This window comes from Citrobacter sp. Cb041, assembly GCF_030336655.1.
GTDB classification, from domain to species: domain Bacteria; phylum Pseudomonadota; class Gammaproteobacteria; order Enterobacterales; family Enterobacteriaceae; genus Citrobacter; species Citrobacter braakii.
Genome location: NZ_JAOWDD010000039.1, coordinates 138,443 through 502,752 on the forward strand (window position 1 = coordinate 138,443; position 364,310 = coordinate 502,752).

Here is a 364,310-nt window from a genome sequence, read left to right on the forward strand (position 1 = left end):
GTCTGGATCCCGGCGAACCGTGCCATTATTGGCGGTACCGGCGTGGCGTCTGGTATACACGTCTGGACGGCGGATACGCAATCTGCAGAACAGCGTAGCGCGTGGCGTAGCGTACTGAGCGAAATGCAGAAGTTACAACCCACCCAGGTGGTCCCGGGGCATTACATCGGCGAACGCCCTGCGGGCGATAAAGCGATTCGCTTCACACAGGACTATCTGCAATCGTTTGAGCAGGCGTTAGGGGCGAAGAAAGGTTCGGATTATGTGATTAAAACCATCACCGCGGCATGGCCAGGTCTTGCAGACGCAAGTTCTCTGGAGCTAAGTGCGAAGGTTAATACTGGCGAGATGAAGTGGTGATTGAGATTTAACGCAAAAAATAACCCCGAACGCGTGTCGGGGTTTCATTACGATAAGCATACCGGAATCAATGAACGCCCATGCGCCAGGCAAAATAGATCTCTTCTTTAAGTTCAGTCGAAGAAAGCGTCAATAAATCCGCGAACTCCAGCTCTAACTGTTTCAGTCTTTTCAGGTACTGAGCTGGTGAAAGATCGGTTTTATCACGACGTAAAAACTCTATTGCCAGTTGGGCCGGGTCTAATTGGGTAGACATATCATCCTCGCTTGTGTTCAAAACCTGCACAGTATAACACCATTCCCTGTGCAGATAATGACCAAAAGCAATATGCATCACAAAATTGCTGTCGTCAGACGCGACGTACAGCACAATCGTCCCTGCTCATCGAAGATTTCGATTTGCCATACCTGATGACGGGAGCCGGTATGCACCGCGCGACATACCCCTCTGACGCGCCCTTCCCGCGCCGAGCGAATATGGTTGGCGTTGACCTCCAGGCCCACCACTTTCTGCTCACCCTGAGTACACAGGTAGCCAGCCACCGAACCAATGCTCTCAGCCAGCACTACGGACGCGCCGCCGTGCAGCAAACCAAAAGGTTGTTTAGTACGGTGGTCTACCGGCATTGTGGCTTCCAGCGTGTCATCGCCAATGTGCACAAAACGAATATCGAGCAGCCCAACCATATTTCCTTCACCCATGGCGTTGAGCGCTTCGAGTGTGACTTCACGTTTCCAGATCATCCTATAATCTCCAGCAGTGCCTGTAATGGATGGCGAACGCCCGTGCCTTCAACGCGTTTAACCTGACTGCGACAGGAGTATCCGGTAGCCAGACAACGGTTACGCGGCAATCGTTGCATTGCCTGGTGCCATGATAGCTCATAGATCCCCAGTGAGTTCTGATGATTCTTCACTTCGTGGCCATAGGTGCCCGCCATACCACAGCACCCTACGCTGATGTTCTCCAGCTTTGCACCAAAGCGGGCAAAAATAGCCGCCCACTGAGCAGGCGCGCCCGGCAGGGCCGTCACTTCGGTACAGTGTCCAAAGAAGTACCACGGTTCACCGCCCACAGCCACTGGCTGCTGTGACTCCACAACCGTCGATAACCATTCGTTGGCGAGTAACACATGGAAATCACCCCGCTGTTCCCCGAGCGCCAGTTTGTATTCATCGCGATAGCAAAGCACCAGCGCCGGATCGACACCCACCATCGGAATATTCAGCTTCGCCACCCGATTGAGAAACTCAGATGTTTTCTTTGCGGTTTTAGCAAAACGGTTTAAAAAGCCCTTAATATGCTGGGCCTTGCCGTTTGGCGAGAACGGCAGCAGTACCGGCTGCAAACCCAGCTTTTCAACCAGACGTATAAAATCAGCCACCACCTGTGCATCGTAATAGCTGGTGAACGGATCCTGCACCACCAGCACCGTACGGGCTTTTTGCTCAAGGCTGAGTAATTCGAGCTGTTCCAGCGTCATATTGGCGGAACGATGACCAACCAGCTGACGTTGAAGCGACGGCGCAGACAGCAGCGGTAAATCGACCATGCCGATGTGCTTTTTAGCCAGATTACGCACCAGCGGCTGGTTGATGAAGAAGTTAAACGTGTTGGGCGCCCGCGCCATTAACGGCGCATAGCTCTCAACGGTCGCCACCATGTGATCGCGCAACGGCCGCAGATAACGCGTGTGATACAACTGCAGGAAGCGTGAGCGGAACTCCGGCACATCGATTTTAATCGGACACTGTGTAGAGCAGGCTTTACACGCCAGACAACCCGACATTGCCTCTTTCACTTCGTGCGAGAAATCGTATTCGCCTTTGCGCGCATGCCAGCTATTGCGGGTACGGGCAATCAGCGTACGTAAACTGGCACGTTTTTCCGGTAGCTCTTTTTCCAGCTGTAGCGGGTCAATCCCGCGATCTGCCAACAGACGCAGCCATTCACGCACCAGCGTAGCTCGCCCTTTCGGTGAATGGATGCGGTTGAGGCTGATTTTCATCGACGGACACATCGGGCTTTTCGCATCAAAGTTAAAGCATAACCCATTGCCGTTACACTCCATCGCCCCACGCCACTCCTGGCGTACGGCCAGCGGGATCTGACGGTCATACGTTCCGCGCTTCACCGCGTCCACTTTCATCATCGGCGCATCAACATCTTCCGGTGGACAGATTTTGCCAGGATTGAGCCGGTTTTGCGGATCAAACACCGATTTCACTTTACGCAGTTCGCGATACAGTTCCTCACCGAAGAACGCCGGGCTATATTCTGCACGAAAACCTTTCCCGTGCTCGCCCCACAGCAGACCGCCATATTTTGCCGTCAGCGCGACAACATCGTCAGAAATGCGTTTCATCAGCACTTCCTGCTGCGGGTCACACATATCCAGCGCCGGTCTGACGTGCAGCACGCCTGCATCCACGTGACCAAACATGCCGTAACTCAGGCCGTGGCTATCGAGCAGAGCACGGAACTCGGCAATATAGTCAGCCAGATGTTCCGGCGGAACGCAGGTATCTTCAGCAAACGGAATCGGCTTCGCGGCCCCTTTCGCATTCCCCAGCAGACCGACAGCTTTTTTACGCATCGCGTAAATGCGTTCGACGCCTGCCAGCTCGGTACATAGCTGCCAGCCTATAACGCCCGCTTCCTGACGCGCGATTAAGCCATCCAGCCGTTCGCACAGTGCGCTGACTTGCGAATCAATCAATGCTTCATCGTCACCGGCAAACTCCACAATATTCAGACCCAGCATCTCTTTATCCGCCACATCGGTAATCAATTCACTTACCGAGTGCCAGACAATATCTTCCCGTGCCAGGTTAAGCACTTTGGAGTCGACGGTTTCTACCGACAGCGCGCGCGCGTCCACCATCACCGGGGCATTACGCAATGCCGAGTCGAAAGAGTCGTACTTAACGTTAACCAGTTGTCTGACTTTGGGTAGTGGCGTGATATCCAGACGGGCTTCGGTGATAAACGCCAGCGTACCTTCAGAGCCAGTAAGAATGCGGGTTAAATCAAATTCGGTCATCTCATCGTTAAAGACGTGCCGCAGATCGTAACCGGTCAGGAAGCGATTAAGTTTCGGGAATTTATCAATGATCAGCTGTCGGTTGTCGCGGCAACGCTCATAAACCGTCTTGTAAATGCGGCCAATAGTGGTGTTGCTATTACCCAGCGTTTGGGCAAGTTCGACCGGCATTGGCTGGGTATCAAGAATATCGCCGCCCATCAGCACCGCACGGATACCCAGCACGTGATCGGAGGTTTTACCGTAAACCAACGAGCCTTGTCCGGATGCGTCGGTATTGATCATCCCACCAAGCGTTGCCCGGTTACTGGTGGATAACTCGGGGGCAAAGAAATAGCCGTAAGGCTTCAGAAACTGGTTGAGCTGGTCTTTTATCACCCCGGCTTCGACCCGCACCCAACCTTCCTGCGCATTGATTTCAATGATGCGGCTCATATAGCGGGACATATCAACAATAATGCCCTGATTCAGCGCCTGACCGTTGGTTCCGGTGCCGCCGCCGCGTGGGGTAAAAATCAACGAAGAGAAAAGAGGTTCCGCCGCCAGACGAGCGATGAGCGCCACATCTGCGGTTGAACGAGGGAATACGACAGCATCAGGAAGCAGCTGATAAATACTGTTATCCGTCGACATTGTCAGACGATCGGCATAGCTCGTTGCCGTATCGCCCGTAAATCCTTGCTGCTCCAGTGCCTGCAAAAAATTGAGCACCAGTTGAACGACACCTGGCGCCTGAGAAATTTGTGGAATCATTATAGTGACCCTTTCCTGCGGTCTGTGTTGTGAATTTAATCGTTTGCGTGTTGCTTTGTTTGTTGTATCACATTTTTTTCTAATACGCTCAGCAGATTTACAGGCAGAATCCGCCTGTTAAAAACCGCTGAAATTGCTCATCATTACAGGGTGTCATTTAAGTGTTCACGTCGCGTCAACGTTCTGGCGCAAAGACAAAGGTGAAAAGTATTTATGGTAAATTTCCGCCAGCCCAAGGATATTGCACAAGTGCTGCTATCGGCGCTGTTTTTAGCCGTCATGATTGTGGCCTGTCTTTGGATTGTTCAGCCCTTTATCCTCGGTTTTGCATGGGCGGGGACGGTGGTCATTGCGACCTGGCCGATCCTGCTACGCTTACAAAAATTGCTCTGGGGCCGTCGCTCGCTGGCCGTGCTGGTGATGACCCTGCTGCTGGTGCTGTTGTTCATCATTCCTATCGCGCTACTGGTCAATAGCATTGTTGATGGCAGCGGGCCATTGATCCATGCCGTAACCGCAGGCGATATGACCCTGCCGGATCTGGCGTGGCTGAACAGTATTCCGTTGGTCGGCGCAAAATTGTATGCCGCGTGGCACAGTCTGCTGGATATGGGCGGCGCGGCCATCATGGCCAAGGTTCGTCCTTATATCGGCACGACGACGACCTGGTTTGTTGGCCAGGCTGCACATCTTGGCCGCTTTATGATGCACTGTGGTCTGATGCTGCTGTTCAGCGCCCTGCTGTACTGGCGCGGTGAACAGGTGGCGTTAGGTATTCGCCACTTCGCTTGTCGCCTGGCATCCAAACGTGGCGATGCCGCCATTCTGCTGGCAGCACAAGCCATTCGCGCCGTCGCATTAGGCGTTGTGGTCACCGCGCTGGTGCAGGCAGTGCTCGGTGGCATTGGTCTGGCGGTAACCGGCGTGCCGTACGCCACGCTGCTGGCGGTATTGATGATCCTGTCTTGTCTGGTGCAACTGGGGCCATTGCCGGTGCTGGTCCCGGCCATTATCTGGCTGTACTGGACGGGCGATTCAACCTGGGGCACGGTGCTGCTGGTGTGGAGCGGCGTGGTCGGAACGCTGGATAACGTTATTCGCCCGATGCTGATTCGCATGGGGGCCGATTTGCCGCTGATCCTGATTCTCTCAGGGGTCATCGGCGGACTGATTGCCTTCGGCATGATTGGTCTGTTTATCGGCCCGGTGGTACTGGCCGTGTCGTGGCGTCTGTTCTCCGCCTGGGTAAACGAAGCCCCTGCGCCAGGTAGCGATCCCGACGAAATCCTCGAAGAAATTGCTGAAATCGAACGCAATAAGTAATCCCACGTCAGGCGGCACCGCCGCCTGATTGTTTAACATTGCTAATCAATTCCGCCCGCTTACTGAATAAGACCCAACGTTATCCTTCTTTAAATACTCATTTGCTTCGCAAATTATTTACAGTTTTTAAACTATTGAGATGAATCTGATCGACGTAAAAAATCAGTATGCCTACTATTAGCCCATGGCTTTAGATCAACACATTGATTTATAAGCATGGAAATCCCCTGAGTGAAACAACGAATTGCTGTGTGTAGTCTTTGCCCATCTCCCACGATGGGCTTTTTTTTGTCCTTCGCGCGCCTCGCCACCAGCCTTACCGCACCACAGCGCCCCTCTTCCCCGTTGATAAACAAATAATATTGCACAAGATACTGTGACTCTCTTCAAGCCGAAATATCCACAGCAATGTTATTACTATTCCACCGTCTTTTATGAGGTGATCAAATAATGAACGCATTAGAACTCCAGGCTATCCGCCATATTTTTGCTATGACGGTAGAAGAAAGCGCTATGTATATCTCGCGGGATCACAATGTTGCCGCCTGGCAACAATGGGAGAATGGCGAAAGGGAAATCCCGGAAGACATCACGCGCATTTGTGCAGAAATGAAAGCCAGACGAAAGTTAAGAATTAACGCCATTATCGAAAAAATAAATAACCGTATCGGTAATAACACCATGCGTTTCTTTCCCGATCTGATCTCTTTTCAGGCGGTTTATCAGCACGATGATTTTCTCGACTGGAAAATCTATCAATCGGCCGCTGTTGAACTGTATGCCCACGATCTTGAGCGTTTGTGTTAAGAGACCGCAGCGCCACACTCATTTAGCCTTTTCGCTGAGTAACATATTATGAAAAACACCTATTTCTCCACTGCGATAGGGCTGTACTTTAATTACCTGGTACACGGCATGGGGGTCATTCTGATGAGCCTCAATATGTCTTCACTGGAACAACAGTGGCACACCGATGCCGCAGGGGTCTCAATTGTTATTTCCTCACTCGGCATTGGCCGTTTAAGCGTGTTATTGGTGGCGGGCATGCTTTCCGATCGCTATGGCCGCAGACCGTTTATTATTTTCGGCATGGTCTGCTACCTGCTGTTCTTTGTAGGCATCATCAATACTCACAGCATTTATATTGCCTATGCTTTTGGATTTTTAGCCGGAATGGCAAACAGTTTTCTTGACGCCGGAACCTACCCCAGCCTGATGGAGGCGTTTCCCCGCTCTCCCGGCACGGCTAATATCTTAATTAAAGCGTTTGTTTCCATCGGTCAGTTTCTGCTGCCGATGATTATCAGTCTGCTGGTGTGGGCAGAACTTTGGTTTGGCTGGTCCTTCCTTGTGGCGGCCGCGGTAATGCTAATCAATGGCATATTTTTGTTTCGCTGTCGATTCCCGGCCCATCCTGGGCATCAAGCCCCCCTCAAGGCATTACCCGTTGAACAGAAAAGCATACAATCTGAACATCGTTGTTCTCTTCTCGATCTCGCCAGTTACACTCTGTACGGCTACATCGCCATGGCGACATTTTATCTAATAAGCCAGTGGTTGGCACAGTACGGACAGTTTGTCGCCGGGATGTCCTACACTTTATCGATCAAGCTGTTAAGCATTTACACCTGCGGTTCTCTACTGTGTGTGTTGATCACCGCGCCACTGGCACGAAAGACAGGGCGCGCAACCTCTCTGTTAATGCTGTACACCTTTATCTCATTTATCGCATTGCTGATGGTTTGCCTGCATCCGTCGATCTACATGGTGATCGTCTTCGCGTTTGTCATCGGTTTCTCTTCAGCCGGAGGCGTTGTACAAATCGGCTTAACGCTGATGGCCGCACGCTTTCCCGATGCGAAGGGCAAAGCCACCGGGATTTACTACAGCGCGGGCAGTATTGCGACCTTCACCATCCCACTGATAACGGCAAGACTCTCGCAGACCAGCATTGCTCACATCATGTGGTTTGATACCGGCATAGCTGCGGTAGGCTTCCTGTTAGCATTGTTTATTGGCTATCGCAGCCGTATCGCGACAAAGCAGCAACTAAACATGGCGACGGTCGTAAAATAATGCGGATGCAATATTGTTCTCCCCCGCTGCAAAATAATTGGTCGCGGTTTTAAAACTTCAGCAAAATGTTGGTTGAAAGAATTAAGTTTCACAGTTGAGCATGCAACATACCTGGTAACTTAAACGCCATGCTATGTAGGCACAATATCAGCACCCCGGTATATTAATCACAAGGTCGCCGCAATTTAAACAAAATCGACGAGCACAGAACAATTTTAAAATCCGCAAGGAGTTGTGAACATGTCTCAAAATAAGACCTTTAATACGCCATTTCTTTTGGCGATAATCTGTATTTATTTAAGTTATTTTTTACACGGCATTAGCGTCATTACACTGGCGCAAAACATGAGTTCTCTTGCAGAAAAATTCTCCACCGACAATGCTGGGATAGCCTATTTAATTTCCGGCATTGGTCTTGGTCGCCTGGTGAGTATTTTATTCTTTGGTGTGCTCTCAGATAAATTTGGTAGACGGGCTATCATTCTGTTAGGGGCAATTCTGTACATGCTGTTTTTCTTCGGCATTCCCGCCAGCCCGAATCTGATGATTGCCTTTATTCTCGCTGTTTGTGTCGGCGTCGCTAACTCGGCCCTGGATACAGGGGGCTATCCGGCTTTGATGGAATGCTTCCCTAAGGCGTCTGGGTCAGCGGTTATCCTGGTTAAAGCGATGGTCTCATTCGGGCAGATGATCTACCCCATCGTCGTCAGCACCATGCTGCTTAACCATATCTGGTACGGCTATGCGGTCATTATCCCGGGAGTACTGTTCGTCGTCATAACGTTGATGCTGCTCAAAAGCCGCTTCCCCAGCCAGATGGTGGATGCGGGCATTGCAAAAGAGCTACCACAGATGAACAGTAAACCGCTGGTCTGGCTGGAAGGCGTAGCCTCCGTTATGTTTGGGGTGGCCGCATTTTCGACCTTTTACGTCATCGTAGTCTGGATGCCGAAATACGCGATGGCATTTGCCGGCATGGCAGAAGCCGACGCGCTGAAAACCATCTCTTACTACAGTATGGGATCGCTGGTCTGCGTGTTTATTTTTGCTGCACTGCTCAAGAAAATGGTTCGACCCATTTGGGCGAATGTGTTTAACGCCGGGCTGGCAACCCTCACCGCAGCGGTTATCTATTTATATCCATCCCCATTGGTGTGTAACGCCGGTTCATTTCTTATCGGGTTTTCTGCCGCAGGCGGTATTTTACAGCTCGGCGTTTCGGTGATGTCAGAGTTTTTCCCCAGGAGCAAAGCCAAGGTCACCAGTATTTATATGATGATGGGGGGCGTAGCCAACTTTATTATCCCATTAATCACCGGATACCTTTCAAACATTGGCCTGCAGTACATCATTTTGCTGGACCTCGCATTTGCTTTGCTGGCCTTCATCACCGCCATCATCGTCTTTATTCGTTACTACCGCGTATTTGATATTCCCAAAAATGATGTGCGGTTGGGCGAACGTTATTTTCAATAAATTGCTTAGAAGGAGTATCAAATGGACGTAACTGCAAAATATGAACTGATTGGTCTGATGGCCTACCCTATCAGACACAGCTTGTCGCCTGAAATGCAAAATAAGGCATTAGAAAAAGCGGGATTACCTTTTACCTACATGGCATTTGAAGTCGATAACTCCACGTTTGCTAATGCGATTGCCGGGCTGAAGGCCTTAAAAATGCGCGGTACCGGAGTCTCAATGCCCAACAAGCAGCTGGCATGTGAATATGTTGATGAATTAACGCCTGCAGCCAAACTGGTCGGCGCGATTAATACTATCGTCAATGATGATGGTTACCTGCGCGGCTACAATACTGATGGCACGGGGCATATTCGCGCCATCAAGGAAAGCGGTTTCGATATCAGGGGTAAAACCATGGTACTGTTGGGCGCAGGCGGCGCGTCAACGGCCATTGGCGCCCAGGCGGCGATTGAAGGCATCAAAGAAATCAAACTCTTTAACCGTCAAGATGAGTTCTTTGCCAAAGCGCAGGAATTCGCCAAACGTGTTAATGAAAATACCGACTGCGTGGTCACCGTTATCGATCTCGACGATCGACAGGCTTTTGCGGACGCACTGGCCAGCGCGGATATTCTGACCAACGGTACGAAAGTGGGAATGAAGCCGCTGGAGAACGAATCTCTGGTGACCGACGTTTCCCTGCTACGCCCGGACCTGCTGGTGACTGAATGCGTCTACAACCCGCATATGACCAAATTATTGCAACAGGCACAACTTGCCGGTTGCAAAACGATTGATGGTTACGGCATGTTGTTATGGCAAGGGGCTGAACAGTTCAAACTCTGGACCGGGAAAGATTTCCCTCTTGAGTATGTGAAACAGGTTATGGGTTTTGCAGCCTGATGGGCAAGCATTTGTAAAATATTTAAAGGGTAATCGATGAAAACCGTAACCGTAAAAAACCTCGTCATTGGCGAGGGTGCGCCGAAGATCATTGTCTCACTGATGGGTAAAGACATCGCAACGGTAAAAAGCGAAGCGCTGGCCTATCGCGAGGCGGATTTCGACATTCTGGAATGGCGCGTTGACCATTTCACCGAGGTGTCCTCCGTTGATGGCGTACTGGAAGCAGCACGCGCCATCCGCGAGGTGATGGCTGACAAACCGCTGCTGTTCACCTTCCGTAGTGCCAAAGAAGGTGGTGAACAGGCGCTGGCTGTCGAAAACTATATTGCGCTAAACCGTGCGGCGGTAGATAGCGGTCTGGTCGATATGATTGACCTGGAGCTTTTCACCGGTGACGAACTGATTAAAGCCACCGTCGAATATGCACATGCAAAAAATGTCGCCGTCATTATGTCGAATCATGATTTCCATAAGACGCCAGCGGCACAAGAGATTGTCCTGCGCCTGCGTAAAATGCAGGAGCTTGGCGCTGATATCCCGAAAATCGCCCTGATGCCGCAAAACAAAACGGATGTATTGACCCTGCTTGGCGCCACGCTGGAAATGCAGGAACGCTATGCCGATCGCCCGATCATTACCATGTCGATGGCCAAAACAGGGGTGATTTCACGTCTGTCCGGTGAGGTTTTCGGTTCAGCGGCAACCTTTGGTGCGGTGAAAAAAGCCTCTGCCCCTGGGCAAATTTCGGTCACCGACCTACGTACCGTTTTGACCATATTGCATCAGGCATAATAGTACCGTTTATCCATATTAATATCAGTAATGCCCTGCCCCAGATATTCGCTTAATCACGAATATCGGGCAGATGGCCGGACATTATTAAATAACTCACATTATTATTGTCGAATATAGCGACAGGTAGTCGCACGCATATAATCTGGAGTTCATATGAAATTATCAAGACCAAAACGCATTGATGGTCGGGTCCCCGTATTATCCGCAGCGGATGCTATTAATTATATTCCTGATGAGGCAACGCTCTGTGTATTAGGCGCAGGTGGCGGTATTCTCGAAGCAACAACATTAATTAATGCGCTGGCTGAAAAATATAAAAACGCACATTCACCCCGAAACTTATCATTGATTAGCCCAACGGGATTAGGTGACCGTGCTGACCGTGGAATTAGCCCGTTAGCTCAGGAAGGTTTAGTCAAATGGGCATTATGCGGCCACTGGGGACAATCACCACGAATTTCCGACCTCGCTGAGCAGAATAAAATTGCCGCCTATAACTATCCTCAGGGCGTATTAACCCAGACTCTGCGTGCCTCGGCAGCCCACCAGCCGGGTATTCTGAGTGAGATCGGTATCGGAACATTTGTCGATCCCCGCCAACAGGGCGGAAAGCTGAATGAAGTGACCACCGAAGATCTGATCAAGCTGGTGGAAATTGATAACAAAAAGTACCTCTACTACAAAGCCATTGCGCCAAACATCGCCTTTATTCGCGCCACCACCTGCGACAGCGAAGGTTACGCCACGTTTGAAGATGAAGTTATGTATCTCGACGCGCTGGTGATTGCTCAGGCCGTTCACAACAACGGCGGTATCGTCATGATGCAGGTGCAAAAAATGGTGAAGAAAGCCACACTGCACCCAAAAGCTGTGCGTATTCCGGGCTATCTGGTCGATATTGTGGTCATCGATCCCGATCAAACTCAATTGTACGGCGGTGCGCCGGTTAACCGCTTTATCTCGGGTGATTTTGTCCTTGATGACAGCCAGCAGACTGCCCTGCCGCTCAATCAGCGTAAACTGGTGGCCCGACGCGCCCTGTTCGAAATGCGTAAAGGCGCGGTCGGCAACGTTGGCGTGGGTATCGCCGATGGTATTGGTCTCGTTGCACGCGAAGAAGGCTGCGCTGACGACTTTATTCTGACGGTCGAGACCGGTCCGATTGGCGGAATTACCTCCCAGGGCATCGCTTTTGGCGCTAACGTCAACACCCGCGCGATTCTGGATATGACCTCCCAGTTTGACTTCTACCACGGCGGTGGGCTGGATGTCTGCTATTTAAGCTTCGCCGAAGTGGATCGCCACGGCAATGTCGGCGTACATAAATTCAATGGCAAAATTATGGGAACCGGCGGTTTTATCGATATTAGCGCCACCTCGAAGAAAATAATATTTTGCGGCACCTTAACTGCCGGAAGCCTGAAAACGGAAGTTGCCAATGGCAAATTAAATATCGTGCAGGAAGGCCGGGTGAAAAAATTCGTCAACGCATTACCTGAAGTCACTTTCAGCGGAAAAATTGCACTCGAGCGCGGACTGGATGTGCGTTACATCACCGAGCGTGCTGTATTTACGTTAAAAGAAGATGGTCTTCATTTAGTCGAAATTGCGCCAGGAGTCTCTTTACAGGAAGACATTCTGGACAAAATGGATTTCCCTCCGGTTATTTCTCCGGAACTGAAACTGATGGACGAAAGATTATTTATCGATGCTTCGATGGGTTTTATATTGCCCGATGCCGCCAATTAAAAGGAGTACCCTGATGGATTTTTCATTAACTGAAGAACAAGAGCTGCTGCTTGCCAGCATTCGCGAACTGATTACCAGCAATTTCCCGGAGGAATATTTCCGTACCTGCGATCAGACGGCGACCTATCCGAAAGAGTTTATGCGCGCCCTTGCGGACAACGGTATTTCAATGCTGGGCGTTCCGGAAGAATTTGGCGGCATCCCGGCAGATTACGTCACACAGATGCTGGCACTGATGGAAGTTTCCAAATGCGGCGCACCCGCTTTTTTAATCACGAACGGTCAGTGCATTCACAGTATGCGTCGTTTTGGCTCCGCCGAGCAGTTACGTAAAACAGCAGAAAGCACCATGGAAACGGGCGATCCGGCTTATGCGCTGGCATTAACCGAACCGGGAGCAGGTTCAGACAATAACAGCGCCACCACCAGCTACACCCGCAAAAACGGCAAGGTATATCTCAACGGGCAAAAAACCTTTATCACCGGCGCTAAAGAGTATCCTTATATGCTGGTACTGGCTCGCGACCCGGAGCCGAAAGATCCGAAGAAAGCCTTTACACTGTGGTGGGTGGATTCGAAGAAACCCGGCATTAAGGTTAATCCGCTGCATAAAATCGGCTGGCACATGCTCAGCACCTGCGAAGTCTATCTTGATGATGTTGAAGTAGACGAAAGCGATATGGTCGGCGAAGAAGGCATGGGCTTCCTCAACGTCATGTACAACTTTGAGATGGAACGGTTGATCAACGCCGCGCGTAGTACCGGTTTCGCCGAGTGCGCCTTCGAAGATGCCGCCCGTTACGCTAACCAGCGCATCGCATTTGGTAAACCGATTGGCCATAACCAGATGATCCAGGAAAAACTGGCGCTGATGGCGATTAAAATTGAAAACATGCGCAATATGGTGTTGAAAGTCGCCTGGCAGGCCGATCAGGAACAGTCGCTGCGGACCAGCGCGGCGTTGGCAAAACTGTATTGCGCCCGCACGGCAATGGAAGTGATTGATGACGCCATTCAGATCATGGGCGGGCTGGGTTACACCGATGAAGCACGCGTTTCCCGATTCTGGCGCGATGTTCGCTGCGAGCGCATTGGCGGCGGCACCGACGAAATTATGATTTACGTCGCCGGACGCCAAATCCTGAAAGATTACCAGAATAAGTAAGCGGTAATCCGTGCCGGATAGCGCACAAGCGTTTTCCGGCACGAGCCAGGATAATCAGACCTCTGGCATCAAACATTCCTGCTCAACAAGATTATTTTTAAACTGCTTGCGATAATCACTGGGGGTACAACCCACATGCCGCTGAAAGAGTTTGGCAAAGTGATCGACATTTTCATACCCTACCCGCCAGGAGATTTCCGCTAACGAAGCTTCCGTATTCGTCAGGGCAAATTTCGCCTCGGTCATTCGTCGCTGAATCACATAATTGATCGGCGAAATTCGATACTCCTTAGTAAATTCATGGCAGATATAACTCACGCTGGCCCGGAATTTTTTGGATAACTGATCGAGAGTAATTTTTTCACGGAAGTTATTATTTAAATAAACCAGCACATCTTTAATTAAGACATCTTTTTTAATATAACCTTGCTCAGAACGATAGGCATTTTTAAAGTTTTCGTAAAATAAAACGGTTAAAGCATAAGCAAAAGCATCGTAGGCTGAAGATGTCAGGTTATTTTTGCTCTGGGGGAGCATAACCCCCAACTCATTAAAGATACTCTTAATAACTTCCTTCCCCTGAGTAACGCTGATCACCGGACACGAGTGCATCTGCAATAGCTGATTATCCTGCCAGCCGTTGAAACGAAAACCGTAGAGCGCGCAGGTGTAAGTCGTTGCAGGCGCGCTACTATCCGAAGCAACCGCATGGAGTCGCCCTTGCTCTATCACCACGATATCCCCGGCATGCGCGACATACAGCGACGAATCGATAATTAATCTTGCGACCCCTTTTTTGACATAAATAAGCTCTGTTTCATTATCGTGAACGTGATGACCCGACTCCCAGTTAGGGTCATCACTGATGACGAATCGCGAGAATCTCGGGGTTTTTCCCTGTTCAAAAAGGGTCTCCACGGCATTATCAAAGCAGCGTTGATACATGACAACCTCCACCTAAAGGCAGCAATTTTGGGATTATTAATATCAGAAAATAAAAATGATAATGACGTTATACAACGTTATTCCTTCCCGGCGAAACAAAATTATTTGCGCCGTCTGCAAGATGACACCTTTTGCTTTGGTACATTGCTGCAATTGATTATTTGCGTTTAATAATAATCAAAAAGAATAAATGTTATTAAGTCTGCATTAATAATTTACATATAAGAAACAAATTCAGCGCAGAGGCGATTAAAAACATGACGCATTTCGCAATTATTTTCACTGTCTTTGTGTTCCCGTTTTTTCCTCTGGTACGCACCGTCTGATTATTGCTGATAAACCAGGCATTCCCGGGACGTTTTTTTTGCAAGATTGTTGGCAATGAAAACAGATTTCCCCGTCGAAAACAGCCCTCCCTCTGTCGCACACTATTTTCAGTCAATTTTCCCTACTGTCGATAATGACGCACCACGTCATCATCCACACGAGAATCACTGGAGATGCCATGAAAATAATAACCTGCTTTAAGTTGGTGCCTGAAGAACAGGACATTGTTGTTACCCCACAGCGCTCGCTTAACTTTGACCGGGCCGATGCCAAAATTAGCCAGTTTGACTTAAATGCGATAGAGGCCGCAGCGCAGCTTAGCGCAGAGGGTGATGAAATCGTCGCCTTAACGGTGGGCGGGTCGCTACTACAAAACTCCAAAGTGCGTAAAGACGTGCTGTCCCGCGGGCCGGACAGTTTGTATATGATGCAGGATCCACAACTGGAGCATTCATTACCCCGGGATACCGCTCAGGCGCTGGCCTGTGCGGCCAAAAATATGGATTTCGACCTGATGCTGTTCGGTGAAGGATCGGGGGATATCTACGCGCAGCAGGTCGGCTTACTGGTTGGGGAACTATTACAGCTCCCGGTGATTAATGCCGTCAGCAGCATCCAACGTAACGGCGACCGCCTTGTGGTTGAGCGCACGCTTGAAGATGAAGTCGAAGTAATTGATCTGCCGCTCCCCGCCGTACTGTGCGTGACGTCGGATATCAACACACCGCGTATTCCCTCGATGAAGGCGATTCTGGGCGCGGGTAAAAAACCGGTCACCCCGTGGCAAGCCAGCGATATTGGTTGGATACCTGCGTCACCGTTAGCGGAGCTGGTGAGCCTCACCGTGCCGCCGCAAACCGAACGTCAGCACATCATTCTGGAAAATGACTCAGCAGAAGCCATTGCCGAACTGGCTGAACACCTGAAAAAAGCCCTGAACTAAGCCCAACGGAGAGAAATCATCATGAGTAAATTAGCCAACGTCTGGGTGTTCAGCGATAACGTAGAACGCTATGCAGAATTAATGGCCGGCGCTCGCCTGTGGGGTGAGCAGGTACACCTTATCGTACAAGGCAGCGACCAGGCCAATCAGTTGCAAGCCCTGGGCGCCGATAAGATAGTCGTGCTCGACGCAACCTCCGGTTTACAGCGTGTTGAAAATTACGCTGAGACCATCGCCGCCCTGATGCAGGAACACGCCGGGCTGCTGCTGATGTCCGCGACTAAACGAGCCAAATCCCTTGGCGCACGCTTAAGCATTCAGCTCAACGCAGCGATGGTGAACGACGCCACATCGGTAACGCTGGATGCAGGCATTTTGTTCGCCGAACACCGGATGTATGGTGGTCTGGCCTTTGGCAAAGAAAAAATCAAAAGTACGCTGGCGATTATCACGCTTGCTCCAGGCCTGCTTGAACCGGTCGCGGAAAACGCCTCGCACAACTGCCCGGTTGTCTCAGCAACGTACATCGCGCCGCACCATGAAGTGATGTGCCTGGAGCGTCGCGCCAAATCCGTGAGCAGCGTGGATCTCAGCAAAGCCAGGCGCGTGGTGGGTGTGGGTCGCGGCCTGGTGGCGCAAAACGATCTGGAAATGGTGCGCCAACTGGCATCGGTGCTGGGTGCTGAAGTGGGTTGTTCACGACCGATTGCCGAAGGCGAAAACTGGATGGAACGCGAACGCTACATTGGCGTTTCTGGCGTGTTATTGAAATCAGACCTGTATCTCACGCTGGGCATCTCAGGACAAATTCAGCATATGGTCGGCGGTAACGGCGCGAAAGTCATTGTCGCCATCAACAAAGATAAAAAAGCCCCTATTTTCAATTACGCCGATTACGGTCTGGTGGGCGACATCTACAAAGTGGTTCCGGCCCTTATCGACCATCTCAGCCGCTAATCCCGTTAACGCACATCTCCCGCTGCCCTCGCGGCGGGAAAGGAGCATAAAGCATGTCAGATGAAAAATTTGATGCCATTGTGGTCGGTGCTGGTGTAGCGGGTACAATGGCAGGTTACGTTATGGCCCGGGCCGGACTGGACGTACTGGTCATCGAGCGCGGCAACAGTGCGGGCAGTAAAAATATGACCGGCGGGAGACTCTACGCGCACAGCCTTGAGCGCATCATGCCCGGATTCGCGCAGGAAGCGCCTCTCGAACGTAAAGTCACCCGCGAAAAAATCTCCTTCCTGACCGAAGAGAGCGCCGTTACCCTCGACTTCCATCGTGAAAAAGACAACGCGCCAGCGCAGGACTCTTATACCGTTTTGCGCAACCGGCTTGACCCATGGCTAATGGAAAAAGCGGAACAGGCTGGCGTGCAGTTCATCCCCGGCGTGCGCGTCGACGCGCTAATTCGCGAAGGCAATAAGGTCACCGGAGTGCAAGCCGGGGACGATATCCTTGAAGCCAATATTGTCATCCTAGCCGATGGCGTTAATTCTATGCTGGGACGGTCGCTGGGAATGGTTCCCCCCTCTTCTGCGCAGCACTATGCCGTTGGCGTAAAAGAGCTGATCGGCTTACCGTCGGCGGTGATTGCGGATCGGTTCAATCTGTCAGGCAACGAAGGTGCAGCCTGGCTGTTCGCAGGCTCACCGTCTGATGGACTGATGGGAGGCGGATTTCTGTATACCAACCAGGATTCCATCTCTCTGGGCCTAGTGTGTGGTCTGGGGGATATTGCCCATGCCACGAAAAGCATTCCGCAAATGCTGGAAGACTTTAAGCGACACCCGACTATTCGTCCGCTGATTGCCGGCGGTGAACTGCTGGAGTATTCCGCACATATGGTACCGGAAGGCGGTCTGGCAATGGTTCCGAAACTGGTTGATGACGGGGTAATGATCGTCGGCGATGCCGCTGGTTTCTGTCTGAATCTGGGTTATACCGTGCGCGGCATGGATTTGGCGATAGCTTCCGCAGAAGCCGCCGCCCAAACAGCCATTGCAGCAAAAGAACGCCAGGATTACTCGGCCAGTAGCCTGATGGATTACAAACGTGCCCTCGAACAGGGCTGTGTGATGCGTGATTTGCAGCATTTTCGCAAGATCCCGGCGCTGATGGAAAACCCGCGCCTGTTCACCCAGTATCCCCGTATGGTGGCCGATATCATGAACGATATGTTTACCGTCGACGGAAGCCCAAATCAGCCCGTTCGCAAGATGATCATGTCCCATGCCAGGCAAATTGGGCTGATAAACTTACTGAAAGACGGCATCAAGGGGGCCACCGCACTATGAATCAGGACACTAACGTTAACGTCGACGTCAAACTGGGCGTCAATAAATTTAATGTTGATGAAGGCCACCCGCACATCATTCTGGCTGAACATCCCGACCTTAATGAATTTCGCAAGTTGCTGAAAGCCTGCCCCGCCGGACTGTATAAACAGGATGAGAGTGGAAATATTCATTTTGATTCCGCAGGCTGCCTGGAGTGCGGCACCTGCCGGGTGCTGTGCGGTGACACGATCCTCACACAATGGGAATACCCGCTCGGAACATTTGGCGTTGATTTCCGCTACGGCTAACGGATTTTGCATGTTGTACGCCGGATTGGCCCCGCCTGGCCATCCGGTCAGATGTATGCCGAAATAATCCTGGGAATAACTTCATGAGTATCACACTTACGTTTAACGCCGAACGTCGCCAGGTCTGGCGACAACTGGGTTTATGGGGAGATGCTTCGCTTGGCGATTACTGGCACCAAACCGCCAGAGCCATGCCGGATAAAATCGCCGTGGTTGATAATCATGGCGCTTCATATACCTACGCTGCACTCGACGATGCTGCCAGCAGTCTGGCAACCTGGTTTGTAGCCTGCGGGATCCAACCCGGCGATCGCATTGCCTTTCAGTTGCCTGGCTGGTGCGAGTTCACCATTATCTACCTGGCCTGCCTGAAAACCGGGGCCGTTTCCGTACCACTGCTGCCTGCCTGGCGCGAAGCGGAACTGGTGTGGGTACTGAACAAATGCAAAGCGAAGATTTTTTTCGCACCGACGTTGTTTAAACAGACCCGACCGGTTGATCTGATCCTCCCCTTGCAAAACCAGTTGCCGCATCTGCAACAGATTGTCGCCGTAGATAAACTGGCACCGGCCACCGCCTCGCTGGCGTTCAGCCAACTGCTTCAGGCTCAGCCATTAACCCAGGTTATTAACGTTCACGCCGATGAACTGGCTGCCGTGCTGTTTACCTCCGGGACCGAGGGAATGCCGAAAGGCGTAATGTTAACCCACAACAATATCCTTGCCAGCGAACGCGCCTACTGTGCCCGACTCAATCTCACCTGGCAGGATGTGTTTTTGATGCCTGCCCCACTGGGACACGCTACCGGTTTTTTGCATGGCGTTACCGCGCCGTTTTTAATCGGCGCACGCAGCGTATTGTTGGATATATTCACCCCAACCGCCTGTCTTGAACTGCTCGAGCAACAACGCTGTACCTGCGTGCTCGGTGCAACCCCCTTCGTCTACGACATGTTGTGTAGCCTGGAAAAACGGCCCTGTGATCTCACATCACTACGTTTTTTCTTATGCGGTGGCACCACGATTCCGCAAAAGATTGCCCGTGACTGCCAACAGCGCGGCATTAAATTGTTAAGCATCTATGGTTCGACGGAGAGCTCGCCGCATGCGCTGGTCAATCTCGACGATTCACTTTCACGCATGATGAACACCGATGGATATGCCGCCGCAGGCGTGGAAATTAAAGTCGTCGATGAAGCGCGCAATACGTTGCCTGCAGGGATCGAAGGTGAAGAAGCCTCGCGTGGCCCCAATGTTTTTATGGGCTACCTCGATGAGCCTGAACTGACCGCCCGCGCGCTGGACAAAGATGGCTGGTATTACAGTGGCGACTTATGCCGCATGGACGAAGCGGGATACATCAAAATTACCGGGCGTAAAAAAGATATTATTGTGCGCGGAGGGGAAAACATCAGCAGCCGCGAAGTGGAGGATATTTTATTGCAGCATCCGCGCATTCATGATGCCTGCGTTGTCGCGATGCCAGACGATCGGTTAGGTGAACGGTCGTGCGCTTATGTGGTGCTGAAACCGCCGCATCATTCGCTGTCGCTGGAATCAGTGGTGGCCTTTTTTAGCCGCAAACGGGTGGCAAAGTATAAATATCCGGAACACATCGTCATTGTCGAAACGTTACCGCGCACGGCGTCCGGCAAGGTACAAAAATACCAGCTGCGTCAGGATATCATTCAGCGTTTAAGCGTGGAGAGTGTGGAAAGCGTTGAAGGGTAAAGTACCGGATGGCGATGCTAACACCTCTAATCCGGCCTACGTTGCATACTAACCGTAGGCCGGATAAGGCATTTACGCCACCATCCGGCATGATGTTACTTCTTCAGTTCAGCCAGGCTCAGCCAGGTCTGCACGACGGTGTCCGGGTTCAGCGACAGACTGTCGATCCCCTCTTCCATCAACCAGGCGGCGAAGTCTTCGTGATCGGATGGACCCTGACCGCAAATACCCACGTATTTGCCCTGCTTCTTGGCTGCACGAATCGCCATCGACAGCAGCGCTTTCACCGCGTCGTTACGCTCGTCAAACAGTTCAGAAACCACACCAGAGTCACGGTCCAGTCCCAGCGCCAGCTGCGTCATGTCGTTTGAACCGATGGAGAAACCGTCAAAGTACTCAAGGAACTGTTCGGCCAGCAAGGCGTTGGACGGGATCTCGCACATCATGATGATCTTCAGTCCGTTCTCACCGCGTTTCAGCCCCTGACGCGCCAGCTCTTCCACTACCGCTTTCGCCTGGGCAACGGTACGTACAAACGGGACCATCACTTCAACGTTAGTCAGGCCCATATCGTTACGGACACGTTTCACTGCGTCACATTCCAGCGCGAAACAGTCGCGGAAGCTATCAGCAATGTAACGGCCCGCCCCGCGGAAGCCCAGCATCGGGTTCTCTTCATGCGGCTCATAACGCTCACCGCCGACGAGGTTGGCATATTCGTTGGACTTAAAGTCTGACATACGCACGATAACGCGTTTTGGATAGAACGCCGCGCCCAGAGTAGCGATCCCTTCCGTCAGACGACCAACGTAGAATTCACGCGGGGAATCAAAACCTTTCATCATGCCGCGGATTTCGTTTTGCAGCTCAGGCGTCTGGTCATCGAACTCCAACAACGCACGCGGGTGTACGCCAATCATGCGGTTGATGATAAATTCCAGACGCGCCAGGCCGACACCTTCGTTTGGCAGACAGGCGAAGTCGAAAGCCCGGTCCGGGTTACCCACGTTCATCATCACCTTCAACGGCAGATCCGGCATGGTTTCCACGCTGGAACTCTTCACGCTGAAGTCGAGCATCTCAGCATAAACATAACCGGTATCGCCCTCGGCACAGGAGACAGTGACTTTCTCACCGTCCTTCATACGCTCGGTGGCATCACCACAGCCAACCACGGCCGGGATCCCCAGTTCACGGGCAATGATCGCCGCGTGGCAGGTACGACCGCCACGGTTGGTGACAATCGCCGCCGCTTTCTTCATGATCGGTTCCCAGTCCGGGTCGGTCATGTCGGTAACCAGGACGTCGCCAGGTTCGATACGGTTCATTTCGCTGATGTCCTGAATGACTTTGACCGGACCCGCGCCAATGCGGTGACCGATAGCACGACCTTCAGCAATAATTTTACCCTGAGCATGCAGCGTATAACGCTCCATCACCTGGCCGCGCGAGCGCACGGTTTCCGGACGCGCCTGCACAATGAACAGCTTGCCGGTATGACCGTCTTTCGCCCATTCGATGTCCATCGGACGACCGTAGTGCTTCTCGATCTGTACCGCCTGCTTCGCCAGCTCCTGCACTTCTTCGTTGGTCAGGGAGAAAATGTCGCGCTGCTCCTGCGGTACATCTTCAATCGTCACCTGCTTGCCGTGTTCCTGGGTTGGCGCGTAGACCATACGGATTTTTTTCGAACCCATTGTGCGACGGACGATCGCCGGACGGTTTGCCGCCAGAGTCGGTTTGTGCACGTAGAATTCATCCGGGTTAACGGCACCCTGCACAACCATCTCGCCGAGGCCCCATGCGGAAGTGATGAACACCACCTGATCGAAACCGGATTCGGTATCGATGGAGAACATTACGCCGGAAGACGCGAGGTCTGAGCGCACCATCCGCTGAACGCCAGCAGAGAGCGCCACGCCACGATGGTCATAACCCTGGTGAACGCGATAAGAGATTGCACGGTCGTTAAACAGCGAGGCAAAGACGTGTTTGATAGCAACCAGTACGGCATCAAATCCCTGGACGTTGAGGAAGGTTTCCTGCTGACCGGCAAATGACGCATCTGGCATATCTTCTGCGGTGGCGGAAGAGCGCACGGCAAAAGAGGCATGGGCATCGTCTGCTGACAACTGCGCGTAGGCATCGCGGACGGCATTTTCCAGCTCCGGCTGGAAAGGAGTGTCGATAATCCACTGGCGGATCTGTGCGCCGGCTTTCGCAAGCTCGGTGACATCGTCAATATCCGTTTTATCCAGCAGCTCATAAATGCGCTGGTTTACACCGCTCTGGTCCAGAAACTGGTTAAACGCATCGGCGGTCGTTGCAAAACCATTCGGTACGGAAACACCCATACCGGAAAGGTTAGTAATCATTTCACCCAGGGAGGCATTTTTGCCCCCAACTCTGTCTACATCATTCATGCCGAGTTGGTTATACCAAAGCACCAGCGGTGACGAGCCATTGTTGGACATCGAACAATCCTTATATATGAACGAGGTTAGGAAACTCAATTTTGCGTAATTATCTTTGCATATTTACTTCAGCGAAAAAAACGGTGAATCGTTCAAGCAACTTTATTTTTTATTTTTTCAGATTGTTTCCGCATTTGCGCAAACCCGCGAGCCACAGGGGATCACCACAAAAACTACCGGTATAAACATTTGTTCCGAAAAATGAAATGTACTTTTCAGTAAATATAAAAATACCGTTTCATTTTACAAAATAGATGCAGCAATATTCGCTTCTGGCGAATTTTAATTTATGCTTTCAGAGAATTATGTCAGCCCCAGGATGAGCAAAATGGATAATGCTGTTGATCGTCACGTATTTTATATTTCTGATGGTACGGCCATCACCGCCGAGGTATTGGGCCACGCGGTAATGTCGCAATTTCCGGTTACGATCAGCAGCATTACGCTGCCGTTTGTGGAAAATGAGAGTCGTGCGCGAGCGGTCAAAGACCAGATTGACGCGATCTATCAACAAACTGGCGTGCGCCCTTTGGTGTTTTACTCTATCGTTTTGCCGGAAATTCGCTCGATCATTTTGCAAAGCGAAGGATTTTGTCAGGATATCGTGCAGGCGTTGGTTGCCCCACTGCAGCAAGAGATGAAGCTCGATCCTACGCCGATCGCCCATCGTACCCACGGCCTGAACCCCGGCAACCTTAACAAGTACGACGCGCGCATTGCCGCCATTGATTATACCCTCGCCCATGACGACGGCATTTCGTTGCGCAACCTCGATCAGGCACAGGTGATCCTGCTTGGCGTTTCCCGTTGCGGTAAAACCCCGACCAGTTTGTATCTGGCCATGCAGTTTGGCATTCGCGCGGCCAACTACCCCTTTATTGCCGATGATATGGATAATCTGGTGCTGCCAGCGTCCCTGAAGCCGTTACAGCATAAATTGTTCGGCCTGACCATCGACCCTGAGCGCCTGGCAGCCATCCGCGAAGAGCGCCGGGAAAACAGCCGCTACGCCTCGATGCGCCAGTGCCGGATGGAGGTTGCTGAGGTGGAAGCGCTATACCGGAAAAACCAGATCCCATGGCTGAACAGTACCAATTATTCGGTAGAAGAGATTGCTACCAAGATCCTCGACATCATGGGGCTGAATCGCCGCATGTACTAGAATGCTAGTGCATTGGTTCGATTTTTTGTTATTATGCTCGCCACCAGGCAGGATGAGTATGATATTGTGATATACATCACTTCCCGGTAGTCCTGCCGTTGAAGCAACAAATTTCTGAGACAAGTAATGAACAGAACCGATGAACTCCGTACTGCGCGTATTGACAACCTGGTCACTCCAGCAGAGCTTGCGCAACGGCATCCTGTTTCGTCCTCCGTCGCCCGTCATGTTACGGACTCCCGACGCCGGATAGAAAAAATATTAAATGGTGAAGACGCTCGTTTACTGGTGATCGTAGGTCCCTGCTCGATTCACGATCTTGATGCCGCCATGGAATACGCGACGCGTTTACAGGCGCTGCGCGAAAAACATCAGGCGCGTCTGGAAATCGTGATGCGCACTTATTTTGAAAAACCGCGCACCGTAGTGGGCTGGAAAGGCTTAATTTCCGACCCGGATTTAAACGGCAGCTACCGCGTGAACCACGGCATTGAACTGGCGCGCAAACTGCTGTTGCAGGTCAATGAACTGGGCGTACCCACGGCAACAGAATTCCTCGACATGGTGACCGGTCAGTTTATTGCCGATTTAATCAGTTGGGGAGCCATTGGCGCACGCACCACCGAAAGCCAGATCCACCGTGAAATGGCCTCTGCGCTTTCCTGCCCGGTCGGCTTTAAAAACGGTACGGATGGCAATACGCGTATTGCCGTCGATGCGATTCGCGCCTCCCGTGCCAGCCATATGTTCCTCTCTCCGGATAAAACCGGCCAGATGACCATTTATCAGACCAGCGGCAATCCTTACGGGCATATCATCATGCGCGGCGGTAAAAAGCCGAATTATTATGCTGAAGATATTGCCGCCGCCTGCGATACCCTGCACGAATTTTCCCTGCCTGAACATCTGGTGGTCGATTTTAGCCATGGCAATTGCCAGAAGCAGCATCGTCGTCAGTTGGACGTTTGTGATGATGTGTGCCAGCAAATTCGCAATGGTTCGACGGCGATTGCCGGGATTATGGCGGAGAGTTTCCTGCGTGAAGGTACGCAAAAAATCGTTAGCGGCCAGCCGCTGGTTTACGGCCAGTCCATTACCGACCCGTGCCTGAACTGGGAAGATACTGAACTGCTGGTTGAAAAACTCGCCTCTGCGGTTGATAGCCGTTTTTAATGCTGTTCGCCGGGTAACATCACGTTGCCCGGTGCTAATCCTTTGTTTTCCCCCTCCTTATTGTACAAAATCTATTCTCGTCACAATTATTTCACAAAAAGGCTTGCCGCAATTTTGCAGTTTGATGATAATGATTATCATTGTTAAATTGATTGTTATTTTTAAAAACTATTCACGTATGGATAACACAACAACGCCCGCAAAAGAAAAAACACCGCCTGCCGTCGCGCCAAACGAGCGCCGAATTGACAGTAAAAGTCTGCTGGGCAAAGAGGGGCGCGTGATCATAGAACACGATGGTCAGCTCTATCTGCTGCGCCAGACACAAGCCGGAAAACTCATTCTGACCAAATAAACACCACTTTTCGCCAGCCACCCAGGTAGTACCCAGGCAGCCAGCGCTTTTCGATTTCCTAATGGAGAGTTGCTATGCCACACCTGCACACTGCATCCCTGCGCCCTTCGCTCTTGGCGCTGGCGATTATCAGTAACCTGCCCGCCGTCGCGTATGCGGCTGTAGAAGATATGACCGTCACCGCTACCGGCAATGCCCGTAGTGCTTTTGAAGCACCGATGATGGTCAGCGTGATTGATGCCACCGCGCCGGAAAACCAGACCGCCAGCTCAGCAGCCGACCTGTTGCGTACGGTTCCGGGCCTGACCCTTGACGGCACCGGTCGCACTAACGGCCAGGACGTGAATCTGCGCGGCTACGATCGACGTGGCGTTCTGGTGCTGGTTGATGGCGTTCGTCAGGGAACCGACACCGGACACCTGAACAGTACCTTCCTCGATCCGGCGCTGATCAAACGCATCGAGGTCGTCCGTGGCCCTTCTGCACTGCTGTACGGTAGCGGCGCGTTAGGTGGAGTGATCGCCTATGACACTGCGGATGCCAAAGATCTGCTGGAAGCCGGACAAAACAGCGGTTATCGCGTGTTCGGTACCGCGGCAACCGGCGATCACAGCCTCGGTATGGGCGCCAGCGCGTTTGGTCGCAGCGATACGCTGGACGGACTGCTTGCCTGGTCCAGTCGCGATCGCGGTGATTTGCGCCAGAGCAACGGTACTACGGCACCAAACGACGAAGCGATTAACAATATGCTGGCGAAAGGCAGCTGGAAAATTGACAGCGCCCAGACGCTGGCCGGCTCGCTGCGTTACTACAACAATGACGCCCGTGAACCTAAAAACCCGCAAACCAGCGCAGCGGATGCCACCAGCAACCCGATGACCGATCGCTCAACCATCCAGCGCGACGCGCAACTGACCTACTCGATTGCTCCAGCCGAGAATGACTGGTTGAATGCGGATGCCCGCGTCTACTGGTCCGAAGCACGCATTAATGCGCAAAACACGGATAACACCGGCGAGTTTCGCAAACAAACCACCAAAGGCGGCAAAATCGACAACCGCAGCCGTCTGTTTACCGACTCTTTTGCATCTCACCTGCTGACCTACGGCGGGGAATACTATCGTCAGGAACAACAGCCAGGCGGCGCAACCACCGGTTTCCCGGAGGCAAAAATCGATTTCAGCTCCGGTTGGCTACAAGATGAAATCACCCTGCGCGACCTGCCAGTTACGCTGCTGGGCGGTACCCGTTATGACTCTTATCGCGGCAGCAGCGACGGCTATGAAGATGTCGATGCCGATAAATGGTCGTCCCGCGCCGGGCTCACCGTTGCGCCAACCGACTGGCTGATGCTGTTCGGTTCATACGCTCAGGCCTTCCGTGCGCCGACCATGGGCGAGATGTATAACGATGCGAAACACTTCTCGATTGGCCGTTTTTACACCAACTACTGGGTGCCAAACCCTAATCTACGCCCGGAAACCAACGAAACCCAGGAATACGGATTTGGCCTGCGCTTTGACGATCTGTTGATGGCGAGCGATGCGCTCGAATTTAAAGCCAGCTATTTCGACACCAAAGCGAAAGATTACATCTCCACCAGCGTCGACTTTGCCGCCGCGACAACCATGTCCTATAACGTACCCAACGCCAAAATCTGGGGCTGGGACGTGATGGCGAAATATTCCGCCGATCTGTTCAGCCTCGACATGGCCTATAACCGTACGCGCGGCAAAGATACAGACACCGGCGAATACATTTCCAGCATTAACCCGGATACCGTCACCAGCAAACTGAACGTACCGGTTGCGCACAGCGGTTTCTCCGTTGGCTGGATAGGTACCTTTGCTGACCGTTCAACGCATATCAGCAGCAGCTACACGAAACAGCCCGGTTATGCGGTAAACGATTTCTACGTGAGCTATCAGGGCCAACAAGCGCTGAAAGGCATGACCACCACGCTGGTACTGGGCAACGCCTTCGACAAAGAGTACTGGTCGCCGCAGGGCATTCCGCAGGATGGTCGTAATGGAAAAATTTTCGTGAGTTATCAGTGGTAATCACTTTTCCCCGGTTCGCCGGGGCAGCAATCTGGAAGGAAGAGACAATGAATCATTACACACGCTGGCTGGAACTGAAGAAAGAAAATCCTGGCAAATACGCACGTGATATTGCGGGATTGATGAATATTAGCGAAGCCGAACTGACCTTCGCGCGCGTCGGTCATGACGCCTGGCGCTTACGGGGCGAAGTGCGTGAAATCCTCGGCGCACTGGAAGCCGTCGGCGAAACCAAATGTATATGCCGCAACGAATATGCGGTGCATGAGCAGGTTGGTGCGTTTACCAATCAGCACCTGAACGGTCATGCCGGACTGGTACTCAATCCGCGCGCTCTCGACCTGCGCCTGTTCCTCAATCAGTGGGCAAGCGTGTTCCATATCAGCGAAACAACCGCCCACGGCGAGCGTCAGAGCATTCAGTTCTTTGACCATCAGGGGGATGCGCTGCTGAAGGTCTATGCCACACAGAATACCCTCATTGAGGAATGGGCTGCGTTGCTGACCCGTTTCATCTTCGCTGAAAACCCGCCTCTGGCGCTACAACCCGCCACCCCTTCTACTCCAGCTACCGTCACGGTCGATGCGCAGACTGTTGATCAAGAGTGGCGAGCCATGACCGATGTACACCAGTTCTTCGGTCTGCTGAAACGCCACGATCTCACCCGCCAACAGGCTTTTAACCTGGTGGGCGACGATCTGGCCTGTAAAGTCGCAAATAGCGCTCTGGCGCAGTTACTCGACACCGCGCGCCAGGATGGCAATGAAATTATGGTCTTTGTGGGTAATCGTGGCTGCGTACAGATTTTTACCGGTGTGATAGAAAAACTGGTGCCGATGAAAGGCTGGCTGAATATATTCAACCCGACATTTACCTTACACCTGCTGGAAGAGAGCGTGGCAGAAACATGGGTGACGCGCAAACCGACCGCCGATGGCCACGTTACCAGCCTGGAACTGTTTGCTGCCGACGGCACGCAAATCGCCCAGTTGTATGGTCAACGAACGGAAGGCGAACCGGAGCAGACGCAATGGCGCGCGCAAATTGACGCACTGACGCCGAAAGGGCTGGCCGCATGAAAAAACTGCTGGTCCTGATTGCGCTACTGCCCATCGTCGCGATGGCTGCGTCCAGGGAACGGGTTGTTGCTCTCGGTGGCGATGTCACCGAGATTGTATACGCACTGGGAGCACAGTCTTCCCTTGTGGCGCGAGACAGCACCAGCCAGTGGCCTGAAGCAGCAAACGCCCTACCTGATGTCGGTTATTTGCGCCAACTCAACGCCGAAGGGATCCTTGCCACCCGTCCTACGCTGGTCCTTGCCAGCGCGCAGGCGCAGCCCTCTCTGGCGCTAAAACAGCTCGAACAGAGCAACGTCAGGGTTGTGACGATCCCGGCAAGCAACGCGCTTAATGTGATTGATGAAAAAATTCGCGTCATCGCCGAAGCCACCCATAGGGAGGCCGATGGCGAAACGCTGCGCACCCGCTTACGTCAGGAACTGGCGGCGTTGCCGTCATCTGAACTTAACAAACGAGTGTTGTTTATTCTCAATCATGGCGGGATGACCGCGATGGCAGCGGGCCAGCAAACCGCAGCCGATGCGGCTATTCGTGCCGCCGGTTTGCGCAACGCAATGCAGGGTGTTAACCGCTATCAGCCGCTGTCGCAGGAAGGTGTCATTGCCAGCCAACCCGATCTGGTGGTGATTTCACAGGACGGCGTTAAGGCGATGGGTGGCGAAGATAACCTGTGGGCGCTGCCGGGCCTGGCGCAGACGCCTGCCGGACGGAATAAACAGGTATTGCAGGTTGACGATATGGCGCTGCTCGGCTTTAGCGTACGCACCCCGCAGGCCATTTTGCAGCTTCGCGCTAAAGCAGAGCAATTGCCCTGATGTCGCGACGTATCCGTTGTTCTTTATGGACACTCGCACTCATGTTGGTCGTGATGACAATCATGGCTACCGGTTTTGGCGCGTTGCGCCTGCCGGTAAGTTTGCTGTGGCGTGATGGTGATGAGGCACTGCGTCAAATCTGGCTCACCATTCGCCTGCCCCGCGTCCTGCTGGCGCTGGTGATTGGCGGTTCTCTGGCGCTCGCGGGCTGCGTGATGCAGGGCCTGTTCCGCAACCCGCTTGCCGATCCGGGATTACTGGGGATAAGCAGCGGTGCCGCCTGCGCCGTCGCCCTGTGGGTAGTGCTGCCGGTCTCTTTGCCCGCGCTGTTGATGCTGTACGCCCCCATGCTGGCCGCTTTTCTCGGTGCGCTGGCGGCAACGGTGGTTATTTTTATCCTTAGCCAACAGCGCGACGCTTCACTCTCACGTCTGCTGTTGGTCGGTATTGCCATCAACGCGCTGTGCGGGGCGGCGATTGGCGTTCTGTCGTGGGTCAGTAATGACGCGCAACTGCGCCAGCTGTCGCTATGGGGGATGGGCAGTCTGGGGGCCGCGCAATGGTCCACGCTGCTGGCTGTCACTTCATTGACTGTACCGACGGTGCTGATCATCTGGCGTCTGGCACCGGCGCTGAACCTGCTGCAGTTAGGTGAGGAAGAGGCGCATTACCTCGGCGTAGATGTGCGTACCGTTCAGCGTGTTTTGCTACTTTGTAGCGCATTGCTGGTTGCCGCAGCCGTGGCGGTAAGCGGCGTAATAGGCTTCATCGGGCTGGTTATCCCGCATCTGATGCGCATGTGGCTCGGCTCAGACCATCGGGCCGTTATCCCAGGTTCCGTGCTGGCGGGCGCATTTTTATTGCTGATAGCCGACACGCTGGCCCGTACGGCGGTTGCGCCTGCGGAAATGCCGGTCGGTTTGCTAACCAGTCTTCTGGGCGCACCGTGGTTTTTATGGCTTATTTTTCGTCAGCGAGGACCTCATGGCTGAACATTTCATCGCTGAAGGGCTTCACTATCGCGTCGCGGGCAGAGCGGTGATTGACGACGTCACTCTTGCTCTCGAAAAAGGTGAACTGGTGGCGCTCATCGGCCCAAACGGTGCGGGGAAATCCACCCTGCTGCGCCTGCTGACCGGTTTTCTGAAACCGGCTACAGGGCGCTGCGTGCTGGCGGGTAAACCGCTGGATGAATGGCATACCCAAACACTGTCGCGGCATCGGGCGGTGATGCGCCAGCAAACACAACTGGGATTTGACTGGCCGGTAGAGGCCGTCATCGCGATGGGGCGTGCGCCCTGGACCCAGCGGTCGGAACCTCGACTTATCGCTCAGGTGATGGAAATGACCGGATGTACACCGCTGGCGGGCCGGCAATACGCCGCGCTTTCCGGCGGCGAACAACAGCGAGTACAGTTAGCCCGTGCACTGGCGCAACTTTGGTGCGACGGCGCGCCTCGCGGCTGGTTATTCCTTGATGAACCGACCTCTGCGCTGGATCTTTACCACCAGCAGCATCTGTTGCGCTTGCTGAAGACGCTTACCGCTTCACAAGAGCTGCATGTGTGCATTGTGCTTCACGATCTGAATCTCGCCGCACTGTGGGCAGACAGAATAGTGTTGCTGCACAACGGCAGGCTGGTGTCGCAGGGAACGCCTGAGGCCGTGTTACAGGCCGATGACCTGAAACGCTGGTATGGCGCGCAGGTACACGTTGGCCAGCATCCGGCCAACGGCTCCCCACAGGTGTTTCTGGCCCCTTAGCTTGAACAGCTCACTTCCAGCCGTTTGCCCCAGTCAGGTGGACGGCTGACATAGTCATCATCACGATCGACAAATGGGGTACGCAACGCCTCGTGTAACCGATGCAGCTCGGCGTAATCCCCCTGCTCTGCCTGATTAATCGCCCGTTGCGCCAACCAGTTACGCAATACCATCGCCGGATTAGCCGCCTTCATCTGCGTTTGTCTGACTGCGTCGGCAATGTTGTCTTGCTGCAGGCGTGAGCGATACCGTGTGAACCAGTCATCAAACGCTGCGCGGTCGATAAACTCATCGCGCAGCGGGGATTGCGCGCTGTGTTGTTCCGTCTGACTGAGCATGCGAAACGTTCGCGTATAGTCGCTTCTTTCCCGCGCCATCAGGTTAAACAGTTCACTAAGCAGTTCGTTATCGTTTTTTTGCTCGCTAAAGAAGCCAAGCTTTTGTCGCATCCGCTGACCGTAGCGAGTTAACAGCGCCAGTTGATAACTGTCCAGCGCATCATTAAGCGCCTCGACCGGGATAAATGGCGACAGAGTTTGCGCCAGACGTTGCAGGTTCCAAAGCGCCGCGGCCGGTTGATTATCGAAACTGTATCGCCCCTGGTTGTCTGAGTGGTTGCAGATAAAATCGGGGACGTAGTCATCAAGGAAACCGAATGGACCGTAATCCATCGTCAGTCCCAGAATCGACATGTTGTCGGTGTTCATGACACCATGCGCAAATCCCACCGCCTGCCAGTCCGCGATTAACGTCGCAGTACGCGTGACAACATCGTTAAACCACAGCTGATACTTATCGGCTTCTTCCTGCCATTGCGGCCAATAATAGCGAATCGCAAAGTCAGCCAACTGGCGCACTTTTTCCGGCTCGCGGCGATAGTAAAAATGCTCAAAATGGCCAAAGCGCATATGGCTTTGCGCCACGCGAATGAGCATCGCCCCTGATTCTACCGTTTCGCGATACACCGGCGTGTCGCTGGTAACAATCGACAATGCCCGCGTGGTCGGTATTCCCAGGTAATGCATCGCTTCGCTGGCCAGGCTTTCGCGAATTGTCGAGCGCAGTACGGCGCGACCATCCCCCATACGGGAATAAGGCGTAAGTCCGGCGCCTTTCAGGTGCCAGTCACACGTTGAGCCGTCAGCGAGCTGTTGTTCGCCCAACAGGATCCCGCGTCCATCGCCAAGCTGGCCCGCCCAGACGCCAAATTGATGTCCGCTATAAACTTGCGCTAAAGGCGACATCCCGGGAAGCAACGATTCACCGCCCCAAACACCGGCTCCGGTTGGAATATCAAATAGTGTCTCTGGAATAGCTAATTGCTCCGCCAGCGCATCGTTATGCCAGATCAGGCGCGCGTTTTTCAGGGGAGTGGGTGAAAGTGCTGTATAGGTTGCTGGTAATTCATCACGCCAGCGGGTGGTAAAAGACAGGGTCATAGGGCCTCCTGTCTCTAGTGTAGACTGTTAAAAGCCTGTTAAACACCAGCAAATATGAGGGTTATATCTTCGCGAGCGAAATTATCTGCGCGGGGGGCACAGCAGGCCACAGCGCGCCCTGCATGGCGCTGAATCCCAGAGGCAGTACGCGCGCTAACATCTCGGGTGTATCAATACCGCTAATGATAATTGACTCACTGCTGGGAAATAGCTGTGCCAGGATAGCCCGCATAAACGGCTCAAACGAAATATGTGTAATCCTTTGTTGAACAAAGTTTTTATCGAGCACGACGCGTTTGAACAGCCCATCAAAAATTGCCCGATTTGATATGCCGCCAGCACCATAGTTTGTCAGTACTAATGGAAATCGCGCCGCCAGTGCAGCCAGCGTTGGATTCGCTTTTCCATTATTTAACTCTGGATAGTTTTCATTAATAGCCAGTTCCAGAAATGACAATCGTTCAACTTGTGAAGCAAATTTAGCATCTGATAATAAAGTATTAGCAATTGCCGGCGTTAAATTAATCCAGGCAGAAACCTTTCGTTGAATAAAAAAATGTTGGCACGTTTCGATTAATTCAAGCTTTTCGGTAAATAAGCGACATTGCTCTTCGTCCGACATCCGAGGTAGGACCAGCTCGGTGGGTATACGCACATCCCCCTGCGCACTGGCAAAACTGGTAATGATATCTACGTATTCAAGATCGCCTTTTTCGTTTCTCGCAGGGAGAAAAGAGAACTCTGAATGGTAAAGAGTATCCATTGAAACAATCATCGTGCCAGCCCCTCTGCATAGGTGTTATCCGGCATCCTGTAGCAAAGGATGGAGAAATACGTTATTGCTGATGCAAGTAGAGGCCCTTTCATTTTTCCCTTTATAGCCAGTAAATCGAATCCCTTTTTTTTAGCTTATCCTGATTATAAGCGAATATCCAGCTTTGCACTTTTTAATATCTCGGAATAAATCATATTTTTAGCAAGATACGCTCTTAATGTTCAGGGGTATTGTCCGGCTGGCGGCAGAAATAAGAAGTTACTAACAAATGGAAATGTCGAGGCTGCTCAGCCGTAGGCAGCCTCGTGACTGATGAGGATTAAATACGTCGCGCCTGCCAAAAGTTTTTGCGCCAGTAAACGTTGTCCAGTGATGAGCGCATCACACCACGGCTGGTTGAGGCATGAATAAATTGATTATTGGTATCGTAAATTCCGACATGCAGACCGCTTTCCCCAGACCCGGTTTTAAAGAACACCAGATCGCCGGGCAGCAAATCATCTTTATCAATTTCGGTACCAATCTTTGATTGCGTGCGGGTATCACGCGGGAGTTGCAGATCGAATTTATCGCGCATTGTCATCAATACAAATCCAGAACAATCCACTCCGTTACGGCTCATGCCGCCATAACGATAGGGTGTGCCATGCCAGGTTTGTAGCTGGTCATTAAGCCCGGCGATAACGGCGATAGAATCCGACAAGCGGGCATTTGGCGCAGGAGCACGATGGCTGCTGCAGCCCGCCAAAAACAATGCTGTGATGAAAAGAAGCCAAAAGCGCATTCAGGACGAATCCTCTGAATTATATTTTTATGTCAATTTAGCGTGGAAATTATATGATTTTCAAGAACCCATTTAACTTAAGTGGTTGATATGAGCATTCTGTGGCCTTCAATATCCAAACGACGGAAGTTCACGCCATAAGCCGCAGCCAGATTGGCTGGCGTTAGTACCGTATCACGAGCACCACTGGCAAGCAGCTTCCCGCGTTTGAGGAGCCAGGCCTTGTGCGCATGACGTAAGGTATGATTAAGGTCATGGCTGCTCATTACAATCGCGATGCCCTGTAAACACAGCTGACCCAGCATCCGGTCCAGCGCATTTTGTTGCGCCACGTCCAGGCTGTTCATCGGCTCATCCAGCAGCAAAAGCTGGCCGAATGGATTCGCTTGTGGGCAAATCTGCAGGATAACCGCAGCCAGGCGCACGCGCTGCCACTCACCGCCGGAGAGCTGATTCACGCTGCGTCCCAGCTTATCCCCAAGCCCAAGCGCATCGGCGACTTCTTGTAACAAATCGGTGCGTGCTTTATCGGGTTGATGCAGCGTCAGAAAATGCCAGACCGGCATCGCAAACGGCGGGTTTTGCTGTTGCGCAAGATAAGCGCGATATTGCGCCAGCTTTGCTGCCGGCCATTCATCCAATGACACATCACCAAAGGTGATGCTGCCCTTGCCGGTCGTCAGCCCCGCCATTCGCGCCAACAGCGTGCTCTTTCCTGCGCCGTTAGGCCCCACTAAATGCAGGATCTCCCCTGCTTTTATCTCACCAGAAAGCGGGCCAAGTCGGGTCGATTCTGCTACGTCCTGTAGCTGCATCAATCGAGACATTAGTTTGCCAGCGCCATCTTGATGGATTGCACCAGAACAGGATCCTCAGGCGTCATATCGGGTGAAAATCGTTGCAGTACCTGACCATCCCGACCCACTAAAAACTTCTCGAAATTCCACAGAATATCGTCCGGGTAGAGCGGCGCCCGACCTTTACTCGCCATACGCTCATAGAATCCACTATCCGCAGGCGCGACGGCGGTTGGCGCGGCATCAATCAGTTTCTGATACAGCGGATGGCGTCCCTCGCCGTTGACCTCAATTTTGCTGAACATCGGGAAGGTAACGCCCCAGGTGGTACTGCAGTACGTTTTTATTTCCTCTTCACTGCCCGGCTCCTGGCCCAGAAACTGGTTGCAGGGGAACCCAAGAACGGTAAAGCCCTGCTGATGCCAGGCTTTCTGCAGATTCTCCAGTTGCTCATATTGCGGCGTTAGCCCACATTTTGAAGCAACGTTGACGATTAACAGCACATTTCCGGCATACGGCTGCAGTGAGGTCACCTCGCCGTCGATGGTCGTCACGTCTGTATCGAGGATAGTGTTTTGCATAGCATCTCCAGAACAACAGGTGGATTTTCAGTTTTTAATCATAGACCGAATCAACGCGTTCTAGCGCGCGGCTTTTAACAATAGCCAGATAAATACCGGTGCGCCCATGGTGGCCGTCACCACGCCAATTGGCAGCTCAGCCGAGGCCAGCACCAGACGCGCGACAACATCAGCCAACAGTAATACGATAGCGCCAGCCAATGCGCAGCCCGGCAGTAACACGCGATGATCGGTTAAGCCGCACAGCCGCAGAATATGTGGGATCACAAGCCCAATAAAGCCAATCGCTCCCGCCAGAGCCACGCTTACGCCAACCATCCAGCCTGTGGCGACCACCAGCAGGTTGCGCCAGAACCATAATGGCAATCCCAACTGACGTGCAGAAGTCTCCCCCAGCGCCAGCATATTCATCGGCTGCGACTGACAGCATATCCACACCAGCACCGGAATCAACGCCACCATGAGCCAGGCCTGATGCCAGTCAACGCCGCCAAAGCCCCCCATCATCCAGTACATTAGCTGTCGCAAATCAAAAGAAGTGGAGAAGTAGATGGCCCATGTCATCAGCGCGCTACAGATAATGCCCAGCGCCACCCCCGCCAACAGCAGACGGCTGGTAGACAAATGACGGCGGGCAAAACGGAGCAGAATAAGCGTGATAATCAGCGCCCCAGCGATGGCGCATAAGCCCAACGCCCAGCCGGGGAGCTGCCCCTGCCCCAGCAGCACCGCCGCGATGAGCCCGACGCCCGCGCCATTAGACACGCCCAGTAATCCAGGCTCTGCGAGCGGGTTTTCAAAGAGAGCTTGCATCACTGCGCCAGATAAGGCCAACGCAGCACCTACCAGCAAAACGGCGAGGGTACGGGGAAATCGGATTTGCCAGACGAACAGATCGCCGCGGGCGCTGAACCAGTCGCCGGGGGCGATCCACTGTTCTCCTGCGCATAAGCTAATCACGAGCATGACCAATAGCAACAGCGATAAAGTGCCTAACCAGTATCGGTCTCGCCGACGTTGTAATTGTGCAAAAGGTTGCATGTTTATACTTTTTTTTATGGGTTATCTCATTAATTTTACGATGAAAGCAAAAAACATGGAAGGAAGCTCTACCGCAAATGAGGCAATGGCCTAAAACAGCATGAACCTTAGTCTTTTGCATAATGCAATGCTGGCAGCAATACCAGGTAGTCGCTGTCATTATTAATATCGTTCCTGAGATTAAATAAATAACCACAACCGGACAGGATGTCCGGTTGCAGAAGTTTTGTGTGATTGTCTTCTCATCAATACGTAAATATATTGTGTAGTCTTCGTATCATCATAACACCCTCAGGAATTATCTTATGGATATAATTCTTTCGCTTATTGCCGGTGCAATTATTGGTTTCATATTTACATTAATAAAACTACCCATTCCAGCCCCTGCTGTCTGGCCTGGTGTATTTGGTATCATCGGTGTACTTAGTGGTAATCAGATCTTTAACTATTTATTCAACAAATAAATTCATTCACCAAAAAATTAACGTATAGACAAAATAAACTTATTACATGGACCTCTCATCACATTCATGAAAAGTGAGGATTAGATGCCCTGTCGTTACAAAAAACAGCGTCTTCGCTATATTTTAACACTGCTCAAAAAACAAGGAAGTGTAAAAATATCATCTCTTGTTAAGGTACTTGATGTTACGGAAAGAACACTCCGACGCGATATCAATGACCTTGTAAAAACAGGACATGTCCGCTCATGCTATGGAGGTGCTGTATATAATCACGACAATGCATTCCCATTATATGAGAACAACTCTCTTTATTTGCACCAAAACATCATCATTAACCAATTAAAGATCGAACGAGAAATATCAATGAACGAAAACAATGGGAAAGTTTACATTCTGGGTTCATTTAATACCGACTTAGTCTATCGGCTTCACCGTTTTCCTATTTCAGGAGAAACCACGCGCGCGCTTTTTTCCTGTTGTTTACCCGGAGGGAAAGGCAGCAACCAGGCGATAGCATCCGCACAAGCCAATGCTCGCACTTATTTTACAGTCAAATTAGGTGAAGATGAGTTTTCAACCAAAGCCCAGCATTTTTTAAATGGCGTAGGATTAGAAAAACTAACCATCTTTACCAAAAATGATGCACCAACCGGCAGTGCCGTAGTGATGATATCCGAAGAAGCTGGCGATAATGTAATCGTTATTAATCCAGGGGCTAATCAGGAAATAACGAGTGAAGAAATTATATCCTGTTATGACGAGATAGGCACCGCCAATGTTTTTTTGACGCAGATGGAAAACAATCCTGACGCTACAGCTCAAGCTATTAAGTTCGCACATGCCGCAGGAGTGATGACAATCCTGAATCCAGCGCCATGGCGCAAGGAGGTGACAGACCTTCTCCGCTGGACACACATCCTAACCCCAAACCTCACAGAAGCAGAGGCGATTATTGGCAAGGCTATTCGTACGCCAGACGATATTCATCAGGCCGCCGAAATCATGCACCAAATGGGACCACAATATATTCTAATTACGTTAGGCAAAGATGGGTGCTGGTTATTTGATGGATCTACACACCAACAGTTCCCGGCATATCCCGCCGTTAATATTGATACATCCGGCGCCGGTGATGCATTTAATGGTGCACTCGCGGCACGACTTGCCTGTGGAGAAAATATTGCTAGCGCAATTCATTACGCCTGTGTATTTGCAGCACTGGCCGTAGAGCGTGAAGGTGCAGCCAATATGCCATCCCATGAACTCGTATTAAAACGATTAGCTTGTACTAAATACTGATATTAATCCACCACCAAAATAGGGATATAAAATGAAAAAAATCGCCTTCGGGGCTTTATTATCGTGCGTAGCTTTTTCCTCATTAGCTGAACAACAATACGGCTGGGGAAATATACATTTTGACTATCAATCCTGGGATGCCGGTGTTAAAGACCTCGAATATGAACAAGCCTTAATTGGTATTGAGGGAGGTATTGGTTTTGATTGGGGTGAAATGTACGGTTTTTATGATTTTGAAAATATTCTAGACGACGAGGGAAATCAGGGGCAGACTGCGAATGGTGAAATCCATACCTACCTCTGGAAAACGGGTGCCAGCCTATTTACAAAAGTCTATAATTCGCAAAGTCCCAATTTTAAAGAGACGAATCAATTTATTGGGCTTGGCTATACCGACCTGAAAGGCGATGGATGGTGGTTTAAACCCTGGATTGCTCGTCAGTACATTACCGCACACAGTAATTTTGGCCCAGCTTATGATATTAATGGAATCAATGGTTTCTCAATCGGATGGAACGCTGGCTATGCTTTCAATCTTCTCAACCAGGACTTCTTACTGTCCAATTGGAATGAAATAGAACTTGACCGTAATGATGACTATACCGCTAACAATCATGGTAGCAATGGTTTAAACGGCGGCCTTAATATTACCTGGAAAATCATGCCTCATATATCCACCACATTAATGTATCGGTACTTTTATAACAAACTTGGTGCGGATGGATATGGCGATATTCTCATTTATCGACTGGCCTACGACTTCTAACTTAAGGAACATTAACGATGTTAAGTATCCACTGGCCTGAATTAACTTCAGCGCAGCGTATTGCCTTAATTACGCCACCTAAGTATGGCAAAGTACCTATCGTTATTGACAGCGATACCTACAATGAAATTGACGATCAGATGGCCATTGCCTGGGCATTCTTACACCCGGAGCGCCTCGATCTGCAAGCTGTTTACGCCGCTCCGTTTACCAACCACTATTTTGGTAAAGAGGGCTCGCACACATATGTTGACGATCCCGCAGTAGGCATGCAACTGAGCGTCGATGAGATCTATCGCGTATTTAACAAACTCCCCCGCCGCGAAAACATACCGCAAATATTCCAGGGTTCAACACGCTATCTGAAAGATAGCAATCAGCCGGAGATGTCAGCAGCAGTACAGGATTTGATTAACCGGGCAAGAACGGCTGAGCAAACATTACATGTACTCGCAATCGCCGCGCCGACCAATATCGCTAACGCACTGCTCCTCGCGCCGGACATCGTCACAAAGATTCATGTCATCTGGCTTGGGGGTAACAGTTATGCCTGGAAAGATAATCATGAATTCAACCTGATGCAGGACATTGCGGCGAGTCGGGTACTTTTTGATAGCGGCGTAGCGCTCACCCAAATCCCCTGCTTTGGCGTGGCTAACACTATGGCCTCATCGGTCCCAGAGATGCAGCACTATTTTGCAGAGACCAGCCGCATTGGTAGCTACTTTGCTGAAATTGCCCCGCGATGCCCCTGGATTGGTTTTGCATCCCGCAAAGTCATTTGGGATATCACTACGGTTGGCTATGTCCTGAATCCTGACTGGTTCACCTGTGAATACCGTACATCCCCTTTGATCAATGACAATCTGAGCTGGAGTTTTGATAACCGCCGTCACGTCATTCAGGTCGCAAAATTTATTGAGCGGGATGCTCTCTTTAAAGATCTTTTCCGTAGCATCATTGATGCCGATGAGGGATAAACCATGCAGATACTCATCGTCATACTTGGCATTGTTGTCCTGTTACTCGTTGCCTGGCTATGTTCAGAAAATCGCAAAGCTATCCGGTTTCGCACCGTTGGCGGCGCCTTTGCAATCCAGGCTCTTTTTGCTGCATTTATCCTGTATGTCCCCTTAGGGGAAAAAATCTTACTCGCCATATCAAACAGTCTGTCAGGCATGCTGAACTATTCGTCGGAAGGGATTAACTTTCTCTTCGGGAATCTCGGACAGTTCAAAATGGGGTTTGTATTTGCCGTGCATGTTCTGCCGATTATCATTTTTATGTCAGCATTGTTCTCCGTGCTGTACTACCTGGGCATCATGCAGTGGATTATCCGTCTCATCGGTACGGGTATCCATAAACTGCTGCGCACCAGCCCGGCAGAATCCATGGCTGCAACGGCCAATATTTTTGCGGGCAATACTGACGTCTTCGTCCTGATGAAGCCTTATGCGCCACGCATGACGCGCTCAGAACTGTTTGCCCTCATGACAGGTGGTGTTGCCTCTATCGCAGGCTCAGTGCTGGTTGGCTATGCCAGTATGGGGATCGAAATTCGCTATCTGGTAGCCGCCTCTTTTATGTCAGCGCCAGGCGGTCTGTTAATGGCGAAAATGCTGTTTCCAGAAACGGAACCCGAAAACACTGCCGACGTGTCAGGCGATATGCTTGGTCAAGATGAAAAGCCTATCAACATCGTTGAAGCGGCGACAAATGGCGCGACTATCGGGCTGAAGCTCGCCGCTAACGTGGGGGCAATGCTTCTGGCACTGATTGCATTAATTGCTATGGTGAACGGCTTGTTGGGCTGGTTTTGTAGCTTTTTCGGCTATGGTAACGTCACGCTACAATTTATCTTTAGTTACCTCTTTGCTCCGGTTGCCTGGCTGTTGGGCATTCCCGCTAACGAAGTCTTGCAAATTGGCAGCCTGTTAGGTCAAAAATTGGTGTTGAATGAGTTCGTCGCGTATACCAGCTTTATTCCAATGAAAGACCAACTGTCGGAATATTCGCAGATAATAACGATCATGGCGCTGGCTGGGTTTGCCAATTTGTCCTCTCCTGCTGCATTGATTGGCGTACTGGGGGGGATTGTGCCGGGGAAAAAAAGTTTCATTGCTAAAATGGGGCTTAAAGTGATCCTGGCGGGCACGTTGTCTAACCTGCTGAGCGCAGCACTGACCGGGCTGTTTTTCCTTCTGGCCCACTAAGAAAAAAGGCCGCATTCGCGGCCTTTTTAGTTAGTTCAGATTACTCTTCTTTCGGCGTTGCGTTTTCAACCCGGCTTTTTAACTTCTGTCCGGGTCTGAAGGTCACCACGCGCCGTGCTGTAATGGGAATATCTTCGCCCGTTTTCGGATTACGGCCCGGACGTTGATTCTTATCACGCAGATCGAAGTTACCAAAACCAGAGAGTTTTACCTGCTCACCATTTTCCAGAGCACGACGGATCTCTTCGAAAAACAGCTCGACCAGTTCTTTGGCATCCCGCTTGCTAAGCCCAAGCTTATCAAACAGATATTCTGACATTTCAGCTTTTGTAAGCGCCATAGGTTCAATCCCTCAATGATGCCTGGAATCGCTCTTTTAATGCCTCTACACATTTGGCGACGGTAGCGGCAATCTCCTCTTCTTCAAGTGTACGGCTGGTATCCTGAAGGATCAGGCTGATAGCGAGGCTCTTATAACCCTCCGCAACACCCTTACCGCGGTACACGTCAAACAAGTTTACGCCAACTACCTGATTTACGCCAACTTTCTTACATTCGGATAAAATATCCGCAGCGGGAACGTTTTCTGCCACAACGACTGCGATGTCGCGACGGTTCGCCGGGAAGCGAGAAACTTCACGCGCCTGAGGCACCACGCGGTCTGCGAGCTTGTTCCACTCCAGTTCAAACACCAGAGTGCGACCGTTCAGATCCAGTTTACGTTCAAGTTCAGGATGAACAACCCCAATGAAACCAATGCGTTCACCTTTCAGATAAATCGCCGCAGACTGCCCCGGATGCAGTGCTGGATTCGCTTCAGCTTTGAATTGAATATCCGCCAGCTTGCCGGTCAGGTCGAGAACCGCTTCCAGATCGCCTTTCAGATCATAGAAATCAACGGTCTCTTTTGCCAGATTCCAGTGTTCATCATGACGGTTACCGCAGATCGCACCCGCCAGCATCAGATCCTGACGGATCCCGAGATTAGCCTGCGTGTCCGGTACGAAACGTAAACCCGTTTCGAAAATACGCACGCGGTTTTGCTGACGATTCTGGTTGTACACTACCGTAGACAGCAAGCCGGTCCACAGGGATAAACGCATTGCCGACATATCAATCGAGATTGGGCTTGGCAGCAACAGCGCTTCTTCACCCGGGTGCAGCAGCGCCTGGACTTTCGGGTCGACAAAGCTGTAGGTAATAACTTCCTGGTAGCCTTTGTCATTCAGCATGGTTTTTACGCGTTTCAGCGACAAATCCGCTTCACGATGCGTACCCATGATAAGACCCGCCTGAATTGGCGTATTCGGGATATTGTCATAACCGTATACACGGGCGACTTCTTCGACCAGGTCTTCTTCGATCTCCATATCGAAACGCCAGCTCGGCGCTACCGCTTTCCACTCATCTTGCCCTTCCGTGACATCACAACCCAGACGGCGCAGAATATCGCTCACCTGCTCATCCGCAATATGGTGTCCGATCAGACGATCCAGTTTGCTACGGCGCAGCGTAATGGTTGCGCGTTTTGGCAGCGAGGCTTCGTTCGTCACGTCAATGATTGGACCCGCTTCGCCGCCGCAGATATCAATCAGCAGGCGCGTAGCACGTTCCATGGCTTTATGTTGCAGCGCCGGATCGACACCACGCTCATAGCGGTGAGAGGCATCGGTGTGCAGACCGTGACGACGCGCGCGACCGGTAATAGACAGCGGGCTGAAGAACGCGCATTCCAGCAGGACGTTTTGCGTTTCATCATTCACACCGGAGTGCTCGCCACCAAAGATGCCGCCCATTGCCAGCGCTTTGTTATGGTCCGCAATCACCAGCGTATCCGCATTCAGCTTCGCTTCACTGCCGTCCAGCAATACCAGGGTTTCACCTTCTTTTGCCATGCGGACAACAATCCCGCCTTCAATGCGGTCTTTGTCGAATGCGTGCATCGGCTGGCCCAATTCGAGCAGCACATAGTTAGTCACGTCAACCACGGCATCGATCGAGCGGATGCCGCAACGACGCAGTTTTTCTTTCATCCACAGCGGGGTTGGCGCTTTAACGTTAATGCCTTTCACCACGCGGCCCAAATAGCGTGGGCAGGCTTCCACCGCGTCGACCTGAATCGGCAGGACGTCGTTAATGGTTGCGGCTACTGGCGCTATTTCCGGCTCAACCAGAGGGGCTTTGTTCAGTACAGCAACGTCACGTGCTACACCGATAATGCCTAAGCAGTCGGCGCGGTTCGGAGTGACGCTGATTTCGATAGTATTATCGTCAAGCTTCAGGTATTCACGGATATCGGTACCAATTGGTGCATCGACAGGCAGTTCGATAATACCGTTGTGATCGTCGGAAATACCCAGCTCGGAGAACGAGCACAGCATGCCTTCAGACGGCTCACCGCGCAGTTTCGCGGCTTTGATTTTGAAATCGCCCGGCAGAACGGCACCAACGGTTGCTACAGCCACCTTCAGCCCTTGACGGCAGTTTGGCGCACCGCAGACGATATCCAGCAGGCGGTCGCCGCCGACATTCACCTTGGTGACGCGCAGTTTGTCAGCGTTCGGATGCTGAGCGCACTCAACCACTTCGCCCACTACAACACCGTTGAACGCGCCAGAAACAGGATCCACACCGTCAACTTCCAGACCCGCCATCGTGATTTGGTTTGACAACGCATCGCTATCAATCGCCGGGTTTACCCATTCGCGTAACCACAGTTCACTGAATTTCATTGTTTTATCCTGCCTTTATTTAAACTGTTTGAGGAAACGCAGATCGTTTTCGAAGAAAGAACGCAGATCGGTTACGCCGTAACGCAGCATGGTCAGACGCTCCATACCCATACCGAATGCAAAGCCAGAGTAGATTTCCGGATCGATACCGACGTTACGCAGCACGTTCGGGTGAACCATTCCGCAACCCAATACTTCCAGCCATTTGCCATTTTTACCCATCACATCGACTTCCGCAGATGGTTCGGTGAACGGGAAGTAGGAAGGACGGAAACGAACCTGCAGGTCTTCTTCAAAGAAGTTGCGCAGGAAATCGTGCAGCGTGCCTTTCAGGTTGGTGAAGTTGATGTTGGTATCAACAATCAGCCCTTCCATCTGATGGAACATTGGGGTGTGCGTCTGATCGTAGTCGTTACGATATACGCGGCCCGGAGCGATAATACGGATCGGCGGCTGTTTTTCTTTCATGGTGCGGATCTGCACGCCGGAAGTCTGCGTGCGCAGCAGACGCGTCGCATCAAACCAGAAAGTGTCGTGGTCAGCGCGCGCCGGGTGATGGCCAGGAATGTTCAGCGCATCGAAGTTATGATAGTCATCTTCGATTTCCGGACCGGTCGCCACGGTAAAGCCCAGCTCACCAAAGAAACTTTCAATGCGATCGATAGTCCGCGTTACCGGATGCAAACCGCCGTTTTCGATACGACGCCCAGGCAAGGAGATATCGATCGTTTCTTCAGCCAGACGAGCATTCAGCGCGGCATTTTCTAATTCGGCTTTACGCGCGTTCAGCGCTTGCTGAACCTGCTCTTTGGCTTCGTTTATCACCGCACCTGCTGCCGGGCGCTCTTCTGCCGGCAGTTCACGCAGGGTAGTCATCTGAAGGGTCAGGTGCCCTTTCTTGCCCAAATATTCGACGCGGACATTGTCTAACGCGGCAACATCTGAAGCCTGGTTAATGGCGGCCGTTGCACTGGCAACCAGCTCTGCGAGATGTGACATGGTTTTCCTCGTTATGTTGCGATATTCACTAGTCGCTCGTATATACACAAAATCATTCTGGCTGAGTCAAGGCAGCAGTAAAGCGCTAATCCTCAGGAGCGTACACAAGTACGAGACTGGGGTAAGCGACTGCAGCCAAAGCAGAGGCAGCCTGAAGGATAACGTGTATAAAAAAAGCCTCCACCAGGGAGGCTTTTAGGCGCTATTTTCCGTTTCTTCTTTCACGCGCAAGCCTCCTGAGTTCAGGTGCTAAAGTAAAAGAAGAAGCGGAAAATAGCAGCATTCATGCTTGCGTTACCTTGTGTGGTAAAAACCGGACAACCTTTATTGAAAAGGCTTACGGATAAATTGTCAACCAATTGATTGCACTACAAATAAAAGAGAGGGAGCCAGGCTCCCTCTTTTCACCGGCTTATGCCAGAGCTGCTTTCGCTTTTTCGACCAGAGCGGTGAACGCTACTTTGTCGAATACTGCGATGTCAGCCAGGATCTTACGGTCGATTTCAACAGAGGCTTTTTTCAGGCCGTTGATGAATTTGCTGTAAGAAATACCGTTCTGACGTGCTGCTGCGTTGATACGCGCAATCCACAGTTGACGGAACTGACGCTTTTTCTGACGACGGTCACGATAAGCGTACTGACCAGCTTTGATAACAGCCTGGAAGGCAACGCGGTATACGCGAGAACGCGCACCGTAGTAGCCTTTAGCTTGTTTCAAAATTTTCTTGTGACGTGCACGGGCAACTACACCACGTTTTACGCGAGCCATATGTGCTCTCCTGTATCTATATTCTTAGTAAAAAAATTAATTAAACGTTAACGGCTTATGCGTACGGCAGGCACGCGATAACCAGACCCAGATCGCCTTTAGAAACGAGGCCTTTTGGACGCAGGTGACGTTTACGCTTAGTAGATTTTTTGGTCAGAATATGACGCAGGTTTGCGTGCTTACGCTTAAATCCACCACCACCGGTTTTTTTGAAGCGCTTAGCAGCACCGCGTACGGTCTTAATTTTTGGCATTTTAATAACTTCCACTTCGCATTGTTAATAAACGAAACGTAGGCGAACAACGGCTGTGGAACCCGCAGGCTCCACAGACATTGCTACTTGAAGGCCTTACTGTTTCTTCTTAGGAGCGAGCACCATGATCATCTGGCGGCCTTCGATCTTCGTAGGGAAGGATTCGACTACTGCCAGTTCACTCAGATCGTCACGGACGCGGTTGAGCACTTCCATACCGATCTGTTGGTGGGCCATCTCACGACCGCGAAAACGCAGCGTGATCTTAGCCTTATCGCCATCTTCCAGAAAGCGTACCAGGCTGCGGAGTTTTACCTGGTAATCGCCATCGTCGGTGCCAGGACGGAATTTAATTTCCTTAACCTGGATAACTTTTTGCTTTTTCTTCTGTTCCTTAGAAGACTTACTCTTTTCATAAAGGAACTTGCCGTAGTCCATAATACGACAAACTGGCGGTTCGGCGTTAGGGCTGATTTCAACTAAATCTACTCCAGCTTCTTCAGCTTTTTCGATCGCTTCTCTCAGACTCACAATACCCAAAGCTTCGCCTTCCAGACCTGTTAAGCGAACTTCCAGGGCGCGAATCTCGCCATTGATACGATTCGGACGTGCCGTTTGAACTCGTTTTCCGCCTTTAATACCTTATTCCTCCAGTTGTTGAAGACTGCGGCTGCGAATCTCTTGTTGCAGCTTCTCAATCACTTCATTTACGTCCAGGCTGCCCAAGTCTTTGCCACGACGGGTGCGCACGGCAACTTTGCCTGCTTCTACCTCTTTGTCGCCACAGACCAACATATAAGGGACACGACGTAAAGTGTGCTCGCGGATTTTAAAGCCAATCTTCTCATTTCTCAAGTCTGCTTTTACACGAATACCCGCATTTTGTAGTTTCTGCGTTAATTCGTTGACGTATTCAGACTGTGAATCGGTGATGTTCATGACGACAACCTGAACTGGCGCAAGCCAGGTCGGGAAGAAGCCAGCGAACTCTTCGGTCAGGATACCGATGAAACGTTCCATCGACCCAAGAATTGCGCGGTGAATCATAACCGGCACCTGACGCTCGTTGTTTTCGCCAACATAAGAGGCGCTTAAACGGGACGGCAGAGAGAAGTCCAGCTGTACAGTACCGCACTGCCATGCACGATCGAGGCAGTCATACAGGGTAAATTCAATTTTCGGACCGTAGAATGCGCCCTCACCCAGTTGGTACTCAAACGGGATGTTGTTTTCTTCCAGCGCAACGGCCAGGTCAGCTTCAGCACGGTCCCACATTTCATCGCTACCGATACGTTTTTCGGGGCGAGTGGACAGTTTGACGACGATTTTCTCGAAGCCAAAGGTGCTATACATATCGTAGACCATACGAATGCAAGCGTTAACTTCATCACGGATCTGCTCTTCTGTACAGAAGATATGTGCATCATCCTGAGTGAAGCCACGAACACGCATCAAGCCATGCAGCGCGCCTGACGGCTCATTACGGTGGCAGCTACCAAACTCGGCCATACGCAACGGCAGATCACGATAGGATTTCAGACCCTGATTGAAGATCTGCACGTGGCCCGGGCAGTTCATGGGCTTAATGCAGTATTCACGGTTCTCAGAGGAGGTCGTGAACATCGCATCTTTGTAGTTATCCCAGTGACCTGTTTTTTCCCACAGCACGCGGTCCATCATGAACGGACCTTTAACTTCCTGATACTGGTATTCTTTCAGTTTTGAGCGAACAAAGACTTCCAGTTCACGGAAGATTGTCCAGCCATCATTGTGCCAGAACACCATACCCGGCGCTTCTTCCTGCATATGATACAGGTCAAGCTGCTTACCGATTTTACGGTGGTCGCGTTTGGCCGCTTCTTCCAGACGTTGCAGGTAGGCACTCAGGGCTTTTTTATCGGCCCACGCAGTACCATAAATACGCTGCAGCATCTTGTTATTGCTGTCGCCACGCCAGTATGCCCCTGCGGTCTTCATCAGTTTGAAGTGATGACAGAAACGCATGTTCGGCACGTGCGGGCCACGGCACATATCGACATATTCTTCATGATGGTACAAGCCAGGCTTGTCATCATGGGCAATGTTTTCATCAAGAATGGAGACTTTATAGGTCTCGCCACGCTTCACGAAGGTTTCACGCGCTTCGTACCAGCTGACTTTCTTCTTAATGACATCGTAGTTTTTCTCAGCGAGCTCGTGCATCCGCTTCTCGAGCGCGTCGACATCTTCCTGGGTTAGCGTACGGTCAAGATCGATATCGTAGTAAAAACCGTTATCAACAACCGGTCCGATCGCCATTTTGGTGTGCGGCCAGAGTTGTTTGATCGCGTGCCCTAACAGGTGCGCACAAGAGTGACGAATGATCTCCAGACCTTCTTCATCCTTCGCGGTGATGATGGAGAGCTTCGCATCATGCTCAATCAGATCGGAAGCATCTACCAGCTCACCGTCAACACGGCCAGCAATAGTGGCTTTCGCCAGACCTGGACCGATGTCCAGCGCAACATCCATGGGGCTTACAGCGTGGTCGTAATGGCGTTGGCTGCCATCAGGAAGAGTAATAACAGGCATGTTATATCCTTATTTGCAGTGGTGACCCACACGTAAGATCACATACAAAGAGAAAATTTATTTGTTTACAGTAAGTTGTGCAACCATCTAACCAACAATCGCTAAATTGGTACACAATCTGGTACACAAATGAAAAACTGACATCCTCAGTCCCTCACCCGGTAAAATGATGGTAACACTAAAAAAGTGGTGATTGCACCATTCTGTTTCACATTGATTCAAATTGCCTTGCAACAATGAATGCGATCGACTAAGTGAATAAGATGCGAGCGCATGCTAGCAGTGTTTTTATGCGTAGGGCATGCAATCACGCTCAGTACATGGATAAGCGCAGGGAGATGATGCAGTGGTGGGCTGACTGGATTGATGAGAAGGTGAATTGACCACCTAATGGATAGTTTACTTATCGCTGTAAATTATTAATTATTAGACACATAATTACAATCCATGATAAATTATAAAGGTTTATCTTAACTCATTAAGAGTATGCTCATGCTATTATCATTGCAGTATTTGAGAGGTATTGCCTCGCTTTTGGTGGTGCTTTACCATGCAAGAGGCGAAATTAGTAATGTATATGCTCAAAGCAATCTAGGTGAATTGCTTTTTGGGAATGGTTATATTGGTGTTGATTTATTTTTCATGATAAGCGGATTTGTTATTATGCTATCTACTGAAAAGGATAGGTCGTCTTTCTCATTCATAATTAAAAGGTTGTTTAGAATTTACCCTGTTTATTTGGTCTGCTTATTTGCCTTGGTATTCCTTCAGGGAAGACCGTTTGATGTCAACTTACTAAAATCTTTATTATTTATAAATCTTGATTTGTTCTCAGAGGCTCCTTGGTTTGGGTATACAATTATATTCACAGCATGGACATTGATGTTTGAGATCATCTTCTACATGCTTTTCTACATTTCTTTGGCTTTATCATGGAAATATAGAGGGTATATTTGCATGTTATTAATTGCGTCTGTCGTATTATGTACAAACATTTATTTTAACGGAAGTGTTAACTTTAGTGGCTATTCAAGCATAACTATTGCACCAAATCAAGAACATAGCATTTGGTTAGGCATGGCCAGAGTTTTATCATCTCCTATGTTCTTTGAATTTATTATTGGTATGGTTATTTATAAAATTTACGCTTCAACTAAAATAAATATAAGAAATAACTACACACGAATTGCTGCGATTATATCCATAGCTTTATTTTCATATTTCTATGTTACCGGATACAATGGTGGTCACGGTCCTTTGAGTTGTGGTGTATATGCTGCAATTCTGTTATTGACATTAGTTCTTTTTGAGAAGACGTGTAAGGTTAAATATTCAGCAACACTAAGCTATTTTGGTAATATTTCTTATTCGTTATATCTTACGCATGCTCTTGTCATGAACATATTACCAACCGGTATAATTCCTGGTTCTCTCTACTCTCAGGATCACGGTTTTTCTAATTTATATCTTATATTGCTGGCTTCAGTTTTTATTTCAACCATACTCTACTATACAGTAGAAGTGTTTTTCGTGAGATTTGCTAGGGTGATGCTTAAAACCATCATGATAAAAAACACAAGTGCAATTTAGTTTGTGATATTATATATGAGTAGGCCCATGGAAGGGATTTTATCAAGATATTAGAAAGGAATAGGTTTTCTGGCTTTATGAGTATGTTGTTAAACAACCGCCTCATAAAGCCATTTAATTTAAGGAAGGTTTATCATAAGAAACTTTTGCTCATCCCAGTTATCTCGATTGTTGTATTTACAGCAATATCTGTGGAGCCAGCATTAACAAGCTGTACATTTGCAGAGTTAGCAGCAGAAGAAACCTGAACAATGAGCCCTGCATATAAATGTCCCATGTTCCACATAACTGCGCTACCACTCTTCAAACCAGGAACAGAAACTGATGTTGTAACTGTTCCGCCACTTCCTACAACTGTAGTGTTAATCGTCGAACTGCCCCAGACCTTGTTGAACACACCAGCCAGAGTGTGGAGCTCTTCCCTTACTTGTGTTTTCAGTTGGTTTTCAGGAATTTCTTCTCCGTTGTCAGTACCTAATACAGTACTGCGATGACCATTTGGATTCACGTTGATCCAGTTAACAAGACTTGGGTTCCCATAAGGGAAAAGAGCAAGGCCAATAAAAGTCTGACGACCTCCATCTTTTGCCTGACACGTTATTGCTGGGTTGCCGTTATCAATACTGGTGTTTATCCAAACGTTATGATAAGGAGAATTTATCGAGAAAAACCATTCAAAAGCACTACCAACACTTTCAATATTGCAGGTCATGAAGGTGTTAGTTTCATACACCCCGCGAGGGTTACTGAAATTGTAAGCAAGATTGCTTGCTGTCCACGTGTTGCTTATAAAGGTCCATCTATTTACATATCCGTTAAAATTAACGCAACGAACACTGTCACCGGCATAACATTGCTCTACTATTCCGAAGTAACATTGACCTCCGGCAGATGTATCAACAGCGTTAGGGTATGTGATGACTCCATCGGTAGTTACACGAGTATCATCAATCCACTTATTAATAGATAGTGCGTTGTTAAATAGGCTCATTCTGACACGGGTAAATCTGGGGTAAGAAGCATCATTGATATCAATAGCATTAATATCTTTTGCATTTCTCCCTACCAGGTAAACATCACGAATCCCCATATTGTGAGCACCCGGCACCCATCCCGATGGACGTATACCGCGGATCATTGTCCCTCCTGCTGGAAAACTAGTTGAGGCTCTGATTAGGGTCTTATCGTAACCGCCACCAACAAGCGTAACGCCGGGGTACAAAAGTACCATGTCGGAAATGAAGAAATCACCAATCACTGTTACTTCTGGAATGCCAAGGGTAAACGCAGCAACGATTGCGGCCTGCAGGTTTGCTGTCAGATCCGGTTGCCCGCTAATCACTCCGCCAGGGACAAAATCAGCAGCCAGGTCGATAGAGTTTCTGAGTTTTCTGTCTACAGTGGTTAATTGTGATGATGGCTGGTTTAGATTGAACCCGACAAGTGTTGATCCGTCTTTTGACTGAAGCTCTGCCGTGAATCGCTGCTCGAACTGGTCAGGGTCATACTTTAGCACATTCGGATAGTAGAATTGTTGAGTGCCGTATGCATCGTAAATAGCCATGGAATGGCCCTTAACGGTTACGAATTTTGCAATCTGACCGTTGTATACAGGGTACCCACCTGAGTTTATTACGATTGGCTGAGAAACAGGGATTGGGTCTGAACCGTCTTCAGGGTCAATGTACACTTGAATCTGGTTTGCAGGATTAACCGGATCAGTGTCAATCTGACCGATATAAACTTTACCGTTAGCGTTGGCTTTAAATGAACGAGCCAGTGTGAACAACTGAGCCGGTTGGCTCACGACAACATTAGGTATGATGTCTGACATTAATATGCTCCGGGCGCAGCAAAGCCGCACAAGCTAAAACTTGCGCAGCTATGCTATAATTATGTTAGTTAAACTTATTAAGGAGATTTAAATGATTGGTCTTGTGTATTTCGGATTTATCGTTTTTGCAGTTGCCTCTATTATAGCCATGGCAACAATTGGATCCTTAATTGAAGGATTAAGAAAAAATAATACCGAAAATGAAGAATCCATATCTAAACTTCAGGATGAGGTTTTCTATCTGAAGTTAGAAATTGCAAAATTAAAATCGGGAAATAATTCAGATAGTCATTACTCCCGCGCCGCTTGAGACGCTATGATTGGTCTGGCTAAGTTTACTGCGTTGTTTAATGCGCGTTCATATGCTGGAGTTCCTGGCTTAGTATTGGCTAGCCTAAGTAATGCATTCCTTACCGGCTTAGACTCATAAACCCTCACTGCAAGACCATATCCAGCCTCGGATGCTAAAGATACACCACCAGATGCAACACCGGTACCAAGCCTTAAAGGATTGGCTAGAGCCTGACCTGTCTGTGTAACGATATTTGCTGAATCCGCTCTGGATGTTTCTCTAAGAACATCATGCAGTGCATCAAGCTCTTTCATATGCTTACCGCTAAATATGGTGTTATAAATTTCACCTCCAGCCTGACGCTTAAGCTTGTTTACCTCTGTGATGAACTTTGCTGGTGATCCTCCAGTTTTCTCCGAGATTCGGCTGATATACGCCGCCCTCATGGCATCCTTACCTTTCTCGTCTAATGCAGGCCAAATGCGCTTGATGTCTGAGGCGTTACGGCTATAAACCACACTATTGATTAGCTCAGGCGTAGCCTCACTGGTTGCTTTGTTGAGATTAGTGGCAATCTTTTTGTTAAGAACCTTGTTGTAGATATTAGAGTAATCAGAGTTCGCTCTAATGTATTTAGCGGCTTCTTGTGGTCCAAGATTTTTACCTACAGCACCACGAAGATCTCTAGTCATGGCGTTCTCTATGCGGTTTGTAATGGCTTTAGCCTGGTCAGGGAAAACCATTGCATCACCCTGAACATTTGACCGGAACGCCGTTCTGTGTTGCTTCAGTAAGTCGAAATCAATATTAGGGTTTGATAGCTCTGATTTGAGATTCTCCAGCGTAGAAACTAAGTTTTTGTCAGCTGAAGTACCGAGCCTATTTAACTTAGCTAAGCTGTCGTCAATGGCGGTTACCGCATTGGATGCTTCAACCGGAGTTGATCCCATCTTTTGAGTAATTTCATTCAGCGCGTTGCCAGCCATATCTCTTCTCCCCTTTAAAGTACCAGTAAGAGATTTGACTACATCGTCCGGATTGTACTCGCCAAATTTATCAAGATAGTTTGATACCGCATTGCTTCTTGCTGCCTGCTGAGTTTCTCTTTGAGCCCCAGTTCCTAGCAACGCACCCTCCTCTCCCTGCACAAGCCCCCTGGTAAATGCGTTACCAGGCTTAATCATGTCAGAGGTAATTGGTGTAACACCGACAGATTCAGCATTCGCTATGGTCTTAGCTGCTTCAGGCGCAATGCTCCCTTTTGCTGCGGTAATCCCCCTTCCAATACCTTTTGCTATTGACGAAAGTGCTCCTTGAGCGCCAATGTTTATCGCAGCATTCTTAGCCACATTAGTCGCAAAATCTCCATCCTGATTAGTTGCATCAGCGATAGACCCTGCAATCATGTTTCCTGCAACTCCAATGCCAGGAGTAAGGTAGTTACCAACTGACTCACCTGCCTGTGCGTATGGGTCAGTTGGCCTATCTACAGGGCGATATACATCATCGAGCACCTTTGGACCACCAAGCCCTTGGCTGATGGCATTTATTAAACTCGCCCCCCCCTGCAAAGCCCCTCTTCCAGCCAACCCTTGCATTCCTCCATAGCATCACGGGCTTCTTTGATCGACATCTTGCCATAGGTGCCAAGTTTTAGCCGGGCAGGTTTCCCGTTGAAGCGATAGCGGTACTGAAAGGTGATAAGCCCCTTTGGGCTTATCCTGGCAGAAAGCCCACTACCATCAGCTATCTCCTCTGGTCCATCATATGGCTTGCCAGCTATACGTCTGAGCTTAGTATCGTTGAGAGGCATGCTTGTCCCTGTTCAGCTTTGTCGGAATTGGTACACGATTTGGTACACAGATTCTACGACACGAACGCTGACAAGATGAACTAAATTGAAACGGGTAAATTGAAGAAAGTTAGGTGCGATGCGGAATTGGTGAAACAGGTAGGAACAGACATGAATGAGGTGAAATTCTGGATGGTACTTACACGTAAGATCACATACAAAGATTCAATATTTAAAATCATCAAAAAGGTGTGGGCTGATTCCCGCTTCACTCTGCGAAATATGTCACTGGTCGCCTTAATGGCTACACTGGACCTACACCCGCTTTTTGATAACACCGTTTGACAGTGTACACGGCATTACGAGCTGATCAAAGCAACAATCAACGCGCACTCTATGATGTAAATCAATTCACTGACACCCTGACGTTTTTGTTACACTTGTATAAAGTCATCTAACCTGAGCAGGAAAAGGACAATGCCAACAAATCGCTTTGCGAAGAAACACTGGAAGATGGTTGTAATACTGCTCGTTATTTGTGCGGCAATGCTGATGCTACGTTGGGCTGCGATGATCTGGGGTTAAAATACTGGCACACGCTGTTCCGGTTCCGTTGTATTTATCAATTAAATCGAATTCGTCTGAAAATAGCGCGTTATTGATAAGTATTAAAAATAAAACACAGATTTAATATTAAATAAATTTAACGTTATTGAGAAAAGCCGGGCCAATTATTTGACCCGGCTTGTCATTACATACGATAGCCGAGTGACACAGTAGTACGACGATCGGTATGCTCCGGCGCTGTTGCCGGTGGTTCAGAGTTCCAGGTAACGTTGTAAGCCACCTTTAACCCAAAGTGTTCGTTGATGGCAACGTTCAAGGCCGTTTCAGAATTGAGCGTTGTATCGTCAGCACCAAATACCGACACCCCTTGCGTAAACTTAGTATTGTCCGTCATCTGCCACGCATAGGCCCCGGACGCATAGCCCAGCGGCTGTGTTTCGGTGGTGCCATCCGTGTGCTCGTCATAGCGCACACCAGGACCGAATTCAAAACGGAAGCTGTGCACTGGTCCGTTTAGGAACTGACGACCATAACCTGCGGTCAGCACGTCACGCTCGCGATAGCCGTTGTAACGGTCGGTCAGCCAGCTTGCCTGACCAAAGAGATAATCATAGTCGGTCATGTTATAACGACTACGGCCACCTACGGCATATTTCTCCGATGAACGCTCATCATTTGAGGAGGTATTGCTGGCATTTCCCCACAAAGACCACGCCGTAGTTTGACCGTACCAGGTCATGGTGGTGTCTGCAGTTAAAGAAGAACTTTTTGTGTTGCCTGACTGGGCGAGATATCCCGCGTTCAGGTTACCCTCAAAGGGTTTTTTCGCACTGGAAGGGTCATCCATGACAGTAAAAACGGAATCATCGGCGGCAGCCTGCATTGACGCAAGCAGGCCACCCGTCAGCAGTAACGCTGCGGGCACTGTCTTCAAAAGCTTCATTTATTAAGAGTCCGTACAACAAAAAAAGAGACCATAACGGTCTCGGAAACTTTCATATGGATCAATGACAAAAGACCCTTGAAAGGTAACAAATTATAAAAAGACTCGAATAACATAGCAATAAATTCTTATTTCATTTTTTGAATAAGAGCGTTCCTAAACCGTTTTTTTATTTATATATCTTTAACGCGATTATTTTAAATAAAGATATGAAAAATCATGTTGTTAATTACTTCACTTTCGGGGGGTTAAGTGCCAGACTGAGGACAGCCTAACAGGAGGTAAAGATGGTACGTATCTATACGTTAACACTTGCGCCCTCTCTCGATAGCGCAACAATCACGCCGCAAATCTACCCGGAAGGTAAGCTTCGCTGTACCTCGCCGGTTTTTGAACCCGGCGGCGGCGGTATCAACGTCGCTCGCGCGATTGCCCATCTTGGCGGCACCGCTACGGCCATCTTCCCTGCGGGTGGCGCCACCGGAGAGCATCTTGTTGCTTTGCTCGCCGACGAAAATGTTCCCGTGTCCACCGTCGAAGCTAAAGACTGGACCCGACAAAATCTCCATGTCCACGTTGAGTCCAGCGGCGAACAGTATCGCTTCGTCATGCCAGGCGCTGCGCTCACCGATGATGAGTTTTACCAACTTCAGGATCAGGTGCTGGAAATTGAGTCTGGCGCACTGCTGGTTATTAGCGGCAGTTTGCCGCCTGGCGTACAGCTTGAGAAGCTGACCCGGCTCATTACCACAGCACAAAAACAAGGGATTCGCTGTATCGTCGATAGTTCTGGCGAAGCGCTGGCGGCAGCATTAACCATCGGCAATATCGAACTGGTCAAACCCAACCTCAAAGAACTGAGCGCGCTGGTGAATCGCGAACTCACGCAGCCCGATGATGTGCGCAACGCCGCGCAGGAAATCGTGCAAAGCGGAAAAGCGCATCGCGTAGTGGTCTCGCTTGGACCACAAGGAGCGCTGGGCGTTGATCGTGAAACCTGTGTCCAGGTGGTTCCGCCACCAGTGAAGAGTCAAAGTACCGTAGGCGCGGGCGACAGTATGGTCGGGGCCATGACGCTTAAACTGGCTGAGAGCGCACCTTTTGCAGATATTGTTCGTTACGGTGTCGCCGCAGGTAGCGCCGCCACCCTGAATCAGGGTACGCGTCTGTGCGCTTTAGACGATACGCAAAAAATATACGCGTATCTGGCTCAGTAATAACGGCTTCCCCTTGTTTAGCTACAAGGGGATTTCCCCGTAAAACTGTCGGCATAGGTGTTATACGTCTATGATGAAAAATCACGTGATTACAAAGCAGTGAATCATGTGCGACCAGGCGTCTTCACAACTATGCGAGGTGAAGAAGAACGACACACATTAAGTGCCTTTCCAGCGATGACGCGTCCGTGGTGTGCGTCAGTTCGTGTTTTTTAACCGCATTCTTGCGCTAACCTTATGATCTGGCAGACAACATGGGGAGAGACATCATGTGGCAGGCTATCAGTCGTCTTTTAAGCGAGCAATTAGGTGAAGGCGAAATCGAACTGCGTAACGAACTGCCCGGCGGAGAGATCCACGCCGCATGGCATTTACGCTATGCGGGGCGCGATTTTTTCGTTAAATGCGATGAAAGAGAGCTGTTAACCGGCTTTACGGCGGAAGCCGATCAGCTGGAGCTACTTTCTCGCAGTCAAACCGTATCTGTACCGAAAGTCTGGGCGGTAGGCGCAGACAGAGATTACAGCTTTCTGGTGATGGATTTCCTCCCTCCCCGTCCGCTTGATGCGCACAACGCGTTTATCCTCGGCCAACAGTTGGCGCATTTGCATGAATGGAGCGATCAGCCGCAGTTTGGGCTCGACTTCGATAATGCGCTCTCTACCACGCCGCAGCCCAACACCTGGCAACGTCGCTGGTCAACCTTTTTTGCCGAGCAGCGTATTGGCTGGCAGCTGGAACTCGCCGCTGAAAAAGGCATTGCGTTTGGCAATATCGACGCCATCGTCGAGCATGTTCAGCAGCGTCTCTCTTCTCATCAGCCGCAGCCGTCTCTTCTGCATGGTGATTTGTGGTCCGGGAACTGCGCTCTCGGCCCGAACGGCCCGTACATCTTTGACCCTGCCTGCTACTGGGGGGACAGAGAGTGTGACCTGGCAATGCTGCCGTTACATACCGATCAGCCGCCGCAACTCTATGACGGTTATCAGTCTGTTTCTCCGCTACCATTGGATTTTCTCGACAGACAGCCTGTCTACCAGCTCTATACGCTGCTGAACAGGGCTATTCTGTTCGGGGGACAGCATCTGGTCGTGGCGCAGAAAGCGCTGGACAGGTTACTGGCGGCTTAGCAAAGTCGCACGTTGCTTATCTGGCCTGGCGTTTCGCAACGCGTCAGGCCTGATAGTGCAGCAGTTACAAAAAACCCAGTAATGAAAAGAAGAAGTAGCCAATCACGATAACGATCACCGGCAAAATATAGAGCGGGAAAATTTGTAAAAAGATCGTATGGTGCGGTACCACAATACGCGACTCAAGTTGCTCACGTGATAACCCTTCACTGCCCTTTGCCTGTTCCAGAATCAACTGGTCCTCAACGCCCTCGCGTAAATAACGCGCCTGACGGCTCATTCTGGCGCCTGAATCCTGCAACGCCAGACCGATAAAAATCAGAATGAAAATCAGCCAAAAAACGAGATTCAGTCCACTTTGAAAATCGGGCGTCGGCGAGTTATACCAAAACACGTTAAGAAAAGGTGTGTTCACACGCATCATGTCGATCATCACGTGTGCAAAATCGAGCATGACCGCGTTAATCCCTTCCTGCTTTTCGCTGTGCGCATACATAAACTTCAGTACTGAAACCAGGGTTGAAATCAGCGCGGGAATGAAAATCACCCATCCCACCAGCCTTTTCAAGATAGCAATGCGTCCAGCTTGTTGATACGTCATGAGTTCCCCTTGATTAAGACGTGTCATTTTGGCCTAAGTTTACCCGTTGATTATCGTTTTCGCCTGATCTTTAAAGGCGGTATACTGCTGAATTAGCCATAATGAACGCTCAGAGCCCGTCCAGGCTGGCTCTTAATCCCTTTTATCACCCGTAAAGGAGAGGTTGTGATGTCAACCCCGCGTCAAATTCTTGCTGCAATTTTCGATATGGATGGATTACTGGTCGATTCTGAACCGCTTTGGGATCAAGCCGAACTGGATGTGATAGCAAGTTTAGGCGTTGATATCTCCCGCCGCCATGAACTTCCCGATACACTTGGCTTACGCATCGACATGGTGGTTGATTTGTGGTTTGCACAACAACCGTGGAACGGTCCCTCACGTCAGGAAGTAACCGAGCGCATCATTACCCGGGCAATTGCGTTAGTTGAAGAAACAAAACCACTGCTGCCGGGCGTGCGTGAGGCCGTGGCATTGTGCAAATCTCAGGGGTTGAAAGTAGGACTGGCATCCGCCTCGCCGCTGCATATGCTGGAAAAAGTGCTAACCATGTTTGATCTGCGCAGCAGCTTCGATGCACTGGCTTCTGCGGAAAAACTGCCCTACAGCAAACCGCACCCGCAGGTTTATCTCGATTGCGCGGCAAAACTGGGCATTGACCCTATAAACTGCGTAGCACTGGAAGACTCGGTGAACGGCATGATTGCTTCGAAAGCCGCCCGTATGCGTTCCATCGTAGTACCTGCTCATGAAAATCAGGACGATCCTCGCTTCGTTCTGGCCGACGTCAAACTGGCCTCGCTCACCGAACTCACTGCCGCTCACCTGCGCGGCTAATCCTGCGACGGGCAATGATCGCATTGCCCGCCTGCCGGACGCTGGGGCACGCCTGATGACCTGAAAGGCCCGGTCGTGTTCCTCGCAAGTCCTGCCTCGGACTATATACATGGCTATACGCTGTCCGTGGATGGCGGTTGGCTGGCGCGGTAAAGGCGCACTTGTGACAAAGGGTTACAACGTCACCTCTTCCGCCTACTGTATAAAACCCCTATACTGTATGAATCGACAGTTTATTGGGTTTTATCATGACGGCGGAAGGCCACCTTCTTTTTTCTATTGCCTGTGCGGTATTTGCCAAGAATGCCGAGCTAACGCCCGTTCTTGCGCAGGGTGACTGGTGGCATATTGTTCCTTCAGCCATTTTGACGTGCTTGCTGCCGGATATCGATCATCCAAAATCCCTGCTGGGGCAGCGTCTGAAGTGGGTATCAAAGCCCATTGCCCGGGCATTTGGTCATCGCGGGTTTACGCATAGCCTGCTGGCGGTTTTTGCCCTGCTGGCCACGTTTTACCTGAAAGTCCCTGATACCTGGATAATTCCAGCGGATGCCTTACAAGGTATGGTTCTCGGTTATCTCAGCCACATTCTGGCCGACATGTTGACCCCGGCGGGCGTCCCCCTGCTTTGGCCCTGCCGCTGGCGTTTTCGTCTGCCTATCCTCGTGCCGCAAAAAGGCAATCAACTGGAGCGGTTTCTGTGTATGGCGCTGTTCGCGTGGGCAATCTGGATGCCGCAGACCGTACAAGAGAACAGTGCGGTGCGCTGGTCATCACAGATGATAAATACGCTGCAAATGCAGTTTAATCGTTTTATAACGCACCAGGTTGACTAATAAATCAGCCAAAAAGTTATTTTTGGCATAAACAATTCCATTTGAATATAAGAGGCAAGTCACAGTTCTGCTAATCTTGCGCCAACAGAATCACCGTCACACGGTGATACGCATAATAAGATCAGGAGAACGGGGATGAACTATCCATTAATCGCGAACATTATCGTGTTCGTAGTGCTGCTGTTCGTGCTGGCGCAAGCCCGTCACAAGCAGTGGAGTCTGGCAAAAAAAGTACTGGTCGGTCTGGTCATGGGTGTGGTGTTTGGCCTCGCCCTGCACACCATTTATGGTTCCGACAGCCAGGTTCTTAAAGATTCCGTACAGTGGTTCAACATTGTCGGCAACGGTTACGTCCAACTGCTGCAGATGATTGTCATGCCGCTGGTGTTTGCATCTATTCTCAGCGCCGTTGCGCGTCTGCACAACGCCTCTCAGTTAGGTAAAATCAGCTTCCTGACCATCGGTACGCTGCTGTTTACTACGCTGATTGCCGCGCTGGTAGGGGTTCTGGTGACCAACCTGTTCGGCCTGACCGCAGAAGGCCTGGTGCAAGGTGGGGCCGAAACCGCTCGTCTGAACGCGATTGAAACCAACTATGTTGGCAAAGTAGCTGACCTCAGCGTTCCACAACTGGTGTTGTCGTTTATCCCGAAAAACCCGTTTGCCGATCTGACCGGAGCTAACCCGACGTCAATTATCAGCGTGGTTATCTTCGCTGCATTCCTCGGTGTTGCCGCACTGAAGCTGCTGAAAGATGATGCGCCGAAAGGCGAGCGCGTGCTGGTCGCTATCGATACCCTGCAAAGCTGGGTGATGAAGCTGGTTCGTTTGGTGATGCAGTTGACACCGTACGGTGTTCTGGCGCTGATGACCAAAGTGGTTGCAGGCTCCAACCTGCAGGACATTATCAAGCTGGGTAGCTTTGTCGTGGCCTCTTATCTCGGTCTGGGCATTATGTTCGTGGTACACGGGATCCTGTTGGGTGTTAACGGCGTTAGCCCGCTGAAATACTTCCGCAAGGTGTGGCCGGTGCTGACTTTCGCCTTCACCAGCCGTTCCAGCGCAGCCTCAATTCCGCTGAACGTTGAAGCGCAAACCCGTCGTCTGGGCGTGCCTGAATCCATCGCCTCTTTTGCCGCCTCCTTTGGCGCCACCATTGGCCAGAACGGTTGTGCAGGGCTGTACCCGGCAATGCTGGCAGTAATGGTCGCCCCGACCGTCGGGATCAACCCGCTGGACCCGATGTGGATTGCGACGCTGGTCGGTATCGTCACCGTCAGTTCCGCAGGGGTTGCGGGTGTGGGTGGCGGTGCAACGTTTGCCGCGCTGATCGTCCTGCCAGCTATGGGTCTGCCGGTCACGCTGGTTGCGCTGCTGATTTCCGTTGAGCCGCTGATCGATATGGGTCGTACCGCGCTGAACGTGAGCGGTTCTATGACAGCCGGTACGCTGACCAGCCAATGGCTGAAACAGACCGATAAAACAATTCTGGACAGCGACGATAACGCCGAACTGGCGCATCGCTAAGTCTGTTAGATCTGAAAAACAAAAAAAACCGCCGGAGTGTCATGCTCCGGCGGTTTTTTATATCCATTAATCGCTCAGTTCATTTTCCTGGCGAACCTGATTAGCCCAGCGTTGCGCTGATTCCGGGACCGTAAATGCAGGCGAACGCTGAAACGCCTCCCCTATTAAGACAAAAGCGACATATTTTCCGCGCAGTATCCATACGTCACGAAACGCATCCATTTTAACCGCATGCTCTGGTGGGGCTGGCTCCACGCGAGGAACATAGCTAATTACCGGACGATTTTGTTGGCGAAGAGGTTTCATAATCAGTTGCTTCACTAAAGACTAATTCTAAAAATCAGAAAACGGCTATCTTAGCCGATTTTGCCTCCTGACGTCCTGCCTTGCGTGCGCTGTTTGCCTGGTTCATCGCGCTTTACGCCCTCGGTCAGTTCCTGCACCACTGAGCAAGTGGTCTATAGTTAAAGCTTTTGACGGCAACAACGACCTTTAAGCGATGAAAACAGGAGACGAGTTTAATGTCACAGAATGATAAGCACCCACTCCATCACTCAGCGCCGGTTCATGATGCCAGCGAATCCCAGCCAGGACTTGACTCACTGGCGCCAGCAGACGGTTCACATCGGCCAACACCTGAACCCACGCCACCAGGCATGCAGCCCACTACGTCCGGCAGCTTAAAAGCGCCTGACACCAAAAGTGACAAACTCAACGCGCTGGATAGTTTTCGTAAAGGCAGCGAAGATTTTGCTCTGACAACCAATCAGGGAGTGCGCATCGCGGACGATCAAAACTCTCTGCGCGCAGGAAACCGTGGGCCAACTCTGCTGGAAGACTTTATCCTGCGGGAAAAAATCACCCATTTTGATCACGAACGCATCCCGGAGCGGATCGTACATGCCCGAGGTTCGGCCGCTCATGGTTACTTTCAGCCCTATGCCAGCCTCAGCGCGACAACGAAAGCGGACTTTCTGAGTGATGAAAATAAAATCACCCCGGTTTTTGTCCGTTTCTCTACGGTTCAGGGCGGCGCAGGCTCAGCGGATACGGTCAGAGATATTCGAGGATTTGCGACCAAATTTTATACTGAGGAGGGCATTTTCGATCTGGTGGGAAACAACACGCCAGTCTTCTTCATTCAGGATGCCCATAAATTCCCGGATTTCGTTCATGCGGTAAAACCGGAGCCGCATTGGGCTATCCCACAGGGTCAAAGCGCCCACGATACCTTTTGGGATTATGTCTCGTTACAGCCAGAAACGTTGCACAACGTTATATGGGCGATGTCCGACCGGGGTATTCCACGCAGCTATCGCACGATGGAAGGCTTTGGCATTCACACGTTCCGGTTGATAAATGCGCAAGGGAAAGCCACCTTTGTCCGTTTTCACTGGAAACCGCTGGCGGGCAAAGCTTCGCTGGTATGGGATGAAGCGCAAAAACTTACCGGTCGTGACCCCGATTTTCATCGCCGCGATCTGTGGGAAGCTATCGAAGCAGGCGATTATCCGGAATACGAACTGGGGCTGCAGCTCATTCCTGAAGAAGACGAATTCAAGTTCGATTTTGACCTGCTCGACCCGACCAAGCTGATCCCGGAAGAGCTGGTTCCGGTGCAACGCGTCGGTAAAATGGTGCTGAACCGTAATCCGGATAATTTCTTCGCCGAAAATGAACAAGTCGCTTTTCATCCCGGACACATCGTCCCTGGTATCGATTTTACCAACGATCCCTTGCTGCAAGGCCGCTTGTTTTCTTATACCGATACCCAAATCAGCCGCCTGGGCGGGCCCAACTTCCATGAAATCCCGATTAATCGCCCGACCTGCCCGTACCATAATTTCCAGCGTGACGGCATGCATCGTATGGACATCGATACCAACCCTGCCAACTATGAACCTAATTCCATCAATGATAACTGGCCGCGTGAAACGCCGCCGGGGCCAAAACGCGGTGGATTTGAGTCGTATCAGGAACGGATTGAAGGAAACAAAATCCGCGAACGTAGCCCCTCTTTTGGCGAATACTATGCGCACCCTCGCCTGTTCTGGCTAAGTCAGACGCCAATTGAACAGCAGCATATTATCGGCGGATTCAGCTTCGAACTCAGCAAAGTTACGCGCCCCTATATTCGGGAAAGAGTGGTTGAACAGTTAGCCCATATTGATACAGCCCTCGCCGAGGCGGTTGCCGATAATCTCGGTTTTGAGCTAACCGAGGAACAGGCCAAAATCGCCCCACCGGCTAACGTCAATGGTTTGAAAAGTGCGCCGTCACTCAGTTTATATGCGGGTGCGCAAGGTGAGATTAAGGGCCGCGTGGTCGCCATTCTACTTAATGACCAGGTGAAATCGGGCGACCTGCTTGCCATCATGCAAGCCTTACAGGCCAAAGGCGTTCACGCCAAACTGCTCTATTCCCGAATGGGTAATGTGGTTGCCGATGATGGTTCCGTCCTGACAATCGCCGGTACCTTTGCGGGTTCACCATCGCTGACCGTCGATGCGGTTATCGTTCCGTGTGGCAATATCGCAGATATCGCTATGAACGGTGATGCCCGATATTACTTACTCGAAGCGTATAAGCACTTAAAACCTATCGCACTGGCTGGCGATGCGCGTCAGTTTAAAGCAACGTTGGATATCAAAACTGAAGGAGAAGAAGGCGTGGTGGAGGCAGACAGTGCAGACGCACAGTTTATGGATACCCTGCTGACGCTAATGACTGCGCACCGCGTCTGGTCACGCGCCGGAAAAATCGACACGATCCCTGCCTAAAAAAATGCGGCGCATTATGCGCCGCAAACTCAGGAGTTAGACGTTCAGAAAACTGCCAAGACGATAACCGCGCTCCGCAATAGCATATTTCAGTGACGGAGACGTCAGCACGTCGAGCTCAGTTAAGCGGGGGTAACAGTAGGCACTTTGACGAATAATGTCATCGATAAAGGCCGGATGACACATCACTTCCAGCGAGGACTCTCCCCGGTCTGCTGACGCGTCAAGCGTTTGCAAAAACAGGGCTTCAGAAATCGCTTCGCCATAAAACTCGCTGCTGAATCCCTGGGAAGTCCGTAACGTCTGCGGAAAGTCAGACGCCTGGAATACCGTCTGACGATCGATCCGTAACGCAATCCCCCGTTGGGCAGCAAACCCGGCCACGATAGGGAAAATCTGCGGGAACATATGCACATGGTGATGGCTATCCAGATGCGTTGGCTCCCGCCCGAACAGGTCAATAAAACGCTGATACTGCGCGGCCAGTTCCTGAGATATTTCATCCAACGGCAAGGTGTCTTCTTCAGCCATCTGCCAGATCCATTTTCCCAGTAACCCGTCACGAGTAAGGCCTGGCATTGCCGTCAACGGCCTGCCCAGCGTCAGAACAAAATGCATCCCAACGGCAAGTTCAGGTATATCGCGACTCAGCTGTACAGCATGGTCAATGGCTGCGCCATTAACCAGTGCGGTTGTCGAGGTGACCACGCCATTGCGACAGGCTTCAACAATGCCGTAGTTTTGTCCTTTACTCAGGCCAAAATCATCCGCATTTACAATCAGTACGCGTTCCATAGCCGACCTCAGTTAGTGTTGTTCGCTTTTGAGTTTCTCGATACACCCGGCGAAGTTTGGCAGCCATTTTTCATGCGCCAGAATTAGCTCACGCGCCAGAATCTCGGCATCGCTGTCAGAATGCACCAGCGGACTCAGGTTCAACGCCAGCAGCACATCATTCAGCTCACCGCTCAGTGCCGCATTGCTCGCCGCGACTTCAAAGCCTTTAATGGTATAGATAAGGCCGAGCACTTTCTCATCAAAATGGGTAATACGTGGGTGCGGCGTGGCGCCGTTGCGTCCCAGTGTACAGGTCATCTCAACCGCCCAGTCCGCCGGGATATTGTCAACATGCCCATGGTGCGGAACGTTGACATAGTGCTCGGTCTGTTTGTCGTTGTAGATGGCGTTGATCACTTCACAGGCCGCATCGGAGTAATAGGCTCCACCGCGCTGTTCCAGCTCTTTCGGTTTCACGTTCAAATCCGGGTTTTTGTAGAGTTCAAACAGTTGTTTCTCCACTTTCTGTACCACCTGAGCGCGAGCGCCGCCCTTATAGTATTCACCCATTTCAATCGCCAGCATCTCTTTTGGCTTGAAGTAATAGAGCAAATATGAGCACGGCAGCAGCTTCAGCGAGCGAATCAACCCTTCACTGAACGGCAGATCGAAGATGTTCTTCACGGTGGAGGCTTTCAGTTGACCTGAAGCCACGCCATCCAACAGTTCATCAAAGCGTGATTTACCATTCACCAGTACGTCTTTAATAAAGACCATATGGTTCAGACCGAACAGATCGATGGATAAGTCATCGCTCTCTTTCAGCGCCAGCACATCGCTAATGAACATTTTCATGCCGACAGGAATATTACATACACCGATGAATTTCTTAAAATTCGTATGGCGATAGACCGCTTCCGTCACCATCCCGGCCGGGTTAGTAAAGTTAATCACCCACGCATTCGGGCACAGTTCTTCCACATCTTTGACAATATCAAAGATAACCGGAATAGTACGCAGACCTTTGAACAGCCCACCAGCGCCGTTGGTTTCCTGCCCCAGATACCCGTGACTCAGCGGAATGCGTTCATCCTTTTCGCGGGCTTTCAGTTGCCCTACGCGCAGCTGGGTAGTAACGAAATCAGCATCTTTCAGCGCTTCACGGCGGTCCAGCGTTTTAAACAACTTCATCGGCACGCCAGCTTTATCGATCATGCGCTGGCAAAGGTCAAAAATAATGTCCAGCTTCTCTTTTCCATCGTCGACATCAACCAGCCACAATTCAGAAACCGGTAATTCATGATAGCGCTTAATAAAGCCTTCAAGTAACTCAGGGGTGTAGCTGCTCCCGCCACCGATAGTGACGACTTTTAATTTCTGGCTCATACTTTCTCCCTTCAGTGTCAAAACACTGACGTGTATTATGCTCAACCCGTTTGTCAGATATAGCGTGGCTGTCCCGACGCTATTTTGGGCAAGCTATAAAAAATGGGTTATTGGCAAATAATATCTACTGATTAAATTCAGTTAATTTCTTACGATAGCTATTAGGTGTAAATGACGTCAGCTTTTTAAACGTTTTAATAAACAGACTTGGACTACTGTAGCCAGATTCGTAAGCAATATCCGTTACAGAATAGTTAGTCATTTCCAGCTGTTTTTTAGCAAAGTTAATGCGGATTTCATTAATGATCTGCATCGGTGTTTTGCTGTAATAACGCTGGGTTGCACGGGTCAGATACTCCTGGGATTTCGCGGACAGGTGTACCATGTTTTCCAGCGCATTCTCGCTAAACTGCCGTTTGTCATGCATGGTCTCCACGGTGGTTTTAAGCCACTGCGGAATATCATCCAGCACCTGCTCTTCGCGATGATGGCGCAACCGGTTAATAATATAGAAGGTGACCACTTCTACAAATTCATCCAGACCACTCTCGCGAAAGTTCAATGATGCAATAACCGTTTCAATGTAAGTGAGAAACGAATTATTCGCCCGATAGACCTGCGATGCAACGAAACAAAATGGCAGCAGCGGGTGGTAGTGCTGTTCAAAAAAGCGTTTACTGATACCGACGTTCAGGATCCTTGTCGCCCCAAAATCATAAAAACTCTGGTGGTGCGATCCCAATGGAATAAATACAAAGTCCCCGCGTTCGAGCAATACGCGTTTACCGTTGATTTCCTGATAATAGCGCCCGGTTAAAACCAGGGTAAATTCGTAGTAGTCATGCTGATGCAGCCCGCTGATGCTCTCAGTTTTGTTGTAGATGAACACATGGAAATTTTTGCCATTAAACAGCTGCTGCTCATAGACGGTTTTGATTTCCGGTGCGTTAATCTGTAGCTGCATTATGCACTCCTCGCTATTTCAGCTTTTCGTGAAGCTCAATCAGTTCAGTCACCAGCTCACGCGCCAGCATTGATGTCATCAGGTGGTCCTGAGCATGAACCAGCACCAGGCTAACTTTCATTTTACCTTCGCCCTGATCGCCTTCAATCAGTTTCGTTTGCACGAGGTGCGCTTCATTCAGCGCCAGACGAGACTGGTCCATCATAGCCTTAGCTGACTCGAAATCGCCTTGCTTGGCCATTTTGAGCGCGCCGTACGCCAGGCTACGCGCCTGACCGGAGTTGATGATGAGACCCATCACCACTTCTTCAAGTTCTTCTGCTTCTGACTGCGTGTCGACGATGTTTTCGATATCCAACATACTTTTTTCCTCTGGTTCAGTCCGGCATGACCGTGAAGCCATGCCGGATTAAATTTAGAATTTCAATGCGTTAGCGATATCTTCTTCGCTTTCTTCTTGATCAATAACGTTCTGCGCTTTGTTGGCTACCACCACGAACGGCAGGTAAACCAGCGTGGCGATACCAAGGTTGAACAGCGCGACCAGCAGAGCAGCGACGCTACCGTTGGTGTTAAAGAACGCGCCCAAACCGGTTGGCATGGTCCACGGTGCGATGTTGGTAATCGGTGGAATAATGCCGGAGTAATAAGCTGCCAGCGTAATCGCCGCCAGAATCGGCTGCACCAGAATGAACGGGATAAACATCACCGGGTTCATGATGATCGGCAGACCGAACAGGATAGGTTCGTTAATCTGGAACAGGCCTGACGGCAGTGCCAGTTTAGCAACCTGACGATAATCCGGACGACGCGATGCCAGGAAGATAGCGATAATCAGACCCAGCGTAGCCCCGCTACCCCCGAGGAAAATATAGGAGTCGAGCATCGGTTTCGCCCAGACGTGGAAGGTCTTTCCAGCTTCCAGCGCGGCGTCTACGGAACCAAACTGTTGGTAAATGGAGATGTTTTCCAGCGCCCATGGCGTCATGATACCGCTGTCCAGCGCGGTCAGCGCCAGTGAACCGTGAATACCGAAGAACCACAGCAGCGGAACAAAAATCACGTAGGCCCAGCCCACCACGCTGCCCAGCGATGCCAGCGGAGTTGAAATGGAATCCATGATGATCTGGTGGAAGTTCGTACCCCAGGTGTTCAATGCCCAGGCGATGATCCCCATAATGGAGAGGATAAGGAAGCCAGGAATCAGCGCAGAGAAAGAGCGCGACACGGATGTCGGTACGCTATCAGGTAATTTAATTACCCAATTGCGACGGACCACAAAGGTGAACATTTCCGCGACCGCGAGGCCGATAATAATACCGGAAATAATATTGGCACCGCCGAGCCAGTTCGCGCCAACGGCATAGGCTTCACCCACGCTATATGGCGTTACGGTCATAAACGCGGCGACGGATAACAGCCCGGCAGCCAGAGAGTCGACTTTGCGTTCTTCTGCCAGCGCCATACCGATAAAGAACGGCGCCATCAATGACATGATACCCAGCGTACCGTTATAGACGTTTCCACCAATGCCTTTCAAACTATTCAGCGTTTCAATAGTTGAAGCATCAAGTCGAATGCCCATTGAATAAAAAAACGACCCCTCCCCAAAGCTCAGGAAAACGTTATTGATTAATACAAACATGGCCCCTGCGAGGGTTAACGGCATTAAACGAATAAAACCGTTTTTGATTGCATTAACGTGTGGCTGTTTTCCAATTTTTACAGCAAAAGGAAGGAGTACCTTTTCAAGTGAAGCAATAGCGTTACTCATAGAAAAATACCCTTAAATACCGCAATTAATAATTGCGGTGAATGTTAATGAAATAACTCTTTGACGGGAAAAATTAAAATAAAATAATTAATTTGCTGCGGCTTTTTTAATTGCTGCAACCGCAGCCTTAAGCACGCCTAAACCATCGACTTTGCCATACAGCAGCGAGTCAATCACTTCCACAGGCTTGTTGGGTAACAAACGCTGAATTTCGGGCAACATATAAGCAATTTGTGGACCTAATAATACAACATCGGCCACTGGACCTTTTTCTCCGGCCAGCGTTTCAGGAAACGCTTCAATAATAACCGGTACTTCGTATTTTTCGGCCTGAGCACGCATCTTCGAAACCAACAATGAAGTCGACATGCCCGCAGAACAAAACAGATAAATGTGTTTCTTTTCCATTAAAACGATCCTCATGTGCGATTATCTGTCACCAGACACTCCGCAAGCCCTAACCTGCATCCATGCTCTGGGTAACTTGCGTCAGCTAAATTACTTTTTTAGGTGGCTGAAATGAGTATACGGGATTGCACAGGCGGATGGTATTTCCTTGACCAACTAAATTGTCTCTCCTTGACCTGGCGTTATGACCACCCTCACACTTCAGGCAAATAATTCGCGTCAATAATTAAGATCGTGTGACATAAAAAAACCGGCGCAGTGGCCGGTTTTCCCGAGTGCTCAGGCAATAAACAGTTGTTACTTCTTCGCTGCCTGCGGGTCGGTGTCGTACTCTGCGCAGGTCTGGTAGCCAGAGTTAATCACGTGTCCGGTGTCATCTAAAGCAACAAAATAGGTCTCAGCTTTACCATCTCGTTGACCCAGGATGTAGGTCTGACACGTCCCACGCGCATGGATCATACTGACTTCGGAAGACGGTTTACCGGCAATCTGCGCTACCTGCGCCCGGCTCATCCCTTTCTTCACATCTTTCACCACGGGCTGAACAAATTGGTCTTTCGTACGATCGTAAGCCGTACACCCTGCCAGCATAGTCAAAACAGCCGCTGCGCTCAGAATTCCTGTTAGATTCTTGTTCATATTCCGTCCTCTTGTATTTCAGCGTGTTATATAAGCCTGGAGCACAACAACGCATTTTTCAAGCAATCAGAGGATACTTAGGTGGTTTCGGAAAATTCTATTAAAACAAAATGATGCTATATCAGGCTCGCATCCCTTGTCGTTTGGGCCTCAACGCGTTAGCTTTAACACATCATTTTTTTGATCATTTTATTTTTCGGAGGGGGTTAAATGACTCTGCAGCAAGAGATTATCCAGGCGCTTGGCGCAAAACCGCACATCGATGCAGAAGAAGAAATTCGCCGCAGCGTGGATTTCCTGAAATCGTATCTGCAGACCTACCCCTTTCTGAAATCGTTGGTGTTGGGAATTAGCGGCGGACAAGACTCAACGCTCGCGGGAAAACTGTGCCAGATGGCGATCACCGAGCTGCGAAAAGAAACGGGTAATGACGCACTGCAGTTTATTGCCGTACGCCTACCGTATGGCGTTCAGGCCGATGAGCAAGACTGCCAGGATGCCATCGCCTTTATTCAACCGGACCGCGTACTGACCGTCAATATTAAGGGCGCGGTGCTGGCCAGCGAGCAGGCCCTGCGTGAAGCGGGTATCGAACTGAGCGATTTTGTGCGTGGCAATGAAAAAGCCCGTGAACGTATGAAGGCACAATACAGTATCGCCGGCATGACCAGCGGCGTTGTCGTGGGTACCGATCATGCTGCAGAAGCCATCACCGGATTTTTCACTAAGTACGGCGATGGCGGTACCGACATTAACCCACTATTTCGTCTGAACAAGCGCCAGGGCAAACAACTGCTTGCCGCGCTGGGGTGCCCGGAGCACTTATATAAGAAAGCACCAACTGCCGACCTCGAGGACGATCGCCCTTCTCTGCCGGATGAAGCCGCACTGGGAGTCACTTACGACAACATCGACGACTATCTGGAAGGAAAAACGCTGGATGCCGACGTCGCGAAAAAAATTGAAGGCTGGTACGTGAAAACTGAGCATAAACGTCGCACACCGATCACCGTGTTTGATGATTTCTGGAAAAAAGCGTAATCCTTTTCCCTTCAAAATGCCGGGTAGCGCCAGGATTGGCCCTATCTGGCATTAGCCTGCTGAATCTCATGCCGCTTTTTTAATCACCCTCAAACTGCTACACTGGATGAATAACCAGCATCTGGAGTCAACAGTGGTACAGCGTCAATCAGCCCCTCGTCTGACATTTGAGGCAGCGGCAATCTATGAATATCCCGAGCACCTGCGCCCGTTTTTGAGTGCGCTTCCCACCGCGCCAGGCGTCTATCTGTTTCACAGTGATAGCGACACCATGCCGCTTTATATTGGTAAAAGTGTCAATATTCGCAGCCGTGTGCTGGCGCATCTGCGTACCGCAGACGAAGCGAGTATGCTGCGTCAGGCCAGGCGCATTAGCTGGATTTGTACGGCCGGAGAAATTGGCGCCCTGCTGCTGGAAGCGCGGCTTATCAAAGAACAGCAGCCCCTGTTTAACAAACGGCTGCGACGCAATCGCCAGCTGTGTGCCTTGCAGCTTACCGATCGAACGGTTCAGGTGGTTTACGCACGAGATATTGATTTCTCCCACGCCCCCAATCTGTTTGGCCTGTTTGCCAACCGCCGCGCAGCGCTACAGACGCTGCAAAGCCTCGCTGATGAACAACAGCTGTGCTACGGCCTGTTGGGGCTGGAACCCCTGAGCCACGGGCGCGCCTGTTTTCGCTCCGCGCTTAAACGCTGCGCCGGAGCCTGCTGCGGGAAAGAAAGCCCTGAAGCACATCATTTGCGTCTGGTAGAAGCCCTGGAAAGAGTGCGCGTAATCTGCTGGCCGTGGAGCAATGCCATTGCGCTGCAGGAAACCCGCGCTGAAATGACGCAGTACCATATCATCAATAACTGGCTGTGGCTGGGAGCCGTTTCAACGCTGGATGAGGCAGCTACACTCGCGCGAATGCCAGCCGGCTTTGATCAAGATGGCTACAAAATTCTCTGCCGGCCTATCCTGTCTGGTCAATATGACATTATTGAACTGAGTCCGGAGAATGCCCCGGCATCCAGTTAATCTCGCTGAACAGCAGTTTCCCCTCGCGCTCCAGCAGTCGTAACGTGTGTTTACCGTCGTGCCAGCTTGCACCCTGATCGACGGTCAACAACTTATCACCCAGTTGCCAGGCTCCGCTGATAACAAACACTACGCCGCCGCGCGAACCAAAGGTCGTAAAGGTGCGATCGGCAACTCTGACTTTTGCCTGGCAGACATCCCGTCGGGTCATGATATTAAAATCCATCGACATCTGCCCTTCCGTCAGCTTCGCTTTTACCACCTTGTCACCGGCAAAGGTAAAAGGCTGATGCTGTTTCAGGGTATGCGTGAAGGTGTTCGGCTCTTCCAGCGTCACTTCTCCACCTTCCAGCAGGGTAATCACGCGTTCTACGCCGGGAAAAAGAGAAAACTCCCCATTCGCTGCGATGGAGGCGATACTCGCCCGCCAGTGAAAATCTCGTGTTGCTGGCGGAAAACAGCAAATCTCACGCGTTTCTCCCGCACCATTTCGCCACAGATTGACCGGCATTTTGCGGATATCAAAGTATTCCATCATCCCTCCAGAAAGGCGCAGCACGGCAGCCCACCGTAAACAGGCAGCCATAAATCATCATTGTTATGTTCACCCTGCAGATTATTGTTATCGGCAGCAGAGTTGATTTTCCTTAGCGATGAACCCGGTGTTTTGCAAAAAAGAACAACGCGCCCTCCAGGTGGAATTTTCGCGGGCTTCAGGAGAATAACGTGTCACAAGCGCGGTGCAAGGGGCAGCAAAGAAAAAACCGCCGATCCTGCCCACCTCGTTAAACGTGTTGTGGACAAGAGCGGCGGTCTTGAGTTTGGTTTCACACTGTGCGGCAATCAGCACACACAGCGTGAATGATATAGTGTAGACGCTGAACGATTACTCAGCAGCTTGCGGCATTTTACCCTTCTGCGCGGCACGTTCTGTCAGACGCTTCTCAAAATTGGCATTAAACTGCTTTTTCTGTTCCGGGGTCAGAATGTTGTAAATCTTGTTCTGGGTTTCCATATGCGCCAGCATGTTGGCTTTGCGCTGTTCTTCCATCTTCGCAATCTGCGCTTCCGCTTTCGCTTTATCAAAGCTATCGCTGGCGATGATGTCGTGCATTGCGCGGCGCTCTTCCAGCGGCGGACGTTTCATCTGATCGCGCTGACCTTTCATGATCTCGCGAATCTGCTGTTTCTGCGCATCGGTCAGGTTCAGGTCTTTAAACATCATGTCATGATGCGGGGCAAACTTACCGTTGTGGTGCATCATTGGTTTGGCATCAGCTGGCGCAGCTGTTGTCGTGTCAGCGGCGTGGGCCAGGTTAGCAGCGCCCAGCGCCAGGGTAGAGGCAACAAACAGAGCAGTCAGTTTACGCATAATTTCTATCCTTTCTTTCAGTTATTTTTACGACACTCATGCGACTCTTATGCAATGTGATGTCGTGTTGACGAGATTAACTTTACCGGCTTAAGCGTCAATTAATCAGAGCAACGGTAAAACAATGAAAGTGTAAAAAACAAACTTTCATCAATTATGGAGAAAAAAAGAATAAATTGCGCAGAGTTGCAATAAAAAATTACAACAGGATGATTTTGAAGGGATTATGAAGAACTATACCTCATCCCTGATTATTAAGAAAGCAATTCACCAGGAATAATCCGTAATAAATAAAAACAGCACGTAAAAATAAGCCCTTAGGGATAAACCAAAAGGGCATATATATTTGTCACAATTTTTCGAGCATCAATCCGGCACGTAAACCACAGGCCACGTTTGGATTTGGAAAGAGAACGTATTCAACATCATGGGTGACGGTAAAACGTTCATCACCGTCCTGCGCCAGCAAGGTGCCCTCTGTAAAAGGGGTAAAGTTGAGCGTCTGGTTATCCATGTGAAGAATGAAATCGTCGCTACGCCGCGTGATTTGCGACACCACGCGGTAACGCAGCGGAGATGTTTCTCCCGGTGACATTCGCTCGCCCTGCAGCAGCTTCGCCAGCGCATCTGCCGTCTGCGCAAACTGAGTCAGATCATTTTGTCCAAACGGCAGCGCTTTACCCAGTTCCAGCGTGCAGGCCAGCGCGCCAAAATGTTCAGCGCTAAAATGGGTGAACGTGCCGCCAGGTGTCTGATGGAAAACCAGCGCCTCCAGCCCTGCCTCTCCCAGCCATCCCAAAAAATCTTCGTCCCAGGCAACGTTGCGTTGTGGCAACACGCCAAAGCGCAGATGCTGCGAGCCGCGAATCGCGGTGTGCAGATCCAGATGCCAGCGGACTGGCTCTTTCGCCCGCGAATAAAAATCCTCCAGACACAGCTCAAGCTGATGGGCTCGGTGCGTTTCTTCACTCGCGGCAAAAATCTGCCAACGGCCGCCAAACATACGGTTCAGGTCGCTATGACAATAACGTTGTCCCGCCGCCAGCGCCTGCGGGTTCCCCAGAATCACTAGCAGCCGCCATGTCAGCGTTAGTTCACCGCTAAACAGCCTGGAGAGAATTGAATCAAGTATCTCTACCGGGGCCGTTTCATTGCCGTGGATCCCCGCAGACAGCACCAGCGAATATTCCGCCGGAGCGACCGGCGTCAGCTCCAGAACTCCGTGACCAATCCACTGCCAGGAAAAGCCGCGAGCTGTGCCCTCGGTTGTCTCGGGGGTTATCCCTGCCAGCGTCTGGGCCAGAAAATTATCCATGGCTGGTCCTCTCCTGCTGGAAGGGATACACAGAGCCGAGGTTGAGCAATTGCGTCAACGTATCCAGCGCTTCACGCCCCTCACGCAACAGCTGCGGGTCGGCAAGGTCGGCGGCGGTAAGACGATCGCGATAGTAACGGTCGATCCAATTATTCAGCGTGTTAAACAGATTATCGTTCATGATAACCGCCGGATTTACGGCCTGCAGCTCCTGTGGCGTAAGCACCACTCTCAGGCGCAGACATGCCGGACCGCCGCCATTGGACATACTTTCACGCAGATCGAATACCTGCAGGTCATCGATCGGATTGTCTTCCTCGAGCAGACGGTTCAAATACCGCCACACGCCCGCATGCTCCCGACACTCCTGCGGCAGGACCAGCATCATCGAACCGTCATCACGGCTCAGTAACTGGCTGTTAAACAGATAGGTAGTCACCGCATCCTGCACCGACACTTCCGCAGCCGGGACTTCCAGCGGGGTAAAACCTGCCACCTGACTGCGTAACTGCTCGAACAACGCCTGCTGTCTGACAAACGCCAGCTGATGACAAAACAGTACCTGGCGATTCGACACCGCAATCACATCGTTATGAAACACGCCAAGATCGATAACGTCCGGGTTTTGCTGGGCAAAAATGCGCTGATGCGGGTTAACCTGATTCAGTCGGGCGACCGCCTCGCTGGCCTCACGGGATTGCCTCGCCGGATAGCGCTTCGGATGGGACGCATTCCCTTCTTCACGACCGTAAACAAACAGCTGTACGCCAGGGTCGCCGTAATCCCCGCCGAGGCGGTTATGGTTTGCCGCACCTTCATCACCGAATAGCGCAACCTGGGGTAACGCACCGTGGACCGTAAAACTATTCTCATCACGGAAAATCGCCCGTAGCAACGCTTCGGTGGTCGGCGCTTCCAGCGAACGGTGAAACTTATTATTCAGATTCGCCACCGTCAGATGCACTTTCCCGTCCAGCGCATCGGCTGAAGGGCAGACCGTTGCCGCATTCGCCACCCACATAGACGATGCGGAGCTGGCGCTGGAGAGCCAGTGAGGCGCCTGACGCGCCACGTTCTCCAGTATCTGTTCGTCGCGGCCGGTAAAGCCCAACTGACGCAGCACCGGAATATACGGCCGCTCATGAGGCGGGATCACCGCCTGGGGAAATCCCGCATCCGCCAGCGCTTTCATCTTTAGCAGACCCTGCTTCGCCGCCAGACGCGGGTTCGATACCTGAAAACGATGTTTGGTTGAGGCCTCATTACCAAATGACAGCCCCGCATAGTGGTGGGTCAGCCCCACCAGACCATCAAAATTTACCTCACGGGCTTTCATAGCTTATCCTCGCGAGAAAAATCCAGGCCGGGGCTAAGCGTCGTTGGCAGCGTTAGGGCCGGTGATTCCAGACTTGCCATCGGCCAGGCGCAATAATCTGCGGCATACCACGCGCTGGCGCGATGGTTCCCGGAAGCGCCAACGCCGCCAAACGGCGCTGTACTCGCCGCGCCGGTTAACGGCTTATTCCAGTTGACGATCCCGGCCCGCGCCTCAAGCAGCAGTTGATCAAACTGGCTGCGATCGGGGGAAACCAACCCACACGACAATCCAAAGCGGGTGTTGTTCGCCATACGAATTGCGTCATCAAAGCTGTCATAACGCCAGACGCCAAGCAGCGGTCCAAATACCTCTTCATCGGGTACGTTCGCCGCCCCGGTCAGTTCGATGATCCCAGGGGTGAGCAGTGACGTTCCGGCTTGCACCAGACGTGGCGCTAATAGCGTTCGGCCCCCTAACGATTCCAGACGCTGCCAGGCATCATAGACATGCCGCGCGGCCTGTTCGGAAATCAGCCCGCCAATAAATGGCTGCGGTTCTGCGTCCCAGTTGCCGGGCATTAAACGCTGGCTGACGTCCACCAGGCGCGTCAGGAACGCATCCCCCTGCGCGCCTTTTTTAACTAACAGGCGACGGGCACAGGTACAACGCTGTCCGGCGGTGACAAACGCGGACTGAATAGTCAGATGCACTGCGGCATCAATATCTTCCGGGTTCTCAATAATCAGCGGGTTGTTGCCCCCCATCTCCAGAGCGAGGATTTTTTCCGGCTGGCCGGATAGCTGTCGATGCAGTTGATAACCAGTATTGGCACTGCCGGTAAACAGCAGGCCATCGAGATCGTCCTGCCCGCTCAGCGCCTGCCCCGTCTCGCGACCGCCCTGCACCAGGTTCAGCACGCCCGGCGGCAATCCCGCCTGCTCCCACAGCTTTGTCACGGCTTCACCGGTCCACGGCGTCAGCTCGCTGGGTTTGAAAATCAATGTGTTGCCTGCCAGCAGTGCCGGAACAATATGACCATTGGGTAAATGGCCGGGGAAGTTATACGGGCCAAAAACCGCCAGCACGCCGTGCGGGCGATGGCGCAACGTCGCTGCGCCATCCGGTAATTCGCTGTGATGCTCTCCGGTACGCGCATGCCAGGCTTTCACGGAGATGGCAATTTTATTGATCATCGCCGTCAGTTCCGTGGCGGCTTCCCAACGGGGTTTGCCGGTTTCCCGGGCGATAATCTGTGTGAGTTCAGCTTTATTGCTTTCCAGCAATGAGGCAAATTTTTCAACAATGGCCTGGCGTGCGCCAAAGGGCTGTTTAGCCCAACTGGCAAAGGCTGCGCGCGCTGCCCGGCACGCCTGCGCCACCTGGGCTGCATCGGCATCATTCCCCTGCCACAGCACATCACCGCTTACGGGATTGGTTTTCACCCGACGCTCGCCCAGCCCCGTCACCCAGTCGCCGTTTATCCATAATGTCATGCTGTTTTCTCCTCTGCACAAAGACGCACAAAACGTACATGGTCGCCCGCGTGACATTTCAGGGCGTCCAGTTGCGCCGCCGTCAGCACCAGACGCTGAGTATCTGGGTCGGCACGAACCAACATGACGCGGAAGTTTTGATAATTTTCATTGGCAACCAGACAAGCAGGATAGTCGCCTGGCGCAGGCTGCCCTTCAGCCACCTCCACCAGCCTGCTTTTACGGATAGCCCGTACCCGGTCAATATCGCACTCCAGGGTCGGTCCGCCGTCGAAAATATCGACGTAGTTGCGGTAGCGAAATCCTTCTTTCTCCAGCACCGCCCGCGCAGGAGCCGTTTGCGGATGCACCTGACCAATCACGCTTTGCGCTTCGTCAGACAGGAAATGGGTATAAATCGGATGCTTAGGCATCAGTTCAGCAATAAAGGCTTTTTGCCCGGTTCCGCAGAGAAAATCCGCCCGGCTGAACTCCATTGAGAAAAAACGTTTGCCGAGGCTTTGCCAAAACGGAGAGTAGCCGTGTTCATCGATCACGCCGCGCATCTCGGCCACGACCTTCTCATTGAATCGATCACGAAAGGCCGCCATAAACATAAAGCGCGACTTCGACAACAAATAGCCGTTGCCTTCTTTACGCCAGTCCGGATCGAGAAACAGAGAACAAAGTTCGCTACTGCCCGTGTGATCGTTACTCAGAAACAGCGTCGGCAGCGCGTTATACACGTTCAGCTCTTTCGAGGCGTGCACCAGAGTACCGACCCGGTAGTTGTACCAGGGATCGTTAAGCCCCACCGCCACCTCAATGGCGCAAATCCCCGCCACGGTTCCGCTGGCGCTGTCTTCAAGCACAAACACATATCCCTGCTCACTTTTGGGCAACTCACCGCGCCAGGTTTGTAGCGAACGTTCGATACGCGCCATCAGCGTAGCTTCATTCGCCGGTAGCGAGGTCAACCCGCCGCCGGTCTTACTGGCAAGCTGCATCAGCGCGGTGATATCAGCGCGTTCAATGGGACGAATCACCATCATGATGAACCTCCTGCTTTAATGCGTTCGCAGGCCAGCGCAAAGCGATCCAGTCCGGTGGTGATTTCTTCTTCGCTGACGTTTAACGCTGGCGCAAACCGCACCACATTAGCGCCAGCAATCAGCACCATCACTCCGGCAACGGCCGCTTCTTGCGAGATGAGTTTTGCTTTCCCGGCAAATTCCGCGTTCAGCACACAGCCAATCAGCAGTCCGAGCCCACGAATTTCACTAAACAGTCCAAAACGTTCGTTAATGGCGTTAATACGCTCCACAAACCAGTCGTGGCGCTGTTTCACTCCGTTAAGCATTTCCGGCGTGTTAACAATTTCCAGCAGTTTTCCCGCCACCGCAGTGGCCAGCGGGTTTCCGCCGTAGGTTGTACCGTGCGTACCGACCGTCATCACACTGGCGCAATGCTCTGTCGCCAGCAGTGCGCCGATGGGGAAACCACCGCCCAGCGCTTTTGCTGTCGTCAGCAGGTCCGGCGTAACGCCGTAGTGCATGTAGGCATACAGTTCGCCGGTACGGCCAACCCCGGTCTGAACTTCATCAAAAATCAACAGCGCATTATGGCGATCGCATAATTCACGCAGCCCCTGCAAAAAGGCGTTTGTTGCCGGCACTACGCCGCCTTCCCCCTGCACCGGCTCCACAATAACCGCACAGGTGTTGTCATCAATCAGTTGGCTGGCAGAGTCGAGATCGTTATACACGGCATGGCGGATATCCGGCGGCAGCGGCGCGAAGTCCTGTGAATAGGCGGGCTGTCCTCCGGCACTGACGGTAAACAGCGTGCGACCATGGAAAGCATTTTTAAACGCCACAATGCCGCTCTTCTGGCTACCAAAACGATCGTGGGCATATTTACGTGCCAGTTTTAATGCCGCTTCGTTAGCTTCTGCGCCAGAGTTACAGAAGAAAATGCGCTCGGCAAAAGTGGCATCAATCAGCTTTTTCGCCAGGCGCAGCACCGGCTCGTTGGTGTAGCCATTTCCCGTATGCCAGAATTTGCTCGCCTGGTCGTTTAATGCCTCGCGCAATGTCGGATGTGCATGACCCAGCGCGTTAACCGCAATGCCTCCCGCGAAATCGATATACTCTTTACCCTGCTGATCCCACAGACGTGAACCTTCGCCACGCACCGGAATAAAAGGGGCCGGAGCGTATACGGGCATCATCCATTCATCAAAATTTTCACGCGTAATTGACAGAGACATAGCGACCTCAACGGTAAATAAAAGGTTATTTATATGTTAATAAATATAGTGTTTGCGGTGTAAATGTAGATTGCAGGCTTCGTGCCAGCCAGCGAAAAAAGTGCATAAACGGAGGGCGGTGACGGAATATCAACGAGTTACAACCTGACGATATTCACTGTATGTGCATATAAAGTGAATATGTTTGCGTACCAGATGACTAAACAGAGGAAAAAACGCAATTTTATTCAGTCGCCAAATATAATTCTGGAATTGTGATCGTATACGAAATTTATCGGAAATTATTGCTCTGTTCCGACGCGCTACGCGCCAAAACGGTGCAGTTTTTGCTCCATCGTTAACACCATTAGCAATCATTGTTGGAATCAGGTGACAAGAAGCAGTCAGCCTGCAGAAATTCTGCTACCATCCTTGCACTATTCATCTTGCAAAGTGACAGCGACTATGAAATTTGTCTCTTTTAATATCAACGGCCTGCGTGCCCGTCCCCATCAACTGGCAGCCATTGTCGAAAAACACCAACCGGATGTTATTGGCTTACAGGAGACAAAAGTCCACGACGATATGTTCCCTCTCGAAGAGGTAGCAAAGCTGGGTTATAACGTCTTTTATCACGGTCAGAAAGGCCACTACGGCGTAGCACTATTAACGAAAGAAACGCCGATTGCGGTGCGTCGTGGCTTCCCGGGTGATGACGAAGAAGCGCAGCGTCGTATCATCATGGCGGAAATTCCGTCGCCTCTGGGCAGCATCACGGTGATCAACGGCTATTTCCCGCAGGGCGAAAGCCGTGACCATGAAACCAAGTTCCCGGCCAAAGCCGCGTTTTATCAGAACCTACAAAACTACCTGGAGACTGAACTGAAGCGCGACAATCCGGTATTGATCATGGGCGATATGAATATCAGCCCAACCGACCTCGATATCGGTATTGGCGAAGAGAACCGTAAACGCTGGCTGCGTACCGGCAAATGTTCCTTCCTGCCAGAAGAGCGCGAGTGGATGGAGCGTCTGCTGGGCTGGGGCCTGGTGGATACCTACCGTCACGCCTGGCCTGAAAAGAACGACCAGTTCTCGTGGTTTGATTACCGCTCAAAAGGCTTTGATGATAACCGTGGCCTGCGTATCGATCTGCTGCTGGCGAGCAAACCGCTGGCGGAGCGCTGCGAAGAAACCGGCATCGACTATGAAATCCGCAGCATGGAAAAGCCGTCCGACCATGCGCCTGTATGGGCTAAATTCCGCGTCTGATCGTCTGCGTATTTTCACTCTCCGGGCCAGGCCTGGAGAGTCTGTTTATTCTGTGCAAAATCAATAAAGCCACGGTAATACATTGTTGCGGCCGGAAATTTATTATATCTTCGCGCGCACTTTTCGCTGACGAAAACGCTACATTGCATTCGGTTTTACAGGAGAACCCCCATGAAAAAGAAGTTCGCATAACGCAGAATACCGGCTGCTAATTGTTGCGGTATTGTTCTGCGTTCTGGCGGGAGTTTTCCATCATTACGGTCTGACCGATCTGATCACCAATTTCCATCATTTACAAGATGTCATCGGCCAAAGCGGCCTGTTCGGCTATACCCTTTATATCCTGCTGTTTATAGTTGCCGCGCTATGCCTGATCCCTGGCAGCATTCTGGTGATCGTCGGCGGTGTGCTGTTTGGCCCGGTGACAGGGACGCTTATCTCGTTAGTGGCGGCAACCACGGCTTCGGCGCTGTCGTTTATGCTGGCTCGCTGGCTTGGGCGGGAATTACTGCTGAAATACGTTGGCCACACGGCAACGTTTCAGGCTATCGAAAAAGGCATTGCCCATAGTGGAGTAGACTTTCTGATCCTGACCCGGCTCGTGCCGCTGTTCCCCTATAACATTCAAAACTATGCCTATGGGCTAACGGCCATTCCGTTCTGGTCATTTACCGTGATATCTGCGCTAACCACCTTGCCCGGCATCTTTATCTATACGCTGATGTCGCACGAACTGGCCAGCGAAGGGATTAGCTGGGCATTTATCGGTAAGCTCAGCGTTGCGGGGCTGGCGCTATTCGTCCTCGTTCAGGCAGCCAAAGCCTGGGCGCGGCATAAACATGTCGATCCGGCGCCCGGTCACGAGTACGCGGGTAAATGATCAAGATGAATAAAGCCCGGCGGACACGCTATTACCGTATAAGCTTGCTTGCCCTGCTGCTGCTCGCCCTGATGGCGTGGGCGTGGATACCTGGCGTGAGTGATTTTCTTCACCCCAGCCTGGCGGCATTTACCACGCTCGATCAGCATGCTCTTGAGAACTTCATTCGTTCTTACGGAACCCAGGCGGCGGTCGTGTCGTTCTTCCTGATGATCTTACAGGCCATCGTCGCACCGCTTCCCGCCTTTGTGATCACCTTTGCCAATGCCTCGCTGTTTGGCGCATTTTGGGGCGGCGTTCTGTCCTGGAGCAGCGCGATGGCTGGCGCGGCGCTGTGCTTTTTTATTGCCCGTGTTTTAGGTCGCAGCGCGGTGGAAAAACTGACCGGAAAAACGGTGCTGAACAACATGGACACTTTTTTCGAGCGCTATGGCAAGCACACAATTCTTGTCTGTCGCCTGTTACCTTTTGTGCCGTTCGACCCGGTAAGCTACGCAGCAGGCCTGACCTCGATTCGTTTTCGCCATTTCTTCATCGCCACCGGCATCGGTCAGTTACCGGCCACTATCGTCTATTCATGGGCTGGTAGCCTGTTAACCGGCGGCACATTTTGGTTTGTTACCGGCCTGTTCATCCTGTTCGCTCTGAGCGTGGTGATTGCCGTGGCCAGAAGCCTTTATCTTGAGCATCAACGGAAAAAGACCTGAGTCTTTCCCCCATTTTTAGCAACGGAGATATTATGCGTTACTGCTTATTGTGCCTGAGTTTGCTGCTCTCTCCGCTGGCGGCTTTCGCCGAGGACGCCAGTTGGCAGCAAATCAAAAATGACGCCCGCGGTCAGACGGTGTGGTTCAACGCCTGGGGTGGCGACAACGCAGTTAACCAGTATCTCGACTGGGTTAGCGGCGAGATGAAAACGCACTATGCCATTAACCTGAAAATCGTACGCCTGGCGGATGCCGCCGACGCCGTAAAACGTATCCAGACGGAAGCGGCATCCGGGCGAAAAACCGGTGGTTCGGTCGATTTACTGTGGGTGAACGGCGAAAATTTCCGCACGCTGAAAGAAGCCGGGCTGCTACAGACCCAGTGGGCACAAACGCTGCCTAACTGGCGCTATGTTGATACCCAGAAACCGGTGAACGAAGACTTTTCCATTCCAACGGAGGGGGCTGAATCACCGTGGGGCGGCGCACAGCTTACCTTTATTGCCAGGCACGATCTCACCGCGCAGCCGCCGCAATCCCCGCAGGCACTGCTTGAGTTTGCCCAGGCGCACCCTGGCACGGTGACCTATCCGCGTCCGCCAGACTTTACCGGAACGGCTTTTCTTGAGCAGTTGTTAATTTCGCTCACCAACAAGCCGCAGGCGCTGAAAATAGCGCCAGATGCGTCCACATTCGCCGACGTTACCGCTCCATTGTGGCATTACCTTGATGCTTTGCATCCTGCCCTGTGGCGCGAAGGTAAAGATTTTCCGCCCACGCCAGCGCGAATGGATGCGCTGCTCAACGGTGGCACCCTGCGTTTATCAATGACCTTTAATCCTGCCCACGCGCAGCAAAAAGTGGCCAGCGGTGAATTACCCAAAAGCAGCTATAGTTTTGGTTTCTCACAGGGCATGCTCGGCAACGTGCATTTTGTCACCATTCCAGCGAATGCGCGTGCCAGCGCCGGAGCGAAAGTTGTGGCAAATTTCCTGCTTTCACCCAAAGCGCAGCTGCGTAAAGCCGACCCGTCTGTCTGGGGAGATCCTTCGGTGCTTGATCCACAAAAATTGCCTGTCGACCAGCGTAATGCGCTGCTGGCGCGGATCCCACAAGGGCTCCCTGCCGTACTGCCAGAACCGCATGCTGCATGGGTAAACGCTCTGGAACAAGAATGGCTACGCCGCTACGGTACACATTAATTCTGCTACTCTGGGCCATCATGGCGGGCGTTTATCTGCCGCTGGCGCCAGCGGCTTTTTCTCTGATAACGCCGGCGCTGAGCACCAGACACTGGCTGGTGCTATTTAGCGATCCTCAACTCCCGCAGGCGTTACTGGCAACGCTGGTTTCCGTAAGCCTCGCGGCTGGCGGCGCGCTGATCATCGCCCTGCTGGCGATCCTCGCCTTATGGCCCGGCGCGGGCTGGGCGCGTCTGTGCACGCGTCTTCCGTGGCTGCTGGCGATTCCACATGTTGCCTTCGCCACCAGCGTGCTGTTGGTTTTTGCCGAAGGCGGCATGCTCTGGCAATGGCTCCCGTTTCTCAGCCCCCAGCCTGACCGCTACGGCATTGGGCTTGGCGTGACGCTGGCGGTAAAAGAGAGTGCCTTTTTGTTATGGATCCTCTCAGCTCTGCTGAGTGAAAAACAGCTTTCGCAGCAGGTTATCGTCCTGGATTCGCTGGGTTACAGCCGACTGCAATGCCTGAACTGGCTGGTTCTGCCCTCTCTCGCCCCCGCGTTAGGCAAAGCCATGCTGGCAATCGTCGCCTGGTCGCTCTCGGTAGTGGATGTAGCAATCGTCCTTGGTCCCGGAAACCCACCAACGCTTGCCGTGTTGAGCTGGCAATGGCTCAGTCAGGGCGATGCCGAGCAACAGGCTAAAGGAGCACTCGCCAGCCTGCTGCTGGTACTGCTGCTACTCATCATCGCGCTGGCGGGGTATCTGCTCTGGCGCGCCTGGCAACGCACTATTCCCGCAGTAAACGGGGAACGCCTGCGTTTTTCATCCTGTACAATCGGCCGTTCGCTGGTACAACTTTTGCCCTTTGGCGGTGTGGTGTGCGCGCTGGCTCTGGCGCTGATCGCCAGCTATTCGTCGCTAAATAGCGAGGCGCTCAGCACTAGCCTGCAACTGGGGCTTCTCTCCAGCGTGCTGGCGTTGCTGATACTTTTTGCCTGGCTGGAATGGGGTCCACAAACCGGACACCGTTGGGTCTGGCTACCGCTCATTTTGCCTGCGCTGCCGCTGGTAACTGGACAGTATCTGTTGGCGTTATATGCCGGACAGGATGGGCTGATGATAACCATTGTCTGGGGACACCTGCTGTGGGTGATGCCATGGATGCTGTTTGTGCTCAAACCGGCGTGGCAACGCATTGACCCACGATTGATTTTGATTGCGCAAACGCTGGGTTGGACCCGGGGGCGCATATTCTGGCAAGTAAAATGTCCGCAACTGGCGCGCCCGGCACTGGTTGCCTTCGCGGTAGGGTTCTCAGTCAGTATCGCCCAGTATATGCCGACGCTGTGGTTAGGCGCCGGGCGCTATCCCACGCTGACCACCGAAGCGGTGGCATTAAGCAGCGGCGGTAGCACCGCCATTCTGGCAACCCAGGCGCTATGGCAGCTTCTGTTACCGCTTATAATTTTCGCACTGGCGGCGTTTCTCGCTGCGTGGATTGGCCGCTTTCGACAAGGACTCCGCTAATGCTCATTGTACAAGGCGTTTCGTTGTACCAGGGTACGACGGCGCTACTGAAGGACGTTAATTTCCAGGTTAATAAAAGTGACATTGTCACCATTATGGGGCCTTCCGGCAGCGGTAAGTCTTCGTTATTTTCGTGGATGATCGGGGCGTTGTCTCCTCAGTTTCAGGCGTCAGGCGAACTGTGGCTCAACGAACAGCGCGTAGACACACTGCCTACTGCGCAGCGCCAGATTGGCATTCTGTTTCAGGATGCGCTGCTGTTTGACCATTTCAGCGTTGGGCAGAATTTACTGCTGGCCTTACCCGCCAGCGAGCAAGGTCCCGCCAGACGCCATGAGGTGGAAAGCGCCCTCGCACGCGCGGGCCTGGCAGGATTTTATTCACGCGATCCGGCTTCGCTCTCCGGCGGGCAACGCTCACGTGTCGCCCTGCTTCGCGCGCTACTGGCGCAACCCCAGGCGCTGTTACTCGATGAACCCTTTAGCAGGCTGGATGCGTCGCTGCGCGATACCTTTCGCCAGTGGGTCTTCACCGAAGTACGTAAACTGGGTATTCCGGTGGTCCAGGTTACCCACGATGCGCAGGACGTTCCGCCAGCAGGTCGCGTATTACAGATGGAAAACTGGGCGTGAATGTGGCGATATGCTGCGTTAACGCAAGGTTTTTACTTAACTGGCGGCACAGAATGTCGTCCTCTTTTTCAACGTCGGGCTATTCGATGAAACGTGTTTCTCAAATGACCGCGCTGGCACTGGCTTTAGGGCTCGCTTGCGCTTCTTCCTGGGCTGCTGAAACAGCACAGACGCTCACCCTCAACCAGTTACAGCAAAAGCAAGGCGCGGCGATCGATACCCGTCAGAGCGCTTTTTACAACGGCTGGCCGCAATCGCTTAATGGTCCTTCAGGACACGAGCCTTCCGCACTGAACCTGTCTGCCGCCTGGCTCGACAAGATGAATGATGAACAACTCAGCGCCTGGGTTAAGGCACATCACCTGAAAACTGACGCGCCGGTGGCATTGTATGGCAGCGATACTGACATGCAGGCCGTCAAATCCCGCCTGCAGAAAGTCGGCTTTAACGCTATCTCAACCCTCAGCGATGCGCTTACGGACCCTGCCCGCCTGCAACGTCTGCCGCACTTCGAACAGTTGGTTTACCCGCAGTGGCTGCGCGACCTTCAGCAGGGTAAAGAGGTGACCGCCAAACCGGCCGGTGACTGGAAAGTGATTGAAGCCGCCTGGGGCGCGCCGAAGTTGTATCTGCTCAGCCATATCCCTGGCGCGGGCTACATTGATACCAACGAAGTCGAAAGCGAACCGCTGTGGAATAAAGTGTCCGACGCGCAGCTCAAAGCGATGCTGGCGAAACACGGCATCCGCCACGACACCACGGTGATTTTATACGGCCGCGATGTCTACGCCGCCGCGCGCGTGGCGCAAATTATGCTGTATGCAGGTGTGAAAGATGTTCGTCTGCTCGACGGCGGCTGGCAGACCTGGTCTGACTCAGGTTTACCGGTCGAACGCGGTACTGCACCAACGGTGAAGCCTGAACCTGATTTCGGCGTGACGATCCCTGCCCAACCGCAGCTGATGCTGGATATGGAACAGGCTCGCGGTCTGCTGCATCGCCAGGATGCGTCTTTGGTGAGCATTCGTTCATGGCCGGAATTTATCGGTACGACCAGCGGCTATAGCTACATTAAGCCAAAAGGTGAGATCGCAGGGGCGCGTTGGGGCCATGCAGGCAGCGACTCCACCCACATGGAAGATTTCCATAACCCGGATGGCACCATGCGCAGCGCCGATGACATCGCCGCCATGTGGAAGCAATGGAATATCCTGCCACAGCAGCAGGTCTCATTCTATTGTGGTACCGGCTGGCGTGCTTCGGAAACGTTTATGTATGCCCGCGCAATGGGCTGGAAAAACGTCTCCGTCTACGACGGCGGCTGGTATGAGTGGAGCAGCTCTCCGAAAAACCCGATCGCCAGCGGTGAACGGGGTCCGGACGCCAGCAAGTAAGATTGCCATTGTTGCCGGATGCAGCGAGAACGCTTTACCCAGCCTACATAAACCATCGTTGTAGGCCGAATAAGCGAAGCGCATTCGGCAACGCACTACGTTACGCCTGACGCTGGACCGCTTTCAGCGTCAGATATCCGCTCCAGATCCGGGTGAACGTCGTCATCCAGCACAGCGCGCCAAAGACCCACGCCATTACGGCAAAATATTCCGGGAACAGACATCCCAACACAAACAGCAAAATCGTCTCGGTTCCTTCAGTCAGTCCGCCCAGATAATAAAACGATTTATGCGCATAACCGGGGTTATCAATCTGATGCTTTGCCGCCAGCGCGGCGAAGGCCAGAAAGCTGCTGCCGGTGCCAATAAACGCGAACAACAGCCAACCGCCTGCCAGCGCATTTTGCGCCGGCGCAGCAAGAATAAAACCAAACGGCACTAAGGCGTAAAACAGAAAATCGAGCGAGATATCGAGAAATCCTCCCGCGTCCGTTAGCCCTCTGCGCCGTGCCAGCGCCCCATCCAGCCCGTCAAACAGCCGATTGAGTACAATGGCCACCAGCGCCGCCATATACCAGCCTAACGCCAGAAATGGCAACGCCAGCACGCCAATAGCAAAACCGACCAGCGTAAGTCCGTCCGGGGTAATCGCCGGTTGATCAATGATGCCCACGCAGCGATGCAAAAGCGGTTTTAATCGCGGATGAAGATGGCGGTCAAGCATGCGGGCGTCCTTTAAAACTGTCGCACAGTCCCTGGGAGGGAATATCGAGAGCGGCATTAAAACGCGCCGAGAGATTTTGAAACGCAATCAGCGCGGTCATTTCAGTAATGGCATCATCGGTAAAATACTGCTTCATCTGCGCTTTCAGCGCATCGTCAACCTGTGGTGGCGTTGCGGTGACCGCATCAGCATAGGCCAGCCCTACACGTTCTTCTGCGCTAAATAGCGTTGATTCTTGCCAGTTGGCAACCTGTAAGACTTTATCCAGCGCGCCGCAGCGTTCAGCCAGCCGTAAACTGTTGGCGTCAACGCAGAAAGCGCAGTGGCACATCTGAGAAACTCGGGTCATCAACAGCGCGCGCATCACTGGCGACAGGCGTGCCTTTTTACGCTCCAGAAACCCGACAAACAGCGCCACCAGCCAGAACAGGAACGGCATCCGCCCCCACCAGCGCGTGGGATGCAGCACATCGCCATAATGTTTTTTCTGCGTAGCAACGAGCGGTTGCAAACTGGAAGGGATACGCGTTAACGGTTTTACCCACGACTGAGGATCGTTCAACGGTGGCTCCTGAATACTTTAGATAAAACAAAGATAACGATAGTATGTCATTTTCTGCCGTTAGATATTGATGAATATAATGAAAACCCTCGACGTGGTCGCCGCTATCATTGAACGTGATGGCAAAATTTTACTGGCTCAACGCCCGCAGCATGCGGATCAGTCAGGTATGTGGGAGTTTGCTGGCGGTAAGGTTGAGCCGGGGGAAAGTCAGCCAGAGGCGCTGGTCCGTGAACTGCGTGAAGAGTTGGGCATCGAGGCGGTCGTTGGGCGCTACATTGCCAGCCATAAACGCGAGGTTTCAGGCCGACTCATTCACTTACATGCCTGGCATGTACCGTCATATCAGGGGGAGCTGAAAGTGTATGAACATCAGGATATCGTCTGGTGTTCACCCGAAGAGGCGCTGCGTTATCCGCTGGCGCCTGCCGATATCCCGCTATTAGAAGCGTTTATCCTTTTACGCGACGCCAGACCAGCGGATTCGTGCTGATCGTTTTATCATCACGCTGGCACTGAAGCAAAACGCCATCCGCTTTAATCACCGCCCCTTCTGAGTAGTTTTGATCCTGATAAATACAGCACTGACTACAGGGTTGCGCCCGCTGACCGCTGGAACTGAACACTTCCGGCGGGACATTCACCTGCACGTCCGGGCGATAGAGCTGATTTGCCAGCGTCGCGCTGGACACCAGTGCCAACGCTCCTGCCATGATTATACGGCGCATATTCTTTCCTTTTTGACTGACAGTTATGCTCAGTATAACGGTATAAACCGGCAGAAACTTTAGCCCTTGCCATCATCGCTTTTGGTTATGACCCACGCCGCAATATTAATTTACTTAGCGCGGTTAATTTTTTCTTGCGTCCCGTCACACTGCTGATGTTATAGTCAAAAACTGCAAAACACTTAACACAAAAATCAAAAATATAACCATATCAATACATAAGAGGTACTTATATCTATGGATCAGACATGTTCTCTGGAGTCATTCCTTAACCATGTGCAAAAGCGCGACCCGAATCAGACCGAGTTCGCGCAAGCCGTTCGTGAGGTAATGACGACACTGTGGCCCTTCCTCGAGCAAAACCCGCGTTATCGTCAGATGTCGTTGCTGGAACGTCTGGTTGAACCGGAGCGCGTGATCCAGTTCCGCGTCGTCTGGCTGGACGATCGTAATCAGGTGCAGGTCAACCGCGCGTGGCGCGTGCAGTTTAGCTCCGCCATTGGCCCATACAAAGGCGGGATGCGTTTCCACCCTTCCGTGAACCTGTCGATCCTGAAATTCCTTGGCTTCGAGCAAACATTTAAAAACGCCCTCACCACGCTGCCAATGGGCGGGGGTAAAGGCGGGAGCGATTTCGATCCGAAAGGTAAAAGCGAAGGCGAAATCATGCGTTTCTGCCAGGCGCTGATGACCGAACTGTTCCGCCATTTAGGGCCCGATACCGATGTTCCGGCGGGCGATATCGGTGTGGGCGGTCGTGAAGTCGGCTTTATGGCCGGGATGATGAAAAAACTGTCCAACAACAGCGCCTGCGTCTTTACCGGTAAAGGTCTCTCTTTCGGCGGCAGCCTGATTCGCCCGGAAGCTACCGGCTACGGTCTGGTGTACTTCACCGAAGCGATGCTCAAACGCCATGGTCTGGGCTTTGAAGGCATGCGCGTGGCCGTCTCTGGTTCCGGTAACGTGGCGCAATTCGCCATTGAGAAAGCCATGGAGTTTGGCGCGCGAGTAGTCACCGCCTCCGATTCCAGCGGTACCGTGGTCGACGAAAGCGGATTTACCAAAGAAAAACTGGCGCGTCTGTGCGCGATCAAAGACAGCCGCGACGGCCGCGTGGCGGATTACGCCCGCGAATTTGGCCTGACCTATCTGGAGGGCCAACAGCCGTGGTCGGTTCCGGTTGATATCGCCCTGCCGTGCGCCACCCAGAACGAACTTGATGTCGATGCGGCACGCGTGCTGATCGCCAACGGCGTGAAGGCTGTCGCCGAAGGGGCAAACATGCCTACCACCATCGAGGCCACCGATCTGTTCCTGGAAGCCGGTGTATTGTTCGCGCCGGGTAAAGCGGCCAACGCGGGAGGCGTAGCGACATCCGGTCTGGAAATGGCGCAGAACGCCGCGCGTCTGGGCTGGAAAGCGGAGAAAGTGGATGCGCGCCTGCACCACATCATGCTGGATATTCACCATGCCTGCGTCGAGTACGGCGGCGAAAGCAAGCAAACCAACTACGTACGTGGCGCCAACATCGCGGGATTCGTGAAAGTTGCCGACGCGATGTTGGGCCAGGGTGTGATTTAATTCAGATCTGTTGTTCCCGTAGGCTAGATACGGCACACGTGCCTTATCCAGCCTAAGAGCGCATTACAGGCCCGCCTCTTCAGATGGCGGGCTTTTTTTCGCCGTGCGTTTACGCGGCGCACTCTTTTTCTTGTCACCACCACTACTACCCGGTGCGGCAATACCACGGAAGCGTCGTACCGGCGTGCTGCGCGCCTGATCGATTAGCTGATACAGCGTCCCCACCAGCGGCTGCATGAAATCCTGATATCGACACTGCTTTTCGCTGATTTGGGTCAGGATAGATTCCCAGTGCGCGGTCATATCCGGGCGCGTCGCCATTTCAGGCAGCGAATGAAACAGCGCTTTTCCGGCATCGGTAGAATGGATATAGCGCCCCTTCTTCACCAGGAAACCACGCTTAAACAGCAGCTCGATAATCCCGGCGCGCGTCGCTTCCGTTCCCAGTCCGTCCGTTGCGCGCAGGATCTTTTTCAGATCTTTATCCTGCACAAAACGCGCGATTCCGGTCATCGCTGACAGTAGCGTGGCATCGGTAAAGTGCCGCGGAGGCTGGGTCTGTCGTTCAACCACTTCGCCTTTTTCGCACAGCAGTTCGTCGTCTTTTGCCACCACCGGCAGCGGCGTCCCGTCGTTATCTTCGTCGCGCTCTTTGTTGCCAAGCAGCGTACGCCATCCGGCCTCTGCCAGAAAACGGGCTTTGGCGACAAACTTACCTTTCGCGATGTCCAGCTCAATAACGCACTTCCTGAATACCGCATCCGCGCAAAACTGCATCAGATATTGACGGGCAATCAGATTGTATATCTTCGCTTCATTATCGTTCAGGTTGATGGACGAACTGCGCGCGGTTGGAATGATGGCGTGGTGCGCATCCACTTTTTTATCATCCCAACAGCGGTTTCGCGTATCGGGATTGACCGCCGGTTGCGGAAGCAGATCCGGCGCATGGACGCTAATCGCGTTCAGCACCGCGTGACGCCCGGCAAAGTGTTCTTCCGGCAGATAACGGCTATCCGAACGCGGATAGGTGATCAGTTTATGGGTTTCATACAGCTTCTGGCAGATATCCAGAACGTTTTGCGCACTTAAGCCAAAGCGTTTCGCCGCTTCAATCTGCAACGCCGACAGCGAAAACGGCAGCGGCGCGGATTCTGATTCCCGTTTATCGTTATAGCTGGTGACAATCGCCGGCTGACCGTTAATGCGGTTTACCACGTGTTCAGCCAGCGAGCGATTCAGCAATCGCCCTTCTTCATCCTGATGCGGCTCACACGCTTCGCTCGGCTGCCAGATAGCGGTAAACCGCTCATCGGCGGGCGTCACGATATGCGCTTTCACCTCGAAGAAGTCTTTGGCAACGAAGTTTTCAATCTCTTCATCGCGACGCACAACCAGTCCGAGCACCGGCGTTTGCACGCGCCCGACCGAAAGTACGCCCTGATAGCCCGCGTTACGCCCCAGAATGGTATAAGCGCGCGTCATGTTGATACCGTACAGCCAGTCCGCCCGCGCTCGCGCCAGTGCCGACACGCACAGGGGGATGAACTCACTGTTGGCGCGCAGACGCTCAATCGCCCGCTCGACGGCCTGCGGGTTGAGGTCGTTAATCAGGCAGCGTTGCACCTGCTGGCGCTTTTCAGGGGCCAGTTGCAGGTAATCAAGCACTTCATCCACCAGCAGCTGTCCTTCACGATCGGGGTCACCTGCGTGAATGACTTCACTGGCCTCATGCAAAAATCGCTTAATAACGTTGAGCTGTTTGGTCACCGAGGGACGCGGCTGCAGTTGCCACTTTTCCGGGACAATCGGCAGATCAACCAGACTCCAGCGAGCATAACGACTGTCGTAGGCATCTGGCTGCGCCTGCTCAAGCAGGTGACCAATACACCAGGTCACCACTTGCCCGTTTCCGCACTCGATAAAACCGTCACCTTTGCGATGCGGCTTCGGCAGCACATCGGCGATAGCGCGCGCCAGACTCGGTTTTTCGGCAATAAACAACCGCATCGAGTTAACGGATCTCAACCATGGCGCGACCGCCACGAGCTTCCACTAACTCACCAATCGCGGTGAGGTCGATGCCAAACTGCGCCGCTGCCGCTTTAACTTCGGCTTCAGCTTCCGGCGTTACCGCTAACAGCAGACCACCGGAAGTTTGCGGATCGCAGAGCAGATCGCGAACCGACTGCGGCATTTCACCCATCAGATGTCCGTAGCTGGCAAAGTTACGCTGGGTACCTCCCGGCACCGCGCCCTGCGCGATGTATTCTTCAACACCTGGCAGCTTAGGAATAGCCTGGTAGACGATCTGCGCCTGAACGCCGGCCCCCTGACACATCTCGCTCAGATGCCCCAGCAGCCCAAAACCGGTAACGTCGGTCATGGCTTTCACGCCGTCGATATCGGCAAATGCCGCCCCGGCAATGTTCATCCGGCACATCACTTCCGTCGCCAGCCCTTTGTGCTCGTCCTTCAGCAGCGATTTTTTCTCTGCGGTGGTCAGGACACCAATACCCAGAGGCTTGGTCAAAAACAGCTTGCATCCCGCCTCGGCGGTGCTGTTTTTCTTCACGCGTTCAGTTGGAACAACGCCGGTTACCGCAAGACCAAAGATAGGCTCAGGGGCATCGATAGAGTGCCCCCCCGCCAGCGCGATACCCGCCTGACGGCAGGCAAAGCGTCCGCCTTCGGTTACTTCGCGGGCGATTTCCGGCGCCAGCTTATCAAGCGGCCAGCCCAGGATAGCAATTGCCATAATCGGTTTGCCGCCCATGGCGAAAATATCGCTGATGGCGTTGGTGGCGGCGATGCGGCCAAAATCAAACGGATTATCGACAATCGGCATAAAGAAATCGGTGGTGCTGATTACGCTAGTGCCGTTCCCCAGATCGTATACAGCCGCGTCGTCGCGGGTTTCATTACCCACCAGTAAGTTTGGATCAACAAACTTCGCCTGCTCGCTGTGCAGGATGGTTTCCAGCACTTTCGGGGAAATTTTACAACCGCAACCGGCTCCGTGGCTGTATTGCGTTAAACGAATAGCTTGCTCGCTCATGGACATCTCCTGTCATTGCAATCCGGATATGGTAGCGCTCATTCCATGATGTGGTAAGAGTGACTGTCTGAATTCGGGTGCCTTTGCTCATAATCCAGACAGTTTTGCCGTTGATATCAGAAATAACGGACGAATGCGCTCGGATCGGCAAGGGTAATCGTCGTGGATGCTTTCAACTGTGGTGTGCCCAGATAGAGAAAACCGACGATTTTATCCTGTGGGCGACAGTCAAACGCTTCGCGGACGACCTCACTTTCGGTTAATGCGCCACTGCGCCAGATACCGCCAAAGCCCTGGGCAATGGCAGCCATCTGCATGGCCATCACCGCACAACCGGCAGACATTTCCTGTTCCCATAGCGGAACCTTGTCGTTTGCTTCACATTTCGCCACCACGGTAATAATCAGCGGTGCGCGAAACGGCGCGCTGCGCGCTTTTTCCTGGGCCTTCTCATCGCTGCCAGATGCAATAGCGCCTTTTTCAAGCACGGCGGCAAAGCGTTCACGCCCTTCGCCCTCAATGACAAAGAATTGCCACGGTTGCAGCGTTTTGTGGTCCGGCGCGCGCATTCCCGCACGCAGAATATTTTGCAGTTGTTCTCCTGCCGGGGCCGGTTCGACGAGACGAGAGGCGCTACGACGGGTCATAAGTAATTCAAGTGCATCCATTTGCTTAACTCCAACAATGAAATTTGTTCACAAAATTAACACGTGAGCGGATTTTGTTACAGCACAGGCGGTGATTCCTGCTGACAAGTGCCTGTCGGGTCATTACGATAGCCTCATCTTATCGCCTTTCTCCGGGATTTCGGGGTGGCGTGTTGTTAATTGGTAGGGAGAATACATGCGAACCCTGTGGCGATTTATTGCCGGATTTTTTAAATGGACATGGCGATTACTCAATTTCGTCCGTGAATTTGTGCTTAACCTGTTCTTCATCTTTTTGGTGCTGGTTGGCGTGGGCATCTGGATGCAGGTCAGCAGCAGCAACACCAGCGAACACGCTGAGCGAGGCGCGCTGCTGCTGGATATCTCCGGGGTGATTGTCGATAAGCCTTCGAGCACCAGTCGTTTAAGCGTTATTGGCCGTCAGTTGTTTGGTGCCAGTTCCGATCGTCTGCAGGAAAACTCTCTGTTTGATATCGTGAATACGATTCGCCAGGCAAAAGATGATCGCAACATCACCGGCATCGTGATGGATCTGAAAAATTTTGCCGGGGCAGACCAGCCTTCCATGCAGTATATCGGCAAAGCACTGCGGGAATTCCGCGACAGCGGTAAACCGGTCTTTGCCGTGGGCGCTAACTTCAGCCAGGGGCAGTATTACCTCGCCAGTTTTGCTAACAAAATTTACCTCTCTCCGCAGGGTTCCGTTGATCTGCACGGCTTTGCCACCAACGGTCTGTACTACAAGTCCCTGCTCGATAAGCTGAAAGTTTCCACGCACGTGTTCCGCGTCGGGACCTATAAGTCTGCCGTAGAACCGTTTATCCGCGATGATATGTCTCCTGCCGCGCGTGAAGCCGACAGTCGCTGGATCGGCGAACTGTGGCAGAACTATCTCGACACGGTCGCCGCCAACCGCCAGATCCCAGCTCAGCAGGTGTTCCCTGGCGCACAGGCGATGCTGGACGGTTTGACGAAGGTCGATGGAGATACGGCGAAATATGCGCTCGACAACAAACTGGTGGATGCACTCGCCTCCAGCGCCGAAGTCGAAAAAATGCTGACCAAACAGTTTGGCTGGAGCAAAGCGGATAAAAACTATCGCGCCGTCAGCTATTACGATTATTCGCTGAAAACGCCGGCGGATACCGGAGACAGCATTGGCGTTATCTTCGCAAACGGCGCGATTATGGACGGTGAAGAAACCCCAGGAAATGTGGGGGGCGACACCACTGCCGCACAAATCCGCGAAGCGCGTCTCGATCCGAAAGTGAAAGCTATTGTTCTGCGCGTGAACAGTCCTGGCGGCAGCGTCAGCGCCTCGGAAGTCATTCGTGCTGAGCTGGCTGCGGCAAAAGCGGCGGGTAAACCTGTTGTCGTGTCCATGGGCGGCATGGCGGCCTCCGGTGGCTACTGGATCTCTACCCCAGCCAGTTACATTGTGGCGAACCCCAGCACTTTGACCGGTTCAATCGGGATCTTTGGTGTGATCAACACCGTAGAAAACAGCCTGGATTCCATTGGTGTACATACCGATGGCGTGGCCACTTCCCCGCTAGCGGATATCTCCATCACCAAAGCGTTACCGCCTGAAGTGCAGCAAATGATGCAATTGAGCATTGAAAATGGCTATAAGCGCTTTATCACGCTGGTCGCGGATGCACGTAAGACAACCCCTGAGCAGATTGACAAAATCGCGCAGGGTCACGTCTGGACCGGTCAGGATGCGAAAGCCAACGGACTGGTAGACAGCCTCGGTGATTTTGACGACGCCATCGCGAAAGCGGCTGAGCTTGCCAAGCTGAAACAGTGGCACATTGCGTATTATCAGGATGAACCGACATTCGTCGATATGGTAATGGACAGCATGTCAGGCTCCGTTCGCGCCATGCTGCCCGAAGCTATTCAGGCCATGCTCCCGGCACCGCTTGCTTCTGCGGCCAGTGCAGTTAAAGCGGAAAGCGATAAGCTGGCCGCGTTTAACGATCCGCAAAACCGATATGCGTTTTGCCTGACCTGCGCCAACGTTCGCTAACAATTGCCCCCTCTTCGGGATGAAGAGGGGTTTTCATTGAGACAGAAGAAAAGTCATGCAAAAGAAATCGATTTACGTTGCCTATACCGGCGGTACCATTGGTATGCAGCGCTCAGAACAGGGTTATATTCCTGTTTCTGGTCATCTCCAGCGTCAACTGGCATTGATGCCTGAATTCCACCGCCCGGAGATGCCAGACTTCACCATCCACGAATACGTCCCGTTGATGGATTCCTCCGACATGACGCCGGAAGACTGGCAGCATATTGCGGAAGACATTAAAGCACACTACGACGATTACGATGGTTTTGTCATTCTGCACGGCACCGACACCATGGCGTTTACGGCTTCAGCGCTCTCTTTTATGTTGGAGAACCTGGGTAAACCGGTAATTGTGACAGGGTCACAAATTCCGCTGGCAGAGCTACGTTCAGACGGGCAAATCAATCTGCTCAATGCGCTGTACGTTGCGGCAAATTACCCGATCAATGAAGTCACCCTGTTTTTCAACAATCGACTGTTTCGCGGCAACCGTACCACTAAAGCGCACGCCGATGGCTTTGACGCCTTTGCCTCACCCAACCTTGCGCCGCTACTGGAAGCCGGGATCCACATCCGTCGACTGGGAACACCGCCAGCACCGCACGGCGCAGGAGAACTGATTGTTCATCCTATTACTCCACAACCGATTGGCGTGGTCACCATTTATCCAGGTATCTCCGCTGATGTGGTGCGTAACTTCCTGCGCCAGCCGGTGAAAGCGTTAATTTTGCGCTCCTACGGCGTGGGCAATGCACCGCAAAATAAAGAGTTTCTGCAAGAACTTGAAGATGCGAGCTCACGTGGCATTGTGGTGGTGAACCTGACCCAGTGTATGTCCGGCAAGGTAAACATGGGTGGCTACGCGACGGGTAATGCCCTCGCCCACGCTGGCGTGATTGGCGGCGCGGATATGACCGTCGAAGCCACGCTCACCAAATTGCACTATTTACTGAGTCAGGGACTGGATGTGCAGAGCATTCGTGAAGCTATGACGCAAAATCTGCGCGGCGAGCTCACCCCGGACGAATAAAGGAGTCTATGCCCATGGCCCGAGCCTTACTGTTGGTCGATTTACAAAATGACTTTTGTGCCGGCGGCGCTCTCGCTGTTCCGCAAGGCGACAGCACAATCGAGATTGCCAACCGTCTGATTGACTGGTGCGCCCTACGCGGCGACACGGTTGTTGCCAGTCTGGACTGGCATCCGGCTAATCACGGTAGTTTTGCCAGCCAGCATCAGGTCGCCCCCTACAGTCAGGGACAACTGGATGGTCTGGCGCAAACGTTCTGGCCCGATCATTGCGTGCAAAACAGCGAAGGGGCGGCCCTGCATCCGCTGCTGAACCAGCGTGCAATAGCGAAAACCTTCACCAAGGGCGAGAACCTGCTGGTCGACAGTTACAGTGCGTTTTTTGATAACGGTCGTCGTCAGGCAACCGCGCTGAACGCCTGGCTGCTCGAACACCGTATTGCTGAGCTTATTATCATGGGTCTGGCTAGCGACTATTGCGTTAAATTCACCGTTCTGGATGCGCTCGATCTTGGTTATACCGTCAGCGTTATTACCGACGGCTGCCGTGGCGTCAATATTCAACCCCAGGACAGTGCAGAGGCGTTTATGGAAATGGCCGCAGCGGGCGCAACGCTGTATACGCTTGATGACTGGCTGGAAACCCATCGCTAATTGATGTCGACAGGATCCCCCCTGTCGGCACGTTATCTCAAGCCAGTGTCGAAATCTCTTCCAGCGAAACTTTGCGTGTTTCGATGCCAAAGCAAAAAAGAATCAGCGCGCACAGCACCAGCATTATGCCTAGCACGATAAAGACCGTAATCGAGCCGTAGCGGGTCAACAAGATAGCGACGCCATAGGGCGTAAATACTGCGACAATTCTTCCCACGGCATTCACAAAGCCCGATCCCCGCAATCTAAGGTGTGTGGGCCACAGTTCGGGGACATATACCGCAGAGGCAAAGCACACGTACATATACAAAAAAAAGATCATCACCAGCCCGTAGCTCAAAATAGCCCACTCTTCGGTTTGAATCGAATAGAAATATCCGAGCAGCGCGATAATAACCAACAAGAATGAACCAAACAATCGACGTGGAAAACGATCAATAATCAGTGTGGCAATAAATATCCCAACGGGTGCGCCAATCATAATTATCGCGGTCATAAAAATAGATTTCGTCACATCGATTCCCGAATTAACAAAAATCGTCGGGATCCATACCGTAATGGTATAGAGCGAAATATTCATCGCGATAAGCACGGTGATTGCCACCAGCGTACAACGCAACATCGGCCCTTTGAACAAGAGCCAAAATGAATCACTTTCCGTGCTTATATCCGCAGTCAGGCAATCGCTATGGCAGGGAGGTAAAGTGATGTTTTTTTCTTTCTGAATTTGCAGTTCCACCTGTAGAAGATGTTTTTCAGCTTCGTTTCTCTTTCCTTTGCCAGCCAGCCAACGAGGAGATTCAATATAATACTTTCCCGACAGATACCATGCTAAGAGCATCGCCATGCCACCGAGTAAAAACATCATCCGCCAGCTTAGAAAGGCGATAATCACAACGCCAATCGCCGCTGAAAGCATCGGCGACCAGTTGCCGACAAACGACAGGCGAGCAGACCACTTCCCACGCACCCCGGGCGGAATAAATTCAGTAAATGAGGCATAGCCCACCATAATCAGCGCTCCCATTCCGCTCCCCATTAGGAAGCGGAAAAAGATAAGCCAATACATGTTAGGCACAAACGTTGCCGCACAGGCAGAGACCCCGACGATCAGCAAATTGAAGCGGAACGCTTTGCGTCGACCAAGATAATCACCAATAAAGCCACCGGTTAGTGAGCCAATAAAATAGCCAAACATCAGAGCCGAGGTAAACGCGGCGTTGAGGTAATTATTTGACCAACCGGTACTGACTAATTTTGCCAACACCACATTCCCGGAATAGCTGAGAAAACCGGTGACTAATAAACTAAAACTGATAATGCCGAAAATACGAAAATGAAATCGAGATAAAGGTAAGCGATCTAATCTTGCACCGATAGGGTCACATTGTTCCATCTGGATGCCTCAAATTAAGCTAAATAGAAAGTATGGCGATCGCGGCAGAAAAAATCTCACCGCGCCATCCATCATCATTAGATTCTTCTGGCATTTTCCAGGTGCAAACTAAAATAATATCGATACGACCCACGTTAAAATTAATATACGAGTTGAATATTATTTTCTTTGCAAAATGCAATCCACTCTGCACCCGGTGCCTTATTGGTTATTAGGTAATTAATATGGCTAAAGTCCACGAGCTGGACGAACGCTTTACGATCGAACTTCGAATGATCAACCAACAGAGCCACCTCGGTCGCCTGGCGGATCATCGTCTTTTTGATTTCCGCTTCCGCTTCGTTAGAGTCAAGCGCTCCGCTCTGCATATCCAGACCTTTGCAGCTCATTACCAGGATATCAACATGATAGCGGCTGATAATCTCCTTGGTGATCCTTCCCTGAAGCGACAGCGTATTCTTATTTAATTCACCGCCAGTAGAAACAACGTTAATTTCTGACTGTGCAAGTTCATGAAAAGCTTCAGCCGAGTTGGTCAGTAGCGTCAGATCGTTTCTTTCCTTCAACAGTTTCAATAATTCCATCGCGGTACTGCTGGCGTCGGCAGCCATGGTGGTCTTATTTTTAATGAACGGTAATGCATTACGGGCAATGATCTGCTTTTCTTCAAAAAAAGATTTTGCACGCTTATAAAAATGGATATTGTCGGACAACGCGGTTGTATTGAGTACAGCACCGCCATATGTTCGGGTCAAAAACCCTTCATCTTCCAGTTTTTCCAGATCGCGGCGAATCGTTTCTTCAGTCACCTGAAAGATCGAACTTAAATTAGATACCGCTACTTTCTTATCATTCACCACCATTTGCTTAATGGCCTGAATCCTGTCTTTTGCCGCCACGATGACACCTCTGTTTGCTGCAAAGTAATAATAAGACCCAAGTATCTCACAGGCCATGTTTATTTTCAAAATAACATGTCTGAATCACAGATTTTAGTGCTATTTTACGCAGAAACAGAGGTGAACCCCATTTGGCTTATTTTGTATCCAACGCCTCAGCCATTCGCCTCATCAATAAAGAATCATCATCGGTCAGGGGAATCGTTAACGCCTGAACATTATCACGGACCTGTTCAGGTGCGGTTGCGCCGCTCAGCAAGGTGATTAAATCGCTTTGCTTTAAAATCCAGGCCAGTGCCAGCGCGGGGATTGTGCAGCGGTATTTTTCGCACAACGGCCGCCATTGCTCAAGCATGTCAATCACCCGTAGCATATTGTCTCGTTGGAACCAGACTTTGTTGGCCCGCGCCCCGCCAGGGACATAATCGCGATCAATAGTTCCGGTCAGTAGACCCTGCTCAAGCGGTGAATATACCTGCACCACGATGCCATGCTGCTGACATAACGGCAGCAGTTCAGCTTCCAGTGCCCGGTCAAGGATGCTGTACTTGGCCTGGATGATATCCAGCTCACCGTGTTTGAGATACTCCCTGATATGTTCCGCATCGACGTTAGCCGCACCGATAGAACGAATTTTCCCCTCTTTCTTGAGTGCGTTTAGTGTATCGACGGTTTCCGCAATCGGCGTAAAACAGGGTTCGACCGACTGCCAGTGGGTCATGTAGATATCAATGCTCTCAATACCCAGTCTTTGCAGACTGGCATCCACCTCTTCGCGAATCGACTCGGGTGTGAGATTTTTATACAACTGCCGGTCGCCCACTTTGTTAAACAAACTTCCTGTTCGCTCCCAGACGATGCCGCATTTGGTTTCAACAACGATATCGTTACGCGGCAGTTTTTTCAGCGCCTGCCCGACAATCACTTCACTATTGCCGAAGTTGTAACCTGGCGCGGTATCAATCAAATTAATACCGCAGCGATGCGCCTCAACAATGGTATCAATACAGACCTGCAGATCGAGATCGCCGTTCCACGCCGGACCGCCGCCAATCGCCCATGTGCCTAATCCCATGCGGGAAAGCGTAATATCCGTACTGCCTAAAGGAATCATTTTCATCTGCCGCTATTATCCTTCATATTCATCGAGAAGTTGTTCAACCAGCTTTCTGTTCTTCACACCCGTCGTGGCCCCTACGCTCAAAACCGATATGGCTGCCGTTGCATTAGCAAACAGCGCGCACTCACGAAGTGTTTTGCCTTCAAGCAGCGCGGAAATAAATCCCGAGGCAAAATTGTCTCCCGCGCCGATAGTGTCGATGGCGGTAATTCCCGAAACGGCTGGAACCTCGATTTTCATATCGACACGTTTGATAAAGCAGCCTCTCTTGCCGGTCTTAATCACGACTGTTTTCACGCCACAGTTCAGGAAACTGTCGGCAATGTCATCCAGCGTCTCTTTCCCGGTGAGCAGTTTGGCCTCCTCAAAATTAGGAAACAGATAATCCACGTAGCTCAATGCCTGTCGAATATCTTTCAGTGTTTCATTAAGCCGCGGTTTGATCATATCCGCACAGATAATTAACCGATGCGCTTTCGCCTGAGCGAAAATTGCCGTCAGTGCATCGCTATCCAGTAACGGGCTATTAAAAATACTCGCCAGCGACAGCAGCTTTGCTTGAGAGAAGCGGTCAAAATCAACATCGCTGATATTCAGCTTCCACAGGCTGCCGTTACGGTTAGTCACGAAAGTACGCTCGCCATCGGCGGTGACTAATCCCACGTTAATAGATGTATCAATTGCGGCATCCTGCTTCAGGCTCTGAATATCTATATTCTCCCGACGGCAGTGGTCGAGAATAAAATGGCCTGCTGCATCAGCACCTACCCGGCTCATTAACGCTGTACGATGACCGAGACGAGAAATAATAGTCGCTTCATTAATTGCGTCGCCGCCGGTTGTCATCGCTATTCTTTCTAACGGATAAGAATCAACATCAAAAATATTTTTACTCACCGGCTGTAAGGGAATATCAACAATAGCTGCCCCTATACAAATAACCTCGATATTATCCATGTTGTCATTCCGCTTTACCGTCAGAACCAAACAATTTAATTTTCTCCAGCGCGCGCTCTTTTACCGCTTTGCGAACTTCACGTTCAACGTGCAGGAAGGGCTGATTCTGGTTCTCCTGCACTGCCACCATGGCAGCCTGGCACAGTTCGGTATGAATGTTGATTTTAGAGATACCTAATGAAATGGCTTTTTTGATATCCGCATCGCTGATACCCGACGCACCATGCAACACCAGTGGCACGGATACGGCTTCCCGCACGCGTTTAACCACGTCGAAATTCAGTTTCGGCTCTGAGGTATAGACGCCGTGCTGGTTACCAATCGCCACCGCCAGAGAATCGCAGCCGGTACGCTCGACAAACTCCGCCGCCTGGTTCGGATCGGTATAGTGATAACCCGCCAGCGCTTCTTCGTACACCGTTTCATTGCCCACATGGCCCAGCTCAGCTTCGACCGGCACACCCAGCGGATGGAAAAAATCCACGGCCTCTTTTGTCAGACGAATATTCTCTTCGAAATCAAAGGCAGAGGCATCACGCATCAGCGAATTCATACCATGAGTCCAGGCGTTATGGATAATCTCCATGCTACGTCCGTGATCCCAGTGGGTAATAACTGGAACCGAGGCCTTTTTAGCCATTGAAACCATCATGTGCGAAAAATCTTCGAACGAGGTATTACCCACAAAACCAGTACCGAAAGAGATAATCACCGGCGATTTCGATTCTTCCGCCGCATCAATCACCCCCATTAGCATTTCCGCATTCCACACGTTGAAGTGAGCAATCGCATAATGTTTATTTTGGGCATCATTTTCCCAATATTTAATATCTGCCAGCATAGTTATTTCTCCCTTTTCGATAAATTAATGATTTACTTTAATTACGCCTTTAATAATTTCGCTTTTGTTATTAACGGATTCATCAAACGCGCGCTGAACATCTGCATAATCGTAAATATGCGTCACCATCGATTTCACATCGAACCGACCGGAGGATATGGCTTCAATAGTAACCGGATAGCGGTTGGCGTAACGGAAAACGGTCTGAATAGACACTTCACGGTTAATTTTGAGGAAATTAATTGCGGAATCACCAGGTACTGTACCAACGATCATGATTTTCCCGCCGCGCATCACCAGATACGGCGCCTGCTTAACGGTTATGGCTGAACCGGCAGTTTCGAAAACAATGTCCGCGCCCATATCGCCAGAGAACTGCTGGCAGCGGACAATGGTGTCCTCTTTTGCACCGTTTATAACGGTTGTCGCCCCGAGTTGTTCAGCCATCGCCAGACGTTTTTCCAGCACATCAACCACCGCGATCTCGGTTGCGCCCAAACATTTACACGCCTGCAAAGTCATTAAACCAATACACCCCGCCCCAAGAATGACGATTTTCTTACCCGGTTTAACGTCTGCCAGCATTGCAGCATGCATACCCACCGCCGCTGGCTCCACCAGCGCACCTTCCAGGGTGTCCATGTTATCGGGCAATTTGTAAGTGAAACTCTCCGGATGACACAGATAGTGGGTTAGCGCGCCGCGGTAGTTGGGCTGCGTAGCCATAAAATCGACGTCCGGGCAGATATTATATTTCCCTTCCAGGCAGTAGCGGCAGTGACCGCACGGTACACCGGGTTCAATATTCACCCGATCACCCGGTTTAAATTTGGTTACACGGTTCCCTACCGCCACCACCGTACCGGCGCATTCATGCCCCAAACCAATTTCCTGATTAGGATCTTTCGGCGGAATAAAAGGACCTGATTCAAAACCGTGAACATCTGAACCGCAAATCCCAACGTATTCAACTTTGATCAGCACTTCATGCTCATTGGGCACCGGAATATCAGCGGCGATAATTTTCATCGTACCCGGCGTTTTTAATATCGCTTTCGAGTTTTTCATTTTATTTCCCGTCAATATTATTTGCTGGTAACTGCATCAATCCCGAGACTTTCGACAGAGACGCCTTTGGTTTCAATTCCGATGGTAGCAATGGCAATGGCGACAATAATGGAGACCGCACCTAGCAGTACAAACACCCCTGTCACGCCGTAACCATTAAGTAATACTGCGACTGCATAAGGTGCGGCGATACCACTGACACGCCCGACAGCGTTGGCCAGTCCCGAACCGCGAAGTTTCGCTTCGGTCGGCCATATTTCCGGAACGTACACAGCGGAGGCATAACAAACATACATATAAACAAAAGTAATCAGGAAAAAACCGATTAATGTAATTAGCAGCATACTGGTTTGCAGCGAATAGATATAACCCAGCACAGCAATTAACACTAATAACCCCACCCCCATTGTTTTTCTCGGAATTTTATCCATTACCAGCATGGCGATAAAAATCCCAAATGGCGCACCGAACATGCTCATGGTATTTAAGACAATGGAGTCTTTCAGATTAATACCCTGGGTCATAAATATTGTCGGTAGCCAGTTAATTAAGGTGTACTGAACGACGTTCATGGCAATCAGAACAAAAGAACCCAAAATAACCCGCTTCAGCAATACACCTGTTAATAAGGCGGAGTACGGTACAGAACGAGGTTGTTTACCATCATCCTTTATCACGACTGGCGGAAGAGGCTTACCGGTCTGTCGAATAACACCTTCTTCAATTGCCCGCATCACCTTTTCGGCTTCCTGGTAGCGCCCGCGAGACTCCAGCCAGCGAGGCGACTCAGGGAAACTGCGCCAGGCAATAACAGTTGCTATGAGAGACAGCACCGCAGGAATCAACAGCTGTACGCGCCAGTTCCATTCCGCGCTGATAAGTGGCGTCAGCCCCATCGCGATCAGTGAACAGAGCGGATAAGACCAGTTGCCGATAAACGAGACCCGACTCGACCAGGTGCCACGATTTCTGCCAGGCATATATTCGGTAAACCCGGCAAATAAGGTGACCAGCAGCGCGCCTAATCCAACTCCCATCACAAAACGACAGGCGATCAGGAAGGTCATATTGGGTGAAAACGCACCAACGATCATAGAAATAATATGAATCGCTTCATACAGAATAAATGCATTTTTACGCCCGATCTTATCGCCAATAATTCCCCCACCGAGCGCACCGAGAAACATTCCAGCCGTCGTAATGGCAGAGAATGTGGCGGTGGTGGAATTATCAGTCCAGCCAAGTTCTTTTAATTGCGCGAGAATTAATCCGCCGACGGCATTACTCCAGCAAACCAGTAATCCGAAGGCAACCATGGCAAACATAGACGTATGCCAGCGACAGTCAGGCAGCCTGTCCAACCTCGCGCCGCAGTGTGGTTTTGCTATCTGTTCCATCCGGGAACCTTCCTTTAATAAATGGGGTTATTCATCAAAGTCGTAGGTCATGATGACCTTAATCGCGGTCTTATCGACCATCGCGTCAAAACCTTCTCGCCATTGCGATAAGCCGATACGGTGAGTGATCATCGGTTTGACTTTTATCGCACCGCTAGCGAGCAGGCGAATAGCATTGCGCCAGGAAGTGGAATCGTAGGCCATATGACCAATGATGCTTTTATTCCACGCAGTGATGTCGTTAATAGAAAAATCGAGAGGTTTGAAGCCCATCCCCACGCGGACGACTTCACCGTTAGGACGCAGCATTTCGATAGATTGTTTCAGAGCTATATTGGCACCGGAACATTCGATGACCAGTCCCAGATTGTCTTTCCCGCAGATCTCCTGACAACGTGCGACCACATCTTCGGTTGAACCGTTGACGACAGCCGTGGCCCCCATTTCTTTGGCTATCGGGAAACGTACCGCGACATCGTCTTCCAGCCCGACCATCACGATATTAACGGCCCCCATAATGCGCGCCATTTGTACCGAAAAAAGTCCCAGCGGGCCGGTACCAAAAACCACCACATCCTGACCCGGAAGAAATTTGGATTGCTGGGCGATAGATTTGTAGGCATTGCAGATGGGATCGAGTACAGCCGCCTCTTCATAATCAACGCCTGTTGGGATTTCCCACAGCGCATGACGGTGAATTTTGAGGATCTCCCCAGGGACCAGACAGTATTTCGAAAACCCACCTCCCCAGGTATTGTTATCCAGACCTAAATTCACCTTTTCTGTACAACAAAGAAAATCACCTTGTTCGCAAGACGGACAAACGCCGCAGACGTGCCCGCTGTTGTCAGAAACCACTCGCTGACCGACTTTCCAGTCCTTAACCTTATCGCCAACCTGCACAATTTGGCCGGCAAATTCGTGACCACGAATCGAATTGAACTGGTCGGACCCACTGTCGACATTGTAGTGTTTCATGTCCGCGCCGCAGATAGCTGCCGCCTTGATTTCAATCACTACGTCATCCGGGCCGCATATCGGTTCCGGGACATCAATCATCTTGTAGCCGCCAAAGCTCTTGCCAAATCTTGCCAGTGCTTTCATTGAATTTTCCTTTGTGTTTAGTTTTGCATCACCTGGCATCATACTTATCCATATAATTTTTGAGGTCAACACAAAATCTTTAAAACACAGATCATGATCTGCATTTCACAACTTAGATCACAAATAAGTGCCAAGATGAATTGAAAGCCAAAGACACAGCAGCCGCTTGGTTAAAATGACGTGAACACCTTCGCATTTTTCCTGTTATGAAACTGTTAACCTGCAGGTGCTGTTTTTTTCGCCACGCCATTTCCGTGGCGTGTTTGCTTGTTTAAATGTCAAAGAGGAACACCGATGAAACTATTGCCTTTGTTGGCAGCATTACCCCTGCTTTGCGCCAGCGTTGTTTCCGCCAGTTCACTGATGTCAGTTGGCTACTTCAATGGTGGCGGCGACGTCACTGCCGGTCCTGGTGGCGACATCAATAAACTGGATGTTCGTCAGATAACCCATCTCAACTATTCGTTTGGCCTTGTCTACAACAACGAAAAAGACGAGACCAATGACGCCTTAAAAGACGCCGGCAAACTGCATCAGATTTGGCTTTCACCGAAAGTGCAGGATGATTTACTGAAAATTCCACAGCTGCGTAAACAAAATCCGAACCTGAAAGTATTGCTTTCCGTCGGTGGTTGGGGGGCACGTGGATTCTCCGGCGCGGCAGCAACGAAAGAATCGCGCGCGGTGTTTATTCAGTCTGCTCAGGAGATAATTGCGAAATATGGCATTGATGGCATCGACCTCGACTGGGAATACCCGGTCAACGGCGCCTGGGGACTGGTCGAAAGTCAACCGGCCGACCGAGCTAACTTTACCGCGCTGTTAAAAGAGCTCCGCGCCGCATTGGGGCATAAAAAACTACTGACTATCGCCGTGGGCGCAAATGCGGAAAGCCCGAAAAGCTGGGTGGATGTGAAAGCCATTGCGCCATCGCTCGACTACATAAACCTGATGACCTATGACATGGCTTACGGTACGCAGTATTTCAACTCGAACCTGTACGATTCGACACAATGGCCGACAGTCGCCGCGGCGGATAAGTACAGCGCTGATTTTGTGGTCAACAACTATCTTGCTGCCGGTCTAAAAGCGAGTCAGATGAACCTGGGCATTGGCTTTTATGGTCGCGTACCGAAACGCGCTGTTGAGCCTGGCATTGACTGGAGCAAACCTGACGCACAGAAAAATCCTGTTACCCAGCCCTATTTCGGGCCCGCGCAAATTGAATTGTTCAAATCACTGGGCATCGATCTGAGCAAAGATACCTATGTGAAGTACAACGACATTGTGGCGAAATTGATCAACGATCCGCAGAAGCGCTTTAGCCAGCATTGGGATGATGAAGCAAAAGTACCGTGGCTGTCAGTGCAGTCTGTGGATGGAAAAGCGCTCTTTGCCCTCTCTTATGAAAACCCGCGCTCGGTAGCGATCAAGGCTGACTACATCAAGAGCAAAGGGCTGGGAGGCGCCATGTTCTGGGAATACGGTGCGGATGACCAAAACCAGTTGGCGAAGCAGTTAGCCGATTCGTTAGGCATCAAACACTGATCCCAACGCCTGACACAATAGGTTATGATTATCGCATTCTGCTGCGCCAGCTTTTGGCGCAGCTTTTCATTTTCTACTGGAGGCATGAGCTTTATGGCTTTTATCCCTAAAAATTACGCCCGTCTGGAAGTCGGTTACCGGGAAAAGGCGCTTAAACTCTTCCCCTGGGTCTGCGGACGTTGTTCCCGTGAGTTCGTGTACTCAAATTTGCGCGAATTGACGGTACACCATATCGATCACGATCACTCCAATAACCCGGAAGATGGTAGCAACTGGGAAATGTTGTGCCTGTACTGCCACGATCACGAACATTCCAAATATACGGAAGCGGACCAGTATGGTTCAACGGTGGTTGCAGGCGAAGATGCGCAGAAAGCGGTGGGCGAAGCGAAATATAATCCGTTCGCCGATCTGAAGGCGATGATGAACAAGAAATAACTTCAACTGCGGGCCCGACATAGATGTTTGCCGGGCCTGAGTAATCAGGATTTAAACGTCGCAATGGGTTCGGGCGTAATACCAAACTCCACTTTCAACTGCTGCTTACTCTTCATCACCATCTCACCATTGGTATCAATCGTCATATGCTGCGCGTCAATATTGTTTCGCGCCTGCCATAACATCACCAGCTGTAAGCAGTTCTCTTTTTGTTCTGCCGTTAGCGCCACGCCATCCGGCCATTTTCCGAGTTCAACGGCAGTTGATAAGCGCTGATAAACTTCCGGCGTCATGCTGTTGATCATCTCATCAAGATTCATGTTAAATCCACTCTCCGTAGAATAATTTGCTGAATCGTTTCTTCAGCCTTTGGTCTGCTCACCGTTTTCACCATCGGTGAAGTTCAAAGAGGCTGAGTTAACGCAGTAACGTTCACCGGTAGGTTGCGGACCATCCGGGAAGACATGCCCCAGGTGCGCATCACAGTTACCACAGCGGATTTCAATGCGCTGCATACCGTGTGAAGTATCTTTAATGTAACGGATAGACTCTGCGCTGACAGGCTCGTAAAAGCTGGGCCAGCCGCAGCCAGAGTCATATTTTGTCTCGGAACGAAATAGCGGTTTGTCACAGACCAAACAGTGGTAGATGCCGTCACGCTTGTTGTGCAGCAAACGCCCGGTAAATGGCGGTTCTGTCCCGTGATTCTGCGTCACGTAGAACTGCATTTCGGTTAAATTTTTTTTTAGTTCTTCTGGAGAAGGTTGATTAGCCATTTGCTCACATCTCGCTTTATCTAAACTCACATCGCGAGACAGATTCTAACAAAACATTAACACCAGAGTGCGAACTTTTGTTCTAAACTTGATCCGTGCGAAATGGCAGCCTGCAATTCGTGATCACAATCACGTTTTTATCTTGATTGCCCTTTAAAATTCGGGCCGCCGACCCCATGTGGTTTCAAGCCCAAAGGAAGAGTGAGGCGAGTCAGTTGCGCAAAGCTTAAGCAGCAGATTGATTTGTCGCAATGATTGACACGATTCCGCTTGACGCTGCGTAAGGTTTTTGTAATTTTACAGGCAACCTTTTATTCACTAACAAATAGCTGGTGGAATATATGACTATCAAAGTAGGTATCAACGGTTTTGGCCGTATCGGTCGCATTGTTTTCCGTGCTGCTCAAGAACGCTCTGACATCGAGATCGTTGCAATCAACGACCTGTTAGACGCTGACTACATGGCTTACATGCTGAAATATGACTCCACTCACGGCCGTTTCAACGGTACCGTTGAAGTGAAAGACGGTCATCTGATCGTGAACGGTAAAAAAATCCGTGTTACCGCTGAACGTGATCCGGCTAACCTGAAATGGGACGAAGTTGGTGTTGACGTAGTAGCTGAAGCTACTGGCCTGTTCCTGACAGATGAAACCGCTCGTAAGCACATCACTGCTGGCGCGAAAAAAGTGGTTCTGACTGGTCCGTCCAAAGATAACACTCCGATGTTTGTTAAAGGCGCTAACTTTGACAAATACGAAGGTCAGGACATCGTTTCTAACGCTTCCTGCACCACTAACTGCCTGGCTCCGCTGGCTAAAGTTATCAACGACAACTTCGGCATCATCGAAGGTCTGATGACTACTGTTCACGCGACCACCGCTACTCAGAAAACCGTTGATGGCCCGTCTCACAAAGACTGGCGCGGCGGCCGCGGCGCATCCCAGAACATCATCCCGTCCTCTACCGGTGCTGCTAAAGCTGTAGGTAAAGTACTGCCAGAACTGAACGGCAAACTGACTGGTATGGCGTTCCGCGTTCCTACCCCGAACGTATCTGTTGTTGACCTGACCGTTCGTCTGGAAAAAGCTGCTTCTTACGAAGAAATTAAGAAAGCAATCAAAGCTGCTTCCGAAGGCCCGATGAAAGGCGTTCTGGGTTACACCGAAGACGACGTAGTATCTACCGATTTCAACGGTGAAGTTTGCACTTCCGTGTTCGATGCTAAAGCTGGTATCGCACTGAACGACAACTTCGTGAAACTGGTATCCTGGTACGACAACGAAACCGGCTACTCCAACAAAGTTCTGGACCTGATTGCTCACATCTCCAAATAAGTTGAGATGAAACAGTAATCTGTAAGAGCGACTCAGGTCGCTCTTTTTTTTGCCTGAAGATACCCGTCATACTTCAAGTTACCGGTGTGTTGGCAATGCTCTCTCACCCGAATCACTTACTTCTGTAAGCTCATCGGGATCGTTCACTTGCCGCCGTCCTGCAACTCGAATTATTTAGGGTAAAAAAAAGGATTGCATAATGATTAATAAAATTTTTGCACTTCCGGTAATCGAACAAATTACCCCGGTCCTCTCCCGCCGCCAGCTTGATGAACTTGAGATTCTTGTGGTCGATCATCCACAGGTTAAAGCATCTTTCGCACTGCAGGGCGCACATCTTCTTTCCTGGAAACCCAACGGCGAAGAGGAAGTCCTGTGGCTAAGTAACAATACCCCGTTTAAAACCGGCGTAGCGCTGCGTGGCGGCGTACCAATTTGCTGGCCGTGGTTTGGTCCGGCTGCTCAGCAGGGCCTGCCTTCTCATGGTTTTGCCCGCAACCTGCCATGGACGCTGAAAGCGCACAACGAAGACGACAATGGCGTGGCGCTAACGTTTGAATTGCAAAGCAACGCTGAAACGCGTCAGCTATGGCCGCACGAGTTCTGCCTGCTGGCCCGTTTCAAAGTAGGTGCCACCTGTGAAATGGAACTGGAAGCCCACGGTGAATTTGAAACCACCTCTGCGCTGCATACCTATTTCAACGTCGGTGACATTGCGGCAGTAAAAGTCAGTGGACTTGGCGATCGCCTGATCGACAAAGTGAATGATGCTAAAGAAGATGTGCTGGCTGATGGTATCCAGACCTTCCCGGACCGCACCGATCGTGTCTATCTGAATCCGCAAGCGTGCAGCGTTATCCATGATGATGCGCTCAACCGCAATATCGACGTCGTCCATCACCACCATCTGAATGTCGTGGGCTGGAACCCGGGCCCGGCGCTGTCCGTTAGCATGGGCGACATGCCGGATGATGGCTATAAAACGTTTGTTTGCGTAGAGACGGCTTACGCGACCGCGCCGCAGAAAACCCGCGAAGAAAAACCATCACGCCTCGCACAAACTATCCGCGTTGCTAAACGCTAAAATTGTGTCAGTTGCCTGACGGAGCTTGCGCCTTATCCGGCCTACCAAACATTGCGTTGGCCGGATAAGAAGCGTGAGCATCGCCATTCGGCAAATCAGGCCATATCCAGCGCCGTTTTACCCTTTGGCGCTGGATATGCCTTATCTAACTGCTTCAGCTCATCAACAGAGAGCGTTATCTCCAGCGCGGCGGCATTTTGTTCGACATGCGCTACGCTTGCCGCTTTTGGAATCGCCATCACGCCCGGCAGACGGATCACCCATGCCAGCAAAATCTGCGCAGCACTAACATTGTGCGCGTGCGCGATGTCGTTCACCACAGAGTGAGAAAGCAAGTCACCGCGCAATCGCCCCGCCTGAGCCAGCGGACTGTAAGCCATGACCGGCATCTGCTGCTGCTGGCACCACGGCAGTAAATCATATTCAATACCGCGCGATGCTAAATGATAAAGCACCTGGTTAGTGGCACATTCCCGCCCACCAGTGACTTGCCATAATGCCTGCATGTCATCGTAATCGAGATTAGAGACGCCCCAGCGGCGGATTTTCCCCTGCGCAATGAGTGCTTCCATGGCATCAACGGTCTCAGCAAATGAAAAACTGCCCGTCCAGTGGAGCAAATAGAGATCCAGATAATCGGTTTTTAGTCGACGCAGGCTCGCTTCACAGGCGGCAATGGCTTTCTGACCACCGGCATTCCAGGGGTATACTTTCGAGACTAAAAAAGCGCTATCACGACGCCCGGTTAATGCTTCACCCACTACCTCTTCCGCTGCACCATCTGCATACATTTCGGCGGTATCAATCAACCGCAGACCGAGATCCAGACCAGCCCGCAGCGCTGAAACCTCTTCCCGGCGTCGGCCAGGATCCTCGCCCATGTACCATGTTCCCTGCCCAATAGCAGGCAGCGATACCTGCTTTGTAAACATCACCTGTTTCGCTGTCATCGCACCCTCCTGTGTTAATGCACCACAGTAAAGCAAAACAACTGGCATGTGTCCTGTTAGGGTGCACAAATTGCACCTTCTAAGATTGGAAGTTGACCGCTATGGCAACGGCAATAAAAAACCCGGGAACAAACAATGCGCCCGGGCCAAATGACAGAAAATCTAAACTGCACTGCGGTTATTTTAAGCGACCTAAATATTTCCCCTCTTTCATCGCGTTAATTTTCCCGTTTTTATAGACGATGACGGAAATCAAGCCCGCGCTATAAGACTGAGCGTCTGCATTGTTCTCATCATTTGCCGCAGCTTTGCCATTAATATAAGCAATACCATCAGCGCCACGTTTAAAGTCTACGCCCAGTTTATTCACATGCACGGGTGTGATTTTACTGGCGTGCACCGGAGCATTAGCATCGCTGACCATCGTTTTATGTTCATGCTGTAACTGCTGACGGTAAGCCTCGCTGATGGCATAGGCTGGTGCAGCCGCAGATGTTGCGACCAGTGCAGCGATAATCATTAATTTCTTCATAAGTTACACCTTAATAATTATTGTGTTTGTGGTGATGACTGGAATTAGTATCATTTGAGTTATATACGTTTTGCGCGTTCTCCATAGCTTGTTTTTCAGCTACGGCATTGATTGTCGCCTGACGGTTTTGCTCAGCGATATAGCAGGCATCGCGGCTCACGCCCTTGCTTTCGCAAGCACTCATGCGTGAAGCCTCGGTGGAACATCCCGTCAGAATCCCACCCATCACTGCTATCATGATTAACTTTTTCATTATCTCTACCAGGTTTATTCGCAAGAAAACCACATGACATTTAATATCAGAGCCATGCAGCGTTACTGTCTTTACTTATTAAGTTGGAGTAATATCTGCAATCGCTTATTTAATGTCAATTTTAATTTTTTCAGATAAATACCTAAAAGATGTAAAATAAAAATTAACTTAATGATTTTATTTTTTTCAAATGAAAGTTAACTTTCATCGTTACACAAAAATAATAAAATAGTTATCTTGCTATTTTTAGTGGCGAGAGTTTCACGATAAAATTATACCGTGATTATAAAATAGAATATTATCAATATATTGCGAAACCAGAAATCACTCTCCCAGAACAATGATTCGTGAAACTGTACAGATACTCTTCCATTCACAAACGAATAGATTTCAGTCTCATCAAACAACAGGTTTAATTTTGGTAATTGCGGCAGGAAAAATACGTTAACTATTTGTTGCGGCCGATGTAATGCCAAAACAGCACAAAAAATCAAATCACATGTTTTGGATCAATATTCATCTCTGATATGCACAAAAAAGCCCGCATCTCTGCGGGCGAGTGTTTGACACGCAGTGGCATCAGAACTTGTAGGTAACACCCGTTGAAATCAGACCAGTCCAGGATTTATCCACCATCGGGCTGTCTGTCACTTCATCAGACAGGCGGGTATAACGCGCAGTACCGTATACGCTCCAGTTGCCCAGGAAGTTATAGTTTGCGCTGAGCTCCAGATACGGGTTCCAGGAGCTTTCAGGATCGTAGCTACGCAAGCCGCTACGGGCAGATTCATGGCGTGAAACACCATAATAGTATTCATTCTGGTTTTCACTGTTCCACTCGACACCAATCCCCGGAGTCAACGTCAGACCGCCATTGGTATAGCGGTATAACCACGCCAGATCCCATACAATACCATTGCTGTTATCCAGCGTGTCCCCTGCAAGGCTGGTACGCAGGAAACCGTATTGCGTGTTGTGAATGTAAGAAAGGCCAGCCATCATGGTGCTCTTACGTTTATCCAGACTACGCAGACGGTTGTCGTCGCTGTCACCCGGTTTGAAGTACATTGGCGACCAATAGGCCATCACCGACAGCTTATCGATATCGTCATTCCACAGGTAGTAACCACCGCCCAGACCACGGAACCAGAAGTTATCGCTTTCATAACTCACAACCGGGACCGGGTAAACGTCACTGTCGTAATCTTTGTAAGGGTGCTCAACCACACCAACGCCTGCGCCCAGCGTCAGGTTGCTCTCTGCCTGTGCGACGTTAGCGGAAGTGGCAATAAGCACGCTAAGTGCCAGAAGTTTGAGTTTGGTCACAGTCAATAATTCCTTATTTAAATGTGTAGCGGTCAAAGTTTAACCGTCAATACGCTTCAGCCCAACTATTTTACGGATTCGCCCCAGAATGTAACCCCCTAATTTCTCAGCGAGTGATGACATTTTGCTTGCAGGACAGTGAACACCGCATGAATCCTGCCCCATATATTTACAAAAGACATGCTTTTTTTGCTGATGAGTTATTGATATGCCATTGAAATTCATTTGCGCACACAGGCAAGTTTTGCAAATGCCATCTACGCTTAATTTTAGAAGGTGTATCACCGAATACGTTGATCTCCTGACCACCACAATGGCATGAGAGTTGCTTATTTCTTCAGCAGCGACGTCGTTCAGTTTACCTCTTCAGGGGCCTCTACTATTCATATGAACGGCTCTTAACATGTGCTAAAAAAACGAAAGGACGGCATACCATGAATATATTCGATCACTATCGCCAGCGTTATGAAGCTGCCAAGGACGAAGAGTTCACGCTGCAGGAGTTTCTTACCACTTGTCGGCAAGATCGCAGCGCTTATGCCAATGCGGCAGAGCGGCTATTAATGGCTATTGGTGAGCCTGTCATGGTCGACACTGCCCACGAACCTCGTCTTTCTCGACTCTTTTCGAATCGGGTGATTGCACGATACCCCGCTTTTGAAGAGTTTTATGGCATGGAAGAGGCCATTGAGCAGATTGTTTCTTATTTGAAGCATGCGGCTCAGGGTCTGGAAGAGAAGAAGCAGATTCTGTATCTGCTGGGGCCTGTGGGAGGGGGGAAATCATCTCTTGCTGAGCGACTGAAGTCGCTGATGCAGCGAGTACCGATTTATGTCCTGAGCGCCAACGGCGAACGTAGCCCGGTAAACGATCATCCGTTATGCCTGTTTAACCCACAGGAAGACGCGCAGATCCTGGAAAAAGAGTATGGGATCCCGCGTCGTTATCTCGGTACGATCATGTCGCCCTGGGCTGCAAAACGTCTGCATGATTTTGGCGGGGACATTACAAAATTCCGCGTTGTCAAAGTCTGGCCGTCTATTCTGGAGCAGATCGCTATCGCCAAAACGGAACCTGGTGATGAAAACAACCAGGATATCTCTGCGCTGGTCGGGAAAGTGGATATTCGTAAACTCGAACACCACGCCCAGAACGATCCTGATGCCTACGGTTATTCGGGCGCACTGTGCCGCTCAAACCAGGGGATAATGGAGTTCGTTGAGATGTTTAAAGCACCGATTAAAGTGCTGCATCCTTTGCTGACCGCAACCCAGGAAGGAAACTACAACGGGACAGAAGGTATCTCTGCCCTGCCGTTTAACGGAATTATTCTTGCCCACTCGAACGAGTCCGAATGGGTGACGTTCCGTAATAATAAAAACAATGAGGCGTTCCTTGACCGTGTTTACATCGTCAAAGTGCCTTATTGCCTGCGGATCTCCGAAGAGATCAAAATTTACGAAAAACTGCTTAACCACAGTGAGCTGACCCATGCGCCTTGCGCACCGGGCACGCTGGAAACGCTCTCTCGCTTTACCATTCTTTCTCGCCTGAAAGAACCTGAGAACTCGAGCATTTACTCGAAGATGCGCGTTTACGATGGGGAAAGCCTGAAAGATACCGATCCAAAAGCGAAGTCCTATCAAGAGTATCGGGATTACGCCGGGGTCGATGAGGGAATGAACGGTCTTTCGACGCGTTTCGCGTTTAAGATCCTCTCACGCGTGTTTAACTTTGACCACGCCGAAGTGGCAGCTAACCCGGTGCATCTGTTCTACGTACTGGAGCAGCAAATCGAGCGCGAACAGTTCCCGCAGGATCTGGCAGAACGTTATCTTGAGTTCCTGAAAGGCTATCTGATCCCGAAATATGCTGAGTTCATTGGCAAAGAGATCCAGACGGCTTATCTCGAATCCTATTCCGAATATGGACAAAACATTTTCGACCGTTATGTCACTTATGCGGATTTCTGGATTCAGGATCAGGAGTATCGCGACCCGGATACCGGTCAGCTGTTTGACCGCGAGTCGTTGAACTCAGAACTGGAGAAAATTGAGAAACCGGCGGGTATCAGTAACCCCAAAGATTTCCGTAACGAGATCGTCAACTTTGTTCTGCGTGCCAGAGCGAATAACAGCGGTCGCAATCCAAACTGGACCAGTTACGAAAAACTGCGCACGGTCATTGAGAAGAAAATGTTCTCCAATACCGAGGAGCTGCTGCCGGTCATTTCGTTCAACGCAAAAACCTCAACTGACGAGCAGAAAAAACACGACGATTTTGTCGACCGGATGATGGAAAAAGGCTACACGCGTAAACAGGTGCGTTTACTGTGCGAATGGTATTTGCGCGTACGTAAATCGTCTTAAAATAAGTGCCCGGAGGCGCATACGCTTGCCGGGCCGACAATACACATCCGTAGGCCGGATATGCTCAGCGCATCCGGCGTTACTGATGTAGCATAAAGTTGGCAAATGCAGTACGGGGGGCTTATGACCTGGTTTATTGACCGGCGTCTTAACGGCAAAAACAAGAGCACGGTAAACCGCCAGCGCTTCTTACGCCGTTATAAATCGCAAATTAAACAGTCGATCTCCGAGGCCATTAACAAGCGTTCGGTGACTGATGTGGATAGCGGCGAATCTGTCTCTATTCCGACTGATGATATTAGCGAACCGATGTTCCATCAGGGGCGTGGCGGCTTGCGCCATCGCGTGCATCCGGGTAACGACCATTTTGTGCAGAACGACCGCATTGAACGCCCGCAGGGCGGCGGCGGTGGTTCAGGAAGCGGACAAGGCCAGGCCAGCCAGGATGGCGAGGGTCAGGATGAATTCGTCTTCCAGATCTCTAAAGATGAATATCTCGATCTGTTGTTCGAAGATTTAGCACTTCCTAACCTGAAGCAGAATCAGCAGCGTCAGTTAACGGAGTACAAAACGCACCGGGCAGGTTTCACCTCTAACGGCGTGCCTGCCAACATTAGCGTGGTGCGCTCCCTGCAAAACTCACTGGCGCGCCGCACAGCGATGACGGCTGGTAAGCGTCGCGAACTGCATGCGCTCGAAGCGGATCTGGAAACCATCGCGAAAAGTGAACCAGCGCAGTTGCTGGAAGAGGAACGGTTACGCAAAGAGATTGCCGAACTACGGGCAAAAATCGAACGCGTGCCGTTTATCGACACCTTTGATTTACGCTACAAGAATTATGAAAAACGGCCCGATCCTTCCAGCCAGGCGGTGATGTTCTGCCTGATGGACGTCTCCGGTTCAATGGATCAGTCGACCAAAGATATGGCCAAGCGTTTTTATATCTTGCTGTATCTGTTCTTGAGTCGGACCTACAAAAACGTGGAAGTGGTTTATATTCGCCACCATACCCAGGCGAAAGAGGTGGATGAGCACGAGTTCTTCTACTCTCAGGAAACCGGGGGAACCATTGTCTCCAGCGCGCTGAAGTTAATGGATGAAGTGGTAAAAGACCGTTACGACCCAGCCCAGTGGAACATCTATGCCGCACAGGCCTCGGACGGTGATAACTGGGCGGATGATTCCCCGTTGTGTCATGAGATTCTGGCGAAAAAACTGCTGCCGATGGTGCGATATTATAGCTATATCGAAATCACCCGCCGCGCGCACCAGACCTTGTGGCGTGAATACGAACATCTGCAATCAACGTTTGAAAACTTTGCTATGCAGCATATCCGCGACCAGGATGATATTTATCCGGTATTCCGTGAGCTTTTTCACAAACAGGGCGCGTCAGTGAAAGATTAACTGAATCAGCACCATCCTGATAAACGACAATCCCAGCAGACGCTGGGATTGTCAGAATTCACTCAGGGAACTTCAAAGGTTACGGTAGCCGTCGCGTTAAAATCGCCACCACCAGATGGCTTGGTATCTGTCGTCATCGTCGGGTAGGCATAAAACGTCGCCATTGCCTTATTGCCAATGACCTCTGCTCCTTGCAAATTATCACCACCTAGCTTAACAGGCGTATTTCCTGAAGAATCGCTGGTGATTTTCACCCCCACCCCATCAATGGTGTTCCCATTGCTGGGTTTCGCGACCAGCACGCCATCCAGCCCTGAACCACTGCTAGCTGAGGTCGGTGAAATTGACCATTTCATCGCACCGTAGGTATCGCCAATGTCTCGTTTACAGGAAAATGTCAGGACTGTGGGTTTTGGCGTATACCCCGATGGTTTTCCCCCTTTCGTCGTAAACGTCGAACTGACGATGTTACCCAGAGGCACTTCCAGAACGACGGGACCATTACTAATTTGGCAGGACTGATCCATCCTCAAAGTACCCGATAAAAAAAAGTGAAAATAGTCATAGCCTTGGCTACCAACAACACTTTTCGAATAATCGCGGGCAGCGTACCAGCTATCAGTTGAATACGCTGAATGGATCTTGCCCCTGGCAATCTCTATACCGGTGAACGTTATATCATTGGTCGGTATTTTAGGCATATAAAAATAGATCGTACCATTACGCCCGGAAACTGTACCATTTTGATTGATATCAATAGTAAGACTACAAGTATAAGGATCTTCTGTATTGTTGTACGTGTTTACACAATCGGAGTAACTACTCATGGTCTGTATCTCCGTCACCGAGTTATTATGTTCCAGATAGGGTACAAAATAGTAACTCATGGCGTCTGCTGTATTGTCGTAGATACCTTGTCTAATAGCGACATAGAGAGGAATGTTACTCCCTACGTCTGTACTTACCTTATAATATTTAATACCGCCAAACGTTGTGGTACTGGACGTGTCTACTGCACTTGTGAAATCAACTTTAAAAACCTGAGGGCCGAAAATATTCAACGTATTAGTTTTGTTCGGAAATCTCCAATTCATAGCACCTGAAGGGGAACTAAATTCTGTCTGCTCGGCCAGCGAGCCGACAGTGCCGGTAAAAAGCTTATCCACCTGCATGGTGTAGTTAACATTTGGCACTCCCCCATTTAGGGTTGCAGAGGCTGTTACCGCAGAGGCATTTTCTGAAACAATATATAAACAGACTGCGGGTATCAGTAAAGAATAGTGACAACTACGTAGTTTTGATCTAATCAACTTAATCATAAAATGCACTCACTAACAATGTGGCTGTCACCTGCCCGGCGGTGATTGCGGTTCCCGCTTGCATATATCTGACATAATAATCACGCGGTGTCGCCAACGGAGCCTGAGGGGTAATCGGATACGTCAGAAGGCGACTCTGACCCGTATTATCTAACACGTTCTGATTATCCCGCTGGTCAAATACCGCAAAGCCCACGCCGTTATCAATACGTTGACCAGAACCGTCGACGGCCTGATTGGTAAATATGCCGGGCGCGGCTTTACCATTACTCGCCAACGCATCGAAGCTAATGCGAATGTTCGACGCGGTTATCGGAGACAATATACAGTTTTCAACTATCAACGAAAAATTTTTACTCAGGGAAGAGAGCCGTTGTTCTGAAAATTCCCCTACACCGATGGGTGATAAAAACAATACATCACTATTGAAACGGACATCGCAGGTTGTTTGAATTAGTTCACCGCCAAAATTTAAGCCATACCCACTACCGTCAGCAATAATACCGTCCGCCGCGACAGCATTCCCAGGCATAAAGTAAGGTGTCATCAGAAAGGCTAATGAAATAATTCCCTTTCTTTTCATTATCAACTCACTCACGGTAAACGCTCCAGAATATTCATATCAGATTAAAAAGCGCACGGCATACACGCTACCGCGCGCTTTTATCGGTATTACTCGTAAGCAATATTTACATAAGCAGATGCGCTAAGATCTTTACCCGCACTGTTGGTATTGACAGCGGCAGAAGTGTTAAGCAGTGAGTTTTTAGTCACTACCATTTTGGCATACAGCGGTAATTTATAGGTTTCACCTGTCTTGGTCAGGTTGGCAAGCTCGAAATATTCTAATTCGCCAGCTTTCATGCTAATGGCTTCAAGATTCGATGTTTTTGTTTGATCATCGAAAATGGCAAAACCAAGGCCAGATAATGCATTAGCTTTAAGTGGATCCACGAAAGACGCCGCGGTACCGTTAAAACCATACCCTGAAAGTGCTGTACCGACAAAATCTAGTGAAACACGGGTAATACCGCCACCACAACCCGTCAATTGTATGGACACATCTTTTACCGGAGCTGCTGTAATAACAGTATTGTCTGCTTTGCCCACAATATCGGATGCGTTGATGTTACCAAAAGCAATATCTGTCCCCCCCGCCATACCGGTAAATGCAGCACTACAGGTTGGCTGGGTCAGCGTTCCTTTGAACGTTAAATCAACAGTTGCATCTGCTGCCAGAGCAGAAAGCGGTGCGCAAAACAGAACCGCAGAGATAATTTTTTTCATTGTAAGCGTCCCTTTCTTACTGATAAGTAATATTTACAACAGCGGTGGAGTTCAGAGAACCTGAAACCATGTTGCTATACGCTGCAACGGTCGGCACGATAGTGGACTTAATATAAACACTCCGTTGTGGCGCAAATTTATCTGTGCCAGTATTCACCGTTTGGTTATCTGCCTGCATCGGATAATAGGTCCCCGTTGAATCGTCTTTCACCTCGGTCTTGAACGCCACACCTGTCGCACCACCGGTGGCAGGGATAACCCATTTACCTTTATAGGCACCAGCGGCAATATCAGTAGTACTGGTGGAACTCAAAGAAAGGGTCATGTTGTTTACAGCGACACAGTTATTCAGTTTGAATGACTGCTCAATATTCCTTGTCCCGGCAAATGCCACAACAGGCGTCACCTCGCCAAAATCATATACCAGCCCTTCAGTCCCCGTACTCAGGGTACAGGTACCACGATTAATATGGGTGCTTGCCGTAAAGTCGACTCGTTCCGCCAGTGCGGAACCACTCAGCATCGCTGCGCACAGCAAACCTGAAATAAGTGCGGCTTTCCTACCCGCCAAATGCTTATTCATAATCATTCCTTTTTAATTTTAGAGAGTTTTTTACTCTCAAATAATTTGGCAGAAAATATCCTGCCCCTCATACGGCAAGAGTGTTATAAGGCGAACACCCGCGCCGCATTTGAAAGAGTGTGTTGCACAACCCCGCTAGCGGGTATTAGTCATAAACAATATTTGCGTAAACATCTGCTTTAAGATCTTTTCCCGCACTGTTGGTATTAACAGCGGCAGAATCTTTAAGCAGTGAGTTTTTAGTCACTACCATTTTGGCATACAGTGGCCAGGTATAAACTTCGCCCGTTTTGGCCAGGGTCGCCAGTGACAAAACGGTCGGTTCACCCGCTTTGTCCGCACTAACGTAAACCGCATCATCAGTCGAGGTAGAGTCGGCATTTTTGAGTAATGCGACCCCCAGACCTGACTCTCTATCACTGGTATCACGGAAATTTACCGCTTTACGGACAAAGCCATAACCTGAAGTGGATGCACCAACAAAATTGACTTTAATATTAGTGATACTATTACAGCCAGAGAACTTCAGAGAGACGTTTTTGACTGGCGCAGCTGGAACAATCGTCCCTTCCGCTTTCCCCACGATATCAGATGCATTGAGGCTGCCAAACGCAATATCCACACCACTAGAACCAGTAAAAGAAGCCGTACAGGTTGGTGCGGTCAGCGTTCCTTTAAAGGTTAAATCAACCGTTGCATCAGCCGCCAGAGCGGAAAGCGGTGCGCAAAACAGAACCGCAGAGATAATTTTTTTCATTGTAAGCGTCCCTCCCTACAGATAAGCAATGTTTATAACTGCGGTCGAAGCCAAAGAACCCGCTTCCATATCCGCAATGGACGCTACTGTTGGAATTAACGTAGCTTTAACACCCATATACCAGTCTGTTACATAATTTTGTGTGCCAGTGGGAACTTGACCATCCGCCTGAATAGTGAAGTAGGCTGCTGTTCGACCATTTCTTATTTCTGTTTTGTACGCCACGCCTGTTGCGCCACCGCTAGCAGGTACAACCCATTTCCCGGCATAAGTCCCCGAGGCAATAGTGGTTGTATTAGCGGAAGACAGAGAAACGTTAATATTATTTACCGCCACACAGTCATTGAGCTTAAACTCTGCGTCCTTGGCGAAGGTACCAGCAAATGCGCTAATTGGCGTAACTTCACCAAAATCAAATAACAACCCATCGCCACCACCAGTAACTACCAGCGTACAGGTACCACGATTAATGTGGGTACTTGCAGTAAAGTCGACTCGTTCAGCCAGTGCAGAACCACTCAGCATCACCGCACACAGGGAACCCGTAATGAATACTGATTTCCCTTTTAATTTGAATTTATTCACTAAAAACTCCTTTTTTAATTAAAGACATCAATGCTGATGTGGCTTAACTTAACGATGATGTTATTAATCACAGATTACGTTATCGACAGACAACGTCTTACTGTTGATATCTTCCTGAGTCGTTTCAGGTAACTGATAATTAAACCGACACTGTTCTTCGGTGTTATCGCCCCAGATAACAGATAACGTCCCGGACTGCTCTATTCCTCGAGTAAAGGCACGACCACCTTGTCCAACCGTGCCCACGACCTCATTATTTTCATTAAATATCTCAGACCCCAGAGGAATATTTTTACCATTTTTCAAACTAAGACGGAAAAATACCGAGCGACGATCGTCCGTAGCGAAAGGAACATAAATAATAGCCCCTGCACGCGGAACAACTTTCGTCGATGTCTCTTTTAATTCGGTATCCTGTTCCATTTTCGATGGATCGATACTCACATCATTAAAGCGGTAAGGTGACAGGCTAGAAACATAGGCATACCCGGCACTGTTAATTCGCGCAGCCCTGTCACCCATCGCCAGTGCGCCTTTCGCACCTTTCGCCTCAATCAATGCAACAGGCGTGTCACCGTTAATGGTTCGTCCGAAAGTTACGCCGCCCTTGTGAATTAAAACCCCACCGCTGCCGTTCACAGACATCTGACGGCTGTTCTCTGTATCGGCAGATATGTTCCCCCCCCAGCTACCGTAACGGGTATCCCAGGAGGCATTCGCCCCAATATTCTCAATCTTATTATCGTCGTAGCCGTTGCGGCGATAACTTGCGTTGACGCCATAGTTCATGCCTGCATCCTGGTTATAACCCGAGGTCGAGGTCGATAAATTACTGTCTCCCTTGCTGCTTCGGGTATAACTGGTGTTCAGGTAATCAAACAGCGGCGCTTTATCACCGGAACGATCGCCAAGCGGTATAGAAAACGACAAATAAACCTGATCGTCTTTCTCATTACCGTCAGTGTAGTAACGGTTAACGGAAACGCTATAGCTGACTTGTCCCAGAGAGTTGCTGTAACCCAACTGATAACTTTTCTCTTTGCGTCCTGAACGCCAATACTCTGATAGCATCGCTGAAGAATAAAATGAGCCCCATCCATTTTCCAGCGACTGGTTGACGTTGAGTTGTACCTGTGACTTGAGGCGATCCTCCAGGTCCATCCAGTCGGTTTCCGATAGTCGATCCACTGCCTCACTCAGCGTATAGAAATCTTTTGTCGAATAACGGTAAGCCGCAATATTGAAACTGGTATTTGTCGAGGAGATAAAACTGTTGTATTTAATCCCCACACTCTGCCCTTCCCGGCTGCCTTCTTCCGCTGACAAATGCGACTGTGTCAAGTCTATTGAGACTGCACCAATCGGCGTATTCAGCGCCACCCCGCCGAGAGCAGAGTAGTAGCCCGACATATATTCAGCACCAGTATATAAAGACAGATAATTATTCAGACCGTATTGCCAGGTTCCCTGGGTGACAACAGGTTTCTCTGCGCTGCTCGATCCGTTATATTCCCCCACCGCCAGCGAATAAAGGCTGACCCCTGGGTAAAGCAGCTGCCCACTGCCATTGAAAGGTATAATCAACTGACGCGTCCGACCGTCCGCCTCCTGAATCGTAACGTCAAGCTGTTCGCTGGAGCTGATCGGATTATAATCGTCAATCGAAAATGCTCCCGGCGGCACGGTTGTTTCTAATATTTTAGTGCCAGCCTGGCTGATAATAATTTTCGCATTCGACTCCGCAACCCCACGAATAACCGGACGGAAGCTGTTCAGGGAGTCTGGCAGCATTCGCGTGTCGCTGCTCAGCGTCACGCCGCGTAATGGAAACCCATCAAAAAAGGTGCTGCTGCTATAGATCTCACCGACCCGTAGCCGTGACTTCAGCGGCGCGACATCGTGTTCCACGTACAGGTTCGAACTGTCGAACGTTGTTCCACTGTCTTTTGTGTAGTTCGCGTCGCCACGGACACGGACGCGCCAGCCCAGTAAATTCAGTCCACCATCAAGGCCGACCCAAGCGCTATCAGAGCTAACCCCACTGTAACTTGAACGATAATAACTGGTGTTATAACCGACAAACGCCGCGTTAACGCCGTCATCCCAGAGCGTATCCGGCACTTCATCAGGACGTGTTGCCAGTACCATGGCCTGTGGAATATTCAGCATAAAACGCTGATCGTTGATATCCATTTTCCATTTAGCCTGGGGGATCAGGGTTTTCAGCGAAATGCAGCTTTCCGCCTCTGCGCCAGAAACATTAATGGCACCAGGATCAACACCAAAATTCGCCAATTCTTTCAGGCTCAGGCAAGGAATTGCACGTAACGGATCTTTTGGGTTTTCATCAAACTGAATTTCAAACTTACCCATTTCGCGCTCGTTAAGTACAACGGTTGCGTAATGCTTCCCGGCGGTAACAGGGTTTCCTTTGGAAAAACGGCTAACGTCTATTGGCTGATTAGATAAAAAGATATTACTAAATTCTACCTCTTCATCTTCAGTACCGATTTCCTCACTTTCTTTATTTTCTTCTTTTTCCTGCACATTAGAATTTTCTACTGATGATGCAGGCGAAACACTATTTTGTGCAGGGGTTTCAGTAGCATTCGCTGTCCCGACAACATTCAATAAAATAAATGTGCTAGCAATACTCGACAAACGAAAACGATCGCTAATTAACATATCCATAGAAAAACCCGAACGTTCCATCGTGAAAAAATACTATTTGATAACAGCAGTACCCTCTACATCGTTACCATAATCCGAAATATAGCTATACGTCAGATTGGTTCCTACAGCTGCTTTAAACGTTTTGTTATCAAATGTGAACTTTTCCGTTGCAAAAGGTGCAACCATTCCTGGCTTCGCCGAATTATTACCAACTTTCATCATATTGAAGGTCAGATAATAAGGGGAGTTATTTTTTGCAACTAATGTGCCATTTTCCGCACGCCATTCAACCTTACCTGCCGCATCTTGTGGTTTTACGGGTAAAGCATCTGGGCGATAAAACATCTTAATCCGAGTACGAAATGCCAGTTGTAATTTATTATTGCCAGCAGCCTCACCTTTTGCTTTTGGCGGAACCTCTAACACGTTCAGATAATAAATACTTTCACGATCTTTCGGCAAACTGGCGTCCATTTTAGAAATACGCAGCGTCTGGCCTTTCTTCGCATCAATACGTGACACCGGAGGTGTTAACATAAATGGCAGATCGATATTTTCCGGCGATTCCGTTGCACGACCATCATCCAACCATGACTGCACCAGCAGTGGACGCGGCCCCTCATTGGTCAGGCGAACGTTAACTTCTTTGGCTGCTTCTTTATAAATCACACGCGTGGTATTAATGACGACATCGGCCCATACAGACGAACTGAAGGCCAAAGTCGCGGCCATAATTGCAGATAAATATTTGATGGACATTTAATTTATTACTCTCTGAAAAATAAGGCGGCAATAAAAACTGCCGCCTCAGTCTTAATCAATAATTACTGGTAAACTACGCTGAAGGTAGCTACCGTTTCGATATCACCAGCGACAACATCTGTACCCGTCTGGACATAACGAGTGTTAAAACTGTAGGTCTGGGCATTCGTCGTTGTACTTTTATAATCCGCTGGATCGATAGTATTCAGATCCATCGCCAGTTTGTTGGAGAGGTCAGCGTCTTTAGTGAAGCCAATCTGCACGCCTTTAGCAGCAGTATCCATGGTATTGACGGAGTCCAGCAGGACGTTACGATAGGTGCTGGTGCCTGAGTCCGCATAACCAGTAGAATCAAAGCTAACCGCAACACCGGTTTTACCGGCTGGCATCACGCAGCCTTCCAGAGTGATATTTACAGTACGCATATCTCGAGAAGCTTTCAAAGTGGTACCATTCGCGGCCGCCACAGAATCCGTCAGATCCACAGCAGCAATCGGATCAATCTGCAGCAAAGTAGAAGTCGGTGCACCGTTGATCGCCACAGCACACGTTTTGTTAATGACTTCGCCATTAATACGAATCTGGCCATCAGCCGCCATCGCATTCACCGCACTTAAACCACCTGCAACCAATGCAGCAACCTGAGCAATTTTAATAATTGAACGACACATAATTCATAACTCCATTTATTTACAAAAAATATAACTAATACTTACCGTGCATTATGCTGGCGTATACAAAAGCACCACATTTTAGTTCCACTGCAGCCCGCAATAGCGGTGTAGATCAAAAACAGTAGCAAAGATTATTAAGGGTAACGCCGTGAGCACATTATTATATTAATGGATGTAAATTGCAACCAATTGACACGCTACAAAATATATATGAAAGCATTCACAGACCGTATTTAAAATTCACTTAAAACATAGAAAAAAAGTCACACAAAAAATAAAATAATAAGTTAAAACAATTAGTTAAAGAAAACATAATATAATTTATAAATAGAAAAACCTATGACATCAATAGATGAAATACACTCTATTTTTAGGAATAAATCCAAGATCAATCGATCTCATGAATAAATTCACGAGATGAATTTAAAAAAAATATTGATACAATTACAATATAAGATATTTGAAAACAATTTTATTGTCGCAACTTATTTACCTTATCATTAATAAAACATATACATTAGGAACAATAACCACCGCCGTTATATTCCTCCCAACCCAGAACAATAAACGAGTCACTGGATGTCTGACTCTCCATTGCAAGCAATCTGCCTCTCGGCTTTTATAGATAACGTTGTTATCAGCGACCTTAGTGATAACTTCTGCCCATCTTTATGCCCGTATCAGCATGGTAAACACTCTGTTGCTTTAACGCCCCCGGACGCTGACGGGTTTTGCCCTGGCTGACTAAGAACACACGCGAATGATTTTTATTACAAAATGCCCTTCCCAGTAGCGTTAGAGCGGATGTATGGCGTGTGATAGACTGAAGTATCAGACTTACAGGGCTGTACATCATTATGCAATTGCATCATAAAGCGCTCAGGCTCTTTATCTCCGTCAGCGTCGTTGTTTTGACGTTTTCTTTTTTAGTTTATGAGCTCATTGCCAGCGATAAAGCAATGAATGCGTACATGCGCTATATCAATGAGAAAGCCGACTCATCGTTTCTCTATGATAAGTATACTAATCAAAGTATTGCAGCCCATCTGATGCGCACATTTTCATCCCCCCAGGTACCCGCTTCTATCGAGCAACAAAAAGCACTTTGCAACGCTTTCGACAGCGTTAACGGCACTCATGGGCTCAACCTCACCCAGCATAACTACCTACCATTACACGGTACGTTGCAAACCCCCACCACAAAATGTAGCGAGAAACTTGAAGACATATTTCTACTGCCCTCTTTTGACCGGGCGGTAAACGTTAATCGTGAGCAGAAAGATTACGGTCATGGGTTAGGTATGCAGGAGTATAAATTTCGATATTACGTCGATCTCAAAAATAACTACGTCTATTTCTTTGATCTGGTCGACTCGCGGAAATTTGCGATACACAACTGGTCGTTTTTGCAAAAAGGAAACCTGGGTATCAACCAGAATGACATTGACGGTATTTTCACTGGCCGCACGGTAATCTCCCGTATTTATGAAGATAACCTGACCGAGAAAAAAGTGATGAGCTTTTTAACACCGGTCTACTATGCCGGTAAGCTAAAAGGCGTGGTGATGGTGGATATCAACAAAGAGAATTTAAAGAATATTTTCTATACCAGCGACCGCCCTCTCGTCTGGCGCTATCTTAACGTGACGCTTTCGGACATCAACTCAGGTAAAGAGATACTCGTTCACCAAAGTGAGAACAACCTGTTTAGCTATGTTCACTACCAGGAGGACATGCCCGGCGGTATACGCATCACCTTATCGCTTGATTTTATGTACTTTATTGTCTCCTCCTGGAAAGTATTCGCCTTCTACCTGCTGGCGACAATACTGTTGCTGAATATGGTCAGAACGCATTTTCGGCTGTATCACAACGTCACGCGTGAAAATATCAGTGACGCGATGACCGGGCTCTACAACCGCAAAATTTTAACGCCGACGCTCGAACAACGTTTACTGCAGTTGGTAAACGCGGGCACCCTCGTGACCTTTATCGCCATTGATTGCGATAAACTAAAAGTCATTAATGATACGCTGGGGCATAAGGAAGGCGATCGCATTATCACCATTCTGGCTAGAGCCATTCAAACCTCGATTCGCAAAAACGACTATGCCATCCGCCTCGGTGGGGATGAATTTTGCATTATCCTCATCGATTACCCCGCTGAATTAACGCCTCGTCTGCTGGAGAGGATTCGCTATAACTTACAAATTATTGCGCAAGATAGAGCAATCAGCTTCTCCGCAGGGATTTATAATATGCAGCCAAACGACACCATTGATGATGCCTACAAAGCATCCGATGCACAGCTCTACCTGAACAAACAGAAAAAACGCGCGGATGCGTAATCATTTTTCTGACAGGATTTTCATTGTTGTACCAGGAGTAAGTCATGACGGAAGTGAACAAAGGTAACGCAACGCATCAGCGTTTAATTTCGCTGTTGTCAGAACAAGGCGCGACGTATCGCGTGGTAAGCCATGAAGCGGTCGGCAAATGTGAAGCGGTTTCTGAAATTCGCGGTACCGCACTGGGCCAGGGAGCAAAAGCGCTGGTTTGTAAGGTCAAAGGCAACGGCGTTAATCAGCATGTCCTGGCGATTCTTTCTGCCGACCAGCAGGCCGACCTGGGCCTGTTAGCCAGTCATATCGGCGGGTTAAGAGCATCACTTGCCAGCCCGGCGGAAGTCGATGCACTGACTGGCTGCGTATTCGGCGCTATCCCACCGTTTAGCTTCCATCCAAAACTTAAGCTGGTCGCCGATCCGCTATTGTTTGAGCGTTTTAATGAAATTGCGTTCAATGCCGGAGTGCTGGAAAAATCCGTGATTATGGATACCGCAGATTACCTGCGTATCGCGCAACCGGAATTACTCCCGTTCCGCCGCGTACAATAGCCGCCCGAGTCAGGTGTAAAAACGTAGCATCGTGCATTAGCCCAAAAAAAATCATAATCATTAAAAAAAGCCTGTTCCGTCACGCGTTTACGCGTACAGTAAGCAGGCTTATTTTTTCTTTTGGCAAGGAAACTACGATGTTTGATGTCACTCTGCTGATCCTGCTCGGACTGGCAGCTCTGGGCTTTGTCAGCCACAACACCACTGTCGCTGTTTCAATTCTGGTGCTGATCATTGTCCGTGTTACCCCTCTGAATACTTTCTTTCCATGGATAGAAAAACAGGGCCTGACCGTCGGGATTATAATTCTAACCATTGGCGTCATGGCGCCGATCGCCAGCGGAACGCTCCCCCCCTCCACGCTCATCCACTCCTTTGTGAACTGGAAATCACTGGTCGCTATTGCCATCGGGGTATTCGTCTCCTGGCTTGGCGGGCGCGGTGTCACGCTCATGGGTAGCCAGCCTCAGCTTGTGGCCGGTTTACTGGTGGGTACAGTTCTGGGCGTGGCGCTATTTCGCGGTGTGCCGGTGGGACCGCTCATTGCGGCAGGTCTGGTGTCATTGATTGTTGGGAAGCAGTAGCCAGTCCAGCCAGATAACGGCCTGGCGTCTGTCCCAGGCCTTTTTTGAACATGGTGATAAATGCCGTGGTCGAATCGTAACCGAGCATGTGCGCAACCTGTTGCACGTTATGACCATCTATCAGCGCCTGCAGCGCCAGAATCAATTGAAGCTGGTGACGCCAGCGGCGAAAACTCAACCCCGTTTCTTTAACGACCAGACGGGCGAGGTTCCGCTCACTCATCGCAAATACGCTGGCCCACTGTCCCAGCGTCTGCCACTGCGCGGGCTCCCGCGCCATCGTCGCGACCATTCTGCGGATTTTCGGGTGATCGGAAACCGGCAACTGCATTTGCTCCTGCGGTTGCTGCGGGAGTTCATCAAATAGCACTTGCGTCAGCCGCTGGGTAGACGGCTCCAGCCGTTGATCATCCGTTTTGGACGCCAGCGCCAGAATGAGCTCCCGACATAATGGGGCGATTTTCAGGGTGCAGCAGCGTTCAGGCATCACGACTGCCTGCGGCTCAATAAACAAAAAGCACAGTTGCGCCCCAACGGTAACGTGGTTGCTGTGTGGAATTTCACCGGGGATCCATACCGCATATTGTGGAGGCACCATCCACATGGCATTTTCAACCTCACAGGTGATCGCGCCATGCAAGGCCAGAATCAACTGCCCCTTACGGTGCTGATGCAGCGGACTGAAGAGTTCATCTTCCCGGGCCTGAATACAAAACGCCACCGCCGCATCGTGGTAAAGGTCGGGCTCATACCCATCCAGCCTCAGTCCTAACATAAAAATGTCCGTTTTTAGCGATAAACTGTCATTTTAGCTTGATTCATCCATTGAGTAAAAACGCTAAAGTATCGCCTCGCCTGACGATATGAGAAAAAAATGACAAATATGCCTTCCTCCCGCGGCAAAAACGCAGCCTGGCTGATCGCGGGGATCCTGATGATTGCCACCACGCTGCGCGTCACCTTTACCGGAGCCGCCCCGTTGCTGGATGCAATTCGCACCGACTACGGCCTGAGTACCGCCCAGACGGGACTTCTGACCACCCTGCCGCTGCTGGCCTTCGCACTGGTATCGCCTCTGGCCGCCGCCGTTGCACGCCGTTGGGGTATCGAACGCAGCCTGTTTGCCGCAATGCTACTGATTTGCGCAGGTATTGCGATACGTTCTCTGCCCACGCCAGGTTTCCTGTTTAGCGGCACAGCTATCATTGGTTGCGGAATCGCGCTGGGAAATGTGCTGTTACCTGGGCTGATTAAGCGTGATTTTGCTCAGCATGTGGCAAAACTCACTGGCGCATACTCGCTGACTATGGGCGCAGCGGCGGCACTGGGTTCAGCTATTGTGGTTCCGCTGGCGCTGAACGGGTTTGGCTGGCGCGGTGCGCTGATGGTACTGATGGTCTTTCCGCTGCTGGCGCTGATTATCTGGTTACCCCAATGTCGCCAGACGGCCAATGCCAGTTTGAGCAACTCGCGCGCTTTGCATTCCCGCGCGATCTGGCGCTCGAGCCTCGCCTGGCAGGTGACGCTGTTTCTCGGGATCAATTCACTTATCTACTACGTGATCATTGGCTGGCTACCCGCCATTTTAATCAGCCACGGCTACAGCGAAGCGCAGGCCGGTTCGTTACATGGTTTACTGCAACTGGCAACCGCCGCGCCGGGGTTATTGATCCCTCTAGTCCTGAACAGATTTAAGGATCAGCGCACCATCGCCGCACTGGTTTCGTTAATGTGCGCCGTCGGCGCAGCCGGATTCGCGGTAATGCCCGGGCAGGCTTTGCTGTGGACCATACTGTTTGGCTTTGGCTCAGGCGCCACAATGATCCTTGGTTTGACCTTTATTGGCCTGCGCGCAAGCTCAGCGCATCAGGCCGCGGCCCTGTCCGGCATGGCACAATCCGTCGGGTATTTACTGGCTGCCTGTGGGCCACCGCTGATGGGTAAGATTCACGACCTCAATGGTAGCTGGCTGATTCCATTAGCTGGGGTCGCCGTGTTAGCGATACTGATGGCAGTGTTTGGTCTGTGCGCAGGGCGTAATCGGGAGATCGCAAGCGCATAATGCAGCGGGCAGGTTTGGGAACAACCTGCCCGTTTTTTTATCCTCGCGCAGCGCGCAGCATTGCCTGAACTAACGGCACGGGTTTTCCCGCCAGCGCTCCACGTTCATGCTGAAAGAGTGTGCCGACAAAAAAAGGATGCGTCACCAGCTCAACGGCACGGATATCACCAGCCTCATCCCAGCCAGTCACACGAAGATCACCGCTCTCAAGCTCGGCGGCAAAATCTTCCGATACGCCATAGTTGCAGTGATACCCCTCGGAGATAACACCCCGTCCGTAGGCTTTGGCAATCAGCGTATTGGCCCTCAGTTCAATATCATCCGTTTTTTCTACCAGCGAGCAGGTCAACGGTGCGATGACCATCCTCCCCGTGGTATCCGTTTCCGCATGGGCAGCATCACTCCAGCCCAGCACGTTGCGGGCATACTCCAGAATCGCATGTTGAAAACCGCCACAGGTCCCGAGGAATGGGATGCTGTTTTCACGCGCGTAGCGTATCGCGATCAGTGCGCCTTCCAGGTGCCGATATGGACTGCCAGGAACGACCCAAATAGCATCATAGCCAATCAGATCTTCACTGCTGCTAATATCAGAGGTGGTTAGCCAGTCATAATCAGCCACTAATTCCAGGACGGCAGCGGCATCATCGATAGCTAGAGGAATGGCCTGATGCGCCACAATATCAGGGCTGTAATCACCCACCAGCGCAATGCGAAGCGTATCTTTAAACGGGGAAATTTCCATTAAGCTTTCCTTATGTCCAGACAATGAGGGACAATATAAGGAGCCTCAGCCTACCGATTTTTTGTTGGTATCACAATCCCTTAAATTGGGAGTCAGGACGGGCAGAATGTTACAATTGTCACGTTTTACGATCTTATTTAACCGTAATAAAGGTGTCGAAATATATCAAAGCAGTGGATTAATGGAGCAGATGAAAAGATGAAAATTCAATGTAAACGCGTGTATGACCCAGCAGAAAAAAATGATGGTTATCGCGTACTGGTCGACAGGCTGTGGCCTCGCGGGGTAAAAAAGACCGACCTTATTTTTAACGAATGGAATAAAGCGCTTACGCCGTCATCTGATTTACGCAAGGCGTTCCACGCAGAATTGATTGATTTCACACACTTTTCCGAGCAATATCGCGCTGAACTGGCCCTACAGCAGCAGGAAGGAAAGCGTCTCGCAGAGATTGCCCGACAGCAAACCTTAACGCTACTGTATGCGGCGAAAAACACCCAGCAAAACCACGCGCTGGTGCTGGCTGAATGGATACGTCAATGCTAACCGGATTTCATTTGCCCGTTGTCGGATGATCTCTGCGCCAGAGCGCCCATTCATCAATCACTTCCCCGCCCGGTAATTTGCAGTCCGACCTTACGCCTTGCGGGGTCTGCACCGCAATCAGCGAGCCGCCCTTTTGTTCGCAATATACCGATGCCGGATTCGCCAGACCAATCTTCGGCGGTTTGGGGGCTTCGGGCTGAGTGGTACATCCCGCTAGCACCAACAAGCCGGGCAAAATAATAGACGCCAGTTTCATATCGACTCCTGTTAAAAACCTTATCCCGGCAGGTTACCCCGACTTTCCATCTATCTCCATGTTTTACTGTCAGCTTTCAATTTAATGTTTAAGTTTTGAGCGGGATGGCGTGTTTCATCTTTCATCTTGATGTTCTATCATGCGGGCCACGTTAGCCCAGTCATTACTCAGGAGCATTTACACCTCATGTCGGACATGATCCTTGCCAGAGTCTCACAATCCTTAGCCACGGAGCAGTCAGTTGAGAGCCTGGTTCGGCAACTTCTGGAGATGCTGGAAGTGGTGACTGAGATGGAATCCACCTATTTAACCAAGGTCGATTTAGATGCCCGCCTGCAGCATATTTTGTATGCGCGCAATAGCAAGCAGATGCAGATCCCTGAAGGGCTGTCCGTACCCTGGGATGAGACGCTATGCAAACGCGCCATAGACGAAAACTGTCTGTACAGCGACAACGTTCCCGCTCGCTGGCCGGAGTGTACCGCCGCCCGCGCGCTGGAGATAACCACTTTCCTGAGCACGCCGGTTCATCTTCCCGACGGAACGTTTTACGGTACGCTCTGCGCCACCAGTCGCCACCAGCACGCATTAAGCCAACGTGGCGAACAGGTGTTACATCTGTTTGCAGGCCTCATCGCCCAGTCAATTCAAAAAGAGTCGCTGGTTGCTCAGTTACGCGAAGCGAATGCCGCGCTGATTGCGCACTCTTACACCGATGCCCTGACCGGATTACCGAATCGGCGCGCCATTTTTGAAAATGTTGAAACTCTTTTTTCCCTTGCCCGACATCTCAGGCAGAAGATTATTTTTGCCTATATTGATTTGGATGATTTCAAATTGATCAATGACCGCTTTGGCCACGAGGTTGGCGACCAGTTTCTGATCCAGATTGGTCAACGTCTGCTTAGCGAATGCGGTGACAATGATATCCTTGGCCGACTGGGTGGTGACGAATTTTTAGTCGCGAGCCTGTCACCGGAAGATGACAGGGATCCGCGGGACCGCCTGCAGCAGGTGAAAAATCAGCTACAACAGCAAATTTGCGGTGACTACCACCTGGGTGACATTCATCTATTTTATCCTGGCGCCAGTCTGGGCGTGGTGGAAATTAATCCGTTGGAGACTGATGTAAACTGCGCGCTTCACCTCGCAGACAGCGCAATGTACAAGGATAAAAAGCGTCAGGATAAAACCACTTTTGTCGTACATTAAGCCCTGCTATGCTAACCCGTCTTTAAATAACTCTGGCAGATAATCGTATGCGACTCGGTATTATTTTCCCCGTCATCATTTTCATTTCCGCTGTCGTTTTCTTATCCTGGTTTTTTATTGGCGGCTACGCTGCGCCGGGAGCATAACGATGAAAAAAACAACGCTTATTATGATTGGCGTGGCTATCATCGTCGTTCTGGGAACAGAATTCGGCTGGTGGTGACCTAAGAAAAAGGCCACATATTAGTGGCCTCTATTGTCTGTATGTTTACTTAGCTTTTGATTTTTCTGTAGATAAACAACACCACAATCGCACCGATCACCGCCACGGCGAAACTGCCGAAGTTGAAACCATCGACTTTACCAAAACCAAATAAGGTGCTGATCCAGCCACCCACTACCGCACCGACAACCCCTAAGATAATGGTCATAAAGAATCCGCCGCCATCTTTACCCGGCATAATCCATTTTGCCAAAATCCCAGCAATAAGACCGAAAACCACCCATGAAATAATGCCCATAATTTCCCTCACTTATGTTTTTAAATTAACGATTCACTCGTCGTATAAAAGCATAGCATAGCGCTGAAAAATTAAAATTTGTGATCGCTATCACTTCTGTTTTTCATCTTTTTCTGATGTTTCATAAGGTTACACCGCTGACCGGCAGACTAATTTTGTCGCGCCTCGTCATTAATGTCGAATCGTCAGTCATTCTGCCTAACGCTTTGGCCGTCAGCCCCTGCTATTGCTGGGTTTTCACTTCTGGCACACTTTATGCTTAAACAGCCCGTCACTACGACACATCGTAGTCCGCGATACGTATCGCGTGACTGCGTCTACAATTCGCGCTATTTCAGCATTTAACAGGTCTGTTATTGATGAAAAAAATCACCAGTGTATGCCCATACTGTGGGGCCGGGTGCAAGCTCAAGCTTGTTGTTGAGAATAACAAAATCATCCGCGCTGAGGCCGCAGAGGGTGTAACGAACCAAAATCAGTTATGCCTGAAAGGCTATTATGGTTGGGACTTTCTTAACGACACACGCCTTCTGACTCCCCGTCTGACTCGCCCGATGATCCGTTATGAAAAAGGTGGAAAATTCACTCCCGTTAGCTGGGATGAAGCCATTCGTTACACCGCAAAACGCTTAACTGAAATCAAAAATACCTATGGCCCTCGTGCCATCATGACCACCGGATCTTCCCGTGGAACAGGGAATGAGACCAACTACGTGATGCAAAAATTCGCACGTGGCGTGCTCCATACCAACAATGTCGATTGCTGTGCCCGCGTCTGTCACGGCCCTTCCGTGGCCGGGTTACAGGAGACGTTAGGCAATGGCGCCATGAGCAATTCCATCAGCGACATTGAAAACTCAAAATGCCTGCTGATCTTTGGTTATAACTGTGCCGATTCACACCCAATTGTGGCCCGCCGGGTAATTAAAGCTCGCCAGAACGGCGCAAAAATCATTGTCTGCGACCCACGCCGTATTGAAACTGCCCGTATCGCTGACCAACATTTGCAGTTGAAAAACGGTTGCAATATGGCGCTGGTCAACGCGTTTGGCCATGTTCTCATCGAGGAGCAACTCTACGATCGCGAGTATGTACAAAAGCATGCGGAAGGACTGGAAACATACTGGGAAACCGTTAAGGAGTATGCGCCTGAAGACGTTGAACATTTAACCGGTGTTCCCGCACAGCAGGTTCGTCAGGCGATGCGTACATTTGCTGCGGCACCATCGGCCACCGTGATGTGGGGGATGGGCGTTACCCAGTTTGGTCAGGCCGTTGACGTGGTTCGTGGTTTGTCGAGCCTGGCCTTGCTGACCGGAAATCTGGGACGCCCTAACGTCGGTGTTGGCCCGGTGCGCGGGCAAAATAACGTGCAGGGCGCGTGCGATATGGGGGTGCTGCCTAACCAGTTTCCAGGATATCAGGACGTAACCGATTTCGCCGTCAGGGAGAAATTTGCCACCGCATGGGGCATTGACGTTAATCAGATGGATGACAAGGTTGGGACCCGCATCACCGAAGTTCCGCATCTGGCTATCGAAGGCAAAATCAAAGCCTACTACATCATGGGAGAAGATCCGCTGCAAACCGAGGCCGATTTGGGTCTGGTCCGCGAAGGATTTAACGCGCTCGATTTTATCGTCGTGCAGGATATCTTCATGACCAAGACGGCGGAAATGGCCGATGTCCTCCTGCCAGCCACCTCATGGGGCGAACACGGTGGCGTCTTTACCTGCGCCGATCGCGGTTTCCAGCGTTTTGAGAAAGCGATTGAACCCACTGGTGATGTAAAGCGTGACTGGGAGATTATCAGCCTGCTGGCCAGCGAAATGGGCTATCCAATGCAGTATCAAAATAACCAGCAAATCTGGGATGAGATGCGCGAGCTGTGTCCACTGTTCTACGGCGTGACCTATGAGAAAATGGGTGAGATGGGTCATGTTCAGTGGCCATGTCCGGATCTCGATAGTCCTGGTACGCCCTACCTTTACGCGCACAGCCAGTTCGATACCGCCAATGGCAAAGGCAAACTGTTTGCCGCACCGTGGCGAGCGCCAGCAGAAGTTCCTGATGAGCAATATCCGCTGGTGCTGTGTACCGTGCGTGAGGTTGGGCACTACTCCTGCCGTTCGATGACCGGCAACTGCGCAGCGTTGCAAGCACTGGCAGACGAGCCAGGGTATGTGCAAATCAATACCCATGATGCTGAAAAAATGGGTATTCGTCATCGCGATCTGGTATGGGTCAGCTCGCGCCGCGGTAAGGTCATCAGCCGCGCGGATGTCTCCGAGCGCATCAATGTCGGAACGGTCTATATGACCTATCAATGGTGGATTGGCGCGTGTAACGAGTTAACCCAGGACAATCTCGATCCTATTTCGAAAACGCCGGAAACCAAATATTGCGCCGTAAATATTGAGCACATTACCGATCAGGGGTGGGCAGAAAAATATGCCGCACAAACGTATAGCGATATGAAGTCACGTCTGTGTGAGGCTATTGCGTAAGTCACCGCCATCATCGCCTGAGTCTGGCTTTCCAGACTCAGGCCTTGTCTCATGACTTCGCCAGCTGTGGTTCACTGAAGCGGATGGATGCAGCTTCCTCCTGCTTATCCCGCCGCATAAAGCCGAGGTTCATCAGAAACAATCCCGCCATAAACGGTAGTTCGTACAGTTCTTCAATCAGATCGCCATACTGAGCATTGTGCAGAAAGATGGGAGCCAGCAGACGATGATGCTCTACCGTATCGGAGATCAAAAATGCACAGGTGGTGATCGCTAACAGCCACAGAGGTAGCGGTTCATTGCGCAAGCGACGGGCAATATCCTGGCGTAAGCGCTTCGAAATCAGCACTGGCAGAATAATCATGGCAATCAATACCACTGAGATAGCCCGGAACAGGAGTTTAGGATGCTCAGGAAAATAATCGCGGCCCCAACTTGTGCTTCGGCCCAGTAATACCAGCCACCACGCTGCCGCCCAAAGCCAAAATTGCTTCTCGCCTTCGGGACGTGATAAGGGCCTGATGTAACTGAGTGTAAATATGGCACCAAACAGCAGCCATAGCGCCTGGCCATTTTCAATCCAGCTGACGACAGTACCGTTGAGTAGCGGGAGATGCCAGTTCGCGGCGAACGGGATCGCCACGATGGCTAATCCGAGAATGATTGTGGGTAATGTAAGTCGGGTATTGAGTTTCATAAGCGCGATGTTCTGTTTTATATCTGTTTCGCGATCATAACCCCTGTGAATGATCAACTATTAGCAATCAATGCGAATCTCTTAAGGTATTCTTAAGGAATCCTTTCAGGATATTTCCCTGCTTCGCCCAGAAAAAAAACGCACTGCGCCGTCAAAGCGCAGTGCATTTTTTAGATTAAAAACTAATATATTCAATCAGTAGCAGTGACTAATGCCTACCACCCGCAGACTTCGTGCTCATTTTCGGTATCGTACGAACGCACGGTATTGACCAGATCTTTGACCACTTCTGCTGCCACATCCGGCACCAGTAATGTCATTGGCGCCTCTGTTTCATAATCAACAGAAACACCGTTGCTGTTATTGGTCACGGTTACGGTATAGGTTGCTTTCCCCATTATTTACTCCTTGCCGGTGCGCACGACTTTTCGTTGATTTGCACTCTCCATCAGAACTTCCGGGGCGACGAAAAAATCGATATTAAAGTAAGTGTCGTCGGTCATCACTTCGATGTTATGCCATTTTTCCGGTGGAAAAACGCCAAACTGACCGGCTTCAATAATCATCACCTCTACTGGCTCCGGACTGTGTTCGTCTGCGTATCCGAGATATTTGACCGCCCCCTGCATAACCGAAAGTCGAGGATAAACCCCGGCTCGGGTCCCTTTATCAAGGTGGCGTTCGAAAATTCCGGCAGGCGCCGTTTCTTTGTTCCAGAATGGCGTAGAGCGTGTATGGATATGATTCTGTGGAATTTGAAGCATTTTTCTTCCCTTTTCCAGTCGACAACCAGCGAGTCATATTGAACCGCTGCTGTACACAGGGTACGCCTCAAAATATACATTTAAAATACCATTTATTGGTTATAACCGTACGATTATAAATGAAAAGCAGAGCGCAATATTAAAGGCCCGCCACTATCAGCGGGCCGACGGCATCACGATTGAAGCGTGGCCAGACGGGCGGCAAAACCAACGAAAATCAGGCCGATAAGGGAATTCCCCACTTTCGCCAGTTTCTTCTTCGTACGGATATATTGCGTCACAAACGCGCCGGAGAAAATAAGGAAGCTCAGATAGAAAAAGCTCACTATCTCAAGCGTAATAGCCAGAATAAAGAATGACAGCCCTGAATGCGGCGCATTGACATCAATAAACTGCACGAAGAATGACACATAAAACAGAATAGCTTTGGGATTGGTCAGGCTCAGGATTAATGCGCGCTTAAAAATAGCGCCAAACGGGACTTCCTCGGGCGCGGCGTCGCTTGCTTTCGATTTCAGTGTTGCATACAGGATCTTCGCGCCAAGATAGAGTAAATAGAAAGCGCCAAGATAACGAACGATATTGAACAAAACGGGCGTTGTTTTAATCAATGCAGCAACACCGGCATAGGCCAAAAACATCAACACGGCATCACCAATAAACACACCGCTGGCGGCGAGATAACCCCCCTTTACTCCCCTACCGACGCTGTTCTTCAGCACAAATATCGTATTTGGCCCCGGTACCAGCACGATAAAAATAGCCCCCACCAGATACGTCCAGTAATTCAGAACTCCATACTCTGCGAACACGTTAACCTTTTCCTGAAAAAACACATGCACTTGCTGCGATACAATATGCTAACGAATGCGACAGGTGATGGAAAGAGCAGGTTATTAATTAAAAAAACCCGCCACTGGTGGCGGGTGTGTACAGATAAGGTTAGCCCAGATTAATGGTGCAGCATCTCATCCACTACTTCTTCGCCCTTCAGCTGATAAGGGTAGTAGGTAGGCCAGTTTTCCATCTCCTCAAGCAAGGCAGCCTGCGAGGTATTTCCCATAAAGATATGGAAGTGGCTCGATTTACGCGGCGCGATAATATGATCGCTGAATTGCACGTATTTAGGCGCTTTGCTGTCAGCGGCTTTACACTCAAACAGATACCGTACACCTTTCTTGCCTGATTTATAGTGCAAGATTTTATACCCGGCATAATCGTATTTGCACGATGCGACCTGATTACCGGTGTGAAATTCCATCACGCCATCTTCGATGCCGATGGTGTCTACATTGGTTGCATAGCCTGTACGGTAATAAGCTTTAATTTGTTCTGCCGTTTTGCTTTTATCTTTCTCCGCTTTCTTTTTGAAAACCGGATCAAGTTCGCCACTGACCAGATACGGATAGACAGATTGCCACATGCCATCCCAGTCGGACAGCGCCCGGTTCTGCACCTGGTTATCATCAAATACCCCTTCCGACGCCTTTTGTTCTGCTTCACTCATCGGCGCACCATGGGAATGATGACCATGGGCCAAAACCTGCCCACTGACCAAAAGCATCCCCAGAGCGATTGTCAGTTTGTTAAAACGAATAGCCAAAATTTCACCCTCAAATCGTTTGCGAGCGAATTGTTATAATATAACGTAACAATTTAATCAATAGACATTACCGCACGTTATTGCCTCACGCTTCAATGAGTTTTCTGGAGCAGAGCTGATCAAGCAGAGCCTGCTGATGGCTGATAATGAGCATACCTAATGGCCGACGCTGGCACTCTTCAAGCAGCAATACCCAGATATCTTTTTGAATGGAAGGATCGAGCTGGGCGGTAATTTCATCGGCAATAAGAAAACGTGTCCGCGGATCCAGCGCGCGAAGTAAAGCAATTCGCGCCAGTTCACCGCCAGAAAGCTGTCCGGGACGGCGGGTTAACCACTCAGGGTTGATGTGAAGACGGGTAAGCAGTTCAGCATCAGGTCGCCAGGCATCATGAACCGCATCGCCGGTGCTGCGCCGCGGATTAAAGGTTAATTCCGGATGCTGTGGCACCAGTTGCACCGGGCAATACTGGTGCATTGGCAGCGGTTGGTCATCAACCAGAATGTCACCCGAGGTCGGTTTTTGCCAGCCCGCCAGTACGCGTCCCAGCGTTGTTTTGCCGGTTCCGCTGGGTGCACAAACCCCAATGCGTTCTCCGGGGCGCAGAGAGAAGTTCAGATTTTGCCATAGCACCTTTCCTCCCTGACAAATCGTCACTTCACGACAGCACAGCATCGCGCTCTCCAAAAAGTTGATTTCTTTCAGGCAGGGCCCGCCATTGGCGTTGCAGATGCTCGCTGATCTCTCCGCGTAACAGCTGTTCCCGGCTGACGTTATCCGACACCCTTCCCTGGTGCAGCGCGACAATGCGGTCCGCGTGGCGAGCGGCCAGCGTGAGGTCGTGCGTTACCCATAAAACGCCAGCCCCTTGCTCACATTGCTCGCGTAGCTGTTCAAGCAGTTGATTAGCCAGCGGTGCATCAAGCCAGGCGGTAATTTCATCCGCTAGAATATAGCGAGCCTGGCTCAGCGACGCGTGACAGGCCAGAACACGTTTCGCCATCCCCCCCGAAAGCTGGCGTGGGAAGGCATCTAATACGCGACTTTCCAGTTGGCTACGCTGGAGCAATCGTTCAATTTTTCCGGCATTCCAGGCCTGGCCGGAGAGCTGACTTGCCCTGCGCAGATGCTTTTCAATCGAGAGCAGCGGGTTAAGCGCCTGAACACCTTGCGGGACATAGCTGAAAGTATTGCCACGACATTTGCGAATATCATCACTGTCCAGCGTTTTCCCCTCCAGGGTGATGGAGCCGTTGAAGCGCAAATTGTCCGGTAAGAGATCAAGCAGACATTGCAGCAACAGGCTTTTACCTTCCCCACTTCCCCCGACTAACGCCACCATCTGACCAGGCGCTACGTCGAAAGAGATATCCTGCAACAGCGAAGACCAGTTTCTCGCGCCGTACCAGCGATAACGCGCCACGTCCAGCGAGACCTGTCTTAAACTCAACATGCGTCACCTCGTAACCATAAACGATGCACTGCCCTTGCGAGCTGATCGAATAACATAACCAGACTGAATAGCATCAGCCCGGGAAACAGCACTAACCACCAGTCGCCATGACTGATAAACCTCAGCGCATCAGCCAGCAACAGGCCCAGCGATGGTTCATGCGGCGCCAGCCCAAAACCGAGGAAGCTCAACGCCGCGCTGTGCAACACCGCGTGGGGAAACATCAGCAAGGTTCCCGTTAACCACTGGGGTAACAATGCCGGGAGATAGTGATGCCGCCAGCAGTAAAAATGTCCGTGTCCCAGACGCCAGGTCAATGTCAGATAGTCACTGTGGGCCACGCGCTGCGCTTCGGCACGCAGGATTAGCGCCAGACGCGGCCAGTGGGTCAACGCAACCGCCATAATCACCCCATTTTTTCCGCCACCCAGCGTGAAACAGATCAATATGAGCAACAGCAGATGCGGCATTGACAGCATGGCATCGGTAATCAGACGCATTAGTACATCCAGACGCGGATGTATACGTGAAACCGCTGCCATCAGTAATGCGATGAAACCGCTGCACAACGCCGCGCCAATACCAATTTGCAGACTGGTTAACGCGCCCTGAAAGCAACGAATCCACAGATCGCGACCGAGGTTATCGGTGCCAAACCAATACAGCGCATCAGGCGGTAAATGACGGGCAAGCAGATTAACGCTCAATGGGTTATCCAGCGTCGCTGCGCCATACACCGCAATGCATAGCAGGCAGCTAAAAGAGAGCAGAAGACGAATCAGCGTCGGCGTCGGATTATAGAGCATCAGGTCGCTCCAGAGCACGGTTCAACACATGGACAAGCCAGGTAGACAGCGAGTTGCCAATGAACACTAACACGGTACTGAACAACACAATTCCCATCAGTAACGGCAGATCGCCGCGTAATCCGGCATCAATAGTGGCCTGTCCCAGTCCCGGATAAGCAAAAACTTTTTCCGCTAGCAGTGCGCCGCCCAGCAGTTCTCCCAGCGAGGCGAACTGCAGGCACAGCGCGGGCGTGATAGCGTGGCGCAGAACCTGATGACGCAACAGCGACCAGCCTTTATCTCCCTGAGAACGCGCAAAACGGACAAAATCGCTTTTCATCACGCTGGCGATACTTTCCCGCGTATGAAGTGTAATTTGGCCAAGTCCCAATAAACTTAGCGCGCAAACGGGCAGCACTAAATGGCGCAGACGCTCAGCCAGCGTGGCCATATCACCACTGTTGCCCGGCTCCCACGCGCAGCAGACCGGAAATACCGGCCAGCGCACGGCAAATAACGCCAGCAGCAGCATGCCAATCCAGAAGGTCGGCAACGACGAAAGCAGATAGCTGAGTCGACAGATTGCTTTATCCGGCCAGCGATTCAGATAACGACCCGCGACAAACCCCATTGCCGTTCCCAGTATGCCGGAGAGCAGCCACGCGCCGCCAAGCAAGGCAAACGAAGTTGCAAAGCGCTCCTTGATTACGCTGGCAACCGGTGCATTAAACAACATTGAGTAGCCGAGATCGCCCTGCAATACACGTATAAACCAGTGACCAAAACGCTCCCATAACGGCTGGTCTAATCCCCAGCGAGCAGCGATACGCGCATATTGTTCCGGCGGCACGTGCAGGAGATCGTTGCCAATATAGGCGCGAATCGGATCGACAGGAGAAAAGCTGAGCAGCATAAAAGTGCCAGCCGCAACCAGCACTAATAACACTATCAGCCGTACAAAATGGCCTACAACAGACTTCATCAACGGCAGGTCCAGGTCCATTCATCCAGATTATTGAGCAGGGACCAGCTACCGTGGATCTCCGGCGCGCCTTTGCCTAAGTCAATACACGGATTTGCCAGATAAGTGTGCTGAATGTTCAGCAGCCATGCCCAGGCGGCATCGCCCTGCACCCCAGCCCCTTGCTTGCCATCCCACTCCACCTGTTGCCAGAAAGGCAACGCTTTTTGCCAGTCCGGAGCATCAATGGCCTGTTTAAGATGTTGTTCAACGACGGGATTGCTGTAATAGCCTGGATTGTAGTATTCCACGCCCGCGGCCTGATTGCTGTAGTGATGGAAAAGCTCCATCGGATCCAGGCTTCCCCAGCCAAACAGCGTCGGATTCGAATGCATATGCCGCTCAACGGTTTCCCAGCTTCCGGATTGTAGCGAGACCTGAATACCCACGGGCTCCAGCATCGCACGTACGGCCTCGGCTAAATCCCGGCGCGTACTGTCACCGCTGGCGTACCACAGAGTCAGGCGAGCCTCTTTACCGTCTTTCACACGTACGCCGTCTTTCCCCACCTTCCAGCCGGCTTCTTCCAGAATCATCCGTGCTTTTTCGCTGTCGCCATCTTTGAACGCAACTGACTGTCCCTGCCATGGCAGGCCCTGAACCGCGCTATACGCCGGAATCGCATGACCTTCCATGACCTGATCGGCAAGTTGTTTACGATCGATGGCGTAGTTGATGGCGCGTCTGATGGCGATATCAGCCGTGATATCGTTGCCGACCGGATAACCATTGGCGTCTTTTTTACCCGCAGGAACCATCGGAAACACAATGCCACGGTTTTCCACGCTGTCGCGTACCCAAAGCTTCAAATTCTGCTGTTGAGGGGCAACCGCCATCGAAGGCGCAATACGCACAAGTCCCAGTTGACCACTGCGCGCTGCGGCATAAGCGTTATCTTCATCAAGGAAGACAAACACCAGCTTACTGAAATCATTTTTCTTACCGGCATACCAGGGGTTCGCCTCCACGATCAGCTGCTGCCCCGGCTGAAAACTCACCAACCGATAAGGGCCCGCGCCAATCGGATTTTTGGCGAATGTTTTTTCGTCATACCGTTTTTCGGGAACAATACCCAAAGAGCCCAGCACGTTCACAAAGGTGCTCTGTGGGCTGCGCAGCGTGATTTCTACCGTGCGGTTATCTTTCAGGCTGGCATGAGTAAAGTTACCCATGTCGATTTTGCCGCCGCTCTTTGCGGCTTTATTATAGGTGAACACCACATCTTCAGCGGTTAGCGGGGAACCATCGGAGAATTTAAGGTCGGGTTTTAACGTCAACGTCCAGGTTTTGCCGTCAGCGCTGGTTTCAACTTTTTCCGTCAGCAGGTTACCCCAGCTCATATCTGCGTTTTGTTTTAATAATGGTGCATGCAAAAGCAAATAGCTGCCATGACTCCAGCCCAGCATCGGGTCAAACCCTTCCGTTGGCTCAGGTCCAATTGCCAGCTTCAACGTCTGCCCCTCGCTCACATTTTGCGCGGCGAGAAGTGGTGAGGTTAATGCGAGAGTCAATGCGCACGTAAGCAGTGCCAGCTTGCCTTTAATCATTATGTTATCCAGATTTGCGTTATTTTTATGCCGCTCAACGATTCATTGCCGTTAAATGGTCTCCTGGGGAAGGGATTATGGCGGACTGAAATGACGAAAAAAATGATGCGGCGCAGAAAAGTATGACGATTTTCTAAAATTATCATACTTTTTTCTGATACTCCTAATTGAGTACCCTCTGAATCACAGAAAATAGATTAAATGTTAGCCATTCAATTAATGGCAAATTAATTACAACCTAATGATTACAAATACTAATTATTGGTCATTTCCGCTATTTACTTAGCTAAAACTAATGACAATTTATGTATATTTATTCAAGAAAAACACCAGAAGTGATAAGTTATGTAAACATATAATGATAATTATTTTTATTATCATTCCCATCAATTATCTTACTTCCTTTGAATTTTTAACAAAGGAAGTTTGACTATGCGCTTAAAACCTATTGCTTCTGTTGTTCTGTCCTGTCTAGGATTTTCCAGTCCCCTGGCCTTTGCTGAAGATGTTATGGTGGTAACCGCTTCCGGTTACGAAAAGAAAATCATCAACGCTGCCGCCAGCGTCTCCGTTATTTCACAGCAAGAGTTACAAACCAATAAATATAATGATTTAGGCGAAGCCTTGCGTTCTGTTGAAGGGGTGGATGTCGAAAGCAGCACCGGTAAAACCGGTGGTCTGGAGATCAGCATTCGTGGCATGCCCGCCAGTTATACCCTGATCCTGATTGATGGTATTCGTCAAAACGGCAGCAGCGATGTGACGCCAAACGGCTTCTCAGCTATGAATACCAGCTTTATGCCTCCACTGGCGGCAATCGATCATATTGAGGTGATCCGCGGCCCGATGTCGACGCTTTATGGCTCCGACGCAATCGGTGGCGTGGTGAATATCATCACCAAAAAAAGCACCGATAAATGGAGCACCTCCATCAATACCGGCGTTAACCTGCAAGAGAGTAATAAATGGGGTAACAGCACGGTCGCCAACTTCTGGTCAAGCGGCCCGTTAATCGCTGGCGTACTGGATATGCAGGTTCGGGGTAGCACCACCCAACGTCAGGGTTCCAGCGTTACCTCCCTGAGCGATACCTCCTCCACCCGCGTACCTTATCCTACCGAGTCAGAAAACTATAACTTCGGCACGCGACTCGACTGGAAAACGAATGAAAGCAATACGCTATGGTTAGATCTCGACTCCGCCAGACAGCGCTATGATAACGATGACGGTCAGTTGGGTAACCTGACGGGGGGTTACGATAAAACGTTGCGCTATGAGCGTAACAAAGTCACCCTCGGCCACGATACCGCCTTAACGTTCGGCACCTGGAAATCCTCCCTCGGCTGGAATGAAACTGAGAACAAAGGACGACAACTGGTCTCCTCCGCACTCACGCCAGAGAACGCAGGCCGGGCCGGTGACGCACGTGAACTGAAGAACACCAACGTCATTCTGGACTCAGTACTGCTGACGCCATTAGGTGATTCGCACCTCTTAACCCTCGGCGGGGAATATTGGGATGCGCGGATGAAAGACGGTGTGGTGCTGGCCAATACCGGCGAAACGTTCCATCAAAAAACGTGGGCGGCCTATGTAGAAGATGAATGGCATATTCTCGACTCGTTGGCCTTAACCGCAGGGACACGCTACGAGCATAACGATGTCTTTGGCGGTCATTTCAGCCCACGAGCGTATATGGTTTGGGACGTATCCGACGAATGGACGCTCAAAGGCGGCGTGACGACAGGTTATAAAGCGCCATCACTGAGCCAGTTACATAACGGGATCAGCGGCGTCACCGCGCAAGGAACCGTGAATACGGTCGGTAATCCGAACCTAAAACCTGAGGAAAGTATCAGCTATGAAACCGGGCTGTATTACGAGAACGACACAGGGCTGAACGCCAACATTACCGGCTTCTATACCGAATACAAAAATAAAATTGTCTCGTATTCTATCGATGATAATACCAACAGCTATACCAACAGCGGCAAGGCAAGGACCGATGGCGTTGAATTTGCCAGCACCTTCCCTCTGTGGTCGGATGTGCTGACTTTATCCCTCAACTACACCTACACCCAGAGCAAGCAAAAAGATGGTGACAATAAAGGCGCGCCGTTAAGCTACACGCCAAAACATATGGCTAACGCTCGCCTGAACTGGCAGGCAACGGAAGATATGAATGCCTGGCTGAGCGCACGTTATCGCGGTAAAGCCCCACGCTTTACCGAAAATTACAACAACCTCAGCGCAGTACAAAAGGCCGTCTATGACGATAAAGGCGCGGATTTAAAAGCCTGGACCGTTCTCGACATGGGAATGTCTTATAAGCTGACCAAAGATCTGACGCTAAATACGGCGGTCAATAACGTGCTGGATAAAGACTTTAGCGAGGTTAAACTTTACCAGGTGGGCCGTAATAGCACCTACGCAGGAGATTACTATCAGACTGCTCAATCTACTACCGGATACGTAAACCCGGGCCGTAACTATTGGGTATCATTAAACTACCAGTTCTGATTTAGTTTTTTCCTACCAGACGGGCTGTCAATGATAGCCCGTCTACCACTGGGTTTCATCAAATGCCCGGCACTGTTCTTTTTGCCAGCCTGCGGGGCTCCAATGTTTTTACCAGAGATAAAGCGGCAAGGAATATTTTCGTCCCCAGCAGAGAAAAATGGCGAAATGAGAGATAAAGCAGAACTGGGACAGAATATGCTGGGTGAGGCTTTAATCGATAGCTTTAAATAGCCATTATGTTTTATGAGTCACGGAGCAACGGGTGCCCCGTGACAGTCATTAACTTACTTCAAATACTCTCCGCTGCGCAGCGCTTCAATACGTTTATCCAACGGCGGGTGAGTCATAAACAGCTCACTCAACGACTTGGATTTACCGTTGATGCAGAACGCCATCATGCTGGTCGCTTCCTGCGGCTCATAGCTGGTTTTCAGACGCTGCAGCGCGGCGATCATTTTCTCACGCCCCACCAGTTTTGCTGAACCGGCATCCGCATGGAATTCACGATGACGTGAGAACCACATGGTAATAATGCTCGCCAGAATACCAAACACCAGTTCCAGCACCGTCGCCACTGCGAAGTAGATCAATGGGTTGCCGTTACTGCCCTCACCCTCATCGCGGTTTCCGCCCATAAAGCCAGCGGCAATTTGCGCCAGAATACGTGAGATAAAGATAACGAAGGTGTTCACCACACCCTGAATGAGCGTCATGGTAACCATATCGCCATTAGCAATGTGGCTGATTTCATGCGCGATAACGGCTTCGGCTTCGTCCGGGCTCATGTTTTGCAACAGGCCTGTACTCACAGCCACCAGCGAAGCATCCCGGCGCGCACCGGTAGCAAACGCGTTAATATCTGGCGCATGGTAGATTGCAACCTGCGGCATAGCGATCCCAGCCTGGCGAGCCTGATTCGCTACCGTATTCATCAGCCAGCGTTCTCTTTCATTGCGAGGCTGTTCGATCACTTCCCCACCAACGGATTTTAACGCCATCCATTTGGACATCAGCAGCGAAATGAAGGAACCACCAAAACCAAACAGCAGTGCCATGATCAACAAGCCTTGAACGCTGCTTGACTGAATCCCTGTCAGGCTCAATACCAGCCCGAAAACGACCATCACAGCCAGGTTCGTCAGCAGGAAGAGCGCGATTCGCATCATAATTTTCTTTTAACCTCAATTTAACAAAACGCACTATGCGATTACCCATATCGTATGGGTCTTATGGCTATTTTCAAGCATCCATAGGTGCTAAGTCACCAGAAAGACACAACTTTACATTTTATCGTATCACACTGACGTCTTCATGCGTTTGTTAAAAAAACAGGCACAATTTCTTGTGCCTGTTGGAGGTTATTTACTGGTTGCGGGCTGTTCCGCTGGCTTTTCTTTTTCAAGATGCGCCAGGTCAAGCGCTATTTTTACCGTTTCATCCAGGTAGGGATCTGGTTCCTGGTAATCCTTCGGTAAATCGTCCAGTTTTTTCAGCGGCGGCTTACCTTCTCGCTTAAACCGATCGTTGATACGCGCCAGACGCATTGCGTCATCTTCGTTATTCTCTTTCTCACGCTGAGCGTAATTGAGAGAAGCGATGTTGCGTTTATCCTTCATCGCATTGAAACGCGCAATATCCTTCATGATGTACTGGAACTCAGGATCGTTGGCAATACGTGCATTGTGCTCTTTTAACAATTCAGGTCCGAACGGCGTCAGATTCTCTGATTTGGTGTAAGTCGCAGCATCAATGCTATCCCACGGCAGCGCGTTATCTTCAAACTTCTCACCGGTTTCCGTTTCTTCATTACCTGTCGGCATGATGATGTCCGGCGTAACGCCCTTACGCTGCGTACTGCCACCGTTTACACGGTAGAATTTCTGGATCGTATACTGAACAGAACCCAGCGCCGGCCATTCCGGACGCAGCATCTGATCATAAATACGGTTCAGAGAGCGATACTGCTGTACAGTGCCTTTCCCGAAAGTCGGTTCACCAACGATCAGCGCACGACCATAATCCTGCATTGCCGCAGCAAAAATCTCTGATGCCGAAGCACTGAAGCGATCGACTAACACTACCAGCGGACCTTTGTAGTACACAACGCCGTCGGTATCGCTGTCTTCACGCACTTTACCGTTATTGTCACGAACCTGAACCACCGGGCCGGAAGGAATGAACAGACCGGAGAGCGAAACGGCTTCGGTCAGCGCGCCGCCACCGTTGGTGCGCAGATCAATAATGATGCTGCTGACGTTCTGTTTTTCCAGCTTCTGCAACTGAACTTTGACATCATCCGTCAGGCCAACATAGAAGCCAGGGATATCCAGTACGCCGACTTTTTCTTTGCCAACGGTTTTCACGGACATTTTCACGGCGCGGTCTTCGAGACGAATACGCTCACGCGTTAACGTGACGGTGCGCGTCTTGGTTCCTTTACCGGCAGGCAGGATTTCAAGGCGAACTTTGCTGCCTTTGGGTCCTTTGATCAGCGCTACAACGTCATCCAGACGCCAGCCAATCACGTCGACCATTCCCTTACCGGTCTGACCCACGCCGACAATACGGTCGCCAACGCTTATTGCTTTGCTCTTGGCTGCCGGGCCGCCCGCCACCATGGAGTTAATGACGGTGTAGTCATCATCCATTTGCAAAACCGCGCCAATACCTTCCAGAGACAGGCTCATTTCAGTATTGAACTGTTCGGTATTGCGTGGAGAGAGATAGTTAGTATGCGGGTCGATCTCACGGGCGAAAGCCGTCATCGCCAGAGAGAAAACATCTTCGCTGTTGGTCTGTGCCAGACGGCGAATCGCAAACTTGTAGCGACGCGTCAGCGTTTCACGAATTTCCGCATCGGTTTTGCCGGTCAGCTTCAGGCTGAGTTCGTCAAATTTAACCTTGCCGTCCCACAGCGCGTTAAGCTCTGCTTCGCTCTTCGGCCATGGCGCTTTGCTCCGGTCGAGGTTAAAGGTGTCGGTACCGGTGAAATCCATTGGACGTGCCAGTACGCTTAAAGCGTACTGATAACGTTCAAATCGGCGTTTTTGCGCCAGATTATAGAGATCGTAAAAGACATCCAGCTTGCCGGTACGCAGTTCATCGCCAAGGACCGTTTTCTTTTTTGCATACTGTTCGATATCGCTCGCCAACAGCACGTTGTGGCTGTAGTCGAGCAGATTCAAATAGCGGTCAAAAATTTTTGCCGAAAACGCCTGATCCAGATCGAACTGGCGATAGTGCGAACGCGTAAAACGCGATGTCACACGTTCACTTACCGTCGCATGCTGGGTTTCTTCCTTTAAAACGGGGATTTGATCGGCACGCGTGATATCTTCCACAGCAAGTGCCTGGCCTGCTAATGCAAGCAGACCAGCTAACGCAGTAAGCCTAAAAAAAGTGTTCATGCCAGGCCTGGCCTCCGTTTCAGAACACCAGGTGTTCTGCGCGTACAATCAAAGACATACCCGAATTCAGCTGTACACGGACGCCATCTTTGGTGATTTCTAATACGGTGGCATCCATCGCATTATTACCTGCTTTCACCTTCAGAGACTGCCCTACCGTCAGTACTGAAATATCAGATACCGGGGTATGCTGTTCTTCACGAGGAGCACGCGGTGCTTTTGCTGCTGGTTTCTCAGCGCGAGGTTTACGCTCAGCGCCTTCTTTACGACGCGGTGCAGGACGCGGCTTACGCTCGCGACGCGGTGCGTCTTCTTTTTCACCGGCAGCAGCGGCTGCTTCGCGTTTTTTCGCCTGTTGCTCTGCACGTTGCGCCTGAACGCGGGCTTTAGCTTCTTCCAGCTGTTTGCGAGCATGTTCAACGTGCTGCTCATCCAGCTCACCACAAGGGTTGCCGTCGAGATCAACACGCGTTGCGCCCAATTTAACGCCATACAGATAGCGCCAGCTTGAAGTATAGAGACGTAAGGCAGAGCGGAGCTGCGTCTTGCTGAGGTTCATTTCGCCCTCAACACGCTCTACCAGATCCTGAAAAATGCCAATTTTCAGTGGGCGCGCTTCGCCTTCCGCACTAAAACACTGCGGGAAGCGTTCGGCCAGAAACGCGATGACTTCTTTACTGCTATTCAACTTAGGTTGATTTTCCATGAAATTTCCTGATTACAACGGACGTAGCCAACAAGCGCAGGCATGAACAGGCGACATTATAATGACGTCATCAGTAATTGCTACGTTATCCGTTGATTATCCTGCGACGCGCGCAAAGAATTTTTTGTAATCCGTCGTTGCAAGCACGGTTTCAAGCTGTGCCACCAGCGTTCGCAGCCCCTGTTCATCCTCGTCAGTAAAGCGGCCAAACGCCGTGCTATCGATATCCAGCACGCCGATTATCTGATTTTCGACGGTGATTGGCAGGACGATTTCAGCGTTGCTGGCGGCATCACATGCGATGTGTCCGTCAAAAGCATGAACGTCCTCAATGCGCTGAACCTGGTTCTGCGCTACTGCGGTCCCACACACCCCGCGTCCTACTGGGATCCGCACGCAGGCGATTTTTCCCTGGAAAGGCCCCAGCACCAGCGTATCGTTTTCGAGCAGATAAAAACCGGCCCAGTTCACTTCTGCAAGACGTTCGTACAACAACGCGCTGGTATTTGCCAGCGTTGCCAGAAAACTGGTTTCACCTGCCATTAATGCCTGAAAGTCACGGTTCAGATCCGTGTATAGCTCTGTTTTGTTCATTATGTAATCACTTAGTTGTCTTACTTAAAGCTGCAGCCTACTAAAATAAACATTAAATGCGTTAATGCTCAAGATCATTCCCGTCATGAGTTAAGATAACATTACTTCAACAATTTGATTCGCGATACATGGCCTTAACGACACCACGCATCACGCCGACTAAAAAAATAGCCATCAGGTCCATTGGTGATGCCCTCCCTCGTGCGCATTACCATCGTTGCCCTGAATGTGACCTGATCTTTAGCTTGCCTAAAATGCGTTCGCATCAAAGTGCATTTTGCCCACGCTGTCAGGCAAAAATTCGTGACGGACGCGACTGGTCATTAACACGACTGGCGGCTATGGCTTTCACCATGCTGCTGCTGATGCCCTTTGCCTGGGGAGAACCGCTCCTGCACATCTATTTATTAGGTGTGCGCATTGACGCCAATGTGCTGCAAGGCATCTGGCAAATGACCCGACAAGGCGACCCACTCACCGCATCCTTCGTACTCTTTTGCGTTGCCGGCGCGCCCATCATTCTCGTGACCTCAATCGCTTATCTGTGGTTTGGCAATATTCTTGGGATGAACCTGCGCCCAGTGCTGCTGATGCTGGAAAGGCTCAAAGAGTGGGTGATGCTTGATATCTATCTGGTGGGCATTGGCGTCGCATCAATCAAAGTTCAGGACTATGCTTTTTTGCAACCCGGTGTGGGTCTGTTTGCTTTTATTGCGCTGGTGATCCTCAGTGTTTTGACGCTGTCGCACCTTAACGTTGAGCAGCTTTGGGACCGTTTCTACCCGCAAAGACCAGCCCGTCGGCCCGATGAAAAACTTCGCGTCTGCCTCGGCTGCCACTTTACAGGTTATCCGGATGCCCGAGGTCGCTGCCCTCGCTGTCATATCCCGTTGCGCTGGCGCAGGAATCAAAGTATCCAAAAGTGTTGGGCTGCTCTGCTGGCCTCGATCGTCCTGCTTTTGCCTGCTAATCTGCTGCCCATCTCGGTAATTTATGTCAATGGCGGCCGCCAGGAAGACACGATCCTGTCAGGCATAATGTCCCTGGCGAACAGCAACGTTGGCGTAGCGGCGATTGTTTTTATCGCCAGTATTCTGGTGCCATTCACCAAAGTGATTGTGATGTTTACGTTGCTCATCAGCATCCATTTTAGATGTGAGCAAGGATTGCGTACCCGCATCAAACTGCTGCGTATGGTGACCTGGATTGGTCGCTGGTCGATGCTGGATCTCTTTGTTATCGCTTTAACCATGTCGCTGATTAATCGCGATCAGATACTTGCTTTTACTATGGGGCCAGCTGCGTTTTATTTCGGCGCAGCGGTAATATTGACTATTCTTGCTGTGGAATGGCTGGACAGCCGCTTACTTTGGGATGCACATGAGTCAGGAAACGCCCGCTTCGCAGACTGAAGCGCAGATTAAAACTAAACGCCGTATCTCTCCGTTCTGGCTGCTGCCGTTCATCGCGCTGATGATTGCAGGATGGCTAATCTGGGGAAGCTATGAAGATCGCGGCAATACCGTAACCATTGACTTTATGTCTGCTGACGGCATTGTGCCGGGCCGTACTCCCGTTCGTTATCAGGGCGTTGAAGTGGGCACCGTGCAGGATATCAACCTCAGCGAAGATCTACGCAAAATTGAAGTGCGCGTCAGCATCAAATCGACCATGAAAGATGCTCTGCGCAAAGATACCCAGTTCTGGTTGGTCACGCCGAAAGCGTCGCTGGCGGGGGTTTCTGGTCTGGATGCGTTGGTTGGCGGCAACTATATCGGCATGATGCCCGGAACCGGCGAGCCGGAAGATCATTTCGTCGCCCTCGATACGCAGCCCAAGTATCGTCTGGATAATGGCGATTTGATGCTGCATCTGCGCGCCCCCGACCTCGGGTCGCTCAATAGCGGTTCGCTGGTTTATTTCCGCAAGATTCCGGTGGGCCGGGTGTATGACTACACCATCAACCCAAATCATCAGGGCGTAACCATCGACGTGCTGATCGAACGTCGCTTTACCAACCTGGTGAAAAAAGGCAGCCGTTTCTGGAACGTGTCCGGTGTGAATGCGGATGTCAGCCTCAGCGGAGCGAAAATCAAGCTGGAGAGTCTGGCGGCGCTGGTCAATGGCGCCATTGCTTTTGATTCGCCCGAAGACTCTAAACCCGCGGTGGCCGATGACACGTTTGGTTTGTATCAGGATCTCGCGCACAGCCAGCGGGGAGTGATCGTCAAGCTTGATTTACCCAGCGGCGATGGACTCAAGGCCGGCTCAACGTCGCTGATGTATCAAGGATTAGAAGTCGGGCAACTGACCAAACTGGATTTAAATCCGGGCGGTAAAGTGACCGGCGAAATGACGGTCGATCCCAGCGTAGTAACGCTGCTGCGCGACAATACGCGGATTGAATTACACAGCCCTAAATTATCGTTAAACGATGCCAATATCAGTTCGCTACTGACGGGCAAAACTTTCGAGCTGGTACCTGGCGAAGGCGAGCCGCGTAACCAGTTTGCGGTTATTCCTGCTGAGAAGTCGTTGTTACACGATCCGGGCGTCATGACGCTTACGCTGACCGCGCCGGAGAGTTACGGTATTGATGCCGGTCAGCCGCTGATTCTTCACGGCGTACAGGTCGGTCAGGTGATTGATCGCACGCTCTCTGGCAAAGGTGTTTCATTTACCGTTGCCATCGAACCACAGCATCGCGCCCTGGTGCAAGGTGACAGTAAGTTCGTGGTCAACAGCCGCGTTGACGTCAAGGTCGGGCTTGATGGCGTGGAATTCCTTGGCGCCAGCGCCAGCGAATGGCTCAGCGGCGGCATTCGTATTTTGCCCGGTACCAGGGGTGAAATGAAAAAAAGCTACCCGTTGTATGCCAACCTGGAAAAAGCGATTGAAAACAGCCTGAGCGATCTGCCAACTACCACGCTCAGCCTGAGCGCCGAAACGCTGCCTGATGTGCAGGCCGGTTCGGTGGTGTTATACCGCAAATTCGAGGTCGGTGAAGTGATTAGCGTTCGCCCACGCGCCGATGCGTTTGATATCGATCTGCATATCAAACCGGAATATCGCAACCTGCTGACCAGCAACAGCGTATTCTGGGCCGAAGGCGGGGCAAAGGTTCAGCTTAACGGTAGCGGATTGACCGTACAGGCATCTCCCCTGTCGCGAGCGCTCAAAGGGGCGATTAGCTTCGATAACCTCAGCGGCGCCAGCGCCAGCCAACGCAAAGGCGACAAGCGTATTCTGTATGCTTCCGAAACCGCTGCACGTGCAGTGGGCGGCCAGATAACCCTGCACGCGTTCGATGCAGGTAAACTCGCGGCCGGCATGCCAATTCGATACCTGGGGATCGATATCGGCCAGATCCAGACGCTTGAGCTGATCACCGCCCGTAACGAAGTTCAGGCAAAAGCGGTTCTGTATCCGGAATACGTGCAGACTTTTGCCCGTAGCGGTACCCGCTTCTCCGTGATCACACCGCAAATCTCAGCGGCAGGCGTCGAGCATCTGGATACGATCTTACAGCCGTATATTAACGTTGAACCAGGACGCGGTAACCCGCGCCGTGATTTTGAACTGCAGGAAGCCACCATTACCGACTCTCGTTACCTCGATGGTCTGAGTATTGTGGTAGAAGCGCCGGAAGCAGGTTCGCTGAATATCGGTACGCCAGTCCTGTTCAGAGGCATTGAAGTGGGGACCGTCACCGGGCTGACGCTGGGCTCGCTTTCTGACCGCGTGATGGTGGCGATGCGCATTAGCCAGCGCTATCAGCATCTGGTGCGGAACAACTCCGTGTTCTGGCTGGCATCAGGATACAATCTCGACTTTGGTTTGACCGGCGGCGTCGTGAAGACCGGTACCTTCAATCAGTTCATTCGCGGCGGAATCGCCTTCGCTACGCCACCGGGTACGCCGCTGGCCCCGAAAGCGCAGGCAGGTAAACACTTCCTGCTGCTCGAAAGCGAACCAAAAGAGTGGCGTGAATGGGGAACCGCCCTGCCACGTTAATCTCTCCCCTTGCTCCGGCGTACATACTCGCGCCGGAGCACTTATGCTACACTGCGCACCTGTTTTTTTGCCGGTGGTACCAAGTGGCTTATTTTCCCGACGCCTTTCTAAACCAAATGCGTGAAGCAATGCCTTCCACGCTCTCATTTGATGATTTTCTCGCTGCCTGCCAGCGTCCGCTACGTCGCAGCATCCGCGTCAATACGCTGAAAATCTCCGTTGCCGACTTCCTCACTCTGACTGCACCTTACAACTGGTCGCTCACTCCGATACCCTGGTGCGCTGAAGGTTTCTGGATCGAACGCGATGATGAAAAGTCAGTACCGCTCGGCAGTACCGCGGAACATTTAAGCGGTCTGTTTTATATTCAGGAAGCCAGCTCAATGCTGCCGGTAGCCGCGCTGTTTGCCGATGGTAACACCCCGGATCGCGTGATGGATGTCGCGGCAGCCCCCGGCTCCAAAACCACGCAAATTGCCGCAAAAATGAATAATCAGGGTGCGATTCTGGCGAATGAGTTTTCCGCCAGTCGCGTCAAAGTCCTGCATGCCAATATCAGCCGATGCGGGATAGCCAATGTCGCGCTAACCCATTTTGACGGGCGGGTATTTGGCGCAGCGTTGCCAGAAGCCTTCGATGCCATTTTGCTGGACGCCCCGTGTTCCGGTGAAGGCGTGGTGCGTAAAGATCCCGATGCGCTAAAAAACTGGTCGCCAGAAAGTAATCTGGAAATTGCCGCAACCCAGCGCGAACTTCTCGACAGCGCCTTTCATGCCTTGCGTCCCGGCGGCACGTTGGTTTACTCGACCTGCACGCTGAACCGTGACGAAAATGAAGACATTATGCAGTGGCTGATTGAGACCTACCCGGACGCCGTCGAGTTTTTACCACTGGGCGATTTATTCCCGCAGGCTGAACGCGCCCTGACCCCGGAAGGATTCCTGCATGTGTTCCCGCAGATCTACGATTGTGAAGGTTTTTTCGTCGCGCGTCTGCGCAAAACTGCCGCGATCCCTGCACTACCGACGCCAAAATACAAAGTCGGTAACTTCCCGTTCAGCCCGCTTAAAGGACGTGAATCCGCGCTTGTCACTCAGGCCGCTAACGCCTGTGGATTGCAGTGGGAAGACACTCTGCGCCTGTGGCAGCGTGATAAAGAGATTTGGCTGTTCCCAACCGAGATTGAACCCCTGATCGGCAAAGTCCGCTTTTCCCGACTCGGCATCAAACTCGCTGAAACGCACAATAAAGGGTACCGCTGGCAGCATGAAGCCATCATTGCTCTCGCCAGCACAAATCACAGCCATGCGTTCGAACTGACCCTTGCCGAAGCCGAAGAGTGGTACCGCGGACGGGATGTCTACCCGCAGACCGCACCGACCACCGACGATGTGCTGGTTACGTTCCAGCATCAGCCGATTGGCCTGGCGAAACGTATTGGATCGCGATTAAAGAATAGCTACCCGCGCGATCTTGTCCGGGATGGCAAACTCTTTACAGGATAACGCACGTTTTTACTGGCGCTTTTGCTAACGTTGACTACGCTGAAAAATGGACGACCTAACTGGTCGTACCACAACCAGCAAATAAACGGAGAGCACGATGATGAAAACCAGTGTGCGCATTGGCGCTTTTGAAATCGACGACGCCGAGTTACATGGCGAATCGCCAGGGGACCGAACGTTAACCATTCCGTGTAAATCCGATCCGGATTTATGCATGCAACTTGATGCCTGGGATGCCGACACCAGCGTCCCGGCTCTTCTTAACGGAGAACATTCAGTTCTATTTCGCGAGCACTACGATCGTAAGTCAGATGCCTGGATCATGCGCCTTGCCTGATTCAAAAAGAACCCGTCGCCAGACGGGTTATTTCTTGGTTAATTTCCCTCATCTATCAACATCTTCTACACTACAGCTATGGCTTTACCATTTGAGGATGGAATGTTCACGCTGGTTCTTTTTGTGTGCTACCTGGGTGGCGGTTGTGAAGATATCGTTGTTGATGTCTACAAAACTGAGCAGCAGTGCCTGATATCGATGGACGATCAGCGTATTCGTAACGGCGGATGTTTACCCGCGGATGACTACATAGACAGCTTCTGGCGTCCGGCCCAGGAATACAGCGATTTTTGATTATTGCAGTTGTACCAGCGTCAACTCGCCGCCAAACACCGCACCGGTATCAATATAGTGCAGATTCTCGTGATCCAGCTGCTGACGCAGAGGCGTATGGCCAAACCAAAAGTGATCCGCGCCGCGAATGCCGTTGCCTTTATTCATCAGCCTTGTGCGATCCCACAGTACCCGCTGTAAATCGACCTCTTTTTGCCACTGATAATTATCATCAGGGTAATCTGCGTGAGCAATAACGTGTATGCCGTTCTGGCAACGCAGCTCCAGAATCCAGGGTAATTGCCGACACGTTTCAAGAGCGGCTGTCGCCGCTGGCTGCTCCGCCTGCGCAAACCACGAACCGCCATTCATAAACCACAGGAATTGCTCCCCGGTTGCCAGCGCGTCCAGCCCCATCTGTTCATGATTCCCTCTGACCGCGATAATCCAGCGTTTACGCAGTAGTTTCAGGCAACGCAGACTGTCAGGCCCGCGATCGATAACATCCCCCACTGAAACCAGCAGGTCCTGCCACGGATCAAAATGACACAGGCGCAATTTCGCCATCAATAATGAGAAGCAACCGTGGATATCCCCAACCACCCAAACATGTCGCCAGCGCGTCGCTTCCACTCTTTGATAAGCATTGTCAGGCAGTCCCATTTGACCTCCTGTACACAGTTCTCATGCAACTTTAATTTTAGCAAATACATCAGAAAGGCGGGGATGTTTCTATTTATATCCGAGACATAATTATTTATGGATATGTAATCGGGCATCCATTTTAATCCCATTCGCTGTAATAACGACAAGTGGTGTTGGCTTTAAATCGTAACAGTCAAGTATTCGTGAAAGTAAGTCATGAGGAACCTCCGATGAAGCCATAGCTTTCATGACAAACGATTTATCATTAATGGTCCGTAGAAGCAGGCTATTAAAAACTTCTTGTTTATATGCATTGAATTCATAATAACGCTTGGCTTTACAAAAAGCCTTAACTAACGATTCCCAAATTTGTATTTCTTTTTCCGGATCATGGTCTTTCATAAATCCATCATACCAACCCACAAGATCGTTAGGGAACACTTCAGCTAATACAAGCATCAATATTTCGATTCTATCTTTTTGCTCGCTATTTAATTTAGAATTATATTTTTCTTGCATAAGAATATCTTTCATAGATATCAAAAAGTTAGACTCATTATACTTTTCAATTTCAATAGCGATCTCTTTCTTTTCCACCAATATTATAGGATTAATACAATTGAAATTAAGTCGTTCATTTATCTTATTACATTCATCTAGAACTACCTTACTGCAAATTTCTATTGGTAGTTCAAAAAACTCTCTTCTGTGGTTTACTCTATAAGGTTTTAAGCGAAGATGAATATTCTTTTCTGCTTCCCGATAATTTCCTACTTTACATGCCATAACCACATCGAATGGTAGTGGAACACCGGTCACCCCATTAAATAATTGTTTAGCCCGATGCTCAGGCATGTTCTTTGTAAACCCTATCTTAAAAAGATTATCCTGATAGGCATCATTCTTTAAAATATAAACATAACCATCTGAGTCATTCATATATCCATTCCATCTTTAATAATTTTATCGCTATAATCCGCTCATAATAAATCATAATCCTTAGATTATTACCAATTAACTTTATCCGATATCCCCATGGCTATGAACAAATTAATATACTGTCATTTTCAATAGTACAACATTTAAGTCATATCCATCTGCCACGCTACGAGAACATTTGCATAAAGGGATACAGATAGCACCGAGTTCAAGACCAAAGTGAAAAATGACAGAAAAGTACTTGGATATGGGGACAAAAATGTTTAGATTGTTGTAGCAGGCATAAAATGCCGCACAAAGAATTTCGTGTGTTTTGGCACCGTGCTTTCTAACCTTTTGGTTTTTAAAGTACATAAAAAGAGACCGAATACGATTCCTGTTTACAACTCAAAACGCAATAACCTATAAACTTCAATAGGTTAGCATAAAAAGCCCACTAAAAAACACCTCCTGATACTTACTATTGCACCCGTTCAAGATCAATCAGTTGCTATTGGTTTCGTGGCGTCGTCGGGAAAAATTCGGGATCGCTTTCAACGAGCGCCCATCCATTTTTAAGAATTCATCAATTCACAAAACCATCATTTCGATTTACCTTACAAATTCCTTTTAAATCATTACCGGGCGCACCACTTTTTCTTCCTGCCCTATACTTTCAGTCTGACATATGGCTGGAGGTTTCTATGTGTGGCCGTTTTTCACAGTCAATGACACGAGAGGACTATCTTGCCCTGCTCGCTGAAGAAGCCGAACTAGACATTCCATATGACCCGGAACCCATCGGAAGATTCAACGTAGCGCCTGGCACCAAAGTCCTGCTTCTGAGCGAACGTGATGAGCAACTGCACCTTGACCCTGTCATTTGGGGATATGCCCCTGGGTGGTGGGATAAGCCACCGCTAATTAATGCTCGATCTGAAACTGCGGCCACCAGCAGAATGTTTAAACCGCTCTGGCAGCACGGTCGTGCAATTTGCTTTGCTGATGGCTGGTACGAATGGAAAAAGGAAGGTGACACGAAGCAGCCTTACTTCATTCATCGGGCCGACGGACAGCCGATATTTATGGCGGCGATTGGCAGCACGCCATTCGATCGAGGAGATGAAGCAGAAGGTTTCCTGATAGTTACAGCTGCAGCTGACAAAGGACTGGTAGATATTCACGACAGGCGGCCGCTGGTACTGTCACCAGAAGCCGCTCGCGAATGGATGAGGCAGGACATTGGAGGAAAAGAAGCTGCGGAAATTGCGGCTGACGGTTCCGTTCCGGCTGATAAATTTATATGGCATGCCGTAACGAGTGCCGTTGGAAATGTGAAAAATCAAGGTGCCCAGTTAATCCTGCCAATGTAACGCAGCATTACATCGCCACAACTCTCATAACACTATAATAAATATTAAATTATAATGTTTACATTTTGCAAAATGTACCATATCTACCTTTTTCAACTCATTGATTATCCGAGCTATGTTTTTTGTTTTGGGGAGAGTTTTCACCAAGAATCCAAGTTTTTCACGCCGGCACATTCAACACGCTACCATTACTGGCAAACCTCGATGGTACAGATTTTACAGTCGCTGCAATCCACTATGAGCAATTAGCGGAAATTAAAGATTTTGAACATTACATAAATTGTTATTCTGCCCGCTTCTTTTAATCAAATATGATCAATTAACAGTCAGTCGCAATGCTAAATCTTGCGGGTAGGGATCAAAGTAATTCTGCGTCAGCAGATAACCGTCCGGGTATTCCGCCAGATAATGTTTCAGCAGCGTCATAGGAGCCAGTATGGGCAGTAGTCCTGCGCGGTAATTAAGGATCACCTCGCGCAACTCGCCGCGCTGACGCATTGTTAACTGATTACGGAAATATCCCTGAATGTGCATCAGCACGTTAGTGTGGTTTTTACGTGAGGCGGGTTTCTTCAGAAGCGTCATTAATTTATCCCGGTAGACCGCAAAGAAAGCTTCCAGATCCTCCCATTCATGCAGTGATGCGACGAATGGGCCAATTTCCCGGTATCCGGCCTGATGGTGAGCCAGCAATTGCAATTTATAACGGCTATGAAAATCCAGTAGAGCCCGACGCGTCAGGCCATTTTTGCGCAGCATATTTAGCTCATGTAGCGCGAAAACCCTTTCGACGAAGTTTTCGCGCAGGACCGGATCGTGCAGCCGCCCGTCCTCTTCTACCGGTAGCCACGGATATTTCTCCATAAGCGTGGCGGTAAACAGTCCCACCCCGTCTTTGCGCCCGCGATTGCCTTTCTCGTCATATAAGCGCACGCGTTCCATACCACAACTGGGTGATTTGGCGCAGACGATAAACCCGGACAGAGTGTCCAACCCGGCCAGATACCGCTGGCAAAAGTCAGCCATTTTGTCGGTCACGTCTTCGTGAGGTGCGTGGCTAAATCGCATGCGAATATCGCCGACAGCCGTTTGTACCAGGCGCAACGCCGGTCTTGGGACAGGCAAGCCAATCGCCATCTCCGGGCAAATGGGCCGGAATGTCACCCACTGTGCCAGCCTGTCCATCACAAACTGCGCCCGCTTATGCCCGCCGTCAAAGCGGACGGCAGACCCCGTTAAACAGCCGCTGATCCCAACGATGGGTTGCATTTTCATTGCGTCTTCCTCGCTAGTGCGTTTTACGGGAGAAGAAGAGTGTCACCGTGCCGACGGTGACGCCAAATTTCTTCATCTCAGTTTTATTAAACAGATGATTGGCATCCTGCAGGTACATCCAGTCATCAAAATTTAGCAACCAGGTTCTGCCGCTGGCTTTCACATTCATGCTGTAATGCCAGTTGAACGCGTTGCCCGCCGCCTGTCCCTTCGCAACACCTTCAATGTCGCCGGCGGTGCCTTCGTAACGATCGGCGCTGACTTTACGGATATGCCACACACGCTGCTGTTTCTCGCCATCGTCGTACACAAAGCGTTCGTTGAGGGTCAATGTGTCTCCCACCACATCGCCGTTAATGTCGACGTGGAAGCGACGAAGCTGTTTACCGCTGCGGTCCTGAACCATCCCCCATGCTTGCGTTTCTCCCTGAAAATACTGAAAGATATCCAGCGTCGGCTGTTGTTGTCGATAGTCGGCAATTTCAGCGCTACAACCAGCCAGTTGCATCAGCAAGGGCAGGCTCAGGGTCAATAAACGTTTCATTTTTCACCTCCAGTAAGCTGCTGACGCAGCTCAGGATATTGCGTGCGGGAACCCAGCCAGACAGCGAGAAAGTTTTCGCTGAACGCCGCCGACTGCGGTGGGCCAAGCGGGATAAATTGCCTTTGTGTCGCTGACATGCGATACCAGAACTGCCCCTGCTTATCTTGCAATACAAAAGCCAGTTGCGTACCCGGCGCGACGTCTGGCCATAGCTCACCCAACATGCGAAGCCAGGACTCGCTCTGCGCTTCCCGCGCCAGAATCCCCTGCGCTCGCCACTGATCGCGGGTGGCATCCACCAGTTCTTGCCGTTCAATTTTGCGCTGATAGGTGATAATCAGCGCCTGCTCCTCTTTCAGCCCGCGATAACGCCCATCCGGCGTGCGCAGTTGTGAGGTATAGATCGTGAATGGCCCCCAGGTGAGCGTTGCATCGCCGACTTTATGCCAGCTTAACCAGTCTGTAGCCCCTGCAAACGGCGCAATCGCCATGACGCCCAGCAGTATCAGTAAGGCAGGTTTCATTGGCGTTTCCCCATGAAAATATGAAAAAACAGCATCAACACCAGCCAGCCCGCCGCCATTAAACCGACAACGATAAATGCCGGTTCCAGAAAAGTAATAGACCCCAAACGCTCTCCTATCACATAGGCGACCGGGCCACCACCGGTGGCCATGATTGCCAGCAGCCATCCCGGCAAAGTGGTCGAGCAGGTAAGGTGCGTCCACAGGGCGGCGAACATGAGCCAGAGCGCGACCATCCATAACGGTAACAATGCTTCACCGTGAAAATCGATCAACCCCGTCAACGCCCACAGCGCATCCAGACTACTGCCCGCTGCTGCCAGCATTAACGCGTACAGACGTTGTGCAGGCGGCAGCAAGAAGCAGGCCAGAATAGCCAGCCCAAGCCATAACACCAGGCCGCGCTCACGTAATAACACCACCATGAGCCAGTACAAATCGAACCCGACAGCCAGGATAAAGACCTGTAAATGGCGGTTCATAGACGTTCCACCGTCAGTTGCACCACACTGATAGTGCGCGCATTAAAACCGGCTTCGCAGTAGCCGAAGTAATACAGCCACATGCGACGAAAACGCTCATCAAAGCCCAGCTTTTCAATATCATGCCAGGCGTGAACAAATCGTTGTCGCCAGTGCGCAAGCGTCCGGGCGTAGTCAGGCCCCATATCGAACAGATTGCGAACCACAAAGTCGGTGTGCTTTGTCATCAGACCGCTCATCGCGGTGATACTGGGTAAAAAGCCTCCCGGAAAGATATAACGCTGAATAAAATCCACGCCTTTGCTGTAATCGCGATAGCGCTGATCCTGAATGGTAATGGCCTGAATCGCCATTTTCCCTCCAGGGCGCAGGCGCGCCTGACAGGTGCGGAAAAACGTCGGCAGATAACGCTGACCCACCGCCTCGATCATTTCAACCGACACCAGTTTGTCGAATTCCCCGGTCAGGTCGCGGTAGTCGCACAGCAGTACATTGACTCTGTCCTGTAAACCTGCGCGGGCAATGCGCGCGTTCGCCCAGGCGAACTGTTCCTGCGACAGGGTCGTGGTGGTCACCCGGCAGCCGTAATGACGCGCGGCGTATTCCGCCATCGCTCCCCAGCCGGTACCGATTTCCAGCAGATGATCATTCGCGGTGAGCGCCAGCTGTTCGCAAAGCCGCGCCATTTTGGCCTGCTGAGCCTGCGCTAACGACTGCTCGGGGCAGGTGAACAAGGCACTGGAATAGAGTAAATCCTCATCAAGAAAGTGCGCGTAAAACGCATTGCCGAGGTCGTAATGCGCGGCGATGTTTTCTCTCGCCTGTTGCCGATGGTTGCGACGTGTCCAGTGACGCAAACGCTCGACGGGTCGTCCAAGCAGGCGAAATCCGCTTTCCAGCCGTCCCAGCAGGGTGGTGTTAAGCGCAAATATTTGCAATAACGGCGTGAGCTGTTGCGTTTCCCACTCTCCGTCCATCCAGGCTTCAGCCGCCGCAAGACTTCCGCCTTTCAGCACCCGCCAGTACACCGTGGGTGAGAGAATATGTACGTCGGCGCGTAACTCAGCTGAAACATCACCAAAATGAAAAGTCTGCTCCCCTTCCCGCACCGTGATTGCCCCCTGGCGAAGACCGCTCAGCACGCGGAAAAGAAGCCAACGCGCCACACGCAGGTTGCGCGGAATATCAGGTTCAAGCGCAAAGACGGGATCGGTCATGATCGTTCACTCCTGCTCACGGGATGGTTGTAGAGAGGGACTCGCTTGAGCCACAGTCGTAACGCCTGCCAGTAAATCGCTGACACCGTTTTCAGCGTCATCAACGGCAGTCGTAGCAGCAACGTACGTAAATTCGCCTGCGTCAACGGCTCGCGTTTGAGCATCAGGGTGGCATCAAAAATCTTCTCTTCCTGATGGTTTTCGATATGCATATGCAGCGTTTTAACCGGCGAGTTAAATCGCCAGTGATAGACCATATCCATCGGGTTAAATGGCGATACATGGAACGCTTTTTCCAGCGGACGCTTTTCCTGTGCATCTACGGCGTAGTAATGTCGCTCATTCCATGGCGTATTGCGGACCTCCGCCAGTACCCAGCGCAGGATTTGCGCGTGGTCATAGCAGTAGTAAAAATTGACCGGGTTAAAATGAAAGCCGAAATAGCGCAATTGCGTCAGGAGCATCACGCGACCTTCGGGACGTTCGCCAGTCAGGAGGGCAAGCTGATTCAACACGTTCTCTTTTAACGGTGTCCCCAGCGGGTAATCCGCATCATGAAAAGCCGCCGCGGCAAAGCGATTACGTTTCACGCCGACGCCCGGAAGCTGCGCCAGTTCATCCAGATCGAGCCACGCCATAAACACCTGATAAGTAAACTGGTGCGTTGTAGGCTGAAGGCGGCGATGACGCAATACGCCCTGATACAGGCAACTGTTCATCTTAGCGCCCCTCTCCTGCAGCAATGCCGTACACCACGTCCAGTGCACTGCGTACGCCATCTTCGTGAAAACCGTTGAACCAATAGGCACCGCAGAACCAGCTCCGATGCAGGCCGTTGATCTCAGCGCGGCGAGCCTGCGCCCGCCAGCTTTCAGGGTTAAACAATGGATGCTCGTAAACAAAGCGTCGCCAGACGAATCGATCGTCAATTGGAGTGTCTGGATTGAGGGTCACGCAAAATAGCGGGCTTCCTTCAGGTAAGCCCTGGAGTATATTCATGTTATAGGTGACGCAGGCGCTGGCACGATCTTGTCCACTCAGACGGTAATTCCAGCTTGCCCACGCGCGTTCGCGTACCGGTAACCAGCGGCGATCGCTATGCAACACCACCTCGTTACGCTGCCAGCCAATTGCGCCCAGCACGTCGCGTTCTGCGGGGGTCGCATCTTCAAGCAAAGCCAATGCCTGCGAGGAATGACAGGCGAAGATCACCTGATCAAATGTCTGTACCGATCCTGCCAACTGGATTTTGACGCCGCTGTCGTAGCGAATAACCTGCTGAACAGGGGCATTAAGGTGCAATGTCAGACGATCGCCCAGCTTCGCCAATATGACACGGATGTATTCCCGCGATCCGCCCGGCACCACGTACCACTGCGGGCGATCCCGGATATCCAGCAGGCCATGGTGCTCAAAGAAGCGTAAGAACAGCGGAAGCGGAAAACGGCGCATCTCCTGAAGCGAAGATGACCAGATGGCTGCGCCCATCGGCAGAATGTAATGACGCGCAAAGAACGCGCTGAAGTGGTGCTGGTCGAGGAAGGTCTGTAGCGTCGCGTTCGCATCGACCTCATTTAATGCCTGTTTCGCCAGACGATTAAAACGGACAATCTCTTGCAACATACCCCAAAATGCAGGGTTGAGTAGGTTCCGACGCTGGGCGAACAAAGAAGTCAGCGTATGACCGCTGTACTCCAGACCGCTTTGCGGATTATGCACCGAAAAACTCATCTGCGTTTTTTGCCCCTGGATACCGAGTTCGCTCAGCAAGCCCATAAAACGCGGATAGGTTCGGTCGTTATAGACAATAAAGCCGCTATCAATCACGAAATTCCCCTGCGGGGTCGCCACATCCACCGTCGCAGTATGGCCGCCAGGGGTCGACGCCGCTTCAAACAGCGTCACCTGATGGTGTCCGGCCAGACGCCAGGCGCAGGTTAATCCGGCAATACCACTGCCAATGATAGCAATTTTCATGAACGCACCATCCTGCGCAGCAACGCGCGCTGGAGACTCTCAGGCAGCCCGGCCAACAGACGTAGCAGCACGCCAAAGCCTGTCGGGAAGGCAATATGATTTTTTCCTTTCGCCAGGCCACGGCGAATCGCCTTCACCGCAGAATCAACACTCACCTGACCCGGCATGGCAAAATCGTTTTTACGGGTAAGCGGGGTATCGACAAATCCTGGCGACACGACGGTCACGGAGACACCTTTCGGCTCCCAGTCCAGACGCAAGCTATTAGCAAACCAGGTTAGCGCCGCTTTAGACGCACCATAGGCTTCTGCCCGTGGGAACGGCAGCCAGTGCGCCATCGAACTGACCAGCACCACGCGGCTACCGGAGGTTAACTGCGACTGAAGCGCTTCCAGGCAGTTGATGGGACCCAGATAATTCGTCGCCATCACCCGTTCAACCTTCTCGGCGTCTATCCAGCCCTGGTCGAGATATTCGCAGGTCCCGGCACAGAGAATAACCAGTTCGGGTTTGCAGTCCGCCAACGCCTGGCGACAGGCGTCCCTGTCTGTCATATCGAACAGGCGTACTGTGATGTTGGCATTGGATTGGCGCAGCTGTTCCAGCCTTTCTGGATTGCGACCGCAGGCAATCACCTGACAGCCGTCATCGGCCCATGACTTTGCAAGCCCGGCACCAATCCCGGAGCTTGCACCGGTAATGAGGACAGTCATCATCCGCGCACCCTCCTTTTAACGCCGCGAACGGCCCAGCCCAACAGCGGCAGATGCTCATAAAGCATCTCACCCGCGTCGTAGTAATCTCGCTGGCGAAAAATCTTATCGCCATGCGTCTCTACCATTGAACATCCCGGCAAAGATCGTATTTCTCCGCCAGCAATGCGCGGATGCGACCAGTACATGGTCCACGTCACGGCAAACCGCCCGCTCTCACATAGCGGAGGATCTATGGCAAAACGGCAAGCGTTTACATTTCCCAGGAGGTGCGAAAAATAGCGCTGGATGGCAAACAGCCCGTTATGTTCCCCGAAGGGATCGACAAGTACTGCATGCACGTCGTACAACCCAGCAAGCGCGGGGACGGGCTGGCGATCCAAACTGGCGTAGTAATCCATAAACCTGTCGATAACGGATGGCTGTGCGCGCATAACTCTTACCCTTAAGTGAACCACATGACGTCGCGGCATAATTAAAACTTACACAAACACTTTAATTTGTCCAAGTTTTTGCTGGAGATTTTTTATAAACTCATTTAATTCAATAAATTAAAAATTTAATTTTTTGAGTTAAATTATCCAACAGCCACTAATACAGTGGCCAATCGACACACACAGGAAAGGTAATCACAGGGGATTAAAGCGGGATCACATCGAGGAAATTAACCTGCTGTTGCCAGAGGTCTATCTGTTTTTTACGCGCTGCGGTGAGCTTACCAGAGGTCACTAACAACCATTTGCGCTCGGGGAAAATCTCAGGAGCAAGCGTCGCGGGCGGTACGGGAAGCACATCAATGCGATGCCCCTGTCCCGTGCGGCAAAGCGCTTCAAGCCAGATCTCGCAGGGGTCCGTAAGATGCCAGCCGGTAATCAGGTAGTTATCGCCCGGCGCACGCTTATCCCCTTCCAGGCAAAACGAGGTGTAAGAAATAATAATACCATCGAGGATTTCACGCAGCGTCATTATAGCCGGCACATTAGCTGAGACTTGGCTTCGCAGAGGGCGCAAAACCTCACTCACCAATTCAGGGCGAGGATACTCGCGGCCTGCGTCATAAATAAGCTGGCGCAGGGTTTCAATTTTCCCTTCGTTCAGCCGCTGCAGCATACTCTCCTGCAGGGCGAGCCAGTTATTTGTTCGCTTGGCTCCAGGGCGGGCCAGCAGCGGTTTTACCTGGCTTATCGGTACGCCTTTTTTCACCCAATCGAGAATTTTAAGCGCCTGCTGAATATCGTCATCGTTATACAACCGGTGCCCACCATCCGTACGCTGTGGTTTGAGAAGTCCATAACGACGTTGCCAGGCGCGCAACGTCGTGGCGGTTATTCCACAAAGCCGCGCAAATTCACCGATGGAATAGGACATACAGAACACCTGATAACAAAGAATACCCTTAATATACTACGAACTACGTTGGATTAGATAAGTGAAAACTACTTACCTTACGATTGCTAAATACCATACAACCACCTTCAGGGAGACGTTAAGAAAAAATATCTGAGAATAGTACGCAATTTGTTGATCAATTCTAACTAATTGATATGTTTTAACTATTAACCTTACGGTTTCTTGCAAGCTATTGTTCCGAACATATTTTTACTTTTTGAAGATTTTCCCCTGCGTTCCGGCATCCGTATCCCGCCAGACATCCTCACCTTTCACCCGACGATCTCCCTGGATAGTATAAATCACCATCCCCTGCTTGAACTGCAGCACACCGTCTGATTTTGTGGCATGTACGCTCTTTCCATTGACGATGACTTTGTCATTTTTATCAATACTGATGTTTGCAACCGTAACACCGCTATCACTCAAAGCTAACCACTTACCTGCATAAGGACTGGTTGCTGATGTTGTGGTATCGCTGCTTTCATTAACAAAACCAGCTTTTGCATTTTCATCTTTAGATTTGTTGATATCACAACCCTGCGCTTCAGAAACCTGAGTACAACCAGACTGCTCAAGTTTGTGCCGATAATCTTTATTGATAGCCCATGTAGTGGATGTGAACAGTACAGAAGCTACTGACAGGCAAATAATTACCCTTTTTGTACACATAGTGCGACCTTACGATGATAAGCCCAGATGAGAAGCAGCGCATAGCTGCCCTTCTAAAATCTTAGTCAAGATCGTAGATACCTGTTATAAAAAGAGTGTCACCATTCGATTTTTTGATAAATTTTTAAGCAGTAAGGGGCGATGAGCAAGATAGTTATTCAAATACCGGCTGCTGTCGCTACGGTACAATGTAGAAAACTAATCAAGGCCGAATAGCAACCCTCTTTTATGCGTAAAAAGACGAAAAGATAATGCGATGTTAAAAATGAAAGAAAACAACGTTAATATCAACCGAATTCACTTCCTTTATGAGGCGTTGGCCAAGAGACATGCTTCTCCTGAAGATAAATACCTGGCTATTCTGAATGAAGGATTAAAAGCCTTTGACCTGTCTCTTGGTATTATTAGTCAGATAGAGGGTGAGCGTTACTCTCTACTTGCGGTTTCACCAACAAGTGGAGACATTTCAGCTGGTATGGTGTTTGAACTGAAAAACACTTATTGTCAACAAGTGGTCAGAGAAAGAAGAATAATAAGCGTTGAACATGCAGGAACACATCCTGACTTTAATTCCCATCCGGTCTACATTGGTATGAGGCTGGAGAGTTATATCTCAGCGCCAATATGGGTGAGGGAAAAATTGTGGGGTACAATTAATTTCTCATCCACTCAGATAAGATCCATATCATTCTCTGAGGATGACTATGAATTCATTAGTTTAATGGCTGAGGGTATTGGTTCGTTAATCGAGATCAATTTATTAATCAGTGAAAATGAAATTGTTATTTCAGCACTACAAAAAACAATGACATACTCGAATCTATTTTTAAAAATTCAACTATCGGGATGGCGTTGGTAGCCTCTTCTGGCCAATGGAAAAAAGTCAACAATTCACTGACCCGTATGCTGGGATATACTGAAGACCATCTGCTTTCTATCAATTTTCAAAATATAACCCACCCCGATGATTTAAGCACTGATTTAAAACAATTAGATGCTCTTTCTCGAGGAGAAATTCCCTTCTACCAACTAGAAAAGAGATATCTGACAGCAACAGGGAATTATATCTGGATACTTCTGAGTGTTTCTTTGGTACGCGAAGATAATGGTGAAGTCAAATATTATATTGCTCAGATACAAAGTATTAATGAGCGTAAAACGATGGAAATTGAGCTCAAAAAGCAAAAGGAAGAATTACACAAAATTAATACTATGCTTGAGCGAATGGCTACTGAAGACAGCCTGACAGAGATTGCGAATCGCCGAAAGTTTATGCGTTGGTTTGAGAATGAAATGACCAGAATTGCGCGAGATCCCGCACCTGTGTCAATTGCCATTGCCGATATCGATTTTTTTAAATCATATAATGATTCCTATGGCCACCAGGAAGGTGACTATGCACTTAAGAATATCGCCAAAGAACTTAGCCATAACCTACGAAGCCAAGATAAGGTCGCACGATTTGGCGGTGAGGAATTTATCATGCTTTTCCCTGAAACGGATGAAAAAGACTGTTTTTTGGCTTGTGAAAGATTAAGGAAAAGCATTGAGAAACTGAGTTCGCTCAGAAGATCGGTCACGATCAGTATTGGTGCAGTGACATACCATCCGAGAGAAGGGAAGCTTATTACCTTTGATGATTTATTGAAAGTGGCAGACACCAAACTCTATGATGCTAAAAGGTCTGGGCGAAATAAGGTAAAATTAGTCAATTTAGCAGACCATCAGGACTAATCTAGTGGTCTTTCTTGCTATCAGTAAGTGTGCTTACTAGGCATGGAGCAGCATTCACAAACTCGCTACAGGAGTATTTTGATGAAGGTAGAACTTAAGAACGTTAATGGAGAAAACCAGCCTATGGAAGTGGCATCTCTAATTATCACACTGAGTAATGGTGAAACAATAGAAATCAGTGAAGAGAAACAAGGCCGCCCCGCGCACCTGTCGGAAGGCATAACCATCTGGGGCGGCCGTATGCCCCAGGAGAACGCTAGCCTTGAAGAACTGAAGGAGTCAACCCGAATGCTGGGGATATACCCGTTGGCAGCTAATACCCTGCATCTTTTTCCATTGAAAAAATAATCTGGTGATGGCGTAAGAACCTGTGCTGCTGTTTCCAAAAGTATAATTAGCACTCAAGGTCCGCTTGGCACAAAGCAGACGCCCATCCTCACGCGAATGCTTTGCCCTTTCCTTATCAACAACCCAATAGCTTGCCCCACAACCATGGTTTTTTTATTAGAATTGTTGCCATATTATAAATCAAAATAAATTGACTTTATTAAATATCTATCAGATATCTATATGGTCACCGTGAATTCTTTCTGCATTTCCTCGGGTTGCGGTCGGAATAAATAAATGCTGCCTTCCATGACAGCATGTGGATATTAACGAACTAGGTGCAGGAAGTGCAGATGTTTTTCATACTGGTCGAGTATGTCATTAATAAGCTGTTCCTGATTCCAGCCCATCACATCATAATTTTGACCACCTTCTTTGAGATAGACCTCAGCGCGATAATATCGATGTTGTTCAGCATGATGCTCATCATTATCCATCGCAGCTAGGGCGAATGTCGGTGAGTTATACCCGCGAAGCCTCACTTCATAAATATAATTCAGCTCGTTGCCCAAATCGACTTCAAGTCGAATACGATCATCGGCAGCGTCACTGATATGGCTTATCGTCCCCTGCTTGTTCAGTTCTTCCTGAACGAGCGTCATGGCGGGTTGGATAACGTCGTCCATAAAGCGTTTCACAAGAGAACGCTTCGGCAGATAAGCTATATTGCGCAACCTTCTCTGCCACGGAATTGGGTTACGTGCAGCCGTCGGAGCAATAGTCGCCATGCTCAGGCTTTCACGCTTAGTCAAATCCCGACGCAGGGCTTTTAACAGTCCGTATATGGATATCAATAAGATAGCTGAGAAGGGTAATGCACTTGCTATTGTCACCGTTTGCAGCGCGCTTAGCCCTCCTGCAAGGAGAAGCGCAATAGCAACAATTCCCATGAGCGAGGCCCAGAAGATTCTCTGCCAGACGGGTGTGTTTGCCACCCCACCTGATGCCAGAGTATCTACAACCATTGCCCCCGAATCAGCAGATGTGACAAAGAAGACAATGACCATCGCCATTGCAATGAATGACAGTACGGAGGAGAACGGGAAATGCTCCAGGAAATTGAACAGGGCCAGAGCAACATCCTGCTGAACGGTATTGGCGAGGTCAGTCGCCCCCTGGTTCATAATAAGATAGATCGCGCTGTTACCAAATACCGTCATCCACATGAGCGTAAAGCCGGCAGGAACAAACAGCACACCGGTGACAAACTCGCGAATGGTTCGGCCGCGGGATACCCGTGCGATGAACATCCCCACAAACGGCGACCATGAAAGCCACCATCCCCAATACAATAATGTCCAGCCTCCCAGCCAGTTGCTCGACTTAGGTTCATACGCGTAAAGGTTGAACGTTTTACTCACCAGTTCTGAAAGATAACCGCCCGTATTTTCCACAAATGACTTCAGCAGAAGCACGGTTGGTCCCAGACACAGGACCAGCGCCAGCAACAACAACGCCAGGCCCAGATTGAGCTCAGACAGGATGCGTATTCCCTTGTCCAGGCCCGACACCACTGAAATCGTCGCTAACCCCGTGATGACCACGATCAGAATGACCTGCACAGTTTCATTAATGGGTATCCCGAAAAGATGGTTCAAACCGGCATTCACCTGCAAAACACCGTAACCCAACGATGTAGCAACGCCAAAGACCGTGCCTATAACAGCGAAAATATCAACCGCATGGCCTACAGGCCCGTATATGCGATCGCCAATAATGGGATAGAGTGCGGAGCGCAGCGTTAAAGGCAAACCGTGACGGTAACTGAAGAACGCCAGAATCAGCGCCACAATGGCATAGATTGCCCATGCGTGCAGGCCCCAGTGGAAGAAGGTCAGACGCATTGCTTCCTTCGCTGCCGCAACGGTCTCTGGAGTGCCGACGGGGGGCGAAAGATAATGCATCACAGGTTCGGCAACGCCAAAGAACATCAGGCCGATCCCCATCCCTGCCGAAAAAAGCATCGCAAACCAGGAGTGGTAGCTGAAATCAGGCTGCGCATGGTCCGGGCCCAGCTTGATATCGCCGTAGCGTGAGAGTCCCAGGAACGTGACACTCAGTAAAATCAGGGCCACAGCCAGGATGTAGAACCAGCTGGCATTCGTGAAGATTTGTTGTTGAAGTAGTTTAAAATTTTTGTCGGCAACATCCGGGAATACGGCGGCAAAGGCGACAAGAAGGAAAATTAACAAAGCAGATGTAAAGAATACTGCTTTGTTAATCTGGCTTTTAGACTTCTTTGGGATTATATCATTTTCACTCATAATCATTTATTCCATTAATTTAAATCCGCATTGGATAAAGGGTACTACCACTCATAGAGTAGCAAAAATCGGAACGCATGGTGCAACGAGGTTCGATACAAATCATCTTATATATTCATATTTTTAAAGGGCTCCTTAGCTAGTCAGCCTTCCACTTCTTGGGGCATTAAATTTGCATAATCTGCATCAGACTTGGGATATACGTTAATTGAAGCAATATTGATTACGAATGACCAGCGTCTGCTTCTGGGCACATAGCAGCCCTTAAGACGGCGGCTCGTCGTCATGGGGAGATCGGAGATTCAAATCCTCTCGTGCCGACCAAAAATCATCTAAGAACCAGCCTGTTACGGCTTTTTTATGTCTGTTTTCTGAGCGGGGGATACTCCGGGGAATAACTGGGGAGAAACACAACCATAACTTTTAAATTTGCCTGGCAGTACAGTGACTGTGTAGTTGATGATGAAAAACCGGGTGTCTGCTGACATCAACAGACCCCGTAATTACACAGCAGTGCATATTGGATACGCTATATCCTTAGCGAGTGGGTAAATTTATAGTCATTACAAAGATGGTTGTCATTAAATCTTTGTGATTGATATCTAATATTTTTAACTAAAATCTTACCAAGATCATAAATGGTCAAATAACCACCAATTGAGCATAATTATTCTTGCCCATGATGTGTTTCTATCTACATCACCGGGCAGTCATCAAACTCCGCATTGCTGGCATCATTAATGATGTAAGTAATCACCCCGAATATAGCGGGTGCAGAACCGTAACCGTCATCATCTACTGGTAGCGCCTCCCTTCTCCCGCTCTCCAGATTAATCAGATGGGGTTGAGGATGAGTCCGATATCGCTTGATCCTGAACTCCCCGTCGATTGCACATATCAGCAGTGAACCATCGCAGGCAGTAAGTGACGCATCTACCACAAGCAGCGCTCCCTGGAGTATCCCTTCCCTGAAATGTGAACGCGATGCCCGCATGAAGTAAGTCGCTGCTGGCTGGCTGATAAGCTGCTGATCGAGTGAGATCCTCGTTTCAACGTAATCGCTGGCCGGTGAAGGGAACCCCATGGCTATAGTCCTCCGTTTGGATTGAACAGCTGAAAGGTTCGGTTCTCGCCTTCCTGCGTGGAGACATCGCGGAATGTTGTCACATAACATTCTATCCAATCGTTGGCCTGCTTCGGCGTCCAGTGCCAGTTAACCTTACCCAGTTCCTGGACAAACCGCTGTGTGGTGACAGTCTTCCGACCATTCGGTTCTCGCTGTATCGAAGCATGCCAGGCTATTTCAATATCGCTACGTCGTGGCATCATTAACCCCTTCTTGAATACTGGATAAAAAAACAGTATAAATACTGTGTATCCATCCAGTAAAGAGGCAATAAGCAATGTTCGTGGAACTCGTTTATGACAAAAGGAATTTTGATGGTCTGCCCGGTGCAAAAGATATCATTCTGGGCGAGTTGACCAAGAGGGTTCACCGGATTTTCCCCGATGCTGATGTCCGGGTTAAACCGATGATGACGCTGCCGGCGATCAACACTGACGCCAGCAAGCATGAGAAGGAACAGATAAGCCGTACTGTTCAGGAAATGTTTGAAGAGGCTGATATGTGGCTGGTTTCAGATTAAACGCCTTGAACCATCATATCGCTTGAGTTGTATTAGCTCAGACCTGAGCTGGCAGTCTTATGGCACAGAGCCAAACCTAACCTGACAGTCCACTCTGTGCCAAAAGCGGAAGTTGCTCACACTTAGTTGCTTTAATAAGCGACGGGCAGGTCATTGCTGTCAACCTACCTATTATCAGTGACATTAACAAATTTTCATAGCATTTATCTGTGGTTAAGAGTTATATTATTGGGCGTCTCTTGTCGAATTTCATAACTTTCTAATTGAAAATTTAGGATTTCTGATGAAAATATCTCTTATTTTTGCCTTTCTCCCTATAGCTATCTCATTTTTTTCATTATGGGTGAGTTTTATTCATGGTAATAATAGGAATAAAACTGGCATTGTTGATACTCTTTCTAAAGAACTAAGTAATAAGAGAACAACTCCTTATATAATCCAAGTGTGTGTATCTAGAATACATAACAGCAGACCTATCCCATTCAATATTTTAAAAAAACTACTCCATTATAATAATGCATTGGAAATCATCCAGCTTTTTTCATTTGGTAGAAAATTACTTGATATTCTTAAATTCTCAGAGAGTAACAATCGTATTGTAGTGGGGTATTCAGACACATATAACACATTAACTAGTAGGTTAATTAGCATGCTCATTTGTTTTTCGTCTTTATCTATATGCTACTTTACATCTGTTTATCTTATGCTTGAAATGATGAAATCAATTGATAGGGCAAGTTCGATGGGAGGCGTAGGATTTATTGAATTCGGTGAGATAATTTTTAAAACAATAGGATTGATCTTTTTTATGTTTATGACATTTATATTTTCTTGGCAATTTATGATCATTTTTAGATCTGGAAAAAGAATAAGTAAAATCCAAAAATTAATTAATGACAACTATTCCATGCGCAATCATTGTAGAAACGGGTAGGCCGTAAATTATAAAATAGGCCAATATAGCTGTTAAGACCATTAAGTCCGCTTCCGCTCTACAGCTGACCTTTGGCCTAGTTAGCACGTCAGCTCTGTGCCAGGAGCGGACGTTGCTAACAGCGTAGTGTGTTAATCTATAGGGCGCAGGTCAGCTGATCTCTAATCAACTGTTTGAATTCTTGAGGAGCAGTAATATGGCAGTAGTTCCTAGACAAAACGCACCAAGTAAAAAAAAGATCTGGCAGTACTGGATTGACAATGGAATTCAAAGAGGTTTGGATGATACGCGCTATGATAATGCGTGTGATTTCAATGTATGTGTCTGCTGTGGCCGCGAATCCTCAAAATTGGAGAGGGCGCATATTATCCCTCACTCACTAGGCGGAAGTAATGATGTCTCAAATTATATTCTGCTATGCAATAAATGCCATAGAGAAAGCCCAGATATTGCTAATGAATCTGCGCTTATTGAATGGATGAATGAGCAACCTACTGAAATGGAAAGCATGTTAAGACTAATCCAACAGGAAATGGATAAATATAATAAAGAAACTCAAATGGCAGTTAATGAAATTCTTATCAAAGAAATTTTCAGTGAGTTGTTCAAAAAGGCAGGAGCACATGGTGGTAGAATTTCTGATGCAACCAAGGTGTATATTGTTAGGGAAGCTTTGAAAAAAATATTTAGTCAGGCCACTTTATAAATTAAAATAATTATAGTCATTCAGTTTGACCGGTCTATTTAATGTTAAGTTTTACTTTACATTAGATTTAAATTTTCTTTTAAGGAAATGCCCGATCTTCGCTCAAAACTGCCTTTCAGGAAAGCTTAATGCGAGATTTTACCTGGCCCTAAGAGCGCTACTTTACAAAATGAAGTAAAACAAAGCCTTCATCTTTTGTTAACATCTGTTTTCCTGCGGGTATCAATCATCCTGACATACATCTCCCTAAATTCCTTATTCTGCTTGATTACCATTTCCTTGGGCAAGGATGCACGCTCATTATTCCATTCATTAACGATATCCTCGCACTCCTTATAAGCATCATTAACAATATTCTCAGCAGGAATCGTCGTGTTGATATAGGGAATAGTATGTTTGTTCAAGCATCTAGAGATGGGAGGACCATAATCATGGTCTTCGGCATGGAGGGGAAGAGCGAAAAGTAATGTAAACAGTGTTATAAATCTCATTTTCAGTTTTTCCTTGTAGAGACAATGTGGCCAGAAACGCCTGTCCTCTACAATAATATCGATTTTATGATGAATAGTTAGTCGCTGAAGAAAGTTATTATGCATATTCTATGACGGCATTACACAATGCCAGCCAAGTGAAAGCCATCCTATCTCAAAATCAGCTTGCGAAAGTTACAATGTCTGCTCCTCGCTCAAAGCGGACTGGCAATCATTCAATACTCGCACTATCGAACGTTCGCCAGTTCGCCGCCGCCCGTTCTTGCATACGACGACGCGTGGCGTCTTCTCAACACCGCGCAGGAAATTTTTTGTATAGCGTGGACACCCCGACATCATAAATTATAGCCACACGTTTTCTTGACTCACCTGCAGCAATCAACCTTCCAGCCTGAGCCTACTCTTCTGCGCTTAACTTTGGCCGTCTGCCGCCGATCCGACCATCTTCGCGCGCAGCAGCTAAGCCAACCCGTGTTCGCTCAACAATAAGCTCTCTCTCCATCTCCGCCAACGCCCCATGACATGAAAGAAGAATCTCCCCATGACTGTCCACGCGCGCCTATCCATCAGGGCGCACACCGTTTTTGCCCAGCACACTGCCAAGTGAGGCAGCGAACCCGGAGTATTGCTTAGAATGACGTGAATGTCATACATGCTGATGTGCCTCCTTATCAGAAGAGTAATCACGGAACACTCTGGCAACACGTATTCTGTAGAATAAAAAAATTGACTGTTTACCTTCTTTCTGTGCTGCCAAGTGCATAACATTTTGCTTCCATCCTGCTACAGATTCCTCATCTTCCCACCATGACAAAGAAAGAATTTTTCCGGGCGCGCTCAGGCTCTGGTAGCGCTCAATAGAAATAAAACCCGGCGTGTCTGACAGTAAAGGCTTCAGTTCGGCAGCAAGCTGAAGATATCTTTCCTGTGCCTCTGGCAGGGCGTCAGCTTCAAAAAGTACCGCAATCATGATTTAGCTCCGTCGTTAATTTCCGATCAGTTTATTACCGACGAAAGTATGACGCTTCGGCCAGCACCGAAGTATGTATGCTGCGTAAGAAGTGGAGGAAACGGATAAAAGCTAACTGAACGATGAACAGGAGATGAATCGCCACGGATTTAACAGACACCTCAGAGTCATTTTTGGACTGACCCCGCCCCGGTAGTGTCATAGACATCCAGCAGATTGGCCCTGATATGTTCGTCGGAAAAGTGGAATAGATACTGATCGGGTTGGATTTTAGCTATTACTGTTCCCGCACCTGGCTGCGTAACGTGCCGGAACAGTAAGCTCATCAAGGCGCGCCGCCAGTTTAGTGCTGACAGAGCGCTGATAAGCAGCTTCAAAAATAAGGCATTCTGTATAACGCAGCCCGAGGCGTATCCCTGCTGACTTTCGAACCGGAATCATCACTGTCTCTTCCACTTCTTCAATCTCTGGCACGAACTCATCATTAACAAGCTTGTACTGAAGCGCGTCTTCTACTCTACGCTCGACCGTAACTTCTACGCCGTCAACAATACCGGACTCCCTGATAACTCCCGGCCCACGCTTCTGACGTGAAACAGTCCTGATTTGAGGTTCGAATACTTCTTCGAATATTTCGTCTTCACAGAACAACGCGTAACGGCGCGGATCCAGCCCCTCAGATTCAAACGCCGTAGCAACATCCTGTGCAATCAGCCCTGCATGTAGCCGCGCGTCCTCACCTTTTTCATTCAGTGACTCCAGTATCTGATAAATTGTCGGCGGCACTTTAGCCCATGCCCGTAATTCAGCATCGGTTAACGCTCCACGTGATTTTTTCGTCGTTATATCAGAGGTGTTGATTGCAGCAGTACCCGCATAGATAACTGACGCGCGTGCGCTCGGCGTCCCTACAGAGGAATTATTATCCGTTTTAAAATCAATGTTACCCGCGAACAGTGACCTGCCTGACTCAAATACGGCAAAACCGGTTTTTGGCGAAGCCTCAGCCTTACCGATGCCAACCTGGAACCTTACAGGATCTGCCAGCGAGGTTTTGTATTCAGAGAATCCGCCAAGTGCCGCGCAGTAAGGATCTGCGATTGTATGTCCTCTCCCACCGGCAAAAGCGTAGGGAGTATTAATGGTATTGCCGTAACCGAAAGCTGCTGAGTTTTGCGCCTGAGCAGCAAACATATTCAGGCGGCCCCATGCTATAGAATAACTCGCACCGGACTCCATCGTTACCTGATACCCTCCAGCAAGCGCATTATTTGCAGCTGTACATTGATAACCCCAGTGAATCGCGTGCGACGCAGCAGGGCCGTTCGCCGGAAAATCACCCGTTGTGGAGCCTGCACTTACCAGGCTCGAAAATTTTGCCAGCGCGATGGCCTCGCCACTCCACGGACCCGCCCCCCGGGCAGAGAACGCTGCAAGAGTATGGCGGTGTGTGACCCCGCGTTCATGCAGTGCTTGCCAGATTCGATAATAGCCATGTTCCCAAAGGGATGTACCCAGCCAGTGCGTGTAATCTCCCGCACCATCAACGTCGTATTGTGTCTTTAGTCCTGCAGAGTTCACATAAATGCAGTTGCGGTTGTGGTTTTCACAATAATCCAGTTGCGCCTGCCAGACCTGGTAACGCATGTGTAATCCGCTCATACCCATGATAAACATCGGTGTGGTATCAGACATCCAGCTTTCAGCACGAAACTGCCTGTCCAGCGTGGCAAGCTTGCTGCGGTAATCCGTAATGGTATCTGTCAGTCCGTTAGCTTCCCCTTGCGCAAAGACAACCATATCGACTCTCGTCTTCCCTGTGGCGACAATTTCCGGTGAGGCCAGCGCCGCTTCAACCTTGCCTTTTATCGCTGCGTAGCGGACTGAGTTAACCCCCTCCCCTGTCCAGTCCTCAATGGAACGCCCACCTGCCGCATCATAGATGATGAACACCTTTTCTGCCTTAAACTCATCCACAAGGCGATGTGCAAATGCCAGCGCTATATTGTTGTTGCCGCCGTTCCCGTTCGGACTGGAGCGTGACAGCGGTGGACGGGTATAATCACTGCTTCCCCAGTCGCCCGTTGCACCATCCCAGATAACGATTTTATCGCTTGCCGGATTAGGCCCTCCACTATTTGCACCGACTGCATTCGACTGTCCGGTAATGACAATAATGAAGATTTTCTGAGCCAGTATCTCACCCAGCGTCAAATCACCCAGTCCTACCAGCCAGGCTCCATCCGGTAGTGCCAGTTCCTGACGCAGCATGTCAGCGTCCATCAGGACCAGATGATTAACATCCTCTGCCCAGCTTATGGCATCCGTTCCGCGTGTCGTGAACGGAACATCCGTTGCTGTATTCAGTCTCCAGAACTGCCCCTGATACCGGATTGTCTGATTTCGTGCAGTGAAAGTAAGAGGACCGTCCTCGTAATCGCCGAGAAAGTCATATCCGGACTTAACAAGAAATTCCTGAAAGGCAGCAGAAAAGCGGGCAAGTTGTTTCTCATGAGCTGACTCCATACCGTGCCAGGTTTTACGGGAATGTCCAAGACGATCATTGCGTCGATCATTCACCTGGTCATTCATCAGATAATCCATGTTTTGCGCGTTATCGTTAAGGTCTTTTGCAGCAGCAGATCCCAGCGAGTTGCCGGTGTTATAAGTCGTCATATGAGCCTCATAAACGAAAAAACCCGCCGAAGCGGGTGATAGTTAAGTAGGTGAAATCAGGCTGTATCGCCGGGATATGTTGCATTGTCGTGATCGTAGAAGCTGGTTTTATACTGTTTCGCCGTTATCTGACATGTGCCGTCAGATTGCGGGGCTATCTCTGAGACAAGAGCGTTATAGCCCACTCGTGAAGAGTCGCAGAAAATCAGGCGTGGCGGTTCAATGCCGGGATCATCAAGAATCATGTCATCGAACGTCGCCAGGTAAGGTACGGAAACCCGGTAATCACCTGCACTGGTCGCCACCATTAGTGAGGAAGCCGAACCATCCTGATAACGAATCAGCACGCGAGGATTTGGAAACGACCAGTCAAGCCGCTCTGTCACCGTGAATGTCGTTGTGCCATCCACAGACGCCATCGACTCAATCAGTGTGCTGACCGTCTGGCTACCGGGTATATCGTCAGTCAGCACGATACGGTCGCCGATGTTATAGCAAAGTGCGTCCAGCTCAGTAGATGTCGTATGGGTCAGCCGCTGCTGCTGATACTTCATCAACCGGCGCATGCCGATTTGGTACGCGCGATCACGATCAAGCACACCATCAAGAGTGTAGTCTTCGATTTTGACAGGGGTTGGATTATCCGGGGTCCGGCACTGTACCGTCTCCTCAGCCCAGGTCGTTCCGTTGATATACGTGACATCAACACCGTCATAATCGTCACCGGAGGGAGCAACGAATGCAGTTTGCAGGTCTTCAGTCATCTCATGCGGACTGATAACCCCGGACCATGGCTTTACGCCTTCACGCGCAACCGAAGCAAGCCCGTCCGTCAGCAGAAAATAACTTTTCCCGGCGTTGGCTATCTTCTGCAAAACCTCCAGCGCAGATGTGCTGTCAGTCGTCTCGAAATCGAAAAACTCATTGCCAGGCGTCCAGTACGCACTTTCCAGCGCATCAATGGCGTCGGTGTCCATATCCAGCCCCAGCGAGTTACCAACGTGGTACAGGGCGCCAGAGATGCTTCTTGGTGCGCCAGTGTCGTAAATCCTTGTCGCTACCACGTTCACCCGGCGATCGGACTGAGCGGCCAGCTTGCCGCCTGTTTCCACCGTGACACCCATCGTCGTTACGCCAGCGTACGATGACGGCGAGGTCAGAAGGCGGCCACGCAACGATTGCCAGTACATATTATCGCGGCTGTTATCCTGTCCCTGCTCGTTAGTGCGTCGACACCGCACTTCAACAAGGCCAGGAGAACTCAGCGTGATGCGCTCAGTAAAACCAAGACCATTTATATTTTTTGTATTATACGAGCCGGTTTTGCTCAACCATCCAGAACCAGAGCCATAGACGCGGTACTGAACTTCCCAGCGAACCGTTCTGTTTTGTTTTCTCCCTTTTTTGTCGTACCAGCAAATGCCATTCGGGAAGAAGAAATTCACTTCAAACATGTCGATGGTTTCATTATCCGGGCATGCCAGAAACGGCCCCATCCAGGAATCATTCTGGTTAACGCCAGATGCGTCAAAATCAAGCACGGTGCGCGCAACGAAACCCGGCCATGTGTTATTGACAACGCCGTCAATCAAGCGCTGAAGAGTCACACTTGTGCCGTCAACGTCGAAAATTTTGTACTGATATCCGGCGTGAGAAACGGAAAGCCTGATATCCCCCTCTGGAATACCCGTAAAAGGCGTGCCGGTGTCACTCTCATAAGCCAGCGTTACCGAGGCGGTGACTTCCTCTTCTTCCTCTGTCGCGTCTGCATGCGGCGTATACGAAGCGATAAACAGGCTATAGTCGACGCTGTTGTACCAGAGCGTTACCGGCATGCCGACATAAGGGGCGAGTTCCGCCAGATTGTCACTGGTAATTCGGCTGTATGCGCCATCGTTGGTTACAACAAACTGATCGGGTACGATTAGCTCAACCGTTGCGCCAGCAATCCACGAATCAGGCAGCTCGTTTGTTGCAGTATCGTCGTCAGCGCTTAATCCGTTAAACGTGATTGTGCTTCCAGACACCGTCAGTGACTGCGCAACAACATCATCCTTGTCCGGCGCCGTCTGGGCCATATCCAGCCCGGCGCCAGAGCTGGTGCCTCCAACTTCAGTGGAGTTAAACCAGTTTTCGCTACGGCGATCACCAGCCACATTCTGGCCGGGCTGAAAAACGGTGTACGCGAAACTATCACCCAGCGATGAAACAGGCGTGGCACCAATACGCATATCCCCTTTGCCGAATGAAAATTGTCCGAATCCCAGCGCGACGAACATTTCAACGGTCATCACTGTCGGATCATCCTGGCTGAAGCGGGTTACCGGCTGTACTACGTAATCGGGGTAAATTCGGCGGCGTCCGAACAGCTCACGAATCGGCTCCCCAAGCTTAGCCTGGTTGGCTTTAGCCGGGTTTACATCGAGTGAATTGCCTGTTCCTGATGAATACCCTCCCGGATCGACCGCGCCTGGTGCAAAAAATAGCGCATATGCAACGGATGCGGCAGAAATAGCAACAGCTATCCACGCAATTGTCCCGGCCTCCAGCCCGTAAGGGATCGGATAGATACGTACTTCACTGGATGGGGCTATGACATAATCGAACCATTCCGTTGCGGGAATATTTTCGCCATCAACTTCAACCGCAATCGGGTGTTTAATATCTGAACGATAATTATCAACGTTGCTCGACAACCACTGATGAAGAGTCAGTACGCCATGTTCATGTATTTCCAGCGGCTCGCCGGGTAACCGGGATGGATAAATTCTGATAGTCACTGCCAGAACTCCACTTTAACAAACCGACGCATAAAGCGCGGCAATGGAAGGATGGTCACGTTGGTCTTTGGGTTGCATTCCACAACATAAAGTTGCTCGTTGATATCCACCACGACTGCAACATGCGTCACCGTTGAACCGGAATAGCAATAAACCCCTGCACCAGCGCATGGCTCGCATTGGGAAAGAGTCAGTGAGAAACTTTTTGCTTCTCGGTCAAGGCCACCATCGTCTTTAGTCACTCCGGCAAAATCAGGCCATTCATGAAGCCCCAGATCGCGACGCACTTCATTCACGATGCCGAAACAGTCAAGTTCAGGGTAAGCGCGTCCGCCCTTCAGCCATGTGACTGAAAGGTATTTATCTTGATTGAACATTGAAACTCCTTAGCTCATGTAACGAAGGCCAGGATAGAACGGGAGTGTGTAGCGATAGCGGGGCCAGCCTGTATCCAGCACGTTCATGTACCCTGCGATAATCTGCGCCTGCGTCGCGGTCCAGTACCCGTTTTTAACCGTCAGGGTATAAGGACGTTCGGCGGGAGCGGTTAAATCGTCAGAGGTAAACTGGCGGTAAGTCACTGTGGCGCCACGCAAGTTTTCCAGCGCGCTACGCACGGATGTCGATGCCTCGCCATTAATGTTAGAGACTGCAAACTGTAGATCCTGTGTACCGTCGCTGTTTCGCGCAGGTAACGCAACGTCGATGGTGCTTGCGATAAATGTCACTTCTTCGCCGGTTTCCGTTGTCGCGGTTATGTCGTCATAGCCATCACAGAGATACAGAGCATCATCACCGATGTTGATTTGTAGGGTTTTGATAATGACCTCTTCACCGGAAGAGGCGTACAGTCGTTTTAAAGTCGGGCTGGTCATGCTTCGGGCCACTCCCTGTTAAGTGCAATATCAATGATGCTGCTGTTGATGATGTAATCCGGGAACTCAGCCCAGCCATCGCCAAGAACAGGACGTGTCCATAGCTCCAGCGTCGCGGAGAACTGCCAGTAAATCGGGGCGACCAGCGTCGGCCCCTGATAGATATCGGTGAACCGGCATTTATAGAACTCAACGCCCAGCGGGGTCTGTAGTCGCATAAAAAACCAGTCAGCACCGTCAGTGATCGTTTCGCGGTACCAGGCCTCAAATAGCTGGGCCTGAATGTCCGTTTCAAAAAGCCACTGCACATTTGCCTGTGTTGGCGTGGAAATGAATGCCCGGCGCTGGCGGGCACGGCCGGTTGTCATTTCGGTACGCATTAACGGACTGACTGGCTGAAATGCATAGCCATCCTGAAGCGGCATAGGGAGATAGTCGTGGGGGTAGTATTTTTCTGCCACTTTTCCTCCGGGCATAAAAAACCCGCCGTTAAGCGGGTTCTTGACCTAAATTTGTTATCCGTCAGGCAACATCAGCACCATGGTTCAGATGGCGAAGAGATTCAATGCCGTTGGTGTTATAGCGGAATGCTTCAACCTGCTTAGTGGAGTGATCCGACTTATCCAGAAAGAATTTGCCGTACAGCTCAGTTTTGAGGTTATTCGCGTTAGCTATGCGGCCGATTTTATTGGCGCTGACGCCGATTTTCTGTCCAGCCTCTGCTGCCGTGTAATAATGCTCTTCAATCACCGGCAGCGGGATAGCGTCATGGACTCTTACCCGCAATTAGATACGATGAAGTATGAGTAGATATGGTGAGTTAGAGATATCTTGAGGGCATCAAGTAAATGGCACTAATTGTTAAAAAGCCCACCTGAGTGGGCTATGCGTCTTTAATATGGAATTTGCTTAAGAAATCTTTGCATGGCGTAAAACGCCTTGCTGTCACCTTGTGAATCAATGATTGCATCCGACATCACGCCACTACCAGTTTCAACAAAAATCCAAGCCTTTTTAGCTGTTGATAATTTCTTGATTAAGTCTAAGGGCACAAGGTAATCCTTGCGGGACTGTGCATATGCTGAGTAGTTAGCTAAAGGACGCTCATAACGAGTAAGATCGCCACCATCACGCAGTTGATACTTTTTGCCATCTATCTCCAAGTAGGCACTTCTAACAAAATCAGTAGTGTTCATCAGGGAAATATTGAGAAGGGCGGTATCTTTCTCACTTTCAGCCCAGAAAGCTCCAATTGCTATACACTGCATACTTTTGCAATCAGTTCCATGTGGCTGCATTAACACCGTCTTACTTCCGCTATGACGATCAACTCCGGTTATAGCTTCCTGCCCTTGATTATTAGCGCATCCAGTCAAAAATGAAGCGACAAAAGCCGCTAACAATAATTTTTTCATATCCCTATCCCCAACAGTAAACATAACCTGATGTTATCACAGGCCGGGTGCATGGCAATGTGGGGCGTCCTTGCATGCAATCAACCTATCTTCCTTCCCGCATTGTACTTGCCGGAGAGAGCCTTAAATACGTCACCTCTCCCATTAGCAAGATCATGAGCCACCTGCTGATATCCCTGCTTTGCCCCTTTCGCAGCTGCCTGCTGGACAAGCATAACGGTAGAATCAGATGGGTTGCCGTTAATAGTAATCGGAGGCACTATGACTGTAGGGCTGATGATGGTGGTATTGCTGTTGTTGTTGCTGACACTCTGAACGCCCGTTCCGTATCCCGGCCTACTGAGCGTTGCATCAAGCGGTTTACCATTCCGAAGCGCATCAAGCTGAGTCACCCCGATCCGGTTCGTTGATGCTTTATCGAAAACATACTCGCCCTTGTGAACAATGCCAGCCGGGTCGTATTTACCACCGGGGCCGGTATAGCCGCCAGTTGCGAAGCCAACGCCAGAAATTGTCGATATATTGGAAACAATACTAGCTGTAGCTGCTGCAACAGACGCCATTGCCGCAATGTTGTAAGGAAATGGATTGGCTGCTGCCATAGCAATACCCTGCTGGATAGAAATCAGGGACTGAGCAATCGCAAATGCCTTGCTTGCAGCAAATGCAGCCTTATAAATCCCTGACTGCTTACCAAATCCTGTTTGCGCTATTGAAACCACACTATCAAACATAGACTGAGTGGCTGCGGTCTGAATCTGGAAGTTCTGATTGCTCAACGCCGCCGTCTGATCGGCATACAATCTCCGCGTCTCATACATCTTTTGCTCATATTCTTTCGTCGTCAGATCCATTTGCTGATATGCAGCGAGCTGATCAGCTTGCCACATATCTAAATCCATTTGCGCTCGCTGTATTTCCTGCAATTGTTGCTGAATGCCTCCCCACGAACCAGATAGCTCGCCCCCCACAGGCGAAAGACTGCCAGTCACTTTCTTTACCGAACTTGGTAGCTGTGCAGTTGTACTACCGAGAATATTTGAACGGGTTTGTTCATACTCTCCCAGCATCAATTGCCCGGTCGCTTTTGCCTTTTCCAGAAGCTCGAGGCGGTCTCTAAGAAGGTTATTTGTCTGCTCATCCTTTGTTAGAACCTGCTCCTGCATCTTCCGGTAGTCATCCAGCGTCTTAACCGAATTTTGCAACGCTTCCTGATTTTTGTACGCCTGAAGGATTTCCTCAGAACGCGCCAGAATTGACTTCTGATCGGCGGTGAGTTGCGTTTTAGACTTGAGGTCAGCAATCTGTTGTTCAAACTTTACTCGCGCCTGTGTAGCGCTGTTCAGCTTGTCGCCGGCGTTCAGTTGAGACTGCATCGCGGCAGTTTGCTGGTTTATCTGGTCGAGCAACCGGGTCGCAGCGTCCTCAGTGTAGGATTTTCCTTTTCTGCCGCGATTTCCCTTCTGTAGCGACTTCTCATAACGAGCATTTTCACGCTGGATAGCCTGATCAATTGCCGCCTGACTTGCCCCTGAATTCCTGATTTCATTCAGTGTGCGCTGGTGACGCTCTTCCTCGTTTTCATATTGCTGGTTGAGTTTCTTTGTCGCATTAAATTCGCGCTTTTTCCTTTCCTCTTCGTTTTTATCTGCCTGCTCTCTGGCGTTGTCCAGGCTTTCGCGAAAATCAATTTCTTGCAGCTTCTTCAGTTCATTTTTCAGGTCATCAGCGGTAAGTCCGGTCTCATTAAAATACAGCCCCTTACTTACAGGATTCGTCTGGAACTCAACAAGTTTTCGCTCAATTTCATCTATTTGCTGCTTGGTCGTCTTCACGCGACCGATATCCAGCATTTTGTCCCATGCGCTTTTTGCAGCGTCACCAAGCCAGTTCCAGGCTGTTTCCAGTGAGCCTAAGCTAGCCTTTATTTCTTCTGAGCGGGTTCGTATTGCAGATGAATAGCTTTCCATGGCTATTCTCGCCGCTTCCTGGCTTCTGCCCTGCTCGGCAAGAGTGGTGATCTGCTCTAACTGCGTAGCGGTGAGGAAGTGGATCGATTTATCAAGCTCTTTTACAGCATTTACTGGGTCGTCTTGAATGCGCTGGAACTGTTTTATTGTGTCATCGACTGACACTCCTACCGAGTCCCGCATTTTTTCAGCAGTATCGGCTATCATCATAATGCTGGAGCCTGAAAAGCTGCCTGTACCAACGACCTTTGCAATACTTTCAGCAAATTGACTCTGGGATATTGAAAATGTCGAAAGCGACTTCGCCATTATCTGCAACTCACCGGCAGTTTTACCAGCATAGCCACCTGTAAGAATAATGGATTTATTATACGCATCCTGATCCTTAGAGCCTTTGTAATAGGCCAGACCAAGAACACCGACCGCCGCAGCCGCCAGTGTAAACGGGTTAATCAGCCCCGCCACATATCCGCCAACTCCTTTAATCGCTGGCCCGATACCGCCGAACATATCTTTAAGTTGACCGCCCTGCTGCAATAAGACCGTCATCGGAGCCTGACCGGAAGCGAGGCTCACGACAATATCGGTCATTTGCGCTGGGATCATGCGCATCTGGTACGCCATCGCGCGGGACGTGACCCCGGTCTTCTTCATTGCATCCTGGGTGATTTCCAGTTGCTTACGGGTAGTCGCAAGGCTGGAAGAAAGCACATCGTATCTTTCCGGCGACAACATACCAGAAGCCTTCGCGCTGTCGAGTTGCTTCTGCTGGTCTGCCAGCCTTTTAAATGCCGTACCTATCGGGTCAAGCTGAGCGGAAAGACGCTGAAGTGACGCGCTTTGCTCATCCCTGGCTTTTGCAGCAGCTCTTTCAGCCAGCGCCTCACCATTGATTGCTTTTTCTGTCTCGCGGAGCTTAGATGCCAGATAATCGAAATCGTCATCCGGCAGAATCCCAGCCTTCTGGTATTTCTTGAGTTCCTGATATCTGTCATCCAGCTTATCCAAGGCCGCACTAACCGGGTCAATCTGGTCCCTTAGCTTTGCAAGAGCTTTCTGTTGCTCACTCAGTTCTTGGCGATGGTTCCGCGTCTCTTTGGAAACAGATTTTTGCACTATGTTGTAATCAATGAACTCATGCTTCAGGCTGTCTGTTGACCTTTCCGCCTGCTCGCCAGCCTGGGTGATTCTAGCCAGCGCCGTCGCCAGATTATCGGCATTATTCTTTGCCCCGGAACTATCCAGAACAATAGCAAGGCGTGATGTTTGTTCGGTCATTTACCTTTCTCCGGGCGTAAAAAAACCCCGCCAGAGCGAGGTTGTGTTCAGTGTTCAGTCTTCATTTTTCTGTCGCTCGTTTGCGTCGGCGATCTTCACGCTTTTCCTCACGCTGTACATCGTCGAACACCTTCATTATCGCCTTCAGCATCATGAACTTGATAAAGTGGTGATTAACGCAGCCGTAAATGCGTAACTGCTCTGTGAATTCTTCAGCAAACCGTAGCGCCTCCACCATGTTCTTCTCGCCTTTCATGAACTCCGAGAAGTCTCGCCCAGCTCTGGAGGCGCATTCAACAATTCGGTTATTCATGCTCATGCCGCCGCATACAGTAACTTCATTTGCCCTTTGACGGGGAACGCGGCCAGACATGGGCAGCCAAGAGCGGTACGATGAAATCCACCACCCTGTCTCAGACTCACACTACGGAAAGCTCTTGCTGGAAGATGCGCACGCGAATGCACGATTTGTTGCGGGTATAAAAAAGCCCCGGACTGTACCGAGGCTCATTTCTTCTTGCTGCTTCCTTTCTGTTCCTTCGCCCACTCATCCCGCCAGGCATCGTCGAGGGCAAGTATCGAAGCATCAAACTCTGTGCGGTCAATCAGGATAGAACGTGAGGCCAGATAGCGCTCGATATCGTGCAGGGACAACGGGAGCGGTACGCCAGCCATTCCGGTATACTGTCTGCCGCGAGAAATCATTGCGTAAGCGTTGAGTATCTCCCCCGTTACAGCATCAATCTCAGGCTCAGGAATTGGCGGGAGTTTTAATTTCTCCCTTCGCCACTTTGCCTTTTCACCCCGCTCCCCGCCGAATTCACTCAGCCACTTCTGCGCTTCGATGGCTTTTTTACGGTTTCCTGCTTTTGCTGCTCTTTGCCCTGGGCGATGCTGGCTGCCTCCGCCAGAATTTGCCAGTAAATCGCTGGCTCCTGTTTCAGAAGTGCAGCTCCGCGTTCCGGCGTGTATTCAATCGGAACTTCTTCGCCATCAACAAACTCACCAACGCCCTTCCAGTCTTTGAGCAGGTAATGCGCACAGTTGTCGATAAGCAGATCATCAGCAGAGTCTATTTCCCCGACCGCTGACAGGCTAAATTCGCTGGTTCCAACCTGGTAACTGGCGTCCATTTTTTCAATATGACGACGGATAAGAGCATTACGCGAGCGATACTGGTCGTTATCAATGCTGTTGACGAGCAGTTTCAGGCCTTCAATGGGTTTCAGACCTTTCAGTGGTGTGAACCAGCGCTCGCCACCAACATCAATTCGTGGGGCTAGGATAATCATTAAAAACTCCTGCATGAAAAAAGCCCGCGCCACCATGGAGAGCGGAACGGGCAAGGGAAATTTTATGGTTCAGTTACGATAATCTCGGCGGTGGCGGTGAAGCCTCGCACTTTACCGGTTATCGTTGCGGTGCCGGCGCCGGCTCTGACTACCTGGCAGGTTTTTGGGCCTGTCGATACCACCGTTGCGACAGTCGGATCTGATGACTCCCACTGCACAGCATCAGTCGCACCAGCCGGGGCAAGGTTCGCTGTCAGCGTGACGGAAGTACCGACATCACCTGATGAAGTTTCTGGCGTTACGCTGATTGCCGTGGCAGGGGCGGTAACAGCGCGGGTAATCGTCGGCGACTCGTCAGCTGCAGTGATATCCAGTTGAACCTGAATAATGTCGGTATTGCCGCCATCCGGCCAGTCGCCAGAGACCTGCACTTTCGGGAAGTTAAACGTGTATTGCCCTTCGTCGTTCGCCAGCGTGAAACTGAATGGCACGGTTGCGCCAGTAAGCGTTTTACTCCAGACCTCCCACGCTGCTTTTGACCACGACAAAGTGATCGAACCTGACGGCGTGAACGTAGTCGGGATATTGGCCCCGGCATACGGTGAGCCGGTACCGATACAACGCTGAGTCTGAACGTTGTTATCAAACTTGATGTTAAAGGTATCAATACAGAAACCATCACCACCATCGACGCCATTCAGGTTAATTGCAGTGACCTCTTTGAACGAATAACGCAACTCGCCAGCATTATCAGCAGGTGTGCCTGTGATGTAACTCATATCGTCTGCTTTTGAGTCCCAACCCAGCCCGGCGAATGTGACTGTCGCGGTAACGTCGCCATCATTCGGAACTTCCAACTGGAACACGCTCACCTGCGCGCCACGAACAATAGAGGCAATGCCAACGTCCGAAGCGTATGTCGCAAGAGAGAAGGAAATACGGTCATTCCCCATCGTCAGCACATTGCTTGCCCACTCTGCGCCAAAACACGAAGCAAGAAAGTCATCATGCTGGCCATAGCGGAATTTTGCCCCGACATCGCCGCCAACATCGACCGTCCCCAGCGTAGCGCCCTGCGCCATTCGGGTTCCACCAATCTCATCGTTATCGTTGGTGTTCTGGGACGGGCCAACGCCCCAATTGGTACGTTTGAGAAGATTCCAGACGCCAGCAGGCGTAATTCCTGGTGTCGTCTCCCGGATAAAGGCCGAGAGTACCTTAGCGCCGCTCGACATGCGGTCACCTCCATCGAAGTTAAGCGCTACAGAGCGCGGTAAGGAATATGTAGATTGAGCTGAGACCAGCCGTCGGCCTCGCCCGCCGGGATTGCCGATACAGCGAAGTAACTCAGTCGTCCGTCATTCTGGAATTCGAAATGCTCCGTTAGCTGGTCTGCTGTTCGAGTAAGCAGAATCGTGCCGGTGTAGACCGGTACAAATAGCTGAATGATAAGTACACCGGTTCGATGAACTACCGGCCCGTTCCCGGTTTCGTTGGCTCCCGCCTGCCCTGAAATATTGGTGAAGCGTGCCCAGATATCGCGGCCACTCGGATCAAATAGCGGTCCGTTGGGATAGTCCACCCCATCAGAAGCAATAGCGGTCTGCGCCGTCATTCGGGAAATGACAGCGTTTCTGATTTCTGTAAGGGTCATTTGTAGGCCTGAACGACACCGTTAAATGAAACTGCATAGACGCCCGCTGGAGCCTGCGTTGAATGCCCGTTCTCCAGAGGTACGGAGTAAGGAAGGTTTGACTGGATATAAATCACTGAGTAGGCCGGAGCCTGATCGATGATGTTTTTACCGTTGAGAAATGTCGTCGTTCCGCGCGGGTCCTCCTCTGTTGGAACCGAGTAATCCGGTGATCCGATACTTACGAAATGCGAAGCCCTGAACGTACCCGCACGATAATCTGCCGGGCGTTTGATATCCATGCTGTCGTTAACACGTACTTTCTTCCTGAGTCGCCCGGTTTTGGTCAGATTATCCGGGTTGTCGTAGAGCGATTCGTTCCATTCTCCAACCGCTTTGGAGTACTCGACGGCGGTAGCGTTAATCGCCCATAACTCTGGATTGCCGACAGGAGACCGTTTCACGATTTCATTCAGCAGCTGTGTAGCGATGGCTCGCTGCCGCAACCTCACGTCATCGGCCACCAGCCCGGCGAATGCTGCCGGGTCAATACTCCAGCCCTTAGCCATATCACGCCCTCCGTAACTGGATGGAATACGCAGCACCAGCGGAATCAACAGCGGCGGTTATGACCTCATAACGCTGAGGTACACCAGTTATCGGTTCCGGCGCCGTGACAAAGTGCCCGACTGCTGGCCTATCGGTCACCTCGTTAACCAGGGCGGTTAATTTCAGGTCACCGTGCAGGATATTAACGCCATCGATACGACGGAGTTTGTACCGCGCCAGAACACCGCGCCCTGAATACGTCACCTGCGTTTCACTGCCGGTTTCCGTTACCGGATCCCAGTCACCTCGAACGGTGTATGTTCCAGTGAAATCCTTAACAGCATCCTGCAGGTCGGTATCGAATGCTGCGGCGACTTCAGTTTGTAGCTCGTCACGTATGCCCATGCTACCTACCCCCTGACCAACCGCACCTGCGACTTACTAACGCCATATGGCATAAGCATGGCCAGCGCAAGCTGCAGGTCGGAATCGAGTAATGCCGTGCTGTTGGTGGCGGTCTCGGCATAGGACTTTGAAACAGAAACATCGTCAGCATCAACCGTCTTACTCAGCAGCACCCCAGAATCGGTTTTCTGCTGATACAGCCCGTCATTTGATGCAGCCAGTGCCGCATAGGCGCCAGCCTGCTTCACATCGTCAGGAATAATGGTTTCGTGAGTAGCCTTATTGCACGGAAGCTTCAGATTGAGACCATTCATCCAGGTGTTAGCCATCAATACAGACCTGACTTTTTTGCTTTCATCAGTCCAGGAATCTCCCAGAATGGAATTGACGTCTTCAACAGTTATGAAGGTGAGCATCTATTACTCCGTTTCTTTCCAGCCGAGCGCCTTCCAGTTTTCAACCTCATCAGGATGTACGTCAGCATTTGTTGGAGCGCCGGGAAATGCCGGAAAGTCAGTGACCATAGCAACCAGATAATCCTGCTCCTGCTGCTCCTGCTGCTCCTGCTGCTCCTGCTGCTCCTGCTGCTCAGAATTGCTTTTTGCAGCAAGTTCGGCAGCAAGTTTTTCCGCCGCTCGTTGAGCGCGCTGTTCTTTAGTTAATCCGGCCATTGGCCCTCCACTAAAAAAGGGGCCGAAGCCCCTGATTGTTAACCCAACAGCAGAACCGAATGTTCCGTTTTCACTGCCGCCACACCCCATGACAGGCCAACTTCGTAGCGCACCTGGCGGTACTGACGGTATAGCGCCACCTGGTAAGTGATGCCCGAGACCGGGTCGGTAACGTTCATCACATCATCCGCGGTATCGCCACCCTGCGGCATTGCCGGGGTTCGGGACGCCAGCAGGAATGCGTTGCGGTCAAACGCCATATTGGCAGTGAAGGGGCCGGTCGCAGTAATAGCGGTGTTGTCGGCCAGCGCCTGGCGTAAGCCCGGAGCTGCCAGGGTGATAGTTGCAGCAGTAGCCGCGGCCACCAGATACTGATTGCTGTCACCGTCGAACATCACGATATCACCGGCAGCAAAGGCCCCCGCGCCGCTATCAATGGGAATCAGAATGTCGCCTTCATCTTTCGCGTCATTGACCAGGTATCCGGCAGCAGCAGATGCTGCACGTTTCTTAACGTGTGCGGATTCGTGGATGTTAAAGCCCTCCAGGCGACCCACGATACCTTCACGCAGTAAGGCATCAGTACCCGATTCGTTCACTTTAAACAGCACCGACTGCTTACCGCGAAGGTTCGCAATCGCAGAGGAGCCCAGAACCATCTGCAAATCAGTCGTCGGTGAGCCGTTGTCTGAAAGAACCTGTCGCGCGTTTGCTGCATCGGATAAATCACCGGCAATACCAAACGGTGCTGTACCCGCAGTACCAACAGCACGGGATGAGGCGTAATACAGCGCCGCCAAATCGGCATCCATCTCGTTAGACAGCGCGCGAAACGCCTGCTTAAACTGATCCGCAAGAATAGTGTTGTAGGTACCTGCTGGACCCAGCGCCAGTTGCTCTTCACCGTTCCATTTGACCGGGGCCATTTTGGATTTGGTGATCTTAACTTCAACGTTTCCGATGTTCTGATTGCCATCATCTGGCGCCGTAGCCCCCGGTTCAATGTCAACGGTCGTTGCAGGCGGTGCGACTGGTGCAGTAACTGACTGCCCTTTCGCTGCTGCATCTGCTTTCGCATTACGTGATACGGAAGGGATAAACCCAACCTGCTCACGTGACACAGTATCCAGAGCGGTATAGATAGTCGGGATCAACCCGGTAAGCGTGTTAGCCATGTGTATGGATTCCTTCGAAATTAAAATTTAGGGTTGTTTGAGCTATCCAGCTCTGGCACCAGCCGCTATCCGACGGCTGGCAATGAATTAATCGACGATGGTGATGCCGTCTTTGAGGGTCGATTGCTGATCTGTCGGGCTCAAACTGCTGAACGCATCGCGCTTCATCGTTTTCTGCCCGATTGAGTGTTGAGACTGACGAGAGCCTCCTCCCTGATTACCACTCGCCTTCAGAATGTGATCTTTCTGAGGGTACTGCTCCACCAGAAATTCCAGCGCCTCATCAAAGACCGCCAGTTCGCCCGGCTTGGAGCGGGAGTATATTTTGTTGCCGGAGCCGTCATAAGCAACGACTTTGCCATCCTCAACTTTGAAAGACTGACCAAAGCGGGCCTGTAGCATGTCCGCCGGGATCGCAACTTTATCAGCAATGAATTTCGAGCCTGAGAAGCGCCCGCCAATCATTTCCTGATAGAGCTGTCCTTCGAGCGTTGTCGCCCGCTGGGTGGCTTCATCAAGCTGAGCCTGGAATGATTTGGTGATATCCGCTTTCACCTGGTCAACTGCGCCTGCGTCGATCAGCTTTTTCTGGTCGATTTTTGTCATCATCTCCAACGCTTCGAGCGCCTTCGCCGGATCGCTAATTTTGGCGAATTTAGCCAGGCTAGCTTCGGCAGCTTCTTTCGCTTCACGATGAGATTTTGCCTCGCCATTCAGGGAGGAAATTTTTCCTACTGCCTGCACGGCATCAAAGCCGATCTCCTGGCCGTCATCGTGGACGTACACGGGCAAACCGTTAGCATCAACTTCCGCATAGTGCTTGCCATTTACTTCAACTGTCTTCAGTTTCATGTTGGTACCTTTTCGAGGTCATCCGACCGTTGCACCGCTCACCATCCGGTATTGCGGCAATAAAAAAGGCCGCCCGGAGGCAGCCTTGTGTTAGTCAAAATTATTGTCAGGAATGGCCGTTGGCCTCGTCCATCATAGCGGCACTAATCAGGCCGCCGATCATCCTTGCTTCAGGTGTCGTACTTCCTGCTTTCTCAGCCAATGCTTCCAACTGGTCCAGAAGATCCACAGGCCTGGGCGTGGAGTGGTACAACTCATTGGCCCGTTTTAGACACGGGAATTTTTCTTCAGCCATTCGAGTAGCTCCGGGTTAATACGCTGGTAATCATCCTTACTGCCCAGCATGAATATCGTAAGAATTTCTGCAAAGAGTTCACGTTCGTTTTCGGAAGCATAATAACTGACAGGTCGCCACCAGCCTTCATTATATGCTTTTGTAGTAAGTTGACTTAAATCGTCAATGTGCTGGTAATAGAGATGATGCCCCATTTCATGCGTAACCGTGCCGGCAACGCTTGAAATCGCTGCATAATTCAGTTGATTGTTCCCGGCTGCGAGTAAAGCGGCATCCGAAACCGTCAACATTCTTTCCAGCGACAATGAAGAAACGAAATCATAAGTAGCGCTATTTTCACAAATAGCATCCCACTCAGTGGACTGCATCGCCCAACGAGAAACATGGACAGCAGCATTTTCCTCAAAATACGCACCTGCTGCACTTTTCCTCGTACCACTTACCTCTCCAAAATACTTAACTGGCGGTAAGCGAAACCGCTCAATAACATTCTGCATGGCTCCGGCGGCAATACGTGCTGACTCCAGCGTAGTTTCTTCAGGGAAGCGAATTTCATCGGCAATAATTCCTCGCATACCCTGTTCAATCTCCGCTACTGACTGTGCATCATCCAAAGAAAAGCCGGGAGATTTCCCGGCTTGTCTCAACTCTGAGAGTTTATTTAGTTGGGCCAACGTCAACCATTCGCCCTTGTCACTATAGAAGTCGTCATATTTCATGACGCCATCACGCATCATCCTTGCTCGAGTCTCGCCTAAGATTTCTTTTTGCCGGGAAAATGGCTGACGCTGCAACCATTCGGAATATGTAGTATCGCCGGGGGCCTGTCCATCCATACTGGCGCGGGAACTGTTCTGAACCTCACCAATTTGAATACCCAACTCATTAGAGGATTTCAGGATGTAGGTTTCCACGCTGCGACAGCAAAAGTGGATTTTGCCTGGTCCCTGAAGATACGGTACTTTATGGCCGATTGGTTTATTATCCAGCGTGTATTTAAGGCAATCGCGAACCCGGCAATCTTTCGATGTCCGGTTATCCAAAGTGGATAACCACTGCTTACCCTTCAGAATGTCGTCATTCGCATCCGCAAAGCTTTTACGCGCCGTCGCCGCAAGATGCCCTACAGCTGTTTTAGCAATACTCCCCGCGTTCGTCCTGCTTAGCGCGTCAGGCATGCGACATAGCACTGGCCACTCATGCAGAACGTTACGGCGACTATGGCCGCAGCAAGATGAAAGAGACGTACACGGTGAGAGTTGAAGGCGTAAAGGTCTGGGTTGAGGTAGTTAACCGTAAGGCGAGCTACGTGGCCACGGCAATGACAGGTATGCGCCGGTTGCGCGCGCTGCCAGGTCAGGTGAGTTGATAACGATATTTCATTAACAGTTTTCCGGCAGCTCTATAATAAGTTGCCGGAAGCCGGAGGTAGTATGGCCAAGCTTCTTAATCTGCTGGAATGGGCGAATTCAACTTATTCAACCCCTCCGTCTCTTTCAACACTTCGCCGCTGGGCGCGGGAGGGGCGCATTTTCCCTGCCCCGGAGCTTCACGGCAAAGAATATAAGGTTCAGCCTGACGCCATCTATGTGGATCCGAGCAAAAAGAACCTTCGTCACAAAGCAAAACACCTAGCGCTGCCAACTGGCGGCACTCTACTGGAGAGACTGACTCATGGCGAAAAGGCCAGTTCGTTACGACGCTAACCTGCCCCGTAACCTGACCTATCGTAAAAGAGACAGGCTTTATAGCTGGCGAAACCCGATTACCGGTCAAGAGTTATCTCTTGGCCGGATCGACAGAAAGGACGCCATTTCTCAGGCCATCGAAGCCAATAACTACATCGAACAGAATTACCTTCCGTCAGCGCTGCTGGACCGCATAAAGGAAACACCCACATTTACGGTGAAAGCGTGGCTTGAGCGTTACGAAGTAATTCTTGAGCGAAGAGAATTGAAGCCCAACACGATGAAGGTCAGGCGTAACCAGATCGCCACTATCAGTGATGAATTCGGACGTATGCCGCTATCTGCTGTCAGCACGAAGGACGTATCTTCTTTTCTTGAGAGTTACATACTCTGTGACAAGAAGAGCATGGCCTCCGGACTGCGTTCGGTGTTGTTGGATATTTTCAGGGAAGCGATTGTCGAAGGGCATATTGAAAGGAACCCGGCAGAGCCGACAAGAACGCCGACACCAAAAGTGAAGCGTGAGCGTCTTTTGCTTGAACAGTTTGAGATAATAAGAGATGCCGCAACAACCCATTCCGAATGGGCTGCAAATGCATGTGACCTTGCACTTGTCACCGGACAAAGAAGAGAGGACGTATCGTTGTTCAGATTCAGCGATATCAGGGATGGAAGGTTGTTTGTCACGCAGGAAAAGACAGGTCACAAATTGGCGTTGCCACTTGATTTGCGACTGGACTCTGCTGATTTGGTACTGCAGGATGTTATCGACCGTTGTCGTAAAAACAACCCGTCAGACTTCATGATTTATTCTTCGGTAAGGCGTGGCGGTAGGAAGCCAGGTCCGTTAACTCCGGACGGAATCACTCAAGCGTTTTCCGATATCAGGGATTCTACAGAGTTAAAGTTTGGCCCCAACCCTCCTCCGTTCCATGAAATCAGGAGTTTGGCGAGTAGACTCTATGAAAGGGAGCGCGGAGAGGATTTCGCACAGAGGCTGCTGGGGCATAAAAATTTAACAATGACCAAAAAATACCTGGACGCACGTGGTGCAGAATATGTTATGGTTTAGACAGGATATGGAAATTTCGAGTAATTTTCGTGGGATTTCGTGAAAACACCGAAAAAACCCAACGAAAACAAGAATATAAAAAGAGACCGAATACGATTCCTGTATTCGGTCCAGGGAAATGGCTCTTGGGAGAGAGCCGTGCGCTAAAAGTTGGCATTAATGCAGGCTAAGTTACCCTGCCATTTAAGAATAGATGACAGCGCCAGGTTTTCCAGTCCGCGACTAAAGAGGCCTGAAAAAAAGGACGATTGTCACACATCCAAACGTAAAAACCGCAAGTTCTCCTGAGCGAGCCTTGCGGTTTTTTATTGGAAATCAGAACGCTACATCTGACAATTAGCAGAGCTTTTCTGCACGCTCCACAAACGGTGCGAGGCTCATTTTTTCGCCCGGTTTCGCCGGGTCGTCAATCTGGATAATCTCGATCGGCTTCGCCGTAGTTTTCCCACTCTCTACCTGCTGTCTGGCAACATCATTCAATGGATATTGCACCAGCGTACTAGGATTGATGACATACAGCGCGTTACCCGGACGGCAGGTCAGCATCACCTCTTCCCGATTAAACGCCCACTTATCTTTGCCAACCTCAAAACGGCTGACGGTGATGACCTGTGGCGCAGCCAGCGCGGCCCCTGAACTTGCCAGTAGTAATAACGAGATAATGATTTTTTTCATGCGTTTCGCCAATCCATCAATCAGAAAGGTTCGAGGGTTGCAAACAGGCTGACAATCGCCAGCACAACGGCCCCAATTCCCCATTCCAGCTTAGTCATCCAAACAAAATAGAGTGTCATACTGCGGTTATCCTGCCGCATGCGTGGTACCAGAACATACCTATTCACCAGCGCAATCGCCACCATTAGCATCACCAGAGCACCTTTTAACAAAAGCAGTTGCCCGTAAGCCATGTGCCAGGGAACAGAAAAACCGACAATAAACAGCGCATTCATGATACCGGTAAGTAAAACGCCGATAACGAAAAGATGCCCGTAGCGGGAGAAACGCATCATAGTATTGATGGCCTGTTCCCGCCAGCGGCCTTGCGCCATTTGCATACAGTAAAGTACGGGCAGCAAACCGCCGAACCAGGCGGCAGCGCATACCAAATGCAAGGCGTGGTTAACCTGCTGGATTGCACCAGCGATACCGCTATGCAGCGTCGCGTGTCCGACGCCAGCCAGCAAAATAAACTGCGCAATCGTCAGCATTAACAGCCTTCGCGGCATGCTGCGCGGCACTATAATTACCACCACCAGCGTGACCAACGCGAGGATAATCTGCCATAACCAGACGCCGCCAAACTGCGTTTGCAACACGGCGCCCCATACGTCACTAGAAATAACATCCCGCCAGCCTGAGCCCATTAAACCACCCTGGATCGCCAGCATCAGCGTCGCGCTAATAAAGCTCCACGCTGCGGCATGTCGTTGCAGACGCAAAAAACGACGCATCATTAAACGACGAACCGAAACGGGAGCCAGCCATGCGCCGTAGAGCGCACAGCCAAAGACCAGCATCAACGTGGTAAAATGGATAAACCGTAGTGCAACCCAGGTAAATTCCAGCATCGGTTATTTCACGCTAAAGGTATATTGCCCCTTTGTCTTATGGCCATCCACGGAGACGACGTGCCAGTCGACAGTATATTTTCCGGCCTCAAGCGTTTGAGCAAGCGGAATAATCAGTTGTGTTTTGTCCTGTTCACTGCGTGATGCCTTGCCCGTTTTGATCTGTTCTTTGTTTGGGCCTGTTAGCGTTGCGCCGCTGAATCCCGGCTCGACACCTTCAGAGAAATTCAGCGTCAACGCCTGAGGAGATACCGCAACATCGGCATTAGCCGCCGGGCTTTGTTTCGTCAGGTGAGCATGAGCCAGGGCGGCGGGAGTTGCCAGAAGGCTGGCGAGTACGATGAGAGCGTTGCGAAGCATAGATGCAGATGAAGCCATTTCAACTATTCCTTTTTGTTATGTCTAATCTATAGAGAATAACCTTCTACAATGATCGAGTCGAGAATCATCATTTCGGTCTTGCCATTAATGCACACTCTTAGTAACTTTGCGCGCCGAAAGACAGAGAAAAGGAGAAGCCCATGAACATCAATCTGGCCAAACTTGAGCAAGCTGAAATGGATAAGGTCAATGTTGACCTGGCCGCGGCGGGTGTCGCATTTAAGGAGCGATACAACATGCCGGTTGTTGCCGAAGTCGTTGAGCGTGAACAGCCCGAACATTTACGCGACTGGTTTCGGGAAAGACTGATCGCGCACCGTCTGGCATCCGTTTCCCTTTCACGTTTACCCTACGAGCCTAAAGTTAAATAAAACTTATATTACGTTACGATTCCTTACATGATGCCTGCTACAGTATAAGTATATTCTTAATCTATACTTTAAAGATGGTTGTAGACACTATGAAAAGGAAATCATTATGTCGCACTGGAAAATCGCAGCAGCACAGTACGAACCTCTTCAAACCTCAGTTACCGAACATGTCGCGCATCACCTGCAATTCATTCAGGCAGCCGCTCAATGCCAATGTGAATTGCTGGTTTTCCCCTCCCTTTCCCTGTTGGGTTGTGTTGATGAGAATGACGCGCTCCCTGCCCCACCCGATGAAGCGTTGTTAGAACCTCTCGCGCATGCAGCCGTGACTTATCGCATGACGATTATTGCGGGGCTATCGGTAGAACATAACAATCGGTTCGTAAAAGGTATCGCGCTTTTCTCTCCCTGGATGACCTCCCCCTTAATGTTTCATCAGAGCCACGGGGCCTGTATCGCCAGACAGCAAAATGCCATCAGTGTTGTGGATAGCCAGCCGGAAGGTATCGATATCGACCCGGCGTACTCGCTATTCACCAGCAGTCAGTCTGTCAGTGAGCCCGAATTGCTCTCCTCCACATCTCGTCTACAGAGTTTCTCGCATAAATTTGCCATTGCGGTATTAATGGCCAATGCGCGTGGCAGCAGCGCGTTATGGGATGAGCAAGGTCGATTGATTGTTCGCGCAGACAGCGGTTCCTTACTCTTAACCGGTCAACGCACGCCACGGGGTTGGCAAGGTGATATCATTCCTTTACGCTAATCGTTTTGGGTCAGGAGCATGGCATGTTGCGCATAATAGATACAGAAACCTGTGGTCTGCAGGGAGGCATTGTTGAGATTGCTTCTGTCGATGTGGTTGACGGAAAAATAGTCAACCCCATGAGCCACCTGGTGCGTCCTGACCGCCCCATCAGCCCTCAGGCGATGGCAATTCATCGCATTACGGAAGCGATGGTGGCCGATAAACCGTGGATTGAAGATGTCATCCCACAATATTACGGCAGCGAATGGTACGTGGCGCACAATGCAAGTTTTGATCGCCGCGTATTACCCGACATGCCCGGGGAGTGGATTTGCACCATGAAACTCTCCCGTCGTTTGTGGCCAGGAATCAAATACAGCAACATGGCGCTGTATAAATCGCGCAAGCTGAGCGTGCAGACGCCAGCTGGCCTGCATCATCACCGTGCCCTGTACGACTGCTACATCACCGCGGCACTGCTGATCGACATCATACAGACGTCTGGCTGGTCAGCAGAACAGATGGTCGATATTACCGGCCGTCCTGCGTTACTCACTACTTTCACTTTTGGTAAGTATCGCGGAAAACCTGTATCAGAAGTGGCTGAACGCGATCCGGGCTATCTGCGCTGGTTATTTAATAACCTCGACAGTATGAGCCCGGAGCTGCGCTTAACGCTGAAGCACTATCTGGATAACGCCTGAGCAGACGCCTGCCCAGGCAGTGTCCCCTGCGCCAGTCCGATCAAAAACGCGTATTCCAGGGCCACGCCTTCGTATGATTTAAAACGCCCGGATTTTCCGCCATGCCCGGAATCCATATCCGTGCAGAGTAACAGCAGACGATCGTCCGTTTTCAGCTCACGCAGTTTTGCCACCCATTTTGCCGGTTCCCAGTATTGCACCTGGGAGTCGTGTAATCCCGTCGTAACCAGCAGATGAGGATAAGCCTGCGCTGTAACATTGTCATACGGGCTGTAGCTTTTCATGTAGGTGTAATACTCTTCGTCCTGCGGATTCCCCCACTCTTCAAACTCACCGGTCGTCAGGGGAATGGACTCATCCAGCATCGTGGTCACCACATCGACAAAAGGCACTTGCGCAATGACGCCATGGAAGAGTTCCGGGCGCTCATTAATGGCAACACCCATTAACATTCCTCCGGCGCTCCCCCCCATGCCATAACACAGCGAAGGCGCGCCATAACCCATTTTTAGCAGCGCGTCGCAGACGTCGAGGTAGTCATTGAAGGTATTTTTCTTGAGCAGAAACTTACCGTCTTCGTACCACTGCTGTCCTAACTCGCCGCCGCCACGCACATGAGCAATGGCATAAACAAAGCCGCGATCCAGTAAGCTCAAGCGGCTGCTGCTGAAATCGGCGTCCATGCTGGCGCCATACGAGCCATAGCCGTAGACCAGTAACGGGTTTTTCCCTTTCAGGAAATACTTTTGATGGTAAACCAGCGAAACCGGAACCTCGGTGCCATCACGCGCGGTGATCCAGACGTGTTCGCTACGGTAGTTCGCCGCATCAAACCCTGGGACCTCCGTCTGTTTGAGTACGCGACGTTCTCCGGTGTCCATATCCAGTTCAAACAGCGTGTCCGGTGTGGTCATGGAGGAATAGCCATAACGCAGGCGCGATGTCTCAGGTTCTGGATTATAGGCAAGCCATGTCACATACGCCGGATCATCAAAAGCGATGCCGACCACTTCGCGCGTTTTACGATTAATCTGTCGCAGGCTGGTTAAGCCCCGCTGACGCTCTTCCACCACCAGCCAGTCTGTGAACAGCGTAAAGCCCTCCAACATGACGCTGTCGCGCGGCGGGATCAGCGTCTCCCAGGCTTGTTCATCACGCACACGGGTACGGTACAGGCCGAAATTTTTACCCTGACGGTTGGAACGCAGATAAAACGTATGCTGATAGTGATCGAGGCTGTACTCGTGATCTTTGCGTCGCGCTAAAAAGACTAACGGCTCGGCATCCGCCAGTTCTGCGTCAAGCAGCAAAACCTCACTGGTGGTCGCGCTGGCGATATGAATAACCACATAATGTAACGAGGTGGTTTTATGCAGACTGACATAAAACATGTCATCGGCTTCTTCATACACCAGCTCATCCAGTGATGACGGCGAGCCGACGGTATGCCGCCACACTTGATACGGGAGCAGCGTCGTTGCGTGTTTGCGCACGTAATAGAAGGTTTGCGAGTCATTCGCCCAGACCAGATCCGCTTCAACGTTTTCCAGCACTTCCGGATACCAGTTGCCGCTTTGCAGATTGCGAAAACGCACACCATATTGCCGACGAGAGAGATAATCTTCGGCCAACGCCATGATGGTGTTATCCGGAGATATCGCCAGTCCCCCCAGCGTATAAAACTCACTGTGGGCCGCGCGCTGGTTACCATCCAGCAAGGTGTCCCATTCATCCCACTCTTCACTGAAGGCAGACTGACGCTGATAAATGGCATATTCGCACCCCGGTTCATAAATATGCCGGTAGCGATAACCATTCTTCACATAGGGGGCGGAAGCATCCTGAGGCGGGATACGGTCGATAATCTCTTTCAGGACGCGATCCTGCAATGCCTGCTGCGAGGCCATAATCTGGCGGCCATACGCATTTTCTTGTTGCAGATAATCCAGCACTTCTGGCTGCGAGCGGGTGTCATCTCGCAGCCAGTAATAATTATCAACACGGGTATCGCCATGATTCGTCATGGCGTGGGGAATACGAGAAGCTTTTGGTAGCATGTCATTGTTCTTTTGCTTAAACATCCTATAAGGGTGGCAAAAGACAGCAATGATGCAAGCGAAACATGCGCCTTAACGGTAAGTAATTAACCCGGTAAAGCCTGTTTTTGTTCCTTGAGATCCTGTTCAATGCCTTCACGAACATCCTGCGGGATCTTCAACGCATCGCCCAGCGCGTTCAGATAGCTACGCTCCATAAAGTGGTCGATATCAATCGCCGCACAGCTCAGGAAGTAAATTTCCAGCGCCTCTTCTTCGTTGCGGATCCCTTGTGCCAGGCGCTGAGGATCTAACGGTTGTTCAATAGCGCGTTCGATCAGAACGCGGCCCTGCTCTTCCACGCCTGCTTCACGGAGCTGCTGCTCGATGGCGGTACGTTCTTTGGCATCAATGTGACCATCGCTTTTCGCAGCAAAAACCAGCGCCAGGATCAGTCGTTCGGTTCGCTCATCCAGCGGCGAGCTTTGTGCACCGAACTGCGGTTCACCCTGATGCGCCGCGCGAACCTTATCCTTGTATTTGTTCCATAACACGGTACCGGCAACCGCACCGCCGCCCACCAGAAGCGCGCTGGTGCCGTATTTACTCAGTAATTTACGTGAAGATTTGTTGGCAACCAGTAATCCTGCCAGACCGCCTAACGCGCCGGGAACCAGAAGTTTACTCAGCCCTTGCTCACCAGAAGATGACGCGGAAGATCCTTTTTGCCCAAGAAGAGATTGAAGTTGATTCAGCCAGTTAGCCATGTTGCCCCTCAAGTACAGACGAATAATCATCAAAGCGTACCCGAGGGGATGTCAGGAAGTGTTCAGGTCATCAAAAGAAGTGCAAATACCTTCTACCTTCGTTACTGCGACTGATACTCCGCCGTTCCGGCTTTGCAGTCGACTTTTACCTGGTAGTGAATATCCGCGCTTTTACCGCGAACCGTGAGGGGAACTGACCATTTCCCATCTTTACCCGTAATATCGGGCGTATTGACCCAGGCGACAGGATCGGCTTGCCCGACGCGTTTTTGATCGTCAGCCCAGCGCGCGATGCGATTTTGCTGATAATCACGTTTCACGCTCGCCGCGATACCGTCAGCATTCAGTCCTTCGCACTTGGGGAACTGAACTTTCTTGCTTTCCATATTTGCCGCAAATACAGATACGCTGGCAGATAACAACAGCAGGCTCAACAACGCTCTTTTTTTATACATTCTTTTCTCCTTAATCTCCCCTTCGTCCTTCAGGTTGCCTGTTGCAACGTGAAAAGACGTCAGGGATTGCACAATGATTCAGGGAAAAGCATGGTACAAAACGTCAGGAGCGCAAGTCGTTTCAGGCAGCCTGAGTATCATCCTCAGCGTGCGCATCGTTTTCGACCGCCTGCGGAGAGGGCAGCTTGCCGTTTTTCAGAATGGCGCTCAGCACATCTTTCTGCTCAGCCAGCCACAGGGAAAGCGCTTCGCGCTGCTCGTCTTCCAGCGCTACCGGCGATTGCTCGAGCCATGTGTCGAGCAAATCTGCTGTATCAAGCATTTTGTCATACGCATCGGCTTCCTTTTTGCTGGTAAACGACATTTTTTCCTCACCTTCCCGAATGACTACGTATTTAACTTCAACCGCCATTTTTGCAGCCTCTTAAATTACCTGTATTTATGTACAGTATATTCTTTTTGCGCCTTGAAATCAACCTGGTAATAAAGACAGACGCAAACGTTTTCGTATATACTGCGCCCAGATAAAACAGGGGATTAATTTATGACGTTATTAGGCACAGCGCTGCGTCCCGCAGCAACGCGAGTGATGTTATTAGGTTCAGGTGAACTGGGTAAAGAGGTAGCGATTGAATGCCAACGCCTGGGTGTGGAAGTCATTGCCGTGGATCGTTACCCCGACGCGCCAGCCATGCACGTTGCCCATCGCTCATACGTAATCAACATGCTGGATGGCGATGCTTTACGCCAGCTCGTCGAGCGTGAAAAACCACATTATATCGTGCCGGAAATAGAGGCGATTGCCACGGATATGCTGGTAAAACTGGAACAGGACGGTCAAAACATCGTGCCGTGCGCCCGGGCGACGCAGTTGACCATGAACCGCGAAGGAATCCGTCGTCTCGCCGCCGAAGAATTATCTCTACCGACCTCTTCTTACCGCTTTGCTGACAGCGAAGCCCGCTTTCGCGAGGCCGTCGCCGAAATCGGCTATCCCTGCATCGTGAAGCCGGTAATGAGTTCCTCCGGTAAGGGACAGAGCTTTATCCGTTCCGCCGATCGACTCACTGAAGCCTGGAATTATGCTCAACAAGGCGGCCGAGCAGGTGCCGGACGCGTTATCGTCGAAGGCGTAGTGAATTTTGATTTTGAAATCACCCTGCTTACCGTCAGCGCCGTTGATGGCGTACATTTCTGCGCACCGGTAGGACATCGTCAGGAAGATGGCGATTATCGCGAATCCTGGCAGCCGCAGCAGATGAGTGAACTGGCGCTGGCTCGAGCGCAGGAGATTGCCCGTAAGGTGGTGCTGGCGCTGGGCGGCCACGGTCTGTTTGGGGTAGAGCTATTTGTCTGCGGTGATGAGGTCATTTTCAGCGAAGTTTCCCCTCGCCCTCACGACACGGGTATGGTGACCTTGATTTCGCAGGATCTGTCTGAGTTTGCCCTGCATGTACGCGCATTTCTCGGTCTACCGGTTGGCGCAATCCGTCAGTATGGGCCTTCTGCTTCCGCCGTTATTCTGCCGCAGCTTACCAGCCAGAATGTCACGTTTGATAACGTACAGGCCGCTGTGGGCACAGGTATGCAAGTCAGATTCTTCGGCAAGCCGGACATCGACGGGAGCCGTCGTATGGGCGTTGTGCTGGCCACAGCGCAGAGTATTGAAGACGCAGTGACACGCGCGAAAGACGCGGCGGCACAGGTGAAAGTCGCAGGATAAAAAACGGGCCAGATGGCCCGTTTCAGACTCGCAGGCCCGGTAATGATTACCGGGCATTTTGCGTTATTACAGCTTCGCGCCTTCTACTGCTTCACGAGCCAGCTTGGTAATGCGTGCGTAATCACCAGCTTCCAGCGCATCTGCCGGAACCAGCCAGGAACCACCGATGCACAGCACGCTTTTCAGTGCCAGGTAATCACGGTAGTTCGCTGGAGAGATACCGCCGGTTGGGCAGAAACGGACCTGAGAGAACGGACCCGCAATTGCCTGCAGCGCTTTAGTACCGCCGTTTGCTTCCGCCGGGAAGAATTTGAACTCTTTCAAACCGTAGTCCATACCCAGCATCAGTTCAGACACGGTGCTGATGCCTGGGATCAGCGGAATAGTGCCTTCAGTTGCAGCTTTCAACAGCGGCTCGGTCAGGCCCGGGCTGATAGCAAACTGCGCACCCGCTTCAGTGACTTCAGCCAGCTGCTGTGGATTCAGTACGGTACCCGCACCAACGATAGCGTCGGGAACTTCTTTTGCGATCGCGCGAATGGCATCCATCGCACATGCGGTACGTAAGGTCACTTCCAGAACGCGCACGCCCCCTGCAACCAGCGCTTTTGCCATTGGCACCGCGTGTTCCAGTTTATTAACCACGATAACCGGTACAACCGGGCCAGTGGTCAGGATTGCTTCTGCACTTGTCTTCCAGTTTTTCATCAGAGTTTTCTCTCGCCTGATTACAAAATAAGTCTTAAAAAGTGATACAGGTTGCGCCCTGCTCCGCACCGGACAGCTTTTCACGCAACGCGCTGAACATTTCACGTCCCGTACCCACGCGCGATGCGCTGAGATCAGGAATGTGTGGCTGACGGGAGGCAAGTTCCTCTTCATCCACCAGCAGCGTCAATTCACCTGTCTGTCCATTCACACGAATGATGTCGCCATCGCGTACTTTTGCCAGCAGCCCGCCATCATAGGCTTCCGGGGTTACATGGATTGCTGAAGGCACTTTACCTGAAGCACCTGAAAGTCGTCCATCGGTAACTAACGCAATTTTGAAACAACGGTCCAATAATACACCAAGTGGCGGCATGAGTTTATGTAATTCTGGCATTCCGTTCGCTTTTGGTCCCTGATGGCGCACAACCACCACGCAATCCCGGTCAAGCAGACCGGCATCGAACGCGGGTAACACATCATGCTGACTTTCAAAGACGACTGCCGGTGCTTCAATAATCTGGTTTTCTACCGGTACCGCCGACGTTTTCATCACCGCACGGCCGAGGTTGCCGCTCAGCACTTTGGTGCCGCCGTGGTGGGAGAATGGTTGGTCAAAGGTGGCGATCACGTTGCTGTCCAGAGACTTCACCGCCCCTTCGCGCCAGTCCAGTTCACCCTCGTTAAGCCACGGTTCCATGGTGTAGCGGGATAAACCGAATCCGGCAACGGTGTTCACATCTTCATGTAGCAGACCCGCATTAAGCAGTTCACGCATTAACACCGGTACGCCACCCGCCGCCTGGAAGTGGTTAATATCTGCTGGACCATTCGGGTACAGACGCGCCATCAGCGGCACGATATCGGACAGATCGGAGAAATCATCCCAGTTAATCAGAATCCCGGCCGCACGCGCCATAGCCACCAGGTGCATCGTATGGTTGGTAGAGCCCCCGGTCGCCAGCAGCGCCACAATACCGTTCACTACCACTTTTTCATCGATCATTTTACCGATCGGCATCCATTCATTGCCGTTGCCGGTCAGGCGTGTTACCTGACGGGCTGCAGCCGCGGTCAGCGCTTCACGCAGCGGCGCATCAGGATGTACAAATGAGGAGCCAGGCAGTTGCATACCCATAAACTCCACCACCATCTGGTTAGTGTTCGCCGTGCCGTAGAACGTACAGGTACCCGGAGCGTGATAAGACGCCGCTTCGGATTCAAGAAGCGCCATGCGATCGACTTTACCTTCAGCATACAGCTGACGGATACGCACTTTTTCTTTGTTCGCCAGACCGCTCGCCATCGGACCGGAAGGAATAAAGATTGACGGCAGATGACCAAATGACAGCGCAGCCATTACCAGGCCTGGGACAATTTTGTCGCACACGCCGAGGAACAACGCGCCGTCGAACATGTTGTGGGAAAGGCCCACTGCAGCAGACATCGCAATCACTTCACGACTGAGCAGCGAAAGCTCCATACCATCCTGTCCCTGGGTCACACCGTCGCACATTGCAGGTACACCGCCAGCAACCTGGCCTACTGCATTGGCTTCATGCAGTGCTTTACGAATGATGGCCGGATAGTGTTCATACGGCTGATGCGCGGAAAGCATGTCGTTATAGGAGGTAATGATCGCGATATTGTTACGCAGCATGCTTTTCAGCGAGGCCTTATCGTCCGGCTGACACGCAGCAAAACCATGCGCCAGGTTACCGCATGCCAGTTGCGAGCGATGAACGGTAGTTGATTTCGCTTGTTCAATACGGGCGAGGTAGGCGGAACGTGTGTCACGAGAACGTTCGACGATACGTTGTGTTACGCGTAACAAATTCGGATTCATAGAGGCTCCTAAAATTTATCTGTCAGAGCGTTGGATCAACAATGTGTTTCAGTTGGGTAAAAATAGCTGAATCGCTTGTTGGCCGTAGCTCAGGGGCAAAATCGTTTCAGGCAGTGTAATAAAAAAAGCCCCGCGGGTGAATCCACGCGGAGCTTAAAAGTGCAAAAATTATTCTACAATCTGTGTTAGATCATGTTACCGGTAAAATAACACCTATGGGCTAGATGATATTTTACTCGAATTCGTTCCAGGAACGACCATCTCGGGTAATCATCGCCACAGAAGCAACCGGGCCCCAGGTCCCTGCCTGATACGGCTTCGGCGCGTCGTTGTCCATCGCCCAGGCTTCGGTAATTGAGTCGACCCACTTCCATGCTTCTTCAACTTCATCACGACGCACAAACAGCGCCTGTATTCCGCGCATTGTTTCGAGCAGCAGGCGCTCATAGGCGTCGGCAAGGTGCGTCTGGTTGAAGGTTTCGGAATAGCTCAGATCAAGCTTGGTAATTTGCAGATTATGCTTGTGATCCAGACCCGGCACTTTGTTCAGTACCTGGATATCGACACCTTCATCAGGCTGCAAACGGATGGTCAACTTGTTCTGCGGCAGATCCTGCCAGGATTCTCTGAACAGATTCAGCTCAGGCGTTTTGAAGTAAACCACCACTTCAGAGCACTTCGTCGGTAAACGTTTACCGGTACGCAGGTAGAACGGAACTCCCGCCCAGCGCCAGTTATCGATATCCACACGGATCGCCACAAACGTTTCCGTGTTGCTGCTCTTGTTCGCGCCTTCTTCTTCAAGATACCCCGGCACTTTTTTGCCCTGGGCAAACCCCGCGGTGTACTGACCGCGAACCGTTTTTTCACGTACGTTCGAACGATCGATACGACGCAGCGATTTCAGTACCTTCACTTTTTCATCACGAATGCTGTCGGCGCTCAGATCGGACGGCGGAGACATCGCAATCATGCACAGGATCTGCAGCAGGTGGTTCTGAATCATGTCGCGCATTTGACCTGCCTGGTCAAAATAGCCCCAACGGCCTTCAATACCCACTTCTTCCGCCACGGTAATTTCTACGTGATCGATAGTGCGGTTATCCCAGTTGTTCACAAACAGGGAGTTGGCAAAACGCAGTGCCAGCAGATTCAGGACCGTCTCTTTGCCAAGATAGTGGTCGATACGATAAACCTGACACTCTTCGAAATACTCGCCGACCTGATCGTTGATTTCACGGGATGTTGCCAGCGACGTACCCAGCGGTTTTTCCATCACAACACGGGCTGGTTTAGCATTCAGCTTTGCTTCACCCAGGCCTTTGCAGATCGCGCCAAAGGTACTCGGCGGCATCGCGAAATAGTTAATGGTGGTACGTGATTTTTGATCCAGCATTTCGCCCAGACGGCTAAACGCGGCGGTGTCATTGACGTCCAGATTACAAAACTCCAGACGACCGCTGAGAGTCTCCCACAAACCTTCGTCGATTTTTTCTTTCATGAAGGTTTCGAGCGCTTCACGCACAACCTTGGTATAGGCTGCTTTGTCCCAGTCGGCACGCCCTACCCCAATGATACGGGTTTCCGGGTTAATCTGGCCGGCCTTTTCCAGTTGATACAGGGAAGGCAGCAATTTCCGCCGCGCCAGGTCGCCCTTCGCGCCGAAAATGACCAGGTCACATGCCTGGGCTGTTTGCGTTACCGCCATGTCATTCTCCTCAATTAAGTGCCTGGTGCTTTTGCCAGACACTGGTTGTAATTTTATTACAGTGCACTGTACTGCTTTTACGTGAATCCGGAAACCGTAAACGCTTATCCAGCCGTGCTGTTACCGCGAACAGTCGCTTTATGGGCGTTTGTCGTCGCAAATTGGACAAAAAAGTCGTCTTTTTTCGTACCCCTGAAGACGTAAGAAAACCCGACTCCGATCATGTAATGAAAAAAAACAACAACTATTCTGTCCATTTTGCCCCGTTGCTGCATTAGCAGGGGTAATATCTATACACGAAATTATGCCCCGATTTCTCCGTATCATTGAAATCGTTTTTGCCCATGACCCATGAGTCTACCTACATCATGAATATGCTGGAAAAAATCCAGTTAAAACTGGAACAGTTGAGCAAGTCAGAGCGTAAAGTCGCCGACATTATTCTTGCCTCTCCCGAGCGGGCAATCCATTCAAGCATCGCCACACTTGCTGTGGAAGCCAATGTCAGCGAACCGACGGTGAACCGTTTCTGTCGCAGCATGGATACCCGCGGCGTCCCTGATTTTAAACTGCATCTGGCGCAAAGTCTGGCAAATGGCACCCCATATGTTAATCGCAATGTGGATGAGGATGACAGCGTAGAATCTTACACGGCGAAAATCTTCGAGTCAGCGATGGCAAGCCTCGACCACGTCCGCCAGTCTCTGGATAACGCAGCGGTAAACCGGGCAGTAGATTTATTAACTCAGGCGAAAAAAATTGCCTTCTTTGGCCTCGGTTCTTCTGCCGCAGTGGCGCATGACGCAATGAATAAATTTTTCCGGTTTAACGTACCGGTAATCTATTCCGACGATATTGTTCTGCAACGCATGAGTTGCATGAATTGTAGTGACGACGACGTCATTGTGCTTATTTCTCATACCGGAAGAACCAAAAGTCTGGTGGAACTGGCGCAGTTGGCGCGGGAAAATGACGCCATGGTTATCGCCCTCACCTCTCCCGGCACGCCACTGGCGCGTGAAGCAACGCTGGCAATTACCCTCGATGTACCGGAAGATACTGACATTTATATGCCCATGGTCTCTCGACTTGCTCAACTGACCGTGATAGATGTGCTGGCTACAGGATTTACTTTGCGCCGTGGGGCAAAATTTAGAGATAACTTGAAGCGTGTCAAGGAAGCGCTCAAGGAATCGCGTTTTGATAAAGAATTACTCATCAAGAGTGATGACCGCTAAAAGCAATAACAATGTTCTACCCTTTTATCATCCGGGTCGTTCATTTACCGTTAATATTTGAGAACGACCGGATTAATGTTCACGCAACACCAAGTTGTTTCAGTCAACGGAGTATTACATGTCCAGAAGGCTTCGCAGAACCAAAATCGTTACCACGTTAGGCCCGGCAACTGACCGCGATAATAACCTTGAAAAGATTATCGCCGCGGGTGCAAACGTCGTACGTATGAACTTTTCTCACGGCTCTCCAGAAGATCACAAACTGCGGGCGGATAAGGTCCGTGAAATTGCCGCAAAACTGGGACGTCATGTAGCTATTTTGGGTGACCTGCAGGGACCTAAAATCCGCGTATCAACCTTTAAAGAAGGTAAAGTATTTCTTAACGTTGGCGACAAGTTCCTGTTAGACGCCAACCTCGGCAAAGGCGAAGGCGACAAAGAAAAAGTCGGTATTGATTATAAAGGACTGCCTGCTGACGTCGTCCCGGGCGATATCCTGCTGCTCGACGACGGTCGCGTACAGCTTAAAGTGCTGGAAGTCCAGGGCATGAAAGTCTTCACCGAAGTTACCGTCGGTGGCCCACTGTCCAACAATAAGGGCATTAACAAACTGGGCGGCGGTCTCTCTGCTGAAGCCCTGACCGAAAAAGACAAAGCCGACATCGTCACCGCTGCGCAAATCAGCGTTGACTATCTGGCCGTCTCCTTCCCGCGCTGCGGCGAAGATCTGAACTATGCCCGCCGTCTGGCGCGCGACGCTGGCTGCGATGCGAAAATTGTCGCCAAGGTAGAACGTGCAGAAGCCGTCTGCGACCAGAATGCGATGGATGACATCATCCTTGCCTCCGACGTGGTGATGGTGGCGCGTGGCGACCTGGGCGTTGAAATTGGCGATCCTGAGCTGGTAGGTATTCAGAAAGCGTTGATTCGCCGCGCACGTCAGCTGAACCGTGCGGTCATTACCGCCACGCAGATGATGGAGTCGATGATCACCAACCCAATGCCGACCCGTGCGGAAGTGATGGACGTGGCTAACGCCGTCCTCGACGGTACCGATGCCGTTATGCTCTCTGCAGAAACTGCAGCAGGTCAGTACCCGGCTGAAACCGTCGCGGCTATGGCACGCGTCTGTTTGGGTGCTGAGAAGATCCCGAGCATCAACGTCTCTAAACACCGCCTTGACGTGCAGTTTGATAACGTTGAAGAAGCGATTGCCATGTCAGCGATGTATGCCGCTAACCACCTGAAAGGGGTCACCGCTATCATCACAATGACGGAATCCGGTCGTACTGCGCTGATGACTTCACGTATCAGTTCTGGTCTGCCGATTTTCGCGATGTCTCGTCATGAACGTACGCTGAATCTGACTTCCCTGTATCGCGGCGTCACCCCGGTTCACTTTGACAGCGAAACAGACGGCGTCGTTGCCGCCAGTGAAGCAGTGAACCTGCTGCGCGATAAAGGCTATCTGGTTTCCGGCGATCTGGTCATTGTGACGCAAGGCGATGTCATGAGCACCATTGGCTCAACGAATACCACGCGTATTCTGACCGTCGAGTAACGCCCCGTTTGACGTAAAAAAGCCTCTCGTTTGAGAGGCTTTTTTTTATTTCTTCGGATAAAGATCTTTGCGCTTATAAGGCTCAATTTCACCGGGTTTGCGCGTCTTAAGCAGTTTTAGAATCCAGGTGTATTGCTCGAGATGCGGCGTCACAAAGATTTCCACTTCTTCGTTCATTCGTCTGGCAATGGTGTGGTCATCCGCCGTCAGGATGTCATCCATCGGAGGACGAACCTGAATCGTTAAGCGATGCGTTTTCCCATTGTATACCGGGAACAGCGGCACCACACGGGCGTGACACACCTTCATCAGGCGGCCAATCGCCGGTAACGTGGCTTTATAGGTAGCAAAAAAATCCACAAACTCGCTGTGCTCAGGGCCATGGTCCTGATCCGGCAGGTAGTATCCCCAATATCCCTGACGTACAGACTGAATAAACGGTTTGATGCCATCATTACGCGCATGCAAACGACCACCGAAACGACGGCGTACCGTGTTCCAGACATAATCGAATACCGGGTTTCCCTGATTGTGGAACATCGCAGCCATTTTCTGTCCCTGGGAAGCCATCAGCATCGCTGGGATATCTACGCCCCAACCATGAGGAACCAGAAAAATCACTTTTTCATCGTTGCGACGCATCTCTTCGATGATTTCCAGCCCCTGCCAGTCGACCCGATGCTGAATTTTTTCCGGACCGCGTATGGCGAGTTCCGACATCATAACCATCGCCTGAGGCGCAGTCGCAAACATCTCATCGACAATAGCTTCACGCTCAGCTTCGCTGCGCTCAGGAAAGCAGAGGGATAAATTGATCAGTGCTCTGCGACGCGAGCTTTTTCCCAGCCGCCCGGCCATTCTTCCGAGCTTTGCCAGAATTGGATCGCGAAATGATGCTGGCGTTAACGAAATGCCTGCTATCGCCGCCACACCAAGCCATGCACCCCAGTAGCGCGGATGGCGAAATGATTTGTGAAACTCGGGGATATATTCAATATTCTTTTTTTTCGTTTCCATGCTCTTCCAGTGTCTGGTGCGGCGAAAAGTAGATCTGCTGATAGTGTAGCGGCGCGCGATGCGCCGTACAAAATAAAAAAGCCGGCACGCATAGCGTACCGGCTCTGTCAGCGTGTTAATTAATCGAAACGCAACTGAGGAACAACCTCTTTCACCTGTGCCAGGTAATCGGTACGATCCGACCCGGTCAGACCTTCTGTGCGCGGCAGTTTCGCCGTCAGAGGATTCACTGCCTGCTGGTTGATCCAGACTTCGTAGTGCAGATGCGGACCCGTTGAACGCCCGGTATTGCCAGACAGCGCGATACGATCGCCACGTTTCACTTTTTGTCCTGGTTTGACCAACAACTTACGCAGGTGCATATAACGTGTGGTATAGGTGCGACCATGACGAACCGCAACATAGTATCCGGCTGCGCCGCTGCGCTTCGCTACAACCACTTCGCCATCACCCACCGACAGCACCGGCGTCCCCTGCGGCATCGCAAAGTCGACACCTTTGTGCGGCGCAACGCGTCCGGTCACCGGGTTCAGACGACGCGGGTTAAAGTTGGAAGAGATGCGGAACTGCTTAGCCGTCGGGAAACGCATAAAGCCTTTCGCCAGTCCGGTACCGTTGCGGTCATAGAACTTACCGTCTTCAGCACGGATTGCGTAATAATCTTTACCTTCAGAACGCAAGCGGACGCCCAGCAGTTGGCTTTGCTCACGTTTACCGTCCAGCATTTCGCGAGACATCAGTACCGAGAACTCATCGCCTTTTTTCAGTTTGCGGAAATCCATCTGCCACTGCATGGCCTTAATCACTGCGCTGATTTCAGAGCTGGTCAGTCCGGCATCTTTGGCACTGGCGACGAAACTTCCGCCCACGGTGCCTTTGATTCGGCTGTTAACCCAATCGCCCTGCTGCATTTCGCTGCTCATTTTGAAACCCGTCGCGGTGCGATCGTAAGTACGGGTTTCACGACGGGAGACTTCCCAGGTCAGGCGCTGCAAGTCACCTTCCGCGCCTAGCGTCCAGGAAAGTTGCTGACCAATTTTCAGGTTACGCAGTTGTTTGTCGGAAGCCGCGAGCTGGCTGATGTCACCCATATCGATGCCGTACTGATTCAGAATACTGCTCAGCGTATCGCCCGTGGAGACAACATACTCATGCACGCCGGCTTCACCAGACGTTTTGTCATCCAGTTCGTCCTGTGGGATAGCTTCGTCTTCCTGAGCGGCCTGATCGATAGGTTCGCTGGCCTCAGGCAATAGTGAGCGAATCTCGCTTTTTTCCAGCTCGATAGTTTTGACGATGGGTGCAGAATCAGGATGGTAAACATAGGGCCGCCAGACAGCGACGGCCAATGTCAGTACGGTAAGCGACCCCAGCATAACGCGATGGGGCCGCGGCAGATTATTAAATGCCAGAGCGACAGAGCGGGCTATCTGTTGCACGTAATCACTTCCTCATTAATCTCCTTTCAGGCAGCTCGCATACTGGTTGGCTAATTGGTTCAAAAACGCTGAATAGCTTGTTTTACCCAGTTTGATATTCGTTCCGAGCGGATCCAACGTTCCCATTCGAACGGATGTCCCTCTCGCGACGGCTTCAACGACCGCTGGCCTGAACTGTGGCTCAGCAAAAACGCAGGTTGCTTTTTGCTCAACCAACTGTGTTCTTATTTCATGTAAACGCTGCGCACCAGGTTGAATCTCAGGGTTCACGGTAAAGTGACCAAGCGGTGTTAGTCCGTAGTGTTTTTCGTAGTAGCCATAGGCGTCATGAAAAACGAAGTAACCTTTTCCCTTGAGCGGCGCGAGCTCGTTACCTACCTGCTTATCGGTTGCGGCTAATTGTGCCTCAAAATCCTTCAGGTTGGCGTCAAGTTTGGCTCGACTTTGCGGCATAAGTTCCACTAATTTTTCATGGATTGCAACCGCTGAGGCCCGTGCTATCTCTGGGGAAAGCCAAAGATGCATGTTGTAATCGCCGTGATGGTGATGCTCGTCACTTTTTTCACTGCCGGCATCATTATGTCCATGATCGTCATCATCGTCATCAGCACCTTTCATGAGTAACGGCTTCACGTCATTGAGCTGCGCAATCGTTACCTGTTTTGCGTTAGGAATATTCTTGACTGATTTTTCCATAAACGCTTCCATCTCAGGTCCAATCCAAACGACTAAGTCCGCGCCCTGTAAGCGTTTTACGTCTGAAGGACGCAATGAGTAATCGTGTTCGGAAGCCCCGTCAGGCAGCAGAACCTGGGTGTCAGTAACCCCGTCAGCAATGGCTGAAGCGATAAACCCCAGCGGCTTAAGAGAAGCCACGACAGCGGCATTTGCCGACTGTGTTGCACTACCCCAAAGAGCAGCGGATAATGCTGCGAAAAGAAGCGTATTTTTATGTAACATAATGCGACCAATCATCGTAATGAATGTGAGAATTGTGATATTATAACATTCTATAACTTCTGCAAGACTAAAATTGATATGACGACTTTGGTTTCACTGGAAAATGTCTCGGTCTCTTATGGTCAACGCCGCGTCCTCTCTGACGTATCGCTTGAACTTCGACCCGGTAAAATATTGACGCTTCTCGGCCCAAATGGTGCCGGGAAATCTACGCTGGTGCGCGTTGTATTAGGGCTGGTAGAGGCTGATGAGGGAGTTATCAAGCGTAATGGTCGATTGCGGATTGGCTATGTGCCGCAAAAACTGTACCTCGATACGACGCTTCCGCTGACGGTAAGTCGGTTTATGCGCCTACGTCCCGGCACCAAAAAAGAAGATATCCTTCCGGCACTGAAGCGTGTTCAGGCCGGACATCTGATGAATGCGCCGATGCAAAAACTCTCTGGCGGGGAGACACAACGCGTCCTGTTGGCCCGTGCTTTATTGAATAAACCTCAGCTACTGGTGCTTGATGAGCCAACCCAGGGCGTGGATGTCAATGGGCAAGTCGCACTGTACGATCTTATCGACCAGTTGCGACGTGAACTGGATTGCGCCGTACTGATGGTTTCTCATGACCTGCATCTGGTGATGGCAAAAACCGATGAGGTACTGTGCCTGAACCATCATATTTGTTGTTCTGGTGCGCCGGAAGTGGTTTCCATGCACCCGGAATTCATCTCAATGTTCGGACAACGCGGTGCCGAACAACTCGGAATTTACCGTCATAATCATAATCACCGCCACGATTTACAGGGTCGTATCGTCTTACGCCGGGGAAATGGTCACTCATGATTGAATTGTTATTACCCGGTTGGTTAGCCGGGATCATGCTGGCCTGTGCCGCTGGCCCGCTCGGCTCGTTTGTGGTCTGGCGTCGAATGTCTTATTTCGGTGATACGCTGGCCCACGCTTCGCTACTGGGGGTCGCCTTTGGCCTGCTGCTGGATGTAAACCCTTTCTATGCGGTCATCGTCGTCACCTTGATGCTGGCAGGCGGTCTGGTATGGCTGGAAAAACGCCCCCACCTCGCGATCGATACTTTATTGGGCATTATGGCCCACAGTGCGCTGTCATTAGGGCTGGTTGTCGTCAGCCTGATGTCCAACATCCGAGTGGATCTGATGGCCTACCTGTTTGGTGATTTGCTCGCCGTGACGCCAGAAGATCTTATTTCCATCGCCATTGGGGTGGTTATCGTTCTGGCGATTTTGTTCTGGCAGTGGCGCAACCTGCTGTCGATGACCATCAGTCCGGATCTGGCATTTGTGGATGGCGTGAAACTGCAACGCGTTAAGCTGCTGCTGATGCTGGTCACAGCATTAACTATTGGCGTGGCGATGAAATTTGTCGGAGCGTTAATTATCACCTCTCTGCTTATTATCCCTGCGGCAACCGCACGTCGCTTTGCCCGTACGCCAGAACAGATGGCAGGGGTTGCCGTTGGTGTGGGAATGATAGCGGTTACAGGCGGGCTGACCTTCTCGGCCTTCTATGACACCCCGGCAGGTCCTTCCGTGGTGCTGTGTGCTGCGCTGCTGTTTATCTTCAGCATGATGAAAAAACAGGCGAGCTAATGCGTATTTTAGCCGGATGGAGGCTATCGCCTTATCCGGCTTTTTATTTCATGAGCGAAATGCTTCCCTTCCCGCGGTTTATTAAATGTTTATCCCCACAGCCACATAATCAGCGTTAAACTATTTATACCGTTATTTTAGGGAGAAACGATGATGCGCGTACTGGTTGTCGAGGATAATGCTTTATTACGCCACCACCTCAAGGTTCAGTTACAGGATTTAGGGCATCAGGTGGATGATGCAGAAGATGCGAAGGAAGCGGACTATTATCTGAATGAACATCTGCCGGATATCGCGATCGTTGATTTAGGACTCCCCGATGAAGACGGTTTGTCATTGATCCGCCGTTGGCGCAGCAATGAGGTTTCGTTGCCGATTCTGGTGTTAACCGCGCGTGAAGGCTGGCAAGACAAGGTGGAAGTACTCAGCGCCGGAGCCGACGATTACGTCACAAAACCGTTTCATATCGAAGAGGTGGCTGCGCGCATGCAGGCACTGATGCGTCGCAACAGCGGTCTGGCATCGCAGATTATTTCTCTTCCTCCTTTCCAGGTGGACCTCTCTCGACGCGAGTTATCCGTCAATGATGAAGTTATCAAGCTCACGGCGTTCGAATACACCATTATGGAAACACTTATCCGTAACAACGGCAAAGTGGTCAGTAAAGATTCGCTCATGTTACAGCTTTACCCGGATGCCGAGCTGCGTGAAAGCCACACCATTGATGTTCTGATGGGGCGTCTGCGTAAAAAAATACAGGCGCAATACCCAGATGATGTCATCACCACCGTGCGTGGCCAGGGATATCTTTTTGAACTGCGCTAATGAATAAATTATTGCGTCATTTTTTCCCGTTATCACTGCGGTTGCGCTTTTTACTGGCAACCGCGGGCGTGGTATTGGTGCTTTCGCTGGCCTACGGCATGGTTGCCCTGGTGGGTTACAGCGTCAGCTTTGATAAAACAACGTTCCGCCTGCTGCGGGGTGAAAGTAACCTGTTCTATACCCTGGCAAAATGGGAGAACGGCAAGATAAACGTCGAGCTGCCCGAGAATCTCGATATGCAAAGCCCAACAATGTCGCTGATCTATAACGAAGACGGTGAGTTGTTGTGGGCGCAGCGCAATGTTCCCTGGCTGACGCACAGTATCCAACCGGAATGGCTAAAAGCGAACGGTTTTCATGAGATTGAAGCCAATGTAGATGCCACCAGCACTTTACTGGGCGAAGATCACTCCGCTCAGCAGCAGCTAAAAGAAGTCAGAGAAGATGACGACGATGCCGAAATGACCCACTCGGTCGCCGTGAACGTCTACCCCGCCACTGCCAGAATGCCACAGTTGACCATTGTGGTTGTCGATACCATTCCTGTTGAGCTAAAGCGCTCGTATATGGTCTGGAGTTGGTTTATTTATGTGCTGGTCGCCAATCTGTTGCTGGTCATTCCGCTGTTATGGGTAGCCGCCTGGTGGAGTCTGCGGCCCATCGAATCGCTGGCGCGTGAAGTCCGTGAGCTTGAGGAACATCATCGAGAGATGTTAAACCCCGCCACCACTCGCGAACTGACCAGCCTGGTCCGCAATCTTAATCGACTTTTAAAAAGCGAACGCGAGCGCTACGACAAATACCGTACGACGTTAACAGACCTCACCCACAGCCTGAAAACACCGCTGGCGGTATTACAGAGTACGCTCCGCTCGATGCGTAATGAAAAAATGAACGTAAGCGACGCGGAACCCATCATGCTGGAACAAATCAGCCGTATTTCCCAGCAGATTGGCTATTACCTGCATCGCGCCAGCATGCGTGGTAGCAGCGTGCTGCTTAGCCGCGAACTGCATCCGGTCGCGCCGTTGCTGGATAAACTCACCTCGGCGCTAAATAAGGTGTATCAGCGTAAAGGCGTCAACATAAATCTCGATATCTCACCCGAAATCAGTTTTGTGGGCGAACAGAACGATTTTGTCGAAGTGATGGGCAACGTGCTGGATAACGCATGTAAATATTGTCTGGAGTTTGTCGAGATTTCAGCGCATCTGTCCGAGGATCAGCTACACATTCTGGTTGAAGATGATGGTCCTGGTATTCCGCAAAGCAAACGGGAAGTGGTGTTTGACCGTGGACAGCGTGTCGATACGCTACGACCAGGGCAAGGCGTTGGACTGGCGGTGGCGCGAGAAATCACCGAACAGTATGACGGGCAGATTATTGCAGGCGATAGCCTGCTGGGTGGCGCGCGCATGGAAGTTATTTTTGGCCGCCAGCAGCCGGGGCAGATAGACGAGTAATCGCCGCATGTAATAAATATGTACTGATTTCCCGCTTGCGGTTAAGTATCCGTTATAATCGGTTGCAGATACCAGCCTGCGGGATGCTCATTATGGAATACCAACTCACACTTAACTGGCCCGATTTTCTTGAACGCCACTGGCAGAAACGCCCGGTGGTCTTAAAACGCGGGTTTAACAACTTTATTGATCCACTCTCTCCTGACGAACTGGCTGGACTGGCAATGGAAAGCGAAGTCGACAGCCGACTCGTCAGCCACCAGGACGGTAAATGGCAGGTTAGCCACGGTCCGTTCGAAAGCTATGATCATCTCGGCGAGAACAACTGGTCGCTGCTGGTACAGGCGGTCAATCACTGGCATGAACCCACCGCCGCGCTGATGCGTCCGTTTCGCGAACTGCCGGACTGGCGGATTGACGATCTGATGATCTCCTTCTCTGTCCCCGGCGGCGGCGTTGGCCCACATCTTGATCAGTACGATGTGTTTATCATTCAGGGAACCGGGCGACGTCGCTGGCGCGTGGGCGAAAAACTGCAGTTGAAGCAGCACTGCCCTCACCCGGACCTGCTGCAGGTCGCCCCGTTTGAAGCCATCATCGATGAAGAGCTGGAACCCGGCGATATCCTGTACATTCCACCAGGATTCCCGCACGAAGGCTATGCGCTGGAAAACGCCATGAACTATTCGGTCGGTTTCCGCGCGCCGAATACTCGCGAACTGATCAGCGGCTTCGCCGATTACGTTTTGCAACGTGAGCTGGGCAGCACGTATTACAGCGATCCTGACCTGCCGCCGCGCGATCATCCGGCTGACGTTCTGCCGCAGGAAATGGACAAGCTGCGTGAAATGATGCTTGGACTGATTAATCAGCCGGAACATTTCCAGCAGTGGTTTGGCGAGTTTATATCTCAGTCTCGTCATGAGCTGGATATTGCTCCACCGGAGCCGCCGTATCAGCCAGACGAAATTTACGATGCCCTGAAGCAAGGGGATGTGTTAGTGCGTCTGGGCGGATTGCGCGTATTGCGCATCGGCGATGACGTCTACGCCAACGGTGAGAAAATTGATTCACCGCATCGCCCTGCCCTGGAAGCGCTTGCCAGCCATATTGTTCTGACGGCCGAGAACTTTGAGGATGCGCTGGAAGATCCGTCTTTCCTTGCCATGCTTGCCGCACTGGTTAACAGCGGGTACTGGTTCTTCGAAGGATAATACGAACGGTGCCTGATGCGACGCTAGCGCGTCCTATCAGGCCTTTTGGAGTGAAATACTGTAGGCCGGATAAGCGAAGCGCTATCCGGCATCTATCGATAAATTTACTGCTGCTTTGCGGTTAACTCCGCAATACGTACAATCACCCGCACCGCTTTTTCCATTCCTTCCAGAGTTACAAACTCATGTTTACCATGATAGTTGTAGCCTCCGGTAAACAGATTCGGACACGGTAACCCCATAAACGACAGCTGCGCGCCGTCGGTGCCGCCACGAATAGGTTTCAGCACCGGCTCAATATCGCAATCGCGCATCGCCTTCTGGGCGATATCCAGCACATGCGGATGCTCAATCACTTTTTCGCGCATATTGTAGTAGCTGTCTTCAATCACCAGTTCGATATAGCAATCCGGGTGTAACCCTTTGCCGACCTTTTTGGCGATCTCCATGATCTTGCGTTTGCGCGCTTCAAACTGCTTGCGGTCAAAATCACGGATGATGTAGTGCATATCCGCCCGATCGACCGTCCCTTTCATGCTCGCCAGATGATAAAAGCCTTCGTAGCCTTCCGTCGTTTCCGGGCTTTCGTCTGCCGGAACCTCAGCATGAATACGAGCAGCCAGCGACAGCGCATTCACCATCACCCCTTTTGCGGTACCGGGATGGACATTGTTGCCGACAATTTTGATATTAACCGACGCGGCGTTGAAGTTTTCAAATTCCAGCTCTCCCACGCCACCGCCGTCAACGGTATAGGCCCACTGCGCATCAAATGCCGCAACGTCAAAATGCTTCGCCCCTTTACCAACCTCTTCGTCCGGCGTAAAGGCCACGCGGATATCACCGTGCGGAATATCTTTTTGGATGAGCACCGCCAGCGCGGTCATGATTTCCGCCACGCCTGCTTTATCATCCGCGCCCAGCAGCGTTTTACCGTCTGTGGTGATCAGCGTCTGACCCAGAAGTTGATGCAGCACCGGGAACATCACCGGCGACAGAACTTCATCACCAATGCCTAACGCAATATCGCCGCCGCGATAGTTTTCAACGATTTGCGGATTAACGTTTTTACCGCTGAAATCCGGTGAGGTATCCACATGGGAAATAAAGCCGATCGCGGGAATATTGCCAGCAACGTTAGCGGGCAACGTGGCCATCAGCGTCCCCTTTTCGCTCAGTGAAATGTTAATCAGCCCCATCTCTTCGAGCTGTTGTTTGAGCAGTTGTAATAACTTCCACTGTCCTTCGGTGCTGGGTACCTGCCGCACACCCGATTTTGATTGGGTGTCCAGCGACACGTAGTGTAAAAAACGCTCAAGTAGTTTATCCATGCAGTCACCCTCACTTTTTGTGACAACATTATCAATAAGCAACAAAAGACAAATATTGCGTCAGGTCACTTTTATCCCCGCAAGTGAGAATATTTCGCCCTGACATCCCCTCTGACTATAGGGCTAAGTCAGTAATTCGCAACAAGGATTGGCGATTACCATGGTTTGCCGTAGAATAACGGCCCTCATTAAGAGTCATCAAGGTGGTTAACCACGAACCCCGCAGCGGTCAGCCATCCGTTGCGTTTACATGGGACAGAGTAAAAAATTGAATAAACAACCGCGTTCGCTTTCTCCACTGGTGCAATTAGCGGGAATTCGCAAAAGTTTCGATGGCAAAGAGGTGATTTCCAGCCTGGATTTGACCATCAATAATGGCGAGTTTCTCACGCTGCTTGGCCCCTCTGGCTGCGGTAAAACAACCGTTCTTCGCCTGATTGCCGGTCTGGAAACGGTTGATTCCGGTCATATCATGTTGGACAACCAGGACATCACTCACGTTCCGGCGGAAAACCGCTACGTGAACACCGTCTTCCAAAGCTATGCGTTATTTCCCCACATGTCCGTATTTGAGAATGTGGCCTTTGGCTTACGCATGCAAAAAACGCCCGCAGCCGACATTCCCCCCCGCGTTACCGAAGCTCTGCGCATGGTGCAGCTGGAAGAGTTCGCCCAGCGAAAACCGCATCAACTCTCCGGTGGACAGCAGCAGCGCGTGGCGATTGCCCGAGCGGTGGTCAATAAACCCCGTTTACTCCTGTTAGACGAATCTCTCTCTGCGCTGGACTACAAACTGCGCAAGCAGATGCAGAACGAACTGAAAGCGCTGCAACGTAAGCTTGGTATCACCTTTGTCTTTGTCACTCACGATCAGGAAGAGGCGCTGACCATGTCAGACCGTATCGTGGTGATGCGCGATGGCAAGATTGAGCAGGACGGTACGCCGCGCGAAATCTACGAAGAGCCGAAAAATCTGTTCGTCGCCGGGTTTATCGGTGAGATCAATATGTTTAACGCGACGGTGATAGAACGTCTGGACGAACAGCGCGTTCGTGCTAACGTTGAAGGTCGCGAGTGCAATATTTATGTCAACTTCGCGGTGATTCCCGGGCAGAAGCTGCACGTCCTGTTACGCCCTGAAGATCTGCGCGTTGATGAAATCAACGACGACAATCATATCGAAGGCCTGATCGGCTACGTGCGTGAACGCAACTACAAGGGCATGACGCTGGAGTCGGTTGTGGAACTGGAAAATGGCAAGATGGTGATGGTCAGTGAATTCTTCAACGAAGACGATCCTGACTTTGACCACTCTCTCGACCAGAAAATGGCGATTAACTGGGTAGAAAGCTGGGAGGTCGTACTGGCTGATGAAGAACACAAGTAAATTCCAGAGTGTGGTGATCGTCACCATTGTCGGTTGGCTTGTGTTATTTGTCTTTCTGCCCAACCTGATGATCATCGGCACCAGCTTTTTGACCCGCGACGACGCCAATTTCGTCAAAATGGTCTTTACGCTGGAAAACTATACACGCCTGCTCGATCCGCTCTATTTTGAGGTACTGGTTCACTCCCTCAATATGGCGCTGATTGCCACGCTCGCCTGTCTGGTGCTCGGCTATCCGTTTGCCTGGTTTTTGGTGAAACTGCCGGAAAAAGTGCGTCCATTGCTGCTGTTCCTGCTGATTGTTCCGTTCTGGACCAACTCGCTTATTCGCATCTACGGACTCAAAATATTCCTCAGTACCAAGGGCTACCTCAACGAATTTCTGTTGTGGCTCGGCGTTATCGATACCCCCATTCGCATCATGTTTACCCCCAGCGCGGTGATTATCGGCCTGGTGTACATCCTGCTGCCGTTTATGGTGATGCCGCTCTATTCCAGCATTGAAAAGCTCGATAAACCGCTGCTGGAAGCCGCGCGCGATTTGGGCGCCAGTAAACTTCAGACCTTCACCCGCATCATTATTCCGTTAACGATGCCGGGAATTATCGCCGGATGCCTGCTGGTTATGCTGCCCGCAATGGGGCTGTTTTACGTTTCCGACTTAATGGGCGGGGCGAAAAACCTGCTGATTGGCAACGTGATTAAAGTTCAGTTCCTGAACATCCGCGATTGGCCGTTCGGTGCTGCCACCAGCATTACGCTGACCATCGTCATGGGTCTGATGCTGCTGATCTACTGGCGCGCCTCCCGCTTGCTGAACAAGAAGGTTAGCGACATTGATAGTTAACCGATATTACTCAAAAAGTTAAAATGATCATGGCATGCAGTTTACCCTCAAGTAAACTGCATGCCAGGTCAGGAACGGGGATAAGATTTGTAAAATCAGAAAGGAATTGTAAACCCGCCAAAATATGCCGTCATGATACGCATGAATTTATTATCGATATTCAAGAAATTGTCTTCTGGATTCATCATCTTCAAGGTACTCAAATGAGAGAAGGCGAATTTTGGTAAGGTTATAAAACCACTCGCAATCGTTTCGTTGAATAATTTCGCCAGGCTTGAAACATATTCCTGATGCTTCCCGGATAATCGCATATTTACCATTATTAAACCTGGCCCTGTGGATACAGAAAGATTGACCAACCTGCCCATGACAGCTGTTCGAAAGGATATGTCCTTCAATAAAAATAGATTTTTTAGATTTCATCATCATATCCTCTCAAACTACAGTACAGGAGCAATATTGTCATTTCCCAACATCACTCACGTTAGGTGGCAGAAGCCGATCAGCCGCCGATACACCAGCATTCTGATGGTCTGAACAACAGCCCGCAGGCAGGGCACTCCAGAACCGCATCTTTTCTTAGTTTACCTGCTTTCTGATCGGCTCTGTATGCGCATACCGGGCAGGCAACATGCACCGGTCTTTCTTTAAAGTGCCTGAGTCCTTTTGTATAAGACATAAATAATTCTCTGAGGAACACAGTAATTATTATACGCCTTAATATAAAAATAACTGGCTTAAGTTATGTTAATTTATGATTAAATCAGGATATCAGATATTGAAAATTAAACGTCTGATTTATGATATAATACCCTTCCGTGAGAAATTTATCATGAAATCAGAAGACACCCTTGACTGGTACCCGGCCCAGTTGCCTCCAGTGAAAATTATTCTTGGCGAAGCCGTGCTGGCAGTGGGCAAACAGGGCCGACCTATTAATACCCGAACTTTGCTGGAATACCTTCAGGTCATGCAGGACAAGCAAAAAAAACGAGATGACAAAATCGCCATGCAGACAGCGATTGAGGTTCTCAGGGATAATCAGCGCATTAACGGCAGACGTTAATGCGCGTCAGGACTCAGTGTCAGTTCTGAATAATCTCAACCGTATGGTTTTGTCCATCATCCCGCAGCGGTATTCTGTCATCAGGGAGGAGAGCACCATCCAGTGTAACGCGATATTCTGCATCGCCGCGTGAGACACTAATCTGATAATGGCTTTCGCCATATTGATAAGCCATAGAAAAAGACGGCCACCCATCCGGCAACCGGGCATGAACCGTAAGGTCAGCACCGGAACGTTTTATCCCCAGTAATTCCTCAGTAAGTAAACGCCAGGCCCAGCCTGATGAACCGGTATACCAGCTCCATCCGGCACGTCCGATATGGGGAGCGACGCTGTAAACATCAGCGCTCATGACATAAGGCTCGGCTTTATAGATCCCGACGGAGTTCACATTCAGAGTATGATTTATCGGACTGAGCATGGACCAGAGTTGCCAGGCACGATCGGCATTCCCCATTCGGGCAAATGCCATCACAGCCCAGATAGCGCCATGTGTATACTGCCCTCCGTTTTCCCGCACACCAGGCAGGTAGCCCTGTATGTAACCCGGATTTGGACCGTGCCCATCGAAAGGCGGTGTTAATAGTTTTATCAGTCCCCCCTCGCTATCCACAAGGTGCTTATCCAGCGCCTGCATGGCCTTTGCGCACCGTCCCGGGCTAGCGGCCCCGGACAATACTGACCAGCTCTGGGCAATCGCATCAATCCGGCAGTCCTGTGAGGCTTTCGACCCCAGGGGAGTACCATCGTCAAAATATCCACGCCGGTACCATTCACCATCCCAGGCGTGGGCTTCGAGATTGCTTTGCAGGCGTACAGCCTGTGAACGGCACATTGAGGCGACGCTTTCATCCAGCCTGCGATCAGCCAGCGCCGCAAACCGCTGCAAAATGTCGAACAGGAAGAAGCCCAGCCAGACGCTTTCACCCTTGCCGTCGATCCCCACCCGGTTCATGCCGTCATTCCAGTCACCCGCCCCCATCAGCGGCAGACCATGCTCCCCGAACTGTTGTCCATACTTAATGGCTTTGACGCAGTGTAACCAGAGTGTCTCTTCGGTACCGCTGATCACCGGCGTATCATAGGCAGACTCTTCACCAGGCTGAAGCGGACGTCCCTCCAGATAAGGAATACGTGTTTCCAGTACATCCATATCCCCCGTCGTTTCAACATAGTGGCAAACGGCAAGCGGAAGCCACAGATAATCATCGGAACAGCGGGTGCGCACCCCGTTGCCGTGTGGCGGGTGCCACCAGTGCTGTACATCACCCTCAATAAATTGCCGTGATGCACAGAGGATTATCTGTTCTCGCATCCGGTTCGGATCAGCATGGCTCAGCGCCAGCGTATCCTGCAGTTGATCGCGAAAACCAAATGCGCCGCCGGACTGGTAGTAACCGCTGCGAGCCATCAGGCGGCAGGCTACCGTCTGGTACAATAGCCAGCCATTCACCAGTAAATTTACCGATGTGTCGGGGGTGTTAACCACGATTTTATCGAGCACATTGTGCCAGTGGTTGTGAACCCGGTTCAGCTCCTGGCGGACCGTCTCCTCATTCATATAACGGGCAAGCGTCTCCTGAGCTCGAATATGATTCTCCTCTGCGCCGAGGATAAAAATAAACGTCCTCTGATCGCCATCAATTAATGTAACCGCCGATTGTACTGCCCCGCAGGGATCCAGACCGGCGCCCGTTTTACCTGAAAGCCTGCGTAGCTTCATGACCGACGGGGCGTGCAGAGAACCATTACGACCGATAAACTCCCGGCGGTCCCCGGTCAACGAACAGTCATTACCGCTGACGGCAAAAAAGGCAGTACGACCGCTACCGTTATCGCCATAAAAGTTGTTCGCCAGCACTCCGCAGCCGCCAGGTGGTCTGGCCGCATGTGTCACAATGTGAGGGGCTGAGCGAGTTCGTGTTCCTCCGAGCGTCCACTCCACATAGCCGGTGACGGAAAGTTTGCGTGTCCGCCCCGAAGAGTTACTGAGCGTCAGGAGCGCTAGCTTAACCGGTGCCTCTTCGGCAACCAGGACCGTCAGCTCGCTGTCTATACCACTCTCTCGATGGGCAAACACGCTGTAACCGAAACCATGGCGGGTCAGGTAATCACCATGTCCGCGAACAGGTAAGGCCGTCGGTGACCAACACTCACCGCTCTCTTCATCGCGCAGATAAAACGCCTCACCGCTGCGATCGCTCACCGGATCGTTCTCCCACGGTGTCAACCGGTATTCATGTGCATTCTCATACCAGGAGTAGGCCTGTCCCGCCTCTGAAATCACAGTGCCAAAACGGGCATTTGCCAGTACGTTTGACCAGGGTGCCGGTGTCTGCGCATCTTCCCGCAGGACAATCTGATATTCCCGACCATCCTGAGAAAATCCACCGTACCCATTGAAATGGCATAACTGACTGATATCGGGACTCCAGTCCGTATGTTGATTACGCTCGCGTACAGCCCGTGGAATGAGTGCTCTGGCCTGAGGTTTAAGGGTGTGAGTACGCTGATTAAGCTGCTCATTAATACTGCCTGTGCGGTCATCAAGATAAAGACAGGCCACGCTCATCAAAAGCAGCTTATCCTCAGCAGAGAGATGCTCGCCATTACGAACAAAAATACCGCCCGTTTTGTCCAGCAGGCTGGCTTCAGATCCGGCATAAATTAAGTCCATAATCTGATTTTGTAAGCCCTGCTGGTAGCCGCCGGGACTGTTATTCAGGATAACCAAATCAACATCCAGCCCTTTCTGTCTCCAGTAACGGTGCGCCTGAATCAGTGTGGTCACTGAGGCAATACTTTCCTCGCTGGTAATACTGAGAAGCACTATCGGCAGATCGCCTGAAATTGCCCAGCCCCACAGACCGGACTGACCACGCCGGTTGCGACTGATCGCCTGGCCTTCGGCGCGCAGCTCCTGGACAGGGTAAAGCACCGCGCTGGCAAGACGATTAAACAAAGTGGCATCATCTTCACTGGCGTTCATCTGGCGTAATACCACCAGACTGTGAGACCAGGCCAGTTCAAAGACGCGATCAGCGATAGGGTAATCGCGGTATTTTTCCAGCAACGCCAGGCTCTGCTGGCGGGTCTCGCTGATGCCATAAATGATATCAATCGTGACCGGCTGCCCCGGCTGCAGAGTGATGGTGTGGCGTATTGCCAGGATAGGATCCAGCACTGACCCCGACGTGTTGCTGAGCGCCCCGCCTGCCTTTATTGCCTGGGCATCCGCAGGGTTTCTGCCACGACCAAGAAATTTTGCCCTGTCTGTTTCAAACGAAACGTTATGACGGTTATCGCCATGCACCACCATCATGTGAAACAGGCAGGGACTCGCTTCACCCGGAGAACGCGGGCGCCGGTGGCAAAGAATAGCGTCACGCTCAGGATCCAGTTCCGTCTGAATAAACAGATTGCTAAATGCCGGGTGTGCCAGATCGCTGGCTTCAGGCGCCAGTACTACTTCGGCATAGGTTGTCAGTTCCAGAGAGCGGGGCTGGCGACCACGATGAATCAGTGTGAGCCGTCGCAACTCAATATCATCCTCCGGGGAGATCACAACCTGAGTTTTGACGCTGAGCCCATCGAAAGTGCGTCTGAATTCAGCACTCGCATCGGTGAATATCACTTCCTCGTCATGCCCGCTGGTGTGGGCTGTCGGTTGCCAGGTATTGCTCGACACATTCCCCGTCTGTATATCGCGGATATAGCAAAATGCTCCCCAGTTATCGCGGGTGGTATCACTGCGCCAGCGCGTAAGCGCAATATTATTCCAGCGACTATAGCCGCCGCCGCCCGTGGTCAACATCAGATGATAATGGTTGTTGGACAGCAGTTGAATATCCGGGGCTGGCGTGTCCACGCCATAGAAAATACGGGGTTCATAGCGAACGGGTTTGACCCTGCCCTCATGAGATTCAAAATGACGGCGTGGGCTGTACAGATCGACCGCATCCGGCACGCGTTCCTGTAACAGCAGGCTCGCTGATCGGAAGACCGTACTGGACATGAAGCGTTCAGTCATCGGGGCGTCAAGTAGCACATGAGCCAGCGCCTGAAACGCCATGCCCTGGTGATGCGCCATCCAGGACTGAACCACCGCATAGAGCTGACCGGTTGCGAGGCGAGAGGGAGTATAGTCCAGCGCTTCATAAAAACCGTATTCACCATGTGCGCCATTTTTTTGCAGCCTGATCAGGTTCTCACAGGCTTTCTGTGGCGAGACCATCAACGCCAGCAGTGTGGCGTAAGGGGCGACTACCATGTCATCGGCAAGCCCCCTGCGCAGGCCGAGACCCGGCACACCAAATGCCTGATATTGATAATTATGCTGAACATCAAAAGCATGATAACCAGACTCTGAAACGCCCCACGGTACTCCGCGTTCTTTCCCCCAATGAATCTGGCGCATAACCGCCGACTGACTCATTTCATCGAGCAGGCTGCCAGGCCAGGTGGGCATTACCAGATTCGGCATCAGGTATTCAAACATTGACCCGCTCCATGACATCAGGGCGGTTTCATTGTCAATGGTAGTGAACAGTCGTCCCAACGCGTACCAGCTTTTAAGAGGTAGCTGATTAGTGGCAATGGCAAGAAAGCTGGTCAGGCGGATTTCAGACGGCAGAAGATCGTAGTGGCTCTTGTCAGGCATATTCGTGTCACAGTTATAGCCAACACTGAGCAGACTGGTTGCTTCGCTGTACAGAAAGGCGAAATCCATCCGGGCATGCTCATCCAGCCGTTGTTCAAGTTCAGTGATAATATTGAGTCGCATCCGGGCCTGCTCCGTCGCTGACGCCGGGGGGGTTCCTACACCAGTAAATGTTGCGCGGGCAAGCTCGCACAAAGTCGGCAGCGTCTGTTCGTTCCAGGATGCAGGTAACCAGCCAAGCAGCAGCGACCACTCATGGCAAAGCTGAACCAGTTGATGCTCCAGATGTCCTGCCCAACGCATCTGAAGAGGAGATCCCTGATGGCATAGCGTGTTCAGGTGGTTGCACTGGGTGCGCATATTTATCAGCTCGCTGAAAAATGTCTGCGGAGAGAGCGACACCGCGCTCAGGCAGTGTTTTCGCAGCAACCGCAAGCTGTCAGGCGGGTTCTGACCCCACTGTTTTTCCAGAATATCCAGCGTATCGTTCAGTCCTGCCACTATCTGTTGGCGGTTTAAAACTGGCTGATGACGCATGGCGGACAGCCCTGCACGCAGGGTTAACAAATGCCCTGCCATGTTGCCGCTGTCGACGCTTGAGATATAGCGTGGACTGAGGGGGGCCAGCGTACGAGTGTCATACCAGTTGTAGAGATGGCCCCGGTAGTGCTCCATTTTATCCATTGTGTCGAGCGTGAGCGACACGCGCCGGAGCACTTCCCCGCCGGGCAGGTAGCCAAAGTCCCATGCCGTCAGGTTAGCCATGAGAGAAAGGCCAATATTGGTAGGAGAAGTTCGATGGGCCACCGTCGGCTGCGGTATTTCCTGGTAATTATCAGGCGGAAGCCAGTTCTCTTTTTCTGTGGCAAAGGTTTCAAAAAACGCCCAGATTTCACGGCTTGTCTGGCGCAACAGCTGTTTTTGTTCCGGATTGGGCGAAAACACCTTACGCGCAGGCTGGCGACTCAGCCAGCTCATCAGCAGCGGTGCCACACACCATAACAAACCGATCGGCAACGCAATCCCCAGCAGTTGTGGAGCAAATTGTCCGGTCAGAATTATCAGCATCACACCACATGCAACATTCAGCCACATCGCCTGATAAAAACGCGCGACAGTGGGGCCGGCCTGATTGCTGTCCTGGCTGTGGCTGACCCACTGGCTGAGGTGACGCCTGCTGATCCCCAATCGCCATAACGTCACGGCGATCGCTTTTAGCGAATATCCGGCTTCGTGCGGCAGTATCGCAAAATTAAGGCCGATACCTGACAAACGCTTCAGCGCACCCGCCCCTACCAGTAACAGATGCGGCTTCAGGCGGCGACGCAGAGGTTTATGCAGCAGGTCATGGGTGATGCAGAGGATGGTTGGCAACAGCCATATCAGCGACAGTAAGCCCAGCCAGTAAACCGGATTAGGTACCCCAAGCAGGGTGAAGAACAGCAATACCAGTAATGAGGGGGCGACCAGACTGCGACGCAGATTATCAAGTAATTTCCAGTAAGAAAGCGCGGTCAGCGGATTCCTGGTCCGGGTTCCATCGGCTCTTCTGACACGTGGTTTCAGCCAGTTAAGCAGTTGCCAGTCACCCCGGATCCAGCGTGAACGGCGTGCAACATCCGACAGATAATTATTCGGGTACTGTTCATAGAGTAACACCTCACTCAGCAGACCCGAACGTGCATAGCATCCTTCGAGTAGATCATGGCTGAGAACCAGGTTTTCCGGGCAGGTGTTGGCCGTGGCCTGCATAAAAATGTCAACATCGTAAATCCCTTTGCCCACGAACGATCCTTCCCCAAAAAGATCCTGATAGATATCCGAAGACATCATCGAATAGGGATTATTGCCCGGTATGCTGCTGCGCATGGCGGCGTAACGTCCCTGGCCGTTGCGTGGTATCTCCTCCGCAAGACCGGGTTGTAAAATGCCAAATCCTTTGACAACCCTCTGGCGTACCGGATCATACTCTGGCGTATTCAGCGGATGCGCCATCGTCGCGACCAGTTTGTGCGCCGTATCGCGCGGCAGCACCGTATCACTGTCCAGGGTAATGACGTATTTAATGTGGCCCGGTAAAAGGTTAGCAGGCATGTCTGCAACGCTGACGAATTGTGTCCCCGGATGGCGCAACCAGCTGTTCAGTAACGCCAGCTTTCCCCGCTTGCGTTCATAACCCATCCACGTTCCTTCAGCGGGGTTCCATTCAGGCTGGCGGTGTAGCAGGTAAAAACGCGGGCGGCTGGAGGGATAGCGGCGATTCAGCACCTGCGTATCGGCGATCGCCTGTCTGAGCAGCATCTGGCTTTCCGGCGAGGGTTCATTTACAGAATCAGCGAAATCAGTGAGCAGCGCAAACCTGAGATTTTCGTTTTCATTCCCCAGCCAGCAGACTTCAAGACTGGTGAGGAGTTGGCTGAAACTTGCGTGGCTGGTCAGCATGCAGGGGATGACTAACAGAGTGGCGCTGTCAGGGGGAATGCCGGTTGAGAAATCCATCCGCGGCAAGGGGCGAGGAACGCGAAAACGGGTGGTGGCGTCACTGAGTAAATCGCTCATTAACTGAGTTACAGCGATAATCAGAGGGAATATCACCGCGATCAACAGCCAGTCTGCGCCCTGCATGGCTGTTTCATGCAAAATTGCCGCGGTCGTTGCGGTTGTCAACAACGCCAGGCTTCCAAGCCATGACAGCAGGGTTATTCTGTTGAAACTGTGCCGCAAGCGCATGAGCCTTGAGGTGTCTGCTAACAGATGAATTTCCAGCGCCTGCCGACCTTCGCCTGCGAGATAATAACCAACATGATATTCCAGTGTATCGGGAGCACTGTTTCCTGAAAGCGTCAGCACCCTGTCAGCAACTTCAGGCTCGCTGAGACCACTGTCTCTGGCCAGGACCTCAACAACGTGCCGGTAATGATCCCGGGTATTGAAGTGCATCCGAGGATAGATACCGGCAGGATCATTGCGTAATGCCTGTTCGACGACACTTATCGTTTCGGCGAAATCAGCCCAATCCGTTTCACTCAGTAATCGCAGGCCCGCGATACTGTTACTGACAGATAGCTGGCTGGCGGCAAGCTGTTGATTGAAATTATGTATGAGAACGTCGGTGGTGATCCCCTGTTCCCGAAGGCACTGATCAACCCAGGTCAGAGGTAACGACAGCGCATTGCCATGCCCCTGCAGACGCCGCACCAGCTCTGCGACAAACGCACTGGTTAACGTAGGTCGGGAGCGTGCCATATCGGCAACCACCATGATTAAATCGCCAGGGGCATTCTCTGCACATCCGAAAATCTTTGTTATCCACATATCAGCCAGCGTTCTGTCCTGCTGCGCTTTGATCACTTCGATACTGATACGACGAAGATTTTCAATCAGCGCCAGGCGCAGCATTCCCGGTAACGCCCAGACTTCACCTAATGTCAGCGGGGTCACCTGTTGATAGGCGGTGAGATAGCTGGTCAGGCTGGCGGCATCCCAGCGCCCGTCACCGTGAGCAATGGCCTCTGATGCAATATTGTAAATTCGAGGGCAATTCAGCGGCGACATCAGCGACGGGAGACCTTTACCAAAGCTTTTCGGCAAGTGCTGGCGGACAGTGCGGATTTGTTCCTCAATCAGATAATAATTGTCCAGCAACCACTCCCCGGCAGGCATGATGCTGGTCTTTTTACCCGCGTTAAGCTCATAACAACTTTGGGTAATGATGGCCTCATTCTCGCCGAGTCTTTTTAGAAGATAATAAGGATGTTTATCCGGCGATAATTTATGGGTCCGTGCGAGCTTCTGACCGTAGCGTTCCATCTGGGCGGTCGAAAAGAGTTCTGACTGCAGCGTGCTTTCACCGGCAGGATCGTTCGCCGAAAACGTTACGCTTTCGGTAGCATTCATCGGAATATGGGAGCGGTTAAACCACGCCCTGGGGTTCATTTTCATAGCATTGCTCTGATGCAGAGTTAGCATGCAGGAGCAGTTGCGAAATCAGTTCAGAAACGTTCTCTCAGGATGGGCGTAAGGCATCAGGGATTTAACAGCTGCCGGGATTTGACTTAAGTATAGAACACCGGGTTTAGGTGCAACTAAGTGTCAGGGTTATCGTGGTGAAACAAACAGTGTTTTACAGCCAGGACACAGCATTGTCTGCTTAAGGCGAATTTTAGAAATAGATTGGGATGAACGTAAGCCGCAGGCCGGGCAGATGACAGTAGTCGTCGATACGCCGCCGAGGTACTTCATTGCGTAATCGATGAGAGACATGGTGATTACCCTTTCGATGAATGAGATTCACTGTACCACGTTTGGATAAAATTTAACCATTTAATTTATCGTCCTATTCTTTATCCAAAAGGGGGATATCACAGGGTAGATGACGATGTTTGCCAAGATAGATATTTGCAGCCACAGGGGCCGTTGAGACCGTTGACCCGCCACTCTTGGATACGGCTCCCTGCAGCCCGCTCTGGTATACAATGACCCGCTTCGATATTTTTTCCGGGAAATACTATGATATTTACCCTGAACTTTTCCTTTATGCCTTAGTCTAATAATCAAATCCATCTGAAATGAAGAAAATTTATGATTACCAGCCTTTCATTGGTATTTACCGTCATTACCGCTCTGTGCATTATGTTGTTTGCTGCGGTAAAAGTAGGAGTTGGGTTATCTAACAATCCCGACCGAAATGATAATTAACCCATTCGCAGGCTACTACGTCATCCCACTCCCCTCAATGTGATACCCACTGACCACGAAATTTCCGACAAGTGCATTCCCTGCCCTGAGCCAGCAGTAGCCCGATAGCGCGGACTGGCATCGGAAAGGCCCCATTAAAAAGTCAGGCCTTGTCTCTATGATTAAAAATGAAGGTTTTGACAACATCCAAATTTTTTGACAGCAATAAAAAAGCATTACCTTTTAAGATAATGCTTTTCATTCAAGCTGGGTCTTTTAACAATTAGATCAATGTAATTTTAATATCATAGCTTTCAAGCCCAGTCATTTTTTCACGAGCAGTAAACTGGATGTCGGAAACTTCTTTGCCTGTCTTTTTTTTGAGTTCAACAATTTTTTTTGTAATGAATTCAGAAATATCCGCTTCAGTTTTTGTTTTTAACTCTTCGACGTTCATTATTTACCTCTCTTGATCTCTAACGTATTAACGCCAAGTATGTAACATTCCCCGTGGAGCACTTATAACAGCGCTGACATGTTTAAAACATAGAATGGAAAGACTCAATAATCAAGAGGTTGCAGTACAATCTTCATACAAGAAAAGCGCAAAACATCTGCAAACCACTTGACTACTATCTTGGTCGGTAAAGAAACAATCAGATGTCACTTCAAAAGCTTCGATGCTGCCTCGAGAATCTCTTCGGAACTGACATCGCGATCAGAGGCAACATAAACTATTTTATGGTCTCCTGTCAGAGATGGAAATCCTGCTGACATCACGGACAGGTGTGCTTTTTCCCCATTGGGAAACTCACGCATTATCGAAGTAATTCCCTTCATTACGGATACAACAACTGCCGGTTCTGAGTTAAAAAAAACGATTACTTTTTTCATAATGATACCGTGATGGTTCGTACAAAGATGAACGGTTTAGCATACAAAAAAGGCTCCATAAGGAACCTGAACTTTATTTTCTAAAATCTAACAAAGTCTGACCAGAACGAATGTATAGCGCAACATTGTCAAATGTAATCATTACCGATTTGCAAAAAATACATTTTGCTCCGAAAGGATTTTTTTCAGTAACATCAAAGCTCGACGTTCTGTACTGAGATCCGTGGCAACACGGGCATCTGAAGTGAATATGATGTGTAATAACAGTTACCTTATACAACCACGACATTAACTGCTGAGGGGCCTTTAGGTCCCTGTTCAACACTAAACTCAACTTCCTGATTCTCATTCAGTGTCTTGAAATCGTTACTCTGGATAGCAGAAAAGTGGACAAACACATCTTTACTGCCATCTTTAGGGGTGATAAAACCAAAACCTTTTTCAGGATTGAACCATTTAACTAAGCCAGTCATTTTATTAGACATAATTATTACCTTTCTTGAGTAAGCACTTGGGCAGAATGGTCCGAAAAAAATCATCAGAGAGAAAAGCCAGCAAGGAAATCTCAACAGGAACAAGAAATAAAATTAATACAGCACTTGCTTTAGATAAATTCGTTACAAACCAAGAATTCATTAACGCATGATTAACCAAACATAGCAAGATTTAGTTTTATAGGGAAATCGCACATGATTCTTATCATAAAAATGAATTTAAATAGCTTAAATCGAAAATTATGTCATGCTGCTTAAGACCTTTATCTATTACCCTAAGTTTTCAGGGATTTTGACTCACGGAAGAGTCGTATTTCCTCCATCTCAGCATAATATTTAGCTTCTACCACGAAATTTCCGAGCATATCAGAGAGGATTACAACGTCAGCTCCTGCTGTTTTGCTTTTGGCAGGAACGGCAAGATTTCCGGTGTGCTTTGCGGCATTCAGGCGGCGGGCAAGCTTTGTTGCATCGGTGCGCAGCCGGTAAAGAGTGACAGAAAGGATAGAAAAAGCCGCATATGGCTGCCTGGGTTATATTTATCAGTAGATTGATCGCGTCTTAATGCCCGGCTGACACTAAGCTCACCATAACAATGCAAGAATCCTATTGTTGGTGCAAACGCACCGTCATAGCGCATCACTGAAACAATATGAAACAATCAAACAATCAATGCCCATGCTTTTTTGTTTGTTGTTGACATTTAAATCTGCCATTAATTAGGAACTGAATCTGTGGAGGATATTTATGCTCAAACTTTTCCATTACCATTCTCAATACTGGATATTTCTCGCACTTGCACTTTCTGTTTACGTAGTTGCTTTTCGATAACACATGAATAGGTTGTGTACTGCTTCCATCTGATGTAGCCAGAACTTATATTTCATGAGCTTTGGTCCGGGCCTTAGCTCATCAAAGTGCATTGTTATTAATATAATGATACCGTTGCTGATATAAAGCCGTGCACAGACACTATTTGACCTGTTTTGATTAGCCTTATAACAACCTGTAAAAGAAAACGTTTTAAACATGCTAACCAGTATTTTAGAAGTCCACAACTTTTTAATATCTGTCAAAGTCAACATGTTGAATTTAAGTCAGAGGCCACTCAAGATGTGTAGAACCGCTAACCACCATAATGGCAAATCCACAGATAATGTGGGTATTAAAAAATACCTCTTCTTTCGCTACTGCATTAGCAATTGATTAACAATAACCTATGTCAGGCATCGCCCTCCTTTTTTATAAGTTAAAAAAGTAAGACGAGATTATTTTTTCAGTGTATATCTGAACATTCTTTATAATTCTGTCTATGTTAAAGATTTTAACTAATGAAAAACAATATTTTTTCCATTGAACGGAATAAACCGATAAGTCCTTTAGAACTTAAGATTTACCGCAACTATCGCGTAGTTCATGGGATCCGTATTGCTTTAGCATTTGTTATAACTTTCTTACTAATAAGAATATTGAATTTACCAGACCACTCCTGGCCCCTGATTACACTGGTTGTGGTCATGGGACCAATTAGTTACATGGGCAATGTGATACCCAGGGCACTTGAACGTATGGCGGGAACTGTAGGGGGTGCGATTTTGGGGATCATCGCATTACACATTGAAATGTACTCTCTCACTATGATGATGCTGTGGTGTGGATGCGCAGCTTTCCTTTGTGGTTTTCTGGCCATGAGTAAACGTCCCTATGCCGCATTATTGATTGGTATCACGCTGGCGGTTGTCAGCAGCGCTCCTGCAGGAGACTTACAAACAGCATTGTGGCGAAGCACCAACATTATTATAGGATGCATTCTGGCGATGTTGTTTACAAGCATTTTTCCCCAAAGAGCATTCATTAACTGGCGTATACAACTTGCTGACTTTCTTTCTGATTATCTAAAAATAACAACTGCGGGAGTATCCCGAAACGTTCTTGCGCCCCCGAGAATGACCAAACTTCAAACGCGAGCGCTGAATAATGTAGTAAAAATGCGCAGTCTTATTACACCAGTAAATAAAGAAACAAAGATTGCGAAGAGTCTACTTGAAGATATTCAATCGATAACCCGCGATATGATAGCGGCGCAAAAATTTCAGATAAATGCCCACTGGGCATCCCGTGGCAGTCGATTTCTCATATTGAATACTCACACGCTGTCAGATATGGAACAAATGACCCGTAGCACCCTCAACACCCTCGCACATGCCTTGCATGAAGGAAACCCAACGCCGATAGCATCAAATAGCGAGCATCTTCTCGAAATTACTAAAGAGTTGCATTGTCTTTTACTCGCCAATGAGGGCGAGGAAATCATTGAAAGCGCCGTTCACGGATATGTTTGGTTGAGCATTCAGCTTGCTATCCAACTTGAAGCACTATCAACCTTAATCACAAAAGCGCTTACAGAACAGATTTTTTCCTGATAAATATCAATATTTCTCTTATCTCATCGGCCTTTTGACCGTGCAAGGCATGACTTTTCCGTTCGAGCAAATCAATGATATTCCCTGTCGTAACCCTTTTGCCATTTTCAAGTAGCTGGATAACTGTTTCACCAATTTCCTGGGCCATAATATGGTTTTGTATGATTCTCAATGCGTTGCCCTTTATATGGTTATTAGTAATACCGTTACACATCAGACATGATGTTAATAGCAAAACAAAAAATACAATTCTTTGCCCAACTTACTTGTATGTTGCACGGATAACCCTGAAATGACAAAACCCCGTTAGAACGAGGTTTTTATTCATGGTGTAACCATAGAGGATCAAACCCTCGTCTCCTGCAAGTTCAAAAGTCGCCCGCTCAATTCGATGAGGTAGTAGCTGACTGGCGGCCCTTGTTGGACTTAAACCAGTGCCCGGCCATAATGAATCTTGCCGCCTTAACTGGAAGGTCAGAGCCAAATGTTACTTTCGCAACACCTGTTCATTTGATTTACTGGAAGTATATGGCGCATAGTTATCAGGTGTGATCATTGATGATTTACAAAAAATACACTTTGCCCCAAAGGGATTTTTCTCAGTCACATCAAAATGGGAAGTTCTGTACTGTGACCCATGACAACAAGGGCACTTAAAATAAATATGGTCGGTCATGATGTTAGCCTTTATTTGCTACAACACTCACTACCGCAGTGATATCCAAAAGATCTATTTAACTAATAATTTCTCTTGGTTTTCAGTATCAGGTTACAACTCACTATTAAAAGCAATAAAAAATAAATATTTCTTATCAGTTCACATGAGGAATCTAAAATAATATAATTTTCTTTATATTATAGCACCAGCGATTTTTGGGATGTTGTTAGCTTTTACGAATGCACTTAAGCGTGCAAGAAAAACTACAGAGGTAAAACAACAAATGACATTTATAAAATAATCATTTCAACTGTTCTACCCAATGATTAGACTCAGACATCTGTTCAGCTTTATGTTGACAGATGTTGAGTTTCTGAAAAACCAATATATCTACTCAGGCATTCACCGTCTTCGCTATCGTATATTAGTTTACATCAGGAAAAATATCAGGCAGCTACAACGTTTTCAGCTGACGGCCCTTTTGCACCAGCAGTAATGCTGAACTCAACTTTTTGGCCTTCATTCAGCGTTTTAAAGCCACCACTCTGAATAGCAGAGAAGTGTACAAACACATCTTTACTACCATTGTCAGGGGTAATAAAACCAAAACCTTTAGACTCGTTAAACCATTTTACTAAACCAGTCATTTTATTAGACACAGGTAATTCCTTAAATTCTATGTAGCCTTACGGCGAAAAGGGCTTCGCACACAATCTAATTAGTAACGATAAGAAGGCTCAAAAGAAAGGATTATCTATGGATAACGCTTGAGATGAGAACTGCTTTACTAAACCGCTTTAATGGGTCTGTGTACCTAACCAACCCCTCATTAATCACACACCCCACAAACAATAGCAAGTTATTTTTTCATTTAATTTTTCGCAAAATCTTAGAAATGGAAACTGAGACAGCATAATCAATGAGTTCTGTTCACCAGCAATAACATACAACCGGTCGTCCCCTGGATAACGAAAAATAAAATAGAATATATTTATCAGTTACTTAAAGGAAAGCCCGTGTCAATCCGTAAAAATCCAGCAACGAATTTTCGTGCTATTTTTCGCAGTTCAGGAAATTAAAGCAACAAAGAAAATCATTTCATCCAACCAGTAAACTCTGAAACAACCATAACATTTACAAAACTATGCTCCTTTTGTTTCATATCAGTGTATTATTAGAGAAGGAAAATTAAAAAATTTGAAGGAGAAAAGATGCAACGACAGGCAATGATTTCATCAAAAATAAAATTTATTGGTTACTACCCATTAGAAAAGATTCTGGAGATAGGGTTCGTAAATTCTTCAACTTTCCAGTATGTGGGCGTTCCAGAAAGCATCTATAACTCTTTTCTCACGGTGCAATCTAAAGGCCGTTTCTTTGACGGTGTCATTAAAGGTAAATTCTTGTGTCGTAAAACAGGGTGATTCAAGAAATTTACGCTGTAGATAGCGTAAAACGCCGTTCTGGTGTTTTCTGTTTTTTGTTACCACCGGGCCAGGAAATTGATATCCAAAAAACCACTATTCCCGTCAATTTCGTTACCCTTCGTTAAGCATGCTCCCTGCAGCGTTCACAGGTTTCAAACACTGGGACGCCATGCTCTTTCGTGGCTTTGCAGTCAAGTACCTCCCCTTTACCACCACAGCGGCAGCGTGCGCTAATTGTTCCCTGAACCGATTGCTATACCGACACTCACAGTCAGCAATGGGTAAAGCTGGTCATTTAAATGGCCTTTTTTTCCCGATCATCCTAAAAATTGTTGTAAAATTCGCGGCCTTAGTGATAGCTGCTTCTTTTTGGCTATCTGTTTTGGCGGGAAGTTTTGGAGAGATTTTGGAGAAGAGAAAAAGTTGATTATTTTCAATACTCTGAAAACATCGCGCCTTCTGAACAAGAAGGTGAAACGCGAATGATCGGTCGGCTGCTCAGAGGCGGTTTTATGACCGCCATCTACGCGTATCTGTATATTCCAATCATTATTTTGATTGTGAACTCCTTTAACAGCTCGCGCTTTGGCATCAACTGGCAGGGTTTTACCACCAAATGGTACGGCCTGCTGATGAACAACGACAGCCTGCTACAGGCAGCGCAACACTCGCTGACGATGGCGGTGCTATCCGCCACGTTTGCCACGCTGATCGGCTCACTCACAGCGGTTGCACTGTACCGCTACCGTTTTCGCGGTAAACCGTTTGTCAGCGGCATGCTGTTCGTGGTGATGATGTCGCCGGATATCGTAATGGCGATTTCTTTGCTGGTGCTGTTTATGCTGATCGGCATTCAACTGGGTTTCTGGTCACTGCTGTTCTCGCATATCACTTTTTGTCTACCTTTTGTGGTGGTGACGGTTTACTCACGTCTGAAAGGTTTTGATGTACGAATGCTTGAAGCCGCCAAAGATCTCGGCGCCAGTGAAGTGACTATTCTGCGCAAGATTATACTGCCTCTGGCAATGCCTGCAGTGGCTGCCGGCTGGTTGCTGAGCTTTACGTTGTCGATGGATGATGTCGTCGTGTCGTCCTTCGTTACCGGGCCTGGTTATGAAATTTTGCCGTTAAAAATCTACTCAATGGTAAAAGTCGGCGTATCACCAGAGGTGAACGCGCTGGCGACCATTTTGTTGGTTCTGTCGCTGGTTATGGTGATTGCCAGCCAGCTTATTGCACGTGATAAAACCAAGGGCCGCTAAGGCCCTTAATTCAGGGGACGTTAAATGATGAAAAAATGGTCACGCCACCTGCTCGCGGCGGGTGCTCTGGCACTGGGCATGAGCGCCGCTCACGCTAATGACAACAACACGCTCTATTTCTATAACTGGACCGAGTATGTCCCGCCTGGACTGCTGGAGCAGTTCACCAAAGAGACCGGCATTAAGGTTATCTATTCGACCTACGAGTCGAACGAAACCATGTACGCCAAGCTCAAAACCTATAAAGACGGCGCATACGATCTGGTGGTTCCGTCCACCTATTACGTCGATAAAATGCGCAAAGAAGGCATGATCCAGAAGATCGACAAGTCGACGTTGACCAACTTCCACAACCTCGATCCGGAAATGCTCAACAAGCCATTCGACCCCAACAATGACTACTCTATCCCGTATATCTGGGGTGCGACGGCCATTGGCATCAATAGCGATGCCATCGACCCGAAAACAGTAACCAGCTGGGCCGATCTGTGGAAACCGGAGTACAAAGGTAGCCTGCTGTTAACGGATGATGCGCGTGAAGTGTTCCAGATGGCGCTGCGCAAGCTGGGATACTCCGGCAATACCACCGATCCTAAAGAGATTGAAGCCGCCTATAACGAGTTGAAGAAGCTGATGCCTAACGTCGCGGCATTTAACTCTGACAACCCGGCCAACCCGTATATGGAAGGCGAAGTCAATCTGGGGATGGTGTGGAACGGCTCCGCGTATGTTGCGCGTCAGGCAGGTACACCGCTGGAAGTGGTATGGCCGAAAGAAGGTGGGATTTTCTGGATGGACAGCCTGTCTATTCCAGCAAACGCAAAAAATAAAGAAGGTGCGCTGAAGCTGATTAACTTCCTGCTACGCCCGGACGTGGCGAAAGAAGTCGCGGAAACCATCGGTTATCCGACGCCAAACCTGGCAGCACGTAAGCTGTTAAGCCCTGAAGTCGCGAACGATAAAACCCTCTACCCTGATGCAGAAACCATCAACAAAGGGGAATGGCAGAATGATGTCGGTTCCGCCAGCGCTATCTATGAAGAGTATTATCAGAAGCTGAAAGCAGGACGCTAATTCAGCGTTGTAAGGAATGCCCGATGGCGCTGCGCGTATCGGGCAAAAAAATCACAGTCCTTTCAATAATTTCTCAACAAACTCAGGCACCACCTGGCTTGCCGGACCGTAATACTTCTCTTCAAACTCGCTTCCTACCTGGCTCGGTTCGAGATTTAGCTCTACCGTATGCGCCCCATGTAGTCGAGCTTCATGCACAAACCCCGCTGCCGGGTATACATGGCCCGATGTACCAATCGCAATGAACACATCGGCCATTGCCAGTGCCATATAAATTTCATCCATGCCCAGCGGCATTTCACCAAACCACACCACGTGCGGGCGCAGCGGCGCCGGAAACTGGCAACAATGGCATTTATCTTCCGCAGTCACATCGCCAGTCCACTCCAGAATCTGCCCGCTTTGCGAACAGCGAACCTTGAGCAGTTCGCCGTGCATATGGATTACGTTCTGGCTGCCCGCACGTTCATGCAGATTATCAATGTTCTGCGTCACCAGTAAAAAACGGTCGCCCAGCTCGGCTTCGAGTTTTGCCAGCGCGATATGCGCCGCGTTAGGCTGGATTTCTGATTGTTGCAACTGATGACGACGGGCGTTATAAAACGACTGGACCAGTTGCGGATTACGACTAAATCCTTCCGGAGTCGCAACGTCCTCTACCCGATGTTCTTCCCAGAGACCATCCGCCGCGCGAAAGGTTCGAATTCCTGACTCAGCGGAGATTCCCGCTCCCGTCAGTACCAGCACTCTTGGTTTTTCCATCAATTCAGGCACCACTCTGTCTCTGAAAAAGATTCGTTGACGCAGGCGATCGCGCATATGGCGTTTAATTTTACGAAAGCGGCTTAACCGATGACCCCGGCGCGACAGCATAACAACCTCTTTGTATTAATCGGTAAGATGTAGGAAAGCGGCTCCGCGCATCCCGCCCGCATCACCGTGCCGCGCCCGCTCAATACGCGGCACCCGGGCAACCGGCAGCAGATGACGTGGCAGTCGGTCCGCCAGTTGCGTCGTAATAGCGGTAAAATTCGACAAGCCTCCGCCAATCACCACCAAATCAGGATCGACGATAGTCAGGATATTCCCAAGGCACACCGCCAGCAAATCCAGATAGCGTTCAACATGGGCACGTGCTTGTTCATCACCCTGCTCCCACAGCGCGATAATTTCCCGGGCATCCAGCGATTGATGGTAGTAATGCTGATACAACCACGCAAATCCACCGCCGGAAAGATAGCTTTCGATGCATCCCAGTTGACCGCACCCGCAGCGGCGCAATGGGAAATCAAAGCCCATCAACGTCAGCGCATCGACTGGCAAACGAATATGACCAAACTCGCCGGTGATATAGCTGCGCCCGGTGATGGATTTCCCGTTAAACACCAGACCGCCGCCAACACCGGTGCCGAGGATCAACCCCATCACGAGCGGATATTGGGTGAACTCGTCATCCCAGGCTTCGGAAAGAGCAAAACAGTTAGCATCGTTATCCAGACGCACATCGCGGTCAAGGCGAGCGCTGAGATCGGCGCGGAGCGGCTTACCACTGGCAGCAGGAACATTGGCCGCATACAGCGTGCCGTCTTCCGTTTCCGGCATGCCAGGAATGCCGATGCCTACCGAACCTTTAACGCCGAACCGCTGGTCCGCTTCCGTCACCAGATTGCAGACCGCATCAAGGAAAGCATCATAGCTGTCGCGAGGCGTAGGGACGCGTGTTTCCCATTGCAAACGACGTTGCTTATCAAACACGCCCAGCGCAATTTTGGTCCCGCCGATGTCAAATCCGTAATACATCACCGCTCCTTGATACACGTCATCCTTCAAGATGCCTTGGGGTTGGCTGCGCCCTCACCCTCCAGTCACATCGTTATCTATGCTCATGGAGATTTCGGTTTGCCGCCTTACCGCCGCATGAATGCTTTCGTGTATATATTGTTATTGGCCGCTAAGTACTCTCGCAGGATCAATATTGCTGGCGCGACGCGCCGGATACCAACTTGCCAAAAGACTCAGCACGAGTGCTGTCACCAGCACGTAAATCACATCCAGCCAGTGTAATTCCGATGGCAGGAAGTCAATGAAATAGATATCGCCGGACAGGAACTGATGGCCGATAAGCGCCTCAATACCGTTAATGATCGGCGTCAGTTGCAGCGAGACAACCACCCCAATGACGACGCCTATCAGGCTACCGAACAGCCCCGCCAGCAGGCCGTACCAGACAAAAATGGCACGGATAAGGCCATCTTTAGCCCCCAGGGTTCTTAATACCGCAATATCGCCGCTCTTGTCTTTTACCGCCATCACTAACGTGGAAACGATATTAAAACAGGCCACGCCAATCACCAGCACCATCGCCAGATACATAATGGCGCGGATCATCTGGATATCGCGATACATATAGCCGTATGTACCGATCCAGCTCTTAATGTACACATAGTTATTGGTGACTTCACCCGCGTCTCGCACCAGCTTATTGGCGTTAAACACGTCGTTCACTTTCAGCGCGATCCCGGAAACGCTGGATCCCATATCCAGGTATTGCTGCGCATCTTCCATTGGGATCATGGCAAAGCTGTGATCGAGCTGACCGCTCAGTTGCAGGATCCCCGTGACGTGCAAACGCACGCGTTTAGGCTGCTGTAACTTATGATCCGCACTGGCGTTAGGGATCATAATCGATACCCAGTCGCCCTGCTTCACCTTCAGCGCATCGGCAATTCCCTTACCAATAATGATTTGTTGCTCACCCGCTTTGAAATTATCCCATGCGTGGTTTTGCACAAACGAGGGTAGCGCGCTTAAACGCTGCTCCTGCTGCGGATCAACGCCCTTCACCTGCACTGCGCGTAGGTTCGCCCCACTCTCCACCAGCCCGGTAAAGTTAATATAAGGCGCCGCAGCAGCAATGCCTGGTACCTTCTGTACCTTGTCGAGCGCTTCCTGCCAGTTGTTCCACGGCTGATTCACGGCTTCAATCTCACCGTGCGGCACCACGGCCAGAATACGGTTGTTAAGCTCACGCTCAAATCCGTTCATGGCGCTTAAGCCGACGATCAATACCGCTACGCCCAACGCAATGCCAACGGTGGAAATCACGGAAATCAGCGAGACCATGCCACCGCGCCGCCGACCACGGCTAAAACGCAAACCAATCAATAACGATAAAGGCGAAGCCATTACTCAGCTCCCATCAGGCTCAGTTCAGCCGTCAGGCGACCATCGCGCATTTCAAGCTGGCGGCTCATGCGCTTCGCCAGTTGCAGATCGTGTGTCACCACCAAAAATGCCGTGCCCTGAGAGCGGTTCAGCTCACCCAGAAGCTCGAAAATGCTGTCCGCGTTACGCGCATCAAGGTTACCCGTTGGCTCATCCGCCAGTACCAGGCGCGGGTTATTCACCAGCGCACGAGCGATGGCCACGCGCTGGCGTTCACCGCCTGAAAGTTCAGACGGACGATGGCTGGCACGATGGTCCAGCCCTACTGCTTTCAGCATATCCCGTGCGCGCTCGGTGATTTCAGCCGGTTTTTTCTTGCCGATCAGCAACGGCATCGCCACGTTTTCCAGCGCGGTAAAGTCCGGCAGCAGATGGTGGAACTGATAAATGAAGCCCAGCTTCTGATTGCGCAGTTCCGCTTTCGCCGCCGACGAGAGTTTGCTCATCGGCTGACCGCTAAAAATGACATCGCCGGAAGTTGGCGTATCCAGCCCGCCTAACAGATGCAGCAACGTACTCTTACCGGAACCGGAGCTGCCGACAATCGCCATCATCTCACCTTCACCGACGCAAAAACTGACATCGTGCAGTACATCGGTCTGCACTGTGCCTTCCTGATAGCGTTTGCACAGGTTGTCGCATTGCAACAGGATCTTATTCATAACGTAAAGCCTCAGCGGGTTGAGTGGCGGCAGCGCGCCAGGAAGGATAAAGCGTAGACAGCAGCGCGATGGCCATCGCCACCAGCGCAATGACGATAACCTGCAGCGGCTCAATGGCGACCGGCAGCGCAGCCCCATCCAGAAGCACACCGATAATTGGCATCAGGTTGTTCAGTTGACTGGCGAGTAATGCGCCCAGCACCGCGCCCAGCAGCGCGCCGATAATCCCGGCACTGGCCCCCTGCACCATAAACACCATCATTATCTGCCGCGGCGTCAGCCCCTGCGTTTGTAGAATCGCCACTTCCCCTTGCTTCTCCATTACCATCAGACCCAGCGAGGTAATAATATTAAATGCCGCCACCGCCACGATCAGGCTAAGCAGCAGCCCCATCATGTTTTTCTCCATACGCACGGCCTGGAACAATTCCCCTTTGCGCTCGCGCCAGTCCTGCCATTTGGTACCTTGCGGCAGCGTTTGCTGGCTCAGCGTATCAACCTTTAACGGTTCGTTCAGCCACAGACGCCAGCCGGTAATATTGCCCACCGGGTAACGCATCAAACGTGACGCATCCTGGATGTTGGTCAGCATCTGGTAGCCGTCGACTTCGCTGTTGGCGGCGAAGGTGCCAATTACCGTAAACAGACGCTGGCTCGGCAGACGTCCCATCGGGGTAAACTGGCTGGCTGAGGGCACCATCACGCGAATTTGATCGCCACGATTAACACCCAGTTGCCCGGCAAGCTGCTCTCCGAGGATGACATTATACTTACCCGGCTGCAGATCTGTTTGCTTCACATTGACCAGATATGGCGTTAATGGATCTTTTTGCGCCGGGTCAATACCCAGCATCACGCCGACTGCCACGCTACGCGCACTTTGCAGTACCACATCCCCTGTGGTTATCGGTGCGACGCGGTTGACGCCGTTCAACACCACCGCTTTTTCCGGTAGCTGTTGCGGGTTTAGGGAACCCTGTTCAGACGAGAGGACGGCCTGAGGCATCAGGCCAAGAATATTGTTTTGCAGCTCGCGCTCGAAACCGTTCATCACCGACAACACCGTAACCAGCGCCATTACCCCGAGAGTAATGCCAATGGTGGAGAGCCAGGAAACGAAGCGACCGAAGCGATCTGCTGCACGCCCACGCATATAACGCAGGCCAATGAATAGAGCGACAGGTTGGTACATGAAATCCGTCTGGTTGCTGTTAGCAAAGTCACGAGTATATAAGCGAAAGCGGAATGGGTAAATGACTGAACCGTAAGTGTTCGTCAGCACTATTCTTAAAAGTATAAATAAATCAAACCGCTAAAGTTGTCCCTCTCCCCTGCAACCCTGATCCCTGACCTTTATCCTAAAAAAACAAAATGCAGACAGTTACGCATTACAGCACACAGCGGGTTGCGCAGGATGGCAGGCTATTGCAATCAATATGGATGCGCCGTCTCAATGAATAAAAAAGAACTATGGATTAATCAAATCAAGGGGTTATGCATTTGTCTGGTGGTGATTTACCACTCGGTGATCACATTTTACCCGCACCTCACCACTTTTCAGCATCCACTGTCAGAGGTGTTGAGCAAATGCTGGATTTACCTCAATTTGTACCTGGCACCGTTTCGCATGCCGGTGTTTTTCTTTATTTCGGGGTATCTGATCCGCCGCTACATCGATAACGTCCCGTGGACAACCTGCGTGGATAAACGGATCTGGAGTATCGCCTGGGTGCTGGTGCTTTGGGGAGTGGTGCAATGGCTGGCGTTGGTGGCGCTCAATAACTGGCTCGCCCCGCAGCGCGATCTGACCCATGCCGCCAACGCCGCTTATGCGGATTCGATTGCGGGTTTTACCCACGGGATGCTGACCGCCAGTACCAGCCTGTGGTATCTGTACGCACTGATTGTCTATTTTGTTCTGTGTAAAATTTTCAGCCGTTGGGCGATGCCGCTGTTAGCGTTATTTGTGGCGCTGAGCGTGGCGATCAATTTTTTCCCGACCCCGTGGTGGGGAATGAACAGCGTGATTCGCAATTTGCCCTGGTATAGCCTCGGCGCATGGTTTGGCGCAATGCTGATGGCGTGGATCAAGGAGGTGCCCCTGCGCCGTCATGCGGTCATTGTTCTGGGTTGCACAATCGTCGCCATCATCGCGTGGCTGGCAAATGTCTCGCTATTGCTTTCTCTCCTTTCCATTGCGCTGATCATGAAGCTGTTTTATCAGTTCGAGCTCCACTTTGGCATGCGCGCGTCCAGTCCGTTAAGCGTGATTGGCGCCAATACCATCGCCATCTACACCACACACCGTATTCTGGTTGAGCTGTTCAGCTTAACGCTTATCCCCAAAATCAATCATGCCGCCTGGCCTGCATACGCGGAGCTGGCCATGCTACTGGTGTATCCGTTCGCCTGTCTGCTGCTGTGCACCCTGTTTGGCCTGCTGGTGCGTAAGATTTCACAAAAAACCGTGGCCGATCTGCTCTTTTCCCCGCCCTCTTTATCGCTCGCCTCGCGCTAACCCCTACGCGCTTTTGCCCCCATTTGGGGGCGAATCAATTTGCTTATGAGAAACGATCACGGATAATAAAGAACATTGCTTATCAGATGTATATCTAAACGAGATCCTGACAACCGAATGCCTGAACAACATCGTTACACGCTCCCAACGGGCGCTTCCGATCAGCGCCAGTTGGGTGAGCTTACGGGTGCCGCCTGCGCAACGCTGGTCGCCGAAATCGCCGAACGTCACGCGGGTCCAGTGGTGCTGATCGCGCCGGACATGCAAAATGCTTTGCGTCTGCATGATGAAATTCGTCAGTTTACAGACCAGATGGTGATGAACCTGCCCGACTGGGAAACGCTTCCCTATGACAGCTTTTCTCCCCATCAGGAGATTATCTCCTCACGGCTCTCCACGCTGTATCAACTGCCCGCCATGCAGCGCGGCGTGCTGATCGTTCCGGTAAATACGCTGATGCAGCGTGTCTGTCCGCACAGCTATCTGCACGGTCATGCGCTGGTCATGAAAAAAGGCCAGCGGCTTTCGCGCGACGCCCTGCGCGAACAACTGGACAGTGCTGGCTATCGCCATGTTGATCAGGTCATGGAACACGGCGAATACGCCACGCGTGGCGCATTGTTAGATCTGTTCCCGATGGGCAGCGAATTGCCTTATCGTCTGGATTTCTTTGATGACGAAATCGACAGCCTGCGTCTGTTTGATACTGACACTCAGCGCACGCTGGAAGAAGTCGATGCCATTAATTTGCTGCCCGCACACGAATTCCCGACTGACAAAACGGCCATCGAACTGTTCCGTAGTCAGTGGCGTGATACGTTTGAGGTAAAACGCGACGCCGAGCATATTTATCAACAGGTCAGCAAAGGCACGTTACCTACGGGGATTGAATACTGGCAGCCGCTGTTTTTCAGCGAGCCGCTGCCGCCGCTGTTCAGCTACTTCCCCGCCAATACGTTGTTGGTAAATACCGGCGATATCGAGACCAGCGCTGCACGCTTCCAGGCCGATACCCTGTCACGCTTTGAGAATCGCGGCGTTGATCCGATGCGCCCGCTTCTGCCACCGGAATCGCTGTGGCTGCGGGTTGATGAGCTGTTTTCTGAACTTAAACGCTGGCCGCGTGTTCAGCTGAAAACCGAGAGTCTGCCGAAGAAAGCGGCGAATACCAACCTCGGGTTCCAGAAGCTGCCAGATATCGCCGTTCAGGCACAGCAAAAAGCACCGTTAGATGCATTACGTAAATTCCTTGAAGGCTTTACCGGTCCGGTAATTTTCTCGGTGGAAAGTGAAGGACGCCGGGAAGCGCTAGGCGAACTGCTCGCCCGCATCAAAGTCGCGCCGAAGCGGATATTGCGACTCGACGAAGCCGTAGACAACGGTCGTTATCTGATGATTGGCTCAGCCGAGCACGGCTTCATCGATAGCAAACGCAATCTGGCGCTGATTTGTGAAAGCGATCTGCTCGGTGAACGCGTGGCGCGTCGCCGCCAGGATTCTCGTCGCACCATCAACCCGGACACGTTAATTCGTAACCTCGCGGAGCTGCACCCCGGTCAGCCAGTGGTGCATCTGGAGCACGGCGTGGGTCGCTATGCCGGTATGACCACGCTGGAAGCAGGCGGCATTACCGGTGAATACCTGATGCTCACCTATGCCAACGACGCCAAACTGTATGTGCCGGTGTCGTCGCTGCATCTGATCAGCCGCTACGCCGGCGGCGCGGAAGAGAATGCGCCGCTGCATAAACTGGGCGGTGATGCCTGGTCACGCGCCCGACAGAAAGCCGCTGAGAAGGTTCGCGATGTCGCGGCAGAGCTGCTGGATATTTATGCCCAGCGCGCAGCGAAAGAAGGCTTTGCCTTTAAGCATGACCGTGAACAGTATCAGCTGTTTTGCGACAGCTTCCCGTTTGAAACCACGCCGGACCAGGCGCAGGCGATCAACGCGGTACTCAGCGATATGTGTCAACCGCTGGCCATGGACCGCCTGGTGTGTGGCGATGTCGGCTTTGGTAAAACCGAAGTCGCGATGCGTGCCGCCTTTCTCGCCGTAGAGAATCACAAGCAGGTTGCCGTGTTGGTACCGACCACCCTGCTCGCTCAGCAGCACTTCGACAACTTCCGCGACCGCTTTGCCAACTGGCCGGTACGCATTGAGATGCTGTCCCGTTTCCGTAGCGCTAAAGAGCAAGCGCAGATTCTGGAGCAGGTTGCCGAAGGTAAAATCGATATTCTCATCGGCACTCACAAACTGCTGCAAGCGGATGTGAAGCTAAAAGATCTGGGGCTGCTAATTGTCGATGAAGAGCACCGTTTCGGCGTTCGCCACAAAGAGCGTATCAAGGCAATGCGCGCGGATGTAGATATTCTGACTCTGACGGCAACGCCAATTCCACGCACGCTCAACATGGCGATGAGCGGCATGCGCGATCTGTCGATCATCGCCACACCGCCCGCTCGTCGTCTGGCGGTCAAAACCTTCGTGCGCGAATATGACAACCTGGTGGTACGCGAGGCTATCCTGCGTGAAGTTATGCGCGGAGGACAAGTTTATTATCTCTTTAACGACGTCGAAAATATCCAGAAAACCGCTGACAGATTAGCGGAACTGGTGCCGGAAGCGCGCATTGGTATCGGCCACGGGCAAATGCGCGAGCGCGAACTGGAACGCGTGATGAACGATTTCCACCATCAGCGTTTTAACGTGCTGGTGTGTACCACCATTATCGAAACCGGGATCGACATTCCCACTGCCAACACTATCATCATTGAACGAGCTGACCACTTCGGTTTAGCGCAATTGCATCAGCTACGGGGTCGTGTGGGACGCTCACACCATCAGGCATACGCCTGGCTGCTAACGCCGCATCCAAAAGCGATGACCACCGACGCACAAAAACGCCTGGAAGCCATCGCCTCGCTGGAAGATTTAGGTGCAGGTTTTGCGCTGGCAACCCACGACCTCGAAATTCGTGGCGCTGGGGAACTGCTGGGCGAAGATCAAAGTGGCTCCATGGAAAGCATCGGTTTCTCACTGTATATGGAGCTGCTGGAAAACGCTGTCGATGCGCTCAAAGAAGGGCGTGAACCGTCGCTGGAAGATCTCACCAGCCAGCAAACCGAAGTCGAACTGCGCATGCCATCGCTTCTGCCGGATAACTATATCCCGGATGTCAACACGCGACTGTCGTTCTACAAGCGCATTGCCAGTGCGAAAGGCGAAACCGAGCTGGAAGAAATTAAGGTCGAGCTGATAGACCGTTTTGGCCTGCTGCCCGACCCGGCCCGGACGTTGCTGGATATTGCCCGTTTACGCCAGCAGGCGCAGAAACTGGGGATCAGAAAGCTCGAAGGCAATGAAAAAGGCGGTACTATTGAGTTTGCCGAGAAAAACCATGTTAACCCAGTCTGGCTAATTGGTTTACTGCAAAAACAACCGCAGCACTTCCGTCTGGATGGTCCAACACGCCTGAAATTCATGCAGGAGTTGGGCGAGCGTAAAGCACGGATCGACTGGGTTCGCCAGTTTATGCGCCAGCTTGAAGAAAACGCAGTAGCCTAGCGTCAAGCCGGGTGAGCCCTCCGCTCACCCGGCCTGATGAATTTACAAACTCTTTGCACTTCCCTGCACTTCCCGACACTGCAAACCGCCATAATTCTTGTTTACTTTTACATAATAAAAACCACGTAAAAACAATGGATTTATGGTGATGTTAAACAATAAACGACTCTCTCGCTGGTTAGCATTTTTTACGCTTGCCGCGACCTTCGCGTTAGCACTTCCGGCCCAGGCAAATACCTGGCCGCTGCCGCCACCGGGAAGCCGCGTGGTGGGTCAGAATGCCGTTCACGTTGTCGAAGACAATGGCGGTTCTCTGGAAGCGATTGCGAAAAAATACAATGTCGGCTTTCTGGCGCTGCTACAGGCCAACCCCGGCGTTGACCCTTACGTACCACGACCTGGCAGCGTGCTGACTATTCCGTTGCAAACCCTGCTGCCGGACGCGCCGCGCGAAGGCATTGTTATCAACCTCGCCGAACTGCGTCTTTATTATTACCAGCCGGGGACAAATTCGGTGACCGTGTATCCTATTGGTATTGGCCAGTTAGGCGGTGACACGCTGACGCCCACAATGGTAACCACCATCTCTGATAAACGTGCCAACCCGACCTGGACGCCTACGGCAAATATCCGCGCGCGATACAAAGCGAACGGGATCGACCTTCCTGCCGTGGTGCCTGCCGGGCCGGATAACCCGATGGGCCATCATGCCATTCGCTTAGCGGCATACGGCGGTGTGTACCTGCTGCACGGAACTAATGCTGACTTTGGCATCGGAATGCGCGTCAGTTCCGGCTGTATTCGTCTACGCGACGGTGATATCGAAACCCTGTTCCGTCAGGTGAAGCCAGGAACCAAGGTCAATATTATCAATACGCCAATCAAAGCATCTGTTGAACCTAACGGCGTGCGCCTGGTTGAAGTACACCAGCCGTTGTCCGAAAAAATCAATGACGACCCGCAATTGCTGCCGATCGTGCTGAACGCATCCATGCAGACGTTTAAGAATGCGGCGCAAACGGACTCTGCCGTCATGGAACATGCGATGGAGATTCGCTCAGGCATGCCGGTCGATGTCACCCGTCATCACGACGTTGCTCAACAACCGCTGTAAACTCAGCGCATAAAAAACCCCCGCTGGATTTTATTCCGCGGGGGTTTTTTATTTAACTCGCAGTGGCATTGCGATGGGTTAAATCTTATTTGTAGATAACTGCAGTCCCGTGGAGGGTGTTAGGACCGGTAACGGAAGTAATACGGAAAGACTTCGCCCCCATCTCATCCGCTTTCTGCGCCAGTTGATCTTCCAGAGAACCTAAGTTAGTCCCCGCATTCGCAGAAATAGTACCGACTTTCTGTTGGCCCGCAGGTGTGGCCTGAACTTCAACGGCAGCAAAGCTTGCAAATGAGAGTGAGCTAAGAACAGCAGCAACAAACAGAGTTTTTACGTTTTTCATGATAGTGACCTTTAGCAGATGAATGTGTGTCGCAAAGATTAACTTAACGATCGATATGTAAATCATAGATGTGATCCAGGTCACACGTCAACACTTTTTTGTAATGATCGTTATATAAAATACAAAGACCTTATTTTTCATATCAATAGCGTTAAATTATTTTTATCGCTAATCCGCTGGAGTGTGCAGTCGAATATTTTTATAATGGTTATTCAATAAACCCAACAAAGGTACATCGGCGCCATGACAACTGAAATGACAGGTTGTGCTAAAAAAAGCCGTGGCCGACCAAAAGTGTTCGACAGGGAAGCCGCGCTTGATAAGGCCATGACACTCTTCTGGCAGCACGGGTATGAAGCGACATCGCTCGCCGATCTGGTAGAAGCAACCGGCGCAAAAGCGCCCACGCTGTATGCGGAGTTCACCAATAAAGAGGGGTTGTTTCGTGCCGTACTGGACCGCTACATCACCCGCTTCGCGGCGAAACATGAAGCCCAGTTATTTTGTGAAGAAAAAAGTCTTGAGTGCGCGCTGGAAGACTATTTCACCGCAATAGCAACCTGCTTTACCAGTAAAGACACCCCGGCGGGATGTTTCATGATTAACACATCCGCGACACTGGCGGCCTCTTCCCGGGATATTGCGCACACGGTGAAATCCCGCCATGCAATGCAGGAACAGACGCTTACCCAGTTCCTTCACCAGCGCCAGCAACGAGGCGAAATTCCGGCCCATTGCGACGTGCAAAAACTGGCCGAATACCTGAACTGTATTTTACAGGGTATGTCGATCAGCGCCCGTGAAGGCGCGACGTTTGAAAAACTGATGCAGATCGCACACACGACTCTGCGACTGTGGCCTGAACTTATCAAAGTTTAACCCTTTCCCGCTATTTCCCCGCAGTACTGACACCACCGGGAGCTGATTAAGCCCCCGGTTAGATTCCCGCGGATTATCCCTACATTATTCAGTGTTTTCAGCATCTTATCCGATCATTTTTTGTAAAATGTATTGATAACAACAATTATTATCAGCAATATTCGCATTTGTTTTAACGCCTGTTTCACAATGTAACCATCGGTTTCTCTACCGCCATAACAAAAACAGATCGACTCTTTTTAAAAGGAATACAAATGCATAAGCGTCTCTGGGTGCTCAATCCTCTCTTGTTGTCTTTAACTCTCCCAGCCATCGCGGCTGAGGAAGATAACCTCATCGTCAGTGCCAACCGTAGTCAACGCACCGTGGCAGAAATGGCGCAAACGACCTGGGTTATTGAAGGAAGTGAGATTGAACAGCAGGTTCAGGGGGGGAAAGAGTTCAAAGATGTTCTTGCTCAGTTAATCCCAGGAATCGATGTCAGCAGCCAGGGGCGCACAAACTACGGCATGAATATGCGCGGTCGTGCCATCGTAGTACTGATAGACGGTGTCCGTCTGAACTCCTCGCGTACTGACAGTCGTCAACTTGATTCTATTGATCCGTTTAACATCGCACACATTGAAGTCATCTCAGGTGCAACCTCACTGTATGGCGGCGGCAGTACCGGTGGGTTAATCAACATTGTCACCAAAAAAGGCCAGCCGGAGCGTGAAGTAGAACTCGAACTGGGGAGTAAAAGTGGCTTCAATAACAGTAACGATCATGATGAACGCGTTGCCGCGGCGGTGAGCGGAGGAACCGATCGCGCTTCCGGGCGCATGTCCGTCGCGTATCAACGGTTTGGCGGCTGGTATGACGGCAATCACGATGCCCTGCTGCTGGATAACACCCAAACCGGTCTGCAGCACTCCGATCGTCTGGATGTGATGGGCACCGGAACGATTGAGCTTGACGACAACCGCCAGTTACAACTGGTTACGCAGTATTATAAGAGCCAGGGGGATGACGATTACGGACTGGATCTTGGCGAGAACATGTCCGCCGTGACGGGAAACGGTAAGGCTTATACCAGCAGCGGACTGAATTCCGATCGTATTCCCGGCACCGAGCGTCATCTGATCAGCCTGCAGTATTCAGACGCGGATTTCTTCGGCCAGAACCTGGTCAGCCAAATCTATTACCGTGACGAATCGCTGAAATTCTACCCCTTCCCTACGCTGAGCAAAGGCAAGGTCACCAGTTTCTCCGCATCTCAGCAGGACACAGACCAGTTTGGTGCCAAAATCACCCTCAACAGCCAGCTGATGGACAACTGGGAGCTGACGTGGGGTGTCGATGCCGATCACGAAACCTTCGATTCCAATCAGAAATTCTTCGATCTGGCCTGGTCCCTGCCCTCCGGCGGTATGGACAACCGAACCGCTTATACTACCGGGCGTTACCCCAGTTACAGCATCACCAACTTCGCGCCTTTCCTGCAGAACAGCTATGACATTAACGACATCTTTACCCTCAGCGGCGGTGTGCGCTATCAATGGACCGAAAACAGGGTGGATGATTTCGTTGGCTATGCCCAACAACAGGGAATTGCCACCGGCCTGGCAAACTCCGCCGATACCATTCCTGGCGGTAAAACCGATTACGATAATTTCCTGTTTAACGCCGGTATTCTCGCCCACCTGACCGACCGTCAGCAGACATGGTTTAACTTCTCTCAGGGCGTGGAGCTTCCGGACCCGGGGAAATATTACGGTAACGGCACCTATTCCCTGGTTGGCGATCATTACCAGCTCCAGCGCAGCGTCAACGTGGCGGACTCACGCCTGGAGGGGATTAAAGTTAACTCCTACGAACTGGGATGGCGCTACACTGGCGACAGTCTGCGCACGCAGCTGGCCGCTTACTACTCTACTTCGGATAAATCGATCGTTATCAACCGCAGCGATATGACCATTAACGTCCAGCCCGACGATCGCCGTATTTATGGCCTTGAAGGTGCGGTGGATTATTTCATTGCGGATACGGACTGGAGTCTGGGCGGCAACTTCAACGTCATTAAATCGGAAGTGAAGCAAAACGGTAAGTGGCAGAAATGGGATGTCACCCTGGCTTCCCCGTCCAAAGCCACCGCGTGGGTCGGCTGGGCACCTGAACCGTGGACATTGCGCGTACAGAGCCAGCAAACATTTGATCTGACGGACGCCAGCGGCAATAAGCTGGACGGCTATAACACGATGGACTTTATCGGCAGCTATCAGCTCCCGTTGGGTAAACTGACCTTTAGCGTAGAAAACCTGCTGAATGAAGAATACACCACGCTGTGGGGACAACGTGCGCCACTGCTGTACAGCCCAACCTACGGTAGCCCGTCACTGTATGAATACAAAGGCCGGGGCCGCACGTTTGGTCTGAACTACGCCTTAACCTTCTGATAAAAAAAGCCCCCCAGCCTGAGCGAATGGGGGGCTAATGTTCAGGATAATGCTATTTTACGCTTTGTTATTCAGTACCAACTGTCCGTTGTTATCCAACGGAATTTGCGCGCCGGGGTCCTTCTCCATACGGATTTTCCCCTGCTGATCGCCAATTTTGTACGTCACGTCGTAGCCCAGCATTTTTTCAGATTTGTCATACACCGTTTTACAACGCTGCTGCGTAGTAGTGTACGTATCATTTTCTTGCATCGAACCCTGGATCTGGTTACCTGCATAACCGCCGCCTAAAGCACCGGCCACGGTAGCAATATCTTTACCGCGTCCGCCGCCAAACTGATGGCCGATAACGCCACCAGCAACCGCACCCAACACGGAACCCGCGATACGGTTTTCATCTTGTACCGGCTTACGGTGCGTGACCGTCACGTTCCGACACTCCTGGCGCGGTGTTTTTACCGACTCTTTAATCGGTGTTGCAGAGACAACTTGTGCATACTGTGGGCCACGCTCAAAAACGTTAAGACTGGCCACCGCTGCAACACCCAGCGCAGCAGCTACGCCAATCCCTATACCCGCCAACATAGATTTATTCACGGGACTTCCTCCTTTTTTGCTATTAGCAACAACTTTGCAACAGAAGGTAAGGAATGCCAATCAGATTACGGATGAAAATAGCACGAGGAGGAGCGAAGGCAGGATGATTCGGAGAACTCTGAAGGAAGGCGCCGGATAAGTACAAACATCCGACGCCATAAGCCGTATTAATGCAGTTTCAGACGCGGGCGGATCACCCGGTTAATGCTGCCAACCAGCATCATCAGACCGGTTTTAAAGTAACCGTGCAGAGCAATCTGGTGCATGCGGTACAGTGAGATGTACACAAAGCGCGCAATACGCCCTTCTACCATCATCGAACCACGGGTCAAGTTACCCATCAGGCTACCCACGGTAGAGAAGTTAGAAAGTGAAACCAGAGAGCCGTGGTCTTTGTACTGATACGCTTTCAGCGGCTTGCCGTTCATCTGCGCCAAAATGTTGTTCATTGCGCAGCTTGCCATCTGGTGCGCAGCCTGAGCGCGCGGCGGCACAAAACCACCTTCCGGGCGAGCGCAGGAAGCGCAGTCGCCAATCGCGTACACGTCGGGATCGCGCGTGGTCTGCAGAGTCGGCTCAACCACCAGTTGGTTAATACGATTGGTTTCCAGACCGCCAATGTCTTTCATAAAGTCTGGCGCTTTGATCCCCGCAGCCCACACCATCAGATCGGCTTCAATGTACTCGCCATCCTTGGTATGCAGTCCGCCTTCATCAGCGCTGGTTACCATCGTCTGGGTCAGTACGCGTACGCCCAGTTTGGTTAACTCATTATGCGCAGCACTGGAAATACGCGGCGGCAACGCAGGCAGAATACGCTCACCGGCTTCTACCAGCGTAACGTTCAGCGCTTCGTTGGTCAGCCCTTTGTAACCATAGCTGTGCAGCTGTTTTACCGCATTGTGCAGCTCGGCTGAGAGTTCAACCCCCGTCGCACCGCCGCCGACAATGGCGATATTTACTTTGCCGTTAGCGCCCAGATTCGCGGAGTACTTCAGGAACAGATTCAGCATCTCCTGGTGGAAACGACGCGCCTGATGCGGGTTATCCAGGAAAATGCAGTTTTCTTTGACGCCCGGCGTATTGAAATCGTTGGAGGTACTGCCCAACGCCATCACCAACGTGTCATACGGGACTTTGCGCTCAGGAACCAGCAGTTCGCCCTTCTCATCGCGCAGCTCGGCAAGAGTAATGGTTTTCGCTTCGCGATCGATATCCACCACCGAACCCAACTGAAACTGGAAACCGTGGTTACGGGCATGCGCCAGATAGCTCAGCGCATCCACGCCTTCGTCCAGGGAACCCGTCGCGACTTCATGCAGTAACGGTTTCCATAAATGGCTGTGGTTTCTGTCCACCAGCGTGATTTTGGCCTTTTTCTTGCGCCCCAGCTTTTTACCCAGCTGCGTCGCCATTTCCAGTCCGCCAGCACCACCGCCGACAATCACGATTCTTTTTAATGGTGTAGTCAACGTGACCCCCTTAAATTTATTAACCAATTGTTAATTAAAAGTTATAGGCATAGCCTTTAATTAACAACAAGTTACGATAATGAAAATGTTCTTCGAGAGTGAGAATAACACGAACGGTGCATTGGTCATACCAAAATTGATGTGTATCAAGTTTTGATGCTGAAAAGATAGACAACACGAACTTTAAGAACAAAAAAACCAGCCCGAAGGCTGGTTTTTTACACGTTCATTGAGGATTAACCTAACGTCTTGAACGCTTTGATGCGCTGCAAATGCGGGGAGATATTCTTAAACTTGTGCGTCTGCTCTTCGTCCCAGACTATCTCGTAAAAATGATGCAGCTCTTCTGACGAACGCTGACTATTGAGCGCTTCATCATGACGTGACAGGATCACCAGGCAGCGATCGCGATTCTTTTCGCGGAAATTGGTCACGCATTTTGTCGCGATATCGGCATACTCTTCAGGCCTGTCGATTTTTCCTTCCATGTTCTCATACGGGAACAGGTTGGGATTAAACACTACCTGACGAATATCACACAGGAAACCAATCCGTTCAGCCCAATATCCCCCGAGCCCCACGCCACAAATCAGCGGACGGTCGTCCACATTAAGCTGCAGCATTTTGTCCACTTCTTTCAGTAGATGCTGCATGTCATGTTTAGGATGCCGCGTACTGTAGCTAATCAGCCTGACATCCGGGTCGATGAACTGTAGCTGCAACACCTTTTCGTGGTTGCCCGGGCTGTTAGAGTCAAAACCGTGTAAATAGATAATCATCGCATCCTCGCCAAACTTGCGTTAATGACCTGCTTTCTCTTGCTGCCAGCGCTCATGAAGCTGGTTGAGCTGGGCGCTTACCGTCTTCCAGCGTGCCGAGTCCATCAGTTCCTGACGTGAAAATGAACCTTTATGATACAAACGTGTAACACGTTCTGCATTGATCGGCGACAGATTATCTAACACACTGACCGCTCCTTTACGATTATTGCAGACCAGGATCATATCGCAACCCGCATCCAGCGATGCCTGACCACGTTCCGCATAGCTTCCCATAATCGCCGCCCCTTCCATCGACAAATCATCGGAGAAAATGACGCCATCGAAACCAAGCTCCTGACGCAGCACCGTTTTCAGCCAGTGTGGCGAACCGCTCGCCGGACGCGGGTCCACGTCACTGTAGATGACATGCGCAGGCATAATGGCATCGAGTTTGTTTTCCGTAATCAACGTCTGGAACACGGACATATCTTTTGCACGAATTTCGGCTTCTGAACGTGGATCGGTTGGGGTTTCTTTATGCGAATCCGCCGTCACTGCCCCATGCCCGGGGAAATGTTTACCGGTAGTTTTCATGCCAGCAGCATGCATACCGTCAATGAAGCGGGTCGCCATAGCCAGCGCTTTCCGCGGATCGGCATGGTAAGAGCGTTCGCCAATCGCCGCGCTGATATGCCCCACATCCAGCACCGGCGCAAAACTGATATCTATATCCATTGCGATCATTTCGCTGGCCATTAGCCATCCGGCGTCCTGAGCCAGATTGCCACCGTCTTCCAGACCGTGCAACGCAGCAAAGGATTGGGCCGCGGGCAGACGCGTAAATCCTTCGCGAAAACGCTGTACCCTGCCGCCTTCCTGATCTACCGCCACCACCAGATGATTGCCTGATGCCGCGCGAATCTGGCGCACTAATTCACGCAACTGTTCCGGGTCATGATAATTTCGGGTAAAGAGGATCAACCCACCTACCAGCGGATGCGCCAGAATCTCACGCTCTTCAGCGTCCAGCTCATACCCTTCGACATCCAACATTACTGGGCCCACACTGCTCTCCTTATCCTTTCATTATTAGCTGCCGCCAGGTTTCATCGGCCAGCCTGATAAATTGTCGATCGCCGGTTTGTCGCCAGCGATACTCAAACCACCCCGCTTTCAGCATTATGACCCAGGGCCGCCATCGTCTGACCTGCCGCCACAGCGCGTTTTGTTCAATGTGCGCTCGTTGGGCGTAGGCGCTAACCAGCCGTTGGTGCTGAGATTCGTCGTTGACCCAAACCGCCGCCAGCTCCAGAGCGATATCACCGTCTCCGGCATATTCCCAGTCAATCAGCCGCAGTCCTGATGCTGTACGTACGATGTTGTCACCGTGGATATCCATATGCAGAGGCCCCAGACGCAAAGGTCGAGGCTCACCGCTTTTCCTGAGTCGCTTCAACGCTCGCAACCAGCATGGCGTGCGACGCGCCGGATCGCCACACTGCCAGTACTGTTCGAGTAGCGGCAGCAGACTGATTCGCCAGCCCAATTGGGGTTGTTGGTGCAGATGATACAATAAGCCAGCGAGTTCGTCGGCGTCCGGTAATCTGGATTCAACCTTACCGTGAAAAAAGTCGACCGCCATCCACCCACGTATATAAAAGCGGGGGCGCGGCGCAAGGCTTTCAGGCAGATGCTTTAACGCGTGATAGTGGCGTAAGAAATGCGATTCCGGCGCGTCAGGGTCGTGATGACAGCGCAACACTAAGCGGTGGGTATCGTGTTTGATGATGCAGCTCCCGCCGCTCAGGCCGCTCTGGTTGGCTACGACGGGATGATACTGCGGGAAATAGCGCGACAACACCTCGTCGCGCGTTAGCCGGTTATTGTTGCTGTACGGCACCTTTACCTGACCAGATTATCTCGCCAGTTTGTACCAGCATTAATTGCATTTGCAGGGCCGGCGAATTGACGTTGCCGGAGGCGCTGGAATAAAGCACATACTGTGCGCCAACGTTACGGGCGATACCAATCGCTTTGCTGCGCGTTCCCAGACTGTCGTTCGGCGACAGACCTAACTGCTGTTTGGCGAGAGCCAACTGCTGGGCGGAAACCAGGGTAAACTTGCCGTTATTCGCCAGCGCGTTCCTCAAGGTCTCGGTGGCTTCACCGGCATTCAACGAGCCGTTGGTCCGGTTATTCACGCTATCAACCAGCAGAACGCCTCCCGCTTTGACGCCGTCAGCCTGCAGCATTTTACCGACCATCGGCTGCATAGCCCCGTTCCAGTCATAGTGACGTTGACGCGGCGTCGGCTGCGCCGTTTGGTCCTCGTGCTCAATCGGACCCGGCTGCTGCGGTATGCTTGGCACCGTTGGTACAACCGGCACCGGCTGTTGCGGCTGCGCGGGCTGTTCCGGCACCGGCTTCACTTCCTCTACGGGTGCGGGCTCACGTTGCGCCACACAGCCAGAGAGAAACATCGCCAGCGCGGCAATCAGTGCGTAGCGATTCATTTTGATCATCAAGATTCACCCCTTACAAATAAAGATAAAGTCTAACCTTGTGCGCCCCCAGAAAATTGGCGCTGCCGTACAGCGTCACCGACGAATGAGCCGGGATAGTCACGCTGCGTGGCGCTTCCAGAGGATGCATTTCCAGTCCTCTGGCGTCATACCAGTAAAACCGATAATGAACGGTAACGGGTTCTTGTCTTTCGTTATAAAGTCGCGAGGATGCTGAGGCCTGAATATCAGACGTGGTTAACGTCGGCTGTTCTGCTGTAATGCCCGACGCCAGAATCGTTGATTCCATCACCAGCGACTGTTCATCACTTACCGGGATTTCAGGATGTGCCCGACAGCCAGCCAGTAGCAGCAAGCTCAGTGAAAGTGCAATGCATCCTCTGGTCATGCTTAGAGACCTTTATGCGCAAGCATTGGACCCAGCGCACGTCCACCCAGCAGGTGCATATGAATGTGATACACCTCCTGACCGCCGTGACGATTGGTATTCATAATTAAACGATACCCATCCGCAGCAATGCCTTCCTGCTCGGCGATTTTCGCCGCTACGGTGATCATGCGACCCAACGCCTGCTCGTGTTCCGCCGTCACATCGTTGACGGTCGGGATCAGGACGTTAGGAATGATCAGAATGTGCGTAGGTGCCTGAGGGGAAATATCACGAAACGCAGTGACCAGTTCATCCTGGTACACGATATCTGACGGAATTTCACGACGGATAATTTTGCTGAATATAGTTTCTTCTGCCACGACGTTTTCCTTTTTCATTAACAGCCCAAGCGTTATGCCATGCTACGCCGGGTCACTCTGCGAGTATAGAGTATGAGCGAGTTACTCACGCTCTTTCAACTTTAACCCTCGATTTTTTAAGCAAAAAGCCCTGCCACTGTTGTTCTTATAACCATTTCCCGTCGCTATTGCTTAAGCATAGTACTGAAACAACATTTTACTTATGCCGTAGCATCTGTTTACACATTGAATGTGAATGCGTATATTTCGCATTTGTATTCGCGTGCGAACTTAATAATTTACAACCAAAGGGTTCATCACAACCTCAGTGATTCGAACTTAATATTAATAATTATCAAGGACTTTTCGATGTCTTTCACAACACACAACGGGGATGACCAACGCCAACCGGGGCTTGCCCCTTCTGTACTGGCAGCCTGCATCACGTTAGCACTATTGCCTTCCACCGGCCTCGCAGCCCCTGCTGAAGAGACGGTGATCGTTGAGGGCTCTGCTCCAGCCACATCCAGCGAGGAGCAGGATTACAGCGTTAAATCAACGACTGCTGGCACCAAAATGCAGATGACGCAGCGCGATATTCCGCAATCGGTCAGCATTATCAGTCAGCAGCGCATGGAAGATCAGCAACTGCAAACGCTGGGCGATGTGATGGACAACACGTTGGGGATAAGCAGAAGTCAGGCGGATTCAGATCGCAGTAGCTATTACTCTCGCGGATTTCAGATTGATAACTATATGGTCGATGGGATTCCGACCTATTTTGAATCCCGCTGGAATCTCGGTGATGCCCTTTCCGACACGGCCCTTTTTGAGCGTATCGAAGTGGTCCGTGGCGCAAACGGGCTAATGACCGGGACGGGTAACCCCTCAGCCTCGATTAATATGATCCGTAAGCATGCCACCAGCCGCGAGTTCACCGGTAATGTTTCTGCGGAATATGGCAGTTGGAATAAACAACGATATGTGACCGATCTTCAAAGCCCGCTCACGGCAGACGGCAACGTGCGCGGGCGCATCGTGGCGGGCTACCAGAATAACGACGCCTGGCTTGATCGCTACAATAGCGAAAAAATGTTCTTCTCCGGGATTGTCGATGCCGATCTGGGCGACACCACCAGCCTGTCTGCGGGTTATGAATACCAGCGCATTGATATCAACAGTCCAACCTGGGGTGGATTGCCGCGCTGGAATACCGACGGCAGTAAAAACAGCTATGACCGCTCGCGCAGCACTGCGCCGGACTGGGCGTACAACGATAAAGACTTCAACAAAGTGTTTGTCACCATCAAGCAACGTTTTGCCGATACCTGGCAGGCGACCATGAATGCCACCCACTCCGAGGTCAAGTTTGACAGTAAAATGATGTACGTCGATGCCTATGTCAATAAAGCCGATGGTACGCTGATTGGCCCGTATGGCAGCTATGGTCCGGGCTATGACTACGTCGGAGGTACCGGCTGGAACAGCGGCAAGCGTAAGGTGGATGCCGTCGATCTGTTCGCCGACGGCGGTTACGACCTGTTTGGTCGTCAGCATAATCTGATGCTGGGCGGCAGCTACAGCAAACAGAATAACCGTTACGAAAGCGCGTGGGCGAACGTATTCCCCAACGAAATCGGCAGTTTCTATACCTTCGATGGTAACTTCCCGGAAACCAACTGGAACCCGCAGTCATTGGCTCAGGACGATACCACGCACATGAAATCGCTCTACGCCGCAACACGTATTTCGCTGGCCGACCCACTGCATTTGATTGTCGGCGCGCGTTATACCAACTGGCGTATCGACACCCTCGCCTACAGCATGGAACAAAACCATACCACGCCGTATGCGGGCCTGGTGTATGACATTGACGATAACTGGTCTACGTACGCCAGCTATACCTCAATCTTTCAGCCGCAGAACAAGCGCGACAGTTCCGGTAAATATCTCTCCCCAATTACCGGCAATAACTATGAACTTGGCCTGAAGTCCGACTGGATGAACAGCCGTTTAACCACCACCCTCGCGGTCTTCCGCATTGAACAGGATAACGTGGGCCAATCAACCGGCGTACCAATTGCCGGTAGCAATGGCGACACGGCCTATAGAGCGATGGATGGAACGGTCAGCAAAGGGGTCGAATTCGAAGTTAACGGTGCGATCACCGATAACTGGCAGATGACGTTCGGCGCGACACGCTATGTTGCTGAAGACAACGAAGGCAATGCGGTAAACCCGAACCTACCGCGTACCACAGTAAAACTGTTTACCCGTTATCGCCTGCCAGCCATGCCGGAACTGACCGTGGGCGGTGGGGTTAACTGGCAGAATCGTGTTTATAGCGATACGGTCACGCCGTATGGCACATTCCGAGCGGAACAGGGAAGCTACGCCCTGGTCGATTTATTCACCCGCTATCAGGTGACGAAAAACTTCTCTGTGCAGGGTAACCTCAATAACCTGTTCGATAAAACCTACGACACCAATGTCGACGGTTCTATCGTCTATGGCGAGCCGCGCAACGTCAGCGTCACCGCCAGCTATCAGTTCTGATTCGAAACACATCACGCTCCACCTGCTCGTCAGGTGGAGTGATATTGATACATTGCGGCGAAAACTCCCCCCTTTTTTACACCACAATAGAGGTATCTCCTGCTACGACCAAGCGCAAAAAATCATCCCGACGATGATTTTTTATTTTTGGGTTCCACACCACACCTATATCCCAGCGTATTTGCTTTTCCATAGGCATTAATAAATTAACATTGGCGGGCAAAAAAGTACGAACGCTTGCGGGTAAAAAGGCAACGCCGTTACCACCAGCAATTAATGCCAGTAACGACGTCATATCATCCGTAGCGGACACCGTAACAGCCTTCAACTGGTTACTTTGGAGAAAATATGCAGTTTGTTCAGCAAGGCAAGGGCTGGTAGACGGATCGAGTTGGAGTAAGGGATATGCCGATAGTGCACTCTGAATATTCATATTGTGTATATCGCTATTCGCCGGCATAGCAAGCGCCAGCGTTTCCTCATAAAGAATATATGAAACCAGACCTTTACTTACAGGTGCCCGCACAAAACCAATATGCAACCGCCCCTCCAACAGCATTTTCATTTGAACACTAGAAGGAAGATGATTAATAACAACCTCACACTCAGGAACTTGCTGATGAAATTGTCTTATCCACTTTGGAACTTGCTGAAATGACGAAATCCCAAAGCCCATAAATAACTTTTCACGATTTTTTGAATTTACCTCTCTCGCATAGTTCAGAAATTCAATATGGGATTGTAAAAGCTCATTTGCTTTAGAGAAAAGCTGCTGCCCCAATACAGTTAAACTTGCGCCATGACGTCCGCGCAAAAAAAGAACGCCACCTGTCAAATGTTCCAGCGTCTGTATCTGCTTTGATAGTGCTGGTTGCGTCAAGAAGAGTTCTTTTGCAGCATTGCTGTAACTTCCTTTCATCGCCAAGGTAACAAAAGCTCGAAGCAGTTTTATATCTATTCCTTTCATTTATTGAACCCTGAAAAAAAATGGAATTATACAAATACCTATAACAGGCCCATGATAGCAAGGGATGGCAATAAAGAAAAATAACTGACCAGTAGAAAACTGTAAAAAAACCCATCAATTAACATTTAATTATAAAGGAATATAAATATGCCAAATGTAGCCGTGCTAACAAATGATTTGCAATATGAGTTTACGTATAAAATCACCCGATCGGCTCAGGAATTAGAACAAAAACTAACAGCATTTAATCAATTTCTTGATGGTGTCAGAAACCAAAACCAGGCCGTCATCCATTTGCAGTTAATAAACGATCCCGACGACCCCGCAGTACAGCGCCGCTATAAAAATCGCGCTGCGGGTATTCCAGCTTTGGCCGGGCGGCCAGAAAACCAAATAATCGACAGTATTTACCACCCTTCTGACCTCATCGTAGTAAAAGGGAGAGACAGTGGTTTCTTTAACAATAACCTCGATGAAACGCTGCAAAATCTGGGCATCAAAACGGTTATCGTGACCGGTTTGCAAACGCATGTCTGCGTTCAAACCACCGCTGCAGATGCTTTTTTCCGCGGATACAATGTGTGGGTGCCAGAGGACTGCGTTTTTGCCCCTTCCACAGATGACACCACTCGCGCCTTAGAGTGGCTTGCCAACTATTGCGCAACCGTTGCCCCTTCAACTGAGATTTTATCGCTGTTGGCAAAACATAGCGATCTTCCTGAGCGCAATGAAGGGAAATCCGCATGAAAAATCCATTAATACAGGAACTGGAACCGACAGATACCGTTGTTCTGGACCATGGGACAGGCGCTCGCCTTAGTCGAGAACTTGTCGAACTAATTGCGGAAATTCTCGGCGATACCTATCTGGGTACCATGGAAGACAGCGCCTTACTCGACCTACCGTCGCGACAAATTGCATTTACTACCGACTCTTTCGTTGTTACACCACTGATCTTTGGTAATGGGGATATCGGTAAAATTGCGGTATGCGGTACCGTCAACGATCTTGCTGTGAGTGGTGCACGTCCGCTGTATCTGACGCTGAGTCTTATTATTGAGGACGGCATGCCCATATCCGAACTCGTCACTGTTATTGAATCGGTCCGCGATACTGCTATTGCGGCAGACGTCAAAATCGTTGCCGGGGACACCAAAGTTGTTGGGAAGGGAGAAGCCGATCGTCTGTTCATTAACACGGCTGGCTTGGGCGTTCTTGAACAGTCCCCTGTTTCAATTAAAAACGTTCGTCCTGGGCAAAAAATAATACTGAGTGGCTATATTGGAAATCACTCTATCCACCTGCTATCCCTGCGAGAAGGACTAGGATTTGAACGAAATATCCTCAGCGACTGCGCCCCACTCAACATGATGATTCGCCAACTTCTCGATACCGTTCCTGCCGGAAAAATTACCTCAATGAGGGATGTAACTCGCGGTGGCCTCTCTGCAGTGCTTCATGAATATGCGCGTGCAGCAAAACATGAAATGCGTTGCGAGCGACAATCTTTGCCGATCCAGCCTGAAACAGCGATGGCGGCAAATATGCTGGGCGTCGATGTCATCAATCTTGCTAACGAGGGATGCCTTTGCTTGTTTGTAGAATCGGATAGTGCAGAAGAAGTGCTCAAACTCTTACAAGCGCACCCGCTTGGCCAAAAGGCCGCGATTATTGGCGAGGTATTAACAATCCCTCAAGCCAAAGTCAGCATGCTTGAACAGGATGGAACCGTATCGACTATAGAGGAGCTCTACGGTGCAGAATTGCCACGACTCTGCTAAGCAATGCGACGCAGTGGAAACCCGGCGTTACCGCATTTGCGGTATCGTCCAGGGGGTAGGATTTCGTCCTTTAGTCCATCGACTGGCTCGCACCTTCGAAGCCACAGGCTGGGTACTTAATGATTCCGAAGGCGTATTGCTGGAGCTACAGGCCACGTCCAGACATATCGCGCAACTCATTGATGAGCTAGTATCTAAACCGCCACCAATGGCCCGCATCAATAGTATTGTGGAAGTACCACGAGAAAATTCGGTTCAACAATACGCAGAATTTAGTATCCGTAAAAGCCGTCAGTTGGCGCGGATGGATACTATTATCCCACCAGATTCAAACGTCTGTCAGGATTGCCTTAATGAAATGTCTGACCCGCTAAACCCGAGGTATCGGTACGCTTTTATTAATTGCACCAACTGCGGGCCACGATACTCAATTATCCAGGCAATGCCTTATGATCGTTCACAAACAACAATGCAAGCCTTTGCAATGTGTCCTGCCTGTCAGCGTGAGTATGATGACATCAATAATCGCCGTTATCACGCGCAGCCCAATGCTTGTCCAGAATGCGGACCAAAACTGGACCTAAGGTCTTGCAACGGCGAAACGATAATCACAAACGATATCGTCAAATTTGCCCTAGCAAGGCTACAAGAGGGCGCGATTATTGCGATGAAAAGCCTTGGTGGTTTTCATCTGGTTGTTGATGCGAATAATGAAAATGCCGTTTCGCAACTGCGAAAGCGCAAGCACAGAGATGCCAAAGCTTTTGCTATTATGGTAAGGGATTCAAATCAGGCAGCTCGCATAGCCCGTGTCAGCGCGCATGAAAAAAAAATTCTGGAAAGTGTTGAGCGCCCAATCGTATTACTGCGTAAACGTAAAAATACACTGCCGGAAATCATCGCACCGCATAACCCCAATATTGGTGTCATGCTCCCATCAACACCACTTCAGTATTTAATGCTAGAAGATACCACAATGCCAGCCCTGGTGATGACCAGTGGTAATCTCTCAGGCCATCCAATCGTATTTGATAATACGAGTGCTATTGTGCAGTTGGGTGAAATCGCAGACTATTTTATTCTTAACGATCGTGACATTCATACTCGTGTCGATGATTCCGTTGTCCGTGTCATGACCCATGGTAATAACCTTTCATTCCTTCGGCGCTCACGAGGTTATGCCCCCTATCCTGTACACCTTACTTCCCGGGTTGATCCGATCATCGCTCTTGGCGCAGAACTAAAAACAACCGTGAGTATAGCGAAGGGTAATGAGGTGTTTATGAGCCAGCACATTGGCGATCTCAAAAATGATCTTACGTTTACATCACACCTTACGTGCGTTAATCATCTGCAAAAGCTTCTTAATATTGAGCCGAAGGTTGTGGCTTGCGATCTCCATCCAGCGTTTCGCTCGACGCGTCGTGCACTGGAACAATCGCAACTGCGGGTTATTCAGGTGCAGCATCATCATGCACACATGGCATCGTGCATGGCTGAAAACGGACTCAGTGGAAAAACTATTGGCGTTGTGTTCGACGGTACGGGCTACGGCGTTGATGGCACTATCTGGGGTGGCGAATTTCTTGTAGGGGATACCAGAAGCGTTAAACGTGCAGCACACCTTCGTTATATCGGCCTACCAGGCGGTGATAGCGCGGTTAAAGAACCCATTCGGATTGCTATTTCGTTATTAACGGAAATCTACGGGGAATATATTCCTGAGCTTTCTATTCCTGGCCTGCAAACATTGTCGGCTGTCCAGAGGGACGTTTTCGCCAAAATGACTTTCCGAAGGATCAATACACCAGTAACCAGCAGTATCGGCCGACTTTTCGATGGCATTTCCGCATTAATGGGCATTTGTACACATATTGAATATGAAGCACAGGCCGCCATTGAATTGGAAGCATTATTGCAGAGCGATCTTCATATGTCGCAACCTTTTTCTTTCTCGATTGTCGAGTCAGAAGACCATCTCGAGGTGGATTATCGCCCGATGGTTCATGAGATGATTACAGCATTAACAGTACACTCCCTCGATTTACCTGAATTAAGCAGACGCTTTCATTCAACTATCGTAGAGATTATTACCGCAGTCTCTACCCGTTTATCTGCCCTTGCCATGACACGGCAAGTTGTACTGAGTGGAGGTGTCTTTTGTAATGCGTTCCTTCTCTACAATGCCCTTGACAGACTGCAAGCGGCCGGACTTAAAGTTTACTGCCATCAACTCGTCCCCACTAATGATGGTGGCATCTCTTTAGGGCAAATTGTCGTTGCATCCAGCCTAAGCCAAACGAATTAAATTAATAATAAGGAAATAAAATATGTGTAATGCCATCCTGAAAGCTGCTGCCGTATTATTTGATATGGACGGTGTGCTTATTGATTCAAATGAAGTGATTGAAAAAGCCTGGCGTGAAGCGGCTGCAATGTATGGTAAAACAATATCGGAACAAGAAATTATTAAGCATATTCACGGACAGCCTGGTCCGCATACTATTCGGGCGCTCTTCAGTGACCTACCGCTCGTTGATCAGCAAAAGGTTCAGGCTCATATTATTCATGTTGAAAATACTGCGTCTTATAATCCTATCCCGGGAGTCGCAGAACTTATTACCGTACTGGATGCTTCAGGTATTCAGGTTGGCATTGTAACCAGCGGCTGGCGTGAGAAAATCGACCGTGTGACGGCGATGCTTCAGATTCAGTCCTGCATTTCTGTGATTGTTGAGCGCGATGACGTCGCCCGAGGGAAACCTTTCCCAGACCCTTATCTTCTTGCAGCCGAGCGTTTTTCTATTCCCGCGGAGAAAACAATCGTCTTTGAAGATTCCAAAAGTGGCGTCACGTCTGCTGTTGCAGCTGGAGCTTTTTGCGTCGGGATCGGTAGCGCTGAACTGATTTCCTGCGGAGCTCGGCTTACTATTTCGGACTTTACCGGTGTTGAAGTCATATCACGACTGGATGGAAACATCGCGATTTCATTTTGCCCAGGGCATGTTTTGATGATCGATAAAAAAGACGCATCTCAAGAAACAAAGTAGAGTTAAAAGGGCCATCAATGGAAATCGCGCAAAAAGGACGCTGGGCTGTTACAACATTATTTTTTGTTAATGGATTAGTTACCGGTGCCTGGGCTGTGCAAATTGCCCAACTGGTTTCACGTTTTCACATTACTGATAAAGTAATAGGCCATTTGATACTTATTTTCGGTCTGGGTGCATTATTTATGATGCCGCTGTCCGGCATGGCGATGGAAAAATATGGCTCACAACGCATCGTGCGTATTTTTTCCATCGCAGCCTCGCCTGCTCTTATTCCTGTGGGACTCGCACCTGATATCTACCTGTTAACACCGATACTCTTTTTTCTTGGTGCCATGATCGGGGCAATGAACGTTGCGATGAATTCGAATGCAGTTGCCGTCGAGAAAGCCTTATCACGTACAGTGTTATCTTCATGTCACTGTTTTTGGAGCATAGGGCTTTTCACTTCAGGCCTGATTGGGGGGTATCTGGTTAAGCAGTTCGGTTTTCTCACGCACCTTTTTTTGATTGGCACGTTTTCCTTAGCGATAACATTGTCGGTATGTCCACATGTCATCAAAGATAAATCGATAAGAATTAAACGTTCAATTAAAGAAAAACAGCCTCATCATTCGAGCACCATCTACGTTATCGGTGTTATTGCCCTGCTGGCCATGATCCCGGAATGTGCGGTCGTTGACTGGTCGTCACGTTATTTACTGAAAAACCTTAATGCAACTACGGAAACGGCAAGTCTTGCTTTTGCCTGCTTCGCGGGAACCATGGCGATTTTTCGCTTTTTGGGGGATTTCATTCGCAATCGTTTCGATGCCATTCGTGTAATGCGCACATCCAGTCTGGTGGCTGGAATCGGACTGCTGGCAGCGGCAGCGGCAAATACCCCTTGGCAGGCTACCGTTGGTTTCGCTATTGCTGGTATCGGTATCGCCAATCTGGTACCGATTGCTTTTTCCGCGGCCGGAAACCAGCCTGATATCTCAACCAATGCAGGAATGGGTGTCGTTACCACCATTGGTTATCTGGGCACGTTGCTGGCACCTGCTCCTGTTGGTCTGGTCGCTGAACTGACGGGATTTCCTGTCGTATATATAGGGATGGCCGCCATGATGGGCGTGATTATGCTGCTTGCCCCTCTCGTTCGGGTAAAACCCTGCAAAACTTGAGGCAAGCTGGATGGGAAAGCCATTGGCAAGCCTGATGTCGCCTAACGCATTGAAAACAAAAAGCCCGCTTAAGTTTCCTTAAGCGGACTTCTTAAATATGGCTCCTCTGACTGGACTCGAACCAGTGACATACGGATTAACAGTCCGCCGTTCTACCGACTGAACTACAGAGGAATCGTTGTGGAGGCTTATCTTAGCGGCGAAAAAAATTTTGTCAAACCCCATTTCCCCGAATAAGTTTCAATTGATGCTTCTCTCGACAGTTTGTTGCATTTCCAGACATTTTAAATGGAAAAAACTTTGCAGCTTTTTGGATTCTCCCTCATCATTTGAAATGAGGTTTCAACTTTCTTCTTTAAGGTCCACTTTGAACGTCTCCGCTGCCTTACGCCAGGTCGCTTCCCGCACGCCCTGGTATGCCAAACGCAAGAGTTATAAGGTTCTCTTTTGGCGCGAAATCACTCCGCTTGCGGTCCCCATTTTTCTGGAAAACACCTGTGTGCTGTTGATGGGCGTACTGAGTACCTTCCTTGTTAGCTGGTTGGGAAAAGAAGCAATGGCTGGCGTTGGTCTCGCCGATAGTTTCAACATGGTCATCATGGCGTTTTTTGCCGCCATCGATCTGGGAACCACGGTGGTGGTAGCATTTAGCCTGGGAAAACGAGATCGTCGACGGGCAAGGGCAGCAGCCAGACAATCGCTGGTGATCATGACGATTTTTGCTACCGTGCTGGCAGCGGTCATTCACTATTTTGGTGAACAGATTATTGACGTTGTCGCCGGTGAAGCCACCCCCGATGTTAAGGCTTTGGCACTCACCTATCTGGAACTTACGGTGCTCAGCTACCCGGCGGCAGCCATTGCTTTGATCGGTAGCGGCGCACTCCGCGGAGCCGGAAATACCAAAATTCCGCTGTTGATTAATGGCGGTATGAATATCCTAAATATCATCATCAGCAGCATCCTGATCTACGGGGTCTTTTCCTGGCAAGGGCTGGGATTTGTGGGGGCAGGACTCGGGCTGACCATTTCACGCTACATCGGTGCGTTCGCCATTATCTGGGTGCTGATGATTGGTTTTAATCCGGCGCTGCGTATTCCCTTCAAAAGCTATTTTAAGCCGCTCAATCTCGCCATTATCTGGGAAGTTATGGGGATCGGTATTCCGGCAAGTATTGAGTCAGTGCTATTTAATGGCGGTAAACTGTTAACGCAGATGTTTGTCTCCGGCATGGGAACCAGCGTAATTGCCGGAAACTTCATTGCATTTTCCATCGCCGCACTCATCAACCTGCCGGGGAATGCTTTAGGCTCCGCGTCGACAATCATTACCGGCAGGCGTCTGGGAAATGGTCAGATAGCCCAAGCGGAAATCCAGTTACGCCATATATTCTGGCTCTCAACAATCGGCTTAACCGCCATCGCCTGGCTAACCGCCCCCTTTGCCGGCGTTATGGCCTCATTTTATACCCACGATCAGGATGTAAAAGAGGTCATAGTCATCCTAATTTGGCTCAACGCAGCGTTTATGCCGATATGGGCAGCATCCTGGGTGCTACCATCAGGGTTTAAGGGCGCGCGTGATGTGCGTTTTGCGATGTGGGTATCGATGTTGGGCATGTGGGGCTGTCGTGTTGTGGCGGGTTACACGTTGGGAATCGTATTAGGATGGGGTGTAGTCGGCGTTTGGTTAGGGATGTTCTTCGACTGGGCCGTGCGCGCCGCGTTATTTTACTGGCGTATGGTCACAGGCCGCTGGTTATGGAAATACCCTCGTCCCGAGCGTGAAAAGTGCATAAAACAACCGGTTGCGTCTGAATAAGCGGCGAAATGGGGAATATTTCAGCAAACGATCGCATTTAGCTATTCAGGCTTTGACAACGCTGAGTGGCATCGCTAATATTCGCCTCGTTCACACGATTCCTCTGTAGTTCAGTCGGTAGAACGGCGGACTGTTAATCCGTATGTCACTGGTTCGAGTCCAGTCAGAGGAGCCATATTTAAGAAGCCTGCTTAGGAAACTAAGCAGGATTTTTGCTTTTCTACGTTTGTTAATCACACCGAAAGCCTCAGTTTAGAATGGCTTCCAGTCGGGCCAGCACTTCATTTACGACAGCTTCGGGTATACGTTCCAGACACTTACCGTTCCGGGCCCCCATATCAATCGTTCTGGGTTGGTCGCAGCGAATAACGCCCGTTGTTTTTGTTCCCACACCGTCCAGGGAGACGGTAAAACCGGCTGCGCGGGCAAAGTTTCCGCCGCTGGTGACGGGAACGACAACGGGTAGCCGGGTGAACTTATTAAATGATGCAGGAGAAACGATAAGCACCGGACGTTTTCCGCTTTGTTCATGTCCGGCTGTAGGATCCAGTGAGACGAGCCAGATTTCTCCTCTGTCCATTTACAGGATCTCCTTGCCCACCGCAGGCGCATCAATCCATTCCCGCTCCTCTTCACTCATTTCGGCGTGCGGATCGCACTGCGCCAGTAGTTCCTCAAGCGAATAACGGGGCCGTTTCTGGGGTTCAATAATCAGGCAGCCATTATCAATGGTCATACCCACTTCGCTGTCTGTCGACAGCGCCAGCGTTTTCAGCACGGCGGGAGGAACCGCCAGCATGATGGATCCGCCGACCTTTTTCAGGCGAGTGGTATACATAGAACACCTCCGAATATTATATTTTAATATAACATCAATGGTGGATGGTGCGCAATTTTTAGTCAGATTCATTGTTATTTCCTTAGCGTGGCTAAGCGTGAAGGAGGCCTTAATCCGTCCTAAGACAGATCCGGCAGTTTTCATAGGCTGCATTATCGGTAAAACGGCAACCATCCCTGATACATCAGGCGCTTCTTTCAGGTCATGAAGCATTTTATGCAGGTGGGAGCTTAGTTCGTGGTAAGAAGACCGATAATAGAAAACTATGTTTGCGGTTCAAAGGATTATGGCGGATCAGATAAACGAAATGCGGCGCAGCTTCCGGCACGGACCTTCTCCGGAGAAGTATCAGCGATAGTGCAAAGGCCAAATTAGTTCAGATGTGACACCCGGCAATTAGGCAAGAGAAAAAGGACGAACACGCGTTTACAGAGAACATATGACCTAAAGTAACAATATGACATCAAGACTAATCATAACTTTACAAAATATATCATGCTCATTGATTTATAAAGAAAAATTAACCACAACTATTGCAATGTCATCCGAGCGGCGTAACATAAATTGTTGAAATATTAGTCGTCGAAAAGTCGAGATAGATGAGGTGATATGTGAATTCCCCTTTACTGCGTTCCTATAATGCCGTTATCGAACATACGTTATCCCAAGCAAAAAAACCCAGAACAACGAAACACATTGCCGGTTTTTGTCAGTATTACACAAGGGATTTGGAATGAAGCAGAGAAGTTGACCCGATTTATTAATCGGTTGACGGTGATAATTCACAAAACGGAAGAAGTGACTATCCTCCTTCAGGATCCACAATATGGAGCACCTCATATGCTTCCGGAGAAATTAAACGATTTAATGACTATTCTGGATTCTCAACAGCAACAACTCCCTCTTAATAAATGGTTATTACCTGAAATGGCTGAAATAATGTTTCATATAGACCAACTTACTGAAGAAGGTGAATTATCCGATACAAATAAAAATACGTTACTTCGTGAACTCGAGTTGTTGTGTGACCTATGGAAATGTGCTTTAAGAAAATATTATTCCAACAATGAATTCAATGTCACTTATGATGTTTTAAAAAATTATTTTTTTTCCCAATGGCCTGAAAAGAAAAATGTGCTTATGGTGGAAGTCGCTAAAAAATCAGTAAAAAGAGCCAGTACATCATTAATAGCATCATGGAATAAATTATTATCTCGTGTCTTCGATTTACCTTTAGGCGATCCTCGCAACTGGCTCAAGAACGTACCAGGTATTACACGACTCTGGCATGATCCAGAGCAAAATTACGTCATTGTTGGCAGTCTTTCCTCCCCTCAACCTATTATTCAACGTCAACCCAGTATTCGCCAATGGCATGCATTGCATGGGTGAACTTAATTCCGAACTTCTTGCCGGACTAGTTGATGTTGATTGGGTCAGAATGAATCAACTAGCGGGCAATCCCTGTGTGGCTACGCTTGTGCGTCGATGGAAGGAATGTCAGGTTCAACTGGATGATGTGCGTGATGTATCACTGACAGAGTAAAGTTTCAATGCCTCAGGTAATAATATAGGACCTGAGGCATTGTGAACAAATAAGCTATTAGAAGAATAAAGTTCACATGCAATGTAATAACATCAGCTTTGTCGATATCCTATACACAGATTGAGGGACGTATGCGCATTCATCAAGTTCAAATAAAGAATTTCCGACTTTTAGCTGACGTGGAGCTTGTATTAGAGGAACAGACGACAGTCATTGTTGGTCGAAACAACAGTGGGAAAACTGAATCGCCACGGATAATCTAGACACTTCCGAGCCGTTGTGGACTGCCCCCACCCCGGTAGACGATCCTGCTCTATAGTTGTGGGGGCAGTCCAGTTTTAATAACTGGCCCAAAGCTGAAAGCTTTCCGGAACCCCCAGCCTAGCTGGGGGTTTTCTGTGCACAAAAAGCCTGCTTAGGAAACTAAGCAGGCTTTTTGCATTATATCTGATAATCAATCACGGCTTCATCTGGCTCCATCGCCTGGCGCTTGATTTCATCGACGGATAACCCTGCGTTGCATAGCTCAATGAATCGCCAAACGTAGTTGCGCTGCAGTTGCCCGCGTTTCAGGCCCAGCCAGACGGTATTTGCATCAAATAAGTACCGGGTATCCAGACGGGTTAAGCTCCCCTCCTCCTGCTCTCCACTGGATTGTTCTGCCACCAGCCCGATTCCCAGCCCCAGCGACACATAAGTTTTAATCACATCCGAGTCCTGGGCGCTGAGGATAATATCCGGCACTAACCCTTTACGGGCAAATGCCTCATCGATACGGGAACGCCCCGTAATCCCCTGACGATACGTAATTAATGGCCAGTGGGCGATAGATTCCAGTGTGAGAGGAGACGTTTTCACCAAGGGATGATCGTGAGGAACAAGCAGGCTGTGGTGCCAACGGAACCAGGGAAAAGCTACCAACAGCGGATCGCTGCTAAGTCGCTCGCTGGCAATCCCAATGTCTGCCCCACCGTTTTGCAACAGTACGTCAATCTCCTGCGGAGTACCCTGGATCAGTTCCAGACGCACCTCAGGGAAGAGCTCACGAAAGGCTTTAATCACCGCGGGCAGGCTATAGCGTGCCTGTGTATGCGTGGTGGCAATCGTCAGTACACCGGACGTGTCATTGGTAAACAGATCCGCCAGTCTGCGAACGTTGCTGGCCTCATTCAGAATACGCTCGGCAATAACCAGCAAGGCTTTGCCCGGTTCGGTCATGCCCAGCAGGCGTTTACCGCGACGGATAAAAATCTCAATGCCAAGTTCATCTTCAAGTTCACGAATATGTCGGCTGACTCCTGACTGCGAGGTGTACAGTATATTCGCGACTTCCGTCAGGTTGTAATCCTGACGGGCCGCCTCGCGGATTATTTTAAGTTGCTGGAAATTCACTTTTTGCTCCGGGCACATCAGACATTACGCTATTGTTAAAGTCTGATGCCCGGCATAACAAATAATAAAAACCCGCATCTTATTCCTGAAGGGAATAAGGTTTAGCTGACCAGCTGTAGCTCGCGGTTTTCCAGTGCCGGACGGCTTACCAGCGACAACAGGATCTCCTTCACGGCCTGTGCCTGCGGCGATAAGCTCCCTCTGGCTGAGACGTTCAGCGATAATGGCAGATTCATCGACGGGGTTGTTATCCGCGCCATCCAGCCGTTCGCGGCATTACATAATGAACGGGCCGCCGACTCAGGCAACACTGTGACGCCCATCCCACTGGCGATGGCAGCCGTTAAGGTGGCGATAGATTCAATTTCGCCAATCACTTTGGCCGTCAGGCGACGAAGCGAAAAAGCTTCATCTACACGCAGGCGAACTGCGCTGTAATCCCGTGGCAAAAACAGATTCATCTGCGCCACCGCGGCTAAATCGACGCTTTGTCCTGGGCAATCACGCGTCCCGACCAGGTACAAATCCTCTTTAAGCAACGGTTGACTGCTGATACCCGCCACGGGTGAGCGCTCGTAGAGCACCGCCATGTCTAAATGCCCGCTGAGCAGCTTGTCATTCAGCACCGCCCCACTGTTTTCATGCAAATAGACCAGCACATCGGGCAGCTCTGCTCGTACTGTCTGTAATAACGGCATAGTGATGGCTGACGCCGCCGTCCCCGGCGCCAGGCCAATAGAGACCTGTCCCCCCAGGGTCTGACCTACGTTATTGACCGCAAGTTGCGCCTGCTCGCACTGGCGTAAAATCGTCCGCGCATGGGCATACAACACTTTCCCCGCTTCCGTCGGTGTGACGCCGCGTTTGGTGCGAATCAGCAGTTGCTGATCCAGTTCGCCTTCCAGCGTAGCAACCTGCTGGCTCAGCGCGGGTTGCGCGATATGCAACACTTCCGCTGCCTGGGTCAGGCTACCAATATCGACGATTTTCACGAAATATTTCAGTCGTCTGAAGTTCATTTTGCCTCCTGTCGGAATACCAGAACCCGTGCTGGCAGTCATTAAATTCAGGATTGCAAGATGCTTGCCAGTTTAGTCAGCAGCCGTGTTTTACGGTTAAAACCGCGTAAAGTCAGGCTCAAAGGTGAAGAATGGACTTTTTGCACACCTGAATCTCTCATTCTGGCTGCCCTGGAAGAGGTAGGCGCGCACCAGAATGGGGCAAAAGCATAAAAAGACGGAAAGATCGCCGCTTTGCTGATTTTGTCAGCAAACGAACGCACAAATGTATTTCCCCCTTTGACAAGCCTCATCGCCCTCGCTAATATGCGCCTCGTTCAAACGATTCCTCTGTAGTTCAGTCGGTAGAACGGCGGACTGTTAATCCGTATGTCACTGGTTCGAGTCCAGTCAGAGGAGCCAAATTTAAGAAGCCTGCTTAGGAAACTAAGCAGGCTTTTTGCTTTTCTGTTTTTCATTCATCTTATTTTTCATGTAGCCCTCTGGTGAGGGAGATAATCGTTTTCTCTTCCCGTCTGTCGCGGTAATCTCATAACGGTCGTTAATATATCGACTGCAATGTGTGTAGCCCAATTCAAATACTAATAACTAAAAGACAGTACAGACAGGATAACTATGGATTCCACTCTCACCTCCGCGGGTCCCCAAGAGGACGTCTCTTCGCTTCATCGTGCCCGACGCGCTGCGCTTGGTAGCTTCGCTGGCGCCGTGGTCGACTGGTATGATTTTCTGCTTTATGGCATCACCGCCGCACTGGTCTTTAATCGCGAGTTCTTCCCGCAGGTTAGCCCGGCAATGGGAACACTTGCCGCATTTGCCACCTTTGGCGTCGGATTTTTGTTCCGTCCGTTAGGCGGGGTTATCTTCGGCCACTTTGGCGATCGCCTTGGCCGTAAACGCATGCTGATGCTCACCGTCTGGATGATGGGGATTGCCACTGCGCTGATAGGGATTATTCCTTCTTTTGACACTATTGGCTGGTGGGCCCCTGTGCTGCTGGTGACGCTACGCGCCATTCAGGGATTCGCCGTTGGTGGTGAATGGGGCGGCGCGGCGTTGCTCTCGGTCGAAAGCGCGCCGAAAAATAAAAAAGCCTTCTACAGTAGTGGCGTTCAGGTCGGTTACGGCGTCGGACTGCTGCTTTCTACCGGTCTGGTCTCACTGATTAGTTCGCAAACCACCGACGAGCAGTTCCTGAGCTGGGGCTGGCGTATTCCGTTCCTGTTCAGCATCGTACTGGTTTTGGGCGCGTTGTGGATGCGTAACAGAATGGATGAATCAGCCGAATTCGAACAGCAGCAACAGACAGCGCAACCAGAGAAAAAGCGGTTACCGGTGGTCGAGGCGTTAATCCGTCATCCGGGCGCATTCTTAAAAATTATCGGCTTGCGCTTATGTGAACTGCTAACGATGTATATCGTCACCGCGTTTGCCCTTAATTACTCTACGCAGAACCTGGGCCTACCCCGCGAGCTGTTTCTGAATATCGGTTTGTTAGTGGGAGGACTGAGCTGTCTGACCATCCCCTGCTTTGCCTGGCTTGCCGACCGTTTTGGTCGACGGCGCGTGTACATTACCGGTGCACTGGTCGGTACGCTGAGCGCCTTCCCGTTCTTTATGGCGCTGGAAGCACAGTCTATTTTCTGGATCGTGTTCTTCGCGATTATGTTGGCCAATATTGCGCACGATATGGTGGTCTGCGTACAGCAGCCTATGTTTACCGGTTTGTTTGGCGCAAGTTATCGCTACAGCGGCGCAGGCGTTGGCTATCAGGTGGCAAGTGTGGTTGGCGGTGGTTTTACCCCTTTCATTGCTGCAGCACTGGTAACATTCTCGGGCGGAGACTGGCACAGCGTGGCCATTTATCTGATGGCCGGGTGTCTTATTTCCGCCGCCACTGCATTGCTGATGCGGGATAAGCAGCACAGTTAAGCCCTGATGCGAAGGTCATTCGGCCTTCGCACAATCTTCCTCAACGTCTGACTTTTGTTTCATATTCCTGTGACATACTATCGGGAGAGCAGTACATCTGTGGAACAAGGAGACAGACATGAACAATAAGGGCTCCAGCCTGACCCCAACTCAGGCACTGGATAAACTGGACGCGCTGTACGAGCAGTCGGTTAAAGCACTGCGTAGCGCCATTGGTAAGTACATTGAAACAGGGACGCTCCCTGACATAATTGCCCGCCATAATGGTCTTTTTGTTTACCCATCGCTTTGTGTCACCTGGGATGGCAGCGCCACCAATCCCCCGAAAACCCGCGCTTATGGCCGTTTTACCCATGCGGGTAGCTATACCACTACGATCACCCGTCCGTCGCTTTTTCGTCCCTATCTTGAAGAACAACTCACGCTGCTGTATCAGGATTATGATGCGCATATCTCCGTCGAACCGTCGCAGCATGAAATCCCTTATCCCTATGTGATTGACGGTTCTGAGCTGACGCTCGACCGCTCGATGAGCGCCGGATTAACGCGCCATTTCCCCACTACCGAGTTGTCACAGATCGGCGACGAAACAGCCGATGGTACCTATCATCCGGCGGAATTCTCCCCGCTGTCGCACTTCGACGCCCGACGAGTTGATTTTTCGCTCGCACGACTGCGTCACTACACGGGAACGCCGGTTGAACATTTCCAGCCATTTGTGCTGTTCACCAACTACACCCGCTATGTCGATGAGTTCGTGCGCTGGGGCTGCAGCCAGATCCTCGATCCGAACAGCCCCTATATCGCGCTGTCATGCGCAGGCGGGATCTGGATCACCGCTGAAACGGAAGCTCCGGAAGAGGCCATCTCCGATCTCGCCTGGAAGAAACATCAGATGCCCGCCTGGCATCTAATCACCGCCGACGGTCAGGGGATCACGCTGGTCAATATCGGCGTTGGCCCGTCCAACGCTAAAACCATTTGCGATCATCTGGCCGTCCTGCGCCCTGACGTCTGGCTGATGATTGGACACTGTGGCGGCCTGCGCGAAAGTCAGGCGATTGGCGACTATGTTCTGGCCCACGCTTATCTGCGTGACGACCATGTGCTGGATGCCGTACTACCGCCGGATATTCCGATTCCGAGCATTGCGGAAGTACAACGCGCACTGTACGACGCCACCAAAGAAGTCAGCGGCATGCCCGGCGAGGAGGTGAAACAGCGCCTGCGTACCGGTACCGTCGTCACCACCGACGATCGCAACTGGGAGTTACGCTATTCCGCTTCTGCGCTGCGTTTTAACCTTAGTCGCGCGGTGGCTATTGATATGGAAAGCGCCACTATCGCCGCCCAGGGCTACCGCTTCCGCGTCCCTTACGGCACGCTGCTGTGCGTTTCCGATAAACCGCTACACGGCGAGATCAAATTGCCTGGTCAGGCCAACCGTTTTTATGAAGGTGCCATTTCCGAGCACCTGCAAATAGGTATCCGGGCAATCGATCGTCTGCGTGCTGAAGGCGATCGACTGCACTCCCGTAAATTACGTACGTTCAACGAACCGCCGTTCCGTTAAGGCCTGAAGGTAACTATGCACAACTCAACTCCTCTTTCCGCTCTGCGCAACCTGCTGTTAGCGCAAGGGCTGGATGGCATGATTGTTCCGCGCGCCGACGCTCACCAAAGCGAAGATTGTACACCGCATGACAATAAGCTGGCCTGGCTGACCGGTTTTAGCGGCTCCGCTGGTCTCGCGTTGGTCCTGCGCGACCGCGCATTAATGTTTGTCGATGGACGCTATCAGGTCCAGGTGCGCAATGAAGTCTCGTTGGATGATTTTGAAATTCACCATTTACATGACGAACCGCTGGCCGACTATTTGCAGTCTCACGTTGCTGCGGGCGCGCGTATCGGTTTTGAACCGTTGCTGATGGTCAACAGCCAGTTTGAAGCACTGTCGGCGACCCATTGCGAGCTGGTGTCTCTTGAGCAAGATCCTTTCGACCAGGTATGGCTTGACCGCCCGGCTGCACCCTGCGGCATCATTCGTGAAATGCCCATTGAAATCAGCGGGGAAAGCAGCACACAAAAACGAACCCGCGTCGTGGATCTGCTCACGCAACAACAGGCAGACGTTCTGGCGATCACGCTGCCGGATAACATTGCCTGGCTGCTGAATGTGCGCGGTTCCGATCTGCCAATGGTGCCAGTGCCGTTTTCGTTCGCCCTGCTCCATCGCAGCGGCGAGCTGGAATGGTTTGTGGATAGCAACAAAACACAGCAGCTCCCTGCTGCACTGCTGAATACGCTCACGCTGGCCCCACAAGAGAGTTTTCTTGCCCGCTGCCAGCAGTTAGCCAAAGGGAAACGCTTTTTGGTCGATAAAGACTACGCCCCGGTCGCGCTGCGTTTTGCCATTGTAGAACACGGTGGCGAAGTCTTATGGGCACCCGATCCCATCACCTTGATGAAAGCGCACAAGAATGACGTTGAACTGGCGGGTTATCGGGAATGCCATGAACAAGATGGCGCGGCCTGGGTTAACTTTCTGGCATGGCTTACGCATGAAGTTCCCTTGCGCGAAGCGGCAGGCAATCCGGTCACTGAGCTGGAAGCGCAGGCCAGGCAACTGGAATTTCGCCAGCAGCAGCCGGGATTTATCGAGCAAAGCTTCAACACGATTTCGGCCTCAGCCAGCAATGCCGCAATGTGCCATTACCATTCCAGCGAAAAAACCAATACGCCCATTACCTCTCAGGCCATGTATCTGAATGATTCCGGCGGCCAGTACCATAATGGTACAACGGATACAACTCGCACCCTCGCGTTTGGTCCACAGGATCCGCAGCGTCGTCTGCATTACACCGCTGTGTTGAAAGGCTTTTTGTCGCTTATCTCGCTGCAATTTCCCAGCGGCACTCAGGGTCATCAACTGGATGCCTTTAGCCGTCGGGCGCTGTGGGATCTGGGTCTGGATTTTGATCACGGTACGGGACACGGCGTAGGCCATCAGCTCCTGATCCATGAGCAGCCCCATCGCATTGCCAAAAAAGTAAACCCCTGGCCCCTGGTTGCGGGCAATATCATTACCATCGAGCCGGGTTATTATCTGGCCGGAGAATATGGGATCCGTATTGAGAATCAGGTGGAGATTATCAACAGTCGTCCTGGCTTCTGTCGCTTCTCAACGCTGACGCTGGTGCCGATTGATTTAAGTCTGGTTGAACTGCATCTGCTAAGTGAGGCAGAAAAACAGTGGATTGATGATTACCACCAGCAGGTCAGAGAGACGTTATCCCCACGCGTGAACGCAGAGGCTCGTCCGTGGTTGTTTGCCGCCACTGCGCCGATTCGCGTTCAGGCCAATTAATGCATTAAAAAAGGCAGCCCGCAGGCTGCCTTAATTCTCCCCAACCTTTTACTGCTTAGCTGTGACGGATGTACTCATCCATTTCTGTTTTCAGGTTATCGGACTTAGTACCGAAGATAGCCTGAACACCGGAACCCGCCACTACAACGCCTGCCGCACCCAGTTTCTTCAGGCCAGCCTGATCCACTTTGGCAACGTCAGCGACGCTGACACGCAGACGAGTGATGCACGCATCGAGGTTAGTGATGTTTTCTTTACCGCCGAATGCCGCAACCAGGGCCGGAGCCATTTCGCCGGACGCACCCGCTTTGGTGTCTTCGGTAGCATCTTCACGACCCGGAGTTTTCAGGTCCAGCGCTTTGATCAGCACACGGAAGATGGTGTAGTAAACAATCGCATAACCGATACCGACAATCGGGAACAGCCACAGTTTGCTGCTGTTACCGGACAGAACGATAAAGTCGATCAAACCGTGGGAGAACGACGTACCGTCTCGCATACCCAGCAGGATACAGATCGGGAATGCCAGACCAGCCAGAATTGCGTGGATGATGTACAGGATCGGTGCCACGAACATGAACGAGAACTCGATCGGTTCGGTAATACCGGTCAGGAACGAGGTCAGCGCCGCGGAGATCATGATACCGCCCACTTTCGCGCGGTTTTCTGGTTTAGCAGAGTGCCAGATAGCGATAGCGGCAGCCGGCAGACCGTACATTTTGAACAGGAAGCCACCAGACAGTTTGCCCGCAGTCGGGTCACCCGCCATATAGCGAGGGATATCGCCGTGGAATACCTGGCCCGCAGCGTTGGTGTATTCACCGATCTGCATCTGGAATGGAACGTTCCAGATATGGTGCAGACCAAACGGCACCAGGCAGCGTTCAATGAAGCCATAGATACCGAACGCTACGACCGGGTTCTGGTATGCAGCCCACTGGGAAAACGTCTGAATAGCAGTCCCGATCGGCGGCCAAATGAAGGACAGAACCACACCGGTGAAGATAGCGGCCAGACCAGAAATGATAGGAACGAAGCGCTTACCCGCAAAGAAGCCAAGATACTCAGGCAATTTGATACGGTAGAAACGGTTGAACATATACGCTGCAATCGCACCGGAGATAATCCCCCCGAGAACACCCGTATCAGCAAGGTGTTTAGCTGCGATCTCTTCAGCAGGTAAATGCAGAACCAGCGGCGCAACAACAGCCATGGTCTTAACCATAATGCCGTAGGCAACAACGGATGCCAGTGCAGATACGCCGTCGTTATTGGTGAAGCCTAACGCGACACCGATGGCAAAAATCAGCGGCATGTTTGCAAAAACAGAACCGCCTGCTTCTGCCATTACGTGCGATACAACGGCTGGCAGCCAGCTGAAGTTAGCGGAACCGACACCCAGCAGGATACCTGCAATCGGGAGTACGGATACCGGCAGCATCAGCGATTTACCGACCTTTTGCAGGTTAGCAAATGCATTCTTAAACATAATTGAGAGTGCTCCTGAGTATTTGTGCTTTTCTACGTTCTCACGCATTAGCGAGGGGGGAGAACCTCGCCGTGTACAGGGCATCTAAGTACCCTTTATTTATTACACAGAGTAAAATAATTCAGTTTGTTTTTGTTTGACGGCTATCACAATTCAGTCGTGGATGGCCGTAAAATCCGCACATTCCGATAAAATGCGTTTCTGAATGTGTCAAACCGGTTATTCACCGCCCATTTTGAGGCGGTGAACTTTACTCGCTTTGCTTATTAATTACGAGCTTTAAAAAAAGTCAGTTAACGAACGGATTGCAGGCGAGAAGCGTCGATGTGAAACAGGCGGGCAAAGTTATCAGTGGTTGCCTGCGCCAGTTCTTCAACGGCAACACCTTTCACTACGGCCATATACTCCGCAACGTCACGGGTCATGGCGGGCTGGTTCTCTTTTCCACGATGCGGTACAGGCGCAAGGTAGGGAGAATCCGTCTCAACCAGCAACCGATCCAGAGGAACATAGCGGGCGGCATCACGGAGCTGATCTGCGTTACGGAACGTGACGATGCCGGAAAACGAGATATAAAATCCGAGGTCCAGCAATTTGCCCGCCGTTTCTCTGTCCTCTGTAAAACAGTGTAGTACGCCACCACAATCCGTCACTTTTTCTTCGCGCAGAATAGACAGCGTATCGGCTCGCGCATCGCGGGTATGTACGATAACTGGCTTTTGTAACTCACGGCCAATCTGAATATGATGGATAAAAGATTCCTGCTGGCGCACTTTTGTTTCCGGCGTATAGAAATAGTCCAGCCCGGTTTCCCCCATCGCCACAACGCCCTCTTCGGCGGCAAAACGGCGCAGGTCTTCAACATCATAGGCTTCATCCTGATTTAACGGATGCACGCCGCAGGAGAACACCACATTGTCACGTTCACCGACCAGTTCGCGCATACTGCGGTATCCTGGCAGAGTGGTCGCGACGGCAAGACAGAATTTCACATCGCGTGCGGCTGCTTTCGCCAGCACGTCATCCACGTCCTTATGCAGAGATTGATAATCCAGGCCATCAAGATGGCAGTGTGAGTCGACTAAAAACATAATGTCTCTCTCAAAGATGGGGAACAGGCAATACGGTGCCTGGTTGCAGGTAATGCTCAATACGCAGGATAAGATCGGTTAACACCAGTTCACGGTTTACGCCTGTTACGTTCAGCAACTGCTGACGGCAATGACAAACGTCACCGAGTATCGCCTGTATCCGGGCGACGGATAACCGTTCTGCGATAGAAGATATCAGGTCCAGCGCATCAGGATTGGTTAAATGGGAAACCCCATACGGACGCTTCAAGGCATCCGTCAACAACGTTGCCAGCCAGTGTAAACGGGCGGCGGCCTGATCGTGGTTTAACGCCGCGAGCAGGATATACCAGTCACCTGCGTTTAATGTGTTTGCCAGTGCCGCACAAAAATCTGTGCGATGCGCCCAGCTTTCAGCCTGTAACAACGAGAGTGCCGCACCTGGCGAACCCGCGCTCAGGCGTAATGCGCTCAACAGAGCTTCTGGAGATGCGGTCACTTCGCGGGCGAGCCAGGAGATAGCGTACGACTCAGCCGGCGGCGCAAGATGGTGTAACCGGCAGCGGCTGCGCAATGTCGCCAGCAATCGCGCAGGCTCTGTGCTGGCGAGGAAAAACCAGGTTTGTGCCGGCGGTTCTTCCAGCGTTTTTAGCAGGGCATTGGCAGCAGCATCAGTTAACTGGGCGGCATCAGGGATCCACACCACTTTCGCACCGCCAAGGCGTGAATGCTCGTACAGCTTTTCACTCACTTCACGTACCGCATCAACTCCCAGCGTGCTTTTACCTTTTTCCGGCAGCAGCGAATAGTAGTCAGGATGCGTCCCCGCCTGCATCAGCTGACAGCCCCGACAGTGTCCGCAGCTTTTATGCTCTTCCGGCTGCTGGCACATTAAATAGCGACTGAGCGCGTAAATCAGCGCGTCGTCACCCATTCCGGGTAATGCCTGAATCAGTAACGCATGGTGACCACGACCCGCCTGGTAGCTGGCTACCAGTTTTTCAAAATCTGGTCGTAACCATGGGTACCATTTCATGCGCCCTGCTCCTGCACCCACTGGGTGATGGTATTGCGGATATCAGCCATCACAGCTTCCAGCGGCTGCGTAGCGTCGATGGTACGAATGCTGGCATCTTTGGCAGCCAGTTCAAGATAGCGCGCGCGGGTGCGATTAAAGAAATCGAAAGATTCCTGCTCAATACGATCCAGCTCGCCGCGCGCACGGGCACGTTTCAATCCGACCTCTGGAGTCACGTCCAGATAGAGCGTCAGGTCCGGGCGAAAATCACCGAGCACCGCATCGCGCAAGGTTGCCAGCATGTTTTGATCGATGCCGCGTCCGCCCCCCTGATACGCCTGGGTCGACAAATCGTGACGGTCGCCAATTACCCATGCGCCTTTTGCCAGCGCAGGTTTAATAACGGTTTCGACCAGCTGTACGCGCGCGGCGTAAAACATCAGAACTTCAGCTTTGTCAGTGATGACCTCGTCACCCACCGACTTAATGTCCAGCACCAGACTTCTTAGTTTCTCAGCGAGCTGCGTTCCCCCCGGTTCGCGGGTAAAAACCATGTCACGAATACCGAGTTGCTCAAGTGTCTCTACCACCACGTTACGCGCGGTGGTTTTTCCGGCGCCTTCCAGGCCCTCGATGACGATATAGTTACTGCCCATTTTTTTCCTTAAGCACTTTCAGGTAATCCTGCACGGACCGGTTGTGGCTGGCAAGATTGGTGTTAAACGTGTGACCGCCTTTACCGTCAGCCACGAAATAGAGGTACGGCGTTTTTGCCGGATGCGCCGCGGCCTGCAATGAGGCCTCTCCCGGCATGGCAATCGGGCCAGGCGGCAACCCCGTAATGGTATAGGTGTTATAGGCGGTCGGGGTATCTAAATCCACACGCGACAACTTGCCATTATACCGTGACCCCATCCCGTAAATCACCGTCGGATCGGTCTGTAAACGCATGCCAATCCGTAAGCGGTTAATAAAGACGGAAGCCACCTGGTCACGCTCGCTGGCAACCGCAGTCTCTTTTTCGATAATAGAGGCCATGGTTACCAGCTGATTTTTGTCCTGATAAGGCAGGCCTTCAGCGCGCCCTTCCCAGACGGAGTCTACCGCTTTAACCATTTTCTGATGCGCGCGTTTTAGCAACGCCACGTCGGTTGTATTGGCGGTATACATCCAGGTATCTGGCCAGAACCAGCCTTCTACCCATTGCGGGTTCTCCAGCTTCAGCGCCTGAGCAACGGTCTCGTAATTATCATCGCTCAGCGTATGTTTGATGTACGGGGCGTCGCGCAGCTGCTTGAGGTAGTCGCTCAGACGCATCCCTTCAACCAGACGTAACGGAAACTGCGCCTCTTTACCGCTTTCCAGCAGTTGCAACATATCCCGCACCGTCATGTCGGGCGTAAAACGGTAGGTTCCGGCTTTAAAATGCGACAGTTCGGGTTCCACACGCAGCAGCCACTGGAACACACGCGGACGATTGATAACGTTGTCCGCATACAACTGTTCACCGAGAGCCAGACGGCCCGTACCCGCTTTCAGCGTAAAAATCGTCTCTTCTTTAATCAATAATTTACTGTCCGCCAGATGGCGAACTTTCCACATTCCCACTCCCGCGGCTATGCCCAGCACAACCAGCAATAACAGGACAACAAGTAACAGTTTTTTCATGACTAATTCGGGTGCTCACAAAGTGGGGCTAAAAAATCGAACAATAAACGTGCAGACAGCAGCGTGTCGCCACAGGTGCGTACGGGAATAACAGGCATTAACGCATTACAGACGACGATTTCATCGGCCTGCATAACCTCTTCCAACCCGGCATACACTTCGACAATGCTGAACGACGATTGTGCCAGCATCCGGATACAGAATTGTCGCATAATGCCGTTCACTCCGGCCTGATCCAGCCGGGGAGTGTAAACCACATCCCCCTTACGCCAGAACAAATTAGCCGCACAGCATTCCGTAACCCATCCCTCACTGTCAAGAACCAGTGCTTCATCAGCTGCCGTCTGCTCAAGATGAGAGCGAATCAACACCTGTTCCAGTCTATTCAGGTGCTTAAGTCCGGCAAGCAACGGATTACGCCCCAGACGCACTGGACTTAACGCCAGCGTTATCCCCTCCAGTCGCCAACGATCGTAATGATCGGGCCAGGCTGAAACAGAGAGAATACGTGTGGCACTGCGACAGTTTGCGCCGCTGTAACCACGGCCACCGCTACCACGGCTGATAATCACTTTTAACACGCCATGCGCATGCCCTTGCGCCAGCATTTTCATTTCACTTTGCAGCTCTGACCAATCTTCGAAAGAGATCAGCAATTTTTGGCAGGCGTCTTGTAAACGCGCAAGATGCGCTGCAAAGAGGCAAATTTCGCCGTCAATAATACGCGCAGTGGTAAAACAGCCATCACCGAATTGGGTCGCTCGATCGCTTGCGGCCAGCATATTCTGCTCGCAGCCATTAATTAAGAACATGGTGGCTCCTTATTTCTGGTCCGCTAGTTTGGCAGGATGAACAACACAGGACAAGGGTGGAAAACCGAATAAAAAAAGGCCCGACAAGCGGACCTTTTTAAATTGCTATCGATGCTAACGCACCACCTGACAGACTTAAATCTTTTTAAAGATCAAAGAGCCGTTGGTGCCGCCAAAGCCGAAGGAGTTACACAGTGCGTACTCCAGACCACTAACCTGACGCGCTTCGTGAGGTACGAAGTCCAGGTCACAACCTTCATCCGGGTTATCCAGGTTGATGGTTGGCGGAATAGCCTGATCGCGCAGCGCCAGGATAGAGAAAATAGACTCTACCGCGCCCGCCGCACCCAACAGGTGTCCGGTCATGGATTTAGTGGAGCTTACCATTACACGGCTTGCCGCATCGCCAAAGACAGATTTCACTGCCTGGGTTTCGGCTTTATCGCCAGCAGGAGTAGACGTGCCATGCGCGTTGACATAGCCGATCTGACCCGCTTCGATAGCCGCATCGCGTAGTGCGTTGACCATTGCCAGCGCAGCGCCCGCACCGTTTTCAGGTGGTGACGTCATGTGGTAAGCATCGCTGCTCATGCCAAAACCAACGACTTCAGCATAGATTTTTGCACCGCGCGCTTTCGCATGCTCGTACTCTTCCAGTACCACCATGCCTGCGCCGTCGCCCAGCACAAAGCCATCACGTTCTTTATCCCACGGACGGCTTGCCGCTTGCGGGTTATCATTACGTGTAGACAGCGCACGTGCCGCGCCAAAACCACCCACGCCCAGCGGGGTACTGGCTTTTTCTGCACCACCCGCAACCATCGCGTCTGCATCGCCGTATGCAATGATACGTGCTGCATGACCAATGTTATGCACACCTGAGGTACAGGCGGTCGCAATGGAGATGCTTGGCCCTTGCAGGCCGTACATGATGGTCAGGTGACCTGCCACCATGTTAACAATCGTTGACGGAACGAAGAACGGGCTGATCTTACGTGGACCGCCATTCACCAAAGAGGTGTGGTTTTCTTCGATCAATCCGAGACCGCCAATACCAGAGCCGATAGCGGCGCCAATACGGTGAGCGTTCTCTTCCGTAATTTCGAGACCAGAATCCTGCATGGCCTGAACGCCAGCGACAATTCCATATTGAATGAAAGCATCCATCTTGCGCTGTTCTTTGCGCGAGATAATGTCTTCACAGTTAAAATCCTTTACTAAGCCAGCAAATTTCGTTGCATAGGCGCTAGTATCGAAATGGTCGATCAGGCTGATGCCACTCTGACCGGCAAGGAGAGCTTTCCAGGTAGACTCTACGGTATTGCCGACAGGAGACAACATGCCCAGTCCGGTCACAACTACACGACGCTTAGACACGGTTGTCCTCCAGGGAGGGAAAATAATTCAAGTGGGATAAAAAGATAAAACTCAGGCGGTCGAATGACCGCCTGGAGATGTTCACTTACGCCTGGTGGCCGTTGATGTAATCAATGGCAGCCTGAACGGTAGTGATTTTCTCAGCTTCTTCGTCCGGAATCTCAGTATCAAACTCTTCTTCCAGAGCCATTACCAGCTCAACGGTGTCAAGAGAATCTGCGCCCAGGTCTTCAACGAAGGAAGCATTGTTGGTTACTTCTTCCTGCTTAACGCCCAGCTGTTCGCCGATAATTTTCTTAACGCGTTCTTCGATAGTGCTCATACTCTTAAATTTCCTATCAAAACTCGCTTTCGCGATGGTTTTCGTAGTGTATAAAATGTTGAAAAATTTGCAACTAAATCCCGGCAGGTCTTACCACGATTTTACGTTATTTTGAGGGCATTCACCCTAATAACGCAAATTTTTTTATCTCGTGGTTAAACCATGTACATCCCGCCGTTGACGTGCAAAGTCTCACCTGTGATGTAACTTGCTTCGTCAGAAGCTAAAAATGCAACCGCACTGGCGATTTCCTGAGCGCCGCCAAGGCGACCCGCAGGAACCTGCGCCAGAATACCCGCACGCTGATCATCAGACAGCGCACGCGTCATGTCCGTTTCAATAAAGCCCGGAGCAACAACGTTTACAGTAATGCCACGAGACGCAACTTCGCGCGCCAGTGATTTACTGAAGCCGATCAGACCCGCTTTCGCCGCAGCGTAGTTTGCCTGACCCGCATTTCCCATGGTACCAACCACAGAACCGATAGTGATAATACGCCCATGACGCTTTTTCATCATAGCTCGCATTACCGCTTTTGACAGACGGAAAACAGATGACAGGTTGGTTTCGATGATATCGTTCCACTCGTCATCTTTCATGCGCATTAACAGGTTATCACGAGTAATCCCGGCATTATTGACCAGGATATCGACTTCACCAAATTCTGCGCGAATATTTCCCAGAACAGATTCGATAGATGCCGGATCGGTCACATTCAACATCAGACCTTTACCATTTGCACCTAAGTAATCGCTAATGGCCTGCGCACCGCTTTCGCTGGTTGCAGTACCGATAACTTTCGCGCCACGGGCAACGAGTGTTTCAGCAATTGCGCGGCCAATGCCACGGCTTGCACCGGTAACCAGCGCGACTTTTCCTTCAAAACTCATGGTCTTCCTCTTTTATTGCTCTAGCGCCGCAGATAATGCCGCCGGCTCATTCAGTGCCGAAGCAGTCAGGGTGTCAACAATACGTTTCGTCAAACCGGTCAGAACTTTGCCCGGACCAACTTCATACAGGTGCTCTACGCCCTGGGACGCCATAAATTCAACGGTTTTAGTCCATTGAACCGGGCTGTACAGCTGGCGAACCAGCGCATCGCGAATAGCGTCTGCGTCTGTTTCGCACTTCACGTCGACGTTGTTCACAACCGGAACAGTCGGCGCGTTAAAAGTGATTTTTTGCAGTTCAACAGCCAGTTTCTCAGCAGCAGGCTTCATCAGCGCGCAGTGAGAAGGAACGCTGACCGGCAGTGGCAGAGCACGCTTAGCGCCAGCCGCTTTACAGGCTGCGCCGGCACGTTCTACGGCTTCTTTGTGCCCGGCAATAACCACCTGACCTGGTGAGTTAAAGTTTACCGGTGAAACCACCTGACCTTCGGCAGACTCTTCACACGCTTTAGCAATAGCAGCGTCGTCCAGACCGATAATAGCAGACATGCCGCCAGTGCCTTCCGGTACCGCTTCCTGCATGAATTTGCCACGCAGTTCAACCAGACGAACGGCATCGGCAAAACCGATAACACCCGCACATACCAGCGCAGAGTATTCGCCCAGGCTGTGACCAGCCATCAGCGCAGGTGTTTTACCACCCTGCTGCTGCCATACGCGATAAAGCGCAACAGAGGCAGTCAACAGTGCTGGCTGCGTCTGCCAGGTTTTATTCAGCTCTTCGGCCGGTCCCTGCTGAGTCAACGCCCACAGATCATAGCCCAGCGCAGCTGATGCTTCAGCAAAAGTTTCTTCAACAATTGGGTAGGTTGCTGCCATTTCAGACAACATCCCAACGGTCTGGGAACCCTGCCCCGGGAACACAAATGCAAATTGCGTCATGTTTAAATCCTTATACTAGAAACGAATCAGCGCAGAGCCCCAGGTGAATCCACCCCCAAAGGCTTCAAGCAATATCAACTGCCCAGCTTTAATACGCCCGTCGCGGACGGCTTCGTCCAGCGCGCACGGTACGGAGGCCGCGGAGGTATTGCCATGTCTGTCGAGCGTCACGACAACATTATCCATCGACATACCCAGCTTTTTCGCGGTTGCGCTAATAATGCGGAGGTTTGCCTGATGCGGCACCAGCCAGTCCAGTGCAGAACGATCGAGATTATTTGCTTCCAGCGTTTCATCAACGATGTGTGCAAGCTCGGTCACCGCGACTTTAAATACTTCGTTACCCGCCATCGTCAGGTGGATCGGGTTTTCCGGGTTCACGCGATCGGCATTAGGCAGCGTCAACAGTTCGCCATAGCGACCATCAGCGTGCAGATGCGTAGAAAGAATGCCGGGCTCTTCTGATGCGCTCAGTACAACCGCACCTGCGCCATCGCCGAAAATAATGATCGTCCCGCGATCGGTTGGATCACAGGTACGAGCGAGGACATCTGAGCCAACCACCAGAGCATGCTTCACTGCGCCAGACTTAACGTACTGGTCGGCAACGCTCAGGGCGTAGGTGAAACCGGCACAAGCGGCTGCAACGTCAAACGCCGGACAGCCTTTGATCCCCAGCATACTTTGGATCTGGCATGCCGCACTTGGAAATGCGTGTGTGGATGATGTGGTGGCAACCACAATCAGACCAATTTGTTCTTTGTCGATGCCCGCCATTTCAATTGCACGGTTTGCGGCGGCAAAGCCCATCGTCGCAACTGTTTCATTTGGCGCTGCAATATGGCGTTCACGGATACCTGTGCGAGTGACGATCCACTCATCAGATGTCTCAACCATTTTTTCCAAATCGGCGTTAGTACGCACTTGTTCAGGCAGATAGCTGCCAGTACCAATAATCTTCGTATACATGTACGCTCAGTCACTTTTTGGTTATATACCGCCACGAGCAAATCGCTGATACGTTGGCAGCATTCACAAACGCACGGTTATCTGTGTGCTCGCGAGTTTGCGTTTTCGCCACCGTCCAGCAGTTCGAATCCAGCTGGGTATACAGATTCCAGGCGAGCGGCAATTCGCTGAGGAACTTGTCGCTGCACCGCCTGCACTGCCTGTTCAATCGCGACTTCAAATGCTCGCTGATTGGCCGCACCATGACTCTTAATCACCGTGCCGCGCAATCCTAACAGACAGGCGCCATTATACTGGTCGGGGTTGAGGTGACTAAATCGCCTTGTCAGGCTTTTTTGTAACCAACGTTTTAATAACAGCAGCCACCACGACCGTTTTTTGCCCTCACCCTGAGACTTCAGCAGTGAAAGGAACATTCTGACAACACCTTCCATCGTCTTTAATGTGACATTACCTGTAAAGCCGTCACAGACCAACACATCAGTTTTGCCAGTCAGTAACTCATTGGCTTCAAGATAGCCGATATAATTGATAGAAGGGATTGTTTTTAGCACTGCAGAAGCATCCCGAATACTGTCGAGACCCTTGGTTTCTTCTTCACCGATATTGAGCAACGCAACACGGGGATTGGCAATTCCAACCACCTCTTCTGCCAGCACGGAACCCATGACGGCAAATTGCACCAACATCGTGCTATCACAATCCACGTTGGCACCCAAATCCAGCACCACCGTTTTGCCCTTTTGCTGATGGGGTAAAACCGTCACCAGCGCAGGACGCTCAATCCCCTCAAGGGGTTTGAGCAATAACTTCGCAAGACCCATTAGCGCACCTGTATTACCGGCGCTCACACAGGCTTCCGCTCGTCCTTCTTTCACGAGCTCCAGGGCAACACGCATTGAGCTTCCACGACTGGCGCGAATAGCTTGCGAGGGCCGGGCATCACTGGCAATAACTGACTGAGCAGGGATAATCTGCAGACGTGAACGTTGTTCGAAGTCAGCTTTGGCAAGTAATGGCGTGATTGTATCGGGATCCCCGACTAAAAGAAGTGTGAGTTGCGAATTAGAATTCAGTGCCTGCAATGCTGCAGGCACTGTCACGGTAGGGCCAAAATCACCCCCCATGACATCTAACGCCAGGGTTAGACGTGTCAAGGTATCGTCGCTGCCCGGTTAGGTGTTTCCCCAGTTACCCGGGGAAAGCCTCACTAAGCTTCATCACGCGTGTACTCTTTGTCTTTCTCACCGTAGCGGGAAAGCCATTGAGTCATGCGTGATTACTTAGCGATTACCTTACGGCCACGGTAAAAACCGTCGGCAGTGATGTGGTGACGCAGGTGTTGTTCACCAGAAGTTTTGTCTACAGACAGGCTGGTGACTGCGGTCAGAGCGTCATGAGAACGACGCATGCCACGTTTGGAACGGGTTGGTTTATTCTGTTGTACGGCCATGGACCTTACTCCTCAATTACTTACGCTTTAAGCTGGCTAATACGGCAAATGGGTTTGGTTTTTGCGCTTCATCAGGCAATTCGCCAAAGACCATGTCCGCCTCGGACACTTCACAGTGTTCAGAATCATGCACCGGAACTACCGGCAAGGAGAGGATAATCTCATCTTCAACCATTGCAAGCAGATCGATTTCACCGAATTCGTTAACCTCAATCGGCTCATACGCTTCCGGGAGTGCTTCAGCCTGCTCGTCAGAACGGACAGGACTAAAACAATATGTTGTGTGAACATGAAGTGGGAACGGTTTCCCGCAACGCTGACATTCGAGCGTAACCGACACCTTTGCATCACCGGTTATAACGGCAAGGCGCTGGTTATCGATAGCGAACGACATGGAGCATTCCACATCACTGTCCACACTGACTACAGAATCGGCGACACGCTCAACCAGATCAGAAGTATAGATACCTTCATAATCGAGGCGTTTCTGAGCCGTACGAACCGGATCAAGAGTCAGGGGTAATTTTACCTTTTGCATAGGGCGCGCATATTAACTTTGTAACGTCATATAGTCAAAGAAAAAGGCAGCCTGTGGTTGCCTTTTGCCAATAATTCGCACACATTGCGGGTCATCGACTTAAAATCGCTCAACACAAGCCATTACAGCCAGCTTGTAGGACGAAGTCCATAGTTTAAAATGGCTCTCATCAATACGCTATATGCGAGGGAAAAAATATGCCTCAACTTATTCTTGCTTCTACCTCTCCCTGGCGTCGCGCTTTACTAGAAAAACTGGCAATCCCGTTCGAATGCGCAGCACCAGAGGTTGATGAAACGCCGTTACCAGGCGAAGCCCCCCGGCACTTAGTCTTGCGACTGGCGCAGAAAAAAGCGCAATCTCTCGCCCACCGTTATCCATCGCACCTTATTATTGGTTCCGATCAAATTTGTGTTCTCGATGGTGAAATAACCGGCAAACCGTTAACAGAAGAAAATGCACGCCAGCAGTTACTCAAAGCCCGTGGCAATATTGTGACGTTTTATACCGGACTGGCACTGTATAATTCTGCGACCGGACATTTACAAACTGAAGTTGAACCGTTCGACGTCCATTTTCGTCACTTAAGCGAAACGGAAATTGAAGATTACGTGCGCAAAGAGCGCCCGCTGCATTGTGCCGGTAGTTTTAAAAGCGAAGGATTGGGCATTGCACTTTTTGAGCGCCTGGAAGGCCGCGACCCAAATACCTTAATCGGTTTGCCGCTGATCGCACTGTGTCAAATGCTGCGACGAGAAGATATGAACCCGTTAAAAGCCTGACGGGTTGACGGCTGTACAGGCCAATCCTGTAGGCCTGATAGGCGCAGCGCCATCAGGCCTACAGGTAATGCGCGATAATATCAATGCGCATCAGCCTTTACTGCGTAACACCTCGAGGCAGCGCTTCAACTGCTTATCCATTGGCGCTTCAATACGCATTACTTCACCCGTCCCAGGATGAGTAAATTTCAACGCAGCGGCGTGCAAAAAGAGCCTGCTCAGTCCGGTATCCGCCAGTTGCTTATCGAACTCACGATCGCCATAGCGGTCGTCAAAGGCAATCGGATGTCCGGCATATTGCGTATGCACGCGAATCTGGTGCGTGCGTCCGGTCACGGGACTGCAGCGCACAAGCGTAGCGAACGCGTAACGCTCTTCCACTTTAAAGCGTGTTTCCGATGGTTTGCCTTCCTGATTCACCCGCACGATACGCTCGCCGCTTTGCAGAATGTTCTTTAACAGCGGGGCCTGAACGGTTTTGACATGGGACTGCCACTGGCCGCGTACCAACGCGAGGTAGTCTTTCTGCATGCCTTTTTCACGCAGTTGTTCATGCAACGAACGCAAGGCAGATCGTTTTTTGGCCACCAGCAGCACGCCGGAGGTATCCCGGTCGAGGCGATGCACCAGTTCAAGGAAACGCGCTTCCGGGCGCAGCGCACGTAAGCCTTCAATGACGCCAAAGCTTAACCCGCTTCCACCATGCACGGCCGTACCTGAAGGCTTGTTAAGCACCAGAATGTGGTCATCTTCATATAAAATGACATCGGTCAGCGCCGCGACCTTCTGCAAATTCGGTGAAATGGCCTCTTCTTCACGTTCAGCGACACGTACAGGTGGAATACGCACAATGTCCCCGTCTTCGAGTTTGTACTCGGGTTTAATGCGTTTTTTGTTCACCCGCACTTCGCCTTTACGCAAAATGCGATAAATCATACTTTTCGGCACGCCCTTGAGCTGGGTGCGCAAAAAGTTGTCGATGCGTTGCCCTGCTTCGTCGGCAGTAATGGCAACTGTTTTTACGGCTGGAGTCTCTGTTTTCATGGGGGCCGATTTTAAATAGCCATCAAGATTCGCGCCACACATTTTTCTATGCTTATATTAACTGCTATACCTTATTACTTAAGTTTGACATAGCCGATTTGGTGGTTATTAAAGCAATCACTACGCGGAAGTGAAAAAACTGTGAGTAACCGGGTGATAAATGGCAAAAGTCATCTTGCTATAACAAGGTTAGCAGTGGAATAATGAGGTTGTTTCCGTGTTGAATCTTGTTAAAACAAGACCTTTTCCGGAATGACCCAATTTTGCCCGACCGATCATCAACGCAGCAATGGCGTAAGACGTATTGATCTTTCAGGCAGTTAGCGGGCTGCGGGTTGCAGTCCTTACCGGTAAGTGCTCTATAGATTTCGCGTTGTAGGAAGGCGGCAAGTCTGGGAACCCCAGGTGCTTACTCCTGTAAGTGGTTGGGGTAAGAAGATGAAGCCAACGCACCCACAGCGTGAAAGACGATAAGCACAATGGAAGCTTCTCTGGAGAGTAACACCCAGACTGTTCCCCTGATAATTGCGCTGTGTTTCCGTATGAAATACAGGCAACCGACACTCTGCGCCTCTTTGAGCTGACGATAACCGTGAGGTTGGCGACGCGAATAGACACGAGGCCATCGGTTCACACCCGGAAAGGCATTACTCTGCCCGCAGCTTAGTCGTCAATGTAAGAATAATGAGTAAGTTACGATGAAAAGAATGTTAATTAACGCGACTCAGCAGGAAGAGTTGCGTGTCGCCCTTGTAGATGGGCAGCGTCTGTACGATCTGGATATCGAAAGTCCTGGACACGAACAGAAAAAAGCCAACATCTATAAAGGCAAAATTACCCGTATTGAACCGAGTCTGGAAGCTGCTTTTGTTGATTACGGCGCTGAACGTCACGGTTTCCTCCCGTTAAAAGAAATTGCCCGCGAATACTTCCCCGCTAGCTACAACTCCCATGGTCGTCCCAACATTAAAGACGTGTTGCGCGAAGGTCAGGAAGTCATTGTTCAGATCGATAAAGAAGAACGCGGCAATAAAGGCGCTGCGCTGACCACCTTTATCAGCCTGGCAGGTAGTTATCTGGTTCTGATGCCGAACAACCCGCGCGCGGGCGGTATCTCCCGTCGCATTGAAGGCGACGACCGTACCGAATTAAAAGAAGCGCTGGCAAGCCTGGAACTGCCTGATGGCATGGGGCTTATCGTGCGTACCGCAGGTGTCGGCAAATCTGCCGAAGCGCTGCAGTGGGACCTGAGTTTCCGCCTGAAGCACTGGGAAGCGATTCAAAAAGCCGCTGACAGCCGCCCTGCTCCGTTCCTGATCCATCAGGAAAGCAACGTTATCGTTCGCGCATTCCGTGACTATTTACGTCAGGACATCGGCGAAATCCTCATCGACAACCCGAAAGTTATGGAGATGGCGCGTCAGCACATCGCCGCGCTGGGTCGTCCGGATTTCAGCAGCAAAATCAAACTGTACACCGGTGAAATCCCGCTGTTCAGCCACTATCAAATCGAATCTCAAATTGAGTCCGCATTCCAGCGCGAAGTGCGTCTGCCGTCCGGCGGCTCAATCGTTATCGACAGCACAGAAGCGCTGACCGCTATCGATATCAACTCCGCACGCGCGACCCGCGGCGGCGACATCGAAGAAACTGCGTTCAACACCAACCTTGAAGCAGCCGATGAAATTGCTCGTCAGCTGCGTCTGCGCGACCTCGGCGGCCTGATTGTAATCGACTTCATTGATATGACGCCGGTTCGTCACCAGCGTGCGGTTGAAAACCGTCTGCGTGAAGCCGTGCGTCAGGACAGAGCGCGTATTCAAATCAGCCATATTTCTCGCTTCGGCCTGCTGGAGATGTCCCGCCAGCGTCTGAGCCCGTCGCTGGGTGAATCCAGCCATCACGTATGCCCACGCTGCTCCGGCACGGGTACCGTACGTGATAACGAATCACTGTCGCTGTCTATTCTGCGTCTGATCGAAGAAGAAGCGCTGAAAGAAAATACGCAGGAAGTTCACGCTATTGTTCCTGTGCCGATCGCATCCTACCTGCTCAACGAAAAACGTACCGCGGTAAATGCCATCGAGACGCGTCAGAATGGCGTGCGCTGTGTGATTGTGCCAAACGATCAGATGGAAACCCCGCATTACTCCGTGCTGCGCGTACGCAAAGGGGAAGAAACACCAACCCTGAGCTACCTGCTGCCGAAACTGCATGAAGAAGCGATGGCATTGCCGACGGAAGAAGAGTTCGTCGAGCGTAAACAGCCAGAGCAGCCGGCATTGGCCACCTTTGCAATGCCAGAGGTGCCGCCAGCCCCTGCTTTGCAGGAACCTACTGCGAAGGCCGCCGCGCCTAAAGCCGCAGCAGCGACCGCGACCGTCGCCGCACAGCCAGGTTTGATTAGCCGTTTCTTCAGCGCACTGAAGTCCATCTTCAGCGGTAGCGAAGAAGTGAAACCGGTTGAACAACCTGCGCCGAAAGCGGAAGAGAAAACCGACCGCCAGCAGGATCGTCGTAAACCGCGTCAGAACAATCGTCGCGACCGTAACGATCGTCGTGATAATCGCGACAACCGTGGCGAGCGTGATAACCGTAACGAGCGTTCAGAAAGCGGCGAAAACCGTGAAGATAACCGCCGTAACCGCCGTCAGTCGCAGCAGCAAAATGCGGAAGCGCGCGATAACCGCCAGCAGTCTACTGAGGTCGCCGACAAAGCGAAATCCGGTGATGATCAGCAGGCTCCGCGTCGCGAGCGCAACCGCCGTCGCAACGATGATAAGCGTCAGGCGCAGCAGGAAGTTAAAGAGCTGAACCTGGCAGAACAACCTGCGCAGGATACCGAGCAGGAAGAGCGCGTTCGTCAGCCTCAGACTCGCCGTAAACAGCGTCAGCTGACTCAGAAAGTTCGTTACACAGACAGCCCGGCTGTTGAAGCCGAAGTCGCGACTGCCGAAGTGGTCACTGAAACGGCAGTCGCTCAACCAACTGAACAGCCCGTACCGGCACAGCGTACTGAACTGGCGAAAGTTGATCTGCCTGCCGTCGTTGCGACTGAGCAGGAAGACAACAGCGAAGCGCGTGACTCTAATGGTATGCCGCGTCGTTCCCGTCGCTCACCTCGCCATCTGCGCGTCAGTGGACAACGCCGTCGTCGTTATCGTGACGAGCGTTACCCGGTTCAGTCGCCGATGCCGTTAACGGTTGCCTGCGCATCTCCAGAATTAGCGTCCGGTAAAGTCTGGATCCGCTACCCTGTTGCTCGTCCTCAGGATCAGCAGGTTGCAGAGCAGCGCGAGCAGGAAACGGTTCAGGGGCAAGCTGTACCTGTCGCCGTAGAGCCTCAGGTTGCTGCAGCTGCCGTTGAGCATATTGTGAACGCCCCTGCGTCGGTTGAAACCGTACAGCCAGAGGTGGTCATTGCTGAACCTCAGGCTACCGTCGTTGAAACCACGCATCCGGAAGTCATCGCTACTCCGGTCGAGGAACAACCGCAAATTATCGCTGAATCTGACGCGCCTGTTGCTGAGGATACCGCGGCGAAAGCCGAACCTGTCGCTGAAATCGTGGCTGCGCCGGTTGTCGAAGAATCTGCGGAGGTTGTTATTTCTCAGCCTGAAGTGGCTGAAGAGATTGCCGAGGTTGTGGAAACAGCGCCAGTGGTTGAAGAAGTTGCCGCGCCGCAAGAGGTTGTTGCAGCACCGGTCGTCGAAGACGCAGTCGTTAAGGCTGAAGTTGTCGCAACCCGCGTTGACGCAGAACATCTTCACAGCCATGCGGCCGCACCGATGACCCGTGCTCCGGCACCAGAGTATGTGCCTGAAGCGCCGCGTCATAGTGACTGGCAACGCCCGGAATTCACCTTTGAAGGTAAAGGTGCCGCAGGTGGACACAGCGCCACGCACCAGGCGACTGCGCCAGCAACGCGCCCGCAGCCCGTTGAGTAAGTCATAATCAACATCAAAGCCGACCTTCGGGTCGGCTTTTTTTTATCTCTGCTCTACACACTGACAAACTGAGAAGGCGTGGTTACGCTGGCAATCTTTAGCGGTGCGATTGCGCGGGTAATAAGATTAACGGGGAATCTGTCGCTGAGAAAATAACAGTGGCCTAAAAAAATGCCCGCTCCGGGGTGTTAAAGGAGCGGGCAGACAAACATATCCAGTTTCATGATATGTTCAAAAAGGTGTTACCGGTTCAGTTGAAATAGCGACATTCCCTGCATATCGGTAAACGTTTTGTACGATGCCTGCAGTGCGGCCTGCTGCATCACGTAGGACGAAATCGCTGCATTCCAGTCAACATCCACCAGATTGCTCATCTGCTGAGTCTGGCCCAATGCGCGATCGGCGCCCAGTGAATCCAGTGAACTTAGCTCGCTGAGCTGAGTCCCTAATTCTGCACGAACAGAAAGCACGTTATTCAATGAATTTTTCAGGCCACGACTGGTTTTATCAATGGCTGCAGAGGCGGTAGCTTTTGCCGCGTCATTGCCCTCAATCGGGGTTTTGAGCGCATCAATAGCGGTATCCAGCATTTTGAACAGGTTCTTTTCCTGAGTACCGCCGCCTGGTTCCGGTACGGCATTACTGGTCAGATTAACAAATACTTTATCGCCAGTATGACCAATCACCATGGTACGGGAGGCATCGACCTGCTGGGTCACATTTGTTGTACCGCCACTGTAAGCGCCATCTGCCTGAGCAAACGGTGCAGATTCTGTTTTATATCCGCCAAAAATATAGCGTCCATTACCGTCGGTGCTGTTCGCCAGGTTCATCAGTTGATCGCGGATCCCCTGCAGGTCGGTGGCCAGCGATGCACGGTCGTCATCGCTTAACGTGCCGTTCGCGGCATAGACAATTTTTTCCTGCGCGGTCTGAATTGCCGTCGTTACCTGACTCAGTACGTTCTCTTCCAGCGATACTTTTTGCGTCGCAAATGAACGCGCCAGCGTATATTGGCTGTTCTGCGCCTGAGCTTGAGAAAGCACCACGGCCTGCGAGGCGGCGATCGGATCGTCAGATGGGTTGATCACACGTTTGCCCGTTGACATCTGCTCGCCGAACTTCATCCATTCAGCCTGAGAGTTAGTGATGCCACGCATATTCTGCTGGTACATCATCTGGGTGCTGATACGCATTGTGTCCCTCTCCCTTAGCGAATATTAATCAGTGCATCAAACAGCGCATTTGCGGTTTGCAGCACTTGCGCGTTAGCCAGGTAATACTGTTGATAGCGTTGTAAGTTACCGTATTCTTCGTCGAGGTTGACGCCGGAAATAGACTGCTGCTGCTTATAAAGCTGCGTTACCACGTTGTTTTGGGTAATGGCGCTGGTTTTCAGCGTCGCGGTTTTGTTCCCGACATCGCTTACCAGCGTGGCATATGCATCGTTGAAGGTCTTATTACCCACGGTAGCTTTGGTCTGCAGATCCAGCAGTTTCTGACCGTTACGGTTATCGCTTTTTCCCTTATCAATATCCGGGTCCGGATCATTTTTTGAGACCTGGGCCATGGCGATTTTCGACTCATCGGTCACCATGACTTTCATATCAACAACGGCGTTACTGACAGGTTTCACTGTGAAGCTGTCATTTGCTTTTGCGCCAGCATTTACGGTGATTTCCATCCCGTCAAAGGACATCTTCCCACCGGTAACGGTAGCTTTGAAGCTGGTATTATCCGCCAGGCGAGTAACCTGCCAGTCCGTCCCGTCATAAACGATTTTATAATCGGTCGCCTGTACAGCAGAGCTGTCGGTAATCTTCGCGCTTAACGATCCTGTTCCTGTATTTTTAGCGTTGTTGAATACTGCCGGGCTACCGATAGCAAAGAAATCCTTACCCTGATCGCCGTTCGCGTCAAAACCCTCTTTATGCTGGGTGTTAAACGCATCGGCAAACGCCAACGCCAGTTGGCCCAGTGTGTTACGCGTCTGGTCAAGCTCTTGAGAACGGAAGGTCAACAGCCCGCCCAGTGAACCGGTATTCAACAGTTTTTCGGGAATTTCAACCTCGCCGGCAACCCCGTCGACGTAGGCCACTGTGGTTCGATTGGGATCGTCACTGGAGGGCACAGCCGCCAGCTGGCGTGCATTGCTGCCCTGCACCAGTGAATAGCCGTTCGCCATGGTTATGTTGTAAGTCCCACCGTCCTGAACGCTGACTTCTACACCGACAATCTGGTTCAGTTCACTGACCAGTTGGTCGCGCTGGTCGAGTAAATCGTTAGGCGATGCGCCCGCGCCGACGCCGGTCAGACGGGAAATCTGATCGTTGAGGCTGGCAATCTGTTTTGAATAGTTGTTGATCTGGTCAACGCTGGCCTTGATCGCAGTATTAACCTGCTTGTCTTGATCGCGCAGATACTGGTCGGTTGTTCTGAACTGGTTGACTAAACCATCAGCTTTACCGATCAGCGCCTGGCGCGCCGCCGGGTCTTCCGCGTTACTGACAAGCGTTTGCAGGCTGGTAAAAAAGTCCTGCATTGAGGTCGAAATGGAACTGGTTTTGCTGGAGAGCAGATTGTCGATTTTCGACATTTGTTCATAGCGCGTTGTCAGGCCGCTGCTTTGGTTCTGCGCGGCACGTAACTGATTCGTGATAAAGGAGTCATACTCGCGCTGTACGCCAGAAACATAGACGCCATTGCCAACCCAGCCCCCCGCACCCAGCGTGCTGTTCGCTTGCGCCATAATTGTCGTTTGACGGGTGTATCCGGCAACGTTATAGCTGGAGATGTTATTACTGGCAGAATTCAACGCGGCCTGCGCTGCGGCGAGTCCACTCATCGCGTTATTAATCAAGCTGGACATGGAGGTTCCTTGTAATCCTTCAATACTCGTTATTATCGGCAGCAGGTTGGTAGACTTGAGCTATTTAAAAGAGATTATCGATATTCGTACTGTAGGTTTTGCTCACTTTTTCGCTCATCGATTTCAACTGCTGGATCATGCTGGTTAATTTACGCGCATAGTTAGGGTCAGTCGCGTAACCGGCATTCTGCAAAGCCTGTGCCCCCTGCTCGGCGGTAGCAGCGGCGGTTACCGCCGCATAGCGCGGGTTACGCGATATCAGACCGACATAATCCGACAGTGCCTCAAGGTAAGAGCTATAGACGCGGAATCGGGCTTTCACCTTTTTCGCCTCGCCGTTTTCATATTCGGTGGTGGTGATTTCGGTGGTTGGGCCTTTCCAGCTTCCCGAAGCCTTCACGCCAAAAATGTTAAAGCTCGGTTCACCGTTCTCACGGCGGATTTGTCGCTGGCCCCATCCGGACTCCAGCGCCGCCTGCGCCAGAATCAGATGATGCGGAACCCCGCTTTGCTGACTTGCCAGCTTAGCCGGCAGCGATAGCTGGGCGAGGAAGTCTTTGCTGTCACCTGACAGCGGCTCATCATTGCTTTCCGTCGCGCGGGGAATGGCTTTACGGACCAGTTGCGTCAGCGCCTGGTTTTGATAGCTGGTCACCGTTTCCAGAGAGAACTTCATTGGCACCTGCGGCGCATCGTCTGCGGGTTGCGCCTGCCCTTCAGTCATCTGCTTAACCATCATTTCAGCCAGTCCCAGACCTTTACCTGCGGTCATCTGCTGCGCAATTTGTTGGTCATACATGCTGGTATACAAACGTGTCGAATCACTGCTAAAAACGCCATCTTTCGGCAGCGCTTCACGCATGCTTTTCAGCATCATTTGTACGAACATCCCTTCAACCTGACGGGCAACCGGGCGGATATTCGCCGCCGGGTCCTGACCCGCTTTCACTTTCAGTTCGTTCAGTGATTGCGCATCCCAGGCGGCACTGGTCAGCAGTTTGCTGTCACCAATCATTAGATGATTTCCAGTTTGGCGCGTAAGCATCCCGCGCTCTGCATCGATTGCAGAATGGACATCAGATCCATCGGCGTTGCCCCTAGCGCATTAAGCGCACGCACAACATTGTTCAGGTTGGCGCTGGAACGCACGCTTTGCAGCGAACCGCCGCTCTGGCGCAGATCGATCTGGGTTTGAGGCGTCACCACAGTCTGTCCACCCCCAAACGGTGTATCCGGCTGGCTGACGTTCGCCTGGCGGTTTACCGTTATCGACAAGTTGCCTTGCGCGACGGCACAGCTATCCAGCGTGACTTCACGGTTCATGACAACGGATCCGGTGCGCGAGTTGATAATCACTTTCGCATCCTGCGGCGTGACGTTCACCTCCATATTCTGGATGTCAGCAAGGAAACGCACCTGCGAGCTGTTGCCGCTTGGCACGCGTACCTGAATCGTCCGGGCGTCCAGCGCAGTGGCGCTACCAAAGCCGCGCGAACGGTTAATGGTGTCGGTTATCTGCTGCGCCATAGTGAAATCTTCATTATTGAGCTGCAGATTAATGGTGTTACCGCCGCCGAACTGGCTGGGTAATTCACGTTCGATGGTCGCGCCGTTGGTAATACGTCCGCCATTGAGCTGGTTTACCTGCACGCTGCTGCCACCCGCAGCAGCGCCTGCACCGCCTACCAGAATATTCCCCTGCGCCAGCGCATATACCTGGCTATCGACCCCTTTCAGCGGGGTCATCAGCAGCGTACCGCCGCGCAGGCTTTTGGCGTTCCCCATGGAAGAGACCACCACGTCAATGGTTTGCCCCTGACGACCAAAAGCAGGGAATTGCGCGGTCACCATCACCGCCGCCACGTTTTTCAGTTGCATATTGGTGCCGGTTGGCACGGTAATTCCCAACTGCGAAAGCATGTTGTTGAGCGTTTGCGTAGTAAACGGCGTCTGCGTAGTCTGGTCACCCGTGCCATCCAAACCGACCACCAGCCCATAACCGATCAACGAGTTTTCCCGCACGCCCTGAACGCTGGTCAGGTCACGAATACGGTCGGCATGCGCAAAGGTGGTTATCAGCACCAGTACCATTCCAACTAAAGATTTAAACACTGGCTACCTCGCTTACATCGGCGACAAGTTAAGGAAGAAACGCTGCAACCAGCCCATATTCTGCGCTTCATTGATGTAGCCGTTGCCGACATACTCAATACGTGCGTCCGCAACCTGAGTTGACGGTACGGAGTTGCTGCCACTGATGGTGCGCGGGTTAACGACCCCGGAGAAGCGAATGAATTCAGTGCCCTGATTAATGGCGATCTGCTTTTCACCCACAACATGTAAGTTGCCATTCACCAGTACCTGATCGACCGTTACGGTCAGCGTACCGCTGAAGGTATTGCTGGCGTTCGCGCCGCCTTTACCGTTAAAGGTGTTACCGCCTGAAGCTTCTACGTCAGCACGCTCGTTGCCAAACAGTCCTTGCAAATAACGCGGTACGGTATCAAAGCCAAAGTTGGTTTTGCCGTCGCGGCTAGCATTAGCCGAAGAACTTTTGCTCGCGCTGACGTTTTCCTGCAATACGATGGTCAACGTATCGCCAATATTGCGCGGACGGCGGTCTTCGAATAGCGGCTGATAACCGTAGTTAATCGGTTGGGCCGACTGGAAGATTGATCCATTCGCCACCGGCGTCGGGCCAGGAACAGGCTGGGCAGACGTTGCGCCCTGCACGAGGGGCGTGGCCGGGATCCAGGCGCATCCTGTCAATGAAACCACCAACAGGGCTAAAATTGGGTATGGGTGAAGCGCGTATTTTCGCATTGCGGTCATCTTCAAAATCAGTGTGCCGGTGAGGCTTTCACCCCACCGGGCCACACTTTAGAGTTGCGTCAGTTTTTGCAGCATCTGATCGGTGGTCGATACCGCTTTACTGTTGATTTCGTAAGCGCGCTGAACCTGGATCATGTTTACCAGCTCTTCCGCCACGTTGACGTTAGAGGTTTCAACATAACCCTGGTACAGCAGACCCGCGCCGTTCAGCCCCGGAGTGCTCTCATTCGGCGCACCGGATGACTGCGTTTCGGTGTACAGATTCTCACCAATGCTTTCCAGACCGGTATCGTTCATAAAAGTAGTCAGGTTAAGCTGCCCGACCTGAACCGGTGCTGCCTGGCCCTGCTGGGTTACGCTGACGATACCGTCGCGTCCAATGGTAATACTGAGCGAGTTAGCCGGGATGGTGATAGCCGGCTGAACCTGAAAACCACCCGCAGTCACCAGTTGACCGTTCTGATCCACCTGGAAAGAACCGTCACGGGTGTAGGCGGACGTGCCATCAGGCAGCATGACCTGGAAAAAGCCCTGCCCTTTAATCGCCACATCTTTACTGTTGTTGGTCTGCGACAGGTTCCCCTGGCTGTGTAAACGCTCGGTCGCGACCGGGCGCACACCGGTACCAATCTGCAAACCAGACGGCAGTGTGGTTTGTTCAGAAGACTGTGCGCCAGGCTGGCGAATCGTCTGGTACAACAGATCTTCAAAAACGGCACGTTGACGCTTAAATCCGTTGGTGCTGACGTTTGCCAGGTTGTTGGCAATCACATCCATGTTGGTTTGCTGTGCATCCAGGCCGGTTTTGGCGATCCATAATGAACTGATCATAAAATGTCCTGTATTAACTCATCGACAGCAGTTGGTTGGCGCGACCCGCGTTATCATCCACGCTACTGATAATCTTCATTTGCATTTCGAAACGACGGGCGTTGGCGATCATGTCACTCATCGCGGCTACCGGCTTAACGTTACTGCCTTCCAGCACGCCCGACATAACGCGAATGCTGGGGTCAGCCTGTAACGTAGCGCCACGGGTAGCCTGCGCGGCCTGGGTCAGACGGAACATACCGTCATCGCCACGTTGCACTTCACTCCCCGTGGCCTTCACCAGTTTCAGTCGCCCAACTGGCGCAACGGTGTTAGCCGGATCGCCAGGGTTGAGCGCCGAGATCGTGCCGTCTGCCGCAATGGTGACTTCTGAACCTTCCGGTACGGCTATTGGTCCGGCTTCGCCAATCACCGGGTGTCCCTGAATGGTCAGTTCCCCCGTAGGGCTTACCTGAATGGCGCCATTTCGGGTATATCCTTCGCTACCGTCCGCGGTCTGCACAGCCAACCAGCCATCCTGTTGCAGCGCCACGTCCAGCGGACGTGAGGTATAGTCCATCTGACCCGGCGTCATATCGGCCCCCGGCGTGGAGGCCACCACCAGCGTACGCGTCGGTAAAGACAATCCTTCAACGGGAACCGCGCGCAGCGCATTGAGCTGCGCACGAAAACCCGGCGTTGAGGCGTTTGCCAGGTTGCTGGCCGTCACCGCTTGTTGATTCAGCGTCTGACTGGCCGCGCCCATGGCGGTATAAATTGCGTGATCCATTAAGCCATCCCGTCAGGCGCTTAGCGCAGGTTGACCAGCGTGTTGAGGATCTGGTCCTGGGTTTTGATGGTCTGCGCGTTCGACTGATAGTTACGCTGGGCGACGATCATATTCACCAGTTCTTTACTCAAATCCACGTTTGATGCTTCCAGCGCGCCGTTGGTCAGCTTGCCGAAGTTACCCTCGCCTGCGGTACCCAGCAGCGCCACGCCGGAAGACTGAGTAGCTGCCCAGACGTTGTCACCCTGAGAAGCCAGACCTTCGTTGTTGGCAAAGTTTGCCAGCACGATCTGCCCCAGAACCTGTTGCTGTTCGTTGGAGTAGTTACCGACCACAGTACCGTCATTGTTAATCTGGTAGCTCACCAGGTCGCCCGGCTTATAGCCATTCTGATTCGTGGCAACGATGTTGTTGGCGCCAGTGTTCTGCTGCATGGAATTCAGGAAGCTCAGAGAGAAATTTGCCGCATCAGCACCGTTAATCTGCCCGGTTGTGATGTTGATTTCCTTTGGCCAGACGGTAGGAGGCGTTGGTACCGCCTCGGCGGCTGTGGCGCTAATCCCTAAGAACACACCATTTTCATTAAAGCGCATAAACCCTGCTGATTTTGCAGCGGCTCCGGTTGAAGCATCCTGTGTGTGAACTTCCCAGGTGTTGCTCTGCGCATTTTTGACATAAAAAATATTCATGTCGTGGGCGTTACCCTGGCTATCGAAAACGGTAACTGAGCCTTTTTTGTTGTAGGAATCCGCATCGCTTGGATTAAACGGGGTCTTCGTTGGCACCTTGTCAGTGGAGTTCAGGTTGATCTGCATTGACGCAGTCGTGGTGGTTTTAGCCGCCATCAGCGTATTCGGGATAGTGATCGGCGCCGGGTTAGCACCTTGCTGTATCGTTGGCGGTGTACCGGTAGCCGGATAGCCCGTCAGCTGTAGCCCCTGCATGTTGACGATATTGCGGTTTTCATCGAGCTTGAACTGACCGTTACGGCTGTAGAAAACGGAACCGTTGCTGTCTACCATGCGGAAAAAACCGTTCTGGCTGATAGCGACATCCAGCCCGCGACCGGTGTTGGTCGTGGTACCGTCGGTAAAGTCCTGGGTAATGCCCGCAACTTTAACGCCCAGACCTACTTTAGAACCGGCGAACATATCGGCAAAAGAGGCCGTACCGGATTTAAAACCGTAGGTGGCGGAGTTGGCGATGTTGTTACCAATGACATCGAGGTTGGTCGCTGCAGCGTTCAGACCGCTGACCGCTTGTGAAAAGGCCATGACTTACTCCTGATAAGTGTGAAGGCTTAAATGATCTGCCGTACTTCGTCGAGGGTGGTGGTTCCATAGGTGCCCAGATCCAGCGTATTACCGCCGTTGCTGCGAATAACGCCCTGCACCAGCGCAAACTGAAGCGGCTGAGCCACCAGTTGTGTTCCGCCATTACTGGCAGCAATTGACACGTTGTAAGAACCGCTTGGCGCATCCGTGCCATCGGTCATGGTGCCGTCCCAGGTAAAGGTATGAACGCCCGCTTTCAACCCACCAATATCAATGGTGCGTACCACCTTGCCGTCTTTATCGGTAATGGTTGCGGTAACCTTATCTGCCGGTTGCTGCAGTTCAACGCCAAACGGCGTAGTGGTGGTTTTTGCGCCCTCTTCCGTACCTTTACCGGTCAGGATGGTGGTGCCTGGGATCATGACACCGTGGCCAATCAGCGTACTGGCCTGCAGCGACTGACTGTTGTCGATCTGCCCGGAGATCGATCCCAGCGTGGTGTTCAGTTTCTCAATTCCGCTCACGGTACTGATTTGCGCCAACTGGGTGGTCAGTTCGTTGTTTTGCAGCGGGTTGGTTGGATCCTGGTTTTTCAGCTGTGCAACCAGCAGCGTAAGGAAGCTGCTTTGCAGGTCTGCGGCGTTGCTGCCCGTCAGTGAACTCTTCCCCGTTGCGTCATTCACACCCGTCGTGCTCGGGTCATTCATTTTTACAGCAATAGACATGTGCGCCTCCTTTTACTGGCCTAGCGTCAGCGTTTTGAGCATCAAGCTTTTCACCGTATTGAGCACTTCAACGTTTGCCTGGTAGCTACGCGAGGCTGACATGGTGTTGACCATTTCGCCGACGACGTCCACATTCGGCATTTTTACGTAACCATTCGCATCGGCCAGCGGATTACCGGGTTCATAAACCAGCTTATCTGGCGCCTGGCTTTCAATGACGTCAGCGACTTTTACGCCACCGGTTGCCGCACCTGGCGCGGCATCAACCTGAAAAACAACCTGCTTCGCGCGATACGGCTGACCGTCAGGTCCGGTGACGCTATCCGCATTCGCCATGTTGCTGGCTGCCACGTTCAGGCGCTTAGACTGAGCCGTCAGCGCAGAGCCTGCGATATCAAAAATATTTAACAGCGCCACGAATTAGTTCCCTCCTTGCAGCACGTTCATCATGCCTTTGATTTGTCCACCCAACGCGGTCAGCCCCATTTGATACTTGAGGCTGTTGTCTGCAAATTGCGTACGCTCCCGGTCCATATCTACCGTGTTGCCATCGAGAGACGGCTGATCAGGAATGCGGTAGAGCAGTTCCGTAGAAGGAGCGGAAACGGTCTGGGCCGGAATGTGTTGTGCAGAGGTCAGCGTCAACGAGACACCGCCGGTTTCTTCCCGTCCTCGCACCATGACTTTTTTTAATTCACTGGCGAAATCCAGGTCGCGCGCCTGATACCCCGGCGTGTCGGCATTGGCTATGTTGGCCGCCAATACTTCCTGGCGTTGGGCGCGCAAATTCAGCGCTTCCTGTTGAAAACGTAAGGCGGCGTCGAGCTTATCGAGCATATCTCCTCCGCAAATGACAAAATTCAGCCGACAGCTTAAATCCCATTACGCGCGCGTTATCGCCGGAATAAACGCAAAATGCGTCGCTATTTGTTGCGTTGATGACTGCGTCACACAGGTAGAATCCTGTCACTACCTGAAAAAGCGCGAGGTTTTGATGCAAACGTTTAAACGTGGAGTCGTCGTGGCAGCACTGCTGTTCAGTCCTATGACGCTGGCGCAAGACCTGAATTCACAGTTGACGGCATGGTTTTCCCAGCGTCTGGCCGGATTTAGCGATGAGGTCGTCGTTACTATCCGAACGTCGCCAAATTTATTGCCGAGCTGCGAACAACCAGCATTAAGCGTGTCCGGGAGTGCAAAATTGTGGGGTAATGTGAACGTGCTGGCGCGCTGCGCCAACGAGAAACGTTATCTGCAGGTGAACGTGCAGGCCACGGGAAACTACGTTGTTGCCGCCGCGCCCGTCGCTCGGGGTAGCGCCCTGACTTCGGCCAGCGTAACGCTAAAACGAGGTCGACTGGACCAACTCCCTCCGCGCGCCGTGCTGGATATGAATCAGGTGCAGGATGCCGTAAGCCTGCGCGATCTGGTGCCAGGTCAGCCGATACAGCTTTCCATGTTGCGCCAGGCATGGCGAATCAAGGCCGGTCAGCGCGTCCTGGTTATCGCCAACGGAGATGGCTTTCGGGTGAATGCCGAAGGTAAAGCGCTGAACAATGCCGCCGTCGCCCAGAATGCCCGAGTACGGATGATTTCAGGCCAGGTGGTGAGCGGTGTCGTCGATTCTGATGGGAATATTCTTATTAACCTATAATAGGTTAAAGATTTTTTAGCGTGTGCCGATAGATAAACAACCAATGATTACAGCGGGCCGCTATAGCGTAACCCCTCGATGAGGATAAACAAAATGAGCATTGATCGTACCTCACCATTGAAGCCAGTAAGTACCGTTCAGCCACGTGAAACCAGCGATGCGCCGGTACAAAAAACGCGGAAGGAAAAAACCACCGCCACCACCAGCACCAGCGTCATGCTGAGCGACGCCCAGGCCAAACTGATGCAGCCCGGCACCAATGACATCAATATGGAACGCGTGGAAGCACTGAAAACCGCGATCCGTAATGGCGAGCTGAAAATGGACACCGGAAAAATTGCCGACTCGCTGATCCGCGAGGCGCAGAGCTACTTACAGAGTAAATAAAGTATGACTCGTTTGTCAGAAATACTTGACCAGATGACGACCGTCCTCAATGACCTGAAAACGGTAATGGATGCTGAACAGCAGCAGCTTTCCGCAGGATATATTAACGGCAGCCAGTTACAGCGTATTACAGAAGAAAAAAGCTCTTTGCTGGCAACCCTTGATTATCTGGAGCAGCAGCGCCGTCTGGAGCATGACGCCACGCGCAGCGCCAATGATGAAATTGCCGAGCGTTGGCAGACCATTACCCGGAAAACACAGGACCTACGCGAACTCAACCAGCACAACGGTTGGCTGCTGGAAGGGCAGATCGAGCGCAATCAACAAGCGATTCAAGTGCTGAAACCGCACCAGGAACCGGCGCTGTATGGCGCAAACGGTCAAACCTCTGCTGCGCACCGCGGCGGGAAAAAATTCTCTATCTGATGCTAGCCTGATAACGTTTTGCTTATCAGGCCTACGCGTTTGTAGGCCGGATACGGCGTCATGCCGCCATCCGGCATTAATCTGTTACGCCGTCCGGCGCACAAACTCTTTCACTTTAAAGCCCAGCACCGCGAGTGCAGCGAAGTAAGCAGCAATACCGGCCACCACAACGGCCATCAGACGCAGCAGACGCCATAACATCGTTCCCTGCGACCAGTCCGGCATGATGTAGAGCATCCCAACCAGCGCCGCCGACATCACCAGCACAGAAATCACCAGTCGCGCCAGGAACCAAGCCCAACCCGGTTGTGGGGTAAAAATTTTCTGTTTACGCAGTTGCCAGTACAGCAGTGAAGCGTTCAGACACGCCGCCAGACCAATCGACAGCGACAGCCCGGCATGTTTCAGCGGCCCAATAAACGCCAGGTTCATTACCTGGGTCATAATCAGCGTGACAATGGCAATCTTGACTGGCGTTTTAATATCCTGGCGCGAATAAAAACCAGGGGCCAACACTTTCACCACGATCAAGCCAATCAAACCTACCGAGTATGCCACCAGCGCGCGCTGCGTCATCGCTGCGTCAAAGGCGGTAAATTTACCGTACTGGAACAGAGAAACCGTCAGCGGTTTGGCCAGAATCCCCAACGCCACGGCGCTCGGTAATGCCAATAGAAAACACAAACGCAGGCCCCAGTCCATCAGACGGCAATACTCATCATGATTACCGCTGGAAAAACTTTTGGACAGCGAGGGCAGCAGGATAGTCCCCAACGCGACGCCAAGTACGCCAGACGGAAACTCCATCAGACGGTCAGCATAATACATCCATGACACTGAGCCAGAGGCCAGAAATGAAGCGAAAATCGTATTGATGATCAGTGAAATCTGGCTGACAGATACCCCAAGGATCGCCGGGCCCATTTGCTTGACGACGCGCATCGCCCCCGCATCACGGAAGTTCACGCGCGGCAGCACCAGCATGCCAATTTTCTTCAGGTGCGGAAGCTGATAAATCAACTGTAGCACGCCGCCAACGGTAACGGCCCACGCCAGCGCCAGCACCGGAGGGTGAAAATAAGGCGCAGCAAACAGCGCGAAACCGATCATGCTGATATTCAGAAAGGTCGGCGCAAACGCCGGAATGGAAAAGCGATTCCAGGTATTCAGGATCGCACCCACCAGCGAAGCCAGCGAGATCAGCAGAATATACGGAAAGGTGATCCGTAGCAGTTGAGTGGTCAGCGCAAATTTGTCCGCGGTGTCGGCAAACCCAGGCGCGGTGACTAAAATCACCCACGGGGCAGCCAGCATCCCGGCGACCGTCACCACGGCCAGCGCCAGGGTCAACAGCCCGGAAACGTAAGAGACAAAGACGCGGGTCGCATCCTCACCCTGCTTACTTTTATATTCGGCAAGAATAGGCACAAACGCCTGCGAAAAAGCGCCCTCAGCAAAGATTCGGCGCAGCAGGTTAGGAAGTTTGAATGCCACAAAAAAGGCATCAGTCGCCATCCCTGCGCCAAAGATTCTGGCGACAATCGCATCACGCGCAAAACCCAGCACACGTGAAAACATCGTCATCGAGCTGACGGCTGCCAGCGACTTTAATAAATTCATCTATGTTGTATTCCAGACTCTGAGGCAAAACCCCGACAAACCTGCCCGTAGGTCGGATAAGGCATGATCGCCGCCATCCGGCACTTTTGCTGTGCCTGATGGCGACGCCGTAGCGTCTTATCAGGCCGACAAACCAGCCTATGGTTAAAAAGAGGTGTTATTTTTGAGTTGGCATATAGTACCTGGATTACAATGAATTACTACCGCCAGATGTTACAGGGGGTTATTCAGCCATCGCCTCCCGCCACAGCTTTTCGACAACGCGCTGGGCCAGCAGCGCCTGCTCACCTGCCGTCTGGGGAACCGTCTGATTTTGCACGCACTCAATGAAATGACGTGCGCATCCGGCAAAACCACGCTGTTCCAGGGTAGTTTGCCAGCCTGCTACCGGCTTGTGCACCACTCCTTGCCCGCGCTCTTCCCGCCATTCCCGCATATCCGTAACGTCAATCAGGCCACCATCCGTCACCGCCTGCACGCTCTCGCGCTGGCTACCGGCGCGGCGGTGCATACTGGTCGTTACCTGCATTTGCCCGGCAGAAAAATGGTGCTCCGCATAGAGCATCGCGCCGGATTCATTGGTTAACAGCGTACCGTTATTTAACTGCACTTTCTCTCCCGCCAGCCACAATGCGGTATCGACAACGTGCAGATAGTCGTCCAGCAAAGTGAAGCGCAGATCGTGCGGCCCGACGCTGTCCGTCCGGTGCTTATCCATGCGTACGGACGCCGCATTGCCCAACTGGGATTTGAGATCCTGATACAGCGGCGCAAATCGACGGTTAAACCCCACCATCAGCGTCAGCTTTTTCCGCTCGGCCAGCTCCACCAATTGTTCAGCTTCGTGCAGGTTTTCCGCCAGCGGTTTATCCACGCACACGTGAACCCCTGCATTCAGCAGTTCGCTGACCACCGCATAGTGCGTTGCGGTACTGGAATGGACGAAAACCGCATCGCAGGTTTGCGCCAGATTAACCAGTGAATCAACGTAGGGTATCCGCCAGGTATGACAGATACGCTGCGCTTTTTCCCGCGAAGGGGAAAATGCCCCTTCCAGCGTCCAGTCTGCACTAGCGCCCAGCACGGGCAGCCAGGCCTTTTGCGCAATCCCGCCGAGCCCGACAACGCCGATACGTAATTTATTCACATCAGTCTCCCAGGTGCGCTAGTAAGGAATCAAGCCGCTGCTTAAGCTCCGCGACGTCTGTTTCCAGCGCGTCAACGCGCGCCTGTAGATCGCCCGAAGCTGCCGGAAGTTCATCTGTGGTGGCCATCGCTTCATCAACGTCACCGCAAAACAGGTGCATATAACGGCTTTCACGTTTGCCCGGCTCACGCGCCAGGCGAACGACATAAGGACCATCTTCCCGGGTTGCCAGTTTCTCCAGTGTCGACTCTACTTCGGCCATGTCGCTGAATTCGTACATCCGGGAGGCGCGGCTACGTAGCTCACCTGGTGTTTGAGCGCCGCGCAGCAACAGCGTGGTAATGAGCGCGACTTCCCCCGCGCTGAGCTTAAGATTGCCAAACTCAGAGTTGCAGAAACGCTGCTCATATTTCGTGACGCGATTACCAAAGCCACTCACCGTACGCAGGAAATGCCGTTTCACCAGGTTATCAAGCTGATCCTGCACGTCGGATTCCGACAGGTTCATCACGGGTTCACGATTCGTTTTTTGATTGCAGGCGGTTACGACTCCGTTAACGGAGAGCGGATACTGTTCAGGTGTAGTCACTTGTTTTTCTAATAAACAGCCAATCACCCGTGCTTCGGTGGCGGTTAATTCGTATTTCATCGTCTTCTCCATTAATCATGGCTGCATCTGAAACTTAGCGGCCGGGGGTCCATTCTGATGTGGTCAACGCCGTCAGCACGTGATCGCGCCACTGCCCGTCAATCAGCAGGTAGTCTTTGGCATACCCTTCTTTTTCAAAACCCAGTCGCGCCAGCAGGTCACCGCTGCGTTTATTATGTGGCATGTAGTTAGCCATAATGCGGTGAATATGCTGCGTGCGCTGCATATAGCGGATAGCCGAGGTTAAGGCTTCATACATCAGCCCCTGCCCCTGCCACTTCTGTGCAATGGAGTAACCGAGATAACAGGCGTGGAAAGATCCCCGCACGACGTTCGAGAAGTTCGCGACGCCAATAATCTCTTTTTCTTCCGGATCGAGCAGCGCAAAGTAATAAGCGGTGCCCTGTTTATGAAACTCAGAGATCATGCTCAGACGCGCCTGCCAGCCTGACGGATAACAGTGGCTTTCATCGCGAATAGGCTCCCAGGGTTTTAAGAAATGACGATTTTCTGCGTAATAATCTGCCAGACGCCAGGCATCACGCTCATGCACTAAACGCACGACCAGGCGGTCCGTGGTTAAGCGCACTTTTGGCACGTTACTGCGATAGCCAAACATTCTATACCTACTCCTTCCCGTAACGTCTTCAATACGCTATTCGCATTACTATACCTGCGCAAATACGCCCTGTGAAAAGAGCAAAATGCCATTTTTTGAATTATTCACACATTTTGATGAAAACTCTCTATCAAGACGGACTTTTGATAAAAAAATATTGTCCCGCGAAGGGTGGGAAAAGCGATGACGACACCGCAGAATAGGAGGTGCTTATCTTTTAAACTCTATCCAGAGTGACGAGTTTTTCCCTGGAGGGGAAATGTCGCAAGTCTCGCAGGCAAGGAACCTGGGTAAATACTTCCTTCTTATCGATAACATGCTGGTCGTGCTGGGTTTCTTCGTCGTTTTCCCGCTGATCTCAATTCGTTTCGTCGATCAAATGGGCTGGGCCGCCGTGATGGTCGGTATCGCGCTAGGATTACGTCAATTTATCCAGCAAGGTTTAGGTATCTTCGGCGGTGCTATTGCTGACCGTTTCGGGGCAAAACCGATGATCGTCACCGGCATGCTGATGCGCGCTGCCGGATTCGCCACCATGGGCATTGCCCATGAACCGTGGCTGCTGTGGTTTTCCTGCTTTCTTTCCGGGCTGGGCGGCACGTTGTTCGACCCTCCCCGCTCGGCGCTGGTGGTCAAACTGATCCGTCCGGAAAAGCGCGGGCGTTTTTTCTCTATTCTGATGATGCAGGATAGCGCCGGGGCCGTGGTTGGCGCGTTGCTCGGCAGTTGGTTATTGCAATACGATTTCCGTCTGGTGTGTGCCACCGGCGCAATTTTGTTCGTTCTGTGCGCGGCGTTTAACGCCTGGCTACTTCCGGCATGGAAGCTGTCAACGGTGAAAATTCCGGTGCGCGAAGGAATGAGCCACGTGATGCATGACAAGCGCTTTGTCACTTATGTGCTGACGCTGGCGGGCTATTACATGCTGGCGGTACAAGTGATGCTGATGCTGCCAATAATGGTGAACGACATCGCTGGGTCACCGGCCGCAGTGAAATGGATGTATGCCATCGAGGCGTGCCTCTCTTTAACGTTGCTCTACCCGATTGCCCGCTGGAGTGAAAAACGCTTTCGCCTTGAGCATCGCCTGATGGCCGGTCTGCTGGTGATGTCTGTAAGCATGATGCCCATCGGCCTGGTCGGGAATTTGCAGCAGTTGTTCACCCTGATTTGCACGTTCTATATTGGCTCAATCATCGCCGAACCGGCGCGTGAGACCCTGAGCGCCTCGCTGGCGAATGCACGTGCCCGGGGAAGCTATATGGGTTTCAGTCGACTGGGACTCGCCATCGGCGGCGCCATTGGTTATATCGGCGGCGGCTGGCTGTTTGACATGGGTAAAGCCTTGGCACAACCTGAGCTGCCCTGGATGATGCTCGGTATTATCGGCTTCATCACTTTCCTGGCGCTGGGCTGGCAATTCAGTCTCAAACGCCCAACGCGTGGTATGCTGGAGCCTGACGCCTGATAGCCAATCTGGTGTACGCGCATTTTTCAGTTTTTTCTGCTGTTACCCGCTGCGCTGGTGCTCGATGATGCTTTGTGTCACGATTACACCACAAGCATCATGTTGAGGAACCCCATGAAAAAGTTTTTTTTTGCCGCTGCACTAATTGTCAGCGGCCTGTTGGTTGGTTGTAATCAACTCACGCAATACACGGTTAGCGAACAAGAGATTAATCAGGCCCTGGCGAAGAATAATAACTTTTCTAAAGATATCGGTTTGCCTGGCGTCGCTGAAGCACATATCGTACTGAACAATCTCTCCAGCCAGATAGGCCGTGAAGAACCCAATAAAGTGACGCTGACCGGAGACGCCAATCTGGACATGAACTCCCTGTTTGGCAGTCAGAAAGCGACCATGAAGTTGAAGCTAAAAGCCTTACCGGTTTTCAATAAAGAAAAAGGCGCGATTTATCTGCAAGAAATGGAAGTCGTGGACGCTACCGTCACGCCGGAAAAAATGCAGTCGGTACTGCAAACGCTGATGCCTTATTTAAATCAGTCGCTGCGCAACTATTTCAACCAGCAGCCAGCGTACATTCTGCGGGATGACAGCAGCCAGGGGGAAGCGCTGGCGAAAAAACTGGCGAAAGGCATTGAGGTGAAACCGGGAGAAATCATTATCCCGTTCACCGACTAATATGACAGAGGGCGCCGATGCGCCCTTTTTTTTTCGTGCAAACGAAAACGTTTCCGCTTATCCTTTGTTTCCGGCAAAAAAGACTATCCTCAGCCGGAGCATATTGATGACTGCACCATCCCAGGTTTTAAAGATCCGCCGCCCAGACGACTGGCATCTTCACTTTCGCGATGGCGACATGTTAAAAACTGTCGTGCCCTATACCAGCGAAGTTTATGGCCGCGCCATTGTCATGCCGAACCTGGCTCCGCCCGTCACCACGGTGGACGCGGCTATCGCTTACCGCCAGCGAATTCTTGACGCGGTACCTGCCGGACACGACTTCACGCCATTAATGACCTGCTACTTAACGGATACGCTGGATCCCAATGAGCTGGAACGTGGATTCAACGAAGGCGTGTTCACCGCCGCAAAACTCTATCCGGCCAATGCCACCACCAACTCGACGCATGGCGTAACCTCTATTGATGCCATCATGCCAGTGCTGGAGCGGATGGAAAAATTGGGTATGCCTCTGCTGGTGCACGGCGAAGTGACGCATGCGGATATCGATATTTTCGATCGCGAGGCGCGCTTTATTGAAACTGTGATGGAACCACTGCGTCAGCGTTTAACTGCGCTGAAAGTGGTGTTCGAACATATCACGACTAAAGATGCTGCCGAATACGTGCGCGACGGCAACGACCTTCTGGCGGCGACCATTACGCCGCAGCACCTGATGTTTAACCGCAACCACATGCTGGTCGGCGGGATTCGCCCTCATCTGTACTGCCTGCCGATCCTCAAACGTAACGTCCATCAACAGGCGCTGCGTGAGCTGGTCGCCAGCGGGTTTAACCGCGCCTTCCTCGGTACCGACTCAGCGCCGCATGCGCGTCATCGTAAAGAGTCAAGCTGTGGCTGTGCGGGCTGCTTTAATGCGCCGACCGCACTGGGCAGTTATGCCACCGTGTTTGAAGAGATGAATGCACTGGACCATTTTGAAGCCTTCTGCTCACTCAATGGCCCACAGTTCTACGGTTTGCCGGTGAATGAAACCTTTATTGAGCTGGAACGCGTGGAGCACCAGGTCCCAGAGAGCATTGCGCTGCAAGATGATACGCTGGTGCCTTTCCTGGGTGGCGAAACGGTACACTGGTCCGTGAAAAGCTAAAAAAAGTGTAGCCAACTGGCGAGAATAACTGTATAAATAAACAGTATATTCCACAGGGGGCTACTATGCGTATTGAAGTCACTATTGCCAAAACTTCACCTTTACCTGCTGGTGCAATTGACGCGCTGGCAGGTGAACTCTCCCGCCGTATTCAGCACCATTTTCCGGATAACGAAGGTAACGTTACCGTCCGTTATGCCGGCGCAAACAATCTGTCGGTTATTGGTGCCACCAAAGAGGATAAAGAACGCATCAGCGAGATCCTCCAGGAGACCTGGGAAAGCGCGGATGACTGGTTCATCAATGAATAAATAATGATATGCAGTGATGTTTGTTTGCCGGGTCGCCCCGGCTTTTTTATACACACCATCTTTTAATCAATAGTTCATTCCTTCTGACAAACTGATATTTTAATAATAAACTCCCGGCTATCTTTTAACCACAACACCAAAATAATTGTGCAACATGCTTAAAAAAAATGAATAACATGTCGGTTTGTTAGTCAGATAACGCTGAAAACGAAAATTTTATGTGCTTACCTCTTTAAATTTTCAATGAATACCCTTATTTATTGATATACTGAAGTTGCTTCAGAAAAAACGCATTGAACCTCGAAAACCGTTGTCTAGTAACACGAATTAGGGGGCATGATGGAAAAGAATAATGAAGTCATTCAGACTCATCCGTTAGTAGGATGGGACATCAGCACTGTTGATAGCTACGATGCGCTGATGCTGCGTTTGCACTACCAGACCCCGAATCGTCCAGACCCGGATGGGACTGAAGTTGGTCAAACGCTCTGGTTAACCACTGATGTTGCCAGGCAATTTATTTCGATATTAGAAGCAGGAATCGCTAAAATTGAATCCGGCGATTACCAGGTAAATGAGTATCAGCGACATTAAATCTGATACATCCAACCATCAAAAGGCACCTTTCCGGTGCCTTTCTTATTTCCAGGTTGAATATTCCGGGTCACTTATTTACCCTGCTACTATCGCGATTGCAGAGAGAAGCGGATGAAATACGACTTAATCATAATTGGCAGCGGTTCCGTGGGTGCCGCAGCCGGATACTATGCCACTCGCGCCGGTCTGAAGGTTCTGATGATCGATGCGCATATGCCACCGCATCAGCAGGGCAGCCACCACGGCGACACTCGATTAATTCGTCATGCCTATGGCGAAGGTGAAAAATATGTTCCGCTGGTGCTGCGTGCGCAAACATTATGGGATGAATTATCCACCCAAAATGAAGAGCCGATTTTTGTGCGCTCTGGTGTCATCAACCTTGGTCCGGCAGATTCAACCTTCTTAGCGACCGCGGCGCAAAGCGCAAAACAGTGGCAACTCAATGTTGAACAACTGGATGCAGCAGCCATTATGGCGCGCTGGCCAGAGATTCGCGTACCTGAAAACTATATCGGTCTGTTTGAAGCGGAGTCTGGTTTTTTACGTAGTGAGTTAGCGATTAAAACCTGGATCCGTCTGGCGGAGGAAGCAGGCTGTGCGCAGCTATTTAAATGCCCGGTCAGCGCAATTCGTCATAGTGATGATGGCGTCACGGTAGAAACCGCCGATGGTGACTATCACGCGCAAAAAGCGGTGATCAGCGCCGGAACCTGGGTACAGGCATTAGTCCCTGAACTACCGATACAACCGGTACGCAAAGTGTTCGCCTGGTATCAAGCCGATGGGCGTTACAGCGTTAAGAATAACTTCCCTGCCTTCACCGGGGAGCTACCAAATGGCGATCAATTCTACGGTTTCCCGGCAGAAAACGACGAGCTAAAAATTGGTAAGCACAATGGCGGACAGGTAATTCATTCGGCAGAAGAGCGCAAGCCGTTTGCCGCTGTAGCCAGCGATGGTTCTGAAGCCTTCCCATTCCTGCGTACAATACTGCCAGGCGTGGGTTGCTGTCTGCACGGTGCGTCCTGCACCTATGATAACTCACCAGATGAAGACTTTATTATTGATACTCTACCGGAGCATGACAACACGCTGATCATCACCGGGCTGAGCGGACATGGCTTTAAGTTTGCCTCCGTCCTCGGAGAGATTGCGGCTGACTTCGCCCAGGACAAATCGTCTGACTTTGACCTGACGCCCTTCAGGCTAAGTCGTTTTAAGCGATAATAAATGAATGGCCTCGTTGGTGAGGCCATTTTTAATGACAGGAATAACGTTGATGCGCCGCATCTTTCACTATCTGGTTAATAATATTCGCGAGCATCTTATGCTCTACATTATTTTATGGTCGCTGCTGGCAATTATGGATGTGATATATATTATGTTTTTCTGAACCCGCAACGCTGACACTAATTGACATAAACTGATATTAACTTAATTTTCATTGCAATTAACTGAACAAGAAAAATACCTTAACCCCCCAGAAACCACGCCTTAATGTCATCCATCCCTACTAATTCCTTGATGATTACTTCACAATTCAATCAATTTTATTGAATCAAAAACAAATATCATCATTATTGTTATTTATTAGTTGCATTAATGTCTTTTACGCGCCATTTTCATTCACTTCTGAAATATCTAACGGTGCACTTATGCAATTCAATAATACTCCACAACGCTATGGCGTGGTGTCTGCCGCTTTACACTGGCTGATTGCGATTGCTGTATATGGCATGTTTGCGCTGGGATTGTGGATGGTCACACTCAGCTATTACGACGGTTGGTATCACCAGGCCCCTGAACTGCATAAAAGCATCGGCGTTATGCTCATGATGGGGCTGGTTATCCGCGTCGTCTGGCGGTTGATCTCCCCTCCTCCTCCTGCGCTGGCAAGTTATTCCCGTTTCACCCGCATCGCGGCGGCACTGGGTCACCTCGCGCTATACACATTGCTCTTTTCAATTGTCATCAGCGGGTATTTGATTTCGACCGCTGATGGCAAAGCGATAAGCGTATTTGGTTGGTTCGACATTCCTGCCACCCTTGCCAATGCGGGCGCTCAGGCCGACCTCGCCGGTAGTCTGCACCTGTGGCTTGCGTGGACCGTGGTGGTTTTATCGCTTCTGCACGGACTGATGGCCCTGAAACATCACTTTATCGATAACGACGATACCCTGAATCGCATGTTGGGAAAATCGTCATCTGACTATGGAGCTTAAAATGAAAAAAAACCTGCTGGGACTTACACTCGCCTCTCTGTTATTCACCACCGGGTCAGCCGTGGCGGCAGATTACAAAATTGACAAAGAAGGACAGCATGCCTTTGTTAATTTCCGTATTCAGCACCTGGGTTACAGTTGGCTGTACGGCACATTTAAAGATTTCGACGGGACTTTTACCTTTGATGAGAAAAATCCCGCAGCCGATAAGGTTAACGTCACCATCAACACCAACAGCGTTGACACCAATCACGCCGAACGCGACAAGCACCTGCGCAGCGCAGATTTCCTTAACGTGGCCAAATTCCCGCAGGCGACCTTTAGCTCTACCAGCGTGAAGAAAGAGGGGAACGACCTGGATATCACCGGTAATCTCACCCTGAACGGCGTCACTAAACCGGTTACGCTGGATGCGAAGCTGATCGGTCAGGGCGGCGATCCGTGGGGTGGCACGCGTGCAGGTTTTGAAGCAGAAGGTAAAATTAAGCTGAAGGACTTCAACATCACCACCGATCTCGGCCCGGCGTCTCAGGAAGTCGATCTGATCATCTCAGTGGAAGGCGTCCAACAGAAGTAACGTATGAGTTGCCGGATGGGGCTAAAGCCGCCATCCGGCATGATGACTATTGCGCAGGGTCCGGAATACCCAGTTTGGTATTCAGGCGACCGCGTGACTTATTAAAGATTTTGTTGCCATTTTCACGTCCGGCGCGAAGACGACGTTGCTCTTCTTCCGGCAACTTACTCTCTTCGCTACACAATTCGCTACAGCAGCCGTTATACTTCTGCGCGCAGGCCGGACACTGGATAAACAACAGATGGCAGCCATCATTTTTGCAATTAGTATGGCTGTCGCACGCCGTTCCGCACTGATGACAATGCGCAATAACATCTTCAGAAATCCTTTCGCCCATACGCTCATCAAAAACGAAGTTTTTACCGACAAAACGCACAGGAAGCCCCTGTTCACGCGCCTTGCGGGCATATTCAATAATACCGCCCTCAATGTGCCAGACTTTGCTAAATCCGTTGTGTTTCATCCAGGCGCTGGCTTTCTCACAACGGATCCCGCCCGTGCAATACATAACGATTTTTTTATCTTTATGCGCCTGCATCATTTCAACGGCTTTCGGTAACTGGTCGCGGAACGTGTCTGCCGGGATTTCTAGCGCATTCTCGAAATGGCCCACTTCGTATTCATAGTGGTTGCGCATATCAATGAATACCGCGTCAGGATCGTCCAGCATGGCGTTTACTTCCGCCGCCTTCAGGTAATCACCTACGTTGCTGGCGTCAAATTGCGGATCGTCAATCCCATCCGCCACGATGCGTTCACGCACTTTCATGCGCAGCACCCAGAACGATTTACCATCATCATCCAGCGCGATATTCAGACGTAACCCGGCGAATGCGGGATCAAACGCATAAAGCTGCTGGCGGAATGCCTCGACGTTGCTTTGCGGTACGCTGATTTGCGCATTGATTCCTTCATGGGCAAGATAAACGCGCCCGAAGACGTTCAATGCAGTGAACATCTGGTACAGCGCATCACGCGTGTGCTGAGGATTGGCGATGGTGAAATATTTATAGAATGAGATCGTCGTGCGCGACTCGGTCTCAGCCAACATTTTGGCTTTGAGCGCATCGTTCGAAATGCGGTTGTGTAACACTGGCATGGTGTACGTATCCTGCAAATAGGGAGAAAATGAAAATCGGCGGCATAATAAAGCAAACACCGCCAATTTACATCCACACATTTTACGCTACATTTCTTACTCCAATATAAAAGTGCAACAACAATTGCTGGTTTAATCACCGTTCTCCCGTCACAAATTTTTGATATGCGCGAAAAAATGCGACAATACAGGCAATTGGTCGTTTGAAGACAGGATAGACATGACGAATTTACCCAAGTTTTCGGCTGCGTTACTGCATCCACGTTATTGGTTAACCTGGCTGGGCATTGGCATCCTTTGGTTAATCGTGCAGTTACCCTACCCGGTTCTTTACAAGTTGGGCTGCGCATTAGGTCGTCTGGCATTACGTTTGATGAAACGTCGGGCAAAAATTGTTTCCCGTAATCTGGAACTGTGCTTCCCGCAAATGAGCGAGCAGGAACGCCAGCAGATGGTCATCAAGAACTTCGAGTCCGTGGGCATGGGCGTGATGGAAACCGGAATGGCCTGGTTTTGGTCTGACAAGCGCATTTCACGCTGGACGGAAGTTATCGGGATGGAACATATCCGCGACGTTCAGGCGCAAAAGCGGGGAATTTTGTTAGTGGGTCTGCACTTTCTGACCCTTGAACTGGGTGCGCGTCAGTTTGGTTTGCAGGAGCCGGGGATAGGCGTATATCGCCCTAACGACAACCCACTGCTCGACTGGCTACAAACCTGGGGCCGTATGCGCTCTAATAAATCAATGCTCGATCGTAAAGACCTGAAAGGAATGATTAAAGCGTTGAAAAAAGGCGAAGTGGTCTGGTATGCGCCGGATCATGACTACGGTCCCCGCGCCAGCGTATTTGTCCCGCTTTTTGCTGTTGAACAGGCCGCAACAACCTCCGGGACCTGGATGCTTTCACGCATGTCGAATGCCTGCCTGGTACCGTTTGTTCCTCGCCGCAAGCCTGACGGTAAAGGTTATCAATTGATTATGCTGCCTCCTGAGTGTTCACCGCCGTTAGACAACGCGGAGACTACGGCTGCGTGGATGAACAAGATTGTTGAGCAATGCATCATGATGGCCCCAGAGCAGTACATGTGGCTACACCGTCGTTTCAAGACGCGTCCTGAAGGTTCACCTTCCCTGTACTAAAGCACGGTTGCAGTCCTGTGGACTGCAACACCTTCCCTGCCCGCTTTAGGTTTAACTGCTATCCGCATTGCAGCAACTATCAACCAGGCGCATAATTAGCCTGCTTGCTTATATTCAATCGATAGCGCAAACAGCGCGCCACACTGCGGAACGCTATGTCACCCTCAGATGCTCCCATAAACTGGAAACGTAACCTCACCGTTGCCTGGTTGGGTTGTTTTTTAACCGGTGCAGCATTTAGCCTGGTTATGCCCTTTTTGCCCCTCTATGTCGAGAGTCTCGGCGTCACGGGTCATAGCGCCCTGAATATGTGGTCAGGTCTGGTCTTCAGCATCACTTTTCTCTTTTCCGCCATCGCCTCTCCTTTCTGGGGTGGCCTTGCCGATCGCAAAGGGCGAAAAATCATGCTGCTGCGTTCCGCATTGGGTATGGCGATTGTGATGCTGCTGATGGGGCTGGCGCAAAATATCTGGCAGTTCCTGGTCCTGCGTGCCCTGTTGGGTCTGCTCGGCGGTTTCATTCCCAACGCCAATGCACTCATCGCCACCCAGGTTCCGCGCAATAAAAGCGGCTGGGCGCTGGGAACGCTTTCCACCGGCGGCGTCAGCGGCGCACTGCTCGGACCGTTGGCAGGCGGGCTGCTCGCGGATCAGTACGGACTACGCCCGGTATTTTTCATCACCGCCAGCGTACTGCTGCTCTGTTTTATCCTGACGCTATTTTTTATTCGCGAACGTTTCCAACCGGTGAGCAAGAAAGAGATGCTACACATTCGCGAAGTCGTGGCCTCGTTAAAAAATCCCAAACTGGTGCTGAGCCTGTTTGTCACAACGCTGATAATCCAGGTGGCAACCGGGTCCATCGCGCCAATTCTGACGCTGTACGTTCGAGAGCTGGCTGGCAACGTCAGTAACATCGCCTTTATTAGCGGGATGATTGCTTCCGTACCGGGTGTGGCTGCGTTAATTAGCGCCCCGCGGCTCGGCAAATTAGGTGATCGAATTGGCCCGGAGAAGATCCTGATTGTTGCTCTGGTCATCTCCGTGCTGCTGCTTATTCCAATGTCGTTTGTACAATCGCCCTGGCAACTTGCCGTTCTGCGCTTTTTATTGGGGGCCGCTGACGGCGCTCTGCTCCCGGCAGTACAAACGCTGCTGGTCTATAACTCGACCAATCAGATCGCCGGGCGTATTTTCAGTTATAACCAGTCATTTCGCGATATTGGTAACGTAACGGGGCCGTTAATGGGGGCGGCAATATCCGCCAACTACGGTTTTCGCGCCGTCTTCTGCGTGACCGCGGGCGTCGTACTGTTTAACGCTTTCTACTCGTGGAATAGTCTGCGCCGTCGCCGGAGCACTGACTGAGGCTACGGGATGATTTTTGTGCATTCATACTTGCAATATCGGAGAATCAACTATTATTTCCCTGAATACTTCATTAAATCAAAGGGAGACTCTGATGACCATGTATGCCACGCTGGAAGAAGCCATTGATGCAGCTCGTGAAGAATTTCTGGCTGATAACCCTGACCTTGAGCCCGACGAAGCCAGCGTTCAACAGCTAAGCGTACAAAAATACGTGCTACAGGATGGTGACATTATGTGGCAGGCGGAATTCTTTGCTGATGAGGATGAGGGTGAGGGTGAATGCCTGCCAATGCTGAGTGGTGAAGCGGCCCAAAGCGTTTTTGATGGCGACTATGATGAAATTGAGATCCGTCAGGAGTGGCAGGAAGAAAACACGCTTCACGAATGGGATGAAGGTGAATTCCAGCTGGAACCTCCCCTGGATACCGAAGAGGGTCAGACCGCGGCCGATGAATGGGATGAGCGATAGCTACTCGTAAGGTCCGTGGTGAATGTCGAGCGGGAGCAGCAAGGTATCAAACACCAGCGAAAATGGCAGGTCTAGGATGGTGACGTAGCGCCACGCGGAGTCCCGGACATCCCATTGCACGCCAGGATAGTATTGGTTTCCGTGCCCTTGCCCTGGGATAGTTCGGCTAATAATACTGCCGCATCCGCTCAGCAAGCACACCATGATTGCCACTGCCAATATTCGCACCTGATACCTCACGGCTCTTTTATTTAGTATAAAAAAATACCGGCACCAGGCCGGTATTTTCACGTTACATAACGCTTACTTTTTCCTGAGCGCCAGCGGATTCAGGGTCAGTCCCTGGTAGTAATTCACCCACGAAGAATACTTATCAGGTGAATTCCAGACGCGATAGTGCAAACGCGCCATCGTCACCGGATCGCTCAACAGCACCAGACGGCGGTCACGGTTTAGTTTCTCCGGCGTTTCGTTCAGCGCCTGCTCCACATGGCGGTCACGAGCAATCTCAAGCACGTTACTCGCGCGGTGACGTGCAGTCGCCATTGCCGTTGCCAGTGCATTAAATGACGGGTTAAACACCGCATGCATAAAGCCGTCGTCCAGTGTACGATTGCGGTTCATCACCAGGTAGGTATCCGTATCCACCAGCACCTGCGGCGGAGAATACTCTTCCGGGATCAGGAACAGCTTCCAGCGCTTGGTACGTAACCCAACCGTGGAACGGCTGGAAATCACGGAAACAAACGGCGACAGGATCAGCGAGAAGACAATCGGCGCCAGCCAGAACAGGAAACGCAGATCCAGCCAGGCCATACCTACCGCCCACACCAGCCCCAGCAGTAACTGAGAACCGTGACGCATAAATGCTTCACCCCACGGGGTGGAATCGTCATCACGCTGCGGCGAATTCCACACCACTTCCCAACCGAGGAAGGCGCTCACGACAAAGACGGTATGGAACAGCATACGTACCGGCGCCAGCAGCACGGAGAACAGAACCTCCAGCAGCAGCGACAGCGTGACGCGGATAAACCCGCCGTACTCTTTCGTCCCTTTACACCAGATGAGCAAAATACTCAGCAGCTTCGGCAGGAACAGCAGCACCATCGTAGAAGCAAACAGCGCGATCGCCAGTTCAGGACGCCACTGCGGCCATACCGGGAACAGCTGGCGCGGTTGCAGGAAGTACTGTGGTTCCGTCAACGCATGCACCACCTGCAATGCGGTCGATAACGCGAGGAACATAAACCACAGCGGCGCGGACAGATAGGACATAACGCCGGTCAGGAACACTGCACGGTGAACCGGGTGCATCCCCTTCACCAGGAACAGACGGAAGTTCATCAGGTTGCCATGACACCAGCGACGGTCACGCTTGAGTTCATCCAGCAGGTTCGGCGGTAGCTCTTCATAAGAGCCCGGCAGATCGTAAGCAATCCACACGCCCCAGCCGGCACGACGCATCAACGCCGCTTCGACGAAGTCATGGGAGAGGATCGAACCCGCAAACGAGCCTTCGCCCGGTAACGGCGCAAGCGCACAGTGTTCGATAAACGGCTTCACGCGAATAATCGCGTTATGGCCCCAGTAGTGCGATTCCCCCAATTGCCAGAAGTGAAGTCCAGCGGTAAACAACGGACCATAAACACGGGTCGCAAACTGCTGACAGCGCGCATACAGCGTATCCATACCGGAAGCCTTCGGTGAAGACTGGATAATCCCGGCATTTGGATTCGCTTCCATCAGGCGCACCAGCCCGCTCAGACAGTCACCGCTCATCACGGAGTCAGCGTCCAGCACCACCATGTAGCTGTACTGATTTCCCCAGCGACGGCAGAAGTCATCAATGTTACCGCTTTTACGCTTCACGCGACGACGACGACGACGGTAGAAAATCTGCCCTTCGCCTTGCACTTCGGCAATCAGCTCCATCCACGCTTTTTGTTCTGCTACGCAGATATCGGGGTTGTAGCTGTCGCTCAGGATGTAAACATCAAAATGCTCGGCGTTGCCCGTCGCTTTGACCGACTCCCACGTGGCGCGAAGTCCCGCGAATACGCGGTCAACGTCCTCGTTACAGATCGGCATAATCAACGCGGTCCGGTGCTCGGGATTTAACGGCTCGTCCCCAACCGTTGAGGCGGAGATACTGTACTTATCTCGCCCAATCAACAGTTGCAGGAAGCCCATCAGCGCGGTCCAGAATCCTGCTGAAACCCAACAGAAAAGCACGGCAAACAAAATGAGAATGCCGGTCTGGAGCATGTAGGGCAGCAGTTGCATAAAGGAGACCCATAAATCCTGCCCCATCATGTCAACAGGATTAATGAATGCCCAACCCTGATACGGAAGGATCGTCTTCATATACCAGGTTGCGACGACCGTTTGCGCCAGCGTTAAGATCAACAACGTATAGCGGCGGATGGTGCCAACCGTACGCCATTTTTGCTCGCTCTCCTGTTCTTCTTTCGTCAAACGCGAAAGATAACGCGGAGTCACATCGCGCCCGCGCAGGCGATCCCAAAAGCGGCCAACCGGGTTGGTACGCCAGGGATCGGGGAACATAGAGGTACGCGTTGCTTTTGGCATCGCCTGCAGCTGATCGCGCCCCTCATCGTCCTTAACCAACTGCTCTTTGGCCAGAGAATCCGGCCACGCTTGCTCCAGGCGAGCTTTCACAGAACCCTGCGGTGAATCATCTTCGCGCGAGTACGTACGATGCTCGGCATCCAGCGCCTGATGAACGGCGCGGATGTCAGTTTTCGGCAGTGCCGCTTTTTCGATATCCGAAAGCGGCATTGCGTCAATATACTCAGTTGTCTTATTCATTGGCAGGTAACTGGTAGCTCCAGGTTTCACTCAGCGTCTGATCGGCATTGACCAAGGCAGCACGCATTTCAGTGGTTTTCTTCACATCTTTCACTTTCACGCGCAATACCAAACGCCAACCTTTAGTTACCGGGTTGTAGCGCACAGTACTTTCAACGATCTCGCCGTTGTCGCCAATACTGGTTTGTGCGGTAACCGGGGTATCCTGCGGCAGCTTTTTCATATCCGTGCCGGTAAAGTCCACCACAAACGCGATGGTGCCATCAGGCTGACGAATGAGGTTAGACTGTTTTACATCACCGGTAGAACGACGAGTCTGCTGGACCCAGGCGCTATCAGGGGCATGAAGCTTGTCTTCGTCACGCGTGAACGTCAGGGTGTACTTGAAGTTCATCTCTTTGCCGGCTTCAGGCAGTTGATCCGGCGTCCAGTACGCAACGATGTTATCGTTCGTTTCATCGTTAGTTGGGATTTCAACTAACTCAATCTTACCTTTACCCCAATCACCTTTTGGCGTGATCCAGGCGCTTGGGCGCAGATCGTAACGATCGTCGATATCTTCAAAACGCGAGAACTGACGGCCACGCTGCAGCAGGCCGAAACCTTGCGGGTTTTCCATCGCAAAGCTGCTCACCGCCAGATGTTTCGGGTTATTCAGCGGACGCCAAATCCACTCGCCGTTGCCAGCGTGGATCGACAAACCGTTAGAGTCATGCAGTTCCGGACGATAGTTGGTCGCCGGAGAAGGCTGGTTTGGTCCGTACAGGAACATACTGGTTAACGGTGCCACACCCAGCTTGCCCACTTTGTCGCGCAGATAAACTTTGGACTGAACATCGACGACCGTGTCACGACCCGGAATGATGACAAAGCGATACGCTCCGGTTGCGCGCGGAGAATCCAGCAAGGCATAAATGGTCAAACGTTTGTCAGTCGGTTTCGGACGCTCGATCCAAAACTCACGGAAGCGGGGAAATTCTTCGCCAGAAGGCAGAGCGGTATCAATCGCGAGACCGCGCGCAGACAGACCGTAGACCTGCCCTGCCCCCAGCACACGGAAATAGCTGGCACCGAGCATGCTGACGATTTCGTCGTTTTTATCTTTGCTGTTGATCGGATACAGCACTTTGAACCCGGCGAAACCGAGATCTTTTACCGTGTCTTTATCATGCTGAACATCGCCAAAATTAAAATAATCCGGGCTGTATTTGATTCTTTTCACCGCTGTAGCGGTAACTTCGTTGATTTTGACCGGCGTGTCGAAGTACATACCCTGGTGGTAGAACTCGAGCTTAAATGGGGTCTTGAGATTGCTCCAGTAGGCTTTATCGCGGTTAAACTGGATCTGCTGATAATCCGCATATTTCATGTCGCGGAAAACGGAGGGCAAGTTACTTTTTGGCGCCTCATAGCCTTTACCGGCTAAGGATTGAGCTTGTTTTGCAACATCATCGATGCTGAACGCCCAGCTCGATGATGTGTACAGCGTTAACATAACTGCTGCACCCAACCAACGCATTTTCATCATTTGTAGTTTATGTTTCATAATTAGTAAGCACTTCCCCCTTTGTGTGCTTATATTGATCCGATCCATTTTAATGGATAATCGGGTATTCCGACAACTGAATCCCTGTATTGTTCGCGCGCTGGCTCATGGTTTAATCAGGTTCAACTACCTGTTTTCACTTTGCGTGCTTATCCTGGAGACAGGTTGTTGGACTTCGTGTAGGGTTGCCCTCGAATGTAACCATTATTCGTCTTAGGGATAAGACGAAAAGTCTGAGAATACATAACTGTCTATGAGCTCTGTATCACCACCACGCGAATATTTTCTTGACTCCATCCGTGCCTGGCTAATGTTGTTAGGGATCCCATTCCATATTTCATTGATTTACTCGACCCACACCTGGCACGTGAACAGCGCTGAACCGTCGTGGTGGTTGACCCTGTTTAACGACTTTATCCATGCTTTTCGCATGCAAGTCTTCTTTGTCATTTCGGGTTATTTTTCCTACATGCTATTTTTGCGCTATCCGCTAAAGCGCTGGTGGAAGGTGCGTGTAGAACGCGTGGGGATCCCGATGCTGACCGCGATTCCATTACTTACGCTGCCGCAATTTATCATGCTGCAATACGTAAAGGGAAAAGCAGACAGTTGGCATACTCTCAGCGGCTACGATAAATACAATGCACTGGCCTGGGAGCTGATTTCCCATCTGTGGTTTTTACTGGTTCTGGTCGTATTAACGACCGTGAGCATGTGGGTGTTCACCCAGATGAAAAACAGACTGACGCGTAGTGACGCCGCCAGCGCCCCGGCGGTGTCGATGACTAAATTATCGCTGATCTTCATCTTGTTAGGTGTCGGTTACGCTGCCGTCAGAAGGACAATTTTCATCCTCTACCCTTCGATTCTCAGCGATGGCATGTTCAATTTTATCGTTATGCAAACGCTGTTCTATGCGCCGTTCTTTATCCTCGGCGCACTGGCGTTTATCAACCCGAATCTGAAAGCGCTGTTTACCACACCGTCACGCGGTTGCACGCTCGGTGCTGCATTCGCATTTGTGGCATACCTGCTCAATCAGCGTTATGGCAACGGCGATGCCTGGATGTATGAAACAGAATATGTCATTACCATGGTCATGGGACTGTGGATGGTGAACGTCGTCTTTTCGTTGGGTCACCGTTTGCTTAATTTCCAGTCTGCCCGCGTGACCTATTTTGTCAACGCGTCGCTGTTTATCTATCTGGTGCACCACCCGTTAACGCTGTTTTTTGGCGCTTACATCACACCGCATATCACGTCGAATCTGCTGGGTTTTCTCTGCGGTCTGCTGTTTGTGGTTGGGATTGCGGTAATACTGTACGAAATCCATTTACGCATACCGGTGCTGAAGTTTCTCTTTTCGGGTAAACCGCCCGTTAAGCAGGATAAAAACAAGGCCGTAGCCGGCTAGTTTTTCCCTCAATCATTGTGTGGTTCAAAGCAGCCATTCAATGGGTAACACGGACGCCAGCTTTACCAGAACCCGCTTCCAGAATCCTGTGGCGGGTTCTTTTTTCAGGACCTGTTCACTGCCAGAAAGTCGGTCGACCCAATTAATTCTCCCCCAACGGTCAAGGCGTAGCTGCCAGGCCATATCACGCTGGCTTTGCATAAACCGTTTATGAATCAATTCGGCCAGCACTTCACTCTCAATCACAAATCCCATTTCCGTATTGAGCAGCGTCGAACGAGGATCAAAATTAAGCGAGCCGATAAACACTTTGCGATCATCAATACTGAACGTTTTCGCATGCAGGCTGGACCCTGAATTACCTGTTAATCCACGATCGTGAACGACCGAGACGCGATCGCGGGTCGGTTTAAGTTCGTATAATTCTACACCGTAGCGCAGCAGTTTTTTTCGCCAGCGCGCATAGCCCGCATGGACGATCGCCACATCATTCGCCGCCAGTGAATTGGTTAAAATGGCAATCTTGACGCCTTTTCTTACCAGTCTCAGGAGCTGCGCCACACCGGCACGCGTCGGCACAAAGTAGGCAGAAATAATATCAATACGTTCGGTCGGCGAGCCCATTACGTCAAACAAACGCTGCGGTAATAGCGAGTGGCGCGGCGCTTTCCCTTCTCCTTTTGCAGGATCATCGCTCAGCAAACGCGTTTTGGCCCAAATCAGCGGCAGCGACCTTTGATCGAGACTGGACATAAACTGGCTGGTTTCCAGCTTATGCAGATAGCGGCGGGTAATATCATCGTTATACCAGGATTCTGGTAGCTCAATACGCTGCACAGAATCTGGCTCAGACATCTCAAGCACATTTTGTAACGTTGAAACCGAGCGACAGTGCCAGTAACGCTCAAAATCATCTGCCACATCTTTGACAACCGGCCCGATAGCCATGACGTCCAGGTCGGAAAATAGCGGTTGCTCACCCGCGCCAAAATAGGCATCGCCAATATTACGCCCACCAACGAGAGTCACCACGCCGTCAGCGGTATAACTTTTATTGTGCATGCGCCGATTAAGCCGGGCAAAATCGGTTAAATAGCCCAGCGCGCGCAGGATGCGAAAGGAAAACGGATTGAAGAGGCGAACTTCTATATTGGGGTGCTTATCCAGCAGACGCAGCGTGTCGTCCAAACCCGGCGTGTTGTTATCATCCAGCAGCAAACGCACCCGTACGCCTCGCTTCGCTGCGGCCAGCAGAACGGAAAATAACAATAGCCCGGACATGTCGTTTTCCCAGATGTAATACTGCACATCCAGGGTACGTTCCGCCATTTCCGTTAACCGATAGCGAGCAGCAAACGCATCCAGGCTGTCATCCAACGCAAGAATGCCGCATTCTCCCGGGTGGTCTTCGCAAAGGGGCGTGATGGCACGCTCAAGTCGCGTCATATCAGTCCGTGTGATCATCACCTTGTTGTGTTAGCAATCTCTTATAAAGTTGAGCGTTTTCGTCATCAAAGCACACGAAGTATATCTGATCAGGAAGTGCGCGGCGGGTAATAAATTTCAGCACCGTTTTCACCGCTATTTCTGCCGCTGCGGCGCGTGGATAGCCATAAGCCCCGGTGCTAATCGCCGGAAAAGCAATGGAGTGATAACCATTGGCCAGGGCCAGTTGCAGGGTGTTTAAGTAAGCTTCTTCGAGGCGTTCGGCCTCATGATGACCTCCCCCTTGCCAGACCGGTCCTACGGTATGAATGACCGCTTTTGCCGCAAGCGCCCCCGCCAGAGTGATCACCGCATGCCCTGTCGGGCATTCTCCTTGTTGCTGGATAACCTGTTTGCAGGCCTCCAGCAATGCTGGTCCGGCAGCGCGATGGATTGCGCCATCGACGCCACCGCCTCCCAGTAGCGATGAATTCGCCGCATTGACAATCACATCAACAGCGACAGTCGTAATATCGCCATGTAACACATGAACACGTGATTGCATAAGTTCCCCCTGACAAAACACCATTCGTTAAGTGTACAGCAGGGTTTTCCCTTAAATCTCTCTTTTTAACCGTAAGTGTGCATATCTACGCCACAGCGAGTCATTTATATTCAATATTAAGAATCGCCATGTTTTTCTGTTCATTGAGGTAGTGCATTTTGACTGTGGCAATTTCCTGCACATTCTGAGGGGCTGTCGCGAGCTGTTGCGGGTTGTAAAGACTATTCTGGTTGGTGCCGTTGCGGATACATGACAATTCAATTTGCTGCTGCTGTCTGTTAACGTCGCAAGGTGATTCAACTATCGCTCCGCGAAAATGAATAACCCCGCCGGTTGTGATTTGCTGCGCAATTGCAGGGAGGGTTAAAAGAGAAAAAGCACATAAACTGGTACTTAAAATACGCTTTAATAATGTACACATAAGGGTTCCTCAATGATTAGCCATCTTTGAGGGATCGAAATGATCCTTCACCGCTACGATTAACGATCAAATACAAACGCTCACACGCTTCTATATTCATAGAACAGCAGCGCATTCCCAGCCACACCCTTAATGCAAATACAGCAAAAAATTATGGGTGACTGTTTGAGTCAGGCCATTGTTGCGACAGATGCAGAGACTGCCCATCTGAAACGGTAACGATAATTTTGACCGAGTCCTCAGATGAAATATTAAAGCTCAGTTTGGTTAATTCAATCGGTCGATTAGCAGGGACCGAAAGGCTTATTTTCTGCTGCGACTGGCTTTGTCCCCCCTGCCCTTTACGTATGGCAAGGACTTGTACCTCACATACGCACGGTTGGGTTAACGTCACCTGAGGAATAATGGTGTACATATCACCTTGCTGAGTAGTATTGAATGTTATTTGATTTGCCAGCGCGGCAATGAGTAATAGCGTATGCATCATATTCTCCCGAAAAAAAAACAGGGCTCACGCCCTGTTTATTATCAGTCAGAAAACTGAATTAGTGTTGGTTAGCTGTAGCGTTGTTGCCGAAGCCAACTTGCTGAATCAGCACATTGGAGTCAGAAGCGGTCTGATTAACCAACGCACCGTTACGACCACCGAACTGGGTTACACTAATATCAGCATTTTTAGCATTCCACTGATCGATAGTGGCATTGTTCTGGAAGCCAGTCTGTTTCAGGCTAATGGTACTGTCATCAGCGCCCTGACCAACTACAGCCCCGTTACCGCGCCCCTGTTGTGTGATGGTGACATCTGATTTACGCGCATCACTTTGCAGAGCATTCGCAGCGTTGTTTGACCCATATTGGTAGATACTCAGTGAAGAGTCTGGGCCATAATTACTACCGCCACCATGATGATTGCCGCCCCATTGCGGAACAACACCAGCCAGAGCACTGCCAGAAACTACGATTGCTGCGAATGCTGCCACTTTTAAAAGTTTCATGGTAAACCCCCATCGGATTGATTTAATCGTCGTTAATGGATTAGCGTTGAGTAACGCGAATTGCCATTTGCGACTGTCTCTGCACCACAACTGCTGTTTTTTGTGTACCGTACTGAGTAATATTGGCTTTATTACCAGAACCTTTCTGGATAATTACCGCCGTATTACCGTATGAACCTTGTTTAATACTCGCGTCATTGGAACTACCCGTTTGATCAATATATGCAAAGTTATATGATCCCGTCTGGTCTGTTTTCGCTCGGTTACCAGAACCTTCTTGCGAAATAACCGACAATAACTTCGAGCCCCCCTGTCGAGTATTTGCACTGTTCGCAGTGCCAACCTGACCAATAATGGCTGCCTGATTAAATGAAGACTTACTTAATTCATTTACCGCAAAGTTATATTCTGAGTTAGCTAAATCATAACTTGTAGCGGATGCAATCCCAGGCACACCCAGCATTGTAAACATCATAAATAACAACTTGTTTTTCATGTTGTCACCCTGGACCTGGTCGTACATAAGGTTAAATTATTTACCACTCAAATTATTGTTAACGTGACTTACATTTGTTAACGCCACGTTACGATGAAGAGTATGTCCGTTGAAACATTTTAAATAACTCACCCACCAGTTGTATTTTTATATCCAGATTCACCCCAAAGTACTAATTAACCGCAATTAACACCGTTATAGCTCTGGATTTTATTTCTTTTGTAACCCGATGAGTGAATTTCTATGCAGTAACAAAAAAACGCGTTTCCCGCGTTTTCTGGGCCTTGCAGACGGTAGTGGGATTGTCCTCGGTACAAGTCGTGACAAGTGTCATTTTTTTCTATCTAAAATTGTTCAACTTAAAGTGAGACAAAAAAATCAAAATTCATTAGAAATCTAAAACCATATAATTATAATTTTATTTCTTAAAATTCAATAAGATATTATAATTTGTATGATTTTTTAAATCTATGCAATAACGCTAAAATGTACAACTTTACTATCAAATCTAAACTCCACAAAAACGCAAAAATCACATTTTAATATATAAATTTACATTATGTAACATGTTTAACACTTGCTTTAAGATTTGTAATAGCTAGATTGAAATCAGTTGAAGTCCATTTGTTTTAATATTTTCACCCCGTTGGGTCGAAGTTTTATTTCTACACAGCAGTGCAACATCTGTCAGTACTTCTGGTGCCTCTATTTTAGTAGAGGCAACTGTCAGGTGTGCGACTAAAAAAGTGGAGTTTCATCATGTTTAATGAAGTCCATAGTATTCATGGTCATACATTATTGTTGATCACTAAACCATCCCTGCAGGCAACTGCGTTATTACAGCATTTAAAGCAATCGCTGGCGTTAACCGGAAAACTACATAATATTCAACGTTCTCTGGATGATATATCCTCCAGCTGCATTGTTTTACTGGATATGATGGAGGCAGATAAAAAACTGATCCATTACTGGCAAGATAATTTGAGCAGAAAAAACAACAATATAAAAACTTTATTGTTGAATACCCCAGAGGATTATCCTTACCGGGATATTGAAAACTGGCCGCATATCAATGGCGTATTTTACGCAACTGAAGATGAGCAGCGTGTAGTCAGCGGTTTGCAGGGTGTGTTGCGGGGCGAATGCTACTTTTCGCAAAAGCTTGCCAGCTACCTGATCACGCATTCCGGGAACTACCGCTATAACAGCACGGAGTCGGCATTACTTACGCACCGTGAAAAAGAGATCCTTAATAAACTGCGTATCGGCGCCTCAAATATTGAAATCGCGCGTTCACTATTTATTAGTGAAAATACGGTGAAAACACATCTTTATAATCTTTTCAAAAAGATAGCTGTCAAAAATCGTACGCAGGCGGTCTCGTGGGCCAATGATAACCTCAGGCGATAAAGCCATGAAACGCTATTTGACCTGGATTGTGGCAGCAAATTTGTTCCTTGCTGCCGGGAATCTACACGCGGCTGTAGAGGTGGAGGTTCCCGGACTGTTAACTGACCACACTGTCTCTTCCATTGGCCATGATTTTTACCGGGCCTTTAGTGACAAGTGGGAAAGTAAGTACACAGGAAACTTAACCATTAATGAAAGACCCAGTGCACGTTGGGGAAGTTGGATCACCATAACGGTCAATCAGGACGTTATCTTCCAGACTTTTTTATTCCCGACGAAAAGAGACTTCGACAAAATTGTGGTCTTTGCATTGGCAGAAACAGAGGAAGCATTAAATCGTCGGCAAATAGATCAAACACTATTAAGCACGAGCGATTTAGCGCGCGATGAATTCTAAAACATGATTTTGTCCGGAGGCTTTCATGCGTGTCAAACATGCAGTGGTTTTGCTCATGCTGATTTCACCATTAAGTTGGGCCGGAAATATGACGTTCCAGTTCCGCAATCCTAACTTTGGTGGTAACCCAAATAACGGCTCTTTTTTACTGAACAGCGCCCAGGCGCAAAACTCGTATAAAGATCCGAGTGCCGGCGACTACGGGATTGAAACCCCAACAGCGCTGGATAACTTTACCCAGGCGATACAGTCACAAATACTCGGTGGCTTACTTACCAATATCAATACCGGTAAGCCGGGAAGGATGGTAACCAGCGATTTTATCGTTGATATCGCCAACCGGGATGGACAACTGCAACTGAATGTCACGGACAGGAAAACGGGGAGAACGTCGACTATTGAAGTGTCGGGTTTACAAAATCAGTCGACCGATTTCTAAATTATAGCCACGAAAGGAAAAAATCATGCAGCGCTTACTTATCATGGTGGCAGTAATTTTACTCAGCGGATGTTTAACAGCCCCGCCGCAAGAAGCCGCTAAGCCGACATTAATGCCCCGAGCCCAAAGCTATAAAGACTTGACGCACCTGCCCATGCCTACAGGTAAGATATTTGTCTCGGTATACAATATTCAGGATGAGACTGGCCAGTTTAAACCTTATCCGGCAAGTAACTTCTCAACCGCCGTCCCGCAAAGCGCCACGGCGATGCTTGTCACCGCATTGAAGGATTCTCGTTGGTTCGTTCCGCTGGAACGTCAGGGATTGCAGAACTTGCTTAACGAACGAAAAATCATTCGTGCAGCTCAGGAAAACGGCACAGTTGCCATTAATAACCGGATCCCTCTGCAGTCTCTGACCGCGGCAAACATCATGGTAGAAGGGTCAATTATTGGTTATGAAAGCAACGTTAAATCGGGTGGCGTTGGTGCGCGCTATTTCGGTATTGGCGCCGATACGCAGTACCAGCTCGACCAGATAGCGGTCAACCTGCGTGTGGTTAACGTTAGTACTGGTGAAATCCTCTCATCGGTGAATACCAGCAAAACTATCTTGTCTTATGAAGTGCAGGCTGGGGTATTCCGCTTCATTGACTACCAGCGACTGTTGGAAGGTGAAATTGGCTACACCTCTAACGAACCGGTTATGCTTTGTCTGATGTCAGCAATTGAAACCGGTGTTATCTTCCTGATTAATGACGGGATTGATCGCGGATTGTGGGATTTGCAGGATAAGAAACAAGTTGATAATGACATCCTGGTTAAATACCGCCATTTGTCGGTACCTCCGGAATCCTGAGTGGTCTGATACAGCATAAAAAGCGTGAGGAAAACCCTCACGCTTTTTTTATTTACTGGTCAGCGTCGACGATAGCCGATTCTCACGACGAGATGCCAGCCACAATCCGCTGTTTTTCATCGCATAGCCGAATACCAGCCCCAGCGCCAGAGAAGGCACGACCAACTGCCAGTCACCCTGCCCTGCAAACGTTGCGCATGCGCCAATAAAGGTGCCCGGCACAAATGAAAGCAACCATTGCTTTGCCTGAATACACATGAGAAACGCGACAATTCCCGTCATGACATAACCAATAATGTCCATATGCGGGGCAAGCGCGCTACCGTTAATAATCACCAACGCCCACACCACACCGCTTAGCAGCGTACACGCCGAGATCCACAGCCCTTTCAGCCCACCCTGCGGACAGGCAAAATAGGCCGTGCAGCCCAGAAAGCCAGCCCAACTGAGTAAACCAAGAGATACGGCCACCCATCCCCAAATCCCAGAGAGAATGCCCGTTGTGATTGCAATTGAGAGAAGTATGTTCATGCCGCGTATCTTAGCAGAAAAACGGCATGGGAATGAGATCGTGCACACAATTCATGCAATGATGTAATTTGAGTTGCAGTTTAAAGTGATCTAAATCACATTTACTCTTCAGTATCTTCCTGCAATTCGTCCCACATCGCGCCAATGGCATCACGCGTTAACGGTGCCATGGTACGCCAGAACTGTGTGTTTGCATGCGCTTCAACTTTGCCAAGGAACGTGCCGCACCAGGGCAACAGGTATTCCACAAACAAGGTTTCGAGTGCTTCACTTTCATCTTCCGCAGACTGGTCTTCAAGCCATGAAGCCGCCAGCAACAGCGTGCCAATATGATCTGCAGGCGTATCTGCCAGCGGCATTCCGCGGGCAGAAAGAAAAGCACGAACATCGGATTCTTTCGCCCCTTCTACCCAGGCGCTACGATAAGGCGGCACCGCACACTCGTCGCCGACAAACAGCGCGTTGTAATCCGCAGCCAACTGAGGCATATCGCAGCTTTTCTGCAGACGAGTGAGCAGTTCGTCCTGTTCCAGCGGCCAATTGGCGGACAGTTTACCTTCACTAATCAGGGTAAACAGAGGAACCAGTAAAGGGTCCTGCGGTTGGCGGTAAAACAGCGAGCCCAGTACACGACACAGGATAGAAAACTCGTTCATTGATATATTCCAGTTAGTAACAATTACAGTTCAGCAAATTCCGCGATCGGCTCCATGCCTCGCGATTCCAGAAACGCCAGCAGGCGTTTAGGGGTGACGTTTAAAATTCTGTCTTCCGGGAAATTTACATCATCCAGAATTTTACGGCATTCACCAAATTCACCCAGTGTGAAAGCGGTATGTGAATCCGACCCTAACGCCACCCAGCCTCCGGCATCACGCACCGCCGCAGCGACCGCGCGACAATTGTCCTCACTCCCCTTACGCGAATGCAAAAACGAGGAGTTATTGATTTCCAGCGCGACCTGGTATTTTGCCGCCGCCTGCGCAATCGCTGTGATATCAACGGGATATTTGGGATTCCCCGGATGGCTGATGATGTGCACGTGACCACTGGCCATCGTGGCTATCATTGCCTGGGTATTGGTGTCCTTATCGTGAGGTGCAAAAACCGGCTCATGGAAGCCCGCGATGATGAGATCCAGGGAGGTAAACATCGGACCTGAACAGTCGATTTCGCCTTCAATATTCTTAATATTCGCCTCGATACCGCGCAGGATCCCTACGCCATCGACGATACGAGGCCAAATGCGCATATTAATAAAGTGCCAGTGATGAGGCGCATCCGCCATGTCCGGTCCATGATCGGTTATGGCAAACAGCTTGATGCCTTTGCGATGGGCTTCAGCGATGTAATCACTTAAGGTGCTGTAGGCGTGGGTACTGGCGACGGTATGCATATGCAGGTCAACGGGATACATAACTCTCTCCTGTAGTCATTTTCCGTCAAGGATAGCAGGTATCGTCGCCATTTATTAGCTGAAACCCGGCACTTGCCGGGTTACCATCAATATCCCCGAACGCGATCGACCTGACCCGTTACGGATTTCCCACTTTCCAGGTCCAAAATCGTACGGGAGATGTAGTCCACCGCCTCTGCCGGGCGTGTTACCGCGGCGATATGCGGCGTCATTGCCACACGCGGATGTTTCCATAGCGAGCTGGTTTCCGGCAGCGGTTCACGGCTATAGACATCCAGCATGGCACCTTTTACTTTGCCGCTGTCCAGCGATGCCAGAAGATCGTCTTCATTGAGATGAACGCCGCGCGCCAGGTTCAGCACGTAAGCGCCATCCTGCAATTGGCTGAGTAAATCAGCGTTAATAATGCCTACGGTTTCTGCCGTATTAGGCAGGAGGTTGATCAGCACGCGAGTTTGACTCAAAAACGCGCTCAGTTCCTCGGTACCGGCGAAGCTTTCCACACCAGACCAGGATTTACGCGTACGACTCCAGCAGCGTAGCGGGAACCCCCATGCTTGCAGACTTTCTGCAACTTTTGCGCCTAAAACACCAGCGCCCATGATCCCGACGCTAAACTCATCGCGAGTATATTCTGGCAACGGTTGCCATTTCGCCTGGTTTTTTAATGCCTGGTAGTCATCAAAGCGACGGAACCAGTGTAATACCTGACTAACCGCATATTCCTGCATTTGCAGGCCCATCCCCGTATCTTCCAGACGGAAAAGCGGGATCGACGCATCCAACATTTCCGGATGAGCGTTTAGTTTACTGAGAATAGAATCGACGCCCGCACCCAGCGCAAATACGGCTTTTAATTTTCGTCCGGCGAGCATTTCAACCGGAGGATGCCAGACCAGCGCGTAGTCAGCATGCGCATTATCACCTGCCTTCCACTCACGGACCCGCGCGCCAGGTATGGCCTTTGTCAGCGCATTAAGCCACCAGGTTGTATCGAATGTTGGGTGATAGAAAATTATATCCATAGTGTCTCCTGAACATTGTTATGCGGAACGTACTCGCACTTATAATCATCATTTTTCGAGGGAACATCAGAGTAGCAAATTTTAGGGTGCTGGCAAAAAAAACAATTCCCGCTTATTTAAGCTGCATATTGATTGAAGTTTGTGTAAATGCACGTTTTTTTCAAAAAGTTGATTGACGCCGGAGCGGTATTTCCCTAAATTAGCGCCCGTTCCGGTAGCACAGGAACAACAATATGGTGAGGTGTCCGAGTGGCTGAAGGAGCACGCCTGGAAAGTGTGTATACGGCAACGTATCGGGGGTTCGAATCCCCCCCTCACCGCCATATTCGAGAAAGAGCTCGTACGCAAGTACGGGCTTTTTTTTCGCATGTTGCACGCCTGCGGGGGGATGAGAAGCCCCGACCGGGGGTCGACAACTGGCGCAGCCAGTTGGACAGACTGAGAGTGCAGCGAACAGGCTGCCCGAAGGGCGAGCGAAGCGAGTCAATCCCCCCCTCACCGCCATATTCGAGAAAGAGCTCGTACGCAAGTACGGGCTTTTTTTTCGCATGTGACCCGTCCTGAATAGCGTTAACCTGTAGGTCTGATAAGCAACGTGCTATCAAGCATCATCCCCCGCCCCGTTGCACATTATCTAAACCACTCTTATGCTGTAACTACCGCTTTCTCAAGCAATCAGGAAAATAACGGCATGTTAAACATAGAAGGAACTTTGCTTGATGAGATCATGTCGCAGGCAGACGAAGCAGGATTTATTCCCTTAAAGGTTTTCTCGCGAAAAATCCTCAAACGTACACCGAATGAAATAAATACGTTTTTCGATCCTGACAGCCGATTCTACGAAGAGTATCAGCGAACGGTTATTTGCAACGTCAGGCATAACGTCACCATTAAAAAAACCTACACCAGCAATGGGATCTTACGAAAAGAAACTACGGAAGGTGGGATTTATAAGGATGACCTACTGACCTTTCTGGCACAAGCGCTAAAGAAAATAGACCAAAATAACCAGTTGTTTGACCAGGCCTGCGCCAACTACTGGAGCAGCAAAAGAAAGTAATTTGCTGACGTCAAATAACAAAGCCCGGTTTCCCGGGCCTTGAAGACGGAATACTTATCAGTTGTAAGCATTGAGCGTCCGCTGACAGAGTGCCGAACGGACGCAATCGTCTTTATTGAAACGAACAATCCCAACCATATCATCTTCTTCGAAACGGGCCAGCGCATCGCTTAGCCCTGAGCGAACGTGGGCGGGTAGATCGCACTGGGTCACATCCCCGTTCACAATCACCGTCACATTCTCCCCGAGGCGAGTCAAAAACATCTTCATCTGTGCTGCAGTAACATTCTGAGCCTCGTCAAGAATGACCACTGCATTTTCAAATGTGCGTCCACGCATATAGGCGAATGGCGCGATTTCCACCTTACCAATCTCAGGCCGCAGGCAATATTGCATGAAGGAGGCCCCCAGACGTTTCACCAGCACGTCATACACTGGACGAAAATAAGGCGCAAACTTCTCGGAAACATCTCCAGGTAAAAAGCCGAGGTCTTCATCAGCTTGCAGAACTGGACGGGTTACAATGATCCTGTCCACGTCTTTGTGGATCAGGGCCTCTGCTGCTTTTGCCGCGCTGATCCAGGTTTTACCACACCCGGCTTCACCGGTAGCGAAGATCAGCTGTTTACTCTCGATAGCATTCAGGTACTGGGCCTGAGCTTCATTCCGCGCCGTGATTGGCGTGGCGTCGCGACTATCACGCGCCATACCAATCGCTTCTACGCCGCCCATCTGCACAAGCGAGGTGACCGATTCATCTTCACGTTGTTTATGGCTACGCGAATCCCGCCTCAGCACACGTTTTGCTTCACGACGAGCTTTGATCACTGCTTTTTGTCTTCCCATGGATAGCACCTTGAGTTGTAGGTATACATCACACGCGCCGTTGGCGGCACGATTATGCGCACGAACATCTGAGGGTTGGCTTCCTTGTAAGCCATTGCTTGCTTTCGGATAAGACGCCACACACGGCTACGCGCACCGTACAAGGTGTCAGTTACGAAGATAAGAAGTGAAAGGGAGAGAGATTTAGCGGTGACGAGGTGGCTACCGGAAGAGAAACGTCCGCGTAACGTACTGCAGCTACTGTGAAAAATGTGTCCAATACAGGACTTTTCCATCGCGATCTCCATAGTGAACGACTATCACCGCCGGGAACTACCGCTGTTTCTTATAATTACATCATAATCTTTCGTTAATGCAACAATATTTTTACTTGTCGTTAACTTAAATTCTATCTAATCACCAAAGACAGTCTCTTGCAGAGAGATGACAGAATTATTTCAGTCTCGTACCGATCATAAAAAATAATTTGTTCATTCATACAGATGTCAGGAAAAGCCCCGCTGTACAACGGGGCGTAATCATCAGGCTTCGAGCAGAGACTGTCCCAGATATTGATCTGCGGTTTTGACACCCGGCAAAGCAAAGAAGTAGCCCCCACCAATTGGTTTGACATACTCTTCCAGCGCTTCACCGTTGAGGCGTTTCTGCACAGTCAAAAAGCCTTTTTCCAAATCGTGTTGATAGCAGACAAACAACAGTCCCATATCCAGTTGACCGGATGGGGTCACACCGAGCGAATAGCTGTAGCCACGGCGCATCATCAGGCTGGACTCGGTCTCTTTCGTGCGCGGATTCGCAAGGCGGATATGACTGTCAAGCGCAATCACCTCACCTTCGGGATCGCTGGCATAGTCAGGCACATCATGCTCGTGCTGCATACCCAGCGGCGCGCCGGTGTGTTTATTTCGACCAAATATCGTTTGCTGCTCTTTCAGCGGCGTACGATCCCAGAACTCGACGCGAAACTGAATGAGCCTGACGGCCTGATAACTACCACCTTGCGCCCAAACAGGTTCGCCCTGCCCGTCCGTAACCCACACCACGTCCTGCATCAACTTCGTATCCGTCGCGTCCGGATTCGCGGTGCCGTCCTTAAAGCCAAGCAAGTTGACCGGGGTCTCTTTGCCTTTGCTGCGCGCGGCATGGTCGGAAATAAACCCTTCACGTTTCCAGCGCACGCTAAGGAGATCGGGCGTATGTTTAATGATATCGCGCAGTGCATGGATAACGGTGTCCTGCGTGTTGGCACAAATCTGCAGCAGCAAATCACCATGGCACAGCGCCGCATCCAGCGAATCATTCGGGAAGCGGGTCATTTTTTGCAGCTTTTTCGGCATCTGCGATTTCAGGCCATAACGTTCATCAAATAGCGAGGCGCCGACTGACAACGTCATCGTCAGGTTGTCTGGCGCAATGTATGCGCCGAGGATACCGGAATCCATAGGGGGTAAACGCGGGTTCGGCGTATCCGGCGCCGGCCCGCCCGTGGTCAGAAACGCAAATCGGGCGGTCAGCAAGCGGAACAAGCGTTCCAGATCAGCCTTATCGCTGGCAAGAACATCGAACGCCACCAGCATCATCGATGCCTGCTGCGGCGTCAGGATCCCTGCCTGATGCTGACCATAAAACGGCTGCGCTTCACTACGCGCATCGGGGGACAGCGTTCCCGGCGCGCTTTGTGGTTTTTGCGCGTGGGCAACCGGACATCCCCCCGCCAGCACCAGCGCCCCACCCAGGGCGCCCATCCCTTTCAGTAAACGTCGGCGTGAAGGTTCGCTCACGCCGTTTTCATTATCTTGCTGCATTTTGCTTAATCCAGACCCAGAACACCGCGTAATTGCGACAAGTCTTCCGCCAGCGTCGTGATTGGCCCTTTCAGCGCATTGCGATCGGCGTCGGTCAGTTTGTCATAGGTTTCAAAACCGTCTTTGGTACGGTACTTGCTCAGAATGGTATCGACTTTTTTGAAGTTCGCATCCACCTTCGCCAACAGCTCAGCATTGGATTTTTGTAACTGAGGGCGCAGGAGATCGACGATTTTCTGCGCGCCATCGATATTGGCCTGGAAATCCCACAGATCGGTATGGCTGTAGCGATCCTCTTCTCCGCTGATTTTGCTGGCAGCGACTTCTTCAATCAGTCCTGCTGCCCCGCCAACCACTTTTGACGGTGGGAAGGCCAGTTCGCTAATACGCGTTTGCAGGTCAAGAACATCGCTGTTTAATTGGTCGGCATACTTGTCCATGCCTTTGGTGGTGTTGTCGCCGAACAACGCTTTCTCCAGGCGGTGGAAGCCGGTGAATTTAGGATCGGCGGCTTTTTGCTCATAATCATCTTCACGCGCATCGATGCTGCCGTCGAGATCGGAGAACAGTTCAGCAATCGGTTCAATACGCTCATAATGCTGACGGGTTGGCGCATACAGCGATTTCGCTTTTTCCAGATCGCCAGCTTTAATCGCATCGGTGAATGCTTTGGTGCCCGCAACCAGTTGTGCAGTTTCGGCTGTCACATAAGCTTTGTATTCCGTAATCGCGCCACTTAGGCTCAGCAGAGCATCGCCCTGCGCGGCATCCGCCGTTGCGCTACCTTTTACAATGAGTTTGCCTTTCGGGTTGGTCAACAGACCGCAGGTCATATCATATTCACCTGGCTGCAGGTTAGCTGTCATTTTCTGGCTAAAGCCCGGCGCAATGTTTTCACGTTCTTCAACCACCATAACCCCTTTAAGGATCTCCCACTCCAGCGCTTTCTGGCTGTGGTTCTGGATGATGAACTGCGTTTTCCCAGCGTTAACCGTGATCGTCATCGGCTCACACTGTTTGTCGTTAACCGTGACTTTCACCTGCGGAATATCGGCGGCTTGTGCAGAAAAAGCGGAGGCAAACAGCGCGGCAATACCCAACTGCAGCGCACTACGGCGAAAATTAAACGTCATGACCTATCCCTATAAATAAGTATGTTGTAACTAAGGAGTATTCTGCATCGCGTTTTTATCAGGGTGCGGTACGCGATGCCGTAGTGCCTGAACGCGGCGGCAGTGCAAACATAATCAATGCCGGAATCAGGTAGATAAACCAAATGGCGACTTCACTGACGCTCGGCGCTTCCTGATAGCCGAAAATACCTTCCATCAATGTGCCAAACAGCGAATGCGTTGAAAGCACGCTGCTCATGTCAAACGCCACATCCTGAAAATGATTCCATAACCCGGCTTCGTGGAACGCGCGGATGGCCCCAGCGGCAAGACCAGCGGCCACCAGCAAAATGAACAGGCTGGTCCATTTGAAGAATGCCCCAAGATTGAGGCGAATGCCGCCGAGGTAAATCAGGTAACCCAGTACCACCGCGGTGGCCAGCCCCAGCATCGCACCTAACGGTGGCCAAATGCCTACATCTTGCTGGAATGCCGCCAGCAGGAAGAACACCGATTCCAGCCCTTCACGGGCAACGGCAAAAAAGACCATCATCACCAGAGCCCAGCCGTGATGATTGCCGCGTTGCAACGCGTTATCGACAGCCTGTTCAAGCTGGACTTTGACGTTGCGCGAAACTTTACGCATCCAGAACACCATCCAGGTGAGGATCACCACGGCAATGACCGCCACGATGCCTTCAAACAGCTCCTGCTCCTTTTGCGGAAATTCACCGGTGGTTTCATTGATGAAAACGCCTAACGCCAGGCATAACGCCGCCGCCAGCAGAACACCAATCCACATCACACCAATCCATCGACCACGCTGAGTCCGTTTCAGGTAGCTGGCAATCAGGCTGACTATCAGCGCGGCCTCTAACCCTTCGCGCAACATAATAAGAAATGGAACAAACATGCGAAGAACCCTTAAACGTTATTCTCAGTCAATTGATGAAAAGAAAAGTAAATTACAGTGATAGTGATTATCATTACAGTAAAGAAAAACTCAAGCAGAATGTTTTGAGAATGATGACTTAATGTAAACAGTTAGGCGGGTAACGATTAGGGCGGTTTTGCAGCGGGGACAAATAAAAAAGCCCGCACGCGGCGGGCTTAAGGAGCGAGGCGGATTACTCTGCCTGTAAACGCGATGGCGGAGCTGTGTGATAATGCGCATCAGCCTCGGCAAAACGTTGCTGCATAGCGGCTGAAGGCGCTTTACCCAACAGGCTGAAGACCACAATACCGATACTGCCGAAAATAAAGCCCGGGATGATTTCATACAGACCCAACCAGGCAAACTGCTTCCAGACGATTACCGTCACCGCACCGATAAGCATCCCGGCCAGCGCGCCGTTACGCGTCATACGCGACCACATTACGGAGAACAGAACCACCGGACCAAACGCCGCGCCAAAGCCGGCCCAGGCGTAGCTTACCAGACCAAGCACACGGTTCTCCGGGTTCGCCGCCAGCGCGATAGACACCAGCGCCACAACCAGCACCATGATGCGGCCAATCCATACCAGCTCTTTCTGGCTGGCATTTTTACGCAGGAACGCTTTATACAAGTCTTCGGTGATTGCGCTGGAACACACCAGCAGCTGGCAGCTCAAAGTCGACATCACCGCAGCGAGGATCGCAGACAGCAGAATACCGGCAATCCACGGGTTGAACAGGATTTGCGCCAGTTCAATAAACACGCGTTCGGCGTTCTGGTTAACGGCACCGGCAAGCTGTGGGTTGTTGTTAAAGTAAGCGATACCAAAGAAGCCAACGGCAACTGCACCTGCCAGACACAGGATCATCCAGGTCATACTGATGCGGCGAGCATGAACAATGCTATGGTGAGAATCAGCCGCCATAAAGCGCGCCAGAATATGCGGCTGCCCGAAGTAGCCCAGACCCCAGCCCATCAGGGAAATAATGGCAACAAAATTCAGCCCTTTGAACATGTCCACGTTCTCAATGCTCTTTTGTTTAATCACTTCCAGCGAATCGTCAAACCCACCCACGCCAATGACTACCATTACCGGCGTCAGGATCAGGGCGAAGATCATCAGGCTGGCCTGGACGGTATCGGTCCAGCTTACCGCCAGGAAACCACCGATAAAGGTATAAATAATCGTCGCGGCCGCCCCCGCCCACAGCGCTGTTTCGTAACTCATGCCAAAGGTGCTTTCAAACAGACGCGCCCCTGCCACAATACCGGAAGCACAATAGATGGTGAAAAACAGCAGAATAACCAGCGCGGAGATAATACGCAGAATACGGCTTTTATCTTCAAAGCGACCGGTAAAGTAATCCGGTAACGTCAGCGCATTGTTATTGTATTCGGTATGCACGCGTAAACGTCCGGCCACCAGTTTCCAGTTGATCCACGCACCCAAAATAAGGCCAATAGCGATCCAGCTTTCTGAAATCCCCGACAGGAAAATCGCGCCAGGCAGCCCCATCAGCAACCAGCCGCTCATGTCAGATGCCCCGGCGGATAACGCGGTCACGAATGGACCCAGACTGCGTCCACCCAGAATGTAATCGTCAAAGTTTTTGGTTGAACGCCATGCAATAAACCCTATCAATATCATGCCGAAAATATAGACACAGAATGTCACTAACATCGGTGTGCTAATAGCCATCAAAACTCTCCAAAATTATGTATCAGCAATGCCGTGGCTTGCCGTTTTATTACCCTGCCGGAACGTGGCAAAGATATCTATGTTTACCAGGGCGACCGTATCCTGCCGGAAGCGATGGTCATTCACAATCGATTTAACACACCATTTACATCAAATTTAATCCAGAGTAGATAGCATTTTTCTGTAGGTTGCACTCTCTCACACTTTTTTCGGTTGCACCTTTTAAAAGTGTTAACTACCGCAGAGAAAAAGATTCGGCAACTTTTATAGCCCCCGTCAAAACACTCACGTTTATTAACATTTCATTCATTTCCAAGCTTGCAAACCAAGTCACATTTAACACGGTTGCACAAAGTTGCAACATAGTGGATATTTCTCGGTAACTATCAGACCCGTATTTCAGTACAACAGGAGTAAACGGCATGGGAACCACCACGATGGGGGTTAAGCTGGATGACGCCACTCGCGAGCGTATTAAAACAGCAGCATCACGAATCGATCGCACGCCACATTGGCTGATCAAACAAGCCATTTTTAATTATCTCGAAAGACTGGAAAATGACGACGCGCTTCCTGAACTACCGGCCCTGCTGGCGGGTGCTGCGAATGAGGGCGATGAGTCGACCACGTTGCAAAATGAAGCGCATCAGCCTTTCCTGGAATTTGCCGAACAGATCCTGCCGCAGTCAGTTTCTCGCGCGGCAATCACTGCCGCATACCGCCGCGCCGAAACCGACGCCGTACCGATGCTGATGGAGCAGGCTCGTCTGCCGCAGCCTATCGCCGAGCAGGCGCATAAGCTGGCATACGATCTGGCAGACAAACTACGTAACCAGAAGACCGCCAGCGGTCGCGCCGGGATGGTACAAGGTTTATTGCAGGAATTCTCCCTTTCTTCACAGGAAGGCGTCGCGCTGATGTGTCTGGCCGAAGCCTTGCTGCGTATTCCAGATAAAGCGACCCGCGATGCGTTAATCCGCGACAAGATCAGCAACGGTAACTGGCAGTCGCACATTGGCCGCAGCCCGTCTCTGTTCGTCAACGCGGCGACCTGGGGGCTGTTGTTTACCGGTCGTCTGGTTTCAACGCATAACGAAGCCAGCCTCTCACGCTCACTCAACCGTATTATCGGCAAGAGCGGTGAGCCGCTGGTGCGTAAAGGCGTCGACATGGCCATGCGCTTGATGGGCGAGCAGTTTGTCACCGGGGAGACTATCGCTGAAGCGCTGGCTAACGCGCGTAAACTGGAAGAAAAAGGCTTCCGTTACTCCTATGACATGCTGGGCGAAGCGGCCCTGACCGCCGCCGATGCACAGGCTTATATGGTTTCGTACCAGCAGGCGATCCACGCCATTGGTAAAGCCTCTAACGGGCGCGGTATCTACGAAGGGCCAGGTATTTCCATCAAGCTGTCGGCACTGCATCCGCGTTACAGCCGTGCGCAGTACGATCGCGTGATGGATGAACTCTATCCTCGTCTGAAATCGCTTACTCTGCTGGCACGTCAGTACGACATCGGCATTAATATCGACGCCGAAGAGGCTGACCGACTGGAGATCTCCCTCGATCTGCTGGAAAAACTGTGCTTTGAACCCGAACTGGCAGGCTGGAACGGGATCGGTTTTGTTATCCAGGCCTACCAGAAGCGCTGCCCGTATGTTATCGACTACCTGATTGACCTCGCCACGCGCAGCCGCCGCCGCCTGATGATCCGTCTGGTTAAGGGTGCCTACTGGGATAGCGAAATTAAACGTGCCCAGATGGACGGTCTGGAAGGTTATCCGGTCTACACCCGTAAGGTGTACACCGACGTTTCTTACCTGGCCTGTGCGAAAAAACTGCTTGCCGTACCGAATCTGATCTACCCGCAGTTCGCCACCCACAACGCCCATACGCTGGCGGCGATTTATCAGTTAGCCGGTCAAAACTACTATCCGGGTCAGTACGAATTCCAGTGCCTGCACGGCATGGGCGAACCGCTGTATGAGCAGGTCACCGGCAAAGTTGCGGATGGCAAACTGAACCGTCCATGCCGCATTTATGCACCGGTCGGCACGCACGAAACGCTGCTGGCGTACCTGGTGCGTCGTCTGCTGGAAAACGGCGCCAACACCTCGTTCGTCAACCGCATTGCCGACACGACCCTGCCGCTGGATGAACTGGTTGCCGATCCGGTCGAGGCTGTTGAAAAACTGGCGCAGCAAGAAGGTCAGGCCGGTTTGCCGCATCCGAAGATTGCCCTGCCGCGTGATCTGTACGGTAAAGGCCGCGAAAACTCAGGCGGGCTGGATTTAGCTAACGAACATCGTCTGGCCTCGCTGTCCTCTGCCCTGCTCAACAGCGCGCTACAAAAATGGCACGCTAAACCCATTCTGGAGCACCCGGTTGCTGACGGCGAAATGACGCCAGTCGTTAACCCAGCCGAGCCGAAAGACATTGTCGGTTACGTGCGTGAGGCGACTCACGCTGAAGTAGAACAGGCGTTACAGAACGCAGCGAATAACGCGCCGATCTGGTTCGCCACACCGCCACAAGAGCGCGCCGCCATTTTGCATCGTGCCGCCGTTCTGATGGAAGGTCAGATGCAGCAGCTGATTGGCATCCTGGTACGCGAAGCGGGTAAAACCTTCAGCAACGCCATTGCGGAAGTGCGCGAAGCGGTAGACTTCCTGCATTATTATGCCGGTCAGGTTCGCGATGATTTCGATAATGAAACCCATCGACCATTAGGACCCGTGGTTTGTATCAGCCCATGGAACTTCCCGCTGGCCATTTTCGCCGGGCAGATTGCCGCCGCGCTGGCGGCGGGTAACAGCGTGCTGGCGAAACCGGCGGAACAAACCCCGTTAATTGCCGCCCAGGGCATCGCTATTTTGCTCGAAGCGGGTGTACCGCCGGGCGTGGTGCAACTGTTGCCTGGTCAGGGTGAAACCGTCGGGGCGCAGCTCACTTCCGATGAGCGCGTACGCGGCGTCATGTTTACCGGCTCAACGGAAGTCGCCACGCTGTTGCAACGCAATATTGCCACCCGCCTTGATGCTCAGGGGCGTCCAATCCCGCTTATCGCCGAAACCGGTGGGATGAACGCAATGATTGTCGACTCTTCCGCGTTGACGGAACAGGTCGTGGTCGACGTTCTGGCTTCAGCGTTTGACAGCGCCGGACAGCGCTGCTCCGCGCTGCGCGTCCTGTGTCTGCAGGACGATGTAGCCGACCATACGCTGAAAATGCTGCGCGGCGCGATGGCGGAATGTCGCATGGGTAATCCAGGTCGCCTGACCACGGATATTGGGCCGGTAATTGATGAAGAAGCCAAAACCAATATTGAGCGCCATATTCAGGCCATGCGCGCCAAAGGACGCCCGGTGTTTCAGGCCGTGCGCGAAAACAGCGACGATGCGCGTGAATGGCAAACCGGTACCTTTATTGCTCCGACGCTGATCGAGCTGGAAAGCTTCGACGAATTACAAAAAGAGGTGTTTGGTCCGGTACTGCACGTCGTGCGCTACACCCGTAACAATCTGGGCAACCTGATTGAGCAAATTAATGCCTCCGGCTACGGCCTGACGCTGGGCGTACACACCCGTATCGATGAAACCATCGCCCAGGTCACAGGATCGGCACACGTTGGGAACCTGTACGTTAACCGCAATATGGTCGGCGCCGTTGTCGGCGTGCAGCCATTCGGTGGCGAAGGCCTGTCTGGTACCGGGCCAAAAGCAGGTGGACCGCTGTATCTGTATCGCCTGCTGGCTAACCGCCCAGAAAATGCGTTAGGCATTACGCTGGCCCGTCAGGATGCAGACTACCCGGTCGATGCGCAGCTTAAAGCTGCACTCGTTCAGCCGCTGGAAGCGCTCAGCGAATGGGCAACCGATCGACCCTCGCTGCATGCGCTCTGCCAGCAGTTTGGCGAACTGGCGCAGGCCGGTACTCAGCGTCTGCTGCCAGGACCCACTGGCGAGCGCAATACCTGGACGCTGTTGCCGCGTGAACGCGTACTGTGTATCGCCGATGATGAACAGGACGCGCTGGTACAGATTGCCGCTGTGGCTTCCGTTGGTAGCTTAATCCTGTGGCCAGATGATGCGTTCCATCGTGAACTGGCAAAACGTCTGCCAGCCGCCGTCTCCGGGCGCATCCAGTTTGCCAAAGCGGACAACATCACCACGCAGCCGTTTGATGCCGTTATTTTCCACGGCGATTCCGATCAACTGCGTTCACTGTGCGAAGCGGTAGCTGCCCGCGAAGGGGCGATTGTATCAGTCCAGGGCTTTGCCCGTGGCGAAAGCAATATTCTGCTGGAGAGGCTGTACATTGAACGCTCCCTGAGCGTCAATACCGCCGCTGCCGGGGGGAACGCCAGCCTGATGACAATCGGCTAAGGTTGTGGTTAATTAAGGCTCCGGTTAGGGGGTAATGCCTGTCAATTAAGCATTACGGCGAACATGTGATTTCGGCTCAGGGTTCCGTTCACCTCAGCAATATCAATTCTATGAGGCTCAGACACCCGTGAACGTGCAAGAGAGGCTCACCGCCGCCTCCCTTGCATCCCTGGCTCCCGGCGGGAAAATCGTCGCTGCGCGATTCATTCGTCTTATGCCGTCTGCCTTCGGGTCGGGGCCGGGCCTGCGTCCCTGCAGGCCGCCCCCTCTGCCCGCATCCCTGCGGGCAGACCCGGTCAGCCGTCAA

At 50.9% G+C, this 364,310-nt stretch carries 355 protein-coding genes, 4 tRNA genes, 1 other RNA gene, 9 pseudogenes and 1 other annotated feature (1 of these 370 cut by a window edge); of the genes and pseudogenes, 149 read left to right on the plus strand and 220 right to left on the minus strand.

The genetic code is table 11. From position 1 onward, the window contains the following. Positions 1 to 360 carry the 3' portion of a Vmh family MBL fold metallo-hydrolase gene (locus tag OGV52_RS13625; protein WP_200051742.1) on the plus strand. 492 nt of this gene lie to the left of the window's left edge, so only the last 360 of its 852 coding nucleotides appear in the window; the start codon falls outside the window, past its left edge; it ends in the stop codon at positions 358 to 360. Between the two features lie 67 nt (positions 361 to 427). Here the strand turns inward: OGV52_RS13625 and OGV52_RS13630 are convergent, their stop codons facing one another. The 3 genes from OGV52_RS13630 to ydiJ all read right to left on the minus strand — a co-directional run bounded on the left by OGV52_RS13630 (position 428) and on the right by ydiJ (position 4,157). Further along, entirely contained in the window at positions 428 to 616 is a 189-nt protein-coding gene (locus tag OGV52_RS13630) for a YdiH family protein (protein WP_029139522.1), read from the minus strand. Positions 617 to 693: 77 nt separating this feature from the next. Beyond that, the gene (gene menI, locus OGV52_RS13635) at positions 694 to 1,104 is read right to left on the minus strand and encodes a 1,4-dihydroxy-2-naphthoyl-CoA hydrolase (protein WP_016152900.1); all 411 of its coding nucleotides are present in this window, start codon (positions 1,102 to 1,104) and stop codon (positions 694 to 696) included. Next, the gene (ydiJ, locus tag OGV52_RS13640) at positions 1,101 to 4,157 is read right to left on the minus strand and encodes a D-2-hydroxyglutarate dehydrogenase YdiJ (RefSeq protein WP_200051741.1); all 3,057 of its coding nucleotides are present in this window, start codon (positions 4,155 to 4,157) and stop codon (positions 1,101 to 1,103) included. The genes menI and ydiJ overlap by 4 nt, the downstream gene beginning before the upstream one ends. Positions 4,158 to 4,370: 213 nt before the next feature. Between ydiJ and ydiK the strand changes: the two genes are divergently transcribed. From ydiK to OGV52_RS13685, 9 genes are all read left to right on the plus strand, one after another. Beyond that, the gene (ydiK, locus tag OGV52_RS13645; RefSeq protein ID WP_016156362.1) at positions 4,371 to 5,480 is read left to right on the plus strand and encodes an AI-2E family transporter YdiK; all 1,110 of its coding nucleotides are present in this window, start codon (positions 4,371 to 4,373) and stop codon (positions 5,478 to 5,480) included. A 184-nt stretch (positions 5,481 to 5,664) separates the two neighbouring features. Next, positions 5,665 to 5,772: antisense sRNA RprA (gene rprA / locus OGV52_RS13650), an RNA gene on the plus strand. Between the two features lie 158 nt (positions 5,773 to 5,930). Further along, the gene (locus tag OGV52_RS13655; RefSeq protein WP_016156361.1) at positions 5,931 to 6,287 is read left to right on the plus strand and encodes a YdiL family protein; all 357 of its coding nucleotides are present in this window, start codon (positions 5,931 to 5,933) and stop codon (positions 6,285 to 6,287) included. Positions 6,288 to 6,335: 48 nt separating this feature from the next. Then, complete coding sequence (locus tag OGV52_RS13660) at positions 6,336 to 7,556, plus strand: MFS transporter (RefSeq protein WP_131405856.1); 1,221 nt, start codon at positions 6,336 to 6,338, stop codon at positions 7,554 to 7,556. A 240-nt stretch (positions 7,557 to 7,796) separates the two neighbouring features. After that, positions 7,797 to 9,032, plus strand: a complete 1,236-nt coding sequence (locus OGV52_RS13665; RefSeq protein WP_047417810.1) for an MFS transporter — start codon at positions 7,797 to 7,799, stop codon at positions 9,030 to 9,032. Between the two features lie 21 nt (positions 9,033 to 9,053). Next, positions 9,054 to 9,920 (plus strand): quinate/shikimate dehydrogenase, encoded by an 867-nt coding sequence (ydiB, locus tag OGV52_RS13670; RefSeq protein ID WP_016156358.1) that lies wholly within the window; start codon positions 9,054 to 9,056, stop codon positions 9,918 to 9,920. 36 nt (positions 9,921 to 9,956) lie between these two features. Beyond that, the gene (aroD, locus tag OGV52_RS13675; RefSeq protein WP_200051740.1) at positions 9,957 to 10,715 is read left to right on the plus strand and encodes a type I 3-dehydroquinate dehydratase; all 759 of its coding nucleotides are present in this window, start codon (positions 9,957 to 9,959) and stop codon (positions 10,713 to 10,715) included. Positions 10,716 to 10,871: 156 nt separating this feature from the next. After that, entirely contained in the window at positions 10,872 to 12,467 is a 1,596-nt protein-coding gene (locus OGV52_RS13680; RefSeq protein WP_287108645.1) for an acyl CoA:acetate/3-ketoacid CoA transferase, read from the plus strand. A 13-nt stretch (positions 12,468 to 12,480) separates the two neighbouring features. After that, positions 12,481 to 13,632, plus strand: coding sequence for an acyl-CoA dehydrogenase (locus OGV52_RS13685; RefSeq protein WP_003836610.1), 1,152 nt, complete (start codon positions 12,481 to 12,483; stop codon positions 13,630 to 13,632). 54 nt (positions 13,633 to 13,686) lie between these two features. Here OGV52_RS13685 and OGV52_RS13690 read toward each other — a convergent pair whose 3' ends face one another. Then, the gene (locus OGV52_RS13690; protein ID WP_016152891.1) at positions 13,687 to 14,577 is read right to left on the minus strand and encodes an AraC family transcriptional regulator; all 891 of its coding nucleotides are present in this window, start codon (positions 14,575 to 14,577) and stop codon (positions 13,687 to 13,689) included. Between the two features lie 505 nt (positions 14,578 to 15,082). Between OGV52_RS13690 and OGV52_RS13695 the strand changes: the two genes are divergently transcribed. The 5 genes from OGV52_RS13695 (at position 15,083) to fadK (ending at position 20,167) form a co-directional block, all read left to right on the plus strand. Further along, entirely contained in the window at positions 15,083 to 15,847 is a 765-nt protein-coding gene (locus OGV52_RS13695; RefSeq protein WP_287108647.1) for an electron transfer flavoprotein, read from the plus strand. 21 nt (positions 15,848 to 15,868) lie between these two features. Beyond that, complete coding sequence (locus OGV52_RS13700) at positions 15,869 to 16,804, plus strand: electron transfer flavoprotein subunit alpha (protein WP_109017539.1); 936 nt, start codon at positions 15,869 to 15,871, stop codon at positions 16,802 to 16,804. A 53-nt stretch (positions 16,805 to 16,857) separates the two neighbouring features. Next, entirely contained in the window at positions 16,858 to 18,147 is a 1,290-nt protein-coding gene (locus OGV52_RS13705) for an FAD-dependent oxidoreductase (RefSeq protein WP_181220497.1), read from the plus strand. Next, positions 18,144 to 18,437, plus strand: a complete 294-nt coding sequence (locus OGV52_RS13710; RefSeq protein ID WP_016152887.1) for a ferredoxin family protein — start codon at positions 18,144 to 18,146, stop codon at positions 18,435 to 18,437. Before OGV52_RS13705 ends, OGV52_RS13710 begins: the two co-directional genes overlap by 4 nt. 83 nt (positions 18,438 to 18,520) lie before the next feature. After that, complete coding sequence (gene fadK / locus OGV52_RS13715; protein ID WP_287108649.1) at positions 18,521 to 20,167, plus strand: medium-chain fatty-acid--CoA ligase; 1,647 nt, start codon at positions 18,521 to 18,523, stop codon at positions 20,165 to 20,167. A 95-nt stretch (positions 20,168 to 20,262) separates the two neighbouring features. Here the strand turns inward: fadK and ppsA are convergent, their stop codons facing one another. Continuing rightward, positions 20,263 to 22,641, minus strand: coding sequence for a phosphoenolpyruvate synthase (gene ppsA, locus OGV52_RS13720; protein WP_019076667.1), 2,379 nt, complete (start codon positions 22,639 to 22,641; stop codon positions 20,263 to 20,265). Between the two features lie 328 nt (positions 22,642 to 22,969). Between ppsA and ppsR the strand changes: the two genes are divergently transcribed. The 8 genes from ppsR (at position 22,970) to OGV52_RS13760 (ending at position 31,052) form a co-directional block, all read left to right on the plus strand. After that, positions 22,970 to 23,803 (plus strand): posphoenolpyruvate synthetase regulatory kinase/phosphorylase PpsR, encoded by an 834-nt coding sequence (gene ppsR, locus OGV52_RS13725; protein WP_016152884.1) that lies wholly within the window; start codon positions 22,970 to 22,972, stop codon positions 23,801 to 23,803. A gap of 126 nt (positions 23,804 to 23,929) precedes the next feature. Further along, on the plus strand, positions 23,930 to 24,976 hold the full coding sequence (gene aroH / locus OGV52_RS13730; protein ID WP_016152883.1) for a 3-deoxy-7-phosphoheptulonate synthase AroH: 1,047 nt from the start codon (positions 23,930 to 23,932) through the stop codon (positions 24,974 to 24,976). A gap of 124 nt (positions 24,977 to 25,100) precedes the next feature. Beyond that, positions 25,101 to 25,331, plus strand: coding sequence for a hemin uptake protein HemP (hemP, locus tag OGV52_RS13735; protein ID WP_016156349.1), 231 nt, complete (start codon positions 25,101 to 25,103; stop codon positions 25,329 to 25,331). 74 nt (positions 25,332 to 25,405) lie between these two features. Further along, on the plus strand, positions 25,406 to 27,391 hold the full coding sequence (locus OGV52_RS13740) for a TonB-dependent hemoglobin/transferrin/lactoferrin family receptor (protein WP_287108651.1): 1,986 nt from the start codon (positions 25,406 to 25,408) through the stop codon (positions 27,389 to 27,391). A 47-nt stretch (positions 27,392 to 27,438) separates the two neighbouring features. Further along, a complete protein-coding gene (gene chuS, locus OGV52_RS13745; RefSeq protein WP_259686187.1) occupies positions 27,439 to 28,470 on the plus strand; it encodes a hematinate-forming heme oxygenase ChuS in 1,032 nt (343 codons plus the stop codon). Continuing rightward, positions 28,467 to 29,288, plus strand: coding sequence for a heme/hemin ABC transporter substrate-binding protein (locus tag OGV52_RS13750; protein ID WP_101700822.1), 822 nt, complete (start codon positions 28,467 to 28,469; stop codon positions 29,286 to 29,288). Before chuS ends, OGV52_RS13750 begins: the two co-directional genes overlap by 4 nt. Then, positions 29,288 to 30,280 (plus strand): FecCD family ABC transporter permease, encoded by a 993-nt coding sequence (locus tag OGV52_RS13755; RefSeq protein ID WP_287108653.1) that lies wholly within the window; start codon positions 29,288 to 29,290, stop codon positions 30,278 to 30,280. Before OGV52_RS13750 ends, OGV52_RS13755 begins: the two co-directional genes overlap by 1 nt. Next, complete coding sequence (locus OGV52_RS13760; RefSeq protein WP_047358878.1) at positions 30,273 to 31,052, plus strand: heme ABC transporter ATP-binding protein; 780 nt, start codon at positions 30,273 to 30,275, stop codon at positions 31,050 to 31,052. The genes OGV52_RS13755 and OGV52_RS13760 overlap by 8 nt, the downstream gene beginning before the upstream one ends. On the opposite strand, the gene selO is transcribed toward OGV52_RS13760, so the two are convergent. From selO to btuC, 6 genes are all read right to left on the minus strand, one after another. Then, the gene (selO, locus tag OGV52_RS13765) at positions 31,049 to 32,491 is read right to left on the minus strand and encodes a protein adenylyltransferase SelO (protein WP_047500304.1); all 1,443 of its coding nucleotides are present in this window, start codon (positions 32,489 to 32,491) and stop codon (positions 31,049 to 31,051) included. The genes OGV52_RS13760 and selO overlap by 4 nt on opposite strands. A 61-nt stretch (positions 32,492 to 32,552) precedes the next feature. After that, on the minus strand, positions 32,553 to 33,266 hold the full coding sequence (locus tag OGV52_RS13770; protein ID WP_019076659.1) for an EAL domain-containing protein: 714 nt from the start codon (positions 33,264 to 33,266) through the stop codon (positions 32,553 to 32,555). Between the two features lie 319 nt (positions 33,267 to 33,585). Further along, positions 33,586 to 34,050: an NlpC/P60 family protein gene (locus OGV52_RS13775; protein WP_047500302.1), complete on the minus strand. Its 465-nt coding sequence runs from the start codon at positions 34,048 to 34,050 to the stop codon at positions 33,586 to 33,588. Between the two features lie 77 nt (positions 34,051 to 34,127). Then, positions 34,128 to 34,877, minus strand: coding sequence for a vitamin B12 ABC transporter ATP-binding protein BtuD (gene btuD, locus OGV52_RS13780; RefSeq protein WP_103766223.1), 750 nt, complete (start codon positions 34,875 to 34,877; stop codon positions 34,128 to 34,130). Further along, positions 34,877 to 35,428, minus strand: a complete 552-nt coding sequence (locus OGV52_RS13785; protein WP_047500296.1) for a glutathione peroxidase — start codon at positions 35,426 to 35,428, stop codon at positions 34,877 to 34,879. Before OGV52_RS13785 ends, btuD begins: the two co-directional genes overlap by 1 nt. A 60-nt stretch (positions 35,429 to 35,488) precedes the next feature. Next, a complete protein-coding gene (btuC, locus tag OGV52_RS13790) occupies positions 35,489 to 36,469 on the minus strand; it encodes a vitamin B12 ABC transporter permease BtuC (protein WP_032931198.1) in 981 nt (326 codons plus the stop codon). Positions 36,470 to 36,774: 305 nt separating this feature from the next. Between btuC and OGV52_RS13795 the strand changes: the two genes are divergently transcribed. From OGV52_RS13795 to OGV52_RS13815, 5 genes are all read left to right on the plus strand, one after another. Further along, complete coding sequence (locus OGV52_RS13795; RefSeq protein ID WP_103283878.1) at positions 36,775 to 36,933, plus strand: DUF1427 family protein; 159 nt, start codon at positions 36,775 to 36,777, stop codon at positions 36,931 to 36,933. A gap of 84 nt (positions 36,934 to 37,017) precedes the next feature. Further along, positions 37,018 to 38,232 (plus strand): PfkB family carbohydrate kinase, encoded by a 1,215-nt coding sequence (locus OGV52_RS13800; RefSeq protein WP_287108654.1) that lies wholly within the window; start codon positions 37,018 to 37,020, stop codon positions 38,230 to 38,232. A 31-nt stretch (positions 38,233 to 38,263) separates the two neighbouring features. After that, positions 38,264 to 38,998 carry an outer membrane protein OmpK gene (locus OGV52_RS13805; protein WP_080858714.1) on the plus strand — a complete coding sequence of 245 codons (735 nt, stop codon included), beginning with the start codon at positions 38,264 to 38,266 and terminating at the stop codon, positions 38,996 to 38,998. A 17-nt stretch (positions 38,999 to 39,015) separates the two neighbouring features. After that, positions 39,016 to 39,978: a nucleoside hydrolase gene (locus OGV52_RS13810; protein ID WP_080858713.1), complete on the plus strand. Its 963-nt coding sequence runs from the start codon at positions 39,016 to 39,018 to the stop codon at positions 39,976 to 39,978. 3 nt (positions 39,979 to 39,981) lie between these two features. Continuing rightward, complete coding sequence (locus tag OGV52_RS13815) at positions 39,982 to 41,211, plus strand: NupC/NupG family nucleoside CNT transporter (RefSeq protein WP_016152867.1); 1,230 nt, start codon at positions 39,982 to 39,984, stop codon at positions 41,209 to 41,211. 40 nt (positions 41,212 to 41,251) lie between these two features. Here the strand turns inward: OGV52_RS13815 and ihfA are convergent, their stop codons facing one another. From ihfA to thrS, 8 genes are all read right to left on the minus strand, one after another. Continuing rightward, the gene (ihfA, locus tag OGV52_RS13820; protein WP_003030571.1) at positions 41,252 to 41,551 is read right to left on the minus strand and encodes an integration host factor subunit alpha; all 300 of its coding nucleotides are present in this window, start codon (positions 41,549 to 41,551) and stop codon (positions 41,252 to 41,254) included. Between the two features lie 4 nt (positions 41,552 to 41,555). Continuing rightward, positions 41,556 to 43,943 (minus strand): phenylalanine--tRNA ligase subunit beta, encoded by a 2,388-nt coding sequence (gene pheT / locus OGV52_RS13825; RefSeq protein ID WP_065554668.1) that lies wholly within the window; start codon positions 43,941 to 43,943, stop codon positions 41,556 to 41,558. Positions 43,944 to 43,958: 15 nt separating this feature from the next. Beyond that, positions 43,959 to 44,942: a phenylalanine--tRNA ligase subunit alpha gene (gene pheS, locus OGV52_RS13830; RefSeq protein ID WP_016152865.1), complete on the minus strand. Its 984-nt coding sequence runs from the start codon at positions 44,940 to 44,942 to the stop codon at positions 43,959 to 43,961. A gap of 167 nt (positions 44,943 to 45,109) precedes the next feature. After that, positions 45,110 to 45,234: a sequence feature (Phe leader region), on the minus strand. Continuing rightward, positions 45,185 to 45,229, minus strand: coding sequence for a pheST operon leader peptide PheM (gene pheM, locus OGV52_RS13835; RefSeq protein ID WP_001386830.1), 45 nt, complete (start codon positions 45,227 to 45,229; stop codon positions 45,185 to 45,187). (Overlaps the previous feature by 45 nt.) 120 nt (positions 45,235 to 45,354) lie before the next feature. Continuing rightward, positions 45,355 to 45,711 carry a 50S ribosomal protein L20 gene (gene rplT / locus OGV52_RS13840; protein WP_003030578.1) on the minus strand — a complete coding sequence of 119 codons (357 nt, stop codon included), beginning with the start codon at positions 45,709 to 45,711 and terminating at the stop codon, positions 45,355 to 45,357. A 55-nt stretch (positions 45,712 to 45,766) separates the two neighbouring features. Next, a complete protein-coding gene (rpmI, locus tag OGV52_RS13845; RefSeq protein ID WP_003030583.1) occupies positions 45,767 to 45,964 on the minus strand; it encodes a 50S ribosomal protein L35 in 198 nt (65 codons plus the stop codon). A 96-nt stretch (positions 45,965 to 46,060) separates the two neighbouring features. Beyond that, a complete protein-coding gene (gene infC, locus OGV52_RS13850; RefSeq protein ID WP_048997935.1) occupies positions 46,061 to 46,603 on the minus strand; it encodes a translation initiation factor IF-3 in 543 nt (180 codons plus the stop codon). Between the two features lie 3 nt (positions 46,604 to 46,606). Continuing rightward, positions 46,607 to 48,535 carry a threonine--tRNA ligase gene (gene thrS, locus OGV52_RS13855; RefSeq protein WP_016152864.1) on the minus strand — a complete coding sequence of 643 codons (1,929 nt, stop codon included), beginning with the start codon at positions 48,533 to 48,535 and terminating at the stop codon, positions 46,607 to 46,609. Positions 48,536 to 48,834: 299 nt separating this feature from the next. Here thrS and OGV52_RS13860 point away from each other — a divergent pair. Both OGV52_RS13860 and OGV52_RS13865 read left to right on the plus strand, forming a co-directional pair. Beyond that, positions 48,835 to 48,918: pseudogene (locus OGV52_RS13860) on the plus strand (hypothetical protein); the annotation flags it as partial. A 109-nt stretch (positions 48,919 to 49,027) separates the two neighbouring features. Continuing rightward, positions 49,028 to 50,125: an acyltransferase family protein gene (locus OGV52_RS13865; protein ID WP_287108655.1), complete on the plus strand. Its 1,098-nt coding sequence runs from the start codon at positions 49,028 to 49,030 to the stop codon at positions 50,123 to 50,125. A gap of 133 nt (positions 50,126 to 50,258) precedes the next feature. On the opposite strand, the gene OGV52_RS13870 is transcribed toward OGV52_RS13865, so the two are convergent. Continuing rightward, positions 50,259 to 51,959: a phage head-binding domain-containing protein gene (locus OGV52_RS13870; RefSeq protein ID WP_287108657.1), complete on the minus strand. Its 1,701-nt coding sequence runs from the start codon at positions 51,957 to 51,959 to the stop codon at positions 50,259 to 50,261. 91 nt (positions 51,960 to 52,050) lie between these two features. Between OGV52_RS13870 and OGV52_RS13875 the strand changes: the two genes are divergently transcribed. Then, positions 52,051 to 52,269 (plus strand): hypothetical protein, encoded by a 219-nt coding sequence (locus tag OGV52_RS13875; RefSeq protein ID WP_287108658.1) that lies wholly within the window; start codon positions 52,051 to 52,053, stop codon positions 52,267 to 52,269. Here OGV52_RS13875 and OGV52_RS13880 read toward each other — a convergent pair. Both OGV52_RS13880 and OGV52_RS13885 read right to left on the minus strand, forming a co-directional pair. Further along, entirely contained in the window at positions 52,251 to 53,849 is a 1,599-nt protein-coding gene (locus tag OGV52_RS13880; protein WP_287108659.1) for a P22-gp16 family phage DNA ejection protein, read from the minus strand. The two genes, OGV52_RS13875 and OGV52_RS13880, sit on opposite strands and share 19 nt — an antisense overlap. A 14-nt stretch (positions 53,850 to 53,863) precedes the next feature. Beyond that, a pseudogene (locus OGV52_RS13885) lies at positions 53,864 to 54,064 on the minus strand (Arm DNA-binding domain-containing protein); the annotation flags it as partial. A gap of 456 nt (positions 54,065 to 54,520) precedes the next feature. On the opposite strand from OGV52_RS13885, the gene yniD reads away from it, so the two are divergent. Further along, entirely contained in the window at positions 54,521 to 54,628 is a 108-nt protein-coding gene (yniD, locus tag OGV52_RS13890) for a small membrane protein YniD (RefSeq protein ID WP_003030590.1), read from the plus strand. Positions 54,629 to 54,794: 166 nt separating this feature from the next. Here the strand turns inward: yniD and OGV52_RS13895 are convergent, their stop codons facing one another. Continuing rightward, entirely contained in the window at positions 54,795 to 55,553 is a 759-nt protein-coding gene (locus tag OGV52_RS13895) for a DUF481 domain-containing protein (RefSeq protein WP_016152863.1), read from the minus strand. A gap of 287 nt (positions 55,554 to 55,840) precedes the next feature. On the opposite strand from OGV52_RS13895, the gene pfkB reads away from it, so the two are divergent. Then, entirely contained in the window at positions 55,841 to 56,770 is a 930-nt protein-coding gene (gene pfkB, locus OGV52_RS13900) for a 6-phosphofructokinase II (RefSeq protein ID WP_016156336.1), read from the plus strand. Between the two features lie 269 nt (positions 56,771 to 57,039). Then, positions 57,040 to 57,900 (plus strand): fructosamine kinase family protein, encoded by an 861-nt coding sequence (locus OGV52_RS13905; RefSeq protein ID WP_016152861.1) that lies wholly within the window; start codon positions 57,040 to 57,042, stop codon positions 57,898 to 57,900. Positions 57,901 to 57,964: 64 nt separating this feature from the next. On the opposite strand, the gene OGV52_RS13910 is transcribed toward OGV52_RS13905, so the two are convergent. Further along, positions 57,965 to 58,501 (minus strand): YniB family protein, encoded by a 537-nt coding sequence (locus OGV52_RS13910; protein WP_019076635.1) that lies wholly within the window; start codon positions 58,499 to 58,501, stop codon positions 57,965 to 57,967. A 168-nt stretch (positions 58,502 to 58,669) separates the two neighbouring features. Here OGV52_RS13910 and hxpB point away from each other — a divergent pair, with 168 nt between their 5' ends. The 4 genes and pseudogenes from hxpB (at position 58,670) to tcyP (ending at position 61,701) form a co-directional block, all read left to right on the plus strand. Continuing rightward, entirely contained in the window at positions 58,670 to 59,338 is a 669-nt protein-coding gene (gene hxpB / locus OGV52_RS13915) for a hexitol phosphatase HxpB (protein WP_016156335.1), read from the plus strand. Between the two features lie 30 nt (positions 59,339 to 59,368). After that, a pseudogene (locus OGV52_RS13920) lies at positions 59,369 to 59,491 on the plus strand (SDR family oxidoreductase); the annotation flags it as partial. An 83-nt stretch (positions 59,492 to 59,574) separates the two neighbouring features. Then, positions 59,575 to 60,174, plus strand: coding sequence for a metal-dependent hydrolase (locus OGV52_RS13925; protein WP_087121839.1), 600 nt, complete (start codon positions 59,575 to 59,577; stop codon positions 60,172 to 60,174). Between the two features lie 135 nt (positions 60,175 to 60,309). Further along, the gene (gene tcyP / locus OGV52_RS13930) at positions 60,310 to 61,701 is read left to right on the plus strand and encodes a cystine/sulfocysteine:cation symporter (protein ID WP_019078417.1); all 1,392 of its coding nucleotides are present in this window, start codon (positions 60,310 to 60,312) and stop codon (positions 61,699 to 61,701) included. A 66-nt stretch (positions 61,702 to 61,767) separates the two neighbouring features. Here tcyP and cedA read toward each other — a convergent pair whose 3' ends face one another. Further along, the gene (cedA, locus tag OGV52_RS13935) at positions 61,768 to 62,013 is read right to left on the minus strand and encodes a cell division activator CedA (RefSeq protein ID WP_369707928.1); all 246 of its coding nucleotides are present in this window, start codon (positions 62,011 to 62,013) and stop codon (positions 61,768 to 61,770) included. A 209-nt stretch (positions 62,014 to 62,222) separates the two neighbouring features. Between cedA and katE the strand changes: the two genes are divergently transcribed. Next, positions 62,223 to 64,481, plus strand: a complete 2,259-nt coding sequence (katE, locus tag OGV52_RS13940; RefSeq protein ID WP_141875107.1) for a catalase HPII — start codon at positions 62,223 to 62,225, stop codon at positions 64,479 to 64,481. A 36-nt stretch (positions 64,482 to 64,517) separates the two neighbouring features. Here the strand turns inward: katE and chbG are convergent, their stop codons facing one another. From chbG to osmE, 7 genes are all read right to left on the minus strand, one after another. After that, positions 64,518 to 65,276, minus strand: a complete 759-nt coding sequence (gene chbG / locus OGV52_RS13945) for a chitin disaccharide deacetylase (protein WP_019076632.1) — start codon at positions 65,274 to 65,276, stop codon at positions 64,518 to 64,520. A gap of 12 nt (positions 65,277 to 65,288) precedes the next feature. Further along, entirely contained in the window at positions 65,289 to 66,644 is a 1,356-nt protein-coding gene (locus OGV52_RS13950; protein ID WP_047417871.1) for a 6-phospho-beta-glucosidase, read from the minus strand. Between the two features lie 124 nt (positions 66,645 to 66,768). Continuing rightward, entirely contained in the window at positions 66,769 to 67,611 is an 843-nt protein-coding gene (chbR, locus tag OGV52_RS13955; RefSeq protein WP_085951046.1) for a transcriptional regulator ChbR, read from the minus strand. Positions 67,612 to 67,621: 10 nt separating this feature from the next. After that, a complete protein-coding gene (gene chbA, locus OGV52_RS13960; RefSeq protein WP_003030618.1) occupies positions 67,622 to 67,969 on the minus strand; it encodes a PTS N,N'-diacetylchitobiose transporter subunit IIA in 348 nt (115 codons plus the stop codon). Positions 67,970 to 68,023: 54 nt separating this feature from the next. Next, complete coding sequence (chbC, locus tag OGV52_RS13965) at positions 68,024 to 69,382, minus strand: PTS N,N'-diacetylchitobiose transporter subunit IIC (protein WP_003030619.1); 1,359 nt, start codon at positions 69,380 to 69,382, stop codon at positions 68,024 to 68,026. Between the two features lie 87 nt (positions 69,383 to 69,469). Continuing rightward, the gene (gene chbB, locus OGV52_RS13970; protein ID WP_003832547.1) at positions 69,470 to 69,790 is read right to left on the minus strand and encodes a PTS N,N'-diacetylchitobiose transporter subunit IIB; all 321 of its coding nucleotides are present in this window, start codon (positions 69,788 to 69,790) and stop codon (positions 69,470 to 69,472) included. A 297-nt stretch (positions 69,791 to 70,087) separates the two neighbouring features. Continuing rightward, a complete protein-coding gene (gene osmE / locus OGV52_RS13975; RefSeq protein ID WP_003030621.1) occupies positions 70,088 to 70,429 on the minus strand; it encodes an osmotically-inducible lipoprotein OsmE in 342 nt (113 codons plus the stop codon). A gap of 210 nt (positions 70,430 to 70,639) precedes the next feature. Here osmE and nadE point away from each other — a divergent pair, with 210 nt between their 5' ends. Both nadE and cho read left to right on the plus strand, forming a co-directional pair. Beyond that, positions 70,640 to 71,470 (plus strand): NAD(+) synthase, encoded by an 831-nt coding sequence (nadE, locus tag OGV52_RS13980; protein WP_047498859.1) that lies wholly within the window; start codon positions 70,640 to 70,642, stop codon positions 71,468 to 71,470. Between the two features lie 106 nt (positions 71,471 to 71,576). Further along, positions 71,577 to 72,491 carry an excinuclease Cho gene (gene cho / locus OGV52_RS13985; RefSeq protein ID WP_131348439.1) on the plus strand — a complete coding sequence of 305 codons (915 nt, stop codon included), beginning with the start codon at positions 71,577 to 71,579 and terminating at the stop codon, positions 72,489 to 72,491. On the opposite strand, the gene ves is transcribed toward cho, so the two are convergent. From ves to astC, 7 genes are all read right to left on the minus strand, one after another. Further along, on the minus strand, positions 72,451 to 73,026 hold the full coding sequence (gene ves / locus OGV52_RS13990; RefSeq protein WP_016152850.1) for an environmental stress-induced protein Ves: 576 nt from the start codon (positions 73,024 to 73,026) through the stop codon (positions 72,451 to 72,453). The genes cho and ves overlap by 41 nt on opposite strands. A 351-nt stretch (positions 73,027 to 73,377) precedes the next feature. Next, positions 73,378 to 73,863 (minus strand): ATP-independent periplasmic protein-refolding chaperone Spy, encoded by a 486-nt coding sequence (gene spy / locus OGV52_RS13995; protein WP_003030629.1) that lies wholly within the window; start codon positions 73,861 to 73,863, stop codon positions 73,378 to 73,380. Between the two features lie 349 nt (positions 73,864 to 74,212). Next, positions 74,213 to 75,178, minus strand: a complete 966-nt coding sequence (gene astE / locus OGV52_RS14000) for a succinylglutamate desuccinylase (RefSeq protein ID WP_141875105.1) — start codon at positions 75,176 to 75,178, stop codon at positions 74,213 to 74,215. Continuing rightward, positions 75,171 to 76,514, minus strand: a complete 1,344-nt coding sequence (gene astB, locus OGV52_RS14005) for an N-succinylarginine dihydrolase (RefSeq protein ID WP_220221481.1) — start codon at positions 76,512 to 76,514, stop codon at positions 75,171 to 75,173. Before astB ends, astE begins: the two co-directional genes overlap by 8 nt. After that, the gene (gene astD / locus OGV52_RS14010) at positions 76,511 to 77,989 is read right to left on the minus strand and encodes a succinylglutamate-semialdehyde dehydrogenase (RefSeq protein WP_284201764.1); all 1,479 of its coding nucleotides are present in this window, start codon (positions 77,987 to 77,989) and stop codon (positions 76,511 to 76,513) included. The genes astB and astD overlap by 4 nt, the downstream gene beginning before the upstream one ends. Further along, complete coding sequence (gene astA, locus OGV52_RS14015; protein ID WP_016152846.1) at positions 77,986 to 79,020, minus strand: arginine N-succinyltransferase; 1,035 nt, start codon at positions 79,018 to 79,020, stop codon at positions 77,986 to 77,988. Before astA ends, astD begins: the two co-directional genes overlap by 4 nt. Continuing rightward, the gene (gene astC, locus OGV52_RS14020; protein ID WP_287108660.1) at positions 79,017 to 80,237 is read right to left on the minus strand and encodes a succinylornithine/acetylornithine transaminase; all 1,221 of its coding nucleotides are present in this window, start codon (positions 80,235 to 80,237) and stop codon (positions 79,017 to 79,019) included. Before astC ends, astA begins: the two co-directional genes overlap by 4 nt. Positions 80,238 to 80,681: 444 nt before the next feature. Here astC and xthA point away from each other — a divergent pair, with 444 nt between their 5' ends. From xthA to OGV52_RS14055, 7 genes are all read left to right on the plus strand, one after another. After that, positions 80,682 to 81,488 carry an exodeoxyribonuclease III gene (xthA, locus tag OGV52_RS14025; protein ID WP_016152844.1) on the plus strand — a complete coding sequence of 269 codons (807 nt, stop codon included), beginning with the start codon at positions 80,682 to 80,684 and terminating at the stop codon, positions 81,486 to 81,488. Positions 81,489 to 81,711: 223 nt separating this feature from the next. After that, complete coding sequence (locus tag OGV52_RS14030; RefSeq protein ID WP_200051680.1) at positions 81,712 to 82,368, plus strand: TVP38/TMEM64 family protein; 657 nt, start codon at positions 81,712 to 81,714, stop codon at positions 82,366 to 82,368. Continuing rightward, entirely contained in the window at positions 82,365 to 83,075 is a 711-nt protein-coding gene (locus tag OGV52_RS14035; RefSeq protein ID WP_287108662.1) for a TVP38/TMEM64 family protein, read from the plus strand. Before OGV52_RS14030 ends, OGV52_RS14035 begins: the two co-directional genes overlap by 4 nt. Positions 83,076 to 83,107: 32 nt before the next feature. Further along, the gene (locus OGV52_RS14040) at positions 83,108 to 84,277 is read left to right on the plus strand and encodes an ABC transporter substrate-binding protein (RefSeq protein ID WP_200079660.1); all 1,170 of its coding nucleotides are present in this window, start codon (positions 83,108 to 83,110) and stop codon (positions 84,275 to 84,277) included. Then, a complete protein-coding gene (locus tag OGV52_RS14045) occupies positions 84,250 to 85,785 on the plus strand; it encodes an ABC transporter permease family protein (protein ID WP_287108665.1) in 1,536 nt (511 codons plus the stop codon). The genes OGV52_RS14040 and OGV52_RS14045 overlap by 28 nt, the downstream gene beginning before the upstream one ends. Beyond that, positions 85,785 to 86,417: an ATP-binding cassette domain-containing protein gene (locus OGV52_RS14050; protein WP_287108667.1), complete on the plus strand. Its 633-nt coding sequence runs from the start codon at positions 85,785 to 85,787 to the stop codon at positions 86,415 to 86,417. Before OGV52_RS14045 ends, OGV52_RS14050 begins: the two co-directional genes overlap by 1 nt. Positions 86,418 to 86,503: 86 nt before the next feature. Then, on the plus strand, positions 86,504 to 87,811 hold the full coding sequence (locus OGV52_RS14055) for a sulfurtransferase (protein WP_287108668.1): 1,308 nt from the start codon (positions 86,504 to 86,506) through the stop codon (positions 87,809 to 87,811). A 100-nt stretch (positions 87,812 to 87,911) separates the two neighbouring features. Here the strand turns inward: OGV52_RS14055 and OGV52_RS14060 are convergent, their stop codons facing one another. Beyond that, the gene (locus tag OGV52_RS14060) at positions 87,912 to 88,535 is read right to left on the minus strand and encodes a CDP-alcohol phosphatidyltransferase family protein (protein WP_047358607.1); all 624 of its coding nucleotides are present in this window, start codon (positions 88,533 to 88,535) and stop codon (positions 87,912 to 87,914) included. Next, the gene (locus OGV52_RS14065; RefSeq protein ID WP_103766208.1) at positions 88,528 to 89,097 is read right to left on the minus strand and encodes a carboxymuconolactone decarboxylase family protein; all 570 of its coding nucleotides are present in this window, start codon (positions 89,095 to 89,097) and stop codon (positions 88,528 to 88,530) included. The genes OGV52_RS14060 and OGV52_RS14065 overlap by 8 nt, the downstream gene beginning before the upstream one ends. A 79-nt stretch (positions 89,098 to 89,176) precedes the next feature. On the opposite strand from OGV52_RS14065, the gene OGV52_RS14070 reads away from it, so the two are divergent. Then, entirely contained in the window at positions 89,177 to 89,590 is a 414-nt protein-coding gene (locus OGV52_RS14070) for a pyrimidine (deoxy)nucleoside triphosphate diphosphatase (RefSeq protein ID WP_287108669.1), read from the plus strand. On the opposite strand, the gene OGV52_RS14075 is transcribed toward OGV52_RS14070, so the two are convergent. Then, complete coding sequence (locus tag OGV52_RS14075) at positions 89,550 to 89,825, minus strand: YnjH family protein (protein WP_016152834.1); 276 nt, start codon at positions 89,823 to 89,825, stop codon at positions 89,550 to 89,552. The genes OGV52_RS14070 and OGV52_RS14075 overlap by 41 nt on opposite strands. Positions 89,826 to 90,062: 237 nt before the next feature. Here OGV52_RS14075 and gdhA point away from each other — a divergent pair, with 237 nt between their 5' ends. Further along, entirely contained in the window at positions 90,063 to 91,406 is a 1,344-nt protein-coding gene (gdhA, locus tag OGV52_RS14080) for an NADP-specific glutamate dehydrogenase (RefSeq protein WP_047498892.1), read from the plus strand. A 63-nt stretch (positions 91,407 to 91,469) separates the two neighbouring features. Here gdhA and topB read toward each other — a convergent pair whose 3' ends face one another. From topB to OGV52_RS14095, 3 genes are all read right to left on the minus strand, one after another. Next, the gene (gene topB / locus OGV52_RS14085) at positions 91,470 to 93,416 is read right to left on the minus strand and encodes a DNA topoisomerase III (protein ID WP_049282049.1); all 1,947 of its coding nucleotides are present in this window, start codon (positions 93,414 to 93,416) and stop codon (positions 91,470 to 91,472) included. Positions 93,417 to 93,420: 4 nt separating this feature from the next. Next, positions 93,421 to 94,464 (minus strand): selenide, water dikinase SelD, encoded by a 1,044-nt coding sequence (gene selD, locus OGV52_RS14090; protein ID WP_016152831.1) that lies wholly within the window; start codon positions 94,462 to 94,464, stop codon positions 93,421 to 93,423. 116 nt (positions 94,465 to 94,580) lie between these two features. Further along, positions 94,581 to 95,132, minus strand: a complete 552-nt coding sequence (locus OGV52_RS14095) for an NAD(P)H nitroreductase (protein ID WP_016152830.1) — start codon at positions 95,130 to 95,132, stop codon at positions 94,581 to 94,583. A gap of 175 nt (positions 95,133 to 95,307) precedes the next feature. Between OGV52_RS14095 and sppA the strand changes: the two genes are divergently transcribed. From sppA to pncA, 3 genes are read left to right on the plus strand one after another with little or no spacing between them, the layout of a single operon-like run. After that, positions 95,308 to 97,164 carry a signal peptide peptidase SppA gene (gene sppA, locus OGV52_RS14100; RefSeq protein WP_287108670.1) on the plus strand — a complete coding sequence of 619 codons (1,857 nt, stop codon included), beginning with the start codon at positions 95,308 to 95,310 and terminating at the stop codon, positions 97,162 to 97,164. 55 nt (positions 97,165 to 97,219) lie between these two features. Continuing rightward, positions 97,220 to 98,236 carry an asparaginase gene (ansA, locus tag OGV52_RS14105; RefSeq protein ID WP_016156311.1) on the plus strand — a complete coding sequence of 339 codons (1,017 nt, stop codon included), beginning with the start codon at positions 97,220 to 97,222 and terminating at the stop codon, positions 98,234 to 98,236. Between the two features lie 14 nt (positions 98,237 to 98,250). Next, positions 98,251 to 98,889, plus strand: a complete 639-nt coding sequence (pncA, locus tag OGV52_RS14110; RefSeq protein ID WP_047498901.1) for a bifunctional nicotinamidase/pyrazinamidase — start codon at positions 98,251 to 98,253, stop codon at positions 98,887 to 98,889. Positions 98,890 to 98,926: 37 nt separating this feature from the next. Here pncA and OGV52_RS14115 read toward each other — a convergent pair whose 3' ends face one another. From OGV52_RS14115 to OGV52_RS14150, 8 genes are all read right to left on the minus strand, one after another. Beyond that, the gene (locus OGV52_RS14115; protein WP_047498903.1) at positions 98,927 to 100,285 is read right to left on the minus strand and encodes an MFS transporter; all 1,359 of its coding nucleotides are present in this window, start codon (positions 100,283 to 100,285) and stop codon (positions 98,927 to 98,929) included. 140 nt (positions 100,286 to 100,425) lie between these two features. Then, on the minus strand, positions 100,426 to 101,184 hold the full coding sequence (locus OGV52_RS14120; RefSeq protein ID WP_016152825.1) for a DeoR/GlpR family DNA-binding transcription regulator: 759 nt from the start codon (positions 101,182 to 101,184) through the stop codon (positions 100,426 to 100,428). Between the two features lie 136 nt (positions 101,185 to 101,320). Further along, entirely contained in the window at positions 101,321 to 102,304 is a 984-nt protein-coding gene (gene ydjG, locus OGV52_RS14125; RefSeq protein ID WP_016152824.1) for an NADH-dependent methylglyoxal reductase, read from the minus strand. A gap of 9 nt (positions 102,305 to 102,313) precedes the next feature. Continuing rightward, positions 102,314 to 103,261 carry a carbohydrate kinase family protein gene (locus tag OGV52_RS14130; RefSeq protein WP_047358601.1) on the minus strand — a complete coding sequence of 316 codons (948 nt, stop codon included), beginning with the start codon at positions 103,259 to 103,261 and terminating at the stop codon, positions 102,314 to 102,316. Between the two features lie 4 nt (positions 103,262 to 103,265). After that, positions 103,266 to 104,102, minus strand: coding sequence for a ketose-bisphosphate aldolase (locus tag OGV52_RS14135; RefSeq protein WP_016152822.1), 837 nt, complete (start codon positions 104,100 to 104,102; stop codon positions 103,266 to 103,268). A 24-nt stretch (positions 104,103 to 104,126) separates the two neighbouring features. Then, complete coding sequence (locus OGV52_RS14140) at positions 104,127 to 105,170, minus strand: NAD(P)-dependent alcohol dehydrogenase (RefSeq protein ID WP_047498905.1); 1,044 nt, start codon at positions 105,168 to 105,170, stop codon at positions 104,127 to 104,129. A 17-nt stretch (positions 105,171 to 105,187) separates the two neighbouring features. Next, complete coding sequence (locus OGV52_RS14145; RefSeq protein ID WP_047498907.1) at positions 105,188 to 106,567, minus strand: MFS transporter; 1,380 nt, start codon at positions 106,565 to 106,567, stop codon at positions 105,188 to 105,190. Between the two features lie 27 nt (positions 106,568 to 106,594). Next, positions 106,595 to 107,671: a zinc-binding dehydrogenase gene (locus OGV52_RS14150; protein ID WP_016152819.1), complete on the minus strand. Its 1,077-nt coding sequence runs from the start codon at positions 107,669 to 107,671 to the stop codon at positions 106,595 to 106,597. A gap of 294 nt (positions 107,672 to 107,965) precedes the next feature. Here OGV52_RS14150 and chiD point away from each other — a divergent pair, with 294 nt between their 5' ends. Next, positions 107,966 to 109,219: a chitinase ChiD gene (chiD, locus tag OGV52_RS14155; RefSeq protein ID WP_181220526.1), complete on the plus strand. Its 1,254-nt coding sequence runs from the start codon at positions 107,966 to 107,968 to the stop codon at positions 109,217 to 109,219. A 93-nt stretch (positions 109,220 to 109,312) separates the two neighbouring features. Then, on the plus strand, positions 109,313 to 109,657 hold the full coding sequence (yajD, locus tag OGV52_RS14160) for an HNH nuclease YajD (protein WP_003832478.1): 345 nt from the start codon (positions 109,313 to 109,315) through the stop codon (positions 109,655 to 109,657). A gap of 44 nt (positions 109,658 to 109,701) precedes the next feature. Here the strand turns inward: yajD and OGV52_RS14165 are convergent, their stop codons facing one another. Both OGV52_RS14165 and msrB read right to left on the minus strand, forming a co-directional pair. After that, positions 109,702 to 109,977: a YeaC family protein gene (locus OGV52_RS14165; RefSeq protein ID WP_016152817.1), complete on the minus strand. Its 276-nt coding sequence runs from the start codon at positions 109,975 to 109,977 to the stop codon at positions 109,702 to 109,704. A gap of 42 nt (positions 109,978 to 110,019) precedes the next feature. Further along, complete coding sequence (gene msrB, locus OGV52_RS14170) at positions 110,020 to 110,433, minus strand: peptide-methionine (R)-S-oxide reductase MsrB (RefSeq protein ID WP_049282061.1); 414 nt, start codon at positions 110,431 to 110,433, stop codon at positions 110,020 to 110,022. 341 nt (positions 110,434 to 110,774) lie between these two features. Between msrB and gapA the strand changes: the two genes are divergently transcribed. Together gapA and OGV52_RS14180 are read left to right on the plus strand one after the other, a co-directional pair. Continuing rightward, the gene (gapA, locus tag OGV52_RS14175) at positions 110,775 to 111,770 is read left to right on the plus strand and encodes a glyceraldehyde-3-phosphate dehydrogenase (protein WP_003030697.1); all 996 of its coding nucleotides are present in this window, start codon (positions 110,775 to 110,777) and stop codon (positions 111,768 to 111,770) included. A 199-nt stretch (positions 111,771 to 111,969) separates the two neighbouring features. Next, positions 111,970 to 112,854 (plus strand): D-hexose-6-phosphate mutarotase, encoded by an 885-nt coding sequence (locus OGV52_RS14180; RefSeq protein ID WP_131348412.1) that lies wholly within the window; start codon positions 111,970 to 111,972, stop codon positions 112,852 to 112,854. A gap of 95 nt (positions 112,855 to 112,949) precedes the next feature. Here OGV52_RS14180 and OGV52_RS14185 read toward each other — a convergent pair whose 3' ends face one another. The 4 genes from OGV52_RS14185 to OGV52_RS14200 all read right to left on the minus strand — a co-directional run bounded on the left by OGV52_RS14185 (position 112,950) and on the right by OGV52_RS14200 (position 115,915). Next, on the minus strand, positions 112,950 to 113,804 hold the full coding sequence (locus tag OGV52_RS14185) for an aldo/keto reductase (protein ID WP_047498916.1): 855 nt from the start codon (positions 113,802 to 113,804) through the stop codon (positions 112,950 to 112,952). A 178-nt stretch (positions 113,805 to 113,982) separates the two neighbouring features. Beyond that, positions 113,983 to 114,336: a hypothetical protein gene (locus tag OGV52_RS14190; protein WP_287108675.1), complete on the minus strand. Its 354-nt coding sequence runs from the start codon at positions 114,334 to 114,336 to the stop codon at positions 113,983 to 113,985. A 10-nt stretch (positions 114,337 to 114,346) separates the two neighbouring features. Continuing rightward, entirely contained in the window at positions 114,347 to 114,589 is a 243-nt protein-coding gene (locus OGV52_RS14195; RefSeq protein ID WP_019076610.1) for a hypothetical protein, read from the minus strand. A gap of 579 nt (positions 114,590 to 115,168) precedes the next feature. Further along, positions 115,169 to 115,915 carry a MipA/OmpV family protein gene (locus OGV52_RS14200; RefSeq protein ID WP_047498918.1) on the minus strand — a complete coding sequence of 249 codons (747 nt, stop codon included), beginning with the start codon at positions 115,913 to 115,915 and terminating at the stop codon, positions 115,169 to 115,171. A 434-nt stretch (positions 115,916 to 116,349) separates the two neighbouring features. Here OGV52_RS14200 and yeaG point away from each other — a divergent pair, with 434 nt between their 5' ends. Continuing rightward, positions 116,350 to 118,284, plus strand: coding sequence for a protein kinase YeaG (gene yeaG, locus OGV52_RS14205; protein WP_047498919.1), 1,935 nt, complete (start codon positions 116,350 to 116,352; stop codon positions 118,282 to 118,284). Positions 118,285 to 118,407: 123 nt separating this feature from the next. Continuing rightward, positions 118,408 to 119,691, plus strand: a complete 1,284-nt coding sequence (locus OGV52_RS14210; RefSeq protein ID WP_047498921.1) for a YeaH/YhbH family protein — start codon at positions 118,408 to 118,410, stop codon at positions 119,689 to 119,691. A gap of 62 nt (positions 119,692 to 119,753) precedes the next feature. Here the strand turns inward: OGV52_RS14210 and OGV52_RS14215 are convergent, their stop codons facing one another. The 9 genes from OGV52_RS14215 to OGV52_RS14255 all read right to left on the minus strand — a co-directional run bounded on the left by OGV52_RS14215 (position 119,754) and on the right by OGV52_RS14255 (position 128,328). After that, positions 119,754 to 121,010, minus strand: coding sequence for a fimbrial protein (locus OGV52_RS14215; RefSeq protein WP_080981763.1), 1,257 nt, complete (start codon positions 121,008 to 121,010; stop codon positions 119,754 to 119,756). Next, a complete protein-coding gene (locus OGV52_RS14220; RefSeq protein ID WP_047498925.1) occupies positions 121,003 to 121,608 on the minus strand; it encodes a fimbrial protein in 606 nt (201 codons plus the stop codon). Before OGV52_RS14220 ends, OGV52_RS14215 begins: the two co-directional genes overlap by 8 nt. 74 nt (positions 121,609 to 121,682) lie before the next feature. Further along, entirely contained in the window at positions 121,683 to 122,297 is a 615-nt protein-coding gene (locus OGV52_RS14225; RefSeq protein WP_287108677.1) for a fimbrial protein, read from the minus strand. 16 nt (positions 122,298 to 122,313) lie between these two features. Further along, positions 122,314 to 122,880, minus strand: coding sequence for a fimbrial protein (locus OGV52_RS14230; RefSeq protein ID WP_047498928.1), 567 nt, complete (start codon positions 122,878 to 122,880; stop codon positions 122,314 to 122,316). A 145-nt stretch (positions 122,881 to 123,025) separates the two neighbouring features. Then, positions 123,026 to 123,637: a fimbrial protein gene (locus tag OGV52_RS14235; protein ID WP_047498930.1), complete on the minus strand. Its 612-nt coding sequence runs from the start codon at positions 123,635 to 123,637 to the stop codon at positions 123,026 to 123,028. Positions 123,638 to 123,652: 15 nt separating this feature from the next. Next, positions 123,653 to 124,222 carry a fimbrial protein gene (locus tag OGV52_RS14240; protein ID WP_103766200.1) on the minus strand — a complete coding sequence of 190 codons (570 nt, stop codon included), beginning with the start codon at positions 124,220 to 124,222 and terminating at the stop codon, positions 123,653 to 123,655. Positions 124,223 to 124,285: 63 nt separating this feature from the next. Continuing rightward, positions 124,286 to 126,913 (minus strand): fimbria/pilus outer membrane usher protein, encoded by a 2,628-nt coding sequence (locus OGV52_RS14245; RefSeq protein ID WP_052137993.1) that lies wholly within the window; start codon positions 126,911 to 126,913, stop codon positions 124,286 to 124,288. A gap of 33 nt (positions 126,914 to 126,946) precedes the next feature. Continuing rightward, positions 126,947 to 127,654 (minus strand): fimbria/pilus periplasmic chaperone, encoded by a 708-nt coding sequence (locus OGV52_RS14250; protein WP_047498933.1) that lies wholly within the window; start codon positions 127,652 to 127,654, stop codon positions 126,947 to 126,949. Between the two features lie 65 nt (positions 127,655 to 127,719). Continuing rightward, a complete protein-coding gene (locus OGV52_RS14255) occupies positions 127,720 to 128,328 on the minus strand; it encodes a fimbrial protein (protein WP_047498935.1) in 609 nt (202 codons plus the stop codon). Positions 128,329 to 129,188: 860 nt separating this feature from the next. Here OGV52_RS14255 and dgcJ point away from each other — a divergent pair. The 3 genes from dgcJ to OGV52_RS14270 all read left to right on the plus strand — a co-directional run bounded on the left by dgcJ (position 129,189) and on the right by OGV52_RS14270 (position 131,811). Further along, complete coding sequence (gene dgcJ, locus OGV52_RS14260; RefSeq protein ID WP_287108679.1) at positions 129,189 to 130,679, plus strand: diguanylate cyclase DgcJ; 1,491 nt, start codon at positions 129,189 to 129,191, stop codon at positions 130,677 to 130,679. A gap of 44 nt (positions 130,680 to 130,723) precedes the next feature. Then, entirely contained in the window at positions 130,724 to 131,227 is a 504-nt protein-coding gene (locus tag OGV52_RS14265; RefSeq protein ID WP_181545986.1) for a YbaK/prolyl-tRNA synthetase associated domain-containing protein, read from the plus strand. Between the two features lie 137 nt (positions 131,228 to 131,364). After that, on the plus strand, positions 131,365 to 131,811 hold the full coding sequence (locus OGV52_RS14270) for a DUF441 domain-containing protein (RefSeq protein WP_016152803.1): 447 nt from the start codon (positions 131,365 to 131,367) through the stop codon (positions 131,809 to 131,811). Here the strand turns inward: OGV52_RS14270 and OGV52_RS14275 are convergent. Beyond that, positions 131,788 to 132,586 (minus strand): annotated as a pseudogene (locus OGV52_RS14275) (AraC family transcriptional regulator). The gene OGV52_RS14270 and the pseudogene OGV52_RS14275 overlap by 24 nt on opposite strands. Positions 132,587 to 132,685: 99 nt before the next feature. On the opposite strand from OGV52_RS14275, the gene OGV52_RS14280 reads away from it, so the two are divergent. Next, positions 132,686 to 133,873 (plus strand): CynX/NimT family MFS transporter, encoded by a 1,188-nt coding sequence (locus OGV52_RS14280; protein WP_287108680.1) that lies wholly within the window; start codon positions 132,686 to 132,688, stop codon positions 133,871 to 133,873. A gap of 37 nt (positions 133,874 to 133,910) precedes the next feature. Here OGV52_RS14280 and OGV52_RS14285 read toward each other — a convergent pair whose 3' ends face one another. Beyond that, positions 133,911 to 134,618, minus strand: a complete 708-nt coding sequence (locus OGV52_RS14285) for a CTP synthase C-terminal region-related (seleno)protein (RefSeq protein ID WP_103766196.1) — start codon at positions 134,616 to 134,618, stop codon at positions 133,911 to 133,913. 198 nt (positions 134,619 to 134,816) lie between these two features. Between OGV52_RS14285 and OGV52_RS14290 the strand changes: the two genes are divergently transcribed. After that, positions 134,817 to 135,164 (plus strand): DUF488 domain-containing protein, encoded by a 348-nt coding sequence (locus OGV52_RS14290; protein WP_016152799.1) that lies wholly within the window; start codon positions 134,817 to 134,819, stop codon positions 135,162 to 135,164. A gap of 7 nt (positions 135,165 to 135,171) precedes the next feature. Here the strand turns inward: OGV52_RS14290 and OGV52_RS14295 are convergent, their stop codons facing one another. Further along, positions 135,172 to 135,420, minus strand: coding sequence for a putative hemolysin (locus OGV52_RS14295; RefSeq protein ID WP_016152798.1), 249 nt, complete (start codon positions 135,418 to 135,420; stop codon positions 135,172 to 135,174). Positions 135,421 to 135,606: 186 nt separating this feature from the next. Between OGV52_RS14295 and OGV52_RS14300 the strand changes: the two genes are divergently transcribed. The 3 genes from OGV52_RS14300 to yoaJ are packed head-to-tail and all read left to right on the plus strand — an operon-like array spanning position 135,607 to position 136,855. Next, positions 135,607 to 136,632, plus strand: a complete 1,026-nt coding sequence (locus OGV52_RS14300; RefSeq protein ID WP_153690445.1) for a sensor domain-containing diguanylate cyclase — start codon at positions 135,607 to 135,609, stop codon at positions 136,630 to 136,632. 47 nt (positions 136,633 to 136,679) lie between these two features. Then, the gene (locus OGV52_RS14305; protein WP_032941789.1) at positions 136,680 to 136,778 is read left to right on the plus strand and encodes a YoaK family small membrane protein; all 99 of its coding nucleotides are present in this window, start codon (positions 136,680 to 136,682) and stop codon (positions 136,776 to 136,778) included. A gap of 2 nt (positions 136,779 to 136,780) precedes the next feature. Continuing rightward, entirely contained in the window at positions 136,781 to 136,855 is a 75-nt protein-coding gene (gene yoaJ, locus OGV52_RS14310; RefSeq protein WP_101700011.1) for a protein YoaJ, read from the plus strand. A gap of 49 nt (positions 136,856 to 136,904) precedes the next feature. On the opposite strand, the gene OGV52_RS14315 is transcribed toward yoaJ, so the two are convergent. Further along, positions 136,905 to 137,153, minus strand: a complete 249-nt coding sequence (locus OGV52_RS14315; RefSeq protein ID WP_047498947.1) for a GlsB/YeaQ/YmgE family stress response membrane protein — start codon at positions 137,151 to 137,153, stop codon at positions 136,905 to 136,907. A gap of 359 nt (positions 137,154 to 137,512) precedes the next feature. On the opposite strand from OGV52_RS14315, the gene fdhF reads away from it, so the two are divergent. Beyond that, positions 137,513 to 139,660 carry a formate dehydrogenase subunit alpha gene (gene fdhF / locus OGV52_RS14320; RefSeq protein ID WP_075847295.1) on the plus strand — a complete coding sequence of 716 codons (2,148 nt, stop codon included), beginning with the start codon at positions 137,513 to 137,515 and terminating at the stop codon, positions 139,658 to 139,660. Positions 139,661 to 139,709: 49 nt separating this feature from the next. On the opposite strand, the gene OGV52_RS14325 is transcribed toward fdhF, so the two are convergent. The 10 genes from OGV52_RS14325 to OGV52_RS14370 form a co-directional block, all read right to left on the minus strand. Further along, positions 139,710 to 140,357: a hypothetical protein gene (locus OGV52_RS14325; protein WP_047498949.1), complete on the minus strand. Its 648-nt coding sequence runs from the start codon at positions 140,355 to 140,357 to the stop codon at positions 139,710 to 139,712. 215 nt (positions 140,358 to 140,572) lie between these two features. Then, positions 140,573 to 140,755 carry a DUF1869 domain-containing protein gene (locus tag OGV52_RS14330; RefSeq protein ID WP_003832433.1) on the minus strand — a complete coding sequence of 61 codons (183 nt, stop codon included), beginning with the start codon at positions 140,753 to 140,755 and terminating at the stop codon, positions 140,573 to 140,575. A 3-nt stretch (positions 140,756 to 140,758) separates the two neighbouring features. After that, complete coding sequence (yeaR, locus tag OGV52_RS14335; protein ID WP_005120376.1) at positions 140,759 to 141,121, minus strand: DUF1971 domain-containing protein YeaR; 363 nt, start codon at positions 141,119 to 141,121, stop codon at positions 140,759 to 140,761. Between the two features lie 173 nt (positions 141,122 to 141,294). Continuing rightward, positions 141,295 to 141,933, minus strand: a complete 639-nt coding sequence (gene leuE, locus OGV52_RS14340) for a leucine efflux protein LeuE (protein ID WP_016152793.1) — start codon at positions 141,931 to 141,933, stop codon at positions 141,295 to 141,297. Between the two features lie 140 nt (positions 141,934 to 142,073). After that, positions 142,074 to 142,724: a metal-binding protein ZinT gene (gene zinT / locus OGV52_RS14345; protein ID WP_016152792.1), complete on the minus strand. Its 651-nt coding sequence runs from the start codon at positions 142,722 to 142,724 to the stop codon at positions 142,074 to 142,076. A gap of 85 nt (positions 142,725 to 142,809) precedes the next feature. Continuing rightward, positions 142,810 to 143,400 carry an ATP-binding cassette domain-containing protein gene (locus OGV52_RS14350; protein WP_103766193.1) on the minus strand — a complete coding sequence of 197 codons (591 nt, stop codon included), beginning with the start codon at positions 143,398 to 143,400 and terminating at the stop codon, positions 142,810 to 142,812. Next, positions 143,384 to 144,178: an ATP-binding cassette domain-containing protein gene (locus OGV52_RS14355; protein ID WP_016152790.1), complete on the minus strand. Its 795-nt coding sequence runs from the start codon at positions 144,176 to 144,178 to the stop codon at positions 143,384 to 143,386. Before OGV52_RS14355 ends, OGV52_RS14350 begins: the two co-directional genes overlap by 17 nt. Then, a complete protein-coding gene (locus OGV52_RS14360) occupies positions 144,172 to 144,984 on the minus strand; it encodes an ABC transporter permease (protein ID WP_047358584.1) in 813 nt (270 codons plus the stop codon). Before OGV52_RS14360 ends, OGV52_RS14355 begins: the two co-directional genes overlap by 7 nt. After that, a complete protein-coding gene (locus OGV52_RS14365) occupies positions 144,974 to 145,948 on the minus strand; it encodes an ABC transporter permease (RefSeq protein ID WP_287108683.1) in 975 nt (324 codons plus the stop codon). Before OGV52_RS14365 ends, OGV52_RS14360 begins: the two co-directional genes overlap by 11 nt. Then, positions 145,948 to 147,534, minus strand: coding sequence for an ABC transporter substrate-binding protein (locus OGV52_RS14370; protein WP_137381114.1), 1,587 nt, complete (start codon positions 147,532 to 147,534; stop codon positions 145,948 to 145,950). Before OGV52_RS14370 ends, OGV52_RS14365 begins: the two co-directional genes overlap by 1 nt. Before the next feature lie 432 nt (positions 147,535 to 147,966). On the opposite strand from OGV52_RS14370, the gene OGV52_RS14375 reads away from it, so the two are divergent. After that, positions 147,967 to 150,054: a TonB-dependent receptor gene (locus tag OGV52_RS14375; RefSeq protein WP_287108685.1), complete on the plus strand. Its 2,088-nt coding sequence runs from the start codon at positions 147,967 to 147,969 to the stop codon at positions 150,052 to 150,054. Between the two features lie 284 nt (positions 150,055 to 150,338). Here the strand turns inward: OGV52_RS14375 and htpX are convergent, their stop codons facing one another. The 4 genes from htpX to msrC all read right to left on the minus strand — a co-directional run bounded on the left by htpX (position 150,339) and on the right by msrC (position 154,761). Then, positions 150,339 to 151,220 (minus strand): protease HtpX, encoded by an 882-nt coding sequence (htpX, locus tag OGV52_RS14380; protein WP_003034964.1) that lies wholly within the window; start codon positions 151,218 to 151,220, stop codon positions 150,339 to 150,341. Between the two features lie 192 nt (positions 151,221 to 151,412). Next, complete coding sequence (prc, locus tag OGV52_RS14385; protein WP_029139508.1) at positions 151,413 to 153,461, minus strand: carboxy terminal-processing peptidase; 2,049 nt, start codon at positions 153,459 to 153,461, stop codon at positions 151,413 to 151,415. A gap of 19 nt (positions 153,462 to 153,480) precedes the next feature. Then, positions 153,481 to 154,167, minus strand: coding sequence for an RNA chaperone ProQ (proQ, locus tag OGV52_RS14390; protein ID WP_003833781.1), 687 nt, complete (start codon positions 154,165 to 154,167; stop codon positions 153,481 to 153,483). 96 nt (positions 154,168 to 154,263) lie between these two features. Continuing rightward, complete coding sequence (gene msrC / locus OGV52_RS14395; protein ID WP_016152783.1) at positions 154,264 to 154,761, minus strand: free L-methionine (R)-S-oxide reductase MsrC; 498 nt, start codon at positions 154,759 to 154,761, stop codon at positions 154,264 to 154,266. A 128-nt stretch (positions 154,762 to 154,889) separates the two neighbouring features. On the opposite strand from msrC, the gene yebS reads away from it, so the two are divergent. The 5 genes from yebS to OGV52_RS14420 all read left to right on the plus strand — a co-directional run bounded on the left by yebS (position 154,890) and on the right by OGV52_RS14420 (position 160,911). Then, positions 154,890 to 156,173, plus strand: a complete 1,284-nt coding sequence (gene yebS, locus OGV52_RS14400) for a membrane integrity lipid transport subunit YebS (RefSeq protein WP_016152782.1) — start codon at positions 154,890 to 154,892, stop codon at positions 156,171 to 156,173. Next, positions 156,142 to 158,775, plus strand: coding sequence for a PqiB family protein (locus tag OGV52_RS14405; RefSeq protein WP_141875079.1), 2,634 nt, complete (start codon positions 156,142 to 156,144; stop codon positions 158,773 to 158,775). The genes yebS and OGV52_RS14405 overlap by 32 nt, the downstream gene beginning before the upstream one ends. 83 nt (positions 158,776 to 158,858) lie before the next feature. Continuing rightward, complete coding sequence (gene rsmF, locus OGV52_RS14410) at positions 158,859 to 160,280, plus strand: 16S rRNA (cytosine(1407)-C(5))-methyltransferase RsmF (RefSeq protein ID WP_287108686.1); 1,422 nt, start codon at positions 158,859 to 158,861, stop codon at positions 160,278 to 160,280. A 100-nt stretch (positions 160,281 to 160,380) separates the two neighbouring features. Beyond that, on the plus strand, positions 160,381 to 160,617 hold the full coding sequence (locus OGV52_RS14415; protein ID WP_029139506.1) for a YebV family protein: 237 nt from the start codon (positions 160,381 to 160,383) through the stop codon (positions 160,615 to 160,617). A 102-nt stretch (positions 160,618 to 160,719) separates the two neighbouring features. Further along, positions 160,720 to 160,911 carry a YdfD/YebW family protein gene (locus tag OGV52_RS14420; RefSeq protein WP_016152779.1) on the plus strand — a complete coding sequence of 64 codons (192 nt, stop codon included), beginning with the start codon at positions 160,720 to 160,722 and terminating at the stop codon, positions 160,909 to 160,911. Here the strand turns inward: OGV52_RS14420 and pphA are convergent, their stop codons facing one another. Together pphA and OGV52_RS14430 are read right to left on the minus strand one after the other, a co-directional pair. Further along, on the minus strand, positions 160,912 to 161,553 hold the full coding sequence (gene pphA, locus OGV52_RS14425; protein ID WP_287108687.1) for a protein-serine/threonine phosphatase: 642 nt from the start codon (positions 161,551 to 161,553) through the stop codon (positions 160,912 to 160,914). 90 nt (positions 161,554 to 161,643) lie between these two features. Beyond that, entirely contained in the window at positions 161,644 to 162,474 is an 831-nt protein-coding gene (locus OGV52_RS14430) for a GIY-YIG nuclease family protein (protein ID WP_103766187.1), read from the minus strand. Positions 162,475 to 163,157: 683 nt separating this feature from the next. On the opposite strand from OGV52_RS14430, the gene OGV52_RS14435 reads away from it, so the two are divergent. Then, entirely contained in the window at positions 163,158 to 163,826 is a 669-nt protein-coding gene (locus OGV52_RS14435) for an SOS response-associated peptidase (protein ID WP_101699978.1), read from the plus strand. 315 nt (positions 163,827 to 164,141) lie between these two features. Here OGV52_RS14435 and OGV52_RS14440 read toward each other — a convergent pair whose 3' ends face one another. The 11 genes from OGV52_RS14440 to OGV52_RS14490 all read right to left on the minus strand — a co-directional run bounded on the left by OGV52_RS14440 (position 164,142) and on the right by OGV52_RS14490 (position 172,619). Beyond that, positions 164,142 to 165,101, minus strand: coding sequence for a YbgA family protein (locus tag OGV52_RS14440; protein WP_101699977.1), 960 nt, complete (start codon positions 165,099 to 165,101; stop codon positions 164,142 to 164,144). A gap of 13 nt (positions 165,102 to 165,114) precedes the next feature. Continuing rightward, on the minus strand, positions 165,115 to 165,645 hold the full coding sequence (locus OGV52_RS14445) for a DUF3833 domain-containing protein (protein WP_101699976.1): 531 nt from the start codon (positions 165,643 to 165,645) through the stop codon (positions 165,115 to 165,117). Beyond that, complete coding sequence (locus OGV52_RS14450) at positions 165,642 to 166,169, minus strand: hypothetical protein (RefSeq protein ID WP_101699975.1); 528 nt, start codon at positions 166,167 to 166,169, stop codon at positions 165,642 to 165,644. Before OGV52_RS14450 ends, OGV52_RS14445 begins: the two co-directional genes overlap by 4 nt. Then, positions 166,166 to 166,651, minus strand: a complete 486-nt coding sequence (locus tag OGV52_RS14455; protein ID WP_101699974.1) for a DUF2878 domain-containing protein — start codon at positions 166,649 to 166,651, stop codon at positions 166,166 to 166,168. The genes OGV52_RS14450 and OGV52_RS14455 overlap by 4 nt, the downstream gene beginning before the upstream one ends. After that, on the minus strand, positions 166,648 to 167,868 hold the full coding sequence (locus tag OGV52_RS14460; protein ID WP_101699973.1) for an SAM-dependent methyltransferase: 1,221 nt from the start codon (positions 167,866 to 167,868) through the stop codon (positions 166,648 to 166,650). The genes OGV52_RS14455 and OGV52_RS14460 overlap by 4 nt, the downstream gene beginning before the upstream one ends. Next, positions 167,865 to 168,587: a DUF1365 domain-containing protein gene (locus OGV52_RS14465; RefSeq protein WP_049281531.1), complete on the minus strand. Its 723-nt coding sequence runs from the start codon at positions 168,585 to 168,587 to the stop codon at positions 167,865 to 167,867. The genes OGV52_RS14460 and OGV52_RS14465 overlap by 4 nt, the downstream gene beginning before the upstream one ends. A 1-nt stretch (position 168,588) precedes the next feature. After that, the gene (locus tag OGV52_RS14470; RefSeq protein ID WP_101699972.1) at positions 168,589 to 169,845 is read right to left on the minus strand and encodes an NAD(P)/FAD-dependent oxidoreductase; all 1,257 of its coding nucleotides are present in this window, start codon (positions 169,843 to 169,845) and stop codon (positions 168,589 to 168,591) included. Continuing rightward, positions 169,842 to 170,561 carry an SDR family NAD(P)-dependent oxidoreductase gene (locus OGV52_RS14475; protein WP_047417980.1) on the minus strand — a complete coding sequence of 240 codons (720 nt, stop codon included), beginning with the start codon at positions 170,559 to 170,561 and terminating at the stop codon, positions 169,842 to 169,844. Before OGV52_RS14475 ends, OGV52_RS14470 begins: the two co-directional genes overlap by 4 nt. Then, a complete protein-coding gene (locus tag OGV52_RS14480; protein ID WP_101699971.1) occupies positions 170,558 to 170,992 on the minus strand; it encodes a nuclear transport factor 2 family protein in 435 nt (144 codons plus the stop codon). Before OGV52_RS14480 ends, OGV52_RS14475 begins: the two co-directional genes overlap by 4 nt. Positions 170,993 to 171,197: 205 nt before the next feature. Continuing rightward, positions 171,198 to 171,926 carry a MerR family transcriptional regulator gene (locus tag OGV52_RS14485; protein WP_047417986.1) on the minus strand — a complete coding sequence of 243 codons (729 nt, stop codon included), beginning with the start codon at positions 171,924 to 171,926 and terminating at the stop codon, positions 171,198 to 171,200. Between the two features lie 231 nt (positions 171,927 to 172,157). Further along, positions 172,158 to 172,619, minus strand: a complete 462-nt coding sequence (locus OGV52_RS14490) for a hypothetical protein (protein WP_047417989.1) — start codon at positions 172,617 to 172,619, stop codon at positions 172,158 to 172,160. Between the two features lie 256 nt (positions 172,620 to 172,875). Between OGV52_RS14490 and OGV52_RS14495 the strand changes: the two genes are divergently transcribed. From OGV52_RS14495 to OGV52_RS14505, 3 genes are all read left to right on the plus strand, one after another. Continuing rightward, entirely contained in the window at positions 172,876 to 173,478 is a 603-nt protein-coding gene (locus OGV52_RS14495) for a GAF domain-containing protein (protein WP_287108690.1), read from the plus strand. Next, entirely contained in the window at positions 173,472 to 174,353 is an 882-nt protein-coding gene (locus OGV52_RS14500) for a GGDEF domain-containing protein (RefSeq protein ID WP_287108691.1), read from the plus strand. The genes OGV52_RS14495 and OGV52_RS14500 overlap by 7 nt, the downstream gene beginning before the upstream one ends. 81 nt (positions 174,354 to 174,434) lie before the next feature. Continuing rightward, positions 174,435 to 174,701: a hypothetical protein gene (locus tag OGV52_RS14505; RefSeq protein WP_047417991.1), complete on the plus strand. Its 267-nt coding sequence runs from the start codon at positions 174,435 to 174,437 to the stop codon at positions 174,699 to 174,701. Between the two features lie 305 nt (positions 174,702 to 175,006). Here the strand turns inward: OGV52_RS14505 and OGV52_RS14510 are convergent, their stop codons facing one another. Further along, positions 175,007 to 177,004 carry a BCCT family transporter gene (locus OGV52_RS14510; RefSeq protein WP_047418455.1) on the minus strand — a complete coding sequence of 666 codons (1,998 nt, stop codon included), beginning with the start codon at positions 177,002 to 177,004 and terminating at the stop codon, positions 175,007 to 175,009. Between the two features lie 694 nt (positions 177,005 to 177,698). Beyond that, positions 177,699 to 178,088: a HumD family translesion DNA polymerase gene (locus tag OGV52_RS14515; RefSeq protein WP_047417995.1), complete on the minus strand. Its 390-nt coding sequence runs from the start codon at positions 178,086 to 178,088 to the stop codon at positions 177,699 to 177,701. A 122-nt stretch (positions 178,089 to 178,210) separates the two neighbouring features. Here OGV52_RS14515 and OGV52_RS14520 point away from each other — a divergent pair. From OGV52_RS14520 to OGV52_RS14535, 4 genes and pseudogenes are all read left to right on the plus strand, one after another. Next, a pseudogene (locus OGV52_RS14520) lies at positions 178,211 to 178,312 on the plus strand (hypothetical protein); the annotation flags it as partial. A gap of 95 nt (positions 178,313 to 178,407) precedes the next feature. Continuing rightward, positions 178,408 to 178,650 (plus strand): DinI family protein, encoded by a 243-nt coding sequence (locus OGV52_RS14525; RefSeq protein WP_003840850.1) that lies wholly within the window; start codon positions 178,408 to 178,410, stop codon positions 178,648 to 178,650. 283 nt (positions 178,651 to 178,933) lie between these two features. After that, the gene (locus OGV52_RS14530; protein WP_101699969.1) at positions 178,934 to 179,584 is read left to right on the plus strand and encodes a hypothetical protein; all 651 of its coding nucleotides are present in this window, start codon (positions 178,934 to 178,936) and stop codon (positions 179,582 to 179,584) included. Positions 179,585 to 179,780: 196 nt separating this feature from the next. Next, positions 179,781 to 180,290 carry an HNH endonuclease gene (locus tag OGV52_RS14535; protein WP_052134161.1) on the plus strand — a complete coding sequence of 170 codons (510 nt, stop codon included), beginning with the start codon at positions 179,781 to 179,783 and terminating at the stop codon, positions 180,288 to 180,290. 188 nt (positions 180,291 to 180,478) lie between these two features. Here OGV52_RS14535 and OGV52_RS14540 read toward each other — a convergent pair whose 3' ends face one another. The 24 genes and pseudogenes from OGV52_RS14540 to OGV52_RS14655 form a co-directional block, all read right to left on the minus strand. After that, complete coding sequence (locus OGV52_RS14540) at positions 180,479 to 180,781, minus strand: hypothetical protein (protein WP_052134162.1); 303 nt, start codon at positions 180,779 to 180,781, stop codon at positions 180,479 to 180,481. Between the two features lie 289 nt (positions 180,782 to 181,070). Continuing rightward, positions 181,071 to 181,330 (minus strand): annotated as a pseudogene (locus OGV52_RS14545) (helix-turn-helix domain-containing protein); the annotation flags it as partial. 97 nt (positions 181,331 to 181,427) lie between these two features. Next, entirely contained in the window at positions 181,428 to 181,751 is a 324-nt protein-coding gene (locus OGV52_RS14550; RefSeq protein WP_047418003.1) for an antibiotic biosynthesis monooxygenase family protein, read from the minus strand. 270 nt (positions 181,752 to 182,021) lie between these two features. Beyond that, positions 182,022 to 184,427, minus strand: a complete 2,406-nt coding sequence (locus tag OGV52_RS14555) for a sialate O-acetylesterase (RefSeq protein WP_072034388.1) — start codon at positions 184,425 to 184,427, stop codon at positions 182,022 to 182,024. 56 nt (positions 184,428 to 184,483) lie between these two features. After that, positions 184,484 to 187,207 (minus strand): host specificity factor TipJ family phage tail protein, encoded by a 2,724-nt coding sequence (locus OGV52_RS14560; RefSeq protein WP_287108693.1) that lies wholly within the window; start codon positions 187,205 to 187,207, stop codon positions 184,484 to 184,486. Then, positions 187,204 to 187,584, minus strand: coding sequence for a hypothetical protein (locus OGV52_RS14565; protein ID WP_047418006.1), 381 nt, complete (start codon positions 187,582 to 187,584; stop codon positions 187,204 to 187,206). Before OGV52_RS14565 ends, OGV52_RS14560 begins: the two co-directional genes overlap by 4 nt. 9 nt (positions 187,585 to 187,593) lie before the next feature. Next, positions 187,594 to 188,082, minus strand: a complete 489-nt coding sequence (locus tag OGV52_RS14570; protein WP_047418008.1) for a DUF1833 family protein — start codon at positions 188,080 to 188,082, stop codon at positions 187,594 to 187,596. Beyond that, entirely contained in the window at positions 188,079 to 188,543 is a 465-nt protein-coding gene (locus OGV52_RS14575) for a hypothetical protein (RefSeq protein WP_047418010.1), read from the minus strand. The genes OGV52_RS14570 and OGV52_RS14575 overlap by 4 nt, the downstream gene beginning before the upstream one ends. A gap of 61 nt (positions 188,544 to 188,604) precedes the next feature. Further along, a pseudogene (locus OGV52_RS14580) lies at positions 188,605 to 188,853 on the minus strand (phage repressor protein); the annotation flags it as partial. Between the two features lie 122 nt (positions 188,854 to 188,975). Continuing rightward, a complete protein-coding gene (locus OGV52_RS14585) occupies positions 188,976 to 189,497 on the minus strand; it encodes a hypothetical protein (protein ID WP_149382832.1) in 522 nt (173 codons plus the stop codon). An 80-nt stretch (positions 189,498 to 189,577) separates the two neighbouring features. Further along, positions 189,578 to 192,745 carry a phage tail length tape measure family protein gene (locus tag OGV52_RS14590; protein ID WP_287108695.1) on the minus strand — a complete coding sequence of 1,056 codons (3,168 nt, stop codon included), beginning with the start codon at positions 192,743 to 192,745 and terminating at the stop codon, positions 189,578 to 189,580. 61 nt (positions 192,746 to 192,806) lie between these two features. Beyond that, a complete protein-coding gene (locus tag OGV52_RS14595) occupies positions 192,807 to 193,058 on the minus strand; it encodes a hypothetical protein (RefSeq protein WP_047418022.1) in 252 nt (83 codons plus the stop codon). Between the two features lie 194 nt (positions 193,059 to 193,252). Continuing rightward, entirely contained in the window at positions 193,253 to 193,420 is a 168-nt protein-coding gene (locus OGV52_RS14600; RefSeq protein WP_103766491.1) for a hypothetical protein, read from the minus strand. 149 nt (positions 193,421 to 193,569) lie between these two features. Further along, positions 193,570 to 194,037 carry a phage-derived protein YdaY family protein gene (locus tag OGV52_RS14605; RefSeq protein WP_047418027.1) on the minus strand — a complete coding sequence of 156 codons (468 nt, stop codon included), beginning with the start codon at positions 194,035 to 194,037 and terminating at the stop codon, positions 193,570 to 193,572. Positions 194,038 to 194,099: 62 nt separating this feature from the next. Further along, complete coding sequence (locus OGV52_RS14610; RefSeq protein WP_169330083.1) at positions 194,100 to 195,272, minus strand: phage tail tube protein; 1,173 nt, start codon at positions 195,270 to 195,272, stop codon at positions 194,100 to 194,102. Positions 195,273 to 195,298: 26 nt separating this feature from the next. Further along, positions 195,299 to 195,691 carry a phage tail terminator-like protein gene (locus OGV52_RS14615; RefSeq protein WP_103766172.1) on the minus strand — a complete coding sequence of 131 codons (393 nt, stop codon included), beginning with the start codon at positions 195,689 to 195,691 and terminating at the stop codon, positions 195,299 to 195,301. After that, positions 195,688 to 196,239 carry a hypothetical protein gene (locus OGV52_RS14620; RefSeq protein WP_047418035.1) on the minus strand — a complete coding sequence of 184 codons (552 nt, stop codon included), beginning with the start codon at positions 196,237 to 196,239 and terminating at the stop codon, positions 195,688 to 195,690. The genes OGV52_RS14615 and OGV52_RS14620 overlap by 4 nt, the downstream gene beginning before the upstream one ends. Before the next feature lies 1 nt (position 196,240). After that, positions 196,241 to 196,624, minus strand: a complete 384-nt coding sequence (locus tag OGV52_RS14625; RefSeq protein WP_149382826.1) for a glutamate 5-kinase — start codon at positions 196,622 to 196,624, stop codon at positions 196,241 to 196,243. Positions 196,625 to 196,629: 5 nt separating this feature from the next. Next, positions 196,630 to 197,040, minus strand: coding sequence for a DnaT-like ssDNA-binding protein (locus tag OGV52_RS14630; protein ID WP_149382824.1), 411 nt, complete (start codon positions 197,038 to 197,040; stop codon positions 196,630 to 196,632). Positions 197,041 to 197,043: 3 nt separating this feature from the next. Continuing rightward, the gene (locus OGV52_RS14635; RefSeq protein WP_169330080.1) at positions 197,044 to 197,295 is read right to left on the minus strand and encodes a hypothetical protein; all 252 of its coding nucleotides are present in this window, start codon (positions 197,293 to 197,295) and stop codon (positions 197,044 to 197,046) included. A 38-nt stretch (positions 197,296 to 197,333) separates the two neighbouring features. Further along, positions 197,334 to 198,470, minus strand: coding sequence for a major capsid protein (locus OGV52_RS14640; protein ID WP_047418045.1), 1,137 nt, complete (start codon positions 198,468 to 198,470; stop codon positions 197,334 to 197,336). A gap of 87 nt (positions 198,471 to 198,557) precedes the next feature. Continuing rightward, positions 198,558 to 199,322, minus strand: a complete 765-nt coding sequence (locus OGV52_RS14645; protein WP_047418049.1) for a DUF6651 domain-containing protein — start codon at positions 199,320 to 199,322, stop codon at positions 198,558 to 198,560. A 106-nt stretch (positions 199,323 to 199,428) separates the two neighbouring features. Next, positions 199,429 to 199,617 (minus strand): hypothetical protein, encoded by a 189-nt coding sequence (locus tag OGV52_RS14650; RefSeq protein ID WP_047418052.1) that lies wholly within the window; start codon positions 199,615 to 199,617, stop codon positions 199,429 to 199,431. Between the two features lie 656 nt (positions 199,618 to 200,273). Beyond that, positions 200,274 to 200,783, minus strand: a pseudogene (locus OGV52_RS14655) (structural protein); the annotation flags it as partial. A 17-nt stretch (positions 200,784 to 200,800) separates the two neighbouring features. On the opposite strand from OGV52_RS14655, the gene OGV52_RS14660 reads away from it, so the two are divergent. From OGV52_RS14660 to OGV52_RS14670, 3 genes are all read left to right on the plus strand, one after another. Next, entirely contained in the window at positions 200,801 to 200,986 is a 186-nt protein-coding gene (locus OGV52_RS14660; RefSeq protein ID WP_287108740.1) for a DUF4060 family protein, read from the plus strand. A gap of 64 nt (positions 200,987 to 201,050) precedes the next feature. Further along, on the plus strand, positions 201,051 to 201,323 hold the full coding sequence (locus OGV52_RS14665; protein ID WP_072034353.1) for an excisionase: 273 nt from the start codon (positions 201,051 to 201,053) through the stop codon (positions 201,321 to 201,323). After that, positions 201,292 to 202,377 (plus strand): tyrosine-type recombinase/integrase, encoded by a 1,086-nt coding sequence (locus tag OGV52_RS14670; protein WP_047415377.1) that lies wholly within the window; start codon positions 201,292 to 201,294, stop codon positions 202,375 to 202,377. Before OGV52_RS14665 ends, OGV52_RS14670 begins: the two co-directional genes overlap by 32 nt. A 336-nt stretch (positions 202,378 to 202,713) precedes the next feature. Here OGV52_RS14670 and OGV52_RS14675 read toward each other — a convergent pair whose 3' ends face one another. Genes OGV52_RS14675 through yobA form a run of 3 tightly spaced genes read right to left on the minus strand, consistent with a single transcriptional unit; the run spans position 202,714 to position 204,323 of the window. Continuing rightward, positions 202,714 to 203,052 (minus strand): YebY family protein, encoded by a 339-nt coding sequence (locus tag OGV52_RS14675; RefSeq protein WP_003833793.1) that lies wholly within the window; start codon positions 203,050 to 203,052, stop codon positions 202,714 to 202,716. Positions 203,053 to 203,072: 20 nt separating this feature from the next. Then, complete coding sequence (copD, locus tag OGV52_RS14680; RefSeq protein ID WP_287108700.1) at positions 203,073 to 203,945, minus strand: copper homeostasis membrane protein CopD; 873 nt, start codon at positions 203,943 to 203,945, stop codon at positions 203,073 to 203,075. A 3-nt stretch (positions 203,946 to 203,948) separates the two neighbouring features. Further along, positions 203,949 to 204,323 (minus strand): CopC domain-containing protein YobA, encoded by a 375-nt coding sequence (yobA, locus tag OGV52_RS14685; RefSeq protein WP_047415373.1) that lies wholly within the window; start codon positions 204,321 to 204,323, stop codon positions 203,949 to 203,951. A 143-nt stretch (positions 204,324 to 204,466) separates the two neighbouring features. On the opposite strand from yobA, the gene OGV52_RS14690 reads away from it, so the two are divergent. The 3 genes from OGV52_RS14690 to exoX all read left to right on the plus strand — a co-directional run bounded on the left by OGV52_RS14690 (position 204,467) and on the right by exoX (position 206,146). Continuing rightward, positions 204,467 to 204,697, plus strand: a complete 231-nt coding sequence (locus OGV52_RS14690; protein ID WP_003034925.1) for a DNA polymerase III subunit theta — start codon at positions 204,467 to 204,469, stop codon at positions 204,695 to 204,697. Positions 204,698 to 204,803: 106 nt separating this feature from the next. Beyond that, entirely contained in the window at positions 204,804 to 205,460 is a 657-nt protein-coding gene (locus tag OGV52_RS14695; RefSeq protein ID WP_047415371.1) for a carbon-nitrogen hydrolase family protein, read from the plus strand. A gap of 23 nt (positions 205,461 to 205,483) precedes the next feature. Next, on the plus strand, positions 205,484 to 206,146 hold the full coding sequence (exoX, locus tag OGV52_RS14700; protein WP_016152773.1) for an exodeoxyribonuclease X: 663 nt from the start codon (positions 205,484 to 205,486) through the stop codon (positions 206,144 to 206,146). Here exoX and ptrB read toward each other — a convergent pair. From ptrB to yebG, 4 genes are all read right to left on the minus strand, one after another. Next, on the minus strand, positions 206,128 to 208,203 hold the full coding sequence (gene ptrB, locus OGV52_RS14705) for an oligopeptidase B (RefSeq protein WP_200049512.1): 2,076 nt from the start codon (positions 208,201 to 208,203) through the stop codon (positions 206,128 to 206,130). The two genes, exoX and ptrB, sit on opposite strands and share 19 nt — an antisense overlap. An 86-nt stretch (positions 208,204 to 208,289) precedes the next feature. Continuing rightward, positions 208,290 to 208,949 carry a tellurite resistance TerB family protein gene (locus OGV52_RS14710; RefSeq protein WP_016156220.1) on the minus strand — a complete coding sequence of 220 codons (660 nt, stop codon included), beginning with the start codon at positions 208,947 to 208,949 and terminating at the stop codon, positions 208,290 to 208,292. A gap of 101 nt (positions 208,950 to 209,050) precedes the next feature. Beyond that, positions 209,051 to 209,404, minus strand: coding sequence for a protein YebF (yebF, locus tag OGV52_RS14715; RefSeq protein WP_016152770.1), 354 nt, complete (start codon positions 209,402 to 209,404; stop codon positions 209,051 to 209,053). Between the two features lie 121 nt (positions 209,405 to 209,525). Beyond that, entirely contained in the window at positions 209,526 to 209,816 is a 291-nt protein-coding gene (yebG, locus tag OGV52_RS14720) for a DNA damage-inducible protein YebG (protein ID WP_003833810.1), read from the minus strand. A gap of 132 nt (positions 209,817 to 209,948) precedes the next feature. Here yebG and purT point away from each other — a divergent pair, with 132 nt between their 5' ends. Beyond that, the gene (gene purT / locus OGV52_RS14725) at positions 209,949 to 211,127 is read left to right on the plus strand and encodes a formate-dependent phosphoribosylglycinamide formyltransferase (RefSeq protein ID WP_047501996.1); all 1,179 of its coding nucleotides are present in this window, start codon (positions 209,949 to 209,951) and stop codon (positions 211,125 to 211,127) included. A gap of 66 nt (positions 211,128 to 211,193) precedes the next feature. On the opposite strand, the gene kdgA is transcribed toward purT, so the two are convergent. The 3 genes from kdgA to zwf form a co-directional block, all read right to left on the minus strand. After that, on the minus strand, positions 211,194 to 211,835 hold the full coding sequence (gene kdgA, locus OGV52_RS14730) for a bifunctional 4-hydroxy-2-oxoglutarate aldolase/2-dehydro-3-deoxy-phosphogluconate aldolase (RefSeq protein WP_016152768.1): 642 nt from the start codon (positions 211,833 to 211,835) through the stop codon (positions 211,194 to 211,196). Positions 211,836 to 211,869: 34 nt separating this feature from the next. Continuing rightward, the gene (gene edd / locus OGV52_RS14735; RefSeq protein ID WP_047358576.1) at positions 211,870 to 213,681 is read right to left on the minus strand and encodes a phosphogluconate dehydratase; all 1,812 of its coding nucleotides are present in this window, start codon (positions 213,679 to 213,681) and stop codon (positions 211,870 to 211,872) included. 232 nt (positions 213,682 to 213,913) lie between these two features. Next, positions 213,914 to 215,389, minus strand: a complete 1,476-nt coding sequence (zwf, locus tag OGV52_RS14740; RefSeq protein ID WP_003034896.1) for a glucose-6-phosphate dehydrogenase — start codon at positions 215,387 to 215,389, stop codon at positions 213,914 to 213,916. Between the two features lie 368 nt (positions 215,390 to 215,757). On the opposite strand from zwf, the gene OGV52_RS14745 reads away from it, so the two are divergent. Beyond that, on the plus strand, positions 215,758 to 216,627 hold the full coding sequence (locus OGV52_RS14745) for a MurR/RpiR family transcriptional regulator (protein ID WP_287108741.1): 870 nt from the start codon (positions 215,758 to 215,760) through the stop codon (positions 216,625 to 216,627). 118 nt (positions 216,628 to 216,745) lie between these two features. Continuing rightward, the gene (gene pyk / locus OGV52_RS14750) at positions 216,746 to 218,188 is read left to right on the plus strand and encodes a pyruvate kinase (protein WP_016152765.1); all 1,443 of its coding nucleotides are present in this window, start codon (positions 216,746 to 216,748) and stop codon (positions 218,186 to 218,188) included. Positions 218,189 to 218,233: 45 nt separating this feature from the next. On the opposite strand, the gene lpxM is transcribed toward pyk, so the two are convergent. The 3 genes from lpxM to znuA all read right to left on the minus strand — a co-directional run bounded on the left by lpxM (position 218,234) and on the right by znuA (position 221,604). Then, the gene (gene lpxM / locus OGV52_RS14755) at positions 218,234 to 219,205 is read right to left on the minus strand and encodes a lauroyl-Kdo(2)-lipid IV(A) myristoyltransferase (RefSeq protein WP_047501988.1); all 972 of its coding nucleotides are present in this window, start codon (positions 219,203 to 219,205) and stop codon (positions 218,234 to 218,236) included. Positions 219,206 to 219,324: 119 nt separating this feature from the next. Continuing rightward, positions 219,325 to 220,644 (minus strand): murein DD-endopeptidase MepM, encoded by a 1,320-nt coding sequence (gene mepM, locus OGV52_RS14760; RefSeq protein ID WP_016152763.1) that lies wholly within the window; start codon positions 220,642 to 220,644, stop codon positions 219,325 to 219,327. 15 nt (positions 220,645 to 220,659) lie between these two features. Next, positions 220,660 to 221,604, minus strand: a complete 945-nt coding sequence (gene znuA / locus OGV52_RS14765) for a zinc ABC transporter substrate-binding protein ZnuA (RefSeq protein WP_019076521.1) — start codon at positions 221,602 to 221,604, stop codon at positions 220,660 to 220,662. 78 nt (positions 221,605 to 221,682) lie between these two features. On the opposite strand from znuA, the gene znuC reads away from it, so the two are divergent. The 5 genes from znuC to roxA all read left to right on the plus strand — a co-directional run bounded on the left by znuC (position 221,683) and on the right by roxA (position 226,722). Then, on the plus strand, positions 221,683 to 222,438 hold the full coding sequence (gene znuC / locus OGV52_RS14770; protein WP_016152761.1) for a zinc ABC transporter ATP-binding protein ZnuC: 756 nt from the start codon (positions 221,683 to 221,685) through the stop codon (positions 222,436 to 222,438). Then, positions 222,435 to 223,220 (plus strand): zinc ABC transporter permease subunit ZnuB, encoded by a 786-nt coding sequence (gene znuB / locus OGV52_RS14775; protein WP_103766149.1) that lies wholly within the window; start codon positions 222,435 to 222,437, stop codon positions 223,218 to 223,220. The genes znuC and znuB overlap by 4 nt, the downstream gene beginning before the upstream one ends. A 153-nt stretch (positions 223,221 to 223,373) precedes the next feature. Then, positions 223,374 to 224,045 (plus strand): two-component system response regulator PhoP, encoded by a 672-nt coding sequence (gene phoP / locus OGV52_RS14780; protein ID WP_003846709.1) that lies wholly within the window; start codon positions 223,374 to 223,376, stop codon positions 224,043 to 224,045. Beyond that, positions 224,045 to 225,508 carry a two-component system sensor histidine kinase PhoQ gene (gene phoQ, locus OGV52_RS14785; RefSeq protein WP_153690508.1) on the plus strand — a complete coding sequence of 488 codons (1,464 nt, stop codon included), beginning with the start codon at positions 224,045 to 224,047 and terminating at the stop codon, positions 225,506 to 225,508. Before phoP ends, phoQ begins: the two co-directional genes overlap by 1 nt. 92 nt (positions 225,509 to 225,600) lie before the next feature. Further along, the gene (gene roxA, locus OGV52_RS14790; protein ID WP_016152697.1) at positions 225,601 to 226,722 is read left to right on the plus strand and encodes a [50S ribosomal protein L16]-arginine 3-hydroxylase; all 1,122 of its coding nucleotides are present in this window, start codon (positions 225,601 to 225,603) and stop codon (positions 226,720 to 226,722) included. 104 nt (positions 226,723 to 226,826) lie between these two features. Here roxA and pepT read toward each other — a convergent pair whose 3' ends face one another. Then, positions 226,827 to 228,053, minus strand: coding sequence for a peptidase T (pepT, locus tag OGV52_RS14795; RefSeq protein WP_047415361.1), 1,227 nt, complete (start codon positions 228,051 to 228,053; stop codon positions 226,827 to 226,829). 250 nt (positions 228,054 to 228,303) lie between these two features. On the opposite strand from pepT, the gene potA reads away from it, so the two are divergent. Both potA and potB read left to right on the plus strand, forming a co-directional pair. Beyond that, on the plus strand, positions 228,304 to 229,440 hold the full coding sequence (potA, locus tag OGV52_RS14800; RefSeq protein WP_019076506.1) for a spermidine/putrescine ABC transporter ATP-binding protein PotA: 1,137 nt from the start codon (positions 228,304 to 228,306) through the stop codon (positions 229,438 to 229,440). Then, entirely contained in the window at positions 229,424 to 230,287 is an 864-nt protein-coding gene (potB, locus tag OGV52_RS14805) for a spermidine/putrescine ABC transporter permease PotB (protein WP_016150058.1), read from the plus strand. Before potA ends, potB begins: the two co-directional genes overlap by 17 nt. Positions 230,288 to 230,789: 502 nt before the next feature. Here potB and OGV52_RS14810 read toward each other — a convergent pair. Further along, positions 230,790 to 230,966, minus strand: coding sequence for a YnfU family zinc-binding protein (locus tag OGV52_RS14810; RefSeq protein ID WP_213083733.1), 177 nt, complete (start codon positions 230,964 to 230,966; stop codon positions 230,790 to 230,792). Between the two features lie 153 nt (positions 230,967 to 231,119). Here OGV52_RS14810 and OGV52_RS14815 point away from each other — a divergent pair, with 153 nt between their 5' ends. Continuing rightward, positions 231,120 to 231,353 (plus strand): YnaE/YdfK family cold shock protein, encoded by a 234-nt coding sequence (locus OGV52_RS14815; RefSeq protein WP_029139493.1) that lies wholly within the window; start codon positions 231,120 to 231,122, stop codon positions 231,351 to 231,353. Positions 231,354 to 231,372: 19 nt separating this feature from the next. Here the strand turns inward: OGV52_RS14815 and OGV52_RS14820 are convergent, their stop codons facing one another. After that, entirely contained in the window at positions 231,373 to 239,955 is an 8,583-nt protein-coding gene (locus OGV52_RS14820) for a GH36-type glycosyl hydrolase domain-containing protein (RefSeq protein WP_287108702.1), read from the minus strand. Between the two features lie 156 nt (positions 239,956 to 240,111). Further along, on the minus strand, positions 240,112 to 240,276 hold the full coding sequence (locus OGV52_RS14825; RefSeq protein WP_175299807.1) for a YnfU family zinc-binding protein: 165 nt from the start codon (positions 240,274 to 240,276) through the stop codon (positions 240,112 to 240,114). Between the two features lie 318 nt (positions 240,277 to 240,594). On the opposite strand from OGV52_RS14825, the gene OGV52_RS23465 reads away from it, so the two are divergent. Further along, positions 240,595 to 240,711, plus strand: a complete 117-nt coding sequence (locus tag OGV52_RS23465) for a YnaM/YnfT family protein (RefSeq protein ID WP_350185928.1) — start codon at positions 240,595 to 240,597, stop codon at positions 240,709 to 240,711. A 262-nt stretch (positions 240,712 to 240,973) separates the two neighbouring features. Here OGV52_RS23465 and OGV52_RS14830 read toward each other — a convergent pair whose 3' ends face one another. The 5 genes from OGV52_RS14830 to OGV52_RS14850 form a co-directional block, all read right to left on the minus strand. Further along, entirely contained in the window at positions 240,974 to 241,147 is a 174-nt protein-coding gene (locus OGV52_RS14830) for a GnsA/GnsB family addiction module toxin (RefSeq protein WP_016152691.1), read from the minus strand. A 206-nt stretch (positions 241,148 to 241,353) separates the two neighbouring features. Further along, positions 241,354 to 241,584: a hypothetical protein gene (locus OGV52_RS14835; RefSeq protein ID WP_019076503.1), complete on the minus strand. Its 231-nt coding sequence runs from the start codon at positions 241,582 to 241,584 to the stop codon at positions 241,354 to 241,356. A gap of 73 nt (positions 241,585 to 241,657) precedes the next feature. Further along, on the minus strand, positions 241,658 to 241,846 hold the full coding sequence (ymcF, locus tag OGV52_RS14840; RefSeq protein WP_104651946.1) for a cold shock small protein YmcF: 189 nt from the start codon (positions 241,844 to 241,846) through the stop codon (positions 241,658 to 241,660). 10 nt (positions 241,847 to 241,856) lie between these two features. Continuing rightward, entirely contained in the window at positions 241,857 to 242,069 is a 213-nt protein-coding gene (gene cspG / locus OGV52_RS14845) for a cold shock protein CspG (RefSeq protein ID WP_016152690.1), read from the minus strand. 284 nt (positions 242,070 to 242,353) lie between these two features. Beyond that, positions 242,354 to 242,584 (minus strand): DUF2514 family protein, encoded by a 231-nt coding sequence (locus OGV52_RS14850; RefSeq protein WP_146050115.1) that lies wholly within the window; start codon positions 242,582 to 242,584, stop codon positions 242,354 to 242,356. A gap of 825 nt (positions 242,585 to 243,409) precedes the next feature. Here OGV52_RS14850 and OGV52_RS14855 point away from each other — a divergent pair. Continuing rightward, complete coding sequence (locus tag OGV52_RS14855) at positions 243,410 to 244,501, plus strand: FUSC family protein (protein ID WP_287108704.1); 1,092 nt, start codon at positions 243,410 to 243,412, stop codon at positions 244,499 to 244,501. Between the two features lie 487 nt (positions 244,502 to 244,988). Here OGV52_RS14855 and ymcF (OGV52_RS14860) read toward each other — a convergent pair whose 3' ends face one another. Both ymcF (OGV52_RS14860) and cspE read right to left on the minus strand, forming a co-directional pair. After that, positions 244,989 to 245,177 (minus strand): cold shock small protein YmcF, encoded by a 189-nt coding sequence (gene ymcF / locus OGV52_RS14860; RefSeq protein ID WP_071600303.1) that lies wholly within the window; start codon positions 245,175 to 245,177, stop codon positions 244,989 to 244,991. Between the two features lie 428 nt (positions 245,178 to 245,605). Continuing rightward, positions 245,606 to 245,818 carry a transcription antiterminator/RNA stability regulator CspE gene (gene cspE, locus OGV52_RS14865; RefSeq protein ID WP_005127641.1) on the minus strand — a complete coding sequence of 71 codons (213 nt, stop codon included), beginning with the start codon at positions 245,816 to 245,818 and terminating at the stop codon, positions 245,606 to 245,608. A gap of 552 nt (positions 245,819 to 246,370) precedes the next feature. Between cspE and OGV52_RS14870 the strand changes: the two genes are divergently transcribed. Further along, entirely contained in the window at positions 246,371 to 246,583 is a 213-nt protein-coding gene (locus tag OGV52_RS14870) for a KTSC domain-containing protein (RefSeq protein WP_016152687.1), read from the plus strand. Positions 246,584 to 246,722: 139 nt separating this feature from the next. On the opposite strand, the pseudogene OGV52_RS14875 reads toward OGV52_RS14870, so the two are convergent. After that, positions 246,723 to 246,830, minus strand: a pseudogene (locus tag OGV52_RS14875) (antitermination protein Q); the annotation flags it as partial. A 238-nt stretch (positions 246,831 to 247,068) separates the two neighbouring features. Between OGV52_RS14875 and potC the strand changes: the two are divergent. Together potC and potD are read left to right on the plus strand one after the other, a co-directional pair. Continuing rightward, complete coding sequence (gene potC, locus OGV52_RS14880; RefSeq protein ID WP_003030794.1) at positions 247,069 to 247,848, plus strand: spermidine/putrescine ABC transporter permease PotC; 780 nt, start codon at positions 247,069 to 247,071, stop codon at positions 247,846 to 247,848. Positions 247,849 to 247,875: 27 nt separating this feature from the next. Continuing rightward, positions 247,876 to 248,922 carry a spermidine/putrescine ABC transporter substrate-binding protein PotD gene (gene potD, locus OGV52_RS14885; RefSeq protein ID WP_029139492.1) on the plus strand — a complete coding sequence of 349 codons (1,047 nt, stop codon included), beginning with the start codon at positions 247,876 to 247,878 and terminating at the stop codon, positions 248,920 to 248,922. 51 nt (positions 248,923 to 248,973) lie between these two features. On the opposite strand, the gene cobB is transcribed toward potD, so the two are convergent. The 5 genes from cobB to lolC all read right to left on the minus strand — a co-directional run bounded on the left by cobB (position 248,974) and on the right by lolC (position 254,001). Continuing rightward, the gene (gene cobB, locus OGV52_RS14890) at positions 248,974 to 249,795 is read right to left on the minus strand and encodes a Sir2 family NAD+-dependent deacetylase (protein ID WP_287108705.1); all 822 of its coding nucleotides are present in this window, start codon (positions 249,793 to 249,795) and stop codon (positions 248,974 to 248,976) included. Between the two features lie 15 nt (positions 249,796 to 249,810). Next, complete coding sequence (nagK, locus tag OGV52_RS14895) at positions 249,811 to 250,722, minus strand: N-acetylglucosamine kinase (protein ID WP_287108706.1); 912 nt, start codon at positions 250,720 to 250,722, stop codon at positions 249,811 to 249,813. Positions 250,723 to 250,863: 141 nt separating this feature from the next. Beyond that, positions 250,864 to 252,108 carry a lipoprotein-releasing ABC transporter permease subunit LolE gene (gene lolE / locus OGV52_RS14900; protein WP_016152683.1) on the minus strand — a complete coding sequence of 415 codons (1,245 nt, stop codon included), beginning with the start codon at positions 252,106 to 252,108 and terminating at the stop codon, positions 250,864 to 250,866. Continuing rightward, entirely contained in the window at positions 252,108 to 252,809 is a 702-nt protein-coding gene (gene lolD, locus OGV52_RS14905; protein WP_003832278.1) for a lipoprotein-releasing ABC transporter ATP-binding protein LolD, read from the minus strand. Before lolD ends, lolE begins: the two co-directional genes overlap by 1 nt. Beyond that, positions 252,802 to 254,001: a lipoprotein-releasing ABC transporter permease subunit LolC gene (lolC, locus tag OGV52_RS14910; protein ID WP_003030806.1), complete on the minus strand. Its 1,200-nt coding sequence runs from the start codon at positions 253,999 to 254,001 to the stop codon at positions 252,802 to 252,804. Before lolC ends, lolD begins: the two co-directional genes overlap by 8 nt. Positions 254,002 to 254,262: 261 nt before the next feature. Here lolC and OGV52_RS14915 point away from each other — a divergent pair, with 261 nt between their 5' ends. The 3 genes from OGV52_RS14915 to ldtC all read left to right on the plus strand — a co-directional run bounded on the left by OGV52_RS14915 (position 254,263) and on the right by ldtC (position 260,005). Next, positions 254,263 to 255,327: an acyltransferase family protein gene (locus OGV52_RS14915; protein WP_287108708.1), complete on the plus strand. Its 1,065-nt coding sequence runs from the start codon at positions 254,263 to 254,265 to the stop codon at positions 255,325 to 255,327. A gap of 117 nt (positions 255,328 to 255,444) precedes the next feature. Next, positions 255,445 to 258,891: a transcription-repair coupling factor gene (gene mfd, locus OGV52_RS14920; protein WP_016152681.1), complete on the plus strand. Its 3,447-nt coding sequence runs from the start codon at positions 255,445 to 255,447 to the stop codon at positions 258,889 to 258,891. A 148-nt stretch (positions 258,892 to 259,039) separates the two neighbouring features. Beyond that, the gene (gene ldtC, locus OGV52_RS14925) at positions 259,040 to 260,005 is read left to right on the plus strand and encodes a L,D-transpeptidase LdtC (protein WP_016156209.1); all 966 of its coding nucleotides are present in this window, start codon (positions 259,040 to 259,042) and stop codon (positions 260,003 to 260,005) included. A gap of 85 nt (positions 260,006 to 260,090) precedes the next feature. Here the strand turns inward: ldtC and bhsA are convergent, their stop codons facing one another. Then, entirely contained in the window at positions 260,091 to 260,348 is a 258-nt protein-coding gene (gene bhsA, locus OGV52_RS14930) for a multiple stress resistance protein BhsA (RefSeq protein WP_029139491.1), read from the minus strand. 243 nt (positions 260,349 to 260,591) lie between these two features. Here bhsA and comR point away from each other — a divergent pair, with 243 nt between their 5' ends. After that, positions 260,592 to 261,227 carry a TetR family copper-responsive transcriptional repressor ComR gene (comR, locus tag OGV52_RS14935; RefSeq protein WP_016156207.1) on the plus strand — a complete coding sequence of 212 codons (636 nt, stop codon included), beginning with the start codon at positions 260,592 to 260,594 and terminating at the stop codon, positions 261,225 to 261,227. A 254-nt stretch (positions 261,228 to 261,481) separates the two neighbouring features. Beyond that, positions 261,482 to 263,662: a TonB-dependent siderophore receptor gene (locus tag OGV52_RS14940; protein ID WP_287108709.1), complete on the plus strand. Its 2,181-nt coding sequence runs from the start codon at positions 261,482 to 261,484 to the stop codon at positions 263,660 to 263,662. A gap of 57 nt (positions 263,663 to 263,719) precedes the next feature. On the opposite strand, the gene OGV52_RS14945 is transcribed toward OGV52_RS14940, so the two are convergent. The 8 genes from OGV52_RS14945 to hinT all read right to left on the minus strand — a co-directional run bounded on the left by OGV52_RS14945 (position 263,720) and on the right by hinT (position 269,764). Next, on the minus strand, positions 263,720 to 264,259 hold the full coding sequence (locus OGV52_RS14945) for a glycine zipper 2TM domain-containing protein (protein ID WP_279263378.1): 540 nt from the start codon (positions 264,257 to 264,259) through the stop codon (positions 263,720 to 263,722). A 167-nt stretch (positions 264,260 to 264,426) separates the two neighbouring features. After that, positions 264,427 to 265,731, minus strand: a complete 1,305-nt coding sequence (gene ndh / locus OGV52_RS14950) for an NADH-quinone dehydrogenase (RefSeq protein ID WP_016152676.1) — start codon at positions 265,729 to 265,731, stop codon at positions 264,427 to 264,429. 236 nt (positions 265,732 to 265,967) lie between these two features. Then, positions 265,968 to 266,510: an alpha/beta hydrolase YcfP gene (ycfP, locus tag OGV52_RS14955; protein ID WP_003030817.1), complete on the minus strand. Its 543-nt coding sequence runs from the start codon at positions 266,508 to 266,510 to the stop codon at positions 265,968 to 265,970. A gap of 21 nt (positions 266,511 to 266,531) precedes the next feature. Beyond that, entirely contained in the window at positions 266,532 to 267,557 is a 1,026-nt protein-coding gene (gene nagZ / locus OGV52_RS14960) for a beta-N-acetylhexosaminidase (RefSeq protein ID WP_287108710.1), read from the minus strand. A 10-nt stretch (positions 267,558 to 267,567) separates the two neighbouring features. Next, positions 267,568 to 268,392 carry a thiamine kinase gene (gene thiK, locus OGV52_RS14965; protein WP_287108711.1) on the minus strand — a complete coding sequence of 275 codons (825 nt, stop codon included), beginning with the start codon at positions 268,390 to 268,392 and terminating at the stop codon, positions 267,568 to 267,570. Next, a complete protein-coding gene (gene lpoB, locus OGV52_RS14970; RefSeq protein WP_181220550.1) occupies positions 268,373 to 269,014 on the minus strand; it encodes a penicillin-binding protein activator LpoB in 642 nt (213 codons plus the stop codon). The genes thiK and lpoB overlap by 20 nt, the downstream gene beginning before the upstream one ends. Positions 269,015 to 269,027: 13 nt before the next feature. Next, positions 269,028 to 269,402: a YcfL family putative periplasmic lipoprotein gene (locus tag OGV52_RS14975; RefSeq protein WP_019076489.1), complete on the minus strand. Its 375-nt coding sequence runs from the start codon at positions 269,400 to 269,402 to the stop codon at positions 269,028 to 269,030. Between the two features lie 2 nt (positions 269,403 to 269,404). Next, complete coding sequence (gene hinT, locus OGV52_RS14980) at positions 269,405 to 269,764, minus strand: purine nucleoside phosphoramidase (protein WP_016156204.1); 360 nt, start codon at positions 269,762 to 269,764, stop codon at positions 269,405 to 269,407. A 348-nt stretch (positions 269,765 to 270,112) separates the two neighbouring features. On the opposite strand from hinT, the gene fhuE reads away from it, so the two are divergent. Further along, positions 270,113 to 272,299, plus strand: coding sequence for a ferric-rhodotorulic acid/ferric-coprogen receptor FhuE (gene fhuE, locus OGV52_RS14985; RefSeq protein WP_287108714.1), 2,187 nt, complete (start codon positions 270,113 to 270,115; stop codon positions 272,297 to 272,299). A 76-nt stretch (positions 272,300 to 272,375) separates the two neighbouring features. Here the strand turns inward: fhuE and OGV52_RS14990 are convergent, their stop codons facing one another. After that, positions 272,376 to 273,266: a LysR family transcriptional regulator gene (locus tag OGV52_RS14990; RefSeq protein WP_200010162.1), complete on the minus strand. Its 891-nt coding sequence runs from the start codon at positions 273,264 to 273,266 to the stop codon at positions 272,376 to 272,378. A gap of 147 nt (positions 273,267 to 273,413) precedes the next feature. On the opposite strand from OGV52_RS14990, the gene OGV52_RS14995 reads away from it, so the two are divergent. Genes OGV52_RS14995 through OGV52_RS15015 form a run of 5 tightly spaced genes read left to right on the plus strand, consistent with a single transcriptional unit; the run spans position 273,414 to position 279,263 of the window. Then, positions 273,414 to 274,013 (plus strand): cysteine hydrolase family protein, encoded by a 600-nt coding sequence (locus OGV52_RS14995; protein ID WP_047501958.1) that lies wholly within the window; start codon positions 273,414 to 273,416, stop codon positions 274,011 to 274,013. Then, entirely contained in the window at positions 274,010 to 275,047 is a 1,038-nt protein-coding gene (hypE, locus tag OGV52_RS15000) for a hydrogenase expression/formation protein HypE (protein WP_049282090.1), read from the plus strand. The genes OGV52_RS14995 and hypE overlap by 4 nt, the downstream gene beginning before the upstream one ends. After that, positions 275,022 to 277,355, plus strand: a complete 2,334-nt coding sequence (gene hypF / locus OGV52_RS15005) for a carbamoyltransferase HypF (protein WP_287108716.1) — start codon at positions 275,022 to 275,024, stop codon at positions 277,353 to 277,355. Before hypE ends, hypF begins: the two co-directional genes overlap by 26 nt. A gap of 22 nt (positions 277,356 to 277,377) precedes the next feature. Beyond that, positions 277,378 to 278,097 carry an HAD family hydrolase gene (locus OGV52_RS15010; RefSeq protein ID WP_049282091.1) on the plus strand — a complete coding sequence of 240 codons (720 nt, stop codon included), beginning with the start codon at positions 277,378 to 277,380 and terminating at the stop codon, positions 278,095 to 278,097. A gap of 17 nt (positions 278,098 to 278,114) precedes the next feature. Further along, complete coding sequence (locus OGV52_RS15015) at positions 278,115 to 279,263, plus strand: MFS transporter (protein WP_287108718.1); 1,149 nt, start codon at positions 278,115 to 278,117, stop codon at positions 279,261 to 279,263. Positions 279,264 to 279,361: 98 nt separating this feature from the next. Here OGV52_RS15015 and OGV52_RS15020 read toward each other — a convergent pair. Further along, positions 279,362 to 279,437 (minus strand) — tRNA-Asn (locus OGV52_RS15020). A gap of 160 nt (positions 279,438 to 279,597) precedes the next feature. On the opposite strand from OGV52_RS15020, the gene OGV52_RS15025 reads away from it, so the two are divergent. Together OGV52_RS15025 and OGV52_RS15030 are read left to right on the plus strand one after the other, a co-directional pair. Continuing rightward, positions 279,598 to 281,085 carry an EmmdR/YeeO family multidrug/toxin efflux MATE transporter gene (locus tag OGV52_RS15025; protein WP_049040618.1) on the plus strand — a complete coding sequence of 496 codons (1,488 nt, stop codon included), beginning with the start codon at positions 279,598 to 279,600 and terminating at the stop codon, positions 281,083 to 281,085. 99 nt (positions 281,086 to 281,184) lie between these two features. Continuing rightward, positions 281,185 to 281,260: transfer RNA gene (locus OGV52_RS15030), tRNA-Asn, on the plus strand. A 72-nt stretch (positions 281,261 to 281,332) separates the two neighbouring features. Here OGV52_RS15030 and OGV52_RS15035 read toward each other — a convergent pair. After that, positions 281,333 to 281,665 carry a type II toxin-antitoxin system PemK/MazF family toxin gene (locus OGV52_RS15035; RefSeq protein WP_049282111.1) on the minus strand — a complete coding sequence of 111 codons (333 nt, stop codon included), beginning with the start codon at positions 281,663 to 281,665 and terminating at the stop codon, positions 281,333 to 281,335. Continuing rightward, a complete protein-coding gene (locus tag OGV52_RS15040) occupies positions 281,666 to 281,923 on the minus strand; it encodes an AbrB/MazE/SpoVT family DNA-binding domain-containing protein (protein ID WP_049282110.1) in 258 nt (85 codons plus the stop codon). 639 nt (positions 281,924 to 282,562) lie between these two features. Here OGV52_RS15040 and OGV52_RS15045 point away from each other — a divergent pair. Together OGV52_RS15045 and OGV52_RS15050 are read left to right on the plus strand one after the other, a co-directional pair. Further along, a complete protein-coding gene (locus OGV52_RS15045) occupies positions 282,563 to 283,315 on the plus strand; it encodes a hypothetical protein (RefSeq protein WP_287108719.1) in 753 nt (250 codons plus the stop codon). 285 nt (positions 283,316 to 283,600) lie between these two features. After that, positions 283,601 to 283,732: an AAA family ATPase gene (locus OGV52_RS15050; protein ID WP_223870083.1), complete on the plus strand. Its 132-nt coding sequence runs from the start codon at positions 283,601 to 283,603 to the stop codon at positions 283,730 to 283,732. A gap of 178 nt (positions 283,733 to 283,910) precedes the next feature. On the opposite strand, the gene cbl is transcribed toward OGV52_RS15050, so the two are convergent. Both cbl and nac read right to left on the minus strand, forming a co-directional pair. After that, positions 283,911 to 284,861, minus strand: a complete 951-nt coding sequence (cbl, locus tag OGV52_RS15055) for an HTH-type transcriptional regulator Cbl (RefSeq protein WP_287108720.1) — start codon at positions 284,859 to 284,861, stop codon at positions 283,911 to 283,913. A gap of 101 nt (positions 284,862 to 284,962) precedes the next feature. After that, positions 284,963 to 285,880, minus strand: coding sequence for a nitrogen assimilation transcriptional regulator NAC (nac, locus tag OGV52_RS15060; protein WP_016156200.1), 918 nt, complete (start codon positions 285,878 to 285,880; stop codon positions 284,963 to 284,965). 60 nt (positions 285,881 to 285,940) lie between these two features. Here nac and OGV52_RS15065 point away from each other — a divergent pair, with 60 nt between their 5' ends. The 5 genes from OGV52_RS15065 (at position 285,941) to OGV52_RS15085 (ending at position 291,179) form a co-directional block, all read left to right on the plus strand. Beyond that, positions 285,941 to 286,093: a hypothetical protein gene (locus OGV52_RS15065; RefSeq protein ID WP_165500185.1), complete on the plus strand. Its 153-nt coding sequence runs from the start codon at positions 285,941 to 285,943 to the stop codon at positions 286,091 to 286,093. A gap of 113 nt (positions 286,094 to 286,206) precedes the next feature. Further along, positions 286,207 to 286,282, plus strand: a tRNA-Asn gene (locus OGV52_RS15070). A 213-nt stretch (positions 286,283 to 286,495) separates the two neighbouring features. Continuing rightward, positions 286,496 to 287,812 carry a shikimate transporter gene (gene shiA / locus OGV52_RS15075; RefSeq protein ID WP_049282335.1) on the plus strand — a complete coding sequence of 439 codons (1,317 nt, stop codon included), beginning with the start codon at positions 286,496 to 286,498 and terminating at the stop codon, positions 287,810 to 287,812. Between the two features lie 118 nt (positions 287,813 to 287,930). Beyond that, positions 287,931 to 289,385, plus strand: coding sequence for an AMP nucleosidase (locus OGV52_RS15080; RefSeq protein WP_016152657.1), 1,455 nt, complete (start codon positions 287,931 to 287,933; stop codon positions 289,383 to 289,385). Positions 289,386 to 289,400: 15 nt separating this feature from the next. Beyond that, positions 289,401 to 291,179: an aminopeptidase P family protein gene (locus OGV52_RS15085; protein WP_019076481.1), complete on the plus strand. Its 1,779-nt coding sequence runs from the start codon at positions 289,401 to 289,403 to the stop codon at positions 291,177 to 291,179. A gap of 55 nt (positions 291,180 to 291,234) precedes the next feature. On the opposite strand, the gene ptsG is transcribed toward OGV52_RS15085, so the two are convergent. From ptsG to yceD, 14 genes are all read right to left on the minus strand, one after another. Further along, on the minus strand, positions 291,235 to 292,668 hold the full coding sequence (gene ptsG, locus OGV52_RS15090; RefSeq protein WP_016152655.1) for a PTS glucose transporter subunit IIBC: 1,434 nt from the start codon (positions 292,666 to 292,668) through the stop codon (positions 291,235 to 291,237). Positions 292,669 to 292,961: 293 nt separating this feature from the next. After that, positions 292,962 to 293,759, minus strand: a complete 798-nt coding sequence (locus OGV52_RS15095) for a metal-dependent hydrolase (RefSeq protein ID WP_016156196.1) — start codon at positions 293,757 to 293,759, stop codon at positions 292,962 to 292,964. A gap of 10 nt (positions 293,760 to 293,769) precedes the next feature. After that, positions 293,770 to 294,774 (minus strand): DNA polymerase III subunit delta', encoded by a 1,005-nt coding sequence (holB, locus tag OGV52_RS15100; RefSeq protein WP_287108722.1) that lies wholly within the window; start codon positions 294,772 to 294,774, stop codon positions 293,770 to 293,772. After that, positions 294,771 to 295,412, minus strand: coding sequence for a dTMP kinase (gene tmk / locus OGV52_RS15105; RefSeq protein ID WP_016156195.1), 642 nt, complete (start codon positions 295,410 to 295,412; stop codon positions 294,771 to 294,773). Before tmk ends, holB begins: the two co-directional genes overlap by 4 nt. Further along, on the minus strand, positions 295,402 to 296,424 hold the full coding sequence (gene yceG, locus OGV52_RS15110) for a cell division protein YceG (protein WP_019076480.1): 1,023 nt from the start codon (positions 296,422 to 296,424) through the stop codon (positions 295,402 to 295,404). Before yceG ends, tmk begins: the two co-directional genes overlap by 11 nt. A gap of 2 nt (positions 296,425 to 296,426) precedes the next feature. After that, the gene (pabC, locus tag OGV52_RS15115; RefSeq protein WP_287108723.1) at positions 296,427 to 297,236 is read right to left on the minus strand and encodes an aminodeoxychorismate lyase; all 810 of its coding nucleotides are present in this window, start codon (positions 297,234 to 297,236) and stop codon (positions 296,427 to 296,429) included. Between the two features lie 135 nt (positions 297,237 to 297,371). Further along, on the minus strand, positions 297,372 to 298,613 hold the full coding sequence (gene fabF, locus OGV52_RS15120; RefSeq protein ID WP_003036260.1) for a beta-ketoacyl-ACP synthase II: 1,242 nt from the start codon (positions 298,611 to 298,613) through the stop codon (positions 297,372 to 297,374). 85 nt (positions 298,614 to 298,698) lie between these two features. Continuing rightward, entirely contained in the window at positions 298,699 to 298,935 is a 237-nt protein-coding gene (gene acpP / locus OGV52_RS15125; protein WP_000103754.1) for an acyl carrier protein, read from the minus strand. 155 nt (positions 298,936 to 299,090) lie between these two features. Then, entirely contained in the window at positions 299,091 to 299,825 is a 735-nt protein-coding gene (gene fabG / locus OGV52_RS15130) for a 3-oxoacyl-ACP reductase FabG (protein ID WP_016152641.1), read from the minus strand. 12 nt (positions 299,826 to 299,837) lie between these two features. Further along, the gene (gene fabD / locus OGV52_RS15135) at positions 299,838 to 300,767 is read right to left on the minus strand and encodes an ACP S-malonyltransferase (protein WP_200046485.1); all 930 of its coding nucleotides are present in this window, start codon (positions 300,765 to 300,767) and stop codon (positions 299,838 to 299,840) included. Positions 300,768 to 300,782: 15 nt separating this feature from the next. Continuing rightward, positions 300,783 to 301,736 carry a beta-ketoacyl-ACP synthase III gene (gene fabH, locus OGV52_RS15140; protein WP_016152639.1) on the minus strand — a complete coding sequence of 318 codons (954 nt, stop codon included), beginning with the start codon at positions 301,734 to 301,736 and terminating at the stop codon, positions 300,783 to 300,785. A 77-nt stretch (positions 301,737 to 301,813) separates the two neighbouring features. Continuing rightward, a complete protein-coding gene (gene plsX / locus OGV52_RS15145; protein WP_071601761.1) occupies positions 301,814 to 302,893 on the minus strand; it encodes a phosphate acyltransferase PlsX in 1,080 nt (359 codons plus the stop codon). A gap of 122 nt (positions 302,894 to 303,015) precedes the next feature. Next, positions 303,016 to 303,189: a 50S ribosomal protein L32 gene (gene rpmF / locus OGV52_RS15150; protein WP_003036242.1), complete on the minus strand. Its 174-nt coding sequence runs from the start codon at positions 303,187 to 303,189 to the stop codon at positions 303,016 to 303,018. Positions 303,190 to 303,205: 16 nt separating this feature from the next. Continuing rightward, entirely contained in the window at positions 303,206 to 303,727 is a 522-nt protein-coding gene (gene yceD / locus OGV52_RS15155; protein WP_003036239.1) for a 23S rRNA accumulation protein YceD, read from the minus strand. Positions 303,728 to 303,924: 197 nt separating this feature from the next. Between yceD and OGV52_RS15160 the strand changes: the two genes are divergently transcribed. Further along, a complete protein-coding gene (locus tag OGV52_RS15160; protein ID WP_016152637.1) occupies positions 303,925 to 304,509 on the plus strand; it encodes a Maf family protein in 585 nt (194 codons plus the stop codon). Between the two features lie 90 nt (positions 304,510 to 304,599). On the opposite strand, the gene rluC is transcribed toward OGV52_RS15160, so the two are convergent. Further along, the gene (gene rluC, locus OGV52_RS15165; RefSeq protein WP_049259723.1) at positions 304,600 to 305,553 is read right to left on the minus strand and encodes a 23S rRNA pseudouridine(955/2504/2580) synthase RluC; all 954 of its coding nucleotides are present in this window, start codon (positions 305,551 to 305,553) and stop codon (positions 304,600 to 304,602) included. A 698-nt stretch (positions 305,554 to 306,251) separates the two neighbouring features. On the opposite strand from rluC, the gene rne reads away from it, so the two are divergent. After that, the gene (rne, locus tag OGV52_RS15170) at positions 306,252 to 309,500 is read left to right on the plus strand and encodes a ribonuclease E (RefSeq protein ID WP_181220561.1); all 3,249 of its coding nucleotides are present in this window, start codon (positions 306,252 to 306,254) and stop codon (positions 309,498 to 309,500) included. Positions 309,501 to 309,742: 242 nt separating this feature from the next. Here rne and flgL read toward each other — a convergent pair whose 3' ends face one another. The 11 genes from flgL to flgB all read right to left on the minus strand — a co-directional run bounded on the left by flgL (position 309,743) and on the right by flgB (position 319,637). Next, positions 309,743 to 310,696 carry a flagellar hook-associated protein FlgL gene (gene flgL, locus OGV52_RS15175; RefSeq protein WP_016152634.1) on the minus strand — a complete coding sequence of 318 codons (954 nt, stop codon included), beginning with the start codon at positions 310,694 to 310,696 and terminating at the stop codon, positions 309,743 to 309,745. A gap of 14 nt (positions 310,697 to 310,710) precedes the next feature. After that, a complete protein-coding gene (gene flgK, locus OGV52_RS15180; RefSeq protein ID WP_046274758.1) occupies positions 310,711 to 312,369 on the minus strand; it encodes a flagellar hook-associated protein FlgK in 1,659 nt (552 codons plus the stop codon). A gap of 64 nt (positions 312,370 to 312,433) precedes the next feature. Further along, positions 312,434 to 313,384, minus strand: coding sequence for a flagellar assembly peptidoglycan hydrolase FlgJ (flgJ, locus tag OGV52_RS15185; protein ID WP_200079580.1), 951 nt, complete (start codon positions 313,382 to 313,384; stop codon positions 312,434 to 312,436). Then, positions 313,384 to 314,460 carry a flagellar basal body P-ring protein FlgI gene (locus tag OGV52_RS15190; RefSeq protein WP_019076467.1) on the minus strand — a complete coding sequence of 359 codons (1,077 nt, stop codon included), beginning with the start codon at positions 314,458 to 314,460 and terminating at the stop codon, positions 313,384 to 313,386. Before OGV52_RS15190 ends, flgJ begins: the two co-directional genes overlap by 1 nt. A 33-nt stretch (positions 314,461 to 314,493) precedes the next feature. Next, positions 314,494 to 315,192, minus strand: a complete 699-nt coding sequence (gene flgH, locus OGV52_RS15195) for a flagellar basal body L-ring protein FlgH (protein ID WP_016152630.1) — start codon at positions 315,190 to 315,192, stop codon at positions 314,494 to 314,496. Between the two features lie 57 nt (positions 315,193 to 315,249). Beyond that, a complete protein-coding gene (gene flgG, locus OGV52_RS15200; protein ID WP_003036202.1) occupies positions 315,250 to 316,032 on the minus strand; it encodes a flagellar basal-body rod protein FlgG in 783 nt (260 codons plus the stop codon). 13 nt (positions 316,033 to 316,045) lie between these two features. Further along, positions 316,046 to 316,801, minus strand: coding sequence for a flagellar basal body rod protein FlgF (locus OGV52_RS15205; RefSeq protein WP_016156188.1), 756 nt, complete (start codon positions 316,799 to 316,801; stop codon positions 316,046 to 316,048). Between the two features lie 20 nt (positions 316,802 to 316,821). Continuing rightward, the gene (flgE, locus tag OGV52_RS15210; RefSeq protein ID WP_153690524.1) at positions 316,822 to 318,075 is read right to left on the minus strand and encodes a flagellar hook protein FlgE; all 1,254 of its coding nucleotides are present in this window, start codon (positions 318,073 to 318,075) and stop codon (positions 316,822 to 316,824) included. 26 nt (positions 318,076 to 318,101) lie between these two features. After that, positions 318,102 to 318,800, minus strand: a complete 699-nt coding sequence (gene flgD, locus OGV52_RS15215) for a flagellar hook assembly protein FlgD (protein WP_016152627.1) — start codon at positions 318,798 to 318,800, stop codon at positions 318,102 to 318,104. Positions 318,801 to 318,812: 12 nt separating this feature from the next. After that, positions 318,813 to 319,217 carry a flagellar basal body rod protein FlgC gene (gene flgC, locus OGV52_RS15220; protein ID WP_006685091.1) on the minus strand — a complete coding sequence of 135 codons (405 nt, stop codon included), beginning with the start codon at positions 319,215 to 319,217 and terminating at the stop codon, positions 318,813 to 318,815. Between the two features lie 3 nt (positions 319,218 to 319,220). Beyond that, positions 319,221 to 319,637 carry a flagellar basal body rod protein FlgB gene (gene flgB / locus OGV52_RS15225; protein ID WP_016152626.1) on the minus strand — a complete coding sequence of 139 codons (417 nt, stop codon included), beginning with the start codon at positions 319,635 to 319,637 and terminating at the stop codon, positions 319,221 to 319,223. A gap of 157 nt (positions 319,638 to 319,794) precedes the next feature. On the opposite strand from flgB, the gene flgA reads away from it, so the two are divergent. From flgA to flgN, 3 genes are all read left to right on the plus strand, one after another. Beyond that, positions 319,795 to 320,454 carry a flagellar basal body P-ring formation chaperone FlgA gene (flgA, locus tag OGV52_RS15230; RefSeq protein WP_016156187.1) on the plus strand — a complete coding sequence of 220 codons (660 nt, stop codon included), beginning with the start codon at positions 319,795 to 319,797 and terminating at the stop codon, positions 320,452 to 320,454. Positions 320,455 to 320,547: 93 nt separating this feature from the next. Then, on the plus strand, positions 320,548 to 320,841 hold the full coding sequence (gene flgM / locus OGV52_RS15235; RefSeq protein ID WP_016152624.1) for a flagellar biosynthesis anti-sigma factor FlgM: 294 nt from the start codon (positions 320,548 to 320,550) through the stop codon (positions 320,839 to 320,841). 3 nt (positions 320,842 to 320,844) lie between these two features. After that, positions 320,845 to 321,267 carry a flagella biosynthesis chaperone FlgN gene (gene flgN, locus OGV52_RS15240; RefSeq protein WP_016152623.1) on the plus strand — a complete coding sequence of 141 codons (423 nt, stop codon included), beginning with the start codon at positions 320,845 to 320,847 and terminating at the stop codon, positions 321,265 to 321,267. Between the two features lie 84 nt (positions 321,268 to 321,351). Here flgN and murJ read toward each other — a convergent pair whose 3' ends face one another. The 4 genes from murJ to rimJ all read right to left on the minus strand — a co-directional run bounded on the left by murJ (position 321,352) and on the right by rimJ (position 325,302). Beyond that, the gene (murJ, locus tag OGV52_RS15245) at positions 321,352 to 322,887 is read right to left on the minus strand and encodes a murein biosynthesis integral membrane protein MurJ (protein ID WP_016152622.1); all 1,536 of its coding nucleotides are present in this window, start codon (positions 322,885 to 322,887) and stop codon (positions 321,352 to 321,354) included. A 223-nt stretch (positions 322,888 to 323,110) separates the two neighbouring features. After that, positions 323,111 to 324,034 carry a Gfo/Idh/MocA family protein gene (locus OGV52_RS15250; protein ID WP_287108726.1) on the minus strand — a complete coding sequence of 308 codons (924 nt, stop codon included), beginning with the start codon at positions 324,032 to 324,034 and terminating at the stop codon, positions 323,111 to 323,113. 1 nt (position 324,035) lies between these two features. Further along, the gene (locus OGV52_RS15255; RefSeq protein WP_047359336.1) at positions 324,036 to 324,683 is read right to left on the minus strand and encodes a YceH family protein; all 648 of its coding nucleotides are present in this window, start codon (positions 324,681 to 324,683) and stop codon (positions 324,036 to 324,038) included. Positions 324,684 to 324,717: 34 nt separating this feature from the next. Beyond that, a complete protein-coding gene (rimJ, locus tag OGV52_RS15260) occupies positions 324,718 to 325,302 on the minus strand; it encodes a ribosomal protein S5-alanine N-acetyltransferase (RefSeq protein WP_006685101.1) in 585 nt (194 codons plus the stop codon). A gap of 259 nt (positions 325,303 to 325,561) precedes the next feature. On the opposite strand from rimJ, the gene mdtH reads away from it, so the two are divergent. From mdtH to OGV52_RS15305, 9 genes are all read left to right on the plus strand, one after another. Further along, the gene (mdtH, locus tag OGV52_RS15265; RefSeq protein ID WP_287108727.1) at positions 325,562 to 326,770 is read left to right on the plus strand and encodes a multidrug efflux MFS transporter MdtH; all 1,209 of its coding nucleotides are present in this window, start codon (positions 325,562 to 325,564) and stop codon (positions 326,768 to 326,770) included. Between the two features lie 114 nt (positions 326,771 to 326,884). Continuing rightward, entirely contained in the window at positions 326,885 to 327,445 is a 561-nt protein-coding gene (locus tag OGV52_RS15270) for a lipoprotein (RefSeq protein WP_200046480.1), read from the plus strand. 106 nt (positions 327,446 to 327,551) lie between these two features. Further along, on the plus strand, positions 327,552 to 328,598 hold the full coding sequence (gene pyrC / locus OGV52_RS15275; protein ID WP_049259720.1) for a dihydroorotase: 1,047 nt from the start codon (positions 327,552 to 327,554) through the stop codon (positions 328,596 to 328,598). A 65-nt stretch (positions 328,599 to 328,663) separates the two neighbouring features. Next, entirely contained in the window at positions 328,664 to 328,909 is a 246-nt protein-coding gene (dinI, locus tag OGV52_RS15280; protein WP_003036157.1) for a DNA damage-inducible protein I, read from the plus strand. A gap of 339 nt (positions 328,910 to 329,248) precedes the next feature. Next, positions 329,249 to 329,503, plus strand: a complete 255-nt coding sequence (gene bssS, locus OGV52_RS15285; protein ID WP_003036154.1) for a biofilm formation regulator BssS — start codon at positions 329,249 to 329,251, stop codon at positions 329,501 to 329,503. 114 nt (positions 329,504 to 329,617) lie between these two features. Beyond that, the gene (gene solA / locus OGV52_RS15290) at positions 329,618 to 330,736 is read left to right on the plus strand and encodes an N-methyl-L-tryptophan oxidase (protein ID WP_047501073.1); all 1,119 of its coding nucleotides are present in this window, start codon (positions 329,618 to 329,620) and stop codon (positions 330,734 to 330,736) included. Between the two features lie 52 nt (positions 330,737 to 330,788). Then, the gene (locus OGV52_RS15295) at positions 330,789 to 330,902 is read left to right on the plus strand and encodes a YceO family protein (protein WP_003036148.1); all 114 of its coding nucleotides are present in this window, start codon (positions 330,789 to 330,791) and stop codon (positions 330,900 to 330,902) included. Positions 330,903 to 331,164: 262 nt separating this feature from the next. After that, the gene (locus OGV52_RS15300) at positions 331,165 to 331,731 is read left to right on the plus strand and encodes a cytochrome b (RefSeq protein WP_049282343.1); all 567 of its coding nucleotides are present in this window, start codon (positions 331,165 to 331,167) and stop codon (positions 331,729 to 331,731) included. A 1-nt stretch (position 331,732) separates the two neighbouring features. Then, positions 331,733 to 332,308, plus strand: a complete 576-nt coding sequence (locus OGV52_RS15305) for a YceI family protein (RefSeq protein WP_016152614.1) — start codon at positions 331,733 to 331,735, stop codon at positions 332,306 to 332,308. 46 nt (positions 332,309 to 332,354) lie between these two features. On the opposite strand, the gene trhO is transcribed toward OGV52_RS15305, so the two are convergent. Continuing rightward, positions 332,355 to 333,407, minus strand: coding sequence for an oxygen-dependent tRNA uridine(34) hydroxylase TrhO (gene trhO, locus OGV52_RS15310; protein WP_287108729.1), 1,053 nt, complete (start codon positions 333,405 to 333,407; stop codon positions 332,355 to 332,357). A gap of 220 nt (positions 333,408 to 333,627) precedes the next feature. Between trhO and OGV52_RS15315 the strand changes: the two genes are divergently transcribed. The 3 genes from OGV52_RS15315 (at position 333,628) to OGV52_RS15325 (ending at position 336,387) form a co-directional block, all read left to right on the plus strand. Continuing rightward, positions 333,628 to 334,548 (plus strand): Kdo(2)-lipid IV(A) acyltransferase, encoded by a 921-nt coding sequence (locus OGV52_RS15315; protein WP_287108731.1) that lies wholly within the window; start codon positions 333,628 to 333,630, stop codon positions 334,546 to 334,548. 155 nt (positions 334,549 to 334,703) lie between these two features. Then, the gene (mdtG, locus tag OGV52_RS15320; RefSeq protein WP_200046478.1) at positions 334,704 to 335,915 is read left to right on the plus strand and encodes a multidrug efflux MFS transporter MdtG; all 1,212 of its coding nucleotides are present in this window, start codon (positions 334,704 to 334,706) and stop codon (positions 335,913 to 335,915) included. A gap of 94 nt (positions 335,916 to 336,009) precedes the next feature. Next, positions 336,010 to 336,387, plus strand: a complete 378-nt coding sequence (locus tag OGV52_RS15325; protein ID WP_016152610.1) for a MysB family protein — start codon at positions 336,010 to 336,012, stop codon at positions 336,385 to 336,387. Here OGV52_RS15325 and OGV52_RS15330 read toward each other — a convergent pair whose 3' ends face one another. The 3 genes from OGV52_RS15330 to mdoG all read right to left on the minus strand — a co-directional run bounded on the left by OGV52_RS15330 (position 336,388) and on the right by mdoG (position 340,747). After that, a complete protein-coding gene (locus OGV52_RS15330) occupies positions 336,388 to 336,615 on the minus strand; it encodes a YceK/YidQ family lipoprotein (protein WP_016152609.1) in 228 nt (75 codons plus the stop codon). A 75-nt stretch (positions 336,616 to 336,690) separates the two neighbouring features. Beyond that, the gene (gene mdoH / locus OGV52_RS15335) at positions 336,691 to 339,219 is read right to left on the minus strand and encodes a glucans biosynthesis glucosyltransferase MdoH (protein ID WP_019076449.1); all 2,529 of its coding nucleotides are present in this window, start codon (positions 339,217 to 339,219) and stop codon (positions 336,691 to 336,693) included. Further along, entirely contained in the window at positions 339,212 to 340,747 is a 1,536-nt protein-coding gene (gene mdoG / locus OGV52_RS15340) for a glucans biosynthesis protein MdoG (protein ID WP_085951042.1), read from the minus strand. Before mdoG ends, mdoH begins: the two co-directional genes overlap by 8 nt. Positions 340,748 to 341,018: 271 nt before the next feature. On the opposite strand from mdoG, the gene mdoC reads away from it, so the two are divergent. Continuing rightward, entirely contained in the window at positions 341,019 to 342,179 is a 1,161-nt protein-coding gene (gene mdoC / locus OGV52_RS15345) for a glucans biosynthesis protein MdoC (RefSeq protein WP_016152606.1), read from the plus strand. 24 nt (positions 342,180 to 342,203) lie between these two features. Here mdoC and OGV52_RS15350 read toward each other — a convergent pair whose 3' ends face one another. The 6 genes from OGV52_RS15350 to csgB all read right to left on the minus strand — a co-directional run bounded on the left by OGV52_RS15350 (position 342,204) and on the right by csgB (position 346,081). Continuing rightward, positions 342,204 to 343,643 (minus strand): phospholipase D family protein, encoded by a 1,440-nt coding sequence (locus tag OGV52_RS15350; protein WP_152903216.1) that lies wholly within the window; start codon positions 343,641 to 343,643, stop codon positions 342,204 to 342,206. Next, complete coding sequence (ymdB, locus tag OGV52_RS15355) at positions 343,627 to 344,169, minus strand: O-acetyl-ADP-ribose deacetylase (RefSeq protein ID WP_016156177.1); 543 nt, start codon at positions 344,167 to 344,169, stop codon at positions 343,627 to 343,629. The genes OGV52_RS15350 and ymdB overlap by 17 nt, the downstream gene beginning before the upstream one ends. A 100-nt stretch (positions 344,170 to 344,269) precedes the next feature. Next, positions 344,270 to 344,590, minus strand: a complete 321-nt coding sequence (locus OGV52_RS15360) for a YmdA family protein (RefSeq protein WP_016152603.1) — start codon at positions 344,588 to 344,590, stop codon at positions 344,270 to 344,272. A gap of 151 nt (positions 344,591 to 344,741) precedes the next feature. After that, entirely contained in the window at positions 344,742 to 345,074 is a 333-nt protein-coding gene (gene csgC, locus OGV52_RS15365; RefSeq protein ID WP_016152602.1) for a curli assembly chaperone CsgC, read from the minus strand. Positions 345,075 to 345,135: 61 nt separating this feature from the next. Continuing rightward, entirely contained in the window at positions 345,136 to 345,585 is a 450-nt protein-coding gene (gene csgA / locus OGV52_RS15370) for a curli major subunit CsgA (protein ID WP_016156176.1), read from the minus strand. 40 nt (positions 345,586 to 345,625) lie between these two features. Next, entirely contained in the window at positions 345,626 to 346,081 is a 456-nt protein-coding gene (gene csgB / locus OGV52_RS15375) for a curli minor subunit CsgB (protein ID WP_019076446.1), read from the minus strand. Positions 346,082 to 346,840: 759 nt separating this feature from the next. On the opposite strand from csgB, the gene csgD reads away from it, so the two are divergent. The 4 genes from csgD to csgG are packed head-to-tail and all read left to right on the plus strand — an operon-like array spanning position 346,841 to position 349,186. Continuing rightward, entirely contained in the window at positions 346,841 to 347,491 is a 651-nt protein-coding gene (gene csgD, locus OGV52_RS15380; RefSeq protein ID WP_181220568.1) for a biofilm master transcriptional regulator CsgD, read from the plus strand. A 4-nt stretch (positions 347,492 to 347,495) separates the two neighbouring features. Then, positions 347,496 to 347,888 carry a curli production assembly/transport protein CsgE gene (gene csgE / locus OGV52_RS15385; protein WP_016152600.1) on the plus strand — a complete coding sequence of 131 codons (393 nt, stop codon included), beginning with the start codon at positions 347,496 to 347,498 and terminating at the stop codon, positions 347,886 to 347,888. Positions 347,889 to 347,913: 25 nt separating this feature from the next. Continuing rightward, a complete protein-coding gene (csgF, locus tag OGV52_RS15390) occupies positions 347,914 to 348,327 on the plus strand; it encodes a curli production assembly/transport protein CsgF (protein ID WP_016152599.1) in 414 nt (137 codons plus the stop codon). A gap of 25 nt (positions 348,328 to 348,352) precedes the next feature. Further along, positions 348,353 to 349,186, plus strand: a complete 834-nt coding sequence (gene csgG / locus OGV52_RS15395; RefSeq protein ID WP_016152598.1) for a curli production assembly/transport protein CsgG — start codon at positions 348,353 to 348,355, stop codon at positions 349,184 to 349,186. A gap of 48 nt (positions 349,187 to 349,234) precedes the next feature. Here the strand turns inward: csgG and OGV52_RS15400 are convergent, their stop codons facing one another. From OGV52_RS15400 to ghrA, 4 genes are all read right to left on the minus strand, one after another. After that, positions 349,235 to 349,717 carry a DUF1097 domain-containing protein gene (locus OGV52_RS15400; protein ID WP_016156175.1) on the minus strand — a complete coding sequence of 161 codons (483 nt, stop codon included), beginning with the start codon at positions 349,715 to 349,717 and terminating at the stop codon, positions 349,235 to 349,237. Positions 349,718 to 349,818: 101 nt separating this feature from the next. Continuing rightward, on the minus strand, positions 349,819 to 350,373 hold the full coding sequence (locus OGV52_RS15405) for a TorD/DmsD family molecular chaperone (protein ID WP_016152596.1): 555 nt from the start codon (positions 350,371 to 350,373) through the stop codon (positions 349,819 to 349,821). Positions 350,374 to 350,396: 23 nt separating this feature from the next. After that, positions 350,397 to 351,134: a phosphatase gene (locus OGV52_RS15410; RefSeq protein ID WP_016156173.1), complete on the minus strand. Its 738-nt coding sequence runs from the start codon at positions 351,132 to 351,134 to the stop codon at positions 350,397 to 350,399. A gap of 86 nt (positions 351,135 to 351,220) precedes the next feature. Next, on the minus strand, positions 351,221 to 352,159 hold the full coding sequence (ghrA, locus tag OGV52_RS15415) for a glyoxylate/hydroxypyruvate reductase GhrA (RefSeq protein ID WP_200079570.1): 939 nt from the start codon (positions 352,157 to 352,159) through the stop codon (positions 351,221 to 351,223). A 235-nt stretch (positions 352,160 to 352,394) separates the two neighbouring features. Here ghrA and OGV52_RS15420 point away from each other — a divergent pair. Together OGV52_RS15420 and OGV52_RS15425 are read left to right on the plus strand one after the other, a co-directional pair. Beyond that, positions 352,395 to 352,482: transfer RNA gene (locus OGV52_RS15420), tRNA-Ser, on the plus strand. A gap of 368 nt (positions 352,483 to 352,850) precedes the next feature. Next, positions 352,851 to 353,219, plus strand: coding sequence for a hypothetical protein (locus tag OGV52_RS15425; RefSeq protein ID WP_049283245.1), 369 nt, complete (start codon positions 352,851 to 352,853; stop codon positions 353,217 to 353,219). Positions 353,220 to 353,276: 57 nt separating this feature from the next. Here the strand turns inward: OGV52_RS15425 and phoH are convergent, their stop codons facing one another. The 6 genes from phoH to putP all read right to left on the minus strand — a co-directional run bounded on the left by phoH (position 353,277) and on the right by putP (position 359,618). Then, positions 353,277 to 354,065 (minus strand): phosphate starvation-inducible protein PhoH, encoded by a 789-nt coding sequence (gene phoH, locus OGV52_RS15430; protein ID WP_016152592.1) that lies wholly within the window; start codon positions 354,063 to 354,065, stop codon positions 353,277 to 353,279. Continuing rightward, positions 354,044 to 354,340 carry a hypothetical protein gene (locus OGV52_RS15435; protein WP_016152591.1) on the minus strand — a complete coding sequence of 99 codons (297 nt, stop codon included), beginning with the start codon at positions 354,338 to 354,340 and terminating at the stop codon, positions 354,044 to 354,046. Before OGV52_RS15435 ends, phoH begins: the two co-directional genes overlap by 22 nt. 246 nt (positions 354,341 to 354,586) lie before the next feature. Continuing rightward, complete coding sequence (gene efeB / locus OGV52_RS15440) at positions 354,587 to 355,870, minus strand: iron uptake transporter deferrochelatase/peroxidase subunit (protein WP_287108734.1); 1,284 nt, start codon at positions 355,868 to 355,870, stop codon at positions 354,587 to 354,589. A 5-nt stretch (positions 355,871 to 355,875) separates the two neighbouring features. Then, a complete protein-coding gene (gene efeO, locus OGV52_RS15445) occupies positions 355,876 to 357,003 on the minus strand; it encodes an iron uptake system protein EfeO (RefSeq protein WP_016152589.1) in 1,128 nt (375 codons plus the stop codon). 58 nt (positions 357,004 to 357,061) lie between these two features. Beyond that, positions 357,062 to 357,895 (minus strand): iron uptake transporter permease EfeU, encoded by an 834-nt coding sequence (gene efeU / locus OGV52_RS15450; RefSeq protein WP_019076441.1) that lies wholly within the window; start codon positions 357,893 to 357,895, stop codon positions 357,062 to 357,064. A gap of 214 nt (positions 357,896 to 358,109) precedes the next feature. Next, on the minus strand, positions 358,110 to 359,618 hold the full coding sequence (putP, locus tag OGV52_RS15455) for a sodium/proline symporter PutP (RefSeq protein ID WP_016152586.1): 1,509 nt from the start codon (positions 359,616 to 359,618) through the stop codon (positions 358,110 to 358,112). A 422-nt stretch (positions 359,619 to 360,040) separates the two neighbouring features. On the opposite strand from putP, the gene putA reads away from it, so the two are divergent. Next, positions 360,041 to 364,003: a trifunctional transcriptional regulator/proline dehydrogenase/L-glutamate gamma-semialdehyde dehydrogenase gene (gene putA / locus OGV52_RS15460; protein WP_287108736.1), complete on the plus strand. Its 3,963-nt coding sequence runs from the start codon at positions 360,041 to 360,043 to the stop codon at positions 364,001 to 364,003. The last annotated feature ends 307 nt before the right edge of the window (positions 364,004 to 364,310 follow it).

Bases quoted from the DNA above. Each gene is read 5' to 3' on its own strand.
- OGV52_RS13630 (WP_029139522.1), bottom strand. From the start codon at position 616: ATGTCTACCCAATTAGACCCGGCCCAACTGGCAATAGAGTTTTTACGT.
- menI (WP_016152900.1), bottom strand. From the start codon at position 1,104: ATGATCTGGAAACGTGAAGTCACACTCGAAGCGCTCAACGCCATGGGT.
- ydiJ (WP_200051741.1), bottom strand. From the start codon at position 4,157: ATGATTCCACAAATTTCTCAGGCGCCAGGTGTCGTTCAACTGGTGCTC.
- ydiK (WP_016156362.1), top strand. From the start codon at position 4,371: ATGGTAAATTTCCGCCAGCCCAAGGATATTGCACAAGTGCTGCTATCG.
- OGV52_RS13655 (WP_016156361.1), top strand. From the start codon at position 5,931: ATGAACGCATTAGAACTCCAGGCTATCCGCCATATTTTTGCTATGACG.
- OGV52_RS13660 (WP_131405856.1), top strand. From the start codon at position 6,336: ATGAAAAACACCTATTTCTCCACTGCGATAGGGCTGTACTTTAATTAC.
- OGV52_RS13665 (WP_047417810.1), top strand. From the start codon at position 7,797: ATGTCTCAAAATAAGACCTTTAATACGCCATTTCTTTTGGCGATAATC.
- ydiB (WP_016156358.1), top strand. From the start codon at position 9,054: ATGGACGTAACTGCAAAATATGAACTGATTGGTCTGATGGCCTACCCT.
- aroD (WP_200051740.1), top strand. From the start codon at position 9,957: ATGAAAACCGTAACCGTAAAAAACCTCGTCATTGGCGAGGGTGCGCCG.
- OGV52_RS13680 (WP_287108645.1), top strand. From the start codon at position 10,872: ATGAAATTATCAAGACCAAAACGCATTGATGGTCGGGTCCCCGTATTA.
- OGV52_RS13685 (WP_003836610.1), top strand. From the start codon at position 12,481: ATGGATTTTTCATTAACTGAAGAACAAGAGCTGCTGCTTGCCAGCATT.
- OGV52_RS13690 (WP_016152891.1), bottom strand. From the start codon at position 14,577: ATGTATCAACGCTGCTTTGATAATGCCGTGGAGACCCTTTTTGAACAG.
- OGV52_RS13695 (WP_287108647.1), top strand. From the start codon at position 15,083: ATGAAAATAATAACCTGCTTTAAGTTGGTGCCTGAAGAACAGGACATT.
- OGV52_RS13700 (WP_109017539.1), top strand. From the start codon at position 15,869: ATGAGTAAATTAGCCAACGTCTGGGTGTTCAGCGATAACGTAGAACGC.
- OGV52_RS13705 (WP_181220497.1), top strand. From the start codon at position 16,858: ATGTCAGATGAAAAATTTGATGCCATTGTGGTCGGTGCTGGTGTAGCG.
- OGV52_RS13710 (WP_016152887.1), top strand. From the start codon at position 18,144: ATGAATCAGGACACTAACGTTAACGTCGACGTCAAACTGGGCGTCAAT.
- fadK (WP_287108649.1), top strand. From the start codon at position 18,521: ATGAGTATCACACTTACGTTTAACGCCGAACGTCGCCAGGTCTGGCGA.
- ppsA (WP_019076667.1), bottom strand. From the start codon at position 22,641: ATGTCCAACAATGGCTCGTCACCGCTGGTGCTTTGGTATAACCAACTC.
- ppsR (WP_016152884.1), top strand. From the start codon at position 22,970: ATGGATAATGCTGTTGATCGTCACGTATTTTATATTTCTGATGGTACG.
- aroH (WP_016152883.1), top strand. From the start codon at position 23,930: ATGAACAGAACCGATGAACTCCGTACTGCGCGTATTGACAACCTGGTC.
- hemP (WP_016156349.1), top strand. From the start codon at position 25,101: ATGATAATGATTATCATTGTTAAATTGATTGTTATTTTTAAAAACTAT.
- OGV52_RS13740 (WP_287108651.1), top strand. From the start codon at position 25,406: ATGCCACACCTGCACACTGCATCCCTGCGCCCTTCGCTCTTGGCGCTG.
- chuS (WP_259686187.1), top strand. From the start codon at position 27,439: ATGAATCATTACACACGCTGGCTGGAACTGAAGAAAGAAAATCCTGGC.
- OGV52_RS13750 (WP_101700822.1), top strand. From the start codon at position 28,467: ATGAAAAAACTGCTGGTCCTGATTGCGCTACTGCCCATCGTCGCGATG.
- OGV52_RS13755 (WP_287108653.1), top strand. From the start codon at position 29,288: ATGTCGCGACGTATCCGTTGTTCTTTATGGACACTCGCACTCATGTTG.
- OGV52_RS13760 (WP_047358878.1), top strand. From the start codon at position 30,273: ATGGCTGAACATTTCATCGCTGAAGGGCTTCACTATCGCGTCGCGGGC.
- selO (WP_047500304.1), bottom strand. From the start codon at position 32,491: ATGACCCTGTCTTTTACCACCCGCTGGCGTGATGAATTACCAGCAACC.
- OGV52_RS13770 (WP_019076659.1), bottom strand. From the start codon at position 33,266: ATGATTGTTTCAATGGATACTCTTTACCATTCAGAGTTCTCTTTTCTC.
- OGV52_RS13775 (WP_047500302.1), bottom strand. From the start codon at position 34,050: ATGCGCTTTTGGCTTCTTTTCATCACAGCATTGTTTTTGGCGGGCTGC.
- btuD (WP_103766223.1), bottom strand. From the start codon at position 34,877: ATGTCTCGATTGATGCAGCTACAGGACGTAGCAGAATCGACCCGACTT.
- OGV52_RS13785 (WP_047500296.1), bottom strand. From the start codon at position 35,428: ATGCAAAACACTATCCTCGATACAGACGTGACGACCATCGACGGCGAG.
- btuC (WP_032931198.1), bottom strand. From the start codon at position 36,469: ATGCAACCTTTTGCACAATTACAACGTCGGCGAGACCGATACTGGTTA.
- OGV52_RS13795 (WP_103283878.1), top strand. From the start codon at position 36,775: ATGGATATAATTCTTTCGCTTATTGCCGGTGCAATTATTGGTTTCATA.
- OGV52_RS13800 (WP_287108654.1), top strand. From the start codon at position 37,018: ATGCCCTGTCGTTACAAAAAACAGCGTCTTCGCTATATTTTAACACTG.
- OGV52_RS13805 (WP_080858714.1), top strand. From the start codon at position 38,264: ATGAAAAAAATCGCCTTCGGGGCTTTATTATCGTGCGTAGCTTTTTCC.
- OGV52_RS13810 (WP_080858713.1), top strand. From the start codon at position 39,016: ATGTTAAGTATCCACTGGCCTGAATTAACTTCAGCGCAGCGTATTGCC.
- OGV52_RS13815 (WP_016152867.1), top strand. From the start codon at position 39,982: ATGCAGATACTCATCGTCATACTTGGCATTGTTGTCCTGTTACTCGTT.
- ihfA (WP_003030571.1), bottom strand. From the start codon at position 41,551: ATGGCGCTTACAAAAGCTGAAATGTCAGAATATCTGTTTGATAAGCTT.
- pheT (WP_065554668.1), bottom strand. From the start codon at position 43,943: ATGAAATTCAGTGAACTGTGGTTACGCGAATGGGTAAACCCGGCGATT.
- pheS (WP_016152865.1), bottom strand. From the start codon at position 44,942: ATGTCACATCTCGCAGAGCTGGTTGCCAGTGCAACGGCCGCCATTAAC.
- rplT (WP_003030578.1), bottom strand. From the start codon at position 45,711: ATGGCTCGCGTAAAACGTGGTGTAGTTGCCCGTGCACGTCACAAGAAA.
- rpmI (WP_003030583.1), bottom strand. From the start codon at position 45,964: ATGCCAAAAATTAAGACCGTACGCGGTGCTGCTAAGCGCTTCAAAAAA.
- thrS (WP_016152864.1), bottom strand. From the start codon at position 48,535: ATGCCTGTTATTACTCTTCCTGATGGCAGCCAACGCCATTACGACCAC.
- OGV52_RS13865 (WP_287108655.1), top strand. From the start codon at position 49,028: ATGCTATTATCATTGCAGTATTTGAGAGGTATTGCCTCGCTTTTGGTG.
- OGV52_RS13870 (WP_287108657.1), bottom strand. From the start codon at position 51,959: ATGTCAGACATCATACCTAATGTTGTCGTGAGCCAACCGGCTCAGTTG.
- OGV52_RS13875 (WP_287108658.1), top strand. From the start codon at position 52,051: ATGATTGGTCTTGTGTATTTCGGATTTATCGTTTTTGCAGTTGCCTCT.
- OGV52_RS13880 (WP_287108659.1), bottom strand. From the start codon at position 53,849: ATGCAAGGGTTGGCTGGAAGAGGGGCTTTGCAGGGGGGGGCGAGTTTA.
- yniD (WP_003030590.1), top strand. From the start codon at position 54,521: ATGCCAACAAATCGCTTTGCGAAGAAACACTGGAAGATGGTTGTAATA.
- OGV52_RS13895 (WP_016152863.1), bottom strand. From the start codon at position 55,553: ATGAAGCTTTTGAAGACAGTGCCCGCAGCGTTACTGCTGACGGGTGGC.
- pfkB (WP_016156336.1), top strand. From the start codon at position 55,841: ATGGTACGTATCTATACGTTAACACTTGCGCCCTCTCTCGATAGCGCA.
- OGV52_RS13905 (WP_016152861.1), top strand. From the start codon at position 57,040: ATGTGGCAGGCTATCAGTCGTCTTTTAAGCGAGCAATTAGGTGAAGGC.
- OGV52_RS13910 (WP_019076635.1), bottom strand. From the start codon at position 58,501: ATGACGTATCAACAAGCTGGACGCATTGCTATCTTGAAAAGGCTGGTG.
- hxpB (WP_016156335.1), top strand. From the start codon at position 58,670: ATGTCAACCCCGCGTCAAATTCTTGCTGCAATTTTCGATATGGATGGA.
- tcyP (WP_019078417.1), top strand. From the start codon at position 60,310: ATGAACTATCCATTAATCGCGAACATTATCGTGTTCGTAGTGCTGCTG.
- katE (WP_141875107.1), top strand. From the start codon at position 62,223: ATGTCACAGAATGATAAGCACCCACTCCATCACTCAGCGCCGGTTCAT.
- chbG (WP_019076632.1), bottom strand. From the start codon at position 65,276: ATGGAACGCGTACTGATTGTAAATGCGGATGATTTTGGCCTGAGTAAA.
- OGV52_RS13950 (WP_047417871.1), bottom strand. From the start codon at position 66,644: ATGAGCCAGAAATTAAAAGTCGTCACTATCGGTGGCGGGAGCAGCTAC.
- chbA (WP_003030618.1), bottom strand. From the start codon at position 67,969: ATGTTGGATATCGAAAACATCGTCGACACGCAGTCAGAAGCAGAAGAA.
- chbC (WP_003030619.1), bottom strand. From the start codon at position 69,382: ATGAGTAACGCTATTGCTTCACTTGAAAAGGTACTCCTTCCTTTTGCT.
- chbB (WP_003832547.1), bottom strand. From the start codon at position 69,790: ATGGAAAAGAAACACATTTATCTGTTTTGTTCTGCGGGCATGTCGACT.
- osmE (WP_003030621.1), bottom strand. From the start codon at position 70,429: ATGAACAAGAATCTAACAGGAATTCTGAGCGCAGCGGCTGTTTTGACT.
- nadE (WP_047498859.1), top strand. From the start codon at position 70,640: ATGACTCTGCAGCAAGAGATTATCCAGGCGCTTGGCGCAAAACCGCAC.
- cho (WP_131348439.1), top strand. From the start codon at position 71,577: ATGAATAACCAGCATCTGGAGTCAACAGTGGTACAGCGTCAATCAGCC.
- ves (WP_016152850.1), bottom strand. From the start codon at position 73,026: ATGGAATACTTTGATATCCGCAAAATGCCGGTCAATCTGTGGCGAAAT.
- spy (WP_003030629.1), bottom strand. From the start codon at position 73,863: ATGCGTAAACTGACTGCTCTGTTTGTTGCCTCTACCCTGGCGCTGGGC.
- astE (WP_141875105.1), bottom strand. From the start codon at position 75,178: ATGGATAATTTTCTGGCCCAGACGCTGGCAGGGATAACCCCCGAGACA.
- astB (WP_220221481.1), bottom strand. From the start codon at position 76,514: ATGAAAGCCCGTGAGGTAAATTTTGATGGTCTGGTGGGGCTGACCCAC.
- astD (WP_284201764.1), bottom strand. From the start codon at position 77,989: ATGACATTATGGATAAACGGCGACTGGGTGACGGGGCTGGGCGAGCGT.
- astA (WP_016152846.1), bottom strand. From the start codon at position 79,020: ATGATGGTGATTCGTCCCATTGAACGCGCTGATATCACCGCGCTGATG.
- astC (WP_287108660.1), bottom strand. From the start codon at position 80,237: ATGTCTCTGTCAATTACGCGTGAAAATTTTGATGAATGGATGATGCCC.
- xthA (WP_016152844.1), top strand. From the start codon at position 80,682: ATGAAATTTGTCTCTTTTAATATCAACGGCCTGCGTGCCCGTCCCCAT.
- OGV52_RS14035 (WP_287108662.1), top strand. From the start codon at position 82,365: ATGATCAAGATGAATAAAGCCCGGCGGACACGCTATTACCGTATAAGC.
- OGV52_RS14040 (WP_200079660.1), top strand. From the start codon at position 83,108: ATGCGTTACTGCTTATTGTGCCTGAGTTTGCTGCTCTCTCCGCTGGCG.
- OGV52_RS14045 (WP_287108665.1), top strand. From the start codon at position 84,250: ATGGCTACGCCGCTACGGTACACATTAATTCTGCTACTCTGGGCCATC.
- OGV52_RS14050 (WP_287108667.1), top strand. From the start codon at position 85,785: ATGCTCATTGTACAAGGCGTTTCGTTGTACCAGGGTACGACGGCGCTA.
- OGV52_RS14055 (WP_287108668.1), top strand. From the start codon at position 86,504: ATGAAACGTGTTTCTCAAATGACCGCGCTGGCACTGGCTTTAGGGCTC.
- OGV52_RS14060 (WP_047358607.1), bottom strand. From the start codon at position 88,535: ATGCTTGACCGCCATCTTCATCCGCGATTAAAACCGCTTTTGCATCGC.
- OGV52_RS14070 (WP_287108669.1), top strand. From the start codon at position 89,177: ATGAAAACCCTCGACGTGGTCGCCGCTATCATTGAACGTGATGGCAAA.
- OGV52_RS14075 (WP_016152834.1), bottom strand. From the start codon at position 89,825: ATGCGCCGTATAATCATGGCAGGAGCGTTGGCACTGGTGTCCAGCGCG.
- gdhA (WP_047498892.1), top strand. From the start codon at position 90,063: ATGGATCAGACATGTTCTCTGGAGTCATTCCTTAACCATGTGCAAAAG.
- topB (WP_049282049.1), bottom strand. From the start codon at position 93,416: ATGCGGTTGTTTATTGCCGAAAAACCGAGTCTGGCGCGCGCTATCGCC.
- selD (WP_016152831.1), bottom strand. From the start codon at position 94,464: ATGAGCGAGCAAGCTATTCGTTTAACGCAATACAGCCACGGAGCCGGT.
- OGV52_RS14095 (WP_016152830.1), bottom strand. From the start codon at position 95,132: ATGGATGCACTTGAATTACTTATGACCCGTCGTAGCGCCTCTCGTCTC.
- sppA (WP_287108670.1), top strand. From the start codon at position 95,308: ATGCGAACCCTGTGGCGATTTATTGCCGGATTTTTTAAATGGACATGG.
- ansA (WP_016156311.1), top strand. From the start codon at position 97,220: ATGCAAAAGAAATCGATTTACGTTGCCTATACCGGCGGTACCATTGGT.
- pncA (WP_047498901.1), top strand. From the start codon at position 98,251: ATGGCCCGAGCCTTACTGTTGGTCGATTTACAAAATGACTTTTGTGCC.
- OGV52_RS14115 (WP_047498903.1), bottom strand. From the start codon at position 100,285: ATGGAACAATGTGACCCTATCGGTGCAAGATTAGATCGCTTACCTTTA.
- ydjG (WP_016152824.1), bottom strand. From the start codon at position 102,304: ATGAAAATGATTCCTTTAGGCAGTACGGATATTACGCTTTCCCGCATG.
- OGV52_RS14130 (WP_047358601.1), bottom strand. From the start codon at position 103,261: ATGGATAATATCGAGGTTATTTGTATAGGGGCAGCTATTGTTGATATT.
- OGV52_RS14135 (WP_016152822.1), bottom strand. From the start codon at position 104,102: ATGCTGGCAGATATTAAATATTGGGAAAATGATGCCCAAAATAAACAT.
- OGV52_RS14140 (WP_047498905.1), bottom strand. From the start codon at position 105,170: ATGAAAAACTCGAAAGCGATATTAAAAACGCCGGGTACGATGAAAATT.
- OGV52_RS14145 (WP_047498907.1), bottom strand. From the start codon at position 106,567: ATGGAACAGATAGCAAAACCACACTGCGGCGCGAGGTTGGACAGGCTG.
- OGV52_RS14150 (WP_016152819.1), bottom strand. From the start codon at position 107,671: ATGAAAGCACTGGCAAGATTTGGCAAGAGCTTTGGCGGCTACAAGATG.
- chiD (WP_181220526.1), top strand. From the start codon at position 107,966: ATGAAACTATTGCCTTTGTTGGCAGCATTACCCCTGCTTTGCGCCAGC.
- yajD (WP_003832478.1), top strand. From the start codon at position 109,313: ATGGCTTTTATCCCTAAAAATTACGCCCGTCTGGAAGTCGGTTACCGG.
- OGV52_RS14165 (WP_016152817.1), bottom strand. From the start codon at position 109,977: ATGAATCTTGATGAGATGATCAACAGCATGACGCCGGAAGTTTATCAG.
- msrB (WP_049282061.1), bottom strand. From the start codon at position 110,433: ATGGCTAATCAACCTTCTCCAGAAGAACTAAAAAAAAATTTAACCGAA.
- gapA (WP_003030697.1), top strand. From the start codon at position 110,775: ATGACTATCAAAGTAGGTATCAACGGTTTTGGCCGTATCGGTCGCATT.
- OGV52_RS14180 (WP_131348412.1), top strand. From the start codon at position 111,970: ATGATTAATAAAATTTTTGCACTTCCGGTAATCGAACAAATTACCCCG.
- OGV52_RS14185 (WP_047498916.1), bottom strand. From the start codon at position 113,804: ATGACAGCGAAACAGGTGATGTTTACAAAGCAGGTATCGCTGCCTGCT.
- OGV52_RS14190 (WP_287108675.1), bottom strand. From the start codon at position 114,336: ATGAAGAAATTAATGATTATCGCTGCACTGGTCGCAACATCTGCGGCT.
- OGV52_RS14195 (WP_019076610.1), bottom strand. From the start codon at position 114,589: ATGAAAAAGTTAATCATGATAGCAGTGATGGGTGGGATTCTGACGGGA.
- yeaG (WP_047498919.1), top strand. From the start codon at position 116,350: ATGAATATATTCGATCACTATCGCCAGCGTTATGAAGCTGCCAAGGAC.
- OGV52_RS14210 (WP_047498921.1), top strand. From the start codon at position 118,408: ATGACCTGGTTTATTGACCGGCGTCTTAACGGCAAAAACAAGAGCACG.
- OGV52_RS14215 (WP_080981763.1), bottom strand. From the start codon at position 121,010: ATGATTAAGTTGATTAGATCAAAACTACGTAGTTGTCACTATTCTTTA.
- OGV52_RS14225 (WP_287108677.1), bottom strand. From the start codon at position 122,297: ATGAAAAAAATTATCTCTGCGGTTCTGTTTTGCGCACCGCTTTCTGCT.
- OGV52_RS14230 (WP_047498928.1), bottom strand. From the start codon at position 122,880: ATGAATAAGCATTTGGCGGGTAGGAAAGCCGCACTTATTTCAGGTTTG.
- OGV52_RS14235 (WP_047498930.1), bottom strand. From the start codon at position 123,637: ATGAAAAAAATTATCTCTGCGGTTCTGTTTTGCGCACCGCTTTCCGCT.
- OGV52_RS14245 (WP_052137993.1), bottom strand. From the start codon at position 126,913: ATGGATATGTTAATTAGCGATCGTTTTCGTTTGTCGAGTATTGCTAGC.
- OGV52_RS14250 (WP_047498933.1), bottom strand. From the start codon at position 127,654: ATGTCCATCAAATATTTATCTGCAATTATGGCCGCGACTTTGGCCTTC.
- OGV52_RS14255 (WP_047498935.1), bottom strand. From the start codon at position 128,328: ATGTGTCGTTCAATTATTAAAATTGCTCAGGTTGCTGCATTGGTTGCA.
- dgcJ (WP_287108679.1), top strand. From the start codon at position 129,189: ATGCAATTGCATCATAAAGCGCTCAGGCTCTTTATCTCCGTCAGCGTC.
- OGV52_RS14265 (WP_181545986.1), top strand. From the start codon at position 130,724: ATGACGGAAGTGAACAAAGGTAACGCAACGCATCAGCGTTTAATTTCG.
- OGV52_RS14270 (WP_016152803.1), top strand. From the start codon at position 131,365: ATGTTTGATGTCACTCTGCTGATCCTGCTCGGACTGGCAGCTCTGGGC.
- OGV52_RS14280 (WP_287108680.1), top strand. From the start codon at position 132,686: ATGACAAATATGCCTTCCTCCCGCGGCAAAAACGCAGCCTGGCTGATC.
- OGV52_RS14285 (WP_103766196.1), bottom strand. From the start codon at position 134,618: ATGGAAATTTCCCCGTTTAAAGATACGCTTCGCATTGCGCTGGTGGGT.
- OGV52_RS14290 (WP_016152799.1), top strand. From the start codon at position 134,817: ATGAAAATTCAATGTAAACGCGTGTATGACCCAGCAGAAAAAAATGAT.
- OGV52_RS14295 (WP_016152798.1), bottom strand. From the start codon at position 135,420: ATGAAACTGGCGTCTATTATTTTGCCCGGCTTGTTGGTGCTAGCGGGA.
- OGV52_RS14300 (WP_153690445.1), top strand. From the start codon at position 135,607: ATGTCGGACATGATCCTTGCCAGAGTCTCACAATCCTTAGCCACGGAG.
- OGV52_RS14305 (WP_032941789.1), top strand. From the start codon at position 136,680: ATGCGACTCGGTATTATTTTCCCCGTCATCATTTTCATTTCCGCTGTC.
- OGV52_RS14315 (WP_047498947.1), bottom strand. From the start codon at position 137,153: ATGGGCATTATTTCATGGGTGGTTTTCGGTCTTATTGCTGGGATTTTG.
- fdhF (WP_075847295.1), top strand. From the start codon at position 137,513: ATGAAAAAAATCACCAGTGTATGCCCATACTGTGGGGCCGGGTGCAAG.
- OGV52_RS14325 (WP_047498949.1), bottom strand. From the start codon at position 140,357: ATGAAACTCAATACCCGACTTACATTACCCACAATCATTCTCGGATTA.
- OGV52_RS14330 (WP_003832433.1), bottom strand. From the start codon at position 140,755: ATGGGGAAAGCAACCTATACCGTAACCGTGACCAATAACAGCAACGGT.
- yeaR (WP_005120376.1), bottom strand. From the start codon at position 141,121: ATGCTTCAAATTCCACAGAATCATATCCATACACGCTCTACGCCATTC.
- OGV52_RS14350 (WP_103766193.1), bottom strand. From the start codon at position 143,400: ATGCTGTGCTGTCGTGAAGTGACGATTTGTCAGGGAGGAAAGGTGCTA.
- OGV52_RS14355 (WP_016152790.1), bottom strand. From the start codon at position 144,178: ATGTTGAGTTTAAGACAGGTCTCGCTGGACGTGGCGCGTTATCGCTGG.
- OGV52_RS14360 (WP_047358584.1), bottom strand. From the start codon at position 144,984: ATGCTCTATAATCCGACGCCGACGCTGATTCGTCTTCTGCTCTCTTTT.
- OGV52_RS14365 (WP_287108683.1), bottom strand. From the start codon at position 145,948: ATGAAGTCTGTTGTAGGCCATTTTGTACGGCTGATAGTGTTATTAGTG.
- OGV52_RS14370 (WP_137381114.1), bottom strand. From the start codon at position 147,534: ATGATTAAAGGCAAGCTGGCACTGCTTACGTGCGCATTGACTCTCGCA.
- OGV52_RS14375 (WP_287108685.1), top strand. From the start codon at position 147,967: ATGCGCTTAAAACCTATTGCTTCTGTTGTTCTGTCCTGTCTAGGATTT.
- htpX (WP_003034964.1), bottom strand. From the start codon at position 151,220: ATGATGCGAATCGCGCTCTTCCTGCTGACGAACCTGGCTGTGATGGTC.
- prc (WP_029139508.1), bottom strand. From the start codon at position 153,461: ATGAACACTTTTTTTAGGCTTACTGCGTTAGCTGGTCTGCTTGCATTA.
- proQ (WP_003833781.1), bottom strand. From the start codon at position 154,167: ATGGAAAATCAACCTAAGTTGAATAGCAGTAAAGAAGTCATCGCGTTT.
- msrC (WP_016152783.1), bottom strand. From the start codon at position 154,761: ATGAACAAAACAGAGCTATACACGGATCTGAACCGTGACTTTCAGGCA.
- yebS (WP_016152782.1), top strand. From the start codon at position 154,890: ATGGCCTTAACGACACCACGCATCACGCCGACTAAAAAAATAGCCATC.
- OGV52_RS14405 (WP_141875079.1), top strand. From the start codon at position 156,142: ATGAGTCAGGAAACGCCCGCTTCGCAGACTGAAGCGCAGATTAAAACT.
- OGV52_RS14415 (WP_029139506.1), top strand. From the start codon at position 160,381: ATGAAAACCAGTGTGCGCATTGGCGCTTTTGAAATCGACGACGCCGAG.
- OGV52_RS14420 (WP_016152779.1), top strand. From the start codon at position 160,720: ATGTTCACGCTGGTTCTTTTTGTGTGCTACCTGGGTGGCGGTTGTGAA.
- pphA (WP_287108687.1), bottom strand. From the start codon at position 161,553: ATGGGACTGCCTGACAATGCTTATCAAAGAGTGGAAGCGACGCGCTGG.
- OGV52_RS14430 (WP_103766187.1), bottom strand. From the start codon at position 162,474: ATGAATGACTCAGATGGTTATGTTTATATTTTAAAGAATGATGCCTAT.
- OGV52_RS14435 (WP_101699978.1), top strand. From the start codon at position 163,158: ATGTGTGGCCGTTTTTCACAGTCAATGACACGAGAGGACTATCTTGCC.
- OGV52_RS14440 (WP_101699977.1), bottom strand. From the start codon at position 165,101: ATGAAAATGCAACCCATCGTTGGGATCAGCGGCTGTTTAACGGGGTCT.
- OGV52_RS14445 (WP_101699976.1), bottom strand. From the start codon at position 165,645: ATGAAACGTTTATTGACCCTGAGCCTGCCCTTGCTGATGCAACTGGCT.
- OGV52_RS14450 (WP_101699975.1), bottom strand. From the start codon at position 166,169: ATGAAACCTGCCTTACTGATACTGCTGGGCGTCATGGCGATTGCGCCG.
- OGV52_RS14455 (WP_101699974.1), bottom strand. From the start codon at position 166,651: ATGAACCGCCATTTACAGGTCTTTATCCTGGCTGTCGGGTTCGATTTG.
- OGV52_RS14460 (WP_101699973.1), bottom strand. From the start codon at position 167,868: ATGACCGATCCCGTCTTTGCGCTTGAACCTGATATTCCGCGCAACCTG.
- OGV52_RS14465 (WP_049281531.1), bottom strand. From the start codon at position 168,587: ATGAACAGTTGCCTGTATCAGGGCGTATTGCGTCATCGCCGCCTTCAG.
- OGV52_RS14470 (WP_101699972.1), bottom strand. From the start codon at position 169,845: ATGAAAATTGCTATCATTGGCAGTGGTATTGCCGGATTAACCTGCGCC.
- OGV52_RS14475 (WP_047417980.1), bottom strand. From the start codon at position 170,561: ATGATGACTGTCCTCATTACCGGTGCAAGCTCCGGGATTGGTGCCGGG.
- OGV52_RS14480 (WP_101699971.1), bottom strand. From the start codon at position 170,992: ATGCGCGCACAGCCATCCGTTATCGACAGGTTTATGGATTACTACGCC.
- OGV52_RS14485 (WP_047417986.1), bottom strand. From the start codon at position 171,926: ATGTCCTATTCCATCGGTGAATTTGCGCGGCTTTGTGGAATAACCGCC.
- OGV52_RS14490 (WP_047417989.1), bottom strand. From the start codon at position 172,619: ATGTGTACAAAAAGGGTAATTATTTGCCTGTCAGTAGCTTCTGTACTG.
- OGV52_RS14495 (WP_287108690.1), top strand. From the start codon at position 172,876: ATGTTAAAAATGAAAGAAAACAACGTTAATATCAACCGAATTCACTTC.
- OGV52_RS14505 (WP_047417991.1), top strand. From the start codon at position 174,435: ATGAAGGTAGAACTTAAGAACGTTAATGGAGAAAACCAGCCTATGGAA.
- OGV52_RS14510 (WP_047418455.1), bottom strand. From the start codon at position 177,004: ATGAGTGAAAATGATATAATCCCAAAGAAGTCTAAAAGCCAGATTAAC.
- OGV52_RS14515 (WP_047417995.1), bottom strand. From the start codon at position 178,088: ATGGGGTTCCCTTCACCGGCCAGCGATTACGTTGAAACGAGGATCTCA.
- OGV52_RS14525 (WP_003840850.1), top strand. From the start codon at position 178,408: ATGTTCGTGGAACTCGTTTATGACAAAAGGAATTTTGATGGTCTGCCC.
- OGV52_RS14530 (WP_101699969.1), top strand. From the start codon at position 178,934: ATGAAAATATCTCTTATTTTTGCCTTTCTCCCTATAGCTATCTCATTT.
- OGV52_RS14535 (WP_052134161.1), top strand. From the start codon at position 179,781: ATGGCAGTAGTTCCTAGACAAAACGCACCAAGTAAAAAAAAGATCTGG.
- OGV52_RS14540 (WP_052134162.1), bottom strand. From the start codon at position 180,781: ATGAGATTTATAACACTGTTTACATTACTTTTCGCTCTTCCCCTCCAT.
- OGV52_RS14550 (WP_047418003.1), bottom strand. From the start codon at position 181,751: ATGATTGCGGTACTTTTTGAAGCTGACGCCCTGCCAGAGGCACAGGAA.
- OGV52_RS14555 (WP_072034388.1), bottom strand. From the start codon at position 184,427: ATGACGACTTATAACACCGGCAACTCGCTGGGATCTGCTGCTGCAAAA.
- OGV52_RS14565 (WP_047418006.1), bottom strand. From the start codon at position 187,584: ATGTTCAATCAAGATAAATACCTTTCAGTCACATGGCTGAAGGGCGGA.
- OGV52_RS14570 (WP_047418008.1), bottom strand. From the start codon at position 188,082: ATGACCAGCCCGACTTTAAAACGACTGTACGCCTCTTCCGGTGAAGAG.
- OGV52_RS14585 (WP_149382832.1), bottom strand. From the start codon at position 189,497: ATGAAAAAATTATTGTTAGCGGCTTTTGTCGCTTCATTTTTGACTGGA.
- OGV52_RS14590 (WP_287108695.1), bottom strand. From the start codon at position 192,745: ATGACCGAACAAACATCACGCCTTGCTATTGTTCTGGATAGTTCCGGG.
- OGV52_RS14595 (WP_047418022.1), bottom strand. From the start codon at position 193,058: ATGAATAACCGAATTGTTGAATGCGCCTCCAGAGCTGGGCGAGACTTC.
- OGV52_RS14600 (WP_103766491.1), bottom strand. From the start codon at position 193,420: ATGGCTGGCGTACCGCTCCCGTTGTCCCTGCACGATATCGAGCGCTAT.
- OGV52_RS14605 (WP_047418027.1), bottom strand. From the start codon at position 194,037: ATGATTATCCTAGCCCCACGAATTGATGTTGGTGGCGAGCGCTGGTTC.
- OGV52_RS14610 (WP_169330083.1), bottom strand. From the start codon at position 195,272: ATGTCGAGCGGCGCTAAGGTACTCTCGGCCTTTATCCGGGAGACGACA.
- OGV52_RS14615 (WP_103766172.1), bottom strand. From the start codon at position 195,691: ATGACCCTTACAGAAATCAGAAACGCTGTCATTTCCCGAATGACGGCG.
- OGV52_RS14620 (WP_047418035.1), bottom strand. From the start codon at position 196,239: ATGGCTAAGGGCTGGAGTATTGACCCGGCAGCATTCGCCGGGCTGGTG.
- OGV52_RS14625 (WP_149382826.1), bottom strand. From the start codon at position 196,624: ATGGGCATACGTGACGAGCTACAAACTGAAGTCGCCGCAGCATTCGAT.
- OGV52_RS14630 (WP_149382824.1), bottom strand. From the start codon at position 197,040: ATGCTCACCTTCATAACTGTTGAAGACGTCAATTCCATTCTGGGAGAT.
- OGV52_RS14635 (WP_169330080.1), bottom strand. From the start codon at position 197,295: ATGGCCGGATTAACTAAAGAACAGCGCGCTCAACGAGCGGCGGAAAAA.
- OGV52_RS14640 (WP_047418045.1), bottom strand. From the start codon at position 198,470: ATGGCTAACACGCTTACCGGGTTGATCCCGACTATCTATACCGCTCTG.
- OGV52_RS14645 (WP_047418049.1), bottom strand. From the start codon at position 199,322: ATGAAACTGAAGACAGTTGAAGTAAATGGCAAGCACTATGCGGAAGTT.
- OGV52_RS14650 (WP_047418052.1), bottom strand. From the start codon at position 199,617: ATGGCTGAAGAAAAATTCCCGTGTCTAAAACGGGCCAATGAGTTGTAC.
- OGV52_RS14665 (WP_072034353.1), top strand. From the start codon at position 201,051: ATGGCCAAGCTTCTTAATCTGCTGGAATGGGCGAATTCAACTTATTCA.
- OGV52_RS14670 (WP_047415377.1), top strand. From the start codon at position 201,292: ATGGCGAAAAGGCCAGTTCGTTACGACGCTAACCTGCCCCGTAACCTG.
- OGV52_RS14675 (WP_003833793.1), bottom strand. From the start codon at position 203,052: ATGAAAAAAATCATTATCTCGTTATTACTACTGGCAAGTTCAGGGGCC.
- copD (WP_287108700.1), bottom strand. From the start codon at position 203,945: ATGCTGGAATTTACCTGGGTTGCACTACGGTTTATCCATTTTACCACG.
- yobA (WP_047415373.1), bottom strand. From the start codon at position 204,323: ATGGCTTCATCTGCATCTATGCTTCGCAACGCTCTCATCGTACTCGCC.
- OGV52_RS14690 (WP_003034925.1), top strand. From the start codon at position 204,467: ATGAACATCAATCTGGCCAAACTTGAGCAAGCTGAAATGGATAAGGTC.
- OGV52_RS14695 (WP_047415371.1), top strand. From the start codon at position 204,804: ATGTCGCACTGGAAAATCGCAGCAGCACAGTACGAACCTCTTCAAACC.
- exoX (WP_016152773.1), top strand. From the start codon at position 205,484: ATGTTGCGCATAATAGATACAGAAACCTGTGGTCTGCAGGGAGGCATT.
- ptrB (WP_200049512.1), bottom strand. From the start codon at position 208,203: ATGCTACCAAAAGCTTCTCGTATTCCCCACGCCATGACGAATCATGGC.
- OGV52_RS14710 (WP_016156220.1), bottom strand. From the start codon at position 208,949: ATGGCTAACTGGCTGAATCAACTTCAATCTCTTCTTGGGCAAAAAGGA.
- yebF (WP_016152770.1), bottom strand. From the start codon at position 209,404: ATGTATAAAAAAAGAGCGTTGTTGAGCCTGCTGTTGTTATCTGCCAGC.
- yebG (WP_003833810.1), bottom strand. From the start codon at position 209,816: ATGGCGGTTGAAGTTAAATACGTAGTCATTCGGGAAGGTGAGGAAAAA.
- purT (WP_047501996.1), top strand. From the start codon at position 209,949: ATGACGTTATTAGGCACAGCGCTGCGTCCCGCAGCAACGCGAGTGATG.
- kdgA (WP_016152768.1), bottom strand. From the start codon at position 211,835: ATGAAAAACTGGAAGACAAGTGCAGAAGCAATCCTGACCACTGGCCCG.
- edd (WP_047358576.1), bottom strand. From the start codon at position 213,681: ATGAATCCGAATTTGTTACGCGTAACACAACGTATCGTCGAACGTTCT.
- zwf (WP_003034896.1), bottom strand. From the start codon at position 215,389: ATGGCGGTAACGCAAACAGCCCAGGCATGTGACCTGGTCATTTTCGGC.
- OGV52_RS14745 (WP_287108741.1), top strand. From the start codon at position 215,758: ATGAATATGCTGGAAAAAATCCAGTTAAAACTGGAACAGTTGAGCAAG.
- pyk (WP_016152765.1), top strand. From the start codon at position 216,746: ATGTCCAGAAGGCTTCGCAGAACCAAAATCGTTACCACGTTAGGCCCG.
- lpxM (WP_047501988.1), bottom strand. From the start codon at position 219,205: ATGGAAACGAAAAAAAAGAATATTGAATATATCCCCGAGTTTCACAAA.
- znuA (WP_019076521.1), bottom strand. From the start codon at position 221,604: ATGTTACATAAAAATACGCTTCTTTTCGCAGCATTATCCGCTGCTCTT.
- znuC (WP_016152761.1), top strand. From the start codon at position 221,683: ATGACGACTTTGGTTTCACTGGAAAATGTCTCGGTCTCTTATGGTCAA.
- znuB (WP_103766149.1), top strand. From the start codon at position 222,435: ATGATTGAATTGTTATTACCCGGTTGGTTAGCCGGGATCATGCTGGCC.
- phoP (WP_003846709.1), top strand. From the start codon at position 223,374: ATGCGCGTACTGGTTGTCGAGGATAATGCTTTATTACGCCACCACCTC.
- phoQ (WP_153690508.1), top strand. From the start codon at position 224,045: ATGAATAAATTATTGCGTCATTTTTTCCCGTTATCACTGCGGTTGCGC.
- roxA (WP_016152697.1), top strand. From the start codon at position 225,601: ATGGAATACCAACTCACACTTAACTGGCCCGATTTTCTTGAACGCCAC.
- pepT (WP_047415361.1), bottom strand. From the start codon at position 228,053: ATGGATAAACTACTTGAGCGTTTTTTACACTACGTGTCGCTGGACACC.
- potA (WP_019076506.1), top strand. From the start codon at position 228,304: ATGGGACAGAGTAAAAAATTGAATAAACAACCGCGTTCGCTTTCTCCA.
- potB (WP_016150058.1), top strand. From the start codon at position 229,424: ATGAAGAACACAAGTAAATTCCAGAGTGTGGTGATCGTCACCATTGTC.
- OGV52_RS14810 (WP_213083733.1), bottom strand. From the start codon at position 230,966: ATGTCTTATACAAAAGGACTCAGGCACTTTAAAGAAAGACCGGTGCAT.
- OGV52_RS14815 (WP_029139493.1), top strand. From the start codon at position 231,120: ATGAAATCAGAAGACACCCTTGACTGGTACCCGGCCCAGTTGCCTCCA.
- OGV52_RS14820 (WP_287108702.1), bottom strand. From the start codon at position 239,955: ATGAAAATGAACCCCAGGGCGTGGTTTAACCGCTCCCATATTCCGATG.
- OGV52_RS14825 (WP_175299807.1), bottom strand. From the start codon at position 240,276: ATGTCTCTCATCGATTACGCAATGAAGTACCTCGGCGGCGTATCGACG.
- OGV52_RS23465 (WP_350185928.1), top strand. From the start codon at position 240,595: ATGATTACCAGCCTTTCATTGGTATTTACCGTCATTACCGCTCTGTGC.
- OGV52_RS14830 (WP_016152691.1), bottom strand. From the start codon at position 241,147: ATGAACGTCGAAGAGTTAAAAACAAAAACTGAAGCGGATATTTCTGAA.
- OGV52_RS14835 (WP_019076503.1), bottom strand. From the start codon at position 241,584: ATGAAAAAAGTAATCGTTTTTTTTAACTCAGAACCGGCAGTTGTTGTA.
- cspG (WP_016152690.1), bottom strand. From the start codon at position 242,069: ATGTCTAATAAAATGACTGGCTTAGTTAAATGGTTCAATCCTGAAAAA.
- OGV52_RS14855 (WP_287108704.1), top strand. From the start codon at position 243,410: ATGAAAAACAATATTTTTTCCATTGAACGGAATAAACCGATAAGTCCT.
- ymcF (WP_071600303.1), bottom strand. From the start codon at position 245,177: ATGACCGACCATATTTATTTTAAGTGCCCTTGTTGTCATGGGTCACAG.
- OGV52_RS14870 (WP_016152687.1), top strand. From the start codon at position 246,371: ATGCAACGACAGGCAATGATTTCATCAAAAATAAAATTTATTGGTTAC.
- potC (WP_003030794.1), top strand. From the start codon at position 247,069: ATGATCGGTCGGCTGCTCAGAGGCGGTTTTATGACCGCCATCTACGCG.
- potD (WP_029139492.1), top strand. From the start codon at position 247,876: ATGAAAAAATGGTCACGCCACCTGCTCGCGGCGGGTGCTCTGGCACTG.
- cobB (WP_287108705.1), bottom strand. From the start codon at position 249,795: ATGCTGTCGCGCCGGGGTCATCGGTTAAGCCGCTTTCGTAAAATTAAA.
- nagK (WP_287108706.1), bottom strand. From the start codon at position 250,722: ATGTATTACGGATTTGACATCGGCGGGACCAAAATTGCGCTGGGCGTG.
- lolE (WP_016152683.1), bottom strand. From the start codon at position 252,108: ATGGCTTCGCCTTTATCGTTATTGATTGGTTTGCGTTTTAGCCGTGGT.
- lolD (WP_003832278.1), bottom strand. From the start codon at position 252,809: ATGAATAAGATCCTGTTGCAATGCGACAACCTGTGCAAACGCTATCAG.
- lolC (WP_003030806.1), bottom strand. From the start codon at position 254,001: ATGTACCAACCTGTCGCTCTATTCATTGGCCTGCGTTATATGCGTGGG.
- OGV52_RS14915 (WP_287108708.1), top strand. From the start codon at position 254,263: ATGAATAAAAAAGAACTATGGATTAATCAAATCAAGGGGTTATGCATT.
- mfd (WP_016152681.1), top strand. From the start codon at position 255,445: ATGCCTGAACAACATCGTTACACGCTCCCAACGGGCGCTTCCGATCAG.
- ldtC (WP_016156209.1), top strand. From the start codon at position 259,040: ATGTTAAACAATAAACGACTCTCTCGCTGGTTAGCATTTTTTACGCTT.
- bhsA (WP_029139491.1), bottom strand. From the start codon at position 260,348: ATGAAAAACGTAAAAACTCTGTTTGTTGCTGCTGTTCTTAGCTCACTC.
- comR (WP_016156207.1), top strand. From the start codon at position 260,592: ATGACAACTGAAATGACAGGTTGTGCTAAAAAAAGCCGTGGCCGACCA.
- OGV52_RS14940 (WP_287108709.1), top strand. From the start codon at position 261,482: ATGCATAAGCGTCTCTGGGTGCTCAATCCTCTCTTGTTGTCTTTAACT.
- ycfP (WP_003030817.1), bottom strand. From the start codon at position 266,510: ATGATTATCTATTTACACGGTTTTGACTCTAACAGCCCGGGCAACCAC.
- lpoB (WP_181220550.1), bottom strand. From the start codon at position 269,014: ATGATCAAAATGAATCGCTACGCACTGATTGCCGCGCTGGCGATGTTT.
- OGV52_RS14975 (WP_019076489.1), bottom strand. From the start codon at position 269,402: ATGACCAGAGGATGCATTGCACTTTCACTGAGCTTGCTGCTACTGGCT.
- fhuE (WP_287108714.1), top strand. From the start codon at position 270,113: ATGTCTTTCACAACACACAACGGGGATGACCAACGCCAACCGGGGCTT.
- OGV52_RS14990 (WP_200010162.1), bottom strand. From the start codon at position 273,266: ATGAAAGGAATAGATATAAAACTGCTTCGAGCTTTTGTTACCTTGGCG.
- OGV52_RS14995 (WP_047501958.1), top strand. From the start codon at position 273,414: ATGCCAAATGTAGCCGTGCTAACAAATGATTTGCAATATGAGTTTACG.
- hypE (WP_049282090.1), top strand. From the start codon at position 274,010: ATGAAAAATCCATTAATACAGGAACTGGAACCGACAGATACCGTTGTT.
- OGV52_RS15010 (WP_049282091.1), top strand. From the start codon at position 277,378: ATGTGTAATGCCATCCTGAAAGCTGCTGCCGTATTATTTGATATGGAC.
- OGV52_RS15015 (WP_287108718.1), top strand. From the start codon at position 278,115: ATGGAAATCGCGCAAAAAGGACGCTGGGCTGTTACAACATTATTTTTT.
- OGV52_RS15025 (WP_049040618.1), top strand. From the start codon at position 279,598: ATGAGGTTTCAACTTTCTTCTTTAAGGTCCACTTTGAACGTCTCCGCT.
- OGV52_RS15035 (WP_049282111.1), bottom strand. From the start codon at position 281,665: ATGGACAGAGGAGAAATCTGGCTCGTCTCACTGGATCCTACAGCCGGA.
- OGV52_RS15040 (WP_049282110.1), bottom strand. From the start codon at position 281,923: ATGTATACCACTCGCCTGAAAAAGGTCGGCGGATCCATCATGCTGGCG.
- OGV52_RS15045 (WP_287108719.1), top strand. From the start codon at position 282,563: ATGCCGTTATCGAACATACGTTATCCCAAGCAAAAAAACCCAGAACAA.
- OGV52_RS15050 (WP_223870083.1), top strand. From the start codon at position 283,601: ATGCGCATTCATCAAGTTCAAATAAAGAATTTCCGACTTTTAGCTGAC.
- nac (WP_016156200.1), bottom strand. From the start codon at position 285,880: ATGAACTTCAGACGACTGAAATATTTCGTGAAAATCGTCGATATTGGT.
- OGV52_RS15065 (WP_165500185.1), top strand. From the start codon at position 285,941: ATGCTTGCCAGTTTAGTCAGCAGCCGTGTTTTACGGTTAAAACCGCGT.
- shiA (WP_049282335.1), top strand. From the start codon at position 286,496: ATGGATTCCACTCTCACCTCCGCGGGTCCCCAAGAGGACGTCTCTTCG.
- OGV52_RS15080 (WP_016152657.1), top strand. From the start codon at position 287,931: ATGAACAATAAGGGCTCCAGCCTGACCCCAACTCAGGCACTGGATAAA.
- OGV52_RS15085 (WP_019076481.1), top strand. From the start codon at position 289,401: ATGCACAACTCAACTCCTCTTTCCGCTCTGCGCAACCTGCTGTTAGCG.
- ptsG (WP_016152655.1), bottom strand. From the start codon at position 292,668: ATGTTTAAGAATGCATTTGCTAACCTGCAAAAGGTCGGTAAATCGCTG.
- OGV52_RS15095 (WP_016156196.1), bottom strand. From the start codon at position 293,759: ATGTTTTTAGTCGACTCACACTGCCATCTTGATGGCCTGGATTATCAA.
- holB (WP_287108722.1), bottom strand. From the start codon at position 294,774: ATGAAATGGTACCCATGGTTACGACCAGATTTTGAAAAACTGGTAGCC.
- tmk (WP_016156195.1), bottom strand. From the start codon at position 295,412: ATGGGCAGTAACTATATCGTCATCGAGGGCCTGGAAGGCGCCGGAAAA.
- yceG (WP_019076480.1), bottom strand. From the start codon at position 296,424: ATGAAAAAACTGTTACTTGTTGTCCTGTTATTGCTGGTTGTGCTGGGC.
- pabC (WP_287108723.1), bottom strand. From the start codon at position 297,236: ATGTTCTTAATTAATGGCTGCGAGCAGAATATGCTGGCCGCAAGCGAT.
- acpP (WP_000103754.1), bottom strand. From the start codon at position 298,935: ATGAGCACTATCGAAGAACGCGTTAAGAAAATTATCGGCGAACAGCTG.
- fabG (WP_016152641.1), bottom strand. From the start codon at position 299,825: ATGAGTTTTGAAGGAAAAGTCGCGCTGGTTACCGGTGCAAGCCGTGGC.
- fabD (WP_200046485.1), bottom strand. From the start codon at position 300,767: ATGACGCAATTTGCATTTGTGTTCCCGGGGCAGGGTTCCCAGACCGTT.
- fabH (WP_016152639.1), bottom strand. From the start codon at position 301,736: ATGTATACGAAGATTATTGGTACTGGCAGCTATCTGCCTGAACAAGTG.
- rpmF (WP_003036242.1), bottom strand. From the start codon at position 303,189: ATGGCCGTACAACAGAATAAACCAACCCGTTCCAAACGTGGCATGCGT.
- yceD (WP_003036239.1), bottom strand. From the start codon at position 303,727: ATGCAAAAGGTAAAATTACCCCTGACTCTTGATCCGGTTCGTACGGCT.
- OGV52_RS15160 (WP_016152637.1), top strand. From the start codon at position 303,925: ATGCCTCAACTTATTCTTGCTTCTACCTCTCCCTGGCGTCGCGCTTTA.
- rluC (WP_049259723.1), bottom strand. From the start codon at position 305,553: ATGAAAACAGAGACTCCAGCCGTAAAAACAGTTGCCATTACTGCCGAC.
- rne (WP_181220561.1), top strand. From the start codon at position 306,252: ATGAAAAGAATGTTAATTAACGCGACTCAGCAGGAAGAGTTGCGTGTC.
- flgL (WP_016152634.1), bottom strand. From the start codon at position 310,696: ATGCGTATCAGCACCCAGATGATGTACCAGCAGAATATGCGTGGCATC.
- flgK (WP_046274758.1), bottom strand. From the start codon at position 312,369: ATGTCCAGCTTGATTAATAACGCGATGAGTGGACTCGCCGCAGCGCAG.
- flgJ (WP_200079580.1), bottom strand. From the start codon at position 313,384: ATGATTGGTGACAGCAAACTGCTGACCAGTGCCGCCTGGGATGCGCAA.
- OGV52_RS15190 (WP_019076467.1), bottom strand. From the start codon at position 314,460: ATGGTACTGGTGCTGATAACCACCTTTGCGCATGCCGACCGTATTCGT.
- flgH (WP_016152630.1), bottom strand. From the start codon at position 315,192: ATGCGAAAATACGCGCTTCACCCATACCCAATTTTAGCCCTGTTGGTG.
- flgG (WP_003036202.1), bottom strand. From the start codon at position 316,032: ATGATCAGTTCATTATGGATCGCCAAAACCGGCCTGGATGCACAGCAA.
- OGV52_RS15205 (WP_016156188.1), bottom strand. From the start codon at position 316,801: ATGGATCACGCAATTTATACCGCCATGGGCGCGGCCAGTCAGACGCTG.
- flgE (WP_153690524.1), bottom strand. From the start codon at position 318,075: ATGGCCTTTTCACAAGCGGTCAGCGGTCTGAACGCTGCAGCGACCAAC.
- flgD (WP_016152627.1), bottom strand. From the start codon at position 318,800: ATGTCTATTGCTGTAAAAATGAATGACCCGAGCACGACGGGTGTGAAT.
- flgB (WP_016152626.1), bottom strand. From the start codon at position 319,637: ATGCTCGATAAGCTCGACGCCGCCTTACGTTTTCAACAGGAAGCGCTG.
- flgA (WP_016156187.1), top strand. From the start codon at position 319,795: ATGCAAACGTTTAAACGTGGAGTCGTCGTGGCAGCACTGCTGTTCAGT.
- flgM (WP_016152624.1), top strand. From the start codon at position 320,548: ATGAGCATTGATCGTACCTCACCATTGAAGCCAGTAAGTACCGTTCAG.
- flgN (WP_016152623.1), top strand. From the start codon at position 320,845: ATGACTCGTTTGTCAGAAATACTTGACCAGATGACGACCGTCCTCAAT.
- murJ (WP_016152622.1), bottom strand. From the start codon at position 322,887: ATGAATTTATTAAAGTCGCTGGCAGCCGTCAGCTCGATGACGATGTTT.
- OGV52_RS15255 (WP_047359336.1), bottom strand. From the start codon at position 324,683: ATGAAATACGAATTAACCGCCACCGAAGCACGGGTGATTGGCTGTTTA.
- rimJ (WP_006685101.1), bottom strand. From the start codon at position 325,302: ATGTTTGGCTATCGCAGTAACGTGCCAAAAGTGCGCTTAACCACGGAC.
- mdtH (WP_287108727.1), top strand. From the start codon at position 325,562: ATGTCGCAAGTCTCGCAGGCAAGGAACCTGGGTAAATACTTCCTTCTT.
- OGV52_RS15270 (WP_200046480.1), top strand. From the start codon at position 326,885: ATGAAAAAGTTTTTTTTTGCCGCTGCACTAATTGTCAGCGGCCTGTTG.
- pyrC (WP_049259720.1), top strand. From the start codon at position 327,552: ATGACTGCACCATCCCAGGTTTTAAAGATCCGCCGCCCAGACGACTGG.
- dinI (WP_003036157.1), top strand. From the start codon at position 328,664: ATGCGTATTGAAGTCACTATTGCCAAAACTTCACCTTTACCTGCTGGT.
- bssS (WP_003036154.1), top strand. From the start codon at position 329,249: ATGGAAAAGAATAATGAAGTCATTCAGACTCATCCGTTAGTAGGATGG.
- solA (WP_047501073.1), top strand. From the start codon at position 329,618: ATGAAATACGACTTAATCATAATTGGCAGCGGTTCCGTGGGTGCCGCA.
- OGV52_RS15295 (WP_003036148.1), top strand. From the start codon at position 330,789: ATGCGCCGCATCTTTCACTATCTGGTTAATAATATTCGCGAGCATCTT.
- OGV52_RS15300 (WP_049282343.1), top strand. From the start codon at position 331,165: ATGCAATTCAATAATACTCCACAACGCTATGGCGTGGTGTCTGCCGCT.
- OGV52_RS15305 (WP_016152614.1), top strand. From the start codon at position 331,733: ATGAAAAAAAACCTGCTGGGACTTACACTCGCCTCTCTGTTATTCACC.
- trhO (WP_287108729.1), bottom strand. From the start codon at position 333,407: ATGCCAGTGTTACACAACCGCATTTCGAACGATGCGCTCAAAGCCAAA.
- OGV52_RS15315 (WP_287108731.1), top strand. From the start codon at position 333,628: ATGACGAATTTACCCAAGTTTTCGGCTGCGTTACTGCATCCACGTTAT.
- mdtG (WP_200046478.1), top strand. From the start codon at position 334,704: ATGTCACCCTCAGATGCTCCCATAAACTGGAAACGTAACCTCACCGTT.
- OGV52_RS15325 (WP_016152610.1), top strand. From the start codon at position 336,010: ATGACCATGTATGCCACGCTGGAAGAAGCCATTGATGCAGCTCGTGAA.
- mdoH (WP_019076449.1), bottom strand. From the start codon at position 339,219: ATGAATAAGACAACTGAGTATATTGACGCAATGCCGCTTTCGGATATC.
- mdoG (WP_085951042.1), bottom strand. From the start codon at position 340,747: ATGATGAAAATGCGTTGGTTGGGTGCAGCAGTTATGTTAACGCTGTAC.
- mdoC (WP_016152606.1), top strand. From the start codon at position 341,019: ATGAGCTCTGTATCACCACCACGCGAATATTTTCTTGACTCCATCCGT.
- OGV52_RS15350 (WP_152903216.1), bottom strand. From the start codon at position 343,643: ATGATCACACGGACTGATATGACGCGACTTGAGCGTGCCATCACGCCC.
- ymdB (WP_016156177.1), bottom strand. From the start codon at position 344,169: ATGCAATCACGTGTTCATGTGTTACATGGCGATATTACGACTGTCGCT.
- OGV52_RS15360 (WP_016152603.1), bottom strand. From the start codon at position 344,590: ATGTGTACATTATTAAAGCGTATTTTAAGTACCAGTTTATGTGCTTTT.
- csgC (WP_016152602.1), bottom strand. From the start codon at position 345,074: ATGCATACGCTATTACTCATTGCCGCGCTGGCAAATCAAATAACATTC.
- csgA (WP_016156176.1), bottom strand. From the start codon at position 345,585: ATGAAACTTTTAAAAGTGGCAGCATTCGCAGCAATCGTAGTTTCTGGC.
- csgB (WP_019076446.1), bottom strand. From the start codon at position 346,081: ATGAAAAACAAGTTGTTATTTATGATGTTTACAATGCTGGGTGTGCCT.
- csgD (WP_181220568.1), top strand. From the start codon at position 346,841: ATGTTTAATGAAGTCCATAGTATTCATGGTCATACATTATTGTTGATC.
- csgE (WP_016152600.1), top strand. From the start codon at position 347,496: ATGAAACGCTATTTGACCTGGATTGTGGCAGCAAATTTGTTCCTTGCT.
- csgF (WP_016152599.1), top strand. From the start codon at position 347,914: ATGCGTGTCAAACATGCAGTGGTTTTGCTCATGCTGATTTCACCATTA.
- csgG (WP_016152598.1), top strand. From the start codon at position 348,353: ATGCAGCGCTTACTTATCATGGTGGCAGTAATTTTACTCAGCGGATGT.
- OGV52_RS15400 (WP_016156175.1), bottom strand. From the start codon at position 349,717: ATGAACATACTTCTCTCAATTGCAATCACAACGGGCATTCTCTCTGGG.
- OGV52_RS15405 (WP_016152596.1), bottom strand. From the start codon at position 350,373: ATGAACGAGTTTTCTATCCTGTGTCGTGTACTGGGCTCGCTGTTTTAC.
- OGV52_RS15410 (WP_016156173.1), bottom strand. From the start codon at position 351,134: ATGTATCCCGTTGACCTGCATATGCATACCGTCGCCAGTACCCACGCC.
- ghrA (WP_200079570.1), bottom strand. From the start codon at position 352,159: ATGGATATAATTTTCTATCACCCAACATTCGATACAACCTGGTGGCTT.
- OGV52_RS15425 (WP_049283245.1), top strand. From the start codon at position 352,851: ATGTTAAACATAGAAGGAACTTTGCTTGATGAGATCATGTCGCAGGCA.
- phoH (WP_016152592.1), bottom strand. From the start codon at position 354,065: ATGGGAAGACAAAAAGCAGTGATCAAAGCTCGTCGTGAAGCAAAACGT.
- OGV52_RS15435 (WP_016152591.1), bottom strand. From the start codon at position 354,340: ATGGAAAAGTCCTGTATTGGACACATTTTTCACAGTAGCTGCAGTACG.
- efeB (WP_287108734.1), bottom strand. From the start codon at position 355,870: ATGCAGCAAGATAATGAAAACGGCGTGAGCGAACCTTCACGCCGACGT.
- efeO (WP_016152589.1), bottom strand. From the start codon at position 357,003: ATGACGTTTAATTTTCGCCGTAGTGCGCTGCAGTTGGGTATTGCCGCG.
- efeU (WP_019076441.1), bottom strand. From the start codon at position 357,895: ATGTTTGTTCCATTTCTTATTATGTTGCGCGAAGGGTTAGAGGCCGCG.
- putP (WP_016152586.1), bottom strand. From the start codon at position 359,618: ATGGCTATTAGCACACCGATGTTAGTGACATTCTGTGTCTATATTTTC.
- putA (WP_287108736.1), top strand. From the start codon at position 360,041: ATGGGAACCACCACGATGGGGGTTAAGCTGGATGACGCCACTCGCGAG.